This is a genomic window from Herbaspirillum sp. BH-1 (assembly GCF_002870055.1).
In the GTDB taxonomy this organism is placed as follows: Bacteria; Pseudomonadota; Gammaproteobacteria; order Burkholderiales; family Burkholderiaceae_D; genus Herbaspirillum; species Herbaspirillum frisingense.
Window position 1 is genome coordinate 1 of the sequence record NZ_PKOI01000003.1, and the last position, 408,759, is coordinate 408,759.

At 63.7% G+C, this 408,759-nt stretch carries 353 protein-coding genes, 6 tRNA genes and 1 pseudogene; 221 read left to right on the plus strand and 139 right to left on the minus strand.

Annotated features, from left to right (window positions below; all coding sequences use genetic code 11):
• Positions 1–161: 161 nt before the first annotated feature.
• Positions 162–368: a cold-shock protein gene (locus tag HBH1_RS04975; protein WP_006464465.1), complete on the minus strand. Its 207-nt coding sequence runs from the start codon at positions 366–368 to the stop codon at positions 162–164.
• 132 nt (positions 369–500) lie between these two features.
• On the opposite strand from HBH1_RS04975, the gene HBH1_RS25065 reads away from it, so the two are divergent.
• Positions 501–650 (plus strand): hypothetical protein, encoded by a 150-nt coding sequence (locus tag HBH1_RS25065; protein WP_158243275.1) that lies wholly within the window; start codon positions 501–503, stop codon positions 648–650.
• Positions 651–672: 22 nt separating this feature from the next.
• Here HBH1_RS25065 and ispF read toward each other — a convergent pair whose 3' ends face one another.
• Together ispF and ispD are read right to left on the minus strand one after the other, a co-directional pair.
• Positions 673–1,182 carry a 2-C-methyl-D-erythritol 2,4-cyclodiphosphate synthase gene (gene ispF, locus HBH1_RS04980; protein WP_102661831.1) on the minus strand — a complete coding sequence of 170 codons (510 nt, stop codon included), beginning with the start codon at positions 1,180–1,182 and terminating at the stop codon, positions 673–675.
• A complete protein-coding gene (ispD, locus tag HBH1_RS04985; protein WP_102662097.1) occupies positions 1,179–1,913 on the minus strand; it encodes a 2-C-methyl-D-erythritol 4-phosphate cytidylyltransferase in 735 nt (244 codons plus the stop codon). The genes ispF and ispD overlap by 4 nt, the downstream gene beginning before the upstream one ends.
• 220 nt (positions 1,914–2,133) lie before the next feature.
• Between ispD and mfd the strand changes: the two genes are divergently transcribed.
• From mfd to HBH1_RS05045, 12 genes are all read left to right on the plus strand, one after another.
• The gene (gene mfd / locus HBH1_RS04990) at positions 2,134–5,571 is read left to right on the plus strand and encodes a transcription-repair coupling factor (RefSeq protein ID WP_102661832.1); all 3,438 of its coding nucleotides are present in this window, start codon (positions 2,134–2,136) and stop codon (positions 5,569–5,571) included.
• A 66-nt stretch (positions 5,572–5,637) separates the two neighbouring features.
• Positions 5,638–6,504 (plus strand): phosphoserine phosphatase SerB, encoded by an 867-nt coding sequence (serB, locus tag HBH1_RS04995; RefSeq protein WP_102661833.1) that lies wholly within the window; start codon positions 5,638–5,640, stop codon positions 6,502–6,504.
• 38 nt (positions 6,505–6,542) lie between these two features.
• A complete protein-coding gene (locus tag HBH1_RS05000; protein ID WP_006464470.1) occupies positions 6,543–6,905 on the plus strand; it encodes a DUF4870 family protein in 363 nt (120 codons plus the stop codon).
• Between the two features lie 234 nt (positions 6,906–7,139).
• Positions 7,140–8,765, plus strand: a complete 1,626-nt coding sequence (locus tag HBH1_RS05005) for a methyl-accepting chemotaxis protein (RefSeq protein ID WP_102661834.1) — start codon at positions 7,140–7,142, stop codon at positions 8,763–8,765.
• 23 nt (positions 8,766–8,788) lie between these two features.
• Positions 8,789–9,256: a chemotaxis protein CheW gene (locus HBH1_RS05010; RefSeq protein ID WP_102661835.1), complete on the plus strand. Its 468-nt coding sequence runs from the start codon at positions 8,789–8,791 to the stop codon at positions 9,254–9,256.
• Positions 9,253–10,533, plus strand: a complete 1,281-nt coding sequence (locus HBH1_RS05015) for a CheR family methyltransferase (RefSeq protein ID WP_102661836.1) — start codon at positions 9,253–9,255, stop codon at positions 10,531–10,533. The genes HBH1_RS05010 and HBH1_RS05015 overlap by 4 nt, the downstream gene beginning before the upstream one ends.
• Complete coding sequence (locus HBH1_RS05020; RefSeq protein WP_102661837.1) at positions 10,526–11,197, plus strand: chemotaxis protein CheW; 672 nt, start codon at positions 10,526–10,528, stop codon at positions 11,195–11,197. Before HBH1_RS05015 ends, HBH1_RS05020 begins: the two co-directional genes overlap by 8 nt.
• Positions 11,194–13,554 carry a hybrid sensor histidine kinase/response regulator gene (locus HBH1_RS05025; RefSeq protein ID WP_102661838.1) on the plus strand — a complete coding sequence of 787 codons (2,361 nt, stop codon included), beginning with the start codon at positions 11,194–11,196 and terminating at the stop codon, positions 13,552–13,554. Before HBH1_RS05020 ends, HBH1_RS05025 begins: the two co-directional genes overlap by 4 nt.
• On the plus strand, positions 13,551–14,573 hold the full coding sequence (locus HBH1_RS05030) for a chemotaxis response regulator protein-glutamate methylesterase (protein WP_102661839.1): 1,023 nt from the start codon (positions 13,551–13,553) through the stop codon (positions 14,571–14,573). Before HBH1_RS05025 ends, HBH1_RS05030 begins: the two co-directional genes overlap by 4 nt.
• A 19-nt stretch (positions 14,574–14,592) precedes the next feature.
• The gene (locus HBH1_RS05035) at positions 14,593–15,621 is read left to right on the plus strand and encodes a GGDEF domain-containing response regulator (RefSeq protein WP_102661840.1); all 1,029 of its coding nucleotides are present in this window, start codon (positions 14,593–14,595) and stop codon (positions 15,619–15,621) included.
• Between the two features lie 50 nt (positions 15,622–15,671).
• The gene (locus tag HBH1_RS05040; RefSeq protein ID WP_077238303.1) at positions 15,672–16,127 is read left to right on the plus strand and encodes a MaoC family dehydratase; all 456 of its coding nucleotides are present in this window, start codon (positions 15,672–15,674) and stop codon (positions 16,125–16,127) included.
• A gap of 228 nt (positions 16,128–16,355) precedes the next feature.
• The gene (locus HBH1_RS05045) at positions 16,356–18,230 is read left to right on the plus strand and encodes a sensor domain-containing diguanylate cyclase (RefSeq protein WP_233207525.1); all 1,875 of its coding nucleotides are present in this window, start codon (positions 16,356–16,358) and stop codon (positions 18,228–18,230) included.
• 53 nt (positions 18,231–18,283) lie between these two features.
• On the opposite strand, the gene HBH1_RS05050 is transcribed toward HBH1_RS05045, so the two are convergent.
• From HBH1_RS05050 to HBH1_RS05070, 5 genes are all read right to left on the minus strand, one after another.
• Positions 18,284–18,976 (minus strand): glutathione binding-like protein, encoded by a 693-nt coding sequence (locus HBH1_RS05050; protein WP_102661841.1) that lies wholly within the window; start codon positions 18,974–18,976, stop codon positions 18,284–18,286.
• A 78-nt stretch (positions 18,977–19,054) separates the two neighbouring features.
• Positions 19,055–20,212 carry a pyridoxal phosphate-dependent aminotransferase gene (locus HBH1_RS05055; RefSeq protein ID WP_102661842.1) on the minus strand — a complete coding sequence of 386 codons (1,158 nt, stop codon included), beginning with the start codon at positions 20,210–20,212 and terminating at the stop codon, positions 19,055–19,057.
• Between the two features lie 63 nt (positions 20,213–20,275).
• Positions 20,276–20,803, minus strand: coding sequence for a putative toxin-antitoxin system toxin component, PIN family (locus HBH1_RS05060; RefSeq protein WP_102661843.1), 528 nt, complete (start codon positions 20,801–20,803; stop codon positions 20,276–20,278).
• Positions 20,804–20,815: 12 nt separating this feature from the next.
• Positions 20,816–21,100: a hypothetical protein gene (locus HBH1_RS05065; protein WP_077238304.1), complete on the minus strand. Its 285-nt coding sequence runs from the start codon at positions 21,098–21,100 to the stop codon at positions 20,816–20,818.
• 239 nt (positions 21,101–21,339) lie between these two features.
• Positions 21,340–23,127, minus strand: a complete 1,788-nt coding sequence (locus tag HBH1_RS05070) for a methyl-accepting chemotaxis protein (protein WP_102661844.1) — start codon at positions 23,125–23,127, stop codon at positions 21,340–21,342.
• Between the two features lie 247 nt (positions 23,128–23,374).
• Here HBH1_RS05070 and yaaA point away from each other — a divergent pair, with 247 nt between their 5' ends.
• Positions 23,375–24,151 (plus strand): peroxide stress protein YaaA, encoded by a 777-nt coding sequence (gene yaaA, locus HBH1_RS05075; RefSeq protein WP_102661845.1) that lies wholly within the window; start codon positions 23,375–23,377, stop codon positions 24,149–24,151.
• Between the two features lie 107 nt (positions 24,152–24,258).
• Here yaaA and HBH1_RS05080 read toward each other — a convergent pair whose 3' ends face one another.
• Positions 24,259–25,059 carry an outer membrane protein assembly factor BamD gene (locus HBH1_RS05080; protein ID WP_102661846.1) on the minus strand — a complete coding sequence of 267 codons (801 nt, stop codon included), beginning with the start codon at positions 25,057–25,059 and terminating at the stop codon, positions 24,259–24,261.
• 113 nt (positions 25,060–25,172) lie between these two features.
• Between HBH1_RS05080 and HBH1_RS05085 the strand changes: the two genes are divergently transcribed.
• Positions 25,173–26,300, plus strand: coding sequence for an RluA family pseudouridine synthase (locus tag HBH1_RS05085; RefSeq protein WP_102661847.1), 1,128 nt, complete (start codon positions 25,173–25,175; stop codon positions 26,298–26,300).
• 30 nt (positions 26,301–26,330) lie between these two features.
• Positions 26,331–27,077: a peptidoglycan editing factor PgeF gene (gene pgeF, locus HBH1_RS05090; protein WP_102661848.1), complete on the plus strand. Its 747-nt coding sequence runs from the start codon at positions 26,331–26,333 to the stop codon at positions 27,075–27,077.
• A gap of 26 nt (positions 27,078–27,103) precedes the next feature.
• On the opposite strand, the gene HBH1_RS05095 is transcribed toward pgeF, so the two are convergent.
• A complete protein-coding gene (locus tag HBH1_RS05095; protein ID WP_102661849.1) occupies positions 27,104–27,997 on the minus strand; it encodes a LysR substrate-binding domain-containing protein in 894 nt (297 codons plus the stop codon).
• Positions 27,998–28,192: 195 nt separating this feature from the next.
• Here HBH1_RS05095 and HBH1_RS05100 point away from each other — a divergent pair, with 195 nt between their 5' ends.
• Positions 28,193–28,972, plus strand: a complete 780-nt coding sequence (locus HBH1_RS05100) for a sulfite exporter TauE/SafE family protein (protein WP_102661850.1) — start codon at positions 28,193–28,195, stop codon at positions 28,970–28,972.
• Positions 28,966–29,223, plus strand: coding sequence for a hypothetical protein (locus tag HBH1_RS05105; RefSeq protein WP_102661851.1), 258 nt, complete (start codon positions 28,966–28,968; stop codon positions 29,221–29,223). The genes HBH1_RS05100 and HBH1_RS05105 overlap by 7 nt, the downstream gene beginning before the upstream one ends.
• Before the next feature lie 153 nt (positions 29,224–29,376).
• On the opposite strand, the gene HBH1_RS05110 is transcribed toward HBH1_RS05105, so the two are convergent.
• The gene (locus HBH1_RS05110; protein ID WP_102661852.1) at positions 29,377–29,640 is read right to left on the minus strand and encodes a hypothetical protein; all 264 of its coding nucleotides are present in this window, start codon (positions 29,638–29,640) and stop codon (positions 29,377–29,379) included.
• Positions 29,641–29,697: 57 nt separating this feature from the next.
• Between HBH1_RS05110 and phaC the strand changes: the two genes are divergently transcribed.
• The 15 genes from phaC to HBH1_RS05185 all read left to right on the plus strand — a co-directional run bounded on the left by phaC (position 29,698) and on the right by HBH1_RS05185 (position 45,319).
• Positions 29,698–31,524, plus strand: coding sequence for a class I poly(R)-hydroxyalkanoic acid synthase (gene phaC, locus HBH1_RS05115; RefSeq protein WP_102661853.1), 1,827 nt, complete (start codon positions 29,698–29,700; stop codon positions 31,522–31,524).
• Positions 31,525–31,777: 253 nt separating this feature from the next.
• Positions 31,778–32,518 carry a 3-ketoacyl-ACP reductase gene (locus HBH1_RS05120; protein ID WP_006463258.1) on the plus strand — a complete coding sequence of 247 codons (741 nt, stop codon included), beginning with the start codon at positions 31,778–31,780 and terminating at the stop codon, positions 32,516–32,518.
• A 319-nt stretch (positions 32,519–32,837) separates the two neighbouring features.
• Complete coding sequence (gene phaR, locus HBH1_RS05125) at positions 32,838–33,404, plus strand: polyhydroxyalkanoate synthesis repressor PhaR (protein WP_075258843.1); 567 nt, start codon at positions 32,838–32,840, stop codon at positions 33,402–33,404.
• Between the two features lie 195 nt (positions 33,405–33,599).
• A complete protein-coding gene (rimO, locus tag HBH1_RS05130) occupies positions 33,600–34,976 on the plus strand; it encodes a 30S ribosomal protein S12 methylthiotransferase RimO (protein ID WP_102661854.1) in 1,377 nt (458 codons plus the stop codon).
• A 17-nt stretch (positions 34,977–34,993) separates the two neighbouring features.
• On the plus strand, positions 34,994–35,404 hold the full coding sequence (locus HBH1_RS05135; protein ID WP_166757984.1) for a hypothetical protein: 411 nt from the start codon (positions 34,994–34,996) through the stop codon (positions 35,402–35,404).
• Between the two features lie 134 nt (positions 35,405–35,538).
• Positions 35,539–36,717 (plus strand): cystathionine beta-lyase, encoded by a 1,179-nt coding sequence (locus HBH1_RS05140; protein WP_102661855.1) that lies wholly within the window; start codon positions 35,539–35,541, stop codon positions 36,715–36,717.
• A 668-nt stretch (positions 36,718–37,385) separates the two neighbouring features.
• Positions 37,386–37,703 carry a flagellar transcriptional regulator FlhD gene (flhD, locus tag HBH1_RS05145; RefSeq protein WP_006463263.1) on the plus strand — a complete coding sequence of 106 codons (318 nt, stop codon included), beginning with the start codon at positions 37,386–37,388 and terminating at the stop codon, positions 37,701–37,703.
• 174 nt (positions 37,704–37,877) lie between these two features.
• Positions 37,878–38,489, plus strand: a complete 612-nt coding sequence (flhC, locus tag HBH1_RS05150) for a flagellar transcriptional regulator FlhC (protein ID WP_039875244.1) — start codon at positions 37,878–37,880, stop codon at positions 38,487–38,489.
• A gap of 103 nt (positions 38,490–38,592) precedes the next feature.
• Positions 38,593–39,387: a class I SAM-dependent methyltransferase gene (locus tag HBH1_RS05155; protein ID WP_102661856.1), complete on the plus strand. Its 795-nt coding sequence runs from the start codon at positions 38,593–38,595 to the stop codon at positions 39,385–39,387.
• 175 nt (positions 39,388–39,562) lie between these two features.
• Positions 39,563–40,423, plus strand: coding sequence for a flagellar motor stator protein MotA (gene motA, locus HBH1_RS05160; protein ID WP_006463266.1), 861 nt, complete (start codon positions 39,563–39,565; stop codon positions 40,421–40,423).
• A gap of 66 nt (positions 40,424–40,489) precedes the next feature.
• Positions 40,490–41,428, plus strand: a complete 939-nt coding sequence (motB, locus tag HBH1_RS05165; RefSeq protein WP_006463267.1) for a flagellar motor protein MotB — start codon at positions 40,490–40,492, stop codon at positions 41,426–41,428.
• Positions 41,429–41,500: 72 nt separating this feature from the next.
• A complete protein-coding gene (locus tag HBH1_RS05170; RefSeq protein WP_102661857.1) occupies positions 41,501–42,055 on the plus strand; it encodes a chemotaxis protein in 555 nt (184 codons plus the stop codon).
• Between the two features lie 130 nt (positions 42,056–42,185).
• Complete coding sequence (locus tag HBH1_RS05175) at positions 42,186–42,551, plus strand: response regulator (protein ID WP_006463269.1); 366 nt, start codon at positions 42,186–42,188, stop codon at positions 42,549–42,551.
• A gap of 53 nt (positions 42,552–42,604) precedes the next feature.
• Complete coding sequence (gene cheA, locus HBH1_RS05180; protein WP_102661858.1) at positions 42,605–44,794, plus strand: chemotaxis protein CheA; 2,190 nt, start codon at positions 42,605–42,607, stop codon at positions 44,792–44,794.
• A gap of 18 nt (positions 44,795–44,812) precedes the next feature.
• Positions 44,813–45,319 carry a chemotaxis protein CheW gene (locus tag HBH1_RS05185; RefSeq protein WP_006463271.1) on the plus strand — a complete coding sequence of 169 codons (507 nt, stop codon included), beginning with the start codon at positions 44,813–44,815 and terminating at the stop codon, positions 45,317–45,319.
• A gap of 236 nt (positions 45,320–45,555) precedes the next feature.
• On the opposite strand, the gene HBH1_RS05190 is transcribed toward HBH1_RS05185, so the two are convergent.
• The 5 genes from HBH1_RS05190 to HBH1_RS05210 all read right to left on the minus strand — a co-directional run bounded on the left by HBH1_RS05190 (position 45,556) and on the right by HBH1_RS05210 (position 52,574).
• On the minus strand, positions 45,556–46,803 hold the full coding sequence (locus HBH1_RS05190; protein WP_102661859.1) for a DUF2863 family protein: 1,248 nt from the start codon (positions 46,801–46,803) through the stop codon (positions 45,556–45,558).
• 212 nt (positions 46,804–47,015) lie between these two features.
• On the minus strand, positions 47,016–49,727 hold the full coding sequence (acnA, locus tag HBH1_RS05195) for an aconitate hydratase AcnA (RefSeq protein WP_102661860.1): 2,712 nt from the start codon (positions 49,725–49,727) through the stop codon (positions 47,016–47,018).
• A 152-nt stretch (positions 49,728–49,879) separates the two neighbouring features.
• On the minus strand, positions 49,880–50,431 hold the full coding sequence (locus HBH1_RS05200) for a hypothetical protein (protein WP_102661861.1): 552 nt from the start codon (positions 50,429–50,431) through the stop codon (positions 49,880–49,882).
• Positions 50,432–50,453: 22 nt separating this feature from the next.
• Complete coding sequence (locus tag HBH1_RS05205) at positions 50,454–51,455, minus strand: HpcH/HpaI aldolase/citrate lyase family protein (RefSeq protein WP_102661862.1); 1,002 nt, start codon at positions 51,453–51,455, stop codon at positions 50,454–50,456.
• 129 nt (positions 51,456–51,584) lie between these two features.
• Positions 51,585–52,574, minus strand: a complete 990-nt coding sequence (locus HBH1_RS05210) for a malate dehydrogenase (RefSeq protein ID WP_102661863.1) — start codon at positions 52,572–52,574, stop codon at positions 51,585–51,587.
• 464 nt (positions 52,575–53,038) lie between these two features.
• On the opposite strand from HBH1_RS05210, the gene HBH1_RS05215 reads away from it, so the two are divergent.
• The 20 genes from HBH1_RS05215 (at position 53,039) to rlmD (ending at position 76,697) form a co-directional block, all read left to right on the plus strand.
• A complete protein-coding gene (locus HBH1_RS05215) occupies positions 53,039–53,824 on the plus strand; it encodes a GntR family transcriptional regulator (RefSeq protein ID WP_102661864.1) in 786 nt (261 codons plus the stop codon).
• Between the two features lie 162 nt (positions 53,825–53,986).
• On the plus strand, positions 53,987–54,397 hold the full coding sequence (sdhC, locus tag HBH1_RS05220; RefSeq protein ID WP_102661865.1) for a succinate dehydrogenase, cytochrome b556 subunit: 411 nt from the start codon (positions 53,987–53,989) through the stop codon (positions 54,395–54,397).
• A gap of 2 nt (positions 54,398–54,399) precedes the next feature.
• Positions 54,400–54,765: a succinate dehydrogenase, hydrophobic membrane anchor protein gene (gene sdhD, locus HBH1_RS05225; protein ID WP_006463279.1), complete on the plus strand. Its 366-nt coding sequence runs from the start codon at positions 54,400–54,402 to the stop codon at positions 54,763–54,765.
• 2 nt (positions 54,766–54,767) lie between these two features.
• Entirely contained in the window at positions 54,768–56,546 is a 1,779-nt protein-coding gene (gene sdhA, locus HBH1_RS05230; protein ID WP_102661866.1) for a succinate dehydrogenase flavoprotein subunit, read from the plus strand.
• Positions 56,547–56,557: 11 nt separating this feature from the next.
• On the plus strand, positions 56,558–57,268 hold the full coding sequence (locus HBH1_RS05235) for a succinate dehydrogenase iron-sulfur subunit (protein ID WP_006463281.1): 711 nt from the start codon (positions 56,558–56,560) through the stop codon (positions 57,266–57,268).
• Positions 57,269–57,400: 132 nt separating this feature from the next.
• Positions 57,401–57,685 (plus strand): FAD assembly factor SdhE, encoded by a 285-nt coding sequence (locus HBH1_RS05240; protein ID WP_008329929.1) that lies wholly within the window; start codon positions 57,401–57,403, stop codon positions 57,683–57,685.
• A 159-nt stretch (positions 57,686–57,844) separates the two neighbouring features.
• Positions 57,845–59,146, plus strand: coding sequence for a citrate synthase (gltA, locus tag HBH1_RS05245; protein WP_006463286.1), 1,302 nt, complete (start codon positions 57,845–57,847; stop codon positions 59,144–59,146).
• 373 nt (positions 59,147–59,519) lie between these two features.
• On the plus strand, positions 59,520–62,384 hold the full coding sequence (locus tag HBH1_RS05250) for a 2-oxoglutarate dehydrogenase E1 component (protein ID WP_102661867.1): 2,865 nt from the start codon (positions 59,520–59,522) through the stop codon (positions 62,382–62,384).
• Positions 62,385–62,468: 84 nt separating this feature from the next.
• A complete protein-coding gene (gene odhB / locus HBH1_RS05255; RefSeq protein ID WP_006463290.1) occupies positions 62,469–63,710 on the plus strand; it encodes a 2-oxoglutarate dehydrogenase complex dihydrolipoyllysine-residue succinyltransferase in 1,242 nt (413 codons plus the stop codon).
• 212 nt (positions 63,711–63,922) lie between these two features.
• Positions 63,923–65,350 carry a dihydrolipoyl dehydrogenase gene (lpdA, locus tag HBH1_RS05260; RefSeq protein ID WP_102661868.1) on the plus strand — a complete coding sequence of 476 codons (1,428 nt, stop codon included), beginning with the start codon at positions 63,923–63,925 and terminating at the stop codon, positions 65,348–65,350.
• Positions 65,351–65,478: 128 nt separating this feature from the next.
• A complete protein-coding gene (gene zapE / locus HBH1_RS05265; RefSeq protein WP_102662100.1) occupies positions 65,479–66,576 on the plus strand; it encodes a cell division protein ZapE in 1,098 nt (365 codons plus the stop codon).
• 11 nt (positions 66,577–66,587) lie between these two features.
• Positions 66,588–67,508, plus strand: coding sequence for a hypothetical protein (locus HBH1_RS05270; protein WP_102661869.1), 921 nt, complete (start codon positions 66,588–66,590; stop codon positions 67,506–67,508).
• A 101-nt stretch (positions 67,509–67,609) separates the two neighbouring features.
• Positions 67,610–67,816, plus strand: coding sequence for a YdcH family protein (locus tag HBH1_RS05275; protein ID WP_006463294.1), 207 nt, complete (start codon positions 67,610–67,612; stop codon positions 67,814–67,816).
• Positions 67,817–68,070: 254 nt separating this feature from the next.
• Positions 68,071–70,188 (plus strand): ATP-dependent DNA helicase, encoded by a 2,118-nt coding sequence (locus tag HBH1_RS05280; RefSeq protein ID WP_199181537.1) that lies wholly within the window; start codon positions 68,071–68,073, stop codon positions 70,186–70,188.
• A 1-nt stretch (position 70,189) separates the two neighbouring features.
• Complete coding sequence (locus tag HBH1_RS05285; protein ID WP_102661871.1) at positions 70,190–71,137, plus strand: flagellar brake protein; 948 nt, start codon at positions 70,190–70,192, stop codon at positions 71,135–71,137.
• Between the two features lie 72 nt (positions 71,138–71,209).
• Positions 71,210–71,947: a 5'/3'-nucleotidase SurE gene (surE, locus tag HBH1_RS05290; protein ID WP_006463297.1), complete on the plus strand. Its 738-nt coding sequence runs from the start codon at positions 71,210–71,212 to the stop codon at positions 71,945–71,947.
• Positions 71,944–72,915 (plus strand): protein-L-isoaspartate(D-aspartate) O-methyltransferase, encoded by a 972-nt coding sequence (locus tag HBH1_RS05295; protein ID WP_102661872.1) that lies wholly within the window; start codon positions 71,944–71,946, stop codon positions 72,913–72,915. The genes surE and HBH1_RS05295 overlap by 4 nt, the downstream gene beginning before the upstream one ends.
• Before the next feature lie 230 nt (positions 72,916–73,145).
• Positions 73,146–74,132, plus strand: a complete 987-nt coding sequence (locus HBH1_RS05300; RefSeq protein WP_039875254.1) for a peptidoglycan DD-metalloendopeptidase family protein — start codon at positions 73,146–73,148, stop codon at positions 74,130–74,132.
• Positions 74,133–74,135: 3 nt separating this feature from the next.
• Positions 74,136–75,158 carry an RNA polymerase sigma factor RpoS gene (rpoS, locus tag HBH1_RS05305; RefSeq protein WP_102661873.1) on the plus strand — a complete coding sequence of 341 codons (1,023 nt, stop codon included), beginning with the start codon at positions 74,136–74,138 and terminating at the stop codon, positions 75,156–75,158.
• A 177-nt stretch (positions 75,159–75,335) separates the two neighbouring features.
• Complete coding sequence (gene rlmD / locus HBH1_RS05310) at positions 75,336–76,697, plus strand: 23S rRNA (uracil(1939)-C(5))-methyltransferase RlmD (protein ID WP_102661874.1); 1,362 nt, start codon at positions 75,336–75,338, stop codon at positions 76,695–76,697.
• 87 nt (positions 76,698–76,784) lie between these two features.
• Here rlmD and HBH1_RS05315 read toward each other — a convergent pair whose 3' ends face one another.
• The gene (locus HBH1_RS05315; RefSeq protein ID WP_077235658.1) at positions 76,785–77,474 is read right to left on the minus strand and encodes a Bax inhibitor-1/YccA family protein; all 690 of its coding nucleotides are present in this window, start codon (positions 77,472–77,474) and stop codon (positions 76,785–76,787) included.
• Positions 77,475–77,753: 279 nt separating this feature from the next.
• Here HBH1_RS05315 and ndk point away from each other — a divergent pair, with 279 nt between their 5' ends.
• The 15 genes from ndk to HBH1_RS05390 all read left to right on the plus strand — a co-directional run bounded on the left by ndk (position 77,754) and on the right by HBH1_RS05390 (position 94,257).
• Positions 77,754–78,179 (plus strand): nucleoside-diphosphate kinase, encoded by a 426-nt coding sequence (gene ndk, locus HBH1_RS05320; protein ID WP_006463303.1) that lies wholly within the window; start codon positions 77,754–77,756, stop codon positions 78,177–78,179.
• A gap of 96 nt (positions 78,180–78,275) precedes the next feature.
• Complete coding sequence (gene rlmN, locus HBH1_RS05325) at positions 78,276–79,448, plus strand: dual-specificity RNA methyltransferase RlmN (protein WP_039875259.1); 1,173 nt, start codon at positions 78,276–78,278, stop codon at positions 79,446–79,448.
• Between the two features lie 300 nt (positions 79,449–79,748).
• Positions 79,749–80,825 (plus strand): helix-turn-helix domain-containing protein, encoded by a 1,077-nt coding sequence (locus HBH1_RS05330; protein WP_102661875.1) that lies wholly within the window; start codon positions 79,749–79,751, stop codon positions 80,823–80,825.
• A 14-nt stretch (positions 80,826–80,839) separates the two neighbouring features.
• Positions 80,840–82,102 carry a flavodoxin-dependent (E)-4-hydroxy-3-methylbut-2-enyl-diphosphate synthase gene (ispG, locus tag HBH1_RS05335; RefSeq protein ID WP_102661876.1) on the plus strand — a complete coding sequence of 421 codons (1,263 nt, stop codon included), beginning with the start codon at positions 80,840–80,842 and terminating at the stop codon, positions 82,100–82,102.
• Positions 82,103–82,265: 163 nt separating this feature from the next.
• Complete coding sequence (gene hisS, locus HBH1_RS05340; protein WP_039875262.1) at positions 82,266–83,627, plus strand: histidine--tRNA ligase; 1,362 nt, start codon at positions 82,266–82,268, stop codon at positions 83,625–83,627.
• A gap of 43 nt (positions 83,628–83,670) precedes the next feature.
• The gene (locus HBH1_RS05345) at positions 83,671–84,315 is read left to right on the plus strand and encodes a YfgM family protein (protein WP_102661877.1); all 645 of its coding nucleotides are present in this window, start codon (positions 83,671–83,673) and stop codon (positions 84,313–84,315) included.
• Between the two features lie 136 nt (positions 84,316–84,451).
• Positions 84,452–85,651 (plus strand): outer membrane protein assembly factor BamB, encoded by a 1,200-nt coding sequence (gene bamB, locus HBH1_RS05350; RefSeq protein WP_102661878.1) that lies wholly within the window; start codon positions 84,452–84,454, stop codon positions 85,649–85,651.
• A gap of 27 nt (positions 85,652–85,678) precedes the next feature.
• Positions 85,679–87,022, plus strand: coding sequence for a ribosome biogenesis GTPase Der (der, locus tag HBH1_RS05355; protein ID WP_006463310.1), 1,344 nt, complete (start codon positions 85,679–85,681; stop codon positions 87,020–87,022).
• A gap of 139 nt (positions 87,023–87,161) precedes the next feature.
• Positions 87,162–87,401 (plus strand): RNA chaperone Hfq, encoded by a 240-nt coding sequence (gene hfq, locus HBH1_RS05360; RefSeq protein WP_006463311.1) that lies wholly within the window; start codon positions 87,162–87,164, stop codon positions 87,399–87,401.
• Between the two features lie 39 nt (positions 87,402–87,440).
• Entirely contained in the window at positions 87,441–88,565 is a 1,125-nt protein-coding gene (hflX, locus tag HBH1_RS05365) for a GTPase HflX (RefSeq protein WP_006463312.1), read from the plus strand.
• An 89-nt stretch (positions 88,566–88,654) separates the two neighbouring features.
• Positions 88,655–90,013 (plus strand): FtsH protease activity modulator HflK, encoded by a 1,359-nt coding sequence (gene hflK / locus HBH1_RS05370; RefSeq protein ID WP_077235652.1) that lies wholly within the window; start codon positions 88,655–88,657, stop codon positions 90,011–90,013.
• Complete coding sequence (gene hflC / locus HBH1_RS05375) at positions 90,013–90,906, plus strand: protease modulator HflC (protein ID WP_102661879.1); 894 nt, start codon at positions 90,013–90,015, stop codon at positions 90,904–90,906. Before hflK ends, hflC begins: the two co-directional genes overlap by 1 nt.
• Positions 90,907–91,198: 292 nt before the next feature.
• The gene (locus HBH1_RS05380; protein WP_102661880.1) at positions 91,199–92,359 is read left to right on the plus strand and encodes an ATP phosphoribosyltransferase regulatory subunit; all 1,161 of its coding nucleotides are present in this window, start codon (positions 91,199–91,201) and stop codon (positions 92,357–92,359) included.
• Between the two features lie 3 nt (positions 92,360–92,362).
• Positions 92,363–93,676, plus strand: a complete 1,314-nt coding sequence (locus HBH1_RS05385; RefSeq protein WP_006463316.1) for an adenylosuccinate synthase — start codon at positions 92,363–92,365, stop codon at positions 93,674–93,676.
• A gap of 50 nt (positions 93,677–93,726) precedes the next feature.
• Entirely contained in the window at positions 93,727–94,257 is a 531-nt protein-coding gene (locus tag HBH1_RS05390) for a phosphoribosyltransferase (RefSeq protein ID WP_006463317.1), read from the plus strand.
• 107 nt (positions 94,258–94,364) lie between these two features.
• Here HBH1_RS05390 and HBH1_RS05395 read toward each other — a convergent pair whose 3' ends face one another.
• Complete coding sequence (locus HBH1_RS05395) at positions 94,365–95,546, minus strand: MFS transporter (protein WP_102661881.1); 1,182 nt, start codon at positions 95,544–95,546, stop codon at positions 94,365–94,367.
• 134 nt (positions 95,547–95,680) lie between these two features.
• Here HBH1_RS05395 and HBH1_RS05400 point away from each other — a divergent pair, with 134 nt between their 5' ends.
• The 3 genes from HBH1_RS05400 to pbpC all read left to right on the plus strand — a co-directional run bounded on the left by HBH1_RS05400 (position 95,681) and on the right by pbpC (position 104,818).
• Positions 95,681–96,562, plus strand: a complete 882-nt coding sequence (locus HBH1_RS05400; RefSeq protein ID WP_102661882.1) for a LysR family transcriptional regulator — start codon at positions 95,681–95,683, stop codon at positions 96,560–96,562.
• 145 nt (positions 96,563–96,707) lie between these two features.
• A complete protein-coding gene (locus HBH1_RS05405) occupies positions 96,708–102,551 on the plus strand; it encodes an alpha-2-macroglobulin family protein (RefSeq protein WP_233207548.1) in 5,844 nt (1,947 codons plus the stop codon).
• Positions 102,548–104,818 (plus strand): penicillin-binding protein 1C, encoded by a 2,271-nt coding sequence (gene pbpC / locus HBH1_RS05410; protein ID WP_102661884.1) that lies wholly within the window; start codon positions 102,548–102,550, stop codon positions 104,816–104,818. Before HBH1_RS05405 ends, pbpC begins: the two co-directional genes overlap by 4 nt.
• A gap of 40 nt (positions 104,819–104,858) precedes the next feature.
• On the opposite strand, the gene HBH1_RS05415 is transcribed toward pbpC, so the two are convergent.
• Together HBH1_RS05415 and HBH1_RS05420 are read right to left on the minus strand one after the other, a co-directional pair.
• Positions 104,859–107,078, minus strand: a complete 2,220-nt coding sequence (locus tag HBH1_RS05415) for an alpha/beta hydrolase domain-containing protein (protein WP_102661885.1) — start codon at positions 107,076–107,078, stop codon at positions 104,859–104,861.
• A gap of 279 nt (positions 107,079–107,357) precedes the next feature.
• Positions 107,358–107,442, minus strand: a tRNA-Leu gene (locus HBH1_RS05420).
• Positions 107,443–107,820: 378 nt separating this feature from the next.
• On the opposite strand from HBH1_RS05420, the gene HBH1_RS05425 reads away from it, so the two are divergent.
• From HBH1_RS05425 to HBH1_RS05465, 10 genes and pseudogenes are all read left to right on the plus strand, one after another.
• Entirely contained in the window at positions 107,821–108,963 is a 1,143-nt protein-coding gene (locus HBH1_RS05425) for a porin (protein WP_146012821.1), read from the plus strand.
• A 23-nt stretch (positions 108,964–108,986) separates the two neighbouring features.
• Positions 108,987–110,300 (plus strand): ABC transporter substrate-binding protein, encoded by a 1,314-nt coding sequence (locus HBH1_RS05430; protein ID WP_102661887.1) that lies wholly within the window; start codon positions 108,987–108,989, stop codon positions 110,298–110,300.
• A gap of 98 nt (positions 110,301–110,398) precedes the next feature.
• Positions 110,399–111,274 (plus strand): carbohydrate ABC transporter permease, encoded by an 876-nt coding sequence (locus HBH1_RS05435; RefSeq protein ID WP_102661888.1) that lies wholly within the window; start codon positions 110,399–110,401, stop codon positions 111,272–111,274.
• Positions 111,275–112,117, plus strand: coding sequence for a carbohydrate ABC transporter permease (locus HBH1_RS05440; RefSeq protein ID WP_102661889.1), 843 nt, complete (start codon positions 111,275–111,277; stop codon positions 112,115–112,117).
• Positions 112,118–112,162: 45 nt separating this feature from the next.
• Positions 112,163–112,585, plus strand: a pseudogene (locus tag HBH1_RS25600) (ABC transporter ATP-binding protein); the annotation flags it as partial.
• 298 nt (positions 112,586–112,883) lie between these two features.
• Positions 112,884–113,222 (plus strand): TOBE domain-containing protein, encoded by a 339-nt coding sequence (locus HBH1_RS25370; protein WP_233207526.1) that lies wholly within the window; start codon positions 112,884–112,886, stop codon positions 113,220–113,222.
• Between the two features lie 57 nt (positions 113,223–113,279).
• Positions 113,280–114,419, plus strand: a complete 1,140-nt coding sequence (locus HBH1_RS05450; RefSeq protein WP_102661890.1) for a cupin domain-containing protein — start codon at positions 113,280–113,282, stop codon at positions 114,417–114,419.
• Positions 114,420–114,450: 31 nt separating this feature from the next.
• Positions 114,451–115,272, plus strand: coding sequence for an HpcH/HpaI aldolase family protein (locus tag HBH1_RS05455; RefSeq protein WP_102661891.1), 822 nt, complete (start codon positions 114,451–114,453; stop codon positions 115,270–115,272).
• The gene (locus tag HBH1_RS05460) at positions 115,262–116,029 is read left to right on the plus strand and encodes an alpha/beta fold hydrolase (protein ID WP_158243276.1); all 768 of its coding nucleotides are present in this window, start codon (positions 115,262–115,264) and stop codon (positions 116,027–116,029) included. The genes HBH1_RS05455 and HBH1_RS05460 overlap by 11 nt, the downstream gene beginning before the upstream one ends.
• Positions 116,026–117,093 (plus strand): LacI family DNA-binding transcriptional regulator, encoded by a 1,068-nt coding sequence (locus HBH1_RS05465; RefSeq protein WP_102661893.1) that lies wholly within the window; start codon positions 116,026–116,028, stop codon positions 117,091–117,093. Before HBH1_RS05460 ends, HBH1_RS05465 begins: the two co-directional genes overlap by 4 nt.
• A 244-nt stretch (positions 117,094–117,337) precedes the next feature.
• Here the strand turns inward: HBH1_RS05465 and HBH1_RS05470 are convergent.
• The 7 genes from HBH1_RS05470 to argH all read right to left on the minus strand — a co-directional run bounded on the left by HBH1_RS05470 (position 117,338) and on the right by argH (position 123,992).
• Positions 117,338–117,422 (minus strand) — tRNA-Leu (locus HBH1_RS05470).
• 201 nt (positions 117,423–117,623) lie between these two features.
• On the minus strand, positions 117,624–118,355 hold the full coding sequence (locus tag HBH1_RS05475; RefSeq protein WP_102661894.1) for an ABC transporter ATP-binding protein: 732 nt from the start codon (positions 118,353–118,355) through the stop codon (positions 117,624–117,626).
• Positions 118,352–119,113 carry an ABC transporter ATP-binding protein gene (locus HBH1_RS05480; protein WP_006463333.1) on the minus strand — a complete coding sequence of 254 codons (762 nt, stop codon included), beginning with the start codon at positions 119,111–119,113 and terminating at the stop codon, positions 118,352–118,354. Before HBH1_RS05480 ends, HBH1_RS05475 begins: the two co-directional genes overlap by 4 nt.
• A complete protein-coding gene (locus tag HBH1_RS05485; protein ID WP_006463334.1) occupies positions 119,113–119,988 on the minus strand; it encodes a branched-chain amino acid ABC transporter permease in 876 nt (291 codons plus the stop codon). The genes HBH1_RS05480 and HBH1_RS05485 overlap by 1 nt, the downstream gene beginning before the upstream one ends.
• Position 119,989: 1 nt before the next feature.
• Positions 119,990–120,871 (minus strand): branched-chain amino acid ABC transporter permease, encoded by an 882-nt coding sequence (locus HBH1_RS05490; protein WP_013234894.1) that lies wholly within the window; start codon positions 120,869–120,871, stop codon positions 119,990–119,992.
• Between the two features lie 271 nt (positions 120,872–121,142).
• Positions 121,143–122,300 carry an ABC transporter substrate-binding protein gene (locus tag HBH1_RS05495; protein WP_006463336.1) on the minus strand — a complete coding sequence of 386 codons (1,158 nt, stop codon included), beginning with the start codon at positions 122,298–122,300 and terminating at the stop codon, positions 121,143–121,145.
• Positions 122,301–122,597: 297 nt separating this feature from the next.
• A complete protein-coding gene (gene argH, locus HBH1_RS05500) occupies positions 122,598–123,992 on the minus strand; it encodes an argininosuccinate lyase (protein WP_102661895.1) in 1,395 nt (464 codons plus the stop codon).
• 460 nt (positions 123,993–124,452) lie between these two features.
• On the opposite strand from argH, the gene HBH1_RS05505 reads away from it, so the two are divergent.
• Positions 124,453–125,277, plus strand: coding sequence for an HDOD domain-containing protein (locus HBH1_RS05505; RefSeq protein ID WP_102661896.1), 825 nt, complete (start codon positions 124,453–124,455; stop codon positions 125,275–125,277).
• Positions 125,278–125,397: 120 nt separating this feature from the next.
• Here HBH1_RS05505 and HBH1_RS05510 read toward each other — a convergent pair whose 3' ends face one another.
• Together HBH1_RS05510 and ppc are read right to left on the minus strand one after the other, a co-directional pair.
• Positions 125,398–126,336 carry a dienelactone hydrolase family protein gene (locus HBH1_RS05510; RefSeq protein WP_102661897.1) on the minus strand — a complete coding sequence of 313 codons (939 nt, stop codon included), beginning with the start codon at positions 126,334–126,336 and terminating at the stop codon, positions 125,398–125,400.
• Positions 126,337–126,740: 404 nt separating this feature from the next.
• Positions 126,741–129,653 carry a phosphoenolpyruvate carboxylase gene (ppc, locus tag HBH1_RS05515; protein ID WP_102661898.1) on the minus strand — a complete coding sequence of 971 codons (2,913 nt, stop codon included), beginning with the start codon at positions 129,651–129,653 and terminating at the stop codon, positions 126,741–126,743.
• A gap of 209 nt (positions 129,654–129,862) precedes the next feature.
• Between ppc and hemC the strand changes: the two genes are divergently transcribed.
• The 5 genes from hemC to ppa all read left to right on the plus strand — a co-directional run bounded on the left by hemC (position 129,863) and on the right by ppa (position 134,810).
• Positions 129,863–130,819, plus strand: a complete 957-nt coding sequence (hemC, locus tag HBH1_RS05520; RefSeq protein ID WP_102661899.1) for a hydroxymethylbilane synthase — start codon at positions 129,863–129,865, stop codon at positions 130,817–130,819.
• Complete coding sequence (locus tag HBH1_RS05525; RefSeq protein ID WP_102661900.1) at positions 130,803–131,600, plus strand: uroporphyrinogen-III synthase; 798 nt, start codon at positions 130,803–130,805, stop codon at positions 131,598–131,600. Before hemC ends, HBH1_RS05525 begins: the two co-directional genes overlap by 17 nt.
• A gap of 35 nt (positions 131,601–131,635) precedes the next feature.
• Complete coding sequence (locus HBH1_RS05530; protein ID WP_102661901.1) at positions 131,636–132,850, plus strand: uroporphyrinogen-III C-methyltransferase; 1,215 nt, start codon at positions 131,636–131,638, stop codon at positions 132,848–132,850.
• A gap of 20 nt (positions 132,851–132,870) precedes the next feature.
• Positions 132,871–134,070, plus strand: a complete 1,200-nt coding sequence (locus HBH1_RS05535; RefSeq protein WP_102661902.1) for a heme biosynthesis protein HemY — start codon at positions 132,871–132,873, stop codon at positions 134,068–134,070.
• Between the two features lie 206 nt (positions 134,071–134,276).
• Positions 134,277–134,810: an inorganic diphosphatase gene (gene ppa / locus HBH1_RS05540; protein ID WP_102661903.1), complete on the plus strand. Its 534-nt coding sequence runs from the start codon at positions 134,277–134,279 to the stop codon at positions 134,808–134,810.
• 253 nt (positions 134,811–135,063) lie between these two features.
• Here ppa and HBH1_RS05545 read toward each other — a convergent pair whose 3' ends face one another.
• Together HBH1_RS05545 and HBH1_RS05550 are read right to left on the minus strand one after the other, a co-directional pair.
• On the minus strand, positions 135,064–136,761 hold the full coding sequence (locus HBH1_RS05545) for a peptide chain release factor 3 (RefSeq protein ID WP_006463347.1): 1,698 nt from the start codon (positions 136,759–136,761) through the stop codon (positions 135,064–135,066).
• Between the two features lie 145 nt (positions 136,762–136,906).
• Positions 136,907–138,481 (minus strand): DUF3300 domain-containing protein, encoded by a 1,575-nt coding sequence (locus HBH1_RS05550; RefSeq protein WP_102661904.1) that lies wholly within the window; start codon positions 138,479–138,481, stop codon positions 136,907–136,909.
• A gap of 437 nt (positions 138,482–138,918) precedes the next feature.
• On the opposite strand from HBH1_RS05550, the gene HBH1_RS05555 reads away from it, so the two are divergent.
• Together HBH1_RS05555 and HBH1_RS05560 are read left to right on the plus strand one after the other, a co-directional pair.
• Positions 138,919–139,377 (plus strand): GNAT family N-acetyltransferase, encoded by a 459-nt coding sequence (locus HBH1_RS05555; protein WP_006463349.1) that lies wholly within the window; start codon positions 138,919–138,921, stop codon positions 139,375–139,377.
• Positions 139,378–139,759: 382 nt separating this feature from the next.
• Positions 139,760–141,925 carry a TonB-dependent siderophore receptor gene (locus HBH1_RS05560; protein WP_233207527.1) on the plus strand — a complete coding sequence of 722 codons (2,166 nt, stop codon included), beginning with the start codon at positions 139,760–139,762 and terminating at the stop codon, positions 141,923–141,925.
• 48 nt (positions 141,926–141,973) lie between these two features.
• Here HBH1_RS05560 and HBH1_RS05565 read toward each other — a convergent pair whose 3' ends face one another.
• The gene (locus HBH1_RS05565) at positions 141,974–142,879 is read right to left on the minus strand and encodes a LysR family transcriptional regulator (RefSeq protein ID WP_102661906.1); all 906 of its coding nucleotides are present in this window, start codon (positions 142,877–142,879) and stop codon (positions 141,974–141,976) included.
• Between the two features lie 162 nt (positions 142,880–143,041).
• Between HBH1_RS05565 and HBH1_RS05570 the strand changes: the two genes are divergently transcribed.
• From HBH1_RS05570 to HBH1_RS05580, 3 genes are all read left to right on the plus strand, one after another.
• Positions 143,042–143,518, plus strand: coding sequence for a PACE efflux transporter (locus HBH1_RS05570; protein ID WP_102661907.1), 477 nt, complete (start codon positions 143,042–143,044; stop codon positions 143,516–143,518).
• A gap of 76 nt (positions 143,519–143,594) precedes the next feature.
• The gene (locus tag HBH1_RS05575; protein WP_102661908.1) at positions 143,595–144,230 is read left to right on the plus strand and encodes an FMN-binding negative transcriptional regulator; all 636 of its coding nucleotides are present in this window, start codon (positions 143,595–143,597) and stop codon (positions 144,228–144,230) included.
• 180 nt (positions 144,231–144,410) lie between these two features.
• On the plus strand, positions 144,411–145,325 hold the full coding sequence (locus tag HBH1_RS05580) for a helix-turn-helix domain-containing protein (protein ID WP_102661909.1): 915 nt from the start codon (positions 144,411–144,413) through the stop codon (positions 145,323–145,325).
• Between the two features lie 65 nt (positions 145,326–145,390).
• Here the strand turns inward: HBH1_RS05580 and HBH1_RS05585 are convergent, their stop codons facing one another.
• From HBH1_RS05585 to HBH1_RS05605, 5 genes are all read right to left on the minus strand, one after another.
• Positions 145,391–146,950 (minus strand): sensor histidine kinase, encoded by a 1,560-nt coding sequence (locus HBH1_RS05585; RefSeq protein WP_102661910.1) that lies wholly within the window; start codon positions 146,948–146,950, stop codon positions 145,391–145,393.
• An 82-nt stretch (positions 146,951–147,032) separates the two neighbouring features.
• Positions 147,033–147,467, minus strand: a complete 435-nt coding sequence (locus HBH1_RS05590; RefSeq protein ID WP_233207528.1) for a response regulator transcription factor — start codon at positions 147,465–147,467, stop codon at positions 147,033–147,035.
• A 216-nt stretch (positions 147,468–147,683) separates the two neighbouring features.
• Positions 147,684–147,926, minus strand: coding sequence for a DUF1427 family protein (locus HBH1_RS05595; protein ID WP_102661912.1), 243 nt, complete (start codon positions 147,924–147,926; stop codon positions 147,684–147,686).
• A gap of 13 nt (positions 147,927–147,939) precedes the next feature.
• Complete coding sequence (locus HBH1_RS05600) at positions 147,940–148,107, minus strand: DUF1427 family protein (protein ID WP_006463358.1); 168 nt, start codon at positions 148,105–148,107, stop codon at positions 147,940–147,942.
• An 87-nt stretch (positions 148,108–148,194) separates the two neighbouring features.
• Positions 148,195–148,884 (minus strand): hydrolase, encoded by a 690-nt coding sequence (locus tag HBH1_RS05605; RefSeq protein ID WP_102661913.1) that lies wholly within the window; start codon positions 148,882–148,884, stop codon positions 148,195–148,197.
• Between the two features lie 305 nt (positions 148,885–149,189).
• Here HBH1_RS05605 and HBH1_RS05610 point away from each other — a divergent pair, with 305 nt between their 5' ends.
• The 5 genes from HBH1_RS05610 (at position 149,190) to HBH1_RS05630 (ending at position 153,927) form a co-directional block, all read left to right on the plus strand.
• On the plus strand, positions 149,190–151,073 hold the full coding sequence (locus HBH1_RS05610) for an amidohydrolase (RefSeq protein WP_077235153.1): 1,884 nt from the start codon (positions 149,190–149,192) through the stop codon (positions 151,071–151,073).
• A 2-nt stretch (positions 151,074–151,075) separates the two neighbouring features.
• Entirely contained in the window at positions 151,076–151,498 is a 423-nt protein-coding gene (locus tag HBH1_RS05615) for a DoxX family protein (protein ID WP_102661914.1), read from the plus strand.
• 45 nt (positions 151,499–151,543) lie between these two features.
• A complete protein-coding gene (locus tag HBH1_RS05620; RefSeq protein WP_102661915.1) occupies positions 151,544–152,371 on the plus strand; it encodes an alpha/beta fold hydrolase in 828 nt (275 codons plus the stop codon).
• 5 nt (positions 152,372–152,376) lie between these two features.
• Positions 152,377–152,910: a Dps family protein gene (locus HBH1_RS05625; protein ID WP_102661916.1), complete on the plus strand. Its 534-nt coding sequence runs from the start codon at positions 152,377–152,379 to the stop codon at positions 152,908–152,910.
• A gap of 144 nt (positions 152,911–153,054) precedes the next feature.
• Positions 153,055–153,927 carry an AraC family transcriptional regulator gene (locus HBH1_RS05630; RefSeq protein ID WP_199181528.1) on the plus strand — a complete coding sequence of 291 codons (873 nt, stop codon included), beginning with the start codon at positions 153,055–153,057 and terminating at the stop codon, positions 153,925–153,927.
• Positions 153,928–153,972: 45 nt separating this feature from the next.
• Here the strand turns inward: HBH1_RS05630 and HBH1_RS05635 are convergent, their stop codons facing one another.
• A complete protein-coding gene (locus HBH1_RS05635; RefSeq protein ID WP_102661917.1) occupies positions 153,973–154,593 on the minus strand; it encodes a response regulator transcription factor in 621 nt (206 codons plus the stop codon).
• A 307-nt stretch (positions 154,594–154,900) separates the two neighbouring features.
• Between HBH1_RS05635 and HBH1_RS05640 the strand changes: the two genes are divergently transcribed.
• Positions 154,901–155,587: a YoaK family protein gene (locus HBH1_RS05640; protein WP_102661918.1), complete on the plus strand. Its 687-nt coding sequence runs from the start codon at positions 154,901–154,903 to the stop codon at positions 155,585–155,587.
• Between the two features lie 21 nt (positions 155,588–155,608).
• On the opposite strand, the gene HBH1_RS05645 is transcribed toward HBH1_RS05640, so the two are convergent.
• A complete protein-coding gene (locus tag HBH1_RS05645) occupies positions 155,609–156,184 on the minus strand; it encodes a TMEM175 family protein (RefSeq protein WP_102661919.1) in 576 nt (191 codons plus the stop codon).
• 88 nt (positions 156,185–156,272) lie between these two features.
• Positions 156,273–156,932, minus strand: coding sequence for an HAD family hydrolase (locus tag HBH1_RS05650; RefSeq protein WP_006463368.1), 660 nt, complete (start codon positions 156,930–156,932; stop codon positions 156,273–156,275).
• A 237-nt stretch (positions 156,933–157,169) separates the two neighbouring features.
• Here HBH1_RS05650 and HBH1_RS05655 point away from each other — a divergent pair, with 237 nt between their 5' ends.
• Positions 157,170–158,252 (plus strand): hypothetical protein, encoded by a 1,083-nt coding sequence (locus tag HBH1_RS05655; protein ID WP_102661920.1) that lies wholly within the window; start codon positions 157,170–157,172, stop codon positions 158,250–158,252.
• Between the two features lie 233 nt (positions 158,253–158,485).
• Here the strand turns inward: HBH1_RS05655 and HBH1_RS05660 are convergent, their stop codons facing one another.
• Together HBH1_RS05660 and HBH1_RS05665 are read right to left on the minus strand one after the other, a co-directional pair.
• Entirely contained in the window at positions 158,486–159,166 is a 681-nt protein-coding gene (locus tag HBH1_RS05660; protein WP_102661921.1) for an MgtC/SapB family protein, read from the minus strand.
• A gap of 251 nt (positions 159,167–159,417) precedes the next feature.
• Positions 159,418–160,719 carry a UDP-N-acetylglucosamine 1-carboxyvinyltransferase gene (locus HBH1_RS05665; protein WP_077235165.1) on the minus strand — a complete coding sequence of 434 codons (1,302 nt, stop codon included), beginning with the start codon at positions 160,717–160,719 and terminating at the stop codon, positions 159,418–159,420.
• Positions 160,720–160,978: 259 nt separating this feature from the next.
• Here HBH1_RS05665 and HBH1_RS05670 point away from each other — a divergent pair, with 259 nt between their 5' ends.
• Positions 160,979–162,154 (plus strand): serine hydrolase, encoded by a 1,176-nt coding sequence (locus tag HBH1_RS05670; protein WP_102661922.1) that lies wholly within the window; start codon positions 160,979–160,981, stop codon positions 162,152–162,154.
• Here HBH1_RS05670 and HBH1_RS05675 read toward each other — a convergent pair.
• The 7 genes from HBH1_RS05675 to xylF all read right to left on the minus strand — a co-directional run bounded on the left by HBH1_RS05675 (position 162,135) and on the right by xylF (position 171,457).
• Complete coding sequence (locus HBH1_RS05675; protein WP_102661923.1) at positions 162,135–163,652, minus strand: sensor domain-containing diguanylate cyclase; 1,518 nt, start codon at positions 163,650–163,652, stop codon at positions 162,135–162,137. The genes HBH1_RS05670 and HBH1_RS05675 overlap by 20 nt on opposite strands.
• Before the next feature lie 130 nt (positions 163,653–163,782).
• Positions 163,783–164,709 (minus strand): L-fucono-1,5-lactonase, encoded by a 927-nt coding sequence (locus tag HBH1_RS05680; RefSeq protein ID WP_006464774.1) that lies wholly within the window; start codon positions 164,707–164,709, stop codon positions 163,783–163,785.
• A 1-nt stretch (position 164,710) separates the two neighbouring features.
• Positions 164,711–166,495, minus strand: coding sequence for an IlvD/Edd family dehydratase (locus tag HBH1_RS05685; protein WP_006464775.1), 1,785 nt, complete (start codon positions 166,493–166,495; stop codon positions 164,711–164,713).
• Positions 166,496–166,528: 33 nt separating this feature from the next.
• On the minus strand, positions 166,529–167,320 hold the full coding sequence (locus tag HBH1_RS05690) for an SDR family NAD(P)-dependent oxidoreductase (RefSeq protein WP_102661924.1): 792 nt from the start codon (positions 167,318–167,320) through the stop codon (positions 166,529–166,531).
• A gap of 260 nt (positions 167,321–167,580) precedes the next feature.
• The gene (locus tag HBH1_RS05695; protein ID WP_199181529.1) at positions 167,581–168,738 is read right to left on the minus strand and encodes a sugar ABC transporter permease; all 1,158 of its coding nucleotides are present in this window, start codon (positions 168,736–168,738) and stop codon (positions 167,581–167,583) included.
• A gap of 21 nt (positions 168,739–168,759) precedes the next feature.
• On the minus strand, positions 168,760–170,319 hold the full coding sequence (gene xylG, locus HBH1_RS05700; RefSeq protein WP_102661925.1) for a D-xylose ABC transporter ATP-binding protein: 1,560 nt from the start codon (positions 170,317–170,319) through the stop codon (positions 168,760–168,762).
• Positions 170,320–170,440: 121 nt separating this feature from the next.
• Positions 170,441–171,457 (minus strand): D-xylose ABC transporter substrate-binding protein, encoded by a 1,017-nt coding sequence (gene xylF, locus HBH1_RS05705; RefSeq protein ID WP_006464779.1) that lies wholly within the window; start codon positions 171,455–171,457, stop codon positions 170,441–170,443.
• A 292-nt stretch (positions 171,458–171,749) separates the two neighbouring features.
• On the opposite strand from xylF, the gene HBH1_RS05710 reads away from it, so the two are divergent.
• The 7 genes from HBH1_RS05710 (at position 171,750) to HBH1_RS05740 (ending at position 179,729) form a co-directional block, all read left to right on the plus strand.
• On the plus strand, positions 171,750–173,045 hold the full coding sequence (locus HBH1_RS05710) for a XylR family transcriptional regulator (protein ID WP_166757953.1): 1,296 nt from the start codon (positions 171,750–171,752) through the stop codon (positions 173,043–173,045).
• A complete protein-coding gene (locus HBH1_RS05715) occupies positions 173,042–174,106 on the plus strand; it encodes an aldose epimerase family protein (protein WP_102661927.1) in 1,065 nt (354 codons plus the stop codon). Before HBH1_RS05710 ends, HBH1_RS05715 begins: the two co-directional genes overlap by 4 nt.
• Before the next feature lie 230 nt (positions 174,107–174,336).
• Complete coding sequence (locus HBH1_RS05720; RefSeq protein WP_102661928.1) at positions 174,337–174,762, plus strand: DUF4160 domain-containing protein; 426 nt, start codon at positions 174,337–174,339, stop codon at positions 174,760–174,762.
• Positions 174,762–175,214 (plus strand): DUF2442 domain-containing protein, encoded by a 453-nt coding sequence (locus tag HBH1_RS05725; protein WP_102661929.1) that lies wholly within the window; start codon positions 174,762–174,764, stop codon positions 175,212–175,214. Before HBH1_RS05720 ends, HBH1_RS05725 begins: the two co-directional genes overlap by 1 nt.
• 277 nt (positions 175,215–175,491) lie before the next feature.
• Complete coding sequence (locus tag HBH1_RS05730) at positions 175,492–176,103, plus strand: (2Fe-2S)-binding protein (RefSeq protein ID WP_102661930.1); 612 nt, start codon at positions 175,492–175,494, stop codon at positions 176,101–176,103.
• Positions 176,100–178,352 (plus strand): xanthine dehydrogenase family protein molybdopterin-binding subunit, encoded by a 2,253-nt coding sequence (locus HBH1_RS05735; RefSeq protein ID WP_102661931.1) that lies wholly within the window; start codon positions 176,100–176,102, stop codon positions 178,350–178,352. The genes HBH1_RS05730 and HBH1_RS05735 overlap by 4 nt, the downstream gene beginning before the upstream one ends.
• Positions 178,353–178,370: 18 nt before the next feature.
• Positions 178,371–179,729 (plus strand): c-type cytochrome, encoded by a 1,359-nt coding sequence (locus HBH1_RS05740; RefSeq protein ID WP_102661932.1) that lies wholly within the window; start codon positions 178,371–178,373, stop codon positions 179,727–179,729.
• A gap of 57 nt (positions 179,730–179,786) precedes the next feature.
• Here HBH1_RS05740 and HBH1_RS05745 read toward each other — a convergent pair whose 3' ends face one another.
• Complete coding sequence (locus HBH1_RS05745) at positions 179,787–180,821, minus strand: XdhC family protein (protein WP_102661933.1); 1,035 nt, start codon at positions 180,819–180,821, stop codon at positions 179,787–179,789.
• Positions 180,822–181,185: 364 nt separating this feature from the next.
• Here HBH1_RS05745 and HBH1_RS05750 point away from each other — a divergent pair, with 364 nt between their 5' ends.
• Positions 181,186–182,118, plus strand: a complete 933-nt coding sequence (locus tag HBH1_RS05750; RefSeq protein WP_102661934.1) for an NAD(P)-dependent alcohol dehydrogenase — start codon at positions 181,186–181,188, stop codon at positions 182,116–182,118.
• A gap of 248 nt (positions 182,119–182,366) precedes the next feature.
• Positions 182,367–183,272, plus strand: a complete 906-nt coding sequence (locus HBH1_RS05755; protein ID WP_102661935.1) for a LysR family transcriptional regulator — start codon at positions 182,367–182,369, stop codon at positions 183,270–183,272.
• A gap of 211 nt (positions 183,273–183,483) precedes the next feature.
• Here HBH1_RS05755 and HBH1_RS05760 read toward each other — a convergent pair whose 3' ends face one another.
• Positions 183,484–184,407, minus strand: coding sequence for a LysR family transcriptional regulator (locus HBH1_RS05760; RefSeq protein ID WP_102661936.1), 924 nt, complete (start codon positions 184,405–184,407; stop codon positions 183,484–183,486).
• A 137-nt stretch (positions 184,408–184,544) separates the two neighbouring features.
• Here HBH1_RS05760 and glcE point away from each other — a divergent pair, with 137 nt between their 5' ends.
• From glcE to HBH1_RS05785, 5 genes are all read left to right on the plus strand, one after another.
• Positions 184,545–185,684, plus strand: coding sequence for a glycolate oxidase subunit GlcE (glcE, locus tag HBH1_RS05765; protein WP_102661937.1), 1,140 nt, complete (start codon positions 184,545–184,547; stop codon positions 185,682–185,684).
• Between the two features lie 14 nt (positions 185,685–185,698).
• Entirely contained in the window at positions 185,699–186,952 is a 1,254-nt protein-coding gene (glcF, locus tag HBH1_RS05770) for a glycolate oxidase subunit GlcF (protein WP_102661938.1), read from the plus strand.
• Positions 186,949–188,403 (plus strand): FAD-linked oxidase C-terminal domain-containing protein, encoded by a 1,455-nt coding sequence (locus HBH1_RS05775; protein WP_233207530.1) that lies wholly within the window; start codon positions 186,949–186,951, stop codon positions 188,401–188,403. Before glcF ends, HBH1_RS05775 begins: the two co-directional genes overlap by 4 nt.
• A gap of 25 nt (positions 188,404–188,428) precedes the next feature.
• A complete protein-coding gene (gene hppD, locus HBH1_RS05780; RefSeq protein WP_102661939.1) occupies positions 188,429–189,514 on the plus strand; it encodes a 4-hydroxyphenylpyruvate dioxygenase in 1,086 nt (361 codons plus the stop codon).
• 88 nt (positions 189,515–189,602) lie between these two features.
• Positions 189,603–190,913 (plus strand): MFS transporter, encoded by a 1,311-nt coding sequence (locus HBH1_RS05785; RefSeq protein ID WP_102661940.1) that lies wholly within the window; start codon positions 189,603–189,605, stop codon positions 190,911–190,913.
• A gap of 30 nt (positions 190,914–190,943) precedes the next feature.
• Here the strand turns inward: HBH1_RS05785 and HBH1_RS05790 are convergent, their stop codons facing one another.
• From HBH1_RS05790 to HBH1_RS05820, 7 genes are all read right to left on the minus strand, one after another.
• The gene (locus HBH1_RS05790) at positions 190,944–192,395 is read right to left on the minus strand and encodes a cytochrome c (RefSeq protein WP_199181530.1); all 1,452 of its coding nucleotides are present in this window, start codon (positions 192,393–192,395) and stop codon (positions 190,944–190,946) included.
• An 11-nt stretch (positions 192,396–192,406) separates the two neighbouring features.
• Positions 192,407–194,188, minus strand: coding sequence for a GMC family oxidoreductase (locus HBH1_RS05795; RefSeq protein WP_102661941.1), 1,782 nt, complete (start codon positions 194,186–194,188; stop codon positions 192,407–192,409).
• Positions 194,189–194,251: 63 nt separating this feature from the next.
• Positions 194,252–194,962, minus strand: a complete 711-nt coding sequence (locus HBH1_RS05800; protein ID WP_102661942.1) for a gluconate 2-dehydrogenase subunit 3 family protein — start codon at positions 194,960–194,962, stop codon at positions 194,252–194,254.
• A 174-nt stretch (positions 194,963–195,136) separates the two neighbouring features.
• Positions 195,137–196,396, minus strand: a complete 1,260-nt coding sequence (locus tag HBH1_RS05805) for a nitrate regulatory protein (protein WP_102661943.1) — start codon at positions 196,394–196,396, stop codon at positions 195,137–195,139.
• A gap of 151 nt (positions 196,397–196,547) precedes the next feature.
• Positions 196,548–197,957 carry a YncE family protein gene (locus HBH1_RS05810; RefSeq protein ID WP_102661944.1) on the minus strand — a complete coding sequence of 470 codons (1,410 nt, stop codon included), beginning with the start codon at positions 197,955–197,957 and terminating at the stop codon, positions 196,548–196,550.
• 52 nt (positions 197,958–198,009) lie between these two features.
• Positions 198,010–198,498 carry a DUF305 domain-containing protein gene (locus HBH1_RS05815; protein WP_102661945.1) on the minus strand — a complete coding sequence of 163 codons (489 nt, stop codon included), beginning with the start codon at positions 198,496–198,498 and terminating at the stop codon, positions 198,010–198,012.
• A gap of 118 nt (positions 198,499–198,616) precedes the next feature.
• Positions 198,617–199,450, minus strand: a complete 834-nt coding sequence (locus HBH1_RS05820; RefSeq protein WP_102662104.1) for an oxidoreductase — start codon at positions 199,448–199,450, stop codon at positions 198,617–198,619.
• A 175-nt stretch (positions 199,451–199,625) separates the two neighbouring features.
• On the opposite strand from HBH1_RS05820, the gene HBH1_RS05825 reads away from it, so the two are divergent.
• Complete coding sequence (locus tag HBH1_RS05825) at positions 199,626–200,513, plus strand: AraC family transcriptional regulator (protein WP_369878600.1); 888 nt, start codon at positions 199,626–199,628, stop codon at positions 200,511–200,513.
• Positions 200,514–200,531: 18 nt separating this feature from the next.
• On the opposite strand, the gene HBH1_RS05830 is transcribed toward HBH1_RS05825, so the two are convergent.
• On the minus strand, positions 200,532–201,239 hold the full coding sequence (locus HBH1_RS05830) for a YitT family protein (RefSeq protein WP_233207532.1): 708 nt from the start codon (positions 201,237–201,239) through the stop codon (positions 200,532–200,534).
• Between the two features lie 264 nt (positions 201,240–201,503).
• Here HBH1_RS05830 and HBH1_RS05835 point away from each other — a divergent pair, with 264 nt between their 5' ends.
• Positions 201,504–202,352, plus strand: a complete 849-nt coding sequence (locus HBH1_RS05835; protein WP_102661948.1) for an AraC family transcriptional regulator — start codon at positions 201,504–201,506, stop codon at positions 202,350–202,352.
• Positions 202,353–202,405: 53 nt separating this feature from the next.
• Positions 202,406–202,813, plus strand: a complete 408-nt coding sequence (locus HBH1_RS05840; protein ID WP_102661949.1) for a DUF2000 family protein — start codon at positions 202,406–202,408, stop codon at positions 202,811–202,813.
• Between the two features lie 72 nt (positions 202,814–202,885).
• Here the strand turns inward: HBH1_RS05840 and HBH1_RS05845 are convergent, their stop codons facing one another.
• The gene (locus tag HBH1_RS05845; protein ID WP_102661950.1) at positions 202,886–203,767 is read right to left on the minus strand and encodes a MurR/RpiR family transcriptional regulator; all 882 of its coding nucleotides are present in this window, start codon (positions 203,765–203,767) and stop codon (positions 202,886–202,888) included.
• Positions 203,768–204,066: 299 nt separating this feature from the next.
• On the opposite strand from HBH1_RS05845, the gene HBH1_RS05850 reads away from it, so the two are divergent.
• The 7 genes from HBH1_RS05850 to HBH1_RS05880 are packed head-to-tail and all read left to right on the plus strand — an operon-like array spanning position 204,067 to position 209,082.
• Complete coding sequence (locus HBH1_RS05850) at positions 204,067–204,900, plus strand: transporter substrate-binding domain-containing protein (RefSeq protein WP_102661951.1); 834 nt, start codon at positions 204,067–204,069, stop codon at positions 204,898–204,900.
• A gap of 22 nt (positions 204,901–204,922) precedes the next feature.
• Positions 204,923–205,558 (plus strand): DUF1989 domain-containing protein, encoded by a 636-nt coding sequence (locus HBH1_RS05855; RefSeq protein WP_077235187.1) that lies wholly within the window; start codon positions 204,923–204,925, stop codon positions 205,556–205,558.
• A 5-nt stretch (positions 205,559–205,563) separates the two neighbouring features.
• Complete coding sequence (locus tag HBH1_RS05860; RefSeq protein WP_102661952.1) at positions 205,564–206,199, plus strand: urea carboxylase-associated family protein; 636 nt, start codon at positions 205,564–205,566, stop codon at positions 206,197–206,199.
• Between the two features lie 16 nt (positions 206,200–206,215).
• Positions 206,216–206,905 carry an amino acid ABC transporter permease gene (locus HBH1_RS05865; RefSeq protein ID WP_102661953.1) on the plus strand — a complete coding sequence of 230 codons (690 nt, stop codon included), beginning with the start codon at positions 206,216–206,218 and terminating at the stop codon, positions 206,903–206,905.
• Between the two features lies 1 nt (position 206,906).
• Positions 206,907–207,611, plus strand: a complete 705-nt coding sequence (locus tag HBH1_RS05870) for an amino acid ABC transporter permease (protein ID WP_102661954.1) — start codon at positions 206,907–206,909, stop codon at positions 207,609–207,611.
• Positions 207,608–208,423, plus strand: a complete 816-nt coding sequence (locus tag HBH1_RS05875) for an amino acid ABC transporter ATP-binding protein (protein ID WP_102661955.1) — start codon at positions 207,608–207,610, stop codon at positions 208,421–208,423. The genes HBH1_RS05870 and HBH1_RS05875 overlap by 4 nt, the downstream gene beginning before the upstream one ends.
• Positions 208,420–209,082: a DUF1989 domain-containing protein gene (locus HBH1_RS05880; RefSeq protein WP_102661956.1), complete on the plus strand. Its 663-nt coding sequence runs from the start codon at positions 208,420–208,422 to the stop codon at positions 209,080–209,082. Before HBH1_RS05875 ends, HBH1_RS05880 begins: the two co-directional genes overlap by 4 nt.
• 36 nt (positions 209,083–209,118) lie before the next feature.
• Here the strand turns inward: HBH1_RS05880 and HBH1_RS05885 are convergent, their stop codons facing one another.
• Complete coding sequence (locus HBH1_RS05885; RefSeq protein ID WP_102661957.1) at positions 209,119–210,006, minus strand: LysR family transcriptional regulator; 888 nt, start codon at positions 210,004–210,006, stop codon at positions 209,119–209,121.
• A gap of 126 nt (positions 210,007–210,132) precedes the next feature.
• Between HBH1_RS05885 and HBH1_RS05890 the strand changes: the two genes are divergently transcribed.
• The 8 genes from HBH1_RS05890 to HBH1_RS05930 all read left to right on the plus strand — a co-directional run bounded on the left by HBH1_RS05890 (position 210,133) and on the right by HBH1_RS05930 (position 217,733).
• Positions 210,133–211,086 (plus strand): amidohydrolase family protein, encoded by a 954-nt coding sequence (locus tag HBH1_RS05890; RefSeq protein WP_102662105.1) that lies wholly within the window; start codon positions 210,133–210,135, stop codon positions 211,084–211,086.
• Positions 211,087–211,097: 11 nt separating this feature from the next.
• Complete coding sequence (locus tag HBH1_RS05895; protein ID WP_102661958.1) at positions 211,098–212,450, plus strand: MFS transporter; 1,353 nt, start codon at positions 211,098–211,100, stop codon at positions 212,448–212,450.
• Positions 212,447–213,367, plus strand: a complete 921-nt coding sequence (locus tag HBH1_RS05900; protein ID WP_102661959.1) for an SMP-30/gluconolactonase/LRE family protein — start codon at positions 212,447–212,449, stop codon at positions 213,365–213,367. Before HBH1_RS05895 ends, HBH1_RS05900 begins: the two co-directional genes overlap by 4 nt.
• A gap of 47 nt (positions 213,368–213,414) precedes the next feature.
• Positions 213,415–214,104, plus strand: a complete 690-nt coding sequence (locus tag HBH1_RS05905) for an RraA family protein (protein ID WP_006464819.1) — start codon at positions 213,415–213,417, stop codon at positions 214,102–214,104.
• Complete coding sequence (locus HBH1_RS05910) at positions 214,101–215,042, plus strand: hydroxyacid dehydrogenase (RefSeq protein ID WP_102661960.1); 942 nt, start codon at positions 214,101–214,103, stop codon at positions 215,040–215,042. Before HBH1_RS05905 ends, HBH1_RS05910 begins: the two co-directional genes overlap by 4 nt.
• A gap of 61 nt (positions 215,043–215,103) precedes the next feature.
• A complete protein-coding gene (locus tag HBH1_RS05915; protein WP_006464821.1) occupies positions 215,104–216,426 on the plus strand; it encodes an MFS transporter in 1,323 nt (440 codons plus the stop codon).
• A 364-nt stretch (positions 216,427–216,790) separates the two neighbouring features.
• A complete protein-coding gene (locus HBH1_RS05925) occupies positions 216,791–217,381 on the plus strand; it encodes a GNAT family N-acetyltransferase (RefSeq protein WP_102661961.1) in 591 nt (196 codons plus the stop codon).
• Positions 217,317–217,733, plus strand: coding sequence for an antibiotic biosynthesis monooxygenase family protein (locus HBH1_RS05930; RefSeq protein ID WP_369878601.1), 417 nt, complete (start codon positions 217,317–217,319; stop codon positions 217,731–217,733). The genes HBH1_RS05925 and HBH1_RS05930 overlap by 65 nt, the downstream gene beginning before the upstream one ends.
• Here the strand turns inward: HBH1_RS05930 and HBH1_RS05935 are convergent.
• Positions 217,621–218,550, minus strand: a complete 930-nt coding sequence (locus tag HBH1_RS05935; RefSeq protein WP_102661962.1) for an amidohydrolase family protein — start codon at positions 218,548–218,550, stop codon at positions 217,621–217,623. The genes HBH1_RS05930 and HBH1_RS05935 overlap by 113 nt on opposite strands.
• A gap of 531 nt (positions 218,551–219,081) precedes the next feature.
• On the opposite strand from HBH1_RS05935, the gene HBH1_RS05940 reads away from it, so the two are divergent.
• Positions 219,082–219,324, plus strand: coding sequence for a hypothetical protein (locus HBH1_RS05940; protein ID WP_102661963.1), 243 nt, complete (start codon positions 219,082–219,084; stop codon positions 219,322–219,324).
• Positions 219,325–219,529: 205 nt separating this feature from the next.
• Here HBH1_RS05940 and HBH1_RS24850 read toward each other — a convergent pair whose 3' ends face one another.
• On the minus strand, positions 219,530–220,738 hold the full coding sequence (locus HBH1_RS24850; protein WP_146012823.1) for a hypothetical protein: 1,209 nt from the start codon (positions 220,736–220,738) through the stop codon (positions 219,530–219,532).
• A 243-nt stretch (positions 220,739–220,981) separates the two neighbouring features.
• Between HBH1_RS24850 and HBH1_RS05945 the strand changes: the two genes are divergently transcribed.
• Complete coding sequence (locus tag HBH1_RS05945) at positions 220,982–221,821, plus strand: hypothetical protein (protein ID WP_102661964.1); 840 nt, start codon at positions 220,982–220,984, stop codon at positions 221,819–221,821.
• Between the two features lie 113 nt (positions 221,822–221,934).
• Positions 221,935–222,642 (plus strand): hypothetical protein, encoded by a 708-nt coding sequence (locus HBH1_RS05950; protein ID WP_102661965.1) that lies wholly within the window; start codon positions 221,935–221,937, stop codon positions 222,640–222,642.
• Positions 222,643–222,778: 136 nt separating this feature from the next.
• Here HBH1_RS05950 and HBH1_RS05955 read toward each other — a convergent pair.
• The 10 genes from HBH1_RS05955 to HBH1_RS06000 all read right to left on the minus strand — a co-directional run bounded on the left by HBH1_RS05955 (position 222,779) and on the right by HBH1_RS06000 (position 233,289).
• Positions 222,779–222,855: transfer RNA gene (locus HBH1_RS05955), tRNA-Arg, on the minus strand.
• A gap of 113 nt (positions 222,856–222,968) precedes the next feature.
• A tRNA-Pro gene (locus HBH1_RS05960) sits at positions 222,969–223,045 on the minus strand.
• Between the two features lie 67 nt (positions 223,046–223,112).
• Entirely contained in the window at positions 223,113–225,893 is a 2,781-nt protein-coding gene (locus HBH1_RS05965) for a nitrate reductase (protein WP_102661966.1), read from the minus strand.
• A gap of 16 nt (positions 225,894–225,909) precedes the next feature.
• Positions 225,910–227,151, minus strand: a complete 1,242-nt coding sequence (locus HBH1_RS05970) for an NAD(P)/FAD-dependent oxidoreductase (protein WP_102661967.1) — start codon at positions 227,149–227,151, stop codon at positions 225,910–225,912.
• Between the two features lies 1 nt (position 227,152).
• Positions 227,153–227,515 (minus strand): nitrite reductase small subunit NirD, encoded by a 363-nt coding sequence (gene nirD / locus HBH1_RS05975; RefSeq protein ID WP_102661968.1) that lies wholly within the window; start codon positions 227,513–227,515, stop codon positions 227,153–227,155.
• Positions 227,516–227,530: 15 nt separating this feature from the next.
• Positions 227,531–230,104, minus strand: coding sequence for a nitrite reductase large subunit NirB (gene nirB / locus HBH1_RS05980; protein WP_102661969.1), 2,574 nt, complete (start codon positions 230,102–230,104; stop codon positions 227,531–227,533).
• 11 nt (positions 230,105–230,115) lie between these two features.
• Positions 230,116–231,423, minus strand: a complete 1,308-nt coding sequence (locus HBH1_RS05985; protein WP_006462975.1) for an MFS transporter — start codon at positions 231,421–231,423, stop codon at positions 230,116–230,118.
• Between the two features lie 376 nt (positions 231,424–231,799).
• Positions 231,800–232,117 (minus strand): YnfA family protein, encoded by a 318-nt coding sequence (locus tag HBH1_RS05990; protein ID WP_102661970.1) that lies wholly within the window; start codon positions 232,115–232,117, stop codon positions 231,800–231,802.
• 12 nt (positions 232,118–232,129) lie between these two features.
• Positions 232,130–232,621: an MgtC/SapB family protein gene (locus HBH1_RS05995; protein WP_006462977.1), complete on the minus strand. Its 492-nt coding sequence runs from the start codon at positions 232,619–232,621 to the stop codon at positions 232,130–232,132.
• Positions 232,622–232,878: 257 nt separating this feature from the next.
• Positions 232,879–233,289, minus strand: a complete 411-nt coding sequence (locus HBH1_RS06000) for a hypothetical protein (RefSeq protein ID WP_102661971.1) — start codon at positions 233,287–233,289, stop codon at positions 232,879–232,881.
• A gap of 962 nt (positions 233,290–234,251) precedes the next feature.
• On the opposite strand from HBH1_RS06000, the gene HBH1_RS06005 reads away from it, so the two are divergent.
• A complete protein-coding gene (locus tag HBH1_RS06005) occupies positions 234,252–234,785 on the plus strand; it encodes a CPBP family intramembrane glutamic endopeptidase (RefSeq protein WP_102661972.1) in 534 nt (177 codons plus the stop codon).
• A 134-nt stretch (positions 234,786–234,919) separates the two neighbouring features.
• Here the strand turns inward: HBH1_RS06005 and HBH1_RS06010 are convergent, their stop codons facing one another.
• Positions 234,920–235,741 carry a helix-turn-helix transcriptional regulator gene (locus tag HBH1_RS06010; RefSeq protein WP_102661973.1) on the minus strand — a complete coding sequence of 274 codons (822 nt, stop codon included), beginning with the start codon at positions 235,739–235,741 and terminating at the stop codon, positions 234,920–234,922.
• Between the two features lie 31 nt (positions 235,742–235,772).
• Complete coding sequence (locus tag HBH1_RS06015; RefSeq protein WP_102661974.1) at positions 235,773–236,339, minus strand: kinase inhibitor; 567 nt, start codon at positions 236,337–236,339, stop codon at positions 235,773–235,775.
• A 235-nt stretch (positions 236,340–236,574) separates the two neighbouring features.
• Between HBH1_RS06015 and HBH1_RS06020 the strand changes: the two genes are divergently transcribed.
• Positions 236,575–236,988, plus strand: a complete 414-nt coding sequence (locus HBH1_RS06020) for a nuclear transport factor 2 family protein (protein ID WP_102661975.1) — start codon at positions 236,575–236,577, stop codon at positions 236,986–236,988.
• A 49-nt stretch (positions 236,989–237,037) separates the two neighbouring features.
• Complete coding sequence (locus tag HBH1_RS06025) at positions 237,038–238,468, plus strand: NAD(P)/FAD-dependent oxidoreductase (protein WP_233207535.1); 1,431 nt, start codon at positions 237,038–237,040, stop codon at positions 238,466–238,468.
• Positions 238,469–238,542: 74 nt separating this feature from the next.
• Here HBH1_RS06025 and HBH1_RS06030 read toward each other — a convergent pair whose 3' ends face one another.
• The 4 genes from HBH1_RS06030 to tauA form a co-directional block, all read right to left on the minus strand.
• Entirely contained in the window at positions 238,543–240,054 is a 1,512-nt protein-coding gene (locus HBH1_RS06030) for a MocR-like pyridoxine biosynthesis transcription factor PdxR (RefSeq protein ID WP_102661976.1), read from the minus strand.
• Between the two features lie 68 nt (positions 240,055–240,122).
• Positions 240,123–241,034, minus strand: coding sequence for an ABC transporter permease subunit (locus tag HBH1_RS06035; protein ID WP_102661977.1), 912 nt, complete (start codon positions 241,032–241,034; stop codon positions 240,123–240,125).
• Complete coding sequence (locus tag HBH1_RS06040) at positions 241,034–241,819, minus strand: taurine ABC transporter ATP-binding protein (RefSeq protein ID WP_006462986.1); 786 nt, start codon at positions 241,817–241,819, stop codon at positions 241,034–241,036. The genes HBH1_RS06035 and HBH1_RS06040 overlap by 1 nt, the downstream gene beginning before the upstream one ends.
• 48 nt (positions 241,820–241,867) lie before the next feature.
• Entirely contained in the window at positions 241,868–242,908 is a 1,041-nt protein-coding gene (gene tauA, locus HBH1_RS06045) for a taurine ABC transporter substrate-binding protein (RefSeq protein WP_102661978.1), read from the minus strand.
• 429 nt (positions 242,909–243,337) lie between these two features.
• Here tauA and HBH1_RS06050 point away from each other — a divergent pair, with 429 nt between their 5' ends.
• The 3 genes from HBH1_RS06050 to HBH1_RS06060 all read left to right on the plus strand — a co-directional run bounded on the left by HBH1_RS06050 (position 243,338) and on the right by HBH1_RS06060 (position 245,400).
• Positions 243,338–244,129 carry a sulfite exporter TauE/SafE family protein gene (locus HBH1_RS06050; protein WP_102661979.1) on the plus strand — a complete coding sequence of 264 codons (792 nt, stop codon included), beginning with the start codon at positions 243,338–243,340 and terminating at the stop codon, positions 244,127–244,129.
• 123 nt (positions 244,130–244,252) lie between these two features.
• Positions 244,253–244,660: a CidA/LrgA family protein gene (locus tag HBH1_RS06055; protein WP_102661980.1), complete on the plus strand. Its 408-nt coding sequence runs from the start codon at positions 244,253–244,255 to the stop codon at positions 244,658–244,660.
• A complete protein-coding gene (locus HBH1_RS06060; protein ID WP_102661981.1) occupies positions 244,660–245,400 on the plus strand; it encodes an LrgB family protein in 741 nt (246 codons plus the stop codon). Before HBH1_RS06055 ends, HBH1_RS06060 begins: the two co-directional genes overlap by 1 nt.
• 25 nt (positions 245,401–245,425) lie before the next feature.
• Here HBH1_RS06060 and HBH1_RS06065 read toward each other — a convergent pair whose 3' ends face one another.
• The 5 genes from HBH1_RS06065 to HBH1_RS06085 form a co-directional block, all read right to left on the minus strand.
• Positions 245,426–246,343 (minus strand): LysR family transcriptional regulator, encoded by a 918-nt coding sequence (locus HBH1_RS06065; RefSeq protein ID WP_102661982.1) that lies wholly within the window; start codon positions 246,341–246,343, stop codon positions 245,426–245,428.
• Positions 246,344–246,465: 122 nt separating this feature from the next.
• Entirely contained in the window at positions 246,466–247,077 is a 612-nt protein-coding gene (locus HBH1_RS06070) for an ABC-type transport auxiliary lipoprotein family protein (RefSeq protein ID WP_102661983.1), read from the minus strand.
• On the minus strand, positions 247,074–247,991 hold the full coding sequence (locus tag HBH1_RS06075; protein ID WP_102661984.1) for an MlaD family protein: 918 nt from the start codon (positions 247,989–247,991) through the stop codon (positions 247,074–247,076). The genes HBH1_RS06070 and HBH1_RS06075 overlap by 4 nt, the downstream gene beginning before the upstream one ends.
• Positions 247,991–248,827: an ABC transporter ATP-binding protein gene (locus HBH1_RS06080; RefSeq protein WP_102661985.1), complete on the minus strand. Its 837-nt coding sequence runs from the start codon at positions 248,825–248,827 to the stop codon at positions 247,991–247,993. Before HBH1_RS06080 ends, HBH1_RS06075 begins: the two co-directional genes overlap by 1 nt.
• Complete coding sequence (locus tag HBH1_RS06085; protein WP_102661986.1) at positions 248,821–249,954, minus strand: MlaE family ABC transporter permease; 1,134 nt, start codon at positions 249,952–249,954, stop codon at positions 248,821–248,823. Before HBH1_RS06085 ends, HBH1_RS06080 begins: the two co-directional genes overlap by 7 nt.
• Positions 249,955–250,237: 283 nt before the next feature.
• On the opposite strand from HBH1_RS06085, the gene HBH1_RS06090 reads away from it, so the two are divergent.
• From HBH1_RS06090 to HBH1_RS06125, 5 genes are all read left to right on the plus strand, one after another.
• Positions 250,238–251,359 (plus strand): porin, encoded by a 1,122-nt coding sequence (locus HBH1_RS06090; protein ID WP_102661987.1) that lies wholly within the window; start codon positions 250,238–250,240, stop codon positions 251,357–251,359.
• 711 nt (positions 251,360–252,070) lie between these two features.
• On the plus strand, positions 252,071–255,397 hold the full coding sequence (locus HBH1_RS06110) for a calcium-binding protein (protein WP_233207536.1): 3,327 nt from the start codon (positions 252,071–252,073) through the stop codon (positions 255,395–255,397).
• Between the two features lie 149 nt (positions 255,398–255,546).
• Positions 255,547–257,748 carry a type I secretion system permease/ATPase gene (locus HBH1_RS06115; protein ID WP_102661992.1) on the plus strand — a complete coding sequence of 734 codons (2,202 nt, stop codon included), beginning with the start codon at positions 255,547–255,549 and terminating at the stop codon, positions 257,746–257,748.
• Entirely contained in the window at positions 257,745–259,088 is a 1,344-nt protein-coding gene (locus HBH1_RS06120; RefSeq protein ID WP_102661993.1) for an HlyD family type I secretion periplasmic adaptor subunit, read from the plus strand. Before HBH1_RS06115 ends, HBH1_RS06120 begins: the two co-directional genes overlap by 4 nt.
• A 37-nt stretch (positions 259,089–259,125) precedes the next feature.
• On the plus strand, positions 259,126–260,703 hold the full coding sequence (locus tag HBH1_RS06125) for a TolC family protein (RefSeq protein ID WP_233207537.1): 1,578 nt from the start codon (positions 259,126–259,128) through the stop codon (positions 260,701–260,703).
• Between the two features lie 217 nt (positions 260,704–260,920).
• Here the strand turns inward: HBH1_RS06125 and HBH1_RS06130 are convergent, their stop codons facing one another.
• A complete protein-coding gene (locus tag HBH1_RS06130) occupies positions 260,921–261,844 on the minus strand; it encodes an AraC family transcriptional regulator (protein ID WP_208399118.1) in 924 nt (307 codons plus the stop codon).
• 120 nt (positions 261,845–261,964) lie between these two features.
• Between HBH1_RS06130 and HBH1_RS06135 the strand changes: the two genes are divergently transcribed.
• On the plus strand, positions 261,965–263,014 hold the full coding sequence (locus tag HBH1_RS06135) for an SDR family oxidoreductase (RefSeq protein WP_102661995.1): 1,050 nt from the start codon (positions 261,965–261,967) through the stop codon (positions 263,012–263,014).
• Between the two features lie 13 nt (positions 263,015–263,027).
• Here HBH1_RS06135 and HBH1_RS06140 read toward each other — a convergent pair whose 3' ends face one another.
• The 4 genes from HBH1_RS06140 to HBH1_RS06155 all read right to left on the minus strand — a co-directional run bounded on the left by HBH1_RS06140 (position 263,028) and on the right by HBH1_RS06155 (position 265,526).
• Positions 263,028–263,804 (minus strand): molybdopterin-dependent oxidoreductase, encoded by a 777-nt coding sequence (locus HBH1_RS06140; protein ID WP_102661996.1) that lies wholly within the window; start codon positions 263,802–263,804, stop codon positions 263,028–263,030.
• Positions 263,801–264,415: a cytochrome b/b6 domain-containing protein gene (locus tag HBH1_RS06145; RefSeq protein ID WP_102661997.1), complete on the minus strand. Its 615-nt coding sequence runs from the start codon at positions 264,413–264,415 to the stop codon at positions 263,801–263,803. The genes HBH1_RS06140 and HBH1_RS06145 overlap by 4 nt, the downstream gene beginning before the upstream one ends.
• 10 nt (positions 264,416–264,425) lie before the next feature.
• The gene (locus HBH1_RS06150) at positions 264,426–265,043 is read right to left on the minus strand and encodes a DUF5666 domain-containing protein (RefSeq protein WP_102661998.1); all 618 of its coding nucleotides are present in this window, start codon (positions 265,041–265,043) and stop codon (positions 264,426–264,428) included.
• Positions 265,044–265,289: 246 nt separating this feature from the next.
• Positions 265,290–265,526 (minus strand): hypothetical protein, encoded by a 237-nt coding sequence (locus HBH1_RS06155; RefSeq protein ID WP_146012824.1) that lies wholly within the window; start codon positions 265,524–265,526, stop codon positions 265,290–265,292.
• A gap of 364 nt (positions 265,527–265,890) precedes the next feature.
• Between HBH1_RS06155 and HBH1_RS06160 the strand changes: the two genes are divergently transcribed.
• Positions 265,891–267,330 carry a sensor domain-containing diguanylate cyclase gene (locus tag HBH1_RS06160; protein WP_102662000.1) on the plus strand — a complete coding sequence of 480 codons (1,440 nt, stop codon included), beginning with the start codon at positions 265,891–265,893 and terminating at the stop codon, positions 267,328–267,330.
• A gap of 328 nt (positions 267,331–267,658) precedes the next feature.
• Here the strand turns inward: HBH1_RS06160 and HBH1_RS06165 are convergent, their stop codons facing one another.
• Positions 267,659–268,618, minus strand: a complete 960-nt coding sequence (locus HBH1_RS06165; protein ID WP_102662001.1) for a LysR family transcriptional regulator — start codon at positions 268,616–268,618, stop codon at positions 267,659–267,661.
• A 106-nt stretch (positions 268,619–268,724) separates the two neighbouring features.
• Here HBH1_RS06165 and HBH1_RS06170 point away from each other — a divergent pair, with 106 nt between their 5' ends.
• The 3 genes from HBH1_RS06170 to HBH1_RS06180 all read left to right on the plus strand — a co-directional run bounded on the left by HBH1_RS06170 (position 268,725) and on the right by HBH1_RS06180 (position 271,058).
• Positions 268,725–269,477, plus strand: coding sequence for an SDR family oxidoreductase (locus HBH1_RS06170; RefSeq protein ID WP_233207538.1), 753 nt, complete (start codon positions 268,725–268,727; stop codon positions 269,475–269,477).
• 43 nt (positions 269,478–269,520) lie between these two features.
• Positions 269,521–270,582, plus strand: a complete 1,062-nt coding sequence (locus HBH1_RS06175) for an alkene reductase (protein WP_102662108.1) — start codon at positions 269,521–269,523, stop codon at positions 270,580–270,582.
• Positions 270,583–270,656: 74 nt separating this feature from the next.
• A complete protein-coding gene (locus tag HBH1_RS06180) occupies positions 270,657–271,058 on the plus strand; it encodes a limonene-1,2-epoxide hydrolase family protein (RefSeq protein WP_102662002.1) in 402 nt (133 codons plus the stop codon).
• 144 nt (positions 271,059–271,202) lie between these two features.
• Here HBH1_RS06180 and HBH1_RS06185 read toward each other — a convergent pair whose 3' ends face one another.
• Complete coding sequence (locus tag HBH1_RS06185; RefSeq protein ID WP_310009769.1) at positions 271,203–271,712, minus strand: glyoxalase superfamily protein; 510 nt, start codon at positions 271,710–271,712, stop codon at positions 271,203–271,205.
• Positions 271,713–271,867: 155 nt separating this feature from the next.
• Positions 271,868–272,338 (minus strand): Lrp/AsnC family transcriptional regulator, encoded by a 471-nt coding sequence (locus HBH1_RS06190; protein WP_102662004.1) that lies wholly within the window; start codon positions 272,336–272,338, stop codon positions 271,868–271,870.
• Between the two features lie 108 nt (positions 272,339–272,446).
• Between HBH1_RS06190 and HBH1_RS06195 the strand changes: the two genes are divergently transcribed.
• A complete protein-coding gene (locus HBH1_RS06195) occupies positions 272,447–273,007 on the plus strand; it encodes an RBBP9/YdeN family alpha/beta hydrolase (RefSeq protein WP_166757946.1) in 561 nt (186 codons plus the stop codon).
• Positions 273,008–273,058: 51 nt separating this feature from the next.
• On the opposite strand, the gene HBH1_RS06200 is transcribed toward HBH1_RS06195, so the two are convergent.
• The 3 genes from HBH1_RS06200 to HBH1_RS06210 all read right to left on the minus strand — a co-directional run bounded on the left by HBH1_RS06200 (position 273,059) and on the right by HBH1_RS06210 (position 275,315).
• A complete protein-coding gene (locus HBH1_RS06200) occupies positions 273,059–273,559 on the minus strand; it encodes a cupin domain-containing protein (protein ID WP_102662005.1) in 501 nt (166 codons plus the stop codon).
• A gap of 96 nt (positions 273,560–273,655) precedes the next feature.
• On the minus strand, positions 273,656–274,396 hold the full coding sequence (locus HBH1_RS06205) for an SDR family NAD(P)-dependent oxidoreductase (RefSeq protein ID WP_102662006.1): 741 nt from the start codon (positions 274,394–274,396) through the stop codon (positions 273,656–273,658).
• 328 nt (positions 274,397–274,724) lie between these two features.
• Positions 274,725–275,315 (minus strand): hypothetical protein, encoded by a 591-nt coding sequence (locus HBH1_RS06210; protein ID WP_146012825.1) that lies wholly within the window; start codon positions 275,313–275,315, stop codon positions 274,725–274,727.
• 561 nt (positions 275,316–275,876) lie between these two features.
• Here HBH1_RS06210 and HBH1_RS06220 point away from each other — a divergent pair.
• The 3 genes from HBH1_RS06220 (at position 275,877) to HBH1_RS06230 (ending at position 280,001) form a co-directional block, all read left to right on the plus strand.
• Positions 275,877–276,350, plus strand: a complete 474-nt coding sequence (locus HBH1_RS06220; protein WP_158243278.1) for a helix-turn-helix domain-containing protein — start codon at positions 275,877–275,879, stop codon at positions 276,348–276,350.
• Positions 276,350–276,934 (plus strand): PIN domain-containing protein, encoded by a 585-nt coding sequence (locus tag HBH1_RS06225; protein WP_102662009.1) that lies wholly within the window; start codon positions 276,350–276,352, stop codon positions 276,932–276,934. The genes HBH1_RS06220 and HBH1_RS06225 overlap by 1 nt, the downstream gene beginning before the upstream one ends.
• 289 nt (positions 276,935–277,223) lie before the next feature.
• A complete protein-coding gene (locus tag HBH1_RS06230) occupies positions 277,224–280,001 on the plus strand; it encodes an AAA domain-containing protein (RefSeq protein WP_102662010.1) in 2,778 nt (925 codons plus the stop codon).
• Here the strand turns inward: HBH1_RS06230 and HBH1_RS06235 are convergent.
• On the minus strand, positions 279,964–281,358 hold the full coding sequence (locus HBH1_RS06235; protein ID WP_102662011.1) for an aminotransferase-like domain-containing protein: 1,395 nt from the start codon (positions 281,356–281,358) through the stop codon (positions 279,964–279,966). The two genes, HBH1_RS06230 and HBH1_RS06235, sit on opposite strands and share 38 nt — an antisense overlap.
• 478 nt (positions 281,359–281,836) lie before the next feature.
• On the opposite strand from HBH1_RS06235, the gene HBH1_RS06240 reads away from it, so the two are divergent.
• The 10 genes from HBH1_RS06240 (at position 281,837) to HBH1_RS06285 (ending at position 291,936) form a co-directional block, all read left to right on the plus strand.
• Positions 281,837–282,319, plus strand: a complete 483-nt coding sequence (locus HBH1_RS06240) for an MSMEG_0572/Sll0783 family nitrogen starvation response protein (protein ID WP_006463016.1) — start codon at positions 281,837–281,839, stop codon at positions 282,317–282,319.
• Positions 282,320–282,334: 15 nt separating this feature from the next.
• The gene (locus tag HBH1_RS06245; protein ID WP_102662012.1) at positions 282,335–283,417 is read left to right on the plus strand and encodes a Nit6803 family nitrilase; all 1,083 of its coding nucleotides are present in this window, start codon (positions 282,335–282,337) and stop codon (positions 283,415–283,417) included.
• Positions 283,374–284,456 (plus strand): MSMEG_0568 family radical SAM protein, encoded by a 1,083-nt coding sequence (locus tag HBH1_RS06250; RefSeq protein ID WP_077235233.1) that lies wholly within the window; start codon positions 283,374–283,376, stop codon positions 284,454–284,456. Before HBH1_RS06245 ends, HBH1_RS06250 begins: the two co-directional genes overlap by 44 nt.
• A 2-nt stretch (positions 284,457–284,458) precedes the next feature.
• The gene (locus tag HBH1_RS06255) at positions 284,459–285,031 is read left to right on the plus strand and encodes an MSMEG_0567/Sll0786 family nitrogen starvation N-acetyltransferase (protein WP_199181531.1); all 573 of its coding nucleotides are present in this window, start codon (positions 284,459–284,461) and stop codon (positions 285,029–285,031) included.
• Positions 285,028–286,041 (plus strand): sll0787 family AIR synthase-like protein, encoded by a 1,014-nt coding sequence (locus tag HBH1_RS06260; RefSeq protein ID WP_102662013.1) that lies wholly within the window; start codon positions 285,028–285,030, stop codon positions 286,039–286,041. The genes HBH1_RS06255 and HBH1_RS06260 overlap by 4 nt, the downstream gene beginning before the upstream one ends.
• Positions 286,042–286,085: 44 nt before the next feature.
• Entirely contained in the window at positions 286,086–287,261 is a 1,176-nt protein-coding gene (locus HBH1_RS06265; protein ID WP_233207539.1) for an MSMEG_0565 family glycosyltransferase, read from the plus strand.
• Positions 287,254–287,541 (plus strand): MSMEG_0570 family nitrogen starvation response protein, encoded by a 288-nt coding sequence (locus HBH1_RS06270; RefSeq protein WP_102662014.1) that lies wholly within the window; start codon positions 287,254–287,256, stop codon positions 287,539–287,541. Before HBH1_RS06265 ends, HBH1_RS06270 begins: the two co-directional genes overlap by 8 nt.
• Positions 287,542–287,580: 39 nt before the next feature.
• Positions 287,581–288,882 (plus strand): MSMEG_0569 family flavin-dependent oxidoreductase, encoded by a 1,302-nt coding sequence (locus HBH1_RS06275; protein WP_102662015.1) that lies wholly within the window; start codon positions 287,581–287,583, stop codon positions 288,880–288,882.
• Between the two features lie 17 nt (positions 288,883–288,899).
• Positions 288,900–290,924: an AMP-binding protein gene (locus HBH1_RS06280; protein ID WP_102662016.1), complete on the plus strand. Its 2,025-nt coding sequence runs from the start codon at positions 288,900–288,902 to the stop codon at positions 290,922–290,924.
• A gap of 70 nt (positions 290,925–290,994) precedes the next feature.
• The gene (locus HBH1_RS06285; protein ID WP_102662017.1) at positions 290,995–291,936 is read left to right on the plus strand and encodes a GlxA family transcriptional regulator; all 942 of its coding nucleotides are present in this window, start codon (positions 290,995–290,997) and stop codon (positions 291,934–291,936) included.
• Positions 291,937–291,977: 41 nt separating this feature from the next.
• Here the strand turns inward: HBH1_RS06285 and HBH1_RS06290 are convergent, their stop codons facing one another.
• Positions 291,978–292,922: a GlxA family transcriptional regulator gene (locus HBH1_RS06290; RefSeq protein WP_233207540.1), complete on the minus strand. Its 945-nt coding sequence runs from the start codon at positions 292,920–292,922 to the stop codon at positions 291,978–291,980.
• A 561-nt stretch (positions 292,923–293,483) separates the two neighbouring features.
• Between HBH1_RS06290 and HBH1_RS06295 the strand changes: the two genes are divergently transcribed.
• From HBH1_RS06295 to HBH1_RS06320, 6 genes are all read left to right on the plus strand, one after another.
• Positions 293,484–295,637 (plus strand): xanthine dehydrogenase family protein molybdopterin-binding subunit, encoded by a 2,154-nt coding sequence (locus HBH1_RS06295; protein ID WP_102662019.1) that lies wholly within the window; start codon positions 293,484–293,486, stop codon positions 295,635–295,637.
• A gap of 11 nt (positions 295,638–295,648) precedes the next feature.
• Positions 295,649–296,104: a (2Fe-2S)-binding protein gene (locus tag HBH1_RS06300; protein ID WP_102662020.1), complete on the plus strand. Its 456-nt coding sequence runs from the start codon at positions 295,649–295,651 to the stop codon at positions 296,102–296,104.
• Positions 296,101–296,655, plus strand: a complete 555-nt coding sequence (locus HBH1_RS06305; protein ID WP_102662021.1) for a hypothetical protein — start codon at positions 296,101–296,103, stop codon at positions 296,653–296,655. The genes HBH1_RS06300 and HBH1_RS06305 overlap by 4 nt, the downstream gene beginning before the upstream one ends.
• An 11-nt stretch (positions 296,656–296,666) precedes the next feature.
• Positions 296,667–297,632: an XdhC family protein gene (locus HBH1_RS06310; RefSeq protein ID WP_166757943.1), complete on the plus strand. Its 966-nt coding sequence runs from the start codon at positions 296,667–296,669 to the stop codon at positions 297,630–297,632.
• A gap of 104 nt (positions 297,633–297,736) precedes the next feature.
• On the plus strand, positions 297,737–298,924 hold the full coding sequence (locus tag HBH1_RS06315) for an FAD binding domain-containing protein (protein ID WP_233207541.1): 1,188 nt from the start codon (positions 297,737–297,739) through the stop codon (positions 298,922–298,924).
• A gap of 219 nt (positions 298,925–299,143) precedes the next feature.
• Complete coding sequence (locus HBH1_RS06320) at positions 299,144–300,112, plus strand: LysR family transcriptional regulator (RefSeq protein ID WP_102662023.1); 969 nt, start codon at positions 299,144–299,146, stop codon at positions 300,110–300,112.
• A 29-nt stretch (positions 300,113–300,141) separates the two neighbouring features.
• On the opposite strand, the gene HBH1_RS06325 is transcribed toward HBH1_RS06320, so the two are convergent.
• The 3 genes from HBH1_RS06325 to HBH1_RS06335 all read right to left on the minus strand — a co-directional run bounded on the left by HBH1_RS06325 (position 300,142) and on the right by HBH1_RS06335 (position 305,693).
• The gene (locus HBH1_RS06325; protein WP_102662024.1) at positions 300,142–301,806 is read right to left on the minus strand and encodes a methyl-accepting chemotaxis protein; all 1,665 of its coding nucleotides are present in this window, start codon (positions 301,804–301,806) and stop codon (positions 300,142–300,144) included.
• A 112-nt stretch (positions 301,807–301,918) separates the two neighbouring features.
• Positions 301,919–304,489: a putative bifunctional diguanylate cyclase/phosphodiesterase gene (locus HBH1_RS06330; protein ID WP_102662025.1), complete on the minus strand. Its 2,571-nt coding sequence runs from the start codon at positions 304,487–304,489 to the stop codon at positions 301,919–301,921.
• Positions 304,490–304,574: 85 nt separating this feature from the next.
• Positions 304,575–305,693: an alkene reductase gene (locus HBH1_RS06335; RefSeq protein WP_102662026.1), complete on the minus strand. Its 1,119-nt coding sequence runs from the start codon at positions 305,691–305,693 to the stop codon at positions 304,575–304,577.
• Positions 305,694–305,805: 112 nt separating this feature from the next.
• Between HBH1_RS06335 and HBH1_RS06340 the strand changes: the two genes are divergently transcribed.
• Positions 305,806–306,738, plus strand: coding sequence for a LysR family transcriptional regulator (locus HBH1_RS06340; RefSeq protein ID WP_102662027.1), 933 nt, complete (start codon positions 305,806–305,808; stop codon positions 306,736–306,738).
• Between the two features lie 3 nt (positions 306,739–306,741).
• Here the strand turns inward: HBH1_RS06340 and HBH1_RS06345 are convergent, their stop codons facing one another.
• The gene (locus tag HBH1_RS06345; RefSeq protein ID WP_006463037.1) at positions 306,742–307,146 is read right to left on the minus strand and encodes a response regulator; all 405 of its coding nucleotides are present in this window, start codon (positions 307,144–307,146) and stop codon (positions 306,742–306,744) included.
• A 546-nt stretch (positions 307,147–307,692) separates the two neighbouring features.
• On the opposite strand from HBH1_RS06345, the gene HBH1_RS06350 reads away from it, so the two are divergent.
• Positions 307,693–308,220, plus strand: a complete 528-nt coding sequence (locus HBH1_RS06350) for a hypothetical protein (protein WP_102662028.1) — start codon at positions 307,693–307,695, stop codon at positions 308,218–308,220.
• Positions 308,221–308,331: 111 nt separating this feature from the next.
• Here HBH1_RS06350 and HBH1_RS06355 read toward each other — a convergent pair whose 3' ends face one another.
• From HBH1_RS06355 to HBH1_RS06385, 7 genes are all read right to left on the minus strand, one after another.
• A complete protein-coding gene (locus HBH1_RS06355) occupies positions 308,332–309,270 on the minus strand; it encodes a LysR family transcriptional regulator (RefSeq protein WP_102662029.1) in 939 nt (312 codons plus the stop codon).
• Positions 309,271–309,495: 225 nt separating this feature from the next.
• Positions 309,496–310,800 carry a c-type cytochrome gene (locus HBH1_RS06360; protein WP_102662030.1) on the minus strand — a complete coding sequence of 435 codons (1,305 nt, stop codon included), beginning with the start codon at positions 310,798–310,800 and terminating at the stop codon, positions 309,496–309,498.
• Entirely contained in the window at positions 310,797–313,061 is a 2,265-nt protein-coding gene (locus HBH1_RS06365; protein WP_102662031.1) for a xanthine dehydrogenase family protein molybdopterin-binding subunit, read from the minus strand. The genes HBH1_RS06360 and HBH1_RS06365 overlap by 4 nt, the downstream gene beginning before the upstream one ends.
• Entirely contained in the window at positions 313,058–313,564 is a 507-nt protein-coding gene (locus HBH1_RS06370) for a (2Fe-2S)-binding protein (protein WP_102662032.1), read from the minus strand. The genes HBH1_RS06365 and HBH1_RS06370 overlap by 4 nt, the downstream gene beginning before the upstream one ends.
• A gap of 183 nt (positions 313,565–313,747) precedes the next feature.
• Positions 313,748–314,728: an NAD(P)H-quinone oxidoreductase gene (locus HBH1_RS06375; protein ID WP_102662033.1), complete on the minus strand. Its 981-nt coding sequence runs from the start codon at positions 314,726–314,728 to the stop codon at positions 313,748–313,750.
• Positions 314,729–314,805: 77 nt separating this feature from the next.
• Entirely contained in the window at positions 314,806–315,144 is a 339-nt protein-coding gene (locus tag HBH1_RS06380; RefSeq protein ID WP_102662034.1) for a carboxymuconolactone decarboxylase family protein, read from the minus strand.
• Positions 315,145–315,193: 49 nt separating this feature from the next.
• Complete coding sequence (locus HBH1_RS06385) at positions 315,194–316,633, minus strand: NAD-dependent succinate-semialdehyde dehydrogenase (RefSeq protein WP_102662035.1); 1,440 nt, start codon at positions 316,631–316,633, stop codon at positions 315,194–315,196.
• Positions 316,634–316,753: 120 nt separating this feature from the next.
• Here HBH1_RS06385 and HBH1_RS06390 point away from each other — a divergent pair, with 120 nt between their 5' ends.
• Positions 316,754–317,689 carry a LysR family transcriptional regulator gene (locus HBH1_RS06390; RefSeq protein ID WP_102662036.1) on the plus strand — a complete coding sequence of 312 codons (936 nt, stop codon included), beginning with the start codon at positions 316,754–316,756 and terminating at the stop codon, positions 317,687–317,689.
• Positions 317,690–317,743: 54 nt separating this feature from the next.
• On the opposite strand, the gene HBH1_RS06395 is transcribed toward HBH1_RS06390, so the two are convergent.
• The 3 genes from HBH1_RS06395 to HBH1_RS06405 form a co-directional block, all read right to left on the minus strand.
• The gene (locus HBH1_RS06395) at positions 317,744–318,412 is read right to left on the minus strand and encodes a response regulator transcription factor (RefSeq protein WP_158243279.1); all 669 of its coding nucleotides are present in this window, start codon (positions 318,410–318,412) and stop codon (positions 317,744–317,746) included.
• A 389-nt stretch (positions 318,413–318,801) separates the two neighbouring features.
• Positions 318,802–319,515, minus strand: coding sequence for a FadR/GntR family transcriptional regulator (locus HBH1_RS06400; RefSeq protein WP_006463049.1), 714 nt, complete (start codon positions 319,513–319,515; stop codon positions 318,802–318,804).
• Between the two features lie 18 nt (positions 319,516–319,533).
• Complete coding sequence (locus tag HBH1_RS06405) at positions 319,534–320,277, minus strand: SDR family NAD(P)-dependent oxidoreductase (RefSeq protein ID WP_102662038.1); 744 nt, start codon at positions 320,275–320,277, stop codon at positions 319,534–319,536.
• A gap of 272 nt (positions 320,278–320,549) precedes the next feature.
• Between HBH1_RS06405 and HBH1_RS06410 the strand changes: the two genes are divergently transcribed.
• The 11 genes from HBH1_RS06410 to lpdA (HBH1_RS06460) all read left to right on the plus strand — a co-directional run bounded on the left by HBH1_RS06410 (position 320,550) and on the right by lpdA (HBH1_RS06460) (position 333,108).
• Complete coding sequence (locus HBH1_RS06410) at positions 320,550–321,425, plus strand: shikimate dehydrogenase family protein (protein WP_102662039.1); 876 nt, start codon at positions 320,550–320,552, stop codon at positions 321,423–321,425.
• Between the two features lie 110 nt (positions 321,426–321,535).
• Entirely contained in the window at positions 321,536–322,816 is a 1,281-nt protein-coding gene (locus HBH1_RS06415) for a branched-chain amino acid ABC transporter substrate-binding protein (RefSeq protein ID WP_102662040.1), read from the plus strand.
• Between the two features lie 106 nt (positions 322,817–322,922).
• Positions 322,923–323,864, plus strand: a complete 942-nt coding sequence (locus HBH1_RS06420) for a branched-chain amino acid ABC transporter permease (RefSeq protein ID WP_039875110.1) — start codon at positions 322,923–322,925, stop codon at positions 323,862–323,864.
• Positions 323,865–323,995: 131 nt separating this feature from the next.
• On the plus strand, positions 323,996–325,201 hold the full coding sequence (locus HBH1_RS06425) for a branched-chain amino acid ABC transporter permease (protein ID WP_102662041.1): 1,206 nt from the start codon (positions 323,996–323,998) through the stop codon (positions 325,199–325,201).
• On the plus strand, positions 325,198–325,986 hold the full coding sequence (locus HBH1_RS06430) for an ABC transporter ATP-binding protein (protein ID WP_199181533.1): 789 nt from the start codon (positions 325,198–325,200) through the stop codon (positions 325,984–325,986). The genes HBH1_RS06425 and HBH1_RS06430 overlap by 4 nt, the downstream gene beginning before the upstream one ends.
• The gene (locus HBH1_RS06435; protein WP_102662042.1) at positions 325,983–326,717 is read left to right on the plus strand and encodes an ABC transporter ATP-binding protein; all 735 of its coding nucleotides are present in this window, start codon (positions 325,983–325,985) and stop codon (positions 326,715–326,717) included. The genes HBH1_RS06430 and HBH1_RS06435 overlap by 4 nt, the downstream gene beginning before the upstream one ends.
• A gap of 31 nt (positions 326,718–326,748) precedes the next feature.
• Positions 326,749–327,576 (plus strand): SDR family NAD(P)-dependent oxidoreductase, encoded by an 828-nt coding sequence (locus HBH1_RS06440; RefSeq protein WP_102662043.1) that lies wholly within the window; start codon positions 326,749–326,751, stop codon positions 327,574–327,576.
• Positions 327,577–327,646: 70 nt separating this feature from the next.
• Positions 327,647–329,845, plus strand: a complete 2,199-nt coding sequence (locus HBH1_RS06445) for an alpha-ketoacid dehydrogenase subunit alpha/beta (protein WP_102662044.1) — start codon at positions 327,647–327,649, stop codon at positions 329,843–329,845.
• A 29-nt stretch (positions 329,846–329,874) separates the two neighbouring features.
• On the plus strand, positions 329,875–330,360 hold the full coding sequence (locus HBH1_RS06450; protein ID WP_102662045.1) for a VOC family protein: 486 nt from the start codon (positions 329,875–329,877) through the stop codon (positions 330,358–330,360).
• Between the two features lies 1 nt (position 330,361).
• Positions 330,362–331,672, plus strand: coding sequence for a pyruvate dehydrogenase complex dihydrolipoamide acetyltransferase (locus tag HBH1_RS06455; protein ID WP_102662046.1), 1,311 nt, complete (start codon positions 330,362–330,364; stop codon positions 331,670–331,672).
• Positions 331,673–331,683: 11 nt separating this feature from the next.
• Positions 331,684–333,108 (plus strand): dihydrolipoyl dehydrogenase, encoded by a 1,425-nt coding sequence (gene lpdA / locus HBH1_RS06460; RefSeq protein WP_102662047.1) that lies wholly within the window; start codon positions 331,684–331,686, stop codon positions 333,106–333,108.
• Between the two features lie 119 nt (positions 333,109–333,227).
• Here lpdA (HBH1_RS06460) and HBH1_RS06465 read toward each other — a convergent pair whose 3' ends face one another.
• Positions 333,228–334,499, minus strand: coding sequence for an AlbA family DNA-binding domain-containing protein (locus tag HBH1_RS06465; protein ID WP_233207542.1), 1,272 nt, complete (start codon positions 334,497–334,499; stop codon positions 333,228–333,230).
• A 284-nt stretch (positions 334,500–334,783) separates the two neighbouring features.
• On the opposite strand from HBH1_RS06465, the gene HBH1_RS06470 reads away from it, so the two are divergent.
• A complete protein-coding gene (locus HBH1_RS06470; protein WP_158243280.1) occupies positions 334,784–335,533 on the plus strand; it encodes an AbiU2 domain-containing protein in 750 nt (249 codons plus the stop codon).
• Positions 335,534–335,778: 245 nt separating this feature from the next.
• Here HBH1_RS06470 and HBH1_RS06475 read toward each other — a convergent pair.
• Positions 335,779–335,868 (minus strand) — tRNA-Ser (locus HBH1_RS06475).
• Positions 335,869–336,017: 149 nt separating this feature from the next.
• Positions 336,018–336,806, minus strand: coding sequence for an SDR family oxidoreductase (locus HBH1_RS06480; RefSeq protein ID WP_006464048.1), 789 nt, complete (start codon positions 336,804–336,806; stop codon positions 336,018–336,020).
• A 265-nt stretch (positions 336,807–337,071) separates the two neighbouring features.
• Between HBH1_RS06480 and HBH1_RS06485 the strand changes: the two genes are divergently transcribed.
• The gene (locus HBH1_RS06485; RefSeq protein ID WP_369878599.1) at positions 337,072–337,836 is read left to right on the plus strand and encodes a sulfite exporter TauE/SafE family protein; all 765 of its coding nucleotides are present in this window, start codon (positions 337,072–337,074) and stop codon (positions 337,834–337,836) included.
• A gap of 5 nt (positions 337,837–337,841) precedes the next feature.
• Here HBH1_RS06485 and HBH1_RS06490 read toward each other — a convergent pair whose 3' ends face one another.
• Positions 337,842–338,834: a LysR family transcriptional regulator gene (locus HBH1_RS06490; RefSeq protein ID WP_102662051.1), complete on the minus strand. Its 993-nt coding sequence runs from the start codon at positions 338,832–338,834 to the stop codon at positions 337,842–337,844.
• 259 nt (positions 338,835–339,093) lie between these two features.
• On the opposite strand from HBH1_RS06490, the gene HBH1_RS06495 reads away from it, so the two are divergent.
• The 6 genes from HBH1_RS06495 (at position 339,094) to HBH1_RS06520 (ending at position 345,474) form a co-directional block, all read left to right on the plus strand.
• The gene (locus tag HBH1_RS06495) at positions 339,094–339,954 is read left to right on the plus strand and encodes an HTD2 family dehydratase (protein WP_102662052.1); all 861 of its coding nucleotides are present in this window, start codon (positions 339,094–339,096) and stop codon (positions 339,952–339,954) included.
• Positions 339,955–339,983: 29 nt separating this feature from the next.
• Positions 339,984–341,150 carry an acyl-CoA dehydrogenase family protein gene (locus HBH1_RS06500; protein ID WP_102662053.1) on the plus strand — a complete coding sequence of 389 codons (1,167 nt, stop codon included), beginning with the start codon at positions 339,984–339,986 and terminating at the stop codon, positions 341,148–341,150.
• A gap of 40 nt (positions 341,151–341,190) precedes the next feature.
• The gene (locus HBH1_RS06505; RefSeq protein ID WP_102662054.1) at positions 341,191–342,381 is read left to right on the plus strand and encodes a CaiB/BaiF CoA transferase family protein; all 1,191 of its coding nucleotides are present in this window, start codon (positions 341,191–341,193) and stop codon (positions 342,379–342,381) included.
• Complete coding sequence (locus tag HBH1_RS06510; protein WP_102662055.1) at positions 342,381–343,220, plus strand: HpcH/HpaI aldolase/citrate lyase family protein; 840 nt, start codon at positions 342,381–342,383, stop codon at positions 343,218–343,220. Before HBH1_RS06505 ends, HBH1_RS06510 begins: the two co-directional genes overlap by 1 nt.
• Before the next feature lie 53 nt (positions 343,221–343,273).
• Complete coding sequence (locus HBH1_RS06515; RefSeq protein ID WP_102662056.1) at positions 343,274–344,398, plus strand: zinc-dependent alcohol dehydrogenase family protein; 1,125 nt, start codon at positions 343,274–343,276, stop codon at positions 344,396–344,398.
• A 65-nt stretch (positions 344,399–344,463) separates the two neighbouring features.
• Positions 344,464–345,474, plus strand: coding sequence for a TRAP transporter substrate-binding protein (locus tag HBH1_RS06520; protein ID WP_369878602.1), 1,011 nt, complete (start codon positions 344,464–344,466; stop codon positions 345,472–345,474).
• Positions 345,475–345,553: 79 nt separating this feature from the next.
• Here HBH1_RS06520 and HBH1_RS06525 read toward each other — a convergent pair whose 3' ends face one another.
• The gene (locus HBH1_RS06525) at positions 345,554–345,781 is read right to left on the minus strand and encodes a hypothetical protein (protein ID WP_102662058.1); all 228 of its coding nucleotides are present in this window, start codon (positions 345,779–345,781) and stop codon (positions 345,554–345,556) included.
• A gap of 228 nt (positions 345,782–346,009) precedes the next feature.
• Positions 346,010–346,942 carry an N-acetyl-gamma-glutamyl-phosphate reductase gene (gene argC, locus HBH1_RS06530; protein ID WP_102662059.1) on the minus strand — a complete coding sequence of 311 codons (933 nt, stop codon included), beginning with the start codon at positions 346,940–346,942 and terminating at the stop codon, positions 346,010–346,012.
• Positions 346,943–347,170: 228 nt separating this feature from the next.
• Here argC and HBH1_RS06535 point away from each other — a divergent pair, with 228 nt between their 5' ends.
• Entirely contained in the window at positions 347,171–348,079 is a 909-nt protein-coding gene (locus HBH1_RS06535; RefSeq protein ID WP_102662060.1) for a LysR family transcriptional regulator, read from the plus strand.
• Positions 348,080–348,088: 9 nt separating this feature from the next.
• On the opposite strand, the gene HBH1_RS06540 is transcribed toward HBH1_RS06535, so the two are convergent.
• The gene (locus HBH1_RS06540; RefSeq protein ID WP_233207543.1) at positions 348,089–348,901 is read right to left on the minus strand and encodes a GNAT family N-acetyltransferase; all 813 of its coding nucleotides are present in this window, start codon (positions 348,899–348,901) and stop codon (positions 348,089–348,091) included.
• 59 nt (positions 348,902–348,960) lie between these two features.
• Between HBH1_RS06540 and HBH1_RS06545 the strand changes: the two genes are divergently transcribed.
• A complete protein-coding gene (locus tag HBH1_RS06545) occupies positions 348,961–350,439 on the plus strand; it encodes a MocR-like pyridoxine biosynthesis transcription factor PdxR (protein WP_199181534.1) in 1,479 nt (492 codons plus the stop codon).
• Between the two features lie 4 nt (positions 350,440–350,443).
• Here the strand turns inward: HBH1_RS06545 and HBH1_RS06550 are convergent, their stop codons facing one another.
• The 6 genes from HBH1_RS06550 to prfB all read right to left on the minus strand — a co-directional run bounded on the left by HBH1_RS06550 (position 350,444) and on the right by prfB (position 356,737).
• Positions 350,444–350,878, minus strand: coding sequence for a response regulator (locus HBH1_RS06550; RefSeq protein ID WP_102662062.1), 435 nt, complete (start codon positions 350,876–350,878; stop codon positions 350,444–350,446).
• A 138-nt stretch (positions 350,879–351,016) separates the two neighbouring features.
• A complete protein-coding gene (locus tag HBH1_RS06555) occupies positions 351,017–351,499 on the minus strand; it encodes a DUF4118 domain-containing protein (protein WP_233207544.1) in 483 nt (160 codons plus the stop codon).
• Between the two features lie 155 nt (positions 351,500–351,654).
• Complete coding sequence (locus HBH1_RS06560) at positions 351,655–352,566, minus strand: alpha/beta hydrolase (RefSeq protein ID WP_102662064.1); 912 nt, start codon at positions 352,564–352,566, stop codon at positions 351,655–351,657.
• A 436-nt stretch (positions 352,567–353,002) separates the two neighbouring features.
• Positions 353,003–353,674: a glycine zipper 2TM domain-containing protein gene (locus tag HBH1_RS06565; protein WP_102662065.1), complete on the minus strand. Its 672-nt coding sequence runs from the start codon at positions 353,672–353,674 to the stop codon at positions 353,003–353,005.
• A gap of 342 nt (positions 353,675–354,016) precedes the next feature.
• Positions 354,017–355,558 carry a lysine--tRNA ligase gene (lysS, locus tag HBH1_RS06570; RefSeq protein ID WP_102662066.1) on the minus strand — a complete coding sequence of 514 codons (1,542 nt, stop codon included), beginning with the start codon at positions 355,556–355,558 and terminating at the stop codon, positions 354,017–354,019.
• Positions 355,559–355,632: 74 nt separating this feature from the next.
• Positions 355,633–356,737, minus strand: a protein-coding gene (gene prfB / locus HBH1_RS06575; RefSeq protein WP_102662115.1) for a peptide chain release factor 2 whose coding sequence is annotated in 2 segments (ribosomal slippage) — positions 355,633–356,655 and positions 356,657–356,737 — 1,104 coding nt in all. Because the reading frame shifts where the segments join, the coding sequence is not laid out codon by codon here.
• 177 nt (positions 356,738–356,914) lie between these two features.
• Between prfB and HBH1_RS06580 the strand changes: the two genes are divergently transcribed.
• Both HBH1_RS06580 and HBH1_RS06585 read left to right on the plus strand, forming a co-directional pair.
• On the plus strand, positions 356,915–358,870 hold the full coding sequence (locus tag HBH1_RS06580) for a PhoX family protein (protein ID WP_102662067.1): 1,956 nt from the start codon (positions 356,915–356,917) through the stop codon (positions 358,868–358,870).
• A gap of 84 nt (positions 358,871–358,954) precedes the next feature.
• Complete coding sequence (locus tag HBH1_RS06585) at positions 358,955–359,680, plus strand: hypothetical protein (protein WP_102662068.1); 726 nt, start codon at positions 358,955–358,957, stop codon at positions 359,678–359,680.
• Here the strand turns inward: HBH1_RS06585 and HBH1_RS06590 are convergent.
• The 4 genes from HBH1_RS06590 to HBH1_RS06605 form a co-directional block, all read right to left on the minus strand.
• Positions 359,622–361,304 carry a diguanylate cyclase domain-containing protein gene (locus HBH1_RS06590; protein ID WP_304441876.1) on the minus strand — a complete coding sequence of 561 codons (1,683 nt, stop codon included), beginning with the start codon at positions 361,302–361,304 and terminating at the stop codon, positions 359,622–359,624. The two genes, HBH1_RS06585 and HBH1_RS06590, sit on opposite strands and share 59 nt — an antisense overlap.
• 202 nt (positions 361,305–361,506) lie before the next feature.
• On the minus strand, positions 361,507–363,201 hold the full coding sequence (gene recJ / locus HBH1_RS06595) for a single-stranded-DNA-specific exonuclease RecJ (RefSeq protein WP_102662070.1): 1,695 nt from the start codon (positions 363,199–363,201) through the stop codon (positions 361,507–361,509).
• Positions 363,198–364,277: a hypothetical protein gene (locus HBH1_RS06600; protein WP_102662071.1), complete on the minus strand. Its 1,080-nt coding sequence runs from the start codon at positions 364,275–364,277 to the stop codon at positions 363,198–363,200. The genes recJ and HBH1_RS06600 overlap by 4 nt, the downstream gene beginning before the upstream one ends.
• Positions 364,278–364,369: 92 nt before the next feature.
• Positions 364,370–366,514: an ATP-dependent helicase gene (locus tag HBH1_RS06605; protein ID WP_102662072.1), complete on the minus strand. Its 2,145-nt coding sequence runs from the start codon at positions 366,512–366,514 to the stop codon at positions 364,370–364,372.
• Positions 366,515–366,847: 333 nt separating this feature from the next.
• Here HBH1_RS06605 and HBH1_RS06610 point away from each other — a divergent pair, with 333 nt between their 5' ends.
• From HBH1_RS06610 to pnuC, 10 genes are all read left to right on the plus strand, one after another.
• Entirely contained in the window at positions 366,848–368,113 is a 1,266-nt protein-coding gene (locus HBH1_RS06610; RefSeq protein ID WP_102662073.1) for a lipoprotein-releasing ABC transporter permease subunit, read from the plus strand.
• Positions 368,106–368,816 carry a lipoprotein-releasing ABC transporter ATP-binding protein LolD gene (lolD, locus tag HBH1_RS06615; RefSeq protein ID WP_006464016.1) on the plus strand — a complete coding sequence of 237 codons (711 nt, stop codon included), beginning with the start codon at positions 368,106–368,108 and terminating at the stop codon, positions 368,814–368,816. The genes HBH1_RS06610 and lolD overlap by 8 nt, the downstream gene beginning before the upstream one ends.
• Before the next feature lie 91 nt (positions 368,817–368,907).
• Positions 368,908–370,080, plus strand: a complete 1,173-nt coding sequence (argE, locus tag HBH1_RS06620; RefSeq protein ID WP_077236873.1) for an acetylornithine deacetylase — start codon at positions 368,908–368,910, stop codon at positions 370,078–370,080.
• 327 nt (positions 370,081–370,407) lie between these two features.
• A complete protein-coding gene (locus HBH1_RS06625) occupies positions 370,408–371,214 on the plus strand; it encodes a TatD family hydrolase (protein ID WP_102662074.1) in 807 nt (268 codons plus the stop codon).
• Positions 371,214–373,703: a DNA internalization-related competence protein ComEC/Rec2 gene (locus HBH1_RS06630; RefSeq protein ID WP_102662075.1), complete on the plus strand. Its 2,490-nt coding sequence runs from the start codon at positions 371,214–371,216 to the stop codon at positions 373,701–373,703. The genes HBH1_RS06625 and HBH1_RS06630 overlap by 1 nt, the downstream gene beginning before the upstream one ends.
• A gap of 98 nt (positions 373,704–373,801) precedes the next feature.
• Complete coding sequence (locus HBH1_RS06635; RefSeq protein ID WP_199181535.1) at positions 373,802–374,611, plus strand: alpha/beta fold hydrolase; 810 nt, start codon at positions 373,802–373,804, stop codon at positions 374,609–374,611.
• Positions 374,612–374,811: 200 nt separating this feature from the next.
• A complete protein-coding gene (locus tag HBH1_RS06640) occupies positions 374,812–376,464 on the plus strand; it encodes a CTP synthase (RefSeq protein WP_006464011.1) in 1,653 nt (550 codons plus the stop codon).
• Between the two features lie 113 nt (positions 376,465–376,577).
• Complete coding sequence (gene eno / locus HBH1_RS06645) at positions 376,578–377,861, plus strand: phosphopyruvate hydratase (RefSeq protein WP_102662077.1); 1,284 nt, start codon at positions 376,578–376,580, stop codon at positions 377,859–377,861.
• 53 nt (positions 377,862–377,914) lie between these two features.
• Entirely contained in the window at positions 377,915–378,307 is a 393-nt protein-coding gene (gene ftsB, locus HBH1_RS06650) for a cell division protein FtsB (protein WP_006464009.1), read from the plus strand.
• Positions 378,308–378,370: 63 nt separating this feature from the next.
• Positions 378,371–378,976: a nicotinamide riboside transporter PnuC gene (gene pnuC / locus HBH1_RS06655; protein ID WP_102662078.1), complete on the plus strand. Its 606-nt coding sequence runs from the start codon at positions 378,371–378,373 to the stop codon at positions 378,974–378,976.
• A gap of 33 nt (positions 378,977–379,009) precedes the next feature.
• On the opposite strand, the gene HBH1_RS06660 is transcribed toward pnuC, so the two are convergent.
• The 3 genes from HBH1_RS06660 to HBH1_RS06670 all read right to left on the minus strand — a co-directional run bounded on the left by HBH1_RS06660 (position 379,010) and on the right by HBH1_RS06670 (position 382,340).
• The gene (locus HBH1_RS06660) at positions 379,010–380,623 is read right to left on the minus strand and encodes a GGDEF domain-containing protein (protein ID WP_102662079.1); all 1,614 of its coding nucleotides are present in this window, start codon (positions 380,621–380,623) and stop codon (positions 379,010–379,012) included.
• A gap of 281 nt (positions 380,624–380,904) precedes the next feature.
• The gene (locus HBH1_RS06665) at positions 380,905–381,558 is read right to left on the minus strand and encodes a response regulator (protein ID WP_102662080.1); all 654 of its coding nucleotides are present in this window, start codon (positions 381,556–381,558) and stop codon (positions 380,905–380,907) included.
• Positions 381,559–381,641: 83 nt separating this feature from the next.
• Positions 381,642–382,340 (minus strand): sensor histidine kinase, encoded by a 699-nt coding sequence (locus HBH1_RS06670; protein WP_233207545.1) that lies wholly within the window; start codon positions 382,338–382,340, stop codon positions 381,642–381,644.
• A 172-nt stretch (positions 382,341–382,512) separates the two neighbouring features.
• On the opposite strand from HBH1_RS06670, the gene HBH1_RS06675 reads away from it, so the two are divergent.
• A tRNA-Arg gene (locus tag HBH1_RS06675) sits at positions 382,513–382,589 on the plus strand.
• A gap of 99 nt (positions 382,590–382,688) precedes the next feature.
• Here the strand turns inward: HBH1_RS06675 and HBH1_RS06680 are convergent.
• The gene (locus HBH1_RS06680; protein ID WP_233207546.1) at positions 382,689–383,099 is read right to left on the minus strand and encodes a response regulator; all 411 of its coding nucleotides are present in this window, start codon (positions 383,097–383,099) and stop codon (positions 382,689–382,691) included.
• A 474-nt stretch (positions 383,100–383,573) separates the two neighbouring features.
• On the opposite strand from HBH1_RS06680, the gene HBH1_RS06685 reads away from it, so the two are divergent.
• The 8 genes from HBH1_RS06685 (at position 383,574) to HBH1_RS06720 (ending at position 391,593) form a co-directional block, all read left to right on the plus strand.
• Positions 383,574–384,689, plus strand: a complete 1,116-nt coding sequence (locus HBH1_RS06685; protein ID WP_102662083.1) for a patatin-like phospholipase family protein — start codon at positions 383,574–383,576, stop codon at positions 384,687–384,689.
• 87 nt (positions 384,690–384,776) lie between these two features.
• Complete coding sequence (locus HBH1_RS06690; protein WP_102662084.1) at positions 384,777–386,453, plus strand: methyl-accepting chemotaxis protein; 1,677 nt, start codon at positions 384,777–384,779, stop codon at positions 386,451–386,453.
• A gap of 210 nt (positions 386,454–386,663) precedes the next feature.
• Positions 386,664–387,209 (plus strand): iron transporter, encoded by a 546-nt coding sequence (locus HBH1_RS06695; protein ID WP_102662085.1) that lies wholly within the window; start codon positions 386,664–386,666, stop codon positions 387,207–387,209.
• 105 nt (positions 387,210–387,314) lie between these two features.
• Complete coding sequence (locus tag HBH1_RS06700) at positions 387,315–387,656, plus strand: cupredoxin domain-containing protein (RefSeq protein WP_102662086.1); 342 nt, start codon at positions 387,315–387,317, stop codon at positions 387,654–387,656.
• Between the two features lie 45 nt (positions 387,657–387,701).
• Positions 387,702–388,580 carry an FTR1 family iron permease gene (locus HBH1_RS06705; RefSeq protein ID WP_102662087.1) on the plus strand — a complete coding sequence of 293 codons (879 nt, stop codon included), beginning with the start codon at positions 387,702–387,704 and terminating at the stop codon, positions 388,578–388,580.
• 57 nt (positions 388,581–388,637) lie between these two features.
• Positions 388,638–389,975, plus strand: coding sequence for a 4Fe-4S binding protein (locus tag HBH1_RS06710; protein ID WP_102662088.1), 1,338 nt, complete (start codon positions 388,638–388,640; stop codon positions 389,973–389,975).
• 163 nt (positions 389,976–390,138) lie between these two features.
• Positions 390,139–390,477 carry a zinc ribbon domain-containing protein YjdM gene (locus HBH1_RS06715; protein WP_006463997.1) on the plus strand — a complete coding sequence of 113 codons (339 nt, stop codon included), beginning with the start codon at positions 390,139–390,141 and terminating at the stop codon, positions 390,475–390,477.
• A 108-nt stretch (positions 390,478–390,585) separates the two neighbouring features.
• Positions 390,586–391,593, plus strand: coding sequence for a bile acid:sodium symporter family protein (locus HBH1_RS06720; protein ID WP_006463996.1), 1,008 nt, complete (start codon positions 390,586–390,588; stop codon positions 391,591–391,593).
• A gap of 83 nt (positions 391,594–391,676) precedes the next feature.
• On the opposite strand, the gene HBH1_RS06725 is transcribed toward HBH1_RS06720, so the two are convergent.
• Positions 391,677–392,726 (minus strand): NADP(H)-dependent aldo-keto reductase, encoded by a 1,050-nt coding sequence (locus tag HBH1_RS06725; protein ID WP_102662089.1) that lies wholly within the window; start codon positions 392,724–392,726, stop codon positions 391,677–391,679.
• Between the two features lie 221 nt (positions 392,727–392,947).
• Here HBH1_RS06725 and HBH1_RS06730 point away from each other — a divergent pair, with 221 nt between their 5' ends.
• The gene (locus HBH1_RS06730) at positions 392,948–394,231 is read left to right on the plus strand and encodes an MFS transporter (RefSeq protein WP_102662090.1); all 1,284 of its coding nucleotides are present in this window, start codon (positions 392,948–392,950) and stop codon (positions 394,229–394,231) included.
• Positions 394,232–394,258: 27 nt separating this feature from the next.
• On the opposite strand, the gene HBH1_RS06735 is transcribed toward HBH1_RS06730, so the two are convergent.
• Positions 394,259–397,462 carry an EAL domain-containing protein gene (locus tag HBH1_RS06735; protein ID WP_102662091.1) on the minus strand — a complete coding sequence of 1,068 codons (3,204 nt, stop codon included), beginning with the start codon at positions 397,460–397,462 and terminating at the stop codon, positions 394,259–394,261.
• 783 nt (positions 397,463–398,245) lie between these two features.
• Here HBH1_RS06735 and HBH1_RS06740 point away from each other — a divergent pair.
• Together HBH1_RS06740 and fghA are read left to right on the plus strand one after the other, a co-directional pair.
• Entirely contained in the window at positions 398,246–399,352 is a 1,107-nt protein-coding gene (locus HBH1_RS06740; protein ID WP_006463992.1) for an S-(hydroxymethyl)glutathione dehydrogenase/class III alcohol dehydrogenase, read from the plus strand.
• A 10-nt stretch (positions 399,353–399,362) separates the two neighbouring features.
• Positions 399,363–400,211: an S-formylglutathione hydrolase gene (fghA, locus tag HBH1_RS06745; protein ID WP_102662092.1), complete on the plus strand. Its 849-nt coding sequence runs from the start codon at positions 399,363–399,365 to the stop codon at positions 400,209–400,211.
• Positions 400,212–400,269: 58 nt separating this feature from the next.
• Here the strand turns inward: fghA and HBH1_RS06750 are convergent, their stop codons facing one another.
• Together HBH1_RS06750 and HBH1_RS06755 are read right to left on the minus strand one after the other, a co-directional pair.
• On the minus strand, positions 400,270–401,193 hold the full coding sequence (locus HBH1_RS06750) for a Gfo/Idh/MocA family protein (protein WP_102662093.1): 924 nt from the start codon (positions 401,191–401,193) through the stop codon (positions 400,270–400,272).
• Positions 401,194–401,238: 45 nt separating this feature from the next.
• Positions 401,239–402,225: an aldo/keto reductase gene (locus tag HBH1_RS06755; protein WP_102662116.1), complete on the minus strand. Its 987-nt coding sequence runs from the start codon at positions 402,223–402,225 to the stop codon at positions 401,239–401,241.
• A 152-nt stretch (positions 402,226–402,377) separates the two neighbouring features.
• On the opposite strand from HBH1_RS06755, the gene HBH1_RS06760 reads away from it, so the two are divergent.
• A complete protein-coding gene (locus HBH1_RS06760) occupies positions 402,378–403,295 on the plus strand; it encodes a LysR family transcriptional regulator (RefSeq protein ID WP_102662094.1) in 918 nt (305 codons plus the stop codon).
• A 28-nt stretch (positions 403,296–403,323) separates the two neighbouring features.
• On the opposite strand, the gene HBH1_RS06765 is transcribed toward HBH1_RS06760, so the two are convergent.
• The 3 genes from HBH1_RS06765 to HBH1_RS06775 form a co-directional block, all read right to left on the minus strand.
• A complete protein-coding gene (locus HBH1_RS06765) occupies positions 403,324–404,898 on the minus strand; it encodes a DHA2 family efflux MFS transporter permease subunit (protein ID WP_006463987.1) in 1,575 nt (524 codons plus the stop codon).
• 39 nt (positions 404,899–404,937) lie between these two features.
• Positions 404,938–406,170 (minus strand): HlyD/EmrA/EmrK family protein, encoded by a 1,233-nt coding sequence (locus tag HBH1_RS06770; RefSeq protein WP_102662095.1) that lies wholly within the window; start codon positions 406,168–406,170, stop codon positions 404,938–404,940.
• 149 nt (positions 406,171–406,319) lie between these two features.
• Positions 406,320–407,837, minus strand: a complete 1,518-nt coding sequence (locus HBH1_RS06775) for an efflux transporter outer membrane subunit (protein WP_102662096.1) — start codon at positions 407,835–407,837, stop codon at positions 406,320–406,322.
• A 263-nt stretch (positions 407,838–408,100) separates the two neighbouring features.
• Here HBH1_RS06775 and HBH1_RS06780 point away from each other — a divergent pair, with 263 nt between their 5' ends.
• Positions 408,101–408,727: a TetR/AcrR family transcriptional regulator gene (locus tag HBH1_RS06780; RefSeq protein WP_039875728.1), complete on the plus strand. Its 627-nt coding sequence runs from the start codon at positions 408,101–408,103 to the stop codon at positions 408,725–408,727.
• The last annotated feature ends 32 nt before the right edge of the window (positions 408,728–408,759 follow it).

The window sequence follows — 408,759 nt, forward strand, 5'->3', positions numbered from 1 at the left end:
GCGCTTCCTGTGCTTCAACCAGAAAATGGATCGCGTCATCAAACATGGCGACGCAGGTTAACAGCCTTGCCCAACGTTTACAACCACCAAAAGAAAATGCCGTTCAGTCTTAACTGAACGGCATTACCGACGAGTCGGGGATTTTTTTTAGCTTGAAAAGCTTAAGCAGCCGGAACGATGTTCGAAGCTTGCTTGCCCTTCGGGCCGGTGGTCACTTCGAAGGAAACGCGTTGGTTTTCCTTCAGCGACTTGAAGCCATTCGATTGAATAGCCGAGAAGTGAGCGAACAGATCTTCGCCGCCTTCGTCCGGGGTGATGAAGCCAAAACCTTTTGCATCGTTGAACCACTTGACGGTACCAGTTGCCATTACGGACTCCTAAATTTAATTGATTGGGGCTTGCGCCCGGCTCTTTATCGTTACTCGGGAGGAATGACAGCGAAGAACCGCACTACCAGCTCGAATCCTAACGACGCGACGATTATACTCATTAAATCGAGAATGCAAGCCATTTTCGGCTCGAAAGTTCAATTAAAAGTTTTAATGGTTTTTTTCGGTGCTTTAGATTTCTCTGCATGCTGGCAAATGGTGCAGGATGTCGCCCTGCATCCCTTGTCTGGTGCGGCTTTCCGGCTGTCGGTCAATGTCTGACATTGTCCTGTCGGGAAGTTTCCTACAGCGCTTTTTCGGCGTTTTGGCGGTAGATCAGCACAACGGCATCCGTCGCAATCCCTTCTTCACGACCCAAAAACCCCATTTTTTCGTTGGTTTTCGCCTTGATGTTCACTTGCTGCTCAGAAATCCCCAGATCGGCCGCGACATTGACCACCATGGCCGGAATATGCGGTGCCATCTTGGGGGCCTGGGCGATGATGGTGGCATCCACGTTACCCACGGCATAGCCAGCCGCTGCCAGGCGTTTGCCGGCTTCGCGCAGCAGCACGCGTGAGTCGGCGCCCTTGAATTGCGGGTCGGTATCGGGGAAGTGGCGACCGATGTCACCCAGCGCGGCCGCGCCAAAGAGGGCGTCGGTGATGGCGTGCAGCAGGGCGTCGGCGTCGGAGTGGCCCAAGAGGCCCTTCTTGTGCGGGATGGTGACGCCGCCCAGGATCAGCGGGCGGCCTTCGACCAGGGCGTGACAGTCATAACCCTGGCCGATGCGGAAGGGGAAGGCAGTGCTCATGCGTGCGGACCTTTCAGGAAGAATTCGGCCAGCGCGGCGTCCTGCGCCAGCGTGACCTTGAGATTACGGGGGCTGCCTTCGACCAGGCGCGGGCGCAGGCCCAGCATTTCGATGGCGCTGGCGTCATCCGTGATGGCGGCCAGACGGTCCTGCTGGCGCGCCTGTTCCAGGGCGTGCTGCAGCAGGGCGTAGCGGAACATCTGCGGTGTCTGCGCCGCCCACAGGCCGGCGCGCGGCACGGTGTCCTGCGAGCGGGACTGGTCATCGCCGCGTTTGAGGGTATCCACCACCGGCAGTGCCAGCAGGCCGCCAACCGCATCATTGGCCAGCGCATCGAGCAGACGGTCGATCAGCACGCCGTCCAGGCCGGGGCGGGCGGCGTCGTGGACCAGCACCCAGTCGCCATCGGCGGCCTGGGCGCGGATGGCCTGCAAGCCATTGAAGACGCTGTCCTGCCGCGTCGCCCCACCCACGCGCAGCACCGTGGTGTGCGCCAGCAGGGCGGGGGGGAGCAGGGCGTCGATCCAGCCATCCTCCGGGCTGACCACCACGAAACTGTGGTCGATACGCGGATGCGCGGCAAAGGTCTCCAATGCATGCAGCAGCATGGGCTTGCCGGCCAGTGTCATGTACTGCTTGGGAATTTGCGCGCCCATGCGGGCGCCCACGCCGGCGGCCGGGATCAGCGCGTAATGTTGCGAGGTGGCGGGGGAAGACGACGGAGCGTTCATGCGGGCCAGACCGGCCCCGCTCACGGCCCGCCTGGCGGCGGCCTGGGATGGGACCATCGTTTATAATGAGAGGCTGAATTCTAATGCCAATCCCTTGCAAACGGCCGGCATTTTGCGGCGCCGCACGCGCGGTGGCCGCTGCTGATGCACCTGTCCAATGAACCGAATGAGGCCGCACCAGGCCGAACCCAGTCGAGTTAAGCCGATCCCCCGATCCTGAATGTCCTTCGATCCGAAAAAATCCCTGCCCAAGACGGGTGTCCGTTTCCAACCGCCGGCCGTACACGGTTCGGCCGATGCCTATCTGCTGGCCCAGGCCGCCCTGGCGCTCAAGGCCGAGGGCCGCATGCTGGCCGTGGTAGTGGCCGGGGCCACCGACGCCCAGCGCCTGCTTTCCGAAATCCCCTGGTTCCAGCCCAAGGAAGGCCAGCGCCTGCGCTGCCACCTGCTGCCGGATTGGGAAACCCTGCCCTACGACGCCTTCTCGCCCCACCAGGACCTGGTCTCAGAACGCCTGGCCACGCTCTATGAAGTGCAATCCGGCCAGTGCGATCTGCTGATCGTGCCGGCCACCACGGCCCTGCTGCGCATGGCGCCGCCGCAGTTCTTGGCGGCCTATACCTTCTTCTTCAAGCAGGGCGAGAAACTCGACGAGGCCAAGCTCAAGTCCCAGCTCACCCTGGCCGGCTATACCCACGTCGGGCAGGTGATGTCGCCGGGCGAGTATTCGGTGCGCGGCGGCCTGATCGACATCTTCCCCATGGGTTCGGTGCTGCCGTACCGGCTGGACCTGTTCGGCGACACCATCGAAACCATCCGCACCTTCGATGCCGACACCCAGCGCTCGCTCTATCCGGTGCCGGAAGTGCGCCTGCTGCCGGGCCGCGAATTCCCCATGGACGAGGCGGCGCGCCTGGCCTTCCGCAACCGTTGGCGCGAAGTGTTCGAGGGCGACCCCACGCGCTCGGCCATCTACAAGGACATCGGCAACGGCATCGCCTCGGCCGGCATCGAATATTACCTGCCGCTGTTCTTCGACGAGACGGCCACGCTGTTCCAGTACCTGCCAGCCAACGCCATGTTCGCCATCGTGGGCGACATCGAGCAGTCCATCAAGCGCTTCTGGAGCGATACCCGCTCGCGCTGGACCTTCCTCAATGCCGACCGTGAACGTCCGGTGCTGGAGCCCAAGGCCATCTATCTGGATGATGAAGATTTCTTCACCCTCCTCAAGCCGCATGCCCGTTGGGTGCTCAAGACCGACGATGCCCCCTCGGCGATATCCGCGCCGCTGCCCAATATCGCTGTCAACCGCCGCGCTGATGATCCGCTGGTGAACCTGCGCAGCTTCTTGCTCAAGGGCGCCGAACGCGTGCTGATCTGCGCCGAGACCAATGGCCGGCGCGAAACCCTGCAGCAATACTTCGCCGAATACGACCTGCACCCGGTGCTGTGTGAGGATTGGGAGGCTTTCCTGGCCAGCGACGAACCGCTGATGCTGGGCGTAGCGCCGCTGCAGGCCGGCTTCATCACCGCCGACGGCCTGGCACTGCTGACCGAGACCGAACTGTATGCCGGCAGCGGCCGCCGCGTGGGCAGCCGCAAGCAGCAGGCGGCCACCGATGTCGAGTACATGGTGCGCGACCTGTCGGAACTGAAGATCGGTGACCCGGTGGTCCACAGCAGTCACGGCATCGGCCGCTACATGGGCCTGGTCAGCATGGACCTGGGCGAGGGCGAGACCGAATTCCTGCATCTGGAATACGCCAAGGAGACCAAGCTCTACGTGCCGGTCTCGCAGTTGCACGTCATTTCGCGCTATTCCGGCGCCTCGCCGGAAGATGCGCCGCTGCATGCGCTGGGCTCCGGCCAGTGGGAAAAGGCCAAGCGCAAGGCCGCCCAGCAGGTGCGCGATACCGCTGCCGAATTGCTGAACCTGTACGCCCGCCGGGCGCTGCGGCAGGGTCATGCGTTCCAGTATTCGGCGCATGACTATGAAGCCTTTGCCGACAGTTTCGGTTTCGAGGAAACGGCCGACCAGGCCGCTGCCATCAACGCCGTCATCAAGGACATGACCGGCGGCAAGCCCATGGACCGCCTGATCTGCGGCGACGTCGGCTTCGGCAAGACCGAGGTCGCCCTGCGGGCCGCCTTCGTGGCAGTGATGGGCGGCAAGCAGGTGGCCATCCTGGCACCGACCACGCTGCTGGCCGAACAGCATGCGACCACTTTCGCCGACCGCTTCGCCAACTGGCCGGTGAAGATCGCCGAGCTGTCGCGCTTCCGTACCGGCAAGGAAGTCACGCAAGCCATCAAGGGCCTGGCCGATGGCACCATCGACATCGTCATCGGCACTCACAAGCTGCTCTCGGATGAAGTGAAGTTCTCGCGCCTGGGCCTGGTCATCATCGACGAGGAACACCGCTTCGGCGTGCGCCAGAAGGAGGCGCTCAAGTCCCTGCGCGCCGAGGTCGATGTATTGACGCTCACCGCCACCCCCATCCCGCGCACGCTGGGTATGGCGCTGGAAGGATTGCGCGATTTTTCGGTCATCGCCACGGCGCCGCAGAAGCGCCTGGCCATCAAGACCTTCGTGCGGGGCGAGAGCGAATCCACGATCCGCGAAGCCTGCCTGCGCGAATTGAAGCGGGGTGGCCAGGTCTATTTCCTGCACAACGAAGTGGAGACCATCGCCAACCGCAAGGCGGCGCTGGAAGCCTTGCTGCCCGAAGCCCGCATCGCCGTGGCGCACGGCCAGATGCACGAGCGCGACCTGGAAAAGGTGATGCGCGACTTCGTGGCGCAGCGTTTCAACATCCTCTTGTGCACCACCATCATCGAAACCGGCATCGACGTGCCCACCGCCAACACCATCATCATGCACCGCGCCGACAAGTTCGGCCTGGCACAGTTGCACCAGTTGCGCGGCCGGGTCGGCCGTTCGCACCACCAGGCCTATGCCTACCTGCTGGTGCAAGACCTGCAGGGCCTGACCAAGCAGGCGCAGCGGCGCCTGGAAGCGATCCAGCAGATGGAGGAACTGGGCAGCGGCTTCTACCTGGCCATGCACGACCTGGAAATCCGTGGTGCCGGCGAAGTACTGGGCGACCACCAGTCGGGCGAGATCCACGAGATCGGCTTCCAGATGTATTCCGACATGCTGAACGAAGCTGTGCGCGCCCTAAAGGATGGCCGCGAGCCCGACCTGGCCGCGCCGCTCTCGACCACCACCGAGATCAACCTGCACGCGCCGGCCTTGCTGCCCAATGATTATTGCGGCGACGTGCACGAGCGCCTGTCGCTCTACAAGCGCTTCGCCAACTGCGAGAAGTCCGACGCCATCGATGCGCTGCAGGAAGAACTGATCGACCGCTTCGGCAAGCTGCCCGACCCGGCCAAGGCGCTGATTGAAACGCATCGCCTGCGCATCGCCGCCAAGCCGCTGGGGATCATCAAGATCGATGCCCATTCCGAGGCGGCCTTGCTGCAGTTCGTCCCCAATCCGCCTATCGATGCCATGCGCATCATCGAACTGGTGCAGAAGAACCGCCAGGTCAAGCTCAACGGCCCGGACAAGCTGCGCATCACCGCCAGCATGCCCGACCTGGCGGCGCGGGTGCAGCAGGTCAAGACCACCATGAAGGCGCTCACCGGCTGATCGCCTGAGCCCGGCTCACCAGCGTTTTTACAACGAATCACGCATCAACGACATCACCCCAAGAACATGAACCTGATCCTGCAAGCCCCCAAGCAACACGCTGTCTCCACCGCCGACATCGACGCCATTGCCGCCCTGGCCGGTGGTCGCGCCGAACGCATGGCCCCCAGCCGCGTGGCCGACGCCGACGCCTGGCGCGTGGCCGGCGTGAGCGTGAGCGATGCGCTCAAGGCCAGCATCGATGCCGCCTGCCTGAAAGCCCGCCTGGACTATGCCTTCATCGAGGAAGGTCGCAAGCTGGCCGATTTCCGCCTGGTCGCCATGGACATGGATTCGACCCTCATCACCATCGAATGCATCGACGAGATCGCCGACATGCAGGGCCTGAAGCCCCAGGTCGCCGAGATCACCGAGGCCGCCATGCGCGGCGAGATCGAATTCAACGAAAGCCTGACCCGTCGCGTGGCGCTGTTGCAGGGCCTGGATGCCGGCGCCCTGCAACGCGTCTATGACGAACGCCTGCAACTCTCGCCGGGGGCGGAAAACATGCTGAAGGCCGTGCAGGCGGCCGGCCTGAAGACCTTGCTGGTCTCAGGAGGCTTCACTTTCTTCACCGACCGCATGAAGCAACGCCTGGGCCTGGATTACACCCACGCCAATACCCTGGAAGTGGCCGACGGCAAGTTGACCGGCAAGGTGGTCGGCGGCATCGTCAATGCGGATGAAAAGCGTGCCACGGTCGAACGCATCTGCCGCGAGATCGGCGCCGAGCCGTCCCAGGCCATCGTCATGGGCGACGGCGCCAACGACCTGCGCATGATGGGCATCTCGGGCCTCTCGGTGGCCTTCCGCGCCAAACCGGTGGTGCGCGCCCAGGCCAGCGTGGGCTTGAATTTCGTCGGGCTGGACGGCATCTTGAATTTGCTGGCCTGAATCCAGGACCAGCCAACCGACCCACTTCAGGAGACACGATGAACCAGGAATTGGTATTGGATTCGCAAACGCAGTCGGGCCGCGACCTGGTGTGGTGGCTCTATCTGGCCCATGCCGCCTGCCTGGTGTTTTCGCTGGGCATGCTGTCTTGCCTGCCGCTGATCGTCAATTACCTCAAGCGCGGCGATGTCCGCGATACCTTCCTTTATACCCATCATCGCTGGCAGATCCGCTCGTTCTGGTGGTATCTGTTCTGGCTCATCGCCGGTGGCGTGCTGTGGGCGACCGTGATCGGCATCCCGCTGGCGGTGCTGGTGTTCGCCCTGGCCTGGATATGGAAGGCCTACCGGCTCATCAAGGGTTTCCTTGATCTGCAGGACAACAAGCCCATGCCGGTGTGATCCGGCCGGCCGCTCCGGCTGATCTCATCACAGCCACGGCGCCCTCGATGGGCGCCGTTTTCATTGCAGTGAAGCAAAACTGTCGGCTGCAAGGGATAATAGTGATATTGAAACGTTTCAATGATAATCTCGAATTATTACTAGACAGCATGATGCGGTTTTCCTGCCTTTCGTCCGGCACTGGCCCGAGCGAGTAGGGAGGAAAGCCGTTTCCATCCAAAGGAAAGCCTGCGCATGAAGAACTGGACGATCAAGCAACGCATACTGGGTAGCTTTGGGCTCATCCTGCTGCTGATGGCCTTGATGGCGGGCATTTCCGCGGTCAATCTGGGCCGCATCGAGAAGAGTGCCACGGCGCTGCGCCAGGATTCGACCCCCGGCCTGTACTACAGCACCATGATCAATGCCGCCTGGTACGAAAACCTGCTGATGACCCAGCAGATCGCCCAGATCGATACCAGCGAGGCCGAACGCCAGGCCAATCTGGCCCTCTTGCGCCGCAACGGCGAGCGGCTCGACCGCCTGCAGGAAGACTACGAAAAGACCATCTTCGCCGACGACGATCGCAAGCTCTTCGAGCAATTCAAGGAAACCCGCCAGAAATACCGCGCCCTCGTCACCGAGGTGCTGAAGATGGACTTCAGCCAGCGTCCGCCCATCGACAAGCTGTTCAACGAGCAGATCCGTCCGCAGTGGCGCTTGGGTTATCAGTTCACCCAGCGCATGGTGGAAGTGAACAAGGGTATCGCCGATGACGCCGCCAGCCGCATCAACGATGCGGTCACCTCGGCTCAGTTCGCCATGCTCACTTCGCTCATGGCGGCCTTGCTGGTGGCGCTGGTATGCGGCTTCTTCCTGATGCGCGCCATCAATGAGCCCTTGCAGAAACTCATGCGCATCCTCGACGTGATGCGCTCGGGTGACTTTTCAAGCCGTGTGGCGCTGGATCGCAAGGATGAGTTCGGCGTCTTGGGGAGCGGCTTCGACCGCATGACCGATGAACTGACCGCACTGGTCTCGCAGGCCCAGAAATCCTCGGCGCGGGTGGCCACCTCGGTCACCGAGATCGCCGCCACCGCCCGCCAGCAACAGGCCACGGCCGCCGAGACGGCTGCCACCACCACCGAGATCGGTGCCACTTCGCGTGAAATCTACGCCACCTCGCGCGACCTGGTGCGCACCATGAACGAAGTCTCGGTGGTATCGGACCAGACCTCGTCGCTGGCCGGCAATGGCCAGGCCGGCCTGACCCGCATGGAAGACACCATGCAGAACGTGATGGACGCGGCCGGTTCGGTCAGTGCCAAGCTGGCCATCCTCAACGAGAAGGCGGGCAACATCAATCAGGTCGTCACCACCATCACTAAAGTGGCAGACCAGACCAACCTGCTCTCGCTGAACGCCGCCATCGAAGCCGAGAAGGCCGGTGAACACGGGCGCGGTTTCTCGGTCGTGGCCACTGAAATCCGCCGCCTGGCCGACCAGACGGCCGTGGCGACCTACGACATCGAAGTCATGGTCAAGGAAATCCAGTCCGCCGTGGCGGCCGGTGTGATGGGCATGGACAAGTTCTCCGACCAGGTGCGACGCGGCATGCAGGACGTGCAGACCGCCGGTAGCCAGTTGTCGCAGATCATCGCCCAGGTGCAGGCGCTGGCGCCGCGCTTCCAGACCGTCAATGAAGGCATGCAGGCCCAGGCCAACAGCGCCGAGCAGATCAACCAGGCCTTGGTGCAACTGTCCGAGGCGGCGCAGCAGACCGTGGAGTCGCTGCAGCAGTCGGGTCAGGCCATCGAGGAACTGAACGTGGTCTCCAACGAATTGCGCAATGGGGTCTCGCGCTTCAAGGTGATGGACTGAGCCGCAAGGCGGATCGCCTGACCATGAGCGAGTCTTTGTTTCTGCTGTTTTCGCTGGGCGCCGAGCGCTATGCACTGTCTACCGCCGAGGTGGCACTGGTGCTGCCGCTCTCGCCCTGCAAGGCCCTGCCCGGGGCACCCCCCTGGGTGGCCGGTCTGCTGCCCCACGGTGATGGCCACCTGCCGGTGATCGACCTGTCGCATCTGGCGCTGGGCCGTGCTGCCGCGGCACGCGTGAGCACCCGCCTGGTGCTGCTGCACTACCACGCTGGCCTGCCTGCACCGCGGTTGCTGGGCCTGATCCTGGAGCAGGCCACCGAGACCTTGCGCTGTGATCCCGCCGGGTTTGCCCCGGCGGCCGTGCGCAATGAGGGTGCGCCTTATCTGGGCCCGGTGCGGCCCTATCAGGGTGGATTGCTGCAGCGGGTGCAGGTCGAGGACCTGCTGGACCCGGCCACCCGCGCACTGCTCTTTCCGCAGGAGCCGGCATGAAGGCCCTGCCGCACATCGCCGACAAGCTCAAGCTTGCGATGGGCCTGGACATGGCCACGGTGGGTGCCAGCCTGATCGAACGCGTGGTGCGCGAGCGCATGATGGCGCTGGACATCAGCGATGACAGCCTCTACCTCGCGCTGCTGCAGACCTCGGCCGCGGAGTTGCAATCCCTGATCGAACTGGCGGTGGTGCCGGAGACCTGGTTCTTCCGCGACCGCGAAGCCATACTCGCGGCTGCCCGCCTGGCCCGCGAGCGCCTGGCCGCACAGCCTGCGCTCCCGGTGCGCATCCTCAGCCTGCCGTGCTCCACCGGCGAAGAACCGTATTCCCTGGCCATGGCCCTGCTCGATGCCGGCCTGCTGCCAGGCCAGTTCGTGATCGACGCCTACGATATCCGCACCCGCTCGCTGGAGATCGCCGCCGCCGGCATCTATGGGCGCAACTCCTTCCGGGGGCGCGACCTGGGCTTTCGTGACCGCTATTTCACTGCGCATGACGGCCAATGGCACCTGCAGCCACACATCCGCGAGCAGGTGCGCTTTGCCCCCGGTAACCTGCTGGCACCGGATTTCCTGCGGCATGCCGCCCCTTACGATTTCATTTTCTGCCGCAACGTGCTGATCTACTTCGAACGCGACGTGCAGCACACCGTGGTGAACCTGCTGGAGGCTCTCATGAAGCCGGATGCCGTCATCTTCGTCGGTCCGGCCGAGGGCGGCATCCTGTTGAGTCCGCGCCTGGAGTCGGCTGGCATCGCCCTGGCTTTCGGGTTTCGCAAGCGCCCTGTACAGCGGGCCGGCGGCCATGTGCCGGCCTGGGCCGCGCCAGCCAAAACCGCGGCGGTGCCACCGCCCGTATCTGCCATCCCGATGGGCGCGCCTGCTGTCGCGGCTAAGCGCCGGCCAGCCGTGCCGGCGCCGTCTGCGATGGCTTCGCCGCCGGTCGCGCTGCCATCCGGCCAGTTGGAGCGCGCGCGGCTGCTGGCCGACCAGGGCCAGTTCGAGCAGGCCCAGGCCCTGTGCCAGGAGGCCATCCAGGAGCAGGGGCCGAGTGCGGCTGCCTTCTATCTGCAGGGCCTGATCCTCGATGCCGGGGGCGACCACGAGCAGGCACAACGCTGCTATCGCAAGGCGCTCTATCTGGAGCCCGAGCACCAGCCGGCACTCTTGCACCTGGCCGCGCTGCTGCAGGCGCAGGGCGATATCGCCGGCGCCGAGCGCATGCGTCAGCGTGCCGCCCGCCTGAGCCCGTCACGGGAGGACGCACATGGCTGAAGTGATGCCGACCGATGCCGTGATCGATGACTGCTGGAACCGCATCGGCACCAAGGGCGATGGCACTTGCCCCGAGCTGCAGCAGCACCTGCGCTGCCTGAATTGTCCGACCTTCGCCCGCGCGGCCCTGCAGCAGCTCGATCGCATTCCCGCCTCGGCCGAGGTGGCGCAGCAGTGGATGCATTCCGCCGTGGGGACTGAGCCACAGCCGCGGGGGGCAGACGCTTCCGCGCTGGTGGTGCGCATCGGCGGCGAGTGGCTGGCCATTGCCACCACCGTGGTGCAGGAAGTGGCCGAGACCCGTCCCGTACACAGCCTGCCGCACCAGCGCAACCCGGCCATCAGCGGCGTGCTCAACATCCGGGGCGCCTTGCGCATCTGTGTCTCGCTGGCGCAGTTGCTGCAGTTGCAGACGGAATCAGCGCCGGGGCAGGGCGCCTCCCATCTGCTGGTGACCGCCTTCGAAGGCCAGACGCTGGTCTTCCCGGTGGAGCAGGTGGTGGGTGTGCACCGCTATGCCCCCGATGCGTTGGCGCCGGTACCGACCACGCTGGCCCATGCCACGATCCAGTACACGCGGGGCATGGTGGAGTGGCGTGGCCGACAGATCGGCCTGCTGGACCATGAATTGCTGTTCTACGTACTCAACCGGAGCATGACATGAGTACGCCCGACCTGAGCCAGATGTCCATGCTGGACCTGTTCCGTTTCGAGGCGGAAAGCCAGATTGCTCAGCTCAACGCCAGCCTGCTGGCGCTGGAGTTGCAGCCAACGGCGGCCGAACACCTGGAAGCCTGCATGCGTGCCGGCCATTCGCTCAAGGGCGCAGCCCGTATCGTCGGGCTGGAAACGGCGGTCAAGGTCGCCCACGTGCTGGAGGACTGCTTCGTGCTGGCCCAGCAGGGCAAGCTGCAGCTGGAGAAAAAGCACATCGATGTGCTGCTGCGCGGGGCCGATTTGCTGGGACGCATCGCCTCTCCGCCCGATGGCGACGAGGCCTGGGCCGATCACGCCGGTAGCGCAGAGGTGCAAGCCTTCCTGCTGGCCCTGCCCGCGGTGATGAGTGGTGGCGAGGCCGCTCCTTGGCCGCATACTGCTGCGCCAGCGCCTGCCGCCCCCTCTGCGCCTTCTGCGCCTTCCGCTCCCACCCCCGCTGAACCCAAGGAGACCGTGGCGTCGCCCGCCCCCCTGTCGGCGGCCGTCCCTGCCGAGCCCGCGCCGGCATTGTCCGCGCCTGCCTCCACGCCCGCGCCGGTGGCGGCCCCTGCCGGCACACGTTCCGTGCGAGTCAGCGCCGAGAGCCTGGATCATCTGCTGAGCCTGACCGGGGAATCCCTGGTCGAATCGCGCCGTCTCAAGCCCTTTGCGGCCAGCATGCTGCGCATGAAGCGCGTGCAGCGCGAAGCCATGCAGACACTGGACCTATTGCAGCAAAAACTGTCCACCGCCCCGCTGGACGAATTCACCCAGGCTACCTTGTCCGAATTGCGCACGCTGATGCAGCAGAACCAGCATCAGCTGAGCGACCAGGTCAATGAACTGGAAGCCTTCGACCGCCGCTCGGTGAACTTGTCGCAGCGGCTCTACGACGAAGCGCTGGCATGCCGCATGCGGCCCTTCGCCGATGGCACCGGCGGTTTTGCCCGCATGGTCCGCGACGTCGGCCATACCCTGGGCAAGTCGGTGCGGCTGGACATCAGCGGCAGCGTCACCCAGATCGACCGCGACATCCTGGAAAAGCTGGAAGCCCCCATCGGTCACCTGCTGCGCAATGCCGTGGACCACGGCATCGAAGACGGCGCCATCCGCCGGGCGGCTGGCAAGCAGGAGCAGGGTGTGGTGCGGCTGGAGGCCCGGCATAGCGCCGGCATGCTGCTCATCGAGGTGAGCGACGATGGCGCCGGCATCGATATCGAACAATTGCGGCGCGCCGTGGTGGCGCGCGGACTCTCCAACGAGGAGACGGCGGCCCGTCTGTCCGAGGCGGAGTTGCTGGAATTCCTGCTGCTGCCCAGCTTCACCCTGCGCGACACCGTGACCGAGATTTCCGGGCGCGGCGTGGGGCTGGACGTGGTGGCCGACATGCTCAAGCAGGTGCGTGGCACGATCCGTATCACCACCCGGCCGGGGCAGGGCAGCCGTTTCCTGATGCAATTGCCGCTGACCCTGTCGGTGATCCGCAGCCTGCTGGTGGAGATTGCCGGCGAACCCTATGCATTCCCGCTGGCCTACGTCAACCGCACGCTGCGCCTGCCGGCCGAAGCCTTGCAGACGCTGGAAGGCTACCAGCACTTCAGCCACGAGGGCCGCCAGATCGGCCTGGTCAGTGCGCATCAGGTCTTGCAGAAGGGGCAGTGGCGCGCCCGCGACGGCAGCGTCTGCGTGGTGGTCATCGGCGAACAGGAGCACAGCTATGGCGTGGCGGTGGATGCCTTCCTGGGCGAGCGCATGCTGGTGGTGCAGCCACTGGATCCGCGCCTGGGCAAGATCCCCGATGTGCAGGCCGGTGCGCTGATGGAAGATGGCGCACCGCTGCTGATCCTGGATGTGGCCGACATGCTGCGCACGGTGCAGAAGCTGACCTCGTCCGGGCGCCTGCAGACGGTGGACCAGGATGGCGCCGCGCAGGCCGCCGTGGCCGCCCGCAAGAAGGTGCTGGTGGTCGACGATTCGCTGACCGTGCGCGAGCTGGAACGCAAGATGCTTGCCAATCGCGGCTATCAGGTCACGGTGGCAGTGGATGGCATGGACGGCTGGAATGCGGTGCGCGCCGAGCACTTCGACCTGGTCATCACCGATATCGACATGCCGCGCATGGACGGCATCGAACTGGTCAGCCTGATTCGCGGCGCACCGCAGCTGCAGTCGCTGCCGGTGATGATCGTGTCCTACAAGGATCGTGAGGAAGACCGGCAGCGCGGCCTGGAGGCCGGCGCCGATCACTATTTCACCAAGAGCAGTTTCCACGACGAAAGCCTGTTGCAGGCCGTCACGGATTTGATTGGAGAGGCGACATCGTGAAGATCGGGATCGTCAACGACACGCCCATGATGGTGGAGGTATTGCGCCGGGTCGTCGCCGAAAGCGGCCGGCACGAACTGATCTGGATTGCCCGCGACGGTGAACAGGCGGTACAGATGTGCGCCTGGCAGTTGCCGGATGTGGTGCTGATGGATCTGCTCATGCCCAAGGTCGATGGCGTGGAAGCCACCCGCCGTATCATGCAGGAGACACCCTGCCCGATCCTGGTGGTGACCTCGGACATGGATACCAGTGCCGCCAAGATCTACGAGGCGCTGGGCTATGGTGCGCTGGACGCTACCCAGACCCCGGCGCTGATCGGCGCGGCCGGCAAGCGTGACGCCGCAGCGCTGATCGAAAAGATCGACAACCTCGGCCGGCTCAGTCCGGAAGTGGTGACCGCGCCGGTACGCCCGAGCATGCGACCCTTGCCGTCGCTGTCCTCGGAAGACCTGGCACCCCTGGTGGCGGTAGGGGCGTCGGCCGGCGGTCCGGCGGCGCTGGCCACCTTGCTCAAGCAGTTGCCGCGCGAGTTCGGGGGCAGCATCGTGATCGTGCAGCATATCGATGCCGGCTTCGCGCCCGGCATGGCGCAATGGCTGCAGCAGCAGTCGCTGCTGCGGGTGCGCCTGGCCGGCGAAGGGGATCTGCCACGCCGTGGCGAAGTCCTGCTGGCCGGCAGCAACCACCATCTGGTTTTCAAGGAAAACAGCCGGCTGGCCTATGTCGAAGGCGCTGCCGCCGACGTCTACCGGCCGTCGGTGGATACCTTTTTCCACAGTATCGTCCGGCATTGGCAAGGCAAGGCCACCGGCGTATTGCTCACCGGCATGGGGCGCGATGGCGCAGCCGGCCTGAAGGCCTTGCGTGAGAACGGCTACCACACCATCGCCCAGGACCAGAAAAGCTGCGCGGTCTATGGCATGCCCAAGGCGGCGGTGGCCCTGAACGCCGCCGTCGAGGTGCTGTCCGTGACGGCCATCGCCGCGCGGCTGCAAGCCATCGTGGCATCAACATGAAGAATAGAAGGAAGAAACAATGAGCTCGGTGCAACCGACCGACATCCAGACCGGCGGCTCCGTGCCACCGAGCGATGAATACAAGATCATGGTGCTGCTGGTGGACGACCAGGCCATGGTGGGCGAGGCGATCCGCCGCGCCCTGCTCAACGAAGAGCACATCGATTTCCATTTCTGCACCCGCGCCGAGGAGGCGCTGGCGGTGGCGGAGAAGACCCGTCCCACCGTGATCCTGCAGGATCTGGTGATGCCGGGCGTGGATGGCATGACGCTGGTGCGCCAGTATCGCGCCAGCGCCGTCCTGGCCAATGTGCCGATCATCGTGCTGTCCTCGCGTGACGATCCGGAGATCAAGCGCGATGCCTTTGCCGGCGGCGCCAATGACTACATGGTCAAGCTGCCGGATGTGATCGAACTGGTGGCGCGCCTGCGTTACCACTCGCGCTCCTACATCAACCTGCTGCAGCGCGACGCCGCCTATCGGGCACTGCGCGAGAGCCAGCAGCAGTTGCAGAAGACCAATTTCGAACTGCAGCGCCTGACCAATACCGATGGCCTGACCGGTATCGCCAACCGCCGCTATTTCGATGATTATCTGGCCGCCGAATGGCGGCGCGCGCGGCGCGACGGTCTGGAGTTGTCGCTGCTGTTGATCGACGTGGATTTCTTCAAGCTCTTCAACGATACCTACGGTCACGTGGCCGGGGATGCCGTCCTGCGCCGGGTGGCGCAGACGCTGGACAACAGCATTCAGCGGCCGGCCGATCTGTCGGCCCGTTTCGGTGGCGAGGAATTCGCCATGATCCTGCCGCGCACGCCGCTGGCAGGCGCGCAGACCATCGCCCACAAGGTGTGTCAGCTGATCGAGGCGAACCAGATCGCGCATGAACGCTCCAATGTCAGTTCCTGGCTCACCGTCAGCGTGGGCGCGGCCTGCGTGGTCCCGGGCCAGGCGCAGGACATCAGTGAACTGATCGAGATGGCCGATCGCCGCCTGTACCTGGCCAAGCAGCAGGGGCGCAACCGTGTGGTCTGGCAGGATGGCTGAGCGAGCGCCGACGTAGTCCCCCCGATGACGACAACAAGGAGAAGACCAGCATGCGCAGCATCGCCAGCCTGGAAGAACTGAAATCGCTGGCCGGCCAGGAAGTGGCCACCAGCGCGTGGATCACCATCACCCAGGAGCAGGTCGACCGCTTCGCCGATGCCACCGGCGACCACCAATGGATTCACGTCGACCCGGCGCGTGCGGCGCGGGAATTGCCCTCTGGCGGCACGGTCGCGCATGGTTTCCTGACGCTGGCCTTGTTGCCACGGATGCTGTCCGAATCCATCAGCATGGGCCCCGAGGTGCGTATGCTGCTCAACTATGGTCTGAACCGGGTACGTTTCCCGGCACCGCTGCCGGTGGGGCGCCAGGTGCGCGGCCTCATCACACTGCAGGCCGTGGAGGAAGTCCCGGGTGGCCTGCAGCTCACCTGGCAGATCACGGTGCAGTGCGAGGGGCTGGAAAAGCCGGTGTGCGTGGCTGAATTTCTCGTGCGCTGCTATTGACCCGATGACCGCTCCGCCTCTGGCTCGCTTTCCTTGATGCGGCCTGTCTGCTTTCTCGCAGAAGCTCACCTGCTTTGTCGCCTGGACGCATCGCATTGCGTGGTCAGGATTGATTTCCGTGCAACTTGCTCGCGTATGGTGCTAAGGTAAAAGCCTGATACGGCGTCCCTTCCGGGTGGCCGGCACGGCCGGTGGTCGATCCGCCAAGTCATAGCCGAACATGCTTTCATGATGCCAGAACCAACGCCAAATAAGGACGCGGCCGCCGTTGCCGCCGAGCACAACCGCGATTGCGACTTTGCGCGCAAGGCGCTCGCCTTCAATCACCTCACGCTCTCCTATATCGCCCGCGGCGCACCGCTGGATCAGTTGCTTGATCGCATCGCCAGCGGTTTTTCTTGCGCCACCCCACAGCGCATGTTGGCGATCTTCCTGTTCGACGCCCAGGCGCGCCGCATGCGCATAGGGGCCGCACCACGCATGGCGCCGGCCTTCCTGGCCGAGGTGACGGCACTGGAGGTGGATGATCCTGACACCCCCGGTTTCTGGAGTGGATTGTCTGCGCTGGGCGCACCGTACGGCCTGCGGCTGCGGGAGATGCTGCCGCTGCGCTCCTTCGCCGGGGAAGTGGCGGGGGTGCTGGTGGTCTGCGCCGAAGGGCAGGCGGCGGTCGATGACAGTGTGGAGCGCGATCAGGGCTACCGCGACAGTGTCGGGGCGGCGGTATCGATGGCCATGCTGGCCATCGAGCGTTCGCTGGTGCCGGTGCATGTACGGGTCAAGGGCGAGCCGCCCGGGATGGCCGACGAACGCATGGCGCTGGCCATCGAAGGCAGCGGTACCGGCATCTGGGACCGCAATGCCGTCACTGGCGAGATGTATTATTCGCGCGGCTGGAAAGCCATCCTCGGATACGAGGACTGGGAGCTCTCCAGTCACCTGGAGGACGCCTACCAGCGCATCCACCCGGATGACCTGGCCTATGTCCAGGAGACCGTGCGCCAGCACTTCGAATCGCGCTCCGACAACTACCAGGTGGAGCACCGCATCCGCTGCCGCGACGGCAGCTACAAGTGGATCTGCAGTCGCGGCAAGGTGGTGGCCCGCGATGCCCAGGGCAATGCGCTACGCATGATCGGTACCACTACCGACATCACCGAGATCAAGAGCCTGACCGAAAAGCTGGCCAAGAGCAGCCGCATGCTGGATTACCTGACCCACGAGATTCCCGGGATGGTGTTCCAGTTCAAGGTGCCACCGGACGGGCGCGGGTACTTCACCTATGTCAGTGAGGGCGCGCGCGAGACCTATGGCCTCACGCCCCAGCAACTGCTGGAGTCGCCGACGGTGATCAAGAGCGTGATCCATCCGGAAGACATGCCGCTCTACGAAGCGGCGCGCCAGGCGGTGCTGGCCGGTGCCTCACACTGGATACTGGAGTTCCGGGTCATGCCACCGGGCCAGTGCGTGCGCTGGCTGCGCGGTGAAGCCCGGCCCCGGCGGCTGGCCGATGGCACCATCCTGTGGCATGGCTTCATCAGCGACATCAGCCAGAGCAAGGCCATCGAGCTCGAACTGCAGGAATTCGCCCTGACCGACTACCTCACGCAATTGCCCAACCGTCGTCATTTCATGCAGCGGCTGCTGGAGGAGTACAACCGCATCCAGCGCGGCATCGCCGGCACGGCGGCGGTGCTGATGTGCGATCTGGATCATTTCAAGCGCATCAATGACAGCCTGGGACATGCCGTGGGGGACCAGGTGCTCAAGCACTTTGCCGGCGTGCTCATGAGCCAGTTGCGCAAGACCGATGCCGCCGGGCGGCTGGGTGGGGAAGAGTTTGCCGTGCTCCTGGCGGGGGTGGACCTGCAGGCTGCGGCCGAATTCGCGACGCGTCTGCAAAACTGCTTTGCCGGCCAGCCGCTATGGCATGACGGACGCAAGGTGGAGGTGACGCTGTCCATCGGGATCGCCCTGATGCAGGCCGACAGCGCCGGCCAGGAGCAGGTCTTGCGGGCCAGTGACGACGCCCTCTATCGCGCCAAGGAAAGAGGGCGCAACCGCTTCGAATTCGCGCCCCTGGCCTGCGTACCACGGGGCTGAGCGCCAGCTCCGTGGTGCTGAGGGTTCAGTGTCCGGTGCCCCGTGCCCAGTGTTCAGCGTTTCTGGTACTGGCTGGCGCCGAAGAGCAGTTCCCGGGCCTTGTCATCCTGCAGCGGCTTGCGCTTGTCGGCCAGCACGCTCACGCCGCGTTGCACGGCCGGACGGGCGCTGATGGCATCGAACCAGCGCTTGACGTTGGGGAAATCCGCCAGATCGATGCCCTGGTTCTTGTGCGAACGGGTCCACGGGAAGCAGGCGATATCGGCAATGGTGTACTGCTCGCCGGCCAGGTAGGCATGCTGGCCCAGTTGCTTGTCCATCACCTGGTACAGGCGACGCGCTTCGTTGGTGTAGCGATTGACGGCGTATTCGATCTGTTCGGGGGCATACATGCGGAAGTGGTGCGCCTGCCCCAGCATCGGCCCCAGGCCACCCATCTGGAACATCACCCATTGCAGCACTTCATACTTTTCGCGATCGGTCTCGCCGAGGAAACGACCGGTCTTGCCGGCCAGGTAGATCAGGATGGCGCCGGATTCGAACAGCGAGATCGGCTGGCCGTCCGGACCATCGGGATCGACGATGGCGGGGATCTTGTTGTTGGGCGAAATCTTCAGGAACTGCGGCGTGAACTGGTCGCCGGCGCCGATATCGATGGCGTGCGCGGTGTAGGGCAGGCCGCATTCTTCCAGCATGATGTGGACCTTGTGGCCGTTGGGGGTGGCCCAGCTGTATACGTCGATCATGGATGTCCTCAGTAGGTGTCGGGGTGGAGCCCGGGCAATGCCGGGCGATGCGCTAATGCTATAAAAGAGATAAAGGATTTACAGACTGGCCAGGCGATCCAGCGCCAGTTGCAGGGTCTCGTCCTTCTTGGCGAAGCAAAAGCGCACGATGCCGGATTCGCGTGGCGTGTTGTAGAAGGCCGAGACCGGGATGGCGGCCACACCGATCTCGGTGGTGAGCCACTTGCAGAACTCGGCTTCGGGCTGGTCCGAGATGGCGCCGTACTTCACGCACTGGAAATAGGTGCCCTGCGAAGGCAGCAGTTCGAAGCGGGTCGCGGCCAGGCCGGCGCGGAACAGGTCGCGCTTCTTCTGGTAGAAGGCCGGCAGGTCCAGGTAGGGCGCCGGGTCCTTCATGTAGGCCGCCAGCCCGTATTGCACCGGGGTATTGACGGTGAACACGTTGAACTGGTGCACCTTGCGGAATTCGGCCGTCAGGGCGGCGGGTGCGGCCACGTAGCCGACCTTCCAGCCGGTGACGTGGTAGGTCTTGCCGAAGCTGGAATTGATGAAGCTGCGCTCGGCCAGTTCGGGGTGACGCGCCAGGGACTCATGCGGCTGGCCGTCGTAGACCATGTGCTCGTAGACTTCGTCGGAGAGGATCAGGATGTCGGTGCCGCGCACGATATCGGCCAGGGCTGCCACGTCGGCGGCGCGCATGACGCTGCCGGTCGGGTTGTGGGGCGTGTTGACCATGATCATGCGGGTCTTGGGGGTGACTGCGGCCTTGACCTTGTCCCAGGGGATGCTGTAGCCGGCCGCGCCCACTTCCATCTGCACGAACACCGGCACGCCACCGGCCAGTTCGATGGCCGGTACATAGCAGTCGTAGACCGGTTCGATGACGATGACTTCATCGCCGGCATGCACCGCGCACAGTACCGAGGTCAGGATGCCCTGGGTGGCGCCGGCGGTGACGGTGATCTCGGAGACCGGATCGTAGCGATGCCCGTAGAGCTGCTCGACCTTGTAGGCAATGGCCTCGCGCAGCGGCAGCACACCGGCCATGGGCGGGTACTGGTTCAGGCCGTCCTGCATGGCCTGGGTGACCGCGTTGACCAGCGTCGGGTCGCAATGGAAATCGGGGAAGCCTTGTCCCAGGTTGACTGCGCCCTTTTCGGAGGCCAGTGCGGACATGACGGTGAAGATGGTGGTGCCGACCTTGGGCAGCTTGGTGACGATAGTGGGGGTGCTCATTGCAGCGGGCTCGTTCTTGTGATGATCGCAAGCCCGTTATTCTAGCCGCATTCGCCGACCGGTTCAGGCAGGCATCGCAAGGAAGGCATCCGGCCGCCAGTGCTGGGGCTGCACGATGGCGAACATGCCACGCTTGAGGGTGCGCTTGCCCAGCTTGAGCACGGCCTTGTCCTTGCTCACCAGCACGTGGGCGCGGCACTGCAGGGCCAGTTCCAGGAATTTCTGGTCGTCGCGGTCGGTGCAGACGGGCAGGCCGAAGGTATTGACCTCGGCCAGAGGCAGGCACTGCAGCAGGCGGTCGAATTCGGCGCAGATAGACGGCTTGTTCTCGGGCGTGACCGGCAGGTGGGGATAGTCCAGCACCGCCAGCCATTCATTGCGGCAGTCCTCGCGGGTGTAGGCCTCCACGCTGCCGTCTTCGAGCGCCTGCTGCAGAGCCGCCCAGCGCGGGTCGCGGAACACGAACAGGTCCAGGCAGACATTGGTGTCCAGTACCAGCCGCTGGCGCCCGTCGGGGGAGGCGGTAGCCAGGGTGGCAGCGGGTTCTGAAGAAAGCGGAGAAGGGAGAGGGTGTGTTGCCGGATTGCTCATTGAATGGAAAAGCTAGTTGTCGATGCCACGCTGGCCGGGGAGCGGCGCTTCCTGCTTGCTGAAGAGCTCGCCGCCAGATTCGAGCGCATCATACCCCTGATCGGTGACGCGCCAGAAATTATGCATGTCCACCGCTGCCAGCCCGCGGTCATAGAGCAGGCGCAGATGATGCAGGATGACCTCGGGCGCCACCTGGCCGGGGAGGGCACTCTGGATCTTCTCGACGTCGCCGTAGAGGGTGCCGAAGGATGCCAGCTGCTTCAGGATTTCGCCCATCAGGGCTTTGTCTCGTTTCATGTCGTCCTCCTTGCCGGTGATCAATGCATAGTGGCCTACAGTGCTGGCCTGCAGCGGCGGCCTGCAGCGCATGCGCAGGCCGCCGCCACTGTCAACATGGACAGCGATTGGCTGCCGAAGTGCCGGCGTAATGCACCTTGCTGGTCCTTGCTGCGGTTACCTGCGGCGGCTACTCCATTGATCTACGGCAAGAATGTTGCAGAACTTGAATGGCGGCCCGGCCGCCATCGTGCTGCCGCTCAGAACTGTTCCCAATCTGAATCATTGCCGGTCTCCACCTTGTTGCTGCGCGAGGCGGCAGCTTCGCTCTTGCGCGCCGGCAGGGCCGGTGCGGCAGCAGCCGCGGCCACAGGGGCGCGCGCGATGGCCGGGGAGGATGCCGGGCGGGCGGCTGGCGGCGATTTGGCCGTGACAGGTGCAGCCGCACGGCTGACCGCGCCGGCTGCACGGGTGGAGCGAGGCGCATGACCGGAGAGGTCGGGCTTGAGCTTGAACACGCTGACCAGTTCGGTCAGGCGGACGGCCTGTTCCTGCAGCGAGCCGGCCGCGGCGGCGGCTTGTTCGACCAGCGCGGCGTTCTGCTGGGTCACTTCGTCCATCTGGGTGATGGCGATGTTGACCTGTTCGATGCCATCGCTCTGCTCCGAACTGGCGGCAGTGATCTCCCCCACGATGTCGGTCACACGGCGCACGCTGGCCACCACTTCGGTCATGGTGCTGCCGGCAGTTTCGACCAGCTTGCTGCCGGTATCGACCTTGGCCACCGAATCGTCGATGAGCATCTTGATTTCCTTGGCTGCGGCGGCCGATCGCTGCGCCAGGGAACGCACTTCCGAGGCCACCACCGCGAAGCCGCGCCCCTGCTCGCCGGCGCGGGCCGCTTCCACGGCGGCGTTCAGGGCCAGGATATTGGTCTGGAAGGCGATGCCGTCGATCACGCTGATGATTTCCACGATCTTGCGCGAGGAATCGTTGATGGCGCCCATGGTATCGACCACCTGCGACACCACGCTGCCACCCTGGGTGGCCACGTCGGACGCCGAGTGCGCCAGCTGGTTGGCCTGGCGGGCGTTGTCGGCGTTCTGCTTGACGGTCGAGGTCAGCTCTTCCATGGCCGAGGCGGTTTCTTCCAGCGAACTGGCCTGCTGCTCGGTACGGGTGGACAGGTCCAGGTTGCCGGTGGCGATCTCGCGGGAGGCGGTGTTGATGGTGTCGGTGCCTTCGCGGACCTGGGTGACGATGCGCAGCAGGCTGTCGTTCATGGCCTTGAGCGAGCGCATCAGGTGGCCCGTCTCGTCGGCTCCGGCGGGTTTGATCTCGACCGTCAGGTCGCCCTCGGCCACGCGTTCGGCCACGTGCATGGCATCCTGCAGCGGACGCGAGACGATGCGTGCCACCCAGGTCGCCAGCAACATTCCCAGGCCGATGCAGGCGGCCAGCAGGGCGCCGATCATGATGCGCGAGCTTTCATAGCGGTCCTGGGCTTCCTGATCAGTTTCCTCGCTGCCTTTGACATTGATGTTGACCGCGTTGTCCAGGGCGGCAAACAGGCGCAGGTAGACCGGGGTCGCTTGCTTGATCAGCAGTTCGCGGGCGTCGTCGATCTTTTGTGCGCGCACCTGGGTGGCGATCTCCTGATGCATCTTGGTGAAGATGGCCTGATCGGCCTTGATCGCATCGAAGTTGGTTTTCTCTTCGGGCGAATTGACCAGGGGCGCGTACTTGTCCAGGATCCTGGCCAGGTCGGTGAAGAGGCCGCCGATGGTTTTTTCATTGCTCTCCACGTTGCCCTCGTTGCCCGGCAGCATGTGTTGCAACTGTATCGTGCGGATGCGCGCCAGAGCGACCTTGGCCTCCAGCGGGTAGCGCACGCTGGGCAGGGAATTGGTGGCGATTTCGGTGGAGGCGTCGTTGACCCGTGAGAGCTGCACGATGGAAAACACCCCCAGCACGGCGGTCAGGAGCAGGATGGCGGCAAAGGTCAGCATCAGCTTGCGGGCGATGCGCAGATCGTAGAACCATTTCATGGCGTGTCCTTGGTCTTGGAATGGCGGTGGTGGAGCACCGGATGCGGATGACGGATCGACCCTTGCCTGCAGGGTTGGCTCATGCAGTTTAGGAGCCTGCCTTGTCAGATCAAAGCGGCAATAACCAGTGTTTTGCGGCGCATATTGCCGCTTCGGCGGAACTTGGAGGAGGGCGCGGGCGCAAGGGCCGCGCTTTCGGTATCATGGCGGCCATCTTGTCCCAACCTGATCATTGGATAACCGCCTCATGCTGATTGTTTTGTCTCCCGCCAAGTCGCTGGACTACGACACGCCTCCGACCACCGATGTGCATACCACGCCGGCCTTTGTGCCGCGCTCGGCCGAGCTGATCGAATTGCTCAAGAAGCTCTCGCCGGCTGAGATCGGCAGCCTGATGGGAATTTCCGATCAGTTGTCCGTGCTCAATGTGAACCGCTATGCAAGCTGGTCGCGCAAGTTCACCACGAAGAATGCCAAGCAAGCCGTGCTGGCCTTCAATGGTGACGTCTACGAGGGCCTGGATGCGGCATCGCTCAATGGCAAGCAGCTGGATTACCTGCAGAACCATGTGCGCATTCTCTCCGGCCTGTACGGGATGCTGCGTCCGCTGGACCTGATGCAGCCGTATCGCCTGGAAATGGGGACCAGGCTGGCCAATCCCAACGGCAAGGACCTCTACGCCTTCTGGGGCAGCGAGATCACCGATGCCCTCAATGAAGAACTGGCCGCGCAGAAGACGCCGGTGCTGGTGAACCTGGCCTCGGACGAATACTTCAAGTCGGTCAAGCCCAAGCTGCTCAAGGCGCAGGTGGTCGCGCCGGTGTTCGAGGACTGGAAGGGCGGCAAGTACAAGATCATTTCCTTCTACGCCAAGCGCGCACGCGGACTCATGGCGCGCTATGCGGCGCAGAAGAATATCAACCAGCCGGAGAAGCTCAAGGCCTTCGACCTGGAAGGCTATGCCTTCGCGCCCGAGGCTTCCAACGAAAAGAACTGGGTCTTCCGCCGTCGTCTGGAGGGCTGAACTGCAGCCGGGCAGGGCTCAGCGCCTTGCCTGATGGAAACGTCAAGCAAACAAAAAACCCTCGCCATCTGCATGGCGAGGGTTTTTTTATATGGGGTGAAGCTGGCTTACCAGACCTTCCACCAGGGCTTGGCCTTCTGCTTGGGGCCACCGGTGTACCAGGGGCTGTTGGGATAGGTGGCCTGGATGATGCGTTCGGTATCTTCCTTCAGCTTGGTCTGTCCCAGGGCTTCATAGGAGCGCATCAGGATGAACAGCGCCTCTTCGTTGGCGGGCGAATCCGGATACTGCTTGATGGCACCCTGCGCGCGGTTGGCGGCCGATACGTAGGCGCCACGGCGGTAGTAGTAGTTGGCTACGTGGACGTCGTATTGGGACATGGCGTTGACCAGGTATTTCATGCGGGCAAGGGCGTCCGGGGTGTACTTGCTGTCCGGGAAACGTTCTGCCAGCAGCTTGAACGAGTCGAAGGCGTCACGCATGGCCTTGGGATCGCGCTCGGTGTTGTCCTGGTCGGTGAAGGTGTCGAAGATGCTGGTGCGATCATTGAAATTGATCAGGCCACGCAGGTAGTACATGTAGTCGACGTTGGGATGGTTGGGGTGCAGCTTGATGAAGCGATCCACCGCCGCCAGGCCCTGCGCCTGCTCGTTCTGGCGGTAGTAGGCGTAGGCGATGTCCATCTGTGCCTGCTGCGCATAGGTACCGAAGGGGTAGCGCGATTCCAGCTTCTCGAAGTACTTGATGGCCTTCTCGTAGCCACCGGCATTCAGTTCGTCCTTGGCTTCCGAGTATAATTTCGAGGCAGACCAGCCGACCGTCTCATCCTTTTGCTCCGGCAAGAGGCCGCAGGCGGTGAGCGAGAGGGCAAAACCGATGATGAAGAACTTCAATAAGATTTTGTGCATGACTCTTGTGTGCTTGTCTGGGACTTATCAGTTGTGCATGGCGCTGTGCGCCTACCCGAGCCGGCTGCATCGATACCCGAAATACAATCAACCCGATCCGGCGATTATAGCTGATGTCACGTAAGAAACCCCTTCCGATTACAAATGGCGATACGCCAATGACCCCCGACCTCCCCGCCGAGGAGGCTTTCGACGACGATAACGGCCAGGCCGCTGCCGACGACGATGGCAGCTCTGGCCTGGAGCCCCTGAGCCTGCGCCTGGGCGATGAAGTCATCGGCCAGCGGCTGGACAAGGTCCTGTCCGGCCTCATGCCCGAATTTTCCCGCAACCGCATCCAGCAATGGATTGAAGACGGTCACGTCACCGTCGATGGTGCCCCCGCCAAGGCCAAGATGACCATGCTGGGCGACGAGCTGGTCGAGGTGGCGCCGCAGTCGGCCCCGGCCGATCAGCCCTATGCGCCCGAAGCCATGGCGCTGGAGATCCTGCATGAAGACAAGTACATCATCGTGCTCAACAAACCGGCTGGTCTGGTGGTGCACCCGGCTGCCGGCAACTGGAGCGGCACGCTCTTGAATGGTCTGTTACACCATTGCCCGGCGCTGGCCAAGGTGCCGCGTGCCGGCATCGTGCACCGGCTGGACAAGGAGACCAGCGGCCTGATGGTGGTGGCCAAGACGCTGCCGGCGCAGACCGATCTGGTGCGACAGCTACAGGCGCGCAGCATGAAGCGTCAGTATCTGGCGCTGGTGTGGGGCTTGCCGCAGCTGTCCGGCACCATCAATGCGCCGATGGCGCGCCATCCGCGTGACCGCATCAAGATGGCGGTATCGCAGAGCATGCGCGCCAAGCCGGCGGTGACCCATTACCGTCGCCTGGCCACCGGCGAGATCGATCGCAAGCCGGTGAGCCTGGTGCATTGCCGCCTGGAAACCGGACGCACCCACCAGATCCGCGTGCACCTGCAGTCGCTGGGCTTTGCCCTGGTTGGTGATGCGCTGTATGGCAAGCACCACCTGATCCCGGTGTTCCCGCGTCAGGCGCTGCTGGCCGGTCGCCTCGGCCTGGTCCACCCGGGTAGCGGCAAGTTCCGCCAGTGGGCCGCACCGCTGCCGGAGGACATCGTGGCGCTGCTGCAGCGCGCCGGCATCGATCCGGCCCTGGCGGTGATTCCCGAAATGGATGACCAGCCCGATCCGGTGGCCGGCGACTATGACGACGAAGATGATGACTATTGAGCGGCCCCGGCGGGCCGGGGAGGGCGCTCCATGGAGCTGCTGATTCCCGACTGGCCGGCGCCTGCCGGCGTGGGCGCCATGACCACCTTGCGCGTCGGCGGCTACAGCCCGGCTCCCTACGACGATGGACATGGTGGCCCTGGCCTGAACCTGGGCCTGCATGTGGCCGATGATCCCCTGCTGGTGGCCCGTAATCGTGCGCTGCTGCGCCGCCTGCTGCCGCAGGAGCCGGCCTGGCTGAGCCAGGTGCATGGGGTGGAGGTGCTGGATGCGGCCGACTTGCCGGCGCAGCCGCAGGCCGACGGCTGCATCAGTACGACGCCCGGCGCGGTGTGCGTGATGATGACCGCCGATTGTCTACCGGTGCTGTTCTGCGATCGCGCCGGCAGCGTGGTCGGCGCAGCCCATGCAGGCTGGCGCGGGCTGGCGGCCGGCGTGCTGGAGCGCACCGTGGCCGCCATGCGCGCGCGTGGGGCGGTCGATGTCATGGCCTGGCTGGGGCCGGCCATCGGGCCGGACAACTTCGAAGTCGGGGCCGAGGTACGGGAAGCCTTCCTGGCCCGGCAGCCAGAGGCTGAAGCCGCCTTTCGCGACTATCCCGGTCGCCCCGGCAAGTACCTGGCCGACATCTATCAGCTGGCGCGCCAGCGCCTGGCCGCAGTCGGGGTGCACGACGTCAGCGGCGGTGGTCTGTGCACGGTCGCCGACCAACGCTTCTACTCCTACCGGCGTGACAAGACCACGGGCCGCATGGCCTCGCTGATCTGGCTGAAATAATTCCGGTCCTCGTGCTTTGCACGCCGTCAGGGATGGCGTTGCAGGGCCTGGATCAGCTCCTGCGTATGCCCCGGCATGCCTTCCAGTCCGCGTACGCAGATCAGCAACTGGCGGCGGCTCCAGCCGTCGTTGAGCGGGATGGCACGGATATCCATGTGGCCGGCGCTGGCCAGGGCCGCCGTTTCCGGGATCACCGCCACGCCTACCTGATGCTCGACCATGCGGCAGATGCCGTCAAAGCTGCGCAGCCGGACCCGGTATTGCAGCCGTCGGCCGGCCCGTGTGGCGTGGCCCGAGAGATGCTGTTGCAAGGCGCTGTCGCCGGACAGGCCGACGAAATCCTCACCCAGCAGCTCGCTGAAGGCCAGCGACTTGCGGCGGGCCAGCGGATGCTTTTTCGATAGCACGGCCACCAGGTGATCCTGGCGAAACGGATAGGTCTGCAGCGGGCCACTGTCGGTGGAGTCGGCGATGATGCCGACATCGGCCACCCCGTCTACCACGGCCTGCACCACCTCGTAGCTCAGTTTTTCTTCCAGTTCGATATCGGTATGCGGATGCAGCGCCAGGAAGCGTGCCAGCACTTCCGGCAGGAATTCGGTCATGGCCGAGGTATTGCACAGCAGCCGGATATGCCCCTTCAGGCCCTGCGCGTACTGGCCCAGTTCGTCGCGCAACTGTTCCATCTGCTGCGCCATCATGCGTGCGTGGTGGGCCAGCGCGCGCCCGGCATCGGTGGTCTGCACGCCGCGTCGGCCGCGCTCCAGCAGGGGCGTGCCCAGGGCGTCCTCCATATTGCGGATGCGGGCGCTGGCCGATGCCAGTGCCATATGGGCGCGGGTGGCGCCGGCGGTGATGCTGCCACTCTCGACCACGTACAGGAACAGGCGCAGGTCGGATAGTTCGAATCGGTTGCTCATGGTGTGTAGGGTGTGGTGTGGAGTGTGGAGTGTGGGGAGGGGCGCAGGTCCACAACAGGCAAAATGGGGCAGGCAAGCCGGATTGTGCCTTCGGCCAGGCCGAAGGCTGCCTAAGTGTATTCCACATTTGCAGAGCCGACCGAGGCTGGCAGACTGAACGCCTTGCAGCAAGCACCTTCGACTTCTCCTTTCGCCATGCCCAGCCTGTTTTCCTTCCTCGATATGAATGCCACCGTCCTGGCCGTGAGCCTGGCGGTGTTCCTGCTGGCTGGCTTCATCAAGGGTGTGATCGGCCTGGGCCTGCCGACGGTGGCGATCGGTTTGCTGAGCCTGGTGATGTCGCCGGTACAGGCGGCGGCCTTGCTGATCCTGCCGTCGATGGTCACCAATGGCTGGCAACTGGCCACCGGTGGCGCCTTCCTGGCGCTGGCGCGGCGCCTGTGGGGCATGCTGGTTGGCATCATGGTGGGTACGCTGGCCGGCAGCGGCCTGATGGGAGTGGACGGTGGCCGCCGTGCCATTGTCATCCTGGGCCTGGCACTGATGCTGTATGCCATCGCCGGACTGGCGGCGTGGACGCCGAGCGTACGGCCCGGGCTTGAGCGCTGGTGGTCGCCCGTCATCGGGCTATTGACCGGGCTGGTGACGGCGGCCACCGGTGTGTTCGTGATCCCCGCCGTCCCTTATCTGCAGGCACTGGGCTTGCAGCGCGACCAGTTGATCCAGGCGCTGGGCTTGTCCTTCACGGTCTCCACCCTGGCACTGGCCGTCAACCTGGGGCAGGGTGGAGCCTTCAGCGGTGGCGTAGGCTGGGCCTCGCTGGTGGTGCTGGTGCCGGCTTTGCTGGGCATGGCTATTGGCACCCGGGTGCGCGGCATGGTGCGTGCAGCCAGCTTCCGGCGCGCCTTCTTCATCGGCTTGCTGCTGCTGGGCCTGCATCTGGCCTGGCACATCACCGAGCTGGCGCCATGGTGACGATGACCTCGCCAACCTGGCGGATCGAGGGGCCGAAGCAGCAGTTGCCCGGCGAAGTGCATGTCTATGCCTGGCTGGATGGCTGCATGATTGCCATGCTTGATTGTGAGTTACGTGACAGTCAAGGTTTGAAGTTACGTATGGCCTATGTCTCACCACCGTGGCGAGGCTCGGCCGTCCTGCGTGACATGCTGGCCGTGCTCAAGCCGCGTTACCGACCGATCGCCCTGCGTCGTTCTCGCAGGCGCTGAGTGCCCGGACTGAGGTTTTCGGTGCAGTCCGCTCCCATGATGCACTGCGCAAACCTGTGTGCCGTATAGCGCGCGGGTTCACGATGATGGTGCGTGCGGCCTGCCATTTTCTAAGTTTTCCTGTTCGCCGGATGGAGTGGCCGTCAAGTCTCTTCAGGAAGGGTGACGGTCCTCAGGCTCGGGCGGCGACTCGCGTTTCACGGAACTGTCATGTTCCAGGTCTTCCTTGCGGGCCGCTGCCAATTTCTTCATATTTTGACGATTCCGCTTGCGTTGCGGCGTACCCATCAGGTATAAAACGATGGTCAGGGGAATTATCCCGTACAGCAGGAAAGTGGCGATGCCGGCAATCGCTGACTGTTCGGTGATCGACATCATGAAGACGACGTAGAGCCATGCGATAGCGACGATATACATGGTGAGATGGCGCTTCGAGACAAACCGTAAAGATACGCGAAAATTGCAGATCCGAGCATGAACAAGCAGAATCCGCAGCAACCCTCTCCCGATGTATCCGCGTGGCTGGCACAGATGTCCGATCCGAAGTTCTGGACCTCGCTGCAGTCCCAATTCCAATCCCAGTTCGAGCAATTCAGGTCGCATCTGCCGCCCATGCCCAATATGCCCGGCATGGCAGGCATGCCGCCCGGTGCAGGTCAGATCGATCCGACACTGCTGGCCAGGCAGCTGGGCGACATGGGCGCCACGCTCGACCCCGCCGATGCGGTCCGCCTGCAGCAGGAATACACCCGCGAGTTCGGCGAACTGTGGCAGTCGATGCTGTCGGCCAAGGCGCCGACCATCACCGATCGCCGGCTGTCGGCACCGGCCTGGCAGGAGCATCCCTACTTCGCGTTCCAGGCGGCGGCCTACCAGCTCAATTCACGCTTCCTGCTGGCCATGGCCGATGCGGTCAAGGGCACCGATAAGGTGCGGCACAAATTGCGTTTTGCAGTGCAGCAGATGATTGATGCGATGTCGCCGGCCAACTTCCTGGCGACCAATCCGGTGGCCCAGCAAAAGATCATCGAGACCCGCGGCGAGAGTCTCACCAAGGGCATCGCGCAATTGCTGGCCGACCTGCAGAAGGGCCATGTCTCGCAGACCGACGAGACCGCCTTCGAAGTGGGACGTGACGTCGGCGCCAGCGAGGGGTCGGTGGTCTTCGAGAACGAGCTGTTCCAGCTGATCCAGTACAAGCCGCTGACCAAGACCGTGCATGCGGTGCCGCTGCTGATCGTGCCGCCCTGCATCAACAAGTTCTACATCCTCGACCTGCAGCCGCAGAATTCGCTGGTGCGCTACACGGTGGAGCAGGGGCACACCGTGTTCCTCATTTCCTGGCGCAATGCCGACGAGACGGTGGAGGCAGCGACCTGGGACAACTACGTCGATGATGCCGTGGCACGTTCCATCCACATCGTCCAGGAAATCAGCAAGCAGCCGCAGATCAACGCCCTCGGGTTCTGCGTGGGCGGCACGCTGCTGTCCTGCGCGCTGGCACTCTTGGCCGCCCGTGGCGAAGACCCGGTGGCCAGCCTGACGCTGTTGACCACCTTCCTCGATTTTTCCGACACCGGTGCCATCGACGTCTATATCGACGAGATGCAACTGGCCCTGCGCGAGCAGATGATCGGCCAGCGCGGGCTGATGGCCGGGCGCGATTTCGCCAGCGCCTTCTCCAGCCTGCGTCCCAACGACCTGCTGTGGAACTACGTCGAATCCAACTACCTCAAGGGCGAAAAGCCCAGCGCCTTCGACCTGCTGTACTGGAATGCCGACAGCACCAACCTGCCCGGACCGATGTTCTGCTATTACCTGCGGCATATGTACCTGGAGAATGCGCTCAAGGAACCGGGCCGCCTGACAGTGGGCGGCGAGAAGATCGACCTGCGCAAGATCAGCGCCCCGGCCTTCATCTATGCCTCGCGTGATGATCACATCGTGCCCTGGAAATCCGCCTATGCCTCGCTGGATCTGGTCAACGCCGGCAAACGCAGCAACAATCGTTTCGTGCTGGGCGCGTCGGGACACATTGCCGGCGTGATCAATCCCGCCTCCAAGAACAAGCGCAATTACTGGACCAACGACAAGGCCCGTGCCGGCGCCGATGCCGATACCTGGCTGGCCGGCGCCACCGAGCATCCCGGCAGCTGGTGGGGCGAGTGGGCGGCCTTCCTGGCCAAGCATGGTGGACGCAAGGTGGCCGCGCCCAAGGCGCCGGGTTCGACCCGCTACAAGCACATCGAGCCGGCCCCGGGCCGCTATGTCAAGGTCAAGGCCGACCAGCTGGTGGCCTGAAGGATCAGCCAGCCGGCCAGGGGAGGCCCAGAAGCCGGCGGCGATGATGAAAAGAGGGCGGTGATCCGGCAGACCGGAGCCGCCGACAGAGAGAGACGACCGGCGTCGCATCCGCGGCGGCATCGGCCAGACCAATATGGGGAAGCCAGGCAAGACCCGGCCTCCCGACCAATGCGGCGCAAGGCAGACCCGAAACAGGGGTAACAGGCAGTAGCTGGAACCCCAATAATCACCATCCAATAGGAGGCAGCAAATGAGCAAGCGTATCGCATATGTGACCGGCGGCATGGGCGGCATCGGGACCGCCATCTGCACCCGTCTGTGCAAGGACGGCTATACCGTGGTGGCCGGCTGCGGCCCCAATTCCACCCGCAAGGATACCTGGCTGGCCACCATGCGCGGCCACGGCTTCGACATCCATGCCTCTGAAGGCAACGTCTCTGACTGGGAATCCACCAAGGCCGCCTTCGAAAAGGTGCGCGCCGAGATCGGTGAAGTGGACGTGCTGGTCAACAACGCCGGCATCACCCGCGACGGCCAGTTCCGCAAGATGAGCAAGGCCGACTGGGATGCCGTCATCGACACCAACCTCAATTCGCTCTTCAACGTCACCAAACAGGTCATCGAAGGTATGTGCGAGCGCGGTTTCGGTCGCATCGTCAATATCTCGTCGGTGAACGGCCAGAAGGGCCAGTTCGGCCAGACCAACTACTCCACCGCCAAGGCCGGCATCCACGGCTTCACCATGGCGCTGGCCCAGGAAGTGGCGACCAAGGGCGTGACCGTCAACACCGTCTCGCCGGGCTATGTCGGTACCGACATGGTGCGTGCCATCCGCCCGGAAGTGCTGGAGAAGATCGTCTCCGGCATTCCCGTCAAGCGTCTGGGCGAGCCGGAGGAAATCGCCTCCATCGTGGCCTGGATCGCCTCTTCCGAGGGCGGCTATGCGACCGGTTCGGACTTCTCCCTCAACGGCGGCCTGTACATGGGCTGATGTCCCTGGCTGCAGCAGGCAGGCAGGCAGGCAGCTCGCCCGCCTGCCCCTGCTGCGGCCATCGGCGGAGAATTTCTCCGCACTGCACGATCGGGCTCCCCATTGTGCGTCTTCCCCCCTATAATGGCTTGCGTTGCTGCCCTGCAAAAGAACCGCGACCGCGTCGCGAGGACGACGCAAGCTGCATCACAGTAGAAGAAGCAAGGAGAGGACAGCATCAATGTCCCGGACGCCCGCGGGTCGGGAGCGCATCGAAGCGGCCCGCACCGCTGCAAACCAAGGCCGGCCAACGGCTGCAATGAGAGAGACTGGACTTCAGATGACTACTGCAAAAAATTCGGCAGACCGCTTGATCAAGAAGTACCCCAACCGCCGTCTTTACGACACCCAGACCAGTTCCTACATCACCTTGACCGACGTCAAGCAACTGGTGCTGGACAATGAGGAATTCACCGTGGTCGACGCCAAGAGCGGCGACGACCTGACCCGCAGCATCCTGCTGCAGATCATCCTGGAAGAAGAGTCGCACGGTGTCCCGATGTTCTCCAGCGGCGCCCTGTCGCAGATCATCCGCTACTACGGCCATGCCATGCAGGGCATGATGGGCAACTATCTGGAAAAGAACATCCAGACCTTCATCGATATCCAGAACAAGCTGGCCGAAAATTCCAAGGGCTTCTACGAAGGCAAGCCCTTCAGCCCGGAGATGTGGACCCAGTTCATGAACGTGCAGGGGCCGATGATGCAGGGCATGATGAGTAACTACATCGAGCAGAGCAAGAACCTGTTCATCCAGATGCAGGAGCAGATGCAGAGCCAGACCAAGAACATGTTCGGCACCTTCCCCTTCGGCGCCACCGGTACCCCGCCGGACCAGAAGAAGTAAGCGGCCCGAACAAAAGTTGCCCGACCGACGGCCCCGCGTGGGCCGTTTCGCTTTTCTGGCCTACCAGGGCGGTCATGACCCAAAAACAGGCGCAAATGAGCGGACGATGTACAATAGCGCCCTGATTTTTAAAGCATTTTTCGCTTTTTTCCGTATTTTCGGCCGCTTGCGGCCCGTCTCACTGAGCAATCTGCCATGTCCAACCCATCCTCTCCCGCCAGCCCGGCCCTGCCCAAGGTCGGTTTCGTCTCCCTCGGCTGCCCCAAGGCACTGGTCGATTCCGAACAGATCCTGACCCAGTTGCGGGCCGAAGGCTATGACACCGCCAAGTCCTACGACGGCGCCGATCTGGTGATCGTCAATACCTGCGGTTTCATCGATGCCGCCGTGCAGGAGTCGCTGGATGCCATCGGCGAGGCATTGAGCGAAAACGGCAAGGTGATCGTTACCGGCTGCCTGGGCGCCAAGAAGGATGCCGAGGGCGACGACATCATCCAGAAGATCCACCCCAAGGTCTTGGAAGTGACCGGTCCGCACGCGGTGGGCGAGGTGATGCAGGCGGTGCACAAGCACCTGCCCAAGCCCCATGCCCCCTTCGTCGACCTGGTGCCGCCGCAGGGGGTCAAGTTGACTCCCAAGCACTTCGCCTACCTGAAGATTTCCGAAGGCTGCAACCATCGCTGCAGCTTCTGCATCATTCCTTCCATGCGCGGCGACCTGGTCTCGCGTCCCATCGCCGATGTGATGCTGGAGGCCGAGAACCTGTTCAAAGCCGGCGTCAAGGAATTGCTGGTGATCTCGCAAGACACCAGTGCCTATGGTGTGGATGTGAAGTTCCGTACCGGCTTCTGGAACGGCAAGCCGATCAAGACCCACATGACCCAACTGGTCGGTGCGCTGGGTGAACTGGCCCAGCAGTACGGTGCCTGGGTGCGCCTGCACTATGTCTATCCGTATCCGCACGTGGACCACATCATCCCGCTGATGGCCGAAGGCAAGATCCTGCCTTACCTGGACGTGCCGCTGCAGCATGCCCATCCGGATGTGCTCAAGCGCATGAAGCGCCCGGCCAACGGCGAAAAGAACATCGAACGCATCCAGGCCTGGCGCGCCATGTGCCCGGACCTCACGATCCGATCCACCTTCATCGCCGGCTTCCCCGGTGAGACCGAAGCGGAGTTCGAATACCTGCTGGACTTCCTCAAGGAAGCCGAGATCGATCGCCTGGGCTGCTTTGCCTATTCGCCGGTGGAAGGCGCGACCGCCAACGAGATCGCCAATCCGGTCCCGGAAGAAGTGCGCGAGGAACGTCGCGGCCGTGTCATGCAATTGCAGGAAGAGATTTCCAAGAAGCGCCTGCAGGCCAAGGTCGGCAAGACCCTGCGCGTGCTGATCGACGAGGTGGACCGCAACGGCGGTACCGGCCGCACCTATTCCGATGCGCCGGAAATCGACGGCGTGGTCTATGTGAAGCCACCTTTCGAGCCGCATCGCAAGCTGGAAGTGGGCCAGTTCGTGGACGTGCGCATCACTGCGGCCGATGCCCACGACCTGTGGGGTGCGGCCGAGTGAAGGTGCAGCGCTTGCTGATGCGCAGCCTGCTGGGGGCGGCGCTGTCCTGCTCGGTCCTCATGCCGGCATCGACCTGGGCCGCCAGGCCAGGACCGGCCGCCAGCGCGCCGGAGGGTTCGCTGCAACAACTGCTGATGACCCATGCACTGGTGCTGCGCGGCCAGATCGATGGGCGCGATATCCAGCTTTCGCTGCAACCCAAGAAGAACGAGGACGGCGTGGAAGGGCGTTACTTCTTCTTTGGCGGATCCCCTGAGATCCTGGTTGCCGGTGAGGTTGAGGGCGACGATTTCATCATGGAAGAATCGGTCAATGGCAAGGATGTGTCGGGCCAGTGGGAAGGGCATCGGCAGGGCCAGTCCATCACCGGTACCTGGTCCAGTGCCGATGGTGCCGTCACCAAGCCTTTCGCGCTGCAACTGCCCTGAGGCCGGGCCGATCGTCTCCGAGCCCGTGATCGCGTAATTTGCTGACGCCGGCTTTCGGTGTCGGCAGGCTGCGCGTATAGTGATGCCTTTGCGCGCAGCCCTTCGCTGCGCGTCTCGTTTTCAGAGGCAGAATCGTGTCCGACCCCAAAGAGACTTCTCTCACGCCGCAAACTTCCCTGATCCACAGCAGCTATCGCGCCCCCGACGGTTTCGAGGCCTTCCCGGTGGGCATTCATCACGCCTCCACCGTGGTGTTCCCCAATGTCGAGGCGATGCGCTCGCGCGAGTGGCGCGAAAAGCTGGGCTATACCTATGGCCTGCACGGCACGCCCACCAGTTTCGTGCTGGAGGCCCGGCTGGCCGAGATCGAGGGCGGCAATTACTGTCGTGTTACGCCCAGCGGGCTGGCCGCCATTGCCATGGTCAACTTCGCCTTCCTCAAGAGCGGCGACGATGTGCTCCTGCCGGACAATGTCTACGGGCCCAGCAAGGACCTGGGCCAGTGGCTGGAACGCGATTTCCAGATCACGGCACGCTTCTATGACCCGATGATCGGCGAGGGCCTGGCCGACCTGATCATGTCCAATACCCGTCTGGTGTGGACCGAGACGCCGGGTTCGGTGTCGATGGAAGTGCCGGATATTCCGGCGCTGTGCCGGGCGGCCCACGCCAGGGGTGTGCTGGTGGCGATCGACAATACCTGGTCCGCCGGCCTGGCCTTCAAGGCCTTCGAGCATGGCGTGGACATCGTCATGCAAGCCGTCACCAAGTACCAGTCCGGTGGTTCTGATGTGCTGATGGGCGCGGTGGTGGTGCGCGACCAGGCCCTCAATGAAAAGCTGGAGCTGGCGCACATGCGCCTGGGGTTCGGCGTGGGCATGGACGACGTCTATCTGGTGCTGCGCAGCCTGTCCTCGATGCGCCTGCGCTTCGAGGCGCACGATGCGGCCGCGCGCAAGGTGGCGACGTGGTTGAAGCAGCGTCCGGAGATCGTCTCGGTGCTGCACCCGGCCTTCGAGGATTGCCCTGGCCATGCGCACTGGAAGCGGGACTTCACCGGCGCAGGGGGGCTGTTTTCGGTGATCTTCGATCCGCGCTACGTGGAAGAGCAGACCGACCGCTTTGTCGACAGCCTGCGCCTGTTCAAGATCGGTTACAGCTGGGGCGGTGCGCACAGCCTGTGCGTGCCATACCGGATGCGGGGCATGCGCCGGGAATGGATGCGAGAAGGGCAGCTGGTGCGCTTCAACATCGGCCTGGAGTCGCCGGAAGATCTCATCGCCGATATCGAACAGGCCCTGGCACGCATGTAAGCGTCGAGCCAACCCGGCGCGGTGTGTCTGCACCGGGTTTGCCGTCAAGAAATTGAATAAAGGTAAATGTTGCCTCTGTTTCTCGTTTTGGTGCGAAGGAGGCGGTCATAAAATGCTAGTCATTCTTGATACGGCATTCTCACACCGCTGAGTCGCTTCGCATTTTCTCGTCCCGTGGGGCAAAAGATGTGAGACCGCGTAAAACATTGCAATTTTTTCGCGGTCCCGTATTGAAGGAAACTACAGTTTAGCTCGGCAGTCGAAGAAGAAATGCGGCTGAGCTAGTCGTTACACAGCAACATGGCACAAGAAAACCGCCAAAATTTACAATTTATTTTGTTGCTTTGGTATCAATTTTGTTGAGCCATTTCGGGCAAGAAACCTTTTGATCAGGAAATTCCTGATTGTCGCTGGAAGTCGCAAGGACTCTGGCTGTTCATCTCCCTGGCACCAAAACTGCAGGGGAAATAGGTCTTCTTGTAAGACAAAGTCTGACAAGCCTGCTGGTTTTGTTTCGGACGAAAAATACCGATCAAGTCTAATTTCCCGCCTGTCCGCCCCCCCTCAGAATTGGCTTGCAGTCAAGTAAATGTAAGCGATTGTAAGCAGCTCAATGCAGCCGAGAGCAGCACAGAGCAGTATGGAGTTCTTACCGAGGTGGGGTGCAAATGAATACCAACGACATGATGGCGGAGATCCGCGATGCCAACCTGAGCTATCTGATGCTGGCACAGCAGATGATCCGTCAGGACAAGCCGACCGCAATCTTCCGGCTGGGTATCAGCGCAGAGATCGCCGATCTGATCGAGGGTTTGTCCAATGCCCAGATCATGAAACTGGCCGCGACCAACATGATGTTGACGCGCTTCCGTTTCGACGATGGCGCCATCCTCGGCATGCTCACCAATTACAACAAGGACAAAAGCCTGGCCCAGTCGCATGCGGCCATCCTGATGGCCTGTCAGCCCAGCGAACAAATTTCGTAAAACAACAAGACAAGAGCAGTGCCGGTGCGAGCAGGGGTCTATGCACCGGAGGGGAAGACGTACCGTAGCAATCAATAAGTTTGTGTCTTGGATTTGCAGCCTGATGTCCATCTGCCTCGTGCACATGGAGAGGGGTCAGGCAGTGTCACTACGAAATCACCGGGGGGTAGCACCATGGCTAAAAAGAGCGTTGTTACAGAGGCGCAGGAAATTCAGTTGGCCATTGAACTGATCAACCTGGGGGCGCGCCTCCAGTTGCTGGAATCCGAAACTTCGCTGTCGCGCGAGCGCCTGCTGAAGCTGTACAAGGAGTTGAAGGGCGTCTCGCCGCCCAAGGGCATGCTGCCGTTCTCGACGGACTGGTTCATCACCTGGCAGCCCAATATCCATTCGTCGCTGTTCATCAACGTGCACCGCTATCTGGTGGAGCATGCCCGCATCAGCGGCATCGAAGCCGTGATGAAGGCCTACAAGCTCTATCTGGAACAGGTCGGTCAGAGCGATGCCGGCGAGCCGGTGCTCTCGCTCACGCGGGCCTGGACGCTGGTGCGCTTCTTCGAAAGCAAGATGCTCATGACCACGCCCTGCTGCAAGTGCGGCGGCCACTTCGTGGTGCATCGCCTGGATCTGCATCAGGATTACCTGTGCGGCCTGTGCCACATGCCTTCGCGTGCCGGCAAGACCAAGAAGGCCAAGGACGCAGTGGTCATGGGCCTGGTGGAAGCCCTGCCGGTGGCAGCCTCCGCCCCGATGGTCGCCGAGCCGGTGCTGGCGGCCGTTGCCTGATCCGCAGTGTTGCGCCATCGCTGTCGATGCGGTCTCGGTTCGGCCGCCCGACCGTGACAGGGGCGCCGCCACACTGCCAGGAAGAATGAGGCCGATTGTCTAGATGTCTGACCTAGAGAACCACCCCGGCGCCCACCGCAGGCCACTGCTGCAGGCGCCGGCGATCCAGGCCTTGTTGCTGTTCGTGTTGGGCCTGGTGGGCGCCAACGTGATCGACGTGCTGTGCCAGCGCGCCGGTCTTTCTCCCTTTTCCCCCTTGCAAACTTCCCTGCTGCACGGCGCGATCGCCGCGCTGCTGGCACGTCTGCGCCGCATGGCCGTGTGGTGGTGGCTGATCCTGCTGGTGTTCCCGCTGGCGGCGCTGCTGGTGGGGCGGCTGCAATTGCCGCCATGGCTGTTCCTGACGGTATTCCTGTTCATGCTGGTGCTGTTCTGGTCCACCTTCCGTAGCCAGGTGCCGTTCTATCCCTCCGGCCGCAGTGCCTGGGATGCGGTGGCCGCCTTGTTGCCCCAGGGGCGGGCGATCCGCTTCATGGATATCGGCAGCGGCCTGGGCGGCGCGGTGCTGGATCTGTCGCATCGCCGGCCTGAAAGTGAATTCACCGGCATCGAGATCGCGCCCTTGCCCTGGCTGGTGAGCCGCCTGCGTGCGGCGCTGACGGGCAATCGCTGCCGCTTCGTGCGGGGCGACTATCTGTTGCTCGATTTCGCAGAGTACGACGTGGTGTTCGCCTATCTTTCGCCAGCCGCCATGCTGGCCCTGTGGCACAAGGCCCGGGCCGAAATGCGGCCGGGGACGCTGTTACTGAGCTACGAATTCCATATTCCGGGGACCACGCCGGACCTGGTGATCCAGCCCGAGGGGGGCGGGCCGGTGCTGCATGGCTGGCGCATGTGAGCGCATAAAGTGACGCAATGCGAGACGCGACGTATCAAGTTTGCCCGGATTGAGCCGTAAATCGAAAAGGAAGGGCGTTTTTCGGATATGTATTCCCTCATTTGCTTGATTGGAATACCTGTAATCTGACGAACGTGAAAATACATGCAACGCCACTGGGACGGGAGCAGGCACTTTGTTAGTCATTATCGGATATGTCATTGTCATGGGCTCCGTCTTCGGCGGCTTTGCCCTGTCCGGCGGCCATCTGGGGGCGCTGTTTCAGCCACTTGAACTGCTGATGATCGGCGGCGCCGCGGGTGGTGCGTTCCTGGTGGGTAACAACGGCAAGGCGATCAAGGCCACGATGAAGGCCTTGCCGACCGTCCTCAAGGGCTCGACCTACACCAAGGCGCTGTACATGGAGCTGATGGCGCTGCTGTTTGAGATCCTGACCAAGTCTCGCAAGGAAGGCCTGATGTCCATCGAAGGCGACATCGAAGAGCCGGAAAGCAGCCCCATCTTCAGCAAGTACCCCGGCGTGCTGGCCGACCATCACCTGATCGAGTTCATGACCGACTATCTGCGCCTGATGGTGTCGGGCAACATGGATGCGTTCCAGATCGAAAACCTGATGGACAACGAAATCGAGACCCACCACCACGAGGGTGAGATTCCGGTGCACTGCATCGCCAAGCTGGGTGACGGTATGCCGGCCTTCGGTATCGTGGCCGCGGTGATGGGGGTGGTGCACACCATGGAATCGGTGGGTATCCCGCCGTCCGAGCTGGGCATGCTCATTGCGCACGCGCTGGTGGGTACCTTCCTCGGTATTCTGCTGGCCTACGGTTTCGTGGGCCCGCTGTCCAGCCTGCTGGAACAGAAGCTGCACGAATCGACCAAGATCTACCAGTGCGTGAAGGTGACGCTGCTGGCCAGCCTGAATGGCTACGCGCCGGCACTGTCGATCGAATTCGGCCGCAAGGTCCTGTTCTCGACCGAACGTCCGACCTTCCTGGAACTGGAAGAGCACGTCAAGCAGGCCAAGAGCAAGTAATCCTGCCGTTGGCGGATGGTACGCGCATCGATTCACACAGACATCAGCATTGAGCAGGAGTAAGGCATGGCCGACGAAGGGCTACGTCCCATAATCGTTAAGCGGATCAAGAAGGGCGGCGGTGGTCACCACGGCGGCGCCTGGAAGATCGCGTACGCCGACTTCGTGACTGCGATGATGGCGTTCTTCCTGCTGATGTGGCTGCTGGGTTCGACCGCCAAGGGCGACCTGAACGGCATCGCCGAATATTTCAAGACCCCGCTGAAGGTCGCCATGGCCGGCGGCTCCGGTAGCGGCGACGCCAATACGGTGCTGCCAGGCGGCGGCAAGGACCTGACCCGCCAGGACGGCCAGTTGCGCAAGGGCGAGAACGATGTGGTCACCCGCAAGCAGACCCTCAAGCAGGCCCAGCAGGAACTGGAGAAGGCCGAGCGCTCGCGCCTGGAGCAGCTGAAGTCGCGCCTGGAAAAGGCTATCGATTCCAATCCGACCCTGAAGCAGTTCAAGAACCAGCTGTTGATCGACATCACCTCGGAAGGCCTGCGCATCCAGATTGTGGACGAGAAGAACCGTCCCATGTTCGCCCTGGCCAGCGCCCAGTTGCAGCCCTATACCAAGGAAATCCTGCACGAGATCGGACGCACCCTGAACGATGTCCCCAACAAGATCAGTCTGTCCGGACATACCGATGCGACACCGTATTCCCGTGGCGAGAAGGGCTACAGCAACTGGGAACTGTCGGCCGACCGCGCCAATGCATCGCGCCGCGAGCTGATCACCGGAGGCATGGATGAATCCAAGGTGCTGCGGGTGGTGGGCCTGTCCTCGGCGGTGCTGCTGGACAAGGAAGATCCGTTCAACCCCATCAACCGTCGTATCAGCATCATCGTCATGAACAAGAAGGCCGAGGAACTGGTCGAGAAGGATAGTGGCTCGCTGAACGTGCCCACCGACGCCAGCGACGACGACATTCAGCAGGGTTTGACCGCGCCGCCCAAGAATTGAGGCGGGCGTGACGGGCAGGGATTTGCCATTGAAGCAGAAGTGTTCCAACTGAACAGGGGAAGAGAGCTGGATATGCCGACCAAGACCATGCTGCAGGAGCTCAAGCGCTTGTTGCTCGATACTGCCAGCGGCGGCAGCCGCCAATTGACGGAAGTGGAGTCGGACCTGGTCCAGACCAACATCCTCCTGGGCGAAGCCATCGGCAAGCTGGGTACCAGCTTCATGGAGCTGCACCGTTCAGTGCAGGCCCAGCAGACTATCCTCGAGGGGCTGATGAATGGCACGGGCGAGTTCGACAGCGAGAGCATCGAACAGCTCAAGGCCACCCAGGCGCAGGTCAGCCACCATGTGAACGCGGCGGTCACCGGTCTGCAGTTCCAGGACATGACCAGCCAGCTGCTGGAGCGTATCGTGCGGCGCGTGATCGGCCTGCGTGAAGCGCTGGGCGTGTTGAGCGCCAACAGTTTCGAGATCGTGCCGGAACAGGGGCAGACCGACGAGGAACTCAGGGAGCTGCTGGCCAGCACCGTGCAGGCGATGGAGGAGCGGCTGACCGTGCTCGACACCGGGCTGTGGAAAGCGGTGCGCCAGACACGCATGGAAAGTGGCGATATCGAGTTGTTCTAAGCCTTTGCGGGCTGAGTGGGTCAAGATTGAACTAGGTCATTCCGGCCGGGGACAGGGCAATAGGTCGGAGGCCGGAGCTGCGGCATAATGCACATGCGCATGAGCCTTATTGAAGAAACAGGGAGTAACGATGTCCAAAACGATTCTCGCAGTAGATGATTCCGGGTCACTGCGCCAGATGGTGGTATTCAGTCTGAAGGCTGCGGGTTACAACGTGACCGAAGCGGTTGACGGCGTGGACGCGCTGGAAAAGGCCAAGACGCATACCTTCGACCTGGTCCTGACCGACCAGAACATGCCGCGCATGGATGGCCTGACCTTGATCCGCTCACTGCGCGAGCTGACCAGCTATGCGCGGGTGCCGATCCTGATGCTGACCACCGAGTTCAGTGACGAGATGAAGGCCAAGGGCAAGGCGGCCGGCGCCAATGGCTGGCTGGTCAAGCCCTTCGACCCGCAGCGCCTGACCGAAGTGGTGCGCAAGGTGATCGGCTGATCTTGCCGGGATAACAAGAACGACACGAACCGCATCCAGCATGGAGCCCAGGCATGAGCATTGATATGAGCCAGTTTTTCCAGGTCTTTTTCGACGAGGCCGAGGAAGGGCTCGCGGAAATGGAAAAGCTGTTGTTGGCCGTCAATGTGGCCTCGCCCGATCCGGAGGACCTCAATGCGGTGTTCCGTGCCGCGCATTCCATCAAGGGCGGCTCGTCGACCTTTGGTTTGACCGATATCGCCGAAGTCACGCACGTACTGGAGTCGCTGCTGGACCGTATCCGCCAGGGCCAGATGGCCCTGACCGCGGAACATGTGGACGCCTTCCTGGCGGCCAAGGACGTATTGAAGTCCATGCTCGACGGCCACAAGCATGGTGCCGAGGTGGATCTGGATGCCGTGGGTGATGTACGCATGCTGCTGGAAGCCCTGTCGCAGGGCAAGAGCTCCAGCGCGAGCGCACCCAGGGCTGCTGCAGGACCGGCTGCGGCTGCGGCCATGGTGGGCCCCGACGGCGCCCGTCGCTATCGGCTGGAGATGCCGGTCATCGCCGACAAGGACGCCGAGGCGCTGGCCGACGAGCTGTCCATGCTGGGCAAGATTGAAAAGACCAGGTCTGCCGAAGGAAACTGGGTCTTCATTCTCGATACGGCCGAACCGATCGATGACGTGGTCGCCATCTGCGCCTTCATCGTCAATGTGGCCGATCTGAAGATCTCGCAGGCTGTGGATCCCGGCAAGACCGCAGATGAAGAGCGCGGCTATGGTTTCTTCGATAACTTCGTGACCCAGGAAGACCGCGAACGCGCCCAGGGCTACGGTTTCTTCGACAACCAGACCACCATGGAAGACAAGGAGCGCGAGCAGGGCTACGGCTTCTTCGCTCCCTTCGTGCCGCTGGACATCAGCGCCAAGAAGCCGGAGCCGGAGAGCGCCCACGCTGCCGCCGCCCATGGCACCAATGGTGCCAACGGCCATCACGACGACGCCCATCTGCATGGCGAGCATGCCTCCTCGGAAAAGAAATCCGCCAAGGGGGGCGCCGCCCAAGGACCGGAATCCTCCTCGATCCGCGTGAGCATCGAAAAGGTCGACCAACTGATCAACCTGGTCGGCGAACTGGTGATCACCCAGGCCATGATCGAGCAGCGTGTCGGCAAGCTGGATCCGATGCAGCATGAGCACCTGCTCAACAGTGTCAGCCAGTTGAGCCGCAATACCCGGGATCTGCAGGAATCGGTGATGTCGATCCGCATGATGCCCATGGACTACGTGTTTTCGCGCTTCCCGCGCATGGTGCGCGATCTGGCGCACAAGCTGGGCAAGCAGGTCGAATTCGTCACCCATGGCGCCGCGACCGAGCTGGACAAGGGCCTGATCGAACGCATCGTCGATCCGCTCACGCACCTGGTGCGCAACAGCATCGACCATGGCATCGAACTGCCGGATGCCCGCCGCAGTGCAGGCAAGGGTGAAGCCGGGGTGCTGGCGCTGTCGGCCGAGCACCAGGGCGGCAATATCATCATCGAGGTCACCGACGACGGTGGTGGTCTGAACCGCGACAAGATCCTGGCCAAGGCCAAGCAGCAGGGCATGCCAGTGACCGACAACCTGTCGGACGCCGAGGTCTGGCAGCTGATCTTCGAGCCCGGTTTCTCCACCGCCGAGCAGGTGACCGACGTGTCGGGACGTGGCGTGGGCATGGATGTGGTCAAGCGCAACATCCTGGCCATGGGCGGGGCGGTGGATATCCGCTCCAGCAAGGGCTTTGGTACCACCATCTCGATCTCGCTGCCGCTGACGCTGGCCATCCTGGACGGCATGTCGATCCGGATTGGTGAAGAAGTCTACATATTGCCGCTGGGATATGTGGTTGAATCTTTGCAGCCATTGGCGCAAGATATCAAAGAGATTTCCGGTCAGGGCCAGGTGCTGCGCGTACGCGGCGAATACCTGCCCCTGATCCCGCTTTATCAGATTTTCAACATCGAACCCTCCTTCACCGATCCCTCGCAAGGATTGGTGGTCATTCTGGAGTCAGACGGAAAGAAGGCAGCACTTTTCGTGGATGACCTGATCGGACAACAGCAGATCGTTGTCAAGAATCTGGAATCCAACTATCGGAAGGTCGCCGGCATTTCCGGAGCAACCATTCTGGGCGACGGCGGCGTCGCCCTGATTGTCGATGTGGCAGCCTTGCTGCGATCCAGCCGCCAACTGAACGACGAATCTGTATTTTCCTGATATTTAAAGGGCCACAACATGTCTGACACTGCAACCAAGAATCTTTCCGGCTTCGGCGAAAAAACCGACAGCAATGGAAACGAGTTTCTTGCCTTCACCCTGGGTAAGGAAGAATACGGCATCGATATTCTGAAGGTTCAGGAAATTCGCGGCTACGAAGCCGTGACCCGTATCGCCAACTCGCCTGATTTCATCAAGGGCGTGGTCAACCTGCGCGGCATCATCGTCCCCATCGTCGATATGCGCATCAAGTTCCAGCTGGGCGAGCCGACCTACGACCAGTTCACCGTGGTGATCATCCTCAACATCGGTGGTCGTGTGGTGGGTATGGTGGTCGACAGCGTCTCCGACGTGATCACCCTGACCCAGGAACAGATCAAGCCGGCCCCGGAAATGGGCACCACCTTTGACTCCGATTATCTGATCGGTCTGGGTACCCTGGAACAGCGCATGCTGATCCTGGTGGATATCGACAAGCTGATGTCCAGCGCCGAAATGGGCCTGATCGAGAAGCTGGCTGCCTGATCGCCCTCAGGTCTGTCAGGAAGCTAAGGGATCCGGAGGAGACGCAGTCCGGATCTGACGTTTTTCGTCGTTCGGTACCGCAGGAAAAGCGGGCAGGCTAGCCCGATACAGAAGAGAAAAAGGCATCCGCCGTGTGGTGGATGCCTTTTTTATTGCGCGCTCCCAATGCCGCCAGGCAAGGTACGGCGTGGCGCCTCCCGCGGACTACGCGGCAGGCCGCACAGCCCGATGGTGCGTCAATGGAAGTGTTCGACCGGAGGCGGGGTATCTTCCGGCATCTCGGCATGCACCAGTTCACCCTCGCGATCGGGGAACAGGGGCGCACCGCAGTCATCGCAGAATTCCATCGTGAAACGCTCGCTGTGATGCTTGATCTGGACGATGCCGCATTCGCGCAGGGTGGCCAGGATCTGCTGCAGCGGACTAGCCGGGAGTCCTTCCAGCAGGCCGGCGCCGCCGGGGATCATCATGGGCAGGTCTTCGCCGCTTTCCTGTTCGTACAGCGGCCACACGGTACCGTAGACCACGGTGGGGTCGTTGCCGATGGAAAAGCCGATGCGGTATTCGTCGATCTGGCCGTTGATGTCTTCGGAAAAGCCGCCGATGCTGGCATGCAGCTCGGAGGACGCGATATCCAGCGTCTGCGTGAGGAAGTAGTCGGCGGCACGGATCGACGCCGGCCGGATATGCTTGTCGGCCTCGCGGCAGCCGAAGAAATAGGCTTGCGGCAGCAGCAGCTCGACATTGCAGCCGGGCAGCAGGCGCGTGAAGATCGGCGTGACCTGCTGCGTCCAGGCGTCGAAGGCAGCGGTCTTGTTGGCCGAGAAGTGGCTCTGCTGTTCGCTTTCCTGCCAGTGGAACAGGGCGCCACCGGCGGGCACCACCACCGCGGCGATGGCATAGCGGGTATCAGCCAGGAAGGCGGCGGTCGGCGGCTGTTCGCCGCGCAGCTGCACCGGGGCATTCTTGAGCGCGCTCTGGCCCATCTGGCGGGTCAGGGCGAACACGTCGGCGTGCATGCGCGGCAGCTGCTCGATCGAGAACAGGCTGGGTGCCAGCGCCAGGCGCGCGTCCTTGGCCAGGATGTGGGCGTGCAGGTGGGCCGCGATGGCGTTCTGCAGGTCGCCGGCAATGGGGCCCGAGGCGATGGCGAAGCGGGTCCAGGCCAGCACCGGCAGGACCAGCAGCTGGACATCGTAGTCCTGGCCGTCGTGTTCCAGCGTGGTGGCTTCGCTGCCGGCCTCGACGGCCTCGATCAGGACATCGTAGGCGTCCAGGTCGGCCTTGAAGAGGTGGTCCAGCGCGGTGTCGATCAGGCCCTGGTTGCCGGCGCGCAGGAGCTTGTTGAGCAGGGCGTCCAGGGGTTTCAGCCAGGCGCGCTCTTCGAGCCGGCTGGACGCCTGCGCGATGGCTTGCGCAAAGGTGACCAGGTGCTGGCTGTCGGCAGAGAGCTTGGAGGAGGAACGTTTGGCAGGACGACGCATGTAGGCTATCTGTAATCTGTGGAAACGAAACCGTCTATTGTAGATGATTTGGCAGCGGTATCCGTCTTCAGACTGCTGACCTGATTCCAAAGGGCAGCTTGCGGCAGCGGCAAAATAAAAAACGCCGGACGAATCCGGCGTTTCTCGTTTCTGTAGACGTGCAGACTGCATGGCAGCAGCGGCACCGGGGGGCGCCGCGCTGCCCGTCCTGCTTAGGCTGCCAGCAGTTGACGCAGCACGAACGGCAGGATGCCGCCATGCTTGTAGTAGTCCACTTCGATCGGGGTATCGATGCGCAGCAGCAGCTTGACTTCCTTGGTCTCGCCGTTCTTGTGGTGGATCACCAGGGTGGCTTCCTGTTGCGGCTTGATCTCGCCGTCCAGGCCCTTCAGGTCGAAGGTTTCGTCACCGGTGATGCCCAGCGTCTGCACGCTGTCGCTACCCAGGAACTGCAGCGGCAGCACGCCCATGCCGACCAGGTTGGAGCGGTGGATACGCTCGAAGGAACGTGCGATCACGGCCTTCACGCCCAGCAGCTGGGTGCCCTTGGCGGCCCAGTCACGGGAGGAGCCGGTGCCGTACTCTTCGCCACCGAACACCATGGTCGGGGTGCCTTCGGCCACGTACTTCATGGCGGCATCATAGATCGACATCTGTTCGCCGGTCGGCTGGTGCAGGGTGATGCCACCTTCGACGCGGGAGCCGTCTTCCTTGGCCGGGATCATCAGGTTCTTGATGCGCACGTTGGCGAAGGTGCCGCGCATCATGATCTCGTGGTTGCCGCGGCGCGAGCCGTAGGAGTTGAAGTCAGCCTTGAGCACGCCGTTGGCTTGCAGCCACTTGCCGGCCGGGCTGGATTCCTTGATCGAACCGGCCGGGGAGATGTGGTCGGTGGTGATCGAGTCGCCGAACACGCCCAGGGCGCGTGCGCCGGAGATACCGGCAGCAGCGATCTTGGGCTCTTCGCTGAAGTTCTCGAAGAACGGCGGCTCGGCGATGTAGGTCGAGGTCGGCCAGTTGTAGACTTCGCCCTTGGCGACGCCCTTGATGGCTTCCCACAGCTTGCCCGGGGCACCCTTCACGTCGGCGTAGTTTTCCTTGAAGGTCTTGGCGTTCATGGCGAACTTGAGCAGCTTTTCGATCTCTTGCGAGGTCGGCCAGATGTCGCCCAGGTAGATATCCTTGCCACCCTTGCCCTTGCCGACGGGTTCGGTCATCAGGTCGCGGGAGACATTGCCGGCGATCGCGTAGGCCACCACCAGCGGCGGCGAAGCCAGGAAGTTGGCGCGGATGTTCGGGTGGATACGGGCTTCGAAGTTGCGGTTGCCCGACAGCACGGCGGCAGCCACGACGTCGTTCTTGACGATGGCTTCGTTCATGGCTGCAGTCAGGTCACCGGCGTTGCCGATGCAAGTGGTGCAACCGTAGGCGGTCACGCCAAAGCCCAGCTTTTCCAGGTAGGGCAACAGGCCAGCCGCTTCCAGGTACTTGGTCACCACGCGCGAGCCAGGGGCCAGCGAGGTCTTGATGTGCGGAGCGACCTTCAGGCCGGCTTCGACCGCCTTCTTGGCCAACAGGCCGGCAGCCAGCAGCACGCTCGGGTTGGAGGTGTTGGTGCAAGAGGTGATGGCGGCGATCAGCACGTCACCGTTGTGCACATCCACGCCGTCGGCGTTCTTGTAGGCAGCGGTGAGGTCTTCAGCCTTCTTGTTGAAGCCGTTTTCGGAAGTCGGCTTGGTGAACAGGTCGGCGAAGGTGGACTTGACGTTGCCGATCTCGATGCGGTCTTGCGGACGCTTCGGACCTGCCAGCGAGGGAGCGACGGTACCCAGGTCCAGCGAGACTTCCTGGGTGTAGTCGATCTGGCCGGCCTTGGGCACGCCATACAGGCCCTGGGCCTTGAAGTAGGCTTCGAAGGCGTCGATCTCGGCCTTGGTACGGCCGGTGCCCTTGAAGTAGTCGATGGTGGCATCGTCAACCGGGAAGAAGCCCATGGTGGCGCCGTATTCCGGAGCCATGTTGGCGATGGTGGCGCGGTCGGTCAGCGACAGCGATTCGGTGCCTTCGCCGAAGAATTCGACGAACTTGCCCACGACCTTGGTCTGGCGCAGCAGTTCGGTGATGGTCAGCACCAGGTCGGTGGCGGTGACGCCTTCGCGCAGGGCGCCGGTCAGGTTCACGCCGACCACGTCCGGGGTCAGGAAATAGACCGGCTGGCCCAGCATGCCGGCTTCGGCTTCGATGCCGCCCACGCCCCAGCCGACCACGCCGATGCCGTTGATCATGGTGGTGTGGGAGTCGGTGCCGACCAGGGTGTCAGGGTAGTAGACGCCGGTCTTGTTGTGCACACCGCGTGCCAGGTACTCCAGGTTGACCTGGTGGACGATGCCGAAGCCCGGGGGCACCACGCCGAAGGTGTCGAAGGCTTGCATGCCCCACTTCATGAACTGGTAGCGCTCGTTGTTGCGCGAGAATTCCAGCTTCATGTTCAGGTCCAGCGCCTTCTTCTCGCGGAAGTGGTCGATCTGCACCGAGTGGTCCACCACCAGGTCCACCGGGACCAGCGGTTCGATGTTCTTGGGGTTCTTGCCCAGCTTGCTGGCGACATTGCGCATGGCGGCCAGGTCGGCCAGCAGCGGCACGCCGGTGAAGTCCTGCAGCACCACGCGGGCGACCACGAAGGGGATCTCATCCACGCGGGCAGCCTTGGCACCCCAGTTGGCCAGTTGCTTGACGTGTTCTTCGGTGACCTTCTGGCCATCGCAGTTACGCAGCACCGATTCCAGCACGATACGGATGGACACCGGCAGGCGGGAGATATTCACGCCCAGCGACTTTTGCAGGGCGGGCAGGGAGTAGAACTTGCCCTTCTTGGAATCGGAAATCTTGAATTCCTTCAGGGTGTTCAATGTGTTGCGAGACATGGCCTCTTCTCCTTAATTTGGCAATTTAGTGATGCTAGCTAGTCGAATCCGGTTTGCGCTGCAATGGTGAACTGCGGGGTGCTGCCTGATTCTGTGATTCTCTGTTTCTCGGGTACGGCTGGGGTCTGGTCCGGGAAGCGCGGCTTCCCGTGTCAGTTCTGCTGGGGCGCTGCGGCAACGGTGGGGGTCGCTGCCGGTGCGGCGGCGGCCTTCATCTGCTCGGCGTTCTTGCATTCGTTGGCCAGCTGCTGACCCTTCTTGGAGTCCAGCAACAGACCCTTGGCGGGGATACCGATCCAGACCAGGCCCATCTTGCGGTTTTCGAAGCGGTTGGCGCCGGTGGTGGTTTCCACGCGGGTCAGGCGGTGGATGCGCTTGTCCCAGCGGATGGCGATGTGCTTGTCGTCGGCTTCGTTCTTCCAGATGGTCAGCTTGTGGCCCATTTCGCACTGGAAGTCGGCCGACAGGGTGCCGCCCAGTTCGGGTTCGCTGTCGTCATCCTCGGCGTCCGAGGAGAAGGGCATCTTGGCGGCCGGCGCGGCGGCGGCAGCAGCGGCAGCAGCCTTCTTCGCCGGGGCCTTCTTGACCACCTTCTTCTTGGCAGCGGGCTTGGCGGCAGTGGCGGTCTCGGCCTGTGCCGGAGTGATGCCGGCGGTGGCGAACAGGGCGCCCAGCAGGGCGATCAGGGTCAGGTGCTTTTTCATGTGCGGTGATCGAACGTTCTTTTTACTGCGTGGTTGAGGGGGAGTCGCCAGCGGCGAACCAGACTAGGGTTTCCGGCGGCAGCGCCACGCCAGTGGCGTGGGCGCGTTGCAGGATACTCCAGTAATAGCGATAACTGGCCCGATCGTGCAGGTTGCCCAGGTGCTGGATCGGGCCCCATTGCACCGACTGCGCCTTGAGCAAGATCTGTGCCGCCAGTTCGGCCTCCTCGGTGGAGGGCGACATGGCCTGCACGATGGGACGGATCTGGTCCGGATGGATGCTCCACATCCGGGTATAGCCAAATTCCTGTGCCGCGCGGCGCGCATCATCGGCCACGGCGGCGGGATTCTTGATGTCGGTGGTCACGTTATGCGACGGCACCTTGCCGTGCGCATGGCAGGCGGCGGCAATCTCCAGCTTGGCGCGGCGCACCAGCGGGTGGTCGAACTGCCCGGGGGAGCGCATGGCGCTGCCGGGGATGGCACCGTAGTGCGCCGAGACGAAATCCATGACCCCGAACGACAACGACTGGACCTGGGGCAGGGCGGCGATGCGTGCGGCATCGGCCAGCGCGCCGTGGGTCTCGATCAACACCTGCACCGGCAGTTGCGCACGGCCAGCGCCAGCGGTCACGCGGTTGATGCTCTCCAGCGCGCGCAGCACGTCGGCAATGCCTTCCGGCTTGGGCAGCATCACGTAGGCCAGCTCGCGCGCAGCGGCGCCGCAGATGATGGCCACATCCTGCTCGAAATGCGCATGGCCCACGTCATGCAGGCGCGCGCCGATGCGGCGGTGGACATTGTCGGGGCCGGCGATGAGCGAGGCGACCAGCTCGGCGTGCGCGGCTTCATTGCCGGCGGCGGCGCCGTCTTCGCAGTCGAAGGTGATGTCGAACCGGGGACCGAGTTCCTGCTGCAGGGCCATCGACTTGCGCATCAGCTTTTCGGAGCCGGCGTAGTGATCGCACACCGGGAGCGAAACCGGCTGCTGGGCACCTGGGAACAAGACCTGGGAAGGATGCATTGCTGCGAATGGGACTGGGGTAAGGTTGTCGGATCGATCGGTATTGCGATATTGCGGGTACTGCTGGTATTGCCGGTATTGCAGGAAGACGACGGGCGCGGCGATTGAAGACCGCCGCGCCCAGGTCAATTAGCCGACCAGATGCTTCACGCCTTCACGCTCTTCCAACAGCTCCTTGAGGGTGATGTTGATGCGCTCTTGCGAGAACTCGTCGATCTCCAGACCCTGGACGATCTTGTACTCGCCGTTTTCGGTGGTCACCGGGAAGCCGAACATGGTGCCTTCGGGGATGCCGTAGGAACCGTCCGAGGGGATACCCATGGTGGTCCACTTGCCGTTGGTGCCCAGCACCCAGTCACGCACGTGGTCGATGGCCGCGTTGGCTGCCGACGCTGCCGAGGACAGGCCGCGGGCTTCGATGATGGCCGCGCCGCGCTTGCCGACGGTGGGCAGGAACACGTTCTTGTTCCATTCCTGGTCGTTGATGGTGTCCTTGATGGAGGCGCCATCGGCGGTGGCGAAACGGTAGTCGGCGTACATGGTGGGCGAGTGGTTGCCCCAGACGCACAGCTTTTCGATGGCCGAGACCGGCTTGCCGATCTTGGCTGCCACTTGCGACAGGGCGCGGTTGTGGTCCAGGCGCAGCATGGCGGTGAAGTTCTTGGCCGGCAGGTTCGGTGCCGACTTCATGGCGATGTAGGCGTTGGTGTTGGCCGGGTTGCCGACCACCAGGACCTTGACGTCACGCGAAGCGACGGCATCCAGTGCCTTGCCCTGCACGGTGAAGATCTGGGCGTTGGCTTCCAGCAGGTCCTTGCGCTCCATGCCGGGACCACGGGGACGGGCGCCCACCAGCAGGGCGATGTCGGCATCCTTGAAGGCGGTCATCGGATCGCTGTGAGCGGTCACGCCAGCCAGCAGCGGGAAGGCACAGTCATCGATTTCCATGATGACGCCCTTCAACGCCTTCTGTGCCTTCTCATCGGGGATTTCCAGCAGTTGCAGGATGACCGGCTGGTCTTTGCCCAGCAGGTCGCCGTTGGCGATGCGGAACAGCAGGGAGTAACCGATCTGACCGGCGGCGCCGGTGACGGCAACACGCTTGGGGGCTTTAGCCATGTTGAATCTCCAAAAGAGGTGATGAAAAAAAGCGTTCAGACTGCATGAAGCGCACGTTGCGGTCGCGTCGCGGAGAGCGCGGCAGGGCCGTCTGCGGTTGCTTCTGGTTTGCGCAGGAAATTGCGCGACTTCCTCGAATTCTTGTTAGGCCGCCATGATACCGTCGAAAACGCAGCGAGTCAGTTGCTTTCGGATCGGGCTCTGCCGACAAATCAAAAACCTGTCAGACTTGTGTTCTGCCTGCATGAAAACGCTGCCTTCGATGCGCCTGGATGAGAGCGATTCTCGTTAGCGCCCTCCGGCCTGTAAATCGCACCCGGTCTGCCTTGCAGGTCTTCAGGTTGCTCGCGAGTGTAGGCCTGCGAAAGAGCGCTGTCAATCAATATCTTATGTCTTATATAAGACATATTATTGCCTAGTTTTTGCTGGACGCCGGAAGGGATTTTGTGGTGAAATTCGAGGTTATGAGCTCGATCCTGCCCAATTCGAACAACGCCGACGCGCATGCCGCGGGGGCGGGTGCTGCCAGTCCTGCGCCTACCTTCAGTCCGTTGTACCAGCAGATCAAGGCGCTCATCATGCAGCGCCTGGAAGCCGGTGAGTGGAAGCCCGGCGAGCTCATTCCCAGCGAAGTGGAGCTGGGCAACCGATTCAAGGTCAGTCAAGGCACGGTGCGCAAGGCCATCGACGAACTGGCGGCCGAAAACCTGGTGGTGCGCCGCCAGGGTAAAGGGACCTTCGTTGCCACCCATCATGAGACCCAGGCGCAGTTCCGCTTCCTGCGGTTGATGGCCGACAGCGACGAGCCGCAGCGTCCCGAGAACAAGATCATCGAAGTCAAGCGCGTGCGCGCATCGGCCGAAGTGGCCCGTCAGCTCGACATGAAGTCGGGCGACTCCGTCATTTTCATTCGCCGGGTAAAATCGTTCAATGGCGTTCCCATCATCCTCGAAGACATCTGGCTGCCCGGCGCCATCTTCAAGGGGCTGACGGCCGAACGCCTGGTGGAATACCGCGGGCCGCTGTATGGCCTGTTCGAGTCGGAGTTCGGCACGCGCATGATCCGTGCCGAAGAGCGCATCCGTGCCGTCGGGGCGGATACGGATGCGGCAGAGTTTCTGGGCGTGGCGCCCCAAACGCCGTTGCTGAGTGTGGAGCGGGCTTCATTTACCTATGGCGACAAGCCGGTGGAAATGCGGCGCGGGCTGTACCTGACGACGAATCATCATTACCAAAGCGAGTTGAGCTGAGCGGACGACGCGGTGTTGTCCCGGGCCGGTGGCAAGCGCCCGTACAGCGCGGAGGGCCGGGCGCGACGCCCGGTCGGCATGCTGCGAAGCGCAATAAAAGTTGATGGTGATTTAGAAAATCGGCGAAAATTGCATATTGTTTTAAACTGAGGAGAACCTTGTATGTCTGAAGCCGCTAAACCACAACGGCCGCAATTTCGTAACATACACCTAACCCAAATTGCCGGTTACCGCATGCCTCTGGCTGCCATCGTCTCGATCATGCACCGCATCAGCGGTCTGTTCCTGTTCCTGATGCTGCCTTTCATCCTGTACCTCCTGGACAGCAGCCTGCTCTCCGAAGGTACCTTCGACTACCTCAAGGGCTTCACCTCGGGCTGGTTCGTCAAGCTGGTCATCCTGGCCCTGTCCTGGGCCTACCTCCATCACTTCTGCGCCGGCATCCGCCACCTGATCATGGACAACCACATCGGTCTGGACAAGGACAGCGCACGCAAGTCCTCGGCAACTGTCCTGGTGATCAGCATCGCGCTGATGATCCTGGTCGCATTGAAACTGTTCGGAGCTTTCTGAAAATGGCTGATAACAACATCGGACCCAAGCGCCTGGTCGTCGGCGCCCACTATGGCCTGCGTGACTGGCTGGCGCAACGCGCCACCGCCGTCGTGATGGCCGTCTACACCGTGATCCTGCTGGTGTGCTTCTTCACCTCGACCAACTTCAGCTACCAGGGCTGGGCGGCGCTGTTCTCGCATCAATGGTTCAAGGTCGCCACCTTTGCCGTGTTCATGGCGCTGTTCTTCCACGCCTGGATCGGCGTGCGTGATGCGCTCATGGACTACGTCAAGCCGGTCGGCATTCGCCTGGTCCTGCAAGTTGCCACCATCCTGTGGCTGATCGGTTGCGCTGGCTATGCTGCGCAGATTCTCTGGAGAAACTAATCGTGGCTGCAATCAAATCCGCCATCACTACCCGCCGCTTTGACGCGGTCATCGTCGGCGCCGGTGGCTCCGGCATGCGCGCCTCGCTGCAACTGGCCGAAGCCGGCCTGAACGTCGCTGTCCTGTCCAAGGTCTTCCCGACCCGCTCGCACACCGTGGCTGCCCAGGGCGGCATCGGCGCTTCGCTGGGCAACATGTCGGAAGACAACTGGTACTGGCACATGTTCGACACCGTCAAGGGTTCGGACTACCTGGGTGACCAGGACGCCATCGAATTCATGTGCCGCGAAGCACCGAAGGCCGTCTACGAGCTGGAACACTTCGGCATGCCCTTCGACCGCAACCCGGATGGCACCATCTATCAGCGTCCGTTCGGCGGCCACACCGCCAACCTGGGTGAAAAGCCGGTGCAGCGCGCCTGTGCTGCGGCCGACCGTACCGGTCACGCACTGCTGCACACCCTGTACCAGCGCAACGTGCGCGCCAAGACCCACTTCTTCGTCGAGTGGATGGCGCTGGACGTGATCCGCAACGAAGAGGGCGACGTCCTCGGCGTGGTGGCACTGGAAATGGAAACCGGCGAAATCATGATGCTGCACGCCAAGACCACCCTGTTCGCCACCGGCGGCGCGGGTCGTATCTGGGCTGCATCGACCAATGCCTTCATCAACACCGGCGACGGCATGGGCATGGCGGCACGCGCCGGCCTGCCGCTGCAGGACATGGAGTTCTGGCAGTTCCACCCGACCGGCGTGGCCGGGGCGGGCGTGCTGATCACCGAGGGTGTGCGCGGCGAAGGCGGTATCCTGATCAACAGCAACGGCGAACGCTTCATGGAGCGCTATGCGCCGACCCTGAAGGACCTGGCGCCGCGTGACTTCGTCTCGCGTTCGATGGACCAGGAAATCAAGGAAGGTCGCGGCGTCGGTCCCCACAAGGATCACGTGCTGCTGGACCTGCGTCACATCGGCGCCGATACCATCAAGAAGCGTCTGCCCTCGATCCTGGAAATCGCCCACAAGTTCGCCAACGTCGATGCGACCAAGGAACCGATTCCTGTCGTGCCGACCATCCACTACCAGATGGGTGGCATCCCCACCAACATCAACGGTCAGGTGGTCGCGCCCAAGGGCGGTTCGATGAAGGAAGTGGTGCAGGGCATGTACGCCATCGGCGAATGTGCCTGCGTGTCGGTGCACGGCGCCAACCGCCTGGGGACCAACTCGCTGCTGGACCTGGTGGTCTTCGGCCGCGCTGCCGGTAACCACATCGTCAACAGCCGCCTGCAGGACCAGAGCCACAAGCCGATCCCGGCCGGTGCCCTGGACCGTTCGCTGGAACGCATCGCCCATCTGGAAAACAGCACCGGTTCCGAACGTGTGCAGGACGTCGCCAACGACATCCGCGCCACCATGCAGAAGTACTGCGGCGTGTTCCGTACCGATGCCCTGTTGAAGGAAGGCTATCAGAAGATCATGGAACTGGACGAGCGTCGCAAGCACGTCTCCTTCAAGGACAAGTCCAAGGTCTTCAACACCGCCCGCGTGGAAGCGCTGGAGCTGGACAACCTGATCGAAACCGCCAAGGCCACCATCACCTCGGCCGAAGCCCGCAAGGAATCGCGCGGCGCCCACGCGCAAAGCGACCACGAGCAGCGCGACGACGTGAACTGGCTCAAGCACACGCTGTGGTTCTCCGAGGGGAATCGTCTCGACTACAAGCCGGTCAACCTGCAGCCGCTGACCGTCGAGACCTTCAAACCTAAAGCACGTACTTTCTAAGAGGTCGCAACATGACTCGCACCCTGAAATTCAAGATCTATCGTTACGATCCGGACAAGGACGACAAGCCGTACATGCAAGACCTGACGGTGGAACTCAAGCCCACCGACAAGATGCTGCTGGATGCCTTGCAGCGCATCAAGTCCGACGTCGACGATTCCCTGGCGCTGCGTCGCTCCTGCCGCGAAGGCGTGTGCGGCTCCGACGCCATGAACATCAACGGCAAGAACGGTCTGGCCTGCATCACCAACCTGAACGAGCTGACCGAGCCCATCGTTCTGAAGCCGCTGCCCGGCCTGCCGGTGATCCGCGACCTGATCGTGGACATGACCAACTTCTTCAAGCAGTACGATTCGATCAAGCCCTACCTGATCAACGACAGCATCCCGCCCGAGAAGGAGCGTCTGCAGTCGCCCGAGCAGCGTGAAGAGCTCGATGGCGTGTACGAGTGCATCCTGTGCGCCTGCTGCTCGACCTCCTGCCCGTCGTTCTGGTGGAACCCGGACAAGTTCGTCGGCCCGGCCGGCCTGCTGCAAGCCTACCGCTTCATCGCCGACAGCCGCGACGAAGCCACCGGCGCGCGTCTGGACAACCTGGAAGATCCGTACCGCCTGTTCCGTTGCCGTTCGATCATGAACTGCGTCGATGTCTGCCCCAAGGGTCTGAACCCCAACAAGGCCATCGGCAAGATCAAGGAATTGATGGTCCGTCGTTCGGTGTAAGCCGAATGGGTGTGATGCCTGCCAGAGCCGCCGTGCATGGCGGGCTGCAGCGAGGGGAAGCAGGGCTGGAAGCGGCTTCCCCGACCGGTTCCTTCAGGGTTGGTCCGGTTGAAGTGAATGGAAAGACAAGAAATGAGCGAGTTCATGACTGAACAGCGTCATCAGGATGATCCGGCCAAGCGAGCAAGACTGCGCTGGCGCGCGCGCCGCGGGCTGCTGGAGAACGACCTGATCCTGACGCGCTATCTGGATGCCAACGAGGCACAGATGAGCGACGACGAGGTCGATGCCTTCTCGCGCCTGATGGACCTGACCGACAACGACCTGATGGACCTGCTGCTGGCCCGCAAGGAGCCGGAAGCGGCGGTTGATCTGCCCCAAGTGCATGCGTTGCTGAAGAAACTGCGTACTGCCTGACTGTTGCACGAATATTGCGCCTGGCCACAAGCCAGACCGATTTTGCTCGATCGCGGCCTGTTCCAACTCGCCACCCGGCGCATCCGAACCATGATGCCGCCCGGCTTGCGGTCGCGGCTTTTGATTAACGGTTTCACCATCCCAGCAAAAGGAAAAGCTATGTCCAATACCGATATCAAAGCTACCCTGTCGTTCTCCGACGGGTCTCCGTCCGTAGATTTTCCTATCTACAAGGGCAGCATCGGTCCTGATGTGATCGATATCCGCAAGCTGTACGGCGCCACCGGCAAGTTCACCTACGACCCCGGCTTCATGTCGACGGCGTCCTGCAACTCCTCCATCACCTACATCGATGGCGACAAGGGCGAGCTGCTGTACCGTGGCTATCCGATCGAACAGCTGGCGGTGAACTGCGACTTCCTGGAATCCTGCTACCTGCTGCTGCACGGCGAGCTGCCCACTGCCGACCAGAAGGCCGAGTTCGTCACCACCGTGACCCAGCACACCATGGTCCACGAGCAGATGAACTTCTTCTTCCGTGGTTTCCGTCGCGATGCTCACCCGATGGCCGTACTGACCGGCTCGGTCGGCGCGCTGTCGGCCTTCTACCACGACTCGCTGGACATCTCCAATCCGAATCACCGCGAAGTGTCGGCCATCCGCATGATCGCCAAGCTGCCGACCCTGGTGGCCATGGCCTACAAGTACAGCATCGGCCAGCCCTTCGTGTACCCGCGCAACGACCTGTCGTACACCGCCAACTTCATGCGCATGATGTTCGCCAACCCGTGCGAAGAGTACAAGGTCAATGAAGTGCTGGTGCGCGCGCTGGACCGCATCCTGATCCTGCACGCCGACCACGAACAGAACGCCTCGACCTCGACCGTGCGTCTGGCCGGCTCCTCCGGCGCCAACCCGTTCGCATGTATCGCCGCCGGCATCGCCTGCCTGTGGGGTCCTGCCCACGGCGGTGCCAACGAAGCCGCACTGAACATGCTGGAACAGATCGGCTCGGTCGAAAACATCCCCGAGTTCATCAAGCAGGTGAAGGACAAGAACTCCGGCGTCAAGCTGATGGGCTTCGGTCACCGCGTCTACAAGAACTACGACCCGCGTGCCAAGCTGATGCGCGAAACCTGCTACGAAGTCCTGAACGAACTGGGCCTGCACGACGACCCGCTGTTCAAGCTGGCCATGGAGCTGGAAAAGATCGCCCTGGAAGACGACTACTTCGTTTCCCGCAAGCTGTATCCGAACGTCGACTTCTACTCGGGCATCGTGCAGCGCGCCCTGGGCATCCCGACCTCGATGTTCACCTGCATCTTCGCCATGGCCCGTACCATCGGCTGGATCGCCCAGTGGAACGAAATGATCTCGGACCCGGAACAGAAGATCGGTCGTCCCCGTCAGCTGTTCGTTGGCTCGCCGCGTCGCGACGTGCCGCCGATCGACAAGCGCTGATCGGTCTGCCAGCTGTCGCTTGTTGTCTGCTCGTTGTCGGGCAGACAACAGGTGGTGCAAGAGACATCATCCCGTCCCCCGGGAGTCGATGGGGGAGGGTGGGAAGCCCGTGCGACAAGGCTTTGCGGTCCAGCGTTGGTTGCCGGAAACGCCCGTTGCTTCTGGTTTCAAATAAAAAAGCGAATCCCTTAGGATTCGCTTTTTTATTTGATATTAGGAGATATAATTCCGATGCGCTGACTGGATGACGTACAGAAGTTCAGGTAGACAAGGTCCTTCCCCACAACTTGATGCAATCCGCTAACCGGTCAGGCCGTGTCGCGGAAGGTGTAGAAACCCGCTAATCTCGCGAAGCGCGAAGAAAGGTGAGCAAATGACAAAGCTCTACGAGCAATACAACATCAACTCCTACCTGTTCGGTGGGAATGCTCCGTACATCGAAGAACTGTACGAAGCCTACCTGAACAATCCTGGCTCTGTCCCCGATAACTGGCGTGCTTATTTCGACGCCGTGCAACACGTCCCCGCCACCGACGGCTCCACCCGTCCCGATGTGGCCCACGCTCCGGTGATCGCATCCTTCGCCGAACGTGCCAAGCAAGGCCCCATCCGCACCGTCATCGCATCCGCCGACTCCGACATGGGTCGCAAGCGCGTCGCTGTCACCCAGCTGATCGCCGGCTACCGTGACCTCGGCTCCCGTTTCGCCAACCTGGACCCGCTGCAACGCCAGGAACGCCCCAACATCCCCGAACTCGATCCCTCCTTCTACGGCTTCACCGATGCCGACATGGACATCGTGTTCAACATCAACAACACCTACTTCGGCCCGGAAACCGCGTCCCTGCGTGACCTGCTGCAGATGCTGCGCGACACCTACACGCGCTCCATCGGCGCCGAGTTCACCTACATCTCGGACATGGCCGAAGTGCGCTGGCTGGAAGAGCGCCTGGAGCCGACCCGTGCCCTGCCCAGCTTCTCTTCGGACAAGAAGAAGCACATCCTGGAGCGCCTGACCGCTGCCGAAGGCCTGGAGCGTTACCTCCACACCAAGTACGTCGGCCAGAAGCGCTTCTCGCTGGAAGGCGGCGAATCCTTCATCGCCTCCCTGGATGAAACCATCCAGCGCGCCGGTGAAAAGGGCGTGCAGGAAATCGTGATCGGCATGGCCCACCGCGGTCGCCTGAACGTGTTGGTCAACATCCTGGGCAAGACCCCGCAGGAACTGTTCTCCGAGTTCGAAGGCCGTCACGCCGACGACCTGCCGGCCGGTGACGTCAAGTACCACCAGGGCTTCTCCTCCGACGTCTCCACCCCGGGCGGCCCGGTCCACCTGTCGCTGGCCTTCAACCCCTCCCACCTGGAAATCGTCAATCCGGTGGTCGAAGGTTCGGTCAAGGCCCGTATGGATCGCCGCGGCGACAAGGATGGTTCGCAAGTGCTGCCGATCCTGGTGCACGGTGATGCCGCCTTCGCCGGCCAGGGCGTGGTGATGGAAACCCTGAACCTGGCCCAGACCCGTGGCTATGGCACCGGTGGTACCGTCCACATCGTCATCAACAACCAGATCGGCTTCACCACCTCCGACCCGCGCGACTCCCGTTCGACGCTGTACTGCTCGGATGTGGTCAAGATGATCGAAGCCCCGGTGCTGCACGTCAACGGCGATGATCCGGAAGCCGTCGTGTTCGCCACCCAGATCGCTGTCGACTACCGCATGAAGTTCAAGAAGGACATCGTGGTCGACATCATCTGCTTCCGCAAGCTGGGCCACAACGAGCAAGATACGCCTGCTCTGACCCAGCCGCTGATGTACAAGAAGATCGCCCAGCACCCGGGTACCCGCAAGCTGTACGCCGACAAGCTGGTTACCCAGCAGACCATTCCCGCCGATGGTGGCGAAGAGCTGGTCAAGGCCTATCGCGCCGCGATGGACGCCGGCAAGCACGCCATCGACCCGGTGCTGACCAACTTCAAGAGCAAGTACGCCGTCGACTGGCTGCCGTTCCTGAACCGCAAGTGGACCGACGCCGCCGAGACCGCCGTGCCGATGGCCGAGCTGAAGCGCCTGGCCGCCAAGATCACTACCGTCCCTGAAGGCTTCAAGGTGCACTCGCTGGTCGAGAAGGTCTTGAACGACCGCGCTACCATGGGTCGTGGCGAAATGAACCTGGACTGGGGCATGGGTGAGCACCTGGCCTACGCCAGCCTGGTTTCCTCCGGCTATGCCGTGCGCCTGACCGGTCAGGATGCCGGCCGTGGCACCTTCACTCACCGTCACGCCGTGCTGCACGACCAGAACCGCGAGCGTTGGGATGCCGGTACCTTCATCCCGCTGCAGAACGTGGCTGAAAACCAGTCCACCTTCACCGTGATCGACTCGGTGCTGTCCGAAGAGGCCGTGCTGGCCTTCGAATACGGTTACTCGACCGCTGAACCGAACACCCTGACCATCTGGGAAGCCCAGTTCGGCGACTTCGCCAACGGCGCCCAGGTCGTCATGGACCAGTTCATCAGCTCCGGCGAAGTGAAGTGGGGCCGTGCCTCGGGTCTGGTGCAGATGCTGCCCCACGGCTACGAAGGCCAGGGTCCGGAACACTCCTCGGCACGTATCGAGCGTTACCTCCAGCTGTGTGCCGACAACAACATGCAGGTCGTGCAGCCCACCACCGCTGCGCAGATCTTCCACCTGCTGCGTCGCCAGATGATCCGTCTGTTCCGCAAGCCGCTGATCATCATGACGCCGAAGTCGCTGCTGCGTAACAAGGATGCCGGTTCGCCCCTGTCCGACCTGGCCAAGGGTTCGTTCCAGACCGTGATCCCGGAAGTCGATGAAACCATCGACGCCAAGAAGGTCAAGCGCATCGTCGCCTGCTCGGGTAAGGTGTACTACGACCTGGTCAACGCCCGCAAGGAACGTGGTCAGACCGATACCGCCATCATCCGCGTCGAACAGCTGTATCCGTTCCCGCACAAGGCGTTCGCGGCTGCACTGAAGCAGTTCCCGAACTTCAACGAACTGGTGTGGGCGCAGGACGAGCCGCAGAATCAGGGCGCATGGCTGCAGATCCAGCACAACATCTTCGAGAATCTCTCCGAAGGTCAGAAGCTGGCCTATGCAGGCCGCCCGGCCAGCGCCTCGCCGGCTGTCGGTTACTACGACAAGCACTACGCACAGCAAAAGGCGCTGATCGAAACCGCCTTCGCCAAGCTCAAGGGCTTTGTCCTGACCAAGTAAGCATTGTTGCGAACGGGGCGTACTGCGAGGGCAGTACGTCCCTGTTTCCATAAAAACGAATCACCCGAAAATCGGAGAACCCTAATGGCTCAAATCGAAGTAAAAGTCCCGCAGTTGTCGGAATCCGTCGCAGAAGCGACCCTGTTGCAATGGCACAAGAAGGTCGGCGAACCTGTCGCCCGTGACGAAAACCTGATCGACATCGAGACCGACAAGGTCGTCCTGGAACTGCCCTCGCCGGACGCCGGCGTCATCACCCAGATCATCAAGGCTGACGGCGCTACCGTCGTGGCCGGCGAAGTGATCGCCATCCTCGACACCGACGCTTCCGCACAAGTGGCCCCGACCGAAGTCAAGGCTGCTCCTGCTCCGCAATCGACCAACGAACCGACCCCGGTGGCTGCTCCCGAGCTGGCTTCCAAGGGCGATGTCGCCATGCCCGCCGCCGCCAAGCTGCTGGCCGACAACAACCTGTCGACCTCGCAAGTCACCGGTACCGGCAAGGATGGCCGCGTGACCAAGGGCGACGTCCTGGGCGCACTGTCGGCGCCTGCTGCTGCTCCCGCCGCTGCCGCCAAGCCGGCCCTGGCTGCCGTGGCCGCACCGGTCAAGGCTGGTCTGGAAAGCCGTCCGGAACAACGCGTGCCGATGAGCCGCCTGCGTGCCCGTGTGGCAGAGCGTCTGGTGCAGTCGCAATCCACCAACGCCATCCTGACCACCTTCAACGAAATCAACATGCAGCCGGTCATCGACCTGCGCAACAAGTACAAGGACAAGTTCGAGAAGGAACACGGCGTCAAGCTGGGCTTCATGTCCTTCTTCGTCAAGGCCGTCGTGCACGCCCTGAAGAAGTACCCGATCGTCAACGCCTCGGTCGACGGTAACGACATCGTCTACCACGGCTACTTCGACATCGGCGTGGCCGTCGGTTCGCCGCGCGGCCTGGTGGTGCCCATCCTGCGTGATGCGGACCAGATGTCGATCGCCGACATCGAGAAGAAGATCGGTGAATTCGGCCAGAAGGCCAAGGACGGCAAGCTGTCCATCGAAGAACTGTCGGGCGGTACCTTCACCGTCTCCAACGGCGGTACCTTCGGTTCCATGCTGTCGACCCCGATCATCAACCCGCCGCAATCGGCGATCCTGGGCATCCACGCCACCAAGGAACGTGCAGTGGTCGAAAACGGCCAGGTCGTGGTGCGTCCGATCAACTTCTTCGCGCTGTCCTATGACCACCGCATCATCGACGGCCGCGAAGCCGTCCTGTCGCTGGTTGCCATCAAGGAAGCCCTGGAAGATCCTGCCCGTCTGCTGCTGGACCTGTAATGACCGCCGGAGGGGCTACTACGCAACCCGATCTCGCTGCTGCGATGCTCGCCGTACGACAGTACGGCTGCGCTTCTCGCAGCGACCTCGGGATGCTCGCTACGCCCCTCCGACGGCCCACAGAGTTGTCTAGGCGCTGAAAAGCTCAAAGCGTTCAGCGCTTTTTTGTATCCGCGGATAACTTTTCCGCGACAAACAGAATTGGAAATGACATGAGCAAGAATTTTGACGTCGTCGTCATCGGTGGCGGCCCCGGCGGCTACATCGCTGCCATCCGTGCAGCGCAACTGGGCTTCAACACCGCCTGCATCGACGAATGGAAGAACGAGAAGGGCGGCCCCGCACCGGGCGGTACCTGCACCAACGTCGGTTGCATCCCCTCCAAGGCGCTGCTGCAATCCTCCGAGCACTACGAGCACGCCAACCACGGCTTCGCCGAGCATGGCATCGAAGTCAAGGGCCTGGGTCTGAACCTGGAAAAGATGCTGGGTCGCAAGAACACCGTGGTCAAGCAGAACAACGACGGCATCCTGTACCTGTTCAAGAAGAACAAGGTGTCCTTCTTCCACGGCCGCGGCTCCTTCGTCAAGGGTGATGCCAACGGCTACGAGATCAAGGTTGCCGGCGCTGCCGAAGAAACCATCATCGCCAAGCACGTCATCGTCGCTACCGGCTCCAACGCCCGCGCACTGCCGGGCGCCGAGTTCGATGAAAAGCTGATCCTCTCCAACACCGGCGCACTGGCCATCTCCGAAGTGCCCAAGAAGCTGGGCGTGATCGGTGCCGGCGTGATCGGTCTGGAAATGGGCTCGGTCTGGCGTCGCCTGGGCGCGGAAGTGACCGTGCTGGAAGCGCTGCCGACCTTCCTGGGTGCCGTCGATGAACAGATCGCCAAGGAAGCCCAGAAGCTGCTGACCAAGCAGGGCCTGGCCGTGAACCTGGGTGTGAAGATCGGTACCATCAAGGCCGGCAAGAACAGCGTCTCCGTGGAATACACCGATGCCAAGGGTGAAGCCCACACCGGCGAATTCGACAAGCTGATCGTCTCCATCGGCCGTACCCCCAACACCATCGGCCTGAACGCCGAAGGCGTGGGCCTGAAGCTGGACGAGCGCGGCTTCATCGCCGTGGACGGCGACTGCAAGACCAACCTGCCCAACGTGTGGGCGGTGGGTGACGTGGTGCGCGGCCCGATGCTGGCCCACAAGGCCGAGGAAGAAGGCGTTGCCGTGGCCGAGCGTATCGCCGGTCAGCATGGTCACGTCAACTTCAACACGATTCCCTGGGTCATCTACACCTCGCCGGAAATCGCCTGGGTCGGCAAGACCGAGCAGCAACTGAAGGCCGATGGCGTGCAGTACAAGGCTGGTACCTTCCCGTTCCTGGCCAATGGTCGCGCCCGCGCGCTGGGCGATACCTCGGGTATGGTCAAGTTCCTGGCCGATGCCAAGACCGACGAAATCCTGGGCGTGCACATTGTTGGCCCGATGGCTTCCGAGCTGATTTCCGAAGCCGTGGTGGCCATGGAATTCCGCGCTTCGTCGGAAGACATCGCCCGCATCTGCCACGCTCACCCGTCGCTGTCCGAAGCGACCAAGGAAGCGGCGCTGGCCGTCGACAAGCGCGCATTGAACTTCTGATGCGCGATCAATGCGACAATACGCGTCGCCCGCACCTGCCACGCTCGTGTTGCACGCGTATTGAGCATTGAGATGCCAACCCAATGGGCGAGCCTGGCTCGCCCATTGTCGTTTTACAAGACCACACCATGGATGTCCGTCAATTCTACGAACAGTCGCTGTCCCAGCGCGGTTATCAATCCGACGAGGCGCAATTGCGCGCCATCGAGCGCCTGCAGCGCGCCTATGAGGAATGGGTCGCCTACAAGGCCCAGCGTGCCTCGACCTTCAAGCGCCTGATCAGCCGGCCGGCCGTGCCGCGCGGCGTCTACATGTGGGGCGGGGTGGGGCGTGGCAAATCCTTCCTGATGGACAGCTTCTATTCGGTGGTGCCGGTGGTGCGCAAGACGCGCCTGCACTTCCACGAATTCATGCGCGATGTGCATCGCCAGCTGGATGAGCTCAAGGGCATCGCCGATCCACTGGACGAGGTCGCCAAGCGCATCGCCAAGAAATACCGCCTGATCTGCTTCGACGAATTCCATGTCTCCGACATCGCCGATGCGATGATCCTCTACAACCTGCTCAAGGGCTTGTTCGATCATGGCGTCTCCTTCGTCATGACCTCCAATTACGAGCCCGGCACGCTCTATCCGGACGGCCTGCACCGCGACCGCATGCTGCCCACCATCGCACTGCTGAAGGAAAAGCTGGACGTCATGAACATCGACGCCGGCATCGATTACCGCAAGCGCGTGCTGGAACAGGTCAAGGTCTATCACACGCCCTTGAACGCCAAGACCGATGAGGAGTTGCGCAGCGCCTTCGCGGCCGTGGCCGAGGCGGCCGATGAAGATCCGCGGGTGCATATCGAGGCGCGCGAGATCCGCGCCCTGCGCCGCGCCGGCAGCGCCATCTGGTTCGATTTCGCGACCCTGTGCGGCGGCCCGCGTTCGCAGAACGACTACCTGGAGCTGGCCAGCCGTTTCCAGACCGTGATCCTCTCGGGCATCCCGCGCATGTCGGCGGCCATGTCTTCCGAGGCGCGCCGCTTCACCTGGCTGATCGACGTGTTCTACGACCACAAGGTCAAGCTGATCATGTCGGCGGCCGTAGAGCCGGACGAGCTTTACACGGTGGGGACCCTGTCCAACGAGTTCCACCGTACCGTTTCACGTATCATTGAGATGCAATCGAAGGAATACCTGGACGCGGACCGGCGCTCGATTGCCGACAGCCTCTCCTGAACATTTACCTGATGGACAAGAACCACATGCAAGGTCTTTTCGCCGATGCCAAGGGCGTCACCTCTTCCCTGTGCGGCCTGATGCTGGCGCTGGCCAGTGCCACCTGCGTGGCGCAGGCACAGGGGACGACTGCCGCCAGCCCCGAGGCGGCTTCCCCGTCGCTGCCGGTGCGAGCAGGCACGGCACCGGTGGCCGCGACACCTTCGACATCCTCGGCCACACCGGCAACTTCGGCCGCGCCCATGAGCCGCGAGCGGTTTGACGAGCTGGAAGCCCGCGCACCGATTACCACGCGTTTCCCGGCCGGCACCATCAAGTCCGACGAGCAGGCGCAGAAGGCACTGGACGAAGCCGCCGAAGACCGGCAGGCAATGGACCTGCGTTACATCCTGGACCAGCGCGCCTGCTACCCCAAGTTCCTGGTGGCGGATTGCCTGGAAGCAGCACGCGACCGCAAGCGTCTGGCGGAAAAGCGCATCAAGCAGGTCGAGTACGAGGCCAAGGTCTTCCAGCGCCAGGCGACGGTGGACGATCGTGACCGTTCCCTGGCCGATCAACGCGCCAAGGATGAGCAGGACGCCGCCCGCCGCCAGCAGGAACAGAAGGACAAGGAAGCCAGTTCCGCGCGCAAGGTGGAGGAAAGCAACGCCAAGAACCGCGAGGTCCAGCAACGTATCGACCAGAACAAGGATGTGCCGGCCGATTACCGCGTGCGTCAGCATGAAGCCGAGGTGCGTCGTCAGCAGGCCGAGGAGGCCGCCCGCGCACCGGAGCGCGCAGCCAATGCCGCGCAGCGCCAGCGGCGTATCCAGGAGGCAGAAGAGCACCGTCTGGAAGTGGAGCGCAAGAAGGCCGAGAACGAGCGCGAACGTGCCGAGCGCAAGAAGAAGCAGCAACAGGATTCGTCGACCACTGCCCCGGCAGCCAAATAGCCGCTCAAGCAGGGCGGCGACCCAGCCGTGCGCGCGCGTCGATTGGCGCGCGCGTGCCTCTGGATTACACTAGCAAGCACATCCGCAACCAGCCAGCCATCATGACCAGTACGCATCGCGAAGATATCCAGCGCCGCATCATCGAACTTGAAGTCGAGCACCGTGATCTCGACAGCGTGATCGACATGCTCATCCGCGATGCCCGTTCCGAGGATCTGCAATTGCGACGCCTCAAGAAGCGCAAGCTGCAATTGAAGGATCACATCGCCCTGCTGAAGATGCAGCTGGTTCCCGACATCCCCGCCTGAGCGCCTGTTGCTGGCGCCGCCACCGCTGCGTGCGCCCACCGATGAGGCTCTCCCTCGAATTGCCGCGAGTGCGGCACTACCGCTTTCTCACCACTTCGAAGTGACCGGCCGAGTCCGCGTAGAATAGCGGCTTCTTCCATTGACGTGCTGAAGCCGCAGGTAGCTGATCAAGCCTGCCTTCCCGTTTTTTCTACAGGTTTGCCGCAGTGACTGTTCCAGAAACTCCCACCGATATCGTCGATACCAGCGCCGCCATGGTTCCTGCGGGTGACCAGGATGCGTCTCCTGGCGTACACGATGCCGAGATCGATCGCCTCTTCGGTGCCGGCGGTCCGCTGGGTGGTGCCGTGGGCAGCTACCGGCCACGCCATGCCCAGACCGAGATGGCCAAGGCCATTGCCACGGCGATTGCCGAGCAGGGAACGCTGATCGCCGAGGCCGGTACCGGGACCGGCAAGACCTTCGCCTACCTGGTCCCCGCCTTGCTGTGGGGCGGCAAGACCATCGTCTCCACCGGCACCAAGACCCTGCAGGACCAGCTGTTCAACCGCGACATTCCTACCGTGCGCAAGGCGCTGCATGCGCCGGTGTCGGTAGCGCTGCTGAAGGGCCGCAGCAATTACGTGTGCCATTTCCACCTGGAGCGCACGCTGCAGAATGGCCGCCTGACCGCGCGCGAGGATGTTGGCTATCTGCGCGAGATCTCCCGCTTCGTCAAATCCACCTCGTCGGGGGACAAGGCCGAACTGACCAAGGTCCCCGAGACCGCCTCCGTGTGGAACCTGGTGACCTCGACCCGCGATACCTGCTTCGGCGCCGAATGCCAGTATTACCAGGATTGCTTCGTCATGAAGGCGCGCAAGGAGGCGCAGCAGGCTGACGTGGTGGTGGTGAACCATCACCTGTTCTTTGCCGACGTCGCCCTGAAGGACAGCGGTATCGCCGAGCTGCTGCCCTCGGCCAATACGGTGATCTTCGACGAGGCGCACCAGTTGCCGGATACGGCCACGCTGTTCTTCGGCGAGACCATCTCCACCTCGCAGATCCTGGAGCTGTGCCGCGACGTGCTGGCCGAAGGCCTGAGTCATGCCCGCGACGGCGCCGACTGGGCGCGCCTGGTGGCACCGGTGGAGCGTGCGGCGCGTGACCTGCGCCTGGCGTTCCCGGAGGATTCGATCCGCCTGGCACTGAACCAGATCGCCCCGTCCAGCGCATTCTTCCCGGCCCTCGACACGCTCAAGGATTGCATGGACGACATGATCGCCGTGCTGGACAAGCAAGCCGAGCGTGCCGAAACCATCGAACAATGCCGCGACCGCGCCAATGAGCTGCTGCGCCAGCTGGAAAACTGGGGCACGCCCGATGAAATCGCCAAGGCACAGGCGGAGGCGGCCGCCAAGGCGAGTGCTGCCGCCAAGTCCGAAGGCGAGCCAGGCGAAGGCGGCGACGAGCCTGCCCAGAAGCCTTTCTATGTGCTGTGGATCGAGGCCTTCCAGTCGTCGCTGCAGTTGCATCGCACGCCGCTGTCGATTGCCCCCATCTTCAACAAGCAGCGGGAAGGCACCCCGCGCTCATGGATCTTCACTTCGGCCACTTTGGCGGTGAAGAAGGATTTCAATCACTATGCGGCCCAGATGGGACTGTGGAACGCGCCGGCGCAGTCCTGGCCCAGTCCCTTCAACTATGGCGAGCAGGGTCTTCTGTATGTGCCGCAGAACCTGCCGCAACCCAATTCCTACGAATACACCGACGCCGTCATCGACGCCGCGCTGCCCACCATCGAAGCTGCGGGTGGGCGCTGCTTCTTCCTGTGCACCACGCTGCGTGCCGTCAACCGTGCCGCGGAACGCTTGCGGGCGGAGTTCGAGGCGCGCGGGCACGCGTTTCCCCTGTTCGTGCAGGGCGAGGCCGGTCGGACCGAGCTGCTGGACCGTTTCCGCGCCGCCGGCAATGGCGTGCTGATCGGCAGCCAGAGTTTCTGGGAAGGCGTGGATGTGCGTGGTGATGCGCTGTCGCTGGTGATCATCGACAAGCTGCCGTTTTCGCCGCCGGACGATCCGGTGCTGGCAGCGCGGATCAGCGAGATGGAAAAGCAGGGTCTGAACGGTTTCGTGCATCATCAGTTGCCGGCGGCCATCATCAACCTCAAGCAAGGTGCCGGGCGCCTGATCCGGGACGAGGGGGATCGCGGGGTGCTGATGATCTGCGATCCCCGCCTGATCACCAAGAACTACGGCCGTCGCATCTGGCAGAGCCTGCCGCCGTTCAAGCGTACCCGCGAGCTGGATGTGGTACAGGCCTTCTTCCGCGAGCAGGATGAGCGCCGGGCGGCCGCTGCGGCGGGCGAGGGCGGCGCCTCGGAAGCCGGCTGAGATGGCCGACCTCACCTCTCTGGTGCCGGTACGGGCCTCCGCACTGACGGTGGGCAAGCCGGCGCCCTGGCCGATCTACAACGAAGCCGGCAAATTGTTGCTGGCGCGCGGTACCTTGATCGATACCGCCGATCAGTTGGCCGGCCTGATCGAAAACGGTCTCTATCGCAATGCCCGCTGGATCGCCGAGCCTGATACCGAGTCGGTGCCGCTGCCGCAGGCGCGTGACGTACTGCGCCGCAAGCAAGGTGGCAAAAAGGCGGTCAAGCCTACGGCGACCGTGCGCGGCCAGGAAAGCGTGATCACGCTGGACGAGGTGCGCTGGAATATCGGCGACACCCTGTGGCTGCAGTTTGCCGACGATGCGACCCAGCGCTATGCAGTTTCGCTGGTGGGCTGCCTGCCCAATCGCAGCATCCTGGTCACCGCGCCGCAGAAGGAGGGCAAGCAGCTCTTCGTGCGCGATGGCCAGCCGTTTGTGGTGCGTGCCCTGACGGGGCGCCGCGCCTATGCCTTTGCAGCCCAGTTGCTGAAGTACCAGCAGACACCGTTCGTCTACCTGCACCTTTCACTGCCCAAGGAAATACGTTCCACCGTGATCCGCCAGGCCACGCGGGTGGCGGTGGGTGCCGAAGGCTATCTGGCGCTGGACGGTGCCAACCCGCTGCCGGCCAGTGTGATCGATCTGAGCCTGGGCGGGGCCTCGCTGGTGGCGACCTCGCTGTCGGGCAAGGTGGCGGCACAGAAGGGCGTGGTGGGACACTTGCGCTTCGTGGCGGCCGTGGCGGACCAGCAACTGAGTCTGGATCTGCGGGTGGTGCTGCGCGCCGTCGAGGCGCTGGGCGAGGCCGATTTCCATCAGTACGGCGTGGAGTTCTCGGGCCTGAGCGTGCGCGACAAGCTGGTGCTTGCGGCCTATGTCTACCAGGAACTGAGCCAGCAGGAGTAGGGCCGCAACAGGGGGCCAAGAATGTCGCTGGCGGGGGCTGCCCAACGCCCGGCTTCGGTTAAAATTCAGGCCATGAAAATCCTCATCAGCAACGACGACGGCTACCTCGCCCCGGGCATCAATGCCCTGGCGGAGGCACTTGCCCCCATCGCCGACATTACCGTCGTCGCGCCAGACAGCAACCGTTCCGGCAGCTCCAATTCCCTGACCCTGGATCGTCCGCTGTGGGTAGAGCAGGCCGCCAACGGCTTCTACTACCTCAATGGCACGCCGTCCGACTGCGTTCACGTGGCGTTGACCGGCCTGCTCAAGGAGCGTCCGGACCTGATCGTCTCCGGTATCAACCAGGGCCAGAACATGGGCGACGATACGCTGTATTCGGGCACCGTCGCGGCGGCCACCGAGGGTTTCCTGTTCGGGATTCCATCGATTGCGTTTTCGCAATTGCACAAGGGCTGGGCCGAACTGGATGCGGCGGCGCGCATCGCCCGCGAGATCGTGGAGCGGCGCTTCGACGCCCTGCCGCAGCCGTATCTGCTCAATGTCAACATTCCCAATCTGCCGTATGCACAGATCAAGGGCAGCCTGGCTACGCGCCTGGGCAAGCGGCACATGTCCGAGCCGGTGCACAAGCTGACCGATCCGCATGGTCGCGACCTGTACTGGATCGGTCCGGCCGGGGCCGCTCGCGATGGGGGTGAGGGGACCGATTTCCACGCCACCGCCAATGGCTATGTCTCGATCACGCCGCTGCAGATCGACCTGACCCACGCCACCCAGCTGGACAACCTCAAGAAAGCGCTTGCATGAGCGACAAGTCCAGCCGCTTCCCGCTGAGCCTGTCCTCGGTGGTGGACAAGAAAAAGACCTCTGGCGGCGGCCGGGATCGAGATGTGGCAGGCCGGCCTCAGGCGACGACCCAGACTGCGGCCAAGAATGCCGCCCAGTCATCCCAGCGGGCCGCGCTCAAGCCGGTTCAGCAGGGGCTGGCACAGGCCCTGCGCGCGCCGCCGGTGCCACCACGGGCTCCGGTGGTTCCTGCCCAACGTCTGCTCAGTGCCGCACCGGCGCCGCGTACGGCGATCAAGAACGTCATGACGGTGACCCAGACCAACGATTCCCACCATGCCTCGCCGCTGGCCTCGGAAGCCGTGCGCAAGGCCATGGTGGCGCGCGTGGCCAAGCAGGGCGTGGCCGATGCCAAGGTGCTGGCAGCGATGGAGGCGGTGCCGCGGCACATGTTCGTGGAGCCGGGCCTGGCCAGCCAGGCCTATATCGACGCTTCGCTGCCGATCGGCCATCACCAGACCATTTCCCAGCCCTACATCGTGGCGCGGATGATCGAGATCATGCGCCAGAACCGTCACGGCGGACGCCTGGACCGCGTGCTCGAAATCGGCACCGGCTGCGGTTACCAGGCCGCAGTGCTATCGCGGGTGGCCGGCGAAGTCTATTCGATCGAGCGCATCAAGCCCCTGCATGAACTGGCCAAGACCAATCTGCGTCCATTGCGGATAGCAAATATCCGCTTGCATTACGGAGATGGTATGCTTGGCCTGCCGCAAGTGGCGCCTTTCGACGGCATCATCCTTGCCGCAGCCGGACTTGAAGTGCCGCAGGCCCTGCTGGAGCAACTGGCCATCGGTGGCCGGCTGGTCGCCCCGGTGGGCGAACGTCAGCAAGTGCTGGAATTGATAGAACGCGTCGGCCCGCGTGATTGGCGGCGCAGTACCCTGGAACAATGCCATTTCGTGCCGTTACGGCCGGGTACGGTGTGATGCGGTCGCCCCGGCAAGGGGCGATGGTCACAGGTGGCAAGGCAGCATCGGCGGATATCAGGATCCGCCAGGCATCATCGAAACAGGGAACGGGCGGCAACAAGCACAAGCATCCAAGCCGCGGGTCGATGAAAAGAGCGGATGGGCAGGCAAGGGGGCCGCATTTCCCTGATGAACTTCTGGCGCTGGCTGCGTGTCAACTAGCGTCGTACAAAATCTTACGTAAGAGCATGAAGAAAATTCGTTTGGCTGTATTGGGCAGTGTCGTCAGCCTGCTGGCCGCCTGCGGCTCGACACCGAATCAGCAGCCGGCGCCCGTCGTCGACCGCACCACCAGCACCGTCAAGCCAGTGGACAATGCCGTCGTGGCGCCGGCTCCGGTTCCTTCTGGGCGTGGCTATTACACGGTCAAGAAGGGCGATACCCTGTATCGCATCGCGCTGGATGTCGGGCAGAACTGGCGTGATATCGTGGCCTGGAACAACCTGACCAACCCGAACGACATCAAGGTCGACCAGGTGTTGCGGGTGGCGCCGCCTGATCGCGTGGGCGGTGCGCCGCAGACCGCTGCCGTGGTCGCAGCACCAGGCGCTGGGCTGGATGTGAAGCCGTTGGGCGCGCCGGGAGCAGCGGCACCGGCAACGTCCGCGCCGATGGCGTCGGGCGGCAACAAGACCGGGCCGCGTGGTGACAAGCGTGCCTATTCGGACAGCGCCCTGGCCGAGCTGGAAAAGCCGGATGCAGCCCCGGCGGCGGCTCCGGTGGCACCCGCTGTGGCCACGGCCAAGCCTGAGGCGCCGCATGCCGCCGACAAGCCGGCAGCGGCCAGCCAGCCGGCCGCTGGTGACGATGAGGGCGTGTCCTGGATGTGGCCGGCCGACGGCAAGGTGGTCGGGACCTTCGAAGGCGGCAAGAAGGGCGTCGATATTGCGGGCAAGGACGGTCAGTCGGTACTGGCGGCCGCCGGTGGCAAGGTCATGTATGCCGGTAGCGGTATCCGTGGCTATGGCAACCTGGTGATCATCAAGCATACCAACAACCTGTTGTCGGCCTATGCCCACAACAAGACCATCCTGGTGAAGGAAGGCCAGAGCGTGACCAAGGGACAAAAGATCGCTGAGATGGGTAAATCCGACAGCGACAGCGTCAAGTTGCACTTCGAGATCCGCCAACAGGGCAAACCTGTTGATCCCTCCAAATACTTACCGCCACGCTAGCGTATGACAAGCAATCGCCGCGATCACTTGCCAGACCAGGACCCTCGCGAAGAGGACATCGACGATCCCATTGATGAGATCGATGAACCGGAAGTGATCGATGGCGATGCCGATGCGGCCGCCGAGCAGCCCCAGGAAGCGGCACCCGCCGAGGGAGTGGAGGAGCTCAAGAAGGTGCTGGCCGCCGAACTCTCCACCGACACCACCCAGCACTACCTCAACAAGATCGGCGCCAAGCCCTTGTTGACGGCCGCCGAGGAGCTGCATTTCGCTACCCTGGCCAAGCAGGGCGAGTTCGAGGCGCGCCAGAAGATGATCGAGCACAACCTGCGACTGGTGGTGTCGATCGCCAAGCACTACATCAATCGTGGCGTGGCCCTGCTGGACCTGATCGAGGAGGGCAACCTGGGCCTCATGCGCGCCATCGACAAGTTCGAACCCGAACGCGGTTTCCGTTTTTCCACCTACGCCACCTGGTGGATACGCCAGAGCATCGAGCGCGCCATCATGAACCAGGCGCGCACGGTGCGCCTGCCGGTCCACATGGTGCGCGAGCTGAACCAGATCCTGCGCGCCAAGTACCACCTGGAAGCACAGCATCGGGATGGTCGCGATGCCGGGGCGGAAGATATCGCCCATCTGGTGGGGCGGCCGGTGGAAGAGGTGCAGGACGTGCTGGCCTTGTCCGAACATGCGGCCTCGCTGGACACGCCGTTGGACAACGATCCCCAGGCCAGTCTGATGGACCTCTTGCCCAGCGCGGTGGAGGAGCATCCCGATACCCGTGCCGAAAGCCAGGAAACCGCCTTGCTGATCCGGGAATGGTTGAAGAGCCTGTCGGAAAAGCAGCGGGTGGTCGTGGCCCGCCGCTTCGGCCTGGATAACGACGATCCCTCGACGCTGGAACAGCTTGCCGGCGAGATGGGCATCACCCGGGAGCGCGTGCGCCAGGTGCAGCAGGAGGCACTGGTCAAGCTCAAGCGGCTGCTGACTTCGCGCGGAGTGGGGCGGGACGCTCTGTTCTGAGTCGACCTGCGGGGCGTGGCCCATCTGCGCTCCTGCTGAATTTTCGCTGATTTCTTTCGATTTCCTTCATCCAGCCGCGTCCGGATGTGCGACGCGCTTCCCTCCCGGTCCCGGATCGCGGACAATACCGCTTTTGTTTTCGGCCGCGGACTTCGGTCCCACCCAGTGGTTTCCCTCATGCAACAAGACATCATCATTGAAATCAAGTCGCTCGATATGGACGGGCGCGGCGTTGGTCACCTCGAAAACGAGGATGGCACGCAAGGCAAGGTCATCTTCGTCGAAGGTGCGCTGCCCGGCGAGCGGGTCAGTTTCCAGTCCTATCGCAAGAAACCGAAGTGGGAAGCCGGTGAGATGACCGCGCTGCACCGTGAGTCCTCGCTGCGGGTCAAGCCGCGCTGCGACTATTTTGGTACGTGCGGTGGCTGCGCCATGCAGCATCTGGAGCCTTCGGCCCAGGTCGCCATGAAGCAGCGCGTGCTGGAAGACAATCTCTGGCATCTGGGCAAGACCAAGGCCGAGGTCATGTTGCGGCCCATCTATGGTCCGACCTGGGGTTACCGTTACCGCGCCCGTATCTCGGTGCGCCACGTGGCCAAGAAGGGCGGGGTGCTGGTGGGCTTCCACGAAAAGCGCTCCTCCTTCATCGCCGATATGAAGACCTGCGAGATCCTGCCCCCCAATGTCTCGGCCATGCTGGTGCCGCTGCGCGAGCTGGTGGCCGCGCTGACCATCCGCGACCGGATGCCGCAGATCGAACTGGCGGTGGGCGAGGGTGATGATGGCAACAAGGTTACCGTACTGGTGTTGCGCATCATGGAGGCCCTGGCCCCGGCCGACGAGGTCTTGCTGAAGGCCTTCGCCGACCAGTACCGGATCGAATGGTGGTTGCAGACCAAGGGGCCGGACACGGCCGCGCCGTATTACCCGGCCCAGTCGAAGTTGCAGTACACCTTGCCGGAATTCGGCATCCGCATGCCCTTCAAGCCTACCGATTTCACCCAGGTCAACCATCAGATCAATCGCGTGCTGGTGGCACGCGCGCTGCGCCTGCTGGATGTACAGCCGCAAGACCGCGTGGCCGACCTGTTCTGTGGGCTGGGCAACTTCACGTTGCCCATCGCCACGCTGGCGCGTGAGGTGGTGGGTATCGAGGGCAGCACGGCCTTGACCGAGCGTGCCCTGGACAATGCCAAGGTCAATGGTGTGGATGCCAAGACCAGCTTCTACTGCCGCAATCTCTTCGAGGCCAAGCCCGAGGATTTCGTGGCCCTGGGCAAGTTCGACCGCATGCTGATCGACCCGCCGCGCGAAGGGGCCATGGAAGTCTGCAAGGCCCTGGTGGAGTTGCCGCCGGAGCAACAGCACCTCAAGCCCAGGCGTATCGTCTACGTCTCCTGCAATCCCGCCACCCTGGCGCGCGATGCGGGAATGCTGGTCCATCTGGGCGGTTATTCGCTCAAGTATGCTGGCGTGGTGAACATGTTCCCGCATACCGCCCACGTCGAGTCGATCGCGGTATTCGATCTGCCGGAGTAAAGCCGGGGCCGGGTGATCCGGCGTCCCAATGAAAAAGCCGGCTTGCGCCGGCTTTTTTGTTGCTCAGGATGCAAGAGGCATCGTTTGTCAGTCGCGGTTGCCGCCCACGATACCCAGGATCGACAGCAGGTTGGCAAAGACGTTGTACACGTCCAGGTAGATCGCCAGCGTGGCGGAGATGTAGTTGGTTTCGCCACCGTTGACCACCTGTTGCACGTCAAACAGGATGTAGGCCGAGAAGATGGCGATGGCCACCACCGAAATGGTCAGTTGCAGCGCCGGCAAGTGCAGGAACATGTTGGCCAGCGAGGCGACCAGGATCACCAGCACGCCCGCGAACAGGAATTTCCCCAGGCCCGAGAAATCACGCTTGGAGACGGTGGCGATGGTGGCCATGCCGCAGAAGATGATCGCGGTACCGCCGAAGGCGGTCATGATCAGCCCGGCGCCGTTGGAAAAGCCCAGCGTAAACTCGATCAGGCGCGACAGCATCAGGCCCATGAAGAAGGTGAAGCCCAGCAGGAAGGCCACGCCCCAGCCGGAATTCTTGGTCTTCTCGATGGCGTAGAAGAAGCCGAAGGCGATCGCCAGGAACAGCACGAAGCCGATCATCGGGCTGGCGGCAAAGAGGTTCAGGTGCATCTGCACGCCCAGCCAGGCGCCCAGCACGGTCGGGATCATCGACAGCGCCAGCAGCCAGTAGGTGTTGCGCAGCACGCGGTTGCGGGTGGCCAGGCTCGTGGTCGAGTGGCCGAAGGTCGTGTCCAGTTGGTTCATGTGTCCTCCGAAGCGTTGAATGCGAGCCAGAGAATAGCACGGCGGCTCGTTGTTAAGACAAGTCTTCCCTCCTCATGGTTCGTACGCACTTTGCTGACCTGTTCTGCCACTTGAGCCGATCAGCAATGCCCCACTGCAGTGCACGCCGCGAAAGATGTGTGCCAGACATCTCAAAGGAGGTGAATTGACATGATATCTGATGGTTTCATGCTAAAATACAAGGTTCATTGAATTATCAATTCTTGGCTTTAAGCCATTATTTTTATTGGAGTTTTTCTCATGGCAATTGAACGCACCCTGTCGATTATCAAGCCCGACGCTGTCGCCAAGAACGTGATCGGCCAGATCTACACCCGTTTCGAAAACGCTGGCCTGAAGGTCATCGCTGCCCGCATGGCGCAACTGTCGCGCGCCGAGGCAGAAGGCTTCTACGCCGTGCACCGCGAGCGTCCTTTCTTCAAGGATCTGGTGGACTTCATGATTTCCGGCCCGGTCATGATCCAGGTGCTGGAAGGCGAAGGCGCGATCCTGAAGAACCGCGACCTGATGGGCGCTACCGATCCGAAGAAGGCTGACAAGGGCACCATCCGCGCCGACTTCGCCGACTCCATCGATGCCAACGCCGTGCACGGTTCGGACGCTGAAGAAACCGCCAAGGGCGAAATCGCCTATTTCTTCCCGGCGCTGAACGTCTATTCGCGTTAATCTGTTCCTGTTTTCCATCGGTCTTCCGGATCGGAGCGGAAACCGGCGCTGCAATTCCTGTCGCGTCTTTCCGTCCTGGTCCCGGCCGCAAGCATCATGACTACAGCTCTCACCAATCTGCTGGATATGGATCCCGCGCAACTCGTCGCCTACTGCGGCGAGTTGGGTGAGAAGCCGTTTCGTGCCAAGCAGTTGCAGCGTTGGATACACCAGTTCGGGGTGTCTGATTTCGATCAGATGACCGATCTGGCCAAATCGCTGCGCGACAAATTGAAGACCCGCGCCGAAGTGCGTGCGCCGGCCATCATCAGTGACCATACCTCCACCGACGGTACACGCAAGTGGCTGGTCGACGTGGGCCAGGGCAATGCGGTGGAAACCGTGTTCATTCCTGAAGAAAACCGCGGCACGCTGTGCGTTTCCACGCAGGCGGGCTGTGCCGTGAATTGCCGTTTCTGCTCGACCGGCAAGCAGGGCTTCAACCGCAATCTGACCGTTGCGGAGATCATCGGCCAGCTGTGGATGGCGGAATTCGAATTGCGCAAGACCAAGGGTATCGAGGGCGGTCCCAAGGGCGAGCGCCAGATTACCAACGTGGTGATGATGGGCATGGGCGAGCCGCTGCTCAACTTCGAGCCGACCGTGACCGCCTTGCGCCTGATGCTGGACGACAATGCCTATGGCCTGTCGCGCCGTCGCGTGACCTTGTCCACCAGCGGCGTGGTGCCGATGATCGACAAGCTGTCCCAGGAGTGCCCGGTGGCGCTGGCGGTGTCGCTGCATGCCTCCAACGACGCGCTGCGCGATTCGCTGATCCCGCTGAACCGCAAGCACCCCCTGCGCGAGCTGATGCTGGCATGCAAGCGCTATCTCGAATTCGCGCCGCGTGACTTCATCACCTTCGAGTATTGCATGCTCGATGGCGTCAATGACACCGACACCCATGCCCGTGAACTGGTCGCGCTGGTGAAGGAAGGCGAGACGGCCATCCCCTGCAAGTTCAACCTGATCCCCTTCAATCCCTTCCCCGAGTCGGGTCTGAAGCGTTCCCACAATCCCCGCATCAAGGCGTTCGCGCAAATCCTGATGGATGCCGGCATCGTGACCACCATCCGCAAGACGCGTGGTGACGATATCGATGCCGCCTGCGGGCAGTTGGCCGGTGAGGTCAAGGACCGCACCCGGGTGCAGGAGCGCATGCAGAAGATGGCGGAGTATCAGGACAAGTACGGCCGTGATTTCGGCCGCATCGTGGAGATCTCCGGGTGACGGCAAGGGGCCTGGATACCCTGGCTGGTTGCGCATCACCAGCCCTTGCCGTGGTGGCGAGGGCAGATGCACCTCTTTTTTTCGAATCCGTTGCAGGGGCGTCGATGTTGCGCTGGGGCGCAAGCATCGCACGTCCTTTTTGTGTTCTTGTTGAAATGATTGCGTGTGCTGCCGCTGAGCGGCAGGACATGCTGAAGTGGTCGAAATTCCCGGGAGGGGCGCGACGCGGGTCGCGCAGGGACGCTCCAGAAGAATCCGGCCAGGGCCGGTTAAAAAAAGCTTTTCCATGTGGAGCATTTGATGAGTGATCAACAAATGAACGAAATGTCGTCGCAACAACCGCAGGATGCAGGTCAATCGTCCCAGGCCGTCCTCTTGCCGGGTGCCATGCTGGCCGCAGCACGCCAGAAGAAGGGTTGGTCGGTGGAGCAGGTGGCCAGCCTGGTCAAGCTGGCACCGCGCCAGATCCAGGCCATCGAGGCCGACAATTACGCCGCCCTGCCAGGCCTGGCCGTGGCGCGGGGCTTCGTGCGCAGCTATGCCAAGGTGCTGGGGCTGGACGCCAATGCCTTGACCGCTGCCATGCCGCAGGAGTCGGCCGTCGCGCAGCGCGATCACATCGTGCCGCAGCATTCGCTGTCCACGCCTTTCTCGGAAGGGCCGTTGCCGGCCATGATGATGAGCACCCGCGGCAATAGCTCGGCCTTGCCCATCGTGGCGGGCGTGATCGTGGTCGCCTTGCTGGCCGGTGCGGCTGCAGTGCGCTGGACCGATCTGGGTGCAGCCGTGCCGCAACTGGCCTGGTTGAAGTCGCACAAGAGTGAAGCGTCGGCCCCGGAAGCGGCGCAGAACGCTGACGCCGTCTCTTCCGATACACCGGTCAATGCCCGCGTCGATACGATTGTCGAGCCGGCCGGAAATGAGGCGGCCAAGGAATCATCGGCTGCTGCCACCGCAACCCCCGCGCCCGCTCCGGTAGCCTCCGTCGCTGCCCCTGTGGAGGCGGCGGCCCCGGCCGCTGCGCAACCGGCTTCGACCGTGACGGCGGCGCCTGCTTCGGTCACCTCGTCTTCATCGTCCTCGTCGTCTGCCCAGATGGCCGCGACCACTGTTCCCAGTGGCCTGAACATCGTCAATAGCAAGGACCTGCTGCGTCTGAGCTTCCGTGAGGACTCCTGGGTCGAGATCCGTCGTGCCGACAAGAGCACCGTGATTTCGCGCCTGCTCAAGGCCGGCACCACCGAAACCTTCGACGTCTCCGACGCCACGACCCTGATCATCGGCAATGCCTCCGGCGTCGACGCCACCTTGCGCGGCCAGCCGCTGGACCTGAAATCCCCGGGCGGCAGCAATGTCGCACGGCTGAACCTGAACTGAACCGTCTGCCTATCATGTCTTCCTCCCCGATCGCTTCCGGGCCGCTGGCCCGCCGCAACAGCCGCCGCGTGATCATCAGCCACGGTGCGCGGGAGATCGTTGTCGGCGGGGGGGCACCGGTGATGGTGCAATCCATGACCAACACCGATACCGCCGACGCCATCGGGACGGCGATCCAGATCAAGGACCTGGCCCGCGCCGGCTCCGAAATAGTCCGGCTGACCGTCAATACGCCCGAAGCGGCGGCAGCGGTGCCGGCCATTCGCGAGCAACTCGACCGCATGGGGGTGGATGTGCCGCTGGTGGGCGACTTCCACTACAACGGCCACACCCTGCTGACCGACTATCCCGAGTGTGCCCAGGCCCTCTCCAAGTACCGCATCAATCCCGGCAACGTCGGCAAGGGCGCCAAGCGCGACACCCAGTTCGCCCAGATGATCGAGGTGGCCTGCAAGTATGACAAGCCGGTGCGCATCGGCGTCAACTGGGGCAGCCTGGACCAGGCGCTGCTGGCGCGCATCATGGATGAGAACGCCGGGCGTGCCGAACCCTGGTCGGCACAGGCGGTGATGTACGAAGCACTGGTCACCTCGGCCATCGAAAACGCCCAGCGTGCAGAAGAGCTGGGCATGGCCGGCGACAAGATCATCCTGTCCTGCAAGGTCTCCGGTGTGCAGGACCTGATCGCGGTCTATCGCGAACTGGCACGCCGTTGCGACTATCCCTTGCACCTGGGGCTGACCGAGGCCGGCATGGGCAGCAAGGGCATCGTGGCGTCCACCGCAGCACTGTCGGTGCTGCTGCAGGAAGGTATCGGCGACACCATCCGTATTTCGCTCACCCCCGAACCGGGCGGCGACCGTACCAAGGAAGTGGTGGTCGGCCAGGAAATCCTGCAGACCATGGGCCTGCGCAAGTTCACCCCGATGGTGATCGCCTGCCCCGGTTGCGGTCGTACCACCTCCACCGTGTTCCAGGACCTGGCAGACAAGATCCAGACCTTCCTGCGCGAGCAGATGCCGGTGTGGAAGGGCAAGTACCCCGGCGTGGAAGCCATGAATGTGGCCGTGATGGGCTGCGTCGTCAACGGCCCGGGTGAGTCCAAGCACGCCAATATCGGCATCAGCCTGCCTGGCACCGGCGAATCCCCGGCGGCACCGGTGTTCATCGATGGGGAAAAGAAGATGACCCTGCGCGGCGAACGCATTGCCGAGGAATTCCAGAACGTGGTGCTGCAATACGTCGAATCACACTATGGCCAGGGCAGCCATGCCTGATTGAGCTGCAGGATTGGGCTGCAGCTTGGGCCGCCCAGCGCGACTGGGGGCGGCAGGCCATGCGTTACACTTGCCCACTTGCGCTGAACCGCTCGCATGAATGATGCGGCAGGTGACAGCTTCCAGAATTGAAGTTTCAAGACAACACTCTCCGGTATTCGGTATGTCAGAACAAAAGAAAGTCGAAAAAATCGTTGGCGTCAAAGGGATGAACGACATCCTGCCCGCCGATGCGCCCTTGTGGGAGCTGTTCGAGAACACCGTGCAATCGGTGCTCAAGAGCTATGGTTTCCAGCAGATCCGCACCCCTATCGTCGAGCCGACTGCGCTGTTCGCACGCGGCCTGGGCGAGGTGACCGATATCGTCGAGAAGGAAATGTATTCCTTCACCGACTCCATGAACGGCGACAATCTGACCCTGCGTCCGGAAAACACCGCCGGCGTGGTGCGTGCCGCCCTTGAGCACAACCTGACCTATGACGGCCCCAAGCGCCTGTGGTACGTCGGTCCCATGTTCCGCCACGAGCGTCCGCAGCGCGGTCGTTATCGCCAGTTCCACCAGGTCGGAGCGGAGGCAGTCGGCTTCAGCGGCCCGGACATCGATGCCGAACTGATCATGATGTGCCAGCGCCTGTGGGATGACCTTGGCCTGTCCGATATCCGCCTGGAGCTGAACTCGATCGGCAACGCCGAAGAGCGCAACAAGCACCGTGCCGACCTGATTGCCTATTTCGAGCAGCACAAGGACCTGCTGGACACTGACGCCCAGCGCCGCCTGCACGCCAATCCGCTGCGCATCCTCGACACCAAGAATCCGACCATGCAGGAAATGGTCAACGCCGCCCCCAAGCTGCTGGACTACCTGGGCGAGGAGTCGCGCGCGCACTTCGAAGGCGTGCAGAAGATCCTGCGTCACAACAACATTCCGTTCACCATCAATCCGCGCCTGGTGCGCGGCATGGACTATTACAACCGTACCGTGTTCGAGTGGGTCACCGACCAGCTGGGTTCGCAAGGCACCGTCTGTGGCGGCGGCCGCTACGACCCGCTGATCGAAATGTTCGGCGGCAAGCCGACGCCGGCCTGTGGTTTTGCCATGGGCGTGGAACGCCTGCTGGAGCTGATGAAGGCCAACGGCGAGCAATATGCGCCCAACCAGTGCGACGTCTATCTGGTTCACCAGGGCGATGATGCCCAGCTGCAATCTTTCGTCCTGGCGGAACGTTTGCGGACTGCCGGGCTCGATGTTGTGCTACATTGCGCATCGTCCAATGGTGGTGGTTCGTTCAAGGCGCAGATGAAGCGCGCCGACGCCAGCGGCGCCGCCTTCGCCATCATCATCGGCGAGGACGAGCTCAAGGCAGGCACTGCCACCGTCAAGCACATGCGCGAAGGCAACGCCGAGGAAGGGCGCGCCAACCAGAGCAACATGGCATTCGATGCCGTGGTCGACTACATCGTGGAGCAGATCGTCGGCGATCATGACCACGATCATGATCATGACCACGTGCACTACCACCCCTGAGCAAGCGTCATCCGTCAACACAGTTTTCTAATCGCAGAGTTACATGGCATACGATCTCGAAGAACAAGAACAGCTTGATTCCATCAAGGCCTGGTGGGCGAAGTACGGCAACCTGGTGACCTGGGCGCTGATCATCGCGCTGGCCGCCTATGCGGCCTGGACCGGCTGGAACACCTACCAGGCCCGCCAGTCCGGACAGGCCTCGGTGTTGTACGAAGAGCAGCAGAAGTCGTTCGCCGCCAAGGACAATGCCAAGGTGCAGCGCGCTGCCAGCGACATCCAGGACAAGTTCAGCGGCACGGCCTACGCCGAGATGAGCGCCCTGGTGGCTGCCCGTTCGGCCTTCGATGCCAATGACATCGAGACCGCCAAGAAGCAGTTGCAATGGGTGATCGATCACGGTCGCGGCAAGGAATACAAGGCTATCGCCGCAGTGCGTCTGGCTGGCGTGCTGCTGGATGCCAAGTCCTATGATGAAGCCTTGAAGCTGCTCGCCGGCGACTATCCGGCCCAGTTTGCCGGTGCCATCGCCGACCGCAAGGGTGATGTGCTGCTGGCCCAGGGCAAGCGCGATGAAGCGCGCACCGCCTACAAGCTGGCCCTGGAAAAGAGCGACGCCAAGGATCCCGGTCGCCAGCTCATCCAGATCAAGCTGGACGCCATCGGCGGCGAAGCACCCAAGGCCTGATCGGCTCACTGATATCGCGCCGGCATGAGGTCCGTCACGGCGGGCGTCGTGTCTGCCGCCCGGGTTGCGGAAAGCAGCCCGGGAATTGAACCGCAATCCCACCGCGAATCCATTCATCGCTTAGAGGAAACAGAATATGCGTAGTGTGACAGCCACTGCTGCCCAGGCAACATCCTTTGCTCGTTCCCCTCGCACCGGTAAGCTGGTGCTGAAGCTGGCTGCGGTTGCAGCCGTGGTTACCTTGTCCGGCTGCTCGCTGTTTTCCAGCAAGAAGGATCCGAATCCGCCGGCACCGCTGGTCGAATTCACGCAGAAACTGCGCGTACAGACCGCCTGGTCGGTCTCGGTGGGCAAATCCGGCAGCTTCCAGTTCAGCCCGGCCTACGCCGCCGGCAGCATCTTTGCCGCCGCCAATGATGGCAGCGTGGTTCGCATCAACGCCCAGAACGGCCAGACCTTGTGGCGCAGCCGTACCGACATGGACCTGACCGCCGGTGTCGGCACCGATGGCAGCACCGTGGTGGTGGTAGGCCAGAAGGGCCGTATCCAGGCTTTCGATGCCACCTCCGGCAAGCCGACCTGGAGCGCCCAGGCCCCCAGCGAAGTGCTATCCTCGCCGGCAGTGGGTGAAGGTCTGGTGGTCATCCGCAGTATCGACAACCGCGTGACGGCGTATGATGCCGACAACGGCAGCCAGCGCTGGATGGTCCAGCGCAACGTGCCCTCGCTGACGCTGCGCAATGCGCCGGGCATCGCGATCGGTTCGCAGACCGCCTTCGTGGCGCTGCCGGGTGGCCGTCTGTCGGCCCTGGCTCTGAATAACGGCGGTCCGCGCTGGGAAGTGCCGGTCGGCGATCCGCGCGGTACCACCGAGCTGGAGCGTATTTCCGATGTGTCCGGTGTGCCGGCGCTGGGTTCGCGTGATATCTGCGCCGCGTCCTACCAGGGCCGTATCGGTTGCTTCGACTTGTTGAATGGCAATGTGCGCTGGATCAAGGAGTTCTCCAGTGACGTCGGCGTCAATCTGGACGATGCCTATGTCTATGCCGCCGATATCAGCGGTGCCGTCACCGAATTCGCCCGCGATACCGGTGCCGTCATCTGGCGCAACGATCGTCTGAAGAATCGCGTGCTGTCGGCCCCGATCGCCGTGGGCAAGGCAGTGGCAGTGGCTGACTACCAGGGCTATATTCACTTCCTGTCGCGTGAAGATGGTGCCTTCGTGGCGCGTCTGTCCACCGACGGAAGCGCAATCCAGGCGCCCCCGGTCTCGACCGGATCGTCTGTCGTTTTCCAAACCAAATCAGGAACAGTGGTCTCCGTCGTCGCTGAATAAGTGACGAACGACCCTTAAAGAAAAGAAATGAAACCGGTAATTGCACTTGTAGGCCGTCCCAACGTCGGCAAATCGACGTTGTTCAACAGGCTCACCCGCAGCCGCGATGCGCTGGTGGCGGACCTGCCTGGCCTGACGCGCGATCGTCACTACGGCGAAGGCCGGGTCGGCGAACGTCCGTTCCTGGTGATCGATACCGGTGGCTTCGAACCCGTCGCCAAGGACGGGATCATGTATGAAATGGCCAAGCAGACCAAGCAGGCCGTGGTCGAGGCCGATGTCGTGGTCTTCATCGTCGACGGCCGCCAGGGGCTTACGCCGCACGACAAGACCATCACCGACTTCCTGCGCAAATGCGGACGTTCGGTGATGCTGGTGGTCAACAAGTCCGAAGGCATGAAGTACACCTCGGTCACTGCTGACTTCTACGAACTGGGCATGGGCGATCCTTACGTGATCTCCGCTGCCCATGGTGATGGCGTGGCCGATCTGGTGGAGGAAGCACTGGACCAGATCGAAGCCCAGCGTGCCCAGGAGCCGGAGCCGGAAGAGGCTGCCGTGCGCGGCACCAAGATCGCCATCGTCGGCCGCCCCAACGTCGGCAAGTCGACCCTGGTCAATACCTTGCTGGGCGAAGAGCGCGTGATCGCCTTCGACATGCCCGGCACCACCCGCGACTCGATCGAGATCCCATTCGAGCGCGAAGGCCGTCACTACACCCTGATCGACACCGCAGGCATCCGCCGCCGCGGCAAGGTGTTCGAAGCCATCGAGAAGTTCTCGGTGGTCAAGACCCTGAAATCGATTTCAGACGCCAACGTCGTGCTGCTGCTGCTGGACGCCCAGCAGGATATCTCCGAACAGGACGCCCACATTGCCGGCTTCGTGCTGGAGTCGGGCAGGGCGCTGGTGGTCGGGGTGAACAAATGGGATGGCATGCAGAGTGACCAGCGCGACCAGATCAAGATGGATCTGGAGCGCAAGCTCAATTTCCTGTCCTTCGCCAAATTCCACTTCATCTCGGCGCTGAAGTCGACCGGTATCGGCCCGCTGATGAAATCCATCGATTCGGCCTACGCCGCCGCCATGGCCAAGCTGAGCACGCCGCGCCTCACCCGTGCGCTGGAAGAGGCGCTGGAGCACCAGCAGCCGCGTCGCAAGGGTTCGATCCGTCCCAAGCTGCGCTATGCGCACCAGGGTGGTCAGAACCCGCCGGTGGTGGTGATTCACGGCAATGCCCTGGAAGCCATCGACGACAACTATAAGAGATATCTGGAAAAGCACTTCCGGGAAACTTTCTCTCTGGTGGGCACTCCACTGCGTATCGAGTTCAAGTCGGGCAAGAATCCTTTCATCCGGCAGGAAAAATAAATCGTAAACCTGCTATTCGATCAATGTTTTTGGCGTTGGAGCGAAAATCGTTTAAATTGAATAGCATAAAGTTGGTAAAGCACTTGATATTCCTTGAAGTGCCTCCAAGTCCTAATCACAACAACACCGTGGAGCTGCCATGAGCAACAAAGGGCAATTGTTACAAGACCCATTCCTGAACGCATTGAGAAAAGAGCACGTTCCCGTCTCTATCTATCTGGTCAACGGCATCAAGCTGCAAGGCCATGTGGAATCTTTCGATCAATACGTGGTCCTGCTGCGCAACACTGTTACGCAAATGGTTTACAAACACGCCATCTCCACCGTCGTGCCTGCACGTGCGGTCAACCTCAGTCTCGAATCCTCGTCCGACGAATAATGGTCTACCTGGCCGGCTTGACGCCGTGGGCATTCTGACATGCGTGCCGCGTTAGTCGGCCTGGACTTCGGCAAGAACGACTTCGCCGCAAGTCTGGATGAGCTCTTCCTTTTGGCAAAATCGGCTGGTGCAGAACCGGTGATCACCATCACCGGTCGTCGCGCCAGCCCGGATGCCGCTCTCTTCGTTGGTACCGGCAAGGCACAGGAAATCGCCGACGCCGTCGCCGACCTCCAGCTCGAACTGGTCATCTTCAATCATGCCCTATCACCGGCCCAGCAACGCAACCTGGAGCGGGTGCTCAAGGTGCGCGTACTGGACCGTACCAGCCTGATCCTTGATATCTTTGCGCAGCGCGCCAAGAGCCACGAGGGCAAGGTGCAGGTCGAACTGGCCCAGCTACAGCATCTCTCGACCCGCCTCATTCGCGGCTGGACCCACCTGGAACGGCAAAAGGGCGGTATCGGCCTGCGCGGTCCCGGTGAAACCCAGCTGGAAACCGACCGACGCCTCCTCGGCGAGCGTGTCAAGGCGCTGCGCGCCGTGCTGGCCAAGCTGCGTCGGCAGCATGCCACCCAGCGCCGTGCGCGTGGGCGCAGCGAAACCTTCTCGGTCTCGCTGGTGGGTTATACCAACGCCGGCAAGTCGACCATCTTCAACGCCATGGCCAAGGCGGGCGTGTATGCCGCCAACCAGCTTTTTGCCACGCTGGACACGACCTCACGTCGCGTCTACCTGGGCGAGGTGGGACACGTGGTCATTTCCGACACCGTCGGCTTCATCCGCGAACTGCCGCACCAACTGGTGGAAGCCTTCCGTGCCACGCTGGAAGAAACCATCCATGCCGACCTGCTGCTGCACGTCGTGGATGCCGCCAGCCCGGTGCGGATGGAGCAGATCGACGAGGTCAACCTGGTCTTGAAGGAAATCGGCGCCGACCACGTGCCCCAGATCCTGGTCTGGAACAAGATCGACGCTGCCGGCCTGGAACCGGCGGTCGAGTATGACGAGTATGGTAAAATCCAGCGGGTTTTCGTCAGTGCCAAGTCTGGTGCTGGCCTGGATCTGCTGCGCGAAGCGATCGCCGCTTCGCTCAAGGCCGCCTTGGAGGCCAGGGGTCGCAGCCGTTCCACGCCAGTCGATTCCGTAGACATGCACGCCTGAGCCGTTCGAGGGGACGGCCTTTCGCACGTTCCCGGCGCGCATTCCTCCTTGATTCTCTTAATCCATCACTTCAGACGGATCGCAAACGCATGCTTGTGTCTTTATTCAGGAAAATCGGTGTCAAGTTTTCGTTGAACGACCCCCAATGGGGACGTGGTTCGCAAAACGACAACCGCGAGAATCAGAATAACGGAAGTAACGGCGACAAACGGCCCGAAAAACCGTCCGGCAACAACGACGGTCCGCCCGACCTCGACCAGCTCTGGCGCGACTTCAACCAGCGCATCGCCGGCCTGCTCGGCCGCAAGGGTGGTGGCGGCTCCGATGGCGGCAACGGTGGCGGCGGCTTCAATCGCGGCGACGTCAAGGGCGCCGGCATCGGTGTGGGCGTCATCGCCGTCATCGTCGCCTTCCTCTGGCTGGCCAGTGGCTTCTTCATCGTGCAGGAAGGCCAGACCGCCGTGGTCACCACCTTCGGCCGCTACAGCCACACCACGCTGCCGGGCTTCAACTGGCGCTGGCCTTACCCCATCCAGGGCCATGAAATCGTCAACATGTCCCAGGTGCGTACCGCCGAGATCGGCTACCGCGGCAGCGTGCGCAACAAGCAGCTGAAAGAATCCCTGATGCTCACCGATGATGAAAACATCATCGACATCCAGTTTGCCGTCCAGTACAAGCTCAAGAACGCCGCCGAATGGCTGTTCAACAACCGCGATCCGGACGATTCCGTGCGCCAGGTGGCCGAAACCGCCATCCGCGAAATCGTCGGTCGCAGCAAGATGGACTTCGTGCTCTACGAAGGCCGTGAAAAGGTCGCGCTGGACGTGAGCCAGCGCATGCAGCAGATCCTGGATCGCTACAAGTCCGGTGTGCAGATCACCAACGTCACCATGCAAGGCGTGCAACCGCCCGAACAGGTACAGGCTGCCTTCGACGACGCCGTCAAGGCCGGTCAGGACCGTGAGCGCCTCAAGAACGAAGGCCAGGCCTATGCCAACGACGTGATCCCGCGCGCCTCCGGTGCCGCCTCGCGCCTGCTGGAAGAAGCCGAAGCCTACCGCTCCCGCGTGGTGGCCAATGCCGAAGGTGATGCCTCGCGCTTCACCCAGGTGCAGGAAGCCTATGCCAAGGCCCCGGCCGTCACCCGCGACCGCATGTACATTGAGACCATGCAGCAGATCTTCGCCAATACCACCAAGGTCATGGTCGATGCCAAATCAGGCAGCAACCTTCTGTACCTGCCGCTGGACAAGCTGATCCAGCAAAGCGGCAGCGACGCGGCTCCGGCCGCTGGCAAGCAGCAGGCGCCCGCGGCCAGCCAACCGTCGCTGGGCGCAGCGTCCTCCAATTCGACTGCAGGAAACGACACTGTGTATTCTTCCGAGCTGATGCGTGATACCAGAAACCGCGATCCCCGTGAGTCGCGTGAAAGGGAGGTGCGCTGATGGGCCGCCTCGTCACTTCCGTCATCGTCGCCGTCGTCGCGATCTGGCTGGCCTCTTCCACCATCTTCGTGGTGGACCAGCGCTCTTCGGCCATCGTCTTCGCCCTGGGCGAGGTCAAGCAGGTCATCAACGAGCCTGGCCTGCACTTCAAGCTGCCGCCGCCGTTCCAGAACGTGATGTACCTGGACAAGCGCATCCAGACCCTGGATACCCCGGACGCCGACCGTTTCATCACGGCTGAAAAGATGAACGTGCTGGTCGATGCCTACGTCAAGTGGCGCATCGTCGATCCGCGCCTGTACTTCGTCAGCTTCGGTGCTGACGAGCGTCGCACCCAGGACCGCCTGTCGCAGATCGTCAAGGCCGCGCTGAACGATGAAATCACCAAGCGCACCGTGCGCGAAGTCATCTCCAGCCAGCGCAACAACGTCATGGATGCCATCCAGGCCCGCGTGGCCAACGAGGCCAAGCAGATCGGCGTGGAAGTCATCGATGTGCGTCTGCGTCGGGTGGACTACGTGGACCAGATCAACGCCTCGGTGTTCGAGCGCATGAAGTCCGAACGCGTGCGCGTGGCCAACGAACTGCGTTCCACCGGTGCAGCCGAATCGGAAAAGATCCGCGCCGATGCCGACCGCCAGCGCGTGGTGATCCTGGCCGAAGCCTATCGTGAATCCGAAAAGATTCGCGGTGCCGGCGACGCCAAGGCCTCCCAGATCTACGCCCAGGCCTTCAGCCAGAATGCCGATTTCTACAAGTTCTATCGCAGCCTGGAGGCTTACCGCGCCAGCTTCAAGAGCCGTCACGATCTGATGGTGGTCGACCCGAGCTCGGAGTTCTTCAAATACTTCAAGGGTGTGGGTGGCACTGCCCCCAGCGCTGCAAAGAAGTAAAAATCCGCCGAACAGGCGATAATGTGAAGCTTCCTGCGCCGCCTCCGAGTGAAGCGGGCAGGGCGAACAGGATGGATGCCGCTGGTAGAGGGCATCTTTCCTTTTTTGGTCGAACACAATGTTCCGGGGTGCAATTTTCCCGGAACGCAAGAAGAGGGGCGGCAGCTTTTCCTGTACCGCCCCGGTTTTTCGTCTGGCCGCTTGTGATTGCCGTGGTGGCCATTGCCATGATGGCCGTCGCAATGCACATCGCCGGTCCACGTATCCGTTTTTTTAGCTTTGACTTTTGTTTATGCCTAACTGGCTTCTTCCCGAAAACATCGCCGATGTCTTGCCCTCCGAAGCGCGCAAGATCGAGGAACTGCGTCGCCGCCTGCTCGACAATTTCCGCCTCTATGGCTACGAAATGGTCATGCCGCCGCTGCTGGAGTACCTTGAATCCCTGCTCACCGGGGCCGGCCAGGACACCGACCTGCGCACCTTCAAGCTGGTCGACCAGCTCTCCGGTCGTACCCTGGGCGTGCGCGCCGACATGACTACCCAGGTGGCGCGTATCGACGCCCACCTGCTCAATCGCGCTTCCGTGACCCGCCTGTGCTATGCCGGCAGCGTCCTGCATACCCGCCCGACCGGCCTGCATGCCACCCGCGAACCGATCCAGATCGGCGCCGAGATCTACGGTCATGCCGGCATCGAAGCCGATGCCGAAATCCAGGAACTGGCCTTGAATTCGCTGGCCCTGGCCGGCATGCGCACCATCCGCCTGGACCTGTGCCACGTCGGTGTGCTGCGCGCCATCATTGCCAACGATCCCGCCGCCAAGCGCCAGGAAGCCAACCTGTTCGGCCTGCTGCAGGCCAAGGACCTGCCTGGCCTGCAGGAAATCACCGCCGGCTTCCAGGAAGGCACCCGTGCCGCGTTGCTGGCCCTGCCCAACCTGTACGGCGACATTTCCGTCATCGCCCGCGCCCGCATCACCCTGCCGGCACTGCCCGGCATCGGCCAGGCTCTGGACGAGCTGCAGGCCCTGGTGGAACTGGCCGCCGGCCATGAAGGTGCGGCCGTCACCATCGATCTGGCCGACCTGCGCGGTTATCATTACCACAGCGGCGTGATGTTCTCCGCCTATGTGCCGGGCCTGCCCAATGCGGTGGTGCGCGGCGGCCGCTACGACCATGTGGGTGAAGCCTTCGGCCGTGCGCGGCCGGCCACCGGCTTCTCCCTGGACCTGCGTGAACTGGCACGACTGATGCCAGGCGCAGAACGAAAACGCGCCATCCTTGCCCCTTGGGGCAGGGACGCCGGTCTGCGTGAGAAAATAGCGCAATTGCGGCAAGCGGGAGAGATCGTGATCCAAAGCCTTCCCGGCCACGAACACGATCAGGACGAATTCGATTGCGATCGCGCACTCGATTTCAGCAATGGAAACTGGATTATCAAAAACTTGGGTTGAGTCATGTTACAGAACAGCAATGCAAAGAATGTCGTCGTCATCGGTACGCAGTGGGGCGATGAAGGTAAGGGCAAGATCGTCGATTGGCTGACCGATCACGCGCAAGGCGTGGTGCGTTTCCAGGGCGGCCACAATGCCGGCCACACGCTGGTCATCGGCGGCAAGAAGACTGCGCTGCAACTGATTCCCTCGGGCATCATGCGCGAAGGCGTGGCCTGCTACATCGGCAACGGCGTGGTTCTGTCGGTACCCGACCTGCTGCGCGAGATCGACAAGCTCGAAGCCGCCGGCGTGGAAGTGTGCTCGCGCCTGAAGGTGTCGGACGCCTGTCCCCTGATCCTGCCCTATCACGTAGCGCTGGACGTGGCCCGCGAAGCCGCCCGTGGCGATGCCAAGATCGGCACCACCGGCAAGGGCATCGGCCCAGCCTATGAAGACAAGGTGGCCCGTCGCGCCATCCGCGTGGCCGACCTATTGAACGAAAAGCGCTTTGCCGAGAAGCTGCTGGCCAACCTGGACTACCACAACTTCGTCCTGACCCACTACCTGAAGACCCAGCCGGTGGACTTCCAGAAGACCCTGGACGAAGCCCTGGCCAACGTGCCGCGCATCAAGCCCATGGTCACCGACGTCTCCAGCGACCTGTACGCCATCCATCAGGCCGGCGGCAAGATCCTGTTCGAAGGCGCGCAAGGCAGCCTGCTGGACGTGGACCACGGCACCTACCCGTTCGTCACCTCCAGTAACTGCGTGGCCGGCAATGCCGCCGCCGGTGCCGGTGTTGGCCCGGGCATGCTGCACTACATCATGGGCATCACCAAGGCCTACACCACCCGTGTCGGTTCCGGCCCGTTCCCGGCCGAACTGCCCACCGATGTGGGTACCGGCAAGCACCTGGCGTCGGTCGGCCATGAATTCGGTACCGTCACCGGCCGTGCCCGCCGTTGCGGCTGGTTCGATGCCGCGCTGCTCAAGCGCTCGGTGCAGATCAACGGTGTCTCCGGCATGTGCCTGACCAAGCTGGACGTGCTGGACGGCCTGGAATCGCTGAAGCTGTGCACCGGCTACAAGTTGAACGGCAAGACCGTCGATATCTTCCCGGTCGGCGCCGAAGAAGCCGCAGCCTGCGAACCGATCTACGAAGAAATGCCGGGCTGGTCCGAGACCACCGTCGGCGCCAAGTCGCTGGATGCACTGCCGGCCAACGCCCGTGCCTACATCAAGCGCATCGAGGAACTGGTGGGCGTGCCCATCGACATGATCTCCACCGGTCCCGACCGCGAAGAGACCATCGTCCTGCGTCACCCGTTCAAGTAATCAGGCCATCGCCGTAACACGTAACAAAGCAACACGAAGCAATCAATAATATGAAGATCTCTGACGATAAAGACCTCTGGGTCTCCTGGGACGACTACAACCGCCAGATCGAACGACTGGCGTTGAAGGTCTATGAATCCGGCTACCAGTTCGACCAGGTGCTGTGCCTGGCGCGCGGCGGCCTGCGCCCGGGTGACGTGATGTCCCGCATTTTCGATGTCCCGCTGGCCATCCTCTCGACCAGCTCCTACCGCGAAGCCGCCGGCACCATCCGCAGCTCGCTGGACATCGCCAAGTACATCACCATCACCAAGGGAACCCTGGGTGGCCGCATCCTGCTGGTGGACGACCTGGTCGACTCCGGCGTCACCCTGCAAAAGGTGATGCTGCACCTGAAGGAGCACTATCCGGCCGTCACCGAGATCAAGAGTGCCGTGTTGTGGTGGAAGGCCTGCTCGGTCGTGGAACCCGATTTCCACATCGACTACCTGCCCACCAATCCGTGGATCCACCAGCCCTTCGAAGAGTACGACGGTCTGGGCCCGCACCAGCTGGCGGCCTGGATCAAGAAGGGTGCCTGAGTATCGTCTTCACCAGCGATGCTTCAGATATGAAAAGAGCTTGCCGCGGCAAGCTCTTTTTTTCGCCCTTGATTTGTCGGGCGCCCGCTATTCGTACCGTCCTGCGCTCAGCAGGTCTCCACGCGCTTGGAGGTGGAGGTGCGCACCGGCTTGCCATCCATCTTCCAGCTCAGCAGGGCCACCGCGATGCCTGCCAGCGGCAGCAGGGCGGCCACATAGGGAACGGCATGCAGGCCCGGGCCGTGGTCGATGGTCACGCCGCCCAGCCAGGCCCCGGCCGCATTGCCCAGGTTGAAGGCCGCGATATTGGCCGAGGAGGCCAGGTTGGGCGCGCCGGTCGCCTTTTCCAGCACCCGCATCTGCAGCGGCGGCACGGTAGCGAAGGCCGCCATGCCCATCAGCCCGACGCCGACGATGGCTGCGATCTTGTTGCCATTGGTCAGGCCGAACAGCACCAGCACTACCGCCAGCAGCACCAGGCTGCCCAGCAGCGTGGCCATCAGGCGCTTGTCGGCCAGCTTGCCGCCGGCCAGATTGCCGATCACCAGTCCCAGGCCGAACAGCAGCAGGATGGGCGACACCGCCGACGGTGGGAAGCCGCTGATATCGGTCAGGATCGGGGCGATATAGGTGAAGGCCGCGAACACGCCACCGAAGCCCAGCACCGTCATCAGCAGGCCCAGCATCACCTGCGGGCGCATCAGTACGCGCACTTCCTTGCCGAAGTCAGCCTCTTCACCGCCTTGCGAACGCGGCACCAGCACAGCGGTGGCGGCCAGGGCGATCACCCCGATCACGGTCACCGCCCAGAAGGTGGCGCGCCAGCCATAGTGTTGGCCCAGCCAGGTGCCGAAGGGCACGCCCAGCACATTGGCCACCGTCAGGCCGGTGAACATCAGGGCGATGGCAGAGGCCTGCTTTTCCTTGGGGACCAGGCTGGTGGCCACCACCGAGCCGACCCCGAAGAACGCGCCGTGGGCAAAGGACGCCACCACCCGGCCCAGCATCAGCGTGGCGTAACCCGGCGCAATGGCACAGGCCAGGTTGCCGATGACGAAGACCACCATCAGCGCGATCAGCAGCGTCTTGCGCGGCAGGCGGCCGGTGGTGGCGGTCACCAGCGGTGCGCCCACGAACACGCCCAGCGCATAGCCGGTCACCAGCAGACCGGCCGAGGACAGGCTCACGCCCAGGTTGGAGGCCACTTCCGGCAGCAGCCCCATGATGACGAACTCGGTAGTCCCGATGGCGAATGCGCTGATGGTCAGCGCCCAAAGTGCAATTGGCATGGCAATCCTCTTGTTGTGGTGTGGAGTAGGCCGGCTGCTCCAGTTGGATTGCCAGCGATGTGAAGGATTGTGCGCGCAGTCTTTGTTGAGAAAAATGCCGTTACAATCAAAGAATATTTGATCCGGAGTCAACAATGAATATCCAGTCCGAGGAATTGCGCACCTTCGTCGCCGTGGTCGAGGCCGGCACCCTGTCGGCGGCGGCCGAAGTGCTGGAGCAGACCACCTCGGGCGTGAGCCGCGCGCTGTCGCGGCTGGAAGAAAAACTGGGCGCCAGCCTGCTGACCCGCACCACCCGCCGCATGGAGCTGACCGAAGAGGGCGAGGCCTTCCTGGAACAGGCCCGGGCCATCCTCGCGGCCATGGAACAGGCCGAGGAAACGGTGCGCATGCGCACCCGCAAGCCGGTCGGCAAGCTGCGCGTGGACGCCGCCGTGCCCTTCATGCTGCACTGTATCGTCCCGCATGTCGGCGCGTTTCGCGAGGCCTATCCGGACATCGAACTTGAGCTCACCACCAATGACCGCTTCATCGACCTGGTGGAGCAGCGTGCCGACATCGCCATCCGCATTGGCGAGCTGCAGGACTCCACCCTGCATGCCCGCGCCCTCAGTTCAGCGCGGCTCAACATCGTCGCCAGTCCCGCCTATCTGGCGCGGCACCCCGCGCCGGCATCGGTGGAGGCGCTGGAGCAGCACCAGCTGATCGGCTTTTCGCAGCCGGAAATCCTCAATCACTGGCCCCTGCGCCACCACGCCGGCGACCGCTACCAGACCCGCCCGGCGCTGCGCGCTTCCAGCGGCGAGACCATCCGCCATCTGGCGCTGCAGGGGCAGGGCATTGCCTGCCTTTCCAGTTTCATGACCGACGACGATATCGCCGCCGGCCGCCTGGTGCGCCTGCTGGAGCAGCACGATAGCGGCTTTCGCCAGAAGATTTCAGCGGTCTATTACCACAACACCCAGCTCTCCCGCCGCATCAGCTGCTTCCTCGATTTTTTGCAGTGCAAGCTTTAAATCGGAAACGTTTTGCCGTAAACCAAGTCTGAGCGCGAACATCGCCGCAAGGGGGACGCGACCTGTGGCTGCCATCACACAAGATAGATCCGGAGAGAACAAGATGAAGCACATGCCAACCGGCCAGGCCGCAGGGCGCCCATGGATGACGAACTGGCAGCGGCAAGCCCGCTGCCCGCTACCGGCCGCGCTTGCCCTCGCAGCCGCGCTGCTGCTGCCGGCACCGTCCGCCAGCGCCGCCGCTGCCAGTGTCCAGACCTTCTCGCCCCAGGGCGAAGTCCAGCGCATCCGCCAGGTAAGGGCGCGCTTCTCCGAAGCCATGGTCAAGTTCGGCGACCCCAAGGCCGCCTCGCCCTTCGATGCCGATTGCGCCGTGGCCGGCACCGCGCGCTGGGCCGATGAGAAGAACTGGGTCTATGACTTCGAACGCGACCTGCCGCCCGGTACCCGCTGCAGCTTCACTCTGCGCAGCGATGCCCGCTCGGCGGCGGGCAATGCGGTGGCCGGCAAGACCCGCTTCCAGTTCAGCACCGGCGGACCGGCCGTGAGCCGCGTACAGCCTTATGACGATGCGCGCATCACCGAAGACCAGGCCTTCATCCTCTACCAGAATGGCCCGGCCACCGAAGCCTCGGTACGTCAACACCTGTACTGCGAAGCCGAGGGTATCAACGAGCGCATCCCCACCAAGGCTGTCGGTGAGGCCGACCGCAAGGCCTTGCTGCAGCAGTTCGCCAAGGGCGTCGATCCGGCCTCGGTGACCATCGTCCAGTGCCAGCAGCGCCTGCCCAATGAAGCGCACGTCAAGCTGGTCTGGGATCGCGGTATTGCCGCCGCAGCCGCACCGGCCATCGTTACCAGCAAGCCGCAGGTCTTCAGCTTCCAGGTGCGCAGCGAATTCACGGCCAGCCTGTCCTGCCAGCGCGAAAACGCCAATGCCGCCTGTTCGCCCATCCTGCCGGTGACCCTGTCGTTCTCGGCCCCGGTGCCGCGCAATCTGGCCGAGCAGATCGTCATGAACGTCAGCACCGGCAAGATCAAGCCCACCCTGGACGGCGACAAGGACGCCGCCGTGCGCGAACTGCGCTTCAAGCCGCCATTCCCGGAGAAATCCGAGTTCAGCATCAGCCTGCCTTCCGGTTTCAAGGACGAGGATGGCCGCACGCTCTCCAACGCCGCCGCCTTCCCCCTGAAATCGGCCCTGGCCGATTTCCCGCCGCTGGCCAAATTCCCGGCCGCGCCCTTCGGCATCATCGAACTCAACGCCGATCCCACGCTGCCGGTGACCCTACGCCGGGTCGAAGCCGGCTTGCAGCTGCGCGGCAAGGATGGTCGCGCCATGCCCGGTAAGGTGGCCGATCTCAAGGTCGATGGCGACCAGGCGGTGATCGCCTGGCTCACGCGCCTGAACAAGTATCACGAGAAATGGGGCGACCCCAAGAAGGTGGATTCGCGCAGCGTCAGCCTGCTGGCCAAGGAACCGGGCGCGAAGAAGCTCGACCTGCCCGCGCAGAAGGAGGCCAAGGACGGCGAGTGGCCCTTCGAAGTGATCGGCATCCCCTTGAAGGACCCCGGCTTCTACGTGGTCGAACTGGAATCGCAGAAACTGGGAGCCTCCCTGCTGGGCAAGCCGCAGCCCATGTACGTGCGCACCAGCGCGCTGGTGACCAACCTGGCCGTCCACGTCAAGCTGGGCCGCGCCAACGGCGCCGTTTGGGTGACCCGGCTGGACGACGCCAGACCGGTGGCCGACGCCGAGATCCGCGTCTCCAATTGCGAAGGCACGTCGCTCTGGCAGGGCAAGACCAATGCCAATGGCGTGGCAATGATGCCGGCACTGGAGGACGCCTGCGCCCATCGTCCCTACAGCGAGGACAATGCCGACAGCATCAATGGCCTTTTCGTCAGCGCCCGCAAGACCGACGAGCGCGGCCGCCAGGACATGGCCTTTGCGCTTACGTCGTGGAACGACGGCATCGAATCCTGGCGCTTCAACCTGCCCACCGACATGGACCGCGCCGCCACCGTGCGCGCCACCACCATCTTCGACCGCAGCCTGTTCCGTGCCGGCGAAACGGTCTCGATGAAGCACGTCATCCGCACCGAGACCCTGCAAGGCTTCGGCCTGCTGCGCAAGGAGGACCTGCCCACGCGCGTGCGCATCAGCCATCTGGGCAGTGGCCAGCAATTCCAGTTTCCCCTGACCTGGCGCGGCAACAAGAGCGCCGAGACCAGCTTCGTCCTGCCGCGCGAAGCCAAGCTGGGGACCTATGAAGTGGTGCTGGACCAGGGCGAGGTCGATACCAGCGCCGGCGCCAGCGCGAACGAGGGCGAGGCCGAAGACGGCTACGGACGCGGCAGCTATGTCACCGGCAGCTTCCGCGTGGAAGAATTCCGCCTGCCGCTGATGCAGGGCCGCATCACGCCGCCCAAGGGCGCCCAGGTCGCCATCAAGGAATTGCCGCTGGACCTGCAACTGAACTACATCAACGGCGGTGGCGCGGCCAACCAGGCCGTGCGTGTATCGTCGCTGCTGCGTTCGCGCGGGGTGAACATCGCGGGCTACGACGGTTTCTCCTTCGACGCTCCGCGCAGCGATGATGACAGCAATGCCGACGACCAGAAGATCGTCGCCGACAAGCTCGCCGTCACCCTCGACAAGAACGGCAGCGGTCGCGCCGTCATCGGCAAGCTGCCGGTGCTGCAACGCCCGCAGGAACTGCTCACCGAAATGACCTACAGCGACCCCAACGGTGAAGTGCAGACCATCTCCAGCGTCACGCCGCTGTGGCCGTCGGCGGTGGTGGTGGGGCTGCGCACGGGCAACTGGGTGTCGGTCAAGAAAAAGCTGACGCTGACCGCCGTCACCCTCAATACCGCCGGTCAGCCGCAGGCCGGTGTGCCGGTGGAAATCCGTGGCCTGGCGCGCAAGACCAATTCGCACCGCAAGCGCATGGTGGGCGGCTTCTACGCCTACGAAAACGACGAGAGCAAGCTAGACCTCGGCAGGCTTTGCGCCGGCAAGAGCGACCAGCACGGCATGTTCACCTGCGACACCGAGCTTTCCGAGGCCGGCAATGTGGAACTGATCGCCAGCGCCAGGGATGGCAATGGCAATGCGGCTGCCGCCCGTTCCTCGGTGTGGGTCACCGGGCGTGGCGAAGTCTGGTTCGATGGCGAGAACCAGGACCGCATCGACATCCTGCCCGAGAAAAAGAACTACCAGCCCGGCGAGACCGCCACCTTCCAGGTGCGCATGCCATTCCGTCACGCCACCGCGCTGGTTGCCGTGGAGCGTGAAGGCGTCATCGATACCCGCGTGGTGCAACTGTCCGGCCAGGACCCCACCATCAGCGTGCCGATGAAAGCCGAGTATGGTCCCAACGTCTATGTCTCGGTGCTGGCCGTGCGCGGTCGCATGCGCGAGGTGCCGTGGTATTCCTTCTTCGTCTGGGGCTGGAAGGAGCCGCTCAACTGGTGGCATGAATTCCGCACCTATCAGGGACCCGGCCCCATCGTCGATCTCTCCAAGCCGGCATGGAAGTTCGGCATCGCCGAAGTCAACATCGGCGACGCCGGCCATCGCCTGCAGGTGGCGGTGACGACCGACAAGCCCACCTATCCCATCCGCGCCATCGCCAAGGTGCAAGTGCAGGTGAAACTGCCCAACGGCAAACCGGCCGCCGGGGGCGAATTTGCCCTGGCCGCCGTCGATGAAGCCCTGCTGGAACTGCAGCCCAATGGCAGCTGGGATGTCTTGCGCGCCATGCTGCAACGACGCAGCTATGGCGTGGAAACCTCCACCGCGCAGATGCAGGTGGTCGGCAAGCGCCACTACGGCAAGAAGGCCACGCCGGCCGGCGGCGGCGGTGGTCGCGCCCCCACGCGAGAACTGTTCGACACCCTGCTGGCATGGAAGCCCAAGGTCACCCTGGATGCCGAGGGCAGGGCGCAACTGGAGGTGCCGTTGAACGATGCGCTGACCTCCTTCCGCATCGTGGCCATTGCCGAGAATGGCGTCAGCGATTTCGGGACCGGCAGCGTCAGCATCCGCTCCACCCAGGATGTGCAGGTCATCTCCGGCCTGCCGCCCCTGGTGCGTGAAGGCGACAGCTTCAACGGCAGCGTCACCGTGCGCAATACCACCACCCATGACATGACCCTCAAGGTCAGCGCACGCGCCCAGGGCGGCACGCCCGCCAGCACCCTGACGCTGCCCGAGCGCGACATCAAGATCGCGGCCGGCCAGTCGGCCGAAGTGATGTGGCCGGTGCAGACGCCGGAAGGCATCAGCCAGCTGGCCTGGGAAATCAGCGCCCAGGAGCAGGGCGGCCAGAAGGCCAAGGACGCCATGAAGTTCAGCCAGCGCGTGGTACCGGCGGTCCCGGTGACGGTGCAGCAGGCCACCCTGTTCCAGTTGGACAAGAGCGCCGCCCTCAGCGTTGCCCGCCCGGCCGACAGCCTAGCCGGACGCGGTGGCCTGGCCATCTCGCTCAAGCCCAGCCTGGCCGGTGGCAGTGATGCGCTGACCCGCTACTTCGTCAACTACCCCTTCGCCTGCCTGGAGCAGAAGACCTCCAAGGCCATCGGCCTGCGCGATGAAGCGGCGTGGCAGAAGATCGTGGCCGACCTGCCGACCTATCTCGACGGCGACGGCCTGGCCTACTACTTCCCGCCCAGCGACAGCGGCGCGCGGCGTGGCAGCGACACGCTCACCGCCTACCTGCTGGCGGCCACCAACGAGGCCGGCTATGCCATCCCGCCCGCCAGCCGCGACAAGATGCTCGACGGCCTGGCCGGCTTCGTGGAGGGCAAGGTGGTGCGCGAGTTCTGGTCGCCGCAGAAGGACCTGGACGTGCGCAAGCTGGCCGCGCTGGAAGCCCTGTCGCGCTACAACCGCGTGCAGCCTGCCATGCTCGGATCGATCCAGATCAACCCCAACCAGTGGCCCACCTCCGGCCTGCTGGACTGGATCGCCATCCTGCAGCGGGTCACCGCCATCCCGGAACGCCAGAAGAAGCTCGACGAGGCCGACCAGATCCTGCGCGCCCGCCTGAACTTCCAGGGCACGCGCATGGGCTTCTCCAATGAAGAGGGCGACTACTGGTGGTGGCTCATGAGCAGCGGCGACGCCAATGCCAACCGCCTGATCCTGCTGGAACTGAACAATCCGGCCTGGCGCAACGACCTGCCGCGTCTGGTGGCCGGCGCCATCGGCCGCCAGCAGCGCGGCCACTGGAGCACCACCACCGCCAACGTCTGGGGCAGCCTGGCCCTGGAGAAATTCGCCCGCAAGTTCGAATCCGAACCGGTCACCGGCAGCACCCGCGCCACGCTGGAGCAGGGTGGGGGCAACACTGCCGCGGGTGCCACCAGCGCCACCCAGAGCCTGGCCTGGAGCAGCGCCGCCAGCGGCGGCAAGCTGCAACTGCCCTGGCCCGACGGCAATGCGCAAGGCGGCAATGTGCGCTTCACGCAAGAGGGCAATGGCAAGCCCTGGGTCACGCTGCAAAGCCTGGCCGCCGTCCCCCTGAAACAAGCGTTCGCGGCCGGCTACCGCATCAGCCGCAAGGTCGAGGCCATCGAGCAGAAGCAGGCCGGCGTCTATACCCGTGGCGATGTGCTGCGGGTGACGTTGGACATCGATGCCCAGAGCGAGATGACCTGGGTCGTGGTCAGTGATCCGGTACCGGGCGGCGCGACCCTGCTGGGTTCCGGCCTGGGGCGTGATTCCGCCATCGCCCAGGGCAAGCAGGACAGCCCGCGTGATCGCGGCATGGGCTGGCTGGCCTACGAGGAACGCAGCTTCGAAGCCTATCGCGCCTACTACGAGTCCATGCCCAAGGGCCGCACCAGCATCAGCTACACCGTGCGCCTGAACAATGCCGGCGAATTCAACCTGCCGCCCACGCGGGTGGAGGCCATGTATGCACCGGAAATGTTTGGTGAAGTGCCGAACGCCAAACTGGTCGTCAAGGCGGCACCGTGATCGCCAGCGGCACGCCCTGGTCCCGCGCCGGCGTACGCTGCGCGCTGGTGCTGGCCTTGCTGCTGCCGGTCAGCGCAAGCGCGCTGCCTTCGTTTGCCGAGGTGCAGCGCGACTTCCTCCCCTCCGAGGCCAGCCTGCTGGACCGCAACGGCGAGCTGCTGCAGCGCCTGCGTGTGAACATGGACGAACGCAAGCTCGCCTGGGTGAAGCTCGAAGATGTTTCGCCCGCCCTGCGCCAGGCCCTGATCGCCTCCGAAGACCGACGTTTCTACCAGCACAGCGGCATCGACTGGAATGCCGTCGCGGCCTCGGCCTGGGGCAATCTCTGGAATACCCGGACCCGCGGCGCCTCCACCATCACCATGCAACTGGCGGGTTTGCTCCATGACGACCTGCGTCGCAAATCCGGCGCACGCACGCTGACGCAGAAGGTCTCGCAGGCGTGGATCGCGCAATCGCTGGAACGCAGCTGGCGCAAGGACCAGATCCTGGAGGCCTACCTCAATCTGGTCTCCTTCCGGGGCGAGCTGGTGGGTGTGCATGCCTTGTCGCGCGTCATGTTCGGCAAGCACCCCAGTGGCCTGGATCAGGGTGAAGCCGCCATCGCGGTCGCCCTGATCCGCGCCCCCAACGCCACCCCGCGCCGCGTGGCCGAGCGCGCCTGCGCCATCTTGAAGGAACAGGGCGCCGCCGAACAATGCAATGGCATGGATGGCCGCACCGAACTGGTCCTGGCCCGTGCCGCCGCCAAACGCGACCTGCCGGGCGCCAGCGATGCACCGCAATTGGCCCCCCACCTGGCGCGCAAGCTCCTGAACACACCCGGCCAGCAAGTGCGCTCCACGCTGGACGCGCCCTTGCAGCGCTTCGCCTCGCAAGCCCTGCGCCATCAACTGGCCGGCCTGGCCGAACGCAACATCGAGGATGGCGCCATCATCGTCATCGACAACGCCACCGGTGAGGTGCTGGCCTGGGTCGGCTCCAGTGGCAGCCTGTCGGCGGCCGCCAATGTCGATGGCGTAGTCGCACAGCGCCAGGCCGGCTCGACGCTCAAGCCTTTCCTCTACGAACTGGCGATCGAAAGAAAGTGGCTCACGGCGGCTTCGCTGCTGGACGATTCCCCCGTCAACCTCGCCACCAGCGCCGGACTCTACATCCCGCAGAACTACGACAAGCAATACAAGGGGCTGGTCAGCCTGCGTACCTCGCTGGGTTCTTCCCTGAACATCCCCGCTGTGCGCACGCTGGTGATGGTCACGCCGGAACGCTTCTTCCGCCGCCTGCAGGCACTGGGCTTCAACCTGCGCGAGAGTGGCGACTACTACGGCTACAGCCTGGCCCTGGGCAGTGCCGACGTGACCTTGGCCAACCTTGCCAATGCCTATCGCGCATTGGCCAACCAGGGCCGCTACTCCCCCTTGCGCATGCGACTGGATGACGCCCGCACCGCGCCGCGCCCGGTACCGGTGATGGACGCCGATGCCGCCTACATCATCGGCGACATCCTCTCCGACCGCAGCGCCCGCGCCCGCACCTTCGGCCTGGAAAACGCGCTGTCCACCCGTATCTGGACCGCCGTCAAGACCGGCACCTCCAAGGACATGCGCGACAACTGGTGCGTCGGCTATTCCTCGCGTTACACCGTCGGCGTGTGGGTCGGCAATGCCTCCGGTGCCCCGATGTGGGATGTCTCCGGCGTGACCGGCGCCGCACCGGTGTGGCAGGAGGTGATGCAGTACCTGCATGAACGCGGCCACGGCGGCAGTCGGGATGCCCGCAATAGCCCGCCGCAGAAGCCGGCCGGCGTACAGGCCCAGACGATACGTTATGAACAGGACGTCGAGGCCGCCCGCACCGAATACTTCCTGCCCGGCACGGCGCAGTCCGAGATCCGCATCGCGCACGCGCGCGAAATCCGTCCCGCCATCACCTATCCGACCGCCGGCATGCTGGTAGCGCTGGACCCGGACATCCCACCGGCGCGCCAGCGCATCCGCTTCCGCGCCCAGGGGGCGCCGGCTGGCAGTCGCTGGCAATTGGATGGCAAGCTGATGCCGGAGGCTGTGACGGAAGCGGGGCGGGTGCGGGCGCAGCAGGTTGCTGCCGCATCGGCCGGAACAGTCGAGGCAGAACTGGGCTTCGACTGGATGCCCTGGCCAGGCAAGCACACCCTGGTGTTGCAGGACCGGGGCGGCAGGCAGCTCGATGGTGTACGTTTCGAGGTGCGCGGGGCAGTGGCGCGGCCCGAGGGCAAGCCGCGCCACTGAACACCCCATGCATGGGGAACGCAGTATCAGCGGCGCAGAATCAGGGGCGCGGAATCAGCTGCGGCGACACTTGCCGGGCGTGTGCAGCAAAGACGTGTTCCGCATCCAGCGGCAGCAGATAGCCTTCGCGCACCAGTTTCTGGCCAGCTGCCTCGACTTGGGCGGCGTAATCGGCCCGGCCCTGGTAACGGCGATCCAGCGCAGGACGTGGATCGCCGCTGCTCCTGGCTTCACTGCTCACGGCAAAGGGTATCGCACTGCCCAGCGAGGAACAGGTTTCGCCCTGGGCGTGACCGGCGGCACGCAGGTTCCAGCCCGTATAGGTGGCCAGCGGAACCGCCACTTCAGGTTGGGCAATGCCGCCCAGCTCATTGCCATCGCCATCGAACTTCGGTACCAGGATGCGATAGGAGCGTGTCACATCTGCCACCGGGATGGCGCCGCGATAGTCGGTGATAGTCAGCGGATTGTGGATGCCGCTATAGACCAGATGCAGTTCGGTCGGGGCCACGTCGCCCGCCGCATTGGCCAGTGGCACGCGCACATTGTCCAGTGCCGGGAATCCGACCGAGACCTGGTCCGGTGTCACTGCCGTGCCGCCGGCCACCGTCGGGTAGCGCGACGGTGGCGGTAACTGGCCCTTGGCCAGCCAGTTTTCCATGGCCGGGATCATGGCGCGCAAGACCGGCGCCTGGGTCACCGGGCTCGGTGGGAACTGGCACATGCTGTCCTTGCCGATCTGCTTGACCAGCCCATTCCGGACACCAGGACCACCGGCGTGCTGGGTGCCGGAAATCAGGTAGTAGCGCACGTTGTCCGGCAAGACCAGATCCTTGCCCGTGCCATCCGTGACCACCAGTGCGCCGCGGCCACCCCACCACTCAAAACTGCCGTCGATCTGCATGATCTTCGGGCAGGTCGCACTGGCGCTGCACTGCCTGAGCAAGCCATCGGTGGCGCCACTGACCGGATCTTTCATGACGTTGTAGGCGAAGGGGAACTGGTCGCCAGGCATCCAGTGTTCTTCGTGGCCTTTGGACCAGCGGCCGGGTTGTGAAAACCTTTCATTGATCCAGGTGCGGCGGCCGCCCGGAATGATGGCCATCATCCCGTCGAAGACCTTGTTGCCCTGTGCATTCCTGTTGAAACCCATGTAGAGGAAATCACGCATGAATCTGCCCGACTGTGAAATCCCTTCGCCGATGGTCAGGTCGAAATTGCGTTTGTTGGGCATCGTGCAGGCCGGCTGGCTGACGCAGGCAGCTTCCTTCATGTCGTTCAGAGGATTGGCCCTCCCTGTGGCATCGGTCGGCGTGTCGCGCAGGAAGCTCACCAGGTCGCGCACGGCGGCAAAGCCGATGGCCATGACCCTGGGGTGGGTCGCGGGATAGACGAAGCTGTAGATGCTGCCCTGGTCGGGAGTCACGGCGGCGCCATCCGGACCAGGTACGGCCGGTGGAGGGGTAAAGACCACGTTTACGCTCCCGTCTGCCCGGGGCTCGTAATGCCAGTCGGTGACGGCGGCGGCGGGCGCCTGGTAATCCTGCTGGCCCTGCGCATTGCGCCAGCTCTGGCGTACGGTGAAGCTCACATGCGACTTGTCGCGCAGCGATGCCGGCGGGTAGGAAAGTTTGAATTCGTTGTGGCCCTGATGGAAATCGGGGATGTATTCTTCGCGGCTCAGGCCAGTGATGGCGGATCCGTCCGTGTGCGTGACCACCGGAAAACGTGTGCCCAACGCGCCGTCGATGGCCTCGCCTGATTGCTTCAGATCGCCCTGCCAGCCGCTCCAGACGATGGTGTAGCCGGCCCGGAGCAGGGAAGGATAGGTGTCGCCGGGAGCCGGTCCGTGGCGCAGGGATTTGCCCCCGATGAAGAATTCCTGGGCCAGCTTGCGGCCGCGATTGGCCACGTCATAGAACAGCACGCGACGCGCCTGGGCCGCCGACTTGGGGCGCAGGATCACGAAGTCGGTCGTATAGGACACATAGCCGTCGGCATCCCTGGGTGCCTTGTCGAGATCGGTAATCATCGCGTTGTCGGGATGATGGGGATCAAGCTTGCCATGCACCATGCCCGAGACCAGCTGGTAGGGACCGGTTGCCCCTGCCGGGGTATTTCCGCCGAATGCATCCACGGTCTGGGTAATTTCAAGCTGGGCTATATATCCGGCCGGCTTGCCGGCTGGACCTGCGGCATGGGCCTGAGCCACGGCGGCGGTGCACAGCATGGTGGCGAGCAGGGTGAGGGTGGTCTTCATAGTCTCCCTTGTTATGGATAAGAACGAGGAAGGCTAAGCCTACCGCAAAGTGGGCGAGTGCTTTTTCCTTCAGCCAAAAACTTAAAAGGCCGAATGATTTTCATCATTCGACCTTTTATGTTTTGCTGCGCACTGAGGCACTCGGTCATCTCCCGCGATCCCGTCTGGCCTTGCAAGGTCAGACTTTCTCGTCCCTCCCGCAAAGCGCGCAGGCGCTTTGCTCGTGGGCCCCAAAACACAAAAGGCCGACTGACTTGCGTCAATCGACCTTTTTTGTTTTGGTGCCCACGGAGGGACTCGAACCCCCACACCTCGCGGCACATGGACCTGAACCATGCGCGTCTACCAATTCCGCCACGTGGGCTTTTTCGCAACAGCAATCAATCCGCCGTGCTTGAAAGAGGCTGCATTCTAATGGCATTTTTCTTCGCCGTCACTACCTAATTTCAATTTTTTCCATCCCCGCTTTTCCCTGCCGGCGCAGGGTGGCCGCGGCGCCCGTTTGTGTGCCGTCCAAGCTCCCGGCGACGCCCTTCAGCCGGATGCAATTCAGGCGAGACGCCCACCTGCCCACGCCCATTTCCCTACCGGATTTTCAGGCAGAGGTTCTTGCGCAGCCTCAATCCTTCACTAAATAGTTTACACAAGGCAATTCTTTGGCTATATTGCATACGTATGCAAAACAGATCAAGTCAGCTTTGCATACTCCCTCTCAAAACCACAACATCAACAGGAGACCACCTTGAGGATCCATGCTGCTCTCGGCATGGCTGCGCTTTCGCTCGGCCATTTCGCTACTTTCGTCCAGCCCGTCCAGGCCCATGAAACGTCCAATATCGTCATCTATGGCCTGGTCGATTCCGGGCTGAGCTACTACAGCAACAGCGTCGCGCTCAATGGCGGCCAGATTGCAGCATCTGGCTCGGCGCTGCGGCTGGATAACGGCATCGCGGCCGGCAATCGCGTCGGCTTCTCCGGCAGCGAAGACCTGGGCGGCGGCATGTCGGCCGTCTTCAAGCTGGAAAACGGTTTCGACGCGGCCAAGGGCAGCATGGGGCAGGGCGGTCTGCTGTTCGGACGCCAGTCCTACGTGGGACTGAACACGGCCGCCGGCTTGTGGGCCATCGGACGCCAGTACGACTTCATGTTCGATTACCTCAACCTGATGGGGTATACCAACGCCGGTCACAACAACATCGGCGCCAGCGGACAGGGCCTGGATGGCATGAGCGCCATCGCTGCGACGGCACAGCTGGGCAATCACACCTACGGCGCGCGGGTCAACAATGCGCTCAAGTTTTCCAGCAACAGCTTTTCGGGTTTCCGTTTCGGGGCCTTGCTGGGATTGGGTGAGCAGGCCGGTTCGCAGTCGCGCGGCAGCACCGCGCAGGCAGGCCTGAACTATGGACAGGGCAACTTCCTGATCGGCGCGGTGGCGGGCGTCTCCAGCGTGCCGGGCAGCGACAACCAGTACGCCACCAAACGACTGGCCGGCGCGGGTGCCAAGCTGACGCTGGACAAGCTGGCCCTCTACGGTTCTTACACCCAGGTGCATTTCGACGGTCTGGTCAGTTACGCGGCACGCGGGATCAGCTGGAAGGGCGCGCGGGTGGACACGCTCGATATCGGCGCCGATTACCAGTTCACGCCGGTGGTCAATGGCGGTCTGTCCTGGCAGCACCAGACCCGCAACAGCGATCTGGGGGCGGCCGATCAGGTCACGGCTTCGCTTTCCTATTCGCTGTCCAAGCGTACTTCGCTCTATTCCACCGTGGCTTACCAGCATGATCGCGCCTTCGGTGCATTGAACGTGTTCGGCGCCGGCACACCGTCGTCCAATGGGGTGCAGGTGGTCTCGCGCGTGGCCATGCGCACGGCCTTCTGAATGGCCCAGGGGAGGAGTCGAACATGAAACAAGATCGTCGAGGTTTCCTGCTGTCGTCCGCAGCCATGCTGGGGGCAGGCGCAAGTGGCAGCCTGCCGCTGCTGGCGCGGGCACAACCGCAAGCGAACGGGGTGACGCCGGGCAAGCCCTTCAAGGGTGTCGAGCTGAACGTGCTGACCGTGGTGGCGCCGCAGTTCCGCGCCCATGAGGCGCGCCTGGCGGCCTTCGAGGAGTTGACCGGCATCCGCGTCAAGTACCAGTACGTGCCCTTCACCAGCATCCGCGACAAGCTCACCGCCGAGATGGTGGCCGAGAATGGCGACTACGACGTGGTCTCCGTCATGGATGTCTGGGCGCCCTCGCTGAAGAACCTGCTGCATCCGCTCAACGACGGCATTCGCGACAAGGGCATCGACATGACGCGCTATCCCGATGCCTACCTGCGCGCCAGCCGCAACGAGTCCGGCTATATCGGCCTGCCCATTCGCGGTCACGTGCAATTGCTGTTCTATCGCAAGGATGTGCTGGCCGATCTCAAGCTGCCCGTTCCCAAGACCTGGGCTGAGGTGGTGAAGGTGTCGCAGGCTATCCAGGCCGGTGCCGGCATGCCGGGCATTGCCATGTACTACGGCAAGAACTCGGGACAGAACCTGATGGTCTGGTTCGATTTCCTGTGGGGACGTGGGGGTGAACTGCTGGATGCGCGCAACCAGCCCGCCTTCCATTCGCCGGCCGGCATTGCGGCCACCCAGGATTACCTGGACCTGATGCTCAAGCACAAGGTCACGCCGGCCGGTTCGGTCAGCTTCAACGAGACCGATGCCGTCAATTCCATGGCCCAGGGCAAGTGCGCCATGTTGCCCACCTGGTGGTGGCGTTACCAGGGGCTGACGGATGCCAAGTCCTCCACGCTGTCGCCGGAGAAGGTGGGCTTTGCGCCCATGCCGGGCTACGCCGGTGTGGCCACGCCGTCCCACACCAACCTGTGGCTCTACGGCATCGACCGTCATTCGAAGAAGAAGGCGGCAGCTATGGAATTCCTCGCCTGGCTGACCCAGCCTGCCATCGAGAAATCCCTGCTGCTGGACCCGGCCCAGCACGAGATCGTCAGCGTGCAGAGCGCCAACCTGGCCGACCCCGCCGTCAATGCGCTCTCGCAGGGCATGCACAAGATGGCCGGCGAGGTCTTGAAGAACGCCCGCGTGCTGCCGCTCATCCCGCAGTGGCCGGTGATCTCCGACATCCTCGATACGGCGATCTCGAAGATGGCGCTGGGCACCGTCCCGGTCAAGGAGGGACTTGACGACGCTGCCAGAAAGGTCCGCAAGCTGGTCTGACCCAGTCTGACCTGGCCTGCCTGTCCTCCACCCGGAGGGCAGGCAGCCCTGCCGTGGCGGCCAGGTCGGCCGTCCCAACCTGATTCCAACCCCGTTCCATGAAAAACAATCGTCTGGCGTACTTGTTGATGCTGCCGGCGCTGCTGGTCATCGCCGTCACTACCGTATTCCCCTTGCTGTATTCCCTGGCGCTGTCGTTCCGCAGCTGGAAGCTGGCGTATTCGTCGGTGCCCGGGCCCTTCGTCGGCCTGCACAACTATGCCGAGCTGCTGGCCGGTGATTCCGAATTCGTCGCCTCCATTGCGACCACGCTGTCCTTCGTCGGTATCGACGTGCTGGCGACCTGCCTCATTGCGCTGGGCTGCGCCTTGCTGTTGCGTCGCGCCGGCCGGGTGACCTCGGTGGCGCGGGCGCTGCTGATGCTGCCCTTCGTGATGAGCCCGGCGCTGATCGGCATTTCATTGCGCTTCTTCCTCAACCCGGAATACGGCGTCATCGCCGCATCGCTGGGCAAGCTCTTTCCCGGGCTGGCCAGCCTGATCTGGCTGGCGCATCCGGCCTGGGCCATGGTGGCGCTGGTGATCAGCGATGTCTGGCACTGGGCGCCCTACATGACGCTGATCCTGCTGGGTGGCCTGGCTTCGGTCCCCAAGGAGACCGAAGAAGCGGCCGCCGTCGATGGCGCCTCGCCCCTGCGCATCTTCGTCGATATCACGCTGCCGCAGCTCAAGCCGGTGGTGGCGGTGGTGATCCTGTTGAAGACCGTGTTCGCACTGAAGGCCTTCGATGCCGTCTTCGCCCTCACCGATGGCGGGCCGGGCAATGCCACCACCACGCTGGCTTACCTGGTCTACCAGATCGGCTTCAAGTACTACGACATGGGCTATGCGGCAGCGGCCGGCTATGTCCTCACGGCGGTGATGCTGGTGCTGGCCGGCTTCTATATGCGCCTCGCTTTCAAGAAAGGAATCTGAATGAGCAAGCCCTGCAACCTTGGCCTCATGAAATCGCGGCTGGCGCGCATCGGTGGGCTGATCGGCGTCTACGCCATCATCGGCTGCATCCTGCTGCCCATCCTCTGGATCGTGCTGACGTCCTTGAAGACGCCGCGCGATGTCTACACCCTGCAGCTCTGGTTCAGCCCCACCTGGGACAATTTCAGGACAGTCTTCGCCGCCCCCTGGCACCTCGGCGACAAGCTCGCCAACAGCCTCTGGGTGGCGCTGGGGACGGTGCTGGTGGCGATCCCGCTGGCCGTGGTGGCGGCCTATGCGTTCTCGCGTTTCCGCTTTCCCGGCCGGCAGGCGCTGTTCGTGGGCATCGTGGCCTCGCAGTTCATCCCGGCGGCCATCGTGGTGCTGCCTTACTTCCTGATGTTCAAGCAGCTGGGGTTGCTCGACACCCGCAGCGCATTGGTGATCGTCAACCTCTCCATCGTGTTGCCGTATTCGATCTGGATGATCAAGGGCTTCATCGATGCCGTGCCGGTGGATATCGAAGAGTCCGCCATGATCGACGGCGCATCGCTGGGTCGCATCATCGCCACCATCGTCGTTCCCACGGCGCTGCCGGGCATCATCACCTCGGCTGTCTTCAGCTTCACGCTGACCTGGAACGAGTTCATCTTCGCCCTCATCACCTCCAAGCAGAACGCAGTCACCTTGCCCATCGCCCTGGTGGCGCTCAGGACCGAACGCGGCGACCTGTGGGAGCTGATGGCGGCGGCCGGCATGATCATCGCGCTGCCCATGTTCCTGCTGTCGATGACGGTGCAAAAACAATTCATCAAGAGCCTGACCCAGGGTTCGGTGCGATAGCGCACCCCTATCAGCCCAGCCAATATCAAGAATGGAGAAGACAGAATGACCACGCTGCGCCTGCAAGGCATAGACAAGAAATGGGACGGCTTCCATGCCGTCAAGAATCTCGACCTACAGATCGAGGACCGCGAATTCCTGGTCCTGCTGGGGCCGTCCGGATGCGGCAAGACCACCACCATGCGCATGATCGCCGGGCTGGAAGAGCCGACCTCCGGCGACCTGTATTTCGATGCGCAACGCGTCAACGGCATCGCGCCGCGCCTGCGCGACGTGTCCATGGTGTTCCAGAACTACGGGCTCTATCCGCACATGACGGTACGCGACAACATCGCCTATCCGCTCAAGCTGCGCCGCCAGCCGGCGGCCGAGATCGAGGCCGCCGTGCAGCGCGCCGCCGGTCGGGTGGAATTGCAGCACCTGCTGCAGCGCCTGCCGGCCGAACTCAGCGGTGGCCAGAGGCAGCGGGTGGCCCTGGCACGTTCCATCGTGCGCAAGCCACGCGTGTTCCTGATGGACGAGCCCTTGTCCAACCTTGACGCCAAGCTGCGCGGCACCATGCGCGCCGAGTTGCGCCACCTGGCGCGGGAGCTGGAGGTGACCACCGTCTATGTCACCCACGACCAGGTCGAGGCCATGACCCTGGCCACGCGGGTGGCCATCATGAAGGAAGGCGTGCTGCAGCAGATCGATACGCCCGAAAACATCTACAACCGTCCCGCCAACGCCTTCGTGGCCGGCTTCATCGGCTCGCCGGCGATGAACCGTGTTGCACGGCGACGGCGACCAGGAGCGCTTCCTGGTCGGCGGTGGCCATGTGGTGGCGGTGCAGCCGCCGCGCGCGGGCAAGCTGATCCTGGGCGTGCGTCCCGAGGACGTGCAACTGGCCAGGGAACCCGGCACAGCCAACCTGCTGGGCGAGGTCTATGCCTTCGAACTGCTGGGCGACAACACGCTGGTGACGGTCAAGCTGGAGGGCCAGTATTTCGTGGCCAAGCTGGAAAAGGGCGAACGCGTGAAGGAATGCGACCCCATCGCCTTCTGCATCCGCCCGAAACGCCTCTACTGGTTCGACGCGGAAAGCGGCGACCGCATCGATCAATGAGGCAAGACCAACGACACAGGATCACAGACACGGGACCAACGACACAGGGACAATGAGATGAGCATCTATCTGACCCAAGAACAAGCCGAGGCACGCCATATCCGGAAGACACAATACGTTTCCTGCGACGAAGCCTTCCTGGATTGCCGCCTGCCGGGCTCCATGCCCAAGGAAAACTATTCCATCATCGGCCCCGGCGTGACGCAAAGCGCCAGCCAGGTGGTGAACCTGAAGGAGCCGCACGGTTTCAACATCGGCGCGGCCGCCATGCCTCGCGGTGTGACCAACAACCTGCACATCCACTTCACCAGCGAAGTATTCATCTGCACCCGTGGCGAGTGGTTGCTGCGCTGGGGGCCGCGAGGCGAGGAGGGCGAGTATGTGCTCAAGGCCGGCGATATCGTCTGCCTGCCGACCTGGATCTTCCGTGGCTTCACTAACGTCGGGCCGGATGATGGCTGGCTGTTTTCCTGCCTGGGCGGGGACGACACCGGCGGGGTCATCTGGAGCCCGGACATCATGGGCCAGGCCAACGAGACCGGTCTCTACCTGGCCGAAGACAACCAGCTCATCGACCGCCGCGCCGGCCAGCTCCTGCCCCTGGGTTTGAAGTGGATGGCGCCGTTCCCGGCGGAGGAAGTGGCGCGCCTGCGCAAGGTCTCGCCGGAAGAAATGCGAGGCCGTGTCACCACCGCCGAGGACCGCGCCTTCAGCAGCCACGCGCTGCTCGACGCCTGCCTGCCCGGCCATGCTAGCCAGCTGGCCCCGGTGATCGGCTATGGCATCACCCAGGACCGCAACCAACGCCCCCGGGTGCAGGACCCGCAGGGCTTCTCCATCGAATGGATGCGGCTGCCGCCCGGACAGGAGGCCGGCCCCTTCCTGATCAGCCAGAAGATGGTGGTCATCTGCATCCGGGGCAGTGTGCGCGTGGCCTTCAATGAGGATGTCTCCAGCGTGGTGGAGCTACAGGAGCAGGACACTCTGTCCATCCCGGGTGAGGTCTGGCGCTGTTTTGCCAATGCCTCCGGCGGCGATGTCGAACTCTTGCTCATCTGCGCCGGTGACGAGCGCAAGCGCCCGCGCTTTGGCGAAACCATCCAGGTGGCCGTCGGCGCCCGTGGCGTGGCGCTGGATGCCAGCGACTACCTGTGCCGCACCGAACTGATGCCCAGCACCAGTCACTGGCTCAAGTGATGTCCCTTATCCCGATACGAAAGGAAACCGCATGCGCCCCAACGACTTGAGGAGCAAATCGGAGAATGGCCTGCCACTGGTCAACGCCTGGCTCTCCATTCCCAGCGCCTATGCCGCCGAGGTGGTGGCAGCCCAGGGCTTTGATTCGGTGACGGTCGATCTGCAGCACGGCATGATGGACTTCGCGCAGGCGGTCGCCATGCTGCAGGCCATCAGCACCACCCAAGCGGTGCCGCTGGTGCGCAGTAGCAGCGCCGAGCCCAGCCACCTGATGCGCTTGCTGGACGCCGGTGCCTACGGCGTCATCTGCCCGCAGGTCGATACGCCGGAGATCGCGCGCCAGTTCGTGGCGGCGTGCCGTTACCCGCCCATGGGCAATCGATCCTTTGGACCGGCCCGGGGTCTGCTGTATGGCGGCCCGGATTATTTCGACCACGCCAATCACACCGTGCTGACGCTGGCCATGATCGAATCGGTGGAGGGCATGCGCAACATGGAAAGCATCATGGAGACCGATGGGCTCGATGGCATCTATGTCGGCCCCAATGACCTCGCGCTGTCACTGGGCGAGCGACCGGGCGCTAGCTTCGCGCCCCGGGTGGAGGAGGCCATCGCTGCCATCCTGGCAGCGGCACGCCAACGCAATCTGATGACCGGTATCTTCTGCGCCGATGGCGACAGCGCGCGGGCGCGGCTGCAGCAGGGTTTCTCGCTGGTCACCCCGGGCAATGACGTGGGTAGCCTGGGCAGCGAATTGCGACGGCGTCTGGAACGCAGTCGCGGTGGACGTAGCCTCTCCGGGCATGCTCTCCAGCCGGCTGCGCGGGAGGGCGGGGGAGCCGGTGGCTATTGAAGCAAGGCACGGTGGCGCGGCGGATGCCTTGCCGCTGGTGCTGCTGCCCGGCACGCTGTGCGACAGCCGCATCTGGCTCGCGCATGTGGCTGCGCTGTCCCGACAGCGCGAGGTCATCGTGCCGCAGATCGGGCTGGAAGTCAGCTTGAGCGGCGAAGCCAGCCGTTTGCTGGCAATGCTGCCCCGGCGTTTCGCGCTCGGCGGTTTTTCGCTGGGTGCGATCCTGGCCTTCGAACTGGTGCGACAGGCCAGGCAACGGGTGGCGGGCCTGTGCATCGTGTCGTCCACCGCCCGCGCCGATGCGCCGCGCAACCTGACGCTGCGGCGCCTGCAGCTGGAACGCTTCGAGGCTGGCGAGGTGCAGGCACTGATGGAGCAGGAGATGTTGCCCGGCTACTTTCATCCGGGTGCTGATGCCGAGAGTCGGCAGCGCTGGAGCGAACGGGTGCTGACCATGGCGCGGGAGACGCCGGCAGCGGTCTTCCGCAACCAGGTCCGCTATGCCATCAGCCGGCCCGATTCCATGTCCACCCTGGCCGCCATGCAGGTGCCGGTACAGGTGCAGTGCGGCCAGAACGACCAGCTCTGCCCGCCGCAGCGGCAGGCCGAGATGGTGTTCGTGCGCAGTGGATGTTCGCTGGTCAGGGTCCCGGATTGCGGTCACTTTCTCCCCATCGAGGCAGAGCGTTCCAGTATCATCTCGATGGAAAAATGGCTGGATTGCGTATGCAACGGGATACCTGAACAGGCGGCATGAACAACCAAGCAAAGAAAATCGACAGCGCGGCCGACGGTGGCAAGAAGCCCGACATCGCCCGCGCCGCGCCCACCTCCAAGGACGTGGCCAGGCTGGCGGGGGTCTCGCAGTCGGCCGTCTCGCGGGTCTTTACGCCGGGCGCATCGGTGTCGGATGCGACGCGCGAGCGGGTGCAGGCCGCAGCCCGTCAACTGGGCTACAAGCCCAACGCCTTTGCGCGTGGCCTGATCACCCGTCACTCGCGCCTGATCGGCCTGGTCTTCCCGCAGCAGGCCACGCCGATCTATTCACTGGCGCTGGCGGAGTTTTGCCAGCGACTGCACCAGGCCGGCTACCAGACCCTGATCGTCACGGCCGAGAATTTCAGCAATGCCGATGAAGCCGTGCGCACCTTCTTCGATTACCAGATCGAAGGCCTGGTGGTGGCCTCCGCGACCTTGTCCTCCAGCCTCGCGCGCGAATGCGCGGAGCAGGGGCTGCCGGTGATCCAGTTCGCCCGCCGCGAGCGCGATCCCAGCATCAGCGCGGTGCTGAGCGACAACCAGCATGGCGGCAAGCTGGCCGCCAGCACGCTGGTCGCCGCCGCTTGCACCTCGCTGGCCTACATCGCCGGCAACCCGGGTACCTCCACCAATGAAGAACGCTTCCGAGGATTTGCCGCGCATCTGAAGAAAACGCAGGGGCAGGTGCCGCTGGTGATCGACGCCGCATTTTCCTACCAGGATGGTTGCGCTGCGGCGCATCGCCTGATGCAGGAAGCACCGCGTACCGATGGCGTCTTCTGCGCCAGCGACATGATTGCCCTGGGCTTCATGGATACCTTGCGCAGCGACTATCGGGTGCGCATTCCTGAAGATATCTCGGTCATCGGATTCGACGATGCGCCCGAAGCAAGCTGGGCGTCCTATCAACTGACCACCATCCGCCAGGATATTCCGCGACTGGTGCAGGAAACCTGCGACCTGTTGATGGCGCAGATGGAGCAGGGTGGTGGTGCACCGGTGATTCGCGAGCTTGCGGTGGAACTGGTGATGCGGGGGACGGTGAGGGCGGGCACGGCATAGCGGGAATTGGCGAGCGCGCAGGCGCTTTGCTCGCCTGCCCCAAAACGCAAAAGGCTGGCCGATTTTCATCGACCAGCCTTTTATGTTTTGCTGCGCACTGAGGCACTCGGTCACGTCCCGCGACCCCGTCTGGCCTTGCAAGGCCAGACTTTCTCGTCCCTCCCGCAAAGCGCGCAGGCGCTTTGCTCGTGGTCCCCAAAACGCAAAAGGCCGATTGATTTTCATCAATCGACCTTTTATGTTTTGGTGCCCACGGAGGGACTCGAACCCCCACACCTCGCGGCACATGGACCTGAACCATGCGCGTCTACCAATTCCGCCACGTGGGCCTTCTGGCATCAGCGGTAAGCTGCTGTGCTTGAAAGAGGCTGCATATTAAGGCCTATCAGGAAGGTGGTCAACACTTAATTGAAAAATCTTTTATTATTTTTCGCCCACCTGTCTCCACCTGCAACAGGTCCCGAAAAACTAACAAAAACGGCGACCCTCGGGCCGCCGTATTGAAGTGCCGCATCAGAGGCCGATGAAGCTCATCCGCCCAGGTAGGCTTCCACCACCTTGGGATTGCCCAGCAGGTTGGCGCCGCTGTCCTGCAGCACGATCTTGCCGGTCTCCAGCACATAACCACGCTGCGCGATGCGCAGTGCCTGGCGCACGTTCTGCTCCACCAGCAGGACCGTCATGCCGGTCTTGTTGATCTCCTGCACGATGCGGAAGATTTCCTGGATGATCAGCGGTGCCAGGCCCATCGAGGGTTCGTCCAGCAGCAACACCTTGGGTTTGGCCATCAGGGCGCGGCCGATCGCCAGCATCTGCTGCTCGCCACCGGAGAGATTGCCGGCCAGCCCGGCGGCGCGGTTCTTCAGCACCGGGAAGAGCGAGTACACCCACTCCAGGTCACGGGCCACGCCGTCCTTGTCGCGTCGGGTATAGGCGCCCAGGGCCAGGTTTTCTTCCACGGTCAGCGTGGTCAGGGTGGCGCGGCCTTCGGCCACCTGCACCACGCCGGATTCGACGATGCGGTGCGGCGACATCTGCAGCAGGTCCTGGCCATTGAGTAGCACGCGGCCGCGCTGCGCCTTCACCAGACCCGAGATGGCCAGCAGCGAGGTGCTCTTGCCGGCGCCATTGGCACCGACCAGGGCGGTGATCTCGCCTTCGTTCAGCGACAGGCTGATGCCCTTGACGGCTTCGATGTGGCCATAGGCCACGGCCAGGTCTTCCACCTGGAGGATGGGTTGCTTGTTACCGCTGGCGCTCATGCTTCTTCCTTGCCGAGATAGGCCTCGATCACTTCCTGGTTGTTCTTGATCTGGTCCGGGGTGCCTTCGGCGATGATCTTGCCGAAGTTGAGCACGGCAATGCGTTCGCACAGGCCCATGACGAAGCGCATGTCGTGCTCGATCATGAAGATGGTGAAACCGCGTTGCTTGATGTTGACGATCTCGCTCATCAACTCGGTCTTCTCGGCCGGATTCATGCCGGCCACCGGTTCGTCCAGCAGCAATAGCTTGGGCTTGGTGGCCAGCGCCCGGGCGAACTCCAGCTTGCGCTGCTCGCCATAGGACAGACTGTCGGCCAGCATGTGCGCCTTGTGGTCCAGGCGTACCCAGGACAGCAGTTCCAGCGCACGTTCACGGGCTTCCTTCTCTGCCTTGCGGAAACCGCCCAGGTTGAACAGCATGCTGGCCACGCCATAGTTCAGGTGCTCGTGCATGCCGACCACGACGTTTTCCAGCAGCGTCATTTCCTTGAACACTCGGATGTTCTGGAAGGTGCGGGCGATGCCACGTTCGGTGATCTTGTGCGGGGCGACGGCACCGATGTCGTCGTCGTTGAAGCGGATGCTGCCCGATGAGGCGCGCAACAGGCCCGTGATGAGGTTGAAGACGGTGGTCTTGCCGGCGCCGTTGGGGCCGATCAGGCCGAAGATCTCGCCTTCCTTGACGTTGAAGTTCACGCCCTGCAGCACCTGCAGGCCACCGAAGTTCTTGCTGATGTCGTTCAGTTGTAAAAGCATTACTTCACCTTCTTCTCAGCGTTGCGGCCCAGGAAGGCGCGGATGCGGCGCGGGTCCCAGATGCCCTTGGGCAGGTACAGCACCACCAGGATCAGGATCAGGCCGTTGATGGCCAGGCGGAAGTCCTTGAAGTGACGCAGCACTTCCGGCAGCAGCGACAGGATGGTCGAGCCGATCATCGGGCCGATCAGGTTGCTGGTGCCACCGAAGACGGCCATGGTCAGGATGTCCACCGCATTCTCGAAGCCGTAGTTGTTGGGGCCGATGGTGAAGGTGTAGTGGGCGTTCAGGCCACCGGCTACGCCGGCGATGGCGGCACCGATGACGAAGGCCAAGAGCTTGTAGCCGGCCACGTTCACGCCCATCAGGCGGGCCGCCACTTCATCTTCCTTGATGGCCTCGAAGGCACGCCCGGTCTTGGAGCGGCGCAGGCGCGCCAGCGCGTAGATGGTCACGCCCAGGATCAGCACGATATGCCACCACTCGGTGATGGGCGGCACGCCGTTCAGGCCCATGGGGCCGCCGGTGATGTCCAGGTTCAGCACGATCACACGTACCACCTCGCCAAAGCCCAGTGTGGCCATGGCCAGGTAGACGCCGGACAGGCGCAGCGTGGGGATGCCGATCACCAGCGCCACCAGCGAGGGCAGCACGCCGCCTGCGGCCAGGGCGATGGGGAAGGGCAGATCGAACTGCATCGTCAGCAGCGACGCAGTGTAGGCGCCGATGCCCATGAAGGCGGCATTGGCCAGCGACAGCAGGCCGCAGGACAGGGTGACGTAGATCGAGAGTGCCAGCATGGCATTGACGCCGATGCTGAAAATGACGGTGTTGTAGGTGGCCCAGAAGCCATCCCACCATTCCATGAAGCCCATCTTATGCCTTCCTTTCCAGCACTTTGCCAAACATGCCGGAGGGTTTTACCAGCAGGATCAGGAACAGGAGGCCGAAGGCCACCGCGTCGCGGAAGTCGCTCGAAATATAGGCGACCGTCAGCACCTCGGCAAAGCCCAGGAACAGGCCACCGATCATGGCGCCGCGGATATCGCCCATGCCGCCCAGGATGATGACGGCGATGCCCTTGTGCAGCATCGGCTGGCCCATGAAGGGGGAGATGGCGTTGAAGGACACCCCCACCAGCACGCCGGCAGCACCGCCCAGGGCGGCGGCGGCAAACGAGGTCAGCAGGAACAGGCCTTCGACGTTGATGCCCAGCAGGTAGGCTGCCTTGGGCGACTCGGCGATGGCGCGCAGCGCCCGGCCCAGCTGCGTCTTGCGCATCACGCCCAGCAGCACCACCATCAGCACGAAGGCGATGACGATGATGGCCACTTGCACGGCGGTGATGTGCAGGTTGCCCAGGCTGACGCTCTCTTCAGGGATGGTGCCCTGGGGGAAGCGCTTGTTCTCGGCGCCGAACAGGCCCTGCGAGATGTTGGTGATCATGATGGCCACGCCGATGGTGGCGATCATGGGGATCAGGTGAGGCGCATTGCGCTTACGCAAGGGCTTGAGCACCAGCACGTCGATGATGAGACCCAAGAGGCCCGTGGCCACCATGGCCAGCAGCAGGGCCACCCACAGGGGCAGTGCCATCTGTTCGACGAGCAGCAGGGCGGCATAGCTGCCCAGCATGAAGATCGCGCCGTGCGAAAGATTGATCACGCCCAAAACGCCAAAGACCAGCGTGAAGCCGAGCGCGAAGAGCGCATACACGCTGCCCAGCGAAAGGGCATTGATGAGCTGTTGTTCTAACATTGGAACCTGCGATAGGTGATGGGGCGCGGCGCTCGCTGCCTGCACTGCATGCATGGCGCGGACGAAGTCCCTCGTTACGTCGTATTGCCGGAATCAGCGGCCTGTCATCCCGACTGGCTGCCTGTGGTTCCCCGTTCCGGCCTGGCGGTGTCTTGCGCATCCCGCGCCAGGATCGCCGCAGGGGCAAGGCAATGCCCCTGCGGCGGAACTGCGGGAGAGTATCGTTGCGGCTGCCGGCATACCGGCAGCCTTGCTTCAAGGTATCGCGTGCTTACTTCAGCAGCACGAACTTGCCGCCCTTGGCGATGTTGACGATGGCTTCCTGGTCAGCATCGAAGCCGACCTGCTTGCCGGCCACGGCCGGGGCTGCGCGGAAGGCGAACTTGCCGGTGGCGCCATCGATCTTCACGGCCGGCAGCGCGGCGCGCAGGGCGTCACGATCCTTGGCCAGGTTGCCCGACAGCTTCACGTTCTTCAGGGCATCGGCCACGATGTACATGGCGTCATAGGCTTGCGCGGCGAACTGGTCGGGATCGGAACCGAACTTGGCCTTGTAGGCCGCGATGAAGGCCTTGTTGGCCGGGGTCTGGTTCTCGGCCGACCACGGGCTACCCATCAGGGTGTTGTCGCCGGCATCCTTGGCGATCTCGAACAGCTTCGGCGAGTTCAGGCCATTGCCGCCGATGAAGGGCTGCTTCATGCCCAGAGCGCGGGTCTGCAGGATGATGTTGGCTGCTTCTTCGGCCAGGCAGGAGCAGACGATGGCGTCCGGGTTGCCGGCCTTGATCTTGGTCAGCTGAGCCTTGAAGTCGACGTCACCCTTGGCATAGGCCTCGGTGGTGGTGACGGGGATCTTCTGCTGTTCCAGGGTGGCCTTGAAGACGTCGTAGCCGGACTTGGTGAAGGCGTCGTCGTTACCGTAGATCACGGCGACCTTCTTGATGCCGAAGTGCTTCACGGCGGCCTTGACGGTCACGGGCAGCACGTCGGCTTCCATGACGGAGTTGCGGAAGGTGAAGGGGCCCATGGCCGTGATGCCGTCAGCGGTGTTGCTGGTACCGAAGACCACCACCTTGGAGGCGTTGGCGATCGGGTCGGCAGCGAAGGCCGAGTTGGACAGGGTGGGGCCGAACACCGCCAGCACCTTGTCCTGGAAGATCAGTTTCTTGAAGACGTTGATGGCTTCTTCCTTCTTGCCTTGTTCGTCTTCGATCACCAGGGCCAGCTTGTCGCCGTTGACGCCGCCCTTGGCGTTGATTTCTTCGGAAGCCAGGGTGAAGCCGTTCTTGATGGCCACGCCGTACTTGGCGGCCGGGCCGGTCAGGGCTTCAGCGACGCCCAGCTTGATGTCGGCGGCCAGTGCGGCCGAAGACAGGGTGGCACCGATCAGCAGGGCCGGAATGGTCTTGAGCATGGTATTGAATTGCATCGAGTTCTCTCCTCAGTTAGATATTGTAGAAACCGTCCCCGTCAGGCAGCGCAGACCAGCGCCACGTCACAAGGCGATTCCTTCATCGAGGATGATGCAAAAGACGCCCGGGATGGCCGGGACTTGTGCTCCATCCTCTGAAGACCGTTTTGCGGCCTCTTTCGATACAGCCGGCACAGCATACCCGAAAAAGCAGGCTGCGCCAGCAATTACAACCCGCCGCCATGCACCCGGGTAGGGTGCGCCGCAGCGGCATGCGAATGTCGTCCGGCCAGCGGACGAGGGTGGTGCGATTGCTTAGTTCAGTTCCTTGCGGATATGGGCGATGGCCGCGCGCACCTGGTTGGGTGCGGTGCCGCCGATGTGGTCGCGTGCGGCCACCGAGCCCTCCAGCGTGAGGACCGCGAAGACGTCTTCGCCGATCAGCTCCGAGAAGGCGCGCAGTTCGTCCAGCGACAGGTCGGCCAGGTCGCAACCCTTGTCCACGCAGGTACGCACGGCGTGGGCGACGGCTTCGTGGGCGTCGCGGAAGGGCAGGCCCTTCTTGACCAGGTAGTCGGCCAGGTCGGTGGCGGTGGCGTAGCCCTGCAGGGCAGCAGCGCGCATGGCATCGGGCTTGACGCTGATGCCGCGGGCCATGTCGGCGAAGATGCGCAGGGTGTCGGTGAGCGTGTCGACGGTGTCGAACAGCGGTTCCTTGTCTTCCTGGTTGTCCTTGTTGTAGGCCAGGGGCTGGCCCTTCATCAGGGTCAGCAGGGCGATCAGGTGGCCGTTGACGCGACCGGTCTTGCCGCGTGCCAGTTCGGGAACGTCCGGGTTCTTCTTCTGCGGCATGATCGAGGAGCCGGTGCAGAAGCGGTCGGCGATGTCGATGAAGCCCACGCGCGGGCTCATCCAGATCACCAGTTCTTCGGACATGCGCGAGATGTGGATCATCACCAGCGCCGCGGCGGCGCAGAATTCGATGGCGAAGTCGCGGTCCGAGACGGCGTCCAGCGAGTTGCGGCAGACGTCGTCGAAGCCCAGGGTCCTGGCCACGCGCAGGCGGTCGATCGGGAAGGTGGTGCCGGCCAGGGCGGCGGCGCCCAGCGGCAGGCGGTTGATGCGCTTGCGGGCATCCAGCATGCGCTCGGCATCGCGGCCGAACATCTCGACATAGGCCAGCACGTGGTGACCGAAGGTGATCGGTTGCGCGACCTGCATGTGGGTGAAGCCCGGCAGGATCACGTCGGCGTGTTGCTCGGCCAGGTCCAGCAGGGCCAGGCGCAGTTCGCGCAGCAGGCCCACGATGTCGTCCACGGCGCCGCGCATGTAGAGGCGGATGTCGGTGGCGACCTGGTCATTGCGCGAGCGGCCGGTATGCAGACGCTTGCCGGCATCGCCGACCAGCTCGGTCAGGCGCTTTTCGATGTTCAGGTGGACGTCTTCCAGGTCGAGCAGCCATTCGAACTTGCCGGCGTCGATTTCACCCTTGATCTGGGCCATGCCGCGCTGGATTTCGGCGTGGTCGGCCGCGCTGATGATGCCCTGGTGGGCCAGCATCTCGGCGTGCGCCAGCGAGCCCTGGATATCGACCTGGGCCAGGCGGTTGTCGAAGAACACCGATGCGGTATAGCGCTTGACGAGATCGGAGACGGGTTCAGAAAAGCGAGCCGACCAGGCTTCGCCCTTTTTAGCAAATTGGTCTGTCATATTGGGAATTCCGGAGAATGGGCGATTATAGCAAGCACAACTGCGCCAGGCCACGCCAATGCAGCCGGAAATGCTGCGGGGCGCGGATTTTTCGCATTTGCCAGCGGTCATCCTGCACGCTTTTTTCGTCCCTTCCCGCCCGATGGTGTTGGAGAGATTCCGTTGGCCTGGATGAAATGTGATTATTTCCACATGGCATCATTTTTGCTTGTTGTTTTTGCGCAAGTCTTCCTGCAGCGCAAAAAACCCTTGTACCAATGACAAAAGCTGAGGCTATACTCGATTGGCGATGACTGATCCGGGGAGCGGGAATCCCGGTGAGGAAAGGGCTACCTCTTCCGGCCAGGCCGGCATGAACCGATGCAAAAATCGGGACGACGGCGGGCCGCAGTTGCCACGGGGGTGGTCCTGTTAGCGCTCATGAGCAAGATGTCTGGGGGTCGTCTTACAGGAGAGAAGCATGAATCTGGAAGCACTGTTTCAGCAGCAAACCGCATTGCCGAGCATTCCCAAGGTAGTGCAGGAAGTCATCGAAAGTTTCAACAACGAGTCAGTCTCGATCGAAGAGATCGCCAAGAAACTGGCCGCCGACCAAGTCCTCAGCGCCAAGATCCTGCGCCTGGCCAATTCCTCCTACTACCACGTCTCGCGCACCATCGGCACGGTGGAGGACGCGGTCCTGATGCTGGGTTTCATGACCGTGCGTACGCTGGTGGTCAGCACCGGCATGGCGGGCAGCTTCAAGAAGCTGCCGGGCGTGGACCTGAAGCTGTTCTGGCGTTACAGCCTGGATACGGCCGTGGTGTCCAAGTGGCTGGCCAAGCAGTCCAAGCTCAATTCCGATTTCGCCTTCACCGTGGGCCTGATGCATGCCATCGGCCAGTTGGTGATGCATGCAGCCATGCCGGAACAGGCGCTGCAGGTGGACAAGGTGGCCGGTCCGCTGGACGCCCGTCGCCTGGATGTGGAACGCAAGTCCTTCGGTTACGACTTTGCCGACGTGGGCGCCGAACTGGCCCGTCGCTGGCGCTTCCCGGACGAGTTCAGCCAGGTCATCAAGGCCTTCCCGCAGCCGCTGGAAGGCAAGTACGATCCTTTCGCCGCCATCGTCCACCTGGCCACCTGGCGTGCCCGGGCCGAAGAAAACAAATACTCCGCCGATGAAATGGAATCGACCTTCCCCAGCGAGGTGGCCGCCAAGCTGGGCCTGACGCTGGCGACCTTCACCGAAGAGATGCCGCCGCTGCCGGAGCTGAGCGAGGGCATGCAGGAACTGGTGGCCTGATCGCCTTTTGCCTGCCTTTTACCTGCTTCTGGCAGGCTGCAAATGACAAATGCCGGCTCCCGCAAGGGGCCGGCATTTTGTCTTGGTGCTTCCGCAGTACGGTCAGTGTGGCCGCAGCGCTCAGTAGTTCAGCTTGGCGTCCAGGAAGTTGAGCATCGAGCGGTAGGCCTGGCTGCGCGCATCCGGGTTGCCGCCGCTGGTGACACCCTCGCCGCGCTTGCCCACGCCGGCCACGTCCATGCGCACATGCACCGGCAGGCCGGGCGCGTCGAAGTCGTGGTAGGTGTCGGGGTAGAGGCGCAGGGCGATTTCAGTATCGCTGCCCTGCATCTTCTGTTCGATCGCTTCGCAGGCCTGGGGTGGGGTCCAGTCGTCGTTCTCGCCCATCAGGATCAAGAGCGGCGCGGCCGGCTTGAAGGCTTCGCCGGACTTGGCATAGGGGCGGCAGTCGGGATAGAAGGCCACGGCCGCGCGCGGCTGGATCTTGCGGACCGCCACATCGGTTTCTGCCAGATTGATCGAGGCCAGCAGGGTCGAGGCGCCGTGCGACCAGCCCAGCAGGGCAACGCGCTTGACGTCCACGTCCGGCTGGGAGGTGACCCAGTGCATGGCCGCCTGCACATCGAAGCGCCGGTTCATGGCACTGATCTCGCGCTGGGCCACGGTGTCCTGGCAGGTGGAACGGCGGCCACGCGGGGTAAAGCTGTCCGGGAACAGGACGTTGTAGCCGGCGTCGGTCAGCACCCGCGCCATGGCGAGATGGCGTGGCGTGAATTCGCCCTTGCCATCACGCACCATGCTGTAAAGGCCGCCGCAACCATGCAGGGCGATCACGGTGGGATAAGGTCCCTTGCTGTTGAGCGACTTGCGCGCCTTGATCCACACGCCATAGAGCGCGGTCGCCTTGCCACCCTTGCTGTCCACGCTGGTCAGCGAGACGCGGCGCGCTTCCAGCGGCGGCGGTGCTGCCGCAGTGGGCGCAGCCTGCACGCGTGCGCCGATCAGGGCCAGCGTTGCTGCAATGCAGAACGCGGCTACCGGTTTTCCCCAGTGATGCATAGTGTGTGATTCCCCGTATCGATGCCGTGCCGTCTGTTTCCGGACCCGCCCCATGGCCCGGGAAAATGGTCTCTGAAGCAATATCCTTCAGGGTTTGCGACGGTGACGTGTTCTAAATTCGTTCAGCCTTTATTTTACAAAAGTGAAGAGCTCGTCGGCGTGGCAAATCGGTTTTTTGCGCTGCAAAAACCTGATCCTGCACAAACCTCGGGCGCGGCTGTCCATCCTTCGCAACAGCTTGTCGTCTTGCCAAATGACACTTCATCCATCTGTTATCGGCATGTAAAGCCTGAACTTGAGACGGGGCGTCTCCCGGCGATGATCGCTCTTCTCATGGCAGGGCGAAAAAAAAGCTGCCCGGTCATCCCGGGCAGCTTGCGGTGAAACATCTGATGCAGCGACGCTCAACCGGTATTGCGCAAGCCGGCGGCCACCCCGTTGATGGTGAGGTGGATGCCGCGCTGCACGCGTTCTTCCGGCGTGCGCTTGGCCGCTGCGGTGGCGCGGTGGCGCTTGATCAGTTCGACCTGCAGGTGGTTCAGCGGGTCGAGGTAGGCGAAGCGGTTCTTGATCGAGCGCGCCAGCAGCGGGTTGGCGGCCAGCCGTTCCTTGCTGCCGGTGATGGTGGAGAGCACGGTGCTGGTGCGTTCATGTTCGTCGGTGATACGACCGAAGATGGTATTGCGCAGCTTGCGGTCGGCCACCAGCCCGGCGTAGCGCGAGGCCACGGCGAGGTCGGTCTTGGACAACACCATGTCCATGTTCGACAGCAGGGCGGCGAAGAATGGCCATTCCTTGCACATGGCGCGCAGGGTCGCCAGGCGCCTGGACGTCTCCTTGGCGTGGCCGGCCTCGCCCAGCCAGCCCGAGACGGCGCTGCCAAAGCCATACCAGCCCGGCAGCAGCAGGCGGCACTGGCCCCACGAGAAGCCCCAGGGAATGGCGCGCAGGTCTTCGATGCGCTGGCTAGCCTTGCGTGACGCCGGGCGCGAACCAATGTTCAGTTGCGCGATTTCGGCGATCGGCGTGGCGGCAAAGAAGTAGTCGGTGAAGCCCGTGGTTTCATAGACCAGGTTGCGGTAGGCCTGATAGGCGCGTTCCGACAATTCCTCCATCACCCGCTCGAACTCGGCCAACTTCCTGGCTTCCTTGCTGTCGGTGTTGGTCGGCATCAGGCTGGCCTCCAGGGTGGCGGCAACCAGCAGTTCCAGGTTGCGGCGACCGATCTCCGGGTTGGAGAACTTGGAGGCGATGATCTCGCCCTGTTCGGTCAGGCGGATCTGGCCGTTCACGGTACCCGGCGGCTGCGCCAGGATGGCCTGATAGCTGGGGCCGCCGCCACGGCCGACGGTGCCGCCGCGACCATGGAACAGGCGCAGCTTGACGCCGGCCTCGTTGAACAGCTCCACCAGCTGGTTCTCGGCCTTGTAGAGCTCCCAGTTGGAGGTCAGGAAACCACCGTCCTTGTTGGAGTCCGAGTAGCCCAGCATCACTTCCTGCAGCTTGCCGTGCTTGGCGATGAGGCCCTTGACCTGGGGTTGGGTCAGCCAGCCGCGCATGATCTCGGCAGCGCAGCGCAGGTCGGGGATGGTCTCGAACAGCGGGATCACCATCAGCTCCAGCGCCTGCAGCTGGTTGCCTTCGATATGCAGCAGGCCGGTCTCCTTCTGCAGCAGCAGCACTTCCAGCAGGTCCGACAGGGTCTCGGTATGCGAAATGATGTAGTTGCGGATGGCGCGCTCGCCATAGCGGCGGCGGATCTCGCGGGCCGCACGCAGGATGGTCAGCTCGGAATCGGTCTCGTCGGCATACTGCACGTAGGGCGAGTACAGCAGTCGCGGTCGCGACAGTTCACCCAGCAGCAGCGCGATCTTGCGCTCTTCGCCCAGGGCCGCGTAATCGGCCTCGACCTGGGCCTTGGCGAACAGGTCGGCCAGCACGCGTTCGTGCACGTCCGAGCTCTGGCGCATGTCCAGCGTGGCCAGGTGGAAGCCAAAGATTTCCACGGCGCGCTTGAGGCCGGCCAGGCGCGGCTTGACCAGTGCGGCGCCGTGATGGGCCTGCAGCGACGTCACCAGCACGTCCAGTTCGGCCACGCAGTCGGCCGGGTTGGCGTAGGGGGCGGCACTGCCGATTTCCTGGCGCAGGATGTTGACCACGCCCAGCGAGCGGGCGGTGGCGGCCAGGCGCGCATAGATGCCGATCAGGGCGCGCCGGTAGGGCTCGTCGGCGCGATGTTCGGAGTGATCCGGCGAGGTATCGGCCAGGGCCAGCAGTTCCGGGCTGGCATCGACCATCAGGGTCGAGATGGACAGCTCGGCACCCAGCGTATGCACTTCATCGAGGTAGTAATCGAAGATGGTGGTGGACTGGCGCTTGAGGGCATGCTGCATGGTGGCGGCATTGACGTTGGGATTGCCGTCGCGGTCGCCACCGATCCAGCTGCCCATCTGCAAGTAGGGCGGCAGCTCGGCCACGCGCGCCTTGGCACGCGAGGGGAACTGGCTGTCGATCTCGGCTTCGATGTCGTCGTACAGCGCCGGCAGTTCGCGCAGGAAGGTGATGCGGTAGTAGGAGAGGGCGTTCTCGATCTCGTCGGCCACCGTCAGCTTGGTATAGCGCAGCATGCGGGTCTGCCACAGGGTGGCGATGCGCGCGCGCAGCAGTTCGGTGTTGTGGCGCAGTTCGCGGGGTGTCAGCGGCAGGTCGCGCTCGGCCACCAGGCGGGCGATTTCGCGCTCGGCATCGAGGATGGACTTGCGTTGCACTTCGGTCGGGTGGGCGGTCAGCACCGGCGAGACCAGCGCTTCCTTGAGGAAGCTGCGCACCTGGGCGCCGGAAACACCGGCATCATCCAGGCGCGACAGGGCATAGGCCACGCTGCCCGGTTGCGCTTCGGAACCGGCCAGCAGGTGGGCGCGGCGGCGCCGGTTGTGGTGCTGGTCCTCGGCGATGTTGGCCAGGTGCGAGAAGTAGGAGAAGGCGCGCACCACCGAGTTGGTCTGGTCGCGGGTCAGCTTCTTCAGGAGCTTGTCGAGCTCGGCACCGGCTTTGGCATCGGACTCGCGGCGAAAGCGTACGGCGGTCTGGCGGATGGTCTCCACCACCTCGAAGACGTCATCGCCTTCCTGTTCGCGGACCACCTCGCCCAGCAGGCGGCCCAGCAGACGGATGTCTTCCTTGAGCGGGGCATCCTTGTCGGTGCCGCGTGCGGGTTTGCTGGGTGGAGTGGCGGGCTTGGCAGTCTTGGCGCCAGCCGGACGGGAGGGGGAGGAAGCGGAGCGGGCACTGCGTGTAGTTGGATTTGTAGTTGCCATGATCAACGGTTGCTGCGGTTTTCGGGGAGGAAAGTCGTGCTTGTGGATCGGATTGCCAGTGGTGTGCGTGCTAGAATTTGCCTCGTTTTTTATGGTTGCGTTTCGCTTCTGAACTGCGTTTTTGATCGTTTTACAGTCTGGATTCGCCGGTCTCCTGCTTTCCTTGTCTCCTCTGCCGCGGGTGCCACGACTGAATCGGAAAGCCCGTCTTGAAAGAATTTCCTCCTTCCAACATCGTCATCGTTTCGCGTGAAAGTCGGCTTGCCATGTGGCAGGCCGAATACGTGCGGGACCGTCTGGCGGCATTATATCCGCAGTGCAGCATCAATATCCTCGGCACCACCACGCGCGGCGACCAGATCCTGGATCGCACGCTCTCCAAGGTCGGCGGCAAGGGTCTGTTCGTCAAGGAGCTGGAAGTGGCGATGGCCGAAGGCCGCGCTGACCTGGCTGTGCACTGCCTGAAGGACATGCCGATGGATCTGCCCGAAGGCTTCGAGCTGGCCGCCGTGCTGGAGCGCGAAGATCCGCGCGATGCCTTCGTCTCCAACGACTACGCCTCGCTGGACGAGCTGCCCGACGGCGCCGTGGTCGGCACCAGCAGCCTGCGTCGCCAGGCCATGATCGCCGCCCGTTATCCGGAACTGGTGGTCAAGCCGCTGCGCGGTAACCTCGATACCCGCCTGGGCAAGCTGGATCGCGGCGACTATGCCGCCATCATCCTGGCCGTGGCCGGCCTGAATCGCCTGGGCCTGAAGGCGCGCATCGCTGCCTTCCTGGCGCCCGAGCAGAGCCTGCCTTCGCCGGGGCAGGGGACGCTGGCCATCGAAATCCCCGAGGGCCGCGACGACATCAAGCGCCTGCTGGCGCCGCTGCATGACGAAGCCGCTGCCGTGGTCTCGGCGGCCGAACGTTCGGTCTCGCGCATCTTCGGTGCCAGCTGCCAGATTCCACTGGCGGCCTATGCCACGCTGGACGGCGACCGCCTGCACCTGCGCGCGATGATCGCCACGCCTGACGGCGAACAGGCTGCCGCCGCCGAAGCCGAAGGCACGGCAGCCGCGCCGGAAGCGCTGGGCGCCCAGGTTGCCGATCTGCTCAAGGCCCGTGGCGCCGACGCCATCCTGGCCGCCTGCAAGGCCCAGGCCGATGCCGCTGCCAGCTGAGTCGGCAGGCGGCTTGCCGGTGGTGGTCACGCGACCACTGCAACAGGCGCAGGCCTTTGCCGACGCCGTGCGGCAGCGGGGGCGGGAAGCGGTGGTGTTCCCGCTGCTGCAGATCGCGCCGGTCGAGGATGCCGGCACCCTGCGGGCCACGCTGTCGCGCCTGCAGGAGTTTGCGCTGGTGGTCTTCGTCAGTCCCAATGCCATCGATGCCGCATTCGCTCACCTGGATGACTGGCCAAGTGAACTGCCGATAGGCATCGTCGGCGAGGGCAGCCGGTTGGCCCTGTGCGCGCATGGCGTACAGGCTTCCAATACCACTCTCTACGGGCCGCAGCGGGCCGACAAGATGGATTCGGAAGAATTGCTCAAATCCCTCCCCTTGGAACAATTGCGCGGTCGTCGTGCTCTGATCGTGCGCGGCCAGAGCGGCCGTGATTTCCTGAGTGAAGCATTGCAACAACACGGCGTGATGGTCGAACACCTGACCGCCTATCGTCGCCTGGCCCCGGTGCTGGATGCGCAAACTCGCCCGCAGCTGCTGGATTTGCTGGACGGTGGAGCCGATTGGGTGATCACCAGTTCGGAGGCCTTGCGCAATTTGCTGGAGTTGGCAAGACTAGCCGGGGGCGAGGAACGTGTGGTAAAACTGCAACGACAGCGTATCTTCGTCTCGCACCATAGGATCGCCGAGAACGCACGGGAGCAGGGCTTCGTGCAGGTGATCCAGACCGGTTCGGGCGATGAGCGCCTGCTTGCTGCCCTTGCTGCCTCTGCTACTTGAGTGGCCGCGTAATTTGCCGCGTTACAATCCAGCCCATGAACGAACAGCAATCCACTCCCCAATTGCCGGAGCCCCAGCCGCAAGCCAGCCAGAGCGCTGGTGCGGCCGCCTCGCAGGCGTCCTATACCTTCACCACGCCGGACGGCACCGCCGTGATCCGCCGTCGCCAGCGGGCACAGACCGTCGTGCTGCTGCTGGTCATTGCCGGCCTGGGTGCGCAGTGGTGGGTCTCGCATTCCGAACTGCGCGACCTGCGCAGCGAAGTGGCGCAGCGCCTGCAGAGCGGCGACAACAGCAGCAATGAGCTCAAGGGCGTGTTGAAGAGCGTGCAGGAAAGCACCAAGGAACTGCAATCCAAGGTCAGCGTGCTCGACAGCAAGCAGGCCGAATCCCAGAGCCAGCAACTGGCCCTGGAGCAGATGTACCAGGACCTCAACAAGAACCGCGACGACTGGGCACTCTCCGAGATCGAGGAAGTGCTCTCCACCGCCGACCAGCAGCTGGAACTGGCCGGCAACGTCCAGGGCGCCCTGATCGCCCTGCAGAATGCCGACAAGAGCCTGTCGCGCTCGGACAAGGCGCAGTTCATCGTCATCCGCCGCGCCATCGCGCGCGACATCGAACGTCTGAAGGCACTGCCGACGGTGGACATCGCCGGCATCGCCGTGCGTCTGGACAGCGCCATCGGCCAGATCGACAACATGCCGTTGCTGGTGGACGAGCGTCCGGTGGAATCGGCCACCGAACCCCGTCCGCAGCGCGTGAGCCCGGCGCCCGCAGCGGCCCCGGTCAGCAAGGCCAATGCCGCGCATCCCAAGACAAACACCAAGGCCGAAGCCGCACCGGCCGAAGCCTCCGCCTGGTCGCAATGGCTGGCCGGCGCCCGTGAAACCTGGCAGAGCATGAGCACCGAGATGTGGTCCGAGCTGCGCCAGCTGGTGCGCATCCGCGAAGTGCAGACGCCCGAGGCGATCCTGCTCTCGCCCGGTCAGGCCTATTTCGTGCGCGAGAACCTCAAGCTGCGTCTCTTGAATGCCCGCCTGGCGCTGCTGTCTCGCAACGAATTCGCCTTCCGCAACGATCTGGCCTCGGCCCAGGACACCATCGCCAAGTATTTCGATACCCGCGCCAAGCAGGTCCAGACCACCCAGTCGCTGTTGAAGCAGGTGCAGGGCAGCAACCTGTCCATCCAGTTGCCCACGCTGGCGGAAAGCCTCAACGCGGTGCGCAACTACAAGGCCCGTCCCTGAGCCGCTGACGCATACCTGATATGAAAATACTGCTCTGGCTCCTGACCCTCTTCGCGTCCGCCATCGGCCTGGCCGTGCTGGCACGCTTCAACCCGGGCAATGTGGTGCTGTTCTATCCGCCGTACCGCATCGACCTGTCCCTGAACTTCTTCATCTTTGCCGTGCTGGCGGTGTTCCTGGCGATCTACGTGGTCATCCGCGCCGTGCGCCTGACGCAGAAGCTGCCTGGCCGCGTGATCGCCTATCGCCGTGCCAAGCGCGAGAACGAAAGCAACAAGGCCCTGCGCGATGCGCTCAAGGCCTATTTCGAAGGTCGCTTCGGCCAGGCTGAAAAGTCGGCCACCCGTGCCTGCGACCTGGCCGACAATGCCGGCATCGCGGCCCTGATCGCCGCCCGCGCCGCGCATCGCATGCGCCAGGGCGAACGCCGCGATATCTGGCTGGCCAGCACCGAGGTCGACCCCACCCTGAAGGCGGCGCGCCTGATGACCGCGCTCGAACTGCAGGTGGATGAACACCACTTCAAGCAGGCGCTGGAAACGGTGGAAGAACTCAACGCCAACGGCACGCGCCACATCCAGGCGTTGCAGTGGGCGCTCAAGGCCAACCAGCAAGCCAAGAACTGGCCCGAGGTATTGCGTCTGCTGCAGACCCTGGACAAGCGCAATGCCCTGCATCCGGCCCTGTCCAACCGTCTGCGCGAGATGTCCTACGACGCCTTGCTGTCGGACAGGGCGCACGATGCCGAATCGATCCGCCTGCTCTGGAACGGTGTTCCCGGCACCGACAAGCTCAAGCCCTACATCGCCGTGCGCGCGGCCCAGGCCTTCTCCAGCCGTGGCCTGCATGACGAAGCGCGCAGCCTGCTGGAACGCGCCCTGGCGGCCGACTGGGATATCCGCCTCTTGCGTGCCTACCGCGAATCGACGGCCGAGGCAGGCTCGCCGGCGCTGCTGTCGCAGATCGAGCATTGTGAATCCTGGCTCTCCCGCAATCCCACCGACGCCGAACTGGCCCTGACCCTGGGCATGTTCTGCCTGCGCCAGAAGCTGTGGGGCAAGGCCCAGCGCCATCTGGAGCAAGCCCTGTCGGACGCCATCGAGCCGCGCACCGTGCGCGAATCGCATCTGGCGCTGGCGCAGCTGCATGAAGCGCTGGACCAGCCGGACCAGGCCGCCGCCCACTACAAGCAATGCGCCCTGGCCACGGCCATCCGTTGAACTTGTTGCAGGCAGGAATGACCAAGGCGGAAGCGGCGCAAGCCCTTCCGCCTTTTTTGCAGGCGGCTGTCATGTTGGCGTAAGTTGCAGCCGCCAAGATGCAGACCCAAGTCCGATTGCCGCTATAATTGCGGCTTTCCGCGATCAGGCCCGCCGTACGGCCTGCGCGAAAAAGCTTTCTGTTTTCTTTCCCTAGTGAGAATCCCATGAGCCTGAACAACGTCCCCGCCGGCCGCGACCTGCCCAATGACTTCAACGTGATCATCGAGATCCCGATGAACGCCGATCCGATCAAGTACGAAGTGGACAAGGACACCGGCGCCATCTTCGTCGACCGCTTCATGGGCACCGCCATGCACTACCCGTGCAACTACGGCTACATTCCCCAGACCCTGTCGCAGGACGGTGACCCGGTGGACGTGCTGGTGATCACCCCGTTCCCGCTGATCCCGGGCGTGGTGGTGCGTTGCCGCCCGATCGGCGTGCTCAAGATGGCCGACGAATCCGGTATCGATGCCAAGCTGCTGGCCGTGCCGGTCGACAAGATCCTGCCGATCTACACCCACTGGCAAAAGCCGGAAGACCTGAACGAACTGCGCCTGAACCAGATCAAGCACTTCTTCGAACACTACAAGGACCTGGAAAAGGGCAAGTGGGTCAAGGTCGAAGGCTGGGAAGGCCCGGACTCGGCACGTGCCGAAATCCTGGCTGGCGTGGAAGCGTACAAGAACGCCAAGTAATCCCGCGACAAGCCGCACAAGAAAAATCGCCCGACAGGCGCAAACCTGTCGGGCGATTTTTTTTTGATCCGTCGATTACCAACCACACCCGTTCGGACTGAGTAGGCCCGAATGGGCCGTATCGAAGCCTGTCCTGAGCCTGGCGAAGGGGCGCTCCGTCAGCGGATGTCGCGCCGTAGTCGCGTCTTCGATACGACGCTGCGCGTCTACTCAGTCCGAACGGTAGGCGCGTACGCAGTGCAAGAGCAACACCTTAGTCCAGCTTGGCGGCGTGCTCGCGGGTGGCGTGGAAGGTGACTTCCGGCCAGCGTTCCTGGGTCAGGCGCAGGTTCACGCCCGAGCTGGCCAGGTAGGCCAGGTTGCCGGCCGCATCCACGGCCAGGTTGGCACCGGCCGAGGAGCGTTCGAAATCGGCCAGCTTCTTCTTGTCCTCGCAGGTGATCCAGCGGGCGCTGCTGATGCTGGTCCCTTCGAAGACGGCATCGACGCCATATTCGTTCAACAGGCGGCTGGCCACCACTTCGAACTGCAGCACACCCACCGCACCCAGGATCAGGTCGCTGCCGGTGACCGGCTTGAAGACCTGCACCGCGCCTTCTTCGCCCAATTGCTGCAGGCCCTTGTGCAACTGCTTGATCTTGAGCGGATTGCGGATGCGCGCCACCCGGAAGAAGTCCGGCGCGAAGTAGGGGATGCCGGTGAACTGCAGCATCTCGCCTTCGGAGAAGCTGTCGCCGATCTGCATGTTGCCGTGGTTGGGCAGGCCGATGATGTCGCCGGCATAGGCTTCTTCCACCTGCTCGCGGCTGGAGGCCATGAAGGTCACCACCGAGGACACTTTGATGTCACGGTTCAGGCGCAGGTGCTTCAACTTCATGCCGCGTTCGAAGCGGCCCGAGCACACGCGCAGGAAGGCGATGCGATCACGGTGCGCCGGGTCCATGTTGGCCTGGATCTTGAAGACGAAGCCGGAGAACGGCTCCTCGGTCGGCTTGACCTCGCGCACGGTGGCGTCGCGGCCGCCCGGACCGGGCGCCCAGTCCAGCAGCGCGTCGAGGATCTCGCGCACGCCGAAGTTGTTGATGGCCGAACCGAAGAACACCGGCGTCTGTACACCGGCCAGGAAGTCGTCCAGATTGAAGGGGTGGGAGGCGCCATGCACCAGCTCCACCTCCATCTTCAGTTGTTCGATCTCCAGCGGGAACATCTCTGCCAGCTTGGGGTTGTCGATGCCCTTGATGATTTCCACGTTGCCGTTGGCGCGTTCTTCGCCGGCCTTGAAGAGCATGATCTCGTCGCGCAGCAGGTGATACACGCCACGGAAGTTCTTGCCCATGCCGATCGGCCAGGTCACCGGCGCACACTGGATCTTGAGCACCGACTCCAGCTCATCGAGCAGCTCCAGCGAATCGCGGGTCTCGCGGTCCAGCTTGTTCATGAAGGTGATGATGGGCGTATTGCGCATGCGGCAGACGTTCAACAGCTTGATGGTCTGTTCTTCCACGCCCTTGGCGGCGTCGATCACCATCAGCGCCGAGTCCACGGCGGTGAGCACGCGGTAGGTATCTTCGGAGAAGTCCTGGTGGCCCGGGGTGTCAAGCAGGTTGACCACGTGGTCGCGGTACTCGAACTGCATCACCGAGCTGGCCACCGAGATGCCGCGCTGCTTTTCGATTTCCATCCAGTCCGAGGTCGCATGACGGCCGCTCTTGCGCGCCTTCACGGTACCTGCCAGCTGGATCGCACCCGAGAACAGCAGCAGCTTTTCGGTCAGCGTGGTCTTGCCGGCGTCAGGGTGGGAAATGATGCCGAAGGTACGGCGGCGCTTCACTTCGCGCGCGATCAGGTCGGACGAGACCTTGCGGCCACCGCTGGAGACGTCCGAAGCGTCGGATGCGTCGTCGGCAGCGCTGCTGGCGACGTCGGGGAGTGCGTTGCTGGGTTCTTGCATGGCGGGTCGCCTGTTTGGAAAGCTCTGGAGAACCCGAGATTATAACTGAAGCGGCCCGCGCTCCCGCATGTTTGCCGGATGGCAAGCTCTGCCGGGGCGGGCCGTTGCGAACAGTGCTTTGTAACGGTGCTCAGGAACGTTCTCCTCAGGAACGTTCGTCAGGGCGCTCTTCGCGCCGAGGATGCTGGTCGCGTTGCTGCTCCCTCTGCTGTTGCTGGCGTGCCTGCTGCTGGACCTGCTGGCGTTGCGCCTGTTCCTGGTGCTGGCGGCTTTGCTCCCGCGCCTGTTCCATCTGGCGCTGCTGATCATGCTGCTGGTTCTGCAGCTGCTGCTGGCGCATCTGCTGTTCGCGCTGTTGCTGTTGTAATTGCCGTTGCTGCATCTGTTGCTGGTGCTGCAGTTGCTGTTGCGTCTCCTGCTGGCGCATCTGCTGTTCACGCTGTTGCTGCTGCAATTGCCGTTGCTGCGTCTGTTGCTGATGTTGCAGTTGCTGTTGCGTCTCCTGCTGGCGCTGCTGCCATTGCCGCTCCTGCGCCTGTTGCTGCTGGCGTTGTTCCCGGCCTTGCTGCTCGCGCTGGTCCTGCTGCTGGCGGATCATCTGTTCGCGCTGGCGTTGCTGCTCATTGGCCTGCTGCTCCCGTTGGTGTTGCTGCTCCACCGCCTGGCGCTGACGCAACTGATCCTGCTGGGCCACACGCTGCTGGACATTGTCCGCCACCGGCAGCGGGCGAGGCTGGGCGCCCGGCATCGGGTGATCGCGCCACGATGGTGTGGCCTGGGCCTGAGCTTGCCCCGGACCGGGCGGCGGAGTCAGGGCGGGTGCCGGTTGGCGGGCGTAACGTCCACCACCGCCATAGCGCGCATCGTGATGCCAGACCACCGGCCGCTGGTTGACCGTGACGTTATTGACCACCCGGGTGTTGTTGATGTTGTTCACGTTGGTGACATTGGTGACGTTATTGATGCGGGTCTGGCTCACCATCACCTGCCGCTGCCGCCAGTCGGGACGGGCATCGCCGAACACCGCGTTCATCACGCCGATACCGGCGCCAAAGCTGATGCTGGCCGAGAAGCCCGGCGCATAGCTGGGCGGGCGGTAGCGCGGCGGCGGCGCCCACACCACGGGCGGTGCCGACGGCCACCACCAGTCGCCATACACCACCACCGGGTTGTAGTAGGGCACATAGACCACCTGGGGGTTGACCGGCACGATCTCGATCATTTCATCCTGCACCACCACGCGCTGCTGCGGGCTGGATTCCAGCGTACCGGCAATGCGCGCACGCTCGCGCAGGTTCTGCACCGTGTCCATCACCGATGCCTGCTGGCCGAGGAAGGCCTGGCCCATCTGCTGGGTCCAGTCCAGGCGGTCATTGAGCATGGCCAATACCGAGGGGAATTGCACCAGCGCCTTCACGCTCGGGTCCCAGGGCATGGGCGCCACCGCCCGCGCCAGGCCATCGCCTTGCAGGCCGGGGCGGGCTTCCACGAAGCGCTGCGCCTGCACCACTTCCAGCGGATAGGTCGAGGCCATCAGCACCTGTGCCAGCAGCGAATCGGGATACAAGGCTACCGGCGCCAGCATCTGGTCCAGTTGTTGCTGGGTGTAGACGGGCGGGGCGGCCGGTACCGCGGGGTAGGCACTTTGCGCCTGCGCGGGCAGGCCCGAGACCAGTGAAAACAGCAGGCAGGCGGCCCAGGCCAGGGATTTCTTGTTCACGTCATTCTCCTTGCCGAATTGCGCCGGAAGGAAGGGACTTGAAGAAGTATTCGGCTTCCAACGCATTGAAGTGAACCTATAGTCCGTCAACCGGCAAGAGGGAGGTGTAACGGAAGTGCAAGCGATGTTTCAGTGGCCGGATGGGGGCGCAACCTGGTCGCAACTCGGTGGTGCGGGCCGCTTGCCCGGTGGAAAGCCTTGCGCAAGGCGGGGGCGGGTGTGGCATCATGAACGGCCACGGAACAAATCTCATCAATGGAATCGATCAATCGGGCAATTAATCGGGCAATTAATCGGGCAATTAATCGGGCGGCCTATAGCCCTTGCGCAGATGAATCACTGACACGACCGGAAGAGGGGAAACGTTCCAAACTGTTTTCGCAGCACCGCATCAGGCAATCTTTTTACGACAACAAGCCATCAAGCAAGGAACGACCATGAGCCATCACCTGATCTGGCGGCGCGATGATTTTCTCATCGACACCGATCCCGACCGGCTGGACATCCCCCTCATCCACGACGTATTGACCCAATCGAGCTGGTCCCCCGGCATCGACCTGAACACCGTGCGCACCGCCATCGCCAACAGCCTGTGCTTCGGCCTGTATCGCGGCAAGGAGCAGATCGGCTTCGCCCGCGTGGTGACCGACCACGCCACCTTCGGCTACCTGTGCGACGTCTTCGTCATCAGCGACCTGCGCCGCCAGGGCCTGGGCCGCTGGATGATCGAGTCGGTGAACCAGCATCCCACCCTGCAGAAGCTGCGCCGGGTCATGCTGACCACCTCGACGGCCCCCTGGCTGTATGCCAGCTGTGGATTCGAAGCCATCAATCGCGGCGATTTCGTCTGGCATATCTCCCGGCCGGACATCTACCGTCAGGCCAGTCCGCAGTAAATGCAGCGACGGCGGAGCGCAGCGCGTCGCTCCGTCGTGGTCTGCAGCTTCGCTGACTTTTCTTCTCCGCCTTCTTTTCCTTCCCCGCACTGCGCTGCCGCTGGTGGTATGGCCGTCGCCACGCCCTCCGTACTTTCTCCGTACCTTCTCCGTACTTTTTCCTGTATTTCCCTCTGTCGCGTCTGTCTGCGTACCAGTCCGCGTGCGCGTCGCTCGGCAAGCTGTTTCGCGGTCCAGGGCAAATGTAAAGACGCGTCGAAATGAACGAAATTTCCTGACGAAATCTGCAAGACAGCATAAAATTTATAGCGAATACGAACCATTATCATTCGTATTTATATAAATGAAACTGACAAATTTTTCTTCGATCAGGATAACCTTGATGTCACCCTCCCTCTTTGCATCTGCCGTTCCCGCATCAAACTCCCATCCCTCCCTGCGTCCGCTGTGCCGTGCCATGCTGATGGCCGGCATGGCCGGGTTCACCCTGTGTGCACAGGCACAGCAAGCAGTCGCCGACCAGAGCGGGGCCTTGCCCGAGGTCACCGTCTCGGCCCCGCAGGTCGAGCAGCCGCCCACCGAAGGCAGCGACAGCTATACCGTCAAGCGCAGCCGCTCGGCGACCAAGTTCTCGCTCTCGCCGCGCCAGACGCCGCAGTCGGTCTCGGTGGTCACGCGTGCCAGGATGGAAGACTTCCATCTCACCAGCATCAACGATGTCTTCGCCACCACGCCCGGGGTGACGGTGGACCGCGTGGAAACCGACCGCACCTACTACACCTCACGCGGTTTCGACATCACCAACTTCATGTTCGATGGCATCGGCATCCCCATGACCTACGGCCTGATGTACGGCGATACCGACATGGCCATGTTCGACCGCGTGGAGATCGTGCGCGGCGCCAACGGGCTCACTACCTCCACGGGCGACCCGTCGGCCACGATCAACTTCATCCGCAAGCGGCCGACCACGGATTTCCAGGCTTCGGCGGCGCTCAGCTATGGCTCGTGGAATACCCGCCGGCTGGAAGCCGACATCTCCGGTGCCGTCAACGAGGCCGGCACCGTGGCGGCGCGGATGGTGGCAAGCCATCAGGAGGGCAATTCCTACCTCGACCGCTATCGCCCCACGCGCGACCTGTTCTACGGCGTGGTGGAGGCCAACCTCAGCAGCAGCACCCTCCTGACCCTGGGCTACAGCTATCAGAAAGTGCATGGCAAGGGCGCCATGTGGGGAGCCTTGCCCCTGAGCTATACCGACGGCACGGCCACGCATTACGGCAGCAATACCAGCACATCTGCGGACTGGTCGCGCATGGATACCGAACAGCAGCGGGTCTTTGCCGAACTGAATCAGGACCTCAGCGCAGGCTGGCAATGGAAGAGCACGGTGGGCTATAACGAGATGCGCACCGATTCCGCCCTGTTCTATGTCTATGGCACACCCGACAAGAGCACCGGCGGCGGGCTGTATGCCTATCCCAGTCTGTATGCCGGCGTGAACCGCCAGGCCTACCTGGACAGCAACCTCAGCGGCAAATACAACTTGCTGGGGCGCGAGCATGAATTCAACCTGGGCGTGAATCTCTCCAACTCCCGTGTAGTCGATGTCAGCAACTACGGCCGTGGCATCGGCACCGAGCTGTTCGGGCAGCAGGCCTTCGATGGCAGCTTTGCGCTGCCGGTCTTCGATGACGGGACCGATGGCAGTCGCTACACCGACCGTCGCAGGAGCGTCTATGGGGCCACCCGCCTGAACCTGTCGGACCGGGCGAAACTGATGCTGGGGGCCAACTACACCCAGGCCGACGCCTCCGGCTACGCCTATGGCGAACCGCATGCGCTGGCGCAGTCGGCGCTGTCGCCCTACGTCGGCCTGACGGTGGACCTGGATGAGCATTTCTCGGTGTACGGCAACTACACCAAGATCTTCAATCCCCAGACCCGAACCGATGCTGCCGGCGCCGTGCTGGCCGCCGCCCGCGGTCGCTCATATGAACTGGGCGTGAAGGGGGAGTTTGCCGACGGCAAGCTCAATACCTCGCTGGCCGTGTTCCAGGTCGACCAGAGCAATGTGGCCGAGCAGGCCGGTACCATCGGCGCCCGCGCCTATTACCGTGGCATCAATGCGCGCTCCGAAGGGATCGAATATGAGGTGTCGGGTGAGCTCACCCGCGACTGGCAGGTCGGTGCCGGCGTGGTCTGGCAACGCATCACCGGTGACGAGGGCAAGCAGGTGCGCCAGTACGTCCCGCGCCGCCAGCTGCGCCTGTCGACCACCTACCGCCTGCCGCAGCTGGAAAAGGCCAAGATCGGCGCCAGCCTGAACTACCAGAGCAAGAGCAGCTACGACAGCAGCAATACCGCCTACCAGGGCGGTTACTCGGTGTTGAACCTGATGGCCAGCTATGACATCAGCAAGAACCTGACCCTGTCGGCCAGCCTGAACAACGTGCTCAACAAGCAGTACCTGACCACCGTCTACTGGAGCCAGTCCTACTATGCGGCACCGGTCAACGGCACGGTGAGCCTGCGCTGGGAGTATTGAGCGGCGCGCAGCCTTGCTGTTACCGGCCCGGATGCCGGCGCAGGCCGCTCATTTGCGCTTGCGCCGGCTCGGTGCCATCTCCCGCATGAGGGCCACGAAGCGCTGCGCGCCCAGGCCCAGCGGGCGGTCCTTGCTCCAGACCACGTCCACCCACATGCGTTGCTGGTTGCTGATGTTGTCGAAGTCGATCACCACCAGCCCGCCGGCCTCGATCTGGGTCTGCACCAGGCTGTGTGGCAGGTAGGCCCAGCCCAGGCCCTCGCGCACCAGCGACAGCGTGGCCAGGTGATTGTCGGTGCGCCAGATCTGCCGCGCCAGGAAGAAGCGCGGGTCGGAGATGCGGGCATCGCGGCTGGCCACGGCGATCTGGCGGATGTCGTACAGGTCCTCGTAGCGCAGCTTGCGCTTCTTGCGCAGCCGTGCCGGATGATCCGGCGCGATCACGGCCACCATCATCTCGCTGCTGAATTCCTGGAAGGCCTCGCGGTCGTTGCCGGCATGGCGCTCGAAGACCAGCGCCAGTTGCGCCGTATTGTCATAGAGCATGCGCATGGCGTCGGCCTGCGGCGAGGACAGCACCTCCACCTCCAGCGAGGGGAATTCCGTGGCCAGGACCGCCAGCGGCCGGGCCCAGGGAATGGACAGCAGTTCGGGCGCCACGGCCAGCGTCAACTTGCGCTCCAGCCCGCGATGCATGGCCAGGGCGTGGGTGTCGAGCTGGCGCAGGGTGCTGGCCAGCAGGCGCGCATCCGGCTCCAGCGCCCGCGCCAGTTCGGTGGGACGGGCATCGCGGGCGGTGCGGTCGAACAGCACCAGGTCCAGTTCCGCTTCGAGCTGGCTGATGGTCATGCTCACCGAGGAGGGTACGCGCCCCAGCGCGCGTGCCGCCGCAGAGAAGGAGCCGCTGTCGAGGACGGCCAGGAAGACCTTGACGTTGTCGCTGGAGAAAGCCATGGCAGGGAAGGGTGGCGAAGCGGCCAGCGATCTATCAGAAAAACTGAAAGAAGCCGACTTCTTCTATCAAAAACATCATCATAGAATGCTTTCCATTGCAAGACCAGCCGTGTTGCTTCATCCACAGCCTGTGGCCGGCCAGGGCTTGCAACAGGAGAACTCATGCAAGGTTTCAAACGCAAGCTGGTCTACGCCAGCCTTTTCGAGGCGCTGGCCATCGTCTTCACCACGGTGGGCCTGACGGTATTCGCCGGCCACGATAGCAGCCATTCCTGGGCGGCAGCGGTGGCTTCCTCCACCATCGCCTTCCTGTGGAACTTCGTGTTCAATGGTCTTTTCGAGCGCTGGGAAGCACGCCAGCCGCGTCGCGGCCGCAGCTTCGGCCGTCGCGCAGTGCACGCCATCGGTTTCGAGGGCGGGCTGGTGATGATGCTGGTGCCGCTGTTCGCGTGGTGGCTGGATATCAGCCTGTGGGACGCGCTGGTGCTGGACTTCGGGCTGATCGTGTTCTTCATGATCTATACCTACCTGTTCAACCTGCTGTTCGACCGCATCTTCGGCCTGCCCAGTTCGGCCTTGCCGCTCGAGTCGCAGCCTGTCCAGGCGAAGCCGGCGGCACCGATCGCAGGCGCCCGCTGATCCCGGCGGGTAGCGCCACTGTCTGACCGCCTTATTGTTTTAAAATAGCGCGCTACCCATCCCGCCAGGAACCGCCATGTACGTCCCCGCCCACTTCGCCCAGACCGATACTGCCGAGCTGCATCAGCTGATCACCGCGCATCCCTTCGGCGTGCTGGTCTCGCACACCGCTGGCGGGCTCGATGCCAATCACCTGCCGTGTCACCTCGATCCCGCGCAGGGCGCGCTGGGGACCTTGCACCTGCACGTGGCACGCGCCAATCCGCTGTGGCGCGAACTGGCCGATGGCGATGCGGTGCTGGCGGTGTTCTCGGCCGGCGACGCCTATATCTCGCCCAGCTGGTATCCCAGCAAGCATGAAGCCCATCGCCAGGTGCCGAGCTGGAACTACATGGTGGCGCACGCCCATGGCCGGGTCACCATCCGTGACGACGAGCGCTACGTACGCGGCGTGGTGGCCCGCTTGACGCGCACCCATGAAGCCGCCGAAGAAAAGCCGTGGAAGATGTCGGACGCGCCCGCCGAATTCACCGATACCCTGCTGCAGGCCATCGTCGGCATCGAGATCGAGATCACGCGTCTGGAAGGCAAGCGCAAGCTGAGCCAGAACAAGGAAGTGCGGGACATCGTCGGCGCGGGTGAGGCCCTGCTGGCACGGGGCCACGAGGCCATCGGCCAGGCCATGCTGGAGGCTGCAACGAAAAAGTCATAAGGCCTCGGTGCAGCTTGTCCGCTGATGGACTGCAAATTGGCTGCATATCGGCTCTTACTGGTACCTAACTGCGCGATGTCAGTGAAGTTACGTACACACATACTGACCGCCTCTGTGTAGAATTCCCCGCATCGGTGCCTGGACACCGTTCCGTTTTTTCCGCTTGCAACGAGGGTGCCCATGTCTTCCCCGACCCCTTTGTCCCCCCATGCTGCCCGCAGCGATTCCCTTGGCTGCTCCGCCCGGAGCCTGGGCCAGAGCCAGGAACTGCAGGGCAGCGAGTTCAGTTTCTATCGCAAGCGGGTTGATGGCAGGGAACTTTCCCAGGTGCAGACGCCGCCCTCGGATCGCGGTTTCCTGGTCGGCATCTCGATGGCGCCGCAGCACCGGCGCAGCATCTTCCGGGGCAGTCAGGCGGCCCGCTTCGATTTCGGCGCCGGCGCCGTCTATACGCGCGATTTTTCCGAAGAATATCGGGCCGATCTGCAGGGGCCGTTCGATTTCCTGCTGATGGAGCTACCGCTATCCTGGTTTCATACTGCCAGCGATGAGCTGCGCGCCGGGCAGCGGCGCGTGACCGGGCTGGCGACCGTCACCGGCCAGTCCGACCCCATCCTGGCTCACCTGGCATGCGCGCTGGCGCCGGCACTGGCACAGGCCCGGCCCCAGCCGGACAGCCTCCTGTTCGTGGACCAGCTAGGCGTGGCCATCGGTACCCACCTGCTGCGGCGTTACGGCGGAGCGTCGGCACCGTCTTCGCAGACCGTGCGCCTGTCGCGCCTGCATGAGGAACGCGCCAAGCAGATGCTGTTGCAAAAGGGGCGGGGCAACGTTTCCATTCCCGAAATCGCGCGCGAGTGCAATATGTCGGCGAGTTATTTCCTGCGCGCCTTCAAGGCCAGTACCGGCCACACGCCCCACCAGTGGCTGCTGGTGCAGCGCGTGGAAATGGCACGCCACTACCTGCGCCAGACCGAACTGTCATTGGCGGAGATCGCGCTGGCTTGCGATTTCTGCGACCAGAGTCATTTCAGCCGTGTGTTCACGCAGGTGGCAGGGACCCCGCCGGGCACCTGGCGCCGTAGTCAGCGCTGAGGCGCGCTCGGCTGAAAAGGGGGAGGGTCGGATACCAATCCGGCCCCGGCCTGCGTGCGGGCTGCTTACGGCACGCGCGGCAGGTCGAAGCTGAAGATGCTGCCGCCGGACGGCGCAGCGCTGGCGTGTAGGCGTCCCCGATGGCTTTCGATGATGGAGCGGCAGATGGCCAGGCCCATGCCCATGCCGTCGTCCTTGGTGGTGTAGAAGGCATCGAAGATGCGTGACATCGCCTCTTCGGCAATCCCCACGCCGTTATCCTGCACCCTGACCTCGACCCGTTGCTCGTTGCAGCAACTGGCGCTGATGCTGAGCGTACCGGCCTTTTCCGGCACCGCATCCATGGCATCGAGGGCATTGACCACCAGGTTCAGCATCACCTGCTGCAGCTGCACCAGGTCCCCCAGTACATAGACGTCCACCGGATTGAGCGCCAGGTTCAACGCCACTTCGCGCCGCTCCAGCTCGCTGCGCGAGAGCATCAGGATGTGCCGGATCAAGCCATGCAGATTGACCCGCGTGAAGGAAGGTTCAGTATTGCGCGTCAGGTTCTGCAGCCCCTTGATGATGCCGGCGGCACGCTTTCCCTCGGTGATGATGTCGCGCAGTCCGGCGCGCGCCTGTACCAGTTCGGGTGTGGGACGGTCCAGCCAGCGCAGGCTGGCGCCGGCATTGGAGACGATGGACATCAGCGGCTGGTTGATCTCGTGGGCAATGGAGGCGGTCAGTTGCCCCACGGTATTGGCGCGCGAAACGCGCTCCATGTCGATCTGGGCGGCGCGGATCGCATATTCGGCCTGGCGTCGCACGGTGATGTCGGTGGCGGTTCCCATGTATTCGACGAAGGTGCCGTCCACCCACACCGGCTTGCCGATGCCGGAGAGATAGCGCACCTCCCCGGTGTCCTGGCGGCAGATGCGGTGCTCCACGCGGATGGTGCCACCCATGGCGACGGCGGCGTTGACGGTATCGATCACTTCCTGCCGGTCATCCGGATGCATGATGGCGGCGAACTCGTCATAGGTGATGCAGTTGCGGCCCGGTGCCAGGCCGTAGATGCGGCACAGCTCGTCGGAGCAGAACATCAGGTCCTCGCGCACCAGGTAGCGCATGCTGCCGGTATGGTTGAAGCGCTCGCCCTGCTTGAGCAGTTCGCGACTGGTGCGTAGTTCGCGTTCGATGCAGAGCAGTTGCGCATTTTCCTGCAGCAACTGCGCATGGGCAGTGGCGTTGGCCAGTGACACCGCTGCGTGGGCAGCCAGCTGGCCCGCCAGATGGGCGAGCTCTGGCGCCGGAGCCGACGCGTAGTAGAGATACAGCCAACCCTGTTGCACGCCTTGGTGCAGCAGGGAGAGAGACAGGGCCGCGCCTGCCAGTTCCTCGGCGCTGGCGATGCGGTCGCTCGTAGGGAAGTCACCTGGGTCGTCGGCCCGACGCGTCTCGGCCTCGATCAGCGGTACCCCGGCCTGCTGTCTTACCAGCAGGCAGCGTCGGGCGCCGGCCAGCAGGCAGACGGTATGGGTGATGGCGGCCTTGAGGCGATCCGGGTCGCGTATGGCACTGAGGTCGCGCAGGGCTTGCAGCAGGGCATCGTGGTCGTCGGGAGACGATGGGGCGGACGGCAAGGGGTTCTCCTGGCGAGTGGGGCAAGATGGGACAGGTCCGTATTGTGCCGTATCCGATGGCGTCACGCCGCCCGGGAGAGTGTCAGAAGCGGCCATACAGCAGGGTCGCGGTCAGCAGTACCAGCAGGGTATCGGCATCGACCGGCTTGGCCAGCAGCGGAAAGCCCAGTGAACTGGCACGCATGCGCTGCGGCGGGCTGACCTGGGCCGAGATGAACAGGATTGGCAGGTTCGGCCGCAGACGGGCCAACTGTTCGGCCAGTTCGAAGCCGCTCATCTGCTTCAAGCCGACGTCGACGATGGCGCAGCAAGCCTGGACCAGACAGGTGCTGTCCAGAAAATCCTCGGCGGTATCGAAGCTGCAGCTGCGGTGCCCGGCCGAATCCAGCAGGTTGCACAAGGCAGCGCGTACCCAGAGGTCGTCATCAATGACCGCGACAGGGCGGTACTGTGACAGTGGCGTGTTCTCCCCTTCGCTCATCATCGTCGGCCATGGTCGGCTCCTGCGCAGGTTCATCTGCGCGGCGCCGGGGTTGCCCGCACCGGCCGTTGGCGCGGGCCGGCGCAGCTGTGCGCAGCCAGACGGGCGGCGCACTGGAAAAAGGTCGCTGTGTGGGCAGCGTGGCAGGTGATGCGGCGGTGTTATGCACCCTCGCGGGTGACGGCTCTATGGCCTGGTCAATCTGTGATGCCAGGCTTTCCTGGCCGATGCGTCCGGCCGGAAAGCCGGCATTCATTTCTGGTCCGGCGGCGGGTTGCCCGTGATCTTGGGAATGCACTCACGGTGGAACCAGGAAGCCGTCAGCGGTTCTCCGGCCAGCTTGCGCCGTACGATCGGTACCAGTTGCTCGCCGATCAACATGCCCAGCAAGCCCAGCAGGGCGATGATGGGCGGGGCTGGCGACTGCACCTGCAGGGCGGCATAGATCAGGCCGGCCAGGATGCCCATCAACAGGGAAATCAGATAGGGTTTCATGGGGACTCCCGGATCAGCCGCCAAACAGGTGGCCGACCCCAGTGATCAGACGTTCGCCCAGCACCATGCCGAGCAGGCCGATCAGGGCGATGCCCGGCGGCGCCGGAGAACGCACCTTGAACAGGGCATAGAAGACGCCGATCAGGATGCCGGCGCCCAGTGAAATCAGATAAGCGGACATGGCCCGGCTCCTCGTGAAGATAGTGCACTGCCACCTGGGTTGCGGCCCGTGGAGGGGCCGCGACGCAGGTGGCGAGGGCAGACCGTATTACTTGGCCGGAACCGGTGCCAGGGTCTTCTGGTTGCCGTGCGGACGCTGCTCGGCCTTGTGCACCATGGTGTAGGCGTAGTCCACGCCCATGCCGTAGGCGCCGGAGTGCTCGCGCACGATGTCCATGACGGCGGAGTAGGTTTCCTTGCGGGCCCAGTCACGCTGCCATTCCAGCATGACTTGCTGCCAGGTCACCGGGATCACGCCGGCCTGGATCATGCGCTGCATGGCGTAGTCGTGGGCTTCCTTGGAGGTGCCACCGGAGGCGTCGGCCACCATGTAGATTTCATAGTCACCTTCGGCCATGGCGCACAGGGCGAAGCTGTTGTTGCAGACTTCGGTCCACAGGCCCGCCACGACCACCTTCTTCTTGCCGTTGGCCTTGAGGGCGTCGCGCACCTTCTGGTCATCCCAGGAGTTCATGGAAGTACGTTCCAGGACGTCGTTCTCCGGGAACACCGACAGCAGTTCCGGGTAGGTGTAGCCGGAGAAGCCCTGGGTTTCCACGGTGGTGAAGATGGTGGGGATATTGAACACCTTGGCCGACTTGGCCAGGGCGACGACATTGTTCTTGAGCACCTGGCGGTCGATCGATTGCACGCCGAAAGCCATCTGCGGCTGATGGTCGATGATGATGAGCTGGCAGTTGTGCGGGGTCAGCACGTCGAGTTTGGTATTGGTGGTCATGATGATTCCCTAGATGGGTAGTGTGTGGAGGAGTGTGGGCGACCCGGCGACGGGGAGACGCGGCCAGGGCCGACCCGGCAGACGGGAGTGAGGCTGCCGGAGGCGATCATAGGCAAGAGGGCCGGGCGCTGCCATTATCTGTTCGTATAGCTAGACGCTGGCACGGCGTTTTTGCACACTGCCAACACCAATAAAAGCACATGGGATGACTGGCACGTGAAGTTTTGATGACCTCCGCGCCGGCATCGACTTGTGCGATCCGCCACCCTCATTCTCCATCGTCCCTGTCTATGTCCGGAGCCTCCATGACGACCGCAACCAGCGTTACCCCCGATCTGATCCTGCTCAACGGCAAGATCCACACCGTCGACAAGCAGAACCCCATTGCCGAGGCCGTTGCCATCGGCGGCGGCAAATTTCTCGAAGTCGGCAGCGCCGCCGACGTCATGCGTCTGAAGCAGGCCCAGACCAAGGTCATCGACCTGGGCGGCCGCACCGTCATCCCCGGCCTGAACGACTCGCACCTGCATTTGATCCGCGGCGGTCTGAACTACAACCTGGAACTGCGCTGGGAAGGCGTGCCCTCGCTGGCCGATGCGCTGCGCATGCTGAAGGACCAGGCCGCTCGCACCCCGCATCCGCAATGGGTGCGCGTGGTCGGCGGCTGGACCGAATTCCAGTTCGCCGAAAAGCGCATGCCCACGCTGGAAGAACTGAACGCTGCTGCACCCGATACCCCGGTCTTCGTGCTGCACCTGTACGACCGTGCGCTGCTCAACCGCGCTGCGCTGCAGGCGGTTGGCTATACCAAGGACACCCCCAATCCGCCGGGTGGCGAGATCGTGCGCGATGCCTCGGGCAATCCGACCGGCATGCTCATCGCCCGTCCCAATGCCATGATCCTGTACGCCACCCTGGCCAAGGGACCGACCCTGCCGCAGGAATACCAGGTCAATTCCACCCGCCAGTTCATGCGCGAACTGAACCGCCTGGGCGTGACCAGCGCCATCGACGCCGGTGGTGGTTTCCAGAATTACCCGGATGATTACCAGATCATCAACAAGCTGGCCGCCGATGGTCAGTTGACCATCCGCATCGCCTACAACCTCTTTACCCAGAGCAAGGGCGCCGAACTGGCGGACTTCCAGAAATGGACCGGCATGGTCAAGCCGGGTGACGGCGACGATTTCCTGCGCCATAACGGCGCCGGCGAAATGCTGGTGTTCTCGGCGGCCGACTTCGAAGACTTCCTGGAGCCGCGCCCCGACCTGGCCGATGGCATGGAAGACGAACTGGAGCGGGTGGTGCGCCATCTGGTCTCCAACCGCTGGCCGTTCCGCCTGCACGCCACCTATGACGAGTCGATCTCGCGCATGCTGGACGTGTTCGAGAAGGTCAACCGCGACATCCCCTTCGATGGCCTGCACTGGATGTTCGACCACGCCGAGACCATCACCGAGCGCAACATCGAGCGCGTCAAGGCGCTGGGCGGCGGCATTGCCATCCAGCACCGCATGGCGTTCCAGGGTGAATACTTCATCGACCGCTACGGCGTGGAGGCGGCCGAGCACACCCCGCCGATCGCCAAGATGCTGGAAATGGGCGTGCCGGTCGGTGCCGGTACCGATGCCACCCGCGTGGCCAGCTACAACCCGTGGACCGCGCTGTACTGGCTGGTGTCCGGCCGCACGGTCGGTGGCGCCAAGCTGTATGGGGCCGCCGGCCGCCTGCCGCGCGAGACCGCATTGGAACTGTGGACCGCAGGCAGTGCCTGGTTCTCCAGCGAACAGGCCAAGAAGGGCCGCATCCAGGCCGGTCAGCTGGCCGACCTGGCGGTGCTGTCGGCCGACTTCTTCAGCGTCCATGAAGACGAGATCAAGAGCATCGAATCGGTGATGACCGTGGTCGATGGCAAGGTGGTCTATGGGACTGGTGCGTTTTCCTCGCATGGGCCGGGCGAGATCCCCGTGCTGCCCGAGTGGTCGCCGGTGGCCAAGGTCCCGGGGCACTATCGTGCCGTGGCAAAGACCGATGCTGCCCGCCAGAAGAAGGCGACCCTGCCGCACGCCTGCGTCGGTTCCTGCGGCGTGCATGGTCACTCCCACGATGTGGCGCGCAAGTCCAGCGTCCCGGTCTCCAACTTCGCCGGCTTCTGGGGCGCGTTGGGTTGCAGCTGCTTCGCGTTCTGATCATGCAGGCGCGCCAAATTCCCCGCCGGCAGGGTCTGCCGGTCCCGCCCCTGGATCTGGGTCTGCTGTTCCTGCGCCTGGCGGGCAGTTTCATGCTGTTCTATGTGCATGGCCTGCCCAAGCTGCTGCATTACGGCCATGAACTGAGCGTGATCGAAGACCCCTTCGGCATGGGGCCGACCATCTCCCTGTGGGCGGCCATCTTCGCCGAGGCGCTCTGTCCCATCCTGATCGTGTTGGGCCTCTTCACCCGCCTGGCCTGCCTGCCCATCATCGGCGTGCTGCTGGTGGCGATGCTGGCGGTGCATCCCGGCTGGAGCATTGCCGAAGGCCAATTCGGCTGGCTGCTGCTGGTGATCTTCACTTCCATCGCGCTGTGCGGCCCGGGCCAGTGGCGCCTGGGACGCGACAGCGCGCAATCGTAGGCAGCCTTTTTTCTCCACCTCACACCCCACCCAAGGAGCATACCCATGAGCACCATCACCACCCGCGACGGCACCGAAATCTACTACAAGGACTGGGGCAGCGGCCAACCGGTCGTCTTCGGCCATGGCTGGCCGCTGGACGCCGACATGTGGGAATACCAGATGAATTTCCTGGCCGAGCGCGGTTTCCGCGTGATCGCCTATGATCGCCGCGGCTTCGGTCGTTCCAGCCAGCCCTGGAGCGGTTACAACTACGACACCTTCGCCGACGACCTGGCCGAGCTGATGGACAAGCTGGACCTGCAGGGCGCCACGCTGGTGGGCTTCTCCATGGGTGGCGGCGATGTCGCCCGCTATGTCGGTCGCCACGGTACCAAGCGTGTGGCCAAGGCGGCCCTGCTGGGCGCGGTGACCCCGATCTTCGGCCAGGCGCCGGACTTCCCGCAGGGTGTGCCGGCCGAGGTGTTCGCCGGCATCCAGGCTGGTCTGTTGAAGGACCGCGCGCAATTCATCAGCGACTTTGCCGCCGTCTTCTTCGGCACCAATCGTCCGGGCAAGGCTGACGCCGTCAGCCCGGGCGTGCTGGCACAGACCTTCAACATCGCCATGCTGGCTTCGCTCAAGGGCACGCTGGACTGCGTGACGGCCTTCTCCGGCACCGATTTCCGCGAGGACATCAAGAAGTTCAACTTCCCGACCCTGGTGATCCACGGTGACGACGACCAGGTCGTCCCCTTCGCTACCACCGGCAAGCTGGTGGCCGAGATGGTGCCGGGTGCGCAGTTGAAGGTCTATAGCGGTGCCCCGCACGCCCTGTGCGCCACCCACAAGGATCAGATCAACGAAGACCTGCTGGCCTTCCTGAAGGCGTAAGCATCATGAGTCTCGATGCCAACCAACGCCAGCAACTGGAAAAGCGCCGCCTGGCGCCGCTGGCCACGCCTGGCCTGCTCTCCGAGCAGGCCAGCCAGGAAATCGGCGGCGCCTTGACCATGCTGCTGGCCGATATCTTCGCCCTGTACCTGAAGACGAAGAACTTCCATTGGCACATGTCCGGGCCGCACTTCCGCGACTACCATCTGCTGCTGGACGACCAGTCCCAGCAGATCATCGCCATCACCGATGCGGTGGCCGAGCGGGTGCGCAAGATCGGCGGCACCACCCTGCGTTCGACCGGGCATATCGGCAAGCTGCAGCGGCTGGCCGACAATGATGCCGACTTCGTCACCCCCTCCGACATGCTGGCCGAACTGCGCGAGGACAACCTGCGCCTGGTCGGCTTCATGATGGCCACCCACGAACTGTGCGACGAGCATGGCGACGTGGCCAGTGCCAGCCTGCTGGAGAACTGGATCGACGAGGCCGAGCAGCGTGCCTGGTTCCTCTTCGAATCGGGGCGTACTTCGGTCTGAGTCCGCCCGGATTCAACTGAACGAAGCCTTGATCGGAAGCTGAGCAATGGGCAGGGCCTGCGGGTCCTGCGCATTTGCGTTTTTTGTTAAAGTCGGCTTTCTGCCTTCCTGTTCTCCTGTTGAATCAGTCTTTGGAAATCGATGATGGCCAGTTCCTCCGTCTCCCGTCTCGTGAAGCACATCCGCATGCAGGATGATGTTGCCCTGGTGCGCGCTACCCAGAACCACGCGGCGGCGTCGGCCGTGATTCCACCACCGGTTCTGGATATTCCCAGTGATGATGCCTTTTCGGTCATCGTGCAGTTGCAGGATTTTCGCCACCACAAGCTATGGCGTGGGCAGCGGCTGGTGCATGCCGGTGGCCACCGGCTGGGCGACATGGCCATCACCGACCTGCGCGAGCAGTGGCGCTGCCAGCATCTCTCGGACTATGACAATGTGCGCCTGCATCTGCCGCGCGCCTCCCTCGAGCGGGTGAGCGAGGAAGGCGGGCGTCGTATCGGCGCCTTGCAGCAGGTCCAGGCAATCCGCGATCCGGTGGTCTGGCATCTGCTGCATGCCATGCTGCCTGCGCTCACGGGGGCGGCCAATGACAGCGATACCGTCTACCTCGATAGCGTCACCCTGGCTCTGCATACCCACCTGGCGCAACGTTATGGAGGGCAGCCGGTGGGTCGTGGCGGGGGCACTGGCCTGGCCGGCTGGCAGCAGGTGCGGGCGCGCGAATACATGCTATCGCACCTGGCGCGACGCCTGACCCTGGCCGAGATTGCGGCCGAGTGTGGCATCTCGCGGGCGCATTTTGCACGCGCCTTCAAGCACAGCTTTGGTTTGCCGCCGCATGCCTGGCTGCAGCGCCAGCGCGTGGAGCTGGCTTGTCGCCTGCTACGCCAGAGCGACAAGGGCATGACGGCCATCGCTCTGGAATGCGGCTTTTCCGACCAGAGTCATTTCAGCCGGGTGTTCAAGCAGATTCAGGGCATGGGGCCGGCAGCCTGGTTGCGGGCGCAGGGCTAGACCGACGACAGCGGTGACCGGTGCACGGCGCTCGAATCGCTGGCCTTAGCGCTGACGCGCGGAGTGGATCTGCAGCCGCTCGGCGGCCCGCACGAGGTCGGCCAGGGTCTTGGTCTGCATCTTGTCCATCACGCGCCGCTTATGGACCTTGACGGTGATTTCGCTGATGCCCAGTTCGGTGGCGATCTGCTTGTTGAGCAGGCCACCGATGGCCAGTTCCAGCACTTCGCGTTCGCGCGGGGTCAGTGTTTCCAGGCGCGAGGTGCTGGCGGCATGCTCGGTGCGCATGCCTAGTTGTCGATCAGCAATGGCCAGGGCGTCGCGGACCGCGCCCAGCAGCCGTTCATCCTCGATCGGCTTGGTCAGGAATTCATGGGCACCTGCCTTCATCGCCAGCACCGTCGTCGGTATGGTGCCGTAGCCGGAGATGAAGATGACGGGAATGGCATCACCTCGCTGTTCCAGCCGGCGCACTACCTCGAAACCGTCGGACCCGGGCATCTTCATGTCCAGCAGAAGGCAGCAGGGTTGGGCTGGAAGAGGCTCGCGCAGGAACGCATCGGCCGAGGCGAAGCCACGTGCATTCAGGTTGGCCGAGGCCAGCAGCCGTAGCAGTGCTGTCCTGACCATGCCATCGTCGTCGACGACAAATACCGTACTTTCCATGGTTCCTTCCGTGCTGCCTGGTTGCGAAAATCTGTGCGACAGAGCAAGGCGGTGATCGGGCGTCAGGAGCCCCAGCGCCAAGCTGTGCAGTGTTGCCTATCATCTGCATTCGGGCCGGATTTGGATTGTACAAATGTGCTGTTTTTTGTAAAAAATGCCTTTGTTGCATTTTTTTGCCGATGGATGTGATCTTTTTTGCAAGGCTTTCGGGCGTCCTTGCTATCCCCAGAGATAATGGGCGCGGGCGGCAGGCGATGCTATGGTGTGCGGCCTCCTCAACACTTTCCCACCCTCTGCGAGACGCTCCATGAATGCCGCACAACGCAACCGCCTGCAGTCCTCCGGACTGGCTTTTCTCGCCGCCTATGTCGATACACTGGGCTTCATCGCCCTGTTCGGCCTGTTCACGGCCCACGTCACGGGCAACTTCATCCTGATCGGTTCGGCCCTGGCCGACACGTCGCAGATGTCCATCCTGCTGAAATTCCTGGCCTTCCCGGCCTTCATCATCGGGGTGGCGGTGGGGCGCCTGCTGATCGCCGCCATCCAGCGCCGCAATGGCCGCGCACTGGGCTGGTCGCTGGTGTTGCAACTGGTGCTGCTGATCGGTTTCATGGTCTGTGGCATGGCCGCAGCGCCCGTGCAGTCGCCCACCGCCGGCTGGGTGATGGCGTCGGGCCTGCTGGGTACCGCCTCGATGGGGGTGCATAGCGCCATCAGCCGCCTGTTGCTGGCGCACCTGGCGCCGACTTCCCTGATGACCGGCAACGTCACCCAGGTGGTGATCGACGTGGTGGACATGCTGCGCGGCGCCTCCGACGCCGGTACCACCGAGCGCTGCATCAAGTTCGTCTGGCCGGTCCTGTCCTTCGGGGTGGGGGCGATTGCGGCAGCGTTTGCCTATCACGCCATCGGCTTTGCCGGCCTGATCGTGCCGGTGCTGATCCTGGTGGCCTTGATCGGGTGGGAATTCACCCAGCAGCCCGCCAGCTGAGGGGGGCTCCTGCCCGGGCGCCTAGCGCCGGGGTGCAGGAGTGGCGGCCCGCGTCGGCAGCAGCCAGACGATGGCCAGCGCCGCGTAGATCGCCGAGGCCATCAGCGGTGCCCACTGCGAGAGCAGGATCGCCAGGGCGTAGAGCAGGATGGAGGTATTGTTCTTGCGACCCTGCCCGAGGATGCGTGCGGCTTCCGGATGATTGCTTTCGGAGGCGCGCAGCGTGCGCTTGAGCACCAGGAAGGAAACCGAGCACATCAGCAAAATCAGCCCATAGGCCGCCACCGGCGCCATGTCGCGGTGATGGCCGGCGATCCAGGCGGTGGTGAAGGGCAGCAGCGAGAGCCAGAACAACAGATGCAGGTTGGCCCATAGCACCCGCAGATTGACGCGATCGGCGAGCTGGAACAGGTGGTGGTGGTTGGTCCAGTAGATACCCACGTACAGAAAGCTGAGGGCATAGCTCAGCAGTGCCGGGGCCAGTGCCAGCAGGGCGCTCGGCTCGGCTGAGGCGGGCGCGTGCAGTTCCAGGACCATGATGGTGAGGACGATGGCAAAGACGCCATCGCTGAAGGCTTCAAGCCGGGATTTGTTCACGGGGGCAGGGGGCTAGGGATGATCCCGCGCACCTTAGCACCCCGTCGCACAGGCCGACATTATCCCTTCGGATAGGGCGCTGCCGGGCTCAGCCTTGTGGCGCGATCTTGTCCCACAGGTCGGCGCCGTTGAAATCACGGATCACCGCGTGGGCACCGGCCGCGCGCAGCCGTGCCTCGTCCAGGCCGCCCAGCATGCCGAAGGTCCAGATGCCGGCACTGCTGGCGGCCTTGACACCCGAACTGGAATCCTCGAAAGCGACCGCCTGTGCCGCCGTGCCACCGAGTAACTGCAGCCCGGTCAGGTAGGGCAGGGGATCGGGTTTGGCGCGTTCCAGCTCGTCGCCGATGACCAGGGCATCGAAGCGGCCGGCCAGTCCGGTGGCCTTCAACATCAATTCGGCATTGGCCCGGGGGGCATTGGTGACGACGGCGCTACGCCCGCCGATACGGGCGATATGCTCCAGCAGACGCTCGATGCCGGGGGTAGGCGCGACGTGCTGGTCCAGCTGCGAGCGGAACAGGCTTTCCTTTTCTTCCGCCAGCGGGATGTATTGCTCAGCCGGCATGCCGGGGAAGAGGTGGCCGAAGATCATGGCGTTGGAGGCGCCCATGATGTGGGTCTTGTAGTAATCGACATCGATATGCCGGTCCCAGCGCGCCAGGATGGTGTTGAACGCGGCGTGATGCAGGGCGTCGCTGTCCATGAGCGTGCCGTCGAGATCGAACAGGAAAGTGGTGATGGCCATGATGGTCCGTGCAAGAGGGAGGCGGCCATTCTACCCAAGAGTGAGGGGGTGTGCGCTGCAGCGACCCTCATCGTCCCTTCGCGCATGCCTGCATGCGTTTTTCCAACTCTCCTACGATAGCTGCCGAAGTCCGCCGATGGCGCCTGCGCTAGCGCAGCCCTACAGTCTCTCCGTGGCAATGCCCCCGGCCCTGCGCTCCCGCAGGGGATCAATCCATCAAGAAACGCGAGGAGACTCATGACCACCTCAACCATCCACTCCCTTCCTGCGGCCAGCGTCGAGGCCGTCAACAACAACGGCTCAGGCGTCTCGTGGGGCGCCATCCTGGCGGGTGCCTTTGCGGCCGCCGCGCTGTCGTTCATCCTCGTGATGCTGGGCTTTGGCCTGGGCTTTTCGTCCATCTCGCCGTGGTCCGGCGAAGGGCTGTCGGCCAAGACCATCGGCTATTCCACGGCCGGCTGGCTGCTGTTCACCCAGATCGCGGCATCGGCCATCGGCGGTTTCCTGGCCGGGCGCCTGCGTGTGAAATGGGCCGGGCTGCATACCCGTGAAGTCTATTTCCGCGATACCGCGCACGGGCTGCTGGCCTGGGCCGTGGCTTCGCTGGCTACTGCTGCGCTGCTGGGCTCGGCCGTGGGCAGCGTCATCTCCGGTGGCGCCAAGACACTGGGTGCGGCCGGCGGTGCCTTGGGTACCGGGGCTGCTGCGGCCACCATGGCAGTGGGCCAGGACGGTGCGCGTCCGGCTGGCGGCGCTGGTGACATGGCCGATCGCTTCTCCGGTTACTTCATCGATTCGATGTTCCGTAGCGGTAATGCAGGTGCTGCATCCTCTGCAAACCAGCCCGCGGTGCCGGCCGCAACCGACGGTGCTGCTGCTGCGCCGGTGGCCCCCCTGGCGGCTCCTACGGCCGCTGATGGTCGCGATCTGACGCAGGCCCAGCGCATGGAAGTGGTGCGTGTGTTCGGCTATTCGCTGGCGAGCGGCAAGCTGGCCGATAACGACCGCCGTTACCTGGGCCAACTGGTGGCGCGCCATACCGGCGTATCCCAGGCCGATGGCGAAAAGCGTGTCACCGATACCTTCGCGGCCTACCAGGGCGCTATCGCGGATGCCGGCACCAAGGCCAAGGAAGCCGCCGATGCTGCCCGCAAGGCCGCTGCCTACGCCTCGCTGTGGATGTTCCTGGCCCTGCTGTGCGGTGCTTTCGTGGCCAGCCTGCTGGCGACCTATGGGGGCCGCCTGCGCGACCGCAACGAGCTCTACGCTGAGGCAGTGGTCCGTCGCGACGGCCGCCTGGGCGAACCCGAACTGCACTGAAACCTGACGACATCGACCTGAACCCCAACCTTGAGAGGAGACTGACATGGGCGCAATTCTGCTCTGGCTACTGGGTATCCCCATCCCCATCATCCTGCTGCTGATCCTGTTGTTCTGAGGACGCAGTAGAAGTAGACGCAATACACGCAGTAGATTCAACAAGGGCGGCCAGATGGCCGCCCTTGTTCATTGTATGGGTGACTATGGGTGACTGGACTTCCCGGGACCTCGCGTCAGAGATCCGTGTAATCGAAGGACTTGACGCCATCGAGCTTGAGAAAGCCCTGAACGATGCGATGGAATTCCTTCTCCGAGGTGTGCGAGAGCACGATGGACACTTCGTCGAATACGCCGCCGTCGGCTTCGCGCCTGACCACGAACTTGCTCGCCCGCGCTGCCGAGGCGCCCATCAGTTGGTGTAGATGGCCGATATTGAAAGTATCGGCCTGGACCAGGAAAGTAATGCCGCGCTTGTGCTTGTCGGCGAAATAGCGTCGCTCCAGGGGCTTCATCCCGGCCAGGATCAGCAGCACGATGGAGGTCCCGGCCACGGCGGCGACATACATTCCGCCACCGACGGCCAGGCCGATGGCGGCCACTGTCCAGAGGCTGGCGGCGGTGGTCAGGCCACGGATGATTTCTCCGCGCAGCAGGATCGACCCCGCGCCCAGGAAGCCGATGCCCGAGACCACCTGTGCCGCCATCCGCGATGGGTCAAGGACCACCTTGTCGGACTGCAGGATCCCGGAAAAACCATAGGCCGACACCAGCATGATGAGCGAAGAGCCGACACAGACCAGCATGTGGGTACGCAGGCCGGCTGCCCAGGAGAGGCGTTCACGTTCGATGCCGATCAGGCTGCCGAGAACGGCAGCTGCGGCCAGGCGGAGGATGACGTCCGTTGCGGGAAGCATGGATTCTCCTTCTGAAGGGATGGGAGGCAGCTTACGCAACGCTCAGCCTGGAAGGCATGGATGAGCTTGCGTAAGCCTGTGGAGCGATGTCTGATCGTTAAAAGTATATATTATTTATATTGTTTGATCTTTATCGCTGCCAATCGGGGATTCCATTACCGATAGGTGAGAGCCCTTGAGCCTGGCGTGCGAGCGGTGCCTTGGTCATTGATGCCAATGACGCCGCATGCACCGGACACGTCCTTGCAGCCTCAGTCTTCCTCGACCCAATCCACCACCGCGCCCAGCGAGCGCAGGTTTTCCACGAACTTGGGATGGGCGCGCCGGATCGGCAGGGCATTGCGGATTTCCGAGCGACCTTCGATGCTGGCCGCCACCATGAACAGCGCGATGGCCACCCGGATGATGTACGGACTTTCCACCGAGGCCGGCGTCAGCGGCAGGCCGCCGAAGGTGATCAGCCGATGCGGGTCGCCCAGGAAGACGTGGGCGCCGAACTTGGACAGTTCGCTGCTCCAGCCCATGGCGCCGTCATAGATCTTGTTCCAGAACATGGTGTTGCCATCGGCCTTGACTCCCAGCGCGATGAAGATCGGCAGCAGGTCCACCGGCAGGTAGGGCCAGGGCGCGGCCTCCACCTTGGTGAGGATGTTGCTGGTGAAAGGCTTGACGACTTTGAGCGGACCGTTCTGGCGGGTGTGCGACCAGCCGTTTTCGTGCACCACTTCCACGCCGAACTTGGCGAAGGTGCGATCGATCAGCGGGAACTGCTCCGGCGCGCTGTTGCGCACCCGCACCTGACCGCCGGTGATGGCGCCCATGGCCAGGAAGGTCGCGATCTCATGGAAATCCTCATCGAAGCGGAATTCGCCGCCCCCCAGTTTTTCACCGCCACGCACCGTCACGCGCGAGGTGCCGATACCCTCGATCTGCACGCCCATCATCGCCATGAACCGGCAGAACTCCTGCACGTGCGGCTCGGAGGCGGCATTGGTCAGCACCGACTCCCCGCCGGCCGAGGCCGCGCAGAGCACGAAGTTTTCAGTGGTGGTCACCGAGGCATAGTCCAGCCAGTGATGGTTGGCCTGCATGCGGCCGCTGGTGCGGATGATGAGCGAATCGGGACTGCTTTCCACCCGCGCGCCGAAACGCTGGAACACCTCCACGTGCGGATCGATTTCCCGCACGCCCAGGGTACAGCCCTTGACGTCGTTTTCCAGCCGCGCCACACCGAAGCGCGCCAGCAGGGGCGGTACCAGCATGATGGAGGAACGCATTTCTTCCGGCAGATGGTGAATTTTTGGGTCGAAGCAGGTATCGCGGTGATGCAGTTCCAGGATGCCGCTGGCATAGTCCACCGATACCTCGCTGCCCAGCACGCGGAAGATCTCCAGGATCTTCTTGACGTCGGTGATCTCGGGGATGCCGATCAGACGTAGTGGCTGGTCGGTCAGCAGGGTGGCGCAGAGGATGGGGAGGACGGCATTCTTGTTGGCGGAGGGGATGATGTCGCCGCGCAGCGGGCGGCCACCGTGTACGATGAGATTGGACATGAAGGTAAGTTGAATCGGGCTGACAAAATCGACCGGAGCGGGGCAATGCCTGGGTCCGGCCTGGAATGGACAGATTATGCGCCGGCCGGTTGCAGGCAGGGAAGCAAATTTGCGGCGGCGCGGCGTCTTGTCTTATTGTCACTAGAACGCATTTTTAAGCTTCACTTTATCGATGCAAAGCTGAACGTTGCTGCATCATCGGCCAAGTTTCCGTATCATGGCCGGTCTTGAATGAATGCTCCGACTGAGGTTTTCGACGATGTTTTGTACGCAGCAGCCCCGTTCCGACGATAGTTTCCCTTTGTTTCTGCAGATGTTGCGCCGCGCTGGCGTGTTGGCCAGGCTCCTGATGTGCAGCGTCCTGCTGCTGATGTTGACAGTCATTTCGGGCAAGGTGAGCGAGGCGCAGGCGGCCGGTTCCAGCGCCGGCAAGCACAGGCAGGCCGCGAGCGGCGCCAAGGGACGCAAGCGGGTAGTGCGCAAGAAGGCGGCCCCGGCCACTGCGCGTGCACCGGCGCGGCCCCGCCGACGTGGGCGGGCGGCTGCCGCTGGTGTGGCGGCCGGCGCTGTGACTGCAGCCACGGCGGGTGCTGCCGTCGCCGCCAACGCGTCGTCAAACGCAGCGGCGCTGCCGCCGGTCAATACCAAGCCCGAACTGCTCCCCCGTTGCGGCTTCACCGCCGCGTCGAAGCAGCACATCTTCTCGCGTGGGGTCTATGTGCTTGACGAGCAGACCAATACGCCACTCTTTGAACGCAATGCGGATACGGTGGCACCGATCGCTTCGGTCACCAAGCTGATGACGGCCATCGTCTGGCTGGACCAGAAGTCGCTGCCCATGAGCAACCGGCTGGAAGTCACCGAGGACGATCTCGATACCCTCAAGTTCACCCACTCGCGCCTGAACGTCGGCGCCAGCCTGTCGCGTGCAGACATGCTGCACATTGCTTTGATGTCTTCCGAGAACCGTGCTGCCGCGGCCATGAGCCGTGACTATCCGGGTGGCCGTCCGGCCTTCATCGCAGCCATGAATGCGCAGGCACAGGCGCTGGGCATGAAGCAGACCCGCTTCGAGAATGCCACCGGACTGTCGCCGGACAATGTCTCCACCCCGCGCGAGCTGGCCGAGCTGGTCAAGGCCGCCAACCGCTACCAGCTGATCCGCAACGATTCTCTGGACAAGCAGAAGATCATCAACATCGGCCGCGGCCAGCTGCAGTACATCAATTCCAATCGCCTGATCCGCTATGGCCAGGTCAATGCCACGGTGCAGAAGACCGGTTTCATCAACGAATCCGGCCACAACATGGTGCTGCGCCTGCTGGTGCATGACCGCCGCCCGGTGATCGTCACCATGCTGGGCAGCGGCAGCGCCGACGGTTCCCGCCTGGATGGCGTGCGCATCGCCAAGTGGCTCAACTGCTCGCTGAACTAACGGGCGTGCCACCCTGCACCGGGGACGGATCGGACTGTGCCATCTGGACCCGGTTGCGCCCCATGCGCTTGGCCTGGTAGAGCGCATGGTCGGCGGCCTTGATCACTTCCTCGATGCTGTGATGCACCTGCCGGTCCAGGCAGGCCGCATCTATGCTCACCGAGAGCCGGCCGAAGGGGCTGCGCTCATGCGGAATCTTCATCGCCTGCAGTGCCGACATGATGTTGCCGGCCACGTGCAGCGCGCCGGCGGCATCGGCCTCGTCAAGCAGGATCACGAATTCCTCCCCGCCATAGCGGCCGGGCTTGTCACACTGCCGCGCCACAGCGCCGGTGATGCAGCGTGCCACCGATACCAGCGCATAGTCGCCCGCCTTGTGGCCGTAGGTATCGTTGTATAGCTTGAAGAAATCGACATCGGCGAACAGGAGCGCAAAGCGCGCCGAGGTATTGCGCTGGCTCTTGTGCCAGGCATCCTGCAGGCACTCGTCCAGTGCGCGGCGATTGAGCAGGCCGGTCAGCTTGTCGGTGCGGGCCTGCTCTTCCAGTTGCCGGTCCAGTGTGCTGCGGCGGAAGAATTCTTCGCGTAACCGGCTGATCAGATAGGCGCAGGCAGCGCTGAAGGCAGCCGCAAGAAACAGCACGGCGTAGAGCATCCGGTCCCATTCGCGGAACAGTTCGGCGTGGGTTTGACCCACGAAGACCAGCCAGGGCGAATTGGGAATACGCACATAGGCATACAGGCGCTTGACGCCGTCCTGCTGGGATTGGGCGGTATAGCTGCCCTGTAGGCTCTCAGGCGCCGAGGCGGGCAGGGTCATGATGCGTCTGATATTGGGCGTGTAGCGCAAGCGGGAGCCGATGAAGGCCTCGTCGTAGGGCAGGCGCATGTAGGCCACGCCGTCCATGGCGTAGAGCGACATGACGGCATGTTTTTCCAGCGACAGGCTTTCGAACAGATGCCGGAAGTAGTCCAGGTACAGCACCATGAAGGCCACGCCGCCGAAGCCACCTTCGGCGTTGGTCAGCCGCCTGGAGAGCACGATGGCGTGCATCCGTCGTTCGAGGCGGATGCTCAGCGGTGGCGAGACATAGAGCCTCACGGTGGCATCGTCGCGATGCATGGCGAAGAAATTCCGCTGCGCGTAGTTGCCCGGCATGATCTCGGCCAGGATCGGGGAGCCGACCACCAGTTCGCCATCGCGGCCGACGATGCCCATGGCGGCGATGTAGGTGGCCTCCGCCTTTTCACCCAGCAGGAAGTCGCGTCGCTGCTGCTCCGGCATGAGCTGCAGGCTGGCATGCCGATGGCGCCAGACCAGGCTGTCCAGGTCCAGTGACAGCAATTCCATGTTGCGTGAAATCGAACGCTGGGCAATGCGCGCCACGTTGAGGGCATGCTCGATCGCGCTGCGCTCGGTCTGCCGATAGCTCTGGTAGAGCACCACGCCCGTGATGACAGTTGCCATCAGCGCGAGCGCACTGATGGTCAAGGTCATGTTGCGTTTGAGGCTTTTGATGTTCGTCTCCCCGTATCCCAGGTTGTTTGCCGCCATCGGGGGTGACCCCTGCGGCGCAATATCGCACCGGGCTTGACGGTTGGCAACGAAAAGGAATCGGGGGAAAACCTTATGACATCAGTCCATAAATCCTGGCCGAGGATTCGCCCCACAGGGCGTCCTGGTCGGTAGGAGAAAGGCGCTTGGCAGCCCATTCGCGCACCACGGCCACCACGCGCGCGTAGGAGGCGGCGAGCAGGCACACCGGCCAGTCGGAGCCGAACATGAGCCGCTGCGGACCGAACAGGTCCAGCGCGGTATCCAGACATTGCACGATATGTTCGAAGTCGCGTGTGCACAGGCCGCGCAGCCAGTCCGCCTCGGTCAGCAGGCCGGAAATCTTGCAGGCCACATGGGGCATGGCGGTCAGCTCGCGCATCTCCTGGCGCCAGCGTTCGAAGGCGGCCCGGCCCTTGCGGAATTCCTTGAGGGCCGGCTTGCCGAGATGGTTCAGCACGATCCAGTGCTGGTCGTGATGGGCGCACAGCTGGCGCAACTGTGGCAGGTGGCGTTCATGGGCCAGCAGGTCCAGGACATAGTCGCGTTCCTGCAGCCAGCGCACTCCCTGGTTGAACTGTGGCAGGGCCAGCAGCAGTTCGGCGTCGTCGTCTTCCTGCATGGGATGGCGCAGCCCCAGCAGCTTGCTGCCACCCCAGTGCTCCATGCGCTCGGCCAGCATGGGCGAACCGATATCTTCCCAGCCGATGATGCCGGCGATGCGTTGGTCGCGTCGTGCCATCTCCAGCAGGAAAGCCGTCTCGTCGTGGCCGGGACGTGCCTGCACCGTAATCGACGCATGCAGGCCCTGCGCATCCAGCAGGGGCTGGAACTGGTAGGGCAGGCGGTCTTGCGCCAGCAGGTCCATGCCGGTACCGATCCACGGATAATCCTCGCAGCGGTAGCGCCAGAAATGCTGGTGCGCGTCGATGCGCATCGGCCCCTTGAGCTTTCTCACCGGGGCCGGTGGCATGCGCAGTTCACGATGCAGGGTCAGCATGTCAGTGGTTGTGCCGGGGCATGGTCTGCGCCACACCCTGGTACTTCAAGGCCAGTTCCATGCAGGCACCGGTTTCCAGTTGACCCACCGTGCTGCGGTAGATTTCCTGCCAGGGCGTCTGGCTGGGTGGCACGGGCGGAATACCCTCGCTCTTGCGGCGGGCCAGTTCTTCTTCGCTGATGAGCATATTGCACTCCCCGGTGTTGAGGTCGATGCGCACGCGGTCGCCGTCGCGCAGCCAGGCCAGACCACCACCGACCGCGCTCTCGGGCGAGGCGTTGAGGATGGAGGGACTGTCGGAGGTACCCGACTGGCGGCCATCGCCCAGCGTGGGCAGGGTAGAGACGCCGCGCTTGATCAGTGCATCGGGCGGTTGCATGTTGACCACCTCGGCCGAACCCGGCCAGCCCACCGGACCGGCGCCACGGATGGCCAGCAGGGTGTTGTCGTCGATGTTGAGTGCCGGATCGTTGATACGGGCGTGGTAGTCGTCCGAACCATCGAAGACCACGGCGCGGCATTCGAAGATGTTTTCCTGGCCGGGCGTGCTGAGGTAGCGCTGGCGGAAGGTCTCCGAGATGACACTGGTCTTCATGATGGCGAAGTCGAACAGGTTGCCCTTCAAGACCAGGAAGCCGGCCCGCTCACGCAGCGGCGCGCTGAAGGGGTAGATCACTTCACGGTCGTTCGACTGGCGGCCCTGCAGGTTCTCGGCCATGCTCTTGCCGGTGGCGGTGATGCGGTCGGCGCGCAGCTTGCCGGCCTGCTGCAGCTCCCACATGATGGCCGGCACGCCGCCGGCACGATGGAAGCGCTCGCCCAGGTACTTGCCGGCCGGCTGCATGTTCAGCAGCAGCGGTACGTCATAGCCGAACTTCATCCAGTCTTCCGACTGCAGATCCACGCCGGCATGGCGCGCCATGGCCATGATGTGCGGCTGGGCGTTGGTGGAGCCGCCGATGGCGGCATTGACCACGATGGCGTCGAGGAAGGCTTCGCGGGTCAGGATGGCCGAAGGGCGCAGGTCTTCGTAGGCCATGCCGACGATGCGGCGTCCTGTTTCATAGGCCATCTGGCCGCGCTCGCGATAGGGGGCGGGAATGGCCGAGCAGCCGGTCAGCGACATGCCCAGCGCCTCGGCCATGGCGTTCATGGTGGAGGCCGTGCCCATGGTGTTGCAGTGGCCGGAGGAGGGCGCCGAAGCGGCAGCGATCTCCAGGAATTTCTCATTGTCGATGGCGCCGGCCGAGAGTTGCTTGCGGCCCTTCCAGATGGCCGCGCCCGAGCCGACCAGCTCACCATCGAGCCAGCCATCCAGCATCGGGCCGCCGGACAGCACGATGGCCGGGATGTCCACCGTGGCCGCGGCCATGATCTGCGACGGTGTGGTCTTGTCGCAGCCGGTGGTCAGTACCACGGCATCGATGGGATAGCCGTGCAGGATTTCCACCAGGCCCAGGTAGGCCAGGTTGCGGTCGATGGCAGCGGTGGGGCGGCGGCAGTTCTCGAAGATGGGGTGCAGCGGGAATTCCATGGGAATGCCGCCGGCATCGCGGATGCCATCGCGCACCCGCTTGGCCAGTTCCAGGTGGATGCGGTTGCAGGGGCTGATGTCGCTGCCGCTCTGGGCGATGCCGATGATGGGGCGCCCCGAGCGCAGTTCCTCGGCGGTGATGCCGTAGTTCATGAAGCGCTCCAGATAGAGCGCGGTCATGTCGATGTGGTCGGGATTGTCGAACCAGTCCTGGGAGCGGAAGCGACGGGGTGTGGCAGATGGCTTGTTCATGGATTCCTCTTGGCCCGTGGGCGATTGGGGGGGTTACGCGCCCAGCCAGCCCGCATCGACGTAGTATTCGCGGCCGCTGCACTTGGCTGCGCTGTCGGAGGACAGGAACAGCGCCAGTGCAGCGACATCATGCGGATCGACGCGGGTGGGCAGGCATTGCGCAGCCAGGATTTTCGCCTCTTCTTCGGGGGTGTGCCACAACAGTGTCTGACGCGGGGTGCGGATGGCACCGGGGATGATGGCGTTGACCCGGACGCCATCACGCCCGAAATCACGCGCCATGCCGTGCGTCATGCCCTCGATACCGGCCTTGGCGGTCATGTACAGGGTCAGGTCGGGCAGGCCCAGATGCCAGGAAATGGAGCCGAAATTGAGGATCACGCCCGATTGCTGCGCGCGCATGCCCGGCAACACTGCCTGGGCGCAGAAGAACTGATGGCGCAAGTTGACGGCGATGCGCTCATCCCAGTAGGCCGGGGTGACCTCGGTGGTCTTGTGGCGATCATCGTTGGCGGCGTTGTTGATGAGGATGTCCACGGTACCGGCCGCGGTGATGACCTCGGCGAAGGTGGCGCGCAGGGCCTCCAGGTCCATCAGGTTGCAGCGGAAGAAGCGCGGCGCTACAGGTGCCTGCTGCAAGGAGGCCACCAGCGCCTCGGAAGGTTCGCTGGCGATATCCAGGAAGAACACCTGCGCACCCTGGGCGGCGAAGGCTTCCACCAGCGCCGCGCCGATGCCGCTGCCGCCGCCGGTGATGACGACCCGCTTGCCGGCGAGGCTGCGGTAGAGCGCGTGTTCGAAAGTGGGGGCGGTGGCTGCGGTCATGCTTGATAACTCCAGTAGGTAGGACGGGCCGCTGATGCGGCGCGTAAAAAATTTAGTCTGATTCAGTCTGAATATCCGAAAGGCTGCATCGCTCCATCTCTTCCCGCTCGGACTGAGTAGGCCCGCGGGGGCCGTATCGAAGGCGCTGGGAACGCTGCGCTCCTTCCTCAAGCCAGGGAGCGCCTTCGATACGCGGCTGCGCCGCTACTCGGTCCGAAAGGTAGTCGGAGTGTGCTGCCGTCTTTTTTTGCCTTCGTTGATCAGCGGCCCGAACGGGTGCTCACGTCCACCCACACGGCCAGCACCAGGATGCTGCCCTTGACGATCATCTGCCAGTAGGTGCCCACGTCCAGCATGGACATGCCGTTGTCCAGGCTGGCCATCACCAGTGCACCGATCAGGGCGCCATAGATGGTGCCGGAGCCGCCGCGCATGGAGGTGCCGCCAATGAAGCAGGCGGCGATGGCGTCCAGCTCGCCCATGTTGCCGGCCGAGGGCGAACCGGCAGCCAGGCGGGCGGTATTGACCAGGCCGGCCAGCGCGCACATCACCCCCATGATGCCGAACACCCACAGCTTGACGGCCTGCACGTTCACGCCCGACAGACGGGTGGCTTCCATATTGCTGCCCACCGAATAGATGCGGCGGCCGAACACGGTCTGCGTGCTCACATAGCTGAACAGGCCCAGCAGCGCCAGCAACAGCAGCACCGGCACCGGGATGCCGTCATAGCTGTTGAGCGTTCGCACGAAGGCCAGCAGCACGGCACCGATGACCACCACCTTCAGGCCGTCGCGCCACAGTGCCGTCAGCGGCAGGCCATGACGGCTGCGGTTGACCCGGCTCATCCAGGTCAGCGCCAGCGCCAGCACGAACAGCGCCACACCCAGCGCCACACCCATCTGCGGCGGCAGGTAGCCCTGGCCGAGGTAGACCATGTTGTCCGAGACCGGGGCGATGGTCAGGCCACCGGTGATGCCCAGCAGGATGCCGCGGAAGGCCAGCATGCCGCCCAGGCCGACGATGAAGGAGGGGATGCCCAGGTAGGCCGTCAGGTAGCCGTTCAGCAGCCCCAGCGCCAGGCCGAAGCCCAGCGCCAGTACCAGGTTCAGCGCCAGCGGCAGGTGGTGGCTCACGTCCAGCAGCGCCGCCAGGCCGCCCAGCAGGCCCAGCAGCGAGCCTACCGAGAGATCGATCTCGCCGGCGATGATCACCAGCACCATGCCGCAGGCAAGGATGCCGGTCACCGACATCTGGCGCAGCAGGTTGGACAGGTTGCGCGGCGTCAGGAAGCCACCCTCGGTCATGAAGCTGAAGAAGCCCCAGATGATGGCGATGGCGATCAGCAGCGCAATGATCTTGTAGCGCCGGAATACCTGCTTGAGGTCGGCCATGTTGGCCAGATTGCTTGAAGTCATACCGAATTCACCTTGTGATTTTTATCCTGCCGCCGCAGAGCGCGCGGGCGCCTGCGCTACGGGTTGGTTGATCGCCGCGGCCAGCACGGTTTCCTGGCTCAGCTTGTCGTTGACGAAGTCGCCACGCAGGCGGCCTTCGCCGATCACCAGTACGCGGTCCGACACGCCCAGCACCTCCGCCAGTTCGGAGGAGACCATGATGATGGCCAGGCCCAGCTTGGCCAGTTCCGAGATGAGGCGGTAGATCTCGGCCTTGGCGCCGACATCCACGCCGCGGGTCGGCTCGTCCAGGATCAATACCTTGGGCTGGGCCAGCAGCATCTTGGAAAGCACCGCCTTCTGCTGATTGCCGCCCGAGAGGCTGGTAATGGGCAGGAAGGGCGTGGCCGTCTTGACCCGCATGCGGCTGATTTCGTCCTGGATGGTCTTCAGTTCGGCGCTGCCGTCGATGCGGCTGCCACGGGAGAAGCGCTTGAGCACCGTCAGGGTGATGTTCTGGCCGACATCGAGGTCGGGCACGATGCCGTGGTGCTTGCGGTCTTCCGGCACCATGCACAGGCCGCGCCGGATCGACTTGAGCGGCGAACCGGTATCGGCCAGCTTGCCTTCCAGCAGTACCTGGCCTTCGTGACGGCCGCGATAGGCGCCGAAGATGGCCGACACCAGTTCCGTGCGGCCGGCGCCCACCAGGCCGGCAATGCCCAGGATTTCGCCACGGCGCACGGAGAACGACACATCGTCCACACGCTTGCGGCGCGGGTTGTCGATGTCGTAGCAGGTGATGTGGCGCGCCTCCAGCACCACTTCGCCGATGGAGTGATTACGTTCGGGATACATGGCCGTGATTTCGCGACCGACCATCTGGGTGATGATCTTGTCCACGTCCATTTCCTGCATGGGCGTGGTGGCGATGTGTTTGCCATCGCGGATCACCGAGATGGTGTCGCAGATCTCGGCCACCTCGTCCAGCTTGTGCGAGATGTAGACGCAGGCCACGCCACGCGCCTTCAGGTCCTTGATGATCTTGAGCAGCACCGCGATCTCGGAGGCGGTCAGCGAGGACGAGGGTTCGTCCAGGATCAGCAGCCGCGCATCCTTGTTGAGTGCCTTGGCGATCTCCACCAGCTGCTGGTGGCCGCCGCCGTATTGCGAGACCGGCAGGGCCACATTGATGTCGGGCATGTTCAGCTCGCGCATGAGCTCTTCGGCGCGGCGATACATGGCGGGGTAGTTCATACGACCACCCGGCAGGGTGATCTCGTGGCCCATGAAGATGTTTTCGGCCACCGACAGTTCCGGCACCAGCATCAGTTCCTGGTGGATGATGACGATGCCGGCCGCTTCGGTATCGCGCACCGAGTGCGCCTGCAGCGGCCTGCCGTCCCACAGGATTTCGCCGTCCCAGGTGCCGTGGGGGTAGACGCCGGAGAGAATCTTCATCAGCGTCGACTTGCCTGCGCCGTTCTCGCCGCACAGGCCCACGCATTCGCCGGGCCGGATCTTGATGTCGATGCCGTCGAGTGCGCGCACACCGCCAAAGCTCTTGACGATGCCTTTCATTTCTAACAGATACTCGGACATGCCTGTTCTTTCCAAGAAGCCTCTGGAATCCCTACCGGCGAGTGTCCGGCCGGTAGGGACGGCGTTGCCGGCTACCGCGGGGGCAGCCGGCATGCCTCATGCATTACGCCTCATGCAGGCATCAACGGCCGTCGATCTGGGCCTGGGTGTAGAAGCCGTCGTCGACCAGCACCTTGACGTTCTCCTTGGTCAGCAGGATGGGCTTCAACAGCAGGCTGTCGACCTTCTTGAAGCCGTTGTCATACTGGGCGTTGTAGGTCGGCTTTTCGTTGCGCGCCAGTTGTACGGACAGGTTGGCGGCCTCGGTGGCGATCTGCTTCAGGGGCTTGTAGACGGTCATGGTCTGGGTACCGGCCACGACACGCTTGACGGCGGCCAGGTCGGCATCCTGGCCCGAGACCGGCACCTTGCCTGCCAGCTTCTGCGCGGCCAGAGCCTGGATCGCGCCACCGGCGGTACCGTCATTGGAAGCGACGATGGCGTCGATCTTGTTGTTGTTGGCGGTCAGCGCATTCTCGACGATGGACAGCGCCTCGGTCGGGTTCCATTCCTTGACCCATTGCTGGCCGACGATCTTGATGTCGCCCTTGTCGATGTAGGGCTTGAGGGCCTTCATCTGGCCTTCGCGGAACATCTTGGCGTTGTTGTCGGTGGGCGAGCCGCCCAGCAGGAAGAAGTTGCCCTTGTTCTTGACCTTCAGGATGCCCTCGGCCTGCATTTCACCGACCTTCTCGTTGTCGAAGGAGATGTAGGCATCCACGTCGGCGTTGAGGATCAGGCGGTCATAGGACAGCACCTTGATGCCGGCCTTCTTGGCTTCCTTGATGGTGTTGGTCAGCACGGTGGCATTGAAGGGCACGATCACGATCACGTCCACGCCACGCGAGATCAGGTTCTCGATCTGGGAAATCTGGCGCTGTTCGCTGGCATCGGCCGATTGCACGAACACCTTGGCACCCAGCTTCTCGGCAGCGGCGGTGAAGAAATCGCGGTCACGCGCCCAGCGCTCCACGCGCAGGTCATCGATGGAAAAGCCGATCTTGGGATTCTTGGCATCGGCCATGGCGCTACCGGCCACCATGGACAGGGTGGTCACGGTCATCAGCGCCAATACGGTCTTCTTCAGCATTGCCTTCATAGTCCAGTCTCCGATTTGAATTAAATTTGATTATGATTTTTGAAGCGGCGCTGTCCGGTGGATGTGGAGGCCTGATCTGGTGCAAAAGCTTCCAAAGCCGCATGGGGCCGGGTAGGGCAGGGGACGAATGCGCCGCATGATGGTGCGAGGGGGATACTAGCCCCGGGCCAATCCCCTCTACAATTACGAAATTGACCAAACGGCTTAGTGATTCTTTTTGTTGCAGGAGCACATATCGGTCATTTCGACCACGGCTCGCTACAATTCGACACCAGAGCCCATCCAGACAAAAATGGCGCGCGCCAGCGACGCCACCCCAAGGAGACACAGCGTGGCAAAAGTACCCACGGTGCACAGGATTGCGTTGCTCTTCAATGGCAACAAGATATTCGACCGGGAAATCATTTCCGGCATCGGCGAATACATCAGCAGTACCCGCGCTTCCTGGGACCTCTACCTGGAAGAGGACTTCCGCTGCCGTCCGCAAGGCATAGAGCGTTGGGCCGGACACGGCATCATTGCCGACTTCGACGACCCGGTCACCACCGCCGCGCTGGAAGGGGTGCAACTGCCGGTGGTGGCCATTGGCGGCTCCTACGCCGACCCTTCCCAATATCCGGCCAACCGCCCTTATGTGGCGACTGACAATGTGAAGATGGTCAAGCTGGCCTACGACCACCTGATCGAGGCCGGCCTGCAGCATTTCGCCCTGTTCAGCCTGCCCGAGTCCGACTGCAACCGCTGGGCGCAGGAGCGCGAGCGCATCTTCACCGGCCTGACAGCCGCCGATGGCATTGAAGGGCATATCTACCGGGGCGTGGGCACCAGCGCGCAGTCCTGGGATACGGCCGTGGAACAGCAGATCGCCTGGGTGCGCAGCCTGCCCAAGCCGGTGGGCATCATCGCCGTCACCGATGCCCGTGCGCGCCAGCTGCTGCAGGCTTGCCTGTTTGCCGGCATCGCCGTGCCTGAACAGGTGGCGCTGATCGGTATCGACAACGATCCCCTGGCCCGCGTGCTGACGCGCATCCCGCTCAGTTCGGTGATCCAGGGCAGCGTTGAAATGGGCCGCACCGCTGCTCACCTGCTGCACCAGATGCTGCATGGAGCGCGCTTTCCGGACACCCGCATCATGGTGCCGCCGGTGGGCATCAATGTCCTGGCCTCCAGTCGCCACGAGGTACGCAATCACCCGCATGTGATGCAGGCGCTGCATTTCATCCGGCAATACGCCTGCCAGGGCATCAAGACCGATCAGGTGGCCGATTACGTGGGCATCTCACGGTCCTCGCTGGAATGGTATTTCCGGCGCGAACTGGGACGCAGCGTCCATGATGAAATCCTGCGCTTCAAGCTGGAAGCCGCCAAGCGCATGCTGGAGCAGGCCGGCAGCCATGCCGCCGAGATCGCCGTGAGCTGCGGCTTCACCACCGTGCAATACATGCATGCCGTCTTCAAGCGCGAACTGGGCTGTACGCCCAGGGAATACCAGGAACAATTCGTCGCCGGGCTGGAGCATTCCGCCGCTCCTGCACCACGGCAGAAAAAGAGAACCGCAGGGAACGCCCTCCTCACCTCCACAAAATGACCCATTTCACCCTTTCCCACACCACCGCCGCCGACGGCATCCAGCTCTATACCCTGCGCAACCATACCGGCATGCGCGTGACCATCAGCGACCTCGGCGCCACCATGGTCAACTGGTGGGCGCCCGACCGTTATGGCCGCGAGGCCGACATCCTGCTGGGCTTCGACCGGGTGGAGCAATACCAGCGCAACCCGGCCTATTTCGGGGCCATCGTCGGTCGCTGGGGCAACCGCATCGCCGGTGGCCGCTTCACCCTCGACGGCGTACCACGGCAAGTCGATTGCAACGAAGGCGAAAACCATCTGCATGGTGGCCGCGACGGTTTCCATGCCCAGCGCTGGCAGGTCCAGCCCGACCCGGAAGGTCTGCGCCTGATGCTGGTGTCGCCTGACGGCCAGGCGGGCTTTCCCGGCACGGTGATGGCATCGGTACTCTATCGCCTGGACGACGATGGCCAGTTGCGCATCGACTACACCGCCACCAGCAATGCCGCCACCCCCATCAACCTGACCTCGCACGCCTACTTCAATCTCAATGGCGGGGCCAGCGATATCCGCGACCACATCATCGCCATCGATGCCGACGCCTATCTGCAGGTCGATGCCAGCCTGATCCCCGAAGCACGCGCCGAGGTCGCCGGCAGTCCCTTCGACTTCCGCCAGCCGGCCCCCATCGGCCCGCGCCTGGACTGGCCCGATCCGCAGCTGAAACTGGCCGGTGGCTTCGATCATTGCTATTGCCTGCGCAGCGAGCACGAACCGGTGCCCGGCGAGAGCCGCGTGGCGCAGACACTGCGCGAGGTCGCCACCGTCTACGAACCGGGTTCGGGACGCGAATTGCGTGTCTCCACCACCGAAATCGGCCTGCAGTTCTACAGCGGCAATTTCCTCTCCGGCGTGCAGGGCAGGGGCGAGCAGCCATATGCCATCCATGACGGCTTCTGCCTGGAAGCGCAGTCCTACCCGGACCAAGTCAACACGCCCCTGAGTGAAGCGGTGATCCTCCGACCGGGCCAGGTCTATCGGCAGACCACGGTATATCGCCTGGGCGTGCGCGACTGAAAGATTGAAATTTTTGAATAAAGCAGTCCTACATCCGCGTTACTGCTGACTTGCCCTTCCTCTCTCTCTAGCCTCCTCCGATCGCGGTGCCGCTGAACGTGGCATCGCGTCCGCTCCCCCGTACGCATCCATTTGTTGTTTTGGTGCTTCAGGTAACTCATCTGGGTGAACCTGTTTGCGTCCATGACTTGCGTTGGGGCTTACAATCCAATAACCTAACGGTTAGGTTTATGAGAATCTGCAGCTACAAGGGTCTGGTGGTTTCAGTCTTCACCCGTGACGAGCACTGCCCGCCGCATGTCCATGTGGGTCACGGGCGTTGGGACGCGCGTTACCAGTTCAGTTTCTGGCATGACGGCGTGGCCTTGTGGGATGTGAGGCCCATGTGGTCTGCCCCCGGCATCGCGCTGCTGGAGGAGTTGAGGCAGGTGATCGAACAGCCGGACCATCTGCGGCGAGCCCGCCAGCGATGGTGGCAGAGCCGGGCTTCGGTCTGCCTCGATCACCAGCAGTGGGACCCGCGCCGGGAAGAAGTCGTCAGTCCCAGCGTTTTCCGGCGGCATGCCGTCGATATTGTGTGGGCGCGTTACGCACCTGAACGTGACAGCACCTTGATTCAACTCGCGGGGCAAGCCAGTCCCCTGGAGATACAGTAATGACCATCATCAAAGCGAAGAAACGCGACAATCCGCCCGTCACCGAAGAGCTGCTTGCACAAGCCCTGGCCCGCGGCAGCAAACGCGCTGGCGCCGCCCTGCAGGCTACGGAGGTGGATTATCTTCCCGCCTTCGCAGCCATCGCCATCGGTTTTGCCGACAAGACTGCCGTCCTGCTGCCCATCGACAACTACCCCGAGCTGGCCGAACTCAGTGCCGCCGAACTGGGGCGCATCGAGCTGGGGTACGCCGGCAGTGCCTTGTGCCTGGAAGAGCGCGACCTGCATGTCTCCATCGCCGGCCTGGTGGCCGCCAGCCCGCCCTTGATGAAACTGGCGTCGACGGTGGTCGCAACGCGCAACGGCAGCCGCAGCAGCGCGGCCAAGGTCCTGGCCGTGCGCGAAAACGGCAAGAAGGGCGGCCGGCCCCGCAAGTTGCCGCAGGACGTCTAGTCCCCTGCTGGCAATACCCTTGGTCAACGGGGCCTCCCACTGTCGTCACCACCGCCACCGCCACCGCCACCACCACCGCATATCCGTCCGCTCTGCGACGGAATTCATTAGTTCGTCTAATATCCCCATTAAGCCCAGGTCAGCTAATCGCCTCCCGCGTGATGCGTCATCATGCGGGAGCTAATGCTCATGCACGGGCTCGCCTTGCTGCGTCCGTTTGCTCCCCCAGGGTCGCGTCCCGCCCTGGTTTGCGTTCTCAACCCCGATGGCAGGAACCATGGAACTCCAGATAAACGACAAGACTTACCAGATCACTTCCGACGCCGATACACCCCTGCTCTGGGTGATCCGCGACGAACTGGGCATGACCGGTACCAAATACGGCTGCGGCCTGGCCCAGTGCGGGGCCTGCTCGGTCCTGGTCGATGGCGAGGTGCTGCGCTCCTGCGTCATGCCGGTGGGCGCCATGGCCGGCCGCAAGGTCAGCACCATCGAGGCGGTGAGCGCCGATCCGGTAGGCAAGCAGGTGGTCGACGCCTGGGTCAAGCACCAGGTCCCGCAGTGCGGCTACTGCCAGTCCGGCCAGGTGATGGCCGCAACCGCGCTGTTGAAGCAGGTCGCCCAGCCCAGCGACGAGCAGATCGCTGCCGCCATGGTCAACCTGTGCCGCTGCGGCACCTACAACGCCATCAAGGCCGCCATGCACGACCTCTCCGGCAGCAAGGGCGCTCCTGCGGCAGCGGCATCGACCCTGCCGGCAGCCCCCAGCGGCCCGGCCGGGGTCAACCAGACCACCGTCGCCGCCGCTGCCGTGGCGGGTATCGGTGCCGTGGCCGCCATACAGTGGAGCCGCACGCAGAAAGCCAAGGCAGGAAAGGAGCAGGCATGAACCCCTCGCACGATCTTCCCGCCCAGGACCTGCCAGCCGATGGCGAGCCGGTCAATGTCTCGCGCCGCCACTTTCTCCTGACCTCCGCCGGCACCGCTGCCGGCTCTCTGGTACTGGGCTTTGCGCTACCGGCCGGCAACGCCCGGGCCCAGGGCAGTGCGGCACCAGCGGCCGCCGGCACGCGGGTGCCGGCCTTCCTTGAGATCCGCCCCGACAACAGCATCCACCTGCAAAGCCCCTTCGTCGAAGGCGGCCAGGGCATCTTCACCGCCATGGCCCAGATCGTGGGCGAGGAGCTCGACGCCGATCCAGCCGGCTTCGTCGTGCACAACGCCCCCGCCAACGACCAGTACAAGGTCATGGACATCGGTATTCGCATCACCGGCGGCAGCATGTCGGTGCGTACCAGCTATCCCACCATGCGCCGCGTGGGCGCGCTGGCGCGCCATTTGCTGATGCAGGCGGCCGCTACGCAATGGAAGGTGCCGCTGGAGAGCCTGTCCACCGAGCCAGGCCGCGTGGTGCATGCCGCCAGTGGCCGCTCGCTGAGCTATGGCGAACTCGCCCCCAAGGCGCTGGACCTGCCCAATCCGCCGCTGGACACCATCAAGCTCAAGCAGGACAGCCAGTTCCGCTGGATCGGCAAGCCCCTGGCGCGCCTGGACGTGCTGGACAAGTCCACCGGTCGCGCCCTCTATGGCATCGATACCCAGGTGGAGAACATGCTCCAGGCCGCCGTACAGCACGCGCCGCGCCTGGGCCTGGAAGTGGGTGGCATCCGCAACGAGGCCGAGGTGCGCAAGATGAATGGCGTGCATTCGGTGCACCGCCTGCCCGGTGCGGTGGCCGTGGTGGCCGAGCGCTGGTGGAACGCCAAGCGCGCCGTCGAAGCCCTGCAGGTGGACTGGAGCGACCCTGGCCCGGCGCCGGACCGCCGCTATGTGCCGGCGGACTTTTCCACCGAACAGTTCGCCACGCAATTGGCCAGCTCCACCGCTGCCGTGGATGAGACCGAGAGCGAAGGCGATGTGAACAAGGCCATCGCCGGTGCCAAGACCGTGGTGCAGGCCAGCTACCGCAGCCAGTACCTGAATCACGCGCAACTGGAGCCGCCTTCGGCCACCGCCCGTTTCAATCCCGATGGCACGCTTGAAATGTGGATCCCCAACCAGGCGCCCGAGATGTTCCAGGGCGCCATCGCCAAGCAGACCGGCTTGCCACCGGAGAAGATCCAGATCCACTCGCCGCTGCTGGGCGGCTTCTTCGGCCGCCATTTCCTCTACGAGAGCGCCATGGTATTCCCGCAGGCGATCCAGCTGTCCAAGGCGGTCGGTCGTCCGGTCAAGGTGATCTGGAGCCGCGAGGAAGAATTCGCCCGCGACACCATGCGGCCCATGGCGGTCGTGCAGTTCCGCGCTGGCCTGGATGAAAAGGGCTTCCCCATCGCCATCGAAGCCATCAGCGCCACCGAAGGCCCCACCGAATCGATTGCCAACAAGCGCAACAAGATCGACCCGACCGCTCTCGAGGGCTTGGCCGGCAAGTCCTACCAGTTCGCTCACAAGCGCATCGGCCAGCGTTTCGTCAAGAATCCGCCGGTACTGGGCTACTGGCGTTCGGTGGGCAACTCGATGAATGACTTCTTCTACGAAGCCTTCCTCGACGAGATCGCCGACAAGGGCGGCCAGGACCCCTATGAAATGCGCCTGCGCCTGCTGCAGGGCAACGAGCGCCTGACCACGCTGCTGCGGGCGGCGGTCGATCTGTCGGGCGGCTGGAAGCGCGGCCCCTTCACCGCGCCCGACGGCACCCGTCGCGCCCGTGGCGTGGCCATGGCCAAGGCCTTCGGCACCGAGACTGCGGCCATCGCCGAAGTCTCCATCGAGAACGGCCAGGTCCGCGTGCACGACATCTGGGAAGCCATCGACCCCGGCCGCATCGTCAACCCGGCCATCGTCGAAGCCCAGGTCAACAGCGCCGTTTCACTGGGCCTGTCGCAGGTCTTGCTGGAAGAAGTGGTCTACAAGGAAGGGGCCAGGGTGGCGCGCAACTACGACCTCTATCCCATCCTGCCGCCCCAACGCATGGCCCGTGTGCATGTGAAGGTCATCGAGAGCGGCGCCAAGATGGGTGGCATCGGCGAGCCCCCATTGCCGGCCGTGCCACCCGCAGTGGCCAATGCGGTCGCACACCTGACCGGTCAGCGCATCCGCAGCATGCCGCTGTCCCATTACACCTTCAAGGCCTGATGGCGGACTGACGCATCCATGACCACTTCAAAAACCGGGAAGCTGCGCATCTTCCTGCTGATCCTTGTCGCGCTCATCATCGGCGCCGCCTGGGTCGCCCTGCGCACGCCGGCCTCGCCCTTCGACGGCAGCGCACCGCCCCCGGCGCCTTCGGCCGAACTGCTCCAGCGCGGCGAATACGTGGCGCGCCTGGCCGATTGCGTGGCCTGTCACAGCACGCCCAACAGCAAGCCCTTCGCCGGTGGCCTGGAAATGGCCACCCCGCTGGGCGCCATCTATGCCACCAACATCACGCCGGATCGCGCCAGCGGCATCGGCGAATACAGCCTGGCCGACTTCGACCGCGCCCTGCGACATGGCGTGGCCCGGGATGGCCACCGGCTCTATCCGGCCATGCCCTATCCTTCCTACGCCAAGATGGCCGATGAAGATGTCAGCGCGCTCTATGCCTGGTTCATGCATGGCGTCAAACCGGTGGTGCAGGCCAACCGCGAGAGCGATATCCCCTGGCCGCTGGACATGCGCTGGCCGCTGGCGTTCTGGAACCTGGCCTTCACCCGTCCGCAACCGTATCAGCCCCAGCCAGGCAAGGATGCCCTGTGGAACCGGGGCGCCTACATCGTCCAGGGCGCCGGCCACTGCGGCAGTTGCCATACCCCGCGTGGTGTCGCCATGAACGAAAAGGGGCTGGATGATGGCCAGCCCCTCTATCTCTCCGGCGCGCTGCTCGATGGCTGGTATGCGCCCAGCCTGCGTGGCGACGTCAATATCGGCATCGGCCGCTGGAGCGAAGAGGAAGTGGTGCAATTCCTCAAGACCGGCCGCAACCAGCACGCCGTGGTCTTCGGCTCCATGGCCGACGCCTTCAACAACTCCACCCAGTTCATGAGTGATGACGATCTGAAGGCCGTCGCGCATTACCTGAAATCCTTGCCGGGCGACCCCGGCCGCGATGGTACCCCGTGGAAGTACGACGCCAGTACCACCGCCGCCCTGGCACCGCAACGCCTGGAGGGGAGCGGGGCGCGCACCTTCATGGCCAAGTGCGCTGCCTGCCATGCGGTCGACGGGCGCGGCAGGGCGCCCTGGATTCCTCCGCTGGCCGGCGCCGTGTCATCGCTGGCCAGGGAAGATGCCTCGGCCATCAATGTCACCCTCAATGGCTCGGCGCGGGTGGTGGCCGACGGCGTGCCCGATGCCTATCGCATGCCGCCGTTCCGCAGCCAGTTGTCGGACGCTGAAATCGCCGACGTACTGAGCTTCATCCGCACTTCCTGGGGCAACCACGGCGGCGCCGTCAAGGTGGACGATGTCAGCAAACTGCGCGAACGGACCAATCCGGCCAGCAGCAATCCCATCGTCCTGCAGATGCGCTGAAGCGCTTTTCGAGGAAGTCGTACCGGAACCGCCGCCTGCACAGGCGGCGGTTTTTTTTCAGGTCGGGGAGGGGGATGATTCAGCCGTCACGCGTGCCTGCTTCATGGCCGCCACCGACATGGCCGCAGGCACGGCCACGCCATTCTTGACGGCCAGCACTTCAGCCATGACGCTGACCGCGATCTCGGAAGGCGTCTTGCTGCCGATATAAAGACCGATAGGGCCACGCAGGCGCGCCAGGCTTTCTTCGGTCTGGCCGAAGTGGGTCATCATGCGATCCTTGCGGGCGGCACTGTTGCGGCGTGAGCCGATGGCACCCACATAGAAGGCCGGACTGGCAACCGCTTCCATCAGCGCCAGGTCGTCCAGCTTGGGATCGTGCGTCAGGGCGATCACGCAACTGCGCTGATCGGGGCGGAAGGCCTGCACGGCGTCGTCGGGCATGTCGGTGACGATACGCACCCCTGGCACCGCCCAGCCGCCCAGGTATTCCGAACGCGGATCGCACAGCGTCACCGAAAAACCGTTGAAGAGCGCCATCGTCGCCAGGTATTCGGCCAGCATGCCGGCGCCGATCAGGAGCATGCGATAGTCCGGTCCCATCGTATGGCGCAGGGTCTGGCCATCGAACACCAGGTCGGCCGGCGACGGGCTGACGTCCATGCGGCTCTGGCCGGTAAGGCAGTCGACGCTGCGGCAGACCAGTTGCCCGCTTTCCAGCGCCAGTACCAGTTCCTGCAAGGGCGCGGCCGGCGGATCGAATTCCAGCAGCAGCGCCAGCGTGCCGCCGCAGGGCAGGCCGAAGCGGTGCGCCTCGTCGGCGTCGATGCCATAGCGCACCAGCTGCGGCGCCTCGGGGCGACCCCAGGCAGTGGGGGCGTTCTTGATGTATTGGAACAGCAGGTCATCCTCGATACAGCCTCCCGATACCGAACCGATGAGCCGGCCGTCGTCACGGATTGCCAGTTGGGAGCCCACCGGGCGGGGCGACGAGCCCCAGGTGGAGACAACAGTGGCCAGCAGTGCCCTACGGCCGGCCTGGCGCCACTCATGCAGGGCGCGCAATACCTTCAGATCAGTGGTGTCGTTCATGATGCGTTCGAAATACGGTGATGGACCAAGTCTGCCACGGCATCGTGGCGGGAACTCATTAGACCGGCTAATAGACCAATTAAGCCGTGGTCCGCTAGTTCCGGCCCACATGATGAGGCAGAATCGGCCAGCCTGCTTGCTTTCCCTCCGGAAAGCGGCTTCCTGCGACGAGCGATGATGCACTGCTCATCCTTCATCCGGTCGTGCCAGCTGTCCTGCGGAGAGGCGGAATTTCAGGCAATAATCGTAGCGGAATAGGTCTGTCTTCACTCCGCCCGCCACGTCACAATGCCCTGTTCCGGGATAGGTTCCCCGCCTGTCTGCACGTCCGTTTTCAATTCCCGTCTGACTCAAGGAGATTCCCATGCAAGTACATGCCTACGGCGCCCACGCTGCCGACAAGCCGCTGGAACCCCTGCAGATCAACCGCCGTGCCACCGGTGCGCATGATGTGCAGATCGACATCGCCTACTGCGGCATCTGCCACTCCGACCTGCACCAGGTCCGTTCCGAATGGGCTGGCACCCAGTACCCCTGCGTCCCCGGCCACGAGATCGTCGGTCGCGTCACCGCCGTAGGCGGTCACGTCAGCAAGTTCAAGGTCGGCGACCTGGTCGGCGTAGGCTGTATGGTCGACAGCTGCCAGACCTGCTCCGACTGTGAAGAAGGCCTGGAAAACTATTGCGACAACATGGTCGGTACCTACAACGGCAAGACTGACGACGCTCCCGGCTGGACCATGGGCGGCTATTCGCAGCAGATCGTGGTGCATGAACGCTTTGTGTTGAACATCCGCCATCCGGAAGCCGACCTGGCTGCTGTGGCACCCTTGCTGTGCGCCGGCATCACCACCTATTCGCCGCTGCGCCACTGGGGCGCCGGCCCTGGCAAGAAGATCGGCGTGGTCGGCATCGGCGGCCTCGGCCACATGGGCATCAAGATCGCCCATGCCAAGAGCTTCGACCTGATTCTCAACACCGTGGCCGCTCCGCACGATCTGGATGCCTTCCTTGGCCTCCTGAAGCGCGACGGCACCATGACCCTGGTGGGTATCCCGGCCGAGCCGCACCCATCGCCCAGCGTGGTCGAGCTGATCATGAAGCGCCGTTCCCTGGCCGGCTCGCTCATCGGTGGCATTCCCGAGACCCAGGAGATGCTGGACTTCTGCGCCCGGCACGGCATCGTCGCCGACATCGAGCTCATCCGCGCCGAGGACATCAACACCGCCTATGAACGCATGCTCAAGGGCGACGTCAAGTACCGCTTCGTGATCGACAACGCCAGCATGGCGGCCTGAGCCACGCCCTCGGCGGTTGCGTGATGCGCTACCGTCTGCTGTCGACGTCATGAACAGGCAGCCGCGAAAACCGGACTGGCACCGTATGGGCCGGTCCGGTTTTTTGAAGTCGATCGATTCGTGAGTATCCTGTCAGAAAATTAAACAATGCTTTCCCGTCTCTCCCTCCCTTCATGAGGCCGACTGTTGTGCCGATGCCCAACCCTCGGATCAACTCTTTTTCCGCTCACTACTCGAAGGGTGGCCGCATGATCAAACGCAATCTCAATGACTTGCTGGGCTTCGTCACCGTCGCCCGCGAGGGCAGTTTCACACGTGCCGCGGCCACGCTGGGCGTGACGCAATCTGCCCTGTCGCAAGCCATCCGTGGTCTCGAAGAGCGCCTGCAGATCCGCTTGCTCACGCGCACCACCCGTAGCATCTCGCTCACGCCGGCCGGTGAACGCCTGATCCAGACCATCGGCAACCGTTTCGACGAGATCGAGGCCGAGCTCGACGCCCTGACCGCCCTGCGTGAAAAACCCGGTGGCACGGTCCGCATCACCTGCGGCGATGGCATGATCCAGCGCGTGCTGCTGCCCAAGCTGGCGCCGCTGCTGCAGCAGTATCCGGACATCAAGCTGGAATTCGACATGAGCTACGCCCTGCGCGACATCGTCGCCGACCGCTTCGATGCCGGCGTGCGCTGGGGCAAGACCATCGACCGTGACATGATCGCCATCCCCATCGGCCCGCCGCTGCGCATGGTGGTGGCGGCCTCGCCGGACTATTTCCAGCGCTACCCGGTGCCACGCCATCCGCAAGAACTGATGACGCACGACTGCATCAACCAGCGCATGCCGACCTCGGGCGGGCTCTATGTATGGGATTTCGAAAAAGACGGCGAGAAGATCAACGTGCGGGTGGACGGGTCCCTGATCTTCAATACCGTACCGCCGCAGATCGATGCCGCAGTGGCCGGCCTGGGCGTGGTGCTGCTGCCGGAAGACGAGCTGGCCCCGCAGTTGCAGAACGACCAGCTGGTGCGCGTGCTGGAGGACTGGTGTCCGGTCTTCGAGGGTTACCACCTCTACTATCCCAGCCGCCGCCAGCCTTCACCGGCGTTTTCACTGGTGGTCAATGCGCTGCGCTATGAGGGTAGGCCGCGCCGTTGATGGAGGAATCGACATCCGGGCAGCTGATTCATAAGCTGAACTGATGAAGGCATTCAGCCGACGCGGGCTAATCAGGAAACGGTGTGATAGGGATAATCCTCTGAAACGTTTCAGTTTCCGTGTCAGTTTCCATTTCCGGCCACGACCGCCCATGCTCTCCGCTCCCTTGCCACACCTGGCACTGGCCCTGATCGAGCAGGAGTAGCCCGGCTCATCGCACGATATCCGGTGATACCTTGACCGCCTGCCTGGTCAGGAAGGGGCCAAGAAAATCCACGAAGGCCGCCGCTGCCGGCGTCAGCGAACGCGTGGTCGGCAGATACAGCGACATCTCGCGGATCACTTCCGGTTCTTCGATACGTCGCATCACCAGCCCGAAGGCATGCGCCAGCACGCCCACATACGCCGGACACAGCGTCACAGCGAGGTCGGCGGCAGCCAGGCCCAGCGCGGTGGAGAGGTGGGTCACCGTGTGGCTGGGCGTGAAGTGCTGCTCCGGCGGCAGTTCGTGCAGGGCCTTGGCGACATGGGTGGCGTAGTCGTGACTGGCGACCACGCTCGGATGACGGGCCAGGGTAGCCCAGGTGATCTTCTTGCGGCGCGCCAGCGGATTTCCTGCGGCACACCAGAGCACCCAGGGTGTCTGGTACAGACTGATCCGGCGCACGCTCTCGCCGGTAGCACGGTCGGGGCCGACCGCAATATCCACATGGTCGCCATCGACCGCATCGACCAGTTCTTCCACCGCGCAATCGACCAGCCTCACCTGCACCCGCGGCTTGCTCTTGCGATAGGCGGCGATGGCGTGTGGCATCAGTGCGCTGGCTACGAACAGTGGCGCGGCCACGCGCACCACGCCGGTGGTCTTGTTCTTGACGTCCTGCGCGGTCTGCATCGCTGCGCCCAGCTCGCGCAGCACGCGTTCAGCGGCCGGCCGGAAGTCCTTTCCGGCCTTGGACAGGGCCACGCGCCGCGTGGTGCGGTCAAACAGGGGGAAGCCGATTTCCTCTTCCATTTCCTTGATTACCAGGCTGACCGCACCGGCCGTCAGATGCAGGCGCCTGGCCGCCAGGTTGAAGCTCTCGGTCTCGGCCACGGTGAGGAAGCTGCGTAACTGCTTGATGGTCAAATTCATCGCGATATCGGAAAAAATATCAATGGTAAGTATTGTTTAGAAAAGCTCAATAATAGGCCAGAAGAACTCGCTTGTGACGCCTATCCTGCCTCACTACCATCCCAGCACTTAGCCGATAGAGCGAGGCAGGAGACCAGGTGAGTAATCAGGACAACAATCCACATGTGCTTGCACACAACGAAGAGGAAGCGGCGCATTGGCTCGCCGCCACCCGGCGCCGCATTCGTGCTGCGTCCGAGGAGAGCGACCGGCTGGTGATCGAAGGCAGCGGCAGCCGCCAGGACTTTGCCGGCCAGCCAGAGGGAGAGCGCCTGTCCTTGCGCGCCTATCGGGGCATCGTCCGCTACGAACCGGATGACCTGGTCATCACCGTGCGCGCCGGCACTCCCGTGACCGAAGTCCAGCAATTGCTGGATCAGCACGGACAGATGCTGGGATTCGAGCCGCCCCTGCGCCACGGTTCCACCGTGGGCGGGGCAGTGGCGCTGGGCTGGTCCGGCCCGCGCCGGCCGTTTGCGGGCGCCCTGCGCGACCACTTGCTGGGCGTTCGGATGCTCGATGGCGAAGGCCGCCTGCTGCGCTTCGGCGGGGAGGTAGTGAAGAACGTGGCGGGCTTCGATGTGGCTCGGCTGATGGCCGGCAGCCTGGGCATCCTGGGCCCCGTGCTGGAGGTCTCGCTGCGCGTGCTGCCGCGCCCGTCGGTGGAACTGAGTGCGGCCCTGCCAGCGACGCCAGCGCAGGCACTAAGTCTGATGCAGGGCCTGCCGACCGGGCCCGGCCTGCTCACCGCCACCGCCTATTTGGAGGATCGTCTCTACCTGCGCAGTGCCGGCTCGCTGGCCTGCGTGCAGGCTTTCCTCGAACGCCAGGGCGGCCAGCTCATGGAGCCGGCCGTAGCGCACGCCTTCTGGTCCGCCTTCAGCGATCAGACCCATGCCTGTTTTGCGCCGCCGGCCGATGGCCTGCGCCTGTGGCGGATATCGCTACGTCCTGGCGCACCGGCCGTCCCGTCCGACCTCGCCACCACCTGTGCCATCGACTGGGCCGGCGCCTTGCGCTGGGCCTGGGCGCCAGCCAACGCTGCCGTCGGCATCATCGGATGGGCTCGCGCCCACGGCGGCCACGCCACCCTGTGGGCGCACGCCAGCGCCGAGGAGCGGCAGGGCGGCGTGTTCCAGGCGCTGCCGGCGCCGGTCATGCGCCTGCATCAGCGGCTCAAGCAGGTGTTCGATCCACGCGGCGTATTCAACGTCGGCCGCATGTATCCCCAATTCTGAGCAAGGAGCCCGCCATGCGTGTCGAATTCGACCACAGGATGCAGGCCAGCGCCGCCGTACCCGACGCCCGCCGCATCATCGAGTCCTGCGTCCATTGCGGGATCTGCACCTCGGTCTGTCCTACCTACGAATTGCTGGATCACGAACTCGACAGCCCGCGCGGCCGCATCTACCTGATCCGCGACATGCTGCAGGGAGCGCCGGTCACTACCCGCACCCGCGACCACCTGGATCGCTGCCTGACATGCCGCGCCTGCGAGACCACCTGCCCCTCGGGTGTGGAGTACGGTCAACTGATCGATATCGGCCGCCAGGAGATCGAACGGCGCATTCCGCGCAGCCTGTCCGAACGCGGCAAACGCCGCTTGCTACGGCGCGCCCTGCAAAGCCCCCGCCTGCTGCAGTTCGCCCTGCGCGGCGCCTGGATGGTGCGTGCACTGCTGCTAGCGCCTCTGCGCAAGCGTATCCCACCGCCGCCTCGGGCTGCTGACACTGCGGTGTGGCCGCCGGGCGCGCATGCACGCCGGGTACTGAGCCTGCGCGGCTGTGTGCAGGGCGTCCTGGCACCTGGCTACGACCTGGCGCTGGCGCGCATCCTCGACCGGTTCGGCGTGACGCTGGTGGACGTCGCCGGCAGCGCCTGCTGTGGCGCCATCGACCAGCATCTGGGCGCGCCACAGGCCGCGGCCCGAACCATGCGCCGCAATATCGATGCCTGGTGGCCGCACATCGAAGCCGGTGCCGAGGCCATCGTCCTCAGCTCCAGCGCCTGCGGCAGCATGGTCGCGGACTATGCGCACCTGCTCAAGGACGATCCGCTCTACGCGGCCAAGGCGCAACGCATCGGTGAACTGCTGCGCGATCCGGCCGAACTGGTCGCCAAGCTGTGGGAGCATGCCAGCCTGCCGCTGAGCGCGTTGCCGCCGGGGCGGGACAAGCTGGTCTTCCATCCGCCCTGTACCCAGCAACATGGCCTGCGCATCAAGGGGCGGGTCGAACTGTTACTGCAGCGGGCCGGCTATCAGCTCACCCCGCTGGCGGAGGGCCACCTGTGCTGCGGCTCGGCTGGCACCTATTCGCTGCTGCAGCCGGCCGTGGCGGGCCGTCTGCGGCAACGCAAGTTGTCCCATCTCCTGGCGGGCCGGCCGGTGGCCATCGCGTCGGCCAATGTCGGCTGCATCCTGTACCTGCAGCAAGAGAGCCCGGTGCCGGTGCGGCACTGGCTGGAGATACTGGCAGAGCGTCTGCTGGCGGGAGCGCAGGCATGAACGTACAAGCCTTGCTCCAGGCCTTGCGCGAGATTGTCGGTGAGCCGTGGCTACTGGCCGATGCCGAATCGGTGGCGCCCTACGAATGCGATGCCCTGTTCCACTTGCAGCAGCTACCGCTGGCCGTGGTGCTGCCCGCCGATGAGCAGCAGGTGGCGGCGCTGGTGGCCCTGTGCGTGCGCGAACGCGTGCCGCTGGTGCCGCGCGGCGCCGGCACCAGCCTGTCGGGTGGTGCCACGCCGGTGGCCGGCGGCATCGTGATGGCTCTCAACCGCCTCAAGCGCCTGAGTATCGACGCGTTTTCCCGGCAGGCCCTGGCGCAGCCGGGCGTGCGCAATATCGTGGTGTCGCAACAGGCGGCCGGTGCCGGGCTGTTCTTTGCCCCCGATCCTTCCAGCCAGGTGGCCTCCACCATCGGCGGCAATATCGCCGAAAACGCCGGCGGCGTGCACTGCGTGAAATACGGCCTGACCGTCCACAACCTGCTTGGCCTGCGCATGGTCAGCGGCGAGGGCGAGGTGCTGGCGCTGGGCGAGGGCAGCCTGGACCAGCCCGGACTGGACCTGCTGGCCCTGGCCTGCGGCTCAGAAGGCCTGCTGGGCCTGGTCACCGAAGCGCGCCTGCGCCTGCTGCCCAGCCCCCGGGCGGTGCGCGTGCTGCTGGGATTCTTCCCACGCATCGAAGCCAGCTGCGATGCGGTCTCGCGCATCATCGCCGAGGGTATCGTTCCGGCCGGACTGGAAATCATGGACCAGGCCTCCCTGCAGGCCGCGCACCGTTTCTCCCCGGCGCTGGGCCTGCGCGAGGACGCAGCTGCTGCCCTGCTGTGCGAACTGGATGGCGAACCGGACGATATCGACGATGCCACCCGTCGCATCCGCTCCATCTTCCAGTCGCTGGCGGTGATGGAACTGCGGCAGGCCAACGACCCGGCCCAGCGCGCCCAGCTCTGGGCGGCCCGCAAGAACGTCCTGCCGGCCCTGTTGCGTAGCGCCAGCGATCTGTACGTCGCCGATTGCACCGTGCCACGCCGCGCCCTGAGCCGGGTACTGACCCGGGTCCTGCACTTGTCGGCGCAACACGGCATCGCGGTGGCGCAGAGTTTCCACGCCGGTGACGGCAACCTGCATCCGGTGCTGTTCTATGACAGTGCCGTGGCCGGTGAGGAAGAACGCGCCCTGCGCCTGGCCGACACCATTCTGCAGATGGTGCTGGCCGAAGGTGGCACCGTCAGCGGCGAGCATGGCATCGGCAGCGAAAAGCTGCATGGCATGTGCTGGCAGTTCTCGGCCGATGAACTGGAGCTGTTCGCGCGCCTGCGCGCAGCCTTCGATCCCCATGGCCTCCTCAATCCCGGCAAGGCCATCCCCACCTTACACCGTTGTGCCGAGTTCGGCGGCATGCATGTCGCGCGCGATGCCATGCCGTTCCCCGAGTTACCGCGCTTTTGATCACCGACCTTAGATGGGAGAAACCATGTCAGATCTGTTCGATAACCCCATGGGCCTGTGCGGCTTCGAATTCGTCGAATTCGCCTCGCCCCGTCCCGGCGTCCTGGAACCCCTGTTCGTGAAGCTGGGGTTCACGGAAGTGGCCCGCCATCGTTCCAAGGATGTCTCGCTGTACCGCCAGGGCAGCATCAATTTCATCATCAATCGCGAGCCCGGCAGTCAGGCCGCCTACTTCGCCGCAGAGCACGGGCCATCGGCCTGCGGCCTGGCCTTCCGCGTGCGCGATGCCCACCTTGCCTACCGCCGCGCGCTGGAACTGGGTGCGCAGCCGATGGAGATCCCGACCGGCCCGATGGAACTGCGCCTGCCGGCCATTCGTGGCATCGGCGGGGCGCCGCTGTACCTGATCGATCGCTTCGAGGATGGCAAGTCCATCTATGACGTCGATTTCGAATTCCTGCCCGGCGTGGATCGCCATCCGCGCGGCCATGGTTTTTCGGTGGTGGACCACTTGACCCACAACGTCTATCGCGGTCGCATGGCCTATTGGGCGGACTTCTACGGCAAGTTGTTCAATTTCCGGGAAATCCGTTACTTCGACATCCAGGGCGAATACACTGGCCTGACCTCCAAGGCCATGACCGCACCCGACGGCCTGATCCGCATCCCCCTCAACGAGGAAGCCCGCCAGGGCGGCGGCCAGATCGAGGAATTCCTGATGCAGTTCAACGGCGAGGGCATCCAGCACATCGCCCTGCTGACCGACAACCTGCTCGACGCCATCGACCAGCTGCAACTGGCCGGCATTCCCGTGCTGAGCGCACCCAACGAACGCTATTACGCGCAGCTGGAAGAACGCCTGCCCGGCCATGGCCAGCCGCTTGACGCCCTGCAGGCGCGCGGCATCCTGCTGGACGGCACCACCGTGGGCGGTACGCCGCGTCTGCTGTTGCAGATATTCTCCGAACCGCTGCTGGGGCCGGTGTTCTTCGAATTCATCGAACGCAGGGGGAATTACCGTGAAGGTTTCGGTGAGGGCAATTTCAAGGCCCTGTTCGAATCGCTGGAACGCGACCAGATCCAGCGCGGCGTGCTGGGCACCGAGCCGTAGCAAGAAAACGATATAAATAATTGATGACAGAGAGGCCGCGCGATGGAAGGCCATCGGCGCAGGACCTCCCCAACGACAGGAGACACAGATGACCACCCTAGCATCCACACTGGACGGCGACGCCGTGACAGACTTCGAGAACCGCACCTATGCCAGGGTGACCTGGCGCCTGATTCCCTTCCTCTTCCTGTGCTACGTGGTGGCCTATCTGGACCGCGTCAACGTCGGCTTCGCCAAATTGCAGATGCTCAACAGCCTGCAATGGAGCGACAGCATCTATGGCCTGGGCGCAGGTCTGTTCTTCGTGGGCTATTTCCTGTTCGAGGTCCCCAGCAACCTGCTGCTGTACCGTTATGGCGCACGGCGCTGGATCGCCCGCATCATGATCAGCTGGGCCATCCTGTCGGGCCTGACGGCCTTCGTCACCACGCCGACCACGTTCTATGTCCTGCGCTTCCTGCTGGGCGTGGCCGAGGCCGGTTTCTTCCCCGGCATCATCCTGTACCTGACCTACTGGTATCCAGCGCATCGGCGTGGCAGGATCACGGCCCTCTTCATGACCGCCATTCCGATCTCGGGCGTGGTCGGTGGTCCGCTCTCGGGCTGGATCCTGGGCAGCTTCGGCAGTGCCGACGGCTGGGCCGGCTGGCAATGGCTGTTCATGCTGGAAGCTTTGCCTTCTTTGCTGGTGGGCGTGATGGTTCTGTATTACCTGGATGACGGCATCGCCTCCGCGCGCTGGCTCGATGACCGGCAGAAGGCGCTGCTGCAGGACAATATCCGCACCGACGCTGCCGGCAAACAGGATCACTCCATCGGTGCCGCCTTCTCCAATGGCAAGGTATGGATCATGTGCGCGATCTACTTCAGCTGCGCCATGGGCAACTATGGCATCAGCTTCTGGCTGCCCTCGCTGATCCAGGCGGCAGGCATCAAGAGCCTGCTGTCGGTGGGGCTGTTGTCGGCCATTCCATTTGCTGTGGGGGCGATATCGATGGTCTTGTTCGCCCGCAGTGCTGATCGCCAGCTGGAACGCCGCTGGCACCTGGCCGTGGCGCTGCTGATAGGCGCCGTCGGCCTGAGCCTGAGCGCCCTGTTTGGCCAGCAGGCCTTCCTGGCGATTGCTGCGTTGTCATTCGCCTCGGCCGGCATCATGTCGCTGGCGCCGCTGTTCTGGAGCCTGCCGACCGCCTTCCTGGGCGGTGCGGCGGCCGCCACCGGTATCGCGCTGATCAATTCGGTAGCCAACCTGGCCGGCTTTGTCAGCCCTTTCCTGATCGGCTGGATCAAGGACCAGACCCACAGCACCGCCATCGGCCTGTACCTGCTGTCGGGTGTGCTGGTGGCCGGGGCGGCGCTGGTCATCGGTGCGGTGCCGGCCAGACTGGTGAATCGGTAGCAGGGTTCGCCCGCTGCAGGGCGTTTCTGTTCAGGGCGCCCGATCCTCCACCGGCTTCGCGGTCTTCCTGATCTTCGCCACATCGGCCGCCGACACCGTACCACCGCGATTGCCCCAGGCGGTCTGGATATACGAGGTCACCTCCGCCACCTGCTGGTCATTGAGCAACTGCGCGTAGGGCGCCATGACCAGTCCGCCCTTGACCGAATCGGTCGCTGGCTGGCGTCCGCCCTGCAGGATGATGCGGATGGCCGAGGTGGCATCGCCCGTCTGCAGCACCGGATTGCCCGCCAGTGCCGGGAAGGCCTTGCCGTAACCCGTGCCGTTGCTGCGGTGGCAGGCGGCACAACGATCCAGGTAGAGCGCCGCGCCCGGCGTCTGCGGGCGGCCCTCGTAGGCGGCCGTGGCGCTCACCTCGTCATAGCGGTAGGGTGCCGCATCGTTGCGCGGCGACAGACTCAACAGGTAGCGCGAGATGGCATTGAGATCGGCCTCGGTCAGGTATTGCATCGAATGCTCGACCACGTCATTCATGGCCCCGAAGGAGGCCGTGAACTGGTTGCGTCCGGTGCGCAGGAACTCCACCAGATCGGCCTGGCTCCAGCCAGCGATGCCGCCACCGTGCTCGTTGCGCAGTGACGGCACGCTCCAGCCATCCACCACCTGGCCACCGGAGAGGTAGAGACGGCTGCTGTCGTCACGCAGCGATTTTTCCTGCAGCGTGGTCGAGCGCGGTGTATGGCAGCTGCCGCAATGCCCCAGTCCTTCCACCAGATAGGCACCCCGTGCCAGTTCCTGGTCGCCGCCGGCCGGTGCTGCATAAGGCGTCGGCGTCGGCGCGAACAGCTTGCGCCAGATCGCCAGCGGCCAGCGCATCGACAGCGGCCACGGGATGTCATTGGCGCGATTGGCCTGGGCCGACGGCGGCACCGCCTTGGTGAAGTAGGCATAGAGCGCCTGCATGTCCTCCTCGCTCAGTCGCGAATAGGAAGGGTAGGGCATGGCCGGATAGACCGTATAGCCAGCCCGGGTGACGCCGGTGCGCATCAGACGCGCAAAGTCCTCGTAGCTCCAGTCCCCGATGCCGTGTTCCTTGTCCGGCGTGATGTTGGTCGAATAGATCGCACCCAACGGAGACGCCAGCGCCAGGCCGCCCGCAAAGGGTGCGCCACCCTTGCTGGTATGGCAGGCCACGCAATCGCCGGCCCGCGCCAGGTAGGCACCCCGCAGCAGCAACTGGTCATCGGCGCTGGGGCTGCCCTGGCCGGCGATGCGTTGCGACAGCGCGGCATCGGCTGGCGGTACCGCGAAGGGCTGCAAGGGCGCAGTTTCGCGATTCAACAGCCGCCCGCCCATCGGCGGCTTGGGCGGCGCCGCAACGGTCAGCGAATCATCGGCATACGCCAGGTTGTAAGCGGCTGCCGCGGCCAGCATGGCCGCGCCCAGTGCCAGGGAGGAGGTCAGGATCAGTCGTTTCATCATCACTCCCGTGCTCACGCGCTGACCAGCGGACGCGGGTCCTTGAGGTATTGCTCGCGGATGGCGCGGGCCGACCAGTAGGTCAATGCCACCGCCGCCCCGGTCGGGTTGTAGCCGATACCCTGGGCGAACACGCCCGAGCCCACCGCAAACACGTTGTGTACGTCCCAGCTCTGCAGGTAGCGGTTCACCACGCTGGTGGACGGGTCATTGCCCATGGCCACGCCACCGGCCCAGTGCGTGGTCTGGTAGCTGCGCAGGTCCGGTGCCGCGCCGAAATCCTTGACCGTGACCTTGATCTCGCGCGCCTTCAGTTCATGCGCGATCTTGACCGCCTGATCAGTAACGTAGCGGCTCATGCGGATGTCGTTGTCCTTCCAGTCGAAGGTAAAACGCAGCAGCGGCTGGCCAAAGGCGTCCTTGTAGTTCGGATCGAGATCGACATAGACGTCCCGATACACCATGTTGGCACCATGCACGTCGAAGGACATGGTGTTCAGATAGCTGTCCTTGACCGCCTGCTTCCAGGCGCGCCCCCACTTGGGTGTGCCGGGCGGCACGGCAATCCCCGAGATCGGCTTGGCCCCGGCCGGATTGCTCCAGATCGGGGAACCGCCCACGAAGCCCAGCGGCCCGTGGTCCATGTGGTCGCCATTGAAGTCATCCACCGCCACCCCGTTGCCACCGGCGCCGATGAAGCCATTGATGTTCTTGCCCGGCGCGAAGAAGGCATTGATGGTGGACATCATCTGGAAGGCGATATTGCGGCCCACCACACCGGAATTGGAAACCGGGTCATACGGCTTGCCGATGCCCGAGAGCAGGAACAGCCGCGCATTGTTGTAGGCGAAGGTACTGGCCACGACGATATTGGCCGGCTGGAACACGGTGTCGCCGTTGGCATCGATGTAGGTCACGCCGGTAGCCTTCTTGCGGGTGCTGTCGAGTTCGATGCGCAACACATTGCACTGGCTGCGCAGTTCGAACAGCTTGCTCTGGCGCAGCGCCGGCATGATGTTGACGTTGGGCGAGGCCTTCGAATAGTTGTAGCAGGCATAGCCCGAGCAATAGCCGCAGAAGGTGCAGGGCCCCATCTGGCAACCATACTGGTTCACATAGGGTGCCGAGGCATTGGCCGAGGGCAGCGTAAAGGGATGGAAACCCGCCTGCTGCGCCGCCTTGCGAAACAGCGCCGCCTGGTATTGCTCCTTCTGGGCCGGCAGCGGGAAGGCGTCGGAGCGGTCGGCCTCGAAGGGGTTGCCACCATTGTCCACCACGCGACCCTTGACCCGATAGGCGGTGCCGGAAGTCCCCATCATCTTTTCGGCGAAGTCGAAATACGGTTCCAGTTCTTCGTAGCTCACCCCCCAGTCCTGCAGGTTCATATCCTTGGGGATGAAGTTCTTGCCGTAGCGCTCTTCATAATGACTGCGCATGCGCAGTTCTTCCGGCAGGATGCGCCAGTGGCAGCCCGACCAGTGCAGGCCAGCACCGCCCACGCCTTCGCCCGGCTTGAACATGGCGATCTGGCGATAGGGGATGGCGCTGTCGCCCATCTTGCGGCGGAAGGTGAAGGAGGATTTGTTGAGGTTCTGGAACAGCTTGAAGCGCTGCTGGTAGTCCAGCTCATTGATGGTCTTGGGATAGGCGCCATCGGGATAGGTATCGCGATAGACACCACGTTCCAGCGCCACCACGCTTTGACCGGCCTCGGTCATTTCCTTGGCCATGATGGCCCCGGTCCAGCCGAAGCCGACGATGACGACGTCGACTGCTTTCATGTTCTTGTTGGCCATGTGCTTGTGCTTCCTGGGGAAGGGGAAGAGAGAAAGGAGATAGGGGCAGGGAAGCCCGTGCCATCAGCCGCGCGAGACCGGCGGCAGCGGATAGGTGCGGCCGTACTGGTCCACCCAGTCGTAGTAGTCGGCGCGGGCACCGGGGAAGCCGATCATCTTCCATGCAGCCATGCCCTTGTTGCCGCCATCGACGGGGTCGCAGAAATAGCCTTCGTGCACGTTCTGCAGCAGCAGGTTGAACAGGGCCGCTGGGGGGATGCTGGCCATCTTCACATTGCCCTTCTCGAACTCGCCCATCATCTTTTCGCGCTGCTGCTGGTTCAGCCCGACGTAGCCCTGGCCGTACTGCTGCTTGATGGCGGCGTCGAACTCGGCCAGGCCCTTCTTGTACAGTTCACGCGGCGGGTAGGGCAGCTGGTAACCGAACTCGGCCGGCGCATCCGGCGTGAACGGCCCCTGCATGTACCACAGCTGTCCCTGGCCGTAGGGCGTGTTCATCTGGGCATCGATGAATTCGGGCACGCCTGCCTCCAGCGCACCCGGGCCGTTTTCATCGGCCGGGATGAGCACCTCGGCCAGGGCACTGAGCAGGCCGAATTCATCCTGGTTGAAGAAGCTGGGTTTGTAGGGCGTGTTGTCGCCGGACTTGGCCGACTGCCCCTGGGCAGCCACGGTGAGGCTGCCGGTGGTCACCGCCAGCGCGGCAGCCGGCGCGGCAGTCAGGGCGCCGCGCAGGAAGTGGCGGCGATTGGCGGAGATGCTTATTTTTTTCATGGCGCGTTTCCGTGTGGGAAATCGGGACCGCAGCAAGGCAGATGCCTTCCTTACGGATGAGCCATGATGCGCGCTTGCGCAGCGTGAAGGGATCAGTGAATCTGAGGTTTTGGTGTCGGAAACGTCTGACATCGCGACGCTGTACCAGCACCGCGATGTCCGCATGTCCGCTGCTCAGGCGTCCGGCAGGATCTCGGTCAGCGAGAGGATGGCCTGGGCCACTTCGGCGATGCGCCGGTTCTGGTTCATCGCATGCTTGCGCAGCAGGCGATAGGCGTTTTCTTCGTTGAGCCCCTGCTTCATCATCAACACGCCCTTGGCGCGTTCGATGAGCTTGCGTTCTTCCAGGCTCTCGCGCACGGTGGCCAGTTCCTGGGTCAGGTTCTGCAGCCGTTCGGATTGCGCCCGCAGCAGGTCGACGATGGATTGTGTCAGGTGCGGCCCGACCCCGGCATCCATGGGGCCGCCGCTCAGGTGCCCGCCATCCAGGCTGGAAGAGAAGGTCGCCAGGGGTGCCAGCGGATCGAGCGCCTCTTCCTGGCTGAACCACTGGCCCTGATCGTCCAGCTCCTTCTGCAGTTCGATGATCTTGGCGTGGCATTGCGCCTGCACGTATTGCGCCAGGTGAATCTCGACCTGATGCAGACCGTCAATGCGGGTGGAGCAACACTGGTACCAGGCATCGGCCATATCGGAATCCAGCGGCCGCTCGTGCGAGGTCAGCAGCTTGCGGCGCAGTCGCTCCAGCTCCGCCAGCGGCAGCGTGGCCTGCATCGCCGTCCACTCATTGCGGAAACCCTCGGCGAAGGACTCGAAACGGCGCAGCGCCTGCTCCTGCATCTCGATCTGGTATTCGATGCTCTGTTCCTGCTCGCGCGTGATCTTGCCCATGGCAAAGGCCGCAGCGCCGCCGGCGCGTTCGCGGCCGGCGAATTCCTTGCCCTGCATCAGGTTGAACAGCGCCACCAGCAGGCGTGAGATCTGTGGATCGACTGCCACATCGGCGGCCTCGAACACCAGCGCCAGCAGCGCCCCCACCAGCGTCTTGAAACGTTCGTAGCTGGCGGCCGGCGAGCAGGCCAGGGCCGCCACGTCGGCGCGCAGGCGCGGCAGGCCGTCCAGGGCGTGCAAGGCGAAGGCGATGCGGGTGTAGAGGCGGGCACCGTTGGAAAGTGCGTTGTCATGTTCGGTGGCCTCCAGCCAGGAGGCAAACTCCTGCTGCGCCACCTCACTGGCGGCCACGCGCTCGCGCCACACCAGGGCATCACGCTCACCGCGCGAGCCCAGGTAGATATTGGAAATGCCGCGTTCCTGCTGCAGGCAGTGGATCAGTTTGCCCACCGTCAGCACCAGCTGGCAGGTGCGGGCGAGGCGTTGCAGTTCTTCCACTTCGCAGCGGCGGGCAGTGATCAGGTAGTTGAGGACGTTGCTCATGGGCGCAGGAAAGGGAGGGAGCGGGCAGCCGCAAGGGCATGCAATATTCGTGCAATGCCCGGTGCTGCCGCGATTGTAAAGGATCGCTCCCCTGCCCGAAACCCCGGGGCGGGCCGGCGACCTTGCACCCCGGTCCGCCCGCCGTACCTGATTACATGTCGCTGACCAGCACGGCACGACTGGCGTCGGCCGGTGCCGCGCCTTCCATCACGATCAGTTTCAGCGGGCCGGACTGGGACGATTGCGCGCCCGGTTCGGCCAGGCGGCGCGCCGGACCGATGGCCGTGCCGTTGGACATGCCCTTGGCATCGGTCACGAAGCTGGCCACCGGCGTGCTCTGGCCGCTCAGGTAGACGTTGTAGTTGGTCTGCGGCTTGAGCTTGAAGAGCGACACCTCCAGGGCATCGACCACGCCCAGGTTGCGCGACACCACGAAGCCCTTGGCTTCCGGCGCCGTCACGGGTTTCAGGCGGATATTGAGCGGTTCGGCATTGGCCAGCGGCGCCAGGTTCCGCTTGCCATCGCCGTCGCCGACCACGTTGGAGAGGAAGATCAGGGCCTGCGGCGCCTGACCACCGGCGACGTGGGCGATCACCTTGTTCTGCGCCGGATCGATCACTTCCATGCCGTCACCGTTTTCCAGGCCCACATAGACCCGGCTGCTGTCGTCGGAACTCCAGATGCCATGCGGCAGCGCGCCGGTCGGGATGGTCGCCAGCAGCTGTGCCTGGGCATCGGTGCTGTAGACCTTGACCACGTTCTCGCCACCCACCGTGACATAGGCCAGCACCTTGCCGTTGACCGTGGCAAAGGCCAGGTGATTGGTGATGAAGCCGGTATCGATCACGCCGGTCACCTTCAGGGTGCGGGTGTCGATGCGGGTCACCTTGCCCACGTCCTTGTGGGTCATCCACAGTTCCTTGTGGTCGGGCGTAAATTGCAGGAAGGGCGAGAAGGGGCTCACCACGTCGATCTTCTTGATCACCGTATGCGACTTCACGTCGATCACATCCACCTGCGGCGTGAAGCTCGATACCGAGAAGGCCAGCTTGTTGTCCGGCAGGAATTGCACCATGCCGGGACCGACGGCGGTCTGGATGCGGCGGGTTTCCTTGAAGGTCTGCGGGTCGATGACGGAGATGTAGTCCTCGCCGCGCACCACCACCCAGACTTCCTTGCCGTCAGCGGTAAAGAAGCCTTCGTGCGGGGAGCGGCCGACATAGGTCACGCCCTTGACGGCATTGGTGGCGGTATCGATGAAGGTGACCGAGTTGGACCCGTTGGAGATCACCACCAGGGTCTTGTGATCCGGCGAGAAGCCCATGCCGTGTACGTTGATCTGGCCGCGATACAGGGGCGAGAGCACGTCCGGACGCGGATTGCCCAGGCGGATCTGGCCCACCAGCGTATTGTCGACCGGGTTGAAGACCGACACCGTATTGCTGTTCTGGTCGGCCGTGTACACCCGGTCATGGGCGGTGGGCAGGGCCATGGCCGAACAGGATAGCAAGGACAGCAGCGAGATGGTGAGGGTGGAAAGAGCGAGTCTGGATGATTTCATGGCGTTGGCGCGGTGGTTGAAAAAAGCGGGGGGAGGCACAGTGATGGCGGGCTCAGGGCGCGCTTGAGGGGTAGCCGTGGCGCTTGAGCCAGGCCTGCATCACCTGGATCTCGTTCTGCTGTTCGGCCACGATGCCCAGTGCCAGATTGCGTATCTCCGGATCCTGGCTGTACAACAGCACGGCACGCGCCATGTCGACTGCACCCTGGTGATGGGGCAGCATCATGCTCACGAAATCGTGGTCAGGTTGACCGTTCATGGGCGCGTGCTGCATGCCGTAGTCCATTACGGCCATGGCATCGTCATTCAGTGTGGAAAAGGGTTTGGCGCTGCTGGCCACGAAGACGGGGGGCGTTGCCGTGGTGAGTGGTGCCGGGCTGTCATGAGCCATGCCATGCATGGCGCCCATGTCGTGCATGGCCCCCATGTCATGGGCCGGCGCGGTGGCCGCGAACGCAGCCAGGGAACATGCCAGCGAAGCCGCCAGCATCAGGCGCCAGGCCCGGGCCGACCGGCCGTGCGTTGTCGATACTGCCTTCATGCTATCTCCTGGAGGTGATGAGTACGGGCAGTCTAGGCAGCGCACGGCGTCGTCGGCATGACAATCGAATGACAAATCTGTCATCCGCTCATGCCCAACGATGGCCAGGAGGATAGGCTCAACCGTCGGTGGAACGGCTCAGCACTTCATGGGCCAGGATTTCCTGTTCCCGCGCGGCCAGGCCGGCGCGCACCAGTTGCAGCGCATCGCTGCCCAGCAACAGATGGGCCGGTGGCTGCGGCATGGCGATCAGGGCCAGCATCGCCTGCGCTGCCTTCGCCGGGTCCCCCAATTGCTTGCCGTGCTTGTCTTCGCGGGCCTTGCGGACCGGATCGAAGAGGGCGTCATAGTCGCTGATGGTGCGCGGCGAGCGCGCCATCGACCGACCCGCCCAATCGGTGCGGAACGAGCCCGGCGCCACTGCCGTGACGGCGATGCCCAGTGGCTTGAGCTCCTGGCCTAGAGAGGCCGAGATACCCTCCAGCGCGAACTTGCTGCCGCAGTAATAGCTGATCCCCGGCATGGTGATATGCCCGCCCATGGAGGTGATATTGATCAGGTGGCCGCGGCGGCGGGCGCGCATGAAGGGCAGCACCGCCTTCATCATCGCCACTGCGCCGAAGACATTGACCTCGAACTGGCGGCGCATGTCCGCCAGCGGCGATTCTTCCATCACGCCTTCGTGGCCATAGCCGGCATTGTTGACCAGTACGTCGATGCCACCGGTCTGCGTTTCGGCCGCGCTGACCATGGGCGCGATGGCGTCGGTATCGGTCACATCCAGTACGTGACCCCAGGCGCGGCCCGGCGCCAGGGCCTCGAAGTCGGCCACCGCCTGTGCGTGGCGTGCGGTACCGACCACGCGGTGGCCGGCGTCCAGCGCCGCCACGGCCAGCGCCCGGCCGAAGCCGCTGCTGATGCCGGTGATGAGCAAGGTTTTCTGCAGGGACATCATGCTTCTCCAGTTCAAGTAGGGGAGTGCATAATAGTCAGCCATCAGCGAATCATTAAGCCGTAATCACCTGTTTTTATTGCCTGAAACTATGAAGCGCGAGATTGCCGTGCGTACCGCCAAGCCCACCCTGCAAGCTCCTGTACAGCAGCGCATCATCCACCTGCTGCAGGACATGGCGCCCACCGAGGGCTATCACCTCACGCCCATGGAGAGCGTGCGTGTACTGCGCGCCGATGGCCCGCTGGCGCGCACGCCGGTGCTCTACGACCCGGGCATCGTGATCGTCTGCCAGGGGCGCAAGCGGGGTTATTTTGGCGGGGAGCTGTATCTCTACGACGAGCAGCATTACCTGGCGGTCTCGGTGCCGGTGCCCTTCACCATGGAGACCGATGCCACGCCGCGACGTCCCTTGCTGGCCCTGTACCTGCACCTGGACTTCACGCTGGCTGCCGAGCTGGCGCTGCAGATCGACCGCCAGGGCGCCCCCGCCGTGCAGACCGCGCGCAGCATGATGTCCTCACCCATGGAGCCAGCCTTGCAGGGCAGCCTGCTGCGTTTTCTGGAAGCGATGGCGCAACCGCAGGAGGCCGCCATCCTCGGTACCGCGCTGCTGCGCGAAATCTACTATCGGGTGCTCACCGGCGCCCAGGGCGAGGCGCTACGCAACGCGCTGGCCATGCGCGGTCATTTCGGCAAGATCGGGCGGGTGCTGCGGCGTATCCACACCGACTATGCGCAGGACCTGGACGTGATGCAGCTGGCGGCCGAGGCCGGCATGAGCGCGCCCAGTTTCTACGTGCATTTCAAGGAAATCACCCAGGCCTCGCCGATGCAGTACCTGAAGTCGATCCGTCTGCATCAGGCGCGTCTGCTGATGGTGCGCGAAGAGATGACGGCCGAGGCGGCCGCCCATGCGGTGGGTTATGTCAGCACCAGCCAGTTCAGCCGCGAGTTCAAGCGCCTCTTTGGTGCCACCCCGGTGGCCGAATGCCGGCGTCTGCGCGAGAGCTTTGCCCTGCCGCCCGGCTTTGCGGATGCGCAGTTCGTGTCCTCGCATTGAGCCCTCGGGCTGCAGCGTTCAGCGGGCGATATACCACTCGTAACGGTGGTTCCAGGCCACGAACAGGTTCATGACGATGGCCCCCACCAGCGAATAGAGCACGCGGTCGGCCGGCATGAAGCAGGCCGCCGTGGCGAACAGCACCAGGTCGAAGCCCATCAGCAGCCAGCCGGCCTTGAAACCGGTGCGCTCCTGCAGGTAGCTGGCCAGGATGCTCATGCCGCCGCAACTGGCCTGGTGGCGGAACAGGCCGATCAGCCCGATGCCCACGCACAGACCCGCCAGCACGGCACCCACCAGCGGATCGAGGTGGCTGTAGCTGATGTAGTTGCCGGCGATATTGGTCAGCACCGACACGGCGGTTACCGCCGCCAGCGTGCGCCAGGTGAAGGCCGCACCCATGCGCAGGGCCGCCAGCAGGTAGAAGGGCAGGTTGATCAGCGCAAAGGCCGTACCGAAGCTGACCCCGGTGGCATAGCTGACCAGGAAGGCCACACCGGCCACCTGGCCGATGATGAGACCGAGACTATGCAGCATGGACATGCCGAAGGCGATCATCACCACCCCGAACAGCTGGCCCTGCAGGTTGTCGATCCAGTTATGGCGTACCTGGGGAAGCGCTGCAGCGCGCTCGCGCGGGCGGGGCAGGGACGAGGAAGACGAGGGAGAAGCGGGTGCCACGGGGGCAGGGGAGGCAGACGAAGAGCCGGCAGTAGAAGTCGTCATGGCAATACCAATCATCAATCGTGGATAACGAACGCGTTACGGCAATGGACAGGCCAGCGGGTAAGCCGACACCACCATTGCATTTGCGACTGCCTTCTGTCGTCGACAGTCGCCGCAGGGGCGCATGGTAATTGATTTGTTGCGGCGCAGCGACTGCTGGATGCGGTCGCGCTGCGTCCTTGCAACATTTCCCATCTAGCAGGAAATATGCCAGGGGGTCCGAGGGATGAGCACCGCAATGTCGCCTCCGGCTAGAATCCCGTCATGGACATTCTTTCTCCCACGCCCGCCCAGGAATGGATCAGGCTGCAGCGCGACGAGGACAGCGGCATCGAGAGCATCGGCGCCCATTTCTCCGGCCATGCCTACGATCCGCACGACCATGACGAGATGCTGGTCGGCGTGACCCTGCAGGGCGTGCAGCGCTTCCGCTGCGGCACCGCCTTGCACGTCAGCACCCCCGGCAAGTCCATCCTGATCGAACCCGGTGCCCTGCACGACGGTCACGCGCCCCATGAGAGCGGCTTTACCTACGCCATGCTCTACCTGCCCACGCCCTGGCTGGACAGGATGACCGACCACCTGCGCCTGCCCGCGATGACCCGCTTCGCCACCTTCCGCCAGACCCTGCACGACGACGCCCAGCTCGCCGGGGCCATCCACCGGGCCTTCCTTGCCTTGCACCAGCGCGAGGGCAAACTGGCCCGCGACCTGGCCCTGGACCGCATGCTGGTCTTGCTCTCCGGCCAGTTCGACGACAGTGTGGCGGGAAGAAATGAGCCACCTTCCCCGGCCCTGCAACGGGTGCGCGATCTGATGCATGCACGTTTCGCCGACGATCTGGGCCTGGAAGAGCTGGTCGCCTGTTCCGGCATGGACCGGTTCCGCTTGAGTCGCCAGTTCAGCCGGGCCTTCGGGCGCACCCCGCATGCCTATCTGGTGCAATTGCGCCTGCGCCTGGCGCGCAGCCTGCTGGCGGCCGGCCATGATCCGGCCCAGGTCGCGGCCGACGCCGGCTTTGCCGACCAGAGCCATCTGGGCCGCTGGTTCCGGCGCGCCTACCGCATCACCCCGGCCGCCTACCGGCGCGTCTGCACAAATGTTCTAGAGTGAAACGTGGCGGCTTCCTAAGATGGAATGCTCTGAATCCTGATCGGGAAGACCGCATGTTCGATACCAAAATCGCCATCCTGGTGCGCAATGACCTGCCCGTGTGGCAACGCCTGAACGTCACCGCATTCCTGGCCACCGGCATCGTCGCCGCCGCGCCGCAAGCCCTGGGTACGCCCTATGTCGATGCCGCCGGGAAAAGCTACACCGCCCTGTGTGGCCAACCCATCCTGATCTTCGAGGCCGACCTGCAGGGTCTGCAGGCGGCCCATCGCATCGGCCTGGAACGTGAACTGATCGTCGCCCCCTATGTGCAGGCGATGTTCTCCACCGGCCATGACGACGCCAATCGCCAGGTCTTTCTGGCGGAAGACCCGGCATCCATGAACCTGGTGGGACTGGCCCTGCGCGGCGGCAAGAAGGCGGTGGACAAGGCCACCAAGGGACTGTCGCTGCATCCCTGAAGGAAGGCCAGAGCGGGGGGAGGGGACAGGGCTGGACAGGCTGGATGGCGACGGCCGCTCAGGCCGGTCGCGTCATTCCAGTTCCTTCAACTTCTGGTGCAGCACCTCCACACGCTGCAGGTGGCCATTGCCGCGTTCGCGCAGACGTTCGGCCGTCAGCGAACAGATCAGGTTGATTATCGCGGAGACGGCCACCACGCTGTCGAACAGCATCATGCCGTCGGTATGGCAGCGGATCACCCAGTCGGCGCGTCGGGCCGGCTTGCCGGCGATCACATCGGACACGTACAGGGTCTTCACGCCGGCCTCGGCCAAGGCTTCCATCGCCAGGGAGATCGCCGGCACCCGGCGTCGCAGACCGATCACGATCGCCATGTCGCGCTCGCCCAGGTCACCCAGGTACTCGGCCAGCGTATCTCCTGGCGCCGGCAGCACCAGCACATTGCTGCGCACCTGGATCAGCTCGCGCCGGATCATCTGCGCAATCGTATGGCTGTGACGATAGCCGATGATCGCCACGCGCTGCGCATTGGCAATGCCATTGACCGCATCGGTCAGGACCTGCGGATCCAGCGAGCGGTAGGTATTGGCCAGGTTGGCGACCTCATGGTTCAGGTGCGCCTCGATGGTGGCGCCGAGCCCGCTTCGGGCTTCCTTTTCTCCGCGCTTCTGCAGATACAGGGGCGACCCGCCCATCAGCGCCGCCCGCGCATCTTCCCGGGCATCGTCGTAGGACGCATAGCCGAGTTTCTGGAAAAAGCGGGTGGCCGTGGCCTTGGACACCTGGGCGCTTTCGGCCAGCTCCGTTGCCGTCTGCATGGCCAGCTGACCCGGTGCGCTGAGGATGATGTCGGCCAGCCGCTGGTCGATTCCCGAAAGCTGTTCGTACTGCGCCGCGATGCGGCTTTCGATGGAGGCCGAAGCCTTGTTCTTCTTGGTCGGAATGCTTGCCATGGTTGTCTGGACGGCCTGGTCTGGGATGCTGCGCGATGGTGCAAGAATCATTCCAGTGCAGCGCGGCGCACCTGTCTTGTGCGGGGCGGTGCTGCCCTGGACCGAGAGGCATTGTACGTCGTCGGCGTCGTCGTGAAACAGATATTTCAAATTTAGCCTGATTGTATCTGGTGTTTCACGGCGTTCCTCGTAGGAAACTGGTGTTTCAGGATTGATTGGCATGAAACATGCATTGCATGATCGTGCTTGCCCGGATCGCCTGTGCGATCCCATCGTCCCTCAACCTCCAGGAGCCGCCCATGTCCGCACCACGTCTGTCCCGCTATCTGCTTTCCGCACTGCTGTTCTGCAGCGTCGCCGCCCATGCCGACACGCTGGACGACATCAAGAGCCGCGGCAAGATGATCGTCGCCATCGATCCGACCTTCGCGCCCTATGAATACACCGATGCCTCCAACGCCATCGTGGGCTACCACCCGGCCGTGCTGGCGGCGGTGGCCAAGAGCCTGGGCGTGAAGATCGAATACCAGCGCATGGCCTTCAGCGGCATCATTCCCGGCCTGTTGTCGGGTTCCTTCGACATGGAAGGCTCGGCACTGAACGTGACGGCCGAACGCGCCAAGCGCATCGCCTACGTGGTGCCGACCGGCAAGACCGTCAACGGCCCTCTGGTGCGCGATGACTTCACCAGGATTCCCGCCAATCCCACTCCCGAATCGCTGGCCGGCCTGACCGGCGCGGTCAAGACCGGCAGCGCGCCCGAGGGCATCCTCAAGCAGTTCAACGACACGCTCAAGGCCAAGGGGCTGGCGCCGATCACCCTGCTCAGCGTCGATAGCGTCGACCAGACCGTGGCCGCCCTCATGACCCGCCGTGCCGACTTCGTCTTCGATGACCTGACCGTGCTGGCCGACGTCATCAAGCAGCACCCCGGCAAGATGAAGATCACCGGCGAACTGGGCCCCTCGCAGTGGATCGCCCTGGCCACCCGTCCCGAAGACAAGCGCCTGAACAAGGCCGTCAGCGACCAGATCCTGGCCATGAAGAAAAGTGGCGAACTGGCCCGCCTGCAGCAGCAATACCTGGGCGTCACCTTCGCCACGCCCGATGCCGATTTCATCCCCGCCAAATAAGCGCCCAATACGACCTGCCAGCATGTGCAACTCTACCCACTCCCTGACCGTCCCCGCCGGTCATGGCCGGACCTTTGAAGTCAAGGCCGGCCAGTTCCTCACGATCACCGATGTCGAGGGTCAGCAGGCGGCCGATTTCGTGGCCGTCGTCGCCGGCGACAAGAGCGAGAAACTCTCGCCCACGCATACCCGCCGCAGGCTGCAGTCGATCTTCTTCGACGTCGGCGACCACCTGTATTCCTCGCTGGACCGGCCGCTGCTGCGCGTGGTGGCCGACACCGTCGGCGTGCATGATGCCAACGTCCCGGCCTGCGACGATACCCGCTTCACGGTCGACTTCAACGTGATCGGCCACCGCAATTGCCTGGACAACATGCACGAAGGCCTGGCGCTGCACGGCCTGTCCAAGTTCGACGTGCCGGAGCCCTTCAATCTGTTCCAGAACGGCCCGGTCACCGCGGACCGCCGCATGCAGGTCACCGACCCGACCAGCAAGCCGGGAGATCACATCACCTTCGAGGTGCTGGAAGACCTGCTCTGCGCCGTCTCGTCCTGCCCGCAGGACATCATTCCCGGCAATGGCCTGCGGGTCACCGATATCGCCATCTCCATCCATGACGCCGATCCGCACCGCCGTGCCGGGGCGTCCACCGACTGACTACCATGCTGCTGCTCAAAGAAACCCCGCCCCGTCAGCCCCTGCCACCCACGCGCCTGGTGGTGCCGGCCGGCGAAAGCCGCGCCATCGACGTCAAGGCCGGCCAGATCCTGCGCATCGAAGCGCGCGAGGACGGCGCCACCGCCATGCTGTTCGCCTTCGACCGCGCCCAGCCTGACATCTTCATGTCGGTGCACCATACCCGCGTCTTCAGCAATTCCTATGTCCTGCAGGCGGGCATGCGCATCGTCAGCAACCGACGCCGCGCGCTGATGGTGCTGGGCAAGGACAGCGTCGGCACGCACGACCTGCTCATGCCGGCTTCCACCACCGCCTGGCTGGCCGCCAACGGCTATGCCGGCCAGACCGGCTGCGTGGAGTCGGTCTCGGCCGTCATCCAGGAGCAGGGTTTGACGCCGCCGCGCCTGCCGGACCCGATCAATCTCTTCATGCATGTCGACCTGGACCAGCAGGGCCGTATCATTCCCTTGCCCAGTCGCACCCGGGCCGGCGACTTCATCGCCTGCCGGGTGGTGGCCGACATGGTCTTCGTGGTCTCGGCCTGTTGCACCGGCGTGCCCGGCAACGACCGACCGGGGGCGCTGGAAGTGGCCACCGCCGAAGAACTGAACGCCCTGTAGGCAACGGAGAGCGCGCATGTGGTTTAGCCCCCAGGTGATCCAGAGTTTTCCCGCGCTGTTCGACGGCTGGATGATGACGGTCTCGCTCACCGTGCTGGGTGCCATCGGCAGTCTGGCCTGGGGCCACCTGGCGCTGGCCCTGCAACTGGCGCCGCTGGCCCCGCTGCGCTGGCTGGTGCGGCTCTACATCAGTTTCATGCGCGGCACGCCCGCGCTGGTGCAGTTGTTCCTGGTGTTCTTCTCGCTGCCGCTGATCGGGCTGGGCGGTCATCCGCTGCTGGCGGCGGCATTGACGCTGGGCCTCAACAGCGGCGCCTACACCGCTGAAATCCTGCGCGGCAACCTGCGTATCGTCCCGCGTGGCCAGATCGAGGCCGCCACTGCGCTGGGCATGGCGCCCTGGCGCATCGCCACGCGCATCGTGATGCCGCAGGTGCTCAGGGCCAGCATCCCGGCGCTGGTCAATGAATTCACGATCCTGCTCAAGACCACGCCGCTGGCCTCGGTGGTGGCCGTGACCGAGCTGACCTATGCCGGGCAGATGGTGATTGCGCGCACCTATACCTCGTCCCAGATCATGCTGATCGTGAGCATCGGCTATCTCGCCGTCGTGTTGCCGGTCCTGGCGCTGGGCAGGCAGCTGAGCCGGATGCCGCGGTCCGGTCAGACCCGACTGACCAGCCCGGCCACTCCGGGGAGAAGCTGACATGGCCTTCGATCCCGGTATCCTGCGCCCGCACGTCCCGGCCTTGCTGGTAGGTCTGGTGGACACTTTCTGGCTGTGCGCAAGCAGTGCCGTGCTGGCCTGCCTGCTGGGCATCGTGCTGGTGGTGTTGCGACGCATGGGGCCGCGGCCGCTGGCCGTGCTCATCGATGCCTATATCGCCGTCACCCTGGCCTTGCCCTTGCTGGTGCTGCTCTATGTGAGCTTCTACGTACTGCCCGACTTCGGCCTGCTGCTGCCAGCGCCGCTGGTGGGGGTGCTGACGCTGGCCATCTATTACGCGCCCTATATCGCCCAGGTGATCCAGGCCGCCATCGACGGCCTGCCCCGGGGCACGGTGGAAGCGGCGGTCGCCATCGGCATGCCGCCGCTGGCCATCGCACGCCGGATCGTGGCACCCCAGGCCTTGCCCCTGCTGCTGCCGACCATGACCGGGCTAGGTATCGGCCTGTTCAAGGATTCCGCATTGCTGTCGGTGATCTCGGTGCATGAATTCATGTTCGCCGCCAAGAGCGTGGTGGCCGAGACCTACGCGCCACTGGAAGTCTATTGCATGGTGGCGCTGGTCTACTGGGCCGCCACCGGCTTGCTGCATGCACTGACGCGACGCTGGGAGCAGCGCATCGCCATCGCCCATGGCGTCCAGTCCCATGGCATTTCATCCTCATCCAACGCTAGCACGCCATGAACCCGACAGAACCGAATTCTCCCGTCGGTGGCGCGATCGCCCTGCGCGTTCGCGACATCGTCAAGTCCTTCGGCCCGCAGCGCATCCTCGACGGCGTCAGCCTCGATATCGAACGCGGCAAGGTGGTCTGCATCCTCGGCCCCTCGGGGTCGGGGAAGTCGACCCTGCTGCGCTGCCTGAACTGGCTGGCACCGCCCGACGCCGGCGAGGTCTGGATCGGCGATGAGCGCGTGGGCGTGCGGGAAGGGCCGCACCAGCGCCTGCAGCCCCGTCCCGCGCGCGAGATCCGTGCCCAGCGCAGCCGCATCGGCATGGTGTTCCAGAACTTCAACCTGTGGCCGCACATGAGCGTGATCGACAACGTCATGGAAGGCCTGATCTCGGTCAAGGGCATCCCGCGCCTGGAGGCCAGCGACATCGCCGCCGAAGCGTTGCGCAAGGTCGGCCTGGCTGGCAAGCACACCGCGATGCCGGCCGCGCTGTCGGGCGGGCAGCAGCAGCGGGTGGGCATCGCCCGCATGCTGGCCATGGCGCCGGAAGTGATCCTTTTCGACGAACCCACCTCGGCCCTCGACCCCGAGCTGGTCGGCGAGGTGCTGGCCGTGATGCGCGCCCTGGCGGCCGCCCAGACCACCATGATCGTCGTCACGCACGAGGTGGCCTTTGCGCGCGATGTGGCCGACGTGGTGGTCTTCATGGACGGCGGCAAGGTCGTCGAGATGGGGCCGCCTGAGCAGGTGATCGACCAACCCTCTTCGGCGCGACTGCGCCAGTTTCTTCAACGTTTCAACCCAGGAACCCCGACACCATGACTTCTCCCGCTTCCATTACCGTTCCCGCCGGCCACGGCAAGGCCGTGCGACTGCAGGCCGGACAGGCCGTGCGCGTCATCAATACGCACGGCACCCAGGTGGTCGATTGCTGGGCATGGAACGCCTACGACCTGGCCGAATACATGTGCATGGAGACCACCCGCGTCTGGAACCAGCGGCTCAACCCGGTGCTCGGCGACAGCTTCGTGACCAACCAGCGCCACCCCATCCTCACCGTGGTGGAGGACGCCACGCCGGGCGTGCATGACACCTTCATGGCCGCCTGCGACCGCCGCCGTTACGAATTGCTCGGCGTGCAGCACTATCATCGCAATTGCTGCGACAACATGTTCGAGGGCATGTTCGAACTGGGCGTGACCCCGCCACGGGCCAACCTGGCCTCGTTCAACATCTTCATGAACATCCGCGTCCAGCCCGACGGCATCACTCTCAAGACCTTGCCCACGGTGACCAAGCCGGGCGACTTCATCACCCTGCGTGCGGAGATGGATTGCTTCGTCGCTTTTTCGGCCTGTCCGCAGGACATCGTGAAGATCCAGGGGCAGGGCGACAATACCCCCAAGCCGGTCGAGATCAGGGTGCTGGAGCAGTTCCAGTCGGACCTGCCAGGCACGCGCACCTGGGTGCCGCAGGATTGAGCGGGCAGGGCCAAGCGGCCTGCAGGCGGGCACCGGTCACGGCTGGCCGGCCGCCTTTTCGCGAATGATGCGGATCAGCCGCAGCGCCGCCGGTGACAGGTACATGTCGCGCCGGTGGGTCAGGCCCATGCGGCGCAGCATGGTGGTTTCCTTCAGGGCCACCTCGCGCAGGTGGCCCCGGCCGCCCTGCAGATTCAGCTTGGACGCAAAGCCCAGCAGATTGCTGCGCTCGATGAGCGGCAGGATCATGTTCAGCACCGTGGGCGTGATCTGCACGTCGGGCCGGGGCAGGTGATGGCGGTCGAAGACATTGTCCAGCCACTGCCGGCTCAATACCGATTGCGCCGGCAACACCCACTGGTATTCCAGCAGGTCGCGCAGCCGGACCTTCCTGTCGAAGATGGGGTGATGCGGGCTGGCCATCACCACCATCTGGTCCTGCATGATTTCCTCGGTATGGAATAGCTCGTCATCCTGGATCATCGGCCCCAGCACGATATCCAGTTCTCCCGCCTTCAATCCCGTCAGCAGGACATCGTTCATCGACACCTTGAGGTCGATGGTCACCTTGGGCGCCTCCGCCAGCAACTGCTGGCAGATGCCCGGCAGCACGTGCTCGGCCAGCGTGGGGACGCAGCCCAGGCGGATGTTGCCGTCCCGCCCATTGGCATAGTCACCGATCTCGCGTGCGGTCTCGTCCATCATCAGGCTGATCTGGCGCGCCCGGGTCAGCAGCGCCTGGCCCACGGCGGTCAGGCGGATGCCGCGCCCGGCCCGTTCAAACAGCGGCGCCCCCAGTTGTTCTTCCAGGCGATCGATGCACTTGGTCAGTGCCGGCTGGGTCTTGTAGAGCCGCTCGGCGGCCCGCCCCACGTGGCCTTCCTCGGCGATGACGGCGAAATACTTGAGGTCGCGGAAGTCCATAAATCATTCCTGAAAGTTATCAAACGCAAAATAAAAGCAAATATACATTAAATATTCGCCCGCGTAGACTGCCCTCCAAACAAGAACCCCGCCCACCGTGGCGGCGACAACATGGAGACCAGCACGATGCACGTCCAGCCTTCCCGGCGCCACTTCCTGCGGCGCAGCGCCCAGTGGGCCATCAGCCTTGGCGCCGGCAGTTATCTGCCGTCCGCGCTGGCCCAGCCCCAGCCTGTCAGCTACCCCCATTCTTCCGGCAGCGAAGCCGCGTCGGCCAGGCTGCCGGCCGATGCCTGCGACTGCCACATGCATGTCTACGACCCGCGCTTCCCCTGGGCACCCGGCGCCAGGCTGCTGCATCCGGCAGCCACCGTGGCGATGTACCGCCATCTGCAACAACGGCTGGGGACCACCCGCAACGTGGTGGTCACACCCTCGGCCTATGGCGTGGACAACCGCTGCACGCTGGACGCCCTGGCCCAACTGGGCCCCCGCGCACGCGGCGTGGCCGTGGTGAACGACCAGGTCAGCGACGACCAATTGCAGGCCCTGCATCAGGCAGGTGTGCGCGGCCTGCGTTTCAACCTGGCCCTGGGCTCGGTCACCACCGTAGAGATGATGGAGCCGTTGGCGCGCCGCGTCGCCCCGCTGGGCTGGCACCTGCAGGTCAACATGCCCAACGAGGTCTTGCTGGCCAATCGCGCAGTGCTGGCCCGCCTGCCGGTGCCGCTGGTGTTCGACCACTTTGCCCGCATCCCGCTGCAGGCCGACGCGACCCATCCGGTATTTGATTTCGTGACCGGCCTGATGCGCGAGCGGCGCGCCAGCGTCAAGCTTTCCGGCGCCTATCTGTACAGCAAGCGGGGCGCGCCCGACTACGACGACGTCGCACCGCTGGCCCGCACGCTGGTGCAGCTTGCGCCTTCGCAAGTGGTCTGGGGCAGCGACTGGCCGCACCCGACCGAAGAGCACAAGCCCGATGACGCCCGCCTGCTCGACGTGATGACCACCTGGCTGGGCTCGGACGCGCTCATGCGCACCGTGCTGGTCGACAACCCGACCCGCCTCTACCACTTCTGACGGAGCACCCCATGTCCCAGGCATCGATCAATCCCGTGGCGCAGCCGGCTGTCACCGAAGCGACCGTCAGCGAGCAGGTCACCATGAAGAAGGTGATGCGTCGCCTCATTCCCTTCATCCTGCTGTGCTACGTGGTCAGCTATCTGGACCGCATCAACGTCGGCTTCGCCGCCTTGACCATGAACAAGGACCTGGGCCTGACGCCCTCGCAGTTCGGGCTGGGTGCGGGTCTGTTCTTCATCGGTTACTTCTTTTTCGAGATTCCCAGCAACCTGGCGCTGCACCGTTTCGGCGCCCGCATGTGGATTTCCCGCATCATGATTTCCTGGGGCCTGATCTCGATGGCCACCGCCTTCGTGGTCGGTCCCAAGAGCTTTGCGCTGGCGCGCTTCCTGCTGGGCATGGCCGAGGCCGGCTTCACCCCGGGCATCTACCTGTACTTCACGCAGTGGTTCCCCGGCGCCTGGCGCGGCAAGGCCACGGCCTTCTTCCTCATCGGCATCCCGGTGGCCAACATCATCGGCTCGCCCCTGTCGGGCGCGCTCATGGAGTTGCACGGCATGTGGGGCTTCCAGGGCTGGCAGGTGCTGTTGCTGCTGGAGGCCGTGCCCGCCGTGCTGCTGGGCGTGCTGTGCCTGTTCCTGCTGCCGGACCGTCCATCCAAGGCCGCCTGGCTCAGCAGCGACGAAAAGCGCTGGCTGGAAAACGAACTCTCGACCGAGCAGAACGTGCTGGCCGCGCGACATGGCAACAAGCTCAAGGACGCCTTCACCAACTGGCGCGTGTTCGCCCTGGCAGCCGCCAACTTCTGCGGCATCATCGGCTCGCTCAGCATCGGCCTGTGGCTGCCGCAGATCATCCGCGAATTCGGCCTGCCTTCGCACCAGGTCGGTCTGGTGGCGGCCATCCCCTATCTGGTCGGCGCCATCGCCATGACGCTCTGGGCGCGCCTGGCCAACCGCAGCCAGCGGCGGCTGGTCTATGTGGCCGGTGCCATCGTCCTGGCCGCGCTGTCGCTGGCGATCTCGGCCTTCCTGCATACGCCGCTGCTGAAGATGCTGGCCATCACGGTGGCGGTGGCGTCCATCCTGTCCTTCCAGGCTACCTTCTGGGCCATCCCCTCGGGCTTCCTGACCGGGCGTGCCGCAGCCGGCGGACTGGCCCTGATCGTCTCCATCGGCAACCTGGGCGGCTTTGTCGGACCGTCGGTGATCGGCTTCATCCGCGAATCGACCCAGGGCTTTACCTATCCCCTGATCTTCGTGGCCGCCGCCTTGCTGCTGGGCGCCGTGATCACGCTGGCCCTGGGCGATCCTTCCCGCACAAATTCCCGCACGACGTCTTCTTCCAAGGAATCAGCATGAGCTTCTTTGCCCCGCCTCCGGTGGTCGAGGCCACCGTCTTCACCCGCCTGCCGGACCATTTCCGTACCCCCCGCAAGAACGCGTGGGGCGATGCCAACCGTGGCGGCCAGCCCATCGATTCCTTCCTCGAAGGCCCGTCCTTCGACCGCCAGGGCCGGCTCTACGTGACCGACATTCCCTACGGCCGCATCTTCCGCATCTCGATGCAAGGCGAGTGGGAACTGGTCACCGAATACGACGGCTGGCCCAATGGCCTCAAGATCGACAAGACCGGTCGCATCGTCATCACCGACTACAAGCGCGGCCTGGTACAACTGGACCCCGATACCGGCACCGTCACGCCACTTTTGGAGACGGTCGGCTCTGAAGGCTTCAAGGGCGTCAACGACCTGGTCTTCGGCCCCAAGGGCGAGATCTATTTCACCGACCAGGGCCAGACCGGCCTGCAGGACGCCACCGGCCGCGTCTACCGGCTGGCGCCGGACGGCCAGCTGACCTGCCTGATCAACACCATTCCCAGCCCCAATGGCATCGTCTACGACCCGGCCCTGAACCATCTGCTGGTGGCCGTGACCCGCGCCCAGCAGATCTGGCGCATCCCCCTGCATCACAACGGCGTGGTCGGCAAGGTCGGTGTCTTCGCCAACCTGCACGGCGGCATGGCCGGCCCGGACGGACTGGCCCTGGACGCGGAGAGCTGCCTGTACATCGCCCACACCGGCTTCGGCTCCATCTGGCGGCTCTCCAAGTTTGCCGAGCCGCTGCTGCGCATCCGCTCCACGGCCGGCATCTCCACCACCAATCTCGCCTTCGGCGGGCCGGAGGGCAAGAGCCTCTTCATCACTGAATCCCAGACCGGCAGCATCTTGCGCGCCGACGTGCCGGTGGCCGGTCTGCCCATGTATTCCCATACCTGAGGCTGAACCCTCGGCCCTGACTTCACTTCCAGCAAAGGACCCACACCATGAGCCAGCAACCTGATTTCATCCGTGACTTCGACCGTGTCGACGCCGCCATCGTCGCCAAGGCCGCCGAATTTCCCGCCTCCATCCTGGCCGACGTGGCCGGCCGTCGCGGCACCCTGTGCAGCCGCGTGGCGCCGCTCTCGCCCACCATGCGCGTGGCAGGTCCCGCGCTGACGGTGGAAGTGCGCCCCGGCGACAACCTGATGATCCACGCCGCCATGGCCATCGCCAAGCCGGGCGACGTGCTGGTCATCGATGGCAAGGGTGACGAGACCAGCGCACTGATGGGCGAGATCATGGTCTCGCAATGCAAGGCCAGCGGCCTGGCCGGCATCATCATCTACGGTTCGGTGCGCGACACCGAGGCCCTGCGCGAGATCGGCTTCCCCGTCTATGCCGTCGGCGCCAACCCCAACGGCCCCACCAAGAACATCGCCGGCCGCGTGAACTGGCCCATCTCGGTGGGCGGCACCGCCGTGCAGCCGGGTGACCTGATCGTCGGTGACGCCGACGGCGTGGTGGTGGTCGAACGTGAGAAGGCCGCCTCCCTGCTGGAGGCCGCCGCCAAGAAGGTAGCCGACGAAACCAAGCGCCTGACCGAGATCCGTGGCGGTGGCCCGCTGCGCCCGGGCTGGCTGGAAGGCGCGCTGCGCAAGGGCGGCGTGCTGGCCGAAGGAGAAACACTGTGAGCGGCGCCCACAAGGACGCGGTGATTGTCACCGGTATCGACCTGGCCCCGGCCGCCGTCGATATCCTGCGCGACTACCAGCTGGTCTACACCAGCGCCAAACCGACCGAGGACGACCTCATCAAGCTGGCGCAACAGCACCAGCCGGTGGCCATCATCGTGCGCTACGGCGGCGTGAGCGCGCGCGTGATGGATGCCAGCCCGGCGCTGCGCGTGATCTCCAAGCACGGTACCGGCATCGACACCATCGACAGCCAGGCCGCGCAGCAACGCGGCATCGCCGTCAAGGCCGCCGTCGGCGCCAATGCTCCGGCCGTGGCCGAGCATACCTGGGCGCTGATCATGGCCTGCGCCAAGAACGTGGTCGGCCTGGACCGCCGCATGCGCGAAGGTCACTGGGACAAGTCCACCCACAAGAGCCTGGAGCTGCAGGGACGCACCCTGGGCCTGGTCGGTTTTGGCGCCATCGGCCGTCGCGTGGCCGCCGTGGCGGCCGCGCTGGGCATGCCGGTGCTGGCCTACGACCCGTATGCCAAGGAAGCGGCACCGGGCGTGCAACTGGTCGATCTGGACACGCTCTATGCCCGCTCCGATGTGGTCTCGCTGCATTGCCCGCTGACCGCCGAGAACAAGCACATGATCAACGCCCAGTCGCTGGCCCGCATGAAGGATGGCACCATCCTGGTCAACACCGCACGCGGTGGCCTGATCGACGAAGCGGCCCTGATCGCCGCCCTCAACAGCGGCAAGCTGCGCGCCGCCGGGCTGGACAGCTTCGAGAAGGAACCCTTCGCCGCGCCGCATCCCTTGCAGGATGTCGGCAACGCCATCCTCAGCCCGCACATCGGCGGCGTGACAGCCGACGCCTACATCGCCATGGGCACCGGCGCTGCCCGCAACATCCTGGCAGTGCTCAACGAGCAGGCCATTGCCGGCTGATCCATAATCACCCCCGGGCCAGCCGCCGAGACAGGCGGCGCCCGCCTTCCGAGAGAGACACATGGAGACCATCCAAGACGACAAGCAGCTGGAGCAGGAGACCGTAAAAAAGGTCACCTGGCGCCTGCTGCCATTCCTGATGCTGTGCTACCTGTTTGCCTTCATCGACCGTGGCAACATCGGCATGGCCGCGCTGCAGATGAACCACGACCTCGGGCTCTCGCCCAAGATGTTCGGCTTTGCCAGCAGCCTGTTCTTCATCGCCTATTTCATTTTCGAGGTGCCCAGCAATCTGGCGCTGCAGAAGTTCGGCGCCCGCAAGTGGCTGGCGCGCATCATGATCAGCTGGGGCCTGATCTCGGCCTGTACCGCCCTGGTCCAGGGACCGAACTCCCTGTACGTGGTGCGCTTCATCCTGGGTGCGGCCGAAGCCGGCTTCTTCCCCGGCGTGGTGCTGTACCTGACCTACTGGGTGCCCTCGGCCTACCGCGCCCGTATCGTGGCGCTGTTCATGGTGGCCATCCCGGCAGCCAGCTTCATTGCCTCGCCGATCTCGGCATTGTTGCTGCAGATGGATGGCATCGGCGGCCTGCGTGGCTGGCACTGGCTGTTCATGCTGGAAGGCCTGCCCACGGTGTTGCTGGGCGTGGTCTGTCTGCGCTTCCTGACTGACCGCCCTGAACAGGCCCGCTGGCTCGACGAGCGCCAGCGCAACTGGCTGACCGCCACCATGAACAAGGAGGCCGCCGGTCGCGCCGCCAAACAGCATGTGCCGCTGTGGAAGCTGTTCAGCCAGCCGCATGTCTGGGGCATGGCGCTGGTCTGCGCCTGCGCCTCGGCAGCCGGCTCGGTGCTCAACGTCTGGCAGCCGCAGTTGCTGAAGTCCTTCGGTCTGACGGTGATGCAGACCGGTCTGGTGAACTCCATTCCCTACCTGATCGCCTCGGTGCTGATGGTGTGGTGGGGCCGTCATTCCGACCGTAGCGGCGAACGTCGCTGGCATACCGCCATCCCGCTGATCCTGATCGGCGGCGGCCTGGCCATGGCCACCCTGGCCAATTCGCTGGTGCCGGTGGTGTTGCTGCTGACCATGGTGCTGATCGGCGCCTATTCCTTCAAGGGACCGTTCTGGGCCATGGCCTCCAGCTGGCTGGCCACCGGTTCGGCAGCGGCCGGGCTGGCGGGCATCAACGCCGTCTCCAACCTGATCGGCGGCGGCCTGATGGTCAACGTCTATGGCTGGGTCAAGGACGCCACGGGCAGCTACGCCATGGCCCTGCTGCCGATGGTGGGCCTGTCGGTGGTGAGCGTGGGGATCCTGCTGTTCCTGTCGCGCAAGGCGCGCTCGCAGGGCAGCGGCATGATGAAAGAGGCGGTGCGCTGAGCAGGACCCGTTCACAACGCAATCCGCATCACCCATACAAAACCGCCTTGCGTTCACGCAAGGCGGTTTTTGTTTCACGCTGACTCCAGCGCCGAATTTCGCTGGACTGCGCCGTAGCCCGATACAGCAGGTTTATCAATCGGTTAGGCGGGTTCAACATATGACGGTGCTTTCCGAAACCTGCCCCGGCTTTCCCTCGCGCCGCTCCTATCTACGGGAGGGCGGTCGATGCAGCGCCCAGAATTTAGTCAATCGTTGACGACAAGCAAGACGACCGCGAGGTGAAAATGACGCACAATGCGTGGTTCTCTGCATGATCTTCGCAGTTATTCACCAACATCAAAGCAACTGTAAGGCCGCAAACATGACTCCCACCCTGCAAGGCTCTCTCGTCACGCTACGCCCACTACTTCACATGGATGCTCGGTCGCTTGTTGATGCTGCGGCGGACGGAGAGCTTTGGTCACTGCCATTCACTGTTGTTCCTTCTGCCGACACCGTCGAGGCCTATATCAACAAAGCCTTGAAGGGGCAAGCCGAGGGGACCGTCATGCCGTTTGCCATTACCCTGAGCTCTGACCAAAGCGTCATTGGTTCGACGCGCTTCTGGAAGCTTGATCGAGAAAATCGCAAACTCGAAATTGGCCATACGTGGTATTCGCGGAGTTGGCAACGAACGGCCGCCAATACAGAGAGCAAGCTGCTACTGCTGCGGTACGCTTTTGAGCAGCTTCAATGTGTCCGCGTCCAGTTCACGACCGACGTGTTGAACGAGCGCTCTCAAGCTGCGATTCTTCGTATTGGTGCAGTTCAAGAGGGCATCATCCGAAATGAGCGGATCATGCCCAATGGCAGAAAGCGTAACTCAGTGCGATACAGCATCATTGATGATGAATGGCCCGAGGTTTGCTCCAACCTGGAGCGTCGCCTCTCCGGTCACACAGAAGAAAAATGATTGCGATGATTGTCGAGATTGGCCGGCGCAAGACAAGGTAAGCAGTTATTTCGATATCGCTGCTCCAATGCGACCCGCATTGGAGCTAATCGATGGTTTCATTTCCAACGAGCGATTTGAAAGCCTTGCGGCGAAGGGGAAGTATCTGTCACTACCGTTCTGGCGTGATCACGATGCTGTCCGTGAATGGCGAGATAGGGACGAACATCGCCATGCTCAAAGCGAGGAACGTCATCAGATCAGCGAAAGCCGAACAGCGCCGCCGGGTTGCTCACCAGCACCTGTTCGCGCAGCGCCGGGTCCGGCGCCCAGTCGGCCAGCAGGTCGAACAGCACGGCATCGTCCGGCTTGATCTTCTCGGTCGGATGCGGCCAGTCGCTGCCCCACAGCGTGCGCTGCGGCGCCGCCTGCAGATAGGCGCGGGCCAGCAGGCTGGTATCCGGATAATCCGGCGCCCCGCGCAAGGTATCGGCATACGGCTCGGACAGCTTGATCCAGACATGGCCCTTCTCCAGCAAGCGCAGGATCGCCCGGGCGCCCGGATGGTCCAAGCCGTCCGGCTGCGGGATGCGGCCCAGATGGTCGATCACCACCGGCGTGGGCAGCGCGGCCAGCACCGCCTCATGCTGCGCGATCTGCGCTCCCGACATCAGCACCTGCACATGCCAGCCCAGCGGCGCAATGCGCTCCGCCGTGCGACGCAGGCGGTCCACCGTGGTCACGCCCCAGCTCTGCGGCGACAGGAAATTGACCCGCACTCCACGTACGCCCAGCCGGTCCATCTCCTGCAACTGGGCCAGATCGACATCGTCATCGATCACCACGATGCCGCGTGCCTGCTGGCCGAACTGGGCCAGCGCATCCAGCAGGCAGCGATTGTCACTGCCATAGGTGGAAGGCTGCACCACCACGTGCCGCGCGATGCCCAGCTTGGCCATCAGCAGCCGGTAGTCCGCCACGGTGGCGCCATCCGGGCGCCCGCCGCGCCAGTGCGGCGACACCGGAAAGCGCGCGTCGTAGATGTGGTGATGGCTGTCGCACGCCAGCGCCGGCGCCTTAAGGCGCGGTGCCTCGGTGCCGGCCGAGTTGGGAACGGATTGTGCCTGCGCAGCGTGCAAGCCGGAGCACGCGAGCAGGCTGCCCGCGATGAAGCGTCTTCTGTTGACCATGGGTCTCCCTGGTGGTTGTGGTTGTTGTTGTCGGCATGAGCGGCACAGGCGCAGGATGTGATCGCGCGTGGCCTGCCTGTGCGGGAGTCTAGCGAGGGGGAGGGAACAGGACTATTTCCTTTTATTTTCCCAACGATAAATGGAGGGAATGGGTGCGGCCGGCGCGTCCTGTGTGCGTTCAGCCTGCAGGGCGACATGCTGTCAGACACGCCGCCGATCACTTTGCTATTCTGCCGGCCGGCCTGCACAGGGCAGGGGGCAGGGCGCCGAATCCGGGCATCGGGGCCGAAGTGCGATCTTGTATGGATCTTGTCTTCTGGATGTATGGACGCTAGCTGGTTAGAATGGCTAAAAACAAGTGTTACCGGGACAGTGACACACCTGTGCTAAGTTCGGATTCAAGGCTGGCGCCGCAGTGGAGGGCGCCCACATCAACAAGGGTTTTGACTGTGGTGGTATCCGATAGCGCTCAGGCAACTGCAGCGCTATCGGCTTTTTTCGTCACTGCCCGCAAACTGGAAAACACGCATCATGGATTGGGTCCCTATCGTCTTCGTCGTCTTCAAGCTCGGTGTGCTCTGCACGGGCATGTTCTACGCCATCAAATGGCACTACGACCAAGGAAAGAAAGAAAAGGAAAAAGGCAAGGAGAGGCGCGCCGTGCTGCGGGGAGCGGCGACGGTGATTGTGATCTTTCTGGTCTTGCTGGTGGGGTTGGGGGTGGTGACGTATGACGTCGCGAAGATGTTTGGGTTGGAGTTGACGTTTCCTTGATTCAAAGAACTGGTCGGAGGGTGTTGGTGACGCCTCCTCGCTCTCTTGATAAGGTGTGCCCGCGGATGCAATTAATTTCCGCTTGCTATACGTTAGTTAACTGATCCGTCAGGAAACTCGCACTGGCGTTGGGTTAAAGACCGCAATTAATCAACGCCAGTGAAGTCTTCTCATGTTAGCCACCTTGGTCACCTGGTGATGGACACTAACCTTCCTGTTCGGTTTTTTGTTCGTGGGTCTTTGATGGATTATTTTTTCCGTTCTTTGGCAATCCGGCTTTTGCAATCTCAACAAATTTGTTCTTTAGTTCTGGTACGGATCCAAGTGCCTTTTGAAACGCGGACGAACTTATCAATTCGTGCCAAGGGCTACCGTGCGTGTCGCTCTCAACAAGCCGTAGTGGTGCTTCTTCCAAGCGAGTTAATGCGGAGCCAAATAGCCTTGCCTCAAACGCTTCGTCAATGCGGGCTGCCTCCCTGCGGTATCCCTCATATGCTTTGGCTACTGATGCTTTAAAGGCGTAGTCTTCGGCAAGTCGGAATCGCTGCCCAATCTGCTTAGTTGCTAGCCAAGAGAACCATAGCGGTGGGCCAATACTTAACAGGGAAAGGACTATGTGCATCCAAATGACATTCCACTGTGGATTGTCAGAGGACATCGCTGTTGACAGGAGTGTCACGCGGCCGATTCCCAAGTAGGCCCCGATGGAAAGTCCAACCAAAAGCCCAAACACCCAGACCCACATTGAGAAACTTAGTTTAGACGCACGTTGGTCGAATGCTGCTGCTAGGCCTTTTGTTGTGGTAATACGGTACGCCTCTTCGCATTGAGCGACTAGTCGACTGGCTTCATCCTGTTTGGCGGAAAGTTCAGCCGATGCAGCATTAGCCTCCTCGGAGCGAGTTTGAATCTTTCCTAGGAGCGTGGCTGATTCGTCAGAAATCCTCGATACCTCGGCACGTGCAGAGTTTAGGCTTTCCAAATCTGATGGGAGTGTTTCAGCAGCCTCGACTGCCTCTCGAATCAAGTTGATTTGATTCGCAAGTGCATCCTTGTCGGGTGTCAGCTGTTCTACCTGTGCATTGATTGAACGGAGTCGCCGCGCAAGCTTTGTCGGCATGAGATTGTTATCGACCTTTTCCCAGCCTATAGCACTTGTTACCTGTGCTTCGATGTTGCTGAGAGTGGTCATATACGCTGGTGCGGCTTGAAGTCCGTTGCCATTGAATAAGTATTGAACGGTTTGGCCTTGTAGTAATGCCAATTGCGTTGGTAGCCGCGCCAAGGCTTTTTCCAATGATTCAGGGACCGTATCGCTCGCAGTCGCTCTAATTCGTTCCGATAATCCGGAAGCAGCACGAGCTAAATCATGTCGAGTCAACGCAGGATGATTCCATCCAAATAATTCGATCATGGGTCTATCCTCGCTGGTCGTCGCCAAAACCGCTGTGGCCAGGCTATCCAGCGAGATGCAAAGTTTCTCAAGCCCAATGTGCATCGAATCCCTCCTGATTTTATATTTGCGTTTTGTTAACCATATCATGCAACTTGGTGAAGTTGCTAACCGGTCGCTGAGGAGCTTTTCCATCAGAAAACGGCGTTCAATTGAATGCCGAGTCTTTTGCTGTAAATTTAGAGCCTTCTTCTCGGGGGAAATATGGCATCTCATAAATATTACTCAGAACGTTTAGGACTGAATCCAAATGCTAACGGCCTTCCGTTACTCGACATTTGCGGCTTATTTCTCCGTATTTACGAACTGCTACGTACCGACGGTTATTTCGATGAGGCGCTCGGTTCTTGGTGTGTCGATGCGGGACATATCTCTGGATATCTCGGAGACGTAGACTTGGAAATACTGCTTGCTATTAGAAAGAAAAACTTATACCCAGTTGAAGATCGCGCGCTTTCGTATTCCGAAGATGATCTCTTCGACGTGATCGAGTTTTTGTACCAACATGTGTCTGCCCCGGTTGAGGGAACAATGCACAACTACGGGGGGTGTGGGATGCACTGGGAAACATTCAACAAGCAGAAAGGGAAAATACTGTTGCGGGAGAAGGTCAACGGAGTGCTTGGACACTATGTGCGAAGATTTGAGCTATCGGCTAATGGAGAGATTCTTAGTAGTCCTGATATCGGATTTGAGATGATCTTCGAGGCAGACTTGCCCACAAAGGATAAGACCGTCGTCGACAGAACAAACGCAGCCGTCGTCAGATACCGGCGACATGGTTCGACGGCCGACGACCGCCGCCAGGCCGTACGTGATCTTGTAGATGTCTTGGAATACCTTCGGCCACAGCTAAAACTGCTCCTAACTAAGAGCGATGAGAACGACTTATTTAACATAGCGAACAACTTCGGCATACGTCATCTCAACGACCAGCAGAAGACCTCATATGATGCAGCCATTTGGCATAGTTGGATGTTTTACTTTTATCTTTCGACGATTCATGTGGTGCTTCGAAAAATCGAAGTATTCAACACCAAATGATTGATTTTGATACGGGCGTGGATTCCTGAGGGGCCGCCGACGTTCGGCACGGAACAGCGGCCGGCATAAGATTTTTCTAAATTGTGGGCAACTTTGGAAAATTTGGAGAGGGAATGAGTGCCATTAATTGGACGCTGTTACTGGAGTACTTCAAGGTGATGTTTGGCTGGCCGCCGATGGCTTTGTTGATTTCGCTTGTTGCAATGAATAAGTTCAAGCCAGCAATAGATGACTTATTGATGCGGCTCACGAGCGGGGAATTTCTCGGCCAAAAAATACAGGCCGCTGCACCTAAAGATTCACCGCAAGGAGCGGTAACAGCTCCCGAGCCTATCGTGCCGAGTGTTGATGGACATCTGTCGACTAAGGACCAGCGGGCTGCGCTTAAAGCACAGGTTGAAGAGGAGTCACTTCCAGCGGAACTTGCAAATGATCCTTTGGCGCGAGGGGCCATCGCATACGTGCAGGAGAATCCTGTACAGACCGTAATTGAGTACAAACGGGTCGCTATCGCTCTCGCGGCAGAACGGCTATACGCACAAATATATGGTACGCAAATAGCGCTTTTAGGCTTTGTTGCTAGTCGCAACGGTGAACCAATCTCGGGCGCAGCCTTGGTTATCTATCACAGTGAATATCGGCGATTGTCTGGGAACAATGAATATTCATTCGAACGTTATATACATTTTCTGGTTGTGGCTGGTGCGATCGAGAAGTTGGATGCGGATACGGACCAATATCGCCTAACAGCGTTCGGCGCAGATTTTCTGGCTTATATCAAATCTCAATATCCACTTGTTTGGTCCCAGCGCCCGTTTTAAGGGGAGAATGGTCGGTCACTTGTTCTCAGAAGAAGTTAAGCGCTCTGTTTTTTTACCCACTTTTTTTATAACAAGCTGGCTCTAATCGCTCGTGAAGAGTATTGGTCGAATTGACAGAGAGACTTGCTGAAGAAACTGGCCTGCCCTGAGGGACTCGAACCCCCGACCTATGGCTTAGAAGGCCATTGCTCTATCCAGTTGAGCTAAGGGCAGTTCGGCGTGGCTGGCGGGAAGGGCGGGGTGCTACTGCATCAGTGCGTCACCGCAATTCCACCAGCGAGCCAGAAAAGGAAAACGGGCTGTAAAAACAGCCCGTTTTTCAAGTGTGGTCGGAGTACAAGGATTCGAACCTTGGACCCCCTGGTCCCAAACCAGGTGCGCTACCGGGCTGCGCTACACTCCGAGAAGCGAGATAATAGCAGCATCTCTTGCGAATGGTCAACAAGGTTTGCAAGCAAGTTCAACAATCCTCAGGAAACCGCCTCTCCCTCGCGGGATTCGGCCACTTTCTGCAGCTTGATTTCCACCAGCAGTTTCTTGATCTCCGGCACGCACGAGCCGCAGTTGCCGCCCGCCTTCAGGCAGGCCGTGACCTGGCTGACTTCTTCCAGATCCCGCTTCCTGATGGCGTCGCAGATGGTGTTGCGGCCCACGCCAAAGCAGGAGCAGACGGTGGGGCCGGTGTCGGCGCCTTTTTCTATGGGCTGACCCACCAGCAGGCCGACGCGGTCGGCTTCTTCCAGCTTGTCCTTGGCGAACAGGCCGGCCAGCCAGGAGCGCGAGGGCAGGTCGGGGCGGGCGGACATGAACAGGCACATGTCGATGCGGTCATCCACCACATGCACGGCACGATAGCTGCCGTCGCTCAGGTCTTCATATTCCAGCCAGTCGGCGTCGTCGTCGCGCACGCCCAGCAGGGCGCGCGCCCAGGCGGTGTGGTCGTTGATCTGGTTGCGGCCGGCCAGCTCATAGCGCAGGAAGTCGCGGCCCTGCACGCGGGTCCAGTGGGTGATGTCGTCCAGTGCCAGCGCATGGCGGGTAAGGATGAAGCCGTGCCAGCCGACCCGGAATTCTTCGATGGCTACCGGCGTGTGCTTGAACTCGGGCTCGCCCGAGACCGGGTCGACCACCGGGTTGACCACCGCGCCCACGCGGGCGTCCGAGGCCGACTGGCTGTTCCAGTGGATAGGCACGAAGACCGCGCCACGCGGGATGCCGCCGCCGTGCTGCACCCGCGCCACCATGGCGCCCCAGCGGCTGCTGATGCGCGCCAGGCCGCCTTGGCGCAGGCCGTAGAGCAGGGCGTCCTGGGGATGGATGTCGATGAAGGATTCAGCGATGTGGCTGCCCAGGGTGGCCGATTTGCCGGTGCGCGTCATGGTGTGCCAGTGGTCGCGCACGCGGCCGGTGTTGAGGATCAGCGGGTAGTCTTCGCAGGCGGCATGCAGCGGGCTGCGCGGGGCGGTCGGCACAAAACGCGCACGGCCGTCGGCGGTGCTGAAACGGTAGTCCTGCAGCACCCGTGCCGTGCCGGCCACGCTGCCATCGGACAGGCGCTGCACCGGCCACTGGATCGGTGCCAGGGTGTCGTAACTGCTGCGGTCCATGCCGGTCAGGCCGGCCAGGTTGAAGACGCGACGCACTTTGCCCGGTTCAGTCTCAGCATGGGCCTCGCCATTGCGATAGGCCGACAGGCGGGCGTGTTCGTCGAAGATGGCATGCGGGCCGTCGAAGTCGAAACCGTCGAAGCCCATGCGCTGCGCCACGTCGCACAAGGTGCGCCAGTCGCCGCGTGCTTCGCCGGGGGCGCTCAGGAAGGCGCGCTGGCGCGAGATGCGGCGTTCGGAATTGGTGACCGTGCCATCCTTCTCGCCCCAGGCCAGGGCCGGCAGCAGCAGATGGGCGTAGGCATTGGTATCGGTCTGGGTGACCACGTCCGAGGCCACCACCAGTTCGCATTTCTGCAGGGCGCGTTGCACCAGGTCGGCGTCGGGCAGGCTGACCATGGGGTTGGTGGCCATGATCCACACTGCCTTGATGCGGCCGTCCTCGATGGCACGGAACATGTCCACCGCCTTCAGGCCAGGCTTGTCGGCGATGCGCGGGGATTGCCAGAAGTCTTGCACGATCTCGCGGTGCAGCGGCTGCTCCAGGTCCATGTGGGCCGCCAGCATGTTGGCCAGGCCGCCGACTTCGCGTCCGCCCATGGCGTTGGGCTGGCCGGTGATGGAAAACGGTCCCATGCCGGGCTTGCCGATGCGGCCGGTAGCGAGATGGCAGTTGATGATGCTGTTGACCTTGTCGGTACCGGCGGAGGACTGGTTCACGCCCATCGAGAAACCGGTGACGACCTTGTCGGTTTCGGCAAAGGCCTGGTAGAAGGCCAGCAGGTCCTGCAGGTCCACCTTGCAGATGCGCGCTACCGTGGCGGGATCGGCGCAGTCGGCGTCGGCCACCGCCAGGGCGTCGTCGAAGCCGTTGGTGTGGGCGCTGATGAAGGCGTTGTCGCGCAGGCCGCGATGGGCCAGGTAACTCATCAGGCCGTTGAACAGCCAGACATCGGTACCGGCCTTGATCGGCAGGTGCAGGTCGGCCAGTTCGCAGGTGGCGGTGCGGCGCGGATCGATGACGATCAGGCGCATCGCGGGGCGGGTTTCCTTCAGGCGGGCGATGCGCTGGAACAGGATGGGGTGGCACCAGGCAGCGTTCGATCCCACCAGCACCACCAGGTCCGCCAGTTCCAGGTCTTCATAGCAGATCGGCACCAGGTCTTCGCCGAAGGCGCGCTTGTGTCCGGCCACGGCCGACGACATGCACAGGCGCGAATTGGTGTCGATGTTGGCGCTGCCGATGTAGCCCTTCATGAGCTTGTTGGCGATGTAGTAGTCCTCGGTCAGCAACTGCCCGGAGACATACAGGGCCACTGCATCCGGCCCGTGTTCGGCGACGATGGCGGCGAACTTGCCGGCGACTTCGTCCAGGGCATCGTCCCAGGAGACCTGCTCCAGTTCGCCCTGGGCGTTGCGGCGCTGCGGGTGCAGCAGGCGGCCATCGAGATCCACGGTCTCGCCCAGGGCCGAGCCCTTCACGCACAGGCGGCCCAGGTTGGCGGGGTGCTGCTCGTCGCCCTTGATGCCCAGGCTGCCGTCCTCTTTCAGCGATGCCGTCACGCCGCAGCCCACGCCGCAATAGGGGCAGGTGGTGCGGGTGGTCGTCACGGCCAGGGCGAGCGGGGTCTGGGAGAGATTCATGAAGTTTCCTTTGGAGCTAGGCGGCTTGCTGGCACATGGCCTGGCCGAAGGGCAGTTCGCGGCGGAAGGCGCTGATGTCGCGGCCGCTCTGGATCAGGTCGAAGTACCACGGTCCGTCCTTGACGTCGCCATACAGCACCGCGCCCACCAGGCGCGTACCACGCAACACCAGCCGCTTGTAGATGCCGCGACGCGGGTCGCGTACCACCAGGTCTTCGGTATCCTCGCCGCCGATGAAGTCACCGGCCGAATACAGGTCCACCCCGGTCACCTTGAGCTTGGTGGCAGTGGCCTGCTGCACGTAGCGTCGATGGCCGGCACCGGCCAGGTGCGCACCGCAGACGCGGGCCTGGTCCCAGATCGGCGCCACCAGACCGAAGGTGGCCTTGCGGTGCTGCACGCATTCGCCCACGGCATAGACGCGCGGGTCGTAGGTCTGCAGGGTGTCATCGACGATGATGGCGCGTTCGCAGTGCAGGCCGGCGGCCTTGGCCAGGGTGATATTGGGGCGCACGCCGGCGGTCATCACCACCAGGTCGGCCGGGATGCTGCTGCCATCCTTGAAGCGCAGGGCGGTCACACGGTCCGGCCCGACGATTTCCTCGGTATGGGCATTGAGCAGGAAGCGCAGGCCACGGTCTTCCAGTGCCTTCTTGAGCAGGGCGGCGGCGGGCTTGTCCAGTTGCTGGTTCATCAGGGCGTCGGTGACATGGACCACGGTCACTTCCATGCCCTGGCGCATCAGTCCATTGGCCGCTTCCAGCCCCAGCAGGCCGCCGCCGATGACCACCGCATGCCGGTGGGTGCGCGCCGCTTCCAGCATGGTATCGACGTCCTGGATGTCGCGAAAGGCGATCACGCCCGGCAATTGATGGCCCGGCACCGGGATGATGAAGGGCGTGGAGCCGGTGGCCAGCAGCAGGCGGTCGTACTTCACTGCCAGGCCGGAGCGTGCATGCACGGTGCGTTGGCGGCGGTCGATGTGGATCACCGGGTCGCCCGCGTGCAGGGTGATGCCGTTGTCGTCGTACCAGGCGCGGGGGTTGAGCATGATGTCATCGATGCTCTTGTCTCCAGCCAGGACCGGCGAGAGCATGATGCGGTTGTAGTTGCCGTGCGGCTCGGCGCCGAAGACGGTGATGTCGTACAGATCCGGCGCCAGCTTGAGCAGTTCTTCCACGGTGCGCATGCCGGCCATGCCATTGCCGATCACCACCAGCGATGGTTTGGCGGCACGCTTGTCGGCCCCGGTCTCCATCTCAGGCCCCGATCCAGACCTTGCCCTGCTCGATGCGCGCCGGCCAGGCCGGTACCGAGTGGGCGGGTTCTTCCAGGCATTCGCCGGTGGTCAGGTCGAAGTGATGCTTGTAGATCGGCGAGGCCACCACGATGCGTTCGCCCAGGTTGCCCACCAGGCCGCGCGAGAGCACGGCGGCGTCGGCGTTGGGGTCGTAGTTGCCGATGGCGAAGACGCGTGCCTGCGCCTGGCCCGCGCTTTGGTCGATGACGTGGAAGATCGCCACCTGCTGGTCGCCGATCAGAGCGGCCACGCCGGTGTTGGGGACGATCTCGGCCAGGTCGCAGATCGGGGTCCAGTGCTGGATTTGTTGGTCGCTGTGCATGCGGTGCTCCTTGGTTCAGACCGTTTCGACGACGACGGGGATGTCGAGCAACTTCTTCTCCGCCACGGTGGCCGGACGGATCTGGCCGCGTTCCTCGACAAACCTGATATTGCCGTCGGCCGCCTTGCTGTTGACGAAGTGGCGGAAGCGCTTGCGGGTTTCCGGATCGGTGACGGCCTTCTTCCATTCGCATTCGTAGGTGTCGACCACGTGCTGCATCTCGCTTTCCAGTTCGGCGGCGATGCCCAGCTTGTCGTCGATGACCACGCTCTTGAGGTAGTCCAGGCCGCCTTCCAGGTTTTCGCGCCAGGTGCTGGTGCGTTGCAGGCGGTCGGCGGTGCGCACGTAGAACATCAGGAAGCGGTCCACATAGCGGACCAGGGTCGCTTCGTCCAGATCGGAGGCGATCAGCTCGGCATGGCGCGGCTTCATGCCGCCATTGCCGCAGACGTAGAGGTTCCAGCCCTTGTCGGTGGCGATGATGCCCACGTCCTTGCCTTGCGCCTCGGCGCATTCGCGGGTGCAGCCGGAGACGCCGAACTTGATCTTGTGCGGCGAGCGCAGGCCCTTGTAGCGGTTTTCCAGGCGCACCGCGAAGCCCACGCTGTCGCCCACGCCATAGCGGCACCAGGTCGAGCCCACGCAGGATTTGACGGTGCGCAGCGACTTGCCGTAGGCGTGGCCGGTCTCGAAGCCGGCGGCGATCAGTTCTTCCCAGATATCGGGCAACTGGTCCACGCGGGCGCCGAACAGGTCCACCCGCTGGCCGCCGGTGATCTTGGTGTAGAGGCCGTATTTCTTGGCGATCTGGCCGACGGCGATCAGGCCGTCGGGAGTGACTTCGCCACCGGCCATGCGCGGCACCACCGAGTAGGTGCCATCCTTCTGGATGTTGCCCAGGAAGTAGTCGTTGGAATCCTGCAGGCTGGCATGCTCCTTCTTGAGCACGAAGTCGTTCCACAGCGAGGCCAGCACATTGGCCACCATCGGCTTGCAGACGTCGCAGCCCAGGCCGCGACCGTGCTTGGCGAGCAGTTCGTCGAAGCTCCTGATCTGGCCCACGCGCACCAGATGGTGGATTTCCTGGCGCGAATAGGGGAAGTGCTCGCAGACGTGGTTATTGACCGCCATCCCCTGTTTCTTCATTTCCGCCTTCATGACCTGGGTCACCAATGGCACGCAACCGCCGCAGGCCGTGCCTGCCTTGGTGCAAGCCTTCAGATCACCGATATTGGTCACGCCAGAAGCGACAGCGGCGCACAGCTGGCCCTTGGAGACATTGTTGCAGGAGCAGATCTGCGCCGAATCCGGCAGCGCATCCACGCCCAGGCCGGGCTTGGCCTTGCCGTCGGACTGCGGCAGGATCAGGAATTCCGGCGCCTCCGGCAGTTCGATCTTGTTCAGCATCATCTGCAACAGCGTGCCGTATTCGGCGGCGTCGCCCACCATCACCGCACCCAGCAGGTGCTTGCCGGATTCGGAGACCACGATCTTCTTGTAGATCTGGCGGCGCTCATCGGTGAACTGGTAGGAGCGGCTGCCGGCTTCCTTGCCGTGGGCATCGCCGATGCTGGCCACGTCCACGCCCATGAGCTTGAGCTTGGTGCTCATGTCGGCACCGTTGAATTGCGGCACTTCGATGGCGTCATCGCGGTGCGACAGCAGGTGCTTGGCAGCGGTGCGGGCCATGTCGTAACCCGGTGCGACCAGGCCGAAGATCTTGCCGTTCCACAGCGCACATTCGCCAATGGCATAGACCGCCGGGTCCGAGGTCAGGCAGCAGTTGTCGATCACGATGCCGCCACGGTCGCCCACCTTCAGGCCGGCACTGCGCGCCAGTTCGTCACGCGGGCGGATGCCGGCGGAGAAGACGATCATGTCGGTTTCAAGGTGCGAACCGTCTTCGAAGTTCATGCGATGGGTGTGCTGCTTGCCATCGACGATTTCGACCGTGTTTTTTTGCGTATGGGCGGTCACGCCCAGTTCCTCGATCTTCTGGCGCAGCACGCGGCCGCCGCTTTCGTCCACCTGCACTGCCATCAGGCGCGGGGCGAACTCGACCACGTGGGTCTCCAGCTTGAGGTCGCGCAGGGCCTTGGCGCATTCCAGGCCGAGCAGGCCGCCGCCGATGACCACCCCGGAGGTGGAGCGGCTGCCGCATTCCAGCATCGCTTCCAGATCTTCGATGGTGCGGTAGACGAAGCAGTCCTTGCGCTGGTTGCCCGCCACCGTCGGCACAAAGGGATAGGAGCCGGTGGCCAGCACCAGCTTGTCATAGGACAGGGTTTCTTCCACGCCGGCCACGTTGACCAGCACCTGCTTGCGCTCCAGGTCGATCTGCTGGGCCTTGGCGTTGAGCTTGAGGTCGAACTGCACGGCGCTACGGCCGGCATCGAAGAAGCCCGGCGCCACCAGCGACAGATCGTCTGCGCTCTTGCCGGCGAAGAATTCGGAGAGGTGCACGCGGTCGTAGGCCGGGCGCGGTTCTTCACACAGGATGGTGACCTGCAGTTCGCCGGCGCCGCTCTCGGCCAGGCTTTCCAGGAACTTGTGGCCGACCATGCCGTGGCCGATGACGATGATCTTCATGGGTTGTCTCCTCAGGCTGCAACTTTGCTGTCGGCCAGGACGGCTTCGCCGTTCTTGTCCGAGGCAGTGAAACGGATGGCCACGGCGCACAGTGCCGAGACGGTCACCAGCACGCCCAGCGCCGACAGGGTCTGCTGGGTATTGCCCAGACCCTTCATCAGGAAGCCCGCCAGTACCGCACCCACGTTGCCGCCGGCGCCGATGATGCCGGCCACGCCGCCCAGGGCCTTGCGGTCGATGAACGGCACCAGCGCGTAGGTGGCGCCGCAGGCCATGTGGGTGAACAGGCCGAAGCACAGCATGGCGAAGATGGCCGCTGCGACGCTACCGGCATGGGCGAACCACAGCAGGCCAAGGCCTTCGCCCAGCATCATCACGAACAGCAGGGTGGCGCGGCGGTTCAGGCCGCCCGCGAGGGCTACCTTGTCCGAGATGAAGCCGCCCAGGGCGCGGGCGAACAGCGCCAGCAGGCCGAAGCTGGCGGCGGCGATGCCGGCCGACTCCAGCGACAGCTGGAAGTGCTCCACGTAATAGATCGCAGCGATGTTGTGGATGAAGATTTCCACGCCGAAGCAGGCGCCGTAGGTGATGAAGAGCATCCACACGCGGTAGTTGGCGGCGGCGGCGCGGAAGCTCGCCCAGCCACCACGCTTGCCGCTTTCGATGGTCACGCCGGCGGCGCGCAGGTCGTCATAGTTGCCTTCCGGGCAGTCTTGCGTAAAGCGCCAGTAGAGCGCCGCCATGATCAGCATCAGTACGCCCGGCACCAGCAGCGCCACGCGCCAGCCCCAGGCCTGGGACACGCCCAGCATCAGCACGGCCGCCATCAGCAGCGGCATCACACCCTGTGCCACGCCACCGCCGGCATTGCCCCAGCCGGCCGTGGCCGCGTTGGCGGTGCCGACCACATTGGGGGCGAACATCACCGAGGTGTGGTACTGGGTGATCACGAAGCTGGCACCGACCGCACCGATCAGGAGACGGAAGAACAGGAAGCTCTCGTAGCTCTGTGCAAAGGCCACGCCGATGACCGGCACCGCGCCGGCCAGCAGCAGGCCGGTATAGGTCTTGCGCGGGCCGAAACGGTCACACATGGGGCCGATGACCAGGCGCACCAGGATGGTCACGGCCACGGCGGCGATATTGATGTTGGCGATCTGGCCGGGCGTGAGATGGAATTCACCCTTGATCACCGGCATCAGCGGCGCGCAGGCGAACCAGGCGAAGAAGCAGACGAAGAAAGCCATCCAGGTCAGGTGGAAGGCGCGCATCTGCGGCGTGCGCAGGGAGAACAGCTCGATACGATTGGATTTGCTCATCTCGGGTCCAGTAAAAACAAAAAGGCGCCCGCTGGAACCAAGCGCAGGGCTCGGTTCTAGCGGACGCCATTGTCCGTGTGTCTTGCAGATCCATCGTTAGATCGGCATCGAATTGGGGGATCGTCCTTGATCCTGGGCTCTTATGAGCAAAGGTCGTGCCAGGCCGTGGGAATCGGGCGGGGCGCCCGTGCGGTGCGGGTTTGCGGCGGGAAGAGGGAGAGCAGGGCGCCACTGCAGAGCTGAAGGGTGGCCCCGATATATATCATTGTGTGATGTATTGCAGTGCAAGCTGCGCGTTCGTGGTGCAGTGCATCGTGAGGGTGCAGGGCGTCACATCCGGTGCGCCGGCATGTTGCCGCCCGGTCATGGCCGGTGTTCAGCGCGGCTGGAAGGCGATGATGCCCATGCCGGCCAGCGCTACCGCCACGCCCGCGCAATCCCAGGCCGACGGCCGGATGCCATCCACCGCCCACAGCCAGACCATGGCCACGGCGATATAGACCCCGCCGTAGGCCGCATACACGCGCCCGGAGGCGGCGTCGTGCAGGGTCAGCAGCCAGGCGAACAGCGCCAGGCTCAGCGCGGCCGGCAGCAGCAGCCAGGCCGAGCGGTCCTGCTTGAGCCAGAGATAGGGGAGGTAGCAGCCGACGATTTCGGCCACAGCGGTGCAGAGGTAGAGCAGCAGGGTCTTCACGGCCGGCCGGACTCAGTCTTCTTCACGGGCGGTGATGTCGGCCCGCTCATCGTCGCTCTTGCGCAGCCATTGGCGGTGCATGAACTGCTCCAGCGGCCGGCCCACCACGAACAGCAGCAGGATCAGCGCCGTCGCCATCAGAGCCACGCGCCACCAGCCACCGCCGCAGACGATGCCCACCGCCGCCGTCACCCAGATCGAGGCCGCCGTGGTCAGTCCCCGGACTTTCTCGGTCCGCTGTTCATGGATGATGACGCCGGCGCCCAGGAAGCCGATGCCGGTGATCACGCCCTGGATGGCGCGGCTGACGGCGTCACGATAATGGTCGTCGGCACTGAAGGAGAAATCCATCGCCGCCATCGTCACCAGCGCCGAGCCCAGGGCCACCAGACCCAGCGTCTTCATGCCGGTGGGCTTGCCACGCAGGTTGCGGTCGATGCCGATGATGCAGCCGATCAGCATGGCAAAGCAGAGACGGTAGAAGACTTCGAAATGGTCGGTCATGGCACGGTCGGGGCGGCTAGGGAAGCTTGCAGGACGTAGGGAATCAGCCCGCCATTGTACCCTCCCGCCTCGCTGATCCCTGCAGTCAGCGCCGGACGAACGTGCATAAAAAAGCCCCGTCAGGATCGACGGGGCAAATCAGGCATGGCGGGAAGGAACGGAGGCTACGCCATGCCGCGCTCAAAAGTGGAAACTAGTCAAATCCCGCTGGGCGACCTGGCAGGTCGGGTCATGTCAGGAAAGACTGTCGCGACAGATCAGGAACCGGAACCGCCAGCGCCCGCACCCGAGCCGCCGGCACCACCTGCACCACCCGCACCGGAACCGCCACCCGCGCCGCCATTACCGCCGGGGGAAGTGCCCATGGGACCATCCTTCATCTCGGTGGCATTCGGGTTGTTACCCGAACGGGACTTGGTGCTGCTCTTGTCGGACTTGTTGTGGTTGCGCATGGTCTTGCTCTTGCTGGAGGAACTGCCCGCATCGGAGGCGCCGCTGCTGCCGCTACCCGGGGTAGTCTGCGCGCCGGTGGCACCGGTGGCGCCGGAGCCGGCCGAACCGGAACCGGAACCAGCAGCACCGCCCGAAGTCTGCGCCATGGCGCCCGTGCTGAAGGCGGCAACGATCAGGGCAGTGCCGAGGAATTTCAGAGTCGGTTTGGATGACATGCGTATCTCCTTGAGTTTTGGGGGCGTCCCGCTGTCGCGAGCCGTTGAAGCCATACTAGGCTTCGCTCCCGTTTCCCACAGTCGGACGTCACTTCATACGCTTGTCGGTGCTTTCGTACCGGGATGACGGTGACTGTTGTTGAGTTGGTCAGGTCTGCGCTACCTGTAGGCCGCTCCTCTTATCTCTACTGCCGCGCTGTGTCGTGCGGGCAGCGATCAGTTCTTGCGCGGGCCAACATCGTCTTCGGACAGTGCGTCCGGAGGAGAATTTTGCGGCGCATCGCCTCGACCCTGATAGCTTCCCGGCAGCACTGCACCTGGGAGTGCTGAACCACGCACAGACCTTGCTCACTGCGACATCCAAACCGCCTGGCTTGAGTCTCAGGCGGACTATCGCGATTATTGGCATCCCTTGCATAACAGGTACGCCACTTTTATGCAGCGCACAGATCCAGCATGACTTCTCCATAGGCTTCCGCTAGCTCCTTGAGTTGCTATTCGTGCGGCTCTCTTATATCCAAAGTGCTTTGTACGCACTGTGTTCCCCATCCCTTTACGGCCTTCGCCGACCCATTCTTCGATCTTCGTGAGTGAGTGTCAAACAACCGGCTTGCTTTGAATACCGTTGTTCCCTTCCCAGGATGATTTCGTTAGTAATACTGCTTTGCGCTTGGCCGCCTGTTGAATTCAGCTCTCCGCTTGGCTGAGCTCTGAATCCGTTAAATCTCGCAAGCAACGAGAAATCCTGAAACAGATATTCCTAGATCTAAAAGACCTGGGATATGAAGGGTCGTGCGACCGTGTGGCCGCCTTTGATAGACTGTGGAAGGTGGGTGGAATGGAGAGGGGCAAATCTGCGAGCAAATCTACAGCGTGGGTTCTAACGACGAACGAGATGAAGGAAAATCGCGAAATATCTGCCACTTGATTTTGTACTAGCCATAAATCCAAGCAGGATCTTTATGCCAAAAATTGAAAATAATATGAAAGTAGGACGCAAAGATATTTACGGCGATTTTTGCAGGGCGAAGTATATTTTTCGTGGTCCACCTATACCGCGTTGGCGGCTAATAGTATTCGCGCCATTATGCATCGTGTTGGGCCAAGTTTTGGTGGCTGAATCTTTGCGGTATTTTGGTTTTCCTGAACAAATAAGCACAACTCCTTTTGAACCCAGAGCGCCTCTTATAAGGTTATTTTTTGGCATTGTTTTGGCTCCATTTCTAGAAACCATCATTTTCCAATGGATCTGTATAGAGATATTGCGAAGGTTGAAATTGGACTTGTGCTTTGCAGCTTTGATCTCGGCAGTTCTATTCGCAGTGTCACATGGATGGGAGGGCCGTTGGCCTATCGAAATTTTCGTCGCGGGAGTCGTGCTTGCATATGTATTTATGGTCGAAAAATATAGAGAAAATGGTCGCCCAATTTTTTTGACATTTGCCGTCCACGCTGTGTTTAATTTCATGGTGTTTGTTATTTCAATATGGGGATGAGAAAGTCAGTTATTGACTTTCGGATATGTCGTCACTCCCATTTCGCACCGTCGGACGTCACTTCATACGCTTGTCGGTGCTTTCGTACCGGGATGACGGTGCATGTTGTTGAGCTGGGTGGCGCCAGCTCACCGTCAAGGCAGGGTCTGCCGCAGTTCGCTAGGGCTCAGCCCGTAATGCTGGCGAAAGCGGATCGCAAAGCGCGAGGCCGAATCGTAGCCGCAGGAGGCGGCGATGTCGGCAATCGGCAGGGATGAGGCCTGCAGTTGTTCCAGCGCCTGGCCCAGCTGCACCTTGTCCAGCAGTTCGCGAAAACCGGTCTGCTCGCGTGCCAGGCGGCGCCGCAGGGTCGACACGCTGCAGTGGAAGGCATCGGCCACCCGTTCCAGGCTGCGTTGCTCCGGGGCCAGCATCAGCAGATGCTGTTCGATGCGCTGGCTGATCGCGTCGCCCCGTTCACGCAAGAGACCACCCACCACCCCGCGCAGACTGAGCGCCAGCAACAGGCCTTCAGCGGCCTGGCACTGCAGGTCAGCGGCCGCGTCATCGCGGATGCAGTCGAGCAGGTAGCGCCAGGCGCGCAGGATGTCCGCATCCTGCTGCACGCTGACCAAGGCCGTGGCTTCGCTGCTGCGCACGCCCTGGCCGGGATAATGCAGGCGGAAGCGTTCCAGCAGGGATGACGGCAACGAGACCATGTCGGCCGCGTATTCGCCAGCGCGGGGCAGGTTGGCCACGTTCATCTGCATGCCGGGGGCGATCAGCAGCAATACATCCTGACCGCATTGCAGATGGCGGCTGCCCCATTCGACCCGCTTGCGCCCCTGCCGCACGTGGCAGATGCTGGCCAGTCCGATGAAGACCTGGCGCAGCTTCTGCTCCTGGCGGGCGCGGATGCGGGTCAGGGTCGGTGCGGGACCATGTGCGAAGGGCAGGATGGCGAGATCGTTTTGCATGCGGGGATGGGGATTGAAATCAGCGTCGGCGTCAGCGGCCGTAGTGGGCGGTCAGTCGGGCCTGGCCGAGCACCGAGGCATTGAGCATGAAGCCAAGCATAGCACCGCTGGCTTGTGCGTCCAGTGGCAACTTGTCGGTGTTCAAGGCCCAGACCACGAATTGGTAACGGTGCGGCTTGTCGCCTTCCGGCGGGCAGGCGCCGCCGAAGCTGCTGCTGCCGAAGTCGGTGCGGCCCTGGATGGCGCCGGCCGGCAAGCCCTTGCCCTCGGCCGTGATCCCGCCCGGCAGGCTGGTCACCGAGGCAGGGATGTTGAATACCGTCCAGTGCCACCAGCCACTACCCGTCGGTGCATCGGGATCGTAGACCGTGACGGCAAAGCTCTTGGTGCCGGCTGGCGCGCCCGACCAGGACAATTGCGGCGAACGGTTCAGGCCGCTGCAGCCGAAGCCCTGGAAGACCTGGGCGTTGCTCAGGGTCTGGCCTTCCTGGATGTCCTTGCTGGTCACGCTGAAGTCGGCCGCCTGGGCCGACAGTGCGGAAAGCGTCAGGGCTGCGCTGGTGGCCAGGGTCGCGGCCAGGTGTTTGGGATGGTTCATGCAGGTGCTCCACAGGGGTTGAAGAGCGCTCATCGTAGAGCCCGCGCCCGTCGCCGATGGTGCAGAAAACGTCAGGCGCGGTGCAGAAGGCGTCATCCTGCCCGCCGCACATCGACTGGCTCCATCGCCGGCCGCCCTGGCCTGATCAAAAGCCTCCGCTGGCTCTATGGCCTTCAGGCCAGGCTCCAGTAGGCTGTGCCGTATTCGCCTGTATCAGGTATCCCATGGAGTTCGCATGTCCTCGCCATCCCATTCGCTCAGCACCGCACCGGCCGTGACGGTGGAAACCCTGCAGGCCTTCTCCGAGGCCTGGAACCGCCACGACATCGCTGCCCTCATGAGCTATATGCACCCCGACTGTGAATTCCTCACTGCCGCCGGGCACGATGCCCACGGCACCCGCCATGCCGGCCAGGAGGCGGTCGCCAAGGCCTTTGCCTCGGCCTGGATCGCCGTGCCCGATGCGCAGTGGCGCAATGGTCGCCATTGGGTGTCCGGCGAGCGTGGCGTGTCCGAATGGACCTTTACCGGCACCGCCGCCGATGGCTCGCCCATCGAGGCCGACGGTGTCGATCTGTTCATCTTCCGCGACGGCAAGATCCTGCAGAAGAACGTCTTCCGCAAGAACCGCACGGTCAGGCCGGCCTGATCCGCAGCAAACACCGCGCCGCCCGCTCACTGCTACCAAGGCCACTGCCATGAACAGCCTGTCCCGCGCCGAAGTCGGCGCTGCCTTCACCGATTCCCGCGCTCCTGCCACGCCCTACGATCCCGCCTTCGATCCGCTGGTCTCGCGTTCGCCCGGTCATAACATGCAGTACGCCCCGACCTACTGGGTCGCCAGCGCCGGTGATCCACCGCCGGACGATGGCCCCATCACGGGTGACACCGATGCCGACGTGGTCATCATCGGCTCCGGCTTCACCGGCCTGGCCACGGCCTTGTTCCTGGCACGCGAGCACGGTATCCGCGCCACCGTGCTGGAAGCCAACCAGGTCGCCTGGGGCTGCACCAGCCGCAATGGCGGCCAGGGGCAGAACGCCAGCGGTCGTCTGTACCGCTCGCAGTGGATTGACCGCTGGGGCTTGCCGACCGCGCTGAAGCTGGACGAGGAAATCCGCAACGGCTTCGAGACCTTCCGCCAGCTCACCGAGGAAATCGATTGCGATCCCCAGCCTGGCGGCCATCTCTACATCGCCCATCGGCCCAAGAAGATGGACTTCCTGCGCAACGAAGCCGAGGTCATGCGCAGCCGCTTCGGTTACGACACCCGCATCCTCACCGGCGAGGAAGTGCGGCGTGACTGGTGCGGCGACCAGGAGGCCGCCGGCGCCATGCACGAACCGGTGGGCATCTGCGTGCATCCGCTGAAACTGGCCTTCGGCTACATGAAGATGGCCCGCGCACTGGGCGCCCGCGTGCATCCCTCCAGCCCGGTGACGGGCTGGGAAACGCGCAATGGCGTGCATCACCTGCGTACCCCCGGTGGGGTGGTGCGGGCGCGCGCGGTGGCGGTGGCTACCGGGGCCTATGGCCTGCAGGGCTTGACGCCGCTGCTGAAGAATCGCGTGTTCCCGGTATTGTCCAATTCCATCGTCACGCGCCCGCTCACCGACGAAGAACTGCAGGCCACCAACTTCCTGACCCATCAGGCCATCACCGATACCCGCACGCTGCGCTTCTACTACCGCCTGCTGCCGGACCGCCGGGTGCAGATCGGCAGCCGCAGCGCCATCAGTGGCGCCGCCGCCCATCAGGAGCATCACTACCGCCTGCTGGTCGACGGGCTGGCCCGCAAGTTTCCCGCCCTCAAGGGCATCCGCATCGATCACTCCTGGTGGGGCTGGGTCGATGTCAGCCACGACATGATGCCGCGCGTGGTGCAGCCTGATCCGGCGCAGAGCATCTACTACGCCCTGGGCTATGGCGGCAATGGCGTGTCCTTCTCGGCCCATGCCGGGCGCCGCATGGCCGAGCGCGTGGCCGGCCTGCGCGGGCCGGAAATCGAGCTGCCCATCTACGACAGCGCCTTGCCCTTCCCGCGCCAGGGCGAGTGGGCCGCACCCTTCCGCCGCCTGGGGCAGAGCATGCTCTATCGCTGGTACTGGCTGCGTGACGAAATCCTGTAGAGGTAAGGGAAGAGACAAGGGCCGTGCCGGGCGTGCGCCCTGCACGGCTGCAAGACACTGCAAGTGAGTGTCTCTCAGCGCAGGCGACAGCGCGGCACCAGGGCCGCCAGCGCCGCAATCCCGGGTTCGATGCGTTCGGCCTGGATCGATGAAAACCCCAGCCGCAGTCCATTGACCATGCCTGGTTCGGCCAGCCAGAAGGCCTCGCCCGATTCCACCAGGATGCCTTGCTCGAAGGCCGCCTGCCGCAGCAGCCGGGTATCGATCTCCGGCGCAAAGCGTCCCCACAAGGCAGAGCCGCCATCCGGTGGCGTGAAATCCATCATGGGCAGATGCGTGCGCACGGCGTCGATCAGGAGACCCGCCCGGCGCGCCAGTTCATCGCGCATCAGGTGCAGGAAGCGGTCGTAATGGCCGTGCGAGATGAACAGCGCCGCCGCCAGCTGGTTGTTGGTGGCCGGATGGCGGATCATCAGCCGCCGCAAGGCGCGCAGCCGCACCACCACCTCCGCCGGTGCCACGATATAGCCGATGCGCAGGCCCGGCGAAAGCGTCTTGGACAGGCTGCCGATGTAGATCACCCGGCGCTCGTGGTCGATGGCCTTCAGGGCCGGGGAGGGCTTGCCGACGTATTGCATCTCGGCGTCGTAGTCGTCTTCGATGATCACACCATCATGGGTGCGCGCCCATTCCAGCAAGGCCAGCCGCCGCTCGGTGGAGAGCGTGATCCCGGTCGGGCACTGGTGGCTGGGTGTGCAATACAGCATGCTGGCCCGGGCCAGCACCGCCGGATCGGGCAGCACGCCATCGCGGTCCACCTCCAGCCCCACCAGTTGCGCCCCCCGGCGCAGGAAGATGTTGCGGGCATCCATGTAGCCCGGGTCTTCCACCGCCACGGTGGAGCCGGGCGGCGTCAGCAGTTCGCTCACCAGGTACAAAGCCTGTTGCGCCCCCACCGTCAGCAGTACCTCGTCCCGGCGCGCCGCGATGCCGCGCCGGGGCAGCACGCGCTTGATCAACTGGTCCACCAGGGAGGCATTGTCGTGGTCGATGGCATCCGGCGCCCAGCCCCGGATCGAGCTCACGTCCAGCGCCTGGCGGCTGCACTCGCGCCAGTCGGCGATGGGGAACAGGCTGGGATCGAACTGGCCATACAGGAAGGGATAGCGATGGCGCTGCCAGTCTTCCGGCTTGTCCAGCCATTTGATGCCGGCAGGCTCAGCCTGCATGCGCGCCTGCCAGTCCACCCCCTGCGGTGCCTCGCGGCGGGGATGGTCGGGCGCGGTCTGCACCGGCCGGTGGTGATGCAGGTAGCGCTCGCTGACGTAGTAGCCGTTGCGCGGACGGTTTTCCAGGTAACCGTCCTCGGCCAGCTTTTCATAGACCAGCACCACGGTATTGCGTGAAATGGCCAGCATGTCGGCCAGTTCGCGGCTGGAGGGCAGGCGCATGCCGGGCGCCAGTCGCCCGTCCAGCACGGCATCGACGAAGCACACCCGCAACTGGCTCTGCAGGGTGCTGCCCTGGCGCTCCGGCTCGGGAAAGATCTGTCGCCACATCACCTGATGGGCCTGGTGGTCACGCACGCCTTTGCTCCGCTGTCCCAAAGCCTGCGTTGTCGCAGGAAGCGTGCCAGCGGCCGGCTGTGCGGGTTTCACATCTTGCCCTTCCACGGAATCAGCTTTTCTTCCATCTTGCGCATGAGCAGGTCGATCAGGTAGGCCAGCACGCCGATGACGATGATGCCCATGATCACGATGTCGGTACGCAGGAAGTTGGAGGCATTGAGCACCATCTGCCCGATACCGGCGGTGGCCGCCACCATCTCGGCCGCCACCAGGGTGGTCCAGCCGAAGCCCACGGCGATGCGCATGCCGGTCAGGATTTCCGGCAGCGCCGCCGGAAACACCACCATGCGGATCACCTGCCAGTTGCTCGCGCCCAGCGAGCGCGCCGCATTGATCTGTTCGATCGCCACCGAGCGCACGCCGGCCTTGGAGGCCATCGCCAGCGGGGCGAAGCAGGCCAGGTAGATCAGCGTGACCTTGGCGCTTTCATCGATGCCCAGCCAGATCACGATCAGCGGCAGGTAGGCCAGCGGCGGCAGCGGTCGATAGAACTCGATGATCGGGTCGGCGATGCCGCGCACCAGGCGCGAGGTGCCCATGGCCAGGCCCACCGGCACGGCCGTGACCACTGCCAGCAGGAAGGCCGCCATCACCCGGCTCAGGCTGATGAGCACGTGTTGCGCCAGCGGCGTGTCGCCCTGGGTCTGGCCGTGCAGGGCGCCCATCAGCGCATCCAGGGTGGCCTGCGGGGTGGGCAGGAACAGCGGCTTGATCCAGTGCAGGCCGGTGGCGATCCACCACAGCAGCAGCAAGGCCACCAGGGTGAGCGTGCTGATCAGCCAGGTGCTGCCCTGGCCCGGGGCGCCATAGTTGCGCGGGCGCCGGCGACGGCGCGGGGCAGTGGCCTGGGCGGATGCGGTGGCCGCAGGGCGGGTAGTGGGGGGCATGGTGGTCTCCTGCGCCGGCTTGGTGACGGCGGTGGCGGTGGTGCTGTTCATCAGTGCATCCCGGTCGACGAGGTTTGGTGGACCAGCGCCAGCACGCGTTCGCGGGCAGCGATGAATTCAGGATCGGCCTTGGTGCCGCGGGCATCGCGGGTGGCCAGGTAGCGGCGGGCGAAGGGCATGCTCAGGTCATGCACCACGCGGCCCGGGCTGGGCGCCATCACGATCAGGCGGGTGGCCAGGAACAGGGCTTCCTCCACATCGTGGGTGATGAAGAAGAACACCCCCTGGGACTCGTTCCAGAGGTCCAGCAGCAGTTCCTGGATGGCTTCGCGGGTGAAGGCGTCGAGCGCGCCCAGCGGTTCGTCCAGCAACATCACCGAGGGCGAGGAGGCGATGGCGCGCGCCACCCCCACGCGCTGCTGCATGCCGCCCGACAGTTCATAGACCTGCTTGTGGGCCGAGGACAGCAGGCCCACCTTGTTGAGACATTCGAGGGCGATGCGGCGCCGCTCGTGCAACGGCATCTTGCGCAGCTTGAGGCCGAATTCGACGTTTTCCACCACATTCATCCAGGGCATCAGCGCGTGCTTCTGGAACACCACGCCGCGGTCCGAACCGGGACCGTCCACCGCCTCGCCGGCCAGCCGGATTTCGCCCCGCGTGGGCGGGATGAAACCGGCAATGGTATTGAGCAGGGTGGTCTTGCCGCAGCCGGAGGCCCCCAGCGCCACCACGAACTCGCCAGCCGGAATGGACAGCGAGACCTGGTCCAGCGCCAGGCTGGGCGGCCCCTTGCGGGCCGGATATTCGATCGAGACCTGGTCGATTTCAAGCATGCTCGCGCTCCAAGGATGAATGGGTGAAAAAGGGAAGGGACGACGACCTTACTTGCCGGCCGCGATGGCCTTGACGTACTGGTCGGTCACGCCCACCGAGTAATCCGGCAGGATGGCCTGCAGCGTCTTCTGTTCCTTCAGGAACTCGGCCGTGGCCTGCAGCGACTTGACGGCACCGGCATCCTTGCCGCCCGAGAGCCACTTGGTGGACGCCTGTTCGGCCGGCGTCGGGAACTGGTAGAGCTTCAGTGCTGCCGCCACCTCGCCCGGCTCGCCACCGGAGATGGCCGCCACCGCCTTGCCCTGCGCGGTGTCGCCGGTCCATTGACCCGGGTTGGCGCGATACATGGCGTCGTACTTGGCCAGCATGCGGGTGAAGCTGATCATGAACTTCTCATGCTCCTTGGCCCAGTCGCGGTTGACCACGAAGCCGTCGAAGGTGGCGATGCCGGTCTGGGCGGCGATCTTGCCGGAGCTGGTCACCACCGTGCCACTGGCGCTGATCTTGGCCAGCACCGGGTTCCAGACGAAGGCGGCATCGATGTCGCCACGCTCCCAGGCCGCTGCGATCTCGGGCGGACGCATGTTGAGCACCTTCACGTCGGCCGCCGACAGGCCGGCCTGCTTGATCGCCATGAGCGCATGGAAGTGGCTGGTAGAGACGAAGGGCACGCCCAGGCGCTTGCCCTTGAGCTGCGCCACCGAGCTGATGCCGGCTCCGTTGCGGGCCACCATGGCCTCGGCGTCGTTGATGTTGTCCAGGATCCAGAACAGCTGGATCGGCAGGCCCTGCGACAGGCCGGCCGCCACCGGGCTGGAACCGGCTTCACCGATCTGCACGTTGCCCGAGGCCATGGCGCGGATGACGTCGCCGCCACCGCCGAACTTGCGGTAGTTGACCTTGTAGCCGGTTTCCTTGGCGGCTTCGTCAAGCTGCTGGGCGTAGCGCCAGGGGACCATCATGTCCTGGTAGGCGATGGTGACTTCCTTGTCGGCGGCCAGGGCCAGGGAACTGACGCTGACGGCGGAGAGCAGGCAGACGCCGGCCAGCAGGCCGGTCAGGGTAGGACGAAGTGCGAATGCTTTCATGGAGAACCCCTCGTTATCGTGATGTGGCGATGTGAGCAAGGAACGCGGCCCGTGGCTGGCACGCGGTTGCCCGTTTCGGTGTTGGCAACACGCCTACTGTGACGCAGAAAGTGCGCCAGCCGATGGAGCCACAGCGGCCTTTCGATTGGACCAGCGCAGCCATGCCTGGTCCGGGTGCGTTGTGGCAGTGGCGACCCGGCGCACAGCCGCGCCACCGCAGGCTGCGCGGCTTGGGCGTGGTGCGGCGGGCAGAAAGCGGCACCGCTTTCGCGCCATTTTTGTGCGTCTTGCCCACCTGCAGTGCTGTCGTGGCTGGCTCCATGGAAAGGTCGCGCTGGTCTTATGGTCCAACCGGTGCCGATGCAATGATTGCGCCATGTCCCGACTTATCCCTTCTTCTTGCCGCGTGTGCCATCCCGAGGTGGCCGCATGAGCGCCTCCCTGTCGCTGGTCGCCGGCCTCATGGCGGTCAGCCTGCTGGCCGGTCTCACCAAGGGCGTGACCGGCTTTGGCGGGGCGCTGGTCATGGCGCCGCTGTTCGGCCTGGCGCTGCCGTCCTCAGAGGCGGCAGCCCTGATCGTGCTGGTCAATTGCGCGGCGTCGCTGCAGGGCTGGCGCGGCTGGATCCGGCAGGCCCACTGGCCGACGGTGTTGCCACTGGCGGCCATCGCACTGGCCTGTACGGCGGCGGGGGTGCGCCTGATCGCCAGCGGCAGCCTGCCCGACATGCATCGCCTGATCGGCCTGTGCGTGCTGGCGGTGACCGCCTTGCACGTGTTGGGCTGGCGCTGGCGCCATGGGGGCGGCGCCACGCCGACGCTGGCGGCCGGCGCGGTATCGGGACTGATGACGGCGCTGTGCGGGATCGGCGGGGTGGCGGCGGTGTACTACTTCAATGGCATCCGGCGCGCTGAGACAGGAGCGATACCGCAAGCGGCCGATCACGGGCAGGCGCATGAGCAGGCACATGAGCAGGCCGCACACCTGCGCGCCAACCTGCTGGCTTACTTCATGGTGCTGTTCTTCGGCGCGGCCATGATCCTGGCCTGGGACGGGCAGGTGGGTCTGCCGCAACTGGCGCTGACGGCCTGGCTGGTGCCGGCCTTCGCGGCCGGTGTGCTGGTGGGGGAACGGCTCTATGGCCTGCTGTCACCGTCATGGTTCCAGCGCATCGTGTCGGCGCTGCTGTTCTGTGCGGGGCTGGTGGCGCTGGCGGGATGAGCAGGCAGCAGGTACAGCAGACGGGCTTGCATCAAATGGCCCGCCTGATGGCACAATCACGGCTTGCCCCTGATGTCGTCCTTTCCTGATCGCGCAGGCCACGTCCCTGCCAAAGAGCCCGCCATGAACCTGACTTCGCTCGCACTCCTCCTCGTCTTCCAGTGCCTGGGAGAAGGCGTCGCCCAGCTGCTGGGCCTGCCTATCCCCGGCCCGGTGATCGGCATGCTGCTGTTGCTGCTGGCCTTCCTGTCATCACCGCGCCTGGCTGGGCTGATGGAGCCCACTTCCTGGGGCATCCTGCAGCACCTGTCATTGCTGTTCGTCCCGGCCGGGGTGGGCGTGATCGCCGCCGCCGGCCAGCTCAAGGCCGACCTCCCGGCCATCGTGGTGGCGCTGGTGGCCAGCACGGTACTGGCCATCGCCGTGGGCGCGCTGGTGACGCAGGCGGCCATGAAGTGGCTTGGCAAGTCCGGTCCGCCTGATTCGTCAGATCAGCCGACGACGCCCGACGCCGGCCAGGAGTCGCACTGATGCACGGCCTGGCACGTCTGACCGACATCTGGGTCTATCTCGCCGCCTCGCCGCTGCTGGGGCTGACCACCACGCTGGTGGCCTATCTGGTGGCGCTATGGGTGTATCGCCGGCTCGGTTTCAACCCGCTGGCCAATCCGGTGCTGATAGCCATCGCCATCGTGGTGAGCATCCTGACCGTGACCGGCACTCCCTACAAGACCTACTTCGAAGGCGCGCAGTTCGTGCACTTCATGCTCGGCCCGGCCACGGTGGCGCTGGCCATGCCGCTCTACAAGCAATGGAGCAAGCTGCGTCATGCTGCCGTGCCGCTGCTGCTGGGCCTGGCGGCGGGGTCCATCACGGCGGTGGTGTCGGCGGTGGGCATTGCCTATGCCATGGGCGCTTCGCCGCAGATCATGGCATCGCTGGCGCCCAAATCGGCTACCACGCCGATTGCCATGGCGATTTCGGAACGCTTCGGCGGTCTGCCTTCGCTGACCGCCGTGCTGGTGATCTGCACCGGCATCCTGGGGGCGGTGCTGGCGCGCTATGTGCTGAATTTCCTGCGCATCGACAGCCATCCGGTACGCGGCTTTGCGCTGGGCGTGGCCTCGCACGGCATCGGTACGGCGCGGGCGCTGCAGGTGAGCGCCGAGATGGGCGCTTTCGCCGGCCTGGGCATGGGGCTCAATGGGGTTTTCACGGCGATCGTGGTGCCGCTGGCGATGCCGGTGTTCCTGCGCTGGATCGGCGCCTGAGGCCGGCGCCGATTGCCTTGCCGGCTTACCTGGCCGGCTTGGGGCACCAGGGCGGCACCTTGAACTGTTCCACCAGGAAGTCGCGCATGCGCTGGACCTTGGGCGGCAGGTGGGTGCGGGTCGGGTAGAGCGTATGCACCACCAGTTGCTCGCCGGTGCTCCAGCCTTCGAACAGTTCCACCAGTTGCCCCGAGGCGATGGCGGCATTGACGATGAAGTCCGGCTGGATCGCGATGCCCTGGCCGGCGATGGCCATCTCGCGGCAGGTTACGCCATTGTTGACATAGACGGTGGAACGCACGCGCACATGGCAGGTGTCGCCATGCACATGCCTGAAGCTCCATTCGTCGCCATTGGCGCGGTAGCTGTAGGAAATGAAGGGGTATTCACGCAGCTCGGCCGGCGTCTCCGGCCTGCCGTGGCGGCGCAGGAATTCCGGCGAGGCGCAGGCAATCATGCGCACCGGCGCCAGTGGGCGCGCCACCATGCGGCTGTCACCCAGGGTGCTGATGCGGATGACCATGTCGAACCCTTCTTCGATCAGGTCGATGGTGCGGTCCGAGAGGGTGATGTTGAGCGTGATCAGCGGATTGTCTTCGGCGAAGCGACCCCATAGCGGCGCCAGTTGTTCCACGCCGAAATCCTGGGGCGCGCCGATGCGCAGGCGGCCGCAGGCCTGGTCGGAATTGAGCCCGACCTCGCTTTCCACGTCCTGGATCGATTCCAGCAATTCCTTGCAGCGGGCGAAATAGACGCGTCCCTCGTCGGTCAGCGACAGCCGCCGCGTGGTGCGGTGGAGCAGGCGGATGCCCAGGAACTGCTCCAGCTCCGACACCTGGCGCGAGACGGCCGGCTTGGACAGGCCGGTGACATCCACCGCGCTGACGAAGCTGCCGCTCTCGACCACGGCGACGAAGGTTTCCATGGCTTGCAACTTGTCCAAGCTGTCTCCGATCTGCAAGAAAAATAGCGCCCAGCGTGCCACAGGCGCGCAGGCATGACCATGCTACGTTTGGATAATGGCCAGCATGGCCCCAACCATGCTCGGCACCTGGCGCTGGCGCGCTAGCGGACCCCGGCGGCCCAGCCCACCACCTCGGCCGCCAGCCGCTCGCTGGCCGCGCCGAAGGCGGTGACCACTTCCGGCACCTTGCTGCCGGCCACCGGCTGCACCACGGCAAAGCGGCGCGCCGCCAGTTGCTGGCGGGTGGTGGTATCGACCAGGCGCGCGTCATAGACGATCACCACCTGCGGTACACCGTTGCGGTATTCGGTCTGGAAGGCAGCCAGCACGCCGTTGAGTTCGACCTCGGCCGCGATATTGGCATTGTCGCCGGACAATTGCGGGAAGCGGCCATCGGCCTGGAAGGCCTCCAGCAGACGGTCACGCAACAGTTGCGGGGCCGGATCGCTCCAGCGCACGCCGGCATAGGACTTGATCATGTCACCCTCGGGCAGCACCAGGATACGTTCGCTGTCGACGCTGCGATTGGCGCTGGGCGTGACGATGCGCAGCGCCCGGTAGGGGCCGGCGCTGTTGCTTGTGCTGGCAGGCGTAGCCACGGTCGGGGCCGGCAGGCGGTACACCGCCAGCGGGTCGGCCTTGGGCAGGATGGAGCAGGCCGTCAATGCCAGGCTGCCGGCCACGAGGGCGGTGCGCAGGAGCAGGGTCTTCATGGTTGGAATTCCTGGAGATTGTCTTGGCCCAGCAGGTAGGCGCCGGGATTGTTTTCCAGCTTCCGGCTGATGGCCCGGACCGAGGCCAGTGTGCCGCGCAGTTCGGTGATGGCCGGGCCGATCTCGGCCACGCCCTGGGCGCCGTTGTTGAGCGCCGCCTGGTTCTGCTGGATCAGGGTTTCGATCTGCTGGCTGCTGGCGGCCAGCGAACTCATGGCCTTCTGCAGGTTGCCCATGGCGTCGTTGCCCCGGGTGGACAGCAACTGGTTGGCCGACTGCATGGCGATATTGGCCTGGCGCGCCGCCTCGGCCAGGTCCTGCATGGCCTGGCCGACATTGCCGCGCTGCGCGGCCAGGCTGCCGGTCAGCTGTTCCAGGTGGGCCAGGGTCTGGTTCAGGCGCTGCGCGTTTTCCGGGGCCAGGAACTGCTTGGCATTGATCAGTACTTCATTGACGTTGGAGAGCAGGTCTTCGCCATTGGACAGCAGCGAGGTCAGCGGCGAAGGGGAGGCGATGATGACCGGATCGTTGCCATCCCTGGACTCCAGGCGCGGGCTTTGCGGCGAGCCGTTGGTCAGCTGGATCAGGGCGGTACCGGTGATGCCGGCCAGGGCCAGCTTGGCACCGGTGTCTTCCTTGATCGGTGCCTTGCCCGTCACGCGGATGCGCGCGCGCACCTTGCGCGGATCGGCCGGGTCAAGGCTCAGGCCGACCACATCGCCCACCTTGATGCCGCTGTACTGCACCGGGCTGCCCCGGGACAGACCGCTGACGGCTTCGTTGAAGATCACCGTGTAGTAATCCACGTCGCGGTCCTGGCCGACCTTGGTCAGCCACAGGCAGAACAGCAGCGCCGCCAGCGCGACCAGGATGGTGAAGAGTCCGATGAGGACGTGATGTGCGCGGGTTTCCATCAGGCGGGTCCTTGCTGGGTTGCGGTGGCGGCCGATCGCAGCGCAGCCACACTGGCGGCCCGTCCACGCGGGCCCTGGAAATATTGCCGTATCCACGGATCGTCGAAGGCGGCCACCGCTTCGATGCGGTCGGCCACCAGGACCCGTCGCGCCGACAGCACGGCCACGCGGTCGCAGATGGCATAGAGGGTGTCGAGATCGTGGGTGACCAGGAATACGGTCAGCCCGAGGGCGTCGCGCAGGGTCAGGATCAGGCGGTCGAAGGCGGCGGCGCTGATCGGGTCCAGGCCGGCGGTGGGTTCGTCCAGGAACAGGATGTCTGGGTCCAGCGCCAGGGCCCGCGCCAGCGCGGCGCGCTTGATCATGCCGCCCGAGAGTTCGGCCGGGAACTTGTCGCCGGCGGCAATGGGCAGGCCGGCCAGGGCCAGCTTCATGGCCGAGACGCCCCGCGCCTGGTCGGCATCGAGGCCACCGTATTCGGTCAGGGGCAGGGCGATGTTTTCCAGCACTGTCAGCGAGGAGAACAGCGCACCCTGCTGGAACAGCACGCCAAAGCGGCGCTCGTAGCGCGAGCGCGCCTGGGTGGAGAGCGCCGACAGGTCCTGTCCGAACACCTTCACCTGCCCGGCGGCCGGACGTTGCAGGCCGACGATGCTGCGCAGGAGCACCGACTTGCCGGTGCCCGAGCCGCCCACCACGCCGAGGATTTCGCCGCGCCGCACCTGCAGGTCCAGCTGCTCGTGCACCACCTGGGTACCGAACTGGTTGCGCAGGCCGCGCACGTCGATGATGTCTTCCGTGCCGGTGTGAGCGGGGTCGTGGGGTACGTTCACCATCCCATCTCCATGAAGAACAGGGCCGCCAGCGCATCCAGCAGGATCACCACGAAGATCGACTGCACCACGCTGGAGGTGGTGTGCTGCCCCACCGACTGCGCACTGCCGCTGACCTTGAAACCTTCATTGCAGCCGATGATGGCGATGACGAAGGCAAACAGCGGCGCCTTGACCATGCCCAGCACGAAATGGCGGATGCCCACGTCCTGCTGCAGCAGCGACAGGAACATGGTGGGGCTGATGTCCAGCGACAGGGCGCACACCATGGCGCCGCCCAGGAGGCCCGACATCATGGCGATGAAGGTCAGGATGGGCATGGACACCAGCAGCGCGATGATGCGCGGCAGGACCAGCAGGTTGACCGGGTCCATCCCGAGGGCGCGGATGGCGTCGATTTCCTCGTTGGCCTTCATGGAACCGATCTGCGCGGTAAAGGAGCTGGCGGTGCGCCCGGCCATCAGGATGGCCGTCAACAGCACCGCGAATTCGCGCAGGAAGGAAAACGCCACCAGGTCCACGGTGTAGATGCTGGCGCCGAAATCAGCCAGCACCGTGGCGCCCAGGAAGGCCACCACCGCGCCCACCATGAAGGTCAGCAGCGAAACGATGGGCACCGCATCCAGCCCGGTCTGTTCGACCTGCGCCACCACGGCGGTGAAGCGCCAGCGCGAGGGACGCCAGAAGGACGCCACCAGCGTCTGCAGGGATAAACCGGCAAAGCCCAGCAGGCCGCGCGCGCAGGCACGCAGGCTGAGGGTGGCGATGCCGGCACGCTCCAGCACATCGGTGATCCAGGCCTGGGGCGGCGGCGCCGGTTTGGGAATGGCGATTGCCTTGGCGTCGGCCACGGCGGCCAGCAGGCCACGCCAGGCCGGCGCCAGGTCGCTGTCTTCCCCGGTCTGGCGCAGTGCCGCGGGCACGCCCAGCAGATCCACCAGCATCTTGGCGCCCACGGTATCGAAGGCGGTCAGTGCCGAAAACGTCAGCACCAGATCGTCCCCCATGGCCGACCGTTCCTGTGCGATCCGGCGCGACAGCGCGGGATAGTTGTGCAGCGTCCAGTCGCCCTCCACATGCAGCACGGGCGGGCTGGTCGGTTCCAGGCGGAAGGTGGCAGCGGTATTCAAGTCGGACGCGGGTGGGTGTATGGATGGGGATGCGGCAGTTTACCTACATTTATCGCGTGCGTGCCAAATCGCTCATGGCACGGCGCCAAGTATTGCATGAGCCCGGTGCTTTGCGCCAGCGTGCCGGCAGGACTATCCCAAGAGGTAATTGTCCCGTGCCGGTGGCGCTTCTACCATGCGCACTTCCTGCCAGGGCGATGCAATGCGCGCCTGTCCACCCCTGGAAAGCGTCGCGGCCACCCTGACGTTTTCTGCACCATGCGGCCTGTGCCGCCTTCTCCTCATGAAAAAACTCGTCCTTACTTTTACCGCCTGCGCCCTGGCCCAGACCAGTCTGGCAGCCCACGCAGAAGCCTCCAGCGTCACCGTCTACGGTGTCATCGACATGAGCATGGTCTATACCAGCAAGGTCGGCCCGGGCAACAACAGTCGGGTCAGTCTCGATTCGGGTGATGCCATGGCCTCGCGCATCGGTTTTCGCGGCAAGGAAGACCTGGGCGGCGGCCTGTCGGCCATCTTCCAGCTGGAAACCGGCTTCAGCGCCGACGACGGCGCCATGGCCACGCCCGGCACCCTGTTCGACCGCAAGTCGGTGGTCGGCCTCGCCGGTCGCTACGGCACCCTGACCGTGGGTCGCCAGACCGACTACCTGGAAGAGATCGGCCAGCAATACAGCTCCTTCCAGATCTTTGGTGGCGGCGGTGTGCGGGCCGGCCACTTCAACAGCCTCGACCGCCTGACCGGCGCCCGTACCAACAACTCGGTGCGCTTCGACAGTGCCGAGTTCGGTGGCTTCAGCGGCAGCCTCTTCTATGGCTTTGGCGAAGTCGCCGGCAAGACCGCAGCCGGGCAGGCCTTCGGGGTCGGCGCCAACTTCCGCAACGGCAATGCCGGCATCGGCGCGGCCTATTACCAGAGCCGCCTGGCGGCCGACGCCATACCGGCCAGTGCCGGTGATACCGACCTCAAGACCTTCACCTTGGGCGCCAGCTACCAGGCCGGCCCGGCCAAGCTGTTCGCGGCCTGGTCGCAGGTGCGTCGCCCGACCCAGCAGGCCCTGGGCAGTACCGGCCTGGTGGCCATCACCAGCGCCACCCGGGCCAATGTGTTCGACGTCGGCGTGAACTATGCGCTCAACGCCAAGCTGCACCTGCTGGCCAGCGTCATCCATGACCGCGCCGACCTGGCACGCGCCGGGGCCGGTGCCACCCGTGGGCACACCACCCAGCTCAACCTGGGCGTGGATTACTTCCTCTCCAAACGCACCGATGTGTACGCGATGGCCAGCCGCCAGTCGGCCAGCGACGTGATCAATCCCGGCGTGATCAGCGCCGCCTATTCCTCGGCCCCGTCTGACGACAGCAGCCAGAACGTGCTCCGCATCGGACTGCGGCACAAGTTCTGAAGCATCGGCACCAACGGATGGCAGCCATCGCCGCTGCCACCGCCCACTCACCAGAGCACTTCGCTCAAGACGGCCCCTGTGAACCAGGGGCCGTTTTCCATTTCTCTGCCTGATCTCCGCCTGATCTCCTCCTCGTCTTCGCCTGACGACGGCCGGGCTGTCCTCCGCGCCGCCAACAATGGCATCAGAAGTGACAAGAAATTCACCTTGTCCTTCGTACTGTTACTGCGCAAAACGTCTTTTCAATTGATGAAGATGTGAAGTTGTTTGCTGGTCCCACTGGCGCGCAAACCTTCACTTGTAAAGCATCGAAGAGATGGTGAAGTTGCCAGCTCTCCAGGCGGACCAAGGTGCCAAAAAATCATGGTGTGAATGATTCTTCATTTAGACGACAAGCCGCCCCTCATAAACAAATTCTCGTCAATCAACAAGCTTCACCATGGTGCGATTGTCGCCGTTAGCAAGCTCCGATTGAATGGGCACGGGACGAAATATGAAGAATTTTGAAACCAGAAAATTCGGGATGAGCGCGATCGACATGAGCAGGCAATGAACAGATCTGCAAGATCAACGCATGAAACGTGAAGACAAAGGACAGGCTGCCGCCGGTTCCGGTCGTCTTTGCGGGTCATGGGGGTCCCACGCGAAAGGGCCGCGAGAAATGCTCGTCCGTGTCATTTCCTCCATGTCAGACAGCTCAGGAAAAACAATATGTCTATCACCATCACCAGCAATCGCATGAGTCGCCAGCCCTCGTCTGCGGCTTCGTCGTCTGCACGCAGTCGCAAGGGCGTGTCGCTCTCCGTGACCAGCACCGCCGCCTTCAGCTCCATCTTTACCGCGACCTTCACCGCGACCGTCACCTCGCCGATGGCGATCAAGCGGTTCTCCGGCACCATGGCGGGCGGCGTGTCGTCGCAGGGCGGGTACGGGCCGTTGTCGATGATCCTTTGTCCGTCATTGCCCATGCGGGTGAGCCTGCCGGTGTCGAGCTCGCCCTACGCTTGCCCGTTCCCGGCGGTGAGCAAGCCGGTGCCAACGCCACTGTCAACGCAGACCACGCCAAAGCCCAGCTTTGCCTGTCCCTTCCAACTGGTGAACATGACGACGCCACGCCCGGCGCTGGCCAGTCCTCCGCCGTTGAATGTCCGCCCCTGCCCGCTGACGCCGGTCAATCTCCGCCCGGCAGTCACGGGCGTGGTCCCTACTCCTTCACCCAGGACCGACGCAGTCAAGCCATGGATCGTCACCAAGGACGTGGTGCCGGTGTCGCAGGCGTTTCCACCCGGTGTCATCATCGAGTTCCTGGATTGCACGCCGGTCCCGGTGTCCAGTCTGGTGCCATCCTCCGGCCCCAGGCTGGTGCCGACCGTCAAGCCACTGCCCGAACCGGTGCTCACGCCCGTAATCAAGACCGTGGTCAGGACGGCGGAGTTGCCGCTCGTGGTGCCTGGTGTCAAGTCAGAACTGGTTCTCACCCCCACGTCGGTGAGCACTCCCGTGGAGAAGCCGACCCCGACCCCGACACCCGTGCTGGTCAGCACGCCAGTAGCATCGTCCCCGTCCGGCGTGGCCAGCCAGCCCCAGGGCGGCAGCACGCTGCAGACGTCAGCGGTCGCACTGGGCGCTGCCGTGGCGCTGCCGACCGCCATGGTGGTGGCAGCACCCAGGCCGCCTGTCGTTCCCGACAGCCATTTCCGCAGCCTGCGCGACAACGACAACGCGCTCAAGCTCGATAGCGGGCGCACCGTCAATTTCAAACCGGGCGACATCAAGATGAAGGCCGACGAGCAGGATCTGCTGATCGGCACCGACGGCGACGACCGCCTCGATGCAAGCGGCTCCGAACTGGAGGACGCCATCCGTCGCTACCGCCCCCGCTTCACCCGCTTTGTCGGCGGCGGGGGCGACGACATCATCTTCGGCGGCGCCAGCGCCGACACCATGTGGGGCGGCACCGGCAACGACCGGCTGATCGGCAAGGACGGCGACGACAAGCTCTACGGTGAAGAGGGCGACGACCGCCTCGATGGCGATGCCGGCAATGACCTGCTGGTCGGTGGCGCCGGCAAGGACGAACTGTACGGCGGCCTGGGCAATGACACGCTCTTTGGCGGCGATGGCGATGACCTGATGTATGGCTACCAGCTCTTCAACAATGTGCAGCAGTCCTTGCTGCCGGGCCAGAGCGACGACGACGTGATGGATGGCGGCGCCGGCAATGACACCATGAATGGTGGCCTGGGCAACGACCAGATGTGGGGGGGGAGCGGTGACGACCGCCTGCGCGGCGGCAGTGGCGACGACAAGCTCTACGGTGACGAGGGCAACGATCTCCTCTACGGCGAAGAGGGCAACGACCTGCTCATGGGCGGCGACGGCGACGACGAGCTCTATGGCGATTTCCGGCGTGCCTACGGCGCGGCGACCAATGATGTCGGTGGCGACGACCGGCTCTATGGGGGCGCCGGCCGGGACAGGCTGTATGGCGGCGTCGGCAATGACCTGCTCGACGGTGGCAGCGGCGAAGACTACCTGGAAGGCGGCAAGGGCGACGACATCTACATCGTCGATAACGCCAATGACAAGGTGGTCGAGAACGTCAACGAGGGGCATGACACCGTCATCGCCTCCTGCAGCTACACGCTCGGCAACGAGGTGGAAGACCTGCGCCTGACCGAAGGCGGCAATTTCGACGCCATCGGCAACGCGCTGGACAACCTGCTCACCGGCAACAGCGGCGACAACCTCCTCGATGGCGGCAAGGGCGTGGACACCATGATCGGCGGTCGCGGCAACGATACCTACGTGGTCGATGACGTCGCCGACAAGATCGTCGAAAACGCCGGCGAAGGGATCGATACCGTGGTCTCCCGCATCAGCTACACCCTGGGCGAGAACCTGGAAAACCTGATCCTGCTGGATGCCACCAAGCCTGAGCGCGAAACCATCAACGGCGTCCAGATGCTGACCTATGGCTCGCCGCACTACTACCGGCTGGACTACATCCAGGGTGATGAGGTGGACGGTTACCAGGGTACCTGCGGTGAAACCAGCGTGGCCAACGTCTGCGTCATCGCCGGCCTGAAGGTGAGCGAAGGCGATGTCATCAAGCGCGCCATTGCCAACGGCTGGTGCAACACCGACTCGCCCGACCCGGGCACGCGTGGCTCCAGCAACCAGTACTCGCAGCTGAACATGCTCAACAGCTTTGGCCTGCGCGCGGAGACGCTGGACGGCTACAACGTCAAGCGCATGGCCGAGCTGATCAAGGACGGGCGCGGCGTGATGCTGGCGGTGAACGCCGACAGGCTGTGGGGGGCGCCGCGTGTGGAAGGCTGTCGGGTGGATCACAGGATCACGGTCACCGGCGTGGCCTGCGATGCCAGTACCGGCGAAGTGGCCGGCTTCTACATCACCGATTCCGGGCGCGGGCGGGCCAGCGACGGCTGTCGCTATCTCACCCTGGAGGAGTTGCGCAATGCTGCCGATGTGATCGGCGCCAGCATGATCACCACGCTGGACCCGATCAAGATCCGGGACCAGAACATGGACGCCATCGGCAACGCGCTGGACAACATCCTCACCGGCAATCGCGGCAACAACCTCATGAAGGGCGGCAAGGGCAACGACACCCTGATCGGCGAGGCCGGCAACGACACCTACGTCTTCAGCCGGGGCGATGGTCGCGATGTCATCGTCGACAGCGACAAGACCCGGGGCAATATGGACGTGCTGCAACTGACCGACATCAACCAGAACAACCTCTGGTTCAGGAGGTCCGGCAACGACCTGTGCATCGACATCATGGGCAGCACCGACCGCGTGACCGTGAAGGACTGGTACGTGGGCGGTGTCAGCGGTAGCGACAACCGCATCGAGCGTATCAAGACCGCCGACGGCAACACCCTCTACGACAGCGACGTCGACAAGCTGGTGCAGGCCATGGCCAGCTTCGCCCCGCCCGCCGCCACCCAGACCTCCTGGGTCAACGGGCAGACCAGCCAGGACAAGGTGCTCATGACCGTCACCCACTGAGCCTGACCCCAAGCAAGTGAAGTACCCGACGCCGGGCCATGCGCCCGGCGGCGACGCCATGCGTCCCCTGCGAGCAGGCAGGGCGGGGTAGGGCGTGCCGATGGCCATGGCCATCCACGCGAAGCATCTATTCAAGAATCCGGAAATCTATGAACCAGTCCGACAAGGATCCCGATCAGGCAGGGCAAGACAGTGCCCTGCAATGCCTGATGATGATGGCGCGCCTGCATGGCATCGCCGCCGATCCCGCGCAGTTGCAGCACCAGTTCGGGCGCGAGCCCTTCACCCTGGACAAACTCTTGCTGGGCGCGCGCGCCCTGGGTATGAGTGCGCGCTGCATCACCCAGGACCGCAAGCGCCTGGAACGCACGCCCCTGCCGGCCATCGGCGTGGACCGCCAGGGCCGTTATTTCATCCTGGCCAAGCTGGAGCAGGGGCAGGCCAGGGACTGGGGCAGCCTGCGCATCCTCATCCAGCGGCCCGGCCAGCCGCCACAGGTGCTGTCACGGCGCGATTTCGAGTCGCTGTGGTCGGGTCGGGTGATCCTGTTGACCAGCAAGGCCAGCTACGCCGGTGAATCGGCACGCTTCGATTTCTCGTGGTTCATCCCGGCCGTGATCAAGTACCGCAAGGTGCTGGTGGAGGTGCTGGTGATTTCGCTGGTGCTGCAGCTTCTGGGACTGGTGACGCCCCTGTTCTTCCAGGTGGTGATGGACAAGGTCCTGGTCAATCACGCCATGATGACGCTCAACGTGGTGGCTGTGGCGCTGGTGGCCGCCACCCTGTTCGAGGCCGCCCTGACCGGCATTCGTACCGCCGTGTTCGCCCATACCAGCAGCAAGATCGATGTCGAGCTGGGCTCGCGCCTGTTCGCCCATCTGCTGAGCCTGCCGATCGGCTACTTCCAGGTGCGGCGCGCCGGTGACTCGATCGCGCGCATCCGCGAGCTGGAAAACATCCGTTCCTTCCTCACCAGCAACGCCCTGACACTGGTACTGGATATCGTTTTTTCCTTCATCTTCCTGGGCGTGATGCTGTGCTACAGCGTCACCCTGAGCCTGATCGTGCTGGCCTCGATCCCGCTGTACCTGGCGCTGTCGCTGGTGTTTACGCCCATGCTGCGGGCGCGCCTGAACGACAAGTTCAACAAGAACGCCGAGAACCAGTCCTTCCTGGTAGAGACCCTGACCGGCATGGATACCGTCAAGTCCATGGCGGTGGAACCGCGCTGGCAGCAGCGCTGGGACAAGCAACTGGCCGCCTATGTCGCCGCCAGCCTGGGCAGCACCAACATCGGCCTGCTGGCCAGTGGCGGGGTCACGCTGGTGAGCAAGCTGGTGACCGTGGGCATCATGTGGCTGGGCGCGCTGCTGGTGGTCAAGAACGAGTTGACCGTGGGCGAGCTGGTCGCCTTCAACATGCTGGCCGGGCAGGTGGCTTCGCCGATCCTGCGCATGGCGCAGTTGTGGAACGATTTCCAGCAGGTCGGCATCTCCATGAGCCGTCTGGCCGATGTGCTGGACGCCCGCGCCGAGATCGGCGGCAATCGTACCCGGCTGCCGCAGGTGAGCGGGGCCATCAGCTTCGACCAGGTGTCCTTCCGCTACCGCCCCGAAAGCCCGCCGGTGATCCATTCGGTTTCGCTGGAGATCGCGCCGGGCGAGGTCATCGGCGTGGTCGGCCGTTCCGGCTCCGGCAAAAGCACGCTGGCGCGGCTGGTACAGCGCCTCTACCTCTGCGACGGCGGCCGCATCAGCGTGGACGGCCAGGATATCGCCGTCATCGACACCGCCTCGCTGCGCCGACAGATCGGCGTGGTACTGCAGGAGAGCACGCTGTTCTCCCGCTCCATCCGCGACAACATTGCCCTGGCCGATCCGGCCCTGCCGATCGAAGACATCATCGCCGCCGCCCGCCTGGCCGGCGCCCATGATTTCATCTGCGAGCTGCCCGAAGGCTACGACACCGTGGTCGGCGAGCAGGGCAGCGGCCTCTCCGGCGGCCAGCGCCAACGCATCGCGATTGCCCGCGCCCTGATCACCAACCCCGGCATCCTCATCTTCGACGAGGCCACCAGCGCCCTGGACTATGAGTCCGAAAAGATCATCCAGGACAACATGCGCCAGATCTGCGCCGGCCGTACCGTGCTCATCATCGCGCACCGGCTCTCGGCAGTGCGCGACGCCGACCGTATCGTCGTCATGGAGCAGGGGCGCATCGCCGAAAGCGGCCCCCATGCCGAACTGCTGGCACGGCCCGACGGCATCTACGCCCATCTCTACGGACTGCAGAGCCAGCAAGCCAGCCCCGCAGCTGCAGGCGCGACGCTGCCCGAGGGAGGCGTGGCATGAGGATGCAACACCGTCGTCAGGCCTGGAGCGAGCTGGGCAACCGTTACGTCCGGGTGTTTCAGCATCACTGGAAGGCCCGCCACGCGCTGCCCAGTGATTTCTACAATCGCCAGGAAGCCGAGTTCCTGCCGGCCGCCCTGGCCTTGCAGGAGTCGCCCGGTTTGCCCAGCCTGCTGTGGACCGCCCGCCTGATGGTGGGCTTGGTGGTCTTCGCCCTGGTCTGGTCGGTAGTGGGGCAGATCGACATCATCGTCAGCGCCAACGGCAAGCTCATTCCGACGTCCCGCGTGAAGACCATCGCTTCGGTGGACCTGGCCAGCGTGAAGGGCCTGTTCGTCACCGAAGGCCAGCGTGTGGAGGCGGGTGATCTGCTGATCGCACTGGACTCCAGCAACAGCGATGCCGAACGCGCCAAGGCCGCCGATGCGGTGGCCCAGGCCAGGCTGCAGGCTGCGCGCGCCGCCGCCCTGATGGACGCCGTGCAGAACCAGCAGCCGCCCGAACTGAGCAAGGTGGACGGCGTGTCGCCGGCCCAGTGGGCCTCGGTACGCAGCCAGCTGCAGGGCCAGTACCAGGAGGTGCGCGCTCGCCTGGCACGGCTGGACGACGAAATCTGGCGCTATGGCTCGGCCCTGCGCCTGGCCACCCAGCGTGCCCGTGACTACCAGGCGCTGATGGCTGATCGCACGGTTTCCCAACATGCCTGGCTGGAGCGCGAGCAGGCCCGCATCGACCTGCAGGGCCAGTTGTCCGACGCCCGCAACCAGCGCGCCGCGCTGATCGCCCAGACCCGGAAGGAAGCGCACGACAGCCGCGTGGAAGCCGAAAAGATCATCGAGGCCGCGCAGCAGGACCAGGTTCGCGCCGAGGAACACAGCCGCCTGCTCAGGCTCACCGCGCCGGTGACCGGGACGGTGCAGCAACTGAGTGTGCATACCGTGGGCGGCGTGGTGCCGGCGGCGCAGCCGCTGATGCAGATCGTGCCGGAAGACAAGGAACAGGAGATCGAAGCCTTCCTGGAGAACAAGGATGTGGGCTTCGTCCAGGTCGGCCAGCAGGCCGAGGTCAAGCTGGACGCCTTCGACTACACCAAGTACGGCACCCTGCGTGCCAAGGTCCGGCAGGTCTCGCGTGACGCCATCCCGGACGAGAAGCGCGGCTTGCTCTATTCGGTACGCGTGGTGCTGGAAGACAAGAGCATCGTCATCGACGGCCAGCGCGTGGCGCTTTCGTCGGGCCTGGCCAGCAATGTGGAAATCAGGACCGGCAGCCGGCGCGTCATCGAATACCTGCTCTCGCCGCTGGTGCGCCACCAGAAGGAGGCCTTGCATGAACGTTGATGGAGGAGGGCGCTGCAGGTCCTTGCCAGAGCGTCCCATGAAGTCTCCCGCGCCCACGCCCCACGCCTCACCCCTCACCCCGACCATGAAACAGATGAACCGCAGCAAACCGATGAAGCACCCCATGCCAATGAAACCGGAGTCGCACCTCAAACAGCTCAAGGAAATCACCGCCGTCCTCTTCAGCCTGGCCATCGCCGGCACCATGTTGCCGCCCGCGAGCCACGCCGCCATGCTGGACGAACTGACCACGCCACTGGCCGACCCGCTGCTGGCGCAGCCTCCGGTGCTGGTGCATGGCAAGCCCCTGCCGGGCGACCAGGAAGGCCTGATCTGCAGCCCCGGCCCGACCGTGCTGCGCGAGCCGCTGTCGCTGGCCGACGCCATCGACCTGGCGCTGTGCCAGCATCCGCAGGTCCAGGCCGCCTGGGCCGGCATCAAGGTCCAGGCCGCCCAACTGGGCGAGGCACGTGCGGCCTACCTGCCCAGCGTCAATGCCGGCGCCAGCCAGGTGCGCAGCAAGACCAGCCCGGCCGCAGGCGAGGGCGTGCGCTCCACCCAGAGCTACTACGCGGCGCTGACCTGGCGCCTGCTGGACGCGGGTGCGCGTGCGGCCAACCGGCGCGCCGCCGATGCCCTGCTGGAAGCCGCCGCCGCCGGCCATGACGCGACCCTGCAAAAGGCCATGGCCAATGTGATCGGATTGTATTTCGACGCCCAGAGCAGCCAGGCCAGCGAGCAGGCCCGCGCCCAGAGCGAAGCGCTGGCGCGCCAGGTACTGGAGACCGCGCTCAAGCGCGAACAGCGCGGCGTCGGCTCGCGCCCCGAGACCCTGCAGGCCCGCACCTTCGTCGCCAAGGCCGAACTGGAGCTTGGCCGCGCCCGCGGCCAGCACCAGAAGGCGCTGGTGGCCCTGAACCTGGCCATGGGCGCGCCGGTGGCCGGTGAAGAGGCGCAGACCCTGTCGCTGGTGCCTCCCACTGACGATGACCTGCCGGCGCTGGAACTGGATCTGCGCGAATGGCTGCAGACCGCACGCGAGCAGCATCCGGCCATCCTGGCCGCGCAGGCCCAGCTGGACGCCTCCCGTGAAAAAGTCCAGGCCACCCGCGCCGAGGGCTTGCCGAGCGTGGACCTGAGTGCCGGGCAATACATCAACGGCCGGCCCAACCAGTCCCCCGGCGTCCGTGGCGAGCGTGATACCACGGTCGGTGTGAGCCTCAACATCCCGCTCTTCGACGGCTTCTCGCGCACCTACAAGGTCAGGGGCGCGCAAGGCCAGGTCGAGCTCAGGCAGGCCGAGTTGCGTGATGTTCAGGCCCAGGTACAGGGCGATATCTCCACCGCCTATGTCGAGGCCAGTGCCGCCTTGCGCAACCTGGCCTCCTCGCGCCGCCTGCTGGAGGCAGCGCAATCCTCGGTGGATGCGATCAGTCGCAAATACGACAGCGGCATCGCCGACATCGTGGAAATGCTCAACGCCCAGGCCGCGCTATCGGATGCCAGCCAGGAACGCATCCGCACACTGTCGGACTGGCGCTCGGCGCGCCTGCGCCTGCTGGCCAATGCGGGGCGGATGTCGCGCAGCGTGCTGGCCACCGACGCTAAACCTTGAGTCAACCCAGGTCAACAAGAAGAGCATGGACAGGGCGGCAAGTGCAGCTCACGCGCCGCCCTGAACCTGCCATCTTCAATGACCGTGACAGCAGACTGGACTTGCGCAATTCTCATCGGTCAACTATCCCGACCTCTTTTTTCCCCTGCTTGTTGTCTGTCTCTGGGCGATCCCGGTCATGCCAGGTCAGCGCCAGCGGCGCGCGGTTTAATGTTGATCAACGGCCTGTCCGCACAGCCATGCGATACGTGTTGGGTGATATCCCGGTGACACGCTTGAATGCATTGCTGAATGCGCTCTCCGACGTATAGCCTAGCGACTGCGCCATGGTGGCAATCGCCTGGTTCTGCTCGCGCAAGGCACGCTGCGCCAGGCACATGCGCCACTCGGTCAGGTAGGTGAGTGGCGCCACGCCGGCGGCAGTTTTGAAGCGAGACGCGAACGTTGTACGCGACATGGCGCAGGCTTCGGCAAGTTCTTCCAGATGCCATGTACGACCGGGGTCGCCGTGCATCAGGTGCAACGCTGGCGCCAGGCGGGGTTCAGCCAGGGCGCGTAGCCAGCCGCGCGGCGTCGGTCCGGCATTATTCAGATGCGCACGCAAGATCTGGATGAACAGCAGCTGCGCCAGTTGGGCCGATGCCAATTGGCTACCCGGCAAGCTGGTGGCCCGTTCCTCCATCAACTGACCCAGCAGCCATCGGAAGCTGGCTGCCTGCGGTGTCGTCGCGGGAACATGTATCCAGGGCGGCAATACATCGCGCAACAGTTTGCCGCTGGTCGGGTCGAGCAGCACGTGGCCACCGATATGCTCGAAGTCTTGTCCGTCTCCCACGACTGCTGTCGCATTTCCTGCTCCGGAAAACAACGCCATCGCGTCGAGTGCCGGCACGCCCGGTGCGCTGGACAGCGTGAATGCCAGCGGTGCCGCCAGCAATCCGACGTCGCCGGTGTCGAAGCGGATGGGATTCGGTTCACCGTCAAGCTCGATCCAGCAGCTTCCCTTTATTACGGCAAAGAACTTGATTTTTTCTGGCGCAGGGAAGCGGATCGCCCACGCGCCGCCAGCCGTAAAGCCGCCGGTAGCGATGGATTCAGCGCGCGTGAATTTGAGGATGTCGGAGAAGGGATCGATGTGCATTTCCGTACTATCGCGCAAGTAATGGGGATTTACAATTATTCATAATACGGGTTCGAAGCCTTATCTTCCCCTTACTTCGGCGCTGGCCATTCCGGCCGGCGAGGTAATTCGGGAAATGACATGAGCGACACATTGGTACTGGTCACCGGTGGGACAGGATTCATTGCGCAGCATTGCATGATTGCACTGCTGCAGGCGGGCTATAGCGTGCGCACTACGGTGCGTGACTTGGCGCGCGAAGGAGAAGTGCGCAGCCATCTCAAGGTAGGCGGCGTGGATGCCGGGGATCGTTTGTCCTTCGTCGTGGCGGATCTCGGTGCGGATCAGGGATGGCGCGAAGCCGCAGCTGGATGCAGCTACGTGATGCATGGCGCTTCGCCGACGCCATCGGGCGATCAGGTACATGAAGAGGACTGGATCAGGCCGGCAGTCGATGGCAATGTACGGGTGCTGCGCGCGGCACGCGATGCCGGCGTCAAGCGCGTGGTGCTGACGTCAGCCTTCGGTGCCATCGGCGTCGGCCATCCGCCGATGAAGCGGCCCTTCAATGAAACCGACTGGAGCGATCTTGGCAACCCGGACGTCGCTCCGTACCAGAAATCCAAGACCCTTTCCGAACGCGCGGCCTGGGCGTTCATGGCGGAAGAGGGGCGTGGCATGGAGCTGACGGCGATCAATCCCGTGGCGGTCCTCGGTCCGGTGCTTGGTGCGGACTTCTCGCACTCGATCCGCCTGGTCAAGTTCCTGCTGGATGGCCAGCCTGCCTGTCTGAAGATCAATTCCGGCTTTGTCGACGTGCGCGACGTGGCCGATCTGCACATGCGCGCGATGACACATCCGGCTGCTGCCGGTGAGCGGTTTCTGGCAATCGCCGGAGAGAGCATGTGGATGGTCGAGCTTGCCGAGGTGTTGCGCAGCCGTCTTGGCGAGGCCGCCAGCAAAGTGCCCACGCGTGTGATGCCCAACTGGATGGCACGCCTGGCGGCGAAACAGAATTCAACGATGCGATCAGCCGTACCGCTGCTGGGCATCAATTTGAATGCGACTGCTGAGAAGGCAAGACGCATGCTCGGCTGGTCTCCGCGCTCGCGGGAGGATGCCATTGTGGCGACGGCAGAGAGCCTCATTCAGCTGGGGCTGGTCAAAGGCCGGGACCTTCGCTCCAAGTAGGCCAGAAGCAGGATCAGATGCCGCTGAACCAGTTGTAGCCCTGATCTTCCCAATAGCCGCCGGGGTTTTGGTTGGTCACGAAGATCGCGGCCACGTGCTTGGGGTTCTTGAAGCCGAGCTTCGTCGGCACCCGCACCTTGAGCGGGAAGCCATACTCGGTCGGCAGCGGCTCCTTGCCGAAGTCCAGCGCAAGGATGGTCTGCGGATGCAGGGCGGTGGGCATGTCAAGGCTGGTGTAGTAACGGTCGGCGCACTTGAAGCCCACGTATCTGGCCGACAGGTCGGCACCGATGGCCTGCAGGAAAAGCTTGAGTGGCACACCCGACCACTGGCCGATGGCACTCCAGCCTTCGATGCAGATATGGCGCGTGATCTGCGCGGCTTGCGGCAAGGCGCGCAGGCGCTCCAGCGTCCATGGCCGTTTGTCGGCGACCATTCCGCTCACCTCCAGGCGCCAGTCGGCGGGATCGATGTCGGGCGCGCTGGCCTGGTCGTAGAACGCGTTGAAAGGGAAGGGGTTGGTGATCTGGCTCGCCGCGTAGGTCGGCGCCAGCTTGTCGCCGCGGAACAGCAGCGCCTGGACCCGGTCGTTCCAGCGCGACATGGCCCACAGCGCCTTGTCGACACTATCGTTGTCCTGCAGATCGCAACCGGCCAGCATCGACAGTGCGCCCAGCGACAGCGCCGAGCGCAGTAACAGACGACGTTCCACCTTGACCAGTGACGTGCGATGGTCGGCCAGTCGGATCTTCTCGGGTGGGCGGGGAGGTTTTTCGTCAGCCCGGCTCATTGCACGTTTCCTTCCGTATGCCCGCGCCCGACCAGCATGGGCAAGAGGGTCTTGGGTACGATGGCGACCAAGGCCAGATGCACGACCACGAACGCGGCGATACCCGCCATTGCGGCGAAATGGACCTTGTGCGCGAAGTCGAAGCCGCCGAAGAAATTGCACAGCGGTTCCAGCTGCACCGGCTTCCAGATGGCGAGTCCGGACAAGACCACGACGACGCCCAGCAGCATGACTCCCCAGTACAGCAATTTCTGTACAGCGTTATAGGCGCCCGGATGATGCGGCAGGCGAAAACGCAAGGCGCTGGCGGCATCGGCCACCACATCGCGCGCGCGCAGCGGCAGCAGGCGCCGGCGGAAATGACCGCTGGCCGCACCATAGCCCAGATAGAACAGGCCATTGACCACCAGCAGCCACATCGCGGCGAAATGCCAGGCGATCGAACCGCCCAGCCATCCGCCCAGGGTCATCCAGGCCGGAAACCGGAAACCGAAGATCGGCGAAGCGTTGTAGATGCCCCAGCCGCTGGTCAGCATGCAGCCGATGGCGAAGGCGTTGAGCCAGTGGGCGATACGCACCGCCATCGGATGAAGAGCAAGCCTGCCGGACATTGCGCGCCTCTTACATCGGCGGCGTGATGCCGTTGCGGCCGACGCTGACCGAAGCGGCGGTCAGGCTGCCGTCGGGGTTCTTGCGGGCGCGCACCACCACCTTGGCACCGGCCACCAGCATGGAGCGTTCACCGGCTTCGATGTTGACGATGGGCACGTCGTCCGGCACCACGATCTTCTTCTCGCCGTCCTTGTATTTCAAGGTCAGCGTGCGGCCGTTGCTGGCCACCACGTCACCCACGGTGCCGTTGGTCATGGTGCTGTTGGGCGCCAGGTCGAACGGACGGTGGCCGTCGCCGGTGCCGGCCATGGCCGGCGGGAAGACGTGCACTTCCAGCGCCTTCTGCGAGCCGTCCGGCTGCGGGATGCCGGCCGCGCCGATGTAGCTGCCGGGCTTGATGTCGTTGATGTTGGCCAGCGAGATGGCGGCGACACGGGTGTCCTTATCGAGGGCTATGGTCTGCTCGCCGCCACGGTTGCTCTTGACGACCAGCTTGTCGGCGGCAACGGAAACGATGGCGCCGCGGATACCGGCCAGGGGTGCGGGCGCTTGTGCAAAGGAGGCGGAGGTGGCGAAGATGGCGGATACAGCGATGCCATGGACGAGGTTGCGAAGGGATGCGCTCATGAGATCCTGACCAGTTGAGTGGGTTGGAAAAACATCCATGCTAGTCACGCAAAGGAGTCATTTGCATGACATTTGAATGACAAAAATGTCAGCTTTGGAACGACCCCGAATAGCCGCAGCCTGAGACGCGCTCATCCGCCCTTGAGATTGCGCCAGGTCTGAGGCCTTCTCGATACCCACCGGGCGGTCTTCGCCTGATCGAAAACTTCCTGTTCCTGCTGGATTGACAATGCCCAGGGTGGCATTTCACTGGCCGGTGCCACAGTTCCTGGCGAACCGAAGGAGGGTCAGTGTTTCCTTGAAGGTCTCCTGCACGGCGGGAGTCGGATCGATGCACGCCTGAAGATCGCTCTGCACTCCCGCGATCATCTCGTCAAGCTTGACGGCGCCGGTCGCGTCCAATCGTTGAAGCAGCATCGTCATGATGTATTGCATGGCGGCGCTGGTGGTATCCGGGTTGCTCATCGGTTCTTCCTTTTCCACGGGATCTCCGGTTAAAAAATGCTTAGTAGTTGAGAATGGATTTGCTTCTGGTCGACGGCGGCCAATAATGGTGGCATAACGAATCTCGACGAGCCGCTGGAGTCGATAAAAGGATTTCAGTAGAATCGTTCGTCTAGACGAAAAACTAAAAAAAACCATCTCCCACTCGACTTGCTCTACAAGGAAATCACGCACTTGTCGACGTGGAGAAGGAAGCTACAGCTGCTGCCTGTTTTATCGTTCGATGGGACCTGATCGTCGCACTGGTTTTGGCAATAGTATGTCTGATTGCCGCAAAACGATATCAAATCAACACTCCGGAGAAAGAGTGCTTGTATGAAAAAAAACGACCTGAGGTAGACACGTGAAATCGAATAACTTCTCCGCAACCCTGGAAGGCAAGCGACTGGATATTGTTCAGCGAATCGGCTGTATCGGTTACTGGGAATACGATCCGGCCAAGAAATCGCTCTTTCTGCCAGAGGCTTCGCAGGGGCTGCTAGCCAGTATTACCGGGAGTCCCGGCAATGCTCCGGCCCCGTCCATGCAGGCCTTCGCAAATGGCGGTCTTGAACGTCTCCATGCAGCTTTCGATCAGGCCATGGCCAATCATTTGGCTTTGCAGCTAGAACTTGAGGTGTTCGCCGGAGAGGGCAGGCCCATTTGCCTTGCGTTTCGCGGCGACCAGGTCGAGCTGGCACCGGGTTTGTTCGGCCTGGCAGGTACGTTTCGCGATATTTCGGACGAAAAACGACGTGAAGCCGACCACCAGCAGTCGAATGCGCAATTGCAGACGCTGCTTGCGCAACTCGAAAGCCTTTCAGTTGAGCGCAATCAGGTTGCCGAAAAATTAAGTGAGCTGGAAGAGCATTTCAAACTGTTGACCGAAGACATCGCCGATGTCGTCTGGAAAGCTGATAGCAATTTGCACATTACCTATATCAGTCCGGTTGACGAACGCGTTCGGGGATACCACGCCAGCGAGGTATTGGGGTGTCACGTGTCTGAAATGTTGACCGATGAAGGTATGGCGGTCATTCGGGAGATGCTCGGCAAACGGCGACAGGCTGAGTTGGAGGGCAAGGAGGATGAATCCCTCGCCTTCGAGGTACAGCATCGCTGCAAGGACGGGCGACTGCTATGGGGCGAGCTGCATTCCAGACCTGTGCGCGACGCCGACGGTACCATCATTGGTTACCACGGTATCACCCGCGAAACCACCGAACGTAGGCAACTCGAAGAGCAGGTGCGTCAACTGGCGTTTTATGACCCGCTGACTCACCTGCCAAACCGCCGCCTGCTGAGCGATCGCCTGAATCAATCCATCGCGGCCAGCCAGCGCAACAATTGCCACTACGCCCTGCTGGTGCTTGATCTGGATAATTTCAAGCCGCTAAATGATGTGCACGGCCATTTGGTGGGTGATTTGTTGTTGATCGAAGCCGCACTTCGCTTGAGGGGTATCGTCCGCGAAGTCGACACGGTAGGTCGCTTTGGCGGTGATGAGTTTGTGGTGTTACTAAGCGACCTTGATGCGAACCTGGCAAAAGCGACAGCGCAGGCAAGGACGGTTGCCGACAAAATTGGCGCCAGCCTGTCAGCTCCCTATGTGCTTAGCGTGGAGCACGCGACCCAGGAACCTGAGACGGTGAAGCATCGGTGCTCTGCCAGCATCGGCGTGGTGCTCTACTTGGGGACCTTGGCCACACCGGAAGATATTTTCAAATGGGCTGATGCTGCCATGTACCAGGCCAAGGCGGCCGGTCGCAATGCGATCCGGTTTTATGACCACGGGGCGTTGTAGAAAACGGGATCGAGGGAGCAAGGTAACGATAGGCTGGTTCTACAGTTCACAGCGTAGTTGGCGGCTAACCGTGTTCTTGCAGAAGCCAAGCCGCCTGGCGATCTCCCTTGGCGATATCTGGTCACGCAGGTGCCCGCGCCAGATGATTTCTAGTGATGCCATGTCGAGCACTCCAGTCACCTGCCTGATTGCCAAGCGGGTGATACGCACTCAAGTTTTAATCGCAGCGAAGCTTTTGCACATTGAAGACCGTTGCTGGCCGTTAGCGGACTTGTTGGCACCAATGCTTGGTCATCTGGCGACGCTTACAGAATCGCACCACATTGATCTACTGGCTGCGGTCAGGTTGTGGGTGTCCACCGATCAAGATATCCCATTGTGGCGGCGAGACAAAGACCTCGTCCAGCAATCCCAGGAAAGCCTTCACATTGGGACTGGCGCGCCGGCTCTCTGGCCATAGCGCGGTGATGTTGGAGCGCGTGACGGCAAACGCTGTCAACAGAGGTACCAGCTCGCCACGCCGCACGTGCGTGGCTGCCAGATAGGTCGGCATGATAGCGATGCCGCCACCCGCAATGACGATAGACGCCACCACATCGCTGACGTCAGCCACGATCCCGGCTTCCGGTGCAATTTCCACGATTTTGCCACTCACCGCGAAAGGCCATCGCAGCGCCTGACCGCTGCTTTGGAAACGGAAGTTCACGCATTCATGTTGCACCAGCTCTTCAGGCCGCGTGGGGGTGCCGCGCCTGGCCAGATAAGCCGGTGCAGCGAAGGCGCAGATCCTGTGCGGCGCCAGATGTCTTGAAATCAGGCGGGAATCGGGAATGTCACCCACTCGGATCGCGACATCGATACCCTCCGAAATCATGTCGGCCATCTGATCCCGGATACGTAGGTCGACCACCAGCCGCGGATAGCGCTCGCGCAAACGCACCAGTGCAGGTCCCAGCAAATGAACGCCGATCGGATATGGTGCCGCGACCCGCACGATCCCGGACGGCCCGCTGCGCGTCGAGATGGCCGCCTGCTGGATTTCTTCGGCCTCGTGCAGCAGGCGAAGCGCTCTCGCATAGAGTGCCTCGCCCTCGTGCGTCAGCCTTAATGAGCGTGTAGTTCGGATGAACAGTGGGATGCCCAGTTGTTGCTCCAGGCGAGCGATGCTTTTGCTGACTGCCGACGGCGAGATACCCATTTCGCGCGCTGCTGCGGAATAGCTTCCCAATGTGGCCGCTCTTGCGAAAGCGATTAAACCGGTTAGACGGTCCAGGCTTATTTGTTCCATGATGGCACTTATATTATTCCAATTGACTCCCTTATGGAACAGGTTGTGGCTCCCTAGAATGCGATTACGCACTTGCGTGAACCCATCTACTTCTCAGGAGCACTCCATGAATACCGTCAACAACGCAGCCATGTTTCTCGCCGACAAATCTCTCTCAGGCAAGACCGTCCTGATTTTCGGCGGCACATCCGGAATCGGTCTGGCCACAGCGCTCCAGGCCAAGAACGCTGGTGCCAATGTCATCGTCGTCGGCTCGGACCCTGAGCGCTCCGCGCGCATCGCCAGCGAGCATGGCCTGGCATGGCGCGCAGCAGACATCACACAGCGTGCTGCCGTGGAAACCGCGCTCAAGGACATCGGCCACGTTGATCATCTGGTACTGATGGCGGGCTCCTTCGTCGCAGGCAAGATTCTGGAAGCCGATACCGGGTACCTGCGCCGCGCATTCGATGAACGGATCTGGGCTGCCATTGACGTGATTCGCACGCTCCATCGGCAACTCGATGACCATGCATCGATCACCTTCATCTCAGGTGTGCTGGCTGACCGCCCCAATGCCTGGGGCACCGCCGTGCTGGCCGCCGCGTCGGCCGCCATGGAGGCACTCGCGCGCGGTCTGGCACTGGAATTGGCGCCGCGTCGCTTCAATACCCTGTCACCTGGCACCACCGACACCCCGCTGCTGGGTCGCACCCTGGGTAGTGCGCGCGATGGCTATGTCGCGGATCTGAGCGCCAAGTTGCCGCTCAACAAAATCGTCTCGATGCAACAGGCTGCCGCAGCCGTCATGTTCCTTATCCAGAACGACTTCATGAATGGCGAAACCTTGCACATCGATGGCGGCCAGCGCCTGGTGTAAATCCAGCCCGCCGATACACGACAGAAAACAGACAGGTGATCTCATGAACTCGCTCTTCGACCCAATCCAACTCGGTGCCATCGCCGCCCCCAACCGCATGCTGATGGCACCGATGACGCGCGCGCGCGGCACCCGCGAGCATTTGCCGACGCCAATGATGGCAACGTATTACGCGCAGCGCGCCTCTGCCGGGTTGATCATCAGCGAAGCCATCGGAGTCTCTCAGACCGGCTTGGGTTGGCCGTTTGCCACTGGCATCTGGAACCAGCAGCAGATCGCCGGCTGGCGCCTGGTGACGGACGCGGTGCACGCGGCAGGAGGGCGCATCATCGCGCAACTCTGGCATATGGGACGGGTCGTACATCCGCTGATGGGTGGCCAGACTCCGATATCGGCCTCAGCGACAATCGCACCGGGTCACGCCTACACTTACGCCGGTGCCCAACCCCAAGTACAGGCACGCGCACTGCGCAGCGATGAGATCCAGGATGTGGTCAACGAACATGTACGGGCAGCACGAAACGCCATGGAGGCTGGTTTCGACGGCATTCAGATCCATGCCTCAAATGGGTATCTGATCGACCAGTTCCTGCGCGACAGCGACAATCATCGTGACGATGCCTACGGTGGCTCGATCAGGAACCGCATGCGCTTGCTGCGTGAGATTGTCATCGGTATTTCCGATGCGATCGGGGCAGATCGTATTGGTGTGCGCCTCTCTCCCAATGGTGAAACCCAGGGCATCCGCGATAGCGATCCGCTGACACTCTTTGCGGGGACACTGGAAATGCTGTCGTCAGCGGGCATCGGCCATGTGGAATTGCGCGAGCCTCCTATTCACGGCTCCTTCGGGGTGGGCTACATGCAGCCTCTGGCACCGCAATTGCGGCCGCACTTCAACGGCCCCGTCATTCTCAACTCGGATTTCGATATCGCCCGGGCACAGGCTGATCTTGACAACGGAGCGGGCGACGCTGTCAGCTTCGGTCGCCTCTATATCGCCAACGCTGATCTCCCGCACCGTGTCGCCCACGGTTTGCCCTTGAAAGAGGATGTGCGTGAGACCTGGTTCACGCAAGGTGCTGAAGGCTATATCGATTACTAAGCAGAGAATCCCGGGCTCGCCCCCGCAGGACCCGGAAGATCAACCCTACACCAGCTAGACCGAAAGGAAAAATCATGTCTTTGTCCCAAGCCGCCACCCCGATCGAAATCGCCCAAACCTTCTTTGATCACTGGAATCACAACCGCATCGATGCAGCACTCGCTATGTTGGCTGCCGATGTGCTTTACGACAACGTGCCATTCCCGGACATTATCGGACGAGCAGAAACCGGCAAGTTTCATCGCCAGTTCGGAATCGGAACAGAGTTTGTGCTGGACTGGAAGGTCACACACATCGCAGCCCAGGGCAACGTCGTCCTGAACGAACGCGTGGATGTGTTCAGGCATGTGAATGGCGGAATCATCAGCCTGCCCGTAATGGGGACTCTGACCATCGAGAACGGCGAGATCACCGTATGGCGTGATTATTTCGATCCCGCCGATTTCGACCGGCAGCTGGCACTGATCCGGTCGTAGGTTTTCGAGCTCGCGCCGGATTGTGGGGGTTAAAAAATCATGAGATTTTGAAAGTCGGGGCAGGGGGATAACGCATTATCTTGCGCTTATCTGGGCCTGGAGAATGGCCTATTGGTCAACTCCGCTTCTGGCCGATAGCTGCCGTCAGTTGCTCTCGGCGTCAGTAGTGAAGACGATTCGATTACCAAATGGGTCCAGAATCGACATATCTCGGCTGCCCCAGGGAGTTGCCTTCACCTCCGGGAAATATCCCTTGTATGGACGGCCTTTCAGTTCCCGGTAGAGCTCGTCCACGTTCCCTACCGGGACGCGCAACGCAGATCCCGGGCAGGCATCCCCATGATGCTCCGATAGATGCAGAATGCAGCTCTCCCGGGAAATCTGCAGATATAGGGGCAGATGCTTGTCAAAACGATGTTGCCAATCAATTTTGAAATTTAGCCACTCGACGTAAAAGGACAGTGCCTTCGCCTCGTCGAAAATCCTGAGTATTGGTATCGGTGAATGAATTCTGTTTGTCATTTCTTCAATGGATTGAGAGCTTAATTTGCTGACACAGACAACGCGGGATTCCCACTCTGCCTGCACTTGGTCGAATTCGGCCGTTGGGCTCAGCAGAGCAGGGTGCCGCGCTGAAAAGTCAAGAACGGTCACGACCGTCCAAAACCGTCCGACAGCAGCCTGACGCGTACCTCTAAGCTGCCGGTTTGCAACCGCTTTGTTTGAATACTCTTTCGGTCGAGAGCGTGGACGACGATCTACTGGTGACCAGGATCGTAGTCACCACAGACCTTCATCGTAAAGGTGATTCAAGCCCTTGGAACGATAGCTTTCGACGGGTAACTTGCCAGAATTACTGACGTGGTAACTGGCCCAAACCGCGCCAGCGCATCGATAGCAGCTTCCAGCTGCGCCATCTCTTCAACGACCACACGCACAATGAAGCAATCTTCCCCAGTTATGCGGTGTGCTTCAATAATCTCGGGCATCGCCTCGAAGGCGAACAAGCAGCGCTTGATCTCCGCGTGGGTGGTACGAATCCGTACCATTGCGGAGATATTGTGGCCCACCAAGCCGGGATTTATTTTTGCCGTATAGCCTTCGATAACACCTCGGTCTTCCAATTTCCTGATGCGGGCGGTGATGGCTGGTTGAGATAGACCAATCTGCTTTCCCAGCTCTGTATTGCTCATGCGCGCATTGTGTTGAAGGGCCTCCAAGATGCGCCAGTCCAGGCGGTCTAATGCCTCCGCTTTAATTTCATTTGTCGGGTCCATCATCTTCCGTCAATTCATCGGTTCAGTGCCGTCAATTCATTCGAATGTCGATGTTGCCTTAGTTCGGGTCTCAATACAATGAGCACTGTTTCATCAATGGAGATTTCGCAAATGCATCATTCCGTCCTTGTGGTTCCCGGCATCGGCAACTCTGGCCCTTCTCACTGGCAGAGCCTATGGCAGTCTTCGTATCCGGATTGGCGGCGCCTCATCGTCGAGAATTGGGACAAAGTGGAGCGCGACGACTGGGTATCGTCTCTGGAGCGACAACTTGTCGATGCTCCTGCAAACACCCTGCTGGTAGCACATAGCCTTGGATGCCTAGCGGTCGCACATTGGGCTGCACATTCGGAAAAGAAGATTGGCGGCGCCTTGCTGGTCGCAGTTCCCGATCCAGCGGCACCTTCATTTCCGCGTGGCGCGGCGCATGGATTCGCACCTATACCTCTGGTGCCATTAAGGTTTCCGACGGTCGTCGTCTGTAGCACGGACGATCCCTACGGTAGCGTGGACCACGGCCGAGAATGCGCCAATGCCTGGGGCAGCGAATTCGTCGAGGTTGGAGCGAAGGGGCACCTCAATGCGGAAAGCAAGCTAGGTGCCTGGCCGGAAGGGCTGGATTTGCTCGCAAGAATGTCCATTTCCACTGATCGCGGCCGAGAGACCCTATAGTCAATATGCGCATCGTGGAAAGAAAATTCCCATCGCATTGCCAAGCGACCGTCACTTCCGTGCTAACCGTCTGATCAGTTCCTGGTGCTGCGGCCAATCTTCCAGCAGCAACTCTGCCTGGGCGATTTCAAACGCATCAAATTCGAAGCCTGGCGCCACCGTGCAGCCCACCAGACTGTGACCGTCTTGAACCGTACACTCCGCCGCAAACCAGGCGCCTGCCGGGACCAGCGCCTGGAAATCGGCGCCGTCATGCTCCAGCGGATTGCCCAGGCGGAAAGTCTGAAGCGCCCCGTGCGGCTGCAGGACATGGACGTGCAGAGGGTCACCTTCATAGAAGTGCCACATCTCTTCTGCATCGATCCGGTGCCAGGTTGACCTATCCTCGCCACCGAGAAGGTAATAGATCGCGGTCGCCGCCGCGCGTGGCGAACCGCCCGTTGAGCGCGCTACGCGCTCCTGGCTGCGATGGGTCTCGCGATAGAAACCTCCCTCCGGATGCGGTTGAAGTTTCAGATGGGAAATCAATTCTTCGAAGCGATGTCGGGACATTTTTCAGTGTGATGGAAAGGTGGAAGGGGGTTATGCGCCCTAATGCTTCCCGTTCTTGACGAACTCTCGCACTCGCAGATCTGGTGTGAACAGGGCCTAGGTTAGATTCAATCCGCCATCCGATAGTAGGATTTCTCCGGTGAGATAGTCCGATGCGACCAACATCGCAACGGCTTGGGCGATGTCCTCCGGACGGGCAGATCGGCGCATCGGCGAGCGCTCCTTCCAGATTTGCTGCGCCTGGGTCCAGTCTGCGGTCAGTGGTGTATCGACCAATCCCGGGGCGACAGCATTTACTCGGATGTCGGGCGCAAGTGAAACAGCGAGTAGCCGGGTCATATGATTCAAGGCTGCCTTGGTCGCTGAATAGGGAATCGATGCGCCCTTCGGGCGGACGCCAGCATGGGAGCTGATGTTGACTATGCAGCCGGGTCGACCGAAGCGTTTCGAATCACGCAAGGCCGATTCAGCCTCAGCGATCAAACGAAAAGGAGCAACCACGTTCACTTCATACAGCTCATGCCACACATCGGGCGTTGCGGCAGCCAAATCCTGGTGCGAAATAACACGGCTGATTCCTGCGTTATTAACCAGCACATCCAGCCGCCCCCAAGATGCTATTGCTTCGCGGATCAGTCGCACCCTGTCGTCATTATTAGCCAAATCAGCTTGCACATAGATGGCCGATCCGAGTTCGAGCGCTAGTCGTTGCCCGGCCTCTACCGAATTGCGCGAGTGCAATACGATTGAATAGCCTTCGCTTGCGAGCCGGCGGGCAATTGCCACACCGATGCCAGAAGTTGAGCCTGTGATAAGTGCGACGGGAGCCTGTGACATCGTGGAAGCCTATTCGGTTGGGTGCATAACAAGTTGATAAACGTTCGCCTCACTTGGATGAAGGCCTGCTTTTGGTCGATGGCGGGCCACGGCTCCGGGCGCTGCCGGATCATCAGTGGCATAGAGAGCTTAATGAGACCGGCGAGCGCGGTGCTAGGGCTAATCTACGAGTGCGAGAGGTCGCCAAGCGTTGACTGCCTAGGCGCAGCGACGCGCCGTAGTGGTGCTATAGCAAGGAGCTGCAACAACGGAATGCGACGCTTGGCGGCCTCTCCCGGAGGGTTGGCGCCAACGCATCTCGCAGATTAAATGTGAACAGGCCCTAGTATCACTTCGATCTGATGTAGATCGGGATGTACATCGTGCCCGGGCTGCAACTCGTGTCGGTCCGTAGCAGTTGTGGAGCCTGATACTCCGTCAGTCCTTTCAGCTCAGGGTAGTTCGCATCGATGTATTTGGTCGCTTCGGCGAGATCGTCTCGGTAACGCACCCGCAATTTATCGTTTTGGAAAGCGTAATCCACCGAACCGATATAGATGACCTTGCCCTTGGGAACGCTGAACACGAACGTCTGCGCCGACTCACAGGGTACGAAGTTGCGTCCCCGCAGCACCGCGTTTTCGTCTTCCACGACTCTGACCTTGGTGATGGCCAGCACCCGGCCGGCCGGCGACTTCCCGACGACGAAGCCATCCTTGGCGGCCCCATAGAGCGCGGCAGAGTATATGCGGCTCTGATGAAACACTCCATTTTCGATCTCGCCAGGGAACACCGAGACGCGATGATTGGATGGAGTAACACCGATGACGAAATAGGACTCGTCCTCTGCAGGTGGGTGTGCGGTGTTTTCGAGCCAGCCGCGTGAGGTGCACCCGCCCAGTACAGCGAGTGACAAGAGAGACGCAAGAAGTGACTTCATGGCGAAATTAATATTGTGAGATGAAGGAACGGGACGTGGCGATGCCGGGGTGCTCCTGCACCGCGACCTGCAGTAACGGCGGCCGGGATGTCATTCCCCCCTCCGGCCGGAACGTATTGTACTTGTTGCTTCATCATGCAAGGATGGCCGATTGCGGATAGCTTACAGGCGAGGCGATTCACCAGGTATTGATTCAGGTCCAGCGGATGGGGGGAATCGGCGGCCGGGCAGGGGAAGCCTGCATGCAGCTTATGCGTGATCTGCAGGGCCAGAGGCCCGCCGACGGACAGTGATAATCACTTTTCCACCCCGCGCGCGGTTGCCCCCACTCCGCGCCTGCTCGCTAAATAGATCAGTTTTGACTCGAATTTCTATCAGCCGCCGGAGCCCGTCCGGCCTGGTGCGGCAGCCCATTTTGACGCATACATTAGACGTTTTTGGCGCCGTGGATATAATCATTATTCTGTTGCGGATATTGCGTTTATTTCATATGATTTGTTTAAAATGGATTTGAGGCTCCTGTCTCGACCAATATTTCACGCAAGCAATAGGAGAATTAACGTGTCCACCCATGATCTTGACGCATTGGAGAGCAGGGAAGACCTGGAGATGGCGAAGACAGCTCAACGCTGCATCGTCAAAGCATTGGACCATTCCAAGGCATTAAGCATTGCTTTACTTGAAGACGGTGTGGAGCGAATCGAAGGCGCGCCGACCTTAAAGCTTCCACCCCGAGTCCTACGCTTGTTTGCCGATATGCTTGGTAATCTGGCCCAAGGCAAAGCGGTCGCCGTCATGCCCAAGGATATGGATGTCACTACTCAGCAAGCAGCCCAAATGCTGAACGTTTCTCGCCCTTATCTCATCCGTCTATTGGAAGAGAAGAAAATCCAATTTCATATGGTTGGGTCGCATCGTCGAATTCATCTTTCTGATGTTCTTGAATATAAAGAAAAGCGCTCGCAAAAATCGAAGGCTGCGCTTGCTGCTTTAATTGAAGAAGGACAGGAGCTGGATGAGGACGATCAACTGTAATGGCTGGCGTTCCTAAATACGCAGTAGTGCTGGATGCGTGTGTGTTGTATCCCGCGAAGTTACGAAATCTGCTTCTGTCGTTAGCGGAGCGGGGAGCGTTCCATGCTCGATGGTCGCAAGAAATTCAAGACGAATGGATTCGTAACCTTTTGGCAAAAGGGAAAGAAGGCATTACCGAAGAAAAATTGGCTCGTACTGCCCAGCAGATGATTGATGCTATTGAAGATTCAGTAATTGAGGGTTACGAATATCTTATCGAAAGCTTGACGCTTCCTGATGCCAATGATCGCCACGTACTTGCTGCTGCCATTGTCGGACACGCTGATGCAATAGTGACGTTTAACCTAAAGGATTTTCCACAGCAGGAAATAATGGAGCGTCATAAGATCGAGATTATCCACCCCGACGACTTTCTGGTCTTTCAGTATGACCTTAATAATGTGGAGTTCCTTTCTGCCATCAAAGAGATGCGTGAAAAAATGAAGAACCCTCCACTGACGGCCGAAAAGCTGGCGAATTCATTTGCCGTTGCTGGCCTTCCTCAAACTGCTGCGCGTATGCAAGACGCTATTGACCTGATTTGAGCGCACCTAACATTCGCATATGAAAATGAATATTCCGTTTCGCAATCGTCGAGCGACCGAGGCCCAAGAGGGTTTGCGAGGTGCTAAATCAGGCGCTGGGCATGAAGACACCGGCTGAGGCGTTTGCCTTAGCTGCTTGAGGTGAGCAGGTTTCGCTGGGGCATTACACCGGCATGCTGGTGGCATGATAACGCCTCGAATTTGCCGCAAGGCAAGCATATCAATGACCTGCTGCCCGACATCCTTCTCCGATGGCGTTGGCGGCAGCGGGCCAGCGCAGGGGGCGGCGATGTCAGCGGTAACCATCCATCTTCGGGGCGAAGACCGGACTGCACAAATCCATGACTGGAAGATTTACTGGAGCGACAAGCATCAGGCCTGGTTCCTGACCTGCTACTTCCACAGCACCAAATCCTTCAGCCTGCCGCTGGCTGAATGCCGCATCTCTCCGACCCACGAGCTGGGCGGCGCGCTGCTTGACAAGGGCAAGGGTGGGGCGGCCAAGCGGGTGGAGCAGGCGACGCTCTATGGAAACAAGTATGTGATCGTCAGCTATGCCGGTAACCGCAAGGGCTATCTGCATCGCCTGGATGACGTCAGCGTGGTGGCCGAGACCAAGCTCAAGCAGACGCCGGTCTTCCGCTATTTCCTGGCCGTTGCGCAGGCCCGGGGCGGCCAGGGCGGCGAGACCTCGCCGGATCAGGACCGCATTGCCGATAATGTACTGCGCCAGCTCAACAAGCTGCCAGCCCATCCGGACAGCGCCCTGCAGGCCTATTGCAGTGGCGCGAACCGCAGCCGTGAACTCTGCCGTCCATTGATCTTCCCCTTCGGCGTCAATGCCAGTCAGATCGAGGCGGTAGAGCAAGCCTTCCGTGCGCAGATCAGCGTGATCGAAGGTCCTCCCGGTACCGGCAAGACCCAGACCATCCTCAATATCGTTGCCAATATCCTGTTGCGCGACGAAACGGTCGCCATCCTCTCCAACAACAATTCGGCCGTGGATAACGTGGTCGAGAAGCTGCAGAAATCTGACCTGGATTATCTGGTGGCCAAACTCGGCAGCAAGGCAAAGCGTTCCGCATTCTTTGAATCCCCGCCTGCGGTGCCGTCGGAACCCCCATTGCCCGCACCCGCGCTGGAAGAAATCGACGCCGCCGTCATTCGCCTCAAGCAGTACCTATACGCCCACAACCGCGCAGCCCAGCTCAGGGCCGAGATCCAGGAGTTACAGGTCGAGCAGCGCTATCTGCAGCAGTGGCATGATGAAAACGGCGTGCCAGCGGGGCCGGCACTGGAACGATACCGTTTGACGCCATCCCGCGCGGCCGATCTCATGGCTTATCTGTCGCATCTGGCACAGCGGCCGATCGGACTGCGCGAACGGTTCAGTCTGCTGTTGCGGTTCGGTATCGTCCGCGCCGCGCCCTTCGCTGCCGGCGCCCAGCGCGCACGCAGCTTCCATGCCCTGCAGGTCCACTTCTACCAGCGCCAGCTACAAGAGAAGGAGATCGAGCTGGCGGCCTGCCTGGCGACCTTGAAAGAGGGGAGCTTCGATGCATCTCTGGAGCGGGTGCGCGAGGATTCCATGCTCTGCCTGAAGCAACATCTGCACAGTAGCCAGCCCGCTTCAAAAGTCTTCGGGATCGATACCTATCAGGCCGACTTCGGCGACTTTCTGGCACGCTATCCGATCATCGCCAGCAGTACCCATTCCATCATCAATTCGCTGGCCGAAGGTGCCATGCTGGACTACGTCATCATCGACGAGGCCTCCCAGCAGGACATCCTGCCCGGCATCCTGGGCCTGGGCTGTGCACGCAACCTGATCGTCGTCGGTGACCGCCGCCAGTTGCCGCATATTCCGGTGGCGCTGGGCAAGCCGGCGCCGTCGCCCGCCTATGACTGCGAGCGCTTGAGCCTGCTCGATTCGGTGATGGCGGTGTTTGGCGATGCGCTGCCGCGTACCTTGCTGAAGGAACATTACCGCTGCCATCCGCGCATCATCCAGTTCTGCAACCAGCAGTTCTACGACAATGCCCTGATCCCGATGACGCCCGACGACGGCAGCGAGCCGCTGCGCCTGATCGTCACGGCCAAGGGCAATCACATGCGTACGACGACCAATCTTAGGGAAATCGAATCCCTGCTGGCAGTGCTGGATGAGGCCGGTGAGCGCAGCGGTGTGGATGCTCAGGGCCGTGGCTTCATCGCGCCTTTCCGGGCACAGGTGAAGCTGGCCGGCGCGCAACTGCCGGCGGATTTCGTCAGCGATACCGTGCATAAATTCCAGGGCAGGGAATGCGAGGAAATGGTCTTTTCTACCGTGCTGGACAAGAAGCGCAGCAGCCAGTCGATGTCCGGCTTCGTCGACGCGGCGCAGATGGTCAATGTCGCCGTGTCACGGGCCAAGCGGAGATTCACCCTGGTGACCGGCGATGAGGTCTTCGCCCAGCGCAATGGGCCGGTGGCCGCACTGATCCGCTATGTCGAATACTACGCAGACCAGGCGCAAGTGCGGCGCGCGCCGGTGGTGTCGGCCTTCGACCTGCTGTACCAGGAATACGACCGCTCACTGGCCAGGTTGGCCGCCAGCTTGCGCAGCAGCGATTCGCACTTCCGGTCGGAGCAGATCGTGACGCAGCTGTTGCGAGAACTGCTGGCAAGCACGCGCTTTGCGGGCTTGCGCTTCCATTGCCAGATCCGCTTGCAGCAGCTGGCATCTGCCCGCAATCCCGCCATGACACCGCGCGAGCTTGAATTCATGGCACAGCAGGCCAGTTGTGACTTCGTGATCTATTTCAAGGTCGGCAAGCAGCCGCTGGGGGTGATCGAAGTGGACGGCGGCTTGCACCAAGGCCAGCAACAGGGCGAACGCGATGCGCTCAAGAACAGTATCCTGCACAAGAGCGGTATCGATCTGTTGCGCCTGCAGACCATCGATAGTGATATCGAGGCCAGGCTGGGCAGGTTCCTCGCGCAATGGGTGGACGCCGACGGCGCCGCCGCCGAGGCGGTTACCCGCGAAACTACACCACCGCCGGCCGCGCCAGCGGCGCTTCATTGAGGGCATCGCGGATGACCTCCAGCGCATGCTGGATATCGTGGCGGTTGGCCACGCCGCCGATGCAGACCCGTACCGCCTGCTCCGGCGCGGCCCCTACGGCAAAGGCGTCGCTGGCCACTACGCCAATGCCGGAGGAGCGCATCTGGGCGGCGAAGCTGGCGGCCTGCCAGCCGCCGCGCAGCTTGATCCAGAGATGGAAGGCCTCGGCTTCGGAGGCGTAGCTGTGTGGCGGCAGGATGCGGGCGGCGATCTTCTGGCGGGCCATGGATTCCTTGCGGATGTTGGCCAGCGCCAGGTCGGCCACGCCATCGCGTATCCAGTGCGTGGCCAGGGTCGAGGTGATGGGCGAGGCCATCACCGTGGTGGCCCGTAGCGAGGCCGTGAGGCGCGCTGCCGAGTGGGTGTCCGGCGCCACCATGTAGGCGATGCGCAGGCCGGCGCCCACGCTCTTGGCCAGGCCGGTGACGTAGAAGGTCAGTTCGCTGCCCAGGCTGGCAATGGCCGGCGGGGTCGAGCGCGGCAGGAAGCCATAGGCGTCGTCCTCGATGATGGCGACTTCGTAGTGGCGGGCGATGTCCACCAGCGCCTGGCGCCGTGACAGCGAGGTGGTGCAGGTGGTGGGGTTCAACAGCGTCGGGTTGCAGTACAGGGCCTTGGGTGCGTATTGCGCGCAGGCGCCGGCAAAGGCGACGGCGTCGATGCCTTCGTTGTCCATCGGCAAGCCCACCAGCTTGATGCCCAGTTGCCCGGCCAGGGCGCGCAGGCCAGGGTAGGTCACGTCTTCACAGCACAGCACGCCACCGGGGCCGACCAGCATGGTCAGGATCGCCAGCAACGCGCACTGCGCGCCAGGGGTGACCAGCAGCCGTTCCGGTTCCACCACCAGCCCGCGCCGGCGCAGCCATAGGGCGCCGGCCTCACGGTCTTCGGGCGAGCCGCCGAAGTCCTGGTAGCGCATCAGGTCGCGCAGCCTGCCGTTGACCTTGCTCCATCCTGCCTGCATCAGTTCCACCAGTTCCGGCGACTCCGGCTCGGGCGGCATGTTCATGGACATGTCCACATTGGGCCGTCCCTCGGTTACGCGGGGGATGCGCGGGCGCCGCTTGCCGCAGACGAAGGTGCCGCGTCCCACCACCGAATCGACCAGTCCGCGTCGATGCGCTTCTGTATACGCCCGGGCCACGGTGGTGAAGTCCAGGTCCAGCGCTTCGGCCAGCTTGCGCTGCGGCGGCAGGCGCTGCTCGGCCTGCAGGTGGCCGGTGGCGACATCCTCGGCGATGGCATTGGCGATGGCCAGATAGAGCGGGCCGCTGCCCTTCTTCAGTTTGGGGACCCACATGGTGCTGTTCTTCGGCATGACGATTCCTTGGTCGGCGTTCCTGGGGGCTCCCGATTCCTACCGATCTCTCTTGAGCTTGCCCGGATTCAATATTGACTGCATCGGCATGCGTCATTGAATGCAATTTGTATTCCATCCAATGCAGCCCCCAGGCGGCTCTCGCTGCACCGCCTTGTGTCATCGAAGACGGCGTGCCTGCACCAAGGTAAAACACGCCGCTACTCCAGAGTGCATGCGGGTTTGCGCGATTGTATGGAGCGATTGAATGGATTGCTGCGCGGGTGCTGAAAAGCCCGTCGGGAAGGTCTCCCCGGGAAGCCGCGAGTGTGCTGGAAGGCGGATCGGCGGTCAGCGATTGACGGGATTTTCATGCAGTCAATTCACGCATTGACGGGGCATTGTTGGCACGCGTGATGCATTCAATGCCAGCGTCGCGGCAACGTCGCCGGACCACTTCCACAAGTGACCACCCACAGCAATCAAGAGGAGTCTCACCATGCCCGCAGTCACCAAAGCAGCCCACGCCCCCGGCGATTTCCTGGTGGATTATGAAGAGAAGGTATTCGAAGACGTCAAAGCCCAGCCGGGTGAAAAAGCGCTGGTGACCTTCCATACCGTGGCCTTCGAAGGTTCGATCGGTTTCGTCAACCTGTTGCAGGCCACGCGTCTGAAGCGCAAGGGCTTCGAGACCTCCATCCTGCTGTATGGCCCGGGCGTGACGCTGGGCGTGCAGCGTGGCTTCCCCACCCTGGGCGATGAAGCCTTCCCCGGCCACCAGAACTTCAACAAGCAGATCGTCAAGTTCATGGAAGAGGGCGGCAAGGTCTATGCCTGCCGCTTCGCCCTGCAAGCCCTGTACGGCCACGGCGAGCCCTCGCTGATCCCGGGCATCCGTCCGATCAACCCGCTGGATGTGCTGGACCTGGTGTTGCTGCATCGTCGCGACAACGCCTTCATCCTCGACACCTGGACCCTGTAAGCGGAAGGGCGGCTCATGAGCATCAACAAGAGAACGGTACGGGCGGCGGCGGTGCAGATCGCGCCCGACCTCGATAGTGCCGACGGCACCGTGGCCAAGGTCTGCCAGGCCATCGCCGACGCCGCTGCGCAAGGCGCGCAGCTGGTGGTGTTTCCGGAAACCTTCGTTCCCTACTATCCGTACTTTTCGTTCGTGCGGCCGCCCTTTGCGTCCGGGCCCGAGCACCTGCTGCTCTACGAGCGTGCCGTCGAGGTGCCGGGTCCGGTCACCCAGGCCGTGTCGGCTGCGGCACGCCAGCATGGCACGGTGGTCGTGCTGGGTGTCAATGAACGCGACCACGGCACGCTCTACAACACGCAACTGGTATTCGATGCCGATGGCGAGCTGGTGTTGAAGCGCCGCAAGATCACGCCGACCTATCACGAGCGCATGATCTGGGGCCAGGGCGACGCCAGCGGTCTGAAGGTGGTGCCCACTGCCGTGGGGCGCCTGGGCGCGCTGGCCTGCTGGGAACACTACAACCCGCTGGCACGCTACAGCCTGATGGCGCAGCACGAGGAAATCCACTGCGCGCAATTCCCCGGCTCCATGGTCGGCCAGATCTTTGCTGACCAGATGGAGGTCACCATCCGCCATCACGCCCTGGAAGCGGGCTGCTTCGTCATCAATGCCACCGGCTGGCTGACCGATGATCAGATCGCCGCCATCGAACCCGATCCCAAGGCGCAGAAGGCGCTGCGCGGCGGTTGCTGTACCGCCATCGTCTCGCCGGAGGGCAAGCTGCTGGCCGAGCCCCTGCGCAGCGGCGAAGGCATCCTGGTGGCCGATCTCGATATGGAACTGGTCACCAAGCGCAAGCGCATGATGGATTCGGTGGGCCACTATGCGCGTCCGGAACTGTTGCACCTGGTGATCGATGATCGCCGTACGTCCCCCATGTCTTCCCTGTTCCCGGCGGAACAGTCTTCTCCTGTCATCCCATCTTCCGCGAGGCCACATCATGCAGACAGCCGTCATCCAGTTGCATCCCCAGCGTTCGAGCCGCAAGGCGCCCATGGAGCTGATCTCGGAACTGCAATCCTTAGGGCTGCGTCTTGACGATCCCACTGCCGGCGCGCAGAGCCGGCGCGGCGGGGCAGGGCCGTCCGACCACAAGGCGGTGACGGTCGACGGCCATACCGTGATGATCCCGGTGCATACGGCCGGCTCCTGGTCCTCGCCCTATGTGGCCACGCAACCGGGCGCGGATGGCGCCTCGCGCATCCTGCGCGACGGCGTCGAGGTGGGGGTGGTGTCCTTCCCGCGCCAGCCGCGCTTCTACAAGATGCAGACCTTCGATGGCATCCCCTACGGCAAGATCGCCACGCTGCACGGCGCCGACGTGCTGGCCACCACCATCCTGCAGAGCTGCATCCGCTACGAAAGCCGGCGCAAGTCCTGCCAGTTCTGCGCCATCGGCCAGTCGCTGGCGGCCGGCCGCACCATCCTGCGCAAGACCCCTGAGCAACTGGGCGAGGTGGCGCGGGCCGCGGTGCTGCTGGATGGCGTCAAGCACATGGTGATGACCACCGGTACGCCCAACGCCACCGACCGTGGCGCGCAGATTCTGTGCGAGAGTGCCTTCGGCGTGAAGTCGGCGGTGAACCTGCCGATCCAGGGCCAGTGCGAGCCGCCCGATGATGACGCCTGGTTCCGCCGCATGCACGACGCCGGCATCGATACCCTTGGCATGCATCTGGAAGCGGTCACCCCCGAGGTGCGCAAGCGCATCATGCCGGGCAAGGCCAGCGTGCCGGTGGAGCGCTACATGGATGCCTTCGCGGCTGCGGTCGATGTCTTCGGGCGCGGCCAGGTCAGCACCTACATCCTGGCCGGGCTGGGCGACAGCGACGAGGCCATCCTGGGCATGAGCGAGCGCCTGATCGCGCTGGGTGTCTATCCCTTCGTGGTGCCCTTCGTGCCGATTTCCGGCACGCCACTGGAAGACCATCCCTCGCCCGACGCCGCTGCCATGCGGCGCCTGTTGAGCCCGCTGGCCGGCATGCTGGAAGCGGCCGGCATGCGCTCCGGCGACGCCAAGGCCGGTTGCGGCAAGTGCGGCGCCTGCTCCTCCCTGTCTTCGTTCGAAAGGAAATGATCATGAGCGATGTGGTCGAGAAAGCTGTTGCCCCCGCCCCTGTGTCGGCATCGTCGGCCCCGGTAGTGCGCATCAAGCTGGCGCTGGACAAATGGGAGCGCGAGCAGGCGCGCCAGCTGCGCCGCGAAGTGTTCTGCGCCGAGCAGGGCGTGTTCCAGGACGACGATACCGACGCCATCGACGCCATCGCCATGCCCATCGTGGCCGTGATGGAGGCGCCCGATGGCAGTCGCAGCGTGGTCGGTACCGTGCGCATCCATGAATCCGCACCGGGCGTGTGGCACGGCTCGCGCCTGGCGGTGGCGCAGCATGCGCGGCGCATCGGCTCGGTCGGCAGCGGCCTGATCCGGCTGGCCGTCTGCACCGCCCATGCCCATGGCTGCCATACCTTCCTGGCCCAGGTGCAGAGCCAGAACGCGCCGCTGTTCCGACGCCTGCACTGGCAGACTCTGGCCGAGATCGAGGTACACGGCCGGCCGCATCACCAGATGCAGGCCGACCTGGCCTTCTATCCGCCCATCAGCGACGGCGAGCGGGGTTTCCTGGCCGGCCAGCGCGAGGAGCGCGCAGCATGAATGCGCGAGACAGCGCGCCCACGCTGGCGCAGATCGTGACGACCCTGCGCGCCGCCCGTGGCATCGCGCACAAGCGCGATATCGATGCGGTGGTCCAGGTGCTGGACCCGGCGCCAGCGGTGCGGCATCAGGGCCACACCCTGGCCGTGGGCGACGACTGTGCCGCCATTCCCGATGGCGATGGCTATCTGCTGTTTGCCATCGAAGGTTTCATCAATGAATTCGTCGAACAGCAACCGTGGTTTGCCGGCTATTGCGGCGTGATGGTCAACGTCAGCGACATCTATGCCATGGGCGGACGCCCGGTGGCGGTGGTCGATGCCCTGTGGAGCCGCGACGGCGATGCCGCGCGGCCGGTGCTGGAAGGGCTGGCCGCGGGTGCGCGCGTGTATGGCGTGCCACTGGTAGGCGGGCATAGCAACCGGCGCAATGACCGCGAGCAGTTGTCGGTATCCATCATCGGTCGCGCCCGGCGCCTGCTGACCAGCTTTGATGCCCGCAGTGGTGACCATCTGGTGGCCGTGATCGATCTGCGCGGCCGCTTCCAGGAACCGCATGCCTACTGGAACGCCAGCTCCGGCGCGCCCGCCGAACGCCTGCGCGCCGATCTGGAATTGCTGCCGGCCATCGCCGAGGACGGGCTGGCCAGTGCCGCCAAGGACATCAGCATGGCCGGCGTGATCGGTACCGCGCTGATGCTGTTGGAGTGCTCCGGCAAGGGCGCGCTGATCGACCTGGAGGCCATTCCCTGCCCACCGGGTGTGGATTTCCAGCGCTGGCTGACGGCCTTCCCCAGTTATGGTTTCTTGCTCAGTGTGCCGGCGCCGGACCTGGAACAGGTACTGGGCCGCTTCGCCGCCCGTGGCCTGTCGGCCGCGTCCATCGGACGCATCGATGACAGCCGCACACTGCGTCTGTCCATGCAGGGCCAGACCGAGACCTTCTGGGACCTGGCCGAAGAAGCCCTGATCGGCTGCGGCCCGGTGCGTGCCGGGCAGGGTGGTGTGTGATGACGCGACCAGTCTCGGCCCAGATGCGGCCCCTGCGAGTTGCCATGCTGACCCACTCGGTCAACCCCCGGGGCGGTGTGGTGCATGCCCTGCAACTGGCCGAGAGCCTGCAGGCCCTGGGACAGGAGACCACGCTGTTCGCGCCCGATGCCCGTGGACGCGGGCTATTCCGCGAAGCCGCCTGTGGTTTTCATCCGGTGCCGGGGGCGGTGCACTGCGCCGACGTGGTGGACATGGTGCGCCAGCGTATCGACGACTATCTGCGCTGCTTCGAACAGCCCGGCATGGACCGCTTCGATCTCTACCACGCCCAGGATTCGATCAGCGCCAACGCCCTGGCCACGCTGGTCGCCCGTGGCGTGATCCCGGGCTATGTGCGCACCGTGCATCACCTGGACCAGTTCGACGACCTGCGGCTGCACGCCTGGCAGGAACGCGGCTATCGCGCCGCTGACCGTCTGCTGTGCGTGAGCCGCACCTGGCAGGACATCCTGGCCCGCGAGCACGGGGTGCGGGCCGAGCTGGTCTCCAATGGCGTCGACCTGCAGCGCTACACCGCCACACCTGCGGTGCAGGCAGCCCAGCGCGACCCGCTGCTGCGCCAGGAACTGGGGCTGGATGGCGCACCGGTGCTCCTGGCGGTGGGCGGGGTGGAACCGCGCAAGAACACCTTGGGCATCCTGCGTGCCTTCCTGCGGCTGCGGCGCGTCTATCCGCAGGCGCAACTGGTGATTGCCGGTGGCGCCAGCGTGCTGGACCACGCCGACTACCAGCGCAGTTTCCAGGATGAACTGCAGGCTGCCGATCTGCCGCCGGGTGCGCTGCGCATCCTCGGCCAGGTGCCGGACGCCGACATGCCGGCCCTGTTTCGCTGTGCCGATGCGCTGGTGTTTCCCTCGCTCAAGGAAGGCTTTGGCCTGGTGGTGCTGGAAGCCATGGCCAGCGGCGTGCCGGCAGTGGTCTCGCGCATCGCCCCTTTTACCGAATATCTGGACGGCGGTTGCTGCGCCTGGGTCGATCCCCATGACCCGGCCTCGATTGCCGCCGGCATTGCGCATGCGCTTGACCCGGCCGGCCGCGCCGCGATGGTGGCCGCCGGCCAGGCGATCTGTGCGCGATTTTCCTGGTCGCGCTCGGCGCGACGCCATCTTGAGCTTTATCACGATTACCTGGGCCAGCGCGCCCCATCTGCAACACGCCAAGAGGAACACCATGCCTGAAATGCACTTTCGCGTCCGCTGGCCGGACGATACCGTCAGCGACTGCTATTCGCCCTCGCTGGTGGTCAAGGAACACCTGCAAGCCGGTAGCCGTTATCGGCTGGCCGATTTCGTCGAACGCAGTGTCACCGCGCTCAACATCGGCAGCGAGCGGGTGCGCGAGAAATACGGCTTCGCCTGCTCATCGGCCATGGACCAGCTGCGCCGCATCGAAGAGACCGCCGCCCGTTTCGAGGGCCAGGCCGACGCCGAGGTGGTGGTCGAAGCCTTCCTGCCCTGATCTGCTCATCCAACCCGACAACATCCCACGAGGAACATCATGTCCATTGCAAGCCAAGGCGCAGTGCGCCATCACAGTGTCATCATCATCGGCGGCGGCCAGGCCGGGCTGTCCATCAGCTGGTACCTCAAGCAGGCCGGAGTCGATCATCTGGTGCTGGAAAAGCACCAGGTCGGCCACGCCTGGCGCAACGAGCGCTGGGATACCTTCTGCCTGGTCACGCCCAACTGGCAATGCAACCTGCCGGGCTATCCGTATCGCGGCAACGATCCTTTCGGCTTCATGAAGAAGGATGAGATCGTCGAGTACCTGGACGGCTTCGTCGCCAGTTTCCAGCCGCCGGTGCGCGAGGGCGTGAGCGTGAACAAGCTGTGGCGCGAGGACGGGCTGTGGCGCATCACCGCCAGCGATGGCGCCTATTCGGCCGACCAGGTGGTGGTGGCAGTGGGTGGCTATCACATCCCGGTGGTGCCGCGTGCGGCCGAGCGCCTGCCGGCCGATATCGTGCAGATCCACTCCAGCCAGTATCTCAATCCGCAATCGCTGCCGGAGGGCGAGGTGCTGGTGGTGGGCACCGGCCAGTCCGGTTGCCAGATCGCCGAAGACCTGCACCTGGCCGGCCGTCGCGTGCACCTGGGCGTGGGCGACGCGCCCCGCGTGGCGCGCACCTACCGGGGCAAGGATGTGGTCGAGTGGCTGGACAAGATGAAGTATTACGACCTGCCGGTGGACAAGCATCCGCTGGGCACGGGCGTACGCGAAAAAACCAACCATTACGTCACCGGCCGTGATGGCGGGCGCGATATCGACCTACGCAAGTTCGCCCTGGAAGGCATGCAGCTCTATGGCAAGTTCGAGAGCCTGGAGGGCGAGGTGGCGCACTTCGGCGGCGGCGTGAAGGGGTATCTGGACGAGGCCGACGCTGTCTCCGAGAGCATCAAGGACAGCATCGACCGCTTCATCGACGCCAACGGCATCGAGGCTCCCACCGAAGCCCGCTATGTGCCGGTCTGGCAGCCGCCTTCGGATACGGCGCGGGCGCTGGACCTGCGCGCCTCGGCCATTTCGGCGGTGGTCTGGTGCATCGGCTTCCGTACCGATTTCAGCTGGATCAACGAACCCATCTTCGACGGCCGTGGCTATCCCGGTCACGAGCGTGGTGTGACGGCGGCTCCCGGCCTCTACTTCCTGGGCCTGCCGTGGCAATACACCTGGGGCTCGGGCCGCTTCTCCGGCATCGACCGCGATGCGCGCTACCTGTTCGACCACATCAGCGCCTTGCGTGCCGGGGCGACGTCGTCCACTGAATCGACACCATCGGCCCTGTCACAGGCCGCCTGAGCCCAAGGGAGTTTCCCATGTCGCAGCAAGCCGTACTTTCGCCCGTGGACGCTGCCAGTTCCGCCTATGGCCGCCTGATGCAGCGCTCGCAGCAGGACCCCGAGGGTTTCTGGCGCGAGCAGGCCGGCCGCATCAGCTGGCAGCGCGATTTCGATCAGGTCCTCGACGACAGCCGGGCGCCGTTTGCGCGCTGGTTCGTCGGCGGGCTGACCAATCTCTGCCATAACGCCGTGGACCGCCATCTGGAAGCGCGGGCAGAGCAGGCGGCCCTGATCTGTATTTCTAACGAGATGCAGGGCGAGCCGAAGGCGCAGCAGGGCGGCTGCTATGAACGCGTATTGAGCTATCGTCAGTTGCATCGCGAGGTCAATGCGATGGCCGCCATCCTGCTGGAACGCGGGGTGCGGCGCGGTGACCGGGTGCTGGTGTATCTGCCCATGGTGGCCGAGGCCGCCATCGCCATGCTGGCCTGCGCCCGCATTGGCGCGGTGCACGCGGTGGTGTTTGGCGGCTTCGCACCGGCCAGCCTGGCGAGCCGCATCGTCGATGCGCGCCCGGCGCTGGTGGTGTGTGCCGATGCCGGTTTCCAGAATGGCGTGGCGGTGGGCTACAAGGCCTGGGTCGATCAGGCCCTGGAGATCGCCGGTCATGCCTGCCCGGTGCTGGTGGTGGATCGCGGCGTGTTGCCCTGGACGCGGGTGATCGGGCGCGACCATGACTACGCGGCGCAGCGCGAGCGCCATCTGCAGGCCGACGTGCCCTGTGTCTGGCTGGAATCGAACGAACCCAGCTATCTGCTCTACACCTCCGGCACCACCGGCCAGCCCAAGGGCGTGCAGCGCGATACCGGTGGCCACGCGGTGGCGCTGGCGACGTCGATGGACCTGTTGTTCCAGGCCCGGCCCGGGCAGACCCTGTTCACCACCTCCGACCTGGGATGGGTGGTCGGTCACAGCTATGGGTTGTATGGTCCTTTGCTGCTGGGCATGCGCAGCGTGCTCTACGAAGGCTCGCCGCTGCGGCCCGATGCCAGTGCCTGGTGGCGGCTGGTGGAGCGGCATGGCGTGGATCTGATGCTGTCCTCGGCCACGGCGATGCGGCTGCTCAAGCGGGGTGGGCGCCGCGCCTTTCGTAGCGCGGACCTGTCGTCCTTGCGCTGCCTGTTCCTGGCCGGCGAACCGCTGGACGAACCGACCGCCGACTGGCTGGAAGAGGCGCTGGGCAAGCCTGTCATCGATCACTACTGGCAGACCGAGACCGGCTCGCCCATGATCGGTCTGCCGCTGACCGATCTCGATGGTCACACCCCGTTACGACGCCAGCGGGGTTCACCGGGACTGCCGGCGGCCGGCTACCGGCTGGCCGTGCTGGAGGGGCAGGGAGGGCAGGGCAGCCAGCCCTGCGTCCCCGGTGACAAGGGTTTGCTGGTCGCCAGCGGCGTCTTGCCGCCCGGTTGCCTGACTACGCTGTGGCAGCGTGATGAACAATTCCTGAGTACCTACTGGCGGCGCGAGCAGGGCCAGTGGCGCTATGCCACCTTCGACGTGGCGGTGGCCGGGCCGGATGGTCATCTGCGCGTACTGGGCCGGGCCGACGACGTCATCAACGTGGCCGGCAAACGCCTGGGCACGCGCGAGGTGGAGGAAATCCTGCTGGCCGACGATGCCGTGGCCGAGGTGGCCGTGATCGGCATGCCGCATCGTCTGCGCGGGCAGGTGCCGATGGCGGTGGTGGTGCCGCGTGCCGGTATCCAATACCTGCCCAGCCTGCTGGAACACCGGCTGGGGGAAGCCGTGGTGTCGGCCATCGGTGCCTGGGCGCGGCCGCGTCGCATCGTGCTGGTGGAGAGCTTGCCGCGCACGCGCTCGGGCAAGGTCCTGCGCCGTCTGATGCGCGAGATGGTCAATGGCGAACTGCCGGACGCCGCCTGCCCGCCGGAACTGGCGGCCTTGCACACGCTGCTGGCCGGCGCGCCGCAGAAGTTGCCCGAAGCCGGCCTGCACCTCTCCGCAGGCGCGGAGGTGATGCCGCTACCTGCCTGAGCGCTTGCGCGAACGCAGGCGGGCGGCTATCGTGCTGGCTTGCACAACAGGGAAACGGGAAGGAATCAGCATGCATCACATCGGCTACTTGCTCACCGACGGTTTCCAGGTCATGGGGCTGGCGACGCAGACCGTCTTCGAGTACGCCAACAAGGTGGCCGGCGAGGACTTCTATGCCCTGCGCAACTTCTCGGTAGCTGGTGGCGATGTGCGCTCCTCGCTGGGCATGACCATCGCCACGCTCCCGGTGGAGCAGGCCGATCACATCGACAGCTGGATGGTCTGCGGCGTGGGCAATCCCCTGGAGTCTCCCTCCAGCCAGGAGGAGCGCAGTTTCCTGCAGACCACCGGCCAGCGTGCCCGACGCATTGCGGCCATCTGCACCGGTGGTTTCGTGCTGGCCGAATCGGGGCTCTTGTCCAAGCGCCGTGCCACCACGCACTGGTTTTTCGCTCGCGACATGCAGGCGCGCTTCCCGGACATCCAGGTCGAGGACGACCGCATCTACATCGTCGACGGCGCCATCTGGACCTCGGCCGGCATGACCGCCGGGCTGGACATGGCGCTGGCCATGGTCGGCAAGGACCTGGGCGAGGACGTGGCACGCGGTGTGGCGCACAACCTGGTGATGCATCAGCATCGCACCGGTGGTCAGACCCAGCATTCTGAAATGCTCTCCCTGGCCCCCAAGACCGATCGCATCCAGAATGCCCTCAACTACGCCCGCAAGAACCTGATGCGACCGCTCACGGTGGAAGAACTGGCCGAGGAGGCCAATCTCAGCCCGCGCCAGTTCAGTCGCGTCTTCACCGCCGAGACCGGCTTGTCGCCCTCCAAGGCGATCGAAGGCCTGCGTCTGGAAGCGGCGCGCCTGATGATCGAGCAGAGCCGCCATCCGCTGGAAGTGATCGCCCGCGAAACGGGTTTCCGCGACCGTCGCCACATGCGCGAGGTCTTCATGCGTGGTTATGGCGTGCCGCCGCAATCGATGCGGCGGGAAGTGAGGGCCTGAAGGGGGCCTGATCCAGGCCCCAGGCACCCGTACCGGCCTACTCAGGCCTGCTTGCGGGTGCGGATGTCGCGCAGGATCTTTTGCGGAGATTCTCCCAGCACGCGGGCAAAGGCACGCCGCATCCGCTCGTCATCGCCAAAGCCGGTCTGCACTGCAATGCGGGACGGGGTGGAGTGACCGCTTTCCATCAGTGACTGCGCAGCCTGCACGCGCAGTTTTTCGATGGCCTTGGCGGGGGACAGGCCAGTCTCGGCCTGGAAAGTTCGGCTGAAGTGGCGCGCACTCCAGTTGACCTGGTCTGCCAACTGCTGGATGGTCAGTGGTTCGCGCAGGTTTTCCCGGATGAAACCGAGCACGCGCTGGATGCGTTCCTGCTTGGGATCGATCTCGGCCAGTACCGAGAACTGGCTGGTGCCTCCCGGACGACGATGACTGAGCACCATGGTCTTGCAGATGGCCCGCGTGACCTCGTGGCCGAGATCGGACTCCACCAGACCCAGCACCATATCGATGCCGGCCGTCATGCCGGCCGAACTCCAGAACTTGCCGTCGCGCACGTAGATCTGGTCCGGCTGTACCCGCAGCTGCGGGAACCGCGTCGCCAGCGCGTCAGCGAAACTCCAATGAGTGGTCACGGCGCGGCCGTCGAGCAGGCCGGCTTCGGCCAGCAGGAAGGCGGCGGTACAGATACCGGCGATGCGACGACTATCCCGCTCGGCCTGGCGCAGGCGATCCAGCAGGCCCGGGCAGGGCGTGGGTACGGCCGGTGTGCTGGCCACCAGCAGGGTGTCGTAGGGGGTGTCGTCAATGGCTTGGGTGCCGATGGGGACCCCGGAGCGGGTCTCGATGTTGCCGCCCCGCATGGAGACGATGTCCACGGCATAGCTGCCCGGCGCAAAGTGGTTGGCGATTCCCAGGATGGTGAGAACGGAGAGATCCAGGATATGGAATCCGGGATAGACAAGCAATGCGACACGGGCAACCACGGGACCTCACGAACGTAGAAAACAGGTCCCGCCAGCATACAAGCGCACTCTCTTGGCAACAAGACCTCATCCATGCAGCGGCCGCCCCCGGTGGTGGGAGCAGCCATGACAGCGAGGCCGGCCAGTGATTCTTTCGATACGGCAAGCAACAGGAACGCCGCCTCTCCAGACGCAGCGCGCGTCCGGTACGAGCGAGCGGGACGGCTGAATATAGCACCGGCCAGGACCTTGCGAAGGACAGGAAAACCGGTGATTCCTGCCATCGGCATGGCGCTTTCCGTGGCCGATGCAAGCTCATCTTGATGGCAGGTTTTGCATGCTTTCCTGACTGTTGCAGGATGGTCGGCTCCGTATAATTTGCCTGGTCCCAAGCGCAAGAACGCACTGTGGTATGCCACATCTTCCTTGCCCGGACTGTCCATTCTCCGCCACGGGTGTCAGGCCAGGTCATGACCGTTGATCGATGACCGAGACCGATGTCCGCGGGACTCTTTCCAACCAGCCTTGACGTGGCACTCCCGTGACAGGGATGGCTGCAGCATGGACACGCCAGGATCGCCCATGACCGACCGTCGACTCTTTCTCAAAACCCTGGCTGCCGGCGGCGGTGGCCTGATGCTGGGGGTGCTGTTGCCCCAGGCCGGTGCGCACGCCCGCACCAAGCCTGGCGCTGCGGACACCAGCAGCAGCTGGGAGCCCAGTGCCGTACTGCGCATCGCCAGCGATGGCCGGGTCACCATGACCATGCCTTATGTGGAAATGGGGCAGGGGACCTATACCTCGGTACCCATGCTGATTGCCGAAGAACTGGAGATCGATCTCCACGACGTCGTCCTGGAACATGCCGGCGCCGATGACAAGCGCTACATGAACCCGGCCCTGGGCTTCCAGGTCACCGGTGGTTCCACCACCATGCGCGCAGCGTGGATGTCGATGCGCCAGGCCGGCGCCGCCGCCCGCATGTTGCTGGTGCAGGCGGCCGCGCAACGCTGGCAGGTCGACTCCGCCAGCTGCCTGGCCCGCAGTGGAACCGTGATGCATCCCGCCAGTGGCCGCAAGCTGGGCTACGGTGAACTGGTCGAGGCGGCCGCTGCCATGCCGCTGCCTGCACCGGCCAGCATCGTGCTCAAGCAGCCGGCCGATTTTCGCCTGATCGGCAAGCCAGCCCGTCGCCTGGACACTGCTGGCAAGCTGGATGGTTCGGCCCGCTACGGCATGGACGTGCAACTGCCCGGTATGAAGGTAGCCGCACTGGCCATCACCCCCACCATCGGGGGACGCCTGGACAGCGTGGACGAAGCGGCCGCACTGCGCGTGCGCGGAGTGCGCCAGGTGGTACGTCTGGACGACTGCGTAGCGGTCATCGCCGACCACTATGGTGCCGCGCAAAAGGGTTTGCTGGCGGCTCGCCCGACCTGGCATGCCGGCTCGCATGCGAGTCTGTCCACCGAGGACATCGTTGCCGACATGCGACGCGCCAGCCAGAGCGCGGCCGCCCGCGTGCGCAGCGAGGGGGACCCCGAGGCTCGCATCGCCGGGGCGGCCAAGGTGCTGGAGGCGACTTACGAATTACCCTTCCTGGCGCACGCCGCCATGGAGCCGATGAACTGTACCGTGCATGTCACCCCCGACCACTGCGAGGTATGGACCGGCACCCAGGTGATGACGCTGGCGCGGGCTGTGGCCGCCAAGGTCATCGGACTGCCCCAGGACCGCGTGACGGTGCACAACTTCTTGCTGGGTGGCGGCTTCGGTCGTCGTCTCGAAATCGACGGCGTCGAGCGTGCCGTGCGCATCGCCACCCAGGTCAAGCACCCGGTCAAGGTGATCTACAGTCGCCAGGACGATATCCGCCACGACATGTACCGCCCCTACTGGTTCGACCGCCTGCGCGCCGGCATCGATGCCCAGGGCCAGCCAGTGGCCTGGTTCCATCACCTGACCGGTTCGTCGGTGCTGGGGCGATTCCTGCCACCGGCCTTCAAGAATGGCTATGACGAGGAGACCCTGGATGGCGCCGAGCGCCCGCCGTATGCCTTCCCGGCCATCCAGGTCGATTACACCCGCCACGAACCGCAGTTGCCGACTGCCTTCTGGCGCGGCGTGGGGCCGACCCACAATGTCTTCGTGGTGGAAAGCTTCATCGACGAACTGGCCTTTGCGGCCGGCATCGATCCGCTGCAGTACCGGCTCTCCCTGCTGGGGGACAATCCGCGCGCTCGCAAGGTGCTGGAGGTGGCGGCCCGCGAGGCCGGCTGGCACGGTCCGCGTGAAGGCAAGACCGGACGCGGCCTGTCGGTGCAGTTCGCCTTCGGCACCTACATGGCCATGGTGGTCGATGTCGAGGTGGAGCAGGGCGAGGTCAAGGTGCAGCGCGTGGTCTGTGCGCTGGACTGCGGCGTGGTGGTCAATCCCGATACCGTGCAGGCCCAGGTCGAAGGGGCGGTGATCTTTGGTCTGTCCGGCGCATTGTGGGGCAACATCACGCTGCGCAATGGCCAGGTGGAGCAGGGCAACTTCGACGATTATCGCGTCATGCGCATGTTCGAGACCCCGCGTATCCAGACCCACATCGTGGCCAGCCAGGAAGCCCCTGGCGGCATGGGCGAACCAGGTACCTCCGGTGTCATGCCGGCACTGGCCAACGCCGTGCATGCGGCCACCGGAACACGAATCCGCAAGCTGCCCATCGTGGCCGCCTTGCAAGCAAGCTGACAGGAGCACACATGATTTCTCTGAACATCAACGGCAAGGTGGTCAAGGTCGAGGCCGAGCCGGATACGCCCCTGTTGTGGGTACTGCGCGATGAACTGCAGATGGCCGGCACCAAATACGGGTGCGGTGCGGCCCTGTGCGGCGCCTGCACCGTGCATGTCGACGGCCAGCCGGCACGTGCCTGCGTCATGCCGGCCTCGGCGGCGGTGGGAAAGAGGCTCACCACCATCGAAGCCATCGGCGCCACCCCGGTGGGACAGCGGGTGCAGGCGGCCTGGACCGAGATCGACGTGCCGCAATGCGGTTACTGCCAGTCGGGCCAGATCATGGCGGCAGTGGCCTTGCTGCGCGCCATCCCCAAGCCTAGCGACAAGGACATCGACCAGGCCATGTCCGGCAACATCTGCCGCTGCGGGACCTATCCGCGCATCCGCGCGGCGATCCACAAAGCGGCGGGGCAGTCATGATGCGCGCACTGATGGTGATGCTGCTGGCCCTGTGTTCGCTCACCCAGGCGCAGGCGCAAGGCCAGGGCAAGCCGGCCCGGGATGATGGGACGCTCTTCGAACCGATTGCTAGCGTAGTGATGTCGCCGCGCTGCCTGAACTGCCACCAGGCCGAAGCTCCGCACCAGAAAGACATGGGCGTGCTGCATGCCCAGCAGGTGGTGCGCGGCAAGGATGGTCATGGCTCGGCCGTGCTGCAATGTGCGGCCTGCCACCAGGCCACCAACACTGCCCAGGGCAAGGTCCCCGGCGCGCCCAACTGGCACCTGGCACCGCTCTCCATGCGCTGGCAGGGTCTGGACAAGAAGGGCGTATGCGAGCAGATGCGTGACCCGGCCCGCAACGGCAACCGCAAGACCGGTGCCCAGGTCATCGAACATATGAAGACCGATCCACTGGTGCTGTGGGCTTGGTCGCCCGGTGCCGACCGCACCATCCCGCCGATGTCGCATGCGCAGTTCGTGCAGATGCTGGAGATGTGGTCGGCTGCCGGCATGCCCTGCCCGGGTTGATTCGCGGCCGCATGGACAGTATCGATCTGCAGGTTTTGCAGGCCTGCGTGCAATGGTTGCAGCAGGGGCATGCCTGCGAATATGTCACGGTGGTGCGGACCTGGGGCTCCAGTCCCCGGCCACCGGGCTCCACCATGGCCATCCGTGCCGATGGCGTGGTGGTCGGTTCAGTTTCGGGCGGTTGCATCGAGGATGACCTGATCGCCCACGCCCGCGTCGACGGCATGACGCGGCGCACGCCGCAACGGCTCAGTTATGGCATTTCCGCCGATGAGGCGCACCGCTTCGGGCTGCCTTGCGGCGGCACGGTGGAGCTGCTGGTCGAACCCCTGGGTCCGCACAGCCAGATGGCCGCCTTGCTGGCGCGCCTGCAGCGCCGGGTGCTGACCCGACGCCGACTGGACCTGGCCAGTGGCACGGTCCTGCTGGAAGATGCCGGCGAAGACGCACCGTTGCAGCTCGACACGCATAGCCTGACGACACTCCATGGCCCCCGGCTGCGGCTACTGATCATCGGCGCCGGCCAGCTCTCGCAGTTCCTGGCCCAGATTGCCACTGCCCTCGATTACCAGGTCACCGTCTGCGATCCGCGTGAAGAACACCGGTTGGCATGGTCATTGCCGGGCGTGTCGGTGGTGCATGCCATGCCCGATGATCTGGTGCTGGAGATGCGGCTGGACCACCGCAGCGCCGTGGTGGCTCTGACCCATGATCCGCGCCTGGACGACATGGCCCTGATGGAAGCGCTCAAGACCGACGCCTTCTACATCGGCGCCATCGGCTCGCGGCTGAACCAGTCACGGCGCCGTGAACGTCTGCTGCAGCTTGACCTCGATGCCGATCAGATCGCCAAGCTGCACGGCCCGGTCGGGCTGGACATCGGCAGCCGCACGCCGCACGAGATTGCCATCTCCATCATGGCGCAGATGATCCAGGTCCGTGGCGGAACCAGGGAAGCGGCCATGCCGGCGTACTGATCCTGTCCATTGCGCCCAGCGCAAAAGGCCTTGCGATCCGGGATGCATTCCCACCCATGGGCACTCAGGGCATAGTGGGGACAGTCCAATATCGGGGTCAGATCGTGTCCACTTCCTTGCCATCCTCTTCCGCTGTTTCCTCCGCATCGCCATCCCGTCCGCGACACGCCATCATCATCGGTGGCTCGCTCGGCGGTCTGTTTGCCGGCACCATGCTGCGGCAGATCGGCTGGGACGTTGATATCTGCGAGCGCTCGGCCAGCGATCTCGACAGCCGGGGCGGTGGCATTGTGTTGCAACCGGAGGTGCTGGAGGTGTTCCGCCGCATTGGCGTCGATATCCGCCGCCAGGCGCTCGGCGTACCCTCGATCAACCGCGTCGTGCTGGACAAGGATGGCAGCGTGCGGGTACGGCGACCTGCGCCGCAGACCCAGACTTCCTGGTCCCTGATCTATAGCACGCTGAAGTCGGTCTTCGGCAGCGAGCACTACCATCAGGGCCGGGTGCTGTCGCATGTGGAGCAGGACCCGGACAGCGCCCGCGTGACGGCCTGCTTCGAAGATGGCAGCCGCGCCAGCGGCGACCTGCTGATCGGCGCCGACGGCGGAGATTCCCGCGTGCGCAGCCAATTCTGGCCGGCGCAGCGGCCCGGCTATGCCGGCTACCTGGCCTGGCGTGGCCTGCTGCCCGAGGCCGACATGCCGGCCACCACCCGCGCTGTGCTGCATGGCGACTTCGGCTTTGCCAACCATACCGGCTCGCACATCCTGGGTTACCTGGTGCCGGGGGAGGGCAACAGCATCTGGCCCGAGCAGCGTCTCTACAACTGGGTCTGGTACCGCGTGGCCAGTGAGGCCATGCTGGAACAGGTGATGCTGGATCGCGATGGCCGCCAGCGCGCCTATTCGGTGCCGGAAGGCCTGCTCGCCCCGCGCTGGCGCCAGCACCTGCGTGAGGAAGCGCCGCAGCTGTTGCCGCCGCCCTTCCGTGATGCAGTGCTGGCCACCGATGCCCCCTTCGTCCAGGCCATCCGCGACCTGGCGGTGGAACAGATGGTCAGCGGTCGGGTGCTGATCCTGGGCGATGCGGCCTCCATTCCACGCCCGCATACTGCAGCCAGTACCCTGAAGGCTGCCGCCAATGCGCTGAGCCTGGCCGATGCACTGCAGGCCAGCCGGGACGACATCGACGCTGCCCTGGCGCGCTGGGAACCGCGCCAGGTGGCCCTGGGCCAGCAGTTGCTGCGCCAGGGTGTGGAAGCGGGCCAGTTGCTGCTGTTCCATCATCCCTGATGGGCCAGGGCCTGTTCAAATTTAATCTAAGCATCTTGCAGATCAAATGTGAACAGGCCCTAGTCCCGCGTGGCGGGACTTTCCCGGTCACTATCGACCTTCCGCTGTTGCCGATCCTCCGGGTCGGTACAATGTGGCTCCACAACAGGCGCCATGCCAGCGGGGGGCGCGCCTGATCCGCATCGCAGCGGGTTTTTCAACGAACATGGCGCAACGATCATGGACCGGTTTTCAGAGCTCAAGGCATTCTCGGTGGTGGCCAGCACCGGCGGCTTTTCGGCCGCTGCACGCAACCTGGGCATTGCGCCTTCATCGGTGGTGCGTCTCATCGATGCGCTGGAGCGGCGCGTGGGCGCCAGGCTGCTCAATCGCTCTACCCGCACGGTGACGCTCACCGACAGCGGGCGCCTGTACTACGAGAGCGTGCTGGTCATCCTGGAACAGATCGAGGAAGCCGAGAACCTGGCTTCCCAGGAAGGCGTGCCGCAGGGGCGGCTGAAGATTTCGGCACCGGTCACCTTCAGCACGCTCTACCTGGCGCCGGCCCTGTGCCAGTTGCAGCAGACCTATCCCAAGCTGGCTGTACATCTTAATCTCAGCGACGGCATCAGCGATCTGGCCGAAGATTCGGTGGATGTTGCCATCCGCATCGGCAAGCCGGTGCCGCAAGCCGAGCTTCATACGCGCTGGCTGGCCGACCAGCGGCGCATCATCTGCGCCAGTCCCGAGTACTTCAAGGCAGTCGGCATGCCGCTGGTTCCGGCCGACCTGCGCCAGCACGATTGCCTCAGCTTTTCCTATGCCAGCCAGTCACGCCAGTGGCGCTTTCGTCCGCTGGCGGCACCCGCTGGGCCGGCCACGCCAGCCGAGCCTATCCAGACGGTGGAGGTGAGCGGCTCGCTGTCGGTGAATAATTCCGAGATGCTGCGCCAGGCCTGTCTGGGTGGGTATGGCGTGGCCATGCTGCCGGTGTGGCTGGTGATGGATGACATCCAGGCCGGGCGGCTGGTGTGGGCGCTGCCCGCCTACGAAGCCAACCCCGGTGCCATGGACGTCGGTATCTATGCCGTCTATCCCTCCAACCGCGAGACCGCCCTGAAGGTGAAGGTCTTCATCGACGTGCTGGAACAGCACCTGGCCACGGCGCTGCCGGTATTGCCGCAGCCGGCGGCGCCGGTTCAGGACTAGGCCTCGGGACCAGACCTCAGGACTGGCCCTCAGGCCTGATCCAGTGCCAAGCGCCGGCCCCGGGTGGTGGCGGGACGGGCTTCTGCGGTGGTGCTGATGGTCGTCGACAGCGCGGCAACGGCATCATCCTTGGCCAGCCTCATCTCACCCAACTGGAAGTGACTGACCATCTCGGCCAGTGCGGCGGCCTGGTCGCGCAGGCTGGCGGCCGAGGCGGCGGCTTCTTCCACCAGGGCAGCGTTCTGCTGGGTGACGCCATCCATTTCCGTGATGGCGACGTTGACGTGGCCAATACCGGTGCGCTGTTCGCTTGAGGAGGCGGTGATGGCCGACATCATGGAGGCCACTTCATTGACGCTCTGTACCACCTCGCTGATGGTGCCGCCGGCGTCGCTGACAATGCCGGCGCCGGTAGCAATGCTGGTCGAGGATGCATCGATCAGGCTCTTGATTTCCTTGGCTGCGGCCGCACTGCGCTGGGCCAGTACCCGTACCTCCGAGGCCACCACGGCGAAGCCGCGCCCCTGTTCGCCGGCGCGGGCCGCTTCCACGGCCGCATTGAGCGCCAGGATATTGGTCTGGAAGGCGATGCCGTCGATGGCGGAAATGATGGCCTCGATACGGCCTGCGCTGCTGCTGATGGCGTCCATGGTCTGGCTCACCTTCTGCATGGCGGCGCCCCCTCGTTGTGCCAGCTCGGAAGTGGCCAGCGCGAGGTGATTGGCCTGTAGCGCATGCTGGGCATTGGAGGCCACGGTCTGGGTCAGCTGTTCCATGGAGGCGGCCGTCTCCTCCAGCGAGCCGGCCTGGCTTTCAGTACGGGCCGACAGATCCAGGTTGCCGCTGGCGATCTGCGAGGAGGCTGCGGCAATGGTTTCGGCACTGCTGCGGATGGCGGCGATCATGGCTGCCAGCCTGGCCTGCATCAGCGCCATGGCGGCCAACAGGCTGCTGTTGTCGCCTGCGCGCAGTTGCACCGGCTGGCTCAGATCCTGTTCGGCGATCTGCATGGCAACCGCCACCGCGTACTCGGGGCTGCCGCCCAGGGTGCGGTTCAGGCTGCGATTGATCACGACCACGATGCCGGCCAATAGCAGGCTCACCAGCGCCAGGATGGCGCCGCTCTTCCTGAGCGATGCGTAGAAGGCATCTTCGATGTCATCCACATACACCCCGGCCACCAGGGCCCAGCCCCAGGGCTTGTAGCTGACGATGCGCGCCAGCTTGGTGGACGGCACCTGGGTGCCGGGACGCAGCCAGAGGTAGCGCATGAAGCCTTCGCCGGTCGGCGAGGCGGCCAGCCGTGCTACCTCCAGGAAGACCGGAAAGCCGGCCGGGTCCTTGAAGGCGCTCATGTCCTTGCCATCGTTTTCCGGTCGTCCCGGGTTCTGGATGGCGGTCGCGTCCATGCCCAGGATGGCGATGTAACCGTCCTCGCCATAGCGGATGGTCTTGAGCACGGCCTTGGCCTGACGCTTGGCTTCCTCGCTGTCGAGGGTGCCGGCGCGCACCTGGTCGGCGAAGCCTTCGACGATCTTCAGCGCCGCCTTGTCCAGGTTGGCCAGGTCAGTCTGGCGCTCTTCGTAGCGCTGATGGCGTGCTTCCACGAGGTGCAGCAGGGAGACTGCACACAGGCAGCCGAGACTGGCGATGAGGGGCAGCCAGAGTTTTTTCTGAAAGGACAGCAGGGCCATGAGATTTACTCCCGTTGTGAGATGAAAGGGTGGATGCGGCAGGCCGTTCTGTCGGCCTGCAAGGGGGCAAGGGTACGGACGAGGGGGAGCGGACAAGCAGGTGCTGGCAAGGTCAGGCCACGCGCACGCTATGCAGCGGCAACTGCTGGCGCGACAGCAGGGCGGCGGCTTCCTCGGGTGCGATGCCTTTGCCGAAGAAGTAGCCCTGGGCCTGGTCGCAGCCGTGGTCGCGCAGGAAATCCAGCTGCACGCTGTCTTCCACACCTTCGGCCACGATGTTGCGGTTCATGGCATGGGCCAGGGCGATGACGGCCTTGACGATCTCGGCATCGTTGCCGTCGATGGAGATATCGCGAATGAAGCTGCGGTCGATCTTCAGGGTATGGATGGGGAAGCGCTTCAGGTAGCTGAGGCTGGAATAGCCGGTGCCGAAATCGTCGATCGCCAGCTGCACGCCGAAGGCGCTCAGGGCATTGAGGATCTGCACCGTCGATTCGGGCGAATCCATGATGACGCTCTCGGTGATTTCCAGCACCAGGCAGTGTGGCGGGCACTGGGTGGTGGCCAGGACGCGCTGTACCGTCGCGACCATGTCGTCCTGTCGGAACTGGGTAGCCGAGAGATTGACCGACATCTTGATGTCCTGCGGGCAAAGCCCGGCGCGTTGCCACGCGACCAGCTGGCGACAGGCGGTTTCCAGCACCCACTCGCCGATCTGGACGATGAGTCCGGTCTCTTCGGCCAGACCGATGAACTGGTCCGGGGCAATCACCGCCTCGCCCGGCGGCTGCCAGCGCAGCAGGGCCTCGAAGCCGATGATGCGACCGCTGGCGATGTTCACCTGCGGCTGGTACACCAGATGGAATTCCCGGCGCTCCAACGCGCGCCGCAGGGCGGCATCCATGCGCAGGAACTGCAGGGCGTCCTTGCTCATTTCGTTGGCGTAGAAGACATAGCGGCGCTTGCCGCCCTGCTTGGCCTGGTACATCGCCGTGTCGGCATTCTTGAGCAGGGTGGCGCTGTCGCTGCCGTCGCGGTCATACAGGCTGATACCGATGCTGCCGCCGAGGAACAGCTCATGGCCGTTCAGCAGCATGGGCTGGCAGATGGCTTCCAGGATGCGGTCGGCGACGGCGGCGATGTGCCGCTGCTGGCCGGCGTTGGCCAGCACCACCACGAATTCGTCGCCACCCAGGCGCGCCACCGTGTCGCCGGGGCGCACGCAGGCCAGCAGCCGGTGCGCCACTTCGACGATGACCTGGTCGCCGATGTCGTGGCCGAGGCTGTCGTTGATGGTCTTGAAGCGGTCCAGGTCGATGAACAGCACCGCCAGCGTGTGCCGGGGTGAGGAGGAGGGCGAGGACGAGAGCGGCGCAGAGGCCAGACGGGCCTGGGCGATGGCCAGGTCCAGGCGGTCCATCATCAGGCTGCGGTTGGGCAGGCCGGTGAGGTGGTCGTGGTTGGCCAGATGGCGCATGCGGTACTCGGTGGCCTTGCGCTCGGTGATGTCTTCGATGGCGGCAATGAAGTGGACTTCACCATTGCTCTCGCGCATGGACGATACCGTCACCTGGCCCCAGATCGACTGTCCATCCTTGCGCACGTAGCGCTTTTCGCTGACATAATCCTGGATTTCACCGTTGAGGATGCGTTGCGTCATGTGGTCGTGGTCACACTCCTCATCCGGGTCGGCCAGATCGCACAGGTTCAGGCGCTGCATCTCGTTGGCATCGTAGCCCAGCACCTGCTGCAGCTTGCGGTTGCTGCGCAGGATGCGGCCGGCGGCATCGAAGTGGACCAGTCCCACGGCCGCCTGGTGGAAGGACAGGCGAAAGCGTTCTTCGCTGTCGGCCAGGGCAGCCTTGGCTTCCAGCACGCGGGCGATGTCATGGGCCACCAGCAGCAGGAGTGCTTCATCGCCATCGTCGAAGCGCGAGAGTCCGAACTGATAGTGGCCGCAGCGTTCATGGCCCGCGTCATCGATCAGGTTGATACCCTGGTGTGGTACGCCGCTGGCAAGCACTTCGCCGGCTGCGGCGTACAGCGCCGGCACCTTGAACAAGGCCGGCAAGGCCATGCCGTCGACCGGCACATCGGCCCCCAGGCCGAGAATGCGCCGCATCACCGGATTGGCGGTGCGGATGCGGCATTGTCCATCCATCACCAACAGGCCATTGGGCGTGTAGTTGAAGATATGCTCGGCATAGTTACGGTAGCGGTCCAGCAGGCGGCGGTCGGCCGCGATGCTGGCGTCGATGATGCTGGCCACGTCGTGCAGGGCCTGGGTCAGGATGGTGTTGAGGAATTCGATGGTCTTGCCCTGATGGCGCACCCTCAGCTGCTGCAGGGTCGGCATCAGCTCACGCAGGTAGCCCCGGCAATCTTCCACGTGCGCCAGCGCCAGATGCGGTTGCGCCGTGTCGGCCTGCTGCAGGGACCGCCGCAGCCGCGCCAGCGCGCCATGGTCGCCATCCTCAGTCATGCCCGAGCTCATACCTGATGCAATCCCCAGCCTGGCGGCGCGCACATTGCGGCTGATCTTCTTGAACCAGGGGCGCCCCCTGGGTTTGCGCAGCTTGCCGCCCGCGCCGGCGGGGGCCGCTTGCTCGGCGTGGGTGGCGGTGGCGCCGATGGTGTGGGCAATCGGGGCGCTCTGCATGCGCCAGCGGGCGTTGCGGTTCATTGGGGCATCTCCGACGAGGATGGAAGGGGCGACGCTGGACGCAGGCGGCGGGAAGACCGGCGCCTGCCAGCTGCAGCGGCGCGGATCAGTTCAGGGCGGGGTAATCGGTGTAGCCGATGTCGTCGCCACCATAGAAGGTGAAGGGGTCTGGCTCGTTGAACGGCCCGCCTTGCGCAATGCGTGCGGCCAGATCGGGATTGGCGATGTACTGGCGGCCGAAAGCCACCATGTCGGCCTGGCCGGCGACCACCAGCTGCTCGGCTTGCTCGAAGGACAGGCCACCGTTGGCGATCAGCACGCCCTTGAAATGCGGACGCAGGATCTCCAGTATCCGCGGCATGTCCTTGTTGCCGCTCCAGGCATTGGTATCGGCCGCATGCAGATAGCCGATGCCGTAGCCATTGAGCATTTGCGCGACGTAGGCATAGGTGGCGCGGGTATCGCTGTCGCCAGGGCCATCCGCATCGGCATCGATGGCGTTGTTGTACAACGCGAAGGGCGAGAGCCTTACCCCGACCTGCACGGCCGGCATTTCCTGCAGCACGGCTTCGATGATCAGGCGCAGGAAGCGCGCGCGGTTTTCGATGCTGCCGCCGAACTGGTCTTGCCGTCGATTGACGTGGGAGGACAGGAACTGCTGCGGCAGGTAGCCATTGGCGGCATGGATTTCCACGCCGTCGATGCCGGCCAGTACCGCATGTCGCGCAGCGGTGCGGAATTCCTGCACGGTGGCGTGGATTTCCTCGACGCTCATGGCCCGCGAAGGAGAGGCGGCGATGCGGGTGTAGTAGCCGTTGCGCAGGGCGCCGTAGACCTGCAGCAGGCCAAGGTCGTCGTTCATCCCCGACGGCGAGAGTGGCGCGGCGCCATCGAGCAGGGCATAGGTGCTGATGCGACCGCCATGCCACAACTGGACGAAGAGTTTGCCACCGGCTTCGTGCACCGCACTGGCCACGTCCTTCCAGCCGGCCACCTGGTCGGGATGATGGATGCCAGGCGCGTCTTCGAAGGCGGCCGACATCGGCGAGACATTGGTGGCTTCGGCGATGATCAGGCCGGCCGAGGCACGCTGGCGGTAGTAGTGCGCATTGAGCGCGGTGGGCACGCCATTGGCGCCAGCCCGGGCGCGCGTGACCGGGGCCATGGCGATACGGTTGGACAGGTGTAGCGGGCCGATGCTGAGTGGCTGGAGAAGTGCGTTCATGGTGAGCCCCGATGGGATTGCGATGTAAGGAGCGCCCACTGTAGCGTTGTGGCCCGGCGCTGATAATATGCCGGGATTAGCGAAGGCTCTTGCGCAAAACGCAAAGGTGCTCATGAATAAATTTTCCGAAATGCAAGCATTTGTGGCGGTGGCCGACACTTCCGGGTTTTCTGCGGCGGCACGGCAGTTGGACCTGGCACCGTCGTCCGTGCTCAGGCTGGTCGATGCGCTGGAAGAGCGGCTGGGGGTCAAGCTGCTCCAGCGCAGCACCCGCAGTGTGACGCTGACCGAAGGCGGCCGCGACTTCTATGAACGGGTGGTGGATATCCTGCAGCGCCTGGAATCGGCCGACCTAGCCGCGGCCGCCCTGGAGCAGGAGCCGCAGGGCGTATTGAAGGTCACCGCGCCGGTCACCTTCAGCACGCTCTACCTGGCGCCGGTCTGCCGCGAGCTGCATCGCCGCTACCCGCTGCTGCAGCTGGAGCTGCAATTGAGCGATGGCGTGAGCAACATGATCGACGAGTCCATCGATGTGGCCGTGCGCATCGGTGCGGTGGGCGACCAGCCCAACGTGATCGCGCGCCGCCTGGCCACGCACGCGCGCGTGATCTGCGCCAGTCCGCAGTATCTGGGCCAGCATGGCCCGGTACTGCGCCCGGTCGACCTGCTGGCGCATACCTGTCTGCAGTTCAGTTACGACGGGCCACGCCGGGGCTGGCGTTTTCGTCGCCGTGGCGACGCCGAGGGCAACATCGAGGAAATCAACGTGCAGGGCAATTTCTTCGCCAACAATGCCGAGATGCTTCGGCAGGCGGCCTTGAGCGGCCGTGGAGTGGTCATGCTGGCGCGTTGGCTGGTGGGCGAGGATATCCGGGCCGGTCGTCTGGTTCCCCTGCTGGAGGACTACGAAGCCAACCCCGGTGCCATGGAGGTCGGCATCCATGCCATGTATCCGGCCAACCGCCGCGGGTCGGTCAAGGTCAAGGCTTTCATCGACCTCCTGATGGAGCAGTTGTCGGCCCACCCGGGGGTGGTGGAAGCTTAGGGCTCAGGCCGCCATCTGTGCGCGCCGGGCCACGATCTTCTGGATCTTGTCATTGAGCGTGGCGGCATTGAAGGGCTTGATGATGTAGCCATCGGCACCGGCCTCGGCGGCGCTGACCACGCTCTCCTTCCTGGCTTCGGACGTGATCATCAGCACCGGCAGCTTGGCCAGCCGCGGTTCTTCGCGAATCTTGCGCAGCAGGGCCAGCCCGTCCATGGTGGGCATGTTCCAGTCGGTGATGACAAAGGACACCGGCACCTGTCCTGCTTCCAGGATTTTCCAGGCCGAACTGCCGTCGTCGGCATCGACCATGCGGGTGTATTCCAGATCTTTCAATATGCCCATGACCATGCGGCGGATGGTGGAAAGATCGTCGACGACCAGGAAATGCTGTTCCATTTTTTCCATTGCCAGGCTCCTCAATCAAAAAAAGACAGGCAGGTGTGATACCGCTTTTCGAGACCTGCAAACGTCGAGGTGGCAGAAAGCGGAACAGGCTTGTGGCGGACGAAAAAAGAAGGCCATCGGTGATGTGCCACCGCTGCCTGCCCGATACCTGCCCTGATGCTGCGCAGATTAGCAATGAAGCGTGGAGGCGTTAATCATACGAAGGTGTTAAGACGCCAGCGCCAAGGGGGCTGCTGGCCGCTCGCAATGGCGCGCTGGTACTGCTGCACCGGCCGGCAGGGTCAGTTTGCACGCATGCACATTGGCCGCAGGGACGTACGGGGGCGCTTTCCCATACCATGGTGCTACATCGCGTCGCGGGAGGGGACGCCATAATGTGCAGCGACAATTCGGCGTCTTTAAGGAGCTGGATCGGACGGGAACCTGAGCCTCGGGTAAAGGGGGGGACAGGGGATACAGGGCGTTCACGGCGATGCCGGCCTGCAGGTCAACGCAGGGCGATGTCGTGAAACAGAATAACAAGATGCATCTTCCGAACGGAGCACTATGGACCTCCATACCCTCGCAGCATGGGTGGCAGCGATTTCCATCATCATGGCCATGATCAAACTGGCCGGCCTCTGGCGCCTGCGTCGGCGCCTTGTGGCCAGGCTGGGCAGATCAAGCGGGTCCTGCCTGGGCAACAAGATCTACCTGCACAACCTGAGCGTCCGCCCGCTGGCGCTGACCCGCTGGAGAATCTACGTGGCCGAAGGCCTGCTGCAACGGCAGGAGGTCAAGGAGATCACCTGCTTCGGGGGCAGCGCAAAGGAAGCAATGGGGGCAATGCGAGCCAAGGAAGCAGACAGCATCGTGATCGAGGCGCGTTGCTCGCACATCCTGTTCTTTTCCGACGAGGGATTGTTCAACCGCAGCGCCGATCTGCGCGACGGTCGACGGCTCTATATCGGCATTGAAACCTCCGACGGCCGGGTGTCCACTTGCTGCCTGTATCCATCCAATCACCCCTGGCCAGCCTTGCAGGCCTTACTGACGGCGTTGTGGAGCAGGCAGAAACGGTTTGCGCGGGAGTGATATACCAACGCTTCAGAGTTCTCCGGTTTCAAGGTCTCCATGCGTCAGGGTCAGAGCGCCGTGACGCCGGAACGCGGGGAAGACCCTTGAGCGATAAGGGCGCGGTAGTGTCTAGTGCGCCACCAGTCGCAGACGGGTCGCCTTGGGACACCACGGTGGTGTGCGAAATTCCTCGACCAGGAAGTCGCGCAGGCGCTGCACCTTGGGCGGAAGATAGGCACGCGTCGGATAGAGGACGTGGGCCATCATGTCGTGCTGGCCGATGGACCAGTCGGGGAGCAGTTCCACCAGCTCACCCGAGGCCAGCGCAGCGTTGACGATGAAATCCGGCTGGATCGCAACGCCCCTTCCACCGATGGCCATCGCCCGGCAGGTGGCGCCGTTGTTGACTTGCATGCTGGAACGCATGCGGGCGATGGCGGTTTCTCCCTGCGCATTGCAGAAGTGCCATTCGTCGCCGTTGGATTGCAGGCTGTAGGAAATGAAGGGGAACTCGCGCAAGTCGGAAGGGTGGCACGGCACGCCGGCTTGCCGCAGCAATGCCGGCGAGGCGCAGACCTTCATGCGCACCGGCGCCAGTGGCCTGGCGATCATCCGGCTGTCGGCCATGGCGCCGATGCGGATGGCCATGTCATAGCCGCCTTCGATCAGGTCCGTGGTCTTGTCGGACAAGGTGATGTTGAGTTCGATACGGGGATACTGTTCGGCGAACTTGCCCCAGAGCGGAGCCAGCTGTTCGACGCCGAAGTCGTGCGGTGCGCAGACCCGCAGCCGACCGATTGCCTGGTCCGAGCTCAGACCCACTTCGTTCTCGACATCCTGCAGGGCGCCCAGCAACTCCTTGCTCTTGGCAAAGTAGACGCGTCCTTCTTCAGTGAGAGAGAGGCGGCGCGTGGTGCGGTGAAGCAGACGTATGCCCAGGAACTGCTCCAGTTCCGACACGTGGCGCGACACCGCGGGTTTCGACAGGCCCGTCACATCGACGGCACTGACGAAGCTGCCGGTCTCGACGACGGCAACGAAGGCTTCCATGGCCAGCAGCTTATCCATATGGCGGCCCCTCAGCGACGGCGCAGGCCGAGGGAGAGGGCGGCCCGCACACCATGGCGGCGCAGGATCGGCAAGGACAGACTGGCGCTGAGCAGGACCTGGCTGAAGAGGGGCATGGCGGTTGGCTCCGGTGGGTAGTGCAGTTGTGCCAGAGAGTGCCACGTGCGCCAGGCTTTGGTAATAAGACCTTGGGATGATAGCCCTAGCCGATGCGGCTAGGCGATCTCAGTGCGGGCGTTGGCGCGCGACCATGTCGGCGGTGACCGTCCCCTGCTTGCCGCCAAACTGGAAGATCACGTAGTTGCTGAGCTGGGCAACCTCGTCGTCAGTGAGTGCGGCAGCAAAGGCGGGCATGAAGACCTCGTGTTCGCCTATCCGCATCCGTGCGCCGTGCAGGATGGTCTGTACCACGTTCTGTCCCGAGCGGTCATTGACCGAGCGCGCGCCGAGCAGGGCCGCGTAAGGCGTTTGCGGACCCTGGCCGTTCCACTGATGGCAGCTGGCGCAACTTGCTTCGAACAGTTTCAATCCGGCTTGCAGATGGGACGGCGTCTGCGGCGAGGGAGAATAGGCCATCGAAGTCGTCACCGCCGGTGGCCTGGCGTTGATGGAGGTCGGCTTGTCGCCCACCTGCGGGGCGACGCTGCGCAGATAGCTCATGATGGCCTGGATATCCTTGGGGTCGAGATACTGCAGGCTGTTTTCCACTGCTTCACCCATCGGCCCACCGGCCGAGCCGCGCCCGTCGGCATGGCCGGATCGCAGGTACTGGTACAGCTGTGCGTCGGTCCAGGCACCGATCCCGTGTACCGGGTCGGAAGTGATATTGGGGGCGTGCCAGCCGTTGACGTCGGCACCGGAGAGTTCCCTGGCCTGGTTGAGCGCGAAGCCGATATTGCGTGGTGTATGACATTCCGTGCAGTGCGCCAGGGCGATGGCGAGGTAGGCGCCGGTGTTCCATTGGGGCGACCTGTCTGGCGCCGGCTTGAAGCGCTCGCTACGGAAGAAGGCGGCATTCCAGAAACCCATGGCCCAGCGCTGATTGAAGGGGAAGGAGAGCTCCGGCTTGCGGGTTTCCTGGGTGACCGTGGGCAGGCTGAAGAGATAGGCCTTGATGGCCAGGACATCGTCGCGGCTCAGCTGGGTATAGGAGGTATAGGGGAAGGCCGGGTAGAGGTGCTGGCCATCCTTGCGGACGCCCTCGTGCAGTGCGCGCACGAAGTCGTCGTCGCTCCAGTTGCCGATGCCGGTCGTCTTGTCGGCCGTGATATTGGAAGAGTACAGCGTGCCGAACGGCAACTGGAAGGCCAGGCCTCCGGCAAAGGGCTTGCCTCCCGCCACCGTGTGGCAGGCGATGCAGTCGGCGGCCTTGGTCAGGTACTGGCCGCGCTGGATGCGCGCGGCATCGGCCGGCGCACCGTAGACCACCGGCGCCGGGCCGGCGGGCGCTTCGGGTCGTGCCAGGCAGGCATAGGCGGCCGCACCGATGGCGACGACGACCAGGGCGGCGCTCATGAGAAGTCGTTTCATGCTGCTGCCTCCGGGTTGGATGGTGCAAGGTCGAAGGTTTTCAGCAGCGTATGCTGCGGCCGGGCCAGCAGAGCGCGGCGCACCGGCAACTCGCGCAGGCGCACCCCGGTGGCGGCGTAGATGGCATTGGTCAGGGCCGGCGCAGCAATGGCGGTGCCGACTTCGCCGATGCCGCCGGGTGCTTCGGTACTGTTGACGATGTGAACCTCGACGGCGGGCGTTTCGTTCATGCGGAGCATGCGGTAATCATTGAAATTGCCTTGTTCGATGGCCCCGTCGCGCAGGGTGATTTCGTTGAACAGCGCGGCGCTCAGTCCGAACAGCAGTCCGCCCTGGATCTGGGCCTCGATGGAGCCGGTATTGATGGCGATGCCGCAATCGACCGCCACCACGGCACGCCGCAACTGCACCTCGCCCTGCGGCGTGACCTCGACATCGACCATGGCACAGACCCGGGTGCCGAAGGGTTCGGCCAGGGCCACGCCACGGCCCGCACGATTGGAAGAAGCGGTCCGCACGGGCTGCGAACTGCCCCAGCCCATTTTGGCGGCGGCCAGTTTCAGGACCGCGGTCGAACGCGGGTTGTTCTTCAGCAGGGCCAGACGCCACTCCACGGGGTCGCGCCCGGCGCGGTGCGCCAGTTCATCGAAGAAGCTCTCCACGATGAAGATGTTGTGCAGCGCGCCCACCCCGCGCCACCAGCCCACGAGGAGGCCCGGTGGCATGTCGTGACGCACCCATTCGACCTTCATGCTGGCGATCGCATAGGGGAGCTCGGCCACGCATTCGATGGCGTCCCCGTCCATGCCGTTCTTGCGCATGCCACCGGGACGCCAGCGACCCAGGACGGTGCCGCTGCAGACGCGGTCGCCGTACCAGAGCGGCATGCCGTTCTTGTCCACCACCGCGGAAATGACGTCGTGATACATCGGTCGCACGATGTCATGGCGGATATCTTCTTCACGGGTCCAGACGATCTTCAGCGGATAGGGCAGCAGCCGGGCGAAGCTCACGGCCTGGTCGACGTAGTCACTCTCCAGACGTCGGCCGAAACCGCCTCCCAGATACTGGCTGTGCAACACGATCCGTTCGACCGGCAGCCCGGTGATTCGGGCGGCGTTGGCAACCACCCGGGTGGGGACCTGGGTGCCGGCCCAGATCTCGCAGCGGTCACTGCGTACATGTACAGTGGCATTCAGTGGTTCCATGGTCGCATGCGCGAGCATGGGCAGCTTGTAGGTCGCCTGGATGAATTCGCCGGCGGGGCGGCTGCCCACTTCACGACCGACAATCGCCTGGCCGTTGGCCTGGCTGCGGGCCAGGTCTTCACGCAGTTCGCGGGTGGTGAGGCGGGCGTTGGGGCCGTGCTGCCACTGGATGTCCAGGACTTCCATGCCGCGTTTGGCGGCCCAGAAATTGGTGGCCACGACCGCCACCGCATTGTCGATGCAAAGCACCTCGATCACGCCCGCAATGGCGCGCGTCGCGCGGTCGTCGACGCCGACCAGTTTGCCGCCGAAGGTCGGGCAGGCCCTGACGGTGGCGATGCGCATGCCAGGCACGGCCACGTCGATGCCGAATCGCGTGACGCCACGGACCTTGTCAGCGGAATCCAGGCGCGCCATGGGTTTGCCGATGAGTCTGAACTGCGCCGGGTCCTTGAGCTTGACCTCACCCGGGTCCGGCAGACGGGCGGCGGCCTGTGCGACCTGGGCGTAGCGGAGGCTGCGGCCCGATGGTGGGTGGTGGATGACGCCCCGTTCGACCACGCAGGCGGACGGCTGTACCTTCCATCTGGCGGCGGCAGCCGCCACCAGCAGCGTGCGGGCGACGGCGCCGGCCTGGCGCAATTCGGTGAAGGTGCTGCGGGTACTGGTGGAGCCGCCGGTGATCTGCGCCTTGAGGAGCTTCATGCCATAGAGTTCGTCGCTGGGCGGCGCGTGTTCGACCTGGATCTGGTCCAGGTCGAGATCCAGTTCTTCAGCCAGCAGCATGCAGGAGCCGGTGTAGATGGCCTGGCCCATCTCGACCATCGGCATGACCAAGCGGATGGCGCCATCGGCGTCGATGCGGATGAAGGCGTTGGGGGCGAAGGCCGGGGCGCCGTCGGCAACCGCGGCCGCCGCGTCGGCGGCCTGGCGATGCGGGGATACCAGCGCCATCGCCTGACGCGGCGCGCCCAGCCAGCTGAAGGCCACCGACAGGCCGGCCGCCTTGAGCAGGCGACGACGGTTGGGCGAGAAGCTGTTCGGGCGGCTCATTTGCGGCCTCCCGGTGCGCTCACGGGGATGGCCTGGGTGACCTCGATCTTGCCGCTGGCGGCTTGTTTGATGGCCGCGCGAATGCGCACGTAGGTGGCGCAGCGGCAGATATTGCCGGACATCGCGGCATCGATGTCGTCGTCGGTGGGCGCGGGATTGCGCGCCAGCAGTGCCGACGCCGACATGATCTGGCCGGACTGGCAGTAGCCGCACTGGACCACGTCCACGGCCAGCCAGGCATCCTGGATGCGCTTGCCGGTGGGGGTCTGGTCAATTGCTTCGATGGTGGTGACCTGGCGGCCGCCAACGGCAGACACCGGCAGCACGCAGGAGCGCACCGGATCGCCATCCAGGTGGACCGTGCAGGCGCCACACTGGGCGATGCCGCATCCGAATTTGGTGCCAGTCATTCCGATCACATCACGGAGCACCCACAGCAGCGGGGTGTCGCCAGCGATGGCCACCGTGTGCGGGTGGCCGTTGACCTTGAGCGTAAAAGACATGGGGAGACTCCGGGAAATAGGTCCGACTGACCGCTACGCAGGGTAGCAACGATGGAAGAGGGCGATAACTATACAAAGGTGTTAAACCGCATGGCGGCCGCTGCGTGTGCGTACACCTGTACACCTGCATACCTGCCCACGTGTGTGAATGCAGGACGGCATGCACGCAGCGGCCGGGGCGCCTTACATGGTCAGCACGATCTTGCCCACATTCAGGCCATCTTCCATGCGCTGCTGGGCGGCGCCGGCCTGGGCCAGCGGATAAACGCTGTCGATGACCGGGTTCAGGCCGTCCTTGCCGAACTGCGACAGCCAGCGCTCCTTGAAGCGGCGCGACATGGCGTGCTTGACCTCTTGCGAACGCGACTTCATGACCGTGCCGATGATCTGCAGGTGACGATAGAGCAGGCGATCCAGCGGAATGCGGGCGTTTTCGATGCCGCCCATGATGCCGATCTGCACCATGCGTCCACCAAAGTCCAGGGAGTTCACGTTGCGCTCGAAATAGGGCGCGCCGATGAAGTCGAGAATGAGGTTCGCGCCGCGATTGTCGGTCAGCCTGGCGACCACTTCGGCGAAGTCTTCGGTCTGGTAGTCGATGGCGTGGTCGGCCCCCATCTTGCGGACCAGCGCATGGGCGCTGGCTTGGGCAGTGGTGATGACAGTGGCGCCCACCGCATGGGCCAACTGAACTGCCGCGCCGCCCACGCCGCCTGCGCCGGCATGCACCAGTACGGTTTCGCCCGGCTCCAGCTTGCCCAGGTGGATGAGCGCTTCATGCGCCGTGACGAAGACTTCGGTGATGGCCGCCGCCTGGACATAGTCCAGGCCCTCGGGGATGGGCATGGCCATGCGGTAATCGATGCGCGCCATCTCGGCATAGGCGCCACCGCCGACGATGCCCATGACGCGGTCGCCCACCTGGTAGCCCGTCACTTCACTCCCCACGGCGACGACTTCACCGGCGATTTCCAGGCCCATGATGGTGGAGTCGCCGAAGTCGGGCCAGCCGTAGCCACCGCGACGGTGGGTCAGATCGGCGCGATTGACGCCGGCGGCATGGGTGCGCACCAGCAGGTCGGTTGGGCGCAGCACGGGGTCGGGGGCGTCGCCGATTTTCAGGACGTCGGCAGCGCCGAATTGTTCAAAGAGGATGGCTTTCATGGTGGTGGTTCTTTCTATGTTCAGGAGTGGAAAGGTGGGAAGTGGCGCCGTGAATCCATCACGGCGCATCACCCGGTTCAGGCGCTTGCGTCGTCCTGCCTGGACAGGGCCGCATTGGCATAGGCCGATGCCGTGATGGCTGCCGGGAAGCCGGCGTAGAAGGCCAGATGCGTGATGGCGGCGCTCAGCTCGGTCCGGGTCAGGCCGTTCTGGATGCCCCGGTGCAGGTGGGCGGGTAATTCGTTGGCGTGGTTCATCGCGATCAGGCAGGCGATGGTGATGAGACTGCGGTCGCGCGGGGCGAGGTCGCTGTCATTCCAGACTTCGGCGTAGAGTGGCGCCTCGACCAGATCCGACAGCTTCGGCGTGAAGGCCCGGGCTGCGGCGCGGGGGCTGCTGAAATCGATGGGGGTCATGATGCTTCCTTGGTCGTATTGATCCGCTGATCCGCGAATCCGTGTGGTTTCAGGCCTGGCTGATGAACTTGTTGGTCAGGTAATGGTTGATGCCCTCGATGCCCCCTTCGGAGCCGTGGCCGCTTTCCTTCATGCCGCCGAAGGGCAGTTCGGTGGCGATGATGCGGTACTGGTTGATGCCGATCATGCCGGCCTCCAGGCCATCGCCGACGTCCAGCACGGTGCGGGCGTCGCGGGTAAAGGCATAGGCCGAGAGCGCATAGGGCAGGCGGTTGGCCTCGGCCAGGGCGTCCTCCAGCTGCTCGAAGGGGCGCAGCACGGCGATCGGGCCGAAGGGCTCTTCGTGCATGACGCGGGCGCTCATCGGCACCTCGGCCAGGACCGTGGGTGCAAAGAAATAGCCAGGGCGGTCGATGCGCTTGCCGCCGGTCAAGACCTTGGCGCCCTGTGCCACGGCATCGGCGACCAGGGCTTCCATCTTTTCCAGCTGGCGCGGATTGGCCAGAGGGCCGACCTGGGTGGCCGGGTCCATGCCGTCGCCCACCACCAGCTTGCGGGTGGCCGCCACGAATTGCTCGGCAAAGCGTGCGTAGACGCTACGCTGAACCAGGAAGCGGGTCGAGGAGATGCAGATCTGGCCGGTCCCGCGGAAGCGGTTGGCGGCACCGCCTGCGGCGGCGGCATCGATGTCGGCGTCTTCGAACACCAGCACCGGACCGTGACCACCCAGTTCCAGGGTGATGGGCTTGACGCCGGCGGCGGCCCGTTGCGAGAGCAGGCGCCCCACCGGGACCGAGCCGGTGAAGGCCACCTTGCGGATGACAGGGGAGGCAATCAGATGCGCCGACACCTGGTCCGGCACGCCGAACACGATCTGCAGCACGCCCTTGGGCAGACCGGCGTCATCCAGGCAGCGGGCCAGGGCCAGTGCGGTGGCCGGGCTTTCCTCGCCGGGCTTGAGGATCACGCTGCAGCCGGCCGCCAGCGCGGCCGACAGCTTGCGGGCTGGAGTGATGGCCGGGAAATTCCAGGGAGTGAAGGCTGCTACCGGGCCGATGGCCTGGCGCTTGACCAGCTGCTGCACGCCCGGGCGGTTGGCCGGCACCACCCGGCCATCGATGCGACGTGCCTCTTCGGCGAACCATTCGAAGTAGTCGGCTGCGCGCAGGACTTCGTCGCGGCTTTCGGTGAGGGCCTTGCCTTCTTCCAGTGTCATCAGGGTGGCGATGTGCTCGCTGCGTTCGCGCATCAGCGCTGCGGCATCCTTGAGCACCCGGGCGCGCTGCTCGGGAGCAGTGTGGCGCCAGACGTCGAAGGCCGGAGTGGCGGCGGCCAGTGCCAGGTCGAGGTCGGCAGCGCCGGCCATGGGCAGGCGGCCCAGGGCGGTACCGGTGGCGGGATTGATGACGGGCACGGTATCGCGCTGGCCGGCTTCCAGCCAGTTGCCATTGATGAAGAGGTAGAGCGGGTCGTAACTAAACTTTTGCATGATGTTCTTCCTGAAGGGGATTCGGTAGCATGTGGACTTGCTGCAGGAAGAAGATTAAAACCGGGGCCGGTGCTTGATAAGACCGAGCCGGCCCACAATGGCTATGCAAGGAACGCACAAATGCAGTCAGAAAAATTCGCGGAATTTCTCGGCGTCTTCGCCGATGTGGCAAGGGAGGGCAGCTTCTCCGGCGCCGGTCGTCGTCGTGGCCGCACGCCATCGGCCATCGGGCGCCAGATCGACACCCTGGAAGCCTATCTCGACACGCCCCTGTTCCTGCGGTCGACCCGCCTGCTCACGCTCACCGATGCCGGCGAGGCCCTGCTGGTGCGGGCCAGACAGATTCTCGATTCGCTGGAGGATGCCCAGCAGGAGCTGGCCTCCATGAAGGGGGCGGTGACCGGAATCTTGCGCGTGGCCTGTTTCCCGACTTTCGGCAAGCGCTATGTTTTGCCGGCCATGGGGGGGATGGCGCGGCAGTATCCCGATCTGCGCCTTGAGCTGGACTTGACCGAACGCCTGGCCGACCCGGTGGCGGAGCGACTGGACCTGGTCATCCGCATCGGCGACATGGCCGACAGCACCCTGATCGGCACCCGCATCGCCACCCAGACCCGTATCCTCTGCGCCAGCCCGCAGTACCTGACTCGTGCCGGCACGCCGGCCTCCATTGCCGACCTGGCCTGCCATCGGCTGGTCGACAAGATGCATGGCGCCGATCTGCTGGGCTGGGCCGATGTGCTCGGCCAGCCGGCCCGGGCGGCGAGCGCCCAGCCGGTGTTCGCCTGCGACGACTTCGAAGCGATGCGCCTGGCAGTGGGAGAGGGAATGGGAATCGGCTATCTGCCGGACTGGGTGGTAGGCCCCGACATCAAGGCCGGGCTGCTGGTGCAGCTGTTCCCGGAGTGGTCGGCGCAAGCCTGTGCGCAGACCGGCATCCACGCCCTGCGCGCACTGCGGCAACCGCCGGCGCGGGTGACGGTCCTGCTCGATACGCTGCGCGCCCATATCGGATTGCCGCCGAGCTGGGCCGTGAATGCCAGCGTGGCGGACTAGCACGTGCGCGAGGCTGCCTGAGCGCAGCTGATAGCGCGCGGAAACACCGCAGACTCAGCCTGCCTTGCCCGGTTTTTCCTGCCGGGTATCGTCGTCCGTAGATTCATCCGAACGCTTGATGCCCAGCATTGCCGCGATCCGCACCAGCTCGGTCAGCCTGGTCGTGGAGAACTTGCGCATCAGATGGCGGCGATGGATCTTGACCGTGCCTTCGTTGATTTCCAGCAGCGCGGCAGTGACCTTGTTCATGTAGCCGGCCACCACCAGCGCAAAGACTTCCCGCTCGCGCCGGGTCAACGTCGCCAATTGCTGGCGTCGCATCCGGATTTCCTCTCGTTGCTTCCAGCGTATCGATTCGATCTTTTCGGCCTGCTGTACCGCGGCGCGCAGCTCCGTGGGCCTGACCGGCTTGGTCAGGAATTCGACGGCCCCCTGTTTCATCGCCTGGACCACGGTGGGAATGCTGCCCTGCGCCGTCAGGAAGATGATGGTCGGCGCCTCCCCGGCACTGCGCAGACGCTGCTGGAAGTCCAGCCCGTCGACTCCGGCCAGCTTCAGTTCCAGGATCAGGCAGGAGGGCGCGTCGGCCTTGCGCCTGTTCAGATAATCGGCCTCGTCCGCATGAAAATGGACTTGCCAGTGCTGCCCCTGGCCCTTGAGCGAAGAGCGGATGGCACGGAGGGATTTTTCATCGTCATCGATGACATGGATATTCAGACGCACGGGCGACCTGCGAGGAGAAAGGGGGAGGCGCCGCCTGACGTGGCGGCTTGATCTGGAGCGCAGCTTAAGACAGGCGGTGCACTTCGATAAGCTGCCTGCGGCCATCAACCGTTTTGCGCGGGACGCACAAATCGGGGTGTCTGCCCCTCCCGGCGGGGGGAGGCTATCGCTGGTATGGGGTGACCCATCCTTTGGTATAGCTAGACGTCTGATGCGAGGATTTGCAACACTGATGCCTGTCCGAGATGAAGTCTCCGGTCTCTGACGTTCCCTGTTGTTGTTGTTGTTGTCGACTCCCGCCAGTACTCCCTCTGGCGTTCAGCCGCCCGTCGTGATTTCCGACGGGCGGTCTTTTTTTATGTGGCGATGCCACAGATTTTCCAACCGGCTCAGCTCAGGTACTTGTTCAGCCGCTTTGCCGCATTGCGCAGATGCGTTTCTGCGGCAATTGCCGCGGCGACCGGGTCCTTGTCTTCGATGGCCTGGAGGATGGCCTTGTGCTCGTCCTGCACGGCCTGGATCAGATTGTTGTAGTTCGTCGCGGTGTTGCTGCGGGCCTGGCGGATCAGTCTTCTGACGTGCTGTTCCAGATACTCGTTGAGCATGCAGAAGTGCGGATTCTTGGTCGAGTCGACGATGGCCTGGTGGAAGGCAAAATCCTCCTCGTCCCCCAGCTTGTCATTGATGATGGCGTACTCCATCCCGACCAGGGCCTTCTTGATCTTCTTGAGGTCTTCCGGCGTGCGGCGGATGGCCGCATAGCGGGCAGCGGCGGTCTCCAGCGTCACCAGCAGTTCGATGACGTGTTCCAGTCCCTCGGCATCGTTGAGGGCCGCCGCCTCGAAGCGGAAGGCCTGGCGTGAGCCGCGCTCGTTGACGAAGGCGCCGCGTCCCTGCTGGGCATTGACGATGCCTTCCGATTTCAGCTGGGACAGGGCTTCGCGCACGACCGAGCGGCTCACCGAGAATTGCTCGCCCAGCTGTTTTTCGCTGGGCAGCTTGTCGCCCGGTTTGAGCCGCTGCTCGCGGATTTCTTCATTAATCCATTCAACAATCTCTTCGGTAAGGGATTGCGTGGGCAAGCGCTGTGTCGCGGTTTTCATGGGTGGATTGCAGCTGGATTAATTGATGTACAGACCGCCGTTGACCTGCAGTGTCTCTCCGGTGATGAATGAGGCCAGGGGAGAGCACAGGAAGGCAATCGAGCCGGCCACTTCTTCCGCAGTTCCCAGGCGGCCGAGGGGCGTGTTTTGCAGTAGCATCGGCCCCTTGCTGGCCAGCAGTTCCCGGGTCATCGGAGTGGCAATGATACCCGGAGATACTGCGTTGACCCGCGTTTTGGGGGCCAGCTCCAGCGCCAGGCTGCGCGAGAAGCTGATCACCGCGCCCTTGGCCGCCGCGTAGTGCGCATGCGCGTAGCTGCCGCGCTGTGCGGCCAGCGAAGCGAGGTTGACGATCGAGCTGTCCTCGCGCAGATAGGCGATGACGGCCTGGCAGATATGGAAGGTGCCGTCCAGGTTGATCGCCATGAGGCGCCGCCATTCTTCTTCTGTCATCTCCGCCACGCGCTTTTCGGGATAGATGCCGGCCGAGTGGATCAGGTGGTCAATCCCGCCATGGGCGCGGGCGCAGGCATCGGCCGCCTGGCGGCAGGCCTGGGCATCGGCCACGTCCAGCTGGTGCAGGCTGATCTGTGCGCCGGGGGCGATGCCAAGGATCTCTTCCTTGAGCGAAGCCAGGGCCTGGAGGTCGATGTCGGCCAGGGCCAGGTTGGCGCCATGCCGGGCAGTCAGCAAGGCGGTTGCGCGGGCGATGCCACCGCCGGCACCGGTAATGAAAAAGGTCTTGTCGGTGAATGCAATCATGGGGTCTCCTGTTTTTCTGTATTGGTGCTTCGTCCTGTAAGCCTTGCTGGACGTGGCTTTCCAGGCGTAATGCAAGGTCGCTCATCTGTCCGGGATGCAGAGGCAGGGGTTGTTGACATCACAAAATTCGCTCTGTAGAATCGCTGCACAACTTGTCAGACAGGATTAAAAGTTTATCAGACAAGTGCATAAAAACCTATCATGTCACCGCAAAAAATGCGGGATGACGGAAAAGAAGAGCGCTGCAAGGCGCCACTTGCGAAGGAGATACCGTGAGTCTGGCAGGAGCCGGGGAGCGCAGTGCGCACGACATGGCGTCCCCCATCATCAATGGACATACCCGGGTCATCGGTATCCTGGCCGATCCGATCGGCCATGTGCGGACCCCGCAGGCGTTCAATGCCCTGATGGCGAGCAAGGCAATCAATGCCGTGGTGGTGCCGCTGCAGGTGGCGCCAGCCGATCTTGCATCGGTCGTGGCGGCGCTGGCCAGGGTCAGGAGCATGGCCGGCCTGATCGTCACCATTCCCCACAAGGAAAGCATCCTCTCCCTCTGCCATGAGCTGACCGATGCAGCGCGCCAGGTCGGTGCGGTCAACATCGTGCGGTTTGATGCGGCGGAGGCGGGACAGGCAGAGGCCTCTGGTGAAGCAGGCATGCGCCTGGTCGGCAGCAATCTGGATGGCGAGGGATTCGTCGGTGGCTTGCTGGCCCAGGGGCATGCGCTGGTGGGGCGGCGGGTCTATCTTGCCGGTGCCGGTGGTGCCGGTAAGGCCATTGCACATGCCCTGGCCGCGCACGGCGCGGGTGCCATCGGCGTGTACAACCGCAGTGCGGAACGTGCCGGACATCTGGTGGCCGAACTGCGTCGCTACTACCCGCAACTGGACGTCCACGTGGCAACGGCGCATCCCGCCCATTACACCCTGGCCATCAATTCCACCTCGCTGGGGCTGAACCCGGACGATGCCTTGCCATTCGCCGTGGAAGGCCTGCCCACTGATGCGCTGGTGGCGGAGGCGGTCATGAAGGTGGAGTTGACCCCGCTACTGGCGGCAGCCCAGAGGCGCGGACTGGCGCTGCACTTTGGCCGCTACATGATGCAGGCCCAGCTTGAAAGCATGAAACAGTTCCTTGGGTTGCGCTGAGAGGCGCGCCACCCCTTGAGAAGGGAGCCGCACCGGCGCGGCTCTCGCACGGAAGCCCGGGCGCCGGCAGTGCAAGACCTGGAATCCTACAAATATAACGGAGATGAGGTATGAGCAAGAATTACATCGGAGTGTCCCTGTCGTCGCTATCGTCACCGTCCTCGCTGACATCATTGTCGGCCCTGGTCCTGGCCGCCATCGCATGTCCCGCCCAGGCCGCCGCGCCCCTGAAGATCGCGCTGGTGGAAACCCTGTCCGGCCCGCAGGCCTCGACCGGGCTGCTCTATCGCGCTGCAGTGAAGTATGAGATGGATCGCATCAACGCCGCCGGCGGATGGAACGGGCAAGCCGTGCAACTGGCCGAGTACGACAACCAGGGCGGACCTGCCGGCGCCTCCGACAAGGTCAAGGCTGCCATTGCCGCCGGTGCGCAGATCATCATCCAGGGTTCGTCCTCGGCCGTGTCCGGCCAGATCACCGAAGACGTGCGCAAGCACAACCTGCGCAATGCCGGCAAGGAAGTCCTGTTCATGAACATGGGCGGCGAGGCGCTGGAGCTGACCGGCGACAAGTGCCACTTCTATCATTTCCGCTTCACCACCAACGCCGTGATCCGCGTCAAGACGCTGGTGCCGGCCATGAAGGAAGCCAAGGAACTGGGGAACAAGGTCTATGCGATGAACCAGAACTATTCCTGGGGCATCGACATGGACAAGGCCATCAAGGACGATGCCGCCGCCGGTGGCTACACCGTGGTCGAGAGCACCCTACACGATGTCAACAAGATCCAGGATTTCTCACCCTATGTCGCCAAGATCAAGGCCAGCGGGGCCGACACAGTCCTCACCGGCAACTGGTCCAACGATCTGCTGTTGCTGATGAAGGCCACACGGGCTGCGGGCCTGAAGGTACGCTTCGGTACCGTCTTCCTGGACCAGCCGGGCAACATCGGCAATGCCGGCGACACCGCCCTGGGACACTTCATCTCGCACGCCTTCAATATCGAGACCAACAAGGCCACCGAGGAATTCGCCACCGACTACAAGGCCAAGACCGGTCACTTCCCGACCTTCATTGAGCCGCAGACCGTGTTCGGCATGCAGATGCTGGGCGAGGCCCTCAAGCAGGTCAAGCCCAGCGGCGACAAGATCAATGTCACCGAGCTGGCCAAGGCACTGGAAAAGGTCAGGATCGAGACGCCGATGGGCGAGACCTCGATTCGCGCCGCCGACCACCAGGTGGTGCTGCCCATCGTCGTCTCCCGCGTGGAAAAGAACGTCAAGTACAAGGTCGACGATACCGACATGGGCTTCAAGGTCATCAAGAAGTTCAGCGGCGAAGACGCCGTGAACCCGGTCCAGACCAGCTGCAAGATGCAGCGTCCCTCCTGATCTGACTCGCTGAGCGGGCGCCGTGCATGTGCACGGCGCCGAATCGACACGGGCGGCCTTGCCGTCCCGTGCGGGGGACGGTCGTCCCGTTTTCTTGGAAGACGCTATGGAATTCTTTACCGTATCGCTGATCAACGGCACCATCTACGGCCTGTTGCTGTTCATGGTCTCGGCCGGGTTGACGCTCATCTTCGGCATGATGGGGGTGCTCAACTTCGCGCATACCTCCTTCTACATGGTGGGTGCCTACCTGGCCTATACCTTGCAGAAGTTCATCGGCTTCTGGCCTGCCGTAATCATTGCGCCCCTGATCGTGGGTCTGCTGGGCGTGGTCGTGGAACGCTGGTTCCTGCGGCGCGTGCATCGCTACGGTCATGCGCATGAACTGCTGCTGACTTTTGGCCTGTCCTTCATCATTGCCGAAATCATCAAGCTCTTCTTCGGCAATTACCCGGTCAACTACCAGGTGCCGGCTTCGCTCTCGTTTGCCGCGTTTCGCCTGTTCGGTACGGACTATCCCTTCTATCGCCTGATGATGGGCCTGGTCTCGCTGCTCATGTTCGGCCTGATCTACCTGCTTCTCTCGCGCACCCGCATCGGCATCGTCGTGCGCTCGGCGATCTATCGCCCGGCCATGGCGGAGACCCTGGGCCACAACGTGCCACTGGTCTTCATGGGTGTCTTCGGGGTGGGGGCCGCGCTGGCCGGCCTGGCCGGCGCCATCGCCGGCGCGTTCTATACCACCAATCCGAACATGGCCCTGGAGCTGGGTGTGCTGGTCTTCGTGGTGGTGGTCATCGGTGGCCTGGGTTCGCTGGAGGGCGCGATGCTGTCATCGATCCTGATCGGCCTGATCTCGTCCTTTGCCGTCGGCGTGGATGTCAGCCTGGCCGATGCGCTGGACTATGTCGGGGCAGGACAATGGGCGCGTGACCTGGGCGGCTTGATGACGCTGAAGGTCTCGTCGCTGGCCGCCACCATCCCGTTTGCGCTGATGTTGCTGGTATTGCTGGTTCGCCCCTCCGGGCTGATGGGTGAGAAGGAGTGAGTCACATGAACGAATCCACAAACAAGGTCTTGCCAAGCCTGCCCGGGTCGGCCGCAAAAGTTTCATCCACCGCGTTCCCAGCCACGTCACTGCGAGCGCCGGCTGCAGTATCGCTGGCCTCGCGTCTGCTGATGGTGACGGTGCTGCTGTTGCTGCTCATCGCCCCCTTCGTTTTGCCCCAGGCGCTGGTGAATGCGGCCATCCAGATGCTCATCGCGGCGCTGTTTGCTACGGCCTTCAATGTGCTGGCGGGGCAGGGTGGCATGCTCTCCTTCGGCCACGCGGCCTATTTCGGTATCGGTGCATTTGCCACCCTGCATGCGATGAATGCGCTGGGCGGTGCGGGGCTCTTGCCCACGCCGCTGCTGCCGATATTCGGTGCCCTGGGCGGCTGTCTGCTGGGCCTGGTGGCGGGCTGGTTTTCCACGCAGCGCAGTGGTGTCTATTTCTCGATGATCACCCTGGCCCTGGCCGAACTGTTGCATGCGCTGGCACCGCACCTGACCAGCGTCTTCGGTGGCGAGGCTGGGGTGTCCTCGATGCGCATGCCGGCCTGGGGCCTGTCCTTTGGCGAACCGATGCATGTCTATTACCTGACCCTGGCCTGGGTACTGGCTTCGCTGGGCGCCTTGTTCTTCTTCACCCGTACCCCCCTGGGGCGGCTCACGCTGGGTCTGCGCGAAAACGCCATGCGCCTGAAGTTCCTGGGCTATGACGTGCATGCCGCCCGGGTGATGGTGTTCATGATCTCGGCCAGCTTTGCGGGCGTGGCCGGTGGTCTGCTGGCGATGAACAATGAAGCCGGCAACTACGTGCTCTTCGATGTGCGCCTGTCTTCCGAGGTGGTGCTCAATGCCTATATCGGCGGTACCGGGGTGTTCTTCGGCCCGGCCCTGGGCGCGGCGGTGATGACCTTCTTCGGGTATGCGGTCTCGGACCTGACGCGCTCCTGGCTGCTGTATCAGGGTCTCATTTTCGTGGTGGTGATGATGTTCATGCCCAATGGCCTGTCGGGCGTGGTGCTGTGGTGGCAGCGCAGTCAGCGTAGCAGCGCGGTGCTGGCGCGCTATGCGGCGGGCTGGTCACTGGGCGCCCTGGCGTGTGCGGCGGCGGTGGTGTTTTCGGTGGAGCTGCTGCAGCGCGCCCTGGGCTCGGATTACCAGTCGCAACTGGTGGATGCCCAGCCGTGGCCGGCGATCGCCCTGTTTGGTCGTGACTGGCTACCCGGCGCGGTGAGCACATGGCTGTTGCCCCTGCTGCTGCTGGTGGCCGGTGGCCTGATCTTGAACCGGGTCACGCGTGCCTGGGACGCACTCAATGAAGAGGAGGCCGCATGAGCGCCGTCAACTCCATCCATCCTGTCAGCACCAGCCCGGCGGCGCTGACCCTGCGCAACGTCAGCAAGTCCTTCGGCGAGGCGCACATCATCCGGGGTGTCGACCTGGAACTGCAGCGTGGCGAGCGTCATGCCTTCATTGGTCCCAATGGGGCGGGGAAGTCGACGCTGTTCCATCTCATCTCGGGCAACTTCAAGCCCAGCGCAGGGGAAATCCTGCTGGGAGAAGTGCCCATCGGCGGGCTAAGTCCGGAACGCATCAACCGCATGGGACTGGCGCGTTCCTTCCAGATCACCAATATCTTCCCGCGCCTGTCGGTGTTCGAGAACCTGCGCCTGGGCGTGATGCAGCGCTTCGGCATGCAATACACGCTGTGGCGCCCGATCTCGCAGTATCGCAAGGTCACTGCATTGGCGGAGCAGTTGCTGGAGCAGGTCCGGCTGGTCCGCCATCGTGACACGCTGGGCGGGGAGCTTTCCTATTCCGAACAACGTTCGCTGGAGATCGGCATGACCCTGGCCTCCGACCCCAAGGTCTTGTTGCTGGATGAACCCATGGCCGGCATGTCGCGAGAAGAAACCGACTATACCGCCGAGCTGCTGCGCGAGCTTTCGGTGGGCCGCAGCCTGATGATCGTGGAGCACGACATGGATGTGGTGTTTTCGCTGTGCGACCGCATCAGTGTTTTGGTCTATGGCCAGGTGGTCGCAACCGGCACCCCCGAGGAAATCCGCAACAATGCGCAAGTACAGGAAGCCTATCTGGGCAAGGAGGTCGCAGCATGAGCACAGCAGCCACACCGGCACAGGCGCCGCTGCTGCAGGTACGCGACCTGCACGCGCACTACGGCAAGAGCCATATCCTGCAGGGTGTCAATTTCGAAGTCGGTCACAACGCCGTGATCAGTCTGCTGGGGCGCAACGGTTCGGGGCGCTCCACCACAGCCCGCGCCATCATGGGCCTGGTACCGCCCACCGGCGGCCAGGTCTTGCTGGACGGTCGTGATCTGGCCGGGCAACGTCCCTTCGCGGTATCGCGGGCGGGGATCGCCTTCGTCCCGGAGGAGCGCGAGGTCTTCGCCAACCTCAGCGTCGACGAGAACCTGCAGATGGGCATGCAACGCGCCCGCAACGATGCGCCCCAATGGACGGTGGAACAGATGTTCGACTTCTTCCCGCGCCTGAAGGAGCGGCGCAACACCCGGGCCGGCAATCTTTCCGGGGGCGAGCAACAGATGCTGACCATCTGCCGCTCGCTGCTGGGCAATCCGCGCCTGATCCTGATCGATGAGCCCACCGAGGGCCTGGCCCCCAAGATCGTGACCGTGGTGGGCGAGACCATCCAGGAAATCCACCGGCGTGGCGTATCCGTGATCCTGATCGAGCAGAAGCTGACCATCGCCATGAAGATTTCCACCGGGGTCTGCCTGCTCGGTCATGGCCAGATCGTCTTCAGCGGCACGCCCGACGAGCTTGGGGAGAATCCCCAGTTGCTCAAGGATTGGCTGGCGGTATGAGCCGGCAAGCGATTTCACTTCAAGAGACACGATGAGCGATCACACTATCGATGCGCATGCACTGCATGCCACCGCCAAATACAAGCAGTTTCCCGATCTGGCCAACCAGGTCGCCTTCATCACCGGGGCCGGCAGCGGCATCGGTCGTGCCATGGCCGATGCCTTCGCGGCCAATGGCACCCACCTGGCCCTGCTGGATGTCAACATCGAATCGCTGGAGCGCGCCCGGGCGGAACTGCACCGGACCTTCCCGCAGATCGAAGTCGAATGCCTGGTCGCTTCCATCGTCGACGAAACAGCGGTGGAGGCCGCAACCGCATCCATCCATGCACGTTTCGGCCGCATCGACATCCTGCTCAACAATGCCGGCATCTCGGCCAACCGGCCGACCCTGGAACTGCCTGCACAACAGTGGCGCCATGCCATCGACGTCAATCTGAACGGGGTCTTCTTTTGCGCCCAGGCAGTGGCCCGGCACATGGTGGCCCAGGGGAGCGGGGTGATCCTCAACACCGCGTCGATGTATGGCACGGTGGCCGCGCCCGAGCGCGCGGCCTACTGCGCCAGCAAGGCGGCGGTGGTGATGCTGACCAAGGTATTGGCGGTGGAGTGGGCGCCCAAGGGGCTGCGCGTGAATGCGCTTGCGCCGGGCTACGTCCACACGGCGCTGGTGCAGGAGCTGGTCAGCACCGGCCGCATGGACCTGGCGGCCTTGAAGAAGCGTACGCCCGCCGGCCGCCTGGGCGAGCCGCACGAGATCGCCACCCTGGCCTTGTTCCTGGCCTCCGAACATGCCGCCTTCATCAACGGCCAGGCCATCGTGGCCGATGGCGGCTGGTCGGCCTATAGCTATATCTGATCTTTTCTCCGGCCGCTCCGATGGTGCGGCCGCTACCACCGAATCAGTTTGTTCTCTGGAGAGTAAGCCCATGTCTGACCATATTGCACTCGCCCCGGCCGCGCCCTGGGTCGAACTGCGCACCACCGACGCCGACTGGAATGCCGCCGATCCCGGCTTGCTGGGCTCCCTGCTGGCGCACATGCACATCATCCGCGCCTTCGAAGAATCCGTGCTGGAACTGGCCATGGATGGCCTGGTGCATGGCCCGGCCCATTCCAGCGTCGGTCAGGAGGGTGGGGCGGCAGGTTCCATCCTGCCCCTGCTGGCGGCAGACCAGGTCAATGGCTCGCACCGGGGGCACCATCATTTCCTGGCCAAGGCATTGGCCTATCTCATGCCGGAGGGCATCGCGCCCACGGCCGAACTGAGCCCGGCGGTCGAGCAGTTGCTGCAGCGGACGCTGGCCGAAATCCTTGGCCTGGCGCAAGGCTTCTGCCAGGGACGCGGTGGCTCCATGCACCTGCGCTGGGCAGAGGCGGGCGTACTGGGGACCAACGCCATCGTCGGCGGCGGGGTGCCGCTGGCAGCGGGTGCGGCCTGGGCGCACAAGCATGCCGGTACCGAGCATGTCGCCGTGACCTATTTCGGCGATGGTGCAGTCAACATCGGCTCGGTGCTGGAGACCATGAATATTGCCGCCGCCTGGAGGCTGCCGCTCTGCTTCTTCATCGAGAACAATGGCTACGCCGTCTCCACCACGGTGGACGAGGCCACGGCCGAACCGCGTCTGTCGGCACGCGGCGCTGCCTTCAACATCCCCAGCTGGAAGGTCAACGGCATGGACCCGCTGGCGGTGCACCTGGCCATGAGCGAGGCCTTGCAGCATATGCGGGCCGGCAAGGGGCCGACCATCATCGAGGCCGATGTCTATCGCTTCTTCCACCAGAATGGCGGCTTCCCCGGTAGTGCTTTCGGCTATCGCAGCAAGGAAGAAGAGCAGAGCTGGCGTCAGCGGGACCCGCTGGACCTGGTGGGCCAGCGCATGCGCGAACGCGGCCTGATCGACGAGGCCGGCATCCTGGCACTGCGCAATCGCATCAAGGCCGCCATGGCGCGGGCGGTGCAGGCGCTGACGGAAGACGACCCGGCCCGGGCCGGCAAGAAGCGCATCCGCCCTGAACTCTGGCCCAGCCCGGATTTTCGTGATGTCGGTATCCGTGGCGACCTGTCGGAACTGGAGGGAGCGCGCACCGAGGAAGAAGCCGGGTTCGGCGGCAAGCTGGCGCAGCGCAAGTTCATTGACGTGGTGGCCGATGTGATGGATCGTCGCATGGCCGTGGACGAGCGGGTGGTGGTCATGGGCGAGGACGTGCATCGTCTCAAGGGCGGCACCAATGGCGCGACCCGTGGCCTGAAAGACAAATATCCCGAGCGCACGCTGGGCACACCCATCAGCGAAAACGCCTTCTGCGGGCTGGGCGGCGGCATCGCCATGGATGGCCGCTTCCGCCCCGTGGTCGAGTTCATGTACCCGGACTTCATGTGGGTGGCGGCCGATCAGGTGTTCAACCAGATCGGCAAGGCACGCCACATGTTCGGCGGCGATATCGAGGTGCCTTTCGTCCTGCGTACCAAAGTGGCGATGGGGACCGGCTATGGTTCGCAGCACTCCATGGACCCGGCGGGCATCTTCGCCACCAGCCCGGGATGGCGCATCGTGGCGCCGTCCACGCCGTTCGACTATGTCGGCCTAATGAATGCGGCACTGGCGCTGAAGGACCCGGTACTGGTGATCGAACACGTGGATCTCTACAACAGCAGCGGTCCTGCGCCCGTAGACGACTTCGACTACCAGACGCCCTTCGGGCGCGCCGCTGTGCGACGTGCCGGCCAGGAGATGACGGTGCTGACCTATCTATCCATGGTGGCGCATGCCCTGGAAGCCGTACAGCAGACCGGCATCGACGCCGAAGTGATCGACCTGCGCTGGCTGGACCGCGCCAGCCTCGACTGGGACACCATCGGCCAGAGCATCCGCAAGACCAACAATGTGCTGATCGTGGAGCAGGGCGCGCAGGGTACTTCCTATGGCGGCTGGCTGGCCGACGAGATCCAGCGCCGCTTCTTTGATTGGCTGGACCAGCCAGTACAGCGGGTGGTGGGTGGCGAAGCTTCGCCCAGCATCTCCAAGGTGTTGGAACGTGCCGCTGCCGCCCGTACCGAAGAGACCGTCGCCGGTCTGCAGCAGGTGATGCGCGACAAGGGCGCCCGCCCCGAGGTTCGCTGAATACCGCCTGATTACCGAAAGGATTTGCCATGAGCATCGAGATGATTGTCCCCCTGGAAGTGGGCATCGCCTGTCGTGACCTGCCGGCGCTGCGGCGCTTCTATGAAATCACCATGGGTTTCAGCTTTGTGAGTGAAATCACCGTCCCTGCCGACAAATCGGCAGCCTCCGGCCTGTCTGCCGACGGCTATACCGTGGTCCGTCTGCAGACCCCCTATGGCGAACGGATCAAGCTGCTGGCACCCCGAACGCCACCCCGCGCCGAGACGCCTTCCGCCTACATCCTGGATCGGCCCAACGCCGCCTATCTGACCTTCATCGTGGCCGACATCGATGCCGCCATTGCCACCCTGCGCGCCGCCGGGATCGAGTTCATGACCGGTGCGCAGCGGGTGGAGGCGCGTCCCGGGGTGTATCTGGCGTTCTGCCGCGACCCGGAAGGCAATGTGCTGGAACTGGTCCAATACAGCGACATCGCTGCCTATCGACCCGATCTCAAGAAAGAGGGGCAATGACATGGCAAAGCTGATCAAGATGCCGGAAATCGCCGCAAATGCGACCTCGGCGGTGATCGTCCAGTGGTCCCGGAAGGAAGGCGAAGCCATCAAGGCCGGTGAGTGCCTGGCAGAGATCGAGACCGACAAGGCCGTCATCGAATACGACGCCGACAGCAATGGCGTGCTGGGCAAGATCCTGGCCGCGGCGGGCCAGGAGGTGGAAGTCGGCGCACCGATCGCCGTGCTGTTCGAAGAGGGCGAAACTCAGGTCGATATTGCCGCCCTGCTGGCGGCGGCCGGCGTTGCCGTGGAGCCGCCACCGGCCGCTGGCACGACTGCATCGGCAATCGCCACCGCCACTGCAGCAACAACTACGGGGGCAGCCGAGCCTGAACGCGAACCCGATGCAGCGGCGTCGGGGCGCATCTTTGCCAGCCCGCTGGCACGCCGCCTGGCGCAGGAGCGTGGCCTGGCACTGGCAGGAATGACGGGCAGCGGGCCGCATGGCCGTATCGTCAGGCGCGACGTGGAAGCGGCTGCGCAAGCTGCCCCTGCGACGGCTGCTGATGCTACGGCCGCTGCCGGTAGCGATGCGACGCCGCCAGCCATCGCCATCCCCATCCCCAGCGCCAGCGCTGCGCAAGGCAGTGCTGCCTTCACCGACATCCCCCACAGTGGCATGCGACGTACCATCGCGCGCCGTCTCAGTGAGAGCAAGGCCAGCATTCCCCACTTCTATCTCAGTGCCGACTGCCGCATGGACAGGCTGCTGGCCCTGCGCGCGGAAATCAATGCCGCCGGCACGCGCAAGATCTCGGTCAACGATTTCATCGTCAAGGCAGTGGCAGCGGCGCTGCAGAGCGTACCTGACATGAACGTCAGCTGGACCGAGGCCGCACTGCGCAAATACCAGCAGGCCGATATTTCAGTGGCCGTGTCCACCGAGGGCGGCCTGATCACGCCGGTGGTACGCAATGCGGGCGGCAAGACCCTGTCGGCCATCAGTCGCGAGATCGTGGACCTTGCAGCGCGGGCGCGATCCGGTGCGCTGGCGCCCAACGAGTACCAGGGCGGCAGCTTTACGGTCAGCAACCTGGGCATGTTCGGTGTGCGCGAGTTCTCGGCCATCATCAACCCCCCACAGGCGGCGATCCTGGCCGTGGGTGCCACGCTGTCGCAGCCGGTCGTGGTCGATGGGCAGCTCGCCGTGGCGCAGGTCATGAAGGTCACGCTGTCGGTGGATCACCGCGCCGTGGATGGTGCACTGGCCGCGCAATGGCTGGCGGCCTTCCAGCGCTGCATCGAAAACCCCCTGAGTGCATTGATTTGAGGTGATACGTGATGAAGGCAGCGCAAACTGATTTCGACCTGGCCGTCGTTGGCGGCGGCCCGGGCGGTTATGTGGCGGCGATCCGCGCCGCCCAGCTGGGCATGAAGACCGTCCTGGTGGAGAAGGCCCAGTTGGGTGGTGTCTGCCTGAACTGGGGATGTATACCCACCAAGGCGCTGCTGCGCTCGGCCGATGTCCTGCGACTGGTGCGTGACGCTGCCCGGTTCGGCGTGCAGGTCGGCGAGCCCGAGACCGACCTGCAGACCATGGTGGCGCGTTCGCGCTCGGTGGCCGCGCATCTGAACAAGGGCGTGGCCTACCTGATGAAGAAGAACAAGATCACCGTCGTCGAGGGCAGGGCTAGGCTGGCCGGGCGCGGACGCCTGGAGGTGGAGGGCAAGGACGGCAAGCAGGGGAAGTCCGTCATCACGGCAAGCAACATCATCCTGGCCACGGGGGCGCGTGCACGGGTGCTGCCGGGGCTGCAGCCCGATGGCGAGAGCGTCTGGACCTATCGCGAAGCGTTGATGCCGCGCCAGACACCGCGCCGCCTGCTGGTGATCGGCGCTGGCGCGATCGGCATCGAGTTCGCCAGCTTCTATCGCGCATTGGGTGCGGAGGTCAGTGTGGTGGAGATGGCCGAGCGCATCCTGCCAGTGGAGGACGAAGACATCAGTGCCCACGTCGCCGATGCACTGCGCAAGGACGGCATGCGCCTCTACACCGGCGCGCGCATCGCATCGACGGTCAAGCGTGATGGCGCTACCGGCACCGGTGTCGAGTGGCAGGTGACGCTCGAAGGCCGGCATACCGACACATTGGTGGCCGACGTGGTCCTGGTGGCAGCCGGCATCGTCGGAAACGTCGAGGAGCTGGGCCTGGAGAGCACGGCGGTGAAGGTGGAGCGCAGCCACATCGTGACCGATGCCTTTGGTCGCACCGGCGAGCCGGGCGTGTACGCCATCGGTGATGTTGCCGGTCCGCCGTGGCTGGCCCACAAGGCGAGTCACGAAGGCGTGGCCTGCGTCGAGAAGATCGCCGGCCTCGATCCGCATGCACTGGACCCGTCAAAGATCCCGGCTTGCACGTACAGCCATCCGCAGGTCGCCAGCGTCGGTCTGACGGAAGCCGCTGCGCGCCAGGCAGGGCGCCGCATCCGGGTGGGACAGTTTCCGTTTGCGGTCAATGGCAAGGCCATCGCGCTGGGCGCTACCGGGGGCTTTGCCAAGGTGATTTTTGATGAAGGTAGCGGCGAACTGCTGGGCGCTCACATGGTGGGCGAGGAAGTCACCGAGATGATCCAGGGCTATGCCATTGCGCGTGAGCTGGAGAGCAGCGAGGCTGAACTGATGGCGACAGTGTTTCCTCATCCGACGCAGTCGGAGGTGATGCATGAGGCGGTGTTGGCGGCTTATCAGCGGGGGTTGCATGGGTGATGAGAGGGCTTGGCTGGCTTATAACGTCCACACCCTCTTGTATTCAGACGGTTTTTACGGAAATTTCGCATTGGTTGTGTCCCCGATTTGAGTGCAGATCAATGCAAGAAAACGTAAGTCTACCGTCGCGGGCTCCATTGGCCGACAGCGTCATAGTCTAAGCATTGCTCAAATCCAAACGCCTGCCAGAGTACATCTAGCATGGGACGGGCAATTATATCGACTGGAATTTGTTGGGGTGATTCCAACAATATCTCATTCAGAATGAGGTCGGGTCTATCCGATTTTGGATGGACGGCGAGGAACCCGCCAGTTCCAAACCTCTTCCCTTCAGTGTTTAAAAGAGCGGCGCCTATTACAACGGGACCGGCTATTTCCTGTTCATGAAGTAAGCGAAGGAATTTGGAAATATATTCCCGGAAAAAATCTCCGATTAGCGTGGAAGGCATGTACTCCTCATATCCTTCGCCAAAACTTCCAGCGAAACGCACGGCCTCGCAACACCCGCTGCGATAGATCTGATTGTAGGCGCCGAGGGCGTCGGATGTGTCGCCTCTGGAGGTGACCGATATCAACAAGCCATCCAAATTGTAGTTGTGCGTGCCGCCTCCCCAGGAGCTGCTCATTAGGTTAGCTGCATTGCTTGCCACCGACTTCATATCAATTCCAGTGTCGCTAGCTAAGCCTTGAAGAGGGATTACATGGAGAACTGCGAGCGGTCCTGAAACCATCGGCCTCAATGTTTTTCCTCTGGATAAAGCGGTTATACGGTCTGCTCTAAACGAGGTTGCTCTTTGCTGAAGGGCGGATGCGTTTCCAAATGCAAGGCGTAGCTGCTGATAGGTCAATTCGACGCTGTGGGTGTTGTTCCTCATATAAAAGGCACTTTTCCCTTCTAGCTGCATTCCGTAGGGCCCGCCAAATTGTGGGGGAACGTTCGCAACGAGAATGTAGCCACCAGTAACGTCAATATGTTGCAGGTTTAAACCAACCAAACGCGGCTCAATTCCCGCATCAACGATTTGTCCAAGGCGGCGCTTAGCCGCATCTGATATTTCGGAGCTGATAGGAAATAGCAGATCGGCACAACCATCTTTTTCTGAAATTCCAAAGAGGATGTTTCCTCCTCCAGAATTTGCTAGAGAGCAAACATCTTTTAAGAACTCATGTTTGTCTTTCCCAGAACTTGTGGGGAGTTGACGTTTGAAATCAAGAGTCGAGTTTTCGGGCCATTTTTCATCACAAATTCTGGAGAGAAATGTTGCGTCAATCGTTTGTAGATCTAGGATAGACACGAGGGCTCCCTTATTTTTGTTAAATAAATTCTGAGAAAAAAATCTACTCAGGAATAAAGAAGGCATGGCTTTTGATAAAGCCGTTTGTTGTGCCACCATTGTCCAGCAAGAAGAAAACCTCTACACGTGTTCAGAACATACCGTAATGTCGAATTTATTCTTCGATAAGCTGCGACAATCATTGATGTGAATGCGGGTTCCAATGTGAGCACGCTGAAAAATGTTTTCGCAGGGCAAGGCTCCATGCCAGGTTAATGAATAATATATCGAACCTATTTGCGCCTGTAATAACGACTAAAGAGTCGCCAACATTTAGTCCCTCTGTCATTAACTGCCAGTTTTCTAGAGAGGACTCTCAGAGAAGCTGATTAGGAGCGATCATGGGAATATTCCCGTCGAGTGTAAATCCGGGGCGAGTTTCAGAGGACGTAGAAGTCGAGGCACTTCGAACTGCCGTTCGTGCTGCACAAGATGAGATTCTCATGGCAGTGGCGTTCTACGAGACGTGGCGACCAACAATCGAAAATGCTGATTTGGCTAACCAGTTGGGAACATCATTTGCCACTAATGCATTTAACGTAATTCAGTTTTCCTTACAAAGGGAGTTGTTGCTCGCCTTAGTAAGGATCTGGGATACGAACAAGAAATCTCTTCGAATGACTGCAATTAGAGAAAAGCTAAAACGGGCCGATATTGTGGAGCGAATAGTCCAAGACAGAAAGCGCGCTATGGGAATGCGGGCTGATGTGTCGGGGCCACTACGCGCTGCCATAGGGCCCAAATGTGCTCACGCGGTAACTCTGATCAGCAAGTACATAGATGGCGGCGCTCGATTTAGAAAACTTCAAAAGTTGGTAGACATCCGCCATCTTCGCTTAGCGCATAGGCAGCTAGCATCACCTGAAAACGGTATGCCGGAGGTTGTGCGGGCCGAGATCGATGAGATTTATCTAGAAACGATTGAAATCGTGCAGACATTGCTGAGTGCGGTGAATGCAGTGTCTTTTCCAATGGGCGAGGCTGCTGAGGCTTCTCGTCACTACGCTGAAATGTTCTGGCAGGGAGTACGTGGTGAGCGTACACAGGGTCATCCGGCGTTTAAATCCCCCTGTCGAAATGGTCTTGACTAGGTTCCCCCAGACGAACAGGTCTTCACCAGGCCGCGAGCTTCGCGAACCATGCAGCGAAAGTTTGCAATTTTCGCTGCCAGAAATTTTTGAACTGCAGGAAGATCAATTTCCTTTCGGGTTTATGCGTTGCCTCCCAGCATATTTTTAAATATTTCAATTTATAGGTGCCCTACTGAGGCCTTCTAATTTTGAGGAAGAAATGAAAACGGGCCTTCGATCGAAGGCCCGTTTTGCTTGACGTGCTGTGGCGGAGGCTGTGAGATTCGAACTCACGGACGGGTCACCCCGTCGGCAGTTTTCAAGACTGCTGGTTTAAACCACTCACCCAAACCTCCTTGCGATGCGACAGGGCGTTGCCTGTCGCACGAGGGCCGCATTATACATCACATCAATTTCTTTGCATCCACCTCTTTCCGCGACGCAAGCAGATGCCGCTCATCTTGCGCTGTTGCGGCCGCCAGCCCTCAGGCAGCCGCAAGCCCACTCAGAACGTTCCGGGATAAGCCCCGCCATCCATCAACAGGTTCTGACCGGTGATGAAACCGGCCTGTGCGCTGCAGAGGTAGGCGCAGGCGTCGCCGAACTCGGCCGGGTCACCAAAGCGCCCCGACGGGTTGAGCTTGCGACGTTCGGCCAGGACTTCGTCCACGGTGCGGCCGCTCTCTTGCGCCGCGCCAGTGGCGGTGGAGCGCAGGCGGTCGGTTTCGAAGGGGCCGGGCAGGAGGTTGTTGATCGTGACGTTGTGGGCCACGGTCTTGCGGGACAGGCCGGCGACAAAGCCGGTCAGGCCGGAGCGAGCGCCGTTGGAGAGTCCCAGGATGTCGATCGGTGCGCGCACCGCGCTGGAGGTGATGTTGACGATGCGGCCGAAGCGGCGGGCGATCATGCCGTCGACGGTCGCCTTGATGAGCTCGATGGGGGTGAGCATGTTGGCGTCCACGGCGGCGATCCAGTCGTCCCGGGTCCAGTCGCGGAAGTCGCCGGGCTTGGGGCCGCCGGCGTTGGTGACCAGGATGTCCGGCGCCGGGCAGGCGGCCAGGGCCAGGGCGCGGCCTTCGGGGGTGGTGATGTCGCAGGCCACGGTGGTGATGGTCGCGCCGGTGGCGGCGACTTCGGCACGGATCTCGGCGGCGGCGGCTTCCAGCGCTTCGCTTCCGCGTGCCAGCATGGTCACGTGTACGCCTTCACGCGCCAGCGACAGCGCGCAGGCGCGGCCCAGGCCTTTGCTCGATGCGCACACCAGCGCGGTCTTGCCTTTGAGTTTCAAATCCATCGTTTCTTCCTTTGCTGAGGGGTTGGCATGGTAGGGCGCAGGCCCGCCCGGACAGCGGGGGCGGGCTGCGCTACACTGTCGGACCTGATCAGGGGCGCTATTTCTTCATCACCATGTAGATGGCCAGCGCAATGATGGCGACCACGCCCATCTCCAGCGCAAACACGATGACGCCGCTCATGTCAGTCTCCTTTTTTATCTTTCGATGCTGCCGTTGCTTTCGCTACTGATTGCAGCCCGGCGGCAGAGGCATCACTTTACACCGATGACGGCTTCCTTGTTTTTCTCGTGCTTAGTCAACTTTCTGCTCGGCGGTGTGCTGGGTGCCATGGGCGGTCTGTTCGGGATCGGTGGCGGGCTCATCGCCATTCCGGTGCTGGGTTATCTGTACGGGATGGACCAGCAGCTGGCGCAGGGGACGGCGCTGGTGATGATCGTGCCCAACGTGGTCATCGCCTTCTGGCGCTACAAGCAGCGCAACCGGATCGAGTGGAGTGCGGCGGCGATGATGTGCGGGCCGGCGGTGGTGGCGACGTATTTCTCGGCGCGGCTGGCTACGGTGATGGATGCGCGCAAGCTGCATTTCTGCTTTGCGCTCTTCATGGGGCTGCTGGCGCTGTATTACCTGTGGACGCTGTTGCGCGGCAAGCGCGAGATGCAGACTTCGCTGCGGCTGGGGCGTCGCTATATTCCGTTGGTGGGGTTGTCGGCGGGGGCGTCGGCGGGCTTCTTCAGTGTGGGTGGGGCGATTGTGGCGGTGCCGCTGCTGACAGCTTTCTTCGGGGCCACGCAGACTGCTGCGCAGGGGCTGGGGCTGGCGATGGTCACGCCCGGGACCCTGGTGGCGCTGTGGACCTATGCGCATGCCGGTCATGTGGACTGGACGGTGGGCATCCCCATGGCGCTGGGCGGTGTGCTCAGTATCTCCTGGGGCGTGGCGCTGGCGCACCATCTGCCGGAGCGGCGCCTGCGCATCCTGTTCTGCGGCGCCTTGCTGCTGCTGTCGTTGTGGATGATGATCGCCGGCTGATCTGGTCAGGCTGTCTTCTTCTGGCGCGCGGCGGATTTCTTTTCGGTACCTTCGGTCTTTTCGGCCTTTTCGGTGTTCAGGAGGACGACCTTGTCGTCGTCCGTGCCCTGGCTCATCTGCTCGCGGATGAAGTCGACCAGATTGCGCGCATGCGGTGAGAGCGTGTCGATGTTCTGGAACACCATGCTGCGCTCGCGCACGCTCCACGGGTCGCTCAATTCCACCACCGCCAATTGCATGGTCTGCTGATGCCGTTGTGCCGCCGAGCGCGGGACGATGCCGATGCCGACATTGGTTTCTATCATGCGGCACATGGCTTCGAAGCTGCGTACTTGGATGCGCAGCTTCAATCGCTGGCCATGTTCGGAGACGATCTTGTTGAGGAAGTGGTGCAGGGTGCTGCCCTCGTGCAAGCCGATGTGTTCGTACTCCAGCGTGTCGAGGAAGGGGATGCTGCCGGCGCCGGCCAGCGGGTGTTCCAGGGCGGTGGCCAGGACCAGGCGGTCGGTGGAGAAATTCAGTATCTGCAATCCCTCGCCCTGCACCGGGCCGGCCACGATGCCGATGTCGGCCGTGCCTTCCTGGATGCCACGCAGGATGTCGTGGTTCAGTCGTTCTTCCAGCGCCACGTTGACCTGCGGATGGATGGCCAGGAACTTGCCCAGGATCTCCGGCATGAACTCGGTCACGGCGGTGGTGTTGGCGAAGATGCGGATGTAACCCTTGATGCCGTTGTTGTACTGCTGCATGTCGCTCTTGAGGTGCTCGACCTGCTGCATGAACAGTTGCGCGTGGTGCAGCAGGGTGTGGCCGGCAGGCGTGAGTTGCACGCCCTTGCTTTCGCGATACAGCAGACGGGTGCCGAAGCGCGACTCCAGTTCCTTGATGCGGTTGCTGGTGGCGGCCAGCGAGAGGTTCATGCGCTCGGCGCTGCGGGTCAAGCTATTGAGCTCGGCGATGAGGATGAACAGGCGCAGGTCGGTCAGGTCGAAGAGCATGGCAGATTCCGGCGATCGTTGAGGGGAGGGCGCACCCTTACACACACACGTAGGCGTGGCGCGTGAACGGTCTTCATGTTACGCCGATTTGCTGTGACGCTGGCGGGCTTTGCGTGCTGCGCCGCCACATGTCCGGTCTCGTGCCGGCGCCAGTGCTGACTTCAGTTTTGCGAAAGCCCCCCTTCCAAAATGAGAGATTGTTCTTGTCTTCCTGGCACGACAGACTTGCGGCCAATAAACAAAGAACAAGCGAGGAGACATGGCCCACCCTGATCTCGATCTCACCCTGTTACGGCAGTGGCTGGACAAGACCGAAACCCATCATGACCTCATCAACCCGGTGAGCGCTGCGGCCCTGGCGGCGACCCTTGATGGTCCGCGCCAGCCGCGTGCCGGCGATGCCTTGCCGCCGCTATGGCACTGGATCTATTTCTGGAGCATCTGCCGCCAGTCCGAAGTGGGTGCCGATGGTCATCCGCAGCGGGGCGGCTTCCTGCCGCCGGTGCCTTTGCCGCGGCGCATGTGGGCCGGCGGGCGCTTGCAGTTCGCCGCACCGCTGCCCATCGGCGCAACAGCGCAGAAGCGCTCGCGCATTGCCAGCATCGACGTCAAGCAGGGCCGCACCGGGGCGCTGGCCTTCGTGACCGTGCGTCACGAGATCAGTCACGAAGGCCGGCTCTGCCTGAGCGAGGAACACGACATCGTCTATCGTGACCTGCCCCAGCCGGGCGCGGTGGCCGTGGTGCCCAAGAGCGCGCCGGAGGGGGCGCAATGGCGTCGCCGGGTGCTGCCCGATCCGGTGCTGCTGTTCCGCTATTCGGCGCTGACCTTCAATGGGCATCGCATCCACTATGACCGCAGTTACGTGACCGGCGTGGAGGGCTATCCGGGCCTGATCGTGCACGGACCGCTGATCGCCACGCTGCTGGCCGATCTGCTGGCGCGTGAGATGCCGCAGGCGGTGCTGCGCGAGTTCAACTTCCGCGCCGTGGGCAGCCTGTTCGATACCGAGCCCTTCACGCTGTGCGGCCGGCTGGCCGCCGATGGTCGCAGCGCCGAACTCTGGGCGCAGAACGAACGCGGTGAACTGGCCATGCAGGCCGAGGCCATCCTGGCCTGACGACAGAGACTTTTTTCGGAGACCCATCCATGTCCTATCAGGCGCCCAATGACGCTTATGGCGATCTGCGCGATGCCGTGCGCGATCTGTGCAATACCTTCCCCCCGGAATACTGGCGTAAGGTCGATGAGGCGCGCGGCTATCCCGAGCAGTTCGTCGATGCCCTGACCCGCGCCGGCTGGATGGCCGCGCTGATCCCGCAGGAGTATGGCGGTTCCGGCCTGGGCCTGACCGAAGCCTCGGTCATCATGGAAGAGATCAACCGCACCGGTGGCAATTCCGGTGCCTGCCACGGGCAGATGTACAACATGGGCACGCTGTTGCGGCATGGCTCCGAGGCGCAGAAGCAGCTCTACCTGCCCAGGATCGCCACCGGCGAATTGCGCCTGCAGTCCATGGGCGTGACCGAGCCCACCACCGGCACCGATACCACGCGCATCAAGACGGTGGCGGTGAAGAAGGGCGACCGCTACGTGGTCAACGGCCAGAAGGTGTGGATCTCGCGCATCCAGCATTCGGACCTGATGATCCTGCTGGCGCGAACCACGCCGCTGGACCAGGTGAAGAAGAAATCCGAGGGCATGTCCATCTTCATCGTCGATCTCAAGGAGGCCATCGGCCATGGCATGGAAGTGCGGCCCATCCTCAACATGGTCAACCACGAGACCAATGAACTCTTCTTCGACAACCTGGACATCCCGGCCGAGAACCTGATCGGCGAGGAAGGGATGGGCTTCAAGTACATCCTCGACGGCCTCAATGCCGAGCGCACCCTGATCGCGGCCGAATGCATCGGCGACGGCTACTGGTTCATCGACAAGGCCACGCAATACGCCAATGAGCGTGTGGTGTTCGACCGTCCGATCGGCAAGAACCAGGGCGTGCAGTTCCCCATTGCCGATGCCTACATCGAGATCGAGGCCGCCAACCTGATGCGCTACAAGGCCTGTGAGCTGTTCGATGCGCGCCAGGCCTGCGGTGCCCAGGCCAACATGGCCAAGTACCTGGCGGCCAAGGCCTCGTGGGAGGCGGCCAATGTCTGCCTGCAGACCCACGGTGGCTTTGGCTTCGCCTGCGAATACGACGTCGAGCGCAAGTTCCGCGAAACGCGCCTGTACCAGGTAGCGCCGATCTCGACCAACCTGATCTTCTCCTATGTGGCCGAGCACATCCTGGGCTTGCCGCGCTCGTTCTGAACCTGTTTTTCTGCACCCGCCCATCGACCGAGGAAGCGCCATGTCACAAGCCAACCGCCCGCTGGAGGGCATTACCGTGGTCAGCCTGGAGCATGCCATCGCCGCGCCGTTCTGCACGCGCCAGCTGGCCGACCTGGGCGCCCGGGTGATCAAGATCGAACGGCCCGGGGTGGGCGATTTTGCGCGGGGGTACGACACCCGCGTGCATGGTCTGTCGTCGCACTTCGTCTGGACCAATCGCTCCAAGGAAAGCCTCACCTTGAATCTCAAGGATGAAGAGGGCAAGCGCATCATCGACCAGTTGCTGCAAGAGGCCGACGTGCTGGTGCAGAACCTGGCGCCGGGTGCGGCGGCCGGGCTGGGCCTGTCGGCCGCGGTGCTGCAGGAGAAACATCCGCGCCTGATCGTCTGCGATATTTCCGGTTATGGCGAGGATGGCCCCTACCGCGACAAGAAGGCCTATGACCTGCTGATCCAGAGCGAGGCCGGTTTTCTCTCGGTGACGGGGACTCGCGACGAGGTGGTCAAGGCCGGTTGCTCGATTGCCGACATCGCCGCCGGCATGTATGCCTATTCCAACATCCTGGCCGCGCTGATCAAGCGTGGGCGCGATGGGCGCGGCAGTCACATCGACCTGTCCATGCTGGAGGCGCTGACCGAGTGGATGAGTTTCCCGCTCTACTATGCCTATCAGGGCGCGGGGGCACCACAGCGCTCCGGTGCCGAGCACGCCACCATCTATCCCTATGGCCCCTTTGCGGCGGGCGATGGCAAGACCGTCATGCTGGGTCTGCAGAACGAGCGCGAATGGAAGGTCTTCTGCGAGGTGGTGCTGGAGGATGCGGCCCTGGCCGGCGATGCGCGCTTTTCCAGCAACTCGCGCCGCCACGAACATCGCGATGTGCTGCGCCAGCTGATCCTGGACATGTTCGCCGGCATGACCGCCGAGCAGGTGGTGGCGCGGCTGGACCGGGCGCAGATCGCCAATGCCCACGTCAATGGCATGGACGAGCTGTGGCAGCACCCGCAGCTGGCGGCGCGCCAGCGCTGGGCCGAGGTCGATACGCCGGCCGGCAAGGTGGCGGCGCTCTTGCCACCGGGCGCCAACGACAGCTATGACTACCGTATGGACCCCATCCCGGCACTGGGGGAGCATACCGACGCCATTCTCGGTGGCTTGGGTTATGACGCGGCGGCCATCGCCACGCTGCGCGAACGGGGAGCCGTGTGATGGCGCCGCAGATTGCCACGGCCAGCAGTTTTCTGTTCGTGCCGGCCAATCGCCCGGAGCGCTATGTCAAGGCCCTGGACAGTGGTGCCGATGCCGTCATCGTCGATCTGGAAGATGCCGTGGCCCTGCCGCAGAAGGAGCAGGCCCGCGAGACCCTGGCGCGCTGGCTGCGCGAACAGGGGCCGCAGCCACGCCTGTGGGTGCGCATCAATGCCGCCGATACGGTCTGGCATGGCGAGGACCTGATGACGTTTTCGGCACTGTCCATGGCCGGCATCGTATTGCCCAAGGCGGAAGAGCCCAAGAGCCTGTCGGCGATTGCGCGTCGGCTGGGTCCCGGGCGCGGCCTGATCGCGCTCATCGAGAGTGCTGCCGGTCTGGCGGCCATGCGCGAGATTGCGGCGGTGCCGGGCGTGCAGCGGCTGGCCTTCGGCTCCATCGATGCGCAGGTCGATCTGGGCATGCAGTGCGGTCCTGAAGAGGAGGAGCTGACGCACTTTCGCATCGAGATTGTGATGGCCTCGCGCCTGGGCGGCATTGCCCCGCCCATCGATGGCGTGACCACCGATTTCAATGACGACGCCTTCCTCGCGCGTATGGTGCAGCGCGCGCGCCGGCTGGGTTTTGGCGCCAAGCTGTGCATCCATCCGCGCCAGGTGGAAGGCGTGCGGCGTGGCTTCATGCCCAGCGAGCAGGAGCTGGCCTGGGCGGGGGCCGTGATGGCGGCGGTGCGCGCCAGCGATGGCGGTGCCATTTCGCTGGAGGGCAAGATGATCGACAAGCCGGTGATCCTGCAGGCCGAGAAATTCCTGCACCAGGCGGGCTTGCTGTCCGATTGAGCCGGACCTGCTCGTGTAACCTAGACGTTTTCCAACCAGAGGGAGACGACCACATGAAAATCCAGGCCGCCGTATTGCGCGAAATGACCGATGCGCATCCGTTTGCCGTGAGCCAGCCGCTGAAGATCGAAGAACTCGATCTTGAGCCGCCCGGCCCCGGCGAGGTGCTGGTGAAGATGAAGGCTGCCGGCCTGTGCCATTCGGACCTGTCGGTGATCACCGGTGTGCGTCCGCGTCCGCTGCCCATGGCGCTGGGTCATGAGGCTTCGGCCGAGGTGGTGCAGGTGGGTAGCGGCGTGAGCGACCTGCGTGCCGGCGATCTGGTGGTGCTGGTCTTCGTGCCCAGCTGCGGCCACTGCCTGCCCTGCATGGAAGGACGGCCGGCGCTGTGCGAGCCGGGCGCCGCCACCAATACCGTGGGCGAGCTGCTGTCTGGCCAGCGCCGTCTGCGTGACAAGGCCCAGGCGGTGCATCACCACCTCGGGGTGTCGGCCTTTGCCGATCATGCCGTGGTCTCGCGTCGCTCCTGCGTGAAGATCGAAGCCGATATCGACCCGGTCGAGGCGGCCCTGTTCGGTTGCGCAGTGCTGACCGGCGTGGGCGCAGCCGTCAATACTGCCGAGGTCAAGGCCGGTACTACGGCGGCGGTGTTGGGGCTGGGCGGCGTGGGCCTGTGCGCGATGCTGGGTGCGCTGGCCTCCGGCGCGCGCGAAGTGATCGCGGTGGACCTGCACGATAGCAAGCTGGAAGTGGCGCGTGCGCTGGGCGCCACGGCCACCGTGAATGCCCGTGACCCGGATGCGGTGGCAAAGGTCAAGGAACTCACCAAGGGCGGCGTCGACTACGCCTTCGAGATGGCCGGCTCGGTGCAGGCCATGGAAGCGGCCTACCGCATGACCCGCCGCGGCGGCATGACGATCACGGCCGGGCTGCCGGCGCCGAACCAGAACTGGGCGCTGCAGCAGGTCAGCCTGGTGGCCGAGGAACGTACCGTCAAGGGCAGCTATATCGGCTCCTGCGTGCCGGTGCGCGATATCCCGCGCTACATCGGCCTGTACCAGGCCGGCCGCCTGCCGGTGGACAAGCTCATGGGCGAGCGCCTGGCGCTGGCCGACATCAATCGCGGTTTCGACCGCCTGCATGGCGGGGAGGGGCTGCGCGACCTGATCGTCTTTTAACGCCGGGGGCCGAGGTCATCGGCCCCCGGCTTCACCCGGAGGAGACACGCATGACCATCATCACAATGCGGGCGGCACTGACCGCCTGCGCCTTCGCCACGCTGACCTTGTCGACCACGGCGGCACTGGCGCAACAGACCATCGTCATCAAGTTCAGCCACGTGGTGGCCAACGACACGCCCAAGGGCAAGGGCGCGGAACGCTTCAAGGAACTGGCCGAGAAGGCGACCCATGGGCGCGTCAAGGTCGAGGTCTATCCCAACAGCACCCTCTACAAGGACAAGGAAGAGCTGGAGGCGCTGCAGCTGGGTTCGGTGCAGATGCTGGCGCCTTCCCTGGCCAAGTTCGGGCCGCTGGGGGCCAAGGAGTTCGAGGTGTTCGACCTGCCCTATATCTTCCCCAACAAGGAAGTGTTGAAGCGCGTGACCGAGGGGCCGATCGGGCAGGGCCTGTTCCAGAAGCTGGAAAGCAAGGGCATCAAGGGCCTGGCCTACTGGGATAACGGCATGAAGGTGATGACGGCCAACCGGCCGCTGCACAAGGTGGCGGACTTCCGGGCGCTGAAGATGCGCATCCAGTCTTCCAAGGTGTTGGACGAGCAGTTCCGCGCATTGAAGGCCAATCCGCAGGTGCTGGCGTTTTCCGAGGTGTACCAAGCCATGCAGACCGGGGTGGTGGATGGCAGCGAGAACACGCCCTCCAATGTCTACACCCAGAAGATGCATGAGGTGCAGTCCAACCTGACCGTGTCCGATCACGGGTATATCGGTTACGCCGTGATCGTCAACAAGAAGTTCTGGGAGGCCCTGCCGGCCGATGTGCGCGGCCAGCTCGAAGGGGCCATGAAGGAAGCCACGGTCTACGCCAACACCATCGCCCAGAAGGAAAACGACGATGCCCTGGCCGCCATCAAGGCCAGCGGCAAGACCAAGGTCTACACCCTTTCCGAACAGGAGAAGGCCGAATGGCGCCGCGCACTGCTGCCGGTGCACAAGAGCATGGCCTCACGGGTGGGGCAGGACCTGATCGATGCGATCTACAAGGAAAGCGAAGCTGCCGGCGTCAAGATCAACTGATCCGTCGGCTCGGGATGTACCGCCACGGCCTGCAGCGATGCAGGCCGTTTTGCATGGGGGAGCGGATATTCTGGCCAGCCTATTTCTTCTTGCGGGTGACGACGTAGTTCTCGGCAGCCGTGACGGCATTCTGCAAGGCTTCCATCTTGGAGTTGCCTGGCTTGAAGTCGCCGAATTCGTGGGTGGTGCGATCCGGGAAGTCGATATGGACGAACGCCGTCCACTTGCCGTCAGTACGTAATACCGGGGTCAGCTTGATGGTGGCGTCGAGATACTTGCACGCTATTGCGCCTAGAGTGGTGGACATCTTGCTTTGAAGCGGGGCGGCAGCCGAACTTAGGGGGAGCCGACGCCTGCAGTCTGTGGTGGCGAATCAAGTCACGAATGATGCCACAGCCTGACCAATCCTGCCTTGCAGCAGATCAGGCCTTTAAACCGTTTTACGAGTGATGCGGCGAGGGCGGGGCGCTCGTGGGGAATCGCGTCCCGCCTCCGGCCTTGTTGGCCGGGACCGCACGCCGCATCGATACGCGAGTCAGGCGGCTGCCAGCAGCAGGTCCAGGTTCTGTACGGCGGCGCCCGATGCCCCCTTGCCCAGGTTGTCAAAGACCGCGCACAGCAGGATGTGGCCTTCGGCCGGGTTGCCGAATACGCCCAGGGTCATGTCATTGCTGCCGTTGTGGCGGGTCGGATCAAGCTGGGCCGTGGCGGCACTCTGCTCGGCATCCAGTACCTTGACATGGCGCGCCCCGGCGTAGTGGCGCTGCAGTGCGGCGCGCAGCGACTCCAGGCTGGAGCCGGCCGGTAGCAGGCGGGTCTGCAGTGCGATGGAGAGCACGATGCCCTGGCGGAAGGCGCCATAGGCGGGCAGGAAGATCGGCCGTTGCGTCAATCCGGCGTGCAGCTGCATTTCCGGTGGATGCTTGTGCTGCAGGCCCAGGCCGTACAGCACGAAGGGCGCGGCGCTGGCGGCTTCCGGTCCTTCATATTGCTCTACCTGCGGCCGACCGCCACCGGAGTAACCGGAGACGGCGTGGATGCTCAGCGGGTAGTCGGCCGGTACCAGTCCGGCTTGTACCAGCGGGCGCAGCAGCGCGATGGCGCCGGTCGGATAGCAACCGGGGTTGCTGATGCGGTGGGCGTTGGCAATGGCCTGGGGCTGTTCCGGCGTCATCTCGGGGAAGCCATACACCCAGCCCGGGCTGGTGCGATGGGCCGAGCTGGCATCGATGACGCGCACGCGGGGGTTCTCGATCAGCGCCACGGCTTCGCGGGCCGCAGCGTCGGGCAGGCACAACAGGGCGATGTCGGCGCTGTTGATGGCTTCTGCGCGCCGCTGCGCATCCTTGCGCTCGGCCGCCGGCAGGGTCAGGATGCGCAGGTCCTTGCGGTCGCGCAGGCGTTCGTGGATCAGGAGACCGGTGGTGCCTTGGTCGCCGTCGATGAAGATCAGAGGAGGGTTGCTCATGGTGTACTCCGGTCAGCTGCAAGCAGTGGGCGCGCCCGGATGGAAGCGGTGGCGAGGGACTTCGCCCTGGCCCTGGCATGGCGCGGGAATGCCGATGCCTTGCATGGTGCGACAAAACGTATAATTGGAAAAGTTGAATATCACAAAGAGATCGTTCAGTTTTACTGAAGATGCGGTATTCGTTCCTGTTGCTGTTTCCACTGTCGTTGCTGATGCCGGAGCCATTCCATGCGTGAACTCAACCTGGATCGTCTGCGTACCCTGGTCGCCATCGCCGACCTGGGTTCCTTCGCCGCTGCGGCGCGCACCCTGAACCTGGCGCCGCCCACGGTGAGCCTGCACATCAGCGAACTGGAAGCGCGCATCGGCGCGCCCTTGTTGCTGCGCCAGCGCAGCCAGGTGCGGCCATCGGGCATCGGCGCCACGCTGGTGGCGCGGGCGCGGCAGTTGCTGGCGGCGGCCGATCAGGCGCTGGAAGAAGTGCAGCGGCAGGTGCAGGGCCTGGCCGGACGGGTGCGCCTGGGAGCCTCCACCGGCGCCATTGCCTATCTGTTGCCGCAGGTGCTGGAACGTCTGGGGCAGCAGCATCCGGGCATCGATGTGCAGGTGCGCATCCTGACCTCGCAGGAGACGCTGGCGCAACTGGTGGAAGGGACGCTGGACATCGGCCTGGTGGCCCTGCCGCAGGCCCCGGTCGGCGGCCTGACGGTCAAGCCCTGGCGGCGCGACCCGGTGATGGCCTTCCTGCCGGCGGCGTGGCAGGTGCCGCGGGTGGTGACGCCGGCCTGGCTGGCGGCGCAGCCGCTGATCCTGAATGCGCCCGAGACACGGCTCTCGCGCCTGACCACGGAATGGTTCGCCAGCGGTGGGGAGCATCCTTTGCCGCGCATCGAACTCAATTTCAACGATGCCATCAAGAGCCTGGTGGCGGCCGGGTATGGCGCCACCCTGCTGCCGCACGAAGCCGGTGCCCAGGGCCGTGCCGTGCCGCCGGACCCGCGCATCGTGATGCGCCCGCTGCGCCCGGCGCTATGGCGGCCGTTGGGCATCGCCCATCGCGCCGGCCCGCCGGAACCGGCTACGCGCCACGTACTGGAGGCGCTGTGGGAGCTCAAGCAGCTCAGTGCGCGCTCCTGATGGGTGGTGTCAGTCCTCTGAGGGGGCCGTGGGTGTGGTCGGTGTAGCGGGTGCAGTCAGTGTCGACAATGCCTGCCGTTGCCGGCTCTCGCTATCGAAATTGTCGGGCTGCAGCCAGCATTGGAAAGCCTGTCGCAGCTGCGGCCACTGGCCATTGATGATGGAGAACCATGCGGTATCGCGACTGCGCCCGCGATACACCACCGCTTGCCGGAAGATGCCCTCGAAGCAGAAGCCCAGCCGCTGCGCCGCCCGGCGCGAAGGGCCATTGAGGCTGTCGCACTTCCATTCGTAGCGGCGATAACCGAGGTCTTCGAAGACATGGCGCATCAGCAGGTAGTGCGCCTCGGTGGCCACGCGGCTGCGCTTGAGCCGCGGCGAGAAGGCGATGTGGCCGACCTCGATCACGCCGTGCGCCGGTTCGATGCGCATCAGGGCCATGCTGCCCAGGGCCCGTCCAGTGGCCTGGTCGATCACTACGTAATGCAGCGGGTCCTGGCTGGCCTGCATCAGTTCGGCCTGGTGCAGGTAGCTGGCCTCATCCGGGAAGGGGCCGCTCATCATGTAGGTCCAGTCGCGGCCATCGGCGGCCTCGGCGAAGGCGGCATACAGTGCTGCCCCGTGGCGGCCGAGATCGATGCGTTCCAGTCGGCAGTAGCGGCCCTGCAGGGTCTGTACTGACGGCCGAGGGCGCGCCTGCCAGTCGGGCAGGGCGGGGCCGATGTCTTGCTGGTATTCGTTGCGGCGGGTGGCGGTGGAGTGGTTCACGTTGGCATCCAGGTGGGCGAGAGAAGCTGCACGATAGCGCTTTCGTGGCATCATCAGAAGTGCCAATACCTGCACTTTTGATGGGGCCACGAAACCCGACCGTGATGACTGCAATGACTGCAATGACTGTGACGACGACATCTTCCGTTTCCCTGCTGAGCACGCCATTGGACCTGGACGCTGCCGCGGGCTCACGCCAGCAGCAGCTGCTGGCCCGCTTCAAGCGCGCCATCCTCGATGGACAGCTGCCGCCGGGCAGTCGCCTGCCTGCCACCCGCAGCCTGTGCGCGGAGTTGCAGGTGGCGCGCAATACCGTGCTGGCGGTGTACGAACAACTGGTGGCCGAAGGCTATGCCCGCGCCGATCGCCAGGGGACCCGCGTGGCTGCGCTGGCGGGGGCGGCGACCCGGTTCGTCCAGCCATCTCGCCCGGACAGCACACGCCAGTCGCGCCGCGTGTCGACCATGACGCCCACGCGCGACGCCGGAGACCGGACCCTGCCGCTCACGCCGGGTATGCCGGCGCTGAACCGTTTTCCGCTCAATGCCTGGCTGCGCGCCCAGGAGCGGTCCCTGAAGCGGGCCGGGCCGATGGCGCTGGCGTATGGCGATCCGCTGGGCGAGCCGGCCCTGCGCGAGGCCATTGCGCAATATCTGCGGGTGGCGCGGGGTGTGCGCTGCGAGGCGGCCCAGGTGGTGCTGACCGAGGGCGCGCAGGGGGCCTTGTCCTTGTGTGTGCGCTTGTTCGCCAACCCCGGCGAGCGCGCCTGGCTGGAAGACCCGGGCTATGGCGGGGTACGTGCGGCCTTCCATGCCGGCGACCTGAAGATCCGGTCGATGCCGGTCGATGGCGAGGGCATCGTCATCCCTGCGCGGGCCTGGCGCAGCCCGCCGCGGCTGGTGCATGTGACGCCATCCCATCAATATCCCACCGGTGCGGTGCTGTCCTTGCCGCGCCGTCTGGAACTGATCACGCGGGCACGCGAGTGCGGGGCCTGGATCATCGAGGACGACTACGACAGCGAGTTCCGGCACCGCGGCCACCCGGTGCCCGCCATGCAGGGGTTGGTGCCGGATGCACCCGTATTGTATGTGGGCACCTTCAGCAAGACCTTGTTCCCGGGGCTGCGCATCGGTTTCCTGGTGCTGCCGCAATCGGCGGGTGCGGGGGCCTGGCCGGCACTGGCGGAGTTGCTGCGCGGTGGGCATCGGCTGGAGCAGCTGGCGTTGGCCGAATTCATGGCCGGCGGCCAGTTCGCGCGTCATCTGGGCCGCATGCGGCGGCTCTATCGCGAACGTCAGCAGGCGCTGCGCGAGGCCTTGCAGGCACATCTGCCCGGGTATGAGGTATGGGGCGGCGATAGCGGTCTGCACCTGACGGTGCGCTTGCCGCTGGACTGGCAGGATACCGCCGTCAGCACGGCGGCGCGGGCGGCGGGGATGAATGTGGGGGCCTTGTCGTCGTTTTCGGCACAGCCGCGCCAGGCTGCCAGCAATGGCCTGGTGATCGGGTATGGCAATACCTCTTCGGAGCAGTTTGCGCCGCTGATCCGGCGCCTGGCGCAGGTGTTGCGCCGCGCCGGCAAGGGATAGGTGGTCAGAACGGTTCTGGCTGATGCAGACGTTGCTGCACGCACTGGGTGACCAGCTCCATGTAATCGGTGGCACGTTGCGGCTTGGCGGCGTACCAGATGCGGCCGTCCTGTTCGCGGGCGAAATCGCTGGACAAGGGTGCGGCGGTAAACAAGACCAGGGGGATGTGCGCCAGCGTCTGGTACACACACAGCGTGCGCAGCAGCTCGTAGCCTTCGGTGCCGGGGAAGCTGCGCGGGTCCAGCAGGATCAGCGTAGGCAGGTCGCGGGCACGGCACAGGGCTTGCGTGAGCAGGGAGGCATTGGCCAGTTCGGCATCGTCGAACCATTCGAACTGGCAGGGCAGATGGTTGCGCCAGAGCGCGAAGCGGGCCATTTCGATGGCATCGAGGTCGGCATCGATGACGAGGATGCGGGGCAGGTGATGGGTCAGGGACATGGCGGCCTCCTTGGCGGGATGTGCTGGTATGGGCTCATCTTAGGAGGGGCCGGCGACCGTGGATATCAGGGGCTTCCTGATGCCGGCTTGCGTGGACAGCGCAGGCCTGAGGCATGATCAGGCCGATGGAGCCGTCCGTCAGGCCTGTTCGCTGGCGCTGCTCTCGAACTGGCGACTGTATTCGGCACGGCGCGCCTGGTCGGACTCGATCAGCAGGCGGTAGCGGGTTTCCGATACGCGCTGTTGCAGCACGGCTGCATAACGCTCGCGCTGCAGCCATTCGATGATCACCGAGGCGGTCACCACGATGATGGTGTAGACCAGGATCATGAAGACGTCCTTGTCGTTGAGGCCATCCATCGTATAGAAGGGCTTGCGGAAGAAGAACATGGCCGTGGGGATGCTGATGGACAGCAATCCCAGCGAATACACGCAGCCGAACAGGTAGCTCATGACGATGCAGTTGACGGCGAAGAACACCATCGACAGCGCCTCGTCCACGAAGGGCGCCAGTGCATAGCGCAAGCCGAAGGCCGCAACGAATCCGAACGCGCTGACATACAGCGGGCGGAAGCCTTGCGGACGCCAGCTCTTGGCGTTCTTCAATTTGATCAGGCTCATGAGGGCTTTGGCAGGGTGGCGCGTCGTGTCCATCTTCGTTTACATTGCGCGCTCGCGCAATATGCTCATGTTAAGAATCCAGTCTTTCAAAAGGCTGACCAGGACTGTTTTTTTACGGCATTCCATGATCGGCCCTGTTGTATCGGCGCAGCAGGCTAGTGACGGCGATCCTTGAGCGGCGAGGAATGGCCCAGGTACTTGCGGCTCAGTTCGTTGCCGTGGATCTCGATGCTGCGCTTGATGAACATCACGGTCTCGTTGGTCACGATTTCGCGCTCGTTGTCCACGGTGATGATGTGATAACAGTCGCCCAGCCAGATCACCTTGCGGACCTCGGCATTGATGTGCTGCAGGATCACCTCGGCATTGCGCGGGGAAGCGGTTTCGTCGTCGATGGAATGGATGATCAGGGTGTCGGTACGCACCAGCGGCAGCGATTTGCGCACGAAGGCGATCATGCGCAGCGCGGCGCGCAGGTGGCGGGCAGGGATGGCGGCGGCGCCGACGGCGGCCACGCCATCCTTTTCCAGGGCGGCGGCGACGCGGCGGCGCATCTCGTAGTTCTTGATGCCGTAGGGTTCGCTTTCCTTGTAGGACCAGTTGCGAAAGCCCATGTCATAGACCACGGTCAACAGCTTCCAGTACCAGGGCACCGACCAGCCGTCGTATTGCAGCACCGGTGAGAGCAGCACCACCGAAAGCAGGTCCTTGCTGCGGGCGGCTACCGCCAGGGCCAGCGTGGCGCCCATGGAAAGGCCGCACAGCGAGACGGTCCGGAATTCTTCCTTGAGCCGGGCCACGCGGCTTTCGACCACGGCGCACCAGGCTTCCCAGTCGGGTGAGACGCGCGGATTGGTCAGCGCGGCGGAGTAGTTGTCGATGGTCAGCGGGATGACGGTGCAGCCGGCTTTCTTGAGCTGCTTGGGGATCGAGCCCATTTCGAGCTGGGAACCGCACAGGCCATGCAGCAGGATGACCGCATGATCCTTGTGGGGACCGCCGTGGCGGTCATCGTTGCGGGCCTCGGAGACCAGCGTGCTGCTGTCGGTGGATGACTGTGAGTCCATAAATCTTCAAACGCATTCGCGCCGGTCTGGCGCGTCTTGGCGAATCGTTCGCCCCCCGTTCATTACGAGTAAGCGGGCCGACGCTTGTCGCGTTCTGTGTCCCGAGTACCAATTCCGCTGCCATCCTGGCGGCAAGTTTTTGCGGAAGTCTAACTGCCGGCGCCAAATGTTTCCAGCGTTTATCAAGAACATTCATACTGCGCCGGCTGAGGGGAGGCAGGTCTTGCCAACCGGCAGGAATATTTCCGAATCATGACACGATAACGTCATAACACTGCTGTTGGTGCACAACACCTGTCTTTTGGTTCACTATTATTTTCCAATAGGCAACAATAGTTGGCAAATGTACGAAAGTGCAGGTTTTGACCGACAAGAAAAAGCCCCTCGCACCGGAGTGCGAAGGGCTGGCTGATGAGACGAGGGTAGGGGAGTCGGATCAGCCGCGACCTTCCAGATGGCCGTTGACCACGCGCACCTGGTCGCCGACGCGCCAGTTTTCATTGCTCTGCGGGAAGCTGCGGGTCTTGCCGTTTTCCATGCGCACGTCGACCACATAGCTGGTGGTGGCGCGCACGTTCTTTTCCACTTCATTGCCCGCATAGCCACCGCCGACCGCACCGGCGATGGTGGCCAGGGTACGACCGGTACCGCCGCCGATCTGGTTGCCCAGCAGGCCGCCGACCACGGCACCACCGGCGATGCCGACGCCGCTGGTGGGGGCGGCATGGCGCACGGCGCGCACGCCGACCACTTCACCGCAGCTATTGCAGATCGCCGGGGCGCGCTGTACTGCAGGCGCTGCAGCCTGGGTCGGGTAGGCCGATTGCTGCGGTTGATAGGACGGGGCGCGCTGGGCTTGCTGCTGCGCGCTCAGGGCATTGGCGGGGGCGCCGGGGGCTTGCGCGTTCTGATCCAGCGCCGCCAGTTGCTGCGGGGAATTCTCGCTCTTGGAGTTGGGCAGCAGGCCGGTCATGGCGGCCACTCCGATGAGACTGACCAGGATCACGGCCACGGCAGCGCCGGCCATCAGCGGATGCAGGCGGCCGGAGGATGTCTTGGCGACGGCGTTGTTGCCGGAATTCAGGGGTTGTGTGTTGTTGGTTTCCATGATGACCTCTCTAGTTGTTCTGTTGTCGTTGAAGATTGGATGACTGGATTATGGAGTGGTCATCGGCCAAAAAAAATCCCGATTCTGTGTCAGTTGTAAAAACTTGTAATGTGGCAAAAACGGCCCGGGAGGCGGGTTTGCGGGATGACAACAGCCATCGCGCCACACAGGAGCGCAGCTCAAAGGGAAGATGGGCGCGGGGGAGGGGAGCAAGCCGGGGGAGTGCGGCAGCAGCAGGCGGGCAGGATGCCTGCGAGGCAGAAATGGAAAGGGGACGGCGATGTCGCCGTCCCCTGGACGTCAATGCGGGGCTGTCAGCCTGCAGGCTTCAATCCTCGGCGATCAGTCTTCGCGACGCAGGTGCGGGAACAGGATCACGTCACGGATATTGGGCGAATCGGTGATCAGCATCATCAGGCGGTCGATGCCGATGCCGCAACCGCCGGCCGGGGGCATGCCGTATTCCAGGGCGCGGATGTAGTCGGCGTCGTAGTACATGGCTTCCTCGTCGCCGGCATCCTTGGCGGCCACCTGGGCCTGGAAGCGGGCGGCCTGGTCTTCGGCGTCGTTCAACTCGGAAAAACCGTTCGCAATTTCACGACCGGTGATGAACAGTTCGAAGCGCTCGGTAATGCCGGCCACCGTGTCCGATGCGCGCGCCAGCGGCGAGACTTCGACCGGGTAGTCGATGATGTAGGTCGGGTTCCACAGCTGCGACTCGGCGGTCTCTTCGAACAGCGCCAGTTGCAGCGCGCCGATGCCGGCGCCGGCCAGCGGGGCCTGGTCGGTCTTGACGCCGAACTTCTTCAGTTCGGTGCGCAGGAAGTCGATGTCGGCCAGTTGCTCGGCCGTGTAGTTCGGTGCGTACTTGAGGATGGCGCCGGTGATGGTCAGGCGGTCGAAGGGCTTGGACAGGTCCAGCTCGCGGCCCTGGTAGGTCAGCACGGCGGTGCCGTGGGCGTCGATGGCGGCCTGGCGGATCACCTGTTCGGTGAAGCCCATCAGCCACTGGTAATCCACGTAGGCGGCGTAGAACTCCATCATGGTGAATTCAGGGTTGTGACGCGGCGAGACGCCTTCGTTGCGGAAGTTGCGGTTGATCTCGAAGACGCGCTCGAAACCGCCCACCACCAGGCGCTTCAAGTACAGCTCGGGGGCGATGCGCATGAACATCTGCATGTCCAGCGCGTTGTGGTGGGTGATGAAGGGCTTGGCCGCGGCGCCGCCCGGGATCGGGTGCAGCATCGGGGTTTCCACTTCCATGAAACCGTTGGTTTCCATGAAGCGGCGGATCGACGACATCGCGGCGGTACGGGCCTTGAAGGTGCGGCGGGTTTCCTCGCTCATGATCAGGTCCACGTAGCGCTGGCGGTACTTCATTTCCTGGTCGGCCAGGCCGTGGAACTTGTCGGGCAGCGGGCGCAGCGACTTGGTGATCAGCTTGAGCCTGGTGACCTTGACCGACAGCTCACCGGTCTTGGTCTTGAACAGCGTGCCTTCGGCGCCCAGGATGTCGCCCAGGTCGTAGTGCTTGAAGGCGGCCATGGCTTCTTCGCCGGTGACGTCACGGGTCACGTAGAGCTGGATGCGGCCATCGGCGCGCAGGCCAGAGGCATCCTGCAGGGTGGCGAAGGCCGCCTTGCCCATGACCCGCTTCAACATCATGCGGCCGGCCACGGTGACGGTCACCGGTTCGGCTTCCAGCGCTTCGTTCTCGAAGCCGTCGTATTGCGCGTGCAGGTCCGCGGCATTGTTGGCCGGGCGGAAATCGTTGGGGAAGGCGACGCCCTGCTCGCGGATGGCGGCCAGCTTGGCGCGGCGCTCGGCGATGATGCTGTTCTCGTCGGCTGCCGGCTGGGCGGCGGGGGTGTTTTGCGTGGTCATGGTTGGAATTCTTGAGGTTTGAACGGTAGCTCAGTCGGCAACCGGCCGCGCAAGGACTGCGCGGCCGGCGTGGATCAGACGCCCTGTTTCAGCGAGGCTGCGATGAAGTCGTCGATGTCGCCATCGAGCACGGCCTTGGTGTTGCCGGTTTCGAAGTTGGTGCGCAGGTCCTTGATGCGGGACTGGTCCAGCACATAGGAGCGGATCTGGTGGCCCCAGCCGACGTCGGTCTTGGAGTCTTCCAGCTTCTGCTGCTCGCTCATGCGCTTGCGCAGTTCCAGTTCGAACAGCTTGGCGCGCAGCATGTCCCAGGCTTCGGCCCGGTTGCGGTGCTGGCTGCGGTCGTTCTGGCATTGCACGACGATGCCCGACGGGGCGTGCGTCAGGCGCACGGCGGAGTCGGTCTTGTTGATGTGCTGACCACCGGCGCCGGAGGCGCGGTAGGTATCGACGCGCACGTCGGCCGGGTTGATCTCGATCTCGAAGGATTCATCCACCTCAGGGTAGACGAACAGGCTGGAGAACGAGGTGTGGCGGCCATTGGACGAGTCGAACGGCGACTTGCGCACCAGGCGGTGCACGCCGGTCTCGGTACGCAGGAAGCCATAGGCGTAGTCGCCCTCGACCTTGATGGTGGCGGTCTTGATGCCGGCCACTTCACCGTCGGACTGTTCCATGATCTCGGCCTTGAAGCCCTTGCGCTCGCAATAGCGCAGATACTGGCGCAGCAGCATGGAGGCCCAGTCCTGGGCTTCGGTACCGCCGGCGCCGGCCTGGATGTCGATGAAGCAGTTGTTGGCGTCCATGGGGCCGCTGAACATGCGGCGGAATTCCATCTCCTCCACCAGCTTCTTCAGGTTCTCGGCATCGGCCTCGATGGCGACGATGGTGTCCTCGTCCTTTTCCTCGCGTGCCATCTCGAAGAGGTCGCGGGCATCGTTCAACTCGCTGTCGATCTTGATGAGGGTGTGGACGATCGCTTCCAGCGATTTCTTTTCCTTGCCGAGGTCCTGGGCCCGCTTCTGGTCGTTCCAGACGTTGGGGTCTTCCAGTTCGGCGTTGACTTGTTCGAGCTTCTCCGACTTCACATCGAAGTCAAAGATACCTCCGTAGCTCGGTGGCGCGGGTGGCCAGGTCGTCGAGCAGGGATTGGAGGGAATTGAGGCGTTCTGCTTCCATGATGGGTTCTTTTGCGATCAAACCTCACATTATACAAGAGGAGCAGGGGAGTTTCATCCCCGTCACGCGCCTGTCATTTTCGCTCGCTACCATCGGCGCGCTTGTTTTACTGACAAAAACCTGACGGTGGCGCACGGCGCTGCCCGATACCTGCCAGCCCCTACCGGAGAATCTTCGATGAGACAGCCTGCCGCCACGTCCCTCCCTTCCAGCGTCGACCAGCCGCAAGCCGGTCGCCGCAGCCTGCTCAAGGCCTTTGCCTCGGCCCCACTGTTGCCCCTGGCCGGTGGTCTGTCGGCTTCGGCCCTGCTGGCGGCCTGCGCCACGCCCGGCGCCGGCAAGCCCTTCGCCTCGGCGCGTTTTACCGGCATGCCGGCACCCACCCTGGACAATCCGGCCGCCATGGCTTCCACCACTGTCGGTTCGGCCCTGGAAGTCAGCTTCGCCGATGGCAGCAAGCAAAGCTACAAGTTGGCCTACCAGCCCTTCTTCATGACCGGCGACATGGTGCCGGACGGCCGTGGTGGCAGCATCCTGGCCGGCGGTTACCTGGACATCAACAATCAGCCCATCATCGACCGCTCGGTGGCGGGCCGTGAGCGCCAGTTCTTCTCGGACTGCCCGGACGGTTCTTCGCTGCTGACCGTGCAGGGCGCCAAGGTGCCTGGCGTGAAGGGCAATGCGGTGTTTGCCGTGGTGCAATTCGAATACACCACCCGCGACCAGAAGCAGGCTGCCATGTATGGCCAGCTGCCTTCGCCCATCGCCGTGCTCACGCTGGACCAGGACCCGTCCTCGGGCAAGCTGTCGCTGGTGCAGTACCACAACGTCGACACCTCCCAGGTCAACGGCCTGTGGATCACCTGCGGCGCCAGCCTGTCGCCCTGGAATACGCACCTGTCGTCGGAAGAATATGAACCGGACGCCTCGGCCATCGCCTCCAACCCGCAATTCAAGGCCTTCAGCAAGAACCTGTACGGTGATGAAAACCGCGCCAATCCCTACCACTACGGCCATCTGCCGGAAGTGACGGTCAACCCGGACGGCACCGGTTCCATCAAGAAGCACTACTGCCTGGGGCGCATCTCGCACGAACTGGTGCAGGTCATGCCGGATCAGCGCACCGTCCTGATGGGCGACGATGCCACCAACGGCGGTCTGTTCATGTTCATCGCCGATCGCGCCGCCGACCTGTCCTCCGGCACGCTCTATGTGGCGCGCTGGGAGCAGGTCTCGGGCGTCGGTCCGGGTGCCGGCAAGCTGTCCTGGGTACGCCTGGGCAGCGCCACCAGCGCCGAAGTCAAGGCCATGGCGGAGCGCTACAAGGCTTCCGACATCATGGATATCCGCACCACCGACCCGGCTGATGGCTCCTTCTCCAGGATTCCCTTCAACGGCAAGTTCAACTGGGTGCGCGTCAAGCCGGGCATGCAGAAGGCTGCCGCCTTCCTGGAAACCCACCGCTACGCCGCCCTGGCCGGTGGCAGCCTGGGGTTCACCAAGATGGAAGGCACCACCGTCAATGCCCGCGACAAGATCGCCTATTCGGCCATGTCCTATGTCCAGACCTCGATGCTCAATGGCTCCGGCCACATCAAGGTGGAAGGCCCCAAGGCCGGCGCCGTGTATGCGCTGAACCTGCGCGGCGGCCAGCGCGACGCCGGCGGCAATGTGATCGACAGCGAATGGGTGGCCATCGACATGGCCCCGCCGGCCGCGCTGGTGGGCGTGGACCTGAAGACCCCGGATGTCCTGGGCAACCTGGCCGATCAGGAACACATCGCCAATCCGGACAACATCAAATTCTCCGAGAAGCTGCGCACGCTGTTCATCGGCGAAGACAGCGGCATGCACGTCAACAACTTCCTGTGGGCCTACAACGTCGATACCAAGGCGCTCACCCGCGTGCTGTCCTGCCCGGCAGGGGCCGAATCGACCGGCCTGCATGCGGTCGATGAAATCAATGGCTGGACCTATGTCATGAGCAACTTCCAGCACGCCGGTGACTGGGAGAAGGGCTTGCACGACAAGGTCAAGGACAAGCTCGATGCGCTGGTGCGGGCCAACTACAAGGACCGCTTCGGCGCCACTGTCGGTTACCTGACCGGTCTGCCGTACTCGGCCAGGAGCTGAGGCCGAGTCCGCCGTCGCGGCGGGCCGGCGCGGAACGCAATCTGCTAGGATCGGTCCTATCAGCTCGTTTCGTCCTGCCCGCCGATGACAAGAACAACGCTGCTTCCCCTGTTGCTTCCCTGTGCCGCCTTGCTGGCGGCCTGCGCCAGCTCTCCCGCGCCGCACGGCCAGGTCAAGGGGGCCGAGGCCAGCTCGCGCGAGATGGGCCAGTCCGACAGCAATCGCGTGGCCACCCTGGCCATGCGCGCCAATCTGGATAGCCTGTATCTGCTGATGTCCAAGCTGTATCGGCGCAATCCGGTCGAATGGAAGAAGACCGCGACCACCCGGGAAGAGGCCGAAAAGAAGGTGCGTGACGCCATCGAACAGCGCCAGCCCTGGCCGGAACTGCAGGGCAAGCGCGACATCGCCGCCATGACACTGGCCTTGGCGCCGGACTTCAAGGGGGATAGGGTAGCGGCCTTCATCGATGCCACCGCCGACATGATCATCGTCGCCCATGGCAACAAGATCGAGTTCTTCCTGGTCGACGGGCTGGATGCCCAGCATCTCTACAACGCCGCCCGCAACGTTGAAATCGCCGCCTGGGTGCTGGCCAGCCGGCGCAACGCTAGCGGTGCGCCGTTGCTGCTCTCCGACGAAATCGGCGGAGACGTGCGCAACCTCAGTTTCGAGCGGGAGTTCGGCAAGATCGTCGGACGCCTGGACCTGATGGCCGAATTCAGCACCGAGCGCTATCGCCGGGCTGGCATCAGCTATGTGCAGAACCTGCTGGGCGGGTCGTTCCTGCAGTTCCTCCCGGTGCGCTGAGGTCCGTCCCCGTGCCGCTCGCGCGCGCCGGCGCGATCACGTAGCAGCCGCGGCCATTGCCCTTGGCGGCATACATGGCCTTGTCGGCGGCCTGCAGCAGGCTGTCGGCGTCGCAACTGCCGTCGCAGACCGCAATCCCCACCGAGACCCCGAGCCGGTACTCGCCCTGCGCCAGGTGCAGGGGTTCGGAGACCGCCTTGATGCACTTTTCGGCCAGCACCTGGGCGCCATGTTCATACGGCTCGCCGAGATCGGTGACCAGCAGCACGAATTCATCGCCTCCCATCCGCGCCAGCGTATCGCCGTGCCTTGCCACCTGGTGCAGGCGCCGGGTGACCTCCTGCAGCACCAGGTCGCCGGCCTTGTGGCCGAGGGTGTCGTTGATCGGTTTGAAGCCGTCCAGATCCAGGAACAGCAGGGCTACGCCGTTGCGTTCGCGGCAGGCATGGGTGAGCGCGGCCTCCATGCGCTCGGCCAGCTTCATGCGGTTGGGCAGGCCGGTGAGTACATCGTGGTGGGCCTGATGCTGCAGTTCGGCCTGGTGCAGCTTGAGCCGCGAGAGCAGGCCATTGAAGGCCATGGTCAGGTGGCCTACCTCATCGCGTCGTTCGACCGGCAGCGGCGACAGTGGCAGCTCGCCGCGCGTCATGCGGTCGGCCAGGGCGGCAGCCCGTCGCAGCGGGCGGAAGAACCACAGATAAGCCAGCACCAGCAGCAACACGACCATGACTCCCTGTATCACGCCACCGCGTGCGATCAGGGCGCGGGTGCGCTCTACCGTGGGCAGGGCCGCGGCCAGCGGCATGGTCACCGCCACCAGCCAGGGCGTGCCCGGCACCGAGGCAAAGGCCTTGATCTCGTTGACGCCATTGGCCGCGATGCCCACGCCATTGCCCCGGTAGCCCGCCAGGGCCTGGTCCATCAATTCGTCCCGGCCCGCCGACGGCAGCTGGGTCAATACCAGGGCCTCGTCGCTGGAGGCGATGATCATCTTCTGCTGCGGCGACACCAGCAGGAAACTGCCGGTCGGTCCCAGCCGCGCCTGTTGCAGATGGTCCAGGAAGCCCGGTGCATTGAGTTCGCTGCTACCGCCCAGCACGCCCACGATGCGGCCGCTGGCGTCGCGCAGCGGCGTGAGCATGGCGATGATGGGTTTGCCGCTGGCAGGGCTGTTCAGGGGCGGACACAGAACGGTCGCACCCTGCAGCACGCGCTCGTAATCGGGGTAGTTGGTCAGGGATAGCGCGCGCCGGCCATCCAGGGTCGGGTAGTCGACCACGATGGTGCCATTGCCGTCGGCCACGAACAGGCCCTGTGCGAACAGCGGAAGCAGTTGCTGGTGATCCTGCAGCCAGCTGCGCATGGCGGCGCGGTCGCCCAACAGTGCGCTGGGAAAGTGGCTGGCCAGGCGTTCCAGATAGCTGGCACGCTCCTGCACGCGATAGCCGATGTCCTGCGCCAGGTAGCTGGCAATGGTGCTTTGCTGGTCGGCGGCGACCTGGGCCTGCTCCTTTTCGAGGAAGCCGATCAGGATGTTGTAGCGCAAGACCGCACTCACCAGAATCAGCAAGAGTCCGAACAGGGTGAGACGGGTCACCAGGCTGCAGTGAATGCGCTTGATCATCATCGGGTTGGTCTTGTTGTTATTGTCTGGAGCGGTCTCTAGCTGCCTTCAGTTTGGCAGGCTGAAAGTCGCTCCAAGCCAACATTGTGCCACTGCAACGCCACAATGTTGGCTTTTTTTTGTTCCCTTCTTGATGTCCTGTTTCCCTGCTGCAATCCTTGCGGGGCAAGGCTTTGCGCCCATTGGGGCAGGGGCGAGACGATCAGGCTGGCTCGGCGTGTTCGACCATCAGTTGCACGATGGTCTTGCCGTTGTACTCGTTGGCATCCAGCCGGAACGCCACCTGGGCGTGGTCGGGCAAAGCGTCGGTGTGGCCGAACCAGATGGCGTCGTACTTGCGGCCGTTTTTCTCCAGTTGCAGCTTGAGGTGCTTCTCCTTGAGGATGCGTTGGTTGAGCACCCGGAAGTGATCGCAGAAGACCGGTGGCGCAAAGCCCTGGCCCCAGACCTGCTGGTCCATCAGGCTGATGAATTCCACCGAATAATAGGCATCCTCCAGCACGCCATCGGTCTCGATGACACGCTCCAGCTGGTTCTGCGTGAGCCAGTCGCGGCCGACGGCCTCGAAGGCTTCGGCAAAGGCGTCGAAGGCCTCGGCATGGAGGGTCAGGCCGGCCGCCATGGCGTGGCCGCCGAACTTGGTCATCACCGAAGGTGCGTGCTTGGACACCAGGTCCAGCGCGTCGCGCAGGTGGAAGCCCGCAATCGACCGGCCTGAGCCCTTGATGAAACCTTCGTCGCCGGGCGCGAAGGTGATGGTGGGTCGATAGAACTTGTCCTTCAGGCGCGAGGCCACGATGCCGATCACGCCCTGGTGCCAGGAGGCATCGAAAACAGCAATGGTGCGGCGATCGGCCGGGTTGAAGTCGTCCAGCAGCAAGAGGGCGGTGTCCTGCATGCCGGCTTCGATGTCGCGCCGCTCGCGGTTGATGGCGTCCAGTTGCTGGGCGATCGCCCAGGCCCGGCCTTCGTCGTCGGTGGTCAGGCATTCGATGCCCAGTGCCATGTCGGCCAGGCGGCCTGCCGCGTTCAGGCGCGGCCCCACGGCAAAGCCCAGGTCGAAGGGCGTGGCGCGGCGGGCTTCGCGCCCGGCCGCACGAAACAGTGCGGCAATGCCCGGATGCATCTTGCCGCTGCGCATGCGCTTCAAGCCCTGGGCCACCAGGATGCGGTTGTTGGCGTCCAGCTTGACCACGTCGGCCACGGTGCCCAGGGCCACCAGGTCCAGCAGGGTGTCCAGGCGCGGCTGGGTCTGGGCATCGAAGAGGCCGCGTTTGCGCATCTCGGCGCGCAGCGCCAGCAGCACGTAGAACATCACGCCCACGCCAGCCAGGTTCTTGCTGGGGAAGCCGCATTGCGGCTGGTTCGGGTTGACGATCACGCGCGCGTCCGGCAGGGCATCGCCGGGCAGGTGGTGATCGGTCACCACCACGTCGATGCCGCGCCGCTTGGCCTCGGCCACGCCGTCGATGCTGGCGATGCCGTTGTCGACGGTGACGATGATGTCGGGGTTCTTTTCGCGCACCGTCAGCTCGACGATTTCGGGGGTGAGCCCGTAACCGTATTCGAAGCGGTTCGGCACGATGTAGTCCACCTGCGCGCCCAGCAGGCGCAGCCCGCGCAGGCCGACCGCGCAGGCGGTGGCGCCGTCGCAGTCATAGTCGGCCACGATGACCAGCTTCTTGCCGGCGGCAATGGCGTCGGCCAGGTAGCTGGCGGCAGCGTCGATGTGGAGCAGGCCGGCGGGCGGGAACAGCGCATTGAGTTCGCTGGCCAGTTCGCGCGCGGTGGACAGGCCGCGTGCCGCGTAGACCCGCGCCAGGACCGGGTGGACGCCTTCGGCGATGAGTTGGTCGGCCTGGCCGGGATGATAGGGGCGGGTGGCGACGCGGATCATGTGCAACGCTCCGCCAGCAGCGCCAGCGAGGGCTTGCGCCAGAAGCGCCGCAAGGCGCCACGGGTGACCGCAACCTCGACCAGGCGGTCAGACCCGGTCAGGACCAGGTTCACGGCCCCCAGCGTATCGGCCCGCAGCGCCACCAGCAGCGGCGCCAACCATTCGCGGTCGAGGTGTTCCAGGTGCTGCAGCCACAGGCCCCATTCCTCGGCCAGGGCTGCTTCGGCCAGGGCATCCAGTACCAGCAGGCGGTGTCCGTCCCCGCGCAGGATGTCGTTCACCTGGCTCTCATTGGTATGGGCATGCGCATTGGCATGGGCCTGGCCGGCCAGCGCGCCATCGCCGAAGGCGCGCATCCAGCCGCGCAGGCCGAAGCGGGCGCCATAGCTATGCTGCGCGCTGGCACCGGCATCGGCGCCGCCCCAGATCCAGATGGAGTTGATGGCCTTCTGGCCACGCATTTCGCGCTGTTCGTTGAGTGCCTCGGCGAACCACTGCATCTGCACTTCGTTCTGCAGCTTGCGCCAGGCCAGTTCACCCGGGCCTTCCGGCATCCAGATGTCGACGTTGCGGCCGCTGGCGGCGCTCGGTGTAGAGGTGCGCAGGCCAGCCCAGGCGTCGGCGCGGATGAACCAGGTGCGGGCGTCGCCATACACCAGTTCATGGCCGATCTCGGTAAACAGCGGCAGGGCGGCGGCGAACAGGCGTTGCGATTCTTCCTCTTCCAGTTGCAGCTGGCCGATGTCGGTCAGCACCAGGTGGTCGCGGGCCACGTGGATGTGCGCCGGGTGCAGCACGAACCAGTGGCCGGCGGCGGGTCTGTGGCCCAGGCCCTGCATCAATGCGGCGGCCGCAGCGGGGCTGGAATCCTGCGGGGCCGGCGGCAAGCCGAAGCGGCGGGCCAGCCAGTGTTCATGCGGCAATGCCCGCGAAAACGGGTCGTGCGACTGCAGCGGCGCCGCCTTGCCACGGCCCAGCAGCATGGCCAGGGCGGGCGCCTTGCTCTGGCGCAGCAGGTCCCGGGCCAGCTCGGCCGGGGGCAGGGCGAAGGGAACGAGGATGTCGAGTTGATTCATGGGGCGCTATTTTAGCGGCTGGCGGGCCGCTTGGCCTGGGCGTCCCCTGCACAAAGCTTCACTTATCTGACTTGAGGCCCTTAAAAAACCGCTCAAGACTTGTTCCAGGCCTGTTTGGCGCGCTGGCGCACCAGCATGCGCACGCTTTCGGGCATGGGTGTACGGGCGCCATTGGTCTCGGCCGACAGCCACAGGCTGTCCTCGAAATGGGGCAGCATGCGCGGGGTGATGAAGCGGCTGCGGATGGCGTTCACGTGGCGGTCGCCCTGGGCCGTCTGCTGGGTGATGTAGAAGCGTTGCGGCACGATCAGGTGCAGATATTCCTTGGCCCGGGTCATGGCCACATAGAGCAGGCGGCGCTCTTCGGCGATCTCGGCCTCGCTGCCGGTGGCCAGGTCGGAGGGGATGCAGCCGTCCACCACGTTCAGCACATGCACCGAACGCCATTCCTGGCCCTTGGCGGAGTGGATGGTGGAGAGCGTCAGGTAATCCTCGTCGCGATAGGGCGGGGCCGAAAAGTCGCTGCTGGATTCGGGCGGGTCCAGTGTCAACTCGGTGAGGAATTTCTCGCGCGAGGCATAGCCCCGGGCCAGCGCGGCCAGTTGCTCGATGTCGGCGGCGCGGGCGTCGGCGTCCTCGTAGCGTTGCTCCAGCTGCGGCAGGTACCAGTCGCGGGCGGCGTTGATGTCGGTCGGCCAGGCCGCGCTGGCGCGCCGCATCAGGGCATAGGTATCGGCGAAGGCCTGCCACTGCAGGGCGATGTTGGCCGGGGCGCCGAAGTGGAGCAGGGCATCGGCCGGGTCGGCGGCGCCGGCCATCAGGTCCAGTACCTTGCGGGCGGTGGCCGGGCCGACCCCGGGGATCAGTTGCAGGGCACGCAGGCCGGCCATCCGCCCGCTGGGGTTGTGGGCCAGCCGCAGCAGCGACAGCAGGTCCTTGATGTGGGTGCTCTCCAGGAACTTGAGCCCGCCGAACTTCACGAAGGGGATGTTGCGGCGGACCAGTTCCAGCTCCAGCGCGGCGCTGTGGGTGGCGGTGCGGAACAGCACTGCCTGGGACTTGAGCGTCAGCCCTTCCTCGCGATGCGCCAGGATGCGATTGGCGACCCAGCGCGCCTGTTCGGCTTCGTCGGGGATGACCACCAGCTGCGGTTTCTGCGAGGAGGGTTTGTCACTCCACAGGTTCTTGAAGTGACGCTCAGGGGCATCGGCGATGACCGCATTGGACGCCTGCAGGATAGGCTGGGTGGAGCGGTAGTTCTGTTCCAGCGTCAGCAGCCGCGCCGGCTGGGTGAACAGCGAGGGCAGGTCGAGGATGTTGCGCACCGTGGCGCCCCGGAAGGAATAGATCGATTGGGCGTCGTCGCCGACGGCGGTCACACCGGCCCCATCGGGCTTCATGCGCTGCAGGATCTCGGCCTGCAGGCGGTTGGTGTCCTGGTATTCATCGACCAGCACGTGGTCGAAGCGGGCGCTGACGGATTGCGCAATTTCCGGGTCGGACAGCATATCGGCCCAGAACAGCAGCAGATCGTCGTAATCCAGTACGTGCTGGGCTTCCTTGGCATCCACATAGCGGGCGAAGAGTTCGCCCAGTGGCCGCTCCCACTCGCGGCACCAGGGGTAATGGACCTGCAGCACCTGGGCCAGGTCCTGGCGGGTGTTGACGGCCCGCGAATAGATCGCCAGGCAGGTGGCCTTGAGCGGGAAGCGCTTGTCGGTGGAAGACAGACCCATCTCGTGGCGCAACAGGCCCATCAGGTCTTCCGAGTCACCGCGATCCTGGATGGTGAAGTCGTCTTCCAGGCCGATCACGCTGGCGTAGTCGCGCAGCAGGCGCGCGCCGATGGCGTGGAAGGTGCCGGACCAGGGCAGTTGCGGCGGGACATCGCCAGCGGCCAGGCCCAGTACCTGGCGGATCACCTGGCCCACGCGGCGGCCCATGTCGCCGGCGGCGCGGCGCGAAAAGGTCAGCAGCAGGATGCGTTGCGGATCGGCGCCCTCCAGCACCAGCCGCGCCACCCGGTGCGCCAGGGTATTGGTCTTGCCCGAGCCGGCGCCGGCCACGATCAACAGCGGCGTCTGCTGCGCTGGCGGCAGGCCGCTACCATGCTCGACGGCGGCGCGCTGTTCGGCGTTGAGGCGGGCGAAGGGATCGCGCTCCTGTGCAGGGTCGTCGGCAGAGGCGGTCTGCGGGGCAGTGGACGCGGGCGCTTCCCGGGTGAGGTCTGGCAGCATGGGTGAGGGGCAATTCAGGTGGAGACCGTGCAGGGCGGCCTTTGAAGGGCGGGCACAGGTGGGTACTGTATATATAACCAGTTCATGATGCAACAGCCGGCGTGCAATGGAGATGAAACAGTTTGCATAGCAAGCCGCGAACCTCTGCCGTAGAAGTGAATCTATAGCCTGCACGCGGGAACGTGCGCAAGTGAAGGACAGGGGCCAGGGATGGGCCGGCTGTCCATTCTGTGGCAAACTTCGCGCTTTGTCTTCGCCCGTGTTGGCGTGCGGCGGGTCCGGTTTCGACGGGATTTCGCCGGCACATTTTGCAGGCCCTCTCCCGGAGCAATTTTGAGTCTGATTAAAAACCTGCCGTTCGAATGGCTGGTCGGCATCCGCTACACGCGGGCCGGCAAGCGTAGCGGTCGCAACAGTTTCATTTCCTTTATTTCCCTCATTTCCATGGCCGGCATCGGCCTGGGCGTGGCCGCACTGATCGTGGTGCTGTCGGTGATGAACGGTTTCCAGAAGGAAGTCCGTGACCGCATGCTCTCGGTGCTGGCGCATATCGAGGTGTTCGACGCCTCCGGCTCCATGAAGGACTGGCAGAGCGTGGCCAAGCAGACCTTCCAGAACAAGGAAGTGCTGGGTGCGGCGCCCTATGTGTCCGGCCAGGCCATGATGACGCGCGACGACAACCTGCGCGGCGTGCTGGTGCGCGGCGTGCTGCCGGAAGAAGAGCCCAAGGTCTCGGACGTGGCACGCCAGATCAAGCAGGGCAGTTTCGATTCCCTGAAGCCGGGGGCATTCGACATCGTCCTTGGCAGCGAACTGGCGCGGGGCATGCGCGTCGGGCTGGGCGACAAGATCACCGTGATCGTGCCGCAAGGGCAGGTGACCCCAGCCGGGGTGCTGCCGCGCCTGAAGCAGTTCACCGTGACCGGCATCTTCGAGGCCGGCCATTACGAGTTCGATTCCTCGCTGGCCTTCATCCACCTGCAGGACGCCGAGACCCTGTTCCGCATGGATGCGCCCACCGGGGTGCGCCTGCGCATCCGCGACATGTTGCAGGCGCCGGAGGTGACCCAGGAGCTGGCGCGCACCCTCAGCGGCGACCTCTACCTGCGCGACTGGTCGCAGCAGAACAGCAACTGGTTCGCCGCCGTCAAGACCGAGAAACGCATGATGTTCATCATCCTTACCCTGATCATTGCGGTGGCGGCTTTCAATCTGGTCTCCACGCTGGTGATGACGGTCACCGACAAGCAGGCCGACATCGCCATCCTGCGCACGCTGGGGGCGTCGCCCGGTTCCATCATGAAGATCTTCGTGATCCAGGGCGCGCTGGTGGGCCTGATCGGGACCGCTGCCGGGGTCGCCCTGGGGGTGGCGGTGGCACTGAACATCGATGTGCTGGTACCGGCCATCGAGCATGCCTTCCACGTGCAGTTCCTGCCCAAGAGTATCTATGTGATTTCCGAATTGCCCTCCGACCTCATCTGGTCGGACGTCTATATCATCGGCGGCGTGGCCGTGGTACTGGCTTTCCTGGCCACGCTGTACCCGAGCTGGTCGGCAGCCCGCGTCAAACCGGCGGAGGCGCTGCGCTATGAATGATTCCATCCTGAACCGCCAGGCCGTGCTGTCGGCACGCGGCCTGGGCAAGACCTTCACCCAGGGAAAGTATTCGGTGAAGGTGCTGGGCAATGTGGATATCGATGTCTACCACGGTGAGCAGGTCGCCATCGTTGGCGCTTCCGGCTCCGGCAAGTCGACCTTGCTGCATCTGCTGGGCGGGCTCGATACCCCCAGCGCCGGTACCGTCAGCCTGCAGGGCAAGGACTTTGCCAGCCTGGGCGAGAGCGAGCGCGGCGCGCTGCGCAACCAGTCGCTGGGCTTCGTCTACCAGTTCCACCACCTGCTGCCGGAATTCTCGGCGCTGGACAACGTGGCCATGCCGCTGATGATCCGCCGCGTCAAGCGCGCCCAGGCGCAGGAGCAGGCCCGCGAGATGCTGGAGAAGGTGGGTCTGGCCCAGCGCGTGACCCACGTGCCGGGCGAGCTCTCGGGTGGTGAGCGTCAGCGCGTGGCGCTGGCGCGCGCGCTGGTCACGCGACCGGCCTGCGTGCTGGCCGATGAGCCGACCGGCAACCTGGACCGCAGCACGGCCGACCGCACCTTCGAACTGATGATCGAACTCTCGCGCACGCTGGGCACGGCCTTCGTCATCGTCACCCACGACGGCGAACTGGCCGGTCGCTGCGGGCGCGTGCTGCGCCTGTCGGAGTTGGGTCTGCGTGCGGTGACGCAGCAGGGCTGACGCAATCCGGGTAAGCTTGCAGTTTTCCGCCGCCGTCTCCATGAAAGACGGCGGTGTGCTTTTGAACAGATGGAACATGGAGTCAGTGAACATGAATACCCGCCAATGGCTAGAGACCCTGGTCGCCTTCGATACCACCAGCCGCAATTCCAATCTGGAGCTGATCACGACCGTGCGCGACAGTCTGGAAAAGCAGGGCATCTCCTCCTGGCTGGCGCACAACAAGGAGCAGACCAAGGCCAACCTGTTCGCGACCCTGCCGGCCACGGCCGGTCCCAATGCCGGCAGCACCGAAGGCGGTATCGTGCTCTCCGGCCACACCGACGTGGTGCCGGTGGATGGTCAGAAATGGGATACCGACCCCTTCAAGATCACCGAGAAGGATGGCAGCCTGTTCGGTCGCGGCACCTGCGACATGAAGGGTTTCATCGCCACCTCGCTGGCCCTGGTGCCGGAATTCCTGGCCATGCCGCGTACCAAGCCGATCCACCTGGCCTTTTCCTATGACGAGGAAATCGGCTGCATCGGCGCGCCGGTGATGCTGGAAGAGATCGTCAAGCGCGGTATCAAGGTCGATGGCTGCGTGGTCGGTGAACCCACCAGCATGAACGTGGTGGTGGCGCACAAGGGTATCAACGTATTCGCCTGCAAGGTACATGGCAAGTCGGCGCACTCCTCGCTCACGCCGCAGGGCTGCAATGCCATCGAGCATGCGGCGCGCCTGATCTGCGCCATTCGCGACTTCGCCGACGGCTACAAGGCCAATGGTCCCTACGACCAGTTCTTCGACGTGCCTTTCAGCACCATGACCACCAACCAGATCCGTGGCGGCATTGCGGTCAACACCATCCCCGAGCTGTGCGAATTCACCTATGAATTCCGCAACCTGCCGGGCATGAGCGTGGCCGACATCCAGGCCCAGATCGACAAGTACGTCGCCGAGGTGCTGCTGCCGAAGATGCGCAGCGAATTCCCGGAGGCCCGCATCGAGATCGACAACTTCGCCGGCAGCCCGGCGCTGGAAGCGGTGGAGCAGGCGGCCATCACCGAACTGGTGCGCGCCCTCACGGGAGACCGCGAGACCCGCAAGGTGGCCTATGGCACCGAAGCCGGGCTGTTCCAGCAGATCGGCATCCCCACCATCGTCTGCGGTCCTGGCGACATCGGCAATGCCCACAAGCCCAACGAGTTCGTGACGCTGGCCCAGATGGAGCGCTGCGAGCAGTTCCTGCGCAAGCTGGGCAAGTCGCTGCAGCCGGCTTGATCCGGCCTTTCCGTCCATTGAGACTGGGGAGGACGTAGGACGCGAGTGATCGCGTCCTTTTTTACGTCCGCATTCAGGCATGTTTGACCCGTGTATCCGAAGAAGTGCGGGGTAATTCTTTACGATTGTTAATGGCTGCAAGCGTGGCTTAGACGGTAAACTGCCGTCTCTGGCTCCGGGCCTGCCCGGAGTTGCTGTAAAAATAATAATGCGCTTCGGGGGAAGCAAGCCGGACAGGCAAGGGTGCGATCCCCGTGGCGTATGTCGTCATCCGGAAGCGTTCTCCCGTGGGCGGGGTTTCCGATTTTTCGCCAGGCCAGCCAAACCATGTGGGTCGATACGCACTGTCATCTCGACGCCGGAGAATTCGGCGCCCGTTCCCCAGCCGTTGCCGACGAGGCCGCGCAGGCCGGGGTGCGGGCCATCGTGATCCCGGCCATCGCCCGCGTCAATTTCGACACGGTCGGGCGCCTGGCGCGGCAAGTCGGCAATGCGGTCTATGCGCTGGGCATCCATCCGCTGTATGTGCCCACGGCCCAGGAAGCTGACCTGCAGGTGCTGCGCGAGGCCATCGCAAGTGCGCTGGAAGACCCGCTGTTCGTGGGCATCGGCGAGATCGGGCTGGATTTCTTCGTGCCGGCCCTGAAGGAGGCGCCGCTGCGGGAAAAGCAGGAGTTCTTCTTCGCCGAACAGTTGAAGCTGGCGCGTGACTTCCAGCTGCCGGTGCTGCTGCACGTGCGCCGCTCGCAGGACATCATCTTGAAGCATCTGCGCCGCATCCGCGTTCCCGGCGGCATCGCCCACGCCTTCAACGGCAGTGACCAGCAGGCGCGCACCTTCGTCGAGCTGGGACTGCACCTGGGCTTCGGCGGTGCCATGACCTTCCCGCGCTCGCTGCAGATTCGTCGCCTGGCGGCCGAATTGCCGTTGTCGTCCATCGTGCTGGAGACCGACGCGCCCGATATCTCGCCGGCCTGGCGCCATCCCGACATCAATACCCCCGACCAGATTCCGCGCATCGGCGAGGTCCTGGCCGAGCTGCGCCAGATGCCGCTGCACGAGATCGCGGCTGCCACCACCGCCAATGCCCAGGCCGCGCTGCCGCGGCTGGCGCACGCCGGGCTGGGCCTCTGATGCGCGCACTGATCATCGGTTTCGCACTGGGTGCAGGCCTGCTGCAACTGCAGTCGCAGTTGCCCGGCATCGAGTGGTATGTGATCGGGCTGGTGCTGGCGGGCTTGCTGGCCTTCACCGCCCGCCGCTTCTGGCAACCCTTCCTGCGCGTGCCGCTGCTGCTGACCTGTGGGGCCTGGCTGGGTTTCCTGTGGGCGGCTTCGTTTGCGCTCTATTACCTGGATCAGGAGCTGCCAGCGGCCTGGGAAGGGCATGACGTCACCGTCATCGGTACCGTGGCCGATCTGCCTTCGCCGACGGGGCAGGGCCTGCGTTTCCGTTTCGATGTCGAACAGGTGGTGCTGCAGGGCGGGGTGAAGCCGCCCATCCCGCCACGGCTGGCCTTGAGCTGGTATGGCAACCAGCGCTACCAGGCGCCCACCGAGGATGGCGAACAGGCTGCGCCGGCGCGGCTGGCCTTGCCGGACCTGCAACCGGGCGAGCGCTGGCGCCTGCAGGTGAGGCTCAAGCGTCCGCATGGCAATGCCAATCCGGATGGCTTCGACTATGAATTGTGGCTGCTGCAGGATGACGTGCGGGCCACCGGCTATGTGGTTGGGCGGCCGGCAGCGGCTTCCGCGCCTGCCTCGGCGGTGAATCGTCGTCTCGATGCCTTCGTATGGACGCCTTGGCATGTGATCGATACCGCACGCGGCTGGCTGCGCGACCGCGTCTACCAGGCCTTGCCGGATGCGCCCTATGCGGGCGTGATCGCGGCGCTGGTCATGGGCGACCAGCGCGGCATCAGCCAGGCCGACTGGAATGTGTTCAATCGCACCGGCATCGGTCACCTGATGGCCATCTCCGGCCTGCACATCACCATGCTGGCGGCCTTGTGCGGCGGTCTGGCCAGCTGGCTGTGGCGGCGCTCCTTCTTTACCGGCGCGCAGTTGCCGCTGCGCCTGCCGGCGCAGAAGGTGGCGGTGATCGTCGGCATGCTGGTGGCCCTGCTGTATGTGTTGCTGGCCGGGTTTGGCGTGCCGGCACAGCGTACGCTCTACATGCTGGTGGTGGTCGGCATCGCCTTCTGGCGCGGGCGCATCGTGCGGGTCTCGGTGGTGCTGTGCCTGGCGCTGGCACTGGTGGTGCTGCTGGACCCGTGGTCGCTGATGTGGCCGGGCTTCTGGCTGTCGTTCGGGGCGGTGGCCCTGCTGCTGTATGGCACGGTGGGGCGCATGCAGCCGCCACAGGCAATGGCGGCCGCCGCGGCCAGCAAGCACTGGGGCGCGGCGCTGGTGCAGCGGATCAAGGAGGCCAGCCACGCGCAATACGTGGTCACGCTGGGCCTGGTGCCGCTGACGATGCTGCTGTTCGGGCAGTATTCGCTGGTCAGTCCCATTGCCAATGCCATCGCCATTCCGCTGGTGTCATTGGTGATCACGCCGCTGGCGCTGGTGGGTAGCGTGCTGCCGACCGTGCTGGCGCAGTTCGTGCTGCAGGTGCCGCACCTGCTGCTGGTGTGGCTGGCCGATCTCCTGCAGGCACTCAATGCCATGCCGTGGGCGGTCTGGCAGACGCCCTTGCCCAATGGCTGGGTGTTCGCCCTGGCTCTGGGCGGCACCTTGCTGGTGCTGGCGCCGCGCGGCTGGCCGGTACGCTGGCTGGGCTTGTTCGGCTGGCTGCCGCTGCTGCTCAATGCCCCTGTGGCACCGGCCGAAGGCAGCATGCGGGTGACCGCTTTCGATGTCGGGCAGGGCATGGCGGTGCTGGTGGAAACCCCGGGCCATCGCCTGCTGTATGACACCGGTCCCTATTACAGCGCCGAATCGGATGGTGCGACCCGGGTGATCCTGCCGTATCTGCGCGCGCGGGGTATCGATCATCTGGACCGGGTGGTGATCTCGCACAACGACAATGATCATTCGGGCGGGGCGGTGTCCCTGTTCAAGAACATGGCCGTGGACAGCATGTATTCGTCGCTGGCGGAGGACAGCCCCATCCTGCGCGTAGCACCGCTGGCCACGCGCTGCGAGGCGGGCCAGTCGTGGAACTGGGACGGCATCGGCTTCACCATGCTGCATCCCACGCCAGCCAGCTATGAGAGCGACAAATGGCGTCCCAATGCGCGCAGTTGCGTGCTGAAGGTGCAGATCGGCCGACAGTCGGTGCTGCTGGCCGGAGATATCGAGGCAGCACAGGAAGACGAACTGCTCAACGGTCGCATGGCCGAGCGCCTGCCGTCGACGGTGCTGCTGGCGCCGCATCATGGCAGCGGCACCTCGTCCACCGAACCCTTCCTGCGGGCGGTGCGGCCGGAGCTGGCGGTGTTCCAGGTCGGGTACCGCAACCGCTTCAACCATCCCAGGGCGGATGTCTATGAGCGCTATGGCCGGCTGGGCATACGCCGTCTGCGGACCGATGAATCCGGCGCGCTGACCATGACCCTGGGCGACCAGTTGCAAGTGGAGCAATATCGCAAGCAGCACGCGCGCTATTGGTACGGCCGCTAGGCCTGCACTGAGGTGCATTTCGCGATGCGGGAAAATAGCACGCTCGCGGCCCTGGCCGTTTTGCTATGCTGCCGCCATTGTCTTGCATCCCGGTCTCCATGCCCCTTCCCATCCTGCATTTCGCTCATGCCAACAGTTACCCGGCGGGTACCTATGGCATGTTCTTCGACCAGTTGCGCGCCCATTACGATGTGCGCGCCCTGGCCATCCATGCCCATGATCCGCGCTTTCCGGTCGATGACGGCTGGCGCACCCTGGCGCGGGAGCTGCGCGAGGAGCTGGAGCGCAGCTACCACGCGCCGGTGATCCTGGTCGGCCATTCCATGGGCGGCATCCTGTCACTGATGGCGGCCCGCAGGCGTCCGCAACTGGTGCGCTGCGTGGTGCTGCTGGATTCGCCGATCGTGGCGGGCTGGCGGGCGCAGGTGTTGCGCCTGTCCAAGCTGTTCAAGTATGAGAGCCGCTACTCGCCCTCGGTGGCGTCGGCGCGGCGGCGCGAGCACTGGCCCGATATCGAGGCGGCCTACCAGCACTATGCGGCCAAGGCGCTGTTCGCGGCCTGGCCGCAGCAGGTGCTGCGTGACTACGTGGCACACGGCCTGGAGCCGCACGCCGGCGGGGGAGTGCGCCTGCGCTTCTCGCGCGAGACCGAAACGGCGGTCTATCGCACCATTCCGCATCATCTGGGGCGGGTACTGCGCCAGCCTTATCCGGTGCCGATCGGCTTCGTCGGCGGTGCCGATTCGGTGGAATGCCGGCTGGCCGGGCTGGAGGCCACGCGCCGGCTGGTGGGGCCGCACTTCCGCCAGATTCCCGGCGGCCATCTGTTCCCGATGGAGTCGCCCGTACAGGCCGCCCAGGCGACGCACGCCATGATAAGCGAGCTGTTGCAGGGCCGGCCGGGCTGAACCAAACTGCACATACCGAGTCAAGAAGCTGAACCCTGGCTGAACCCTATCAAGGGGCTGCTCGGGGAGGCATGTTTTCCTGCTGCAAGTTTGGCGAAGTCGCGACATCGGCGATACTTATCGCTGCCTGTCTTAAAAAACGAGCGCATTTTGGGGTATAATTTGAATTTCCCGCATGTGCCGTTCGGCACTCATCTGTAATGACCAAGTTTGTATTTGTCACTGGCGGCGTCGTGTCTTCCCTGGGTAAAGGGATTGCCGCCGCGTCCCTGGCTGCGATCCTCGAATCGCGCGGCCTCAAAGTCACCCTCCTCAAGCTCGATCCCTACATCAACGTCGACCCCGGCACGATGAGCCCGTTGCAGCACGGTGAAGTGTTCGTCACCGACGACGGCGCCGAGACCGACCTTGACCTGGGCCACTACGAGCGTTTCATCTCGGCCAAGATGAAGAAGGTGAACAACTTCACCACCGGCCAGGTGTATGAATCGGTGATCCGCAAGGAGCGCCGTGGCGAGTACCTGGGCAAGACCGTCCAGGTGATTCCGCACATCACCAACGAGATCCAGGAATTCATCCATCGTGGCGCCGAAGGCTTTGACGTGGCGCTGGTGGAAATCGGCGGCACCGTCGGTGACATCGAATCGCTGCCCTTCCTGGAAGCGGCGCGCCAGCTGAGCCTGCGCTCGGGCCGCAACGCCACCGCCTTCGTGCATCTGACGCTGGTCCCCTTCCTGGCCTCGGCCGGCGAACTCAAGACCAAGCCCACCCAGCACAGCGTGCAGAAGCTGCGCGAGATCGGCATCCTGCCTGACGCGCTGCTGTGCCGTGCCGACCGCCGCATCCCGGACGACGAACGCGACAAGATCTCGCTGTTCTCCAACGTGCCGGCCGATGCCGTCATTTCGGTCTGGGATGCCGATACCATCTATAAGATTCCGCAGATGCTGCACGACCAGGGTCTGGATACCATCATCTGCGAAAAGCTGGGCCTGTCGCCCAAGGCGGCCGATCTGTCGATGTGGGACAAGCTGATCGATGCGCAGAACAATCCTTCGCACGAAGTCACCATCGGCATGGTCGGCAAGTATGTCGACCTGACCGAGTCCTACAAGTCGCTGACCGAAGCGCTGCGCCATGCCGGCATCCATACCGGCAGCCGCGTCAACATCGAGTATCTGGATTCGGAAGAGATCGAAGCCAACGGTACCGACGGTCTGGGCAAGTACGACGCCATCCTGGTGCCGGGCGGCTTCGGCAAGCGCGGTGTGGAAGGCAAGATCGCCGCCGCCCGCTATGCCCGCGAAAACAAGGTGCCTTACCTGGGCATCTGCCTGGGCATGCAAGTGGCGCTGCTGGAATACGCCCGCAACAAGGCCGGCCTGACCAAGGCCAACTCGACCGAGTTCGATCCGGACACCGAACAGCCGGTCGTGGCCCTGATCGACGAATGGCAGAACCACGATGGCAAGGTCGAGCGCCGCGATGCCAATTCCGACCTGGGCGGCACCATGCGCCTGGGTGCGCAGACCTGCGCCGTCAAGCCGGGTACCCTGGCCGCGGAAATCTACGGCGATAGCGTGACCGAGCGTCACCGCCATCGCTATGAGGCCAACAACTTCTACCTCGGTCGCGTGGAAGAGGCCGGCATGGTGGTCTCGGCCCGTACCCCGTCCGAAGATCTGTGCGAGATCATGGAATTGCCGCGCTCCGGCGAGAACGCTCACCCGTTCTACATCGGCGTGCAATACCACCCGGAGTTCAAGTCCACTCCGCGTGACGGCCATCCGCTGTTCATCTCGTACATCCGCGCGGCGCTGGCGCATCACGCGGCAATCAAAGGCCAGGCGTGACGGTCTGAACGTGTGCATGAAACGGCTGCCGTCGGGCGGCCGTTTCATCATGGGCGCCCCGGCCACCGGGCCTGCACCCGCCAACAATTTTTAAAACCTTGATGGAGATCTGAATGAGTGCAATCGTTGATATTATCGGCCGCGAAGTGATCGACTCCCGTGGCAATCCCACCGTGGAATGCGATGTGCTGCTGGAATCCGGCGTGCTGGGTCGCGCTGCCGTGCCTTCGGGCGCATCCACCGGTTCGCGCGAAGCGATCGAACTGCGTGACGGCGACAAGAGCCGCTACTTCGGCAAGGGCGTGCTGCAAGCCTGCGAAAACATCAACACCGAAATCTCGGAAGCCATCATGGGCCTGGACGCCAATGAGCAAGCCTTCCTGGATCGCACCCTGATCGATCTGGACGGTACCGAGAACAAGAGCCGCCTGGGCGCCAACGCCATGCTGGCCGTGTCCATGGCTGTGGCCAAGGCCGCCGCCGAAGAGTCGGGTCTGCCGCTGTATCGCTACTTCGGTGGCAGCGGTTCGATGCAGATGCCGGTGCCGATGATGAACGTCATCAACGGCGGCGCACACGCCGACAACAACCTGGACATCCAGGAATTCATGATCATCCCGGTGGGCGCACCGAGCTTCCGTGAAGCCCTGCGCTACGGTGCCGAGGTGTTCCACACCCTGAAGAAGATCCTGCACGACCGCGGCCTGGCCACGTCGGTGGGCGACGAAGGCGGCTTCGCACCCAACGTCTCCAGCCACGAAGAAGCCATCAAGCTGATCATCGAAGCCATCGAGAAGGCTGGCTACGAGCCAGGTACCCAGATCGCCCTGGGCCTGGACTGTGCCGCTTCCGAGTACTACAAGGACGGCAACTACCACCTGGCCGGTGAAAACATGGTGCTGACCCCGGCCCAGAAGACCGGCCTGCTGGCCTCCTGGTGCGACAAGTACCCCATCATCAGCATCGAAGACGGCATGGCCGAGAACGACTGGGCTGGCTGGAAGCTCTTGACCGAAACCCTGGGCAAGAAGGTGCAGCTGGTGGGCGACGACCTGTTCGTCACCAACACCAAGATCCTGAAGGAAGGCATCGACAAGGAAATCGCCAATTCCATCCTGATCAAGATCAACCAGATCGGCACCCTGACCGAGACCTTCGCCGCCATCGAAATGGCCAAGCGTGCCGGCTACACCGCCGTGATCTCGCACCGTTCGGGCGAAACCGAAGACTCGACCATCGCCGATATCGCCGTCGGCATGAACGCACTGCAGATCAAGACCGGCTCCATGTCGCGTTCGGATCGCATGGCCAAGTACAACCAGCTGCTGCGTATCGAGGAAGACCTGGGCGATATCGCAAGCTACCCGGGCCGCGCTGCGTTCTACAACCTGAAGTAACACATTTGCGGCGCCCACCCTGAAGGCAGGCGCCGCAAAGAGAGCTCCCGGCTATGCGCCTGATCATCCTCTGCCTGTCCTTTCTGCTGGTGTTGATCCAGTACCCGCTCTGGCTGGGCAAGGGCGGCTGGTTCAAGGTCTGGGAGCTCGACCGTCAGGTCCAGCTGGCGCACAAGAAGAACGACGAACTCAAGGAGCGCAACGCCAAGCTCGCCTCCGAAGTGGACGACCTGAAGCAATCCAAGGGCGCCGTCGAAGAACGTGCGCGTTTCGAGCTGGGCATGATCAAGCAGAACGAAATCTTCGTGCAGCTGCTCGATGGCAGTTCCGGCAAGCCCGCCAATGCCGTCAATCCGAATCCCTACATGCCTGGTTCCGGGCAACCTAACAGCGTTTCCATTCCCGCCAACGCACCTGCGGGTGGCGCGCGCGCGGCTACGCGCTGATGGTCTGATACGCTCCTGAATCTGCCTGCTGCTGCATGAGTCCCGCTGCATGAGTCCCGCTGCATGAGTCCCGACACTCCGCTGACCTGGTTCGGCCTCACCACCACGCCGCTGGAGCTGGTGTCCTTCGCCCTGGCCGTGCTGACGGTCTGGCTCAATATCGGCCAGAACCACTGGGCCTGGCTGTTTTCCATCCTGTCTTCACTGCTGTACGCCGCCGTGTTTGCCGACGCGCGCCTGTATGGCGACGCCGGCCTGCAGTTCGTCTTCGTGGCGGTGTCGGTCTGGGGCTGGTATCAATGGTTGCGTGGCGGCGAGCAGTACCGGCCGCTGCAGGTGTCGACCTTGACGCGATCCGGCTGGGCCATGATGGCGACCGCCTGGCTGGCCGGGTGGTGGCTGCTGTCCTGGTTCCTGCAGCGCTACACCGATACCGACGTGCCGCACATGGATGGCTTCCTGACCGCCGGCAGCCTGGTGGGGCAGTTCCTGCTCTCGCGCAAGAAGCTGGAGAACTGGCTGGTGTGGATTGCGGTGGACGTGCTCTATGTCGGCCTGTACCTGTACAAGCACCTGACGTTGACAGCCATGCTCTATGCGCTGTTCGTGGTGATGGCCGCCGCCGGCTGGCGACGCTGGAAGCTGGCCGGCAGCGGCAGTCGGTACTGAGGCCGTACGGAGCTGCTGCGCCCGGCGCTGCGGCTAGACCAGCGGTGCGGCACCGGCGGGTGGTTCGGCAAAGATGATGCGGTTCTTGCCGGCGTTCTTGGCCTTGTAGAGGGCGACGTCGGCGCGCTTGAGCAGCTCTGCCTGGCTTTCACCCGGGTGGTAGACGGCCACGCCGGCACTGAAGGTGATCAACAGGCGCTGGCTCTCGTGCATGAAGATGCGCTTGGTCAGTTCGCGCTGTACCCGCGTGATGATCTGTACCGCATCCTGCGGCGTGGTCTCGGGCATCAGCACCACGAATTCCTCGCCACCGAAGCGGGCGATCACATCCAGCTTGCGCAGCGTCTCCTTGATCACCTGCACCATGTGCACCAGCACTTCGTCGCCGGTGGCATGGCCATGGGTGTCGTTGATGCGCTTGAAATCATCCAGGTCCAGCAGGGCCACGCACAGCGGCGTGTCCCGCCGCACCGCATTGGCGATCTCACGGTCCAGCGATTCGTCCATGCCACGGCGGTTCAGACTGCCGGTCAGCTGGTCCTCGCGCACCAGTTCGCCCATCTGCTGCAGCTGCTGCTCCAGGGTGTGGATGCGATCTTCGGCCTTTTCCACTTCCTGGCGCGCATCTTCCATGGCGTCGCGCGAACGGGTCGCTTCTTCCTGCGCCTTCTGGGTTTCGCTCATGATCTCGCTGAGCACGCTGTTGAGGTCGGCGATGTTGCCGGCCTGGCTGATCTGCTGCGAAAAACCGCGAATCGTGCGCTGGTAGTTGTCAGTGGTGGAGACCATGGCCGAGAGCCGGTCCACGAAGGTCAGCATCATGTTCTTGACCACCACCTTTTCCTCGGACAGGGTGTTCTTCAGCAGACCCTGCTTGTAGATCACTTCCTTGAGGTTCTTGGTAGCATCGGCCAGCGAGGTGCTGCTGAGCGGCCCGGCGATCAGGCTTTGTACCGTTTCGATCTGGCTGGACAGCCAGGAGCCCTGCTCCAGCAGGCCGTTGATGTTTTCCAGCAGCAACTGGAACAGGCGCATCAGCAGGTCCTGCTGCTGGGCCATGTCATCCGTCTTGAGTTCGATCTGGAAGCTCAGTTGCTTGACGCGGGCGATGATGTCGTTCATCGCCTGTTCCGAAAAGGCGGTCTTCAGGTCCTGGCCGCTGTCGCGCGATTCGTTGGCCAGCTCCGGCGCGGTCGAGAGCAGCGAGGGCAGGTTGAATACCAGCACCCGTGCCAGCATTTCGCGCAGCATCTTTTCCTTCTTGCTGTCGCGGATGAACTGGCGTTCCAGGTCGATGGGGACCAGCTCGCCGTGCGGCACCACGGGTGCGGCCGGAGCGATGGGGCGGCTCTGCCAGTTGGCGTCGGAGAATTCCAGCAGCTGGCGCTCGAATTCTACCCAGTCGCCATTGTCGCGGGCGCGTACCAGACGCGTTCCCAGGAGACCGTTCTCTCCCGGCTGACGGGACAGCTTGGTGGCGAAATTGCCCAATACGGCGTCGGCCGTCACGCCAGGGGCATCCCCCTGGATTTCTTCATAGGCGATGCGGTACGCGTCGGGAGTGGGCGCAATGCGCCTGGCCCCCAGTCGCTGGAAAGCTTCTCGGGCGATCTCGACAGGCGTGAGCGTGGTCGGTTTCTTGGACATGCCGGCTGACTCTATTGTTGGTGTGTATGTCGGTTTGCGACAGGGAGTTCCTTACGGTATCGGCGCACAGGTGCATTGCTTGAGCACTGCTGCCGACCGACGATCACCTGGCAGACGCCGACAGGTCCCCCTGCTGCCGACAGTCCGTTGTCAGCCTCCTCAATCGGAGGGACAAAATGACAACTAATTGTACGTCAGCGCCTTTTCGCGGCATGCATTTAATAGGGGGAGAAAAGGGCCGCATCAGCCAAAGCAGCTGCGGCTGTCTGTTTCTGTCTCTTTTATTCCACCAGGTTGTTCTTGAGCGCGTAGTGGGTCAGTTCGGCGTTGTGACGCATCTTCATCTTGGCCAGTACCCGCGAGCGGTACATGCTGATGGTCTTGACCGAGAGCAGCAGCTCGGCGGCGATGTCGCTGACGGTCTTGCCGGAGGCGATCATGACCATGGTCTGGTATTCGCGGTCGGACAAGGTTTCGTGCAGCGGGGTGTCGTGATCGAAGCCGATCTGGGTGGCCAGTTCCTGGGCCAGGGACGGGCTGACGTACTTGCGCCCGGAGGCGGCCTGGCGGATGGCGGCCAGCAGTTCGGCGGGCGCCGCCTGCTTGTTGAGGAAGCCGGCGGCACCGGCCTTGAGGGCGCGGATGGCGTATTGATCCTCGCGGTGCACGGAGAGGATCAGCACCGGCAAATCGGGTTGCTCCTTGCGGATCTGCTTGAGGATGTCGATGCCGTTGCGGTCGGGCAGCACGATGTCCAGCAGCATGACATCGCCATCGCCTTCGCGCGCCAGCTTGATGGCTTCCAGGCCGTTGGCGGCATGCCCGGTCACGAGGATATCCTTGGTGCCGGCGCAGATCTGGCGCAGACCCTCGCGCACGATGGCGTGGTCATCAGCGATCAGGACCTTGATGGCGGCGGTGACTTTCTTGCTCATGGGCGGGCGCTTGGTTCCTCTGGAGGTGCTGCGGATGGCGCCGGCCGGGTAGGCTGCGCGAGGCCGTATTCTATAGCGTTCGCTCAGAGAGGGACAGGCATGCGGAGGACGATGCTGCTACCGCCCTCGCTCCCTTTGCTGCCACCGCGTTCCAGCGCCAGGCTGGCACCCAGCGCCTGTGCGCGCTGTCGCATGTTGCGCAGGCCCCGCCCTTGCCGGTGGGCGGCTTGCGGGGCAAAGCCGATGCCGTTGTCGGCAATGACCAGCAGCAGGGTGCCGTTCGCCAGGGTGAGCTTTACGTCGATCTGGCTGGCCTGTGCATGGCGCACGGCATTGTTGAGCGCCTCACGCGCGATGCGCAGCAGGCTCAGCACCACGAACTCATCCTCCAGCGGCAGCGCGGAAGGACTGTCGAGGCTGCACGGCAGCCCGCTTTGCCGGGTCACCTGGCGGCACTGCCAGGCGAGGGCGTCAACCAGGCCGAATTCAACGATGGGGGGACGCAGGTCATCGATGATCTGGTCCATGCTCTGGTGCGCCTGCGCCAGCAGTTCCCGGGCGTAGTCGGCCTGGCCGAGGGCGGATCCGGTCTCGCCGCCTGCGCTCAGCTGCTCCCGCAACTGGCCCAGCGCCATGCCGATACCGACCAGCTGGGCGCCCAGCTCATCGTGCAGGTCGCGGGCGATGCGGGCGCGCTCTTGCTCGCGGATGCGCTGTTCGTGCGTCAGGTCGGTAGCGGCGTGGTCGGGCATGGGGCGGGGTAGGGTGGATCGAGTCGCCATGATAGCCGCCGGGCGTGACGCGGTCATCTCCGGCATGCTGCGCAAGGGTGCGGATCAGCTCAGTCGGAAGCGAAGGGCCGGGGGATTCCTCGGTGAATATTCTGCAAATCCATGAAATTTCGCGGCGGGGGCTTCCCAAAGGCAAAAACTTGCTGCTATAATTTTGCTTTTCGCGGCTGTAGCTCAGCTGGATAGAGTACTTGGCTACGAACCAAGGGGTCGTGGGTTCGATTCCTGCCAGCCGCACCAGATATGAAGGGTCCATCGCAAGATGGACCCTTTTGTCTTTCTGGTCCCGCCTTTTCCCCTTCCTTCTGCTTTCTTCTCCGCTTCTGCCTGCCTTCTTCCCTAGTCCGCTTTCTTGCTGCCGACCGGGAGCCAGCGTGCGACGGTGTCACTGACGACCTGCATGAATTCACGGGCATCCACCGGCTTGACGATGTAGTCGCTGGCACCAGCCGCGCGCGAGCGGGCGGCGTCGGTCTCATCGTAGGACGTGGCGAACATGACCACCGGCAGCGCTTGTGTAGACGGATGGGAGCGCAGCAGGTGCAGCAGTTCCAGGCCTTCCATGCGGGGCAGGTGCGGCTCGATGAAGATCATGAAGGGCAGGGTTTCCGGCTGGTTTTGCGCTTGCGGGCTCAACAGCGACTCGATGGTGCGCTCGGCATCCTCGAACCAGCCGAAGGCGCAATCCAGCTTGCTGCGCCAGAGGCTGAAACGCGCCAGTTCCACCGACTCCGGACTGGGATCGACCATCAATATGCTGGGGCGGGACATGCGTATGAAAGGAGCTGGACCTGTTTTTTTAGATGTGGCACTTTTTTGCCCGCCAAGTTTGACATACGGAGTTACATAAATCCATTGCTGTTTGCTCACAGTTGGCCGGCCAGCGCCGCTGGTGGGCGCCTGCGCGGTGGTTACGCCTGTGGTGCCCGCTACCGGCATCTTCCGACCTAGCCTATTTTGCTTACGCCAAAATGACAGATCAGGACTTTTTACAGCCGGCGATCGCCCCGTGTCCCGTTTGCCCCCTCCCGGTCTGGCTCATTAAATTTCTGAATGCCAGATATGCGGTAATAAAATCTCGCACTGCAGCATTTTGACATTGCCCCTGGGCTATATTTCCACCGTGCGTAAAAGTTACGTTGTAGCGGTAAGGGAATGCAGCATCGCGATGCTTCCGGTGCATCGCACAAAAAACGGCAAGACGCCAACACAACAGGGGGTGCGATGAAAGATTCGCCAGGACGAAGCAGGAAGGCGCTGGTCATCGGGGGCGGGGCGCCCAACTCGACATTGATTGCCGGCGCATTGGCGGCGTTTCTCGACCAGGGGGTGGAGTTCGACGTGATCTCCGCCTCGGGCGCGGGGGTGCTGATGGGGCTGCTGGCGACGGCGCCGCGCGATGTCTCGCCGCGTGAAGCGCTGCTGCAATGGGCCGAGGTCGGGGTGGCCGACAGCATCTACAAGCTGTTCCCGGTCAACTACAAGGTATTCAAGAAGCCGGGCGTGCAAGCCGAAACCTATCGTGAATCGATGCTGGGCCAGCTGCCGCAGATACCGGGGCTGGCCGGCAGTCCGTTTGCGGAGCTCCTGACCCGTCATTTCGCCGATGCGTCGGCCAAGTGGAATGACTGGATGCATCTGTTGATGTCGGCCATGTCGCCCTCCGACCTGCATTCGGGCAGCCTGGGGCTGTGCGCCCATCTGCCCTTCCTGGAACAGTCCATCGATTTCGGCGCCGTGCCGGGCATGCGCCCGGAATTCTTCATCAACGCCTACAACATCGACCGCCACCATATGCAGATCTGGAACAAGGACCAGATCACACCGGCGCACGTGCGGGCGTCGCTGTCCTTCCCCTTCCTCTATGCGCCTACCGAAATCGATGGCGAAAACTACATCGAGGGCGCGGCACTGGATACGCTCAATTTCACCCCCTTCATCACCGACCCGGAGACTGGCGTGGCGCCGGCTGGCGAGGTCGATACCCTGGTCGTGCTGGACATCCTCGGCGAAGACCACCTCATCCGCAAGCCGCGCAATCTCTACGATGCCTGGGTGCGCTCCATCATCACGCCGCTGGTCAAGATTTCCAAGACCGAGCAGCGCCTGTTCGAGCTGGAGCACAACCGGGATCCGCAGACCGGCGCCCAGCGTCGTCAGGTGCTCAAGGTCGACCTGATGGGGGGGGTGCCGCAGCAGCACTGGCCGCAGGTTCTGGACTGGTCCAGTTCCAACATGCAGTTGCTGTTCGATGTCGGCTATCGCGCCGGCCTGGATTTCTGCCAGCAGCACCACGACCTGCTCGACGCCACGGCGTCGCAGGCGCCGCTGGCCGCCTGACCCACACGGCATCCTCGGCGCCGGTTTCCGTAGTTGACGTACCACCGTGCGTCCGCACCTTTCATTTTCATCGATGGATTTTCAATCATGACCATTACCAAGCGCCTCATCATCACTCTCTCGACGGCCCTGCTGGCGCTGCTGTTCGTCGGTGCCGGCGGCCTGTGGCAATTGCAACGCGCCCAGCAGCGACTGGAGCTGATCCAGAACCACATCATCCCGGGCATGGACAGCCTGAACCTGCTCAAGGGCTACCTGGCCGATTCGCGCCTGGCCGGCTATCGCCTCTCGGTCTTTGCCAACCTGCCCGACAAGAGCGGTCTGCAAAAGGCGGTGGATGCCTCCAACAAGGCGCTGGATGAAGAGTTCGCCCACTACGAGCGCGACCTCATCTTCGATGACAAGGATCGCGCCCTGATCCAGGCCGACAAGGCCAATATCGAGGCCTATCGCAAGGCGCTGGTGCCATTCTTCGCCGCCGCCTATGCCAATGACATGGACGGTGTACGCGCCACGCTGCAGGCCGGCACGCCGCTGGCGATCTCGGCGGCGGCCGCCAAGAAGGGCTTCGACGACCACATCCTGATCGGTCGCAAGATGATCGATACCGTCAAGCAGGAGAGCGACGATGCCTATGCCTTCGCCCTGCGCAGCATGATCGCCGTGATCGTGGTGGCCGTCCTGCTCACGGGCTTGCTGGGCATCCAGATGCTGCGCAGCGTGATCCGCAGCCTGGGCAAGATCCAGCAGACCTTCGAGCACGTCAGCCAGACCCTGGACCTGTCGCGTCCGGTGCCGGTGGAACGCATGGATGAAATCGGCCGTACCGCCGCGGCCTTCAACAAGCTGCTGGCGCGCATCGTCGACGTGGTGGCGACCACCCGCAATTCGACCGATTCGGTCACCGTGGCGGCACGCCAGATCGCCGCCGGCAACGCTGACCTCTCGGCGCGCACCGAGCAGCAGGCCGCCGCACTGGAAGAAAGCGCCTCCAGCCTGGAACAGCTGACCTCGGTGGTGCTGCAGAACACCCAGAACGCGCGCCAGGCCAATGAGCTGGCGCAATCGGCGTCGCATATCGCTTCCCAGGGGGGCGATGTGGTGCGCCAGGTGGTCGACACGATGAATTCCATCAATGATTCCTCGCGCAAGATCGTCGACATCATCGCCGTCATCGATGGCATTGCCTTCCAGACCAACATCCTGGCGCTCAACGCGGCGGTGGAAGCCGCCCGTGCCGGTGAGCAGGGACGCGGCTTTGCCGTGGTCGCCTCGGAAGTGCGTTCGCTGGCCCAGCGCTCAGCGGCTGCGGCCAAGGAGATCAAGGAATTGATCGACGACTCCGTGGACAAGGTCGGTAGCGGCAGCAAGCTGGTGGAGCGGGCCGGTACCACCATGAGCGAAATCGTCGACAGCGTGCAGCGTGTGACCCAGATCGTCGGTGATATCGCCGATGCCAGCGAAGAGCAGAGCGCTGGCATTTCCCAGGTCAACCAGGCGATCGCCCAGATGGACCAGGGCACCCAGCAGAATGCTGCCCTGGTGGAGGAAGCTGCTGCGGCCGCCCAGGCCCTGCAGGGGCAGGCCGAGAAGCTGGAAAGCGTGGTGGCGGTGTTCAAGCTGGAGCAGCGGGCTGCCGCAGTTCTGGGTGCCGCGACCGCGCCAGTGCGTTCGGTGGATGTCACGCCCAAGGCGGCACGCCTGCCGGCGACGCCGTCCCCGGTTGCCAGCCGGAAGATGGAGCCCGAGCTGGAAGAGTTCTGAGTCCCGATCCTGCCTGCGGGCCCTGAGCAAGGGGCCGCTTGCCTGCGCCAGACGCCGTCCGAGTCATTTCGGGCGGCGTTTTTATTTGTCTTTCTGTCCACTCCAGTCAGCATTTCATTGGAAGAGTGCAGAGGTAGGCGAGCAAGACTGGCTCAAACGATGATATACTTAATGCTAATCATTATCATTTGACCACCAGGAGAATACGCAATGATCGGTTTCAAGAAACTTGCCGTCGCCGCAGTGCTGAGCATGTCCTTCGCCGGAGCCGCCTCGGCAGCTGAATACCCCATCGGCAAGCCGCAGATCCAGAATGGCTTCGAAGTCAACGCCGTCTACCTGCAGCCGGTAAAGATGGAACCGGACGGCATGATGCGCAAGGCCGAGGAATCCGACATCCACCTGGAAGCCGACATCCGCGCCGTGGCCAAGAATCCCAACGGTTTCGCCGAAGGTGACTGGATGCCCTACATGGTCATCAAGTACGAACTGACCAAGGCTGGTTCCACTAAGTCCATCAAGGGCGACATGATGCCCATGGTCGCCAACGACGGTCCGCACTACGGTGACAACGTCAAGCTGGAAGGTCCGGGCAAGTACAAGCTCAAGCTGACCATCTCTTCGCCACAGGCCAACGAGCATGCCCACTTCGGTCGTCACGTCGACAAGGAAACCGGTGTCGGTCCGTGGTTCAAGACCTTCGAACTGACCTATGACTTCACCTTCGCCGGCATCGGCAAGAAGGGCGGCTACTAAGCCTTCGTGGAGCGCGGGACGCTGGCCCGGCGCCCATGAATCGACTCCGGCCTGCTGCCACGGCGGCGCGCCGGTTTTATCGTTTTCAGGATTTTCGGAGTCTCGATGATTGCAAGAATTGTCCGTTCGTCCCTCCTGGCGTTGACCCTTCTGGGCGCGGCCGTGCAGGCGCAAGCCTCCGACCTGCCGACCTTCAAGCTGGAGATGCAGGACGGCAAGCTGATCCCGCCGCGCATTGAAGTGCCGGCCGGCCAGCGCATCAAGATCGAGGTGCACAACATCGGCAAGTCCGCCGCCGAGTTCGAGAGCGTGGAATTGCGCAAGGAAAAGGTGCTGGCCCCCGGCGCGCAATCCTTCGTGGTGATCGCCCCCTTGCGTCCGGGCGAGTACAAGTTTTTTGATGACTTCCATCTCAACATGCCGCAAGGCGTGATCGTCGCCAAGTAGGCGGCGGTGTTGCAGGGAGTCCAGGTTTCTAGGGAAGGGTAGTTCATGGGACAGGTCATGTTCATCGTCTGGCGCGAGAGCGTCGAGGCGCTTCTGGTGGTCGGTATTCTGTATGCCTGGCTGAAGAACGGTGACGTCGGCGCACGCCGCGGCATTCCCTATCTGTGGGGTGGCGTGGCCGCCGGCGTGTTGCTGGCTGCCGGTCTGGGCGCGGCGCTGCTGGGATTCTCGGAACTGCTCTCGGGTGACGCCCAGACCTGGTTCCAGATCGCCATCGTGCTTATCGCGGCGGTGCTGATCGTGCAGATGGTGTTCTGGATGCGCAAGCACGGTCGCACGCTCAAGAAGGACATGGAAAACTCCATGCAGTCCAGCTACCAGAGCGGCAACTGGTGGGGCGTGTTCGTGCTGGTGATGCTGGCCATTGCCCGCGAAGGCAGCGAGACCGCGGTGTTTCTCTACGGTATCGGCCTGGGTCAGCAGGAGGCCAGCACGACCTCGCTGGTGCTGGCCGGCGTGATCGGTTTCGGCCTGGCCTTCCTGACCTTCTACCTGTTGCAGCTGGGCGGCAAGATCTTCTCCTGGCGCCGTTTCTTCCAGGTCACCGAAGTCATCCTGTTGCTGCTGGCAGCCGGTCTGTTGGTCACCGGCGTGGAAAAGCTCTTCGACGTGATCCTGGAAAGCTCGGACATGCTGGCCTCGGCCAACTGGACCATGACCTTGACCGCACCGGTGTGGGACACCTCCATGCTGCTGGATGATTCCACCACCCTGGGCAGCCTGGTCTCCACGCTGACCGGTTACCGCGCCCGTCCGGCGCTGCTGTCGGTGATCGTCTATGTGGTTTACTGGGCTGTGGTATGCTCGGCCCTCTATCGAAAACCCCAGCCTCAGCCCAAGAGCAAGAGGCAAGAAGCAGTCTGAAGCCTGATGACGACCTGTACGCAATCGCCGACTCTGCTCACGCGTACCGGAGAATGGATGCGCCGCCATGGCGCATTCATCCGAGGCCTGCAATGGATCGTGGTGGCCGTGTATGCGCTGCTGATCCTGGTCCCGGTGTTCCTCCCTCTGCCTGACGAAACCGCCCACCTGTGGTCCAACCTGACCCTGATCGCCCAGTTCGCCTTCTGGGGCATCTGGTGGCCCTTTGTGCTGGTGAGCATGGTGCTGATGGGGCGCGTCTGGTGTGGCGTGCTCTGCCCTGAAGGTGCACTCACCGAATTCGCCAGCAAGCATGGACGCGGCAAGGCCATTCCCAAATGGATACGCTGGGGTGGCTGGCCCTTCGTGGCGTTCGCCCTGACCACCGTCTACGGGCAGATGGTCAGCGTCTACCAGTATCCCAAGGCGGTACTGCTGGTGCTGGGCGGCTCCACCGTGGGGGCCATGATCGTCGGCTATCTCTACGGTCGCGACAAGCGTGTCTGGTGCAAGTACCTGTGCCCGGTCAACGGTGTCTTCGGCCTGCTGGCCAAGCTGGCGCCGCTGCACTACAAGGTCGATGAAGCGGCCTGGCGCGCTTCCTACCATCCCGAACACAAGATCATCCCCATCAACTGCGCGCCGCTGGTCCCTTTGCGCAACATGAAGGGCGCATCCGATTGCCATATGTGTGGTCGCTGCAGCGGCCACCGCGACGCCATCGCGCTGACCTTCCGTCCGCCGGCCGTGGAAGTGGTGCAGTTCGGCAAGACCCACAACAATCTCTGGGAAAGCGCGCTGGTGCTGTACGGCCTGCTGGGAATCGCCATCGGCGCCTTCCACTGGACCGTCAGTCCCTGGTTCATCGCCATCAAGCAGGACATCGCTACCTGGCTGATCGACCGCGACATCATGTGGCCCTTCGGCACCCAGGCGCCGTGGTGGCTGCTGACCAACTACCCGCAGCAAAGCGATGTCTTCACCTGGCTGGATGGCGCCATGGTGGTCGGCTACATCCTCACTACCGGCCTCGTACTGGGCAGCGGAGTGGCGCTCATGTTCGCCCTGGCCACACGGCTGCTGGGCAAATGGGAGTGGAGCCGCTTCAACCACCTGGTGCAGGCCCTGATCCCGCTGGCCGGTTGCGGCGTCTTCATCGGCCTGTCGGCGACCACCATCAGCCTGTTGCGGGCCGAGCACTGGCCGGTGTACTGGGCCAATGACGTGCGCGCCGCCTTGCTGGCTGCCATGACCTTGTGGAGCCTGTGGCTGTGCTGGAAGGTGGTCGCGCGCCACGCCGGCGGCTGGGGCCGGCAATGGCTGGCGATGCTGCCCTTGATCGGTGGCCTGGCCCTGGTCAATACCGCCTGGTGGCTGATGTTCTGGGGCTGGTAAGCAGGGACGCAGCAGCGAAGTCAACACCAGGAACGGCAGGTCTGCCCAGGCGGATCTGCCGTTTTTTTCATGTTTTCGATGGAGAAGATGAGCAGGATCATGGTGTAGTTGGCGGTTGAAGCAGTACAATCGCTGCCTTTTCACGCTAATTGCCGGAGTTTTCATGAGCACCTTGCCCGCCTGTCCCCAATGCCAGTCCGAATTCACCTACGAGGACGGCAACCAGCTGGTCTGCCCGGAATGCGGCCATGAATGGAGCGCCCAGGCGACTCCCGCCGCCGAGCAGGCCCGCGTCTGGCGCGATGCATCCGGCAACGTGCTGCAGGATGGCGATACGGTCACCGTCATCAAGGACCTGAAACTGAAGGGCGGCGGTGGCGTGGTCAAGATGGGAACCAAGGTCAAGAACATCCGCCTGGTCGAGGGCGACCACGATATCGACTGCAAGATTGACGGCTTCGGCTCCATGGGCCTGAAGACCGAATTCGTGCGCAAGGCCTGAGCCGCATCGCCTCCTGCGGTACTGCAAGGGACGGCGCCTCTCACGTAAAATGGCGGTTTGCCCGCGCTTCGGCGCGGGTCATACCATTACAACAGAATCGATACCGCCATGGCCCGTCCCCGCTTCCTGCCCGACAACATGACCCTGATGCTGCTGGCCGTCGTGCTCACAGCATCCTTCCTTCCCTGCACCGGCCAGGTGGCCGAGGCCTTCGATGGCCTGACCACCTTCATGATCGGCCTGCTGTTCTTCATGCATGGCGCCAAGCTCTCGCGTGAGGCGGTGGTAGCCGGCTTCACCCACTGGAAGCTGCATGTGACGGTATTGCTCTGCACCTTCGCACTGTTTCCGCTGATCGGCCTGCTGTTGAAGCCCGTGCTGCTGCAGTTCATCACGCCCGAGCTGTACCTGGGCCTGCTGTTCCTGTGCGTACTGCCTTCTACCGTGCAGTCTTCCATCGCCTTTACCTCGGTGGCGCGCGGCAACGTGCCGGCGGCCATCTGCGCTGCCTCCGCCTCCAACCTGCTGGGCATTTTCCTCACGCCGTTATTGGTGGGCGTGCTGGTGGTGGCACATGATGGCGGCGGACATTCCTCGCTCGATTCGATCCTGAAAATCGTCTATCAATTATTGCTGCCGTTCGTGGCTGGCCAGATCGCCCGTCCCTGGATCGGCCGCTGGATCGAGCGCAACAAGTCCTGGCTCAAGTTCGTCGACCAGAGCTCCATCCTGCTGGTGGTCTACGTGGCCTTCAGCGAAGCCGTGGTGCAGGGCTTGTGGCATCAGGTGCCGGTGTCCATGCTGGTGGCGTTGCTGGTGATCAATGCCGTGCTGCTGGCCATCATCATGGGCATCACCACCTTCGGCAGCCGCCGCCTCGGGTTCAACAAGGAAGACGAGATCACCATTGTCTTCTGCGGCTCCAAGAAGAGCCTGGCCTCGGGCGTACCGATGGCCAAGGTGCTGTTCTCCAGCGGCGCCATCGGCATGGTGCTGCTGCCGGTGATGCTGTTCCACCAGATCCAGTTGATGGTGTGTGCGGTGATGGCGGCGCGCTACGGCGCCCGCGAGGAGCAGGTGCAAGCGGCCGTGGCCACTGAAAGCAGCGGCGACTGAAACTTGCTTGCTCGTTTGAGCGATGTGATGACACAAAAAAACCGGCGCGTAGCCGGTTTTTTGTTGCTCGCGCCAAGCAGGCGTCAGGGTGCCGGGTTTGGCTGGGCGCGATGGATTGCCTCGATCCCCGCCAGCACTTCCTCGCTCAACTCCAACTGGGCGCTATCGATATTGCTGCGCAGCTGGGCCAGCGTGGTGGCGCCAATGATGTTGGAGGTCAGGAAGGAACGGCTGTTCACGTAGGCCAGGGCCATCTGCGCCGGGTCCAGGCCGTGCTTGCGGGCCAGGGCGACGTACTCGGCCGTGGCGCGTTCGGCTTGCGGATTGGTATAGCGTACAAAGCGCTCGAACAGCGTCAGGCGGCCTCCGGCAGGGCGGGCGCCGTCAAGATACTTGCCGCTCAACATGCCGAAGGCCAGCGGTGAATAGGCCAGCAGGCCGACCTGCTCACGATGGGCGAACTCGGCCAGGTTGATCTCGAAACTGCGGTTGAGCAGGTTGTAGGGATTCTGGATCGTGACAATGCGCTCCAGCCCGTGCTGCTCGGCCGCGCGCAGGAATTGCGCCACGCCCCAGGCGGTTTCGTTGGACAGGCCGATGGTGCGGATCTTGCCCGCCTTCACGAATTCGCTGAGGACCTTGAGCGTCTCCTCGACCGGTACCGTGCTCTCGTCGTCCACGTGCTGGTAGCCGAGCTGGCCGAAGCTGTTCACACTACGGTCCGGCCAGTGCAGCTGGTACAGGTCCACGTGATCCAGTTGCAGGCGCTCCAGGCTGCCATGCAAGGCCTCGGTCAAGCCCTTGCGGTCCAGGTTGTTGATGCCGCCGCGGATATGGCGCGGGTTGTGCGGCTTGCGTGCCGGGCCGGTGCATTTGGTGGCGATGAGCAGACGGTCGCGCTGGCCGGACTTCTTGAGCCAGGTACCGAGATAGCGCTCGGTCAGGCCCTGCGTTTCCGGCTTGGGTGGCACCGGATACATCTCGGCGGCGTCGATCAGGTTGATGCCGCGTTCAACGGCCAGATCGAGTTGCGAGTGGGCCTCGGCTTCGCTGTTCTGTTCACCCCAGGTCATGGTCCCCAGGGTGATCTGGCTGACCTTGATGTCGGTGCGGCCGAGTTGGCGGTACTGCATATTGGTTCTCCTTGTAATTGGCCGACTGCGGCGCCGACTTCAGCGTCGATCGCAGATGGGGGCCTGCTCCAGCCGGCGGGCGCGGGATCGGGTAGTATATCTGCGCCCGACCTGCCTTGCAGGGCAGGGCCGCAGCGGCGCCAAGACCGTCTGCGTGATGCCGGTGCAGCCGCTCACAGTCTGCTGTTCCGGTCCATATCGCCCAATCTCCACATCCAGACATGTCATCCACCAGTACCACCGAGCAGTCCGACCAGGCCGGCGACGACCAGCAGCCTTTGCGTCACCACACCCCCTTCAAATTGTTCTGGTGCGCCAGCGTGGCCTCCACCATCGCGCTGCAGATGCAGATCGTGGCGGTCGGCTGGCAGGTCTACCAGCTTACGCATAGCGCTTTCGACCTGGGCATCGTCGGACTGGTGCAGTTCATTCCCTCGCTGTTCCTGGTGTTCGTGGTCGGCCATGTGGCCGATCGCCACGACCGCCGCAATGTGGCCCGCATCAGCGCGCTGGTGGAGGCCCTGGCTGCGGCCACGCTGGCCCTGGGCAGCATCGGCGGCTGGCTCAATCGCGAGATGATCTTCGTCATCGTCGCCGTCATCGGTGCCGGTCGCGCATTCTCCAAGCCGACCATGTCGGCCCTGCTACCCAGCCTGATGTCGCCCCGGGCCTTGCCGGGCGCGGTGGCCGGCTCGGCGTCGGCCACCCAGTTCGCCATCATCATCGGCCCGGCGCTGGGCGGCCTGCTCTACGTGGCCGGACCAGCGGTGGTGTACGCCAGCAGTTGCGCCCTGTTCGCCCTGTGCAGCCTGCTGCTGTCCTTGATCCGGCGACCCGCGTCAGCCACTGCTGCGGCTGACGCTGCCGCCAAGCCGACCGGTGCCAGCCTGTCCTCGGTATTCGCCGGCCTGGCCTTCATTCGCAGCAAACCGGCCATCTTCGGCGCCATTTCGCTGGACATGTTTGCCGTGCTGCTGGGGGGCGCCACTGCCTTGCTGCCGGTCTATGCCAATGACATCCTGCATACCGGTGCCGCCGGCCTGGGCCTGCTGCGCTCGGCACCTGCGGCCGGTGCGCTGGTGGTGGCCCTGTGGCTGGCGCGCCGGCCCCTGGGCGGTCGCGTGGGCCGCACCATGTTCATTGCCGTCGCGGTGTTCGGGATGGCGACCATCGTCTTTGGCCTCTCACACTGGTTCCCGCTGTCGCTGGCCGCGTTGGCGGTGCTGGGCGCGGCCGACATGATCAGCGTGGTGGTGCGCTCGTCCTTCGTCCAGCTGGAGACACCGGACGCCATGCGCGGCCGGGTGTCGGCCGTCAATTCGGTCTTCATCGGCACCTCGAACCAGTTGGGGGAGTTCGAGTCGGGGCTGACCGCGGCCTGGTTCGGTGCGGTGCCGGCGGTGCTGATCGGGGGCATCGGCACGGTGATCATCGTGCTGTTGTGGATTCGCCTGTTCCCGTCGCTGTACCAGGTCGACCGGCTCAGTTCGCGATCTTCGCAGTGAAGGCAGAGGCAGAGGCAGGGGCAGGGCTCAGGGCGGGCTGCCTTCGGTGGCCAACGCCTGCACGGCCTGCCGTTGGGCCTGCTGCTGCAACAGCAGCATCTGCAGGAACTGCACATAGGGAACCGGCTTGCTGAAGTAATAGCCCTGGTATTCGTCCGAACCGAATTCGCGCAGTGCCTGCAACTGCTTTTCGGTCTCCACGCCTTCGGTCACCACCTTCAGGTTCAAGGCATGGCTCATGGCGATGATGGCCTGCACGATGGCGCTGCTGTTGGCGTCATCGGGGATGTCGTTGATGAAGGACTTGTCGATCTTCAGGGTATTGACCGGGAAGCGCTTCAGGTAAGCCAGTGACGAGTAGCCGGTGCCGAAGTCGTCGATGGAGATGGTGAAGCCCTCGGCGCGGATGCCATCCATGATGGCAATGGCCTGGTCGCGATTGTGCATCACCATGCTTTCGGTGATCTCGAATTCCAGGCAGGCCGGTGGTGTGCCGTGGCGCGCCACCACCGACTTGATGTCGTCGAGCAGGTGTTCGTCGCCGAACTGGCTGCCGGTGAGGTTGATGGAGATGCGTCCGCATTCCAGGTTGCGCTCCAGCATCAGGCCGATGTCGCGGCAGGCCACGTCCAGCACCTCCAGTCCGATCTGGTCGATCAGGCGCGTCTCCTCTGCCAGCGGGATGAATTCGCCCGGGGGCAGCAGACCGCGTACCGGGTGCTGCCAGCGCACCAGCGCCTCGGCGCCGACGATGCTGCCGCTGGCCAGGTTGATCTTGGGCTGGTAATGCACCACGAATTCGGCGCGCTCGATGGCGCGGCGCAGCTCGGCTTCGAGCGCAATGCGCTCCACCGTATTGGTGTTGACCTCGTCGGAGAAGAAGCGATAGTCGTCCTTGCCATGGTGCTTGGCACGGTACATGGCGATATCGGCGTTCTTGATCAGGGTCTGCGCATTGTCGCCATCGCCGGGATAGGTGGCGATGCCGATACTGGCCGAGAGCATCGCTTCCTGGCCATCGATGATGAAGGGCTTGCGTGCCTCGGAGAGCAGCTTCTGCGCGATCTCGCCCAGTTGCAGCGGATCGTCGAAGTCATCCACCAGCACGATGAACTCGTCCCCGCCCACCCGGGCCAGGATGTCCAGTTCGCGCAGGCTGTTGCGGAAGCGCTGGGCGATTTCCTGCAGCACCGCCTCGCCAGCCTCGTGACCGAAGGTATCGTTGATGTTCTTGAAGCGGTCCAGGTCCATCAGCAGCACGGCCACCATGCCGTTGCGGTGTTCGGCGTGGGTGATGGCATTGGAAACGTGCTGGGTGCACAGGAAGCGGTTGGGCAGGCCCGTCAGTTCATCGTAGTGCGCCAGGTGGCGGATGCGTTCGTCGGCGCGACGGCTTTCGATGGCCACGCTGGCCAGGTCGGCCGCGATATTGGCCAGTTGCAGGTATTCATTGCTGGGGGCCTGGTTTTCCTTGAGCAAGGCGGCAAACACGCCCAGCAATTGCCCCTCTTTACCGATGATGGGCCAGGCGCCGCAGGAGGGATAGACCTCCACATCGATCAGCACCCGCAGGTGTTCACTCACCGGATCGCGCGCGATATCCGTGACGATGCACGGCCCGCGTCGCAGCGCCGCCTCTGCGCCGACCCCGCAACCGTGCCGGATCGGCATGCCCTGCAGCGCCCGCAACAGGCGCGGCGGATAACGCCGGCTCAAGACGGTGGTGAAATGCGAAGCCTGCTCGTTGACCAGCATCACGCAGCTGGCACCGTAGGGAATCTGGGCATCGGCAAAGCCGACGATTTCGTTGAGGATGCCATCCAGGTCTTCATCGGCCATGACCATGTGCAGCACCCGGTTCTGCTCGCTCTGCAGCAGTTCGGCGCGCTTGCGGGCACTGATGTCACGCAGGATGGCGAAGATCGCATAGCCCCGCTCGAACTCGGCCCGGTTCAGCGTGACGTCGGTGTGGATGATCTTGTTGCGTCGTACGGTCACCCACTCGAACTGCTGTGGCTGGCCGGAGAGCACGCGCCCGACCAGCTCATCGATATCCGGCTGCTCTGCCGTCCTGGCCTTCTGGCGGGAGAACAGGCCGACCTTGCGGCCGATGATGCGCTCCTTGTCCGGCACGCCGAAAAAGCGCAGTGCGGCGGCATTGCAGTCGAGGTAGCGCAGCTCCGACGAAATCAGCACGATGGGATCGCTGCCCTCCTCGTAGAGCTTGCGATAGCGGTATTCACTGGCCGACAACGCGTGGTCCAGCCGCCGCTGGTAGCGGTAGTAGACCAGGAAGGAAATCAGCGCGATCAGGATGAAACCGAGTATCCCCGTGGTCAGCAGGATGCGGTTCTCGGTGCGGCTGCGCCAGGGCGCCAGTACGTCTTCCATGCGGCGCGCGTAGACCGCCACCAGCGACCACTTGTCCAGCCGCTTGTAGGAGAACAGCAGCGATTCGCCGGTCAGGTGGGAGATTTCCTCGAAGGCCCCTTCCTCGGCGCCGGCCCGGATGCGCCCCATGCTCTTGGCGTCGGCCAGGCTCACGTTCAGCCAGCGTTCCTCGTAGGGCGAACGCAGCATCATCGAGCCACTCTCCGAGCGCAGCGAGACGATGGCCTCGAAGTTGGTGATGCGCTTGTAGAAATCGAAGAAGGTCGCCGCCCGCAATTCGGCCACCAGCAAGCCGATCGGCCGTGCGCTGCGATCGAACAGGTTCATCGCCACCGGCACCACCAGTTCGCGGTTGTAGCGGCTGCGCATGAGCTGGCCGACGAACAGGGTAGGGCGCGCCGGATTGCCGTCCACGAAGGTCAGCTTGCGGTCCTCGGGAATGCTGGTGGTATCGAAGGCGCGCAGGGAACTGGCGCGGGTGTTGCCGTTACGATCGACATAGCGCAGCACCATCACCGTGGGCAGGCGCTGCTGCATCTCCGCGAGCAGGTGGTACAGGGCCTGGTCGTCGTCCAGCACATCGGGCCCGGCACCCTGGATGCGCTCGGCGGTGTTCCACAGCATCTGGTCGAGGTCGCCGAAGACGCGCTCGGCATGCTCTTGCACGCTGCGCACGGCGGCCATCGAACTGGCGCGTTCGGAATCGATGGTCAACTGCCGGTCCTGGCGGATTTCCCACCATGTCTGTACCACGATGAACGACCCGACGAAGCCGACGAACAGCAGCAAGGTCTTCAGGGTGTATCCCGTGCGTCCCGGTGATTTGTTCTGTTTTCCCATGTGACCAACTATCACATCACCTGTCGTTAGGCAGCCTAGCGCTGCTCATCCATGCGTCCGACATCTGCCGGACGACCGTTCGACAGCTCTCTCACGCAATGCGCACTCTTCCTGCTCGTGCAGGTCCTGTGTCAAGCCGCGGGCGCAGAACATCGTCGCAGCCGGTCACCATAGTGACTGTTGCTTACGCCAAAATTACGTGGATGCCCCCACTTGCTGATACGAAGGATGACAGTATGCCATCCTGTCCATTGCTGCGCTTGTTGCGCCTTGTCGTATTGCGTACAACCAGATGATGGTCGGCAGATGCGCATTGTTGGAACAGGCCATCTGCGCTTGCTACCCTGGATGTCGTTATTGCTCCGGCCCTGCTCTCGCCTTGTCCTTGCTTTGTCCCTGCCTTGCCCTGTCTGTTTGAGACGCTGCGGCGTGCTGGCCGTCCCCGGCTGTCGTTTGTTTTGTAGCAACCTTACCCCAAGCCAAAGGCTTTGTCATTATCGTGGCGGCGATGCCGCAACGCGGCAGCAGGTTTTTCATGTCAGACGGAAATTTTCACTTGTTCTGACATCAAGATGACCCGTAAAAACTCACTTGCGCAATGCGGCAACTGCATTTTCGTTTGCAATGCGATAATACTGCGTCCAGGATCACAGCATCTCAGTACACCAGTACCTCAGTCGCTGAGTGCAGCCCTGATCGCCGCCGCAGTTGAGGCTGAGCAGGATGCACCCATCCCAGGTTACCTCCACGTATTCCCCATTACCAGATAAAGGACCCATCCCTATGAAGACAAGAGCAGCGGTAGCATGGCAGGCAGGCAAGCCCTTGACCATCGAGGAAGTCGAACTCGGCGGCCCCAAGGCCGGCGAAGTCCTGGTCGAGATCAAGGCCACCGGCATCTGCCATACCGACTACTACACACTCTCCGGCGCCGACCCGGAGGGCATCTTCCCCGCCATCCTCGGCCATGAAGGCGCGGGCGTGGTGGTCGACGTCGGCCCGGGCGTGAAGTCGCTCAAGAAGGACGACCACGTCATCCCCCTGTACACCCCGGAATGCCGCGAGTGCAAGTTCTGCCTCTCGCAGAAGACCAACCTGTGCCAGGCCATCCGCGCCACCCAGGGCCGCGGCCTGATGCCCGACGCCACCAGCCGCTTCTCGCTGGACGGCAAGCCCCTGTTCCACTACATGGGCACCTCGACCTTCTCCAACTACATCGTGGTCCCGGAAATCGCCCTGGCCAAGATCCGTTCCGATGCCCCCTTCGACAAGGTCTGCTACATCGGCTGCGGCGTCACCACCGGTGTGGGCGCCGTGCTGTTTACCGCCAAGGTGGAGGCGGGTGCCAATGTGGTGGTGTTCGGCCTGGGCGGTATTGGCTTGAACGTGATCCAGGCGGCCAAGATGGTCGGCGCCAACAAGATCATCGGCGTGGACCTGAACCCTGCGCGTGAAGCCATGGCCCGCAAGTTCGGCATGACCGACTTCATCAATCCCAAGGACGTCCCCAACGTGGTCGATGCCATCATTGGTCTCACCGACGGCGGCGCCGACTACAGCTTCGAGTGCATCGGCAACACCACCACCATGCGCCAGTCGCTGGAGTGCTGCCACAAGGGCTGGGGCCAGTCCATCATCATCGGCGTGGCAGCAGCCGGCCAGGAAATCTCCACCCGTCCGTTCCAGCTGGTGACCGGCCGTGTCTGGAAGGGCTCGGCCTTCGGCGGCGCGCGCGGTCGTACCGACGTGCCCAAGATCGTCGACTGGTACATGGAAGGCAAGCTCAACATCGACGACCTGATCACGCACAAGCTGCCCCTGGAGCGCATCAACGAAGGCTTCGACCTGATGAAGAGCGGTGAATCGATCCGCTCCGTGGTCGAGTTCTGAGGAGCGCGCGATGCTGGAGAAACTCTCCGAGCACGGCTGTTTCGGCGGCGTGCAGGGCTATTACCGCCATGCCTCGCCGGCCATCGGCCTGGACATGCGGTTCTCGGTCTTCGTGCCACCGCAGACCCGCACCGGCGGCAAGCTGCCGGTGCTGTTCTACCTGGCCGGACTGACCTGTACCGAAGAAACCTTCATGATCAAGGCCGGTGCGCAACGCGTGGCGGCCGAGCTGGGCATGATCCTGGTGAGCTCGGACACCAGCCCGCGCGGCGCAGGCGTTGCGGGTGAAAGCGATAGTTGGGATTTCGGCGTAGGGGCGGGTTTCTATCTCGACGCCACCCAGGCGCCGTGGAACCGGCATTACCGCATGGAGAGCTATGTGGTGGACGACCTGCGCCAGGCCGTGCTGGAGAATTTCCCGGCCGACCCGCAGCGCATGGGCATCTTCGGCCATTCCATGGGCGGGCATGGCGCGCTCACGCTGGCCTTGCGTCATCGCGAGCTCTATCGCTCGGTCTCGGCCTTTGCGCCGATTGCGGCGCCACTGCACTGCCCTTGGGGCCAGAAGGCCTTTGGCAACTACCTCGGCCCGGATCAGGAAAGCTGGCAGCAGCATGACGCCAGCGAACTGATGCGCAAGCTCTACGCTCCCTTCCCGCAGGGCATCCTGATCGACCAGGGCCTGGCCGACAAATTCCTGCTGGAGCAACTGCTGCCGGAACGCTTCGAGGCCGCCTGCCGCGAGGCCTCGCAGCCGTTGACGCTGCGCCGGCATGAGGGCTACGACCACGGGTATTACTTCATCCAGAGCTTTGCGGAAGATCATCTGCGCTTCCATCATCGCATCCTGACGGCCTAGGCCGTCGGTCCGCCACGCTCACCGGACCAGTGCGTTGTCCGGTGAGCGTGAACAGGTCCTACACAAACGCATCCGTCACCACATGCTCCCCCAGCATGAAGGCATCGGCCACATGGCGCAGCGGTGCCACGTCCACATCCGAGGACTTGTTCCGGATCAGTTGGCAGAAGTGGGCGTACAGCGAAGGATATTCGCCTTCCACCGGCAGCTCGCCCGGGGCCTGGTCGATCCACAATTCATGCCCACCCTTCTTGAGATGCAGATGCGTGCTCGCGGTATCGATCACGATATCCCAGGTCTGCTCGCCAGTCTGGCGCCAGTCGAAGTCGGCTTGCACATCCGTCCCCAGGGCATCGGTGAAGGCCAGTCGCGCGGCGATCGGGGTCTGGCGGTTGGCCGGTACTTCCAGCGTGGCCTGCTTGAGGAACATGGCTTGCGGCAGGATCTCGGTGACGATGGACAAGGCATTGATGCCCGGATCGAACACGCCCAGGCCGCCCGGTTGCCAGATCCATTCCTGGTCGGGGTGCCAGTGGCGGACGTCTTCGCGCCAGATCACTTCGACCCGGCGCGGTGCGTGCTGCTGCAGGTGGCGCTTGACCACCTGTACCGCCGGTGCATGGCGCGAGTGCCAGCTGGCGAAGAGCGTCACGCCCTGTTCGGCCGCCAGCGCCTTGAGCGATTCGACTTCCGACAGTGTGGCGCCGGGAGGCTTTTCCAGGAACACGTGCTTGCCGGCGCGTAGTGCCTGGCGTGCCGCTTCATAGCGATATTGCGGGGGCATGCACAGCGAGATGGCATCGATCTGCGTGCCGGAATCCAGCATCTCGGCCATGGTCTTGAAGGCGGTCACGCCGTCGATGCTGTGGTTGCGGCTGGCCGTGGCGACCAGCTGGAAATCCGGGTTGCCGGCGATGGCCGGGGCGTGCTGGTCATAGACGATCTTGCCGACGCCGGCGATGGCGAGTTTGATGGGTGTCATGTTGTCCTTATGTTCTTGTAGGGGGTGACGGGCAGGGGCCAAAGCTTACCAGCGTTGATGCACGTAGGGCGCGATGTCATCCAGATAAAGCTGCCACAGCGCCTGCATCACGTCGGCCGGGATCGGCGGCAGTCCGCTGGCGGCGCTGTTGGATTGCGCCTGCTGTACGTTGCGCGCGCCGGGGATGACGGTGCTGATGCCGCTTTCCATGAGAATCCAGCGCAGCGCGAACTGCGCCATCGATACGCCTTCCGGCACCAGCGCGCGAATCTTCTCGACGGCCGCCAGTGCGACCTCGTACGGCACGCCGGAGAAGGTCTCGCCGACATCGAAGGCTTCGCCATGGCGATTGAAGTGGCGGTGGTCATCGGCGGCAAAGGTGGTCTGCGCCGACATCTTGCCGGTCAAGAGGCCCGAGGCCAGCGGCACCCGGGCGATGACGGCGATGTCGCGGCGTTGCGCCTCATCCAGGAACAGCGACAGCGGACGCTGGCGGAAGATGTTGAAGATGATCTGGATCGATTTCACGTTCGGGTATTCGATGGCCTTCAGGCCTTCTTCCACCTTCTCCACCGAAACGCCGTAGTGGGCGATCTTGCCGGCACTGACCAGGTCATCCAGATAGCCGAAGACTTCCTGCTGGTAATAGACCTCCGGCGGCGGGCAGTGCAGCTGCACCAGATCCAGGCATTCCACCTCCAGGTTGCGCAGCGAGCGTTCGACGAAGGCGCGCAGGTTCTCGCGCGTGTAGCCGCTGGCGACATGGGGTGAGAGGCGGCGGCCGGCCTTGGTGGCGACGAAGGGGCGCTGGCCACCACGTTCCTTGAGGACCTGGGCGATCAGTTGCTCGGAGCGGCCATCGCCATAGACGTCGGCGGTATCGATGAACGTGACGCCGCTGTCCAGCGCCGCATGCAGGGCCGCCTTGGCGTCCTGGCTGGAGACGTCGCCCCAGGAGCCGCCGATGGCCCAGGCGCCGAATCCGATCTCCGATACTTCCGCACCGGTGCGGCCAAACGTTCTTGATTTCATGTTGCTCATCCTTTGCGTGGGTGTTGTCTGGCCCGGGCCGGCCCGTGCGGGCGCTTGCGGGCGGTGAAACCGTATTTATACCCTGCGTCACGGCAGCGGGAGGATGGTTTAACATGCACATCATTAATTTATGAAGTGAATGGAGTTCATTCATGTCCTTGCTGGATCATGTGGATTTTTCGGATTTACGGGTATTTGTCACGATCTTGCGGACCGGCAGCTTCAAGGCCGCTGCCATCCAGCTGGGCCTGACCCCCTCGGCCACCAGCCATGCCATGAAGCGGCTGGAGGAGCGGCTGTCCACCCGTCTGCTGTACCGCTCCAGCCGGGCGGTCTCGCCGACGGCGGCCGGCAGCGAACTGGCGCTGCGCCTGGAGGAGGGTTTCGAGAAGATCGGTGCTGCGCTGGGTGTGCTGGAAAGCGCAGCGGCGGGCAGCCTGGGGGAGTTGCGCATCAATGTCTTTGCCGATGCCGCGCATCTGCTGATCGAGCCGGCCATCCCCGAGTTCGTCCGGCAATGCCCCAAGGTCAAGCTCACCGTGGTGGTGGATGACCGGCCCATCGACATCGTCAGCGAAGGCTATGACGCCGGCATCCGCTACGGACACTACGTGCCGGAAGGCATGGTGACCGCGCCCTTGACGCGCGCCCACCGCTGGGTGGCGGCCGCCTCGCCGGACTATCTGCAGCGCTGCGGCCGTCCGCAGACGCTGGAGGACCTGGCGCAGCACAACTGCCTGCAACTGCTGCTGGGGGACAATTCCAGCTACAAGTGGGAGTTCGGCCGTGGCAAGCACCAGCAGCGCATCCGCGTGCCGGGGCTGGTGACGATCAACAATACGGCGGCCACCATCGCCGCCGCCCGGGCCGGGGTCGGTATTGCCTATCTGCTGGAGGCCAGGATCAGGAAGGACATCGAAGAGGGGGCGCTGGAGGTGCTGCTGCCTGAATGGGCTGCACCCAGCGAACCCTTCCACATGTACTACAGCAGCCGGCGCCATGCCCATCCGGCCTTGCGCAAGCTGATCGACATCATCCGCCTGCAGCATGGGCTGGCCCGGCTGCGTTAGCCGGGCCACCCGGGCCAGGTGCCTTCGCCTAGTGCGCCGCCGAAGCTTCGGCCGCGCCGGCACCGCCCTTGGAGGGCTTGATGATCCAGATCAGCGGGATGATCACCAGGAAGATCACTGCCGACACAAAGAAGATGTCGTTGATGCCCAGCATGGCGGCCTGGAAGGTGATGGTCCGCTCCAGCATGGCGGCGCTCTGCTCGGCATTCAGACCCAGGGTGCTGCTGATGTTGTTGAGCGTTTCCTGCAGCCAGGGGCTGTAGGGCGTGGCATGCTCGGTCAGCTGCGCGTGGTGCATGATGGTGCGGTTGTTCCAGGCGGTGGTGGAGATCGAGGTGCCGACCGCACCACAGAACACCCGCACGAAGGACGACAGCCCGGCGGCCGCCGGAATGCGTTCGGGCGGCAGGCCCGACAGCAGCAGCACCGTCAGCGGCACGAAGAACATGGCCGTCGGGATGCCCTGCAGCAGCGTGGGCAGGATCACCGTCATCTGGTCCACCTGCAGGTTGTAGCGCGAGCGCAGCCAGAACACGATGGCAAAGCCGATGAAGGACGCCGTGGCCACCTTGCGCGCATCCACCAGCGGCAGGAAGCGCCCGATCAGCGGCATCAGGATCACCGCGAAAATCCCGATCGGTGCGGTCGACAGGCCCGAGTCGATGGAGCGGTAGCCCAGGTATTGCTGCAGCCACTGCGGCAGGATCACCAGGTTGCCGAAGAAGACGCCATAGCCGATCGAAATGGCAATGGTGCCGCCGGCGAAATTGCGCCGGCCGAACAGGCGCAGGTCCACCACCGGGTGGTCATTGTTGAGCTCCCACACCACGAAGTAGGCAAAGGCCACCAGGGCAATGATGCCCAGCGTGACGATGGTGGGCGAGGCGAACCAGTCCAGGTCCTTGCCCTTGTCCAGCATGATCTGGAAGGCGGCCACCCAGGTCACCAGCAGTGCCAGCCCGATCTTGTCGATGGGCAGCTTGTGGATGGGCGTTTCGCGCGAGCGGTAGATGGCCAGCGTGATGCCGGCTGCGATCAGGCCCACCGGGATGTTGATGTAGAAGATCCAGGGCCAGGTATAGCTGTCGGTGATCCAGCCGCCCAGCGCCGGCCCGGCCACCGGCGCCACCACGGCGGTCATGCCCCATAGCGCCAGGGCGAACGAGGCCCGCGACTTGGGGTAGGCCCCCAGCAGCAGCGATTGCGACAGCGGCACCATGGGGCCGGCCACCAGGCCTTGCAGCACGCGGGCGGCCAGCAGGATGGGCAGCGTGGGCGCCAGTCCGCACAGCCAGGACGCCACCACGAACAGCAGCACCGAGGTGACGAACAGACGCACCGCGCCCAGGCGCTGGGTGAGCCAGCCGGTCAAGGGGATCGAGATGGCGTTGGCGGCCGCGAAGGAGGTGATGACCCAGGTGCCTTCATCGACCGACACGCCCAGGTTGCCCGAGATGGTCGGAATGGCGACGTTGGCGATGGACGAGTCCAGCACGTTCATGAACACCGCCAGCGATACCGACAGGGTGCCCAGCACCAGGTTGGCGCCGGTCAGCGGTGGCGGTGGCGTGTAGGGTTTTGGGGGAGTAGGGCTGTTGGCCATGGGGCTCCGTCATTGTCCAGTGATTGCAGCGGCATGGTCTCAGGTATGCGGGACGGCAGCCGGCGTGGCCGCGGCCTTGCTCTTGCGGGCTTGCGGCAAACCACTGGCGTTGTCGCTGATGATGCGCTCGACGATGCTGTCGGCCTGCTTGCCCAGGTCGTCATAGACGTCGGTCTGGTAATTGGTCGGCACCGCTTCCAGCGCGCGGCCGTCGCCATGGATATCGACGGTGGCCGTGGTGGACAGGCCGATGCGCAGCGGATGGGCGCGCACCTGTTCCGGGTCCAGCGCGATGCGCACCGGTACGCGCTGCACCACCTTGATCCAGTTGCCGGTGGCGTTCTGCGCAGGCAGCAGCGAGAAGGCGCCGCCGGTGCCGGCCGAGAAGCCGATCACGGTGCCCTTGTACTTGACGCTGGAGCCATAGACGTCGGCGATCACCTCCACCGGCTGGCCGATGCGGATGTGCTGCAACTGGCTTTCCTTGAAGTTGGCGTCGATCCAGATCTGTTCCAGCGGCACGATGGCCATCAGCGGGTTGCCGGCGGCGATGCGCTGGCCGACCTGCACCGAACGCTTGGAGACGAAGCCCGAGACCGGCGCCACGATATTGACGCGGGCGTAGTTCAGGTAGGCATTGCGCACGGCGGTGGCGGCCTGCAACACATTGGGGTGCTCGGTGACGCTGGTGTGATCGGTCAGGGCGCGGTTGGCGGCGGCGGCGGCGCGTGCCTGGTCCAGGGCGGCGCTGGCACTCTTGAGGGCATCACGGGCGTGCGAGACGTCTTCCTGCGAGACCGCGCCCGAGGCCAGGCCGGCCTGGCGGCGTTGCAGGTCTTCGCGTGCGCGGGCCAGGTTGGAGTCGGCGGCGGCGACGTTGGCGGCCAGGGTATCGTTGTTCAGGAACAGCTGGCGCGTCTGGCGCACTGCCTGGGCCAGTGCGGCCTGGGCCTGGTCCAGGGCCAGCCTGGTGTCGGCGGCGTCCAGCGCCACCAGCGGCTGGCCGGCCTTGACGATCTGGGTATCGTCGGCCTTCACGGCCACGACGGTGCCGCCCACCTGGGCGGAAATCTGCACCACATTGCCGCCGACATAGGCGTCGTCGGTTTCTTCGAAGAAGCGTGCATGCAGGAACCAGTACAGGAAGCAGGCGACCGCGATCACCAGCAGCAGCAGGGTGAGCAAAATCAACTGGCGTTTGCGCTTGCCATTGCCGTTTCCATTTCCATTGCCGTTGGCTGGCGCATTGTTTTGGGTGGTGCTGTCACTCATGGAGGACTCCGTTCTATCTTTTTGTAGGCGGTCAATCGGCGCGTCGCTGTTGCGGCACGCCGTCCCGGTGGTCGGCGGATCAGTGGAGAGACCGGCCACCAGGCTGGATTCAATGTCGGGATGTCATGCAGATCTGTGGCGGGCCTGCTTCAGCGTTGCTGCTGTGGCTGCTGTTGCGGTTGACCATAGGCCAGCCCGGCCTGCTGGGCGTCGAAACCGCCACCCAGCGCCTTGTACAGCGCCACCTGCTGTTCGCGGCGCTGCGCCTGCAGCGCCACCATGGACTGGCGTTGACCCAGCACGGCGGTCTCGGCCGACAGCAGCGTCAATTGCGAGACCAGGCCCAGGCGATAACGCTCGCGTGCCAGCTGGTAGGCGCGTTCGGCTGCTTGCAGGGCTTCGTCGCGAATCGGCAGTTGGCGCTCGGTCGAGTGGATCGCCGCGATCTGGCGAGCCACGTCGGCATAGGCATCGTTGAGCGCCTTGTTGTAGGTCGCCAAGGCCAGCTCGTAGTTGGCGTATTCGCCCTTGAGTCCGGCCCGTAGCGCGCCGCCCTCGAAGATCGGCAGCGAGATGGCCGGTCCGAAGGCGATGCTCTTGCTGGCGGCCGTGAAGGGGTTGCTGTCGATCAGGCTGTCGAAGCCGATCATGGCCGAGAGGTTGATATCCGGATAGAAGCGCGCCTTGGCCACGGTGATGCCCTGGCTGGCGGCTTCCACCTGCCAGCGTGCGGCCACGATGTCGGGACGGCGGCCCATGAGGTTCAGCGGCAGGTCCGCCGGCAGGCCGGGCGTGGCCAGGTTCTGCAGGGAGGGCGGCGCCAGTTGCAGGCCGCGGTCCGGCCCCTTGCCGCTCAGGGCGCCCAGTTGCTGGCGCAGCAGGATGATCTGGCCTTCGCTCTGCTCCAGCTGGGCGCGTGCCTCGGCGCTGCTGCTGCGCGACTGGTTGCGCTCGATCTGGCTATCCAGGCCGGTGCGCACGCGATCGGCGGTGATCTTTTCCAGGGAAGTACGCTGATCGACCGTGCGCTGCAGGATATCGTGCAACGCATACTGCGCCGCCAGCTGGCTGTAGACCGAGACGATGGAGGCGGTCAGGGCCAGGCGTGCTTCCTGTTCGCTGGCCTGGGCGGCTTTTTCGCTGGAGATGGCCTGTTCCAGGGCGGCCTGGTTCTTGTTCCACAGGTCGAGCTCATAACCGACGTTGAGGCCGGCCTTCTTTTCGTTGAACCAGTTACCGCCATACGGCGGCGGATAGATCGAGGTGCTGGAGAACTGGTTGCGCGTGAACGAAGCCTGCGCATCCACGTTGGGCAGCAGCGGCGCGCCGCGCGATTCGGCCAGGGCGGTGGCCGCCCCGATGCGGGCACGCGCCTGCTGCAGGCTGGGGCTGGCGGCCAGGGCTTCTTCGATGAGGGCGTTCAACTGGGCGTCGCCGAACTGGCGCACCCAGTCGCTCCCCGGCCACTGGCCGTCGGGTGCGCCGGGATTGGGATCCGACAGACTGCGCTGGGTCGCGAAATCGCGGGCCTGGGCGAGCTGCTTGTCACTGCCGATGCCCTCGAAGCTGGCACAACCTGACAAACCGAGCGCGCCCAGCAAGGCGGTCGCCACGACACGAGTGGCGATCGCCTGTGGCCGCAGCCCGGGCGACGTGATGCGTTTCATAGAATTCTCCACGAAGAGGTATTTGGCGATACGAGTTCTTTTGTGAGTTTTGCGACCCGCTGATGCCTGCGCAGCAGGCCACACGCATGGGATGCCGGCGGCGCCGGTTCGATCCGGCGCCAAGCGCTCACCTGGATTTACGAGTACCATCCGGGGGCGGGGCGAGTAAAAACTCATTTTCCGTATTATACTTGGATATACGAACAATCACTCATGTTGTGAATTCGCGTCGGGGGCGGGCGAATTCCTTACCAAAGCTGCCAATGAAACTGCAACCCAGAAAAGAACCACGCCAGGCGCGTTCGCGGGCGATGGTCGATACCATCCTTGATGCCATGTCACGCGTGCTCGTCGAGCGCGGCTATGCCAAGACCAACACCAATCTCGTGGCCGAATCGGCCGGTATCAGCGTGGGCTCGCTGTACCAGTATTTTCCCAACAAGGACGCGCTGATCTTTGCCCTGCGCGAGCGCCATGTCTCGCGCATGCTGGGGCTGTTCGAGGATGTGGTGGCGCATATCGATGCCGCCGGCTCCCTGCGCGAAGACTTCGACAAGCTGATCGGCGCCCTGGTGGCGGCCCATCTGCTGGAGCCGGAACTGAACCGCATCCTGGAAGAGGAATTCCCGGCCTACAACCTGCCGGTGTCCAGCGAGATTCGCCAGCGTTTCTTCGAGGCCATCCGCCGCGTACTGGAAAAGCATCGCAGCAGCATCACCACGCCTGACCTGGACGTGGCCACCTTCGTCCTGCAGCGCATGTTGAAGGCGCTGATCAATGCCGTGGTCCTGACGGGGCCGGGTGGACTCTCCGCAGGCAGCGTGCGTCCGGAAATTCTGCCGGCAGTGATCGGCTATCTGACTGCTCCAAGGGAAGATTCGCAGGCATAATCGTGAAGTTTGGTGAAGGTTCATGAGGGGAC

Bases quoted from the DNA above. Each gene is read 5' to 3' on its own strand.
- HBH1_RS04975 (WP_006464465.1), bottom strand. From the start codon at position 368: ATGGCAACTGGTACCGTCAAGTGGTTCAACGATGCAAAAGGTTTTGGC.
- HBH1_RS25065 (WP_158243275.1), top strand. From the start codon at position 501: ATGCAAGCCATTTTCGGCTCGAAAGTTCAATTAAAAGTTTTAATGGTT.
- ispF (WP_102661831.1), bottom strand. From the start codon at position 1,182: ATGAGCACTGCCTTCCCCTTCCGCATCGGCCAGGGTTATGACTGTCAC.
- ispD (WP_102662097.1), bottom strand. From the start codon at position 1,913: ATGAACGCTCCGTCGTCTTCCCCCGCCACCTCGCAACATTACGCGCTG.
- mfd (WP_102661832.1), top strand. From the start codon at position 2,134: ATGTCCTTCGATCCGAAAAAATCCCTGCCCAAGACGGGTGTCCGTTTC.
- serB (WP_102661833.1), top strand. From the start codon at position 5,638: ATGAACCTGATCCTGCAAGCCCCCAAGCAACACGCTGTCTCCACCGCC.
- HBH1_RS05000 (WP_006464470.1), top strand. From the start codon at position 6,543: ATGAACCAGGAATTGGTATTGGATTCGCAAACGCAGTCGGGCCGCGAC.
- HBH1_RS05005 (WP_102661834.1), top strand. From the start codon at position 7,140: ATGAAGAACTGGACGATCAAGCAACGCATACTGGGTAGCTTTGGGCTC.
- HBH1_RS05010 (WP_102661835.1), top strand. From the start codon at position 8,789: ATGAGCGAGTCTTTGTTTCTGCTGTTTTCGCTGGGCGCCGAGCGCTAT.
- HBH1_RS05015 (WP_102661836.1), top strand. From the start codon at position 9,253: ATGAAGGCCCTGCCGCACATCGCCGACAAGCTCAAGCTTGCGATGGGC.
- HBH1_RS05020 (WP_102661837.1), top strand. From the start codon at position 10,526: ATGGCTGAAGTGATGCCGACCGATGCCGTGATCGATGACTGCTGGAAC.
- HBH1_RS05025 (WP_102661838.1), top strand. From the start codon at position 11,194: ATGAGTACGCCCGACCTGAGCCAGATGTCCATGCTGGACCTGTTCCGT.
- HBH1_RS05035 (WP_102661840.1), top strand. From the start codon at position 14,593: ATGAGCTCGGTGCAACCGACCGACATCCAGACCGGCGGCTCCGTGCCA.
- HBH1_RS05040 (WP_077238303.1), top strand. From the start codon at position 15,672: ATGCGCAGCATCGCCAGCCTGGAAGAACTGAAATCGCTGGCCGGCCAG.
- HBH1_RS05045 (WP_233207525.1), top strand. From the start codon at position 16,356: ATGATGCCAGAACCAACGCCAAATAAGGACGCGGCCGCCGTTGCCGCC.
- HBH1_RS05050 (WP_102661841.1), bottom strand. From the start codon at position 18,976: ATGATCGACGTATACAGCTGGGCCACCCCCAACGGCCACAAGGTCCAC.
- HBH1_RS05055 (WP_102661842.1), bottom strand. From the start codon at position 20,212: ATGAGCACCCCCACTATCGTCACCAAGCTGCCCAAGGTCGGCACCACC.
- HBH1_RS05060 (WP_102661843.1), bottom strand. From the start codon at position 20,803: ATGAGCAATCCGGCAACACACCCTCTCCCTTCTCCGCTTTCTTCAGAA.
- HBH1_RS05065 (WP_077238304.1), bottom strand. From the start codon at position 21,100: ATGAAACGAGACAAAGCCCTGATGGGCGAAATCCTGAAGCAGCTGGCA.
- HBH1_RS05070 (WP_102661844.1), bottom strand. From the start codon at position 23,127: ATGAAATGGTTCTACGATCTGCGCATCGCCCGCAAGCTGATGCTGACC.
- yaaA (WP_102661845.1), top strand. From the start codon at position 23,375: ATGCTGATTGTTTTGTCTCCCGCCAAGTCGCTGGACTACGACACGCCT.
- HBH1_RS05080 (WP_102661846.1), bottom strand. From the start codon at position 25,059: ATGCACAAAATCTTATTGAAGTTCTTCATCATCGGTTTTGCCCTCTCG.
- HBH1_RS05085 (WP_102661847.1), top strand. From the start codon at position 25,173: ATGTCACGTAAGAAACCCCTTCCGATTACAAATGGCGATACGCCAATG.
- pgeF (WP_102661848.1), top strand. From the start codon at position 26,331: ATGGAGCTGCTGATTCCCGACTGGCCGGCGCCTGCCGGCGTGGGCGCC.
- HBH1_RS05095 (WP_102661849.1), bottom strand. From the start codon at position 27,997: ATGAGCAACCGATTCGAACTATCCGACCTGCGCCTGTTCCTGTACGTG.
- HBH1_RS05100 (WP_102661850.1), top strand. From the start codon at position 28,193: ATGCCCAGCCTGTTTTCCTTCCTCGATATGAATGCCACCGTCCTGGCC.
- HBH1_RS05105 (WP_102661851.1), top strand. From the start codon at position 28,966: ATGGTGACGATGACCTCGCCAACCTGGCGGATCGAGGGGCCGAAGCAG.
- HBH1_RS05110 (WP_102661852.1), bottom strand. From the start codon at position 29,640: ATGTATATCGTCGCTATCGCATGGCTCTACGTCGTCTTCATGATGTCG.
- phaC (WP_102661853.1), top strand. From the start codon at position 29,698: ATGAACAAGCAGAATCCGCAGCAACCCTCTCCCGATGTATCCGCGTGG.
- HBH1_RS05120 (WP_006463258.1), top strand. From the start codon at position 31,778: ATGAGCAAGCGTATCGCATATGTGACCGGCGGCATGGGCGGCATCGGG.
- phaR (WP_075258843.1), top strand. From the start codon at position 32,838: ATGACTACTGCAAAAAATTCGGCAGACCGCTTGATCAAGAAGTACCCC.
- rimO (WP_102661854.1), top strand. From the start codon at position 33,600: ATGTCCAACCCATCCTCTCCCGCCAGCCCGGCCCTGCCCAAGGTCGGT.
- HBH1_RS05135 (WP_166757984.1), top strand. From the start codon at position 34,994: ATGCGCAGCCTGCTGGGGGCGGCGCTGTCCTGCTCGGTCCTCATGCCG.
- flhD (WP_006463263.1), top strand. From the start codon at position 37,386: ATGAATACCAACGACATGATGGCGGAGATCCGCGATGCCAACCTGAGC.
- flhC (WP_039875244.1), top strand. From the start codon at position 37,878: ATGGCTAAAAAGAGCGTTGTTACAGAGGCGCAGGAAATTCAGTTGGCC.
- HBH1_RS05155 (WP_102661856.1), top strand. From the start codon at position 38,593: ATGTCTGACCTAGAGAACCACCCCGGCGCCCACCGCAGGCCACTGCTG.
- motB (WP_006463267.1), top strand. From the start codon at position 40,490: ATGGCCGACGAAGGGCTACGTCCCATAATCGTTAAGCGGATCAAGAAG.
- HBH1_RS05170 (WP_102661857.1), top strand. From the start codon at position 41,501: ATGCCGACCAAGACCATGCTGCAGGAGCTCAAGCGCTTGTTGCTCGAT.
- HBH1_RS05175 (WP_006463269.1), top strand. From the start codon at position 42,186: ATGTCCAAAACGATTCTCGCAGTAGATGATTCCGGGTCACTGCGCCAG.
- cheA (WP_102661858.1), top strand. From the start codon at position 42,605: ATGAGCATTGATATGAGCCAGTTTTTCCAGGTCTTTTTCGACGAGGCC.
- HBH1_RS05185 (WP_006463271.1), top strand. From the start codon at position 44,813: ATGTCTGACACTGCAACCAAGAATCTTTCCGGCTTCGGCGAAAAAACC.
- HBH1_RS05190 (WP_102661859.1), bottom strand. From the start codon at position 46,803: ATGCGTCGTCCTGCCAAACGTTCCTCCTCCAAGCTCTCTGCCGACAGC.
- acnA (WP_102661860.1), bottom strand. From the start codon at position 49,727: ATGTCTCGCAACACATTGAACACCCTGAAGGAATTCAAGATTTCCGAT.
- HBH1_RS05200 (WP_102661861.1), bottom strand. From the start codon at position 50,431: ATGAAAAAGCACCTGACCCTGATCGCCCTGCTGGGCGCCCTGTTCGCC.
- HBH1_RS05205 (WP_102661862.1), bottom strand. From the start codon at position 51,455: ATGCATCCTTCCCAGGTCTTGTTCCCAGGTGCCCAGCAGCCGGTTTCG.
- HBH1_RS05210 (WP_102661863.1), bottom strand. From the start codon at position 52,574: ATGGCTAAAGCCCCCAAGCGTGTTGCCGTCACCGGCGCCGCCGGTCAG.
- HBH1_RS05215 (WP_102661864.1), top strand. From the start codon at position 53,039: ATGAGCTCGATCCTGCCCAATTCGAACAACGCCGACGCGCATGCCGCG.
- sdhC (WP_102661865.1), top strand. From the start codon at position 53,987: ATGTCTGAAGCCGCTAAACCACAACGGCCGCAATTTCGTAACATACAC.
- sdhD (WP_006463279.1), top strand. From the start codon at position 54,400: ATGGCTGATAACAACATCGGACCCAAGCGCCTGGTCGTCGGCGCCCAC.
- HBH1_RS05235 (WP_006463281.1), top strand. From the start codon at position 56,558: ATGACTCGCACCCTGAAATTCAAGATCTATCGTTACGATCCGGACAAG.
- HBH1_RS05240 (WP_008329929.1), top strand. From the start codon at position 57,401: ATGAGCGAGTTCATGACTGAACAGCGTCATCAGGATGATCCGGCCAAG.
- gltA (WP_006463286.1), top strand. From the start codon at position 57,845: ATGTCCAATACCGATATCAAAGCTACCCTGTCGTTCTCCGACGGGTCT.
- HBH1_RS05250 (WP_102661867.1), top strand. From the start codon at position 59,520: ATGACAAAGCTCTACGAGCAATACAACATCAACTCCTACCTGTTCGGT.
- odhB (WP_006463290.1), top strand. From the start codon at position 62,469: ATGGCTCAAATCGAAGTAAAAGTCCCGCAGTTGTCGGAATCCGTCGCA.
- lpdA (WP_102661868.1), top strand. From the start codon at position 63,923: ATGAGCAAGAATTTTGACGTCGTCGTCATCGGTGGCGGCCCCGGCGGC.
- zapE (WP_102662100.1), top strand. From the start codon at position 65,479: ATGGATGTCCGTCAATTCTACGAACAGTCGCTGTCCCAGCGCGGTTAT.
- HBH1_RS05270 (WP_102661869.1), top strand. From the start codon at position 66,588: ATGGACAAGAACCACATGCAAGGTCTTTTCGCCGATGCCAAGGGCGTC.
- HBH1_RS05275 (WP_006463294.1), top strand. From the start codon at position 67,610: ATGACCAGTACGCATCGCGAAGATATCCAGCGCCGCATCATCGAACTT.
- HBH1_RS05280 (WP_199181537.1), top strand. From the start codon at position 68,071: ATGGTTCCTGCGGGTGACCAGGATGCGTCTCCTGGCGTACACGATGCC.
- HBH1_RS05285 (WP_102661871.1), top strand. From the start codon at position 70,190: ATGGCCGACCTCACCTCTCTGGTGCCGGTACGGGCCTCCGCACTGACG.
- surE (WP_006463297.1), top strand. From the start codon at position 71,210: ATGAAAATCCTCATCAGCAACGACGACGGCTACCTCGCCCCGGGCATC.
- HBH1_RS05295 (WP_102661872.1), top strand. From the start codon at position 71,944: ATGAGCGACAAGTCCAGCCGCTTCCCGCTGAGCCTGTCCTCGGTGGTG.
- HBH1_RS05300 (WP_039875254.1), top strand. From the start codon at position 73,146: ATGAAGAAAATTCGTTTGGCTGTATTGGGCAGTGTCGTCAGCCTGCTG.
- rpoS (WP_102661873.1), top strand. From the start codon at position 74,136: ATGACAAGCAATCGCCGCGATCACTTGCCAGACCAGGACCCTCGCGAA.
- rlmD (WP_102661874.1), top strand. From the start codon at position 75,336: ATGCAACAAGACATCATCATTGAAATCAAGTCGCTCGATATGGACGGG.
- HBH1_RS05315 (WP_077235658.1), bottom strand. From the start codon at position 77,474: ATGAACCAACTGGACACGACCTTCGGCCACTCGACCACGAGCCTGGCC.
- ndk (WP_006463303.1), top strand. From the start codon at position 77,754: ATGGCAATTGAACGCACCCTGTCGATTATCAAGCCCGACGCTGTCGCC.
- rlmN (WP_039875259.1), top strand. From the start codon at position 78,276: ATGACTACAGCTCTCACCAATCTGCTGGATATGGATCCCGCGCAACTC.
- HBH1_RS05330 (WP_102661875.1), top strand. From the start codon at position 79,749: ATGAGTGATCAACAAATGAACGAAATGTCGTCGCAACAACCGCAGGAT.
- ispG (WP_102661876.1), top strand. From the start codon at position 80,840: ATGTCTTCCTCCCCGATCGCTTCCGGGCCGCTGGCCCGCCGCAACAGC.
- hisS (WP_039875262.1), top strand. From the start codon at position 82,266: ATGTCAGAACAAAAGAAAGTCGAAAAAATCGTTGGCGTCAAAGGGATG.
- HBH1_RS05345 (WP_102661877.1), top strand. From the start codon at position 83,671: ATGGCATACGATCTCGAAGAACAAGAACAGCTTGATTCCATCAAGGCC.
- bamB (WP_102661878.1), top strand. From the start codon at position 84,452: ATGCGTAGTGTGACAGCCACTGCTGCCCAGGCAACATCCTTTGCTCGT.
- der (WP_006463310.1), top strand. From the start codon at position 85,679: ATGAAACCGGTAATTGCACTTGTAGGCCGTCCCAACGTCGGCAAATCG.
- hfq (WP_006463311.1), top strand. From the start codon at position 87,162: ATGAGCAACAAAGGGCAATTGTTACAAGACCCATTCCTGAACGCATTG.
- hflX (WP_006463312.1), top strand. From the start codon at position 87,441: ATGCGTGCCGCGTTAGTCGGCCTGGACTTCGGCAAGAACGACTTCGCC.
- hflK (WP_077235652.1), top strand. From the start codon at position 88,655: ATGCTTGTGTCTTTATTCAGGAAAATCGGTGTCAAGTTTTCGTTGAAC.
- hflC (WP_102661879.1), top strand. From the start codon at position 90,013: ATGGGCCGCCTCGTCACTTCCGTCATCGTCGCCGTCGTCGCGATCTGG.
- HBH1_RS05380 (WP_102661880.1), top strand. From the start codon at position 91,199: ATGCCTAACTGGCTTCTTCCCGAAAACATCGCCGATGTCTTGCCCTCC.
- HBH1_RS05385 (WP_006463316.1), top strand. From the start codon at position 92,363: ATGTTACAGAACAGCAATGCAAAGAATGTCGTCGTCATCGGTACGCAG.
- HBH1_RS05390 (WP_006463317.1), top strand. From the start codon at position 93,727: ATGAAGATCTCTGACGATAAAGACCTCTGGGTCTCCTGGGACGACTAC.
- HBH1_RS05395 (WP_102661881.1), bottom strand. From the start codon at position 95,546: ATGCCAATTGCACTTTGGGCGCTGACCATCAGCGCATTCGCCATCGGG.
- HBH1_RS05400 (WP_102661882.1), top strand. From the start codon at position 95,681: ATGAATATCCAGTCCGAGGAATTGCGCACCTTCGTCGCCGTGGTCGAG.
- HBH1_RS05405 (WP_233207548.1), top strand. From the start codon at position 96,708: ATGACGAACTGGCAGCGGCAAGCCCGCTGCCCGCTACCGGCCGCGCTT.
- HBH1_RS05415 (WP_102661885.1), bottom strand. From the start codon at position 107,078: ATGAAGACCACCCTCACCCTGCTCGCCACCATGCTGTGCACCGCCGCC.
- HBH1_RS05430 (WP_102661887.1), top strand. From the start codon at position 108,987: ATGAAACAAGATCGTCGAGGTTTCCTGCTGTCGTCCGCAGCCATGCTG.
- HBH1_RS05435 (WP_102661888.1), top strand. From the start codon at position 110,399: ATGAAAAACAATCGTCTGGCGTACTTGTTGATGCTGCCGGCGCTGCTG.
- HBH1_RS05440 (WP_102661889.1), top strand. From the start codon at position 111,275: ATGAGCAAGCCCTGCAACCTTGGCCTCATGAAATCGCGGCTGGCGCGC.
- HBH1_RS05450 (WP_102661890.1), top strand. From the start codon at position 113,280: ATGAGCATCTATCTGACCCAAGAACAAGCCGAGGCACGCCATATCCGG.
- HBH1_RS05455 (WP_102661891.1), top strand. From the start codon at position 114,451: ATGCGCCCCAACGACTTGAGGAGCAAATCGGAGAATGGCCTGCCACTG.
- HBH1_RS05465 (WP_102661893.1), top strand. From the start codon at position 116,026: ATGAACAACCAAGCAAAGAAAATCGACAGCGCGGCCGACGGTGGCAAG.
- HBH1_RS05475 (WP_102661894.1), bottom strand. From the start codon at position 118,355: ATGAGCGCCAGCGGTAACAAGCAACCCATCCTCCAGGTGGAAGACCTG.
- HBH1_RS05480 (WP_006463333.1), bottom strand. From the start codon at position 119,113: ATGCTTTTACAACTGAACGACATCAGCAAGAACTTCGGTGGCCTGCAG.
- HBH1_RS05485 (WP_006463334.1), bottom strand. From the start codon at position 119,988: ATGGGCTTCATGGAATGGTGGGATGGCTTCTGGGCCACCTACAACACC.
- HBH1_RS05490 (WP_013234894.1), bottom strand. From the start codon at position 120,871: ATGTTAGAACAACAGCTCATCAATGCCCTTTCGCTGGGCAGCGTGTAT.
- HBH1_RS05495 (WP_006463336.1), bottom strand. From the start codon at position 122,300: ATGCAATTCAATACCATGCTCAAGACCATTCCGGCCCTGCTGATCGGT.
- argH (WP_102661895.1), bottom strand. From the start codon at position 123,992: ATGACAGACCAATTTGCTAAAAAGGGCGAAGCCTGGTCGGCTCGCTTT.
- HBH1_RS05505 (WP_102661896.1), top strand. From the start codon at position 124,453: ATGAATCTGGAAGCACTGTTTCAGCAGCAAACCGCATTGCCGAGCATT.
- HBH1_RS05510 (WP_102661897.1), bottom strand. From the start codon at position 126,336: ATGCATCACTGGGGAAAACCGGTAGCCGCGTTCTGCATTGCAGCAACG.
- ppc (WP_102661898.1), bottom strand. From the start codon at position 129,653: ATGGCAACTACAAATCCAACTACACGCAGTGCCCGCTCCGCTTCCTCC.
- HBH1_RS05525 (WP_102661900.1), top strand. From the start codon at position 130,803: ATGCCGCTGCCAGCTGAGTCGGCAGGCGGCTTGCCGGTGGTGGTCACG.
- HBH1_RS05530 (WP_102661901.1), top strand. From the start codon at position 131,636: ATGAACGAACAGCAATCCACTCCCCAATTGCCGGAGCCCCAGCCGCAA.
- HBH1_RS05535 (WP_102661902.1), top strand. From the start codon at position 132,871: ATGAAAATACTGCTCTGGCTCCTGACCCTCTTCGCGTCCGCCATCGGC.
- ppa (WP_102661903.1), top strand. From the start codon at position 134,277: ATGAGCCTGAACAACGTCCCCGCCGGCCGCGACCTGCCCAATGACTTC.
- HBH1_RS05545 (WP_006463347.1), bottom strand. From the start codon at position 136,761: ATGCAAGAACCCAGCAACGCACTCCCCGACGTCGCCAGCAGCGCTGCC.
- HBH1_RS05555 (WP_006463349.1), top strand. From the start codon at position 138,919: ATGAGCCATCACCTGATCTGGCGGCGCGATGATTTTCTCATCGACACC.
- HBH1_RS05560 (WP_233207527.1), top strand. From the start codon at position 139,760: ATGTCACCCTCCCTCTTTGCATCTGCCGTTCCCGCATCAAACTCCCAT.
- HBH1_RS05565 (WP_102661906.1), bottom strand. From the start codon at position 142,879: ATGGCTTTCTCCAGCGACAACGTCAAGGTCTTCCTGGCCGTCCTCGAC.
- HBH1_RS05570 (WP_102661907.1), top strand. From the start codon at position 143,042: ATGCAAGGTTTCAAACGCAAGCTGGTCTACGCCAGCCTTTTCGAGGCG.
- HBH1_RS05575 (WP_102661908.1), top strand. From the start codon at position 143,595: ATGTACGTCCCCGCCCACTTCGCCCAGACCGATACTGCCGAGCTGCAT.
- HBH1_RS05580 (WP_102661909.1), top strand. From the start codon at position 144,411: ATGTCTTCCCCGACCCCTTTGTCCCCCCATGCTGCCCGCAGCGATTCC.
- HBH1_RS05590 (WP_233207528.1), bottom strand. From the start codon at position 147,467: ATGAACCTGCGCAGGAGCCGACCATGGCCGACGATGATGAGCGAAGGG.
- HBH1_RS05595 (WP_102661912.1), bottom strand. From the start codon at position 147,926: ATGAAACCCTATCTGATTTCCCTGTTGATGGGCATCCTGGCCGGCCTG.
- HBH1_RS05600 (WP_006463358.1), bottom strand. From the start codon at position 148,107: ATGTCCGCTTATCTGATTTCACTGGGCGCCGGCATCCTGATCGGCGTC.
- HBH1_RS05605 (WP_102661913.1), bottom strand. From the start codon at position 148,884: ATGACCACCAATACCAAACTCGACGTGCTGACCCCGCACAACTGCCAG.
- HBH1_RS05610 (WP_077235153.1), top strand. From the start codon at position 149,190: ATGACGACCGCAACCAGCGTTACCCCCGATCTGATCCTGCTCAACGGC.
- HBH1_RS05615 (WP_102661914.1), top strand. From the start codon at position 151,076: ATGCAGGCGCGCCAAATTCCCCGCCGGCAGGGTCTGCCGGTCCCGCCC.
- HBH1_RS05620 (WP_102661915.1), top strand. From the start codon at position 151,544: ATGAGCACCATCACCACCCGCGACGGCACCGAAATCTACTACAAGGAC.
- HBH1_RS05625 (WP_102661916.1), top strand. From the start codon at position 152,377: ATGAGTCTCGATGCCAACCAACGCCAGCAACTGGAAAAGCGCCGCCTG.
- HBH1_RS05630 (WP_199181528.1), top strand. From the start codon at position 153,055: ATGGCCAGTTCCTCCGTCTCCCGTCTCGTGAAGCACATCCGCATGCAG.
- HBH1_RS05635 (WP_102661917.1), bottom strand. From the start codon at position 154,593: ATGGAAAGTACGGTATTTGTCGTCGACGACGATGGCATGGTCAGGACA.
- HBH1_RS05640 (WP_102661918.1), top strand. From the start codon at position 154,901: ATGAATGCCGCACAACGCAACCGCCTGCAGTCCTCCGGACTGGCTTTT.
- HBH1_RS05650 (WP_006463368.1), bottom strand. From the start codon at position 156,932: ATGGCCATCACCACTTTCCTGTTCGATCTCGACGGCACGCTCATGGAC.
- HBH1_RS05655 (WP_102661920.1), top strand. From the start codon at position 157,170: ATGACCACCTCAACCATCCACTCCCTTCCTGCGGCCAGCGTCGAGGCC.
- HBH1_RS05660 (WP_102661921.1), bottom strand. From the start codon at position 159,166: ATGCTTCCCGCAACGGACGTCATCCTCCGCCTGGCCGCAGCTGCCGTT.
- HBH1_RS05665 (WP_077235165.1), bottom strand. From the start codon at position 160,719: ATGTCCAATCTCATCGTACACGGTGGCCGCCCGCTGCGCGGCGACATC.
- HBH1_RS05670 (WP_102661922.1), top strand. From the start codon at position 160,979: ATGTTTTGTACGCAGCAGCCCCGTTCCGACGATAGTTTCCCTTTGTTT.
- HBH1_RS05675 (WP_102661923.1), bottom strand. From the start codon at position 163,652: ATGACCTTGACCATCAGTGCGCTCGCGCTGATGGCAACTGTCATCACG.
- HBH1_RS05680 (WP_006464774.1), bottom strand. From the start codon at position 164,709: ATGCTGACCCTGCATCGTGAACTGCGCATGCCACCGGCCCCGGTGAGA.
- HBH1_RS05685 (WP_006464775.1), bottom strand. From the start codon at position 166,495: ATGAACAAGCCATCTGCCACACCCCGTCGCTTCCGCTCCCAGGACTGG.
- HBH1_RS05690 (WP_102661924.1), bottom strand. From the start codon at position 167,320: ATGACCGCAGCCACCGCCCCCACTTTCGAACACGCGCTCTACCGCAGC.
- HBH1_RS05695 (WP_199181529.1), bottom strand. From the start codon at position 168,738: ATGACTTCAAGCAATCTGGCCAACATGGCCGACCTCAAGCAGGTATTC.
- xylG (WP_102661925.1), bottom strand. From the start codon at position 170,319: ATGTCCGAGTATCTGTTAGAAATGAAAGGCATCGTCAAGAGCTTTGGC.
- xylF (WP_006464779.1), bottom strand. From the start codon at position 171,457: ATGAAGGCAATGCTGAAGAAGACCGTATTGGCGCTGATGACCGTGACC.
- HBH1_RS05710 (WP_166757953.1), top strand. From the start codon at position 171,750: ATGGCGCGCGCCAGCGACGCCACCCCAAGGAGACACAGCGTGGCAAAA.
- HBH1_RS05715 (WP_102661927.1), top strand. From the start codon at position 173,042: ATGACCCATTTCACCCTTTCCCACACCACCGCCGCCGACGGCATCCAG.
- HBH1_RS05720 (WP_102661928.1), top strand. From the start codon at position 174,337: ATGAGAATCTGCAGCTACAAGGGTCTGGTGGTTTCAGTCTTCACCCGT.
- HBH1_RS05725 (WP_102661929.1), top strand. From the start codon at position 174,762: ATGACCATCATCAAAGCGAAGAAACGCGACAATCCGCCCGTCACCGAA.
- HBH1_RS05730 (WP_102661930.1), top strand. From the start codon at position 175,492: ATGGAACTCCAGATAAACGACAAGACTTACCAGATCACTTCCGACGCC.
- HBH1_RS05735 (WP_102661931.1), top strand. From the start codon at position 176,100: ATGAACCCCTCGCACGATCTTCCCGCCCAGGACCTGCCAGCCGATGGC.
- HBH1_RS05740 (WP_102661932.1), top strand. From the start codon at position 178,371: ATGACCACTTCAAAAACCGGGAAGCTGCGCATCTTCCTGCTGATCCTT.
- HBH1_RS05745 (WP_102661933.1), bottom strand. From the start codon at position 180,821: ATGAACGACACCACTGATCTGAAGGTATTGCGCGCCCTGCATGAGTGG.
- HBH1_RS05750 (WP_102661934.1), top strand. From the start codon at position 181,186: ATGCAAGTACATGCCTACGGCGCCCACGCTGCCGACAAGCCGCTGGAA.
- HBH1_RS05755 (WP_102661935.1), top strand. From the start codon at position 182,367: ATGATCAAACGCAATCTCAATGACTTGCTGGGCTTCGTCACCGTCGCC.
- HBH1_RS05760 (WP_102661936.1), bottom strand. From the start codon at position 184,407: ATGAATTTGACCATCAAGCAGTTACGCAGCTTCCTCACCGTGGCCGAG.
- glcF (WP_102661938.1), top strand. From the start codon at position 185,699: ATGCGTGTCGAATTCGACCACAGGATGCAGGCCAGCGCCGCCGTACCC.
- HBH1_RS05775 (WP_233207530.1), top strand. From the start codon at position 186,949: ATGAACGTACAAGCCTTGCTCCAGGCCTTGCGCGAGATTGTCGGTGAG.
- hppD (WP_102661939.1), top strand. From the start codon at position 188,429: ATGTCAGATCTGTTCGATAACCCCATGGGCCTGTGCGGCTTCGAATTC.
- HBH1_RS05785 (WP_102661940.1), top strand. From the start codon at position 189,603: ATGACCACCCTAGCATCCACACTGGACGGCGACGCCGTGACAGACTTC.
- HBH1_RS05790 (WP_199181530.1), bottom strand. From the start codon at position 192,395: ATGATGAAACGACTGATCCTGACCTCCTCCCTGGCACTGGGCGCGGCC.
- HBH1_RS05795 (WP_102661941.1), bottom strand. From the start codon at position 194,188: ATGGCCAACAAGAACATGAAAGCAGTCGACGTCGTCATCGTCGGCTTC.
- HBH1_RS05800 (WP_102661942.1), bottom strand. From the start codon at position 194,962: ATGAAAAAAATAAGCATCTCCGCCAATCGCCGCCACTTCCTGCGCGGC.
- HBH1_RS05805 (WP_102661943.1), bottom strand. From the start codon at position 196,396: ATGAGCAACGTCCTCAACTACCTGATCACTGCCCGCCGCTGCGAAGTG.
- HBH1_RS05810 (WP_102661944.1), bottom strand. From the start codon at position 197,957: ATGAAATCATCCAGACTCGCTCTTTCCACCCTCACCATCTCGCTGCTG.
- HBH1_RS05815 (WP_102661945.1), bottom strand. From the start codon at position 198,498: ATGAAGGCAGTATCGACAACGCACGGCCGGTCGGCCCGGGCCTGGCGC.
- HBH1_RS05820 (WP_102662104.1), bottom strand. From the start codon at position 199,450: ATGTCCCTGCAGAAAACCTTGCTCATCACCGGCATCAGCAGCGGCTTC.
- HBH1_RS05825 (WP_369878600.1), top strand. From the start codon at position 199,626: ATGGCGCCCACCGAGGGCTATCACCTCACGCCCATGGAGAGCGTGCGT.
- HBH1_RS05830 (WP_233207532.1), bottom strand. From the start codon at position 201,239: ATGACGACTTCTACTGCCGGCTCTTCGTCTGCCTCCCCTGCCCCCGTG.
- HBH1_RS05835 (WP_102661948.1), top strand. From the start codon at position 201,504: ATGGACATTCTTTCTCCCACGCCCGCCCAGGAATGGATCAGGCTGCAG.
- HBH1_RS05840 (WP_102661949.1), top strand. From the start codon at position 202,406: ATGTTCGATACCAAAATCGCCATCCTGGTGCGCAATGACCTGCCCGTG.
- HBH1_RS05845 (WP_102661950.1), bottom strand. From the start codon at position 203,767: ATGGCAAGCATTCCGACCAAGAAGAACAAGGCTTCGGCCTCCATCGAA.
- HBH1_RS05850 (WP_102661951.1), top strand. From the start codon at position 204,067: ATGTCCGCACCACGTCTGTCCCGCTATCTGCTTTCCGCACTGCTGTTC.
- HBH1_RS05855 (WP_077235187.1), top strand. From the start codon at position 204,923: ATGTGCAACTCTACCCACTCCCTGACCGTCCCCGCCGGTCATGGCCGG.
- HBH1_RS05860 (WP_102661952.1), top strand. From the start codon at position 205,564: ATGCTGCTGCTCAAAGAAACCCCGCCCCGTCAGCCCCTGCCACCCACG.
- HBH1_RS05865 (WP_102661953.1), top strand. From the start codon at position 206,216: ATGTGGTTTAGCCCCCAGGTGATCCAGAGTTTTCCCGCGCTGTTCGAC.
- HBH1_RS05870 (WP_102661954.1), top strand. From the start codon at position 206,907: ATGGCCTTCGATCCCGGTATCCTGCGCCCGCACGTCCCGGCCTTGCTG.
- HBH1_RS05875 (WP_102661955.1), top strand. From the start codon at position 207,608: ATGAACCCGACAGAACCGAATTCTCCCGTCGGTGGCGCGATCGCCCTG.
- HBH1_RS05880 (WP_102661956.1), top strand. From the start codon at position 208,420: ATGACTTCTCCCGCTTCCATTACCGTTCCCGCCGGCCACGGCAAGGCC.
- HBH1_RS05885 (WP_102661957.1), bottom strand. From the start codon at position 210,006: ATGGACTTCCGCGACCTCAAGTATTTCGCCGTCATCGCCGAGGAAGGC.
- HBH1_RS05890 (WP_102662105.1), top strand. From the start codon at position 210,133: ATGCACGTCCAGCCTTCCCGGCGCCACTTCCTGCGGCGCAGCGCCCAG.
- HBH1_RS05895 (WP_102661958.1), top strand. From the start codon at position 211,098: ATGTCCCAGGCATCGATCAATCCCGTGGCGCAGCCGGCTGTCACCGAA.
- HBH1_RS05900 (WP_102661959.1), top strand. From the start codon at position 212,447: ATGAGCTTCTTTGCCCCGCCTCCGGTGGTCGAGGCCACCGTCTTCACC.
- HBH1_RS05905 (WP_006464819.1), top strand. From the start codon at position 213,415: ATGAGCCAGCAACCTGATTTCATCCGTGACTTCGACCGTGTCGACGCC.
- HBH1_RS05915 (WP_006464821.1), top strand. From the start codon at position 215,104: ATGGAGACCATCCAAGACGACAAGCAGCTGGAGCAGGAGACCGTAAAA.
- HBH1_RS05925 (WP_102661961.1), top strand. From the start codon at position 216,791: ATGACTCCCACCCTGCAAGGCTCTCTCGTCACGCTACGCCCACTACTT.
- HBH1_RS05930 (WP_369878601.1), top strand. From the start codon at position 217,317: ATGAATGGCCCGAGGTTTGCTCCAACCTGGAGCGTCGCCTCTCCGGTC.
- HBH1_RS05935 (WP_102661962.1), bottom strand. From the start codon at position 218,550: ATGGTCAACAGAAGACGCTTCATCGCGGGCAGCCTGCTCGCGTGCTCC.
- HBH1_RS05940 (WP_102661963.1), top strand. From the start codon at position 219,082: ATGGATTGGGTCCCTATCGTCTTCGTCGTCTTCAAGCTCGGTGTGCTC.
- HBH1_RS24850 (WP_146012823.1), bottom strand. From the start codon at position 220,738: ATGATCGAATTATTTGGATGGAATCATCCTGCGTTGACTCGACATGAT.
- HBH1_RS05945 (WP_102661964.1), top strand. From the start codon at position 220,982: ATGGCATCTCATAAATATTACTCAGAACGTTTAGGACTGAATCCAAAT.
- HBH1_RS05950 (WP_102661965.1), top strand. From the start codon at position 221,935: ATGAGTGCCATTAATTGGACGCTGTTACTGGAGTACTTCAAGGTGATG.
- HBH1_RS05965 (WP_102661966.1), bottom strand. From the start codon at position 225,893: ATGAATCTCTCCCAGACCCCGCTCGCCCTGGCCGTGACGACCACCCGC.
- HBH1_RS05970 (WP_102661967.1), bottom strand. From the start codon at position 227,151: ATGGAGACCGGGGCCGACAAGCGTGCCGCCAAACCATCGCTGGTGGTG.
- nirD (WP_102661968.1), bottom strand. From the start codon at position 227,515: ATGCACAGCGACCAACAAATCCAGCACTGGACCCCGATCTGCGACCTG.
- nirB (WP_102661969.1), bottom strand. From the start codon at position 230,104: ATGAAGATCATCGTCATCGGCCACGGCATGGTCGGCCACAAGTTCCTG.
- HBH1_RS05985 (WP_006462975.1), bottom strand. From the start codon at position 231,423: ATGAGCAAATCCAATCGTATCGAGCTGTTCTCCCTGCGCACGCCGCAG.
- HBH1_RS05995 (WP_006462977.1), bottom strand. From the start codon at position 232,621: ATGACCGACCATTTCGAAGTCTTCTACCGTCTCTGCTTTGCCATGCTG.
- HBH1_RS06000 (WP_102661971.1), bottom strand. From the start codon at position 233,289: ATGTCATCCAAACCGACTCTGAAATTCCTCGGCACTGCCCTGATCGTT.
- HBH1_RS06005 (WP_102661972.1), top strand. From the start codon at position 234,252: ATGCCAAAAATTGAAAATAATATGAAAGTAGGACGCAAAGATATTTAC.
- HBH1_RS06010 (WP_102661973.1), bottom strand. From the start codon at position 235,741: ATGCAAAACGATCTCGCCATCCTGCCCTTCGCACATGGTCCCGCACCG.
- HBH1_RS06015 (WP_102661974.1), bottom strand. From the start codon at position 236,339: ATGAACCATCCCAAACACCTGGCCGCGACCCTGGCCACCAGCGCAGCC.
- HBH1_RS06020 (WP_102661975.1), top strand. From the start codon at position 236,575: ATGTCCTCGCCATCCCATTCGCTCAGCACCGCACCGGCCGTGACGGTG.
- HBH1_RS06025 (WP_233207535.1), top strand. From the start codon at position 237,038: ATGAACAGCCTGTCCCGCGCCGAAGTCGGCGCTGCCTTCACCGATTCC.
- HBH1_RS06035 (WP_102661977.1), bottom strand. From the start codon at position 241,034: ATGAACAGCACCACCGCCACCGCCGTCACCAAGCCGGCGCAGGAGACC.
- HBH1_RS06040 (WP_006462986.1), bottom strand. From the start codon at position 241,819: ATGCTTGAAATCGACCAGGTCTCGATCGAATATCCGGCCCGCAAGGGG.
- tauA (WP_102661978.1), bottom strand. From the start codon at position 242,908: ATGAAAGCATTCGCACTTCGTCCTACCCTGACCGGCCTGCTGGCCGGC.
- HBH1_RS06050 (WP_102661979.1), top strand. From the start codon at position 243,338: ATGAGCGCCTCCCTGTCGCTGGTCGCCGGCCTCATGGCGGTCAGCCTG.
- HBH1_RS06055 (WP_102661980.1), top strand. From the start codon at position 244,253: ATGAACCTGACTTCGCTCGCACTCCTCCTCGTCTTCCAGTGCCTGGGA.
- HBH1_RS06060 (WP_102661981.1), top strand. From the start codon at position 244,660: ATGCACGGCCTGGCACGTCTGACCGACATCTGGGTCTATCTCGCCGCC.
- HBH1_RS06070 (WP_102661983.1), bottom strand. From the start codon at position 247,077: ATGAAGACCCTGCTCCTGCGCACCGCCCTCGTGGCCGGCAGCCTGGCA.
- HBH1_RS06075 (WP_102661984.1), bottom strand. From the start codon at position 247,991: ATGGAAACCCGCGCACATCACGTCCTCATCGGACTCTTCACCATCCTG.
- HBH1_RS06080 (WP_102661985.1), bottom strand. From the start codon at position 248,827: ATGGTGAACGTACCCCACGACCCCGCTCACACCGGCACGGAAGACATC.
- HBH1_RS06090 (WP_102661987.1), top strand. From the start codon at position 250,238: ATGAAAAAACTCGTCCTTACTTTTACCGCCTGCGCCCTGGCCCAGACC.
- HBH1_RS06110 (WP_233207536.1), top strand. From the start codon at position 252,071: ATGTCTATCACCATCACCAGCAATCGCATGAGTCGCCAGCCCTCGTCT.
- HBH1_RS06115 (WP_102661992.1), top strand. From the start codon at position 255,547: ATGAACCAGTCCGACAAGGATCCCGATCAGGCAGGGCAAGACAGTGCC.
- HBH1_RS06120 (WP_102661993.1), top strand. From the start codon at position 257,745: ATGAGGATGCAACACCGTCGTCAGGCCTGGAGCGAGCTGGGCAACCGT.
- HBH1_RS06125 (WP_233207537.1), top strand. From the start codon at position 259,126: ATGAAGTCTCCCGCGCCCACGCCCCACGCCTCACCCCTCACCCCGACC.
- HBH1_RS06130 (WP_208399118.1), bottom strand. From the start codon at position 261,844: ATGCACATCGATCCCTTCTCCGACATCCTCAAATTCACGCGCGCTGAA.
- HBH1_RS06135 (WP_102661995.1), top strand. From the start codon at position 261,965: ATGAGCGACACATTGGTACTGGTCACCGGTGGGACAGGATTCATTGCG.
- HBH1_RS06140 (WP_102661996.1), bottom strand. From the start codon at position 263,804: ATGAGCCGGGCTGACGAAAAACCTCCCCGCCCACCCGAGAAGATCCGA.
- HBH1_RS06145 (WP_102661997.1), bottom strand. From the start codon at position 264,415: ATGTCCGGCAGGCTTGCTCTTCATCCGATGGCGGTGCGTATCGCCCAC.
- HBH1_RS06150 (WP_102661998.1), bottom strand. From the start codon at position 265,043: ATGAGCGCATCCCTTCGCAACCTCGTCCATGGCATCGCTGTATCCGCC.
- HBH1_RS06165 (WP_102662001.1), bottom strand. From the start codon at position 268,618: ATGGAACAAATAAGCCTGGACCGTCTAACCGGTTTAATCGCTTTCGCA.
- HBH1_RS06170 (WP_233207538.1), top strand. From the start codon at position 268,725: ATGAATACCGTCAACAACGCAGCCATGTTTCTCGCCGACAAATCTCTC.
- HBH1_RS06175 (WP_102662108.1), top strand. From the start codon at position 269,521: ATGAACTCGCTCTTCGACCCAATCCAACTCGGTGCCATCGCCGCCCCC.
- HBH1_RS06180 (WP_102662002.1), top strand. From the start codon at position 270,657: ATGTCTTTGTCCCAAGCCGCCACCCCGATCGAAATCGCCCAAACCTTC.
- HBH1_RS06190 (WP_102662004.1), bottom strand. From the start codon at position 272,338: ATGATGGACCCGACAAATGAAATTAAAGCGGAGGCATTAGACCGCCTG.
- HBH1_RS06195 (WP_166757946.1), top strand. From the start codon at position 272,447: ATGCATCATTCCGTCCTTGTGGTTCCCGGCATCGGCAACTCTGGCCCT.
- HBH1_RS06200 (WP_102662005.1), bottom strand. From the start codon at position 273,559: ATGTCCCGACATCGCTTCGAAGAATTGATTTCCCATCTGAAACTTCAA.
- HBH1_RS06205 (WP_102662006.1), bottom strand. From the start codon at position 274,396: ATGTCACAGGCTCCCGTCGCACTTATCACAGGCTCAACTTCTGGCATC.
- HBH1_RS06210 (WP_146012825.1), bottom strand. From the start codon at position 275,315: ATGAAGTCACTTCTTGCGTCTCTCTTGTCACTCGCTGTACTGGGCGGG.
- HBH1_RS06225 (WP_102662009.1), top strand. From the start codon at position 276,350: ATGGCTGGCGTTCCTAAATACGCAGTAGTGCTGGATGCGTGTGTGTTG.
- HBH1_RS06230 (WP_102662010.1), top strand. From the start codon at position 277,224: ATGTCAGCGGTAACCATCCATCTTCGGGGCGAAGACCGGACTGCACAA.
- HBH1_RS06235 (WP_102662011.1), bottom strand. From the start codon at position 281,358: ATGCCGAAGAACAGCACCATGTGGGTCCCCAAACTGAAGAAGGGCAGC.
- HBH1_RS06240 (WP_006463016.1), top strand. From the start codon at position 281,837: ATGCCCGCAGTCACCAAAGCAGCCCACGCCCCCGGCGATTTCCTGGTG.
- HBH1_RS06245 (WP_102662012.1), top strand. From the start codon at position 282,335: ATGAGCATCAACAAGAGAACGGTACGGGCGGCGGCGGTGCAGATCGCG.
- HBH1_RS06250 (WP_077235233.1), top strand. From the start codon at position 283,374: ATGGAGCTGATCTCGGAACTGCAATCCTTAGGGCTGCGTCTTGACGAT.
- HBH1_RS06255 (WP_199181531.1), top strand. From the start codon at position 284,459: ATGAGCGATGTGGTCGAGAAAGCTGTTGCCCCCGCCCCTGTGTCGGCA.
- HBH1_RS06260 (WP_102662013.1), top strand. From the start codon at position 285,028: ATGAATGCGCGAGACAGCGCGCCCACGCTGGCGCAGATCGTGACGACC.
- HBH1_RS06265 (WP_233207539.1), top strand. From the start codon at position 286,086: ATGCTGACCCACTCGGTCAACCCCCGGGGCGGTGTGGTGCATGCCCTG.
- HBH1_RS06270 (WP_102662014.1), top strand. From the start codon at position 287,254: ATGCCTGAAATGCACTTTCGCGTCCGCTGGCCGGACGATACCGTCAGC.
- HBH1_RS06275 (WP_102662015.1), top strand. From the start codon at position 287,581: ATGTCCATTGCAAGCCAAGGCGCAGTGCGCCATCACAGTGTCATCATC.
- HBH1_RS06280 (WP_102662016.1), top strand. From the start codon at position 288,900: ATGTCGCAGCAAGCCGTACTTTCGCCCGTGGACGCTGCCAGTTCCGCC.
- HBH1_RS06285 (WP_102662017.1), top strand. From the start codon at position 290,995: ATGCATCACATCGGCTACTTGCTCACCGACGGTTTCCAGGTCATGGGG.
- HBH1_RS06295 (WP_102662019.1), top strand. From the start codon at position 293,484: ATGACCGACCGTCGACTCTTTCTCAAAACCCTGGCTGCCGGCGGCGGT.
- HBH1_RS06300 (WP_102662020.1), top strand. From the start codon at position 295,649: ATGATTTCTCTGAACATCAACGGCAAGGTGGTCAAGGTCGAGGCCGAG.
- HBH1_RS06305 (WP_102662021.1), top strand. From the start codon at position 296,101: ATGATGCGCGCACTGATGGTGATGCTGCTGGCCCTGTGTTCGCTCACC.
- HBH1_RS06310 (WP_166757943.1), top strand. From the start codon at position 296,667: ATGGACAGTATCGATCTGCAGGTTTTGCAGGCCTGCGTGCAATGGTTG.
- HBH1_RS06320 (WP_102662023.1), top strand. From the start codon at position 299,144: ATGGACCGGTTTTCAGAGCTCAAGGCATTCTCGGTGGTGGCCAGCACC.
- HBH1_RS06325 (WP_102662024.1), bottom strand. From the start codon at position 301,806: ATGGCCCTGCTGTCCTTTCAGAAAAAACTCTGGCTGCCCCTCATCGCC.
- HBH1_RS06330 (WP_102662025.1), bottom strand. From the start codon at position 304,489: ATGAACCGCAACGCCCGCTGGCGCATGCAGAGCGCCCCGATTGCCCAC.
- HBH1_RS06335 (WP_102662026.1), bottom strand. From the start codon at position 305,693: ATGAACGCACTTCTCCAGCCACTCAGCATCGGCCCGCTACACCTGTCC.
- HBH1_RS06340 (WP_102662027.1), top strand. From the start codon at position 305,806: ATGAATAAATTTTCCGAAATGCAAGCATTTGTGGCGGTGGCCGACACT.
- HBH1_RS06345 (WP_006463037.1), bottom strand. From the start codon at position 307,146: ATGGAAAAAATGGAACAGCATTTCCTGGTCGTCGACGATCTTTCCACC.
- HBH1_RS06350 (WP_102662028.1), top strand. From the start codon at position 307,693: ATGGACCTCCATACCCTCGCAGCATGGGTGGCAGCGATTTCCATCATC.
- HBH1_RS06355 (WP_102662029.1), bottom strand. From the start codon at position 309,270: ATGGATAAGCTGCTGGCCATGGAAGCCTTCGTTGCCGTCGTCGAGACC.
- HBH1_RS06360 (WP_102662030.1), bottom strand. From the start codon at position 310,800: ATGAAACGACTTCTCATGAGCGCCGCCCTGGTCGTCGTCGCCATCGGT.
- HBH1_RS06365 (WP_102662031.1), bottom strand. From the start codon at position 313,061: ATGAGCCGCCCGAACAGCTTCTCGCCCAACCGTCGTCGCCTGCTCAAG.
- HBH1_RS06370 (WP_102662032.1), bottom strand. From the start codon at position 313,564: ATGTCTTTTACGCTCAAGGTCAACGGCCACCCGCACACGGTGGCCATC.
- HBH1_RS06375 (WP_102662033.1), bottom strand. From the start codon at position 314,728: ATGAAAGCCATCCTCTTTGAACAATTCGGCGCTGCCGACGTCCTGAAA.
- HBH1_RS06380 (WP_102662034.1), bottom strand. From the start codon at position 315,144: ATGACCCCCATCGATTTCAGCAGCCCCCGCGCCGCAGCCCGGGCCTTC.
- HBH1_RS06385 (WP_102662035.1), bottom strand. From the start codon at position 316,633: ATGCAAAAGTTTAGTTACGACCCGCTCTACCTCTTCATCAATGGCAAC.
- HBH1_RS06390 (WP_102662036.1), top strand. From the start codon at position 316,754: ATGCAGTCAGAAAAATTCGCGGAATTTCTCGGCGTCTTCGCCGATGTG.
- HBH1_RS06400 (WP_006463049.1), bottom strand. From the start codon at position 319,515: ATGAAAACCGCGACACAGCGCTTGCCCACGCAATCCCTTACCGAAGAG.
- HBH1_RS06405 (WP_102662038.1), bottom strand. From the start codon at position 320,277: ATGATTGCATTCACCGACAAGACCTTTTTCATTACCGGTGCCGGCGGT.
- HBH1_RS06415 (WP_102662040.1), top strand. From the start codon at position 321,536: ATGAGCAAGAATTACATCGGAGTGTCCCTGTCGTCGCTATCGTCACCG.
- HBH1_RS06420 (WP_039875110.1), top strand. From the start codon at position 322,923: ATGGAATTCTTTACCGTATCGCTGATCAACGGCACCATCTACGGCCTG.
- HBH1_RS06425 (WP_102662041.1), top strand. From the start codon at position 323,996: ATGGTGACGGTGCTGCTGTTGCTGCTCATCGCCCCCTTCGTTTTGCCC.
- HBH1_RS06430 (WP_199181533.1), top strand. From the start codon at position 325,198: ATGAGCGCCGTCAACTCCATCCATCCTGTCAGCACCAGCCCGGCGGCG.
- HBH1_RS06435 (WP_102662042.1), top strand. From the start codon at position 325,983: ATGAGCACAGCAGCCACACCGGCACAGGCGCCGCTGCTGCAGGTACGC.
- HBH1_RS06440 (WP_102662043.1), top strand. From the start codon at position 326,749: ATGAGCGATCACACTATCGATGCGCATGCACTGCATGCCACCGCCAAA.
- HBH1_RS06445 (WP_102662044.1), top strand. From the start codon at position 327,647: ATGTCTGACCATATTGCACTCGCCCCGGCCGCGCCCTGGGTCGAACTG.
- HBH1_RS06450 (WP_102662045.1), top strand. From the start codon at position 329,875: ATGAGCATCGAGATGATTGTCCCCCTGGAAGTGGGCATCGCCTGTCGT.
- HBH1_RS06455 (WP_102662046.1), top strand. From the start codon at position 330,362: ATGGCAAAGCTGATCAAGATGCCGGAAATCGCCGCAAATGCGACCTCG.
- lpdA (WP_102662047.1), top strand. From the start codon at position 331,684: ATGAAGGCAGCGCAAACTGATTTCGACCTGGCCGTCGTTGGCGGCGGC.
- HBH1_RS06470 (WP_158243280.1), top strand. From the start codon at position 334,784: ATGGGAATATTCCCGTCGAGTGTAAATCCGGGGCGAGTTTCAGAGGAC.
- HBH1_RS06480 (WP_006464048.1), bottom strand. From the start codon at position 336,806: ATGGATTTGAAACTCAAAGGCAAGACCGCGCTGGTGTGCGCATCGAGC.
- HBH1_RS06485 (WP_369878599.1), top strand. From the start codon at position 337,072: ATGACGGCTTCCTTGTTTTTCTCGTGCTTAGTCAACTTTCTGCTCGGC.
- HBH1_RS06490 (WP_102662051.1), bottom strand. From the start codon at position 338,834: ATGCTCTTCGACCTGACCGACCTGCGCCTGTTCATCCTCATCGCCGAG.
- HBH1_RS06495 (WP_102662052.1), top strand. From the start codon at position 339,094: ATGGCCCACCCTGATCTCGATCTCACCCTGTTACGGCAGTGGCTGGAC.
- HBH1_RS06500 (WP_102662053.1), top strand. From the start codon at position 339,984: ATGTCCTATCAGGCGCCCAATGACGCTTATGGCGATCTGCGCGATGCC.
- HBH1_RS06505 (WP_102662054.1), top strand. From the start codon at position 341,191: ATGTCACAAGCCAACCGCCCGCTGGAGGGCATTACCGTGGTCAGCCTG.
- HBH1_RS06510 (WP_102662055.1), top strand. From the start codon at position 342,381: ATGGCGCCGCAGATTGCCACGGCCAGCAGTTTTCTGTTCGTGCCGGCC.
- HBH1_RS06515 (WP_102662056.1), top strand. From the start codon at position 343,274: ATGAAAATCCAGGCCGCCGTATTGCGCGAAATGACCGATGCGCATCCG.
- HBH1_RS06520 (WP_369878602.1), top strand. From the start codon at position 344,464: ATGCGGGCGGCACTGACCGCCTGCGCCTTCGCCACGCTGACCTTGTCG.
- HBH1_RS06525 (WP_102662058.1), bottom strand. From the start codon at position 345,781: ATGTCCACCACTCTAGGCGCAATAGCGTGCAAGTATCTCGACGCCACC.
- argC (WP_102662059.1), bottom strand. From the start codon at position 346,942: ATGAGCAACCCTCCTCTGATCTTCATCGACGGCGACCAAGGCACCACC.
- HBH1_RS06535 (WP_102662060.1), top strand. From the start codon at position 347,171: ATGCGTGAACTCAACCTGGATCGTCTGCGTACCCTGGTCGCCATCGCC.
- HBH1_RS06540 (WP_233207543.1), bottom strand. From the start codon at position 348,901: ATGATGCCACGAAAGCGCTATCGTGCAGCTTCTCTCGCCCACCTGGAT.
- HBH1_RS06545 (WP_199181534.1), top strand. From the start codon at position 348,961: ATGACTGCAATGACTGTGACGACGACATCTTCCGTTTCCCTGCTGAGC.
- HBH1_RS06550 (WP_102662062.1), bottom strand. From the start codon at position 350,878: ATGTCCCTGACCCATCACCTGCCCCGCATCCTCGTCATCGATGCCGAC.
- HBH1_RS06555 (WP_233207544.1), bottom strand. From the start codon at position 351,499: ATGAGCCTGATCAAATTGAAGAACGCCAAGAGCTGGCGTCCGCAAGGC.
- HBH1_RS06560 (WP_102662064.1), bottom strand. From the start codon at position 352,566: ATGGACTCACAGTCATCCACCGACAGCAGCACGCTGGTCTCCGAGGCC.
- HBH1_RS06565 (WP_102662065.1), bottom strand. From the start codon at position 353,674: ATGGAAACCAACAACACACAACCCCTGAATTCCGGCAACAACGCCGTC.
- lysS (WP_102662066.1), bottom strand. From the start codon at position 355,558: ATGACCACGCAAAACACCCCCGCCGCCCAGCCGGCAGCCGACGAGAAC.
- HBH1_RS06580 (WP_102662067.1), top strand. From the start codon at position 356,915: ATGAGACAGCCTGCCGCCACGTCCCTCCCTTCCAGCGTCGACCAGCCG.
- HBH1_RS06585 (WP_102662068.1), top strand. From the start codon at position 358,955: ATGACAAGAACAACGCTGCTTCCCCTGTTGCTTCCCTGTGCCGCCTTG.
- HBH1_RS06590 (WP_304441876.1), bottom strand. From the start codon at position 361,304: ATGATCAAGCGCATTCACTGCAGCCTGGTGACCCGTCTCACCCTGTTC.
- recJ (WP_102662070.1), bottom strand. From the start codon at position 363,201: ATGATCCGCGTCGCCACCCGCCCCTATCATCCCGGCCAGGCCGACCAA.
- HBH1_RS06600 (WP_102662071.1), bottom strand. From the start codon at position 364,277: ATGAATCAACTCGACATCCTCGTTCCCTTCGCCCTGCCCCCGGCCGAG.
- HBH1_RS06605 (WP_102662072.1), bottom strand. From the start codon at position 366,514: ATGCTGCCAGACCTCACCCGGGAAGCGCCCGCGTCCACTGCCCCGCAG.
- lolD (WP_006464016.1), top strand. From the start codon at position 368,106: ATGAATGATTCCATCCTGAACCGCCAGGCCGTGCTGTCGGCACGCGGC.
- argE (WP_077236873.1), top strand. From the start codon at position 368,908: ATGAATACCCGCCAATGGCTAGAGACCCTGGTCGCCTTCGATACCACC.
- HBH1_RS06625 (WP_102662074.1), top strand. From the start codon at position 370,408: ATGTGGGTCGATACGCACTGTCATCTCGACGCCGGAGAATTCGGCGCC.
- HBH1_RS06630 (WP_102662075.1), top strand. From the start codon at position 371,214: ATGCGCGCACTGATCATCGGTTTCGCACTGGGTGCAGGCCTGCTGCAA.
- HBH1_RS06635 (WP_199181535.1), top strand. From the start codon at position 373,802: ATGCCCCTTCCCATCCTGCATTTCGCTCATGCCAACAGTTACCCGGCG.
- HBH1_RS06640 (WP_006464011.1), top strand. From the start codon at position 374,812: ATGACCAAGTTTGTATTTGTCACTGGCGGCGTCGTGTCTTCCCTGGGT.
- eno (WP_102662077.1), top strand. From the start codon at position 376,578: ATGAGTGCAATCGTTGATATTATCGGCCGCGAAGTGATCGACTCCCGT.
- ftsB (WP_006464009.1), top strand. From the start codon at position 377,915: ATGCGCCTGATCATCCTCTGCCTGTCCTTTCTGCTGGTGTTGATCCAG.
- pnuC (WP_102662078.1), top strand. From the start codon at position 378,371: ATGAGTCCCGACACTCCGCTGACCTGGTTCGGCCTCACCACCACGCCG.
- HBH1_RS06660 (WP_102662079.1), bottom strand. From the start codon at position 380,623: ATGTCCAAGAAACCGACCACGCTCACGCCTGTCGAGATCGCCCGAGAA.
- HBH1_RS06665 (WP_102662080.1), bottom strand. From the start codon at position 381,558: ATGAGCAAGAAAGTCACCGCCGCCATCAAGGTCCTGATCGCTGATGAC.
- HBH1_RS06670 (WP_233207545.1), bottom strand. From the start codon at position 382,340: ATGGCGACTCGATCCACCCTACCCCGCCCCATGCCCGACCACGCCGCT.
- HBH1_RS06680 (WP_233207546.1), bottom strand. From the start codon at position 383,099: ATGGTCGATCCCAGTCCGGAGTCGGTGGAACTGGCGCGTTTCAGCCTC.
- HBH1_RS06685 (WP_102662083.1), top strand. From the start codon at position 383,574: ATGAAAGATTCGCCAGGACGAAGCAGGAAGGCGCTGGTCATCGGGGGC.
- HBH1_RS06690 (WP_102662084.1), top strand. From the start codon at position 384,777: ATGACCATTACCAAGCGCCTCATCATCACTCTCTCGACGGCCCTGCTG.
- HBH1_RS06695 (WP_102662085.1), top strand. From the start codon at position 386,664: ATGATCGGTTTCAAGAAACTTGCCGTCGCCGCAGTGCTGAGCATGTCC.
- HBH1_RS06700 (WP_102662086.1), top strand. From the start codon at position 387,315: ATGATTGCAAGAATTGTCCGTTCGTCCCTCCTGGCGTTGACCCTTCTG.
- HBH1_RS06705 (WP_102662087.1), top strand. From the start codon at position 387,702: ATGGGACAGGTCATGTTCATCGTCTGGCGCGAGAGCGTCGAGGCGCTT.
- HBH1_RS06710 (WP_102662088.1), top strand. From the start codon at position 388,638: ATGCGCCGCCATGGCGCATTCATCCGAGGCCTGCAATGGATCGTGGTG.
- HBH1_RS06715 (WP_006463997.1), top strand. From the start codon at position 390,139: ATGAGCACCTTGCCCGCCTGTCCCCAATGCCAGTCCGAATTCACCTAC.
- HBH1_RS06720 (WP_006463996.1), top strand. From the start codon at position 390,586: ATGGCCCGTCCCCGCTTCCTGCCCGACAACATGACCCTGATGCTGCTG.
- HBH1_RS06725 (WP_102662089.1), bottom strand. From the start codon at position 392,726: ATGCAGTACCGCCAACTCGGCCGCACCGACATCAAGGTCAGCCAGATC.
- HBH1_RS06730 (WP_102662090.1), top strand. From the start codon at position 392,948: ATGTCATCCACCAGTACCACCGAGCAGTCCGACCAGGCCGGCGACGAC.
- HBH1_RS06735 (WP_102662091.1), bottom strand. From the start codon at position 397,462: ATGGGAAAACAGAACAAATCACCGGGACGCACGGGATACACCCTGAAG.
- HBH1_RS06740 (WP_006463992.1), top strand. From the start codon at position 398,246: ATGAAGACAAGAGCAGCGGTAGCATGGCAGGCAGGCAAGCCCTTGACC.
- fghA (WP_102662092.1), top strand. From the start codon at position 399,363: ATGCTGGAGAAACTCTCCGAGCACGGCTGTTTCGGCGGCGTGCAGGGC.
- HBH1_RS06750 (WP_102662093.1), bottom strand. From the start codon at position 401,193: ATGACACCCATCAAACTCGCCATCGCCGGCGTCGGCAAGATCGTCTAT.
- HBH1_RS06755 (WP_102662116.1), bottom strand. From the start codon at position 402,225: ATGAAATCAAGAACGTTTGGCCGCACCGGTGCGGAAGTATCGGAGATC.
- HBH1_RS06760 (WP_102662094.1), top strand. From the start codon at position 402,378: ATGTCCTTGCTGGATCATGTGGATTTTTCGGATTTACGGGTATTTGTC.
- HBH1_RS06765 (WP_006463987.1), bottom strand. From the start codon at position 404,898: ATGGCCAACAGCCCTACTCCCCCAAAACCCTACACGCCACCGCCACCG.
- HBH1_RS06770 (WP_102662095.1), bottom strand. From the start codon at position 406,170: ATGAGTGACAGCACCACCCAAAACAATGCGCCAGCCAACGGCAATGGA.
- HBH1_RS06775 (WP_102662096.1), bottom strand. From the start codon at position 407,837: ATGAAACGCATCACGTCGCCCGGGCTGCGGCCACAGGCGATCGCCACT.
- HBH1_RS06780 (WP_039875728.1), top strand. From the start codon at position 408,101: ATGAAACTGCAACCCAGAAAAGAACCACGCCAGGCGCGTTCGCGGGCG.